The sequence below is a fragment of the Ignavibacteriales bacterium genome (assembly GCA_020635255.1).
Lineage (GTDB): Bacteria > Bacteroidota > Ignavibacteria > Tepidaquicellales > Tepidaquicellaceae > JAEYVS01.
Genome location: JACKAC010000002.1, coordinates 519042 through 980414, shown reverse-complemented (window position 1 = coordinate 980414; position 461373 = coordinate 519042). Strand labels below are relative to the sequence as shown.

Sequence of the window (461373 nt, the reverse complement as noted above, 5' to 3'; positions counted from 1 at the left end):
CACCACCACATAGGAATTTATCTTCTCATCCTTTTCCTTTGCAATAAGATTGAGAATAGATTTACCGCGGGAAGTCCTGCTTCCCTCTGGAATATCATAAACCTTTAGCCAGTAACATTTACCTTTATCGGTAAAGAACATAATATACTGGTGCGTCGAACCAATGAACATGTATTCGATGAAATCCTCGTCATCACTTCCTGTAGAAGCGGCTGTAATACCTTTGCCTCCCCTGCCCTGTGACTTATAGGATGATGCGGGAATCCGCTTTATGAAGCCCTTATTGGAAATGGTAATAACCACGTCCTCTTCCTTTACGAGCTGTTTCATCATATCCTCGTCGGACATCTTTTCGACGTTATGAATTATCTTTGTTCTTCTCTCGTCACCATAGATTTTCTTGATCTCGAGTAATTCATCTTTAAGGATGGTTTTCCTCTTCGATTCGCTCTTTAGAATAGCTTTGAGCATCTCAATAGTTTTGAGAAGCTGTTTATATTCGTCCTCTATCTTTTTCCTTTCAAGCCCCGTCAATCTCTGCAAACGCATATCCAGTATAGCTTGCGCCTGTATTTCGGAAAGCTTGAATTTCTTCATTAAACCTTCCCTCGCAGTTGGAGTATCCTTGGATTTTTTGATAAGAGCTATAACAGCATCGATATTATCCAGGGCAATGATATAACCTTCAAGAATATGCGCGCGTTTCTCAGCCTGGTCGAGTTCGAACTTTGTTCTGCGAACGATGACATCGAGCCTGTGGGTAATAAAATGCTGAATCATTTCATGCAGCTGCATCACCTTTGGGACACCCTCATGCAAAGCCAGCATTATTATACCAAATGTGATCTGCATCTGGGTATATTTGAACAGCTTATTTAGGACAACATGCGGGTTACCATCACGTTTGAGCCCAATAACGATACGCATACCGTCCCTGTCGCTCTCATCGTTTATAGATGCGATATCTTCGAACTTCTTATCCCTGACAAGTTGGGCTATATTCTCAATGAGAGAAGCCTTATTTACCTGGTATGGAATCTCCGTAACAACTATGCTCATCCTGCCGTTCTTCTGCTCTTCAATACCGGCTACTGCACGGAGCAATACTCTTCCCCGCCCTGTCGTATATGCATCCACTACAGGGTCATAGCCGTAGATTATTCCGCCTGTAGGAAAATCCGGAGCCGTGATATGCTTCATTAGTTCCTTCACAGCGGATTTAAACTTTTTCTTATCTTTTTCAACTTCCTTGGTGATAGGATTATCAATCAGGTGGATTGTGCCATCAATTACTTCCGATAGATTGTGCGGTGGAATATTAGTCGCCATACCAACCGCGATACCGTTGGAACCGTTCACAAGAAGATTCGGAAATGCAGAAGGAAGCACGACCGGCTCCTGTAGCGTGTCATCGAAATTAGGAATAAAGTTAACGGTGTCTTTTTCAAGATCACGGAGCATGAGCTCGGATATACGGGCAAGACGTGCCTCAGTATACCTCATTGCAGCAGGTGAATCACCGTCTACTGAACCGAAGTTTCCCTGCCCATCGACAAGCGGATATCTCAGAGAAAAGTCCTGCACTAATCTCACCATGGTATCATAAACAGCCTTATCGCCGTGCGGGTGATACTTACCAAGCACCTCACCAACAATACGCGCTGATTTTTTGTACGGGCGGTTGGGGGCAAGCCCAAGCTCACTCATACCAAAAAGCACGCGCCTGTGAACGGGTTTTAATCCGTCTTTTACATCGGGAAGCGCACGAGAAACAATTACAGACATGGAATAGTCAATATACGAGGACTTCATTTCCTCTTCTATATTGACGGGAATAATCTTTTCGTTATTGGACATTTATTGGGTTATGTTTACTTATTTTTAATATTCTGTGGAGCTAAGGGGAGTCGAACCCCTGACCTTTTCATTGCGAACGAAACGCTCTACCAGCTGAGCTATAGCCCCATCATTTGGACCTAGAAACCCCATAAATATTTAGGATATGGAACATCTAAATCCTTTAAATATAAGTAATTTAGGTGTGTTTTTCAATGAATAAAAAAGCCTGACCCACCGAATTTTTCGGTGTAAAATCAGGCTTTACGCTAACAAAAAATGAGGTGTGAAAATCTAGAAAGAATACCCTGCGCCTATATAAAATCTATACTTATTTTGTGGCTGATCGCCGTTTAAAGACTGGCTTACAGGTCCCTGATAAGTAAAACTAATGTCAAATTGATTGTAATATATGTCTATCCCGCCAGTTGCAAATAATACCGAACCACCGGAATCATCCACATTAACGCCATCCTGGGTATCCAAACCGGCTGACTCCAAATATACCCCGGAATGCGGGAGGAACGTCCATTCAGTTCCGGTGTGAGTCCTTTTCCCGGCATTTATTATGTAAAACAAAGTGGATGTTACATTGAATCTATTAGAGAAACGGTACTCGTTGCTGTTAGTCGTATTGATAGTATAGATAACATCGGTGCTTAATCCGAGATTGCTCTTGTATCTTGCCAGATAAGTACCGCTCAGCAGAAAGTCAAAGCTTCCCGTACCGGGCTGGAAGTGAGGTTCGACTTCACCGTAAACGATGGACTTATTGTAAGCTCCGGTTGGAGCTTTTACTCCGCCTCCAACAAATACCCTGTTACGAAAATCCGTCTCCGCTTCGACGCGTGTATTGTAAAGCTGGTATTGTCCGATCACACTAACATCTCCGAAATCCTTTATACGCTTCCCGTCAATATTATTTAACGAATAAGGAATGTTTATCAGGAATCTTACAGACGGGTTCATATAATAGCGTCCGGTTACTTCCACACGGTTATAATACTCGGTGGAGGGATCTGTACCCGTATCACCATGATCGACATTCGGGTCGGATTCGACAGGGATTCCTTCGGAATAGTATTTGAAGCTGGAATACCGCAGACTGATCTGACTGCTGTTGTAACTTGGGTCTATGCCCAGATAGCATGCGCAGAGGTCGCATTCAGGTTTAAAAAGTTTATACTGCTTTTCAAGCTCTTTCGAAAGATATCTGCTGAACTCCCCATACTTATCGTCCGCGTGTACATTTCCGGCTATGACCAAAGCTAAAAGTATTATAATAAGACTTTTCATTTTTTCTGTTCTTTTAAATTTACATCAATACAGATTTATCTGGAAGAAATCTCCCGAATTTGTTACTCCGCTGTGAGAGAAATCCATTTTCACATTCCAAGTTCCGGATGAGGGCAGATTTATCGTTCCTGCATACCGTCCGTTTCCGGTTGTTATTGGATCGGAATTGCCTGTAGACAAAACTCCCGAACCTATCTCCTGCACCTTGATATTGGTAAAGGTGAACCATGGGAATGCCTGGTATTCGACACCAACTTTTTGACTTACAAGAATCTCAAAATTATTGGACCCCTGTACCGGGCTTTGCGGATCGATCAACGCAAATACATAGGAAGTAGTAGTGTCCGGTGAGTAAACGAACATTTTCTCCGGAGTATCTTTTATGTGGAAACCTTCGAATTCAGCTTCGCCTTCGGGTTCACCCGGGGCTTCATGGTTATGGACGTGTATATGGAAATGCCAGTGACGCAGATCGTCAGTAGTTTGCGCTTCGGTAAATACAACTGCACCCGAGAAGACACCATTAACCGCATTTTGATCGGGGTTTTCAACAGGCGCGCCTGAACCATGATCTACTGGTTCGAACTCGATGTGAGCATCTTCTATTAGATCATTAGTTAACGAATCATAAAGCACTAAATATATTCTGTTATACCCTGTAAAGAGAGAGTCACCCGAATACAACATAACTTTAGCTCTTCCACCTATGGCATACTGCTCACCAAGATAAACATAGGATGACGTATTCGGTCCCTGAGGGGCAGTTGGATTTGTATCATCACTGCATCCTGTAAATAAAGTGATTGCTGTAAACAACAATAAAACAAACGTAATATTGAATAGTTTTTCCATTTGGTTTAATTCTTTTTAAATTTTACAATAATAAAGCACGATCAGACGCAAAGACACATTGCGCCTCCCCACATGACCTTATTATACTTTAATAAAAGAATTAAGCCTTTGGCGGGTGGTCTATTGAGCCAAAGTATCCCGACGAATAGAGCGATTCGCTAATCCGCGTGTAATTTAGCAGATCATTGTAAGATATATTAGCAAGATTAATAAAGTTAACTACGTATTCGGAAAGTTTTATGTTCTCTTTTGTTGCGGGTTTTCTGACCGGGTCGGGAGCCGTTTGCGAATTCTGTTCATCTTCATTCATCTTTTTATTCAGATAACAGCATGCATTACAACCTTCCACTTTCTTTTCGCATACTTCCTCCGTAAGTGCTTTGCGGTTAAGCTGGAAAAGCCCGTAAAATACCAGCAGATAATTGGTCTGGAGAAAAAGCATAACCACCATTACAATGGCGATGGAATTTAATGCTGTTCTTTTCATACGGGATTAAGCTATACAAAAAACAGGAATTGAGAAATGACAATTTTCATCTACTACTCGGGGCTAAGAAATGTTAGATTCGTAAGCACCATGGCTTTATTTCCACCATGGTCAATGAACATTATCATCTCCGGTATAAAAGCAACACGCAGGTAATCGGTATCATATAGATTCCAGTAGAGAGCGGTCTGCCCGTCAACCTCCTTATCCTCAATAGACAGCACCATATAGGTACGTGTGATGTATTCTCCATGACTAACCCTGATCTGCATTTTCTCACGGTCGAACTCAACAAATACAAGCTCATCTCCCTGCGATTCGAATTTGCCGAGTGAATCGTTGTAGATATTCCATTCTTCCGCAACGATCTTAACGACCTGGGCGCGGGAATCAGGAACAAAAACAGCAAAAAATAATATTAAAAAAATAAATCTATACATCATGATCCGAATATTCCCCAACGTTTTTTTCAGTAATAAATTCAGCGACTTCACCAGTATCGCTGTCAACGAGCACAGCTGTTAGATTCCCATATCCTCTCTCTGCATAGACACATCCCGTATCGATATTAGCATACCATCCTTTTTGATAATCAACTTCCGGCATAGGGGTATGTCCGAATATCTGCAGTTTCGGGAGCTTCATCACCTCTTTCCTGTGCCATATCACGTCCTCTGTACCTTCCGCAATCCCTGCATGAGTAATTACAACACCGTCGAACTCTCTTTTAAACGGAAAACTGAGTATGTAGTCGAGATGACCGCTCGACTCAACCTCCCTGCGGTATGCCTTGACATCCTGTTCGTATGAGTCCGTGTATGAGCGTATTGTTTCGTCACCGCCGTTAAGGATATGATTTTCGAGACGCTGTTTAGGACTAATATAAGGGCGGTCCTCCTCCACGCCGATTACTTTGAGCAAAATGTCCTCGTGGTTACCACGGACGCATTTAATACCATTATCCATACAAAACTCCACTACAGCTTTCGGATCCGGTCCCCTATCTATTATATCACCCACAGAATATATCTCGTCCGTTTTTTCCTTCAATTTAGGATATATGCTCCTAAGAGTGCCTATACACCCGTGAAGATCTCCTATTACCGCTATCAAGCTCATATTACATTTTAATAAAGAAAAAAATAGAATAAATTCCTTATTTATTCAGTTACCAAACAAATACCACTACATAAATACAAAGGATATAGTTGTCCGATAAGGCATTTAAAATACTAACAGCATCGGCGGGATCAGGCAAGACATTTAACCTGATAATGGAATTCCTCTACCTTGTAATAGAAAACCCGGAAGATTATAAGCACATCCTTGCTATCACGTTCACCAATAAGGCGACGGAAGAGATGAAGACAAGGATCATCTCAACATTGATGGAGATCGCGCGTGGTAATAAGAAAAGTGTCTACTACACGAAGCTACAGGAGAGATACCCCAATCATGATCTTGAAACACAGGCTAATAAAGTTCTCGAAAATATACTCCACCATTACTCTAATTTTCACATACAGACTATAGACAGCTTTTTCCAGAAGGTTGTGAGAGCATTTGCTAGAGAACTGGAATTACAGATAGGATATGAGCTTGAATTGGATCAGGACCTTGTAATCGCATCGGCTACCGATAGCATGCTCAACAGGATAAATACAGATGCAAATTTGGCTGAGTACCTCGAGGAATTCGTATTCAACCTTATTGACAGGGATAAAGGCTGGAACATCGAGCAGGATATTTATAGGAACGGTAAAGAGCTATTCTACGAGCGGTACCACAAGCTCCAGGAAGGCATCGACAAAAAGGATAAAGATGACAAGCAAAGGGTAAGGGATTTTATCGTAACATTAGGAAATATTACTGACACTTTCGAACAGACGATGATGAACTATTCTCTCAGAGCGCAAGAATTAATGAACGAGTATACTCTTGGAGTGAAAGATTTCGCTTATGGAACGAGCGGGGTCGCAGCTTACCTTGTTTATAAGATCGGTAAAAAGAAAGATTACAAACCCACTACAAGGGTTTTTGAAGCGCAGGAGCACGACGATAACTGGGCTTCCAAAACCTCGCGCAACAAAAAGACTATTCTAGACTGCCTGAATGCAGGACTGAGAGACGTTCTCAATAATGTGCTGACATACTATGATGAGAACTTCATGGAATATAACACTGCCATCGAGATCCAAAAAAATATTTACGTCGCGGGCATTCTTGCTGACATCGAAGAAAGTCTGAAAGAATACAGGAAAGAAAAGAATGTTTTCCTTATCTCGGATACTAACCGCTTGCTGAAATCGATGATAACAAAAGACGAAGCGCCTTTCATTTACGAAAAGATCGGTAGCCATTTCAAACATTATCTTATAGACGAATTCCAGGACACATCTGAGTTTCAGTGGAGGAACCTCTCCCCTCTAATCAAGGATGCCCTTGGAAGCGGCAATACCGCCCTCGTTGTAGGCGACTCAAAACAGGCTATCTACCGATGGAGAGGCGGAGAGCGGGAGCTTTTGAGCGGGATAGAAAATGAGTTCACTGAGTTCGGGGAAATGATAGAACGCCTGCCCCTGGAACAGAATTACAGGAGCGGTGAAAATATAATAGATTTCAATAATATCTTTTTTGTTAATTCGTTACAGCATATTGAACCGGAGATAGATGACAGACACATAGAAATGGTGGCGACTACCTTCCGGGAAGTAAAACAGGAGAAGCAAAAAGAAGGCGGGTATGTAAATGTGAAATTAATTTCCGAACCGGACACAGAGAAAAGATATGAGAAAGCAATGAAGTACACCCTTATGCGCGTAGAGCAGGCGCTTGATGACGGGTATTCGAAGAAAGATATAATGATACTGACGAGAACCAACCGGGAAGCAAAACAAATTACCGAATACCTTTTGGAACGCGATATCCGTGTTATTTCCCCCGACTCGTCGAATCTTAATTCCAGCTACACGGTAAAATTCCTTGTGAACATAATAAAATATTTAAACAACTGGAAGGACGGTATAGCCCGCGCACAGATATTGTATTATTACCTGACAAAGATTAAGCACGAGAAAATTGATCCGCACATTATATTCAGCGACAGGGGTGAGCTTTTCAAAGAGAGGATGCCGGAAGAATTTGCCAAAAGGACGTTCAGCCTGAATAAATTTTCGCTGGTAGAGCTCGTAGAGGAAATCGTGAGAATATTTGGATTGAACATGAAAAACGATGCGTACTTGCTCCGCTTTCAGGACATAATTCTCGATTATTCCACAAAGGTTAATAACGACCTGGCGGGATTCATTGAATGGTGGGAAGAAAATAAAGATAAGAAGTCCATCACCATTTCCGGCGAGGAAGACGCGGTTAATATTTACACCGTCCATAAGGCAAAAGGTCTCGAGAAACCTGTTGTGATAATTCCGTTCGCTAACTGGATCTTTTACGAAGGATTCAAAAACACCATCTGGGTGTCACCGGAGAGAGAACCCTTTAACGAAGCCGCGCCGTACCTGGTCAGAGCCACAAACTCGCTGGAGAATACATTCCTCAACGATGACATGCAGTTGGAAAAAGCGCAGTCATACATTGATAATCTGAATCTCGTTTATGTGGCATTCACAAGAGCGGCTGAGAGGCTGTTCATTATAGCGCCGGACAACCCTCAAAAGGGATTTTCGGCAAAGAATTTAATTTCACAAACGATAACAGCGTCTCCAGATCTCGAAAAATATTATGACGCTGAGAAAGAGATGTTCGAATACGGTGAAATGAAAAATCCGGTTAAGAGAAAGGATGAAGGAAAAAAATTCTATCCAATAGACACATTCCCGGCAACAGACTGGCACGACAGGCTGATCCTCAGCTCCGCGAAAAGTAAAAAAGAGAAGAAGTGAAGGACGCGTTTTTAAATAAACTGGTAAAGGAAGTTATCACAAAATATCCCGACAGCCTCAAGGATGTGTGCATCGTTGTGCCTAACCGGAGGATGATACTATTTCTCGAAAAGTACCTCACGGCAAACGACATCAAGACGGAGACCTTCCCCAAGCTTATTCCCATTAACGATTTCATCACGGAATTATCGGGCTATGAAGTTGCCGAGCCTCTGACGCTTGTATTTGAGCTTTACGAGACTTACAAGCACTTCCAGCCGGACGAAACATTCGACCAATTCTACCCGTGGGGTGAAATAATATTATCGGATTACGATCTCATAGATAAAAACCTCGTTAATGCGCGAGCATTATATACCGGTATAAAAAATATTAAAGAGCTTGAGCAGGAGTTTACCTTACATCTTACCGAAATTGAATCTTTCAAGAAGTTCTGGGAAAGTTTTTCGGATGAGGATATATCAGAAACCAAGAAAAAGTTCACACGCATATGGGAGTTACTGGGAAAGACCTATGATAATTTCACAGAGTCGCTGAGGGAAGGCAAGGTCGCGTACGAGGGCTTGATATACCGGAACACAGCCGAGAACATAGAGGAGATCTCCGATTCTATAGACGTAAAGATAATCTTTGCCGGGTTCAACATCCTTTCTAAAGCGGAAATGCTTATCATGAAGACGCTCCTCAAAAAAGGAAAGGCAGAGATATACTGGGACACGGATAAATATTACGCGGACGATAAAAAACAGGAAGCAGGCAGATTTATCCGAAAGAATTTCACCGACCTTGAAATAAAGAAGCCGGAAATCAAGGAGGACCTGCTTCTAACGGATGAAAAGAAGATAGACATATATGCCGTACCTCTTCGCGCCGGGCAGGCAAAGGCATTAGGCAAGCTGTTAAACGAATCTTTCCAGAGTGTAGACCCGGAGCAGACTGCTATCGTACTGCCGGACGAATCGTTGCTTCTCCCCCTCCTGAGCGCTCTCCCGGATATGTTCACCGAGATAAATATCACGATGGGTTACTCTCTCCGTAATACGTCACTTTATACTTTGATGGAGCTTTTGAAGGACATGCACACGATAACCGCCTCGACGGGAAAGGATACGCTGTTCGGTTACCGCTACGTAAAGGACATACTGGAGCATCCGTATATAAAGTCCATCGATTTCGATGAAACGATCGAGCTGACGAAGAAGCTCGACGATACTAAGCGCGTCTATTTCAACCGTGAACTCATAATGGAACAGGTTGAGGGCGAACTCGAAGCCGTCGATAGAATATTCAAATTAATTGAAAGAACTAAGGACCTGTTTGACTACATTGAAGAAATAATCGAAGTGATCGAAAAGAACGTGCGCGGAAGAAAAGGCAGGGCGAAAGGCTTCGAGATATACCAGATAGAGCAATTCAAAAAGCATATAAAAGACCTGAAGGGACTAATGGCGGGATTCGGAGATGAGATAGAGCCAAAGACCGCGTGGAGCATCCTGCTCAAGACCCTCCGCTCGATAAAGATACCTTTCACAGGCGCTCCGCTGAAGGGACTGCAGATAATGGGAGTCCTCGAAACGCGCGGGCTCGATTTCGAGAATGTGTATATGCTCTCGATGAACGAGGGTACTTACCCGAGAACCGATCTCGGCAAGACGTTCATCCCGGTAGGTATAAGAAAAGCATTCGGACTGCCGACGTTCGAGGATGATGACTCCGGGTATGCGTATAATTTTTACAGGCTCATGCAGAGGGCGCGGAACTTCACTATATTTTACAACTCCGAAGTTGATGAGCTCAACCAGGGCGAGCGTAGCAGGTATATTCCCCAGTTAGAATTCGAGCTGTGCAGACAGAATAAAAAGATTGATCTCAATAATTATATCGTGAGCGCTAAAGCCGACGCGCCGAAGCTGGAGAAGATCACGATCGAGAAATCCGATGACATAATGGAACGGCTTAAGGAGCTGGAATTTTCCGCCTCACGTCTGAACACATATATAAATTGCAGTCTCCAGTTCTATTTCCGGTGCATTGCCGGACTGCGCGAGCCGGAGGACAGGGACGGTATAATCGATCCCCGGCAATTCGGGAACATCGTCCACAATACGCTGAAGCGGATATACGAGGACTATATCGAACGCGACATAACACCGGACGACTTCCCCTCGCTGCATAGCATAATCGATGAGAAACTGGAGGAGGTTTTCGAGATAGAATTCAAAGGCGAGGACTACCTCAGCGGAAAGAACAGGCTCACAAGAAACATTATGAAGAAGCTCCTCGGCATGATACTCGAGACCGACGAAAGGACAGCGCCATTCAGCATACGCGAACTGGAGAAAGGCATCGACAGCGAAGTAACATTCCCCGATGGCGATACACAGGTAAAATTACAGGGACGGCTCGACCGTGTGGATGTATGCGGAGGCAAGGTGAGAATAATAGACTACAAGACGGGCCGTGTAGAGTGGAGGCACGCGCAGAAGGAAGTGAGCGACCAGTTCTACACCGAGATGTTCATGGAACCCAGGTACAGCAGTCTCTTCCAGGCATACCTGTACGCGTACATGTATCTCAAAAAGAACGCCGGGGAAAAGGTGCAGGTCGGCATTTACCCTATAAAGAAACTCAGCGAGGGCGTGACTCTTCTCAACAACGGCAAGGAGTTGACACTGGATCAGATGAAGGGCTTCGAGGAACGTCTCGAAAAGCTATTCGCGGAAATATTCGACAGGGACACGCCATTCAGGCAGACCACTGAGGAAGAGCGGTGCAAATACTGCGATTACAAAACCATCTGCAACCGAAATCTCTAGCAATATTGTCATTCTGTCCATCGGACTCCCCCATTTGTCATTCTGAGCGAAGCGAAGAATCTCTCCATCGGATTCCTAAGGAGAACAAACAATAATCCCTCCCCATTTGTCATTCTGAGCAAAGCGAAGAATCTCGGTGTCCTTCCTTTTGAATTTCATCTCGAACTTATCTTTATTAGTTTAATATAAATGAGTGAGATGGATAACCATAAAATAGTTCTATTCGACGGTGTGTGTAACTTCTGCAACTCATCCGTGAACTTCATCATAGATCACGACAAGTACAATAAATTCAAATTCGCCGCTTTGCAATCCGAAGCCGGGCAGGAACTCCTGAAGAAGTTCGATCTCCCTACCGAAGATTTCGATACATTCATACTCGTAGATCGGGATAAATACTACAAAAGATCGTCCGCCGCGCTCCATATGGTAAAGGATTTTCCCGGACTATGGAAGATCCTCTATGCCTTCATAATAGTCCCGCCCTTCATAAGAGACTTTTTCTACAACATAATCGCAAATAACCGCTATAAATGGTTCGGCAAGCGCAACGAATGCCGTATGCCCACCCCGGAGCTGAGAGAGAAGTTTTTGTAGGGAATAAATTAGTAAACCTAGGGAAATAACAAATTAAAATATGTAATTTCACTTCTTACACTATAAGTATTTGAACTTTAAATTCATTATTGATAATTTCCAAAATTATTAACAAAGAATAAGTATGCCTATTCCAGATTATGAGTCCTTAATGCTTCCTTTACTGAAAAGCATTTCAGACAAAAAGGAACATTCATTTAGAGATATAGTTGAGCATCTTGCAAATGAATTTAATGTATCCGATGAAGAGCGTAAGGAATTACTTCCAAGTGGAAGACAAGCAATTTTTGACAATAGGGCAGGTTGGGCAAAAACCTACTTAAAAAAGGCAAGACTCTTAGATACCCCTAAAAGAGCTGTTATAAAGATCACAGAAAGAGGTTTAAATGTCTTAGATGAGAAACCTTCCCGAATTACAAATAAATTCTTGATGCAGTATCCTGAATTCGTCGAATTTAAAACACCGAAAAAAGATACTGAAGATACGACAATAAATACAAGTGGAGAAGAACAAACACCCGAAGAAATATTGGAGAGTTCTTATCAAGAAATCAGAAAAGAACTAGCACAAGAATTGATAGCAAAAGTAATTATTCTTCCACCAGCCTTTTTCGAAAGATTAGTTGTAGAGTTATTAGTAAAGATGGGATACGGAGGTTCAATTAAGGATGCTGGAAAAGCTATAGGAAGATCGGGTGATGAGGGGATAGATGGAACGATTAAAGAGGATAAATTAGGTTTAGACATAATCTATATCCAGGCGAAGAGGTGGCAGCCAGGAAATGTAGTCGGACGTCCTGAATTACACAAATTCGTAGGTGCTTTAGCAGGTCAAGGAGCTAAAAAGGGAATATTTATTACAACTTCATTTTTTACCAAAGAAGCAAAAGAATATACCCCTAAGAATGAAACCAAAATAGTTCTAATTGACGGAGAAAGATTAGCACAACTTATGATCGACTATAATTTGGGTGTAACTATTCAACAAACATATGAATTAAAGAAAATCGATAGCGACTATTTTGGTGACGAATAATTTTTTCTTAGTGTCTCCGTGTCTTGGTGGTTAAAAGACTCCATTTAACAAATCCCCCATTTTCGGTATATTTACCCATATGAGTAATAAAAACAAATATATAGTTACTTCGGCGTTGACGTATGCCAATGGGGATACGCACCTGGGGCATATCGCGGGCTCTATACTGCCCGGCGACATTTTCGTTAAGTTCAAACGCCTGCAGGGAACGGATATCATCTACGTCTGCGGATCGGATGAATACGGCACTGCCATCGAGATGGCGGCTATCCGGGATAATGTCTCACCGAAGGAGATCATAGATAAATATCATACAGCTAATAAAAAGGCGTATGAAGACCTCGGGATGGAATTCGACATCTACTCGCGCACCTCGACGGACGTGCACAGGCAGACCGCGCAGGAGTACTTTTTGAAATTCTATAATGAGGGACTGCTGGAGCAAAAGACAGAGAAGCAATTATATTCGGAAAAAGAACAGAGATTCCTCGCGGACAGGTTCGTCGAGGGTACGTGCCCGGTATGCGGATATGAGGAAGCTCAGGGCGACCAGTGCGAAAACTGCGGATCTTCGCTCTCCCCTCTCGAACTGATAAACCCCCGCTCCAAGATATCCGGTGATACCCCGGTTGTAAAGGAGTCAACTCATTTTTATTTCCCTCTTGGTAAGTACCAGGGCGCGCTGGAGGAATGGATAGATACGAAGAAGGGCTGGAAGCCGAACGTGATAAATTACTGCAAGGGGTGGTTTAAGAAGGGTTTACAGGAAAGAGCGTACACACGCGACCTGGAGTGGGGCGTTCCCGTTCCTATCGAAGGCTTCGACGGGAAGGTCATCTACGTATGGTTCGAGGCGGTTATAGGATACATCTCAGCTACTAAGGAGCTTTTCATCGAGCGCGGTGAACCTGACAAATGGAAGGATTACTGGACCGACCCGGAGACAAAGCTGGTGCATTTCCTCGGCAAAGATAACGTGATATTCCACGCGATTATCTTCCCCGCGATGAACATTGCCTATGGCAACGTAGTACTACCGGATAATATTCCCGCGAACGAGTTCCTGAACGTCGGCGGGCAGAAGTTCAGCAAGAGCAAGGGCGTCGGCTGGATGGTTAAAGATGTGTTAAAGGAAATTCCGCCGGATGTCGTACGCTACGCCATCACTGCAGTTATGCCGGAGAATAAGGACGCGGACTTCACATGGGACGATTTTAGAATAAGGAATAATAACGAGCTGGCGGCGATACTCGGTAATTTCATTAACAGGACGGTGGTCTTCGCGAAGAAGCACTTCGACGGCAACGTTCCGCCCCGGTCGGGTAATGCGGATAATGTGCTGTTGAATGAATTCGCGGTGCATGCAAATTCCGCCGGTGAAAATTACGAGAAGTACCGCTTCAAAGACGCGCTGACCGATACAATGAATGCCGTGAGAGCGGCGAACAAGTATTTTAATGACAGCGAACCGTGGAAGCTGGTCAAGGATGATAAAGAAAAAGCCGCGGACGTTATCAATAACTGCCTGGAAGCATGCTATTCGACCGCGGTAATGATATACCCCGTGCTTCCCTTCACAAGCAGGAAGATAATGGGAATACTGAAGCAAAGCACCGAAGGATTGACATGGGACAGCATAGGAAAGGTAAACCTGAAAGAAGGTACCGAAATCGGCGAAAACGAGATACTTTTCCCGCAAATGGAGGAAGAGAAAACACAAGAAGACGAGTCAAAGGACGTCAAACAGAGTAAGGACAAAGGAAGTCAGCCGGCTGAGGGATTGATCACGATACAGGATTTCGGAAAAGTGAAGCTGAACGTGGGGCAGATAATCGAATGCGAAAAGATAGAGAAAAGCCAGAAGCTCCTTAAAATAAAGGTGAAGGTCGGTGATACAGAGAAGCAGATCGTTTCCGGCATTGCCGAGCACTACAAACCGGAGGAATTAATCGGCAAATCGATAATTGTTGTAAATAACCTGAAACCGTCGAAGCTGATGGGAGTTCTTTCCGAAGGAATGCTTCTCGCGGCGAAGCTGGACGGCAAGCTGACGCTGGTGACCGTGGACAAGGAAATTGACTCCGGCGCGGAGGTGAGCTAGGTGCCGGATTTTAAATACAAATTCGGTGACGTCACGTATGACCTGGCTGAGCGCACATACATAATGGGAGTATTGAATATCACTCCAGATTCGTTCTCTGACGGTGGGAAGTATTTCGATTCCCGATTGAACATGGATAAGGTTGTTGAAGATGCTGTAAGGATGGAAAAAGAGGGCGCGGATTTTCTGGATGTGGGTGGTGAATCCACCAGACCGGGTTCGGAGAGCGTGAGCCTGGATGAAGAGTTGAAGCGTGTAATCCCGGTGATCGAAGCGCTTAAAAAGAATGTCGGCATTCCCCTCTCGATCGATACTTACAAAAGCGCCGTCGCTGATGAAGCGTTGAAAGCGGGCGCGGTCATCGTGAACGACATAAGCGGGTTCAGATTCGATGAAAAGATGCCGGAGATAACAGCGAAGTATGATGCGTCCTGCGTATTGATGCACATAAAGGGAACACCAAAAAACATGCAGAAAGATCCCCAATACGTTGACGTTGTGAATGAAGTATATGATTACCTGGATGAGTCGATCAAGATAGCGGAAAATGCCGGGATCAGGCAAATAATTATTGACGTTGGAATAGGGTTCGGGAAAACACTCGAACATAATCTTGCTCTTATAAAAAACCTGGCTGTATATAAGGAGCTCGATCACCCGATATTGATGGGGCTATCGAGGAAGAGTTTTATGGATAAGATATTCCCGACTCCTATTGATGAGAGACTGGAAGGAACAATTGCAGCAAACTCCGTCAGCATTGTAAACGGAGCGAACATAATACGTGTCCATGATGTTTTAGAGAATAAGAAAGCTGCCCGGGTGGCAGATAGACTGAGATAAATGAACGATTTACAAAAAATAGACCTGGAAATTGACGGGATGAGTTGTGCAAGCTGTGCGGCTAGCATTCAGACATACCTCTCCAAAACCGATGGAGTACAGAACGCTTCCGTGAATTTCAACTCCGAGACCGCTAGCATAGAGTATTCCCCTAAGTCAATTTCCCTCGACAGCATAAAGGGTATCATAGGTCAGCTGGGATACAGTGTGATAGATACGGAAGATGACGAGAAGAAAGAGCAGGAAAAACAGATCGCCCTAAAGAAACAAAGGAATAAGATATTCATTACGGTTGTGCTGGCTCTTACAGTCATGTTCATCAGCATGCAGGGGCATTTTGGATTTCTCGACGTTATCTCCATTCCATTTACTGTATCACTCATAATACTCACTATTCTGACCAGCATCGTTGTGTTCTGGTCCGGAAGCAAGTTCATCAAGGGCGCATATAACGCCCTCAAATCCGGCACATCCAATATGGATGTATTGATCGTGCTTGGAGTGCTTTCATCATATATCTACAGCCTTGTTATTGCTGCTAATCACCTGCTTGGATTAAATATCGAAGCATTGAGTAACTCGCACGAGGTTTATTTCGAGACAGCTGCTATGATCGTGATGTTCATTATGATCGGCAACTATCTCGAATCGACCCTCAAAGCGCGTACTCAAACCTCGATTAAAAAGCTGAAAGGTCTGCAGGCTAAGACTGTTATTGTAATCAGGGACGGGAAAGAAATTAACGTCCCCTTTGAGAAGGTGAGATTAAACGATACAGTCATTATTAAATCCGGCGATAAAATACCCGTGGACGGTGTCATTGCTGAAGGAAACGGCGTACTTGACGAAAGCGCAATGACCGGCGAGAGCTTACCAATTGAGAAAGGTAAAGGTGATAGGGTGTTAAGCGGCTCCATTTTAAAAAGTGGATTCATTAAAATATCAGCGGAAAAAGTCGGCAAAGATACAATGCTCTCAAAGATCATCGACATGGTCAACGAAGCATCCAATTCCAAACCCCAGATACAGCGCCTTGCTGACAGGATTTCTGCTGTATTTGTTCCGCTTGTGCTGATTATTGCTGCTGTCACATTTCTTGTATGGTATTTCCTTGTGAGTGTCCCCTTCGGAAATGCGCTCATATACTCTGTTGCCGTTTTGATAATTGCCTGCCCGTGCGCGCTGGGACTTGCCTCCCCTATGGCTGTTGTGATAGGCGTGGGCAGGGCTGCGGAAAATGGTATTCTGTTCAATGACGTCGAAGCCATCGAAAAGCTGAAGAAAGTGGATACATTATGCTTCGATAAGACGGGAACACTGACCAGCGGTGAAATGAAAGTTAAAGAGATAAAGGCTCTCAACGGCATCCCGGAAAACGAGTTAATACGTTATATATTCTCCGTCGAGAAGCTGTCGAACCATCCCATCGCGAATTCTATAAACACATTCGCAGTCGAAAAGAATATCGATCCTATGGATGCATCCGGCTTTAGTAACGTTGACGGGAAAGGCGTGAAAGCTGTCGTTTCAAACAAAGAGGTACTGATCGGTAATACTGCGCTTTTAACGGACAACAACATTCCTTCGGTAATACAGGGAGAGCGAGGAAGCCTATATGTTGGTATAGACGGAGAACTTGCAGGAGTGATACAATTTGAAGATACAATAAAGCCTGAAGCCATTTTAGCAGTTAGAGAATTGCAGGAATCAGGTTATGAGCTTATCATGCTCTCCGGTGATAACGAAAAGAATGCAAGAAAAATAGCCGATGAAGTTGGGATCGGTAATTATTACTATGACGTACTTCCCGATGAAAAACAGAAGATCATTACCCTCTTACAATCCCAGGGAAAGAATGTTGCCATGATTGGCGATGGAATAAATGACGCTCCGTCTCTGGCAAAAGCAAATGTCGGCATAGCTATAGGAACAGGTACAGATATTGCGATAGATTCTGCGGATGTAATTCTTGTAAAAGGAAACCTGGAAAGTATTTACAAAGCTATACAGCTCTCAGGAAAAACCGTGCGGGTGATCAAGCAGAATATTTTCTGGGCATTCTTTTATAATACTGTGGCAATACCCGCAGCGGCAGGCGTACTTGCTCCGATAGGGATAATTATAAGCCCTGTCATAGCCGCAATGCTTATGGCATTTAGCGACGTAGTTACGGTAGTAGGTAATTCAATGAGATTAAAATATATGAAACTTAAATAATAAGAAGATGAAAGCAATCACATTAGCATTTGCACTCGTATTCGGTTTGTTCCTTTTCTCGTCATGCAATAAGACGAACGAAACAAAACAAACCGCCGGGAATGAGACAAAACAAACCGGGCAACAGGAATCAAAACAGGAAGAAGTTAAATCCCAGGACGAAATGACATCAAAGGAAAAAGCCGGCGAGGAAACACAAACGAAAGAAGTCAGCAATAAGGACGCAAAGCTTGAAACAGCTTCATTCAAATGTGAAACTATGACATGCACAGGTTGCGAGCAGACCATCACCAGCAAAGTGAAAAAGATGGACGGGGTAGAGGATGTAAAAGCTGATTACAAGACAAAAAGCGTCGAAGTGACTTTTGCGTCAAATAAGACCAGCAAGGACAACATAGCTAAAACTATCGAAGCCAGCGGTTACAAATGTGAAGTAAATAACTAATACATGCCTGTAGAAAAAGTTGATTTTGACAATTACGCGTCGGATTACGATAAGATATTAAAGGAAGATCTTGAGTTTTTCGGGGAGGAGAATTCTTACTTCGCCGATTATAAGATCAAGATCATAAAAGATACTCTTACATCGAAACCAAAGATGATCCTTGACTACGGTTGTGGTATTGGCAGAAATATTGGCTTTTACGAAAAATACTTTCCCGATTCGTCCATCTTCGGATGTGACATTTCACAAAAGAGCCTCGACATTGCAAAAAAATCTAATCCCGGAGCAAATTTTTTTCTTATCGATGATGAAAATCTCGGGAAGTATGCCGGGCAGTTTGATGTAATTTCCATATCATGTGTTTACCATCACATAGAGCCAAAACTGCGCGAAGACACAACAGAAAAAATTCATTCTTTACTAAAACCGGGAGGTTCTCTCTACATTTTTGAGCACAATCCAAACAATCCCGTAACACGCAAGATAGTCCGCGACTGTGTATGGGATGAGGACGCGATACTACTACCGGCAAAAGAATCAGAAGCGCTCATGAATAAAGCAGGCTTTACGATCTCAAAAAAACAATACACAATATTCTTTCCAGCTTTTCTTAAAATATTCAGACCTTTAGAAAAATTTTTGGGGTTCATTCCGTTGGGAGGACAATACTACCTTAGGGGAGAAAAAAAATAACTACTTCTTATTCTTCTTTGCCATTTCTCTTTTGTACTCTTTCCTATATTCGAATATTTCTCTTATAGTCCTCAATATAACTGAAGGTCTTGCGCCCGTAGATATTCCATCCAGTCGTGGAAGATGGACTACACCCACCTCCGTCGTTCTGTAATCCAAAAGTTTCGCTTTCAACATTATTTCAGCATCGATAAAAGCATCGATCGAATTGATCTTTATCTTTTTGAATAGGTCAGCCTTGAATACTTTGAACGCGCAGTCAATATCCCAGTAATGTATATCGAATAAAAGCCGAAGCAGGTAGTTGTAACACAATGAAGTGAATTTTCTATAAAGGGAATACTGTTTTTGTTTCCTGTATCCGACAACGATATCGGTAAAAGGAATCAATGCTACAAATTTCCGCAGGTCCTCGAGATCGAACTGGTTGTCACCATCTGAATAAAAAACGTAATCCATTTTAGCATTCATAAACCCATCGCGCAGTGTAGCACCATACCCCATATTTTTTTCATGGTGAATTACCCGGACTTTTTCATATTTTTCCGCTAGCTCGTCTGCCACTTCCCCCGTTCTGTCCGGACTTCCGTCCTCGATGATGATAACTTCGTAATCCTTCAAATTCATAGACTCGATGACTTCGACAGTTTTATCCACAACCTTGGCAATATTACCCTCGTCGTAGTAAGCTGGGAAAAAAGCTGTCAATGTTATATTTTGGAAATCAAAAAGGGACATCAGTGGGTGGAGTGTTGTTATAATTGTGAAACATATACTCGTAAGTATTTCTTATTCCATCGGTAATGTCGGTCGACGGATCCCAGTCGAAGGCTTCTTTTGCCAATGTATTATCCAATATACTCACCGGAACATCGATATTTCTGCTCTCAGTATAGTTTACTATAGCCTCCTTACCGGATAAACTACTGATGATCTCGATAATATCATTGAGCGAATACCCTTTTCCGGTGCTTACATTAAATATTTTTGCATCGGTTTTCCTGGCAATTGATTTTGCTATTACTTCCACTGCATCTTTGATATAAATATAATCCCTTGTAATACTGCCGTCACCCCATATCTCTATCGGCAGATTATTAATGATCCTATACATGAATACGGCGATAGCTCCCTGTGAAGCAAGTGGATTTTGTCTCTCCCCATATGGATTCGATAATCGAAAAACATAATAATCCAGCCCATAAAGTTTATAATACATGTACAGGTATTTCTCGATCGTTCGTTTGATTATACCATAAGAGACGATTGGGTTGATAGTATGTGATTCCTTTACCGGGATTTCTTCAGGGATACCATATACAGTACCTCCGGAAGAAAGAAATACCACTTTACGCATCTTATTTTTCCTGCATTCATCGAGTAAACGGAGTGACGAAAGCAAGTTAGTCTCCGCATCATAAACAGGATTCTCGTTAGAATTGGAAGGAAGTGTAGAGCTTACAAGGTGAAACACATAATCAATATCGGCGAGCGATCTTTCTATATCTACCTCATTATTAAAATCCCCTTCGATTATCTTAATATTGTCTATAATATCGGTGAGATTCTTTTGTGAGAAATTCAACTTATCAAAAACAGTCACATTATAACCTTTATTCAGCAGGTTCTCACAAAGATGCGATCCTATAAATCCTCCGCCTCCGTATATAATACAATTTTTTCCTTCTCTGCTCATTACACTATTTTTTTTCGAATATAAATGCACCGAGTCCCCGGTTATCCCAGAGTATCTGATTGACCAGTTTATACGATGAATCCTGCTGCAGCTTATCGACATTTATGTCGTTCCCCCATTCCGGTCTATAACCATAGTGTGTATCCCAGATTATTATTGAACCCGGAGGAGCAGACGGCAATGTACCCGATTGTATCGGCTTAAACTTAGTAACATTATCCTTATACTGTTTAGAAAAGAAGCTTAGCATAGAATGATTTGTCAGGACTTCTTTACCGTCGATCTTATAATTATTATCAAGATATTCAGCGGCTTCCTTTATCTTTAGATTTTCAGGAGAAAGCTTCTTAGGCTCAAAATTGAAATACAAATAAGCCAGCGACAGTAATATCAATACAACCGACATATTGTTAAGATATTTCGTTTTGGTCTCCGACCACAATAGCAGTACCAACACCATTATCGCAACGATAAAAAGGAATTTAGAATATTCTGACTGATCCTTAATTGTAAACCCGTCTGTCGTATGAGAAAGGAATGCCAAAACCAGTAGCGCAAGCACACCTGTAAGTATAAAGAATGTTCTGCGGAAACTTTTACTCGCAATATTATTTAATCCTATCGTTGCAAATACAGCACAGACCGGCGATATGTGAAGAAGGTACCGCCAGTTACCCGGATTCGGACCGTCATTAAACATCGTCATCAACTGAACGGCAAAAACAGAAACAAACATTACATACAGGAGAAAATATTTTGATATGTAGCTCTTATACTCACCGGGTTTTTCCAGAAAGCCAAAGAAGCCTGAAAGAAACATTGTAAGTGAAACCGGTCCGACTATAAATACATAAACCTTGAAATAGTGTAGGAAGCCCTGCGATTTATATGCTAAGCCTGCCACCTTTTTCATTTCCGTAAGCACATACATAATATCACCCGTATGTATAAAGCCGAGCAGATTGTATATAGCCGGGAATACAAAAAGAAGTACTGCCGGTACATATTCCTTCTTTCGTATAAATATTATAGCCAGTATAATTAATACGATAGCAATTTCCTGCCTTACGGTGAATATATACCCGCACAATAGCGCGCTCCATATATAATGTTTCTTCTCATACAGCGTAAGAAAACCTACTATACACAGAGCTGTGAATATCTCCGAGTATGATCTGAACGACAGGTCGAAAAATAATGGCTGGAATGCCAGTATGATCGCTCCAAAAAATGCGTAGTTGATCTTATATACCCTGATCAAAAGATAGGTCAGGTAGACAGTTAGTGAAGCGATTAAAGAATTTACTATTAAAACCGTATCATAGCTGAATAGAGCCGGGATCACCATAAATATCTTATAACCCGGTTTTGGGTTATTCCCCAGTATCACCCATGGATCATTCCAAAATTGAAGCATATTGAGATACTGCGCGATCTCATCATCTTGGTAAAACCCGACAGAATACTTACTTGAAATAAAATATACTATCGTGAGAATGGGTATGATCAGCCAAAAATACTTGCCGATAACGGTATTCAGATCCGTTACATTTTCCTGTACCTTCGGTTTTTTTGATATAGGTTTCTTTTTGGGGGCTTTAGCCATAAGTAAACAATATATTTATTACCATTTTAAAATAAAATTGAATAAATCTAACAAAAAAGGTCTCTGTATAGAGACCTTTCCAAAAAGCTCATATTTAATAATATGTTATTTAACTAACATCATTTTCCTAGTTTCTGTAAAGCTGCCGGAGTTAAGCACGTAGTAGTAAATTCCGCTGTTTAGAGCCGAAGCATCGAATTCATACTCGTAGGTTCCCTCCTGCAATTCCGATGACAGAAGTGTCGCTATGTTTTTGCCAAGTATATCATAAATTTTAAGCGATGTAAAACCTGATTTCGGAATATCGAAACTTATCTTTGTAGATGGATTGAATGGATTTGGATAATTTTGCGAAAGGTTATATCTTTCCGGTACTGATGAGCTTATCGTATTTAGATTTGTAACATTATCACTATGGATCACCGTTCCGTTTTCCCCGACTGCCCAGCCCTGCACTCCGTTTACTCTTATAGAAAGATAATCGCCGTTTACAGGAACAGACTGTTGAACCCAATTTGTTCCCCCATTTGTTGTTCTAAGTACCAATCCATCTAACCCTGCCATCCAGCCCATTTGATCATTCGCAAATACTACTGACCTGAATGTTGTAGAAAAACTGCCGAACTCGTAATCCTGGTGAAACCATGTTGAACCGCCGTTCGTGGTTTTAATAACACTATTATAATCACCTGCTGCCCAACCTGTGTTTTCATTGATAAAGTACATCGAGAAAGATGTAGAGACTGTTCCCGATGTCTGCGCAATCCAATTATCACCTCCGTTAGTTGTTTTGAACAATTTCCCATATCTAACTCCGGCCCATCCTGTATTTTGATTCACAAAATATACAGAATAAACCCAGGGTTCGACAAGGCTGGTTGCCCAGGTATCTCCGCCATCAGTAGTTTTCAATACTCCATTATCGCCGACTACCCAGCCGTAATTCCGATGAATAAAATAGACGTAAAATAAATTACTGCTTGTGCCGCTCGATTGGAGTACCCAGTTTTGTCCGCCATTAGTGGTCTTTATGATCCTTCCGCTATGCCCGACAGCCCACCCGAGGCTCCCGCTAATAAAGTAAACATGGTGCAGTAGAACTCCTGAAGGATTACTTTGACTTTGCCAGTTGACTCCGCCATTTACGGTCTTAATAATAGTCCCGTTGCTGCCAACAGCATAGCCTGTATCCGGTTTAGGAAACGATGCGGACCATAAATAATCATAAACTCCGGTTGTTTGGATATTCCATGACTGTGAATAAAGACAGGTTGAAAATATAAATAGGATTAATATTCCTATTGCGGTAGTAGTTGCTCTTGTCATTTCTCTTACCCTTAATTTTAAATGTTTTAAAATTTGGGAGCTTCCCTAAATTACTAAAATTTCAACTAATATCAAATTAAATTTTGTTTTACAATACAATACTTACCTAAGGAGTCCCCCTATTTATCTTTAATAACCTGTCCATTAATGCTATATTTGTAATTATTTAATAATATGAGATATTTGCTTTTAGGCGATTCCGTACAGATAAAAGAACTAAACGAGACCATAAAACAGGTCGCGCCGACCAATATCAGCGTCTTGATAACAGGTGAGAGCGGAACTGGTAAAGAAGTTGCTGCAAATGCGATCTATAAACTCAGCACACGAAAAGACAAACCGATGATCACTGTTAATTGCGGCGCTATCCCGGAAGGGATCATTGAAAGCGAGCTCTTTGGTCATGAAAAAGGCGCGTTCACCGGGGCGACCGACAGCAGGCAGGGGTATTTTGAAACAGCCGATGGCGGTACGATATTTCTGGATGAGATCGGTGAAATGCCATTATTGACACAGGTAAAATTATTGAGAGTGCTCGAATCAGGCGAATTTATGCGTGTTGGAGGTTCTAAGAAAGTTAAGGTTGACGTCCGTGTCATTGCCGCAACGAATAAAGATCTTGCAAAGGAAGTTCTGAATAAAAATTTCAGGGAGGATTTATACTACAGGTTAAAATCCATCAACCTTCATATCCCCCCGCTTCGTGAACGCAAATCCGACATCCAGGTCTTATTCGATCACTTTGTAAACTCCTTCTGCAAATCCAACAGCATCTCATTTCCGGGTATAGAAGATGATGCAATGAACTTTATCATTAATTACCACTGGTCGGGAAATGCGCGTGAACTTAAAAACTTCATAGAAAGTATAATAGTATTGAACCAGGGTGGCGTGATAACCCTTTCCGATGTAAAAAAACATTTACAGCCCGAATTGCAATTGCCGGGTTCATCACTTCCCGTCGTGTTGAAAGAAACTATGGATGAACCTGGAGACTACAGAAGCCGGGAGATACTCCTGAGAGCATTAGCTGAAATAAAGTCGGACATAATTGACCTTAGAAATTATATCTACACTGTAGAATCACGTAAAGGATCCGGTAACGGAAAAGCCGATGACTTTACCATCCCCAAAGAAAGAATGAACAGCATGAACTTCGACGAAATAGAAAAGGAAGTTCTCCACTACCTGCTCAAGGAGAATAACTGGAACGTCAACCGGGTTTCGGACATACTGGACCAATCACCAAGGAACATTTACCGAAAAATAAACAAGTATAATATCAGGGAAGAAGAATGACACGGATGAATAGATTAATATTGGCTATATTGCTTCTTATCGGCGTAATTTTAACACAAAGCGGGTGCAATTACGGGTTCAGAGGCAAGAACCCGCCTAAAGGCATCAATACATTATATATACCGCTTTTTGAAAATACGAGCAATTTTTCGGAAGCCGACATAAGAGAGAATTTTACCGAATCACTGAAAAATAAGATCGTTGCGGACAATACGTTCCTTCTCGACAGCAAAGAGGGCGCAGACGGTATGCTGGTATGTAACATTGCCACAGTAACCGATGAACCCCTCGTTATTTCCGGCGACGAGACCGTAACAAAAAGAAAGATAACTATTACTATCAGCGCCGATTTTCAGAATTTAAAAACCGGTAAACAGATCTGGCAGAAGACCTTTAATAACTTCGGAGAATACAACTCCCCTTCCGGGAGCTTTTCCGAACGAAAGACCGGGATAAACGAAGCAATTGACAAGATCACGGAAGATATCTTAAACGATCTAACATCCAACTGGTAGCAATCATCATTACATGGCAATCGAAAGCGTAATACTTACAATATATATAGTTGCATTGACGATCTTGTTCTTATTCGGAGCGCATGGCTATACTATGATATATTACTATATGAGAACGTTTAATAAGCGCACCGATGATCTAACAATGGAAGACCTCCACCTCAAAGAATTTCCCGTAGTTACTATCCAGCTCCCTATGTTTAATGAACGCTACGTATCCACCAGGCTCATCGATTGCTGTATCCGTATAGAATACCCAAAAGACAAGATAGAATTCCAGATACTCGACGATTCCACCGATGATACCACAGAGATCATCGCCGAACATATTAAAAGATACCTTGCTCAGGGATATGACATAAAACTCCTTCACCGAACCGACAGGACCGGCTACAAGGCAGGCGCGCTAAAAGAAGGACTTAAAACCGCGCGCGGTGAGTTCGTTGCTATCTTCGATGCAGACTTTATCCCGAGGAAAAAATTCCTTCTACGCACGCTCCCTTACTTCTACAAAATAGAAAAGCTCGGGCTCGTGCAGACACGATGGGAACACTTGAACAGGGAGTATTCACTTATCACTAAAACACAGGCCATGGCTCTGGACGGTCACTTCGTCATAGAGCAGGCCGTCCGTAATAGAGCAGGGTTCTTCATTAATTTCAACGGCACAGCCGGCATCTGGCGTAAAGAATGCATCTTCGACGCAGGTAACTGGGAGGCAGACACTCTAACCGAAGACCTCGACCTCTCCTACCGGGCGCAGATGAAAGGATGGAAATTCAAATATCTTATAAATTTCACATCACCCGCAGAGCTCCCCGCTGAAATAAATTCCCTCAAGTCCCAGCAGTTCCGCTGGACAAAAGGAGCAATAGAAACAGCGAAGAAGATCTACCCTAAAGTCCTTCGCTCAAAAATGCCTTTCAAAGAGAAAGTGCAGTCATTCGTTCATCTCTGGAGCAATCTCGCTTACCCGTTCATCCTTTTATGTGCGCTTCTACAGATTCCGATACTATTAATCAAACTTGGCGGTGATTATGACGGCACGTTTAAATTTATGTCCATCTTCGTCTTTGCATTCATCGGCTCATTCCTCTTTTACCTGTATTCGCAAAAAGACGTCTACACCGATTGGCAGAAAAGAATAATATATTTCCCGCTCTTCCTTGCCGGAAGCATGGGACTCTCCGTGAACAATACCAAAGCTGTATTCGAAGGCTTAATAAACAAAAAATCGGAGTTCGTACGTACCCCAAAGTATAAGATCACCTCACAAACGGATAAATGGCATGATAAGTCGTACCAGATGAAGAAGATACCGTTCACATCGTATATTGAGGCATTAATGGGGCTGTACTGCGGTGCTGGAGTGGTACTCGCCATAATCCATGCCCAGATAGCCGCAATTCCGTTCCAGCTGATGTTCACTGCAGGTTTCAGTTTATTGGCTTATCTTTCAATTAAGCAGGTTATTATGGCAAATAGAATTATTTCACAGAAAATGAAACTCGCCGGATCACATGGATAATCTCGACGGCTACATAGAAAACCTTAAAGCGTCGCTCAATGAAAAGGTGTTTTCACCCGTCTTCATCCGTCTTGCTAACGTGTACTTCCTCAATAAGCAGTATGAGGCGTGCATATCTGTCTGTAAAACCGGGCTTGAGATTTACCCGGATTATTTGACCGCGCGCGTACTAATGTTAAAGTCCCTGCTTAAGCTCGGACATCTAAACGAAGCAGAAAAATGCTTCAACGACATCGAAAGCAAAATAGCAAACCTTCCCATTCATGCAAAGTTTAAGGAAAGCCTTGTCAAACTAAGACAGGAGCCAAACCAGGAGCGTATCTTTTATAATTTTGCGAAAGAACCCTCGCTTAGATTCGACGACAACAAAGATTCAGTGATGAATATAATAGGAAAGTCACGCCTAAAATCCATCGAAGTGAAAGACGACAACCTAAACGAACTTGAAAGGAAGGTAAACAGGGATAGGTTTGAAAAGATGAAGACAAATTTTGATAACGCATCACTGGTTCTCCATAGTTCAGGTAACGCGTATGACAACACGAAAAAGCAGGAAGCAAAAGAAGAACTGTTTGGCAGGATAAAAATAGTTACTGAAACACTCGCGGACATTTACGCTCAGCAGGGTAACTTCAAAGAAGCCTTTAACGCGTACAACCTTCTCCTTCGCGCCGGTACACCAAATAAAAAACGCATCGAATCGAAACTGCTCGAGCTCGAGCGCATTAACTTCGCCGGCGAAGAGAATTAATCTTCCGGTAAACCCGGTCTCACATTCACAACCTTTTCCCTTTGCATTATCACAGTCCCCGATTTAGCTCCCTTGGGTTTCTTTACGTGCTTCTTTTCGCAGTAAGCTACCGGGACCACCGATGCGTTCCTCGCCTTGCTGTAATAAGCGCTTATTGCAGCCGCTTTTTTGATTATCTCCTTACTTACATCATCCTTTTTATTACTTACCTTAAGCACCGTATGCGACCCGCTCGCCCCCCTCACATGGAACCATATGTCGTGTGGAGCTGAGTATTTTGTCGTTAATAGATCATTAGATACACTGTCCTTACCTACCCATACCTCATACCTGTCATTCAAAACAAACTTCCTGAACTTGCTCGTCTCATCCGGTTTCCCGCTCTTAATTACATCTTTCTCAAGTTTCTTTATCTCCTTCAGATCCTCAATCCCTTCAAGCCTTTCCAATTCCGCCTCCAGCTTCTCTTTCTCCTTTGCGAATTTCTTCAGTGACTTCTCCACGTCTACTATTGCGTTCTTCTGTTTCTTATATTTCTCAAAATACCACGTGGCATTTTCCGCCGGTTTAAGATCCTTTTTCAATTTTATCTTTACTTTCTCATACGTAACCGGGTTGGTTACTTCCAGTACCTCATCCCCTTCGTTGATCTGTCCCAGGTTTGCAAGCACCAGGTCGCCGTATATCTTGTACCTGTCGGCTTTTTTGAACTCCACGACTGTGTTATTCAGATTATCGACGTTGTTTTCTATCCTCGATAGCTCTTTCTTAACCTTACCAATCTCACTTCCCAAAACGTCCTTAGCCTTTTCTTCCTTATATCTGAACCTGTTCTGATGATCTATAAGTTCGTTTATACTATCGAATTGCTTTTTACTGTACCCTTTCAAATGCTCCAGCTCCGCCAGCGATGTCCTCACATTGTCATCCATGCTGTAAAACAAATAAACCGGATTATCAAATCTCCTTCTCAATGCTGTAAACTCCTCGTCTATAACACCCTCATTCCCCTCTGACGGATCATCACCGTCCAGCCCCGTTTTAAAAAGCACCTCCTTCTGATACAAGTTTCCGAAATCAGCGTACCTCGTTTTAATATAATCTTTAACTGTATTAATATCCTTCGAAACGTGTGTTTGCTTTTGCGGGAAAATCTCATTCACATCCTTTTGCAATACCTCATTCCTGTTCTTAAACGCATTTACCACCGATCCGTCCTTCACCACGAAGCAGTTGTACAGCGATCTTATAAACGAAAACAATACTTCACTCCCTCCGGACATGACTATTCTTATTATCCGGTCATCATTAAAAAGCCCGATACTCTCCACTCTAGCGTCTGCCAGCTCTGGAAACAGCTCCGCCACATTTTTCTTAGCCCTGGAATAATTCTCCCTTAGAACAATGCTCTCCGCCTTTTTCGCTATCGAGTATTCAAGGAATATCTCCTCACCGGCTTTCGAAAATGCCATTACCAGCTTCCCCTTCTCCTGCGTAAAAGCCTCCTCCAGCTCGGCTCCTGCAAGTTCCTTACCCAGGTAATTCGCTATCTCTCTTATATGAAAATAATTTTTATCCACTCGTTAATTTAATTATCCTCGATTATAAAAGTTACATAAAACAAAAAAACCAACCCCGAACCAGACGGAATTGGCTTTTCTGCTTTTATTAACCTAGTACCTAATTTAAGCCTCTTTTAGTGCTTCCGCTCCTCCTACTATTTCAAGTATCTCCTTCGTGATCGCTTCCTGTCTTGCCCTGTTAAACTGGAGTTTTAAATTCACTAATAACTCATCCGCGTTTCTTGTCGCGGTTTCCATAGCTGTCATCCTTGCTCCCTGCTCAGCCGCGTTCGATTCCAGAAGCGCTTTCCAGAACTGTGTCGCCAGCTTCCTCGGGATAAGGTCGTTAAGTATCTTCTCTATGCTCGGCTCATAAATATAATCTACATTAGCCTTCTTCTCTTCACCGTCCCTTTTCTCGTCGGTCAGCTTATCGCTTCCCAGCGGAAGGAACTGCTCCCTGGTCGGGATCTGCCTTACCACTGACTGAAATTCGTTAAATATTATGTCCACTTTGTCAAACTTCTTGCCGAGATACCCGTTCACAAGCTCGTTCACTATTTCCTGTGATCTCTCTACTCTCAGATCGCTGAATAGATCGGATATTCCTTTTATCAGGTTGTACTTCCTGTTCTTAAAATAATCATTTGCCTTTTTACCAACTGCCATTACCATGGTATCTTTGCCGAGCTCGTTTATGTATGTTGAGGCGAACTTGAGCAAATTGGAATTGAATGATCCTGCCAGTCCCCTGTCCGATGAAACAACCACTACCAGCCTGTTGCTGACAGAGCGTTCCTCCATAAGCGGATTCACTATCTCAGTCGAAGCGTCTACCAGGTGGTTCAGAAGTTCGTTTATCTTATTAGCATACGGGCGCGCCATCGTAATTCTTTCCTGTGCTCGTCGCAGTTTCGCAGCCGCCACCATCTTCATAGCCTTGGTGATCTTCTGCGTATTCTGAACTGCGGTTATTCTGCCTTTTATTTCTTTTAATGTAGCCAACTAGATCCTTTTTATGCTGTTTGACTTATTGCAGATGAAAATCTTTCCGTGAAATCTTTCAATATTGTATCAAGCTTGCCTTTTGTCTCGTCGCTTATCTCTTTCGATGTCTTTATCGCATCGAGAACATCCTTATGCAGACTTTCCATTTCATCTAAGAAATCCGATTCATACTTCTTAACAAATTCTACCGGGATGTTATCGAGATATCCGTTAGTACCCGCGAAGATGATCGCTACCTGTCTTTCTACAGGCATCGGTGAATACTGCTTCTGCTTTAGAATTTCTACCAGTCTCTGTCCTCTTGTTAACTGCTGCGTCGTTGCTTTATCCAGGTCTGAACCGAATTTTGCGAATGCTTCCAGCTCCCTGAACTGTGCCAGCTCGAGCCTCAGTGTACCCGCGACTTTCTTCATCGCCTTGATCTGAGCGCTTCCGCCTACCCTGGATACCGAGATACCTACGTTAATAGCCGGCCTTACACCCGCGTTAAAGAGGTTCGGTTCGAGGTATATCTGACCATCTGTGATCGAGATCACGTTGGTCGGGATGTATGCGGATACGTCACCTTCCTTTGTCTCGATAACCGGAAGCGCCGTAAGGCTTCCTCCGCCGAGATCGTCTGAAAGCTTTGATGCTCTCTCGAGAAGTCTAGAGTGCAGATAGAAAATATCACCGGGGTACGCTTCACGTCCCGGAGGCCTTCTGAGTAGAAGTGATACTTCCCTGTAAGCCGCCGCCTGTTTTGAAAGGTCATCATAGATAACCAGCGCGTGCTTTCCGTTGTCCCTGAAATACTCTCCTAGTGTTGCGCCTGAATATGGTGCGATGAACTGCATCGGTGCCGGATCGGATGCCGTCGCAGAGATTACTGTCGTGTAATCCATTGCGCCTGCAGCTTCCAGCGCTCTTACTACCTGCGCCACCGTAGAACCCTTTTGACCAATTGCAACATATATACAATATACGTCTGTATCTTTCTGGTTAATGATAGTATCGATAGCGACAGCGGTCTTACCCGTCTGCCTGTCTCCGATGATAAGCTCCCTCTGTCCTCGTCCGATAGGGATCATAGCGTCTACCGCCTTCAAACCTGTCTGCAGAGGCTGATTAACCGGCGCCCTTTGAATAACACCGAGTGCTTTCCTTTCTATAGGAAGGTAATTATCCGTCTTTATCTCGCCTTTACCGTCGATAGGCTGCCCCAGAGGGTTGATAACCCTGCCCAGCATTGCCTCTCCAACAGGCATCGATGCGATTCTTCCGGTCCTTTTTACCATGTCGCCTTCTTTTACCAGTGACGAATCACCGAAAAGAATACAACCGACGTTATCCTCTTCGAGGTTCAGCGCGATCCCAATAACACCGTTCGGGAATTCGATGAGCTCACTTGCCTGGCACTTCGTCAGACCGTAAACCCTCGCCACACCGTCACCTACGTAAAGGACGGTACCGACTTCATATATGTCCAGTTCCTTCTCAAATCCTGTTAACTGCTTAAGCAGGATATCTGATACTTCATCGGATTTTACATTAACCATTTTTATTAACTCCTTTTGGATTGCCCTTGCGGGCGGTTTATTTTTTAGTTCAGGGCTATATCACCTTCTTTAAAACGCTTCCTTAAGATCTCGAGCTGACGTCTGATACTTGCGTCCAGAATTACGTCCTTTATTTTCACGATAAATCCGCCGATGAGATTTGGGTCCACCTTAAAGCTTAGCTTGCTGTTCAGTTTCGTGTAGCTGTCTATCTTTTCCTTCATCTGCTTCTTTTCGTCATCGGTTAGTTCCACTGCTGAAGTCACGTCCACAGACACGATACCGTCTTTCTCGTTCTTTAATTGCTGGTAATCATGCAGTATCTCAAGTATGTGCGCGTCCCTGTGCCTCTGTATCAGTAGAAGCATGAAGTTCATCGTTAGCCTGGAAACTTTCCCTTCGAAAATCTCCTTAACAATGGCTTCCTTCTTCTTTTGGTCTATGATCGGGCTTTTGAAGAATAGCTCTAGATCACGGCTTGACGTAATTACATCTATCACACCGTCGACGTCGCCGGAAACTTTGTCCAGCTCGCCTTTTTGCTTAGCTTCTTCGTATAAAGCTGTGGAATATCTTCTCGAAATCCTTTCGAACATTTTAATAAAATTTTACTTTAACTTTTACCGGTACTAATTATTCGGGACCTTGGTCAAAAACTCATCGACAAGCTTCTTCTGCTTGTCCTTGTCCAGTGACTCCGAAATTATCTTTTCTGCTGCCTCTATTGCTATGTCGGAGATCTTGTCTTTCAGATCGTCCATAGCCGAGTTCTTCTGTTGTTCTATCTCTGCCTTTGCCTGCTCGATGATCTTCTTAGCGTCTTCATTGGCTTTCTGCTTCATTTCTTCACCCAGTTTGTTAGCCATTTCCTTAGCCTGGTTTATTAATTCCATCGACTTGGCGTTGGCTTCTGCGAGGTTCTTCTTATTCTGTTCGATAAGGTCCAGCGCTTCCTGGTTTAGCTTCTCGGCGTTTTCCAGTGAGTTCTTTATGGACTCTTCCCTCGAGTTAAGTGCATTCAGTAGAGGTGTCCATGCTATCTTTCTCAGTAAAATGAGCAGAAGCACGAAAATAATTATCGTCCATATTATGAGCCCCGGGTTTACCGAAAGCAATGAAGGCTTTTCATGTCCTCCGTCCTGGAGGAATACCAGCAAATTGTTAAATAGTAAAGTCAGGTAATAAGCCATGATAATCCTGATTTAAAATTGTTTTAAAATAGGTCGCGTATCTTCCGCTATTACTTAAGCGCAAGAAGAATACAAATAACAAGTCCGAACAGTGCAACACCTTCGATAAGCGCTGCAGCAATGATCATAGATGTCCTAACTTCACCGGTTGCTTCTGGCTGTCTTCCTGTAGCTTCCATAGCTGAAGCAGCTAATCTGCCGATACCAATACCTGCGCCGATTACTGTTAAGCCTGCTCCGAGTCCGGCTCCTAAAAATGCAAGATCCATTTTAAGTTCTCCTTTACCCTCCGTTTCGCGGGGGGAATTTTGTTAAATGTTTTAAAATATTATTACAAAAAACTTTTCTAGTGATCCTGGTGCATTGCCATGTTTACATAAAGCGTCGCAAGCATCGTAAATATGTATGCCTGCAGCAATGCTATGAATATCTCAAGACAATATATAAATAGCGCGAACGGTACTGCGATCACAGCGCCCGCGTATGATAATATGAATATCAAACCTATCAATGAAAGTATAATGATCGAACCAGCGGTTATATTTGCGAATAACCTCATCAGCAGTGAGAATGGCTTCGTGAACAGTCCGATAAACTCTACCAGTATCATGATCGGCAGTACGAATACCGGGATTCCCGGAGGAATAAGCCCTTTCAAATATCCGCCCACGCCGTTCTTCTGCATTCCCTTTATCTGCGTCAATACAAATGTAATGATAGCCAGCGATGCGGTAACGTTGATATTCTTCGTCGGCTGTACAAAAAACGGTATCAATCCAAGCAGGTTACAGAACATTATGAAGAAAAACAGTGTGAGGAAGAATGGCAGGAGCGGGAGTCCGCTCTTTCCCATATTAGGAACTACTATATCATCCCGTACGAATACCACCAGTACTTCCACCAGGTTACCCAGCCCCTTCGGAGCTTTGTTCTTGGAATTTATTCTTGCCGCGCTCGTCATTACTATTATCAGTAATATCGATGCAACAACCATCATGAATGTCATCTTTGTAGGTGAAAGGTCTATGGTGAGACCGCCGATGTGTATGGCGGGGATCTTTGGTAATGCTAACTTGCCCAGGAAATAAAAATCTACGTAATCGTGGTCGGTGATCTTTTCTATAATATCAAGCTTGTCCTCTTCCTCTTCATGCTCTACTTTGCTCGTTCCTTCCTGGTGCTGTTCGACTTTATCTTCGTTCGGATTATTACCGTGTTCATCCTGCGCGTAAGCGTTCATTGACGGCACGGAAACAACCGCCAGCGTTACGGCAAATAGTATTAATAGTAATTTCTTTCTGAATGTGTTAAAAAGATCGGGTAAAATATTTATAATTCTCAATCTTTTGAATTATTTGGTTTCTCTAATTGCTGCTTCCCCGGGATTAACTTATCTTTGTTGGGGAAGATGTACAACATTTCGAGGATAAGGAACAAGAAGTAGAATATAAATAGAGACATCACAAAATTAACTTCCTCGAATTTAAAAACTGCGAGTCCAAGCGCTACATAACCTGCCATTATCAATATCCTGGCAAATAAACTCCCAAGCAAACGGGAAAAGAAAACCGGGTTCGTCTTATCCAGACCTGATATCACTACCCATACTCCTATCAGAACATTTAACACCGTGAAGACCAGGTTTGCTATCACAGCCGTTATGTCCGTCGGCTGTCCGATTCCCTGCATTATTAAAATGAATACTACGGAAGCTATTATTCCTGAGATTATCACGTAAACCGAAAACTTTACATAGCCGGCTGGTATATTCAAATCTTCCTATCCTCTTTTACGTTCTGATCGGTCTTCTTACTCTCCTTCTCTTTCCTTGAAAGGTCCTGTATCGTCAGGAAAAAATTATAAAATCCCCCTCCAAAACCAAGAAAAGTAAAGACAAGCATAAGAACCGGTTTAGTGTCGAATACCCCATCCAGCCAGTAACCTATAAAAAAGAATATTACTATCGTCGCTGCAAGCTGTATTCCAAGCCCCGAATACTGCATTGTCTTGGAATCCGTCTGTATCAAGGGTTTTGACACTATCTCCCTGAAAGAACTTCGTTTATTCCCTTCCTCTGATTTCATCCTGAGGGTTAAATAAACAAACCCAAAATTAGGCAAAACCCTTTTGAAAAGCAATCCAGTAAGCAGTGGTTACGGTGAGTATCTTTCTAATAAACCGGAAAAATATTGCTTTGTTTAATATGTACTTTCAAACATGCACCATACAACAAAAATAAATAAAAGAGTCCCCATACTGCATTCCTCGTTTTGCAACAATTACACCTCAATATTTCTGCGATTTTATCTCTTATTAGAGCATTTCACGCAAATCATAATATCAAAACCTGCAACATAATCGTCCAACCTTCTTTGCTAAAATTTAGAAAAAAAAGTATAATCACCAAATAGAAGTGTAATGTGATTTATAAATAAATTTTCTAACAATGAATTTAATAAATTCTGAAGTAATAGATATAATACTGGTTTTGTCATTTACATATTTTATTCTCTCCTTTGTTTCATCTTCAATTCTGGAGTTAATGTATAGTATTTTTAATAGTAGAGGAAAGTTACTAAAGGAGTTTATTTCAAAATTACTTAATGGCAAAGCGGAAGATACTGCTGTAGAAAGATTTTATAATCATCCTCTAATAAAATCTTTAAAAGACTCTTTTTTTAAGATCAAAATCAACTTTATCCCTTCAAAGTATTTTGCAAAGGTCTTGCTGGATATTTCTAATATTAATAGAGCTAATATTAGTGAAAGTGCGAAAAGCTTGGCAGAAAATGAAATACTAAGTGCTGATGCAAAGAATCTGATTGAATATTATGTAAAGGAAGGAAATGATTTTTTAAGCGCTGATGACTTTAAGAACTTAGAAAACCTATTTCCAAATGAGTTAATTGATAAATATGCTATTGCCCAAAATGGTCTGGAGAAATATTACGAAAATGCAATGAAAGGATTGGAGGAATCTTTTAAAAAGGGATCAACAAAATGGATATTAATAATTGCATCATCTATGATTTTATTCTTTAACGTTGACACAATAAAAATCACTGAGACCCTGTATTCCAATAAAAAAGAATTAACAGAAGTAACGAATAAAGTTGTGAAGTATCTTGATAACAATAAAATCGGAAATTATGATTCCGTTTCAAATGTAGATTCAGTATCTACACTAGTTAAAAAAGATTCGACCTCCATTACACAGGATACTGTTAAAAAGGATTCAATCAATAAAGATACAACAAAAAATGGCGTTGACGATCTTGGAAATTCAATAAAACAACTGGACAGTTTACATACTATAATTACGGATCTAGGTTCACTGGGAATTCCCTTAGGTTGGGATGAGAAATGGAAGGAGCAGGACTTTTTTTCATTTTTAATTAGAAAGATAGCTGGTTTACTATTAACAATTTTCGCCGTTACAATGGGAGCCCCATTCTGGTATGATATAATGAAAAGGTTAATAGGAGTAAGAAAAAGCCTAAGCGAAGAGAAAAAAGGCTAAGAAATTTAATAAACAAATTTACATAATTCAAACTAAGTTTTGCAAATCTACTAATTGCTTATTCTAAACCAAATAATAAAAGAGAATGTCACAAAGAATCTGTATAATTGACCCCCTTGGAGGAAAATTAAAAATTACATTTCAAGCAAATGATTTTTTAGCTGCAGCCATGAATTGTAAGATATTAAAAAAAAATGAAGATGGGAATTATGATGTAGTTAGCAAGTGGGACATGAAAAAAACCGATGAGTCTAAGGAATATAATTTTACAATAAATTCAAACGAACTTCATGGAAAATATCTCCAAGTAGGTATAAATATATGTTCTTTATCAAACCAGCTAAATTATGGGAGAGCAGGTTATATCTTAAGTCAGGACGGTGTACAATGCAAAATTACAAAGGAAACCTTATGGGACATCGAAGACATTCCTTTATGTGAATCAGGAAATGTAACCGAATTACAAAGAAGTATTTTATTTGCAAATATTCCTGTATAAAAAAGAAAAATTATGAAACAAAAATTTATTATTCCCTTAATAGTTATTTTCATCTTGATAGTCTTTAACAATAACGGAAATTGTCAAGATTCTTCAGTTTATAAATATATCCTAGACTATAATGTACCTCAATCACCAGGCTTTACTGCATTAGGAATTGCTCCGGAAAAGATTCAAACAGGAAGTGCATCAAAACCCATTATAGTTAGCATTCTTTCTAACTTTTTTTCTAGTGAAAAAGTAGAGCCCGGGATTGCTATTGATTTTTCACCATATTTACTGGGAATTAGATTAAACAGCATAAAGGATTATGGAAAGGACAACCTTGCAAGGATATTAATTAATACGCTACTCTCTGTTGCCACCGTGCAGAGTATGGAGGACACTAATTCTTTAGCATATGGCATAGGGTTTAGGAGTACCTTATGGGATTCTCATGATCCCTTACAACATCCTGCAATCATAGATTCTATCGAAAAAATATTAAATCCTGAAGCTTCTAATATACTCAAAGATTCTGATCAAAAAAAAGAGGTTAAAGGTTTGAAGGAAAAATATAAAGAAGTAATAGAAGAAGTACGTAAGGCAGGGGGGAATGCTTTATCTTTTGGATATGGTTTGAGTGGGTTATTGAAAGGTGGGATATTATCTTCCGATAGCATTGTTGTTTCAAATCATAATGTTTGGACTTCATTTGTTCAGTACTCTGATAATTTTAATTTTTATGCAACATATCAGGGTAGATTTTCTAGTAATGATAATCCGAAAAATATTTTGGGAATTGCACTCAGAACTAATAACCTATCAGTGGGTTTAGGTGGTGAGCTGATATTTAACTTTCAAAAAGAAAATTTTGAAGGAGGAATAGCTGCTGAGGTTGGAATAATTACAGGATTAAGTTCTGTATTAGCTATAAACATTGAAAATGTTACCGAAAATAATGAAAACCTTGCAAAAGCAAAGTTGACTGCAAGTTTGAAATGGAATATTGGAAATTAATATAGTATTATCAGATTCACGAACGAATAATAAATAAGCAAAATCCCCCCTTTTACAAAGGGAGGACTAAGGGGGGTTAAAAAAAGTATATATACGCATCTCCGTAGGAGTCCTTCGGACTAACCCGTTATCCCTTGCACTCCCACCCCACCTTGTCATCCCCGCGTAGGCGGGAATCCAGACCAGTCACCTCTCAACGTTGCTAAACACATTATTCGCTCTCAGTACCTCACACGACCAACACAAAAAAAAAGTATAGATACGTATCTAACCCTTTCTTCATTTAAACTATCTTGACTTCACATTATTTTGCATTGGTTATTCGAATAACCAGTTCTTTAAATAGAACCGGTATTTACGGCAGGAACGGTAATATCCGCGCTCCGCGGTGTTCTGTTTGTCTAACTTGCATCGCTTTCACTGTTGCTTAAGTAAAGATTGTCAATGTCCTAGGTCGCTAGGCGGGCGGGACCGCTTGATCACTTCTCTTCGAAGGGTCTCTACCGGCAGCATAAGCTGTCCCTCGTGCATAAATTGTGAGAGGATCATTTCGTGCAAACCGTTGCTTTCTTCACGGTGAGGGATGTTGTGGAAGGGTGATATGTATATTCCCTTCGGCGGTGAGAGTCTAATAGTGACTTTGGATCGGACCTCTACTAAAAAGTCCGGCGAAACAGTTCAGCCGTCTGTAATGCGGTGAAAAACACTGCGTAAAGGTGTTCCGTCGCCTTTAGCAGAAGGAGCAGTTGTATCCTTATCCTCTGTGGGATACGTACCGTAAATACTGTATAACGTATGATACAACGAAATCAGGCTAGCCTGTTTATATATTTGAAATTCCCTTTTATTTTGTCATTCTGAGCGAAGCGAAGAATCTAAACCAAAAACGAATTAACAAACCCACTACCACAACAAAACAAATATTACACTACTAACTGCTACAACGGTATATTCCCGTGCTTCTTCTTCGGATTACTATCCACTTTTGTCTCCAGTATATCGAAGTAGTACACAAGTTTTTTGCGAGTGTCCTTTGGCTCGATCACGTCATCTATAAAACCGCGCTCAGCCGCAAGGTATGGGTTAGCGAATTTATCAGTGAACTCGTCCGTCTTTTCCTTAAGCTTTGCCTCATGGTCGTCAGCATCCTTTATCTCTTTCTTGAATATTATTTCCGCCGCGCCTTTCGCTCCCATTACAGCGATCTCCGCCGTTGGCCACGCAAGGTTTATATCACCGCGCACGTGCTTCGAATTCATAACGTCGTATGCTCCGCCGTATGCCTTTCGCGTGATGACTGTAACTTTCGGCACCGTTGCTTCGCAAAATGCGTAGAGCAGTTTCGCGCCCTGCCGTATTATTCCGCGCCATTCCTGGTCAGTACCCGGCAAAAATCCCGGCACGTCCTCGAATACCAGCAGAGGAATATTAAATGCGTCGCAAAAACGAACGAACCGAGCGCCTTTTACCGATGATGCAATATCCAGCACTCCGGCTAATACAAGCGGCTGATTGGCAACTATGCCGATACTCCTGCCCGCAAGCCTCGCGAAACCAACAACGATATTCTGCGCATACCCCTCATGCACCTCAAAAAAACTGCCCGAATCGACGATCTTATTTATAACGTCCTTTATATCGTATGGCTTATTTGGATTATCCGGCATGAAATTATTGAGGTCGTTCTGGTCCTGCTCGCTTCCGTTATCGTATTCGTATTTCGGCACGTCGTCCATATTGTTCAGCGGAAGATAAGACATCAGCTTGCGTATCTCCTCGAAACATTCTATCTCATTCCGTGACGTAAAGTGGCTTACCCCGCTCTTTTCCGCGTGAGTATGCGCGCCGCCGAGATCCTCGAACGAAACTTCCTCGTTGGTAACCGTCTTCACGACATTAGGTCCGGTAACGAACATGTATGATGTATTCTCTACCATAAAAATAAAATCTGTAATAGCAGGTGAATATACCGCGCCGCCGGCGCATGGTCCCACGATCGCTGATATCTGTGGAATCACCCCGCTTGCCAGCGTATTACGCAGGAAAATGTCCGCGTACCCGCCGAGCGAAACAACTCCTTCCTGTATCCTCGCGCCGCCGCTGTCGTTTATGCCGATCACCGGGACGCCTATTTTCATGGCGAGATCCATCAGCTTGCATATCTTTCTTGCATGGTATTCCGCGAGAGATCCGCCGAGTATAGTGAAGTCCTGCGAAAAAACACAAACCGTTCGCCCCTCTATTTTTCCCGTGCCGGTAATAACGCCGTCGGTATAGTATCTCGTTTTCTCGAGCCCGAAATCTTTCGACTGGTGACGCACAAACATGTCCACCTCTTCAAATGTTCCTTTATCGAGAAGAAGGTCTATCCTCTCTCTTGCGGAGAGCTTTCCTTTATCGTGCTGTGATTTTAGCTTGGCTTCACCGCCGCCTTTTAACGCCTCGGCTTGTTTGGAATGTAGTTCTTCTATTTTATCTTTCATGTGTTATTGTATTACCGGTATTTTTTGAATGGAGTACTATATGCGTTGAATATCTGCGCCTAATTCCCGGAGTTTTTTGTGGATCTCCTCGTATCCTCTATCGATGTATATAGAACCGTTCACAAGTGACTCCCCTTTCGCGATCACACCTGCGATGAGGTAGGAAAATCCCGCGCGCAAGTCGGGGATATTTATTTCCGCCCCGTGCAATTGTGTTGGTCCTTTGATGACTGCGCTATGATGGTAATGCGTATTTAAAAATCTGCATGGCAAACTTCCCAGGCACCTGTCATAAAGCTCTACCTCTGCTCCCATTTTTTTCAGCTCCTCGATGTATCCGAACCTTTCTTCATAAACTGTCTCGTGCACAATCGATATTCCGTTAGCCTGCGTCATAAGTATTACGAACGGCTGCTGCCAATCGGTCATAAATCCCGGATGCACGTCGGTTTCGATCGCGATGGGTTTTAATTCCCCGTCATAATAAAATCTTATACCGCCGTCCATTACTTGATATTTACCGCCTATCCTTCTAACCGCATTCAAATAAGTAATGAGATCATCCTGCCTTGCGCCTTCGATAAAGACATCACCCTTTGATGCGAGCGCGGCTGAAGCAAACGAACCCGCTACTATTCTGTCCGGAATTACACTGTGCTCCGCTCCATCCAATCTCTCAACACCTTCGATAGTTATTTTTCTGTCGGTACTTATTTCGATGATAGCTCCCATCTTTTGCAGAAATTTTATCAGATCGATTATCTCCGGCTCTACCGCGGCGTTCGTTAATATGGTTCTTCCTTTAGCAAGCGTGCTTGCGATAATAACGTTCTCCGTCGCGCCTACGCTGGGATAGTTTAGATTAATGTTAGCGCCTTTGAGACCATCAGCTTGCATCACATAGTAATCGCCTTCTTCTTTTACATCCGCTCCAAGTTTTTTGAACGCTTCGATGTGAAAATTAAGAGGTCGCGCGCCGATACGGCATCCGCCCGGTATCGGTATCCTCGCGCTTCCTGTTCTTACTAGTAGCGGACCCGCCATCAAAATAGCCGCGCGGGTTGCGTTTCCAAGCTCGAAAGGTATGTGAGATGATCTTATCTCCGGAGTGCTTATCGAAAACGATTCACCGTCGGTTTCCATTTCGGAACCGAGCAAATCACAAATATCTTTGATTATTACAAGGTCACTGATCTTATTGGGAACATTGTGAAATACCGACCTGCCAGATGAAAGAAGTGAAGCGGGAATAAGTTTGAGCGCGGAGTTTTTCGCTCCGGTCACTTTTACTTTTCCATTAAGAGGACTTCCCCCTTTTATTAAAAACCTGGAATTTACTTTTCCGTTATTATTGAGAGACTCGTCTACCTGCTGTGAAAGTTTCTTCTCTTTATTTAGTACCTGTGTCACTTATTCTCCTTAGTCTTTATAAAATCCCATACTGCCGTATTTTTTTATACGGTTGTCGAGCAATTTATCTTTTTTGATCTTACCAACTTCATTAAGTTCTTCTATCAGAACATCTTTTAATATCTGCGCCGCCTTTTCATGATCCCTGTGCGCCCCGCCTTCCGGTTCGGTAATTATCCTATCTATTACTCCGTTTTTGATAAGGTCGCCCGCGGTAAGTTTAAGCGCTTCTGCCGCCTGTTCTTTAAAATCCCAACTTCTCCAGAGGATCGATGAACAAGACTCCGGCGAGATAACCGAGTACCAGCAATATTGAAGCATCAATATTCTGTCACCAACTGCAATACCCAGCGCTCCGCCCGATGCTCCCTCACCGATTATAACCGCAATGATAGGAACCTTGAGACGCGACATTTCGAGAAGATTCTTTGCGATGGCTTCAGCCTGACCGCGCTCTTCCGCTTCGATCCCGGGGTAAGCGCCGGGGGTATCTATCAATGTTATTACGGGCTTGTCAAATTTTTCAGCGAGCTTCATCAGCCTCAGTGCTTTTCTATAACCTTCCGGATTGGACATGCCGAAATTTCTAAAGATGTTGGATTTGGTATCCCTTCCCTTTTGCTGTCCCATTATCATTACCGAATGATCGCCGATACTTGCAAATCCCCCGACAAGAGAGTTGTCATCACCGTAATACCTGTCACCGTGAAGTTCGACAAAATTTTCCGTCATCAAATAAATATAATCGAGAGTATAAGGACGTTCCGGATGCCGGGCAAGCTGTACTATCTGCCACGGCGTAAGGTTATCGAAAACATTTTTGCGAAGCTCTTTTACTTTTCTTTCCAGCTCGTTTATTTCATTAGAGATGTCCAGCCGGTCGGACACCTTTCGCATGTCGGATATTTTTTCTTCAAGCTCTATGATAGGCTTTTCGAAGTCCAAATTATTGTTTGCCATAGTATCGTTATTTTTTTAAGAATGAAAAGAATGTTTTAAGTAGTATCTCTACATCGAGCATGAGACTCTGATTTTTTGCATAAAACACATTATAATTTGCCATTTCGTCATCCGACATACCGTCGTAAAAGTTTATCTGTATAAGACCGGTCAATCCCCTTTTTCCGAGGTATTCCTTACCGTCGATCTTAAACCATTCCGGGATACCTACAAAACTCATCTTACCAATAAATACTTTCGGCAGATCTTTAAGCTTCGAGATATGCCGTCCGAGCTTACCTTTAAAAATATTCGAATAAACGAAGATGAAAGGGTAAACGGTGAAAAGCATTATAAACGAAAGGACAATGTCAAAAACTCTCTTTAAAAATATATTTAATTTATTATTAATATTATATTCAATCTCAATTAGCGAAATATCATCTATATTCGAGGTTAACTTGGACAAAATCAACTCTTTTCCTGATGGAACTATCTTGAACTGTATATTTCTATCCTTGAATGAACTGATGGTATTCAATATTTCCTGGTTCGAGAATGTGTCTTCCGAAAATACAACTTCGTGAATATTATTAATGATTATGGCTTCTCTCAGATCGGCTACAGTCCTTTTTTCGGAAATATCATTGAAATAAATTACGTTATACTTTGCAACAAGCTTTTCTTCTGTGTCCTGAGTTAGTTCTCTATTGCCGACAACAAGAAGATTAACTTTATTGAGGAGAATGTTTTTGGATTTGAAAAAATTGTACATCAACACGACCGATCTCCATCCAATAAGCATGATAATGGAAATAACAGTCGATATTAAAATTACACCTCTGGAAAACGCGTACTCGTTGAAGAAGTATGTAATGGAGGAATTGACAAAGAATCCGGTGAGGACTGCATTAAAAGTCTTAAGAAGTGAAAGCCTCTTTCTCGAATAGTTTCCGAATAACATTAAGAGGGTCAACCATACCAGTATGTAAACCGAAATGATAAACAGGTAGTCTTCGTTGGGAAAAATATCGAATCTTATTCTAACAGAAAGCACAAGGCTGATAAATAAGAAAACCAAATCCGTCAGAGGATAGAGAATATTCTTTAATGTCCGCTTGACGTATGAAACAAATGAGCGAAAGAATATACCAAGTCTAATTATCCATGAAAGAAGTTTCGGAACACCCGTGAAATTCTTCCTTACAAAAATATCCATCGCTCCGTAAAAATTATTCACATAGGAAATGTTCGTCTTTTGCGTACTTGATCCTTTGAGGTGAATAGTTGTAACATCAGGATAGTAATATATCCTATATCCGGATTTAGTTATCCTGAAACAAAGGTCGAGATCTTCGCCATACATAAAATAATCTTCATCGAACAGACCCGCTTTACCAAGAGCAGTTTTCGGGATAAACATAAATGCTCCGCATATCGCGTCCACGACATGTGTTTTATTTTCATCCAGATAAGTAAGATTGTAGCGTCCGAAAAGTCTGCTGTTGGGAAAAAGCTTTGAGAGTCCCAGCATACGCGGGATTGCAACCGATGGCGTCGGAAAACTTCGTTTGCAGGCAGAATCAAGCTGACCGTTCGCAAGAATCAGCTTGGAAGTTACTGCACCGGCATCGGGATTCTCTTCGCAAAACCTTATCATACGGGAATAAGTACCCTCTTCCAGAATAGTATCGGGATTGAGTATTAGAATGTATTTGCCTGATGCTTTTCGCAGGGCTACGTTGTTCGCCTTAGAAAACCCAACGTTCTCTTCATTTTCTATAACCTCTACACCGGAATATTTTTCACGTATGAATTGCGCGCTTCCGTCTATTGAATTATTATCGACAAGAAAAACTTCGAGAGAGTGGTTTTCGGTATTGGCTTTGTATATGGAGGAGATACAATTATCTACAAGGTCTTTAACATTATAATTAACTATTACGATCGAAACATCTGTCATTTTTTCAATAAATGTTCGGGAATAATTTTAGAGCCTTCCAAAAATGGATTTAAGTTTAAGTTTCCAAACCATAAAATACGCTTCATACACAACCTTCTTAGACATTTTTGATTCACCCGCACGCCTATCAATAAACAGGATCGGGATCTCAACTATCTTAAATCCTTTTTTATACATCTTAAACTTCATCTCTATCTGGAAAGAATAGCCGTTGGACCTGACCCTGTCCAGATCTATCTGCGCCAAAGAAGCAACTTTGTAACAAGCAAACCCGGCGGTGGTGTCCCTGACTTTTAAACCAGTTACGAGCCTGGTGTACATGTTAGCAAAATAGCTCAGCACGAGTCTGCCCATTGGCCAGTTAAGAACCGATACACCGTTTATATAGCGTGAACCCACGACCATGTCGTAACCTTCGTCTATTTTTTCGAGAAATTCGGGAAGATATTTCGGGTCGTGTGAAAAGTCTGCATCCATTTCGAAGACAAGGTCGAATTTATTTTCGATGGCGTATTTAAAACCTCTAACGTATGCCGTCCCCAGTCCCATTTTACCTTCGCGCTCGATAACAAAAACATTCTTGTTATTCATTTCCTTAACAATGCGGGCGGTCCCGTCAGGTGAATTATCATCGACAACCAGAACGTTGAACTCATTATTCTCGTTGGTATGTTTCAGCACCTCGGGAATTATCCGCGTGATGTTTTCGGATTCATTATATGTCGGAATTATAACAAGTACTCTTCTCAATTTTTACCTGCCTTTGAAAAGTATAACAACAACGATCGTGTTTAAAATAATTTTAAAATCCAGTGTAAGACTCATATTTTCTATATAATAAAAATCAAACTGCAATTTACTTTTTACGTCGTCTAAAGACGAATCGTATTTATATTTTATCTGCGCCCATCCCGTAATGCCGGGCTTAATAGACAACCTCTTATAATAATACGGTATCTGGCTTTTTAGCTCCTCGACAAAGTAAGGTCTTTCCGGTCTTGGACCAACGATACTCATTTCGTTTTTAAGCACATTAAACAGTTGAGGAATCTCGTCTATGTGCGTTTTTCTCATGAACTTCCCAAACTTTGTAATGCGCGGGTCATCAGGACCTGACCACTCCGGACCGTACTCCTCTGCATTTTCGATCATGGTACGGAACTTATATATCGTAAAGTGCTTACCATTTTTTCCTACCCTCTCCTGCGAATAAAATATCGGACCTTTCGAAGTAAGCTTAATTAATACTATCGAAATAATGATCAGCGGAAGCGTCAACAGAATAATCATAACAGAGAGAAAAATATCGATGATCCTCTTCGTCAGATTAGCAGCGGGTGTCATGATCTCAGGCATTACCTCGATCAACGGCACGCCATAGATCTGGTTAGTCTTGGCAAGCCCGCTCACTATCTCATAGGTATCAGGCATTATTTTCAGATTCACCTCCGTACCGGAACAATATTTAATCACATCGAGCACTTTGCTTTTTTCATCCGGCTCAAGCGCAATCAGGATCTCCGAGATACCAAAACCTTTTATCAACGAAGGAAGGTCCTCAATCTTTCCAAGCGCTTCACCCCCGGAAGTTTCTCCATTGGGCTTAATGAACCCGGCAAACTTATAACCGAGCTGAGGGAATCTATTAATGAAGCCAAGAAGCTCGTTCCCTTTTTCGCCGTTACCGATTATGAATGAATTTCTTAACCCGATGCCTTTCTCGAGCAAGCTCCTCTGTACACCGCGAATAATTACGCGCCCAAACCCAACGCACAGCACCATTAATATCCAGTACAACAAAATGATGAACCGTGAAATGATCGGAGCATCCCGCATCATGTCATCGATAAAAATTGCAAAGAACAATAATATACTTCCTGCCGAAACGGCTTTGAAAACCGAAGCGAACTCATCGAACCTGGATCTAACAAACCAATGCTGATAAAGTCCCGCAAACGAAAAAACTATAACCCAATAAAAGAACACTACAAGCATCGGAGCCCAGAAAGCCGGCGGATTAGCATAGCTGATCCATCCGGACTCGACTCTAATAAAAAAATAAACGATCCATGCCAGATTTATAAAAATAATATCTGAAAATACAAGAAATAGTTTTTCGGTTCTTTTTGACAAAGCTCAAATACATAAAATTTATCGGTTAAATTAGGCATTCGTCCTCTAAAAAAAAATGAAATTTATTTAATTAACTAATTGTAAAATAGAGTAAATCTCTATATTTGGTACACTTAAATTTATATACCCACCATTATACTCAAACGGCAGTTCGGTATTACCCGGTTGTAACAATACTTTTGAAGGGCATGCCGTCGATCTAATGCGCAATTCCACATCACGAATTGGTCTAATATTTCCATATTCATCGACTGTCCGGTTAGATTCCAAACCATCCATATTTACCACCTGTATAAAAACGTTTTCATTTTTTTCGGATGCTACCAGGTGTACTTTTGAATCCGTATCCGGGATCACCATGCGCGAAGGAAAAAACTTATCCATAGCATCACGCAAAATATTTCTTAAAACTTCAGAACCTTTTTTATTATAAAATCTTCCAACGTCCGAATACAAAGCCGTGATGTTTCCTTTGCCGAATTTCTTCATTGTGATGAACGGAGAGAAAACTTTATTGTTGTTATTGTCGGTGAAAGCGTTAGCAATGGTTTCTGTTCCGCTCAATACTCTTACCTGCTGGTACGGCAGATCGAACTGTTCAGCCTGGTTTCGATCTTTTAAAACATATTCATGGTAAACATACGGTTCATCGAATGAGACTCCCAGATCATTTTTGAATGTATTAACTGCCTCCTTTCCAATCACAAGAAGAGTACCACCGTTATATACATAATTCATAAATTTTTGTTTATACTCAGGACTTATCACGTCGGCTTCCGGTAATATTACAAACGGGTAGGAGTTGAGCTCATCTATCCGGTGATCCATGATAAAACTGCATGAGAGTCCGGCATCGAGCATCAATGAATTTATACCCTGTATCTCTTCATTACCACCACCATTGTAAATTGACTTAGTGTGTTCCGCCCATGTATCCCTGGAAAAGAAAATACCTGCTTGCGGGATTATCTTATTCTCAAAGCAGTACGGCTCCCGTTCCCTGCAAAAGTCGGAAAGGTTCTTCATCAACGAAAGATTCTCTTTTCCGATGTCACCGCTTCTTTTCTGGAACCAGTAGCTTTGATAGCCGCCTCCCATGGCAATCACTTCAGCTGCTTCAAGCTTAAGTAATTTCTCCGGCTTTATACCGTTTTTTGTAAAGCTCCACGACATGAGATCCCACGGCATATTGTAAGACGCGAAAACTCTTGCGTCATATGCAGCATCATAAACCCAGTTCGTTCCCGACATATCAGCCGATAAATAATCGACATTAATGTCGACCTTTTCGGGCATCTTTTCCGAATAAGCCCAATTGATCCCGATCATAAGGTCCGGGTCGTAGCTGTGAATCGCATTTACATAGTGCCGGGCATACTCTCTATATGCTTCCCGTAAAAATTCAATATATTTTTTATAATCAGGGTCATCATTTCCCGGAATCTTTTTCAAACCGGTTTTCTTTTGTAATTCGGCAGTGACCTTAGTACCATACTCCGGCTCAAACGACCAGCCATCCGCATCTATCCATATCCCATCGATTTTGTATTTAGCTATCAGTTCCTTTACCTGAGGGATGAACAAGCTATCGGCATAATTGCTAAAGACCGAAACTCTTTGCGGATCAATGCTCCCGTCGCTTTTTATACGCGCCCAACCGGGGAATTTCTTTACAGCTTCCTCATCCATGATTGTACAATAGTGAGAATAAAGATCGACATCATGATTCAGGGTAAGTTTTCTCCATTCACCTAAAATATCTTCACTATATGGCGCGGCGACAAAGCCCACATCCGTGGGATAGCTTGAAATACCATACACTCCTTTGGTATCGACCTGAACAAAATCGGGTTTTATAAGTGACAGCATCAGATCGACAGCCGAACTGTCAAAGTTCTTCCCTATATTCCTATCATCTGTAGTCGCATGAAAATCGAAATGAAACCCAAAGAACCTCTTATTAAGTTTAGCTTCGGCTTTCCTGCCTCCTGAATCACCAAAGAAAAGAGACATCAAAGAAAAAAATATTATTAGGATACTAACCTTCATTTAAAAATTTAATTATGCGTCCTTTTGTAAAGAAGATCCATTTGCGGTATCTGGAAGTTAGACGCCTGTAGAAAACCCACTGGAGCAAGCAGTGTAAATCCTTTGCTTTTAACAAACTCGTGCATCTCATCAAACAAGGGTTCGCCTTCGTACATCTCTATAAAAGAAGTTTCGAACAACAAATAATCTATCTTAGATAATTCACTCCCTCCACCAACTAGGACTTCCTTTTCAAAACCCTGCACATCTAGTTTGAGTAAAACCGGACCGGCAAGTTTATCCTGACGTAGATAATCTTCCAACTTTTCGACGTCCACTTCTATCGCTTCGACTTGAGACGTGCCAGGCATAAGTTCGGTCTGGTTTTTATGTATAGGGAGAGCAGAGCTGGCATGAGAATATTTATTCTTATAAAATTTTATCTTGCCGACCTCGGACCCAAGAGCTTTATTAAAAAGCTGTATATTTTTGATCCCGGATACATTCTTCTTCAGCTCTTGAAACACTTCGGGCACCGGTTCAAAAGAGATTATATTGGCATCGGGAAATATTTCGGAAGCGGCAAAGGCGAACTGTCCTTTATTAGCTCCGACATCTATTATTGTACCGAACTTACCGCAATAATTCTTAACCGAGATATTGAGCTGATAGGAAGCAAGAGATCTGCCGCCTTTGGTCATATTTCGCAAAAATCTTCTGTCTTTTGAAAAGATCTTTAACCCGGTTAATATTTTCTCAAGTTTGGAAAGCATTATCTATTCAATTTTTTAATGACATTAATATATTTTTCGAGAGAATGTTCTAATGTAAAATTTTCTTCAAAGTACTTACGGGCATTCTTGCCCATTCTATCCCTTTCCTCAGGGTTATTTCTGAAAAAAGATATCTTTTCCAATAATTCCTTTACGTTATCAGGGTTGATAGAAAATCCGCATGAGGCATGACAAATAATCTTTCCCACCTCAGAATCCTCCGTGCAAAATGATATGACCGGCTTTCCGGACGCGAGAGTGGTATATAGTTTGCTCGGCATAAGCAGACCTTCCATTTCCTTTTCATAAGTAATAATAGAAATAGAGGCGGCAGTGAGAGAATGAGGAAGCATTGTTCTTTTCTGGTATGGCAGGAACATGACGTTCTTTAAGGAATAATTTTCCGCCATAGCAGACAACTTTTTCTTTTTCACACCGTCCCCAATGAATAGGAACAGAACATCGGAATCGGTTATTGAACGCGCGGCTTCCACCAGGACCTCTAACTCATATGAAGCCCCGATATTTCCCGAATATTGAATTATAAATTTACCGCCGAGAGAATTTTCTTTTATGAAAGTATTTTCATCGTTATCAATCGGTTTAATAAATTCAGCATCAGCCCAGTTATGAATAACGGTAATATCTTTTTGTGTTTTAAAATTATATTTGACCAGTTTATTCTCAATATTAGATTTCATGCTTTCACTGATCGCGATGATGCCGGAAGTTTTTTGCAGGCTTTTTTTATCGAGCAAGGTCCATGCCCATGCTGTGAAGCCTTTATTAGGAATGTAATTTAGTTTTATCGCCTTTTCGGGAAATACGTCATGCACCAGTATTACATAATTAATCCCTCTTAGCTTATATAATAAGTAACCCATGAATGGGAGAAAGGGCGGATTTGAAACCAACATCAACGGTTTTTTATTCGATTTAAAAAGCAGGTAGAAAAAAGTTCGTGCAAAAAAGGATATTGAATTAAATATCTGCCCGCCTTTTGTATTCTTATTGAACCGGGTGGTTTTTAAACGCCTGATGTTAATTCCATTATATGCTTCCTTTTTCGGAGCATGCAACTTCCCGGCATAAGTTGGTTTTGCCGTAATAACCTCTACAACGATATCTTTCCCGGCAAGCCCAAGTGATAGCTCAGTCAGCAACTGACCTGTGCTAGCAACATCAGGATAGAAATATTGAGAAAGAATTCTAATATGAGAATTACTGTCCACTAATGAGCTTTACCAATGTTTTTCAAATAAAAATTTGCTGTTTCCTGCGCCATTCTTTCTACAGAGAAGTCAAGCACGGTTTTACGACCATTTTCAATTAAGGTATTTCTGAGATCCGTATCACTTATTATTGCTTCCATGGCATCTGCCGTACTCTGCGGATCTTCAACCCGCGTAATGAGGGCATTGTATCTATCCTTTAAAAAGTTAGTAGCACCCCCTACATCGGAAGTTATTACCGGTACGCCGAGCGCCATAGCTTCCAGATTTACATATCCCATCCCTTCAAACCTGGAAGTAAGAACATGCACATCGAATGTACTCATTTCATTATATATATCGCTGATATATCCTTTAAAATATATCTTCTCTTCTAAATTATTTTCTTTCATATAATTCACAAGTTCACTCTTATCTTCACCATCGCCAACTATGACCAGTCTCGCGCCGGGATATTTATCAGAAATAATCCTGAATGCCTTTAGCAAAATTATCTGCGCTTTTTGGAATGTCAACCTGCCAATATGCCCAAACAGAAACTCTTTATTGTTATTTTTTTCAGCAGGAGCGGTTAATTTTTTCTTCAGCTTATCAATATCCAATCCCAAATAAATAACGTCGATCTTTTCTTCAGGAATATTGAAGTAATCGATCATTAGTTTTTTATCATTAGGCGACGTCGCAATGAACTTATCTACAAACAACTTCTTACTTTTCTCATACAACTTTCTGAGAAAGGGTAATGAATCCAATTGGGCTTTGGAATAAAAAATCCCGTGTTTAACCTCCATAATAAATTTCGTCCCTGCAACCCTGCCCATGATACACGGCAGTATTCCGGCATTCGCATGCAGAATATCGAATCTCTCCTTCTTCAGAATACGCCTCATATTAAGCAATCCCTTTAAAGAATACGTTTGAAGCTTGTCATTATCGAATATGACCTCATTGATCGAATTTTCTTTGAGTATTTCCGATAAAGGTCCTTTCATTGGGGTAGCAATATAGACATCGAACTTATCCTTAGGGAGATGAGATGCAAGATCGACCGCATATCTCTCTGTTCCATTAAGAACGTTATTGCAAACTGCCAGAAGTACTTTTATTTTTCTTTGATTCCCTGAATTCATTAGTTAGACCTTCAATTAACTGCATTACTTCCTCCGGTTTGACCATCTTCATACAATCAATAGTTGGGCAGGTCATACCGGCGTTCCTTGTGCAGTATTGCATATTGTCCGCAGCCGAACAATGCAGTTTATGATATACGACTTTGTGCATCTCGCCTACCGGATTCGAAAAATCCGGGTTTGTCGGTCCGAATATGCCAACAGACGGCGTATTCATTGCGCCGGCGATGTGTAACGGAGCCGAGTCACTTCCAACAAGGATATCTGCCTGATTTATCAGTTCGGCAACCTCAAGGAACTTCAATTTAAGGAAATGCTTTTTAAATTTCGGTACATCCTTTAATCCCGAATTATCCAGTATTAGTTCAAAATTTTTCCTGTCACGATCGTCACCAATAAAAATGAATTGATAGTGCTTGTCATTTAGCATCTCTATCAGTCTGCTATAATTAAGCGGGTCCCACTCCTTAGCACTCCACCCAGCTGTGGTATGAAGTAGTACCAAAGGTTCATCCCGGTTTATAGAAAGTTCGTCGAGTATCTTCCGGACCGTATCTGCATCCTGCCGGGATGGATATAAAACAGGTTTAGTGCCATTTGCGCCGATGAGGGTTTCCCATTTTTCATCGCTAATGCCAAAACTTTCTTTTAAAACGCTTAAATATTTATCAATTAGATGACCTCTTGTACTGGCAGGATTAAGATCTATAAACTTATTGTAAGCCGCTCCAAATCCAAAATTGTTGATACCAATTGTATAACCTGACTTTGATAAATATGTAAAAATTGCTGTGGAAACATGTCCGGTCAGATCGATTACAAGGTCATATTTGGTTTTTCTGAGCTTTTTAAAGAAGTTAATCTTCCCGCTTAAATTAAACTTTGCATTATCATTATAACCGGCGGTTTTAATATCGTCGAACATTAAAACATCATCGATATCAGGATTATTATGAGTAAGCTCAAGATTTCTGGATTTGGTCCAAATGTCTATCCTGGCATCAGGAAGTATGGCGGCAAGTAGTTTAATAAAAGGGGTATGGAATAAGAAATCACCTCTAAAATATAGTGAGATTATTAGAACAGATTTGACGTTTCTAAGGTCAAGATTTTTTCTTTTTTTAAGAAAGACAACTCTATTAAAACCCGATATTAAATTTTTAACCGATCTCTTAAAATTCAAAACTAATCCATTAATTATCTATACCTTAAACATATTAATATCCTTATTGAAATCAAATCTATTATTTATTATTGCTTCTCTACCTGATTTGAAAAATTTCAGTAAGTTATTGATTATTAATTTCTTGGTTTTGTAAGCGGAGTCTCTAGTAATGGCATACTTAATGGAAAACCATATTGGACGAAGTTTTAAACCGGTATAGATCATTACAGCTCTTATCACTCCTTTAATACCTCTATCATGCTTTGCCCAGAATACTATTCTGCTTCTGAATTCGTGATATTCTCTAAATAGCTGTCCTATTTTACTGGTAGATGAGTGGTGATTGTGGATCATCTTAGCTTGAGGGACAATATATCTGTCCCAGCCTTTGAGAGACATCCGATATTCCCACTCGGTCTCTTCTTCATAAAGAAAAAATGCCTCATCAAATCCGCCAATCGAGTCGACAATTTCTTTCCTAATTAGCATAGCGGCACCCATTACCCAGTCGACTTTAAAGGGAATTCCCTTGTCTACATTTTTATCCCAAAATGTGGTAAACCTTTGTTTGGTAATAGGAGCAGTCTGGAACATCCAATTTTCCTGCATAAGGCGAGAATATAGTGAGGGAAAAAAGGGATAATACCTTTCCTTTCCTTCCCCGGGTTTATATAAGACAGGTCCTACAACACCGGTTTTTTCGTTCGACCTTAAAAACTGAACTAACAAAGAGATAGAATCGTCTTCAACAAGGATATCGGGATTCATCAAAAGTATGAATTCCCCTTTTGCTTTCCGAAGTCCGACATTATTAGCATAACCAAATCCATTATTAACATCGAGCTTAACATATTCAACATCGGGGAAATCATTTATTATATTATCTATGTCGCGATCTGATGAATTATTATCTACCACAATAAATTCAAAAACTAAGTCTTTAGTATTTTGTTGGATAGAGGCAATACACTCTTTAATGTCCTCATACACATTATAATTTACGATTATGACGGTAATCAGCATCTTATCCATTGACCCGGGAAATAATGAATTTGATATAATCTAAATATTTACTCTCTTGTTTTTGAGGCGGTTTACTAATCTTCTTCATAGGATCGCCAACAAAGGATCCAACAGCTTCAACAATACTTCTTTCTTCTCTAGGATCGAAATAATAAGCATTGTCACCGCAAATCTCCCTGGCATAAGGCAGGTCTGAGCAGATTATGGGCAGTGAACATTGCTGGGCTTCTAGTAAGGGAAATCCCATTGTCTCTGTAAGAGAGGGAAATATCAACGCATCCATATTTTTGTAAAACCAATATATGCTTTCAAAAGGAACTTTGCCAATCCGTTTTATCGAATCCGTCGATTCGCCCTCAACAGTAATATACAGTATAACTTTGTTTTCGTTAAGCTCATTGAATTGCTCAACAGCTTCAGTCAATAATTTATTATTTTTATATTTATCATTAGATGTAGGATAAAAGAGTTTTATGTAATCAGTCGATAATTTGTTTTGCATGTCAGAACTAAGAGGAGCATTATTTTGTGTTATATTCTCAACCTCAGGTCTGATTATAACTACGGGACAAGTATATCCATATCTGTTAATAACAGCATCTTTCATCCATTGTGTTTGCACAATTACTCCGTCAATAATAGATCTTTGATCTCTGAGTATCCTGTCATATATAAGTTTATATTTAAGCCAGTTTGAGAATTCAAGTTCACTAATCCTAAGATCAGAAAATGGAATCGACTGGTGTATAAGGCTGAATTGTTTTGTTCTAATATTCTTTAAAACATAATTCTGTAAAGAAAGATAGGCATCGTATCCACCCTCATTAACGATATCCGGAACAGTGGTCTTTTCATATTTCCATTTAGTAAGAAAACCATCTTTGGAAGTAGTATCAAATGTAATAGTTACATTTTTGTTTTGATAATCCAGCAATTCCTTCCTTGAGACAAGAAAGTGAAGAATTAAGCCTTCGCTTTCCAGGTAAGAGGTTGAATTGCTCATTTCTATTACAAAAGCTCTCAATAAAGAGTAAGCGCCTCTTTGATTAAGGGCTGAAGCGTTAATGAATATCTTCATTTAACTATACAAGAATATAATACGTTTTGTATTCGTTTTAAATTTTCATCCAAGTTAAATCTAATAGAGAAATCTTCTAATAAACCGAGAGTTTTAAAAATATTTTTGTTTAGAGAGAATTTTAAAAGAAGATCTTCCAGATTCTTATAATCATTTTGTTCATAAATAAAACCATTATGACCATTAACTATCACTTCTTGAGCAATCCCTACATTAGAAGTTATAATAGGTAGTTTCATAACCAATGCCTCTAAAATAGCAAAAGAAAAGCCCTCAGAAAGGGATGTTACAACAACTATATCAGAGCTTTTCATTTCCTGAAAAACCCTTTCCTTAGTAAGCTCACCTAGGAATTCATAAGAATGATCTTGATCTTTTTTTAACTTCAGTAAGGAATTGTAATACTCCAAATCAGTAATTTTTCCTATAAATTTAACTTCAAACTTTAAGTTTCTTATATTTTTTAAAGCTTTTATAAGAACATGCTGCCCCTTACCCTTTGTAATTACACCTATATTAACAATATTGATGTTCTCAGAATTACCAACTTTTAAATAATTACAAGTTAATATATCCTTTTCAATAGAAGGATATATCAATAAACAATTTTTTTTCCATCCCTGCTTCAAATAAAGTTGTTCTACAAATTTACTAATTACAATAACTTTACAAGTAAATAAAGATATCAATTTGAATACGATTCCACGAATAAAAGATGGCTGAATAATTTCTTTAATAGATAAAACAACCGGAATTCTTTTGAACAAAAGAGAAAATATCAGTATAAACGAGACGGAGGAATTTATAAAACAAACATCAATTTTTTTTCCTTTAATGAAGCGCAGAAGTTTTAAATTATCAGACATTCCGTATTTAAAATAGGCCAAATACGCTTTGAAACTAAAATTGTAAAATGGGAATATATTATTAGAAACCCGGACAGAAGATTTTGCAAATGAGAGCAATTCAGTTTCTCTGGGACCTTCCGGAATACCCATGTATAGATTATTATCAGAATATAAAAATTTCGCTAATCTAAAAAAATCTTCTTCGCCTCCGCCAGCTTTAGCCGAGGAATGTGAAATAAGAAGAATATTTTTCATAAACCGGATTAGGATTTATCTAGAAAAAAAACTATTGATTTTTTTCATTAGGCTTTTTTTCTCTTCCTTATTAAAGACTAAAAAAAACCAACTACCAAGTAAAATGAAAACTGCAACATGACCATACTCTATAGTCAAGCTAGAAAGGGAAAACCCAAATAACACTATTAGAGCTCCATATAAAAGGGTTTTAATCGAGTCATTTGTAAATCGAAACTTAATAATCTTTTTTGTATAGACAAAATACATAATAAAATGGAAGAAAAATGCTATCATGTAAACTAAGGGAAAAACCATTAAATCGTGTTTCCAGAATGTCACTAATGAAAACGGAAGAATAATCAATAAAGCGTTAAAAACAAAATCTATTATCAAAAGAGGAATAATTTTCATTTTAGGAATAAGCCAAAGCCCAAATAAAGCCGCCAGCATTCTGAATACATCACCAATCAATTGGAACAAAAAAAGATTTTTTGCTTCTAGAAATTCTTTGGTGTATACAAGTTGCAAAACAATATCTCTAAATGAGAAAATCAATAAAATAGAAGGTACAATTATAACCATTAAAAACCTTAAATTACCGTTTAGTTCTGTAACCAGATCAAAATTGTCTTTTATACTTGATATTTTGGGCAAAGTATAGTTTGACAAAAAAGCATAGATAATGGCAAAGTAATTCAACGAAATACCTAAAACCGACTGATAAATTCCATTATCAACCTCCCCGAATTCTGAGATAATTAGCCTTCTCATTAAAATAATTGCACCCTGATGCATCAAAGCAGCAGCAATCGATACAATACCAATCTTTAATACATTCCATTTTTCCCCCAGATTAATCTGGATTAAATCTTTGAATCTAAAAAAAGATCTAAACTGTTTCCGGTATTTGATGGCAAAAATTGTCATAGGCAATAGTCCTAAAAAGAAAATGCTTAGGGCTACCCCTATTACGTTAAAATAAATAACTAGAGGAATTAGAACTAATGTAGATAGAATTGTTGCTATAACAGAAATCCTAACAATTGTAGAAATTGCACCGAAGCTCTTAAGAAAACCATCTATAATAGAGTATGAAGCAGTGAAAGGAACTCCTAATATTATTATGATAAATAACAGGTTGTATTCAGTGCTTCCTACTAATGCATTTGTGAATGGATTTGAAAAGAATACCAATAATAATACAATTGAGAACGATAAGATCAATATTAATTTAATAAAAAAAGCCCAATACGAATTTATTCTAGCAATATAGTCCTCTTCCTTAGAAGAATATAATTCTGAAACTTTTGCAGTTATTCCAACCGGTATTCCTAAGTTAATAATACCGTTTAACAATACCTGAAAATTTAATAGCTGGGAAATAATCCCTAAACCAGCCGGACCAAGAAAAATAGCAAATATCTTTATCCTTAAAATACTGGTAACAGAATTAATTATCGTAGAGAAAGAAAGTTTGGACGTTATTTTAAATAATCTTAAAATGCTGGCTTGCCTTTAGATGAATTCACAAATCTATTTTTGTATGTATAATATAAGTACCCTAAAAAGATCAAAAATGTAGGCATAAAGAAATACTGAGTATAGATAAGCATATCTTCAAGAAAATTCTGAGCAAACAATGCAATCACAATAGTGACACTTAAATTAAGCCTGAGGTCAGATTTGAATGAAGGATTTTTGAATCTCAGAAAAAAAGTATTTATTAAGAGAACAAAAAAACTTATTACTAATAAAATTGTCAAAACTATTCCAAATTCAAGAGCCATCAATAAAAAAATATTATGCGGATCTAGAACGGCTTCATTACCAAAAAGAAACTTTTCTTTTTGAAATTGCTTATATGCATCCGAAGTACCGTATCCCCATAACAAAGTATTTTGATCTTTTGTTATTAATTGGATTGCGGTAAGTATTAGCATTAGCCTAGCAACAGAGCTATCAGATTTTGCAACCGCCATATCAAGAACAAATGTTGAAACCGCCAAAAATAAAAAAAGTAATGTTAAGAAGAATAATACTTTAGAACGATAAAAGGTTATAAGCAATAATCCAACTCCTACCCCTATATAGCCAGCTCTGCTAAAAGTAAAAAGAAGACAAAAAATAAGGATAAGCATTATTATGAAAAATTGTGGGAAAGATAATTTCTTCGTAAAGAATTTGTATGCTACAACTGGAATTGCGATGGTATAAAACATTGAAGCGGTATTAGGGTGAGCAAAAATACCAGTTGTAGTAGAGCTATACATCTTTATAGGATGGAAACCAATTATGAAAAAACAAATCCCAACTATAGAGAGGAAAATAGACAAATACATGATTATATCAAGAAACGCCTCAAATTTATCTGCATCATTATAAATACTATTCGCAAAAACAAAAAAAAAAGAAACTACAATAACCAAATAGGAGAAAATTTTAAACAAGGAAATCAGCGAGGAATTTTGCGAAATTGTAATGAAGGTTGCGAATAAAAATACAACAAAGCTAAGTATTAGTAGAACTTCAAAAAGCAAATTAATTCTTAAACCGGATTTTAGATATTGGTATCCTCCTAAAGAACTCAAAACAATAAATATAAATAAAATCGATTCAATAAAAAAAACAATTGAGGAAATCGTATCTCCAAAAGGAATTTGTAATCTTAATACAAAGGTAAGCCCAAGCAAAACTAGGATGATTTTTTCATTAAAGTCGAATATTTTAAGCATGTCGGCTAAACTACCTGTAAGTGTTTTTTAAAATTCTTCCATTTTTCCTTTGCAATAAAAATTATATAAACAAGCAAAGTAATTCCAATCGTCATTCCAAGAACGACATAGAGTCTTTTTGGCTTTGTTTTATAGTCCGGTATAAAGGGAGGATCAAGGACTAATATAGAAGGCGTATTTCTATTTTCTTCAATTTTAGCTTGCTCATACAAAGGCAGAATTATAGTCAATATTTTATTCTGTATCTCAACTTCCCTTTTAAGCCTAAGAAAATTCATAATAACATCGGGTTTACCTTTTAAAGTTAATATATTTCCGGATTCTGACGAACTATTTTGGATATCATTTAATTGTTTCTTTAATGCAGAAATTTTTTCTTCCTGAGTTTTGATTTCAGCCTGATCTGATGAAAGAATTTTCCGAAGAATTTCCAGTTTAACCTCTTCAGAAGCAATTTGCGCCTGAATCTCAATTTCTGTTTTGACAGCTGCTTGTACTGTCAAATCAGGGGAAATACCATATAAAGATTGAAACGTCTTTAAACTATCTTCCGCTTTTTTTAAATCACTTTTAACTAAATTATACCTTTCCCCTAGAAACAACCTATTATTTTTTGCGTCTTGTACTTTTAGTTCAACATTAATCGTATTCAACTCATTAATTAAATACTCGGTAATTTCTTTTGCCTTTACAGGATCCTTATTGAAGGCACCTACTTCCATTGTTCCTGCAATTTTATCCCCTGAAACTTCCATTACATCATTTCGGAAATATTTAAGTGCATCATGCATAGTAGAAAAATCTTCCTCTTCCATAATTTTAAATTTTATTACTGCTGTTTCCACACACCTTCTGCTATAAAGTATATTCTCATATAAAGCAAGTTCTGACGCAGTACTTCCTCCACCTGCTAAACTACTAATATCGCCCAAATTGTCTAACCCACTGAGTCCCAGCATAGAACTTAAACCTTTAGAATCTGAGGTTGTTTTAATAGTTGCTGTGGATAAATAAATCATATCCAATACAAAGAAAGCAATTATTATTGATATAATAAGACTCGCAATAAATGTATATATCAAAGATTTCTTATGCTTTATAGCAATTAGAACATACTCAGATAAAGTATCCTTACTGTAAGATGGTGATTTCTCCATTCTATTTAATCCCTGCTAATTAATATAAACGTAGTTATTACCCCGATAACCACGCCGGCTACCTGGGCTATAACACTTATAACATCCTTAAATTCTTCTTTAACTACTTTAGGTACATAAACAAAATCCCCAGATTGAATCTCGATATCGTCGGGCTTATACCAACCCCGTGAGTTAAATTTGATCACCCGTACATTGCCCTCTTCTGCGGCTAATGAAAAACCGCCCGCCTTATTTATATAATACATATAATCTTCACCTTCTTTATACGGAACATATCCTTCGTTATTGACCTGTCCATAGACATATACAATATTCTTGTTGTCGTTAACATAAATGATATCTTTGTCCTCAAGAATTACATTTTGTGAAAGATCATTGTCCTTATACAATTTTGGAAAATCAATTATGACACGATTCCTTCTTGCCTGTACATCTTGTGAAAAATTTAGTTGGTCCTGATTGGAGATTATGAGATCATTTGCTCTTTGATTTACCCAGACTTCCAGCGTATCATTTGCAGTATATTCTTCATCGTAATCCCTAAAAATCGTTGAAAGAGGCAGGTAGGCATTCTTTGTAAAACCACCTGCCATCTCTATTGCGTCTTTAACTCTTGTTTCTTTAAAAGAGACCGGATAGAACCCGGGTCTTTCCACTTCCCCAATTACAAGCACAGTACCCTTCTTATAATAATCAGGCTTAAATTTTACAAACACCCTATCATAATTTTTTATATCAAAGTCTTTATCATCTTTATAAGATAAATTATATACTTCAAACCCTTTTGAAGCGGTCAAGGAAGGCCTGAACAAGACAATGCTATCAGGTTCGGCATCTGTCAGGAATCCGCGCCCCAATCCGACGACAGTCTCAAGATCATCTCCTGAAGAATATTCATATGATCCCGGTAATTGGACTCCTCCTGTAATCGTGATATAATTTCTGTCAGCCTGTATACTAGTTAGTTTCAATCTGTCGCCTTCAAGCATATAGGGATTATATTTATCATCTCCGGTCATAAAATATTTATAGATATCAACTTTTACAGTGCTTCCGTTCTTTCTAATCAGCTCAATATTCCTTAGGGAGAGCTGAGGAATGAATACCTCTCTCTCATTATTTTTTTGGTAGGAAGCTCTCGAAACATTTGTTGTATCAAAATAAAGCCTTTTAAGTATCTCCGAAGGTCTAGTAACTGAATTTACCTCATAAGAGCTCTGCACCATACCCGAAACTTTTACAACAAACACCCTAGGAGAAGTGAGGGCAAAGCTCACGTCACTTGAATAGTACCTCTTTTTAGTAGCAGCGACAACCTTTTCTTTAGCTTCTCTCAGTGTTAATCCATTTACATATACTTCACCTACAGTTGGTATCACAACCACCCCTTCAGGTAATACATACACCGGTACCTGCTGATTTATATAACCGTATATACCAAAATTAAACAGGTCATTTGGTCCCACAATATATTTATCGGGATCGATCGCTCCTTCAAGTGGTGTCAGTTGGGTATGGACATTTGCATCAGAAATAGAGCCAAATAATTCGGGGGCATCCGCGTTTATTCTACTTGAAGGAAGTTGTCCCCCTTCTTGTTGAAGCATCTTTTGAAGAGGATCATCACTTGAGCTATTGTTGTTTTGATTTCCCAGTTGAGCCATGGAATAGCTGCTAACAAAAGCTAACATTCCCATTAATAAAATTAATCTTTTCATATTCATTATAGATTGAAATTTGCTATTGTGCTTTCCAAAACTTGTTGAGTGTCATCTGTATTGTAAGTCTCGCAGTAAAATCTCAGAAGTGGCTCCGTGCCAGAGGCTCTTATTATAACCCAGCCGTTATCAAAGAAGAGTTTATAGCCGTCCAGATCCTCAACTTTTAGAACTTCCTTACCGGCAATCATATCACCGGGTTTTATTTCCGAACATTTCTTTAATGTTTCATTCTTTTTTTCATCTGTGGTATGTACATCAATCCTCTTATAAAAATACTTTCCAAACTCGTCCTCTAACTCTTTCTTAAGCTCTGTGATACTTTTGCCAGTTTTTGCTATCATCTCCATATACATCAGTCCATTATAAACCCCATCCCTTTCCGGAAGGTGTCCTTTTATTCCGATACCTCCACTTTCTTCAGCGCCAATCATAACATCATCCTCGATCATATATTTCGAAATATGCTTAAATCCAATTGGCACAACTACAACGTCCAGACCGTATTTCTCGCAATATTTTTGGATCAACTCGCTGGTGGAGAAACTCCTCACTACCTTACCGGTCAAACCCTTTGTTTTGTGAAGATACATCAACAATAAAGCAAACATCTTCTGAGCATCAAGAAAATTTCCCTTCTCGTCAATTATAGCTATTCTGTCTGCATCACCGTCCGTTACAATTCCGATATTATAATCACCCTTGTCTTTCATTATGCCGGTAATGTCATTGAGATTTTTCTCTATGGGTTCAGGTGCACCGCCAGGAACTCCATTAATAGGAAAGGAAGGATTTATCTCGTTGTGAAGCTGTTCGATCTTCATAAATTCATTCACAGTATTTTGCCCGGCACCAAACATAGTGTCATAAATGCCTTTAATACCCGAATCAACAATGCTTCTGATATCTATACCTTTTTTCAGGTAATCAATGAAGTATCCACGTCCGTCAAAATACTCAATGATTCCGTCCTCAATCAATTCATCCGATGTCTTAACAGATGGAACTTCCCCAATAGAACTCAGTTCTGCCTCGATCTCCTTTATTTTATCGGGATTCATCGAGCCACCAAATTCGTCTTTTAGCTTGTACCCATTATATTTGAATGGATTGTGTGATGCTGTTATCATTACACCCAACGGAAGGTTCTTGTCTCTCGCAAGAAGAGATACGGTTGGAGTTGTTACAAAAGTGTCCGTCAGTAAGACTTTTATTCCTTCGTTCGCAAAAACTTCTGCAGCCGCGTACGCGAATTGTTTTCCAAGGAACCTCGTATCATATCCAATAACTATTCCATTGGATATTTTAGGATGATCTTTGAATTTTCTAGCTACAGCAAGTGATACCCTTTTTACATTGTCGAAGGTATAACTTTCACCAATCACAGCACGCCAGCCGTCAGTACCAAATTTTACCGGTTCGGTTTTGCCCATTAATGCTTTAATTGTTTTTTCTATGTTCACTCACCCAGTTACGAACGTAATCGATCGTCTCGTATGTAGGCGTTCCGGGAGTAAATAGATTCCCCACTCCCATTTTCTTTAATTCCTCAATATCCTGATCCGGAATAATACCGCCTCCAAATAGAAGCACATCGGTCATCCCCTTTTCGTCCATTAGCTTCTTAACCTTTGGGAAAATCGTCATGTGCGCCCCACTAAGAATGCTAATCCCAATAGCATCCGCATCCTCCTGCAGCGCAGCTTCAACGATGGTTTCAGGGGTCTGCCTGAGTCCGGTATAGATCACCTCCATTCCCGCGTCGCGGAAGGCTGCTGCAATAACTTTTGCACCTCTATCATGCCCATCGAGCCCGACTTTGCCGATAATAATCCTTATCTTTTTTTGGTCAGTCGAAGTATTTTTTTCTTCGTCCATAATCTATTAAAAACTTAAGAATTTTAAAGTTATTGTTATATTAATATTTCTTCAAGTGATTAAATATTGCTCATTTATGCCTGATTTGGCACTTGAATCTCCTCTAAATCCCTATGTGTAAGTCTCTGATAAATAATAACTGCAAAAATCCCGACAACTACCGCAAACCAGAGTGTTGCAACCCTAATAATAATCGTCGACGCGACAGAGATATTTTTGGGTATTTTGAGGATCTGGAGCAATCCGGTAAGAGACGCTTCCGTAACTCCCAATCCACCCGGCAACATTGCTATCGCACCGATAAGAGTAGAAAATCCATAAATGAACGTAGCTGTCAGCAAACTAACCTCGATATTCGTAGCAGAGGAAAAGACATTCAGCACTATATAAAAGCCAAGACATTCAAAAAACCAAGAGACTACACTTATCACCGTCGCGATCAACAAAGGCTTTATTCTCACCAGCCTATAAATGCTGTCATATGCCGTGTGGAATTTTTCGACATGTTTTGATAAGAATTTTATCTTCTCCAAAAGAGAAATAAAGTATAAGCATGCTTTTTTCCAGCTGATAAGCAAAGTCAAGCTGATAAAGACCACGCCTACGATCATTATTATAGTCTGTCCATAGTCAAATACAAAAGCCCCAACTATACACAGGAAAACGATCGAAATAAAATCAGTAAGCCTCTCAGCAACCACAATAGGAGCAGACTTTGAGACTGGAGTACCGTTTTCTTCTTTTAGCAGATATGATTTCAATACTTCACCCATTTTGCCCGGCGTAACGCTCATTACAAATGCAGAAAGAAAAATAAGAAAACTTTTCCCAGTAGTTAGCTTGATATCGAGAATCCTTCTGTAGTATTCCCATTTAGAAAAACGGAAAATGTAATTGAGGAATGAAAGCACTAGAATGAGTGGGAAAAATAACCAGTTAAACTCTTTGAAGGCATCAAGAAGCTTATCAAAGTCCGCATAGACACTAAAGGCGAGAAAAATCAACGCACCTGCTACGGCTGAAAAAAGTATTTTCTTTTTATATTTAGAAAACAAACGCTCTATGTCTGTTTAATAAAAAAGTCCAACCGTAGTAAGTATTCTATAATATCTCCATTAAATTTAAGTATAGCTTCCTGAGCGGAAGACCGACTACATTATAGTAATCTCCATTTATTTTATCTATGAATAAACACCCAAAATCGTCCTGTATTCCATAAGCTCCTGCCTTATCAATAGGCTTGAAATTTTTAACGTAATATGCTATTTCTTCAATACTTAGCTTCCTAAAATGAACCGATGTGCGCTCGTAATCAAATCTTTCCTTGCCTGACTTAGTGTCGATAATATTAAAACCTGTATAAACGTAGTGCATTTTACCACTTAGCTTCTTCAGAAACTCAACTGCCTGTTTTTGGTTATTAGGCTTTCCTATCATTTCTTTATTCAAGACAACCACCGTATCCGCGCCGATCACTACCCTATTCTCGAATTCAAAAGCTACTTTCCTGGATTTATGAAGAGCGTTATATTTTATTACGTCGAGAGGTTTAAGGTTACTTCCCTCTTTTTCATTTATATTGCTGTCAATTGAAATAAAATTTAGCCCAAGCTGATTTAAAAGAGCAACTCTTCGCGCGGACTTTGAAGCAAGTACGTACTCTCGTTTGAATATTCTCGAAATCTTTGCCGACATTATTTTTTCAGTAGCTCCTTTACTTTTGATATCACTTCGCCCTTACCAACCAGCATGCGATCTCCTGATCTGCGGAGTTTGATCTCGATCTTACCGTCTTTGAGATTTTTTTCACCGACTATCACATGCACCGGCAGTCCAACAAGATCGGCATCGGCGAACTTAAATCCGGGGCGGACGTCCATTCTGTCGTCATATAATACATCCAATCCCTGCGACTGTAACTCTTTATATAATTCTTCGCAAGTATTTACAACATCATCTTTGTTTGTATTTACACAGATGAGTGAAACATCGAACGGCGCAAGTTCACCTTCCCATACAATTCCGTTCTCGTCATGATTCTGTTCGATGTATGAAGCAGCAATCCTTTCGACACCGATGCCGTAACTGCCCATGATAATCACGTTCTCTTTTCCGTTCTCGTCGAGATATTTAGCACCCATTGCTTCGGCATACTTCGTACCAAGCTTGAATATGTGCCCCACCTCTATCGCTTTCACCAGTCTCAGGTTGCCTTTTCCATCTATTGAGCCTTCACCTTCCTTAACCACACGTATGTCCTTATACTCGATACCCGGAACGTCGCGTTTAAGGTCTATATTTTTTATGTGGTAATCGTTTTCATTGGCTCCGCTTACAAGTTCATCGGCATCCTGAAGCCTAAGGTCCGCTATTACTTTGACGCTTTTATTTTTAAAACCAATCGGTCCTATGGAACCCGCGTCAGCACCGGAAATTGCCGGCAATTCCTCGGGATGAGCAGGTCTTATGCCGCCTCCGAACAACGTCTGTAATTTGGCTTCATTTACTTCATCATCCCCCCTGACAAGGACAAGAAGATACTCATCTTTTTTATCTTCACCGGCTATCACAAATACTCTGGATTTGGCAAGGCGGGATTTATCATCTATCTTTAGAAAGTCCGCCAGCTCGTCAATAGACTTAATATTCGGAGTATGGAATTTTTCATAAGCTAGGTTAGTGTCTTTTCTTGGAGTAACCTCTGCAACTGAAACAGCTACTTCCACATTAGCAGCGTAGCTTCCGTCATCATTAACTGCGACATAGTCTTCACCTGCGGCGGCTTCGACCATGAACTCAACTGACTCACTTCCTCCCATCGCACCGCTGTGCGCTTTAACGGAGAAGAATTTCAACCCGGAGCGGGTAAAAATATTTCTATAAGCTTGTTCCTGTTTGTCATAAGACTCGTCGAGCCCTTCCCATGTAGCATCGAATGAGTAAGCGTCTTTCATAGTGAACTGCCTGCCGCGAAGGAGACCTGCGCGCGGACGCTCCTCGTTGCGGAATTTATTTTGTATTTGATACCACATCTGCGGAAGATCTTTATAAGAGATAAGATTTGGCTTTGCAATGGAAGTGAATATCTCTTCGTGCGTTGGGCAGAGAACCATTTCGCGGTTCTTGATGCGAAATATAAGATCGCCGTACTCATCGAGGCGTCCGCTCTGCGCCCAGAGTTCATTCGGGGCAAGCGCCGGCAGGTAGAACTCATTCCCGCCGATTGCATTCATCTCTTCACGGAGTATCTTTTCTACTTTATCGAAGACAATCTTTCCCAGGGGAAGATATGAATAAACACCGGCGGTTACCTGGCGTATCATACCGGAACGTATCATCAGCTTATGCGAAGCTACTACGGCTTCAGTCGGGTCTTCCTTTACTGTCGGTAAGAAAAATTGGGTTAATCTCATCTAATACTAATTGCGCTAAAAATGTGAAAATGCAATATAAAAATGCAATTAATGTATTACAATACATTAATTTAATACAAAACTTATTGACATTTAGGGTTATTTTGAGAATATTGAAATAATAACTCTGACTACTGCCATCTATAGTTAAGTTTAAGAAGAGTTGTATTCATTCCATCATTGCTCCCGCAAAAATGGAGGGTAAAAATTGAAAAAAATTTTACTGCTTTTAGTTATACTTGGCGCTTCCGATACATACTCTCAAGATACGATTAATGCTAAATTCATTCCTATGCATGTGGGTGATTATTTTGTTTACAAAAGATATGGGATAAACTTCTCTGAGTTAATAACCAGCCGGATTATTCAGGAAAATACTTATAATGGTAAAAGATATTTTTATTTCCAAGGATTTCCCCAACTTGATAACGGGTACTACAGATATGATTCAACTACGGGCAATTTTCTTCAGTACAGAGCTAACTCACAATGTTTAGAATATCCTTTCAATAAACTAGTAGACAGCCTTTCATCAAATGCAGGAGATACGCTTTCCAGTAATAATTTCTGCGTACTTTATGAGGAAGTCTGTACATTAAGGAATGATTCCATCATTTCATTCTCACATAATTCATTAACCGTAAGAAATACTACATATAAAAAAAACATTGGGATATTCACTTGCTGTAATGGAGACCCATCGTGTGAGGTTTATTATTCATTCCAGGGTGGGATAATAAACGGAGTTTTGATAGGAGATACTTCCCTAACCAGTATTGAGAATATTGGGAATGCTTTTCCTAAATCATTTACGCTATATCAGAATTATCCAAACCCATTTAATCCTTCAACAAGTTTCAAATTTGAAGTTCCATCGTCAGGTAATGTTACAGTTTCTATCAATGACATTTCAGGAAAATTAGTAACTCTAATTGTTAATAAGTATCTGTCCCCGGGTGTTTATGAGGTTAACTGGAATGCAGAAAACTATCCCAGCGGGGTATATTTTTACTCGCTCGAGGCGGAGGGGTTTAAGGAAACAAGAAAAATGCTTTTAATAAGGTAAGAATATGAAAAAAATAATACTAACTCTAATAATAATTTTAAGTTTTTCAAACGCGTATAGCATAGACGGCTGGATAGGCTATCAGACTCCAATATCCGAGCAAGCAAGCAATATATATTTTGTTAATTCAATGACAGGTTGGGCTGTATTTGCAAGCGGCAAGATAATTAAAAGTACGGACGGCGGTATCACCTGGACCATTCAGTTTTCGAATTCAAATTACAAATTGAACTTACTATCGTTTATTGACGAAAATACCGGGTGGTGTGCAGGCGGATCACGAAATCTTTTTGCTCTTAATTATTATTACCTGGTAGGTACTACAAATGGGGGCAATACCTGGGATTCATTATTCTACGGTATTATAGATCAGAGCTATATAAGTAACATATATCTTAAAACGCCCATACTCGGATTTATGCTTGGAGATGGCGGTAATGGAAGCGGGTCACAGGGATTCTTTTATAAAAGCACTTCATTCGGCTCTGCCTGGAACTCGTTACTCACGCAAACTCATGTTTACCTGGATGTAAAATTTAAAGATAATAATACCGGATGGGTCACCACTAAATACACCGATGACACAGGTCATGATACCGCCACTGTAATGAAGACTACAAATGCGGGGAATACCTGGAGCCGTATCTATTCACGAAACGGTTTAAACCTTTATTCAATATTTCACATAGATAATGATAATATAATTGTATCCGGGAAAACCAATTTCCCTGTAAACCAAGGCAGATTAATACTCCGGTCAACAAACGGAGGTCAGACATGGGATTCAACACTCTTGGATCCGGGCTCTCTCCCCAGGTTTATAAATTTCAACACGGGCTGGTCAGCAGCAGCAAATGGTATTTTCAAGACAACAGATGGTGGAGTCAGTTTCTCACAGCAATCACTCTCATCAACATATTCATTATTTTTTATTGATTCTCTCCACGGATGGGCAGGCGGAAACCTGGGTATTATTTACAGAACTACGACCGGAGGAGTAACCGACATAAACCAAGTAAATAATACCGTACCAGAAGCATTCCGGCTATACCAAAATTATCCGAATCCGTTTAATCCATCCACGAACATTAGGTTTGGTATTGCGAATAGTGGTAATGTCAAAATTTCAATATATGATGTAGCGGGAAAATTGATCGAGGTTTTGGTTAATAAGAAACTTTCAGCAGGAACGTATGAGGTCCAATGGAATGCAGACGGTTTTGCCAGTGGGGTGTATTTTTACAGCCTTGAAGCAGGAGGATATAATCAAACAAGAAAAATGCTATTGATAAAGTAAAATTCATCTAAATGAACTACTTAATTACAAGAATAATTCTGATCCTTTTTTTAATTTCACTAAGTCCCCTAGCCGGTATAACAAACAATAAAACAAAAAATAGAGAGAACCTTGTATTTTATAATGGTCCGGATATACATATTGAAGGATCAAAAATCTTAGATAATGTTTCCATTGGTCCCGAGATACCCATAACCGGGCTTTCGGGTTTTTATGATTGGCAGACGAATGGGGACTGCAAAAGACAAATTTATTACTTTAACGGATCTATCTTACATGCAATCTACATGACATCTACGGATTCGCTTCAGGTCAATCCCAGCCGGCAAACGAGGTATTCATTTAGCAGTAATGGGGGGCTTAACTGGGACCTTTCAGCAATTGTTCCACCGGGTAGAAGCGGTTACGGATACCTCACGGTCGACAGCGGTTTAATTGGACCTCAAGCAGTAATAGTAAATCACTACGGGGGTCCCGTAAAATCATATATCCATACAGATGCATTTCCCGGATTAGGGTCTTTTACTTATTATCCATCAAATTCCGTTCGGAATTACATATGGCCGCAGGCAAATCTAATGGACAATAGAAATGTGCTTGTGTCGGGAAAAACCTATAATGATAATGTTTCGACAGACACTCTTGCAGTACAAATCTTCCGTCCCAGCTCAGGTCAATGGATCGGACAGCCGCAATTTTTTCGGTCTGGCGCTTCAGACCACTTCGACATGAGAATTGCAAATGCGACCGGACCAAATGGAAAGGCTGTTCTCATAATGTCACCTGTTTACGATCATGGTGGTTCATTCGGCGCAAACAGGATATTTTATTGGACTAGCAATAATTACGGGGTTAGTTGGTCCGGTCCAAACCTAATGTATGATACACAGATTGATGCTGATGGCGACACAAGCAAACCATGGATAGGACTCGACGCAGTGTATGATAAAGTTGGAAACTTTTTCGTTGCTTTTAATACGGTTTCTTTGAGTGGAGAATATTCGACTGCAAAGATCTGGCTGAATAAAAACGGTGTACAAAACAAGATTCTTGTAAAAAATTCACAAATCACAGGAGCGATGACCTCAGCTGTTGGAACCCATATGGAGGATGTATGTTCGATGGACTGGCCCTCTATATCTCTTTCGGAATATAGCGATGCTGTTTTTTGCGCATATAGCGTGGCAAAACAAAATGACACAGTAAATGGTTTTAATTCTATGGACATCTACATTAGTTATGCAAATGCGGGAAATCTTTCTCCATCAAATAACCGCATTCAGATCACAAATGGAACGGACGATGAACGTTTTGTTTCATTGAATAGGATCTCGTTTGGAGATTTTAACAGGAAAATTCCAGCAGTCTATCAAAAGGATCCACAACCGGGTACATCCGCTCCCGATCATAATGATAATGCACCACTTTCCCGCTCCAGTTTAATTTATAGAGAAATTGAGCTTACTGTTCCTTTACTAAATATAATAAACAACTTAAGTGAACAAATACCCGAATCATATAAGCTCCAGCAAAATTTCCCAAATCCATTTAATCCCTCGACAAATATTAGATTTGACATACCGAAAAGCGGTAATGTAAGAATATTAATTTACGATATTTCCGGTAAATTAGTAGAGACTTTAATTGATGAAAGTTTATCACCCGGTACGTACGAAATAAACTGGAATGGGGATAGGTTTGCCAGTGGAGTGTATTTTTACAACCTTGAGGCCGAAGGATTTAATCAAACAAGAAAAATGCTGTTAATAAAATAAAAAACTACCATGAGGGCAACATCAACATTCTCATTAACATTACTACTGCTAATTTTTTTGCAGGGAACTTCATTCTCAAATGACAGGATCGACAAGAAAAAATCGTCTCAGCAATTAAAGCCTAATAATAAAGCTGTAACATGTATACCCTACAAAGGTCCGGGTATTAAGCTCGAAGATTCTATAGAAGATATAAACGGAGGATATACTATAGGTCCGGAACGAATGACTTCATTATCGGGATTTTACGATTGGCAGACAAACGGGGATTGCAAGCACCATGTTTACTATGTCAGCGAAAGTATCATCCATACAGCATTTACAACAGCAATCGATTCCACAAATATCGAAACAAGCAGAAGAACTGTATATTCCTTTAGCTCAAACGGCGGTTTAATATGGCAAACACAAGTACAAGTCCCGTCTAACGTAAGAAGCGGATTTGCCTTTTTAACTGCAGGAAACAACGGGGCTTCGAACGGTTCAGCAATTATTGCCAATCATTCAGGATCACCCCTTGGCACGGCTATTCACGTAGATGCTTTTCCCGGTCTTGGTTCGTTTACACATTATCCAATGCCAGCTCCAAGATATTTTATTTGGCCTCAAGTCAATACATTGAGTAATGGTAATGTACTTGTCTCAGGCAATACATATCAGGGAAGCTCTGCAACAGATACTCTATCAACCTGGGTATTTAACCCTAATAGCGGTCAATGGATCGGCACTCAGCAGTTCTTACTGTCCAGTGCTTCTACTCATTTAAACATGAGGCTAACCAGCGCTACCGGGCCTTCGGGGAAAGCTTTATTAGTAACTACTCCTATAAATGACGAGGGTGGATCATTTGGTGGAAACAGAATTTTTTATTGGACATCGACTGACTATGGAGCAAACTGGTCAAGCCCAGGCGTACTTTTTGATACACAGATAGATTCTGACGGCGATACGAGTTCTCCGTGGATTGGACTGGATGCAGTATATGATGATTACGGTAATTTTTATGTAGCCTTCAATACACTGGGATCTAATGGATCCTATTCCTCAGCAAAGATCTGGATCAACAGGAATGGGACTCAGAATAAAATTGTTGCCAGAAATACTGATATACCCGGCGCGATGCAGAGTGCCGTTAGTCCCCAAGCAAACATGTGTTCAATGGATTGGCCTTCCCTATCGGTCACCCAGAACGGACATTATGCAGTCGTCGGCTATAGCGTACCAAAACAAACCGATACAGTGAATGGGTTTAACTCTATGGACGCTTACTTCAGCCTTGTTAGTGCAGATCTATTAGGCGTAAGCACTCCATATCAAATAACCTCCGGTAACAATGACGAAAGGTATATTTCATTAAATAGAAGAGTAATACTCAATTATAAAATTCCATTGGTCTATCAAAAAGACCCTCAACCCGGGAGTTTCGCATTCAATGACTTAGCCCCCCTATCCAGGGCAACTCTTATTTACAGGGAGATAGAATATTTAAATCCACTAACCGGTACTGGATTCACAAATACATCTATTCCCGGGAAATTTACATTATATCAGAATTATCCAAATCCATTCAATCCCTCGACAAGTATTAGATTTGACATACCGAAAAGCGGTAATGTGAGGATATTAATATACGATATTTCCGGGAAATTGGTAGAGACTTTAATTGATGAAAATTTATCACCCGGTACATATGGAATAAATTGGAATGGGGATAGGTTTGCCAGTGGAGTGTATTTTTACAGCCTTGAGGCTGAGGTATTTAAACAAACAAGAAAAATGCTGTTAGTAAAGTAAGCTTCTTTATACCCTTACACTAAGCCGTGGAGTATCTACTTCACGGCTTTTTTAATTTCAATATCGATTTAGAATCGTTATGTTTGATTGTTAAAATATACGAAAAATGTCAAACATAACTCCAAAAAGCCTTGAAGCTCTCCTAAAGAGACTAATTGATTACGCGGGATTATTCCCTCCCGCAAGCCTCCCGCTGGACCAGGCCTTCAAGAATTTTATCGAATATACATCCGGAGACTATAACTGGATGTTATCCAACTTCATAATCCCCGCAAAGAAACTCGACGAACTTACTCAATTGATCCAGGGAGCAAACACTGCCGGTCCTCTAAGATTCTCTATACTCGGGACCGGAGGAGATACTGTCGATGACTTTAATGATAGTTTTAAAAATGACATCGAAGCATGGAAGAAATTCCTAACAGATAATGAAGGTAAAGTAAAGACAAAGTTTTATGAAGTTAAATTACCGCGGGAATTAGTCGCTTCACAGGATTCAGGTGATATAGGTGATTTTGTGGAAACGGTATCTTCGAATGTCGCCGACAGCGTTGGCAAGGACACGATCCTGTTTTTTGAAGCAACTCCAGGCAGTGAATGGAGAACCGATATTAGCGCTGCGATAGAGGGTATTAAGATCCATGACATAGACATTTACAATACCGGATTTAAACTGCGAACCGGCGGTACTAACGCAGCAGATTTTCCACTCCCAGAAGTAGTAGCCTTCACTATCCGGGAGTGTCTTAACAGGCAGATCGCTTTGAAATTTACAGCCGGACTCCATCACCCGTTCAGACATCGTGATGAAGAATTTAGGAAAAGAATCCATGGGTTTATTAATATATTTGCTGCAGGTGCAATAGCCATCCGTCATAATATTTCAGAATATGAACTAATAAACATCCTAGAAGAGGAAGATCCGGCTACATTTGAGTTCACCGATGAGTATTTTAGCTGGGATAAGTACAGGGTAACCGCTGAAGATATAAAATACTCACGAGAAGCCCTGACAATTTCATTTGGAAGCTGTAGCTTCACCGAACCCATCGAGGATCTGCAAAAATTAAATTTACTTTAATGACCGATATTTCAAAGCTAACATCTTTTATTCCGGTCGACAAAGGATCGGACTTCCCTATCCAAAACCTCCCCTACGGGGTTTTTAAGAAGAAAGGCGAAGATGATTCTTCATTTAGAGTAGGTACGGCAATTGGGAATTATGTTCTCGATCTAAATGCCTTATACGAAGATGGTTTCTTCCAGGAAACTAAAATCTCCGACGATAATCCTTTTAATCACCCCTTCCTCAATTGCTTTATGTCTCTTGGCAAAGAAGCATGGTCTCAGGTCAGGAAGAGGCTGTTGGAGGTACTCGTAGAGGAAAATAATGTACTTAAAGATAATCTTGAGCTTAGAGAAAAGGCCTTTATCCCAATGGAAGAAGTCGTGATGAAACTTCCTGCGGAGATAGGAGATTATACGGATTTTTACTCTTCCAAAGAGCATGCTACGAATGTTGGTATCATGTTCAGAGGAAAGGAAAACGCTCTCATGCCTAACTGGCTTCACCTACCTGTTGCCTATCACGGGCGAGCCAGCTCTATTATTCTCAGCGGTGAGAATATTCACCGACCGAAAGGGCAAACAAAAGCTGATGATGCAGAAAGCCCATCATTTGGGCATTCGCGTCTTCTCGATTTTGAATTAGAGATGGGATTTTTCATCGGACCGGGAAATAAACTCGGGCATCCGATAAAAGTATCCGACGCAAAAGATCATATCTTTGGAATGGTCATTGTCAATGACTGGAGTGCGAGGGATATTCAGAAATGGGAATACCAGCCCCTCGGTCCATTTAACGCGAAAAATTTTGCTACATCAGTATCACCATGGGTTGTAACTCTCGAAGCACTGGAGCCATTCCGTACCACAAGCCCGAATTTTGAGAAAGAACCACTCGATTACCTGAGAGAGGACAGGAATTACTCTTACGATATTATATTGGATGTGTACTTACAGCCGGATGGTATGAATGAGCCGGTTAGGATCAGCGAATCTAATTTTAAATATCTGTACTGGAGTATGTCCCAGCAACTAGCTCACCATACAGTCACGGGATGCAATACCCAGCCCGGTGACCTCATGGCTTCCGGTACGATAAGCGGACCGGACAAATCAAGCTACGGCAGTCTGCTGGAGCTCACCTGGAGAGGAACTGAGCCAATAAAGCTACCGAACGGACAGGAGAGGAAATTCCTCCAGGACGGTGATACTGTGATCATTACAGCATATTGCCAAAAAGACGATTTTCGCATTGGATTTGGTGAAGTCAGGACAAAAATTCTTCCTGCTATAGATTAACCCAAATAGCTATATTTTTAATAATTATTTTATGTCTTGACTTAATTTTATTTATTGAACATTATTAGGAAATTAAATAGGAGAATTATTGTTTTAATGTTTACGATTTTACTCTGAATCTAAATTTCAACTATGAATCGGACTAAGCTTTTTGCGATTATAACTATAATTCTCCTGACATCATCAACTGGCATTTTTGCTCAGGAAAGCAGTAAATATGGCGGTGAATTTCTCTCAATAGGTGTAGGCGGACGCCCGCTTGGAATGGGAGGGGCATATGTCGCTGTTGTAAATGACGTAACAGCTGGCTACTGGAACCCCGCCGCACTCTCCAATATAAATTATCCCGAATTATCATTGATGCATGACGAAAGGTTTGGAAACCTTGTCAATTATGACTACGGTGGAGTAGGTTTTCCTCTTGGCACAAATTCATCCCTCGGATTCAGTATAATAAGACTGGGTGTAGATGATATCCCTGATACAAGAAACGCTCTCATCGATCTGAATGGAAATGGTGTTCTGGACCCCGGCGAAAGGATCGATCCTAATAAAATCACCTTCTTTAATGCCGCGGACTATGCTTTTTTCTTTACTTATGCTAAAAAACAGAACGAGAAATTTTCATACGGTGCGAATCTAAAAATAATAAGAAGAGACCTTGCTGAGGCCTCCGCTTGGGGACTTGGATTTGACATAGGAGCGAGGTACAGTCCATTTGAAAAGTTTTACCTAGGTGCAAACCTCCAGGACATAACCACAACATACCTATCATGGTCAACAGGTAAAAAAGAGACTATAACTCCAACAGCTAAACTGGGTACTGCATATCAGATAGATTTTTTAAATGGTGTTTTAACCCCGGCAGTTGATTTCGATGTTAGGTTCGAAGGCAGGGAAAACTCAGCGAATGCAAATCTCGGACCTGTTTCGTTTGATATGCATGCAGGAGTCGAATATACATTCAAGGATGTATTCAGTGTGAGAACCGGATATAATGACCTTGGGAATTTAACTCTTGGCGCGGGTGTAAAACTTCCTAAACTGAACATAGATTATTCTTTTGCTAAGTTCGATGGTGATGAAGATCTTGGAAATACCCACAGGATATCATTGGTATTTACTCTTGAAACAGACAAGTTTAAAAGGAAATAAATTTAGTTAACTTGCACTATACTAAAGCCCCTTTCAAAGGGGCTTTTTTAATTTAAGCATATGACCCAGGATCACCTTCAGCAAATAATCGCAAAGTATCCCTTCCTAAAAGATCCTGACAAAAAATTGGTTGACGATATCTCAAAGTATGGTACATACAAGAAGATCCCAAAAGGAGAATACGTCTTTTTAGAGAACGATAACTGTAACTTCTTTTCCTTTGTTCTATCGGGAGAAGTAAGAGTTTTCAAAGCCGGGGAATCAGGCAGAGAGATAACACTATATAGATTTGGAATAGGAGAATCCTGCATTTTGACCCTGTCCTGTCTCTTGGGAAGTAATAATTTTCCTGCAATTGCAGTCACAGAGGACGACGTTGAAGTTATTTTAGTACCCTCAAAAGTCATCCGCGATTGGTTTACTTCTTGCCAGTCCTTTAGAGACTATGCCTTCGATATTCTCTCCAGAAGACTCTCCGACGTGATCATGGTTATTAATGAGATAGCATTCAAAAGGGTTGATGCCAGGGTTTCAGACTATATACTCAATAATTCCGATCAAAATGGGGCGCTCACAACCACACATAAGAAGATAGCCATAGACCTTGGGACTTCGCGAGAGGTCATCACGCGGATACTTAAGGAAATGGAAGAAAATAATATCCTGGATATCTCGCGTGGAAAGATCACAATAAAGGATAAAACGGGATTAAAAAAATATTCGAAAATGTGATTTTGTCACATTGATTTACTCCGGTTCATAGTTAAATTTGTATAGATAAATTAACTAAAGGAGTAAAACACAATGAAACAGAACGTAGGTAAAGCCGATAAGTATATCAGAATAATACTGGGACTAGCAATTATAATAGCAGGTTTTACAATTCCACAGGTTGGATGGTTCGGGTTAATCGGGATCATTCCAATATTTACTGCAGTAGTAAACTGGTGTCCGCTATACACCCTGTTTGGAATTAAAACTTGCAAAGCAAGTGAGTAAAGTTTTTCATGCAATAATGGAAACTAGTTTCGATCATTAATTGTTTGCGGTAACTTTCATTCTTTTTTAAAATCCCCTTTCATTTACGCTTCACAGTCATTAACTTTTTATATGGGAGCATTGAAACAAATGCTTAGGGATAGAAGGTACTAATAGGGAAAAGAAAACATTAATTTAAAAGGAGAATGAAATGTCACGAACATGCTCTTATGCATTCTTATGCTCATTTCTAATCGCATTTCTTTTTTACGGCTGCGATTCGGATAATGCAGTAACAACAATCCTGGGTACACCCGACGCGGTTTACACCCAATCTAATCAACCCTCAGACAATCAGCTAATGATGTATTCCCGTGCAGGCGACGGCACTCTAACCCTGACAAATACTTATTCCACCGGTGGTACCGGGACAGGAATGGGACTTGGATCACAGGGAGCTCTTACATTCAATAGCGACAGATCAATGATATTCGTCGTAAATGCGGGTTCAAATAGTATCTCCGGATTTGCAGTTTCGGCTACCGGTGTATCGCTGGTTTCAACGACGCCATCGGGAGGAACAATGCCCATCAGCGTAACTGTAAGCGGTGATCTGCTTTATGTTTTAAATGCCGGCGGAAGCGGAAATATCACCGGATTCAGGATAAACTCTGACGGAACCCTGAGCGCAATAGCCAACTCAACGGCTAACCTGAGTAACAACGGTACCGGATCCGCTCCGGGACCTGCAGAGGTACAATTTAACCCTTCAGGTACAGCAATCGTAGTAACCGAAAAAGGTACAAGCAATATATTGTCATATTCCGTTAATAGTAACGGAACAGTAACGGGACCAACGGTGAACTCTGCTATTGGAATGACACCTTTCGGATTTGAGTTCAGAAATGACAACCAGATAATCGTATCCGAAGCATTCGGAGGAGCAGTCGATTCAAGCGCTGTTTCTTCATATTCATTATCCGGTACCAATGTCGGTTTAATTTCGGGTCCAATCTTTACAACAGAGACAGCGGCATGCTGGATCGCAATTACCGAAGACAGACAATACGCTTACACAACAAATACGGGAAGCGGCTCGATCACGGGTTACATTATGAATTCTGCCGGAGTGCTTACATTGCTTAATAGCAATGGTGAAACCGGATCTACGGGAAGCGGAAGTAAACCTATCGACATGGCTTTCAGTTCAGGCTCGAACTACCTTTATACTTTGAATGCAGGTAATAGTACCATAAGTTCGTTCCAGGTGAATGGGAATGGGAGTTTGACAACGATTAATATGACCGAGGAAACAGGTCTTCCAACGGGATCTGCAGGTTTGATCGCAAAATAATATAATTGAACAAGCCCCTTCTATAAGGGGCTTGTTTTAATACTCTACTTTTTCACATCCGGAAAATTTTGCCAGTTCATTAAGCTTTTTATCAAAGAGCGTCTTTATCTTACCATTGATCTTGATCCCCTCTTCCGGAAAGAAATTTATCACTTTAAAAACCCCGGTTTGCCTGTCTGCCTTTGCATCCAACCGTCCAATAAATCTATCTCCATATAATACAGGAAGGCAAAAATACCCGTATTTCCTCTTAGGAGCAGGCACATAGCACTCAATGACGTAGTCAAAGTCAAAGAGCGAGTTCATACGCTTTCTCTGTATGACTAGATTATCGAATGGAGAAAGTATATGAACTGTATTACTTGCTTTAAGCCTCTTGACCAATCTTAGGTTTTTAGAAGTCGAAAAGTACTTCTCAGGTGAATCCTTAATACTAACAGGAACGATCTTTTTTTCTTCAAGTAATTTGTTTATAACAGACTTTGTAGTTTTCTCATGATGCCTGCGCAGATAGGTCATTTCTTTTTGAGAGGTAATACCGTTTGCATTAATAGCTTTAAGGATAAGATGCTCCGATAATTCGGCCTCCTTAGGAAAAGAAATATCAACATTTGATGGCAGTACTCTCTCAGTCAGATCGTAAACCTTTTGAAAATTCTTCCTTGCCCATACCATGAGATCACCGCTATGGAAGAGATATTCGAGGGCATCTTTTGCAGGTTTCCAGTCCCACCATACTCCCCTTTTTGTATCATCTTTGAAATCCCTCGACATCAGCGGACCTTCTGCCTTTATCCTGTCACGGACAAACCTGATCATTTTTTTATTCTTTGAAGTCCACTCTTTATGCCTATTTTTATATGCCCTTTTCCGTGGAAGTGAGTATTTACAATGCTCCATTGGGAGATATGACGCGGCGTGATCCCAGAATTCAAATACTTTTCTGTCCTTATCTATTAAGTCATCTAAAATTTCATTTTTATAACCCGGGAAGCGCGTCCAGAGAACATGCTTATGAGCTCTCTCTACAACAGAGATAGTGTCTATCTGAATGTAGCCCAGCTGTTTTATGATCTTCAGCAGATCCTGCTTTGTTTTAGCCGGATGTGTATTAAGAAGTAATTGCGAAGAAAGAGCGAGGTGTTTTGCCTCGCTCTTTGAAAGTTCTATAGCCAAATTTCAATAAAATTATTTTACTAAAACCATTCTCTTAATATCCGAAAAATCTCCTGCCTGTATACGGTAAAAATATACTCCGCTCGCCAGAAACGAGGCATTGAATTTAAAATCGTAATAGCCTGCTTCATGCTGTTGATCTACCAGTGTGGATACTTCCCTGCCGGTTATGTCGTAAAGCTTGATCGTTACCAAAGCAGACTTAGGAAGTTGGTATTTTATTGTCGTTTCAGGATTAAATGGATTTGGGTAATTATTCTCAAGCCTGAATTCACCCGGGATCTCGGAAGAAGTTAGATTAATGCCAACAGTATTAGTTTTTATGTTCAGTATAAGGCTGTTTCCCGTAACCAGGGAGTCAAACCCATTATAGGCATATGCCCTGCATGTAACCAGAAGAGTATCCCCGTTTAAGCCAAAATCTCTCGCCATCGAATCGAGATAACTTTTAGTAAATGTGATTGAGTTATCATTTCCATTTGAATTACTATTCAGCCAGCGACTAGCCGTTCCACCGAATTTTTGTGCATGGAATTTATATGTAATGCCCGGTGCGGTTGTGGGCAATGTCCAATAGTATGTGACTTTTCCTGTATCTGTTGGAGATGTATATAGTGTCTGGATACCGGATATTGTAAAAGAGTAAGGATGCAAAACAGGAGGAGTTACATTTATATAATCAACCTTTACTATAGAGTCGGAACCAAGTGAATTACCGGCTCTTAATTTCACGGAGTACTGTCCTATTTGTGAAAATATAAAAGACGGATTCTGAAGGTTCGAGTTGAAATTCTGATTTCCTGTAACAGTCCATTCCCAGCTATCCGGTAAACCTGAAGAAAAATCTACAAAACCAAGAGTATCTCCTACTTCAATCGTGGTGGGTATAGCAATAAAATCTGCGTGGGGTATCGTCTGAACCGGGTTTAATACAGGATCTAAGATAAACAGCCCATATTTCCTATCTGATCCTATTATTAGACCGGAGGGAAACATATAAACTCCCCAGCATCCTTCGTAATTTGTATTGTTATTATCGGGGTAAGTATCATACCAGGCTATTTCAACCGGGTTTGCAGGGTTAGAAATATTCAACACCCTAACCCCCGCAGAGTAATGAGCAATAACAGCAAGCGTATCATATATCTCAACATTATGTACTACAGAGTTTGAAAAACCTGCTGGTTTCCATGAGCCGACCGCAATAATATTGTTCAGATCTTCAATATTCCAGATTTTGAGCTTTCCGGGAGGTGACAACGTTTCATCAGTAGTAAAAATGTATTTCCTGTCTGATGTTAATGCACAATTATGAGTGAAAGGACTGGGTAATGTCTGCCAGCTTGTTATCGTCTGCAGGCTGTCTTTATTTGTCGCGTCAATTACCGACAGGTACCCATCACTAATATTAGCAGCCCATATAGTATCATTCAAGGGACGACAATCGTGGACGTATCTCTCGGTCCATTTTCCTCTTAAAATGGGTTGTTCGGGATTCACTGTAAGGTCTAATATAACTGTTCCATTACCAAAATCAGAGTTAGCGCCGTTTAAATAAAGATACGGTCCGGACTGGGAAATGGTATGCGTAGAGCTATGACCCGGAGCAAGATACTTCCCGACATAATGTACGGAATCAGGTAAATATTGAAGATCGACGATCTGTACACCACTCGTATCCGACTCCGAAACTATATACGCATAATGCGAATATGTTTTCATTTCACGCCAGGTATTTCCAAAATCGTTAGGAGCGCCCCCGGTTGGTACAAATCCAACAAAATTACTTATTCTATCTCTTCTTATTTCATAAAAATAAGTTCCATCATACGCGCCCAGGATCGCATACTCCCTCCCATTTGGTGCTACATATCCCCAACAAGCTGAATATGTAAAAGATGGATTAAAACTGATCTGCTTTTTCATATTGACGCTTTGAGAAAAAACCGGATCAGTTACAAAGTGGAATAAAAATAATAATACAATAAATAGTAGTAGTTTGGGTGAGTGTCTCATTTTTTTAAAATTTAATTTTGAGAAAATTAAATTTGGGCTAAGTTATTAAAATGTAAGCGAATATTTTCATTTATACAAATGAAAAAGCACTCGGAAAAGAGTGCTTTTTCATGTAAAATCTTAAATTTATTTTTAGAATTACTTCACCAACATCATTCGCTTTATATCTGTAAAATCTCCTGCCTGTATACGGTAAAAATATACTCCGCTCGCTAGAAACGAGGCATTGAATTTAAAATCGTAATAGCCTGCTTCATGCTGTTGATTTACCAGAGTGGATACTTCCCTGCCGGTTATGTCATAAAGTTTGATCATAACTAGCGCGGATTTTGGAAGTTGATATTTTATTGTTGTCTCAGGATTAAATGGATTCGGGTAATTATTCTCAAGCTTAAATTCACCCGGGATCTCCGAAGAGATCAGATTAATGCCAACGGTATTAGTTTTTATATTCAATATCAGGCTATTTCCGGTGCTCAGCGAGTCAAAACCGTTATACGCATATGCCTTACATGTTACAAGAAGAGAATCACCGTTCAGACCGAAATCTCTGGCTAGCGAATCCAGATAGCTCTTTGTGAATGTAATTGAGGTATCGTTCCCATTACCGTTACTATTTAATAACCTGAATGCCGTTCCACCGAATTTCTGGGCCCTAAATTTATATGTGATATTTGAGCCACTCGAAGACTTCGTCCATTTATAAGTTACCTTGTTTGTATCGGTAGGAGTTGTCAGCACTGTCTGAATGCCAGACAATGTAAATGAAAACGGATGAAGCACTGCCGGAATCACATTAATATAATTTGCCTTTACCAGAGAATCGGTTCCAAACGAATTACTAATCTTTAGCTTAACCGTATACTGCCCAACCTGGGTGAAATGCATTATTGGATTTTGTGCTGTCGAATTAATAGTTTGATTTCCCGTCGCGGTCCATTGCCAGCTGTCCGGGACTCCAGTGGAGACATCGTAAAACTTCACACTGTCACCAACTTCTACTGTTGTCGGAGTTCCAATGAAATCTGCAACAGGTATTGTCGGTGTAGGATTTAGATCCGGACGTAAAACAAATAATCCGTACTTCTCATCCGATGCTATAATGAGCTTGGACGGAAACATATACACGGCCCAGTTTCCGTCGTAGTCGGTGACATTATTATCCGGAAATGTATCGTACCATGCTATTTCGACCGGATTAGTAGGATTTGAGATGTTCAGCACCCTCACTCCCGCAGTATAGTGCGCGACCACTGCTAATGTATCATATATCTCGACATTATGCACGATTGCCGTCTCAAATCCAGGCGGTGCCCATGTATTCTGCAAAGTAATGTTGTTTAGGTCCTGTACATCCCATACTTTTAATCGACCGGGATGTGTATTCTCATCTGTCACATACGCATACTTTCTATCCGGTGTCAGAGCGATATTATGCGGTGAAGGGAAAGGCAGGTTCTGCCATTGCGTTATCGTTCTAAGGCTGTCTTTATTCGTCGCATCTATCACTGTCACAAATGGATCCGATATATTACATGCCCATATAGTATCATTCACTACTCTGCAATCATGCACATAAAGATCATTCCATTTACCCCTTACAACAGGCTGTTCGGGATTAGTAAGATCCATTATCACGGTACCGTGCCCAAAACTAGAATTTGCACCGTTCAAATAAAGATAATGTCCCGATTGTGATATAGAGTGTGTTGAACTGTGCCCGGGCGCTAGGAATTTCTTCACATAATGCACCGAATCCGGTAGGTACTGCAGATCGACTATCTGTACACCACTCGTATCCGCTTCTGAAACAATATATGCATAATGCGAATACGTTTTCATTTCACGCCAGTAATTTCCAAAATCACCCGGATTTGCTCCTGTCGGCACAAAGCCCACAAAACGTGATGTTGTATCGTTCCTTATCTCATAAAAGTAAGTTCCGGTATTAGCTCCTAATATAGCATATTCTTTATTGTCCGGCGCAACGTATCCCCAAAGAGCAGAATAAACCCATTCCTGGAGAGAGGGGTTCGCCGGGTTGAACTTATTCAAAAGTGTCATATTACGTCCCTGGGAAAATACAATCATCGGAGTGAAAAGAAGAGTGATCAAGAGAAAATTCCTGTACCAGTATCTCATTTTATAAATTTGTCGATTAACATAATTTTAAAAAAGTAATTTATTATACAATTTTAGAACATGTAAAAACATTCAAAATAAATTGAATAAGAATCATGATCAACGGTAAAAATATAAATCTTTTTCGAAAAAACTTTTTGGATTATACATTTTAGGCCATTTAAAACTATACACTGGTAAAAACCCCCAGATCAATTTCTTCTTTTTTAATATTTCAACATTTTCACTTTCCAAAACAATCAATTTTTCTTGATCTGAAGACACAACTATATTTTGGATATCTGACTTAACGCGTTCACTTGTTAGAGGCTCATAAATTTTTCCAAAATTAATTTCATTATTAGAGTATGTAAAAAGGTATTCACTACTTTCATCCCAATAAATTCTAATATTTGAATTTCTCGGATAATACGCAATATAATCATCTAAATTTACTGATGAATCTACTTGCCAACAATAGACTCGGCCTGATTCATTGTTACTTGCAATATAGTGATTATTTGGACTAAAACTAAATAAGTATTCAGACCAGAAGTTTGGTTTCCTACTAGAATGCTTATAATATAAGACCTTTTTCTTCTGCAGATCATAGTAAAAGATATTAATTCCATCTGTATTCAGAATAAATGAATTACAGTCGTTACTGATTGAAATTTCAAATGGAAAAAAAGATTCAAGTGTAAATGGAGGAATTCGAAATCCTTCATTTGTTTCAGTAGAAAAAATATTTAGGGAATAACGATAAGAATAATCTTTATTGTCTGTGGAAAATAATAGATATTTAGAATCCGGTGTGAATGCGACCGAGTAAGCTATATGACCACCACTGCTTCCAAAAATATTTTTTTCTTTCTCTTTTATTTTTGCATTTTTCTCTAAAGTAAAAAATGGAACAATATCATAATAAATTGGTTCCAATAATTGCGAGAATTTAAAAAAATACATATCTAATTTTCTAATTAAAACAATATATTCTCCATTTGGACTTACAAAAGGGGTAATACTATTCCCTTCATCTAAATAAAAATCCGAATGCTTAAATTCAAAAATTCTAAAATATAAGTTGTTTAAATCAAAAATAAATAATCTTTGATATTTACGATCAAAATCAAAGTCATGTATAAATAAATATCTAGAATTCTCACTAAACAATAGGCGACGTGTGTTCCAAGAGGATTTAAACAAGCTAATTTTTTTTACTAACTTCATTGAATCAAGATTATACAAATAAAATTGTCCATCACTTGTAATCATCGATAACCATGATTCATCTGGGCTAAACTCTACTCTGGAAACACTATAATCACTAATTCCATTATTAGAATACAATCCGGTTCCATAATTTGTTGGAAAACTATCTAAATAACTATTAGAAATTTCTTGGGCTCCTACATTATACAAATAAGATTTAGAAGAATCACTCAAAAAAAACCATGAAGCATTTCTACTAGGAAAATAGGATTCAAATGTAATATTGGGTTCATCGATAACGCTTAAGTTTTTTAAATTCCAAACTTTTAAATTTCTGCTATCATTAATACTAATTCCAAGATGATCTTTATAGTTGACAAACCAATTACTATACTCTATATCAATACAATCTTGTGAGATTAGGATATCTTTAGGCGGGAAAATAAAGATAAGAGAAAGAATAAATATAACTAGTAGTAATATAGTCCTTATAATATAAAGATTTAAGCTCTTCTTTAATAATTTACGTATATTTAATTCAGATATTAAATTTTTTGACGCAAATTTTTTTATGAAGAAGTATTTCTTTAAGGGAATTCGAAATTTAGTATATACACGGCTATTCTCTAGATATTTAAATAACAACTTATTTGCCAGTTCTTCATTTGTTTCTATATCAACTGTAGCTTTTTTTATAGCAGGTACAATATAATCGTGAGCTAAATTTATTTTATTTCCTTTCTCATAAACAATTATATACTCTTTAAAACACTTTTCAATAACCTTGTAAAATATTTCCTCAAACTGTTTACCATCATCAACTAATAATTTTTTATCGTATTTAACAATTGTTTCTTTTGTTTCCTTTAAAAGACGGATAATTGTTTCACCTTCAGATTTCTTAGCATCATTTTCAATAGAACATAAATTTCTTAAGAAAAATCGGCAAATATCCTTTTCTAGTGATTGGTTCGTAGTTACTGTTATATTGATTATGTAATCTTTTATAAAATTACTAAGTATTGTTGATGCTCTTCCCGCTGTTTTATATAGATGTAAATCCAAAATTTGGTTTTGATCTAAAATTTGTCCAACGATTTGTATTTCGACAGGACTTATTAGACCATTATTTGACAAATCACTTATAACCTCTTTGCATAAGGATTCAGAAATATTTAGTTTGTCCTTCCTTACCATTTTTAAGAAAATTTCAGATGCAGTTTGCGAATCCCATTTTTTTAATCTCATACTGAACCGGTGATCAGTAGGTTGCTCAATTTTAGGAGCGAATTCTTGCAAATCATCAACAAAATCTTTTCTTATTGATATAAAAATTGAAATATCTGTCCCGGCATCCAACACCAAACTTGATAACTCTTCAATTATCATGCTTCTTTTACTAAAGGATTTTACAGATACAAAAAATTCTTCAAATTGATCTAGAATAAAAATTACCTTCTTAGTCTTATAGTTCTTAATCAAATATGTTTTAATATCCTCTCTATGCTTAGTGTCTTTAAAAAGAACATCTTCAATTGCATTTATTGGGTTACTTTTAACTGAAGAAATATAAAAGATTAGTTTATTAGCTGATGCAAAATTAGACATTACACCGGCTCTAATTAATGAGGTTTTTCCAACTCCAGCTTCGCCGCTTAAATAGCCGAACTTGAAGTTATCAGCATCTATGATAGAATTGATTTTTAATACATCCGAATTCCTACCAAAAAGTTGTTCACCTTGTTCAAAAGGTTTCAAACCCCTTATATAGGATTTAGAATGTACCCTTAAAGAATCAAAATTAGAACTGTACTTTTTTCTTTTCCTATTTTTATAATAATTTACAAGTAAAAAAATTGATGCAATTATAGTTAATGAAATTCCTATTATAAATATCAAAATATCAGAAAACACCAGGGATAAAAGAGTAATTAAAAAACTAATGATAATAATTATTCCATTAAATTTTTTTAACAACTTAATAAGTGACATATACCCTTTAATAATTAATTTTACTGTGTTATTACTTTAATTTAATATTTTTTTATTTTAAAATAATTATAAAAAAAAGCACTCAAGAAATGAGTGCTTTTTTGTACCCCCGAGAGGATTCGAACCTCTAAATGCAGATCCGTAGTCTGCCGGTTTATCCATTAGCCTACGGGGGCAAAAAATATGAAATTAACCAGTATTTATAAAAAATGCAGTCCGTTTTCACAGACTGCATTTACCAGATAAGTAATGCCTGTTACTATTGCCCTAAATAGGCTTTCAATGCTTTGCTTCTAGATGCCTGTCTTAATCTTCTTATCGCTTTTTCTTTGATCTGTCTCACACGCTCTCTTGTCAGTTTATACTTGTCACCAATTTCTTCCAATGTTAGCGGATTTTCCTTTTCCAATCCGTAATACAATTTTACAACTTCCTTTTCTCTTTGTGAAAGCGTATCGAGCGCTCTCTCGATCTCGATCCTCAACGAATCATTCATGAGGTCCGTATCGGGAAGTTTCTCATTCTGGTTAGGCATTATATCAATAAGCTTTGTATCTTCACCGTGAATGCTCGGAGCATCCATTGATACGTGACCGCCGGAATTTTTCAATGTTTCCTGAACTTCATAAACACTCATATCCAATTCTTCCGCTATTTCAAGAACGTTAGGTGTTCTTTCGTTGTTTTGCTCGAGCTCACTGATAGTCTTTGATATCTTACTCTTTTGCTGTACGATATTAAGAGGAAGTCTTACAACCCTCGACTGCTCTGCGAGAGCCTGAAGTATTGACTGCCTGATCCACCATACCGCGTAAGAAATGAATTTGAATCCCCTGGTTTCATCGAACTTCTTTGCCGCTTTAATAAGGCCTAAATTGCCTTCATTGATAAGGTCATTGAGAGATAATCCCTGGTTTTGATATTGCTTTGCAACACTTACGACAAACCTGAGGTTTGCTCGTACCAGTTTATCCAGAGCTTTTTTATCCCCTTTCTTGATCGCCTTTGCGCATTCTATCTCTTCTTCAACAGTTAAAGGAGTCGTCTTACTGATCTCCTTTAGATAAATATCCGTTGATTGGTTTTCTCTGCTTGTATACTGTTTACCTAGTTTCATATGTTATTAAGCTTTTAAAATTTTTTCCGGAGAATTGTACTTTAAAACTGCTTCTTTACTTACCATCTTTACCCGAAATTTCTTCAAAATATCACCGTATCTACTACTATTTAACGAAAAAATCGGCAGCTTAGTTTCCGAGCATACTGCTACTATTACGGCATCCCTATAGCTTAGGTTAGGGCTTTTTTTTTAATCTCTCTAAGAACATCGGCTATTTTTATCGAGTATCTGTATGGGATTCCCAGAACCGATATCCCATAAAATGCTTTTACTGCTCTATTAGAAGTTCTTTTGTCAGGACAAGCGGCTAGAACTTCCGAAACATTAAAAACCGATGTGTATGAACTGAAAAGACCGATCGTTTTTACTAATATAGATTCCGCTGAGGTACCTTTTGGTTTAAATGTCAAATGGTCTGTAAAAACATCCGTATCTATAAATAGTTCGTAACGGTCTTTCATCACATTTTGCTGATTGATAAAACCTTCTTCGAAAAATCCTTTACTTTTATAGAACCCTGTGACTTATGGAGTATCCGTATCGCCTCGGGAGAAGTGTTCTGAATGCGGGCGGCTTTGTCAATATTACTCTCTTCAGTATTTAGAACAGTTTCTCTCCTGCTCTCTGAAAAAAATTTAGGATAAAGAACCAGATTAATATCTATACCTGCTTCCTTATCCCTTTGCGATACCCCCTTTTGTACCTTTTTGTAATATTCTCTTAAGACGGACTTACTTGTTTTAAGGTTTCCGTCAGATGTCAGACGCGAATCCAACTTGAGAGTATTTTTCAATAGAAATTACTTTGTTATGCCCGGGTTATTATACCTCAGCTGTAAAGAAATCTATACTGTCGTCCTCGTGAAGTTTAACTACCGCTTTCTTCCTGTCTGCCCTAAATCCTTCAAACCTTCCTGCGCGTGTGAACTGCGATTTCTTTTTCCCTTTCATCACCATAGTCTTAACGTCTTCTACGCGTACGTTAAACTTTTTCTCGACCGCCTTTGCAATCTCGATCTTATTGGCATCTTTTGCTACTTCAAAAGAGTATTGGTTATTCATCTCCTGAAGCATTGTATTTTTTTCCGTTACAAGCGGTCTTATTAAAACTGTTTTCATTTTTGCTTATGATAAACTTTTACACAAATTTTCAATTGCAGACTTTTGAAGCAGTATCATACCGTTATTGAGAAGCTGGTATGTTGCTACTTTGTCCGATATCTGTACGTCCAGTTTAGGAATGTTCCTTCCTGATTTATATAAATTCTCGTTCTTCTCAGGTAATATAAGCAGAATCTTTTTATCACTGATCTTGAGAAGTGAAAGGATACCGAAAAGGTCCTTTGTCTTTGGAGCTTCAAACGTAAAGTCCTCTACTATCATTATCTCGTTCTCTTTTGCCTTAAGGCTGAGAGCGCTCTTCCTTGCAAGCCTTGCCGCCTTCTTTGGAAGAGATAATCTGTATTTGTGAGGTCTTGGTCCGAATATAGTACCACCACCCTTCATTAGAGGTGACCTGCTTGTTCCCTGTCTGGCCCTACCTGTTCCTTTTTGTCTGAAAGGTTTCTTACCGCCTCCTCTTACTTCTGATCTTTCCTTGGTTTTATGTGTACCCTGTCTCTGGTTGGAAAGATACACTCTTACTGCCTGGTAAAGCAGATGCTCGTTCGGCTCTACTCCAAATACCTCATCCGGCAGATCAACTGTCTCATCAGACTTCTTGCCGTCTATCTTATATACGTTTAATTTCATAAGCTATATGCCTCTCAGATTTAATTTTTGTAGATTTCAACAACGCTGGACTTCACGCCGGGTACCGGACCGCTCAATAGGATCAAATTAGAATCCTCGATCACCTTTACAACCTTTAGGTTTCTTACGGTCTTCTGAACTCCGCCCATTCTTCCTGCCATCTTCATTCCTTTGAAAACCCTTGAAGGATATGAACTCTGACCAATAGAACCCGGAGCTCTTAATCTGTCGCTCTGTCCGTGTGTCTTTACTCCACCGCCAAAACCGTGCCTCTTTACAACACCCTGGAAGCCCTTTGCCTTGGAGGTTCCGGTTACTTTTACATTATCACCTTCCTTAAACATACTAACCTTTATTTCATCACCTTCTTTCAGATCTCCAACCGGGTAGTCTCTTATTTCCTTTACTATGCTCGGTGCGTCGATCTTCAGCTTTTTATATACGCTCTTTTGAGGATTCTTTACCCTCTTTTCCTTCTTTTTACCGTAACCAACCTGTACGGCAGTATAGCCGTCCTTTTCGGCGGTCTTTATTTGTGTTACGACACATGGTCCTGCCTCAACTACAGTACAGGATATAACATCACCCTCAGGAGTGAAGTATGTCGTCATTCCTAATTTTTTTCCAAGAATTCCAATCATTATTTGGTCGCTCTTTATATTTTGTGAACTCAAGTATAAAACAAAAAGGTACAACCCGGGCTTACGCCCGGGAGTTATACCTTGATTTCTATATCTACTCCGCCGGGAGGATCGAGCTTTGTTAAAGCATCGATTGTCTTATTGGAAGAATTCAGAATATCAATAAGCCTCTTGTGAGACCTTGTTTCGAATTGCTCCCTCGACTTCTTATCAACGTGCGGTGATCTGAGCACGGTATATACGTTCTTCCTTGTAGGAAGAGGTATCGGACCGCTTACCACTGCGCCGGTCGATTTGATAGTCTTTATAATCCTCTCGGTCCATTTATCAAGTAATGTATGATCGTAGGACTTGAGTTTTATTCTGATTTTTTGTGAAGCCAAAGTACGCCTTAATTAAGTGTTATTATTCAATGATTTTTGTAACGATACCTGCTCCAACAGTTCTTCCGCCTTCCCTGATAGCGAACTTTAATCCGTCTTCCATCGCTATAGGTGCAATAAGCTCAACATTGATCTGCTCAACGTTATCGCCTGGCATAACCATCTGTACGTTTTCAGGCAGAGTAATAACACCTGTCACGTCAGTAGTTCTGAAATAAAACTGTGGTCTGTAGTTATTTGTAAACGGCGTATGTCTTCCACCTTCTTCCTTTGACAGGATATAAACCTGTGCCTGGAATTTCTTATGAGGAGTAATGGAACCCGGTTTTGCAAGAACCATACCTCTCTCGATTTCATTCTTATCAACACCTCTGAGAAGAAGTCCGCAGTTATAACCTGCTACTGCTTCATCGAGTTCTTTGTTGAACATTTCCGCACCTGTAACTACAGTCTTTTTGTTTTGTCCTAAACCGATAAGCTCAACTTCCTCACCGACTTTGACTTTTCCTCTTTCAATTCTACCTGTTGCCACTGTACCTCTACCTGTGATAGAGAATACGTCTTCAACTGACATAAGGAAGTTTTTGTCAACTTCTCTTGTTGGCTCAGGAATATAATCATCAACTGCATCCATAAGCTCATAGATCGGCTTGAACCTTTCGTCATCGGCTGGAGCACTTTCATCTACTGCAGCTTCCATAGCCTTTAATGCACTTCCTTTGATCACCGGAATTTCATCTCCAGGGAATCCGTAGCTTGTTAAGAGCTCTCTAACTTCCATTTCAACAAGCTCAAGAAGTTCAGGGTCTGCTGCATCCACTTTGTTCAGGAATACAACGATTTTCGGAACACCTACCTGCCTAGCAAGAAGGATGTGCTCTCTTGTTTGCGGCATAGGACCGTCAGTTGCAGCTACTACGAGAATAGCACCGTCCATCTGCGCAGCACCTGTGATCATGTTCTTCACATAGTCAGCGTGACCCGGACAGTCAACGTGCGCATAGTGTCTCTTATCTGTTTCATATTCAACGTGTGCAGTTGCAATGGTAATACCTCTCGCCTTTTCTTCAGGAGCTTTATCGATATCATCAAATTTCATTACCTTTTTGTTAAGCCCCTTTTTTGCCAGTGCCATATTGATAGCGGCTGTCAAAGTCGTCTTTCCATGGTCAACGTGTCCTATCGTACCAATATTTACGTGCGGCTTCGAAACATCATATTTTTCTTTTGCCATTAATTAGATCTCCTTAATGTTTTTGGATTACTTTTTTATTTTTTTAAATCTTTGTTTTTATTATTTGGTCATTACTTCCCGACCCACTAAAAACTTGTGGGTCAGGGAGGACTCGAACCTCCCACCTCGTGCTTATAAGGCACGCGCTCTAACCGCCTGAGCTACTGACCCAGGATGGAAAATCCTTTTCGCGGCTCTTTGTGCCATGTGGCGCAAAGCCACAAAAAGAATTTTTATAGAGCGTTTCTCGTGTCTGATTGACGAGATTTCCTTGCCTCCGTGTTACCTTTGGCTAAACTTTTGGAACTGACCCTTAACTTTTAAAGAACTGTCTATATTAAGCCGTAACTGCTTCTTTCTTTCCTTTGTACTTCTCAATGATCTGCTCGGATACACTCTTCGGTGTCTCATCATAATGGGAGAACTGCATGCTGTACATTGCTCTTCCCTGTGACATAGACCTTAATTCCGTCGCGTAACCAAACATCTCTGAAAGCGGTACCAGCGCCTTGATGACCTGCGCATCGCTTCTTTGTGACATACCTTCGACTCGTCCTCTTCTCGAACTCAAATCACCCATAACATCACCCATGTATTCTTCCGGCGTTACCACTTCGACTTCCATGATAGGCTCAAGAAGTACCGGGTTTGCTTTTAAAGCTCCTGCTTTGAAAGCCATCGAACCGGCGATCTTAAACGCCATTTCCGATGAGTCAACATCGTGGTATGAACCGTCGTATAATTTCACCTTAATGTCCTCTACAGGATAACCTGCAAGCACACCGTTCTTCATTGCTTCCTGAATACCCTGTGAAACAGGCTGTATATATTCTCTCGGAATAGATCCGCCGACAATAGCGTCTTCGAATATATATCCTTTTCCTTTTTCATTCGGCTCGAGCTCGATCCACACGTGTCCAAACTGCCCTCTACCTCCGGACTGTCTGACGAATTTGCCTTCTTGCTGAACTTTGCCCCTGATAGTCTCTTTATAAGCTACCTGCGGACGCCCAACATTTGCCTCTACTTTAAATTCCCTCTTTAACCTGTCTACAATGATCTCGAGGTGAAGTTCACCCATACCTGCTATTAGTGTCTGTCCTGTCTCTTCATCCGTGCTTACTCTAAACGTCGGATCCTCATCGGAAAGTTTCGCAAGAGACTCACCAAGCTTATCAGAATCTGCTTTCGTCTTAGGTTCGATCGCGATCTGGATAACCGGTTCCGGGAAGGATATCTTTTCGAGAATGATCGGATCTGACTCATCACATAGAGTATCACCAGTTCTCGTATGTTTCAATCCTACCGCGGATGCGATATCACCGCAGTAAACTTCCTTGATCTCTTCCCTGTGATTAGCGTGCATCTGGAGAAGCCTTCCGAACCTTTCCTTCTTTTCGGAAACGGAATTATAAACATAGCTTCCGGCTGCCGCCTTACCTGAATAAACCCTAAAGAATGTAAGCCTTCCTACAAACGGGTCGGTCATTATCTTAAATGCAAGCGCCGTGAACTTTTCATTTTCATTTATCTTTCTGACAATATGGTCATCCGTGTGAGCATGGTGTCCCTCTATCTCGCCGATATCGTTCGGTGAAGGAAGAAGTTCTACTACCTTATCAAGCATGCTCTGTACACCCTTATTCTTAAATGCGGATCCACACATTACAGGAATAATCTTCACCTGTATTGTTGCTTCCCTCAATACATTTTTAATTTCGTCTTCGGTTATCTCCTGCCCTTCGAGGAATTTTTCGAGGAGCGTATCATCTATATCGGATACTGCCTCGAGCAGATTTTGCCTGTATTCGTTAGCTTTGTCTATTAATGAATCCGGAATATCGACGTCTTCATAAGTAGCACCCAGTGTCTCATCATTATACATCCTTGCCTTCATCCTGATCAGGTCGATAATACCTGCGAACATGTCGCCTTGACCAACCGGAATCTGGATCGGCACTGCATTGGCTTTGAGCCTGTCCTTCATCATCTGCACAACATGATAAAAATCAGCGCCTGTCCTGTCCATCTTATTTACAAATGCAAGTCTAGGCACATTATACTTATCTGCCTGTCTCCAAACTGTTTCCGACTGGGGTTCTACACCGCCTACTGAACAGAATAATGCTACCGCGCCGTCGAGAACTCTAAGTGACCTCTCAACCTCAGCAGTGAAATCTACGTGTCCGGGTGTATCAATAATGTTTATCCTATGACCTTCCCACTCACATGTTGTTGCCGCTGAAGTAATGGTAATACCTCTTTCCTTTTCCTGTTCCATCCAGTCCATAGTAGCACCGCCTTCGTGTACTTCACCCATTCTATGAAGCCTACCTGTATAGTAAAGTATCCTTTCAGTCGTAGTCGTCTTACCGGCATCGATGTGAGCCATGATACCGATGTTTCTTATTTTATCTAATGGAGTATTCCTGTCTGCCATCTAGTTTTATTTCCTGTCGTGTTTAATCGTTTGTAAAAATCTTATACCGATATCTATTTACCATTTGTAATGTGCAAATGCCTTGTTGGCTTCTGCCATTCTATGTGTATCTTCTTTTTTCTTAACTGAGTTTCCTTCTCCGACCGAAGCCGCCATAAGTTCGTTAGCAAGCCTTAAAGCCATCGACTTCTCGCCTCTTTGCTTTGAATATGTCAAAAGCCACTTGATAGCAAGAGCAACCCTTCTGTCAGGTCTTACTTCCGAAGGGATCTGGTAGTTAGATCCTCCGACCCTTCTTGACCTTACCTCGATGCTCGGCTGAACATTATTTATTGCCTGCTTGAATGTATCCAGCGGACTCGATTTGGTTTTCTTTTCGATAATGTCGAATGCATCATACATGATCTTCTGAGCCTTCATTCTCTTACCGTCTATCATTATACTGTTTACAAACCTCGATACCATTGTGTCATGATATCTCGGGTCTGGGTTTCTTCTTCTTCTTTCCGGTCTTCTTCTTCTCATTAAGTTTTAAATAGATTAAAAATCTTTTTGTTTTTATTAGCCTTGTTTAGCTCTCTTTGCGCCGTACTTTGAACGGGCTTTCTTTCTGTTCTCAACTCCGGCTGTATCCATCGCGCCTCTGATGATGTGATACCTTACACCCGGAAGATCCTTTACCCTGCCACCTCTGATCAAAACGATGGAGTGCTCTTGCAGGTTGTGTCCTTCACCCGGAATGTATGCTGTAACTTCTATCTGGTTCGTTAAACGAACCCTCGCAACCTTTCTCAATGCAGAGTTTGGTTTCTTTGGAGTCGTTGTGTATACTCTCGTGCAAACACCTCTTTTTTGTGGACATGAATCCATCGCAGGAGATTTACTTTTGTACTGCTTTGGGTTCCTGCCCTTACGTACTAATTGATTAATTGTCGGCAATTTATAGTCTTATGTTACTTAAGCTAATTTTGTAGAAACATAAAAATACCAAAAATAAAGAATTTAGTCAATAATATTTGCCGTATAAATGCATACAACAAACCCAATTGACCGCATTCTGCGATAAACCTTTAAATATTGTTAAATATTGGGTTATTTACAAAAACTTAATAATCAATACTGAGCTTTATCGAGCCGAAGCTGGTATCGTTTATGAAGTTTTCGTCAAGGTGGTTTTCTTTCCTGTAAGCGTACTTAATATCGAAAACAAAATTACGGATCGGTTCCAACCTTACAGATAATTCTGCTACATCAGTGTAAACCCTGTTCCCATCTAAAAAATTCGCGTCCTCAGGATCTATGTCCGGTCTGTACGGCTGGTTTACATTCCCGCCGACGTTCTTAACAAGATCACCGTTTGAATCATATACGTTCTCCCCTTTTCTTATTCTCTGATATATTAGGCTCATTGCGAGCCAGTCGCTGAAATTATATGTAAGCCTGGTATAAATCTGGTCGGCGTTTGGTCCGATAGGATTACCCAGTATCTGACCAAATGATGTATATGTGTTCTTTGGATTGAAGTGTGTGTATACATACGGACGGATGAAAGTGTATTGAAGTGTGAGTGAAACGTCTTTAATACCTACAGGTTCGTACCACATCGTACCGCCCTGTATAGCAACCTTGTTCGATTGTTTGTTGAAATCGGATAATCCGCCAAGCAGACTTTCATCCATGAAGAAAGTTCCCTGGAATTGAAGGTCTTTTATGAAGTGTGTCTGCATATCGAAGAACAGTGTTCCATTATCCCTGTCCTGAAGTGAGTGCTCTACGAATTTGTAAAAAATAAATGGCGTCATATAACCAATGTCTATCCCGCGTGAATATACTACACTCTCACCAATACCGATATCAAATAAATTAGGAATTGAAAATCTAAGGCTATTAAAAGCAATGAACTTTGTGTAGTTGCTGTCCCGGTCGGAATTGTATGGTCCCACAGTTGATGTGGTCATCGAGGAAAAGTGGGCTATGCCATAATCGAATTTCAATTTTATAAAATCCATATTGGGATGTGCACCTCCAAGAGCGAGCGGGTCTGAATAGCTGTATCCATATAATAATTTCTCCCTGCCAAGCTGGACTGAGATATCCATGTCATCCTGCGGCTTCGTTTCATATCTCACGTAGCCATCAATAAAATCATAACTTCTCTCATTATCACTTGTATTGTTTTCTATGTATTTGAAGTTGTATAGTAACCGGGGTTCGTTCAAAACCGCCAAAGCTGAGTCATTGCCGGAAACAACCCCCTTCCTTAGGTAAAAATTATATCCCAGGTGACCAAAGAATGTTCCTTCAAACCGTCCTCCGAAATCATAAAGTATTGCTGTTGCTTTGGTGTTTGGTTTAAATTCAGTTGACAGTAAGCCGGACATAAGGTAATCAAAGAATAAAGTATTGCCGTTACTATTTAGGACATACACATGCTTTTCTTTGTTTGAAAAAATACCGCTCGCGTCAAATTTGCCATGTGAATTTATCAGCACGGCAGTGTTTGAACTGTTCATACGGGACACGTCAAATTCAATCAGATACTTTTCAACAAGAGCTTTCTCTGTCATGCTTAACTGCGATGACTTACTTTCAGCCTCTAACAAATAATCCGTGACTTGCTGTTTGGAAAGATTTGGATCGTAATCGTGTATGCTCGGAATAATTCTTTTAACGCTGAGAAGCTTCAGGAATTTATATACGGGATTATCCAGCGACACGTTCTCTACCTGCGCATTCGCGAACTGTGTCAGGACGAAAAACAGCATTATTGAAGCAAAGTATTTTTTCATTAGCCTTTTATAACTATGTTTCCCGATGTTGCGTTTACAAGTTCTTTCTTAACTGCTTCCAGTACCGACAATCTTGAACTGCATTTCAGTCTTACCTTTTCATCCGAATTGTTGTTCAGAATATTCGCGCCATTCTGTTCGAGTACCTTCATTATCACATTCATCTGGTTGTAATCCGACTCTATCTCAAACTCTTCTGTTACAAGTCTTTCTTCTACTTTAGCTGTCTTTAAACACTCTTCCGTTGCTTCAAAAAATGCCCTTCTTAGTCCGCCAACACCGAGTTTCACACCACCGAAGTATCTTGTAACGATTACACAAACGTCCGTTAATTCGAACTTATCTATAGCATCTAAAACCGGTTTTCCCGCTGACCCGGACGGCTCGCCATCATCGGAATACCTGAAACTATCATCCGTAATACCTAGCCTAAAAGCAAACGGATGATGCGCCGCGTCATAATAAGTCTTTCTCACATTATCTAAAATCTCCTGAAATTTCAATTGAGAATTTATTGGAAAAGCCTGTGCGATGAATTTTGACTTCTGGATCTTTATCTCGCTGACGGCGCTATCCGATAATGTAAGATATGAATCTTTTATTTTACCCATCCCTCTTCACCTATCAGAGGAACGAACTGGAAATTTTGAAATTTCTTTGCACGGAACCTCGGTTCGTCATCACCGCTTCTTTCTATCAATGTCATTTCCTGTACACTCTCGCTACCTACAGGTATTACCATCTTACCGTTCTTTGCAAGCTGTTTCAATAACGCCTTAGGTACTGTAGGTCCGCCGGCTGTAACAATTATCCTGTTATACGGTGAATGAAGCTCCCATCCTTTCGTTCCGTCACCCTGTTTTACATGCAGGTTATAGCCCATTCGTTTTAATGTGTCCTTTGCTTTGTCAGCCAGCTCCCCAATCCTCTCTATCGAATAAACATCTGCGCCCATTTCACACAGTACTGCCGCCTGGTATCCCGACCCCGTTCCGATCTCCAGAACTTTATCTCCTGGATTTACATCCAGTAGCTCCGTCATAAATGCTACCGTGAAAGGTTGTGATATCGTTTGATTTGAATTTATGGGAAGGGCGTTATTTTTATACGCGAGTCTTTGCATGTCTTTATCCAGGAACATCTCTCTCTTGACTTTGCCTATCGCGCCGAGCACACTCTTACTCCGAATCCCCTGTGCCTTTAACTCCTCAACCAGCTTCTCACGCTGGATACTGAACATATCCGACATTAAACTTCTTTCTCCTTTTTTACGTCTTCTTCTTTTTCCTTTGCCTCTTCATCCGGTTCGGTAAAGATGGACTTTATCGAACTCTGCATCGTTTCGCTCTTCATCAGCTCCCTCAGTCTCTTAGCAAGGTCCTTGCTGTCCGTGCACACGTGAAGCTTACCATCCTCCGCTATCGATACATGCCCGGTCTCTTCCGACACAATCACTGCTATTGCGTCCGATATCTCCGAAACACCCAGCCCGGCTCTATGACGTGTGCCGAGACGCTTATCTTTTACTATGTGCAGTTCTGACAGCGGGAGAAGACACCTTGCCGCTTCTATCCTGTTATTGTCGATCACGACCGCCCCGTCGTGCAACGGCGACGTCGGATTGAATATCGATATCAATAGCTCTGTGTTTATCTTCGATTGGATAGCTTCACCCGTCTCGATTATGTTCTTCAATCCCGTCGACCTCTCTATCACAAGCAGACCGCCCCATCCTTTATTCTGCAATTCCGTGCATGCCTCCACTATCTCTGAAATATTCTGCTTCACCTCCGTCTTCGTGAATATGCTCGACACCCTCGTATTACCGATGATAAGCAGCAGCCTCCTGATCTCCGGCTGAAATAATATTATGAAAGCGATCACCCAGATATCTGTCAAACGGCTCAATAACCACCCCAGAGCCTGCATATTGAAAAACTGGGCTATAAATGAAAGTCCTATGATCAAAAGGAGGGCAAAAAAGATCTGCGCCGCGATCGTGCCGCGCATTATCGTATATAGCTTATAAAAAACATAGGTTACTATCAGGATATCCAGGATATCTATTAAACTTATCGATAGAAAACCTATTTTAAATAATTCCATTAATTTCTTATAAGTATAATAAGGACCGAAGCTAAAGTTAACTAATTTTACACAGTATTTAAATATATTTTCAGTATCTTAATTTATTAAATATCTAATATAATTTCATTTAATTTATTACTAATCTTTAGTAGATTATACCGCATATGAACGATACGGAAATAAACAGCGAAAATGCACCGGAAAACACGGGCGCTGAAAGTAAGGTCTATATTCCCAAAACAAGGGAATATTACGCCAAACTGTCCGATTATGAAGGTCCGCTGGATATCTTACTCCACTTCGTTCAGGAAGACGAGCTTAATATCTACGACATTCCTATTCACAAGATCACCAGCGATTTTCTAGGTTATATAGATTATATGCAGTCTCTCGACATAGAGCTTGCCGGGGAGTTTCTTCTCATGGCTTCCGAACTGATGAAGATCAAAGCCCGCATGCTCCTCCCGAGAAAGATCGATGAAGATACGAACGAGATAGAAGAAGATCCACGCATGGTTCTTGTCAGGAAGCTGCTTGAATACAAACGCTTCAAAGACGCTTCCGAAAAAATTGACCACATGGTTCACGAGGCGGCTAAGCAATTCGCCCGCGGTTATAACAAACAGGACCCGCGTGAATTTTCCGACGGCGAAGAAATAGATTACAGCTTAAAGAATCTCACGATACTCAATCTCATTAAGGCATATAAGAGCGTTCTTCTCGGCATTCGTCCAAAAACAGTTCACCCGATCGAACCGCTCGACTTCACACCCGAAACACAGCGCGACATTCTTCTCGACATTGTGCACAGGGAAGGCAGGATAGAGTTCAAAAAACTAATGAAAATGTTCGAGACAAAGTTGGAAATAATTTGTTCGTTCCTCGCGATGCTACAGCTTGCTCTCGAAGGTTTTCTCGAACTCGTGGTCGAACCGAAAGATCTATCGGAATTTTATGTTCAGACTAAAGATAACCAGTTAATTACCGGGCAGGAGTTATGATATCGGCTGAAGTTAAAAATATCGTCGAATCGGTCATCTTCGCCTCAGAAGAAGAGATCACGCCGAAGCAGATAAAAGAAGTTCTCGACAGCTTCCAGTTCAAGACCAGCACTAACGAGATCGAAGAATACATTACCGAGCTGAATAAAGAGTATCACGATGCTCACCGCTCTTACAAGATCATCAAGATCGCCGGCGGATACCAATTCTCGACTAAGTCCGACTATGCAAAATATATCGGCAAGCTCTTCACGGAAAAACAAAAGAAGAAGCTCTCCCCGTCGGCGCTAGAGACACTTGCGATAATAGCATATAAACAGCCCATAACACGCTCGGACATCGAATTCATCCGCGGTGTTAATGTTGATTACATCGTAAACTCGCTCCTCGAAAGAGAGCTTATAACTATAATCGGCAGAGCCGCAACACCGGGGCGGCCCATACTTTACGGAACAACGAAAAACTTCCTTAAAGTAATCGGGCTCGGTTCTCTTGAAGACCTGCCTAAACTTAAAGAGATAAACGAAATCTTAAAGAACGAACATATAGACGGCATTACCGAAGCCGACATCGACCTGTTTAATTCGATCAATAACCCGGAATCCGAAAACGAAGAGCTGGAATTTAACGAAGAAAACGCTGAGCCACTAACGAACGGCAAGAAAAATACCGAAGAGGAGTCAAACGACCCGGATGAAAATATTATCGAGATCGAAACCGACACGGAGGAGACTGAAGATACAGACGAAGATTTTAATTAGTGTTCTTTTTTAATCATGAGTGTGATGGAGAATAAAGTTAGGCTGAATAAGTTCATCGCCAATAATGGCGACATTTCCAGGCGGACTGCAGACGAATTCATTCAGCAAAGAAGAGTGACGGTCAATAACATTACCGTGGATTTCCCTTCTTATGAAGTTGACACAGCCAAAGATAAAGTCAGGGTTGACGGCGAGCTCATCAAGGTTAGAACAACAAACCTTTACATCGCCTTAAACAAACCTGCGGGAGTTGTCTCTACAGTTTCCGATGACAAAAGAAGACCAACCGTCGTTGATCTGGTTAAAGTTAACCAGAAGATATACCCCATCGGAAGGCTTGACTTTGATTCGACCGGCTTGATCCTCCTGACAAATGATGGCGAACTCGCGGATTCACTGATGCACCCTAAACATGAGGTTGATAAGACTTACCTTGTTAAGCTGTCCAAACCTCTTGATGAAAAGCACCGCCATTTGCTGGAAAAGGGTATCATGCTCGATAAGCGGAGGACAAAGCCCGCTGTAATTAAATTTGCGAACAGGCACTCTTTCGACAGGCTATACATAACGATTCACGAGGGGCGTAACAGGCAGATTAGAAGGATGTTCGAACGCTTCGGCTATTTCGTTGATAAGCTCGAACGCACACAGTTCGGACCCGTAAAGCTAGGTACTTTACAGCGCGGCAAATGGCGCTATCTTACTCCTGACGAAGTAAAGAAATTAAAAAAGTAATAAACTAATTTTTAACTCACTTGAACGAACAGAACGAACTCATTAAAAGGCGCATAGAAGAGCTGGAACATATTAAACAGCTTGGCGTCAATCCGTATCCTCACAAATTCGACGTGACCGCAAAGTCCGCTGACGTTATTTCATCATACAAAGACCCGGCTGATGATGACGAGAAGGAAAAGCAAAAAGAGAATATTGTTTCCATCGCGGGAAGGATCATGTCCATTCGTAAAATGGGCAAAGCTTCCTTTTGCCACATAAAAGACGAACAGGGACGCATACAGACTTACATCAAAAAAGATGAAGTTGGTGATACATGCTACGAATTATTCAAACTCCTCGACATTGGCGATATAATAGGAGTAAAAGGTTACCCTTTCCGTACAAAGACTGGAGAAGTATCCATTCACGCCGTCGAGATGGAGATCCTCACTAAGACAATTCATCCGCTCCCTGTCGTAAAAGAGGAAACAACCGAGTCCGGTGAAAAGATCGTCCACGATGCTTTTGCAGACGTAGAGCTCCGTTACCGGCAGCGTTACATTGACCTTATTGTAAATGAGCACGTTCGCGAAACTTTCGTAAAGCGCACTAAGATAATTCAATCCATACGCAAAACCCTCGAAGATAATAACTTTATGGAGGTGGAAACACCAACATTGCAGGTGGTTTACGGAGGTGCTAACGCAAAGCCGTTCGTGACTCACCACAATACACTCGATATGCAGTTATATCTTCGCATTTCTAATGAACTTTTCCTGAAGAGACTAATAGTGGGTGGTTTCGATCGTGTGTATGAGTTCGTAAAGGATTTCCGCAATGAAGGAATAGACCGTACACACAATCCCGAGTTCACACAAGTCGAGTGGTACCAGGCATACGGTGATTTTAATGACAGCATGGAGCTTTTTGAAAAAGTTATTGAGAATGCGTGTTTGGCTGTTCATGACACGACTAAAGTTACATACGGCGATAAAGTAATAGACTTTAAAGCGCCATGGCGCAGGGTAACTATGCCCGAAGCAATAGCGGATACAACAGGGCTCGACGTCCTGAATATGAAACGAAGCGAGATAATCGATTTCTTAAACAGCAAAGACATTCACATTGATAAAACGATAATAAATAATAAAGGGCTTCTTATCGCGTTGCTGTTCGAAGAGATGTGCGAGAATGACCTTACTCAGCCGACATTTGTAACGGAGCATCCGATAGATACTACACCTTTGTGTAAACCTCTGCGCAGGTACAGCATGAAAGACCTCGAAGAGATGAAGGATGACCCTGAGGAAGTTATCTTCGTGGAGCGCTTCGAGCCTTATATAAACTGCTGGGAAATGGGTAACTCATATACCGAACTTAACGACCCGATACTACAACGCAGGCTACTCGAGGATCAGGTTGAGCGAGGCAGAGGCGGCGAGGAAGAAACTCACCCTCTCGATGAAGATTTTATAAAAGCTATCGAAGTAGGAATGCCTCCTACTACCGGAGTAGGACTAGGCGTTGACAGGCTTGTTATGCTGTTAACTAACTCACACAGCATCAGGGACGTACTTTTCTTCCCGCTTATGAGACCTTTAAAAGACTGAAATGGAAACGTACGAGGTCCGGAAAGATAATTTTTTGATTTCGACCGACAAAACGAAACTTGACATCGACATTATTCATAAATTCCTTACCGGCTCATACTGGGCCGGTGGAAGAGCTAAAGAAAACGTTGTCCGTTCTATTGAAAATTCACTTTGCTTCGGCGTTTATGACGAAGTGAAACTCGCAGGATTTGCCCGCGTGATCTCCGATAATACTACCTTTGCTTACATCGCGGACCTGTTCATAATGGAGGAGTACCAGGGAAAAGGTCTCTCTAAATTCCTGATGACTGCTATTATGGATCACCCGGAATTGCGTGTCATGGAAAAATGGGTGCTGGCGACCCGCACTGCTCACGGACTTTATAAGCAGTTCGGTTTTCTGCCTCTCCCCTTCCCTGATAGATTTATGATGAAGAAAAATATTAAAAATTAATTATATCTCTTTAAAATGAAGTATTACAATAACATTACCGAACTCATCGGCAATACCCCCCTTGTCAAGCTCAATAACATTACTAAAGGATTTAAGGCAACCGTCCTGGCAAAAGTCGAATACCAAAATCCGGGCGGAAGCATCAAGGACAGGATAGGTATTTCGATGATTGACAGGGCAGAAAAGGATGGATCTCTAAAACCAGGCGGTACTATTATCGAAGCAACAAGCGGTAATACCGGTATCGGACTCGCACTTGCGGCATCCGTTCGAGGTTACAAATGCATCTTCGTTATGACCTCCAAGGTCTCCGAAGAAAAACGCAGTTACCTCAAAGCACTCGGTGCGGAAATAGTCATTCAGCCTATGACCGCTAAACCCGACGACCCTGAAAACTATGTTAACGTTGCGAAACGCCTCAACAAAGAAATTCCCAATTCCGTCTTTATGTACCAATATTCTAACCCCGGAAATAGTGACGCGCATTATTATACCACCGGTCCGGAAATCTGGAATGATACCGACGGTAAAGTCACACACTTTGTATCGGGAGTTGGCACAACAGGTACGATCGTCGGAGCAAGTAAGTATCTGAAAGAAAAAAATCCGGATATAAAAGTTATCGGTTCTGATCCGTACGGCTCCATATATAAAACATTTCTCGAGACTGGAAAAATACCTGAAGCGATTCCCTATCTTATAGAGGGTGTCGGACAGGAATGTCTCCCCGCTATTGCTAATTTCCAGTGGATAGACGAGATATACAATGTAAGCGACAAAGACTCAGTTGAAATGTGCAGGAGACTTTCCCGCGAGGAGGGGATCTTTTGCGGAGGCTCGACAGGAACTATTGCGCACACTGCCGTAGAGATTGCACGAGATCTCGATGAAAATGCGATCGTTGTGTTTATCGTATGTGATACAGGTGAGAGATATCTTAGCAAATACCACAACGAAAAATGGCTCCGCGAGAAGAAGCTTCTCAACCCGGATACTCTTAATGTCGGCGACGTATTCGATACTAAGGAGACGAACGGCGTTCCGCCTCTCGTTTCGATAGGAAGCGGCTCAAAAGTATATGAAGCGCTCGAACTGATGAATCAATACAACATTTCGAACGTACCTGTAATAGATAACGGTAATTGTGTAGGCTCACTAAACGAAGCCGAAGTGATTTCCAAAGTAATGAATGACAGCGCTGTCGGCGGTGCTGAGATAAATTCGGTCATGGGTGACAAACTCCCCGCCCTCGAGACAGTGGACGCATTTAGAAACGCCCTCGACGTGTTGAAAGATAAGCACGCGGTGCTCGTCACCGAGCAGGGAAACCCTGTTGGTATCCTGAGCAGGTACGACGTGCTCGACTTCACAGGATATTAAAATTTTAAACTTTGACTAATGAGATTTTCAACTAAACAAATACATGCCGGGCAAAAGCCCGAGGAAACCACCGGGGCGGTCATCGAGCCTATATTTATGACCTCCACCTATGCTAACGAAAAACTGGGTGAGACAAAAGGCTTCGACTACGGACGCACAACTAACCCCACCCGCTTTGCCCTGGAAAGAAATCTCGCTGCCCTCGAAAACGGTAAGCACGGTTTCTGCTTCGCTTCCGGCATGGCTTCAATACAAGCACTGATAACTTTATTCAAACCCGGTGACCATATCATCTGCACCAATAACATGTATGGCGGCACATACCGCCTCTACGAGCAGATAATAACACAATATGATATCGAATTTTCTTATGTGGACACTTCCGATATAGAAAATATAATGCAAGAAGTAAAAGATAACACGCGCCTCATATACATGGAGACCCCGACTAATCCCATGCTTGCAATAACCGACCTCGCGGCAGTTGCTGATTTTGCAAAGTCAAAGAAGATAATAACCTGTGTCGATAATACATTTATGAGCCCGTACTTCCAGAACCCGCTCGATTTCGGTATAGACATAGTAAATCACTCAACAACAAAGTACATCAACGGACACAGTGACGTCATCGGCGGATGTCTCATTACATCAAACGACGACTACGCGGAAAGATTCTACTTCTTCCAAAAGTCCATCGGCGCTGTACCGTCTCCGTTCGATTGCTGGCTTATACTCCGCGCGACCAAGACACTCTCCCAGCGTATGCGCGATCATAATGCCAACGCCATCGCTATCGTGGACGCTTTAAAAGACAATTCCAAAATTTCTAAAATATATTACCCCGGGCTGGAATCACATCCTCAGTATGAACTCGCAAAGAAACAAATGCGCGGGTTCGGAGGGATTATCTCACTCGACATGGGTTCGCAGGAAAACGCAGCCGCTGTCTGTAACAACGTTAAAATATTCCAGCTGGCGGAATCCCTCGGCGGTGTCGAATCACTTATTTGTCATCCGGCGTCCATGACTCATGCCAGCGTACCTAAAGAGGTCCGTGAATCGTTCGGCTTAACGGACGGCCTAGTAAGATTATCTGTAGGTATTGAAGATAAAGAGGATTTAATAGAGGACATTCAAAACGCCGTAGATAAGGCAGGCTGATGCTTAATGCTGAGAATACTATTATGCATACTGCTGTTTAGCTCCGTTACCTATGCACAGGGAACAGATTCCGCTTACGCAGATGAAAATTTCGATCAATCCCTCTTCCGTACTCTAAACGGACACCGGACAGGATTACTCGATATCACAATTGCACTCACGGAAAAGCCTGTGACGATCCCCCTGGTATTGATACCGGCTTCCCTTTACACATCAGCTTTGATCAGTGATAACTATTACGATGAAAACTCTTCTTACCTCCTTGCGGTATCCAGTGGTGTCGGTATTGGAATTACAGCGGGTTTGAAATATGTTTTCAAAAGAAAGCGGCCTGTAGAATCTATGGATGGAATTTATTTTGATAAATATTTTCTGAGAGAAAATGATCGCTATTCATTCCCTTCCGGGCACGCAACGGTTTCTTTTAATACTGCCGCGTCGCTGACACTTCGCTATCCCGACAATCCTTATCTCATAACAGGATTCTATCTGCATGCGCTCGCGGTATCTTTCGGGCGTATTTATATAGGTGCTCATTATCCCGGCGACGTTTTAACAGGTGCATTGATCGGAACGGGTTCAGCAGTATTGGTCTTTGCTTTAAGAAAGGAGCTCATCGAGTTTAAAGCGGATATATTTCATCAAAAGGACAGGAAAGAGATAGGCTCGGATAAGACCGACCAGTACGTTGCACTCGGCAGTCTGATCGCAATGGACCTGTTTAACTATTTCATACTAGGTCAGCAAAGCAAAATAACGAAAAATATGCGGATTGAATTTGGTTCGATAGGAAATACGAATACGTTAAACTTCACTTACAACTTCTAGACTCCCCTTCTGTGTCCCCATGCTACTATATGCAGTCTATCTGAATAATTAAAATTATTATCCTTGCAGGCTTCGATAGTCTTTACCCTCAGTCTCTCCAGGTCCAGGTTTGAAATTCCTTCCGGCATCAGAAATATATCCTTGTGTTTAAATCCTATCGTCTCCATCATTTCCTTGATCTCTTTTATATCTTTGCTCCCTGTATAGACGAACTTCCATTGCACATCGACCAGTCCTTTCTTGTGATATTCGTTGATTATCTTCAACACTTTCTCATTATAGCGGTTCTGCTCGTGCATTTTTTCGTATTCTGTATTATACGGTACGGATGAACTCAGCTTCGGGCTTACACTCACCAGGTGAACGTGCTCGATAAATTTCCCCAGGTTTGTTCCGTTCGTTTCGACTGTTATATATACATCGGGGTTTATCTCTTTTAGCTTCTTGCAAAGCTCCAGTAGTTCCTCAGCGTACATCGTCGGCTCACCGCCTGTTATGACAACGTCGTGGCATTTAAGTTTTTTATATTCCTCGGTTATCGCGCCTATGCCCACGTCACCCTTGTTGTCCTGGTTATCTGGGTTCCAGCTTGTGTAGGGAGTGTCACACAGGTTACCGCTGGGGAACTTGCATCGCAGGTTGCAAAAATTAGTCCTGATAAAAAAAGACGGGCGACCCGTCCTTTTCCCCTCTCCCTGGATCGAATAAAATAGTTCTGATATCTTCATAATAAAAAAAGCGGTTAAACTCGTAACCGCTTTAATTTACTAATTTTTTTATATAAAAGTCTAATCTATTTTAGAATTTAATGGACCTGCCAGACCGGTGTAGCTGGTCAGCTCTACATCCATCGAACCTACAATAACCTTTGTTTTTACGAGTACAGGCATTTTCCTTTCATCATCTGTCAGCCATACTATTATACTTCCTTCACTTTTAAAAAGTCCTCCTTCTACGACCATCGGTTCTACTTTGATACACCTAAACTCGCCTGCAGGCACATCTACTTCTTCTTTACCGAGATATTTTACATTTAACGGGTTAACCTTATCATCGTAAAAATTTTCAAGCTTGATTGTCGAACCTTCACTCATTCCGCTGTAATCTATTGTTCGTGCGAAATAAAATGCGCTGAGAATATCATGTACATACATCGGGATATCATATTCACCCTCGAATTTCTTTGGATCGTTCTCGCCCGTGTATGCTTTCACCTTTTTATTCTCATGATCGAATATCGCTTCAAAATCTTTCTTAAAATTACCTTCATGAATGTGCTGTTCGAATTTCCATGGGAATAATCCATCTCTGTCCATGTAACATTTATAGAGATCTTCCACCTTATATACCCATTCGAAGCTCGATGAAGAGTTTATCCTTACCGAAATATCGTAGGCATCCCTGCCGTTAATATTTGCGTAGCTTGGTGCGATCTCCATAGTAGCATGTCCCGCGGTAATAAACCCGTAGTTTATCTCGAACTCCAGCTTCTCGCCCGCTGTGAACGCGTTCTGCTGTATCGTGCGGAATGTTACAGGAGTTTTATTTGTGTCCTGAGCCGATACGCCTCCAGCTATGAACAGAATACTCACAATTGATAGAAATGATATAAGATTTTTTAATTTCATTTTATATGTTTACGTTTTATCTAATGCTGTAATATTTACTATACAAATTTACTGATTTTATTTTAACATATCTTTTACTTTATCTATAACTTCATTTACTTCGATTTTGTTCATTTCGTCCGAATCGTCTTTTGGCGTAAATATATAATTATTATCACCCGGAGGACCCCAGCGTGTGGCATTTATGGGTCTGGAATTTGGATAAAACCCGATTATTTTCTTGTTCAATGCGCCAGCTATATGTATAGGTCCCGTTGAATTTGACATAAAAAGCTGACAGCCGTCTATTAATATCATCAGCTCCCGGAGGTTAATCTTCCCCGTAAGATCTATATAATTACGGTCTCCCGAGATCTGCTTTGCAATATCCTTTTCCTGTTCTGTTCCGGTTATCACTATTTTATAGTCCGGGTATAATTTCACTATCCCCTCATCTATCTCTTTGAATTTCTCTAAAGGCAGGTCTTTTGCCGATCCTCCGCTCCCCGGATGAATTATAACATACTTATCTCCCGTATATAAGCCTTCCGTCTTCAGCTTTTCGAATAGTTTTAGCTTTTCATCGCCTGTGTATTTAAACTTGAATATCTTTGTGTAATCCGTCTCGTCTATAATACTCTCAAGTAAATCCAGGTTATAATCCATTTCGCTCTGTTTACACTCACTCCTGTGCTGTGCTACTCTATGATTGTAAGCAAATGAGTACCATCTTGAGGAAGTACCTACCCTGTTTTCTATACCCGCTCTGAATGCCGCAAGAGAAATGTCCGGTCTGGGATAAGCGTGGATTATAAGGTCTATCCCGGCACTTTTAAAAAATTGCCTGAGATCTCCTCCAGAATTAAACGACTCCTTGAAAACAAGTTCATCCACATCCGGGTAACCTTCTATCAGGTCGCGTATATACTCCGATACCAGGAACCATATTTTGGCATTCCTGAAATTCCTTTTGCATTCGGACACAAGTGGCAACGTAAGCACAACGTCACCAATCCTGTCTGTCCTGCTGATCAGTATATTCTTTATATTACCGGGGTCTATAGATTTTGCCATAAATAAAAAAAACTTTCGTGTAAAATAAAACACTGTAATATTTTACCCGAAAGTTTGTATCGGTTATCTTTAAACTCTATCTGTATGTAATAACTACCGAGCAGGTATTTTTTGTATTATCCCTCACAGCTACCAGGCTGACGATCTTTTCTCCTTTTGCCCAGTCTATTATAGCGTTGCTCTCGCTGACAGCCTCTCCGTCCGGCTTGATCTTATAACCTGCTTTTTCCAGTTCTGTCTTATAAAAATCGGCTATTTCTTGCGTGGTCTTAGGACTTTCAAATGATACATTCGTGCCCTCGCTCGAGGATAGCGATCCTATTACTTTTGAATCCGGTGGCTGGGGTACGTCCGATGGAAAATCGGCAGGCAAACCCTTTTCCATGTCCAACTGGTCGGTCTTGGTTTCACCCTCACGTTTATCACCTGAAGTGTTTCCGTCGGTGGTTTGATCTTTGGTTTCGGTCTGTGTGGTCTTGGTGCTGTCCTTGTTTTCCGTGTCCTTTTTATTGTTACCGCAGGCACAGAAAAAAATGAAAGTACCAAGCATTAAAATTACACTTAAACTCTTCCCCATAAAACTCCCTTTAGATTTAAGTTAATTGTAACACCTTAATGCTTCGAATGTTCCTGCTATCCAGCTCTTGTAGGGACTATTAAAGCACATTGCTATCTTTCCCTTTACGAGACTGTCATTCATCTCTGTAATTACAAGAGCGCAGTTCCATTCGACGCTTACTTTCTCTATCTCCCCATCCTTGTTATAATGAAAATCCCCGAAGTAACCATCGAGGGTCGAGCTAAAATTCGATTTTAATACTTCACCGGTTGTTATTTCACCGGATTTCCTCATGAGGTGAAATGCCTCGTCATTCTCTACGTACCCGCAGTTCTGTTCCGGTTTTTTACTTCCGAAATTAAATACATTGTCTCCGCTCCCCCTCCATTGCTCGAAGTTTATGTATTCGAAATTGATCTCCTTACCCCTGAGCATTCCCTTTAATGGAGTATCCGGAATATCAGCTATGCTAATGTTCTCTTTCCACTGAAAGCCTTCACCGTTTATCGTATCCGGTTTCTTCTCACCATCCCCGCATGAAAGAACAAGTACTGACGTTATTATTATTAGAAGATAACTGAGTCTTTTGTGCAATTTTACAACTTTAAAGATTATAGAAGGATGAGTTAATTTATTTAACTTAAGCAGTTTATGAAAATGCGCATAAAAAGTTAAGTCATAAAATGTAAATAATAACCCCCGGAGAAATGATCTTATGAGATGAAACCCTTACTTATTTTGCCAAATAAGTTTGTTTTAACAACCAATTACACACCAAACGAGCTTCCGCAACCGCAAGTCTTCTTTGCGTTGGGATTATTAAATACAAATCCCCTTCCCATCAATCCGTCACTAAAATCAACTTCTGTCCCTGTCAGATATAAAAAGCTTTTCATGTCCACAAACAGCTTTACGCCGTCTATTTCCTTCACGTGATCACCTGTCCTGCTCTCCGCGTCAAATCCAAGCGTGTAGCTCAATCCCGAGCATCCGCCGCCCTTCACACCTACCCTTAAACCGTAATCATCCGGTATGCTGTTCTCTTTCTTTATTTTCTTCACTTCTTCTATCGCTTTGGGAGTAATATTTACATCTTCTGTTACACCCGGTACGAATTCTTGTGTTTCTATGTTTGACATATTCTTCCTTTAATGATTTTTCTTTCTAAAATTATGCCGCCGGTACTTCTCTTAGATTATTTATTGTTTTTATCACACTCTCAATAGCGTAATCTATTTCCTCTTCCGTATTGAACCTCCCTAATCCAAACCGTATTGACGAAAGAGCAGTTCCCTCGTCCAGCCCTAGTGACATCAGCACATGAGAAGGCTTTTTCTTCGCCGATGTACACGCGCTTCCCGATGATACAGCCAGCTCCGTGAGATCGTGCATTAGACTGCCGACATTTAGCCCCTTTATACTGATATTGATGTTATTTGGAAGTCTTTGAGTCGGATGTCCGTTGAGCACACATCCCTCGATATTTTCCAGGAAGGCGTTGATCATTTTATCTCTCCAGCCTGTCATCTTATCCATTTCTTCATCAAGTTCATTCATGCAAATCTCACAAGCCATGCCTAAACCAACAATCCCCGGCACGTTCAATGTTCCGCTCCTCATTCCGCGTTCGTGTCCGCCGCCGCTCATCTGCTCCTCTACTTCGATGTTCTCATTCTCGGAATTAATGTAAATTGCACCAATGCCTTTGGGACCGTATATCTTGTGCCCACTAAATGACATCATATCGATGCCCATTTCTTTAACGTTAATTGGAATCTTACCTACACCCTGCGTTCCATCGGTAAAGAATACAACTCCTCTTTCGCGGCAGACAGCGTTTATTTCTTTTATTAGCTGGAGGGTGCCGATCTCGTTATTTCCGGTCATAATGGTAATGAGGGCGGTATCATCCCGTATTGCGTCACGGAGCTCGTCCAGGTCGATCATACCGTATTGGTCGACGCCGAGATACGTGACCTCGAAGCCGTGTCTCTCCATGTAGCGACACGAATCCAGAACGGCGTTATGCTCCGTGGGCTGTGTGATAATGTGCTTGCAGTGAGAGGCTTTAGCTTCACAGACACCTTTTATGGCGAGGTTAATGGATTCGGTGGAGCCGCACGTAAAAACTATCTCTTTGGGCTTAGCGCCAATGAGCTTTGCAACCTGCTTCCTAGCTTCCGTAACGGCGGCATCGCCTTCTAGTCCGATAGCATGTGTAATGCTGGCGGCATTGCCGAATTTATGTGTAAAATAGGGCATCATAACTTCGAGTACCCTTGGGTCTACGGGTGTGGTTGCGTTATTGTCGAGGTATATTGGAAAGTTCATTTTTCTAAATTGCTAAACAAAATCCGATATTGTCTTTGTTTCAAAAAAGCTCTCGAGCTCTTTTTGTATCTTATTGACCGGTGTTTTTATGGTGCAGTCTTTGAACATATTGCAGTCGTCCTCGCTCTGCCCGTGTATGCACTCGGTAATACTAAAGTCACCGTCGAGGGTTTTTATCAGGTCGGTGAGTTTTATCTTTTCGGGGCTTTTTTCAAGCCTGTAACCACCGTTAACACCTTTGATAGATTCTAATATCCGCTCTTTTTTTAACTTTTGCAATATCTTTGCAAGTAACTCATGAGGAATGCTGAATTTTGTCGAAATTTCCTTTGCAGTAACAATATCATCTTTAGACGTGACAATATACCTCAATGCCATTAAAGCATATTCGACTTTCTTTGATAATCTAAGCATTTAAACGTTCCTTAATTCGGACTAAGATAGTCGGATATGATCTTAAAAAAAAGTCAGAAAGGAATCAAAACATGTATTAGAAAAGGAGAAAACTTATCAAAGTTTTCTCCTTTTAGCTAAGCAACACTTTTTTACGGAGGACCTATCTTAAAATCATCACTAGGTGTGCCTTTTAAACATCTTGGGATAACGGGAAAATCCTCCGTTATTACATAATAATATATATTACCAAATTCCGGTGTCCAACCGTAAATACCATTACATTCATCCAGATCCGAAAGCTTAGAAGAATATTCGTAATCACTGGAATATGTACCATCATAGCTACCAGCCGGAGCTGAAACACCGTCACCGGGACGGGATCCGGATCTTAATTTATAACCGGAATTCATCATTTTTAAATGTATACGCGGGGAACCCATCTTTTTTACATAGCTTGTATCTTCGCGATAAACAAAATAAGCACTATAAAGGTAATACACAGGCGCTCCGTCAGCGGCATATCCCAGAAGTATCATCTCACCATCTTTTGCCTTTATAAGGGAATCAACAAGGTTAGTAGGAACTCCATGATAATGATATTGACCATTAGGCTGGACATGCCCGAAGTTACAGTCTAAGCCCAATCTATAGCTACAATTAATCGCTTCAAGGTTATAAGCATAATTATCGGGTCCGGGTCTGCCTTTGCCCCAAGGCTCAGCCGCAATAGGGTCAAATACAATTCCATTTACGGCTATTCCAAATTCATATTGAGGTCCCTTTACAGGATCAAGGAGTTCGGTTACCACACCGGTTTTTACCGGGTCATAGAGAACAAAGTAAGTTTCATTTATCTCCTTAATGGAATTAGGATTATATCCCGGATTTGGAAAGTTACCAATCACGTGATTTGGGATGCTATTCGTCTTAATCCTCCTCCAGGATGTGCCTCCTCTAGTTACTTTTGTTTCTTTAACATTATTATACAAAATCTTTTTTGGGTATTCTCCGGGAAGAATATAACAAGGATGCAAGCCGGGACTGGGAGTTTGTGTAAAATCCTCACCCTTATCCTTGAATGAGTATGCTCCGGTAATTAAAATTGCTAAAACAAAAATGTAAGAAATTCCTTTTTGAAACATAACTTCTCCCTTATTTTAAATTTTTTTTAAATACTGTCCGGGAGGAATTTTGAATTTAGATCAGAGTGTAACCTGGAATAGAGACTAAGGGCAGCAGCTTTTTTGGTGAAATTGATTGAGTGGTAAGATAAACTTATAAAAATTTGGCAAGAGTGTCAATAGCTATTTAAACAATAATTAAATTGCGTCAAAATACTAAAAAAAAGGAGAAAACTTACCAAGGTTTTCTCCCAATTGATCACCGCAGGGCGCGGTAATCGTTCTCATTTCGCGCGGTCCCAACGGGATTCGAACCCGTGTTTTCACTGTGAAAGAGTGACGACCTAACCCCTAGTCGATGGGACCATTTTCATCCTTTTTTACAAGGAATAGGTAAATTACAAAATTTAATCTCTTTTAACAATGGAAATTCCCGGGATGTTTCCACCTATCTGACTGCTACTTACAGCAATTATTACAGCAATTGTTGCAACAGCAGCAGCAACAACAGCATTTTTCGTCAGAAGAACCGGAATCTTTACCGCCACAGCAATCCGAATTGCAATTGCAATCCTTACAGCATTCTTTTGTTTCTTCGCTCATAGCTAAAAAAGTTTAAGTTTAATAAAGTTGTTGGTGATAACACCAACAACGGCGAGTTTGATTTTAGTTGGTTAATATAATTAGCAGCTGCATTCTATTGAACAAACGCAATTTACAAAATTATCAAAGAAACCGGAGAATAACTTCCAGTTCTCGGAATTAATACAATAGCATACTTTCGTTCCCTCGACCTCCCCTTTTATAAGCCCGGCATCTTTTAATTCTTTTAGGTGCTGTGACACGGTGGACTGCGAAAGCGGGAGCTGTTTCACCACATCACCGCATGAGCATTTATTTCCTATCAATTGTTTTATAATCGCCACCCTAGCCGGATGCGAAAGTGCTTTAGCAAAGCCCGCAATCTTTGCTTCGTCTTCGTTAAACTGATCTTTCTTAGAGTATGCCATAAAAATATTATTGTTAGTTATTGAGTTTTAATTTTCTTTTCAGTAACTGCGCATTAAGCGCCACGACTATCGTACTGACAGACATCAGCACTGCTCCAATCGCGGGACTGATCACAATCCCCTGTGAGTAGAGCACACCTGCCGCGAGAGGGAGAGCAATTGCGTTATAACCTGTAGCCCAGAGCAGGTTCTGAACCATTTTGTTGTAAGTAGCCTTTCCAAATAAGATGAGAGAGGTTATGTCGCGCGGGTTAGAATTAACCAAAATAATGTCCGCCGTCTCCGCGGCTACGTCCGTTCCCGAACCGACGGCAATTCCTACATCGGCAGCGGCAAGCGCAGGTGCGTCATTGATGCCGTCACCGGTCATTGCTACAAATTCACCTTTGCTCTGCATGTCTTTTATAATTTTCTGCTTTCCGTCGGGAAGTACTTCAGCGTAATATCCGTCCAGACCAAGCTCCCGGGCAACGTAAGAGGCAACCTTTTCATTATCCCCTGTCGCCATATAAACTTTTATACCGCTCTTTTTAAGAAGATCGACAGCTTCCTTTGAATCTTTTCTAATTTCGTCGGCAAGTGTGATGATGCCGGAAAGAGTATTACCAATTAAGACATATACAGTTGTTCCGGCGGATTCGGAATCGATCTCTTTAGAAATGTCATGTCCCTGTTTTTTTATGTAAGCAGGACTAACAACTTTTATTTGTTTTCCGTCAACGTCTGCCTCGATCCCCTCTCCCGTCATAGCATTAAAATTCTGCGCTGGATGCAGATCGAGTTTCAATTCTTTTGCTTTCTCAACTATTCCCTCAGCTATGGGATGTTCGGAATTGCTTTCGAGGGAAGCGGCATAACGCAATATATCTTCTTTTGAGTATTTATCATTTAAGGAATCGTATTTGCTGACACCGAATTTTCCCTCAGTAAGTGTACCTGTCTTATCAAATATAATGGCTGTTATTTTACGCGTGTTTTCAAAAGCCGTGCGGTTGCGGATAAGCAGACCGTTCTTCGCCGAAACAGCAGTGGAAATAGCTACTACGAGCGGAATGGCAAGTCCAAGAGCATGCGGACAGGAAATAACCATAACGGTTACCATACGCTCGAGCGAGAACTCGAACGAGTACCCGGCAATGAGCCACGCAATTATAGTAATAATACCTGCGCCGAGCGCAACGTACGTAAGCCACGCGGCGGCTTTATCTGCAAGTTTCTGTGTTTTGGATTTTGCTTTCTGCGCGTCCTGTACGAGTGTAATTACTTTGGACAGGTAAGACTCTTCGCCCGTATGCTCGACTTTAACGGTAATAGAACCGTTACCATTTATAGAACCGCCAATAACTTTATCGTCCTTCTTTTTTTGAACAGGTTTGCTTTCACCCGTGAGCATAGATTCGTTTACATAGGTCTCACCATCAACGACAGTACCATCGGCAGGAATCTTTTCACCGGGTTTGATACGGATCAGAACACCGGCTTTAATATCGCTGAGCTTAACATCCCTCTCACTTCCATTTTCTATCAAGTGCGCTTCAGACGGCATTAACTGTACGAGGAGTTCAAGCGAACGAGATGCTCCCATAATGGATTTCATCTCGAGGAGGTGACCGAGTAGCATAATATCTATAAGCGTCGCGAGCTCCCAATAAAATATCTTTCCCGTCAAACCAAATATCACAGCAGTACTATAAAAGTAGGCAACACTTATCGCAAGAGCGATGAGCGTCATCATACCAACGCCTGTGGTCCGAAGTTCGTCAATTAAACCTTTGAGGAAGGGCCAGCCTCCGTAGAAGAATATCACAGACGATAGGACAAAGAGCACATACAGATGCCCGGTAAATTCGAGCTTGAATCCAAGGAGATCCTGTATCATGGGTGATAAAACGAGAACCGGGAGCGTAAGAATAAGCGAAACGGTGAAGCGCTTTCTGTAGTCCCCTATCATTGCTGAGTGGTCGGGCGCGCCGTTACCTCCATGACCGTGGTGGTGATGATGATCCATAATATCTATTTAATTAGAAGGAATATGATTATGAGGGCAATCAAAAGATATTTGCCGATCGTCGAATAACAGTTGTAATTGCATGTACAATCCATAGCTTTTATCGTATATCGTAAAAATACGATAAATAATTTAAAATGTCAATTCCTAACTTAATCAATTGGAGAGTAATCTTATTCAAATAAAATCATCGACACATTTTGACTAATTTCTGGATTGTATAACCAAGCACGAAACGTTAAATTCAGGGTTTAGCATATAATACGGTCAAGAAGGTTTTAATTTGGATAGAATAGTAGTAAAAGGAGCCCGTGTACACAATCTCAAAAACATCGACGTAGACCTGCCAAGGGATTCGTTAATAGTATTCACAGGGCTTTCCGGTTCAGGCAAATCATCACTTGCATTCGATACGATATACGCAGAAGGACAGAGACGCTTCATGGAGACACTGTCAGCTTACGCGAGGCAGTTCATCGGCGGTATAGAGAGACCAGACGTGGATAAGATCGAAGGGCTTTCCCCATCCATATCAATCGAGCAGAAGACCATTTCACATAATCCCCGCTCCACAGTAGGAACGGTCACGGAGATATACGACTTCTTCAGGCTGTTATTCGCCAGGTGCGGTACGCAGTATTCACCGGATACCGGTAAGGCTGTAACGCGGCAAACACTCGACCAGATAATAGAAAATATATACAGGGATAAACCAAACGCAAAGATATCCATCCTTTCGCCGATCGTAAAAGGGCGTAAGGGACATTACAGGGAGCTATTCGAGGAGATAGGTTCGGACGGATTTACAAAGGTGAGAGTGGACGGTGAAGTAATGGACATTAAGCCAAAGATGCAGGTGGCAAGGTTTAAGATACATGATATAGAGATAGTAGTGGACAGAGTGCAGGTAAACGCAAAGTCGAAATCCAGGATATACGATTCGCTGGAAACAGCACTGAGATACGGCGATGGAATCGTGATAGTAAACGACGGGAAGGAAGATAAGCTGTACAATGAGAAGTTATCGGATCCTGAAACGGGAAGAAGCTTTTCGGAACCGGCACCGAACTCATTTTCATTCAATTCCCCATACGGATGGTGTAATAACTGCTATGGACTGGGTGAAAAGACGGAGATAGACGTAAGCAAGATATTCCCGGACAAATCTTTGTCGGTAGCAAAGGGTGGTATAGCGCCACTGGGTAAACCGAAGGCAAACTGGCTTTCATCGATAATAATAGGAGTTATAGAGAATCACGGAGCCGATATTAATACTCCGATAGAAAAGTTTTCGGATGAGCTAATAGATGACCTGCTTTTTGGGACAAAGGGCAAGATAAAGTATACATATAAACGGTCCACGGGTAAATCGGGTGTTTACAATCACAAGTTTAACGGACTAATCAACTACATAACACATTTCGAGCAGGAGTCTGCATCTGAGTATATTCGCAACTGGGCAGAGAGCTTCATGACAGTAAAAACATGTCCTATCTGTAAGGGCGGACGCCTAAAAGAGGACGCACTATGGGTAAAAGTAGATGATAAGAACATACACGACATATCGAAGATGACCATATCAAAATGCAGGGAGTTCTTCAATACGCTGGAATTCGAGGATAATAAGAAGATAATCGCCGAGCAGATACTAAAAGAGATAAAGACAAGGCTGGATTTTTTATTAAACGTGGGTCTAGACTATCTCTCGCTGGACAGGAGCGCGAAAACGCTATCGGGGGGAGAGGCACAAAGGATAAGACTTGCAACGCAGATAGGTTCACAGCTGACGGGTGTGCTTTATATACTGGATGAACCGTCAATCGGGCTTCACCAGCGGGATAATATTAAGCTCATAAATTCGCTAAAGAATCTAAGGGATATAGGAAATTCGATAATCGTGGTAGAGCATGACAGAGAAATGATAGAGGCATCGGATTTTGTGGTGGATCTGGGACCGAGAGCGGGCGAACACGGGGGAGAAGTGGTTTCATTCGGACCTCCGGGCAAGCTAAACGGATCATCAATAACTGCAGAATATCTTACTGGGAAAAAAACAATTCACGTACCGGAAGAGAGGCGTGAAGGGAACGGGAATTATCTGACTCTAAAGGGAGCAGAAGGCAATAACCTAAAGAGTGTCAATCTTAAACTGCCGTTAGGGAAATTCATAGCTATCACAGGTGTGAGCGGTTCAGGGAAATCCACACTCATCAACGATACACTTTATAGAATATTATCGAGAAAATTTTACAAATCGCCGGAAACTCCCCTGCCATATAAATCCATAGAAGGGTTTTCAAAGAAAGTGGGAGCGAAAAACGAGAGGATACTGGACAAGGTAATAGAAATAGACCAATCTCCAATAGGACGTACGCCACGAAGTAACCCCGCGACATATACGGGACTATTCACACATATAAGAGACATATTTGCTTCACTGCCGGAATCGAAAATACGCGGATATAAGATAGGAAGGTTTTCGTTTAACGTGAAGGGCGGGAGGTGTGATGCATGCGAGGGAGCAGGACTGCAAAAGATAGAAATGAATTTCCTGCCAAATGTATACGTAAAGTGCGATGTGTGTGAAGGTAAAAGATATAACAGGGAAACGCTTGAGATAAAATACAAAGGGAAATCAATTTCAGATGTGCTGGAGATGACAGTAGAGGAAGCAGTGGAATTCTTTCAGCATATCCCCTCTCTAAGCAGAAAGCTAAAGACGCTTCACGATGTGGGATTGGGATATATACACCTGGGACAGCAAGCAACGACATTATCGGGAGGTGAAGCACAGCGAGTAAAATTATCATCGGAGCTCTCAAAGGTTCAAACGGGAAAGACTATATATATATTGGACGAGCCGACGACGGGACTGCATTTCGAAGATATAAAGATGCTCCTAAATGTGCTGAATAAGCTGGTAGATAAAGGAAACACGGTAATAGTTATTGAGCATAACCTCGACGTGATAAAGTGCGCGGATTGGATAGTAGATCTTGGACCGGAGGGCGGAGATAAAGGCGGTGAGATAATTGCCGAGGGAACCCCGGAAGACCTCGTGAAGAAATTCGCTAATAAAAGTTATACTGCGAATTTTCTAAAGGAAGAGCTAAGCAGAAAATAAAAAAAGCTCCCTTAAGAGAGCTTTTTATTTGGATAAAAATTACTTTTTAGTTATGCTTTAGCAGAACTGTAGAGATTAGCTACCTCATCCCAATTAACCACATTCCAAAACGCGGCTAGATAATCAGGTCTTTTATTTTGATATTTGAGATAGTATGCATGTTCCCAGACATCGCACCCAAGAATAGGAGTGCCTTTTTCATCTGCAATATCCATCATCGGATTGTCCTGATTAGGTGTAGATGTTACAACTAATGAACCATCATCTTTTACAATGAGCCATGCCCAACCGGATCCGAACCTATTAGCGCCAGCTTCCTCAAATTTCTTTTTAAAATCATCGAATGAACCAAAAGCATTATTAATAGCATCGCCGAGATCACCAGCGGGATTTCCACCGCCTCCATTTTTCATCATTTTCCAGAAGAGTGAGTGATTATAGTGTCCTCCACCATTATTTCTTACGGCGGCAGGATATTTAGAAATGTTTTTAATAATGTCTTCTATGGGAAGATTAGCGGCATCCGTTCCGTCAACCGCGGCGTTTAATTTATCAACATACGCTTTGTGGTGTCTGTCGTGGTGAATCTCCATAGTCATAGCATCAATGCTCGGCTCAAGAGCATCATTTGGATAAGGGAGCGGGGGTAATTCGAAAGCCATGATATTTATCCTCTCTTTAGATTAGTTCATAAAGAGGCAATATAACATTCACAGAAAATAACTTCTATACAAATTGAAATGACTTTGCAAGCAGGTGTTTTTATAATTCTATGCCCATAAGTACATTCAGCTTTAGCTGAAGACCGAAATTATTGGCATAGCTTTTTGTGGCATCGGCAGGGCTTTCCTGGTAAGTATTAAAATTCCAGGTTTGGTTTACGTAAGTAAAATCCGATTCTTTAAGCTGTATCTGGTAGTATGTCCTGACAACAAACTCGAATTGTTTTCCCCAGGGGCTGTAGCTGAACTGCATATAAGGGGTGAGAGCAACAAGATTGTTATTATTCGCAAAGTCATCATTATTTTCCTGACCGACATCAACATAACTTGGGACTGTTGCATCATTAGTATTATATAGGCGGGTTCGAAGAACAATTTTGCCGAAGTCCATTGTTGAACCGGCAAGGAGCTTGAATCCTTCCTGCCAGAAGATGTACTTACCTATACCAAAACCAAGAGTATTGGACCGAACAAGTAAGTCACGTTTATATGGCTGATCTACAAGCAGTGTTTCGTCGGAATATGTATATGCTCTCCTCTGGGTAAAACCAATTTCAAAAAGGAAACTTTCATCCAGAACTAAACCTCCAGACACCGTAAATCCGTAGAGTGTATTTATCTGACCGAGGTCTTTAGTAAGGTGGGTCCTTTCAACATTATACTTATTTATAACATAATTCAGTCCGTCAAGATCTTCATCACTTATACCATAGCCACCGGAATAATAGATATAGTTATGCTGCGAGAAAACGTCTTTTGTAAAGAGACATAAAAAAACGAATACTATGGCTATTATCCTATTCATTAAAGCAGATTATGACTTCCCGAAAGATTGTACAATATTCCCAACAAGAACACCTACGACCGCTCCGTAAGCAGACATGAGATATGCGTTGGATTGGATCGCACATTGTCCATTTGAGCAACCGACAAAATTCCAATACATGAATCCGCCAATTAGCCCAAGGAACAACCCTCCGAAAACGAACTTATATTTCTTCAAAAATGTGATCATTATTTTAGATATTTTTTTAAATATTTTCCTGTATAAGACTTCGATGATTTAGCAACTGCTTCCGGCGTACCCTCTGTTACAATATAACCTCCGTCATCACCACTCTCGGGTCCTAAGTCAATTATCCAGTCGGCACATTTAATAACATCGAGATTATGTTCAATAACGAGGACAGAATTGCCTTTTTTAATCAATTGCTCAAAACATTTTAGCAATTTTGAGACATCATTGAAATGCAATCCAGTGGTAGGTTCATCAAATATAAAAAGTGTATTATTGCCCTTATCCTGAAATGTAAGGTGATATGCCAGCTTTACGCGCTGGGATTCCCCCCCGGACAATGTCGAGCCCGATTGACCAAGCCTAATATAGCCCAAGCCGACATCGTCGAGTATTTTTAGCTTAGAGACGATCTTTGGATAGGGTTTGAAGAATTTAATTGCATCAGTAACGGTCATATCGAGGACTTCGCTAATATTTTTATGTGAACCGTCACCCCCTTTTAAAGTAATATCGAGCACGTCGAGTTTATATCTTTTGCCACGACACACTTCACATTCAAGTAGTATATCCGCCATAAACTGCATTTCAATCTTTACAATGCCGGTGCCCTCGCAAGTTTCACACCTTCCACCCGGGACATTAAAAGAAAAATAGCCGGGAGTTAAACCTTTTCTTTTGGCGGCTGATGTTGAGGAGAAAGCTTCGCGAATCACATCGAATGCTTTTATATATGTAACGGGATTACTACGTAAGGTCCTTCCAATTGGAGTCTGGTCAATAATTTCCACGGAATCAATCTTTTTGACACCTACTATCTCGTCATGACTTCCAATTTTCTCGTTATAGGATCCTTCCAGCTTTTTCTTAAGCGCTCCGTAGAGAATGTCATTAACAAGAGTCGATTTACCGGAACCGCTGACGCCTGTAATACAGGCAAAAACATTAAGCGGGATATTCACATCAATGTCTTTTAGATTATTCTCACTGGCTCCTTTGATAGTAATGAAGTCGGATTTTGAATCAACCTTTCTTCTCGAGGCTGGTATTTTTATCTGATCCTTACCACTGAGGTATTTCCCTGTAAGAGATTTCTTGTCAGCGAGGATTTCTTTATACGATCCCTGGAAAATGAGCTCTCCACCTTGTTCACCGGCAAGAGGACCCATGTCGATTATTTCGTCGGAAGCCTCCATCATATCGGAATCATGTTCGACAACAATTACGGTATTACCGAGGTCACGCAGGGATTTCATAATACTGATCAGCCGGTCATTATCGCGCGGGTGAAGTCCAATGGACGGTTCATCCAACACGTAAACCGAACCTACAAGGGAAGAACCAAGCGATGTGGAAAGATTTATCCTCTGCGATTCACCGCCGGAAAGAGTATTGGAAAGCCTGTCCAGTGTGAGATATGTAAGACCAACTTCATTCAGATATTTCAAACGAGAAATAATCTCCTCAAGAATCCTGCCAGAAATCTGTTTGTCGTAAGCTGACAGTTTAAGGTTTATGAAGAAGTCGTATGCTTCGGATATTTTCATCCTAACTATATCGGCTATGGTCTTATCCGCAATTTTGACATAAAGAGCTTCCTTTCTAAGCCTCGAACCATCACATTCACTACATGTAGTATAAGCACGGTATTTATTAAGTAAAACCCTATAGTGTAGTTTATAGGATGCTTCCTTCTCTACCCTTTTGAAAAACTTATCAACACCAATGAAACTCTTCCCCCCTTTGAATATCTTCTTCATTTCGTCGGAAGTGAACTTTCCTACGGGTTTATGAATATCAATCCCCATGTCATCCGCGACTTCAATTAGAGAAGAAAGATGCTTAGAGTGTTTCGGAGTTGAAAACGGGGCGATAGCTCCCTGGAAAATAGACTTCTTTTTGTCGGGTATGACCAGATCATAATCTATGTCCATTGTTCTTCCAAAGCCCTGACATCTTTCACACGCACCAAAGGGGTTATTAAAAGAAAACATCCTTGGCTCAGGCTCAAGGAATCTAATACCGTCGCGCTCGAGGTAATGATTGTATTCGTGATCACCATAACCTTTTTCATTCATTACCCTAATAGTAACAAAACCGTCACTCTCCTTATAAGCCATTTCGATAGAATCATTTAGACGGGAGAGGGTTTCCTGATCAGATACGTCAAGAGTAAATCTATCAACTATTATTTTTAGAGGTTCATCCTTTGAGGATTTCCATATCTTTTCAATCAAGTCCTTATCTTCGATGTCATTCAGGTCAACGATCTCATCTTTCAAAAAGAGCCGGTAGAAACCTTTTGCGCGAAGCCCGGTGAGGATGGATTGTAATATAGCTTTATCTGTGAAATTCTGCTTAAAATATACATAAAGCTTAAGCGTACCGCTCTTAGCTAAGCCGGATATTTCTTTGATTATTGTGTCGGGAAGATCTTTTGTAACAAGTTTTCCGCTTTCGGGCGAGTATGTTTTACCAATCCTTGCAAAAAGAAGACGGAGGTAATCGTAGATTTCGGTAGTAGTACCAACCGTAGAACGCGGATTCCTTGTCCTTGTTTTCTGCTCGATAGCCATAGACGGAGCAAGTCCAGCCATGAAATCTACGTCCGGCTTATTCATCCTTTCGAGGAACTGCCTAGCATAGGATGAAAGGCTCTCAACATATCTTCGCTGACCCTCAGCATAAATCGTATCAAAAACAAGTGACGACTTACCTGATCCGCTGACACCCGTTACAACAACAAGTTTTTGTTTGGGAATATCAACATCAATGTTCTTAAGATTATGTACTCGAGCACCACGGATGATAATAAACTTCCTTGCATCCGGAAGGGATTTCCCTGCCGGACCGGAGCCGTTTTTACCCGAAGAAGCCGTTGTTTTCTTGATTACTTTTTCCATTGAAGCAAAATATATAAAATAGAATTTTAATAGATTAGAATCAGTTCTATAATTTGTACTATTACGCACATGAAATGAAGAGAGTATTACCCTTAATAATATTACTTTTTTGCGCTTTTAATCTGAACGCCCAGGAGCTATTCATTAATTCCCCGGCGGCGGCAAATATTTCCAAAAACAGGCTCGAAATACGTAACAACATTCAGGAATATGACAATTTTCAATATTTTCACAATTCGTTCGATATTAATTACGGGATAACCGGAAAGCTTTCGATCTATAATAAGTTTTTCTATACGACTGACGCCAATTATAAATTTATCGGTGACTTCACCCCATCTCTGCGATACAGGATTTACGATATAGATAGTAAGAACACACACTACAGGTTTGCAGTTCAGTCCGGTTTGAGGATACCGATCGATTCGCAACCAATAGTCGGGGATAAGGTAGAGTATGAGCTTCACCCCGGGCACGTTGTTCAATTTTACAATTTTGTGAATGACATTACGGTACCAATAATAGATTTTCACACAACGGATAATTACACATGGAGTAATACAGTGGTAGCAACTGCGCTTTTTCATAAACTTGCCATAAGCGCGGATGCAAGCTACAATGCAAATTTTGCGAAAGGTGATTTCAAATTCGGGAATTACTATCAATGGGGCTTGAATTTCGGATATCTAGTTCTTCCCCGTCAATATGAAAGCTATAACGACGTGAATCTTAACGTGTATTTTGAAAACAAAATGTACTACTTCAATAAGAATTACTTTAATAATGACGTAATCTTCAATTCGGGGGGATTCAGGTGGGACGGATACCTCGGATTGCAGACAATTTTCTTTTCCAGCCTAATTGTAGAGGGATCATATAATTTCCCTATCCACTCTAACGAATATACCGAAACACAGGTCCAGACAAGGCCTTCTTCAATTTTATTCAGCGTAAGGTATTTATTCTTCCTATGATTTCTTTAGAAGTAACTTAAACTCTTTCTCAAGGTCGTCGTGGTAGGTATACAGATGTGTGGTTAAGCCAAGTTTTTTACCAATCTTTATATTGTCGGGCATGTCATCAATGAAGTAACTTTCTTTAGGGTCTATTCCATACTTTTCGAATATGTGTTCATAAATTTCTTTATCCGGTTTTATATGACCCGTCCGGTAAGAAATCACCTTGTTTTTAATGAGGTCTATGTGCGGATAGATCTTGTAAAGGTATGGGATGTGGAGGTGGTCAGTATTCGACAGTAGGTAAACGTTGAACTTTTTGCTTTTAATAATCTTCTTCAGGAATTTCTCCATGGGTTTATTAGCCCAGAAAATATCCCGGTAGATTTTTACAAACCTTTTATAACTAATCGTAAGCTTGAATTCTTTTTTAAGTATTTTATAGAACTCCTTCCCCGTCAGATGCCCGCTTCCCAGTTTTTCCATAAGACGGTGCTCAACGATATAACCACGAAAGGCATTTGTACTGAAACGTTTTTCGTAGGAAGCTATACCGCTGAAAAAGTAATTATGATCGAAAAAGACGAGTGTATTACCGAGATCGAATATTATATTCTTTATTTCTTTTCGCGACAAGCTTTAAAGATATTTTGTTTCCAGCACATTGAGGTCATTATCCAGAACGTATAGTTTAGGATGACCGGTCGGGATCTCAACTTTCACAATCTCTTCAGGAGAAAGCTTCTCCAGATACATTATTAATGCGCGAAGGCTATTACCGTGAGCAGAAATTATAATATCCTTACCGGCTCTTAATTCCGGTTCTATCTTTTCCTTATAGTAAGGCAGTACCCTATCAGCTGTGTCTTTCAGGCTCTCACCGGCAGGCGGAGCAATATCAAAGCTGCGTCTCCATATATGTACCTGTTCCTCACCAAATTTCTGACGGGTCTCATCTTTATTGAGCCCTTGAAGGTCACCATACATCCTTTCATTGAGAGCGAGATCCTTTTCGACGGAAATGTCTGCCTGACCTATCTCACCTAATATAATATCAAGTGTGTGCTGAGCTCTTACGAGATCGGATGTGTAGGCTTTATCAAATTTATATCCTTTTAGTAGATCACCGGCTTTTTTGGCTTCTTCCTCACCTTTTGGAGAAAGATCTATATCGACCCAGCCGGTAAAACGGTTTTCAAGATTCCACTGCGACTGACCATGACGGACAATAATGAGATTTGGCATAAAGTATAAAATTTAAATTTTCTATCGGCAGGAAATTTATTTTTTCCATTTTATCGAACAGCCAATGGATGGGATCTGCTTAAAATCAATATCCTTTCCTTCGAGAAGCAATTCGATAGCGTTTTCGAGTTCATTTGAAGTTACTTTTTTTTCCTCTTTCCAGTTATCATCTATTCTCCCTCTATACTTGAGTGTCCTATTCCGGTCATATACATAAATATCAGGGGTACACTGCGCGTCATACTTACGTGCTATATCCTGTGTTTCATCCACAAGGTAGGGGAAATTTAAATTCCTCTCTTCAGCAAACCTTTTCATATTATCGAATGAATCTTCAGGGTATGCTTCTGGATCGTTCGAATTTATTGCTAAAAATTGCACTCCCTTACCAGCAAACTTTTCCTGCAAAGCAACGAGCCGTCCGGTGACACCCTTTACGTAAGGACAGTGATTACATATGAACATTACTACAAGGATATTCTTGTCGGTATGGTGAGAGGGTGAATGATAATTATCATCAATACCTTTGAGGTTAAAATCTATGATCTCCGAACCGAGGTTAAGGAAATTACTTTCTACAGCCATTTTTAAAAATCGTTATAATCATAATCAAAGTCTTCGTCTTCATCATCCTCATCCATTTCCGGATGAAAATCTTCGTAGATAAAGCTTACCTGGACTTTACTCTTTTTAAAATCTTCAACATCTTGCTTAAAAACCTCTTCCGTAATGAATCTATATTTTTCTTTTACGGGAAAGTCATTTTTAAAGTGGACGATAATATTATGCTTATCAAGAAGAGCAATCAGCTTACCATATTCTTCGCTAAAATCGTCCGGTTTAACCTTATCGACGGGAGGACATTTTGGACTGCCGATCTTTTCGAATACGGAAACAATGGTGACCTCTTTATTTTTATCATAGTCTTTAAGGTGTTTCATTACTTCTTTCTCTTCATCCTCTTCATCAATCTCACCTAATACTTCCTCTTCCTCAAAATCATCATCCTCAGCAAGAAGCGAATCACCCTGCATTATATCATCCAGTTCGGAACTCTCCTCTTCGTCCTCAGCAGATTTAGGAGCCTTCTTTGTTTCCTTTACAGGATCCTCTTTTTTCTCAGCATTTTTTCTTCTAGCCATTCGTGAATAACAGATTAGAAACTGTCAAATAAATTTAGTTAATAAAGAATCGTATATAAGTATAGTAAATATAAATAAAAGGTGAAATAAAAATAAGGCTATCAAATCTATCCAATACACCACCGTGTCCGGGAATTATATTCGATGAATCTTTTTGGTCAACATACCTTTTTAATATAGATTCAAAAAGATCCCCCACAGGTCCAAAAATTCCAATCGCAAAACCCATTATTACCGCATCAATAACGGTAATTTCATTTACAAAGAAATAACGATAAACAAAAGAAACAATCACAGCCATAACAAGTCCTATCAAAGCTCCCTCGATCGTTTTAGAGGGGCTGATGTCGGAAAGTTGTCTTTTACCAAATGCTTTCCCACCAAAATATGCAAAAGTGTCCGTCACCCATATTAAGATGATGCAGTAAAGCACTATATTGAAACCGGGGATCTTTAGCAGAAGGTTTAGCATTATCAGCGGGACTGTTATATATACTACCCCGAATACTGCAATAAAAGGGTTCTTGGGATTGCGCTTATCACGCCGGAAAACTTCAAATGATATTATCAAAATATAGAAAACTATCATTAAATAGATGAGATTTTCCAGCGAGTAATATGCTACGACCATCATCGACAAAGAAAACAGAATGGAAGTCCTTTTTAATATAAAAAACCGCTTCTTTTCAAACATTGTATAGAGCTCCCAAAGCCCAAGAGCGCATATCACCATAGAAAATACAAGGAAATATAACCCTCTCTCATACACAAGTAAAAGCAGTACAGGCGCGGCAATAACGCCTACGAGTATTCTTTTGGTAACATTACTCATCAGGCGGAGTGGAAATTATGTTATCTGCCGGCGGAGCCGGGGATGAAGCGATGCGTTTGATAAGTCTCATGACAATAATAAAAAGTACTAATGAAATCACCCCATATATAAGCATGGCAATTTCATTGCCGCCGGATAAGACATCCTCGCTGAGGCTTTCCGTACCGACAATATAGACAGCAATAACCGCAATCGTATTATTGATAAAGTGTGCTATGATCCCTGTATAGATACTACCACTATAATGTACGATGTAACTAAGAAAGAATCCCAATAATGCAAGCGGGATAACATTAAGCGGATGGAAATGAAATATTGCAAACAAAATACCTGTGTAAGTTATAGCCTGTAAAGCCTTAAAAGAGCGCTCGAAATTTTTAAGTATCAGACCCCGGAAGAAGAACTCCTCGCAAATGGCAGGAGTAATCGATATAACAAAAATTACCAATAACAACTCCGGAATAGAATGTGAAGCAACGAGCTTGATAGTCATTTCCTCGAACATATTATCAAGGTCCTTGAGCGCGGAAGTTACATTATCGCCTAACGGAAGTGAATAGATAAGTTTATTCTGGAAATATAAATATGCCTCTATAGCGGGCTGGATTAGAATAATTCCTATTACACTCAGCGAAACCATCGGAAGCGACGGTCTTTTAATTTTAAAGGCATCTTTGAACTTATTACCCTGCAGATAGCTAAGTAGAAGCACAGGGGCGAGTATTAACATGAATTGCGAGAAAGCAGTCATAATCCTCATTCCATCAGCATCACCACCTGTCGGATCATCAACTCCAAAAAACGACAGTGCCAGAAAACCGCCAATTATCTGATAGGTAAAAAAGACAACGAATAACGTTAATACAACGTATAGCCTTGGGGGAATATTCTCGAAAGGAAATTTTTTCCCAGATTGAGGATCGATATTGAGATCAGGTTCGTTCACACTAACATAATGATAATTTCATTTTGCAATATCATCAAAATTCTTAACTATTTAAAGAACAAAGGGGATGAAATTTGGCAAGCATAATTCATTTAAATTGAAAATTAATACCAATATATTAGCAGATTATGTCTGAATACAAGCTGAAATATACAGGTGATGACGAGAGCAGGTACAAAGGTGAAGTAGTCTACAGTGACGAAAAAGCCAAAGAAAAGCCTAGATACTTTGTAAATATCATATTATTTATTGCCACGTTTGTAACCACAACTTTTGCCGGAGTTGCATGGCTGCAAAAAGACCCCACACAGCTTTTAAATTTTTCCCTGGGGATTACATATTCCGTACTGATCATGCTGGTTATTACTACACATGAATTTGGACATTATTTTGCGGCAAGAATACATAAAGTACCGGTAACTCTTCCCTATTATATTCCATTTCCTTTTTTAGATCTAAACCCTTTCGGTACTATGGGGGCTGTTATTCGAATGAAGGCTCATAGATATACAAGGAAAGGTCTTTTTGACATTGGAGCATCAGGTCCAATTGCGGGATGGATAACATGTTTAATAATTCTTATTATTGGATTTAAATCACTGCCCGGAATCGAATATCTATATAATATCCATCCGGAAATTGCAATAAACGGTTTAAGTGACAAAGGATTCCACTTCGGGGAAAATTTTATGTTTTCATTTATAGGTAAGGTATTTGCGCCGGAAGGAAGCTTCATCCCTCCAATGAATGAGGTATATCATTATCCATTTTTGTGTGTGGGGTGGTTTGGGCTTTTAATAACATCGCTAAATCTAATGCCAATTGGACAACTCGATGGCGGTCATATTATTTATTGCATGTTCCCAAAATATTACAAAACTGTCGCAAGAATATTTTTCGTTTTATTGCTACTATTCGGCTTGATAGGAGTTTTTCCTGTTCTGGAATATTATGATGTTTTAAAAACGTCGGGCATGTCACCAGTAACCGACTGGTTATTACAGTTCGGATCGATATCCTGGTTAATATGGGCAATATTAATTTTATGGGTGATCAAGATAGAGCATCCCGACACTGTTGAAAATAAAACCGAAGAGCTAGACACGGGAAGAATGCTTTTAGGATTTCTGTGTATAGTGATATTTATTACATCGTTCACACCAAGACTTGCATATGACATCAAATAGAAAATTAACGTGAGAAAAAATCCCGCATTACTGGTAATATTCCTGATAATCTTTATTGACCTGCTGGGCTTCGGGATCATCATTCCGTTACTTCCCACATTTTCGGTGAATGTTTTGCATATCGATGAATCTACTATCGGACTGGTTGCCGGGATTTATTCTTTAATGCAATTCTTCTTCACGCCGGTATGGGGAGGATTGTCTGATAAATACGGACGCAAGCCCATACTTATAATGAGTCTTATCGGGAGTGTTATATCATACACAATGCTGGGTTTTGTATTTTCAGGGGCATTATTATCCGTAGTGCTATTGATAGTTTCGAGGGCTTTTGCGGGGATATTTTCGGCAAATATATCAGCCGCACAGGCAGTAATATCCGATGTTACCACACCGGAAGAAAGAACCCGTGGAATGGGATTGATAGGAGCGGCGTTTGCATTGGGATTTGTATTCGGTCCTGCTCTAGGAGGGTTACTTTCCAATAAGTTCGGACACGGTGTACCTATCTTCGTCGCGGCTTTTCTCTCATTCATCGCGCTGATATTGTGTCTCACTATTTTCAAAGAGTCTCATCCTGTCGAAATGCAGGAAAAATACAGGAAGCTTAATAAGAAAATTAGATCTGTTGATCTTAAACTCTTTAAGAAGACCCTGACTCACGGAGACCTGGGCAAACTAATAATTATCTCTTTTGTCTTTGTATTTGCATTTTCAAATATGTTTGGTTCTTTCCAGCTTTTTGCCGAAAGAAAAGACGGACTGGGCCTTAACGAGGAACAGATAGGATATTTATTCAGCCTGCTGGGGATAGTGGGCGCTATAGTACAGGTGTTTCTGATCAAACACATCAAAAATATTTTTGGCGACGGTAAGTCGCTTATAATAGGGTTATCACTAAGTGTTTTTGGGCTTGGGTTGATACCATTCTTCCACGGTATATTTGGGATAGTAGTAGTGCTTATTATACTTGCACTGGGTAATAGTATCGGTAACACTGTGTCGTTAAGCCTCATATCGCAAAAAGCTAACCGCGAAGAAATGGGAACGACATTGGGAGTAAACCAATCTTTGAGTTCATTTGCAAGATTTTGCGGTCCGGCGTGGGGAGGATTCTCGTATCAGCATTTCGGCTACAAAGCCCCGTTTGTATTCGGGGGTATATTTATGGCAATAACAGCAGTCTATACATTCTTTGTTTTGAGACATCACGATTAAGAAATCATTCCAATAACGCCAAACATCCTTCCCGACATTTCCCTGTCCCTGCGGTATGAATGGAAAGTATCTTTCTCCCCGTAAGTACAGTGAGGTGAGATCTCTATGTTTTCTTTCATAACGCCCAATCTAATAAGCTGAGAAGTATTTTCTTTTTTGAGATCGATATGATATTTGTCGCCCTTCTTATATTTTACATCTTCCGAAAATAATTCACCAACTTCCTCCCCTACTTCGAAATATTCCTGCGAAATACAAGGACCCAGATAAGTAACCAGATTACCGGGATCTATTCCATATAGTGTGATCAATTGCTGAATTGTCTTTTCGGTTATTTTATTAGCGGTGCCCCGCCATCCTGCATGGATCGCAGAGATTATCCTCTTTACAGGATCATAAAGAAAGACAGGAAGGCAATCAGCAACACTTACCGTTAGAAAGACATCCTTTTTATTTGTGAAGGTTGCATCACATTCTCCGGCAAAGCCACCACATATAATGTCCTTTGAAATGTCAGAGTGAACCTGCCTTTGAAAATTTACATTTTCGAGAGGAATTCCCAGCCCACCAAAAAAAACCTCCCTATTCTTTAAAACATTCTCTTTTTCATCGTTTGTAGCGAGACTAAGATTCATTCCATATGGAGAAGAGACCCCTCCCTCGATGGTACTGAAACCGAATTTAATTTCGGGGAATTTTTGAAATATTTCAGGATAAGTATAACTCATATTAATCTTCGGGAGAAAACCCGCGCTGACGTTTCTTCTCGCTTCGTACCTTTTTTTCTTTTAACCTTTTCTCTTTAGATTCTTTAGAAGGTTTCGTTGGTTTTCGTTTCTTCTTTTTGACGAGAGCTTTTTCAAGCATAAGAATTAACTTGTCTGAAGCTTCTTTTTTGTTTTTCAACTGTGACCGGTGAACCTGCGACACAGTCCGCAAATTGCCTTCTGAATCTATCTTAGTGGATAGTTTTGTGGTTAAAATGATTTTCTCATCATCGGTTAAGGCTTCAGAAAACGGTATATTTATTACCGCTTCAACTTTTGTTTCAACTTTGTTAACATTCTGACCTCCCTTACCGCCACTACGTGAAGTCTTGTATTCGATTTCCTTTTCGATATTTCTATCTTTGAGATCCATTACTTTAAAATACTTTCACTAAAATAAAAAAGGACTGATAAAAATCAGTCCTTTTCAATATGAATTTAAACCAACATTATTTTAGTAGCACAAGTTTTTTAGTCTGCACAAATTCATCGGTCTCCAGACGATAGAAATAAATTCCCGATGCAAAATTGCCTGCACCCCATGAATAACGGTAAGTGCCTGCTGAAAGCTCGCCGTTGAAAAGTTCAGCTACTTTCTGCCCGAGAGAATTATAAATTGTAAGCTTTACGTTAGATCCTTTTGGGAGATCGAATTTTATATTCGTATTTGGATTGAAAGGATTAGGATAGTTTTGATAAAGCTCGTATTTGTCAGGGATTACAGATGAGATAGGTTCGATACCTACTACTTCCGGTGAAATAGCTAATCCGTTAATACCCTGTAAACCGGTAGCGCCAATTGTTGATCCCGCTCCATTTGTCGTATCAATCGAAATCAGACTACTGTTTTGAGTTCCAAGTCCGGATAACCCATACAGCTTTCCTACCTTATCAAAACAAATATCCGCTATAATTCCCGCACTTACCGGACCAACCGAAGTTGCGGAAGCGTCAGATTTATTTATTTTATAAAGAGTTCCGGTAAGAGTAACACCCCACATCTGTCCATTAAGCGGATTGATAGTTAGCCCGTATAAGTTACTTACACCCGTATTGCCGACCGGGGTTGTATCACCACTCGAAAGATTATATTTATAAAGCCTACCTGCCGAATTGACAAGGTAAAAGTCATCATTAAGATCAAAAGTTATACCTCTTATATTGGCAACAGGGACATCCGCAAATAGGTACGCATCACCGGCAGATGCATTTACTCTTACAAGCTGGGATGTTGGTGATCCGGAAATCATTCCGAATAACTGATTAGTAGAAGGCTGTATTGTTAAACCAGTCAATTGTGCAAACCCTGTCTGACCGACAGGTGTTGCCGTGCCGGATCCGCTGTTAAGTGTCACCAGTTGTCCGTTGTTTTGCGTACCTGTTGCTCCATATAAAGTTTGAGGCTGAACAGGCGCAATAGTAAATCCTTTTCCAGCAAGCTTGACAATCTTGGTAGATCCCGTGCCATTATTGCTGGTAATCGTAAGGTCGGCAACCTTATCGCCGGCTGAAGATGGTTTAAATACAACTTTTACGACAGAAGAATCCTGGTATGCTAGCCCTATCGGGAAAGACCCGGCTTGAGTTATCTGAAATTCGGAGCTGGAACTCTGTATATTGCTAATCGATAAATTTGCGTCACCGTAATTATACATCGTAATACTGAATGTATCACTGACCGTGCCAGCCTGATGTACACCTAAGTAAACTGAGTCGGTAGAAGTAAATATCCGCGGACCTGAGAAAGGAACAAGTCTTATATTACCTACCCAGCCGGCCCACGTATTAACAGGAGTTTCAGCATACTCCGTAAGTACCCAGAAATTATTTTGATCCGAAGGATCAACAAAAGCTCCGTTGTAGTCTCCCCACCTGTTCCTGGTATCACCAAAGGTCTTTATGTAGTTAGCCTTTCCTGATTGCAATGTCCTTGTCGGGTCAACAGTATTTGGGGGATCGGAATTTAATCGAGATGAATAATAAGCTCCCATATACTCATCATTTGCCGACCGAGAGAATGTAAACAATAGATTCATATCCTGATCCACTCCCATGGCGGGATAAACATGATAATGTTGTGAGTCACCGAATCTATAATCCTCCATAGCAGTATTGGATGAAACATCAATTTTTACATATCTGACAGATGAAAATCCGGAACCGTCAGAAACCGAGTGAACCGCCCATAAAAATCCGTTTCTATATGTAGGTTCATGCCGGAAATTGAAACCTCCTCCGTCAATGAAAGGTGTACCTCCTCCCAGCTGGTTAGCATTTGGCGGTGAAAAATAAGTCGATACCGGAACGCTGACTGCCGTCATAGTCGGAGTGGTCAAAGGATTGCTCAACTTGTATAAGTATACCGCAGTACCCGTTGTAAATGCCGACTGACAGATAAAATAAAACTCAGACGGATTGCCATATACGATCGCAGGTCTGATACCAAACGCAGAGGTACCTCCACCCGGAGGAATTGTAACATTCCAGAGATCGGTCCAGCCAAGCGTACCTGCATTATTTGCGTAAAGCTGGGCTTTGTCATATATTCTGATACGGCATCCCTGGAAACTGCTTCCAAAAAAGAAGTTATTCGAAGTAAGGTATATGGCATTTGCATCGAAACCCACACCCTGGTAGTCACCCCAGCTTCCGTTGCTGGTGCTTCCGTAAACATCGGAAGGTGTAGCCCAGTTATACCATGTTCCAAGCGGGTCTGAATCATCTGATACAGAGATCAAAAACCTTCCAACCGGCGGTGAATCTGTTTGATGTAACAATACCAATATCCACCTGTTATTAAAATGATCATATTTTATTTTAGGATCGAATGTGCTAACACCGGGGAAAACCGATGCAAACCATTGATCGGATGATATACTTTTTAAAAGATGACCGGCTTTATCCCAAATTTTAAAGCGACCGTTGTCGATAGTAATAATATGGTTTGGGCCAACTGCAACATCAAAATCCGGAGGAATAAAGTTGCCGGGATCCAGAGAACCTTGATAACTTTCAAGAACTACCGGTGGAGTGCCGCCCCTATTTATAACCATCTGTTCAGGTCCTTGTGGTTTTGTTTCCGGGTCGGGATTCATATAATTCGGATAGAGTTCAAATTCTTCCTCATTCCTGAGCTCCCTTCTAACCGAAAGAGGGAGTTCGTTATTATCATAGGAATCAAGAAATTGCCCTGTATTTACAACCACCCCACTGGGGACACTACCTGAAGCGGGACCCTGATAAAGCTGGGCATTAGCAAATAAAGGAATAATTAGAAATAAAGATAGAATTGGGAGAAACTTTTTCATTTTCCTGCTTGGTTTAGTTATTACATACTACGTTAATAAGATAAGGAATTTAAACAATTTTAATAATTTATTTATTATATATGAATATTTTAGATAGCTTAAAAAATGAGCAGTTTTTAAAGGAGTATTCATTTTTCATTCTTAACTTATTTTCCAGTAACACAGTTATGGACTTTATTTAAAGTAGAATATAAAATATATTTACTTATTAAAAAATTTTCTACATTTTAATGGAAATTTTAATAATTCAGGAGAAAAAATGAAAAAGATTCTTTGCAGCTTATTATTTGTTTTATTTCTAGCTTCAAATTCCTTTTCCTATAATATTGATAAAATAGTTTACGTTTCAACACAAAATCCAACCGGATTACTTCAAGTATTCATAATGGACGGTGACGGCAGTAACAAAAAACAGTTAACAAACATGACAACGAACTGCTTACATCCTGAGCTTTCACCTGATGGGAAAAAACTAGTTTTCCAAACCGACGATTACAGAATCTTTTATATTGAGGATATAAATGTTCCAAGCGAACCGTATTTTGTTTTCGGCGGAAGCAATCCAAGCTTTACCGTTGACGGTGATGAAATAATTTTCAACTCCGATCACGAGTTCATTAGTTCAATCTACATAATGGCGCCGGACGCGCCGGATGCGGACCTCCTTGCAATGGACGGATATTGCAATCAGCAGGAGCTTTCACCCGACGGTGAGAAAATATTGTTTTCAGGATTTTTGGATGGAACAAAGCAAATCTACCTTGCAGACCTGGACGATACGACCGATAATTATTTGAAACAGATTAGTGATAACGAAGACTCAAATCTGGAACCGGATATGACAAGCGACGGTAGTAAGTTCGTTTATGCGGGATTTGACCAGGCACTCAGAGGCACTATTTACATAAATAAGAACGGTGTCGAGAAAGAACTTACAAAGGGCTTACCCAGCTGTAACCAGCCGAAATTTTCACCGGACGGAAACACCATAGCATTCGTAGTTATCGATGGAACGAATGTAAATCTTCACGTAATGAAAGATGACGGAAGCAATACAACTAAAGTCCCGGTTTCATTGGGCAATATTGGTACATTCCAGTGGATAGATAATGAGAATATTGTTTATGATGCAGGTGATGATGATAGATATTCGATAGGTATAATAAATATATATACCGGTGAATCAAAAACTCTTGCTACCGGCGGTATAAATATTCATCCTTTTATTCTAAAGTAATTCCTAATACAGATTGAAAGTAATTGAGCATTTAGAGAGGGCTAAGAGCCCTCTCATAAGTTATGAAATTGTGCCTCTGCCTCGAGGAGGAGACATCCGTCTTCTTTTTGAGATTATAGATGGTTTAATCGCGTTTAATCCTCCTTTCATCGACGTGACGTCACATGCTGCCGAAATATATTACGAAGAGACAAAAGACGGTATTAGAAAGAAAACAAAAAGGAAAAAACCCGGTACGATCGGGATCAGTGTTGCCATAAAGAATAAATATAATATAGATACAGTACCGCATATCCTCTGCTTGGGATTTACACGTGAAGAGACAGAAGATGCGCTTATTGAATTAAATTATCTCGGTATTGAAAACGTGCTCGCAGTCAGAGGAGATGACAAAGGAAACTCAAAGCCGGTTCCAAAAGATAAAACCGTAAATTGCTATGCACATGATCTCGTAGGACAGATAGTTGACATGAATAATGGTAAATATCTCGATGAAGATCTTCTCGACGCAACACCAACCGATTTCTGTATTGGTGTTGGAGGATATCCGGAGAAACATTTTGAGTCACCTAATCTGAAATCAGACCTGGCTTATTTGAAAAAGAAAGTCGATGCTGGCGCGGATTATATAGTAACACAGATGTTTTTTGACAATAAATATTACTATAAGTTCGTGGACGACTGCCGAAAAGCCGGGATAAACGTCCCGATCATTCCCGGGCTAAAAGTTCTCTCTTCTAAAAAACATTTAAATAATATCCCAAAGAATTTTTTCGTAGAGATACCTGATGAACTAGCTGAAGAGATCGATAAAGCTAAAACCGAGCATATTTCGGATATTGGTATAGAATGGTCAATAAAACAGTGTGAGGATCTGCTTAATAATGGTGTTCCGGCTATACATTTCTACATAATGCAATATATTAAACCTATCCAAAAGGTTTTGAACAGGATCAAGCCTCATCTATAATGCCTTGATTTTTCAAGGTATCCTTTCTAATTTTAAGCTACGATGAGTATCCGACTAAAGCAGCAAAGAGAAAAACTAATACTTACTAAATACAAAAATTGTAAAAGTGTATCCTAAAGATACACTTTTTTTTTCTATGCAGTTTTAGCAAAGATGATCAAGCCGCCAAATAAGTGAACAAGATCAAAATACTAATATCGGAAAGAAAGTTAATCAACAAGTTCTTTAAAAGCTCCGAAATTTCTTCAATCGAGCCATTAGATTATCTCTTCTCCTCACGAAAGAAGATGATCGTTTATACTCCACCGGAGTTTACCGATAGAATAGCTCGAGCAATGCATAAAGCCGGCGGAGGAAATATTGGCGAATATGAAATGTGCTCATTTAGAATTGAAGGAACAGGTACATACAAGCCCGGAATAAAATCAATACCTCACAAAGGCAGTAAAGGAGAACTTTCCAGGGAAAGAGAAATCAGGCTGGAAATCGAATGTAGTGATAAGATACTTAATAAGGTCCTAGATGCCATGCTAAAAGTTCATCCGTATGAAGAAGTTGCATATGAGATCCTTGACTTTACAAAAAGAGAAAACGCTAGTGATGGAGCAGTAGTAACTTTAAAGAAACCGGTCAATTCAGCTGACCTGCTAAGTAAGCTTAATAAGAAGATAGTTCCGGATAAATTGAATTCTAAGACGAAGTTAAAGAAAATAGCAATACTTGAAAAAGATGCCGATGAAATTAATATTGAGAAAAGCAGGTTAAAAAAAGCAGAGGCAGTATTATTTGTGAACAATAAAGTTAATTTAATAATATTATAATTATGCAGGATAATCAAAACGAAGAATTGGTAAATGACCCGTCTTCCAAGGATGTTGAGACCAGGGTCATAGAATACTCAATGCAGGAGCATATTCAACCAATCCAGCAGATCCAGGATAAGCTAGTTGTTTTTTATGAGCTAGCGCAAGTTGATTCGGAACTTGCCGAGATAGAAGAGGAAAAGGGTGATCTCCCGCATCAGATAAAAAGATTGGAAGATAATGTTAAAAACTACAAAGCCCATATTGATGAGCATGAGAAGCTGGTTGCGAAACTAGACAAGGAAGAGCAGGCTCTTTCAAAGGAAAATAAGAAGTGTGAAGAGATAATCAGTAAATATGACGAGCAAAAATACAGCGTAAAGTCGAATAAAGAATATGATGACATAGTTAAGTCCATAGATTCAAACTTTGCGATAGTTGAAAAGAACGAGAAAAGGATAAAGGAAATCATTTCCGAAATTGAAGAACTTTCTGCAAAAGTAGATGATTATAAGAAAAAGTTTGAAGAGGAATCAAAAGAGCTCGAGGAAAATCAATCCAAACTGGACGAATTGAATCAGCAATATGAAGATGAGGAGAAAGAGTTAAACAAAAAAAGAAATGAACTACTAAAACAGCTTGATGATGATAAGAAGAATCTTTATAACAGGATTAACAGCTCATTCAAAGGTGAAGCTATTGCTGTTGTGAGGAAAGAAAATTGCAGCGGCTGTTTCAATTCAATCCCTCCACAAAGGGTCATCGAAATTCGATCTGCTCAGAAAATCTTTACATGCCAGTCATGCGGGCGTATCCTGATAGACGAAAGCCTTGTCAATACAGATTCTGAGTGAGTTTAGACAGGATCATAAAGGTCCACACAGATGGTGCTTCAAGAGGAAATCCCGGTGATTCCGCTATAGGTATTGCAGTATTTGACAGCAATAATGAGCTAATCCTTTCACATAAAGAATATATTGGGAAAAACACCAATAATTATGCGGAATATTATGCATTAGTAAAAAGTGCGGGTATTTTAGAGGATATGAAAACTAAATTTGATAAAATAGAGTTTTATTCTGATAGTGAACTGATGGTAAACCAATTGACCGGCAAATACATCATAAGAAATGAAAGGTTAAGAGATTTATCTTTGAAATTTAAGGAAGAAATTCGAATATTAGGAAAGCCATTCGAGATATTTCATGTAAGCAGAGAAGATAATAAGGATGCTGACAAATTGGCTAACGAAGCATTGAATGAAGTTTTAAAACCAAAAAAATAGTTCTTTAAAAGTTTATCTCTATTCCATTGGGCAATCGCGCGTTTTCTCGCAAGGGAAAAGTGAGGAAAGTCCGGACTCCATAAGAGCAGGGACGCCGGGATAAAATCCCGGGTATTATAGGCGAAAGCCTATTATGCAGAAAGTGTCACAGAGAAGAATACTTTCCATAACAAAGGATAAAGGTGAAACGGCAGGGTAAGAGCCTACCATTTACGGAGCAATCCGTAAGATCGACAAACCTCGTTCGGAGCAAGACCAAGTATAGGGAGCTGAAGCACTGCTTACTTCTCATCTCCCGGGGTAGGTTGCAATAATCTTTGCAGTAATGTAAAAGATAAGATAAATGATTGCAACCCGAGCAATCGGGCACAGAATCCGGCTTATAAATGGAATAGAGAACTTTTTTTCCTCACTAATAAATCACCATATAATCGGAGTAAGCATGCAAAAAATTATTCTAATTTTAATTTGTCTTATACCTTTAACAAGCGTAAAAGCTCAGGACGAACCTACACTGCAAATGGACAGGACCTTTAATACGTCATCAGGTCTCAAGCTGGATTACAATGGAACATCTGGGGACCTTATAATAAATACATGGGATAAAGATGAGGCAAGGATAATGGTTTACGCAAACCAGAATGCTACTGAAAATATCGAGATCAAGCTTGTTGACGGTAACGGTGGTATAAACATTAAGGAATCCTCAAAATACCATTCTGCAAGGAATCAGAATATACAATTGAAATATGAAATAACCTTACCCTCAGACTATAATATCAATATCAACTCTTCATCGAGCGATTATGAGATTAACAACCTTTCCGGATCGGTAAAAGTAAAAACAGCCAGTGGAGACGGCGAACTTGTAAATGTGATCGGCTCGATAAATATATCTTCGGCAAGCGGTGACCTGATAATCGAAAATGTTGTTGGCGACGTTAAGTTCAATAGCGCCAGCGGGGATATTTCGTCGGGGAATCTAGTTGGGGCTTCAGACATTAAAACAGCAAGTGGGGATATTTCGCTTAAGTATATAACAGATTATGCAAAGATAAGTTCAACAAGCGGTAACGTAACATATATAACGGGAACTTCAACCCCCGGCGCTTCTATCAATACAACCAGCGGTGATATAACAATAATCCTTTCTGATGATACACAGGCAACGATACAATATGACACAAAGAATGTCAAGAATGGACATACTGAAAATGATATATTTAATGGCGGTGGGAATGTGATAGAGTGCAAGACAAAGAGCGGTGAGATCATCGTCGAGACCGGAGGGAATTATTAATACGCTTTCCTAAAATGAAGGGAATGATATTAGCGGCAGGCTTTGGCACCAGACTGAAGCCTCTCACGGATACACTTCCAAAAGCCCTAATAGAGTACCGAGGGCATCCCATGATAGCATACCAGATAGACCGCCTCAAAGAGGCAGGCATTAAGGAAATAATAGTAAACGTACATCACCACCCGGAAAAAATGATCGAATACATAAGTAATAATGATTTCGGTGTTGATATTAAGCTCTCTCTGGAAGATGGCGAAATACTTGGCACTGGAGGAGGGATAATACATGCAAAAGACTTTTTTTCGGGCGAAGATTATTTTGCTGTAGTAAACGTAGATATAGATACTAATTTCAACATAAAACAGTTAATGGATTATGCCGAGGAAATCAAGCCCTTTTCAGCAATAGCTGTGCAGAAGAGAAATACAAGAAGAGGCTTGGTTTTCGATGACCAAATGAACATGACCGGGCTACAAAAGGAAGACTCCCCTGCTGAAAATGTTTATGCTTTCAACTGTATGCATGTGATCTCCGGCGATGTATTTCGTGAAAATCTGGATGTGAGATTTTGCGGGGTCTTTGACATTTACCTGGAAATGATACAGCGTGGAAAGACGATTGTTGGGTATGATGTGGGAAATGCTTCCTTCAAGGACCTTGGAAAGATGGAAAATCTCAATTAATAGCTTCAATCCTTTTTATTTCTGGGAAGTCACGCATTAATGCTCTCTCTATTCCGGCTCTCAGCGTCATCTGGCTTAATGCACAGCCCGAACAATTACCTAAAAGCCTAACCTCAACGATATTACCATCTTTTATATCTACAGCCTCAACATCTCCACCGTCTTCGCGGAGATAAGGTCGGACCTTTTCGAGCGAGTTATTTATTTCTTCGAGTGTAATGCCTCCCTCCGTGTGTTATGGTGTTCCTTTTTCTTTCATACTTTCCTGTATGGATCGCGAGTAATCGAATTTCCATCCTCCGTTCTCTTTAACGGCGTATAACTCATTCGATTGACCTGTAGAGGTTTTAATAATTATAGTTGCTTTATCTCCATCAACTTTTTCTTCGACGACTTCGTAGTTGTCAGCAAGTACACCAAGTGAGTTTGGGTCCTCCATACTCACCTCGAAATACTGTTTACCGGTTCTATTTGTATTTGCGGCGATCTTGTCGTACATTTTATGAGACTCATCAGATAAATTATCCCAGGCAAGATTTGAATTCTTCTCTTTAACTGCTTTTACAAAATTGTTGATCGCATTACCGGGGGAATCTGATCCTGTTTGCGATCCGCATCCCCAGAGTAATACAAGCAACAACATATTTATTAAAATTATATTCTTCACAGTAAACTCCGTTTAAATTTCTATTTCCAGTGAAGGTACTTTTTCGGAAATGTTGTTTTTAATGTTCACTTCTTTTACTAGCTTTCTAGCAATATCAATAAATATTCGAGCTTCTTTTGAATCCGGATCGGAAATAACCATCGGTTTACCAGAATCACCATACTCTCTAATATTTGTATTTATCGGGATCTCCCCGAGAAGATCCACATTATATTCTGAGCTCATTTTTTCACCGCCTCCCTGTCCAAAAATGTAGTCCTTGTCACCATTCTCCTTCTGATAATAACTCATATTTTCGATGATCCCGAGCGTTGGAACGTTTACTTTGCTAAACATGATATACCCTTTTCTAGCATCTGCAAGAGATATCTCCTGCGGGGTGGTAACAATTACTGCACCGGTGAGCGGGAGTGTTTGGCTTAGAGTAAGCTGTATATCACCCGTCCCGGGAGGCATATCGAACAGGATAAAATCAAGATCGCCCCATACTACATCACTCATGAACTGCTTCAGCGCGCTGGAAGCCATCGGACCGCGCCATACAACTGCTGTCCCCTCTTCCATTAGAAACCCGATAGACATAACCTCGACACCATATTGCTCCATCGGCACAAGCTTGTTTTTCCCGTCAACCTTTGTTACGGATGGTTTTCCTTTTAAGTTCATCATTAAGGGAATAGATGGTCCGTATATGTCGGCGTCAATTATACCAACCTTAAATCCAAGTGACCTCAGGGCACAGGCAAGATTTACAGTAACAGTTGATTTGCCAACACCCCCTTTGCCTGACGCAACTGCGATCGTATTCTTTACTTTAGGTATTATGGAAGATTTCTTCGGATTCTTGTGCTCAAGCACGGCAGGTTCAAAATCAATATTTACTTCTTCAAGGTTTGGAAATTCTATCTTCAGCATCTCCGAAATTTCATTCCTTAATTTATCAATTGAGGAATCCGTTAAGTCCGAAGTTCCTAAAATTACCGAGAGTGAGTTTCCTTTTAGAGAAATACCTTTGATAAACCTGAGTGACGCAAAATCTTTTTTTAACACCGGATCCCTAAACCTGGCAATTACTTCAATGATCTTTTCTTCGTTCATTAACTTATTTATAATTATTCATATAAAGTATTAACTTAGCCAAATTACAAAATTTTGAAAATGTATTAAATCGGTAACTGAATAAATCGTAAATTTTAGCAAAAACTAACTAAATTGATTTTAGTAAGATAAATAAATAATTTAATAGTTATAAATGAAGTAAATGTTAGATAGGAAGTCCAAATTCTGGCTTGTTTTATTAATTATCGGAGCAATTTTCTGGCTCGGAGCGGTAAATGTTCGCTTTATTATAGGCAACGAACTGCTAATATACGATGAGTTTAACTTTAGGGTCAGTATACCGCCAGACGAGGAAAATGTGATATTTAAAATGGTTTCTAACTCTAACATAGTGGTAATGATCGCTTATGTGGTTACCTTTTTCAGCGCATTGATGTTTACAATAAAGTCTAAGATAAACATTAAAGAAAATCCATGGTTCCTGATGTGCTGTATTTTGTTTTTTGTTTTCGCACCGATAGAATTTTACATGTCATATATAGATCTTAAATTTGTTCTTCTCTATCATTCTAATCCTCCGAACCATGACGAGCTCCTCGAGTTGTTTGGCGAAAGGATCGGATTTTTAAAAGGTGCGCCCTGGGTTGCGTTGTTAAGTTACTACACGATAATAGCAATAGCGGTTATACAGCCTCTTAAGAAAACTCACGAACAGCTCGAAGAAGAAAAACGCAGAGCAATTGAGCATTCCTACACATATACATACCACGAAGAGGACGACCTAATGATAAAGGAAAGTGAGGATATGTAAGTTGGCAAAACATGTAATAAAAAAAGCTCCGAAAAAACAACCCGATCCACAAAAAGAAGAAACGATAAACGAACTTATAGAAATATTCAATAAGTTGGAATTTACCGTTAGGGTTGAGAAAGGAAGATTCAAAGGCGGATTTTGTCTTCTGAGGGAAGACAGATTATTTCTTATTAATAAAGATCTTGAGCAGGATAAAATAATCAATATCCTCGCTAGAAATCTTGCTTCAATGGGAATAGATAAGGTATTTATGAAGCCTAATCTAAGAGAATTAGTAGAAAATGCACTGGTTAATGATGAGTAATATATGAAAGTAACAATTCTTGGCACTGGCACTTCACAAGGTGTCCCGGTAATAGGTTGCGGATGCCGAACATGTACATCCCCAAATCCCAAAGACAGAAGATTAAGAACATCAGCATATATAGATATCGACGGGCAAAAACTTTTAATAGATACTTCAGCCGACTTTCGACAGCAGATGTTGCTAAATAAGCTCGATGATGTAGATGCAGTTCTTTACACACATCATCATATAGATCACATAGCAGGAATGGATGATCTAAGGCAGATCAATCAACGTTTGGATAAATTTATAAACCTTTACGGAAACGATCTCACAATGGATGAGATTTCCATTACATTCCGATATGTTTTTGATGAATATTTGATTAACCATAAGGCTGTTCCACTAGTAAATATTCACAGAATAGAAAATAAGCCGTTTAAAATTGTCAATACCGAGATACTACCTATCGAAGTAATTCATGGAAGGCTCCCGATATTCGGATACAGAATTCATAATTTTGCCTATATAACGGACGCAAGTTATATCCCCGAGGAAGAAGAACATAAGCTGGAAGGTCTTGACGTTCTTATATTGAATGCGTTACGTATAAGACCTCATCCGACGCATTTTAATTTGGAGCAGGCAACGGAACTCGCCCTAAAATACAAAGCAAAGAAAACCTACTTCACACACATCACACATGATATATTTCACGATGAGATAAGCGCTTCATTACCTCCAAATATTTTTCTGGGTTATGACGGTCTAACTTTTGAATTAGAATAAACTCAATTGAAAGAAACATTAATTAAAGCCACACGGGAAGCCGGCAGAATAATTAAAGAGAATTTCGCCGGTGAATTTGACATCGAAAGTAAAGGAAACGTCACTGCTAACATCGTAACCGAAATCGACAAGAAGGTTGAAGCAAAAGTAATAGAAATAATTAAAGCAGACTTTCCAGATCATGGTATAGTTGCTGAAGAGATCGGTGAAATAGACGAAAGTGCCGGCGTTAGATGGATAATCGACCCCATAGACGGAACAACTAACTTCGCACACTCCCTGCCTATTTGCTGTGTCTCAATTGGGATTGAGAAAGATGGTGAAGTCATAATGGGCGCAGTTTATAATCCTTTAATGGGAGAGTTTTATTTCGGAGAAAAAGGAGGCGGAGCATTTTTGAACGATAAAAGGATCTCCGTTTCAAAGACTGATGTCATGGAGTTATGTCTCTTTGTTACAGGTTTCCCATATGACACAAGCCGAAACCCTCATAACCCTCTTGGAGTATTCGGTGATGTAGTAATGATGGACATACCTGTGAGAAGGCTTGGATCCGCGGCACTCGACCTGTGCTGGGTAGCTTGTGGCAGGTTCGACGGTTTCTGGGAATACAATCTGAATCCCTGGGATGTCGCCGCCGGCTACATTATCGCAAAGGAAGCTGGAGCAAATGTTACAGATTTTACGGGAAATGAGCTATCTATATACAAAGGAGAGATACTTGCAACAAACGGCTTGATCCATGATAAACTACTGGATGTAATTAAAAAGGCGGCAAGGAAAAATGAGGGAAGTTAAATCTTGTTTAGAGTTTCTACCATTTCAAGCACAGCCTGCGTGCTTTCATAACCTTTATTTCTTTCAGCATTGATCGGGTCGTCCAGACTCCTTTCATACGCCTGTTCAGCAGTATAGCAAGTCAGCACACCAAACCCAATTGGTATCTCGAACTCACACGCTATAGAATTGATTAAGGTAGAAACTGAATTACAAATATACTCGAAATGAGCAGTTTCACCCTTTATTAAACATCCCAGAGCAATTAGACCATCATAATTCTTCTCGCTGTTACAAAGTTTTTTTAAAGTGATGGAAATTTCATACGCACCGGGGACGTGTATGACGTCAATATTTGACTCGGGGACACCTTTCTCAGAAAGTGCCTGTAAAGCTCCCTTTAAAAGTTTTTCTGTTATTGGTGTATTGAATTTGCTAACGACGATCCCTATTCGGCAGGAACTGATCAAAAGAGGCGTCTCCTCATATTAACAATATTATAGGAGGGAATGACGTAGTTCCCCATGTTTCCATATTCCCTATCGTAGATACCGTGAAAATCGGAACCTCCGCTAACAAGAAGGAAATTATCTGATGCAATAGAAGAAAAATATTCTATATCTTCACGACCATGTGAAGGATGAATAACTTCAACTCCATCCAATCCATATTTAAGAAGTTCATCGAGCATTTCACCTCTTACCATTTTCCCGGGATGTGCCACAAACGAAAGTCCGCCTATAGACGAAATGAGTTGTATGGCTTCCTTGGCATTCGGTACGGGCTTTTTGACAAAGGCAGGTTTACCGTCACCAATGTACTTCATAAAAGCCTCCGCTCGTGTTTTTACAAAACCTTCTTTGACAAGAGCCTTTGCAACATGAGGCCTGCCGACAGAAATATCTTCCGAAAGGTCAGCAGTGATGCTATCGATGGTGATCTTGCTTCCCATGTCATTAAGCTTCGATATCATATGTTGCAGGCGTGTGATTCTGGCATACCTCAAAGAAGTAAGAAACTTTAGAAGGTTCTCACTTTTATGATCTATGAAATAACCGAGAATATGAACTTCCTTGTCCATCAATCCCGTACTGAGCTCTACTCCGGGAATTACTTTGATTCCTACTCTTTCACCATATTCAATTGCTTCATCGAGCCCATTAACATTGTCATGGTCCGTAATGCTAATAATAGATAAACCAACCTTTAATGCCTGATTAATCAGCTCCTTTGGAGATAATTTTCCGTCTGAGAAGCTGGTATGCATATGCAGGTCAGCTTTAATATTTTCTTTAGCGAAATTCATTGGATGAGTGTATAATATAAAATAGCTATATCCGGTTGAATTTTAAAGGTATTATTTAAACCAGTTTACTATAAAATTGGGTTAAATCGTTCTTTTTCATCATTTAATTGAACAAAAATAATACATATATTATGAAAATTTACTAATTTGAACATAGTTTTATTGACAGGGGGGCTGTCATCTGAGCGTGAGGTTTCCCTAACATCTGGAAAAAGTATTGCTGCAGGGCTTAGAGAAGCCGGTCATAATGTTAGAGTAGTTGACCCAATTTATGGCGATAAAGAAGTTAGTGAAGAAAAGATTTTCGAGAATACTGTGAAACGTGACTACCCTACAGCAGAAGCACTAAATGAACTAAAAAGAACTGCCGACAGAAATATTATTACGTGCATTAATTCAAAGCTCTTTGATAATACGGACATAGTTTTTCTCGGTTTGCATGGAAAACTTGGTGAAGACGGAAGGATACAGACCCTTCTCGAGATGCGCGGATTGAAATATACCGGCTCGGGTATCTTACCATCGGGAATCGCACTAGACAAGAATCTCTCCAAGATACTCTTCCGTTATTACGGCATCCCCACACCGGAGTGGATGGTGATAGAAAAGAGTTCTCATATTGATCATGAAGAGGTAAACAAGTTGATTTCAAGTAAGATCGGATTTCCAAACGTCGTTAAACCTATCGATGAAGGATCAACTGTTGGACTGACGATAGTACAACCGGATGTTGAAGATGTTGAGCTTCCAAACGCGCTTGAGACGGCATTTAAATATTCCGATAGAGCGATAATCGAGCAGTACATTAAGGGACGCGAGCTGACAGTAACTATAATGGGCAAGGAGGCATACCCGGTAATCGAAATAAGACCAAAGGATGGTTTTTATGATTACGAGCATAAGTATACTAAGGGAATGACAGAATATATATGCCCTGCTGAGCTTTCAAAAGAAACTGAGGAAATGACCAAAAAGTATGCAATGCTGGCGCATAAAGTTTGTGGATGCTCTGTCTATTCAAGAGTTGATTTCATCATGGATGAAAATGGCAATGTTTATTGTTTGGAAGTTAATACTTTACCCGGAATGACGTCTACATCCCTGGTACCTAAGTCGGCAAATGCACTGGGAATGAGTTTTAGTGATCTGTTAAACAAAATAATAGAACTTTCATTAATGCATTAAAGCTAATGGAAGAAAAAGAACAAATAAAAAGCGAACCCCGCAAAAAAGAAGGTCTTATAACTGTAATTGCAAGGTTCATAAAGTACAACAAATATTTTGCGTTATTTGTATTGGTTCTGCTGGTTCTTGTATATATGACTGTATTTGGAAATAAAGGACTGCTTCACAGAGTACAGATGGAAAGAGAAAAGCAGGAGCTTGAAGAACAGCTCAAAGCAGAAACCGAAAGAACTAAGCAACTTCAAAAGGAAGTTGATGATCTGAACAAGTCTGACGACAAGATAGAAAAAGTAGCCCGCGAAAAATACGGTTTAACAAAAGAAGGTGAAAAAATTTACAAAGTCACTGTTGATTCTACCAAATAATGGAAAACATAGTTAAAACTCTCGAAGACCTGCTAAAAATAAACTCTCCAAGCGGGTACACAGAAGAAGTAATAAATTACATAGAAGACCTGTTCGAAAAGAGCGGGTTATACATTTCGAAAACGAACAAAGGATCGCTCTTTGTTTCATTCAGCGATAAACCGCGTCTTGCTCTAGCCGGTCACATCGATACGCTTGGCGGAATGGTTAAGCAGGTAAAACCGAATGGAAATCTGGAAATAACACAGGTAGGCGGTTTTCACATGAATTCAATCGAAGGCGAATACGTGACAGTTAGAAATTATGACGGGAAATTATTTACGGGAACATTCCTGATGAATAATCCTGCTGATCATGTGAATAAAGAACTGGGATCCGCCAAAAGGTCACCTGAAAATATGTCTATACGTCTGGATGAAAAAGTTAAATCCAATGCGGACGTAAAAAAGCTAAATATCGGGGTAGGAAATTTTGTTTTCTTCGACAGAAGGTTCGAATATACAAAAAGCCGGTTTGTAAAAAGCAGGTTCCTTGACAACAAAGCATGCTCAGCAGTGATGATTGAAATAATCAAGGAAATGGTTAAGAAAAAAGCAAAAAGTGAAACGGGATTTTATTTTTCCAACTACGAAGAAGTAGGGCACGGAGCGTGTGTAGGAATTCCCTCTTCTGTAGAGGAACTGCTCGTCCTGGATATGGCAGTTGTAGGAGACGGGTGCACGGGTAGAGAAGATGCAGTTTCTATCTGCGCTAAGGACTCAACCGGACCATACGACTTCAAAATGACCGAAGGCCTTAGAACACTTGCTAAGAAAAACAAAATAGATTACGAGATAGACATTTATCCGTATTACGGATCCGATGGAAGCGCGGCACGCAGTGCTGGATTAGACGCAAGAGTAGCATTAATAGGACCTGGTGTTTCAGCTTCACACGGTATGGAAAGGACTCATGTTAAAGGACTCGAAGCCACGTATAAACTCACAAAATCTTATATTGAATTTTTCAATAGGAAAGGAAAGTAATTGAAGCGAGTTGTATCAGGAATAAAACCCACCGGCGACGCAACAATAGGTAATTATCTCGGGGCTATGAAAAGATGGCCTCTAAATCAGGAAAATCAGGAAAGCCTTTTCTTTGTTGCCAATCTCCATGCGTTGACATATAGACAAGATGCAGAAGTATTGATGGGGAGGACATTAGATACAGTTGCATGGTTACTGACAGTCGGAGTAAATCCGGACATTTCTGTTATCTTCGTGCAATCAATGATACCGGCTCATAGTGAGATATGCTGGATACTGAATAACTACACAACAATGGGTGAGCTCGGGAAAATGACACAGTACAAAGACAAATCCCAGAAAATGGGAAGTCAGGGACAGTTAGTGGGATTATTTGATTACCCTGTCCTAATGGCTGGTGATATTATTTTATATGATGCAGATGAGGTACCCGTCGGCGATGATCAAAAACAACATGTTGAGCTCACACGAAACATTGTAAACCGGTTTAACAATGCGCACGGCGAAACATTTAAAATGCCAAAACCGACCTTCGCACAGGGTTTCTCACGGATAATGAACCTCAGCGATCCCGCTCAGAAAATGGGTAAGAGTGATGAATCCGATGGAAACGTATATTTGAAAGACTCACGTGAACAAATAATTAAAAAGTTCAAACGGGCTGTAACGGATTCTGATAATGAGATTTTCTTCAACGAAGAAACTAAGCCCGCCATAAGCAACCTATTAAGCATTTACTCAGGCTTTGCGGACAAATCCATACCGGACATTGTTAATGAATACAAAGGCGAAGGATATGGGAAGTTCAAAACCGATCTGGGCGAGCTCGTTGCAGATAAAATAACAGAACTTCAGAAAACTTTTGATAGTTACAGAAATAACGAGAGCGATTTACTGAAGATAATAGCTTCAGGGAATACCCGTGCTTCAGCCCTGGCTGATGCTAAGGTAAATGAAGTAAAATCAAAGTTAGGGTTGCTCTAATGTACGGGTTTTTCAATTGTTTTAATGGCATAAATTTATTTAATTATCGCACAAAATATCACATCATAAACATAATCAGTCCTATAAAGAAACTCATTTACCTTTTTAGAATTATTGTTCGAGATCCCGGTGGGTTGAAACTTTTTACCGTAAAATGCACTAAAACTATATATTAAGAGATTAATTATTTAGTCTCTTAGTTAATTATTCATATTGACATTGGAAATTAATAACCATAATTTTTTTTGATAAAGACCGTCAAAAGTGGCTAAAATAGACGAAAAAGATAAAGAAATTCAGGAATCCTTAAAGAGATCAGGTGAGATTCCTAAGCATATTGCCATAATAATGGACGGTAACGGCAGGTGGGCAAAGGCAAGAGGTTATTCAAGAAACAAAGGACATAGAGAAGGTGTACACTCTGTAAGAGATACTGTTGAAGCGTGCGGTCAGTTAGGCGTAAAATATCTTACATTATACACATTCTCGACTGAAAACTGGAAAAGACCCGAAACCGAAGTAACACTCTTAATGAAGCTTTTGATAAGAGCTTTGAAAGATGAGACTGACAATCTCAATAAAAATAATGTAAAGTTTATTTGCACAGGAGACCTTGAAAAACTTCCTGAGGATGTTTTCCATGAACTTCTCGATGCAATAGAAAAAACAAAGAACAATACCCTGCTCACACTAAACCTCGCCTTGAGCTATAGCGGGCGATGGGACATTGTTAATGCGGCAAAAAGGCTTGCACAGGATGCCTTAGATGGCAAAGTAAAAGCTGATGAAATCGATGAAGAATTGTTTTCAACGTATCTGGCACTAAAAGACCTCCCCGATCCGGATCTGCTTATCAGAACGGGAGGCGATTACAGAATAAGCAATTTCCTTTTATGGCAAGCAGCTTATTCAGAACTATATATCGAGCACAGTTTTTGGCCCGATTTCAGGAGAAATTTATTATATAAAGCTATCATTGAATATCAGAAAAGGGAAAGAAGATATGGAATGATCAGCGAACAGTTAAATGAACAAAACTCACAAAAGACAAAAATTCTGATCAAAGAGTATGAGAATGCTAAATTTGACAAGTAAAATATTTTTAGTACTGTTATTAGGATTTATACTACTTCCGGTGGTTTCCTTTGCACAAGATGGTCCTCAAACATACAGGATCGTCAGTATAACAACCACTGGTAACAAACTTTATGATTCGAGAACAATCGTAAGTTATTCAGGACTAAGTGTTGGCGATGAAATTGCAATTCCATCTGATGCATCACGGGAAGCTATTAAAAAACTATGGAATTTAGGTTTGTTTTCCGATATCAGTATGTACATAGATAGAGTTGTAGGAAACGAGGCTTACCTGGTTATCGATGTAAAAGAATTACCCCGGGTTGAATCGGTTGTAATAAAAGGCAATAAAGAGATCTCGACCGATGATCTAAAATCCAGAATTGATATTGTACCGGGAGAGGTCGTCAGCAATCAGAAACTGAAAGATGTCGAGTTTAACCTTGAAAAATATTACCAGGAAGAAGGTTATGCGCTTGCTGAAGTTACAGTTGATGAATTGATATCAGCTACAAATGAAGCAAGGATTAGGGTCACTGTTGACGAGGGAAAGGAATTAAACGTCGAGAAGATACGTTTCAAAGGAAATAAATCAATTTCATCAGGTGATTTGAGAGGAGCTATGGAAAACACCTCGGAAGGTGTATGGTGGCAGTTTTGGAACAGTAGCACGTTTGATAAAAAGAAATTCCAGGATGATATTAAACTCATAGAAGCATACTACAAGGAGAGAGGTTATAAAGATGCTACAGTTAAGGATTATAGCCTTGATGTTTCACCCAACAAAGAAGATCTGACGATTACAATAGATATTGACGAAGGATCTAAATATCGTCTAAATAATGTTAATTTTACGGGAAATGAAGTGTATAAAGATTCACTCCTCGTATCAATACTAGATATGAAAAGGGGTGATATATATAATCTGCGAAAGCTCCAGGAAAACTTATATGGTAATGAAAACGAAACAGATATAAGTTCTCTCTATCTTGATAGAGGTTATTTAGCTTTTAATGCTGAAACAGAAGAAAAAGTCGTTGACGGAAATAAGATTGATTTAACTATCAAGATTACAGAGAATAACCAGTTTAGGATCGGATTAGTAGGCTTTGAAGGAAACGAAAAGACAAGAGATAAGGTGCTAAGACGAGAATTATATTCTATCCCTGGCGACTATTTTACAAAAACGAGTGTAAAAAGAAGTTTACAACAGCTAAACTCTTTGAACTATTTTAACCCGGAAAAGCTAACTCAGCAGATCATTCCCGCAAATGATTCAACCGTAAACATAACCTACGTTGTCGAAGAAAGGTCATCTGATCAGTTCAATGCTTCAGTCGGATACAGCGCTAGCTTTGGATTCACCGGCTCACTTGGGTTGACATTCAATAACTTTGACCTTGCCAGACCACTTTCCGGCGGTGCGGGACAAATACTTAATTTTAACTGGCAATTTGGTGAATCCGGTACATACAGGACGTTCGCAATTGGCTTCACAGAGCCCTGGCTGTACGGTACACCAACACTTCTGGGATTGAATCTATTCGACACCCGAACAAATTACAATAGTATTGATATTCAGGAAACAGGTGGATATTTAAGCCTTGGACGAAGATTTAAATTCCCCGATGACTATTTCAGGGGAGACTGGGTATTGAAATTCCAGAGGACGGATACAAAAAGTGGTGCAGGAATATATGAGGAGGGAACACGCTCACAATTCAGCTTAAGGCAGACAATTACAAGATCAACCGTTTTTGATCCGGTATTCCCTACTTCCGGAACTCGAGTCTCAAACTCAACTGAATTGGCAGCCGGACCATTGATTGGAAATATCGGTTTTATAAAGAATATCTTTACCACCGAAACATATACGAGAATTTTCAGAGATAACAGTCTTACTCTGTATTCTACTTTTAATTTCTCATTTATTAATTCTATAACAACAGATAATTACCTCCCGCCAAACGAAGTTTTCTTTATGGGAGGAAATGGATTAACATATAATACGATTGCTCTAAGAGGATATGACGACAGAACTATCGGACCTAAAAACTCATCTGGTACAGCCATTGGTGGAACGGTAGCATTAAAATATGGTCTGGAACTCAGATACCCACTATCATTGGATCCGCTCCCTGTATTCATATTAGCATTTGCCGAAGCAGGTAACATATGGAGCAGTTTCCAAAAGACAGATCCATTCAATTTAAGGAGATCTGTTGGTGGTGGCGTCAGGCTTTTACTTCCTGCTGTCGGAATGATAGGATTTGATATGGGATATGGTATTGATAGACTTGCTGTTGACGGACAGCAACCCGAATGGCTGTTCCACTTCCAATTCGGTAGAGGATTTTAATTAAATAAAATAATATTTTAACTATATAAGGAGAAATTTTTTGAAAAACCATTTAAAAGTAATATTTTCCATCATTGCCGTTGCATCAGTACTTATTTTGAGCGGTAATGCGTCAGCCCAGGTAAATGTAGGGTTTGTGGATAGTGAAGTAATTATAAAACAACTTCCCGAAGCACAGCAGGTACAAAAACAACTGGAAGATCTACAAAAGCTTTACGTAGATACAATAACAACAAAGGAAAATGAGCTAAAAGAAAAAGCCGAAACCTTTCAGACCAAGTATCAACAAGCTCAAACCGACATTCAAAACGGTACTATAACGTCTCAGGACCAAATAGACGCGATCCAGAGCGAACTGGAAGCTATGCAAACAGAAATTAGAACCCTGGACGAAGGGCTCACGATCTATAAACAAAAAGTGCAAAACGATCTGATTCAAAAACAAGGAGAGTTATTCCAGCCTGTCAAGGAAAAGATCACAAAAACAATTGAAGATGTTGCAAAAGAAATGAAGATCAGCTTTGTTTTTGATAAAGCAGACGGTACCATGCTGTATGGAGATAAAAAATATGATATTACTTTTAAAGTGCTGGACAAATTAAAATAACTATCACTCGAAAATGAATTCACACCAAAGATATATATTCCTTGCTGTATTGGCATTACTATTTTGCGGGTATATCCTTCCTGCTTCTGCACAGACTAAGGTTGGATATATAGACTCAAAGAAGATCATTGACGCAATGCAGGAAACACAGGATGCAAAGTCAAGGCTTGATAATCTTGTTGCAGAATGGCAAACCGAACTAAAGGTATTACAGGACAGCCTCAAAGCCATGAAAGAAGATTATGAAAACAAGAAACTGATACTTACTGACCAGCTTAAGCAGCAGCTTGAGCTGGAAATAAGGGATATGGAAGCTCAGGTAGAAGATTTCAAAATACAGAAATTTGGCGAAAATGGGGAATATTTCCAAAAACAGGTGGAATTCATGAAGCCCGTGCATGACAAGATATTCTCTGCTATCCAAAAAGTTGCACGTGAAGATGATTATGATTACATTTTCGATAGAAATAGTGAAATACTTCTGCTCTACGTAAACGAAAGATATGATATTACGGCAAAGGTCCTGGAACTTGTACAGGGACCATAAGATATCCGTAATCTAAACACAATAATGAAATTAAACGAAATATCCGAATTACTGGATGCCGAATTAGACGGCGATCCTGACCTGGAGATAAATAACGTAGCCAAAATAGAAGCAGCCAATTCTGACGAGATAACTTTTATCTCAAACCCCCTATATGAAAAACATTTCGGAACTACCAGCGCCGGCGCAATAATTATTTCAAAAGAGTTTGAACCCTCTGCAAAGCGTACAGATATTTCCGTCTTGCGAGTACACGACCCATACAGATCTTTCCTGATATTACTGGACAAATTCGACGAACATGCTGGGGATGATTATGATGGGATTTCGGATGATTGTCATATCGGAAATGATGTCGAACTGGGAAACGACTTATATATAGGTGAGTTTACCACCATATCAGATAAATGCTCCATAGGTGACAACACAAAGATATACCCTAATTGCAGTATCGGAAAAGGTGTGAAGATAGGTGATAACTGCTTAATATATCCGAACGTCACAATTTATAAATACTGTGAAATTGGAAACAATGTGATCCTTCACTCCGGATCAGTAATAGGATGTGATGGGTTTGGACAGGCGAGACAGGAAGACGGCTCCTACATTAAGATACCCCAAAATGGAATAGTGAAGATCGAAGATGATGTAGAAATTGGTGGCAATTGTACTATCGACCGGGCAACGATTGGAGAAACCTTGATCGGGAAAGGTGTTAAGATAGATAACCAGGTTCAGATTGCTCATAATGTTGTAATAGAAGAAGATACAGTCATTGCTTCACAAGTAGGAATAGCAGGGTCGACAAAGATAGGTAAAAGGTGTATGATAGGTGGTCAGACAGGAATTGTCGGACATATAACTATTTGCGACGACGTTATGATAGGGGCATCCGTAGGAGTTTCTAAATCAATTGAGAAACCTGGACTTTACACAGGCTATAGAGCAAAACCCAACACTGAAAACCTTAAGCAGGAAGCTCGTATTAACAACCTCTCGGATCTCGAGGAAAGGGTCAAAAACCTTGAAGAAAAGGAAACATATAGAACAAAAACTACAAAATAGATGTTAGAAAAACAGCGCACCATCGGAAAACCCGTTACTCTCTCCGGAAGAGGCCTCCATACAGGTAATGAATCAAACATGACATTCAGACCTGCTCCCGAGGATTACGGAATCAGATTTATAAGAACAGATAAGGAAAACTCGCCTGAAATCCCTGCAGATATAGAACACGTAATAGATATTTCACGAGGTACAACAATTGCCAAAGATGGTGTTGAAGTTCATACTGTCGAGCATGTACTAGCCGCTATCATGGGATGCGAGATCGATAATATAATTGTCGAGTTGGATTCTAACGAACCACCGGTTATGGACGGTAGCGCAAAAGATTATGTTGAAACATTATCAAATGCCGGAATAGTCGAGCAAAATGCCAAACGTGATTACCTGATTATCGAAGATACTGTTCATTATCATGACGAAGAGGGACATGTTGATATAGTTGCGCTTCCTCTAAAAGATGATTTCCGTATATCGGTAATGATTGATTACAATAACCCGGCTTTAGGTGTACAGCACTCTGGCTTGTTTAATCTCCAAAAAGAATTCCGTACGGAATTTGCTCCCTCCAGAACATTTTGTTTCCTAAAGGAGATAGAATATTTGCAAAAGCAAGGTTTGATCAAAGGGGGTGATATAAATAACTCGATTGTAATAGTAGATCAGGATATAAATGAAGAGGACTTTGGTCCGCTTAAGAAAAAGCTTGGAATACAGGATAGTGTGATACTAGGATCAAATGGCATACTGAATAATAAGGAATTGAGGTTCAAAAATGAACCGGCACGGCATAAAGTGCTGGATCTAATTGGTGACCTTGCTCTAATTGGCGCCCCTATAAAGGGACAGATACTTGCAGCACGCCCGGGGCACAAATCCAATGTAGAGTTTACAAAGATCCTCCGAAAGCTGTATCTCCAAAAAAAGATCGAAAAGAAATTCCAGGTAATGAAGTCAGGAGATGTCATATTCGATATAGAAAAAATTCTCGATATCATGCCCCACCGGTATCCGTTCCTCCTGGTCGATAAAATACTGGAAATGGATTATGAAAAGAACAGAATAGTAGGACTTAAAAACGTTACCTATAATGAGCCCTTTTTCCAGGGACATTTCCCAAGGAAAAGAGTAATGCCGGGTGTTTTGATTGTAGAAGCTATGGCACAATGCGGTTTTATATTACTCATGAATGAGATTGAGAATATAAAGGAAAAAATGGTTTATTTTGCTTCGATCGAGAAAGTAAAATTTAGAAAGCCTGTCGTCCCGGGGGATCAACTTGTATTTGAGATGTTCCTTCTTTCCAGCAAGCGAGGTATCTGTAAGATAGGCGGTAAGGCTTATAAAAATTACATCGGTGGTGAGCTGGCATGTGAAGGTGAGTTCATGGCTGCCATCGTTGATATTATTTAACGTCAGTAAGAGCCTCTATACCGGGTAATTTCTTACCTTCAAGGTACTCAAGAGATGCTCCACCCCCTGTAGATACATGAGTAACACTATCTTGAAGTCCTGCCTTTGCTATTGCGCTGGCAGAATCCCCTCCTCCAACTATAGTGATCGCGCCATTTTCTGTGGCTTGGGCAAGAGCCTTGGCGATTTCAAATGTTCCTTTTGCAAAGTTCTCCATCTCAAATACTCCCATAGGTCCGTTCCATACTATTGTTTTTGATAAAAGTATGCGTTCTTTGAATAATGTTATAGTTTCCTGTCCAATATCCATTCCCATCCATTCATCATATTCCGGTGTAACAAGGTCAAACTCGAGCACTTTTACCTCGGCATCATTCTCAAATTTATTTGCAAAAACAACGTCGATTGGCAACAAAATATGCTTACCTGCTTTTTTGGCATTGTTCAGGATATCCCTTGCAAGGTCTACCTTATCTTCTTCAAGAATAGATTTTCCAATATTAAGCCCGAGGGCTTTATAAAAGGTAAACATCATTCCCCCGCCAATAAGAATAACATCTGCCTTATCGAGAAGATTTTGTATTACGTCTATTTTTCCTGATATTTTAGACCCGCCTAGTATTGCACAAAGAGGACGTTTAGGATCTTCGACTGCAGAAGATAAGTACATGATTTCTTTTTCCATCAAATAACCTGCTGCGCATTTGTCAATATAATCTGTTACGCCCTCAGTTGAAGCATGAGCCCTATGAGCTGTTCCAAAAGCATCATTTACATAAATATCTCCATATGAAGCTAATTTCTTTGCAAATCCGGGATCATTCTTTTCTTCCTCTTTATAGAATCGAAGATTTTCCAATAAGAGAATAGATCCTTTGTCCATCCCATCGATTATTAGATCATTTCCTTCCCCAATACAATCATCCGTAAAAAGTACTTCTTTATCCAAAAGGTCGGATAAACGTTTAGCTGTTACCTTTAATGAGTATTTAGGATTAACCTCACCTTTAGGGCGACCGAGATGACTCATAAGGATACATTTCCCGCCATTTTCAATGATGGCTTTTATTGTCGGAAGTGATTCTACGATCCTCTTATCATCGGTGATATTTCCGTTCTCATCGAGTGGAACATTGAAATCAACTCTTACAAGAATTCTTTTTCCATTAATGGAATTACTTTTTATAAGATCATCGAGGGTCAGTTTTCTCATAAAATGAATTAGTTTTTAATAATTTACAAAAAACTAATTATAGAATTGAGTCAGAATAACGGTGTCATCTACAAAGACAATAAAAAAACCCCTTCGGAGTTAACCGAAGGGGTTTGATATAAGTGTAATACTTAAATTACTTGAGTAGTACCATTTTCTTAACTTCTACGAAATCTCCAACTTGGAGTCTGTAGAAATAAGTACCACTTGACAAGTTCGAACCGTCAAAGTCCACTGCAAACTCACCCGCACTTAGCTGGTCAGCTACTAATGTTTTGACTTCTCTTCCGAGCATATCATAAACCTTCAGGCTTACGAGACCTGCTTTTGGAATCGAGAAGTTGATCTTTGTCGATGGGTTGAATGGATTAGGATAGTTTTGTCCTAATACATATCTATCTGGTGTCTGATTGTTATTAGAGATAATTTGGGCAATGTTTCCGCTATAGAAACAAATATGCCATGCTCTAAGTGAACCTGTATCTCCACTGGCTCTGTCATGCATTGTAAGTACCCAGTTACCATTCATTTCTGATGCTGCACCACCTGATCTTACAAAGTGCTTCTTCAGAGAGTCAACACCTGTTCTACCACCAGCTAAGTATTGTCCGGCCGGAGGAGGAACTGTATTACTGCCGTTAGTGTTAACAATCGGATTGTTTGAAGAGTCTGTTAAAGCAATACCAAATAGATTGTCTCCACTATTACCGAAAGAACCGGTTCCCATCCATGCAAACAGTGTATCAACCTGACCACCGTGTGAGAGATCGAATATGAGGTCACCGACCCATGTATGGATAACTGTATCCATCACAACTGTGATATCATCAAGAGTACCCATGTTGTTAGGTACCTTTATGGTGTCTCTTGCTGTTCCTGTCATGTTGTCAGGAATTGATACCCAGATACCGCCACGGTTGAAGCAGAGTGAACCGCCGCCGCCGCCCATGGAAGCAAGTTTGTATCCAGTAATAGCATAGTTCTGCCAGTTAAGGATAAGTACAAGATTTCCACCATCTTTTACTATCTCAGCACCACCTGCGATTTCTGCAGCTGTTTGACCGAAAGTATAGGTGTTCATTAATGTACCTGCACCACCGGAGAGTCTATACTTTACTACGCTTGAGTTTGTACCTGTTCCTTGGTCCCAAATCCAAAGAGTAGCAGTATCAACGTGTACGTTACCGCTATCCCAGCCTGCACCATACTTACCTGTCAAAGTACTTACAACAGTACCTCTTACAGCACCTGAAGTATCATGACAAATAATGTTACCGCTGAAGTTTGAGTTCCAGAAACCTTTTCTGTTTGGATCGTATGCAATCATCCTGAACTGTGCACCACCAACTGAGAACGTGCCAACAGTACCTAAAGTTGCATTTAACTTATAAAGAGTAGATGAAGCTGCACCACCGAATAAGTATTCGGTTGCACCAGACATTCCAATGGTCATATCTCTAACAGCACCTACGTATGTACCAGAGTCAGAGACAGTTCCTGGACCGCCACCTGGACCATCATTGTTGATCCTATAATAAGTAGTACTATTCCATCTGTTGTTATAGTACTTACCACCCCATAGAATACCACCTACTGTACCGCCGTTCTGTCCGCCGATAAGAGAGTAGTTGTAGTTCCACATGGTTGGGTAAAAACCTCCAGGAGGAGTAGTATCTGCCTGAATATTTCCGTTTTGAGTTACTTCGGAAACAGTCGGAGCTAGATCATTTGGCTGGTCTCCATTGATGGAATAGAATCCAAGTAAACCAATGGAAACAAAAGCAGCCAGAAGGAAAATGGTTGAAATTTTCAATTTCATTTTTTCACCCCTTTTTGATTTAGGTTGTTTGGTTGAAATTTTTAAATATACTACGGTTTGAATATCAATTGGATATAATCCGATGGGAATTATACTTAATCAATACTCGCCATAAGAATACTTATTTAAAACTTTAAAAACAACTATAAAATTTAAACTTTGATAATATCACAAATATATGCAAAAAGCCCCTGAATTGCATATTTCAGGGGCTTTTGTATACTTAAAATAAAATAAGTTATTTCAAGCTCTTATTTGAGGAGTACCATTTTCTTCACTTCGACGAAATCTCCTACTTGAATCCTGTAAAAATAGGTTCCGCTCGCTAGAGTTGATCCGTCAAAATCAGCAATAAATTCGCCTGCTGATAATTGCTCGCTAACAAGTGTTTTGACCTCTCTGCCAAGCATATCATATACCTTTAAGCTTACAAATCCAGCCTTAGGTATTGAGAAGTTGATCTTTGTCGATGGGTTGAATGGATTTGGATAATTCTGACTTAATACATACCTATCCGGTGTTTCATTTCCATTCGAGAATACTTGAGTGATATTTCCACTGTGGAAACAAATTGACCATCTTCTTAATTGTCCACTATCCTGTGTTGCCGCATCTCTAACCCAAAGGATCCACTGACCCTGCATCTGGGTTGGAGGTCCTCCTGGTCTTACAAAGTGTTTCTTAAGTGAGTCGACACCTGTCCTGCCACCCGGGAGATAAGTACCTCCTGACGGATTTGTAGTATTGCTTAGAGAACTGATAGCAGTACTTGAGGAATCTGAGAATCTAACATCGATCATGTTACTTGTACTGTTGCCAAATGTTCCTGTACCCATTCTACTGCATAATGTATCTGTTTGACCGCCATGGCTCAGTTGTGCAATTATATCACCTATATATGTATGAACAAGGGAATCAATGCTTACAGTAATATCATCGAGTGTTCCCATATTGTTGGTTACATTGATAGTATCATAAACACCGGCTGGACCATTGTCAGGAATAGCCTTAAACAGACCGCCTCTTGTAAAGCAGAGCGTAGTGCTGCCGCCGCCGGTAAAGCAGTTTCCTGTTATATCCGTGAAATCTATCCTTTCAAATGTACCAACACCTACTGTTGTAAACCCGCCACAAATATATGCCTGGGATCCGTTCATGCTTGCACCCTTAAAGTTAGAGCGTGCCAGGGAAATATCTGGCAATGTCTCCCAGGAACCTGTACACATATTATAGAGGTATGAAGTTGCCGTCAATGTAGCTCCTCCAATAGCGCCACCGGCAAACATAACTCCGCCACCGGTTCCTAGTTTTACAGGTGCAGAAGCCATTCTCGTAACTGCGCCGCCGGGATAATTTGCGATTGGTGTCCATGTAATAAGGGCTGGATTTCCACTATTTATAATACCCTTGTATGCGTTTGCAATACCGGCAGCTCCATCCCATCCGCCGGCTGTGATTATTGTATCACCCTGGATACCGATTCCCATCATACCTGCGGCTACAGGATAATTTGTTGCTGCTGAATATGTATTTGTAAGGGTGTTATATACCTGCACTGTATTAAAGTATCCTGTTCCAAATAGACCTGTACCACCGCCAACAACATAAACATTTGATCCATGCTTTACACAGCCTGCATCTGTTACCGGGGTAGGCATGTTTGCCATCGTTGTCCACGTATTCGTGATATAATTGTATTTCAACGTGAATCCAAGAGATGGACTGCTGCCGCCAAATACATATAATAAACTGTCGTCCATAACTACAGCCGTTCCGGCAGAGATCTGCTGCGGCATTGAGCTGTAATTATTTGTCCAGGTCATCGTATTTACATTATATCTGGCTACATTATTAAGCAGGGCGCCTGATCCACCGCCAAATTGGTAAATGTAATCTACCCCACCTATCTTTACCCATGCTAAGCAGCTTCTTGATTGTGCGTGTGGAGATGCTGTTAGGGTAGTCCACGTTGCCGTTGTTCCTGAATTAAAATCATAATTCTCAGGATTTATTGTACTTTCGTTTACATTACTATTGTAATCTGCAGGATCATCCATAAACGAATAACCGAAGAATAATCCAAGACAAACGAAAATAGTCATTAATGGAATCGAGAAAATTTTTTTCATTTTTCTTTTTTTAATTAAATGGAATTATTTTATTTATTTTTCGGAAGCTCTATTTATAAAGAAAAAGTTATGGAGAATCGTAAACGATGGCAGATACTGGTATATCTCCCGGTAAGTATATTACCGTGTCTTAACTTTTCCCTCATAAATCAAGTTTAAGATAAGGTAAACGAATAGTTTTTAGAAAATGAAAATTCCAAAATAAATAGAAGTTAGATTTGGGTTAGTTTTGAGATTTGTCAATGTCTGAATTGGTCGGATCAATTACATATTTTAACAAAGTAATAAAAAAGCCCTGCTCTAAATAGAGTCAGGGCTTTATATAACGAGACTAAATGATATTACTTAACAAGAACCATTCGCTTTGTTTCAACAAAATCTCCAGCTTGAATTCTGTAGAAGTATGTTCCGCTTGACAGTAGTGCTCCGTCAAATTCAGAAACATATTCTCCCGCAGTTAACTGGTCGCTTACAAGTGTTTTAACTTCCCTTCCAAGCATATCATATACCTTTAAAGTAACAAATCCTGCTTTTGGAATAGAGAAGTTGATCTTTGTTGATGGGTTAAACGGATTCGGATAGTTTTGGCTGAGCACGAACTTATCCGGAATAATTGTTGATATGTTCTGGTGTCCGGTGATCGTAGCGCCGTTTGAAACCAGGTACCCTATCAAAGCTTCCAGTACAGGTTTGAAATCCCCATCTGTGAAATATCTCGGATCCTGGAATAAAGAAGCAAATACATATCCGGAAGTATTTCTTGCAACACCTCCTAGAGTATCAGCTGCAGTTTGGGTCCTGTACTTATATAATGATACTGCACCATTAACTGGTGTACATCCGTCAGGATAATATCCATTACCGGCAGGAGTACTTGTCATATTCCTTGTTTGCCCCACATCTATTCCTACTCCCATCGTTTGATATGGAGATGCATTCATTCCATTATCGACTCTGAATACATATCCACCCATTTGGTGTGAAAATACTGTATCATCACCGTTTGATGCGGTTCGGCTGTAGTTATATCCCAGATCTGCACCCATCATTAGAAGAGCTTTTTTGTCAGCTGGAGTTCCTGAGCCGAGCCATGCTTTGAGCTGATCTTTAGCATTTTGACCAAGCCACCTACAAGTAATTGCATCGAAGCTTGTCTCCTGAATTATAATTGTCTTGTAGCCGGTCAAACTTGGCAGTACAGTATTAGTATCAAAGGTCATATAATCATATCCTGAGACCTGTTGAGGTAAATAAGCAAATAATGAGTCCTTATCAGCTAATCTCTTTGCACCGCCTGTAATCGTTGTATCATGAGTAAGGACAAGCGTGGTATTACCTCCCGGAGGAGCCGAAAGCGTATCGGTAAATATCTCGGTTTGAGCTATCTGACTCGATCCGCCGTAACCCGACGCGCAGACAAGCTTCCAGATTCCGTTGCTGTACTTTACTACACCGCTTTGTCCTGCTGTCCACGGAGTCGGTTTATTTGCCTCTTGAGTCCATGAATCTGCTCCAGGGCTGTAGATTAGACATACATTTGATACACTGGAGAATGCTACTGCTGTGCTTCCTCCTGTAAGTATCATACCCCTATTTCCCCATGTATGACCGTCGATCCTAAACATTCCCGTTGACACAGGGGCAGGCATCGGCGCGCCGGTTGTCCATGTTATCATACTTCTGTCACTCTGGTTTATTACCCCTCTATACGTGGTATTTACGATCGCAGCACCATCGACACCCGCTGCATAAACTATAGTATCACCTACTATTGCCATAGCTCCGCCAAACCTTACTGCCGGTAAACTGGTACATGTTCTCCAGGTATCGGAGATACAATTGTAAACATAAACCGTACTAAGAGTTGCAGAACCGTTATATCCGCCAACAAGATAGATCAAACTATCCTGATATCCGGCAGCCTTTCCCCAACCAATGTTCTGAGGTATATTAGCTTTTGAAGACCAGGAATTTCCATTAATATCGTAACGATAAAGAGTGTTAGAATAAGTTGTGGATGTATTTGCACCGCCAACCATATAAAGAGAGTCTTTTAACCTTGCTGAAGCGCCTCTGTCCCTTCCTGATGGAAGAGGGGCTACTGTGCTCCATGTATCGGTATTGACGTTATACCTTCTTACATCTGTTAGGTTTGCTTCGCCGCCGATTATAAACACCCAGGCTGTATCATTTCTTTCAAATCCCTGACCATGGCTGAGATCTGTAAGTGGTGCTGGAAAATTCGTACCTGAAGTCCATGCACCAACAAGATCAGGCTGGTTGCCGTTTGTTACAACGACTTCAGATGATGAAGTTTGCCAGGACGATGTTGTAGTGCTTAATCTGTCATCGTCTCCGGAAAACCCAAATAAAAATGTTATCGCAAGTACTGCGCAAGCGATAATACTAATAAGTTTCTTCTGCTTCATGAGTATTTAGTTATAGTTGAAAAAAACAATTTTTGATTTTAATTTTTTAAATCGAAAAAAAACCCCCTTTTTTCATATAATGAAATCAAGGGGGTGGGAGTGAAATAAATAAAACGAAAATTTCAACCACTACAATTTATAATAGTTTGAACCTTTATGTAAAACTAAAATTGGAATAAACATAGATGTGGTTAATGCATTAAACCGGGGGTAACAAAAAAGTCTTCAAAATTGAAAATTTTGAAGACTTTAAAGGGATTGAGACGATCTGATTTTATTTTATCAGGATCATTTTTTTAGTTTCGACAAAGTCGCCGACCTGGATCCTGTAAAAATATGTTCCACTCGACAGCTTTGCGCCATCAAATTCAGATATATATTCTCCGGCATTCAATTGCTCACTAACAATCGTCTGAACTTCACTTCCAAGCATGTCATATACTTTAAGAGTTACAAATCCTGACCTTGGAATAGAGAAGCTGATCTTTGTTGAAGGATTGAATGGATTAGGATAGTTTTGAGATAATTTGAATTGCTGCGGTATACCGCTTCCATTATTCGTAACAGATGTTACAAGAATTGTATCTGTTAATATCTCTGTTTGGGTCAGTTGTGTGACACCACTATAACCGGAGGCACAAACCAACTTCCAGATTCCGCTGCTGTACTTTACAACACCGCTTTGTCCGGCAGTCCAAGCAGTTGGTTTATTTGCCTGCTGCGTCCATGAATCTGCGCCGGGACTATAAACAAGACATATGTTTGATACACTGGAAAATGGAACCGCTGTGCTTCCTCCGGTTAGTATCATACCTCTGTCTGCCCATGTGTGTCCGTCGATCCTGAACATTCCTGTCGATACCGGGGCAGGCATAGGAGCACCTGTATTCCATGTAATTACGCTTCTGTCACTCTGGTTTATTACACCTCTATATGTAACATTCACAACTGCGGCACCGTCAACACCACCGGCATAAACAATAGTATCACCTACTATTGCCATTGCTCCGCCAAATCTTACTGCTGGTAAACTGGTACATGTTCTCCAGGTATCTGAGATACAATTGTAAACGTAAACCGTATTTAACGTCGCTGATCCGTTGTATCCGCCAACAAGATATATCAAACTATCCTGGTATCCTGCTGCTTTTCCCCAGCCAACATTTTGAGGTATATTTGCTCTTGAAGTCCAGGAATTTCCATTAACGTCATAACGAAAAAGAGTGTTCGAATAGGTAGTAGATGTATTTGCGCCGCCGACCATGTAAAGAGAATCTACCAATCTTGCTGAAGCGCCTCTGTCTCTTCCCGACGGAAGCGGAGCTACAGTACTCCATGTATCGGTATTGACGTTATACCTTCTTACATCTGTTAGGTTTGCTTCACCTCCTAATATAAATACCCAGGCAGTATCATTTCTTTCAAATCCCTGACCATGGCTGAGGTCTGTTAGTGGCACCGGAAAATTCATTCCGGTAGTCCATGCACCGATTCCATCCGGCTGGTTACCGTTTGTTACTACGATTTCTGATGATGAACTTTGCCAGGATGATGTCGTTGTGCTTAGCCTGTTATCATCTCCGGAAAACCCAAATAAAAATATCATCGCAAATACCGCACATGCGACAATGCTAAAAAGTTTTTTCTGATTCATGTGGATTTATTAGGTTGAAAAAAACGTTTTACTTTGAGTGGAGTAAAATCATAATTATTTAAAAAAATCTTATCAAGGGTATTTTAAATATCCCGAATTTAAATACTTTGATTTATGCGGCTTTTAGCTCATGCAGATCTATTTCGGATTTCTCTCTTACTACGTCAGCAAACTTTTTCTTGCTTAGCTTGCTCTCCAGCCATGAGACTATATCAAAATAGTCAAATGCCTTCTTTTCATACTCATCCTTCCAGATCCGGTCAAGCTCATTCTTGAGCTGATGAAATTCGAAACTCATATCCGAATCTTCATCCAAAAAGGGTAGACGCTTGATAAACTTTATTAAAGCATGTTCATACTTGTAAAGTTTATCTTTATTATTTAGGTACCTTAGTACCGATTTGATATTATACTCCAGCAGATCAATATTGCCTAGTTCATAGTGGATGATCAAGTTCATTATCTTAGCGAATATCTTATAATCCAATCTAAAATTGGAGTTATCGTTGAGTATCTTATTTACCCAGAATAGCGCCTTTGCATAATCTCCTGCACCAAAATACACATAGGCAATCGCATAGATCACCTTTAGCTCCTCTGACTTATTGATCTTCCCGTGATATTTATCCAGCCATTTTATAACTTCCTCCGCAGTTTCCGTAGCTTCCTTAAAATAACCGGCGATCGAGTAAATATACAATTCAAAGCTGTATGAGCTTACACACATATCCAGATGAGTCGGAACCGACTGCTTGCTTTCAAATCTCAGCGCGAGTTCTCTCTTCAATTTCAAATACTTTAGACACAGCTTTATCTTTCCAAGATTAAATGCAAAAGCTATCGCATCCGATAAAGCATATATGTATTCCTCTTTCATTGAACTTATCTTCTCGGAATGCTTCTCTATTAGTTTGAGCCTTTTTTCTCCATACTCAAACGCCTTTTCCTTATCGCCCAGGCAATAGTAGTATAAATAATTTATAATATAAAAGAAGTTCTTTGCTCGTACAGTTTGAGCCATGTCTTCCGATTTCATTAGCTTATCGGCAAATATCATATTATAGTTTTCTAGATCCTTCTCCGTTCGCGGTCTTCCTACTATTTTGAATAAGCTAGATATCTTGAGATATATATTATTATACTCAGCAAGGTTTTCGAGTTTTTCAAGAACTCTTTTTTCCTCGACTAATTTTGAATCGGAATACTCGTCAAAATTCGGCTCTCCTATTTTTTTATAATCGAGAGAGCGTTCATACCTTAATATATCTATGAGCTTGGTATAGTTCTCAGTTTCAACGGCAAGCTTCTTTGCCCGTTTTAACAAAGTCTCAGCCTGGTTAAAAAGGGTTTTCTCGAATAAGATTTTATATTGGTTCATCAAACTAACTATCTTACTACTTGTGGATTCCTCACTATGGTAGCTCTCGAGGCTTTTGAGGATCATATTCATAAGGTAGTTCTTAGCGGTAGTAAACTGCTTTATAAATTTCTCACCCTTAAATCTGTCCTTTAGGGCATCCTCGTCATATACTTCTTGCTCATTAATAGCTTCAAATAACCGCAGATAGTTATTTTCCTCACCAATAATATGCCTTTTGGCAAATTTTACAAAGTATCCTTTCTCGGAAACGGTAAGCGATTTTATTAAATTAAATAGATCTTTTGATGGTTTCTTCAATTCTGATAGGGATTTAAGACTTTTTAATGAAATTCATATGTTAATAATTTATATTATTTTAACTTTTTTATCAACTTTTTTTGGAATCAAGCTCAATGTATATACGAGTGAGCGACTCCTATGTTTTGGAATCTTTTTCTTGATATTAAATCATATTTTACTTTAGATTTGTATTAAAATCACTTAACTTTTAGTCGTCAGGATTACCTAAGAAATAAAACTATGGAGAAAAAAGTTATAACATATCCCGGTATGACAAAATTCCTTTTTGTCACTCTTATATTATTGGCATTCTCCTGTAATATACTTCTGGCACAGAATTTCACTGATTCATTTATTGATTTAGAGGGATCTTCAGGCGGTACTGTTAAGTGGGTTGATGTGAATGGCGATGATTACCTCGATATTTTTATTAGTGGATCAAACTCCGGCAGTAAAAATGCATTCTGCACGATATACCTTAATCAAGCCGGAACACATTTTACTAATTCAAAATTATATTTCCCGCCTGTTAACTATGGTTCGGCAGACTGGGGCGATTACGATAATGATGGTGACCCCGACTTGTTATTAATAGGAATGGTCGATCAATTACAAGGTTCCGTTATTTGTAAGATCTATAAAAATAATATGCCGGAAGGTTTCACTCCAGTTGATTTTGGATTCAAAGGCGTTTTTAATGGCACTGCAAACTGGATCGATTTTGACAACGACGGTGACCTGGATATTTTCACTACCGGACTTGACCTGTATAATCAAGTCTCGGCCAATTTTTATGAGAATAAAGACGGAGTCTTTTACGAAAAGTCGATATCTATTACACCTGCTTACGGTGGCTCGGTCACTGTTTGTGACGTAGACAAAGATCAGGATATGGATATAATTTTATCCGGCAAACGAACTATCAACTCAACCAACAGCATTAATACAAAAGTATATCTTAATAATTCAAAGAACGGTTTTAAAGAAGTTGACTTAGGGTTGCTTGGAGTCTATAATTCCTATATATCATGGGGCGACTACGATAGTGACGGCAACTCTGACATACTGCTTACCGGGCTGTCACAAGACCCTGATAGCGAAAATTCTCCGACAAGTGTTACCAAAATATATAGAAACCAGGGCGGATTAAACTTTTCGCCCGTGGAAAGCCAGATAGTAGGTATTCATAAAGGAATAGGTGTCTGGGGCGACTGCGATAATGACGGCAAAAATGATATTCTCATTTCAGGCGGTGTTCTAAATGATATTTATACATCTATGAATAGGACAACGAAAGTGTACCTGAATAGATCTTTATCATTTACCGAAATAACTAATGCACCATTTTTAAGTCTTACCAATACGTCAGGTGCCTGGGGTGATTATGATAACGATAACGATCTGGATGTGATTATTGCAGGGCTGGATAATAAATCAAATGATGTAACTCGCGTTTATATTAATCATAGTGACTACCCTAATTCGATCCCTGTCGAACCTAAGGGTCTTACAACATCCATTGATAATGGCAGTGACAGTATGATTAGGATACAATGGCTTCCGGGATTCGACAATAATTCTTCTCCAAAATCACTTACATATAATTTAAGAGTTGGTACAACTCCCGATGGCTGTGAGATAATGGCTCCAAATGCAAATGTTCAAACTGGATTCGTTAAGATGCCTGTAAGGGGAAACGTTGATAACAATACAAGCTGGTGGCTGAAAAACCTTCCACCGGGAACTTACTACTGGAGTGTACAAAGTATAGATAATTCGTTCTCTGGTTCGCCATTCACTCCAACCCAATCCTTTATAGTTAAACAATCAGTAGGAATTGCGCAGATTAGCTCGGTGCCTGAAAAGTTTGCTCTTCAGCAAAACTACCCGAATCCGTTCAATCCTTCTACAAAAATAAGATATTCTCTCCCCGGTAATACCAATGTAAAACTGTCCATTTTTAATTCACTGGGACAAAAAATAGACGAATTGCTAAATCAGGATCTTTCGGCTGGAACATATGAAGCTGTATGGAATGCAAAAACTTCATCAGGAGAGGCGCTATCATCAGGTATTTACTTTTATACCATTGAAACAAAGTTTGGAATTGAATCAAGAAAAATGCTTTTGATCAAATAATCTATAGAGTTTTATTTATTCCCCCACATGCAAGGCCCTGTCTATTTGTTTTAGCAGGGCTTTTATTTTATAACCTTTAAAGGATTTTATCATTGACAATTGGCTTTAAAATTATGAATTTTAGGTAATTAAACTTTATGCATATGAAAAGAATAGTCGTAGGTGTTTTATTTGTCATTTTTTCCGCAGGTATATTAAATGCCCAATTAATTGATGGGGATTCAAAAAAAGAACTTAACAATTCCACCAACAACCTTATACTCGGTATCTTCAATCCAAATAATTTTTCAATGAACCATAGGTTTGAGGTTTCTGTAATAAGTTCGGCTTACGGTGACGCTTCTGTTACTTCATACATAAATTCAATGAATTATAAATTCAATGATAAGTTATCTGTTTCAGCAGACATTAGCCTGCAGTATTCTCCGTATGCAAATTCGATTTATGGTTCTGCCTATTCTGAACAGTTGCAAAAAGATCTTTCGGGGATCAACTTATCAAGACTTTCTCTCGACTATAAAATTTCGGATAACTCATACTTAAAAATTGAGTATAGAAACCTTAAGAATTCACTTTACGATTTCGGATACAGAGACAGGTACGGATTGGGATATTAATTTTCCAATGAATTGTTAAAAAATTATATACCGGGAATAAGTTTTGTTCTCGGTTTTTTATTTAAATGGCAAAAACCGGTCCTAAAGATAGCAGTAAAAAAAAGATCACAAATGCTGTTCTGAACTTTTCTATACTGGCTTTGCTTTTGGTTTGTGGATATCTTGTTTTTTCGATTGTAAGCAAATCGGTTTCCTCAAAGAACAAAAAACCCGTCGAGATCACCGACACAACCAATAAGATCACTAACCAGCCAAATCTTACGATGCAGCTGGACGTGAGAAATGGTACAGGTGAAGACGGTGTAGCAAAATTATTTACCGACTTTCTTAGAGAAAAAGGTTTTGATGTAGTTGAAATGGGTAACTTTAATACCGAAGATCAGGAAAAAAGCCTGATACTGGATAGAAAGGGAAATAAACAAAACTGTAAAAAGATTGCTACTGCACTCGGTATTAGTGATAAAAATGTCATTCAGCAGATCAATAAAGAATTGCTAATAGATGCTACCGTTGTAATTGGGAAAGACTATAAAGAATTAACTCCGTTTTTAAAAAAGAAAACTAACTAATGAAAGGAAAAGAACTCGCCGAAAAGATTGCGCAGTTGATGCTTGATAAAAAAGGAGAAGATGTAAAGATTTTTGACATTAGGGATATCACCACAGTTGTAGATTATTTTGTAATATGCTCCGCCTCCTCGGATACACAGGTTAGAGCGATAGCCAATCATATTAAAGATGAAACCGGTAAGATGGGAGAGAAACCCTGGCATAATGAAGGTTTGAACAACCTCAGCTGGGTACTTATGGATTATGTTAACGTAGTTGTCCATATATTCCTTAATGAAACCCGGAGATTCTATAACCTCGAAGGGCTTTGGGCGGATGCGGAAATTATTGAAGTAAAGGATGAAGCCGAGATTAAGTAAACCGCGTATCCTTCTCACCATTGGAGATCCTAACGGGATTGGACCTGAGATCATACTCAAGATCTTTTCAAACAAAAAAAATACCTCTGAATTCGATCTCCATGTTGTTGGATCAAAAAGTATACTCGATCAATATGCAAACAGATTAAAACTTCCAAAAATTAATGCCGGAAAGGTTATTGACATTACTGATGGGAAAAAATTTCATACTAATCCCGGAAAGATCGATAGCCTGGCTGGGAAACTATCGGGCACCGCTATCAAAAAAGCCATAGAGCTTTGTCTGACCGAAGAGTTTGACGCTATGGTGACATTGCCCATTTCAAAAGAAGCATTTAATAAAGCTGGGTATCATTATCCCGGGCATACAGAAATGCTGGCTGATCTTGCCGGGGACGGATCGACAGCCATGATCATGTATTCACAAGGTCTGATTTTATCTTTAATTACTGTACATATTCCCTTAAGTTACGTAAGTAAAGCTCTTTCCAAAAAACTGATTATTCAAAAGACGATAATTATTAATAATTCTTTAGTGAAGGATTTTGGGATAAAACATCCGAAGATTGGAATACTGGCTTTGAATCCTCACGCTGGAGACGGAGGTATGCTTGGTACGACTGAAATCGATAAGATTATTCCTTCCATAAAAGGATTAAAAGATGCTGGATTTAACGTTGAGGGTCCTTTTCCCGCTGACGGATATTTTGCATCGGGGATGTATAAAAAGTTCGATGCAACGATTGCAATGTACCATGATCAGGGACTCATCCCGTTTAAAATGATATCGAAGAATAAAGGAGTTAATTATACCGGTGGAATTAGCCTTATACGCACTTCCCCAAATCACGGAACCGGGTTTGACATCGCCGGAAAAGGTATTGCAGATCCCAATAGCACACTTGAAGCAATAAAGCTGGCAGACAAATTGACAAAAATCACCTAATGCTGAAATTTGAAGACGTATCATTTTCCTACAACTCAAAAACTCTCTTTGAAAATATAAGCTGTTTCATTGATAAAGGAGAATTTGTATTTATTGTAGGCGAGAGTGGCATCGGAAAAACCACTTTAATGAAGCTGATTTACCATGAGGAAGCGCCAAATAGCGGAAATGTCATCTTCGACGAATATGAATCCCGCAAGCTGGATAAAATGGACATCCCTTACCTAAGGAGAAAGATTGGCATAATCTTCCAGGACTTTAAGCTCCTTAATGACAGGAATATCTTCGAAAACATCGCCCTCCCATTGTACATCGAAGGTCAAAATCCCGAGCTCATAAAAAAACGCGTTTACGACTGCGCTTCAAAAGTAGGCTTACTGGACAAACTAAATGAACTGCCGTATGACCTCTCTGGCGGTGAGAGACAGCGCGTAGCCATTGCCCGTGCCATCGTAAATGACCCATTACTCATCCTCGCCGACGAGCCTACCGGAAACCTCGATCCCTTCATCGCCGTCGAGATCCTAAACCTCCTCGTGGATATAAATTTCCTCGGGACTTCCGTTATTTTCTCTACACACAATTTCGAAATAGTAAGAAGAATGAAGGATAAACGCATCCTTCAGATCAAGGATCACAAACTATTTGAAGTGAAAATGAAGAATTGATCAGTGATTGGTCTGCCTTCGCATTAGGAAATTCAGCACTCGTCCCCAATCGTGCTCAAAATTATACTCGAACCTGTCCTTTGGGTTTATCCTGAATGCACTCTCCAGCATATCTATACCCTTTTCCAGGTCACCGCTGATAAAGTACACTTTTGCCTTCTCGTAAAACGGCTCAGCCCAGTCTGGCTTAAATTTGATCACATTATTAAATGCGTCGATGGCTTTATCGAACTTCTTCGCGTCATAAAGCGCACAGCCGTAATCATACCAGGCATCATAATTCCTGGATTCCAGCTTTACAACCTTTCTATAGCTGTCGAGCGCGTCATTCAGCCTGTTAAGAGCAATCTCTGTATCTGCTTTAGAATACCATATTTCCGAGTAATCCTTGCAGAGCGCTATTGCTGAATTATAATCCGAAAGTGCTAGTTCGTATTCGTTCAGATTATAATAGCAGTTGCCTCTTCCAAAGAATGACTCGTAATTCCCTGCTTCCAGGTTTATCGCCTTTGTGAAGTAGTATATGGCATCCCTGTAGTTTCCGAGCTCTTCGAAGGCATTAGCAATATTATGATAAGAATATGAATCATCCTTCTTATATGTCAACGCCTTTTTATAATACTCGATAGCTTTGTACAGTCTGCCCAGCGATGCGTATGCGTTTCCGCAATTATACCACGCTGAAGCAAAATCCTCCTTTATCGCGAGGCACATCTCGTAACTCTCGATTGCCCGCAAAAATCTTCCCTGCCTGTTGAGAACTATTCCTTTGTTGTACCACGCATTGTAATTCATTGGAGCCAGCTCCAGGTGCTTTTCGTATGATTTTAAGGAATCTTCTAACCTTTCCAGAAAATCATAGCAATAACCCAGCTCATAATATGCGTCTTTATGATTGCTCTCTATCTTTATTACATTTTCGAAACACTCTGCCGCCTCAGCGAATTTCTCGATCCTTTCATAGGTTAATCCCATGTTAAATAAGGCATCTGAATTGTTCGGTTCCATGTTCAATACATCTTTGAATAGCTCGATTGCCTGGTCATAGCTCTCACTATTATCTAAAGTTATGGCTTTATTTAAGAGGATTTCCATATCGGTTGGATTTAGAGATATGGCTTTGTCGTAGTAGATCAAAGATTCTTCATATCTTCCCAATCCATCCAGTATAAGCGCTTTCTTATGATATCCGTCCGTTGAATATGGATACAGCTCTAAAAGAATATTGACATATTTTAGCGCCTTTTCATAATCCTGTTCCTCATAGAGCGAGGTTATATACTCTTCAAGCGATTCCGAATCGTACTTGAAATTGCTGAAGTCTTCGTTATCTGAATCCTGACCCTTCTTATTCCCCCCTGACCTGTTTCCATCCTGTCCGTCGCCTTCTTCATCGAAAAACCCCAGATCGTCGAAGTCGTTCATTAATTTTTCTCCTTTAGTCTTTATTCCCTTTTTGGCATCCGGCTTTTACAAGCCGAATTCGAAATTAAGTTAGAGATTATTGGGTTTTAAAGCAAGTAAATAGACATATAGGAAAAAATTTTTGACACTGCTGAATGCCATTTACATAAGTCTAATTTTCGGATATATTATTAGCTCCCTCTGACCCAATTTTACACCCCAAAATTTAACCCTTTTTACACTTTACTCACAGAATAAAAACACATTTTTTTTCATATACTCGATTTGTCATATCCTAAATGGGGGATTTTTTATATTATATTGTGAGTTATTGATTTAAACCATTTATAATGAAAATCGCCCGTTTCATATACATTCCTGTTCTTATTTTCGTCTTGAGCTCCTGCTCATCTATTGAGATAAAAGAGAACATAGAGATCAATGAAAATGAAGACTGGCTCATTGTAGGAGCCAATCCGGCGCATACCAATATATCGAGATCCAATTATCCTCTTGAGCCCCCATTCGTGCTTTTTTGGGACTATAACGCCGACGCCGGCTTTTCTAATAACTGTCTATCTGCCAGCGATGGAGTACTTTTTGCTTCCACACTCAGGGGAGAGATTTTTGCTATGAATATCGCGACCGGAAAAAGTCTCGGTCGGATAACCAACTTAGGAAAGGGAGCGTTCGGTACACCCGCCATATTCGGAAAAGGCATTATAGTTACGTTCGACGGCGACAAAAAGAATTCCATTATCAGCTATAATATAGAGCAGGGTACTGAGCTATGGTCACGTGATATAGGTATGTCAAAAACCTCACCTGTTTTATACGATGATAAGCTCCTCGTAAGCTCTGTCGATAACAAAGTTTATAGTCTTGACAAAAAGAACGGAACGATTTTATGGACATATTCCGGTACAGGGAAATTTTCCTCACCGAAAGCGTTTTATACAACACCGGCTCTATATGACTCGATTGTCGTTATAGGTAATACAAATGGCAGTCTTTACGGTATCGATTTATTAACAGGACAGGACCTCTGGGAATTTAAGACCGGCGGACCTATCTATGCCGATGCTTCCATTAAAGACGGAAAGATCTATATCGGATCCGATGACGGGAATTTCTACTGCCTCGGACTTGACGGAACTCTCATCTGGAAAAAAAGAATGAACACCTCTTTCAAAGCATCCTCTTCCTTCTATGAAGATAATGTTATAATTGCCGGAGTCGATGGATATGTTTATTCTTTAAGCACACATAATGGTGACGAAAAATGGAAATTCAGAACCAACGGCACTATATGGGCTTCTCCTGTTGTTCATAAAAACAAGATTTTCATCGGCTCATTTGACATGAATTTCTATTGCCTAGATGCAAATTCCGGCAATAGACTGTGGAATTACACTACCGAAGGAAGAATTAGAAGCACAGCTTTGATCTGGAAAAATTTTCTCTTTGTGGCATCCGAAGATAAGAGTATCTACTGTTTCAGAAGTAAGGAGGACACACAATGAGCAAACTGCTATCGATAATACTTGGTTTGTTTGTATTATACTCTGGCAATATTTATGGACAGGATTCATCCGGCACTGTCTCGCTAAGTATATTTTGTAATATCGAAAATGCCAAGCTTTTCCTCGATAGTACTAGTCTGGGCAATCCGCCCGTGAATAACTATAAGGTCGCGCCCGGTATATATACTCTGAGCATATTTAACCCCTCGTCCTCAAATAAATGGGAGGTCGAGAACTACAAAAGAGAAATTGAAATATTATCGGATACATTACTGGACATTAACTTTTCGGAATTTTACTTCATTGATTCGGATCCTTATAATACAAGCGTCTATAATAATGATAAATTCCTCGGCTTAACACCTTTGAGAATACAAACGGAAGACCCGTTGTCCGGTATACTGACCTTTAAAAAGGATGAGTACAAAGATTATCTTTTTGACCTTTCCGGTAATGATACTCTGAGGAATATTTTTGTTAAACTAACTGAAAACCGCTACGGACAAACGGCCCCGGTTGTCTATAAAAATAAAAAGACCAACTTTAAATCGGATAGAAACTTTCTTGCTATTGGCTCATTTGGTGCCGGAGCGCTCCTCGGAGCCGCGTCTGCTATTTACTTCAAAAATACCGCTAATAATTCCTACGATCTATACAGGCAAACCTTCGATAAGACAGACCTGGATAAAACTAACAGGAATGATACATACTCCTTAATATCTCTTATTGTAATGCAGGGGGCTATTGCGGGATTGATTTACTTCCTATTCTTTGACTGATCTACTCGACTATAAGCATCTTTGCTTTTCGGGATGACCTTATATTGTGAACTAATATAGCAGCGAAGATTATTCCCGCTCCGATAATGGCAAACCCCGACGGCTTCTCCCCTATTCCAAGGAAAACCCAGATAGGATTGAATATTGCCTCCAGCATAGCTATTATCATGCTCTCCGTGGCGCTGATATACTTTATGCCTTCATTGAATATCATATAGCTCACACCGATCTGTATTGCTCCCATATATAATAATATAAGAAACTCAGTACCCGTCAATGCCAGCTTATCGAATACTAGTGGAAGACATATTAATGAAACGAGAAAATTCCCTACGATCAGGTTATTTATTGTATTTGTTGAGCCGTGGAGCTGTTTCTTCCATTTCAGGAATAATGAAAAGAACGCAAAACTTATCCCTGATAATATTGCCAGAAGATTACCGTAAATACTTCCCATATCCAGCCTGCCGAAAAAAAATAACACCATACCGGCTATACAGAATAATATCGTTACTAGGTCACGGGATTTAAACTTCGTTTTCAGGAATATGGGCTCGAGGAATAATAAATATATCGGAGCTGTAAATTGAAGAAAGATTGCGTTAGCCGCAGTAGTCATTTTGGTGGCAAGAACAAAAAAAATTAATATAGCCGAATAAGAGATCGCGCAAAGATTGGAAATTATGTCTGTTTCGAATTTAGGCTTTTTGTTACGAAGGAAAGTTATTATAAGGATTGTAAGACCGGCGATCGCAGACCTGTAAAATGAGATCTGGAACGCATCCAGGGTGAGGACTTTAATGAATAAACCGCTCGAACTCCATAAAAACGCGGTGAAGGATATGTATAATAATCCTCTGGTATGACTCTGAAGATTTTCGAAATGCTTTATCATACCCCAAGCTTACTTTTCACCTCCTTTAACATTATTTCCGTCATCTTTGAAAGCTCGTAAGAATGTCTCCAGCCCCAATCTCTTCTTGCTATACTGTCATCTATACTCTTGGGCCAGGAATCCGCTATGCTTTGCCTAAAATCGGGTTTATACGTTATCTCAAATCCCGGAATGTGCTTTTTTATCTCATTTGCGATTTCCTCCGGGCTGAAGCTGAACCCGGCGATATTATATCCCGATCTTATTGTTAGCTTATCCGGGTCCGCCTCCATTAGCTCCATTGTCGCATTTAGAGCATCTGGCATAAACATCATTGGAAGTTTGGTATCTTTGGAAAGGAAGCACTCGTATTTCCCGTTTTTAATTGCCTCATAAAATATTTCAACCGCATAATCCGTTGTACCTCCTCCCGGTTCTGTCTTGTAACTGATAAGCCCCGGGTATCTGATGCTCCTTACATCCGTTCCGTATTTTGCATTATAATATTCACACCACCTCTCTCCGGCAAGCTTGCTTATCCCGTAAACCGTATTCGGCTCTGTAATTGTTACCTGGGGAGTTTCATCCTTAGGGGTTGAAGGGCCAAATACCGCTATCGAACTTGGCCAGAATACTTTCTTGATTTTCCCGTCCTTTGCAAGGTTTAGTATCGTCATCAGGCTCTTCATATTTATATCCCATGCCTTTTGCGGTATGCTCTCCGCTTTTCCGGATAATACCGCCGCCAACAGATATACCTGGTCTATTTCGTTCTCGATTACATGGCTGTTTAGTTTTTCTGAGTGAAGTACGTCTAGGATGTGAAACGGTCCGGACTCCTTTATGTCTATGTGCGCATCTTTAATATCTGTTGCATATACACTGTCATTTCCATACTTTTTTCTTAACTCTAATGTAAGCTCGGAGCCGATTTGCCCTGAAGCCCCGATAACAAGAATTCTTTCCATCAGGTAATTTAAATTATAAAGATTCTACTATTACTTGCGGTTTTACTTCTGTTTTTGGAATAAGTGCCGGCCAGTATGCAACAACCTCCGAAGGACGCGGTCTCCCGCCCGAAAATCCTGTCACTCCCGGCGGTCCCGTCAATATCAATGGAGCTATCTCCTTCCCAAACCTTTCTATTGTCTTATAATCATGCGACCTTACCCCTACCCTTAATACTACTTCGTTAGGATCATCTATCTTACGGGCAAGCGGTCCGTGGCATGCGTTATATCCCTGGAATTCCGTCCTGATCTCATCGAATTTCAACCCGAGATCGTCCAGACGTGTCCTCAATATCTTATCAGCCGCCTCAGCCTTCTCGAGCGCGTCTGGCCAGCAATAAGTGAGATTCCCAAACGCCGTGTAACCGTCGAGATACGACATTGAAACCTTATAGAATTCTGTAGCCGGGAAACCCTTTACGCCATAAACTCTTACTCTGTCCTTTCCCGCATTTTCTAGATGGATCGAAGTAAAATCCGCCACACAGTCCGGCGTAATATAGTCCTTCGGGTCCGCTATCTCATACACCAGCTGCTCACTTACTGTCTCCTCACTCACCAGTCCGCCCGTGCCCTCGTGCTTCGTAATGACAACACTTCCGTCCGGATACGCCTCCGCTATCGGAAAGCCTATTCTCGCCATATCTGGTACACTCCGCCAGTCCCCATGGAAATTCCCCCCGCTAGCCTGTCCTCCACACTCCAGTATGTGCCCTGCTACAGTTCCCGCCGCCATTAGGTCCCAATTGTTCATATCCCACCCAAATTCATATATCATTGGTGCAAGTGTTAGGCCTGTATCGGTCACTCGTCCAGTCATGACAATATCCGCACCTTGCTTCAATGCTTCGACAACTCCCGCAGCTCCAAGGTAAACGTTTGCGCTGATGACTTCATCTTTTATGGTTTTTACACTTTCGCCGGTTTCCATGTTATTCAGCTCGATGCCATTTGCTATTAGCTCATCTATCCTGCCAAGTATATCGTCGCCCAAAACTATTCCGATCTTTATGTCCGTTATCCCCAGCTTCTTAGCCACTTCGAAAATAGCATCTTTGCATGCTACCGGATTTACACCGCCGCCATTCGTGATTATTTTGAACTTCTTCTCCTTCATCAAGGGTAGCAATCTCTCCATTAATGGAGGAATATCCCGCGCGTAACCCAAATTCGGATCTTTTAATTTTTGCTTTTGAAGTATGGACATTGTCACCTCTGCAAGGTAATCCATAACAAGGTAGTCTATCTCTCCCTGTGAGGCTTGTTTTACCGGGGCATCTATGAGATCTCCCCAGAATCCCTGTCCCGAAGCTATTCGTATTTTCTCTTTCATCTTACGAAATTACACAAATTAATTTTCTGTAACAATTTATAAACTTATATACGCAAGTAAAAAACCCCGTCCGAATGAAATCCGGACGGGGTTTAATAAAGTCTTTATTGTATAATTATTTGACCAGCAGCATTCGCTTTACCTGAACAAATTCGTTAGTTACTATCTTATAGAAATAAATTCCGCTGGCAAATTGCGATCCGTCGAAGCTCACTTCATACGTTCCGGCATTTTGCTTTTGGTTTACAAGTTCTCCGACCTGTTTACCTAATATATCGTATATTACCACATGTACATCCGTATTTCTCGCCAGGTCATACCTGATCTTGGTTTCCGGATTGAACGGATTCGGATAGTTCTGATAAAGATCAAATTTATTAGGTATTTCAGAACTTATCTGCTGGATTCCTATTGGTGGAGGATCCAGTGTCCATCTTGCGAGTTCTACGACAGCATTGCTTATATTCCAAGAAATGCTATCATCTGTGCCATTACTATCAGGGCTTGTATAAGCTCCTACTCCGAGACCATTAAAGCCTCTATAGTAAAAGGTATCGTTACCGTTGATTACTTTCTTGTCTGTTACACCAAAAACAAATGTAGATGCTGAATCATAAAACTGTCCACCTCCGAAGGTATGCCCTTGAGAAGAATTGACCAGCAGCTGGAATGCTATCTTATAATTAGCAGTAAGTTCTATATTTTGAGATACATTGAGTATCTGAGTTGTATCACCGCTGTTTGACCAGTTATTAAATATATACTTTGTCGAGCCTGATGTCACAGAAGGAGGAGCAGAAATAGTAACATTACTTCCGTTTGCAAAAACATGTGAGCTTGTGGTATTATATGGAGTTCCATTCACCATATACGTTACTGCGCTTCCCCTGTTTGTTTGAACCGTTACTCTCGATGCATTTACTAAAAGGTCTACAACTCTCTGGTGGACAGGTGTTCCATTAGGACCTCTTCCGGAAATCCTTACAGGATATAATCCGGGAGTGACACTAGCTGATGCAGTTGCAACGAGTGTAACATTTCCAGGAAAAGATGTAAGTGAGTCTATACCACCCTGGAAAGAAAGATTTATCGATCCCGAAACCGGTGTAGAATCCAATGAAGCTGTAAATTTAACCGAATTTCCGTATTGCTTTACACTTGGAACAGAAACCTGAATATTTACGCTCTGTCCATTATTTATGTTTGCTTCGGTAATATTAGTTTTCATCGCAAAATCAGGATAGTATGCAACATAGCTTCCAAAACTTCCATTTCTGAAATCTGTCCATACCATCAATGATGTTATAGCATTTGAGGTTATAGCATCATAGTCACCCTGGTATCTTGGTGTACCACCGCCGCCGCATGTCGAGCAATCGATCTTAAATTTCTGTCCGGATATTTTTTGATTCTGAACAAATGTTGCACCACCGTCTGTAGAATATGAAGCATAGATCAAAGAACTGTCACTTGTCGGGCAGTCTCTGGTATCCATCCATTTTACGTAAAGTCTTCCGGTTTCTTTATCACACCATGTAGCAGGCATAAAATGATTATTCGACATATAATTTCCATCATCGTTTACCCTAACAGGACTAGACCAGTTTGTACCAAAATCATTTGAGTACCTGCAATAAATGCTTGGTTTGGCTCCGTCAATATCAGGATCGTTCTTTGCATATACCAGGTAAAGTCTTCCCCTGTTTGGACCAAAACTGTTATCGGCTGTAATAAAAGGATATGGTCTTGTTCTCATATTTTGTACTGAGTGCCTTCCGCCGACTACCGTACCTACATAATTTACAAATTGCTGGCTGGATTGAAATCCGAACGAACTACCACCGTTTGTAGAGCGGTAAAAAGTATAAACCGGTGTAAATGAACCGCCGGTATTCGTTACTACATACACGCTTCCACCTGAAGTCGCTCCGTCCGGTCCAACTGCTGTCATCATACCGGGAAGGTTATTAGATACTGAAGCGACTATACTAAAGGACGCTCCCTGATTTGTACTTCTCATAATGTTACCGGGAGTCATTGTTCCATATACATTGTTTGCATATGGACCGGTCGATTGATCCGCGGCTATCCAGTTCTTATCATTACCTGTATTACCTGTGACAGTTCCAACCCATGTCTGACTGTTATTTGTAGATCTTGCCACCTGGGTACCTATTATATTTCCACCTGAGTTACGCATGTTATCATAGTATAGGTTTCCAAGGCTGTCATAGGCAGTTACCGGGTCTCCCGAGATGGGAACTCCAAAATTCGGATTATTTGAAAACCAATTGTACCCATCAATAGTCGCATGTGTACCGTTTGTATTAAACGCAGTAAATGACTGCAGAGGGTTGCGGGGATTCATCGAAATGTGAGGCTCCGCAAAATCTATCCCAAGAAAAATATTGTCATAACCGTCTTCATCGGTTATAACATCCGAGGGACCATTTACATGATCCGGCAGGTTATTTAACATCTCAAAAGGGATGTGGTCCTGGTTAGGGTCATCATCCCAGGAAAAATACTGATCCTGAAGTCCTATAGACAACACACCAAGGATGAAAACCGCAACAAGTAGAATTTTTTTCATTTGTCTCGATTTTTGTGATTGATTGAAATATTTTAAAATTTTTATAAGTATTTACGTTTTTAACAATAAAAAGTTAATACTTAAGATTTTATAATATGCGCCCTCAATTAAAATTCAAACTCTCTTATCTAAATGAGTAAAATTACTTAACTAATATCATTCTGCGCACCTGAACAAAATCTCCTGTCGATATCCTGTAAAAATAGATACCGCTCGAGAAGCCGGAACCGTCAAAATTAACCTCATACCTGCCTGCATTTTGATATCTATCTACAAGCCTAGTAACCTCTTTCCCAAGCATATCATAAATAACGATACTTACGTTTCCATTCTTTGGAATGTCATATCTTATTATGGTTTCCGGGTTAAACGGATTCGGATAATTTTGATATAATTCAAACTTTTCGGGTATTTCACTTCCAATTTGTACTATTCCAACCTGATCCGACCATCTCGCAATTTCTACAATCGGGTTTGACATAGTCCAGCTAACTGTGTCATCCTGACCTGTACTATCAGAGCTTGTATAAGCGCCAATACCAAGTCCGCTCCATCCTCTAAAGTAGAACGTGTCGTTTCCATTTATCACTGTTGTAGATGTCACTCCAAACTGAAATGTGCCCGCCGAATCATAATAAGCATTGCCACCGAATGTATTTCCCTGGGTAGTATTAACTAACAACTTGTACTGCGCTTTATATGATGCTGTCAGATCCAGGTTTTGCGATATATTGAGTATCTGAGTTGTATCTCCACTATTCGACCAGTTTGTAAATACGTATTTGGTCGATCCCGATTCTACAAAAGGCGGCGCTGAGATCGTTACATTAGACCCATTGGCAAATACGAAGTCATGTTGTGTATTGTAAGGTGTTCCGTTTACCGTATATGAGATCGCAGTTCCTCTGTTCGTTTGTATACCTATTACCGATGAATTCACAAGAAGGCTTACCGTCCTCTTATGAACCGGTGTTCCGTTCGTCGTCCCTTTTCCGTAAATCTTAACATTGTATAATCCCGGCGTGACTGTCCCAACTGTAGAAATATCCAATTTTACCGAATCCGGGAATGCTGTTATTGAATCTTTACCGTTCTGGAATGAGAAGTTAATAGAACCCGAAGCCGGTAACGTATCGATAACTGCATTAAACTTTACTCCGCCGGTGAATGGTCCTTTTTTGCCGGGACCTTTTACGGTAACTGTTTGTGTCTGATTATTGCCGATATTGATCAAATCCTTGTCTGTTGTCATTGCAAAATCCGGATAATAACCTACGTAGCTTCCGAGTGAATTATTCCTGCCGTCCATCCACACCGCATACGACGTATGACCGATAGCACTAATACCAAAATAATCACCGATATAATTTGCCTGACCTCCACCCTGTCCAACTGCCATATTGTTCGGGTTAAACTCTGCGTTTGAGATCGCTTCATTTGTAGTAAATGTCAGTCCACCGTCGGTAGAAACCGTTCCGTAAACTTTAGTCATTAAATTATTGGTTGGATCCTCCCTTGAGTCAAACCAGCTTATAAATATCTTACCGGTTTTACTATCGACGTCTATTGCTTCCATCCATTGGTCTGTTGTCGTTGCATCATCGTTCACCCTAACCGGGGTTGACCATGAAACACCACCATTCGTCGACCTTACAAAGTTTACATCAGCTATATCAGCTCCGGGTGGATTCACTTCGAAAACCATGTATATATTTCCCCTCGATGAAGTATAGCTATTATCAACTGCCATACGGGGGAATTGATTTGTTCTAATACAATTCTTTACAGTTTGTCTTCCTGCGCATACATTACCTGCCGGATTAAAAAAGCCTGTAGCATTTGTTGGACCGCTAAATGTTGACCCTCCGTCAGTTGAGACCCTGACGTAATTTGAGCTTCCTCCGGTGTACGCAAAGTATACCGCACCGCCCGGACCAACACATACATAAGCACCCTGCGACCCGTCTGCAAAGGTTATCGATGATGACCACGTCGCGCCACTATTCGTGCTTTTTACAAACCTCATTCCCGATTGGGTTCCAAACTGTCTCCATCCTACGTAAAGGTTATTGGAATACGGACCCGCGCTTCTATCTGCTGTAATCCATTCCTTATCGGTTAATCCAACTGTTGTGCCTACTACCTGGCTCACTCCTGACCAGCTTGCACCTTTATTGGTGGATTTCGTTACGACAAGACCGTATGTCGATCCATTCTGGAATATCTGTATATAGTGACATACACCCAGACTGTCAAATGCCAGCACGGGATCACCTACCACACTGAATCCGGGGAACGATACTGTAACCCTTTGCCAGTTTTCACCGTCAAGCGTATAGTGTACTCCGTTCGTATTAAATGCGCAAATGCTGTTTAACGGGTCATTGGGATTGGTGACAATATGAGGCTCACCAAAATCCACACCCAGATAGAAATTATCAAAACCATTGATCGTTACAGGATCGTCAAAAGGATTGGTAAATGGTACATAATCCATTGGCGGAGGAACCACCGACTTTAAATTATCGTCGCTGGATAACTGCGAGTATGCCGTGTTTAAGCCCAGACACAATAGTGCGCCTAGAAACAGTAGTATTCCTGATCTCATAAAATGTTTTTTCTGCTTGGACTAAATAGTTACTAAAATACTAACAAGTGTTAGTTTAACCTATTGAAATCTAAATTTAAAGCCCATTCTATACCCCATTATTCTCATATATCACCTTCATATACAGCTCTTCCGTGTATTCCCTTACCATTCTATTCGTATTGTAAACTCCCGCAAGGTACTTTATCGAATTTTTTATCTTGTTCACCCATTTTTCAGGGATATTATTGGTATTTCGGTCGTAAAATAACGGAATTATCTCGCCTTCCAGCGTATCAAATAAAGAATTTAACTCTATCTCGTCTCTCTCAGCATCCGGCAACTGTGAGTAATTATCGGCTGAATCAATCATCCATCCGCAATCGGGGCGATACGCCTCGTTCCACCATCCATCTAGTATGCTGAAATTCAAGCCACCGTTAGGAATTACCTTCATTCCGCTCGTACCGGAGGCTTCCATTGGACGTCGCGGGTTATTAAGCCAAACATCGCATCCCCTAACAAGGTGTTTAGCGACGTCGAGGTTATAATTTTCCAAAAACACCACTTTATTCTTTAAAACCTCGTCTTTTGAATTAACAACGATCTGCTCAATTAAATTCTTGCCCTCTTCATCCTTTGGGTGAGCCTTACCGGAAAAAACGAATTGGATCGGCATCTTGCTATTGCCGACTATCCTTCTCAGTCGATCGATGTCTTTAAATATAAGATTACCTCTCTTATAGGTGGCGAATCTCCTCGCGAATCCCAGGGTAAGGGCTTCCGGGTCCAATATCCCGGAATAATCATCCTCAGCTTTGAATCCTTTCATGATACCGTCCAGCTTCAGCTTGGTTCTTATATATTTGATAAGATCCTTCCGGCTGTTTTCCCGGGTACTCCATATGAGCTCATTCGGGACGATCTCTATGCTGTTCCATACTTCTTCATTATTATGCCAGTCCTTTCCAAAAAGCTCCTCGAACAGCCCGTAAAAGTTCTTCGAAAGAAATGTCAACGTATGGATACCGTTTGTGATGTTTGTAATCTGGTTCCTATCCGGGGGCAGGTCCCACATTTTGCGTGACACCTCACCGTGAAGTTTACTTACACCATTTACGCGGCTGGAGTTATTTATAGCCAGGTGAGCCATGTTAAATTCGTGCCCGTTTGCTTTGCCGGGAAGCGCGCCTTCTTCCATAAATGTATCTACACTTATTCCCAGACTATATTCTACATACTTCTTAAAATATTTATCAATCAGGTCCCTGCTGAAAATATCGAATCCCGCCGGCACAGGCGTGTGCGTCGTAAATATATTCGATTTAAAGCACTCGGCTTTAGCCGCGGCGAAGTCCACCTTTCTGGATTCCATGTAGTTCTTTATCCGCTCCACACATAAAAACGCTGAGTGCCCTTCATTCAAATGGAATGCTTTTATATCATACCCCAGTCTCTTGAGTATCCTAACTCCCCCGATGCCGAGCACAATTTCCTGTTCGATCCGCTTTTCATTATCACCACCATAGAGTATGTCGGTAATGTGCTTATCCGATTTTTCATTAAGCTCATGGTTCGTGTCAAGCAGGTACAGCTTTGTCCTCCCGACATTCACGACCCATGTCTTCACATACACCGATCTGCCCGGAAAGCCCAGCTCTATTATTATAGGATTATTAAAATCATCCCTCAGCTGGTACATAGGCAGATTTTCAAAAATATTGTCCTCGAATATCTCGACCTGCCTTCCCTCCTCGTCAAGTAACTGAGCAAAATATCCATTCGCGTAAGCCAGTCCCACCCCGACGAGAGGTATTCCAAGGTCAGATGATGATTTCATATGATCACCCGATAAGACTCCGAGACCGCCCGAATAAAATTTCAAGCATTCCGTTATCCCGTACTCAGCAGAAAAATAAGCTATGATAGGGTCATGTGATTTAAAATACTTCTTGCTAAAGTACGTCTCATCCACCATGTACTGGTGATACTTCTCATAAAGTTCATCTATCTTATTCTCGAGACTCTTCTTGTAAATAATGTTCAGCAGAAGGTCCGTATTAAACTCATTTAAGAATTTTACCGGGTTGTGAGTGCTCCATTCCCATTTATCATGGTCTATTTCATCGAATAATGTATAGAAATCATTGTTCCATGACCAGTATAAATTATACGAAAGCTCGGTAAGTTTTAAAATTAATGTCTTTTCCATTGTCTAACTAATAGAGAGGTAATTTCTGTAGTTTTGTTTAAAAATAAACGAATTTTGAAAATAGGATTTGTAAATGAATTATACCACGTATTAATTTTTACTATCTTATGGAATATCATGTTTTAGACATACTTACCACGGCGATGCCGGAAATATCATAGATGGAGATTTGGCGTAAGAACTTATACACGATGTGGATTGCCCAGTTCATTGCGATGATAGGAATGAGCATGGTGATCCCTTTCCTTCCATTTTATGTCCGCGAACTGGGTGTGACCAATCTCGAAAGTGTAGAGAAATGGAGCGGGTTAGCATTTTCCGGTCCCTTCATCATGGCATTCATTATGACCCCAATTTGGGGAGCGCTTGGCGACCGCGTTGGAAAAAAATCCATGGTAGTAAGAGCAATATTCGGGCTCGCACTATCACAGATATTGATAGGACTTTCCGCGAATGTTGTACAACTTATTATATTCAGACTGATACAGGGCGCTGTGAGCGGTTTTATTGCTTCCTCATTAGGCTTGATCTCTGCAGGTACCCCCCGCGAAAGGTCCGGTTACGCCATTGGAATAATTCAGACGTCTATTTCAGCCGGTACTATTATAGGTCCTGTCGTAGGCGGACTATTGTCCGATATGTTTCATTACAGCACGGTATTTTTCATTACTTCAATATTTTGTATAGCAAGCGGAATACTAATTATAATAAATGTAAAAGAACCGCCTGCGTCACCTCTGCAAAAACCCTTCAGCGTTTTTGACAATTACAAATACACCTTTAAGAATAAACGTGTGCTTCTGGCTATGCTCTGTGTAACCGTGGTGCAAACAGCGGTCTTTATGGCTCAGCCCATCTTTGCGTTGTATGTAGAATCTTTCGACATGGAAACTGCGTACGTCGCTACCATTGCAGGTACACTGTTCGGTATCACCGGGGCTTTTACCGTCATTTCATCTCCATGGTGGGGTAACAGAAACGACATTAAAGGTTTCCGGAAGAATCTCCTCGTCGCAATATTCGGCGCTGCGATCGCACTTATGCTCCACCCTTTTATATATAATATTATTTTCCTTTACCCGGTAAGGGCGTTCCTGGGATTCTGTATCGGAGGTATCGTTCCTGTCTTTTATTCATACATTAGTAAACACATCGCAGAAGAAAGGAAGGGCGGTATTATGGGAATTGCATCCAGCTTTACACTATTTGGAAACTTCATCGGTCCCCTACTATGTATCCTCTTTACACGGTATTTTCCAAACAGGTACGTATTCCTTTTTTCGGGACTACTATTGACCGTAAACGTGTTCGTAGTATATAAATATCTTCGTGAAATGAAACCCGGTCCGGACACACCCGAAGGGGTAACTCCGGAGTTAGAACAGGAATATATAGCATGAACCATCCCGTAAAATTAAAACGAACCGAAAACGAATCTCTAATGATAACGTGGGATACGGGGGAAACATTTGACGTTCCGCTCAAACTTCTGAGGGATGAATGTCCCTGCGTAAGTTGTAAGGGTGAAAGTGTAATATTTAACAACTACATACCAATAAAAAGCCCGTACAAACCGACGGGCTTTTATAAGATCGATAAAATTGAACCTGTTGGTAATTATGCCGTACAGATCATCTGGAAGGACGGACATAAAACAGGCATATATTCGTGGGATTCGCTAATGGACATCTGCGAAGCGTCCCGCGAGCAAAACTCTTAAAACGTAATCGTTACATTATACACTTTGTTATCCCTGGCTCCGACAAATGACAGAGTATTGCTCACTTTGTCATAGTTGAGATATGCCATACTGGAATATACCTTTTCGAGATTTTTACCGTCGACTATCAGTTCCATGTAATTCTTGTTGTTTACCACATCATTTGTTCCGCCAATATAAAAAAGCTTGTTATTCGACGTGTAGAACATATTGTCGATATAATTAAAATCTTTCAAACCGCTCCTCGACAATATCTTAGGATCCTGTTTTCCTTTATTGGTGATAACATACGCCGACGGATCTATATAATCCTGACCATCTTCATAATAATCGAAACTGCTCACTGCAAAAGCATAATTTCCCTGACCATCAAACGATATAGTAGTAAAATTGTCACCGACACCTTCATACAGTATCGTCTCATACTTCCCAATTAAAATATTATCTATATATACATAATACTGAGGCTTTACCCTCTGCTCATAATTCCCTTCTTTCATTGCAGTATAATATGTCTTGCCGTCTCTAGTAAATCCATAATCGAGTATCGAACTGTATTCACTGTTCTTTAACTGCTTTGTCTTTCCGCCTTTTTGATATAACAGCGCCATCGTATAATAATCCTTACCGGGGTTATATGAAGCTAGACCGTCACCGGCTCCGTTAAACTTCCACTGCCCAAGCCCGCCATAAAATTTTCCGGCAACATTATTTACTACGTATGCAGTTTTTGAGTAATATGCTTCTTTACCTTCCGGCTGAGTTTCGAGTTGTGACCCGTAGTAAGTAATGTTATCCTTACTATCTATAGCCAGGTCATACAGTCCTCCTGAAAATCCAGGTATTGTCTCATTTTTATCTTTATCCAGGTATATTTTCTGTCTCTCATCACCCACTACGACAAACGTGCTGTATTCAGTTTCGCTGAGCATGTCTACTCCTGTATAGACAGGAACATTCTTTGAGGTAAATAATATCTGCGAGTAAACATTATCGAAGGACTTGTACCTCTTACTTCCCTGTACCACGAACTCATTTCCCGGCACGTAATAAAATTGACCGCCTATCTTTGCCACGTATGTCAGCTCTCCGTTCTTATCGTATGTAAAGCTCGACTGATCCATATCCGTGAAATCGGTCTTTATAACTTTATCGCCGAATACCATAGAAGCGTTAATCCCATCAGACACTATATAACCGGGATTGCCCTCCTTATCCTTGAATATATTATCGAAATCATACTCTTCGTCGTGGCTTGCGGTGTTCATATTACTTCCGTATATCAGCTTTACAAATGTGTATCCTTCGGATTCGGTTACACTGCCTGACAAAGTATAAGTTACTATCTTGGTTAGTGCCGCTGCGCCTGTGTCTGTTTTGACAGTGAACTTATATTCGTCGTTCGTTGTCATTAACGCATTATAGGGTTCCGCATAATCGAAGCTCGCGACGCTGTCACCATTTACTATCAGAGTAAAGCTGTAGAAATAATTCACCGGATCGATCAAGGTGGAAGTAAGTACGTAATAGTTTCCTCTTGAATCGAACTTTATATCATAGCTCGATATATATTCATATTGCGCCGATTCCTTTCCGTTGTACAATACTGAGTACTTATTTGAAATTGCATCATACATTATATAAGCATAGCCTCCCGTCTTGTTATAAACCAGGCTCCATGAATCTGCTGTTGCTCCATCCGGTAAACTTACAACTTCCTCCTCATTTACCGACTGTGAATATGCGCCGTAATTAGTTAATAATACAATAATTAAAAAAAATACAAATCTTGCTTTCATTGGGTGAGTATTAATGTTTAAAAGTGTTACAAATATACGAAAGGTGAATACTATATTCAGGGAATTTTATTCGTGATTGTTACTGAAAATCGCATCAGGAAGGTATCACAACTAAACTGCTAATAAACAAAAAAACGGCTATCGCCGTCTCAGTCTATAATCTATTTATCCAAAACTACTCACTATCCGAAAAACCAAACTTGATCCTCTTCATTTCTTTACCATCCGAATCGTTCACATTATAATTTTCCTTTTCCGGCTTTTCCATAACCCTGTCCTCCGTAAACTCATCATAACCATTCTCTTCTTTCACCTTCTCCGAGAATACCGACAGCCCTCTTCTGAACGACGTTATCTCCGTAAGATAAACATTTTTTCTTCGCTGCTGTTCGAAAAGCGGTCTCTCCTTTGTGTAATCCTCCGACTTCTTCACACCTACTATCCTGAACCCATCATCGACAGCCGACGTTTCCTCGACAGGCATTTCGGACATGTCCGCGCTCTGCTCCGTCTTTTTGCCTTTGCCAAGCTTGAGTTCATCGACCCTCTTCTTCATCAGGTAGCGTTCTTTGAACTCGAAATAGTTACCCACTCTGAAGATCTCTTCGGATAAGCCGGCAATTTTCTCATTCAGCTCGTCTGATGTATCAGCTGATACGGTCTCCCCGTTTATCATCACTTCACATATATCTTTCGTAGTGAGATTCTCTATAATAAATTCCGACAGCTTTTCGGCATCGGTTTCGGGACTACTGATGTAATTTCGTATGTCTCCAAGTGAGAACATCACCAGGTCAGCCGGTCTGTTAGATGTGATGCTTCCCCCGGCAAAAAGCGGGTTGGCAATGCCCATCTTTAATATATTCGAATACTTTATCTTTGGCGTGTAAAACATTTCCGAAAATGTTTTGATCTCGGAAAGTATACTATTGCCCAGGTAGCCTGTTCCTAAGAACACGTTCACTCCGTCATCCATAAGCGCGTTTACGTCCATTCTTCCCTTAGCCAGCCTTATGTAATCTGTTGTGTTAAATATCACTCCGGCTTTCTTTTCATTCAATAGATCCCTGTCACTCTCCGTCAGATAGACCGGATTTGTGAAGAACACCTTCTCGCTGAGTATTCCGTAATCATCGAATATTTTTACGGCCGATTTACCAAAGGAACCCTTTATCTCTTCCACTGCTTTTTCGGAATTCATTACGTCACAGCATACCATGGTATTATCTTCATCGAGGTATTTTTTTAGCGCGTTGAGGGAATATGTATTCATATTATCCTCGCGCCCGAATCTGATAAAGTGAGGGATCTTCTTGGATGCCATGTAGTCATTCATCGCAGAATCCGGTGCGCATAGGATCAGCGCCGGGTTTATGTGTTCATTCTGCTCGAGAACACTTTTGTAAAACTCATGTGAAAGGCATTCGGATACCTCGATGAGCGAGACTTCCCCGTCCAATAATGCCCTGGCGAAGTTGTATCTGAGCAAAAGGTATAATTCCTCCACGTTCTTTTCGTTTTTAAAATAATTACAAAGCAGGTCTAAGCTTATGTTGTTTGCGAGGCTGTCATAAATATTCCTTTTAAAGAATATCTTGCTTAGCCGTGATGAGGAGTTTAGATTTGAATTTACGAAGCCGGGCAGGATGATTTTGCCCGTTGCGTCCGTTACTTCCGCATCGGGGTAATTTTCTGCTATATAATCGGGTGTCAGTTTCCCCGTCTGGTCGATCTCCGCGATCTTACCGTCCTTTATTACAATATTATATACCCCGGCGTTGTTATCCTTGTCTAATGTTAGTACCAGTCCGTTTGTGATGATCCTGGTCATCTTTTTTAGAGGTCTGTTATTTCGAATTGTTCGTTTAACAGGAACTGGGAATCGTACAGCCCGTTTTTGTCATCCTTATAGAGTGCGTATTGGAAACCCTCTCTCACGCTGTATGCACCGTACTCGCCGTCCTTATTTATCGCGATAAATCCCACCTGGTAAATGTGGTCCCTGTTCTTCGATGAAAGTAAATTCAATCTGTAAACCCTCTCGCATGCTATCCTGCATGCTTCCATCGGACTCTTTCCTTCACGCATCATCTCCACGATCAAAAAACTCCCGCACGCCCTCATACACTCCTCGCCGCGCCCCGTCGCCGCAGCTCCGCCCACATCACCGTCCACGTAAAGCCCTGCTCCTATTATCGGCGAGTCGCCCACGCGTCCGTGCATCTTCCACGCCATACCGCTGGTCGTACATGACGCCGAAATCTGTCCTTCGCTGTCTATCGCAACCATCCCTATCGTATCATGATGCCCATCCTCATTTATATTCTGATGTTTCGGGTCGGGTATTAGTTTAAAATCGTCTGTGTGAACTTCTTCCGCCTTGTTTCGCTTTTCGGATTTCCATTCGTGGTATTTCCTTATGGAATTCTCCGTCATCAGGTTCTCCGGTATAAATCCGTTCGCGAGTGCGAACTCGTACGCCCCGTCCCCGGCTAACATTGTGTGTTCGGTATTTTCCAGGACGAGACGCGCGAGCGTGATGGGATTTTTTATGTTCTCCACGAAGAGCACCGATCCTATCCGCGCTTTCCAGTCCATAATTGCCGCATCCAGCGTAACTATTCCCTTATTGTCCGGCAGTCCGCCGTATCCAACACTCAATACGCCCGGGTCATCCTCAGCAACCCTCACTCCCTGTTCGACGGCATCCAGAGAGTTTCCACCCTCTTTTAATACCTTGTATGCCGCCTCGTTAGAAGCTACTCCGTGTTTCCACGTCGATATAACAAACGGTTCCACTAAAATGTAATTTTTATATTAAAAAATTATAACCACAAGAATACTACAATATAAATGACTTCTTAATTTACTTTTTGTACAAGCAAAAATACACGCAAATTACTTCTCCAAATACTCGCTTATTATCTCGAAGCTCCTGTCGTTCCTGTACTGCACGCTGAAGTGTCCGCCCTCGAATTCCTCGTGAACATACGAAATCCCCAGCTTGCCCAGCCTGTCGCAAAGTATCCTCGCCCCTATGTTCAGGTTAAACTCGTCGCTCTTTCCAGCATCCAGGTATATCAGTTTGAGTTTACGTAAGTTATCCGATAGCGGTTCAGCCATATTTACCGGATCGTGTTCTTTCCACTTAGCGAATACATCCCACTTCATCTCGCCCGTCACCGTATCGAATGGCAGGTCGAAATTATACCCCTTTGTTTCGAAACCGTCCGGGTTCGGCGAGTACGAGCTTGCCATCCCGACAGTATTTATTAATGTATGAAATGACTTCGGCTTGGGCTGTCTATAGTTTATCTCGTCACGAATGAAGTTCGCAACGCCCTCATCTCCCTTTCCGTATTTCTTTTCTATCGCGGGGATAAAGTGAGGGAACTCCGGCATATAGCAAAATTCAAAGTACATGTCACCTGCCGTGGAACACATCATCGAAAAAACATCCGGATTCCTGAACGCAAGCACCGTCGCGCCGTAGCCTCCGCTCGATTTCCCTATCACTGCCCGGCTCTTCGCGTCCGCCGTTGTCCTGTACTTATTGTCAATGTAGGGAACAAGTTCCTTTATGATGTAATCTTCGTAATCACCAGTCGCGGTGGAGTTAATATACTGGCTGCCGCCGTATTTCGTAATGCAGTCCGGCATTACCACGATCATTTCTTTCATCATCTCTTCGCTTATCAGGCGGTCCAACCTCTGCTCTATGTTCTCGCTCATATAAGAATGGTTCATCAGCATCAGCCCGTACCCCGTGAACCCTATCAGCATAAAGACCACCGGGTAACGCGTATCGCCCTCCTCGTATGAAGGAGGCAGGTACACAGGGAACGTCCTCTCCGAAGGGTCGCCGAGCGGGTTGCCTTTTAATATTTCGCTGTCGAATTTCTCGTAAATTATTGTTCCTTTTTTACTCATAACACTTTTAATTACTTTAATAATTTATTATAGTCGATGACCTTCAGGTCTTCCTTTGTTGTTATCTTAATGTTCGTGCGCTCGCCCTCGATAATTCTCACTTTGTAGTTCGCGTGCTCGATGAGCGACGCTTCGTCCGTCCCGTTGAACTTATCCCTGTTGGCTATGTTATATGCCTTCATCAGCAGACCGTATTTGAATGCCTGCGGTGTCTGCACACGCCATGTGTTATCCCTCGACATTGTCCCTATTATATAATCATTCTTGCTTACCCTTTTCAACGTGTCATTTATCTTCAATCCGGGAATGACAGCGTTGTGGTGTTTCATCTCGCGCATTATCTCGGATATCTTCCTCCGCGTGATGAAGGGGCGCACGGCATCGTGGACAAGTATCACGTCGTTCTTGTGGCAGTCCATCGCTTTCAATACATTGAAAACGGACTGCTGGCGTGTCTTCCCGCCCGGTACTACATTCTTTACTTTGGTAAATTTATTCTGATCAATGATCTTCCTTACGCGTTTGATGAAGCTCCCGTGAGCCGCGATGACAATCTCGCTCACCTGCTTCAAGGATTGGAATTTAGCGATGGTGTAAGCGATCACTTCCTTATTTTGAGCGCCCAGACGTATGAACTGCTTCGGGGTCTTTCCCCCGAACCTGCTACCCATACCGGATGCCGGAATGATCACTTTATATTGCATTAAAAATCCTTGATTTATTGTAAATATAAGGATAATAAAGAAAAAATTAACCACTAAGCCACAAGGGACACTAAGATGCACAAAGAAAAATGAATAGACTTTAGTCAGTCAAATTACGAAAGTGTGAGAATTTTTTTTGATTCTGTATTATAATAGTCTTATCTTAATACATCAAATTTAAAACTCACAATCATGACAGCATCAGAATTTCAGATCTTCAACTCAATGCCGTTTTTATTTTGGGTAAAAGATAAAGACGGTACCTATCTCTGGGGTAACAAAGTAATAAATGATCTTGCAGGCGAAAACGTAGTCGGCAAAAAGGACGACGAGCTTGTCTGGAAATTAAGCGCCGAAGGCTTGAGAAAAGATGACGAAATTGTCTGGGATACCGGCAATCCCATTTTCAAACACGAATATGTCGATCATTCCGGCGACGGTAAAGCAACGCTGAATGTATGCAAGTTCATAGGCGAATATGACGGCGTGAGGTGTGTGTTCGGGATATCGTTTGTAATTCCATGAGGAAGGAAGTTTACTTCAGCTTTTCTTCACGGGATCTTTCGACGAGGTCGGCGTAGAAGATGTCCCATATCATTATCTCGGTAGTCCCTATCTCGTTCATCGGGCTGCCCTTCGAGAGCTCCTGCGCTTCCTCTATGTTATCTGCATTTAGTAGCGTTAGTCCGCCCGCGTGATTTTCGAAACCTCCGCCGCCACACCCGGCAAGCTTCCCTTTCGAGTAAAGCTCTTTCAGCCACTCCATCAGCTGCGGGATGCGTGAGTCGAATTCTTCCTGTTTGAATGTCTCGTCGGGTTCGTTAGCGCGCCATATCAGTGCGTAAATCTCTCTGAGTTGGTTTTGTTCAGGCATGATAAGTGATTCTAATCTTTAAGGTAAGGACGTTCCCAAATCGGTCAACAACTCGACTCGTAGAGAATTTGGGAACGAGATTGCCGCGTCGCTCCGCTCCTCGCAATGACAAATAGAGGAGTCGGGGCTGTATACTTGATCAATGAATGAACATTGCGTCGCCGTAGTCGTAGAAGCGGTACTTGTCCTTGATCGCTTTCTTATAAGCCTTCATTACAAAATCCCTGTCCCCGAACGCGCATACAAGCATAAGCTGTGTGCTCTGCGGGAGCTGGAAGTTAGTGATAAGCCCGTCCACTACTCTCACCTGCTGAGGCGGGTGTATGAACTTGTCCGTCCAGCCCTTTCCGGCGCGGACGCTCTTACCGGTGATCACGCTTGATTCGAGAGCTTTCACAACCGACGTGCCGACGGCGTATATCTTTTTCTTTCTGCCAATCGCATTGTTAATGGCTTCGGCAGTCTCTTTCGGTATCTCGTAATATTCCGAGTCCATGCGGTGTTTGGAGAGGTCCTCGACCTCGACCCATCTGTACGTTCCCAGTCCAATGTGAAGAGTAAGAGTAACAATGTGGACTTTCTTCTTCTTAATGCGGTTGAGCATTTCCTTTGTGAAGTGGAATCCTGCCGACGGAGGCGCAACCGAACCCACGTTCTTTGCATACACCGTCTGGAATGTCTTCTTATCTTTCTCTGTCGCTTCGCGTTTTATGTACGGAGGAAGAGGCATCTTGCCGAGCTTCTCTATATACTTGCGGAAGTCACCTTTATAATTGAAGCGGACTATCCTGCCTCGTGAAGTAGTATTATCTATCACCTCGCAATACAGCGTCTTATTAAAGAATATCCTGTTACCGATACGCACCTTACGCGCCGGGTCCACGACCACGTCCCAGATGTTCTCGTCTTCGGAGAGCTGGCGCAGGAGGAACACTTCGATCTTAGCGCGTGTTTTTTCCTTAGTACCAAATAATCTCGCCGGGAAGATCTTGGAATCGTTCAGCACCAGCACGTCGCCTTCTTTGAAGTAGCTGACTATGCTCTTAAACTTCGCTTCGTCGATTGTCTGTTTGTCCCTGTCGAGTATCATCATCCTCGCTGCGTCGCGCGGTGACTTCGGCATTTTCGAAATAAGGTTCTTTGGTACTGGGTACTTAAACTGTGAAAGTTTCATTTATATGATTTGATGACTGGTTATTGTTTAATGCTGTAGAATGCCTTTTTGCCGGGATAAACGGCATCGGCGCCGAGCTTTTCCTCTATTCTTAACAGCTGGTTGAATTTTGCTATTCTGTCGGTCCTGCTGAGCGAACCGGTCTTTATCTGTCCGGCGTTAGTCGCGACGGCAATGTCGGCGATAGTCGTATCTTCCGTCTCCCCGCTCCTGTGGCTGATCACGCATGTATAGCGATTTCGCTTTGCGTATTCGATAGCGTTTAGAGTTTCGGTCAGCGTGCCTATCTGGTTCACTTTAATTAGAATAGAATTGGCAACGCCCTTGCTTACACCTTCGGCAAGGATCTTCGAATTCGTTACGAAGAGGTCATCACCCACGAGCTGAACTTTTTCGCCGAGCGCGGTAGTAATGCTTTTCCAGCCGTCCCAGTCATTCTCATCCATTCCGTCTTCGATGCTTATTATCGGGTAGTTGTTCACCATTTCCTCGTACATCTTAATCATCTCGTCTGCGGTCTTAGCCGGGATGCCGGATTTGTAAAACTCGTATTTACCGCCGGAATCTTTCGTAACCATCTCGCTGGATGCCACATCGAGCGCAATGAAAACGTTCTCGCCGGGCTTGTAGCCGGCTTTCGTGATGGCTTCGAGGATGACTTCTACCGCTTCCTGATTCGATTTAAGGTTCGGAGCGAACCCGCCTTCGTCGCCGACAGCAGTGTTGTAGCCCTTTCCGTGGAGAACGTCCTTTAGATTATGGAAAACTTCCGCACCACAGCGTAACGCTTCGCGGAATGAATCGAATCCCGCCGGCACTATCATAAATTCCTGGAAGTCGACGTTATTGTCGGCGTGCTTTCCGCCGTTGATGATGTTCATCATCGGTACGGGGAGCGTCCTCGCGTTGGTTCCGCCGATGTAACGGTACAATGACTGTCCCGTGTCCTGCGCGGACGCGTGTGCTACCGCGAGCGAAACACCGAGTATGGCATTCGCGCCGAGCTTTGATTTGGATTCCGTTCCGTCCATCTCGATCATGAGGTTATCTATTCCGACCTGGTCGAGTGAATCCATGCCGATGACTTTTTCGGCGATGGTGGTATTTACATTATTGATTGCGTTAAGGACTCCTTTTCCGAGGTAGCGTGATTTATCGCCGTCGCGTAGCTCTACCGCTTCTCGTTCACCGGTGGATGCACCGGATGGAACTGCAGCGCGTCCAAACGCTCCTGTTTCCAGCAATACATCTACTTCTAAAGTGGGGTTTCCCCGGGAGTCAAGTATCTCTCGTGAATGAATCTGGGTAATTTCGGGCATGTAGTTAGGATTGGACTAAATTTTTGAAAAATGGAATGTTTAATATAATATATTAAGTGAGGGAAATCAATTCAGAAAATACTACCCAAACCACACACATATCTTCTAATGAAATGATTTAACATGTACTTGAATTGCCCCAAAAGAGTCCGAGCGACAGCGAACTTACTTTTTTTTAACTTGTAAATAGTATTTAAATTTAAGATATTTAAGGCTTTCGGCAAAAAAGAGGCGAAAAAGACATAACTATTTACTAGCATAAGATCTAAATGAGGAATTTTGTAGTAGCTATTGATGGACCCTCGGGAACCGGCAAAAGTACTTCAGCAAGAATACTGGCAGATAAGTTAAAAGCTCTTTACATAGATAGTGGTGCGATGTACAGGGCGGTCACGTACCTGGTAGTAAAAAATAATTTCGACCCCAAGAATAACATAAAAGAGATCATAAATCTCAGCAGGGGCGCGGATATAAAGCTGGATCCGGAGGAAGTTCTATTAAATGATCAGAACGTAACCAAAGAGATACGTTCACTCGATGTAACAAACAAGGTCAGCGCGGTAAGCAAGATCAAAGAAGTTCGCGAGATACTGGTCGAGAAACAAAGGGATTACGCAAAGGATAACAGCGTTGTGATGGACGGAAGAGACATCGGAACGGTTGTTTTTCCGAACGCGGACATAAAATTCTTTCTCGTCTGCGATCTGAAAACGCGCGCTGCAAGACGTCAGCAGGATTTCAGGGACATGGGTATGAGGATCCCGCTCGAGAAGATAGTGCTCGAGCTTAAAAAGAGGGACAGCATCGATACCAATAGAAAAGAAAGTCCTTTGAAAAAGGCTAAAGACGCCATCGAGATAGACACAACCAATATGATAATCGAAGAGCAGGTCGACTGCATGTATAAGCAGATAATCTGCAAACTGGATAAATACTAAAGTTTAGATCCTGAATCAATACCGGATCAAGTCCGGCACAAGGTTCAGGATGACAAGTTTTTTATAAAAAGCCGGCGGAAGCCGGGATTAAACAAATAAACCCTTTTTACCCGGAGGGATAACCTTAAAATTGAGGACGGGACAGGAGGTGCAATTTTGACAGAAGAAGATATTATCGAAAAGAAAACAGACGACCAACCGAAGGACACACCATTACGAGACGAAATCAAAACAACTAAATTTAAAACTACAGATTACGACGACGCAGAGTACCAGGAAATGCTGGAGCTCTACGAAAAGACCTTTAACCAGATAAAGGAGAACGAACTGGTAAAGGGCAGGATCGTTGCCATCAATGGCGATGACGTGCTTATCGACATCGGCTCCAAATCGGACGGACGGGTTTCTGTGAACGAATTTTCCGACCAGAGTGAGCTGGAGATCGGACGCGAGATAGAGATATTCCTCGAAAAGATCGAAGACAAAGAAGGACAGCTGATCCTATCCAAGAAGAAAGCCGACTCTATTAAGATGTGGGACAGGATAGTAAGCATCCACGAGAACAGCGAGATCATAAAAGGAAAATGCGTAAGGAGAATCAAGGGCGGATTTATTGTCGACCTTAACGGTCTGACAGCATTCCTGCCGGGTTCACAGATCGACACAAAGCCAATCAGGGATTATGATGATTACGTTGGAAAGGTGCTCGAATTTAAGATCATCAAGATAAACAACCAGATCGAGAATATAATAGTATCGCATAAGGTTCTCATCGAAGAAGCGATGGCAGGTCAGAGAGAGAAGCTCCTCGATACAATCGAGAAGGGCATGACTCTCAAAGCTACCGTAAAAGCAATTACGGACTTTGGCGTATTCGTAGACCTTGGAGGACTCGACGGTCTTATCCACATAACCGACCTCTCATGGGGCAGGATAAACCACCCGAGCGATATAGTAAATCTCGACCAGGACATAGAGGTTTATGTACTGGAATTCGACAGGGAAAAAGAAAGAGTATATCTCGGGCTTAAACAGCTTCAAAAACATCCGTGGGAAAACATCGCAACCAAGTATAAGATCAGCGACAAGGTTTCCGGAAAGGTTGTTTCGCTCACAGACTACGGCGCATTCATAGAAATAGAAAAAGGTATCGAAGGTCTGATACACATCAGCGAAATGTCATGGACACAGCACATCACCAACCCAAGCCAGATGGTAACAATGGGGCAAATGGTCGATGCGCAGATACTGAACATAGACATCGAGAACAGGAAACTTTCTCTCGGTATGAAGCAATTGACTCCTAATCCGTGGCAGAGCCTGCTGGAGAAATTCCCGGTCGGCACAAAGCACAAGGGCAGAGTCTGCAACATCACCGACTTCGGCGTATTCGTCGAGCTGGAGGAAGGCGTGGACGGACTGGTTCACATTTCCGACCTCTCATGGACAAAGAAGATACTCGACGTGAACGAATTCGTAAAGATGGGTGAAGAGCTCGAAGTCGTTATTCTCGGTGTGGATGTTGCTAACCAGAGAATATCGCTCGGCAGGAAGCAATTAGAAGACAACCCATGGGATAAGATGGAAGATAAGTACAAGATAGGAACTGAAACGGAAGTAAAAGTTGTAAAGCCTATAGAAAAAGGTATCATCGTGGAGCTTCCCGATGTAATAGACTCATTCATCCCGGCTTCACAGCTCTCGACAGGTCCTGTGAGAAACTTCGGCGAGCTTTACAAACCCGGAGACAAGCTGAACGCGGAAGTGATCGAGTTCGACAAGAACAATAAGAAGATAGTTCTCTCGGTCATCGAATACCTGAAAGACAAGGAACAGTCCGATATCGACGCATATATAGATAGATTCAAACTGCCTAAGAAGTTCTCCGTACAGGACGTACAGGAAAAGACAAGGAGCTTCGAAGAAGAGCAGGTTGATTTTAGAATAGAAGACATAATCGGCGAGGACGTACCGGAAGTAAATCATCCTCCGAAAGAAGAAGTAAAGCCTGAAGCTAAACCTAAAGCAAAGGAAGAACCAAAGAAGGAAGAGCCTAAAGCCGAGGTTAAGGACGAAGCACCTATAGAGGAAAAAGCCGAGGAAAAGACTGAAGTAAAAGCTGAGGAGAAAACTGAAGAAAAGGCAGAGGAGAAGACTGAGGAACCTGTCGAAGAGAACAAGAGCGAAGAGCAAAAGTAAACATTAATAACGTACTGACGAACAAAAACCCCGCGATGAGTGGGGTTTTTTGTTTTGGAGGAAAATTTTAAGTTTTGTATTGATTCAGATAAGTTATTCTTTGGGAACCCACCCCCCACCTACGGCGTACCCCTCCGTCGGAGGGGAGAACAAAAGAAGCGGGGTTTTTTGCTTGGTAAATTTTCCAGTAACAACAGGGGCACGAAACACGAGGATTTTACATACCCGGAGGCAAGGAATCTTCCCAATCCTCTTCAAAAAAATGCTCCCACATATAATGCAGTCCATCCATAGGCTGGCGATCTTCTTCCCAAATATTTTTATCAAGTAAATACTTTTTACTTACCTCTTTCCCATTCTCATCCCAAAATTCCCAATCATCCGTTGTATAGAAAGTTGTAATATCCGCACCACCTTCACAATTAGTTTCTATATTAGTCTTACCAAATCCATATTCACCTTCCGCCATTTTTTTCCCATTAGGATACCAGTAAGTCCATTCACCCTCTTTTAAGAGATAAGCCTCATCTACTGGTACAGTACTACAAAATGTATATGTCTTATATATAAAATTACCTTTTGACTTCTTCTGACCATTTTCATACCATGATTCCCATATACCAAACCGCATTCCATTATATATTGGTCCTTTTTCTTTCAACTGGCCATTGTTATAATAGACCGTGTATATTGAATCTTTTAACTTAGAGTAGTAACCGCTCCCTCTTTCATATAAAAACCGACTTTCAAATTGTCCGTTTGGGTAATACTTTATAGCATTTCCTTCGCGCTTTCCATTAACATAATTCTCTTCAAGTTTTAGCTGTCCGTTCTCATAATACTTTTTCCATTTTCCAGTTTCATATCCCAAGTCATCATAATACCCTTCATTCTTTATTTTGCCATTAGCAAAATACCACCTCCATGCTCCAACATATATATTAAACACATATCCGTTTTCCGCCACACGAATTCCTTTTTTACCCTTATACTTATAAGAACCATCACTATACCACGATTCCCATTCACCAGTTTCCTCACCCTCGGTATAAAAACCTTCTTCTTTAACCACTCCATTGGGATACCAGTATTTCCACTTACCTGTTTTTTTTCCATTCGAATAGGCTCCTTCTTCCGCAACGAATCTGTTTTCATATATTTCGACATAATTCCCATTCAAAGTATCGTTTTGTAAATTAAATATCCTCCCCGGGATGTAATCTCCTTCATTGTAAAATTGGATCCATTTACCATTAGGAAGGCTTTCATTGTCTGAATATCCATAATCTGACTTTATATCACCTATGCTTAATCGATCGAACTTCGACCGTGGAACCTTATAATAAAACTCGCCCTCATATTGAACCGAATCGACTGATCTTTTTTGGCAATAAGCAAATAAATTGGATAATAATAAAGTGGGAATCAATATTAGCAGGATCCTGGTAGTCATGTAAGAAGTTAACTAAATTTTTAGAGTAATTACAGTATTTTATATTCAATAGAATATACTGCGCAAATTCGCTAAATTATTAGAAAGTTAACCTATAAGGTTTAAAAAATGAATAAAGAACTAATTTACGAGGGAAAAGCCAAGAAGCTTTACACTATCGAGGGTAAAGAGGGTGTTTTACTGCAGGAATTCAAGGATGACGCGACGGCATTCAACGCTCAGAAAACGGGACAGATAAAGGATAAGGGTGTTCTGAATAATAAAATCACCACTATTATATATGAATATCTCGGCAGTGGCGGTATCCCGACGCACTTCATAGAAAAGATATCGGATAACGAGATGTACGTGAAAAGGGTGGACATAATAAAAGTAGAGGTCGTGTGCAGGAACTATGCGGCGGGAAGCCTGGTAAAAAGATACGGAATGGAGGAGGGCAAAAAGCTCAGCTCCCCCATCATTGAGTATTATTTTAAAGATGACGCGCTCGGCGATCCGCTATTTACACCCGCTCACATCAGGGAGATGGGGCTCGCGGACGACAGCGACCTGGAAAAGATAAACGAGCTGACATACAAAATAAACGAGCTTTTGAGCAGGTTTTTCGATGAGAGAGGAATTTTATTGGTGGATTTTAAATTGGAATTTGGAAAGGATGCTGACGGGAATATAATCCTCGCCGACGAAATATCGCCGGATACGTGCCGTCTGTGGGACAAAGATACACACAAAAAGCTCGATAAGGACAGGTTCCGTTTCGACCTGGGCGGAGTCGAGGACGCGTATTGGGAAATTTATAACAGGATAAGTAAGTAATGCGGTTTACACCATACGGAAAAGGTACAATACGTTTCTTTCTCATAGTGACGGTGCTGATAGACCTGGGCGCGTTCCTGGTGCCAATACTCTGGCTAAAGATCGCACTGCTCGTATTATCGGTTTTATTGATTGCGTTCGTTCTATATTTTTTCCGCGACCCGGTACGCAAACTGCCGGACAATATCACGGAAGATACGCTTATCTCGCCGGCTGACGGCAAGGTGGTACGTATTATGGACATCGAAAATAAGGATGAGAACCCGTTCCCGCCGGGCGAGAAGCTGAAGATGATCAGTATTTTTCTCTCCCCGCTCGACGTGCATGTGAATACAATACCGGTCTCCGGCATGGTAAACTTCGTAAAGTACATCCCGGGCAAATACCTCGTGGCATTCGACCATAAATCGTCTGAGAATAATGAGCGGAGCGAGATCGGGATTAAAACGCCTACAGGGAAGCAGGTCGTATTTAAGCAGATAGCGGGATTTGTCGCGCGCAGGATAATTTACCGCCTTCACGGCGGTGACCAGGTAACAAAGGGCGAGAAGTTCGGCATGATAAAATTCGGCTCGCGCGTTGACATACTATTCAGACCGGAGGCGAAGATCTTCGTGAGTGAGGGTGACAGGGTGACAGCCGGTAAGACAATTATTTGTGAATTATAAAACGATTAAATGGGTAAAGTAAAGCAGACAATAAGTATAATACCAAGTTTATTTACACTGGGCAACGCGTTCTTTGGGTTTCTTGCAATTGCAAATGCCATCGACGGGAATATAGATGCGGCATGCTACTATATATTCTTTGGGATGGCGTGCGACGCGCTGGACGGTCTGATAGCAAGATTGTTTAAAACGACGAGCAGGTTCGGTATAGAGGTGGATTCACTGGCAGACGTAGTAACCTTTGGCATGGCACCAAGCGTGATAGTTTACCAGGTTTTTTTTGACAAACTGGGACTGCTTGGAATATTCTTCGCTTCGCTACCGATGATATTCGCGATCATACGACTGGCAAAATTCAACGTCACGACGAAAGAGGATGAGGAAAAGAAGATGTTCAGCGGGATCCCAACACCGGTTTCTGCAGGCACGCTGGTCACATACGTATTATTTTATCACAACAAGATCTTTACTACACAGTTAAGCACGATCGTGATGTTCACGCTGGTAATAGCGCTCCCCTTGCTGATGGTAAGTACATTTAAGTACGACACATTCCCGCAATTTAACAGGCGCGCTATAAAAGCCAACCCGGCAAAGTTCATAATTTTCTTCCTGGCAGTATTTTTGATAATAATCACCAAGGGTGAGGCTTCGTTCTCTGTGTTTCTGTTTATAATAAGCACGGGAATATTCCGGAAGTTCGTGAGCATTTTTACAAAGAAAGAGGACGGTGATGAGGAAGTAGAGCTGGAGGAAGACACACTGGAAACAGAAAAGGAAAAATAGATGCCCGCTGCTCCTCAAATAAAGAAATCCCTCCCAAAAAGAATATTAACAAATATATTGTGGATATTACCGCTTATTGGAATAATAGGCGGAGCAATATATTTTTATAATTATTTTACACTCCAGATACCCGCCAACCAGGTAGTCACGATGGACGGGCGGAACGACGGTCTGCAGATATCGGTAAGGTATGATTATTATGTTAACTCTAAAGTAATCGATTTTAGTCTGCAGGACATAAAGGACAACAGCCACGAGGACATTATACGGGCGTTTTTTCAGTACGCGTGGATATTAAAAGGGAACGGCCAGACTTTCGAGAAAGTGTATCTATGCAGGCAGGGTGAGAGGAAGTTTATGATACAGGGAAGTTTCTTCTCATACCTGGGGGAGGAGTATAATAAAGAGGAGCCGATGCTTCTCGTGTTCAATTTCCCCGAAAACCTCTACTACCCGGACGGGCAGAGGGTATACCCGGATTACCCGACAGAGGAAAAAGCCAAGGGTGACCAGTTAATACTAGCCACCCGTCAGCTAAAGGACTTTAATGAATTTATGAAAAGATGGATGTACGAATAGTCCGTACATTAGTTCATAGATGCCTGGATCTTGTTCTTAACGCTCAGTTTAATAATTTCGGCTTCACTTATAATCGCGCTTTTCATCACAACCTGCTTTTTCTCCAGTCCATCGAGGACTTCTTTAGCAAAATCCAGATCTTTTTGAATAATAACATTACCTCCAAGGATCTCACGGGCTTTTTTGTCGGTGAGTATCTTTTTGGCAACATTTTCTATCTCGTAAACGCGCTGAGCAGTCTCATCATCGATGAACGTGCTTAGCCTGGCGTAAGACTCGACGAGGTTATTTACATTCTTTGAATAATCTTCATCATCACAGCCTCCGCGCTGGTAGAGATTTTCGAGCAATTGAAGTGTATATACAATTGCGTGTTTGATCTCGTCTATCATATACGGCAGAGTGGAAACAGGATTGACCGCATCGTTGCTTCCCTTCAAAACGCTTCCGTACTCTGTGAGTATCTTAATAGCCGTGTCCTGGTTGATCTTCTTCATTTTCGTAATTTTTTAAATGATTTTCACAATGTAAAGTATGATAACACAAAAGACAATGGTGATAGTTCCGAGGTTATATGATTTCCTTTAACACATCCACAAAGTAGTCTATCTCGGGCAGAATATTATATCGGCTGAAAGACACACGAACAGTGAGAAGAGCGGTTTTTTCGTTGCGACCGAGAGCGGTAATGACATGTGAAGGTTTCAGAGTGCCGGATGTACATGCGGATCCGCCTGAGACAGATATTCCTTTCAGATCGAGCTTTATCAGGAGTTCCTCACCATCCAGCGAGGTAAGCTCGGGGTTTAGTGAGAAATTAACGATGTTTGGAAGCACGTCGACGGAATCAGAGTTAAATATTATCTTCTCGTCCAACTCGTTACTCAACCTGGCTACCAGGTGTGTTTTAAGATTATTATAATGAAGCAGATCCTGATCCATTCTTTCATTTAATATTTCAACGGCTTTTCTGAATCCCACAATAGCTGGAATATTTTCCGTACCGCCGCGCATATCCCTCTCCTGGCTACCTCCATGAATGAATTTATCCAGCTTAGTCCCCTCTTTAATATAGAGGGCTGATACGCCTTTCGGACCGTATATCTTATGAGCCGAGAGCGTAGCGGTATTTACACCGAGGGATCTTACGCTCAGACCTTTTATTTTTCCGAAGCTCTGAATTGAATCAGTATGAGTATCGATACCCTTTCCGGACGCATTTTGGGATATGAGTGAGATGTCATTTATCTTGCCTGTCTCATTATTGGAATGCATTATAGAGATAAGGAAAGTTCTATCCGTGACAGCCTCATTTATCTTATCGGGTGAGATACTCCCATCAATCTCCGGGGAGATAAAAGTTACATCAAATCCAAACCTATCGCGAAGATACTTCATTGTCTCAAGAACTGCCATGTGTTCAATCGAGGATGTAATAATGTGGTTTTTATCCGAGCCGAGATGAGCAAAAGCGATGCCTTTTAAAGCGAAGTTATTCGACTCCGTCCCGCCGGATGTGAAAAATATCTCCTTTGGCTTTGCGCCCATAAATTCAGCGACAATATCGCGGGCATCTTCGAGCGCCACCTTTGCAGGCTTGCCAAAACCGTGAATTGACGATGCATTCCCATATTTTTCAGTAAAATAGGGCATCATTTCAGAGATGGCATCCTCAGCAGGCATAGTGGTTGCGGCGCTATCTAAATAAATTTTTTTCATTTAATACAAATATACTTTTTTTTATTGTTTTATTTGATATATTTTAATCATAAGTAAGGGGATATCTCAATTGCTTCTTTTAAAAGGAGAAGCAAAAACGGAACAAGGACCGCAATGAACAAGGAGTTATTTTATATCCCTAATATTCTTTCATTAGCGAGAATGGTTCTTTTAATTCCGCTCGCTTACCTTCTATTATTTCAATTCACTGAGCAGAAGACACTTATTATCATCATAATGATCGCGATGTATGTAACGGATCTACTCGATGGTTATCTGGCTCGAAAATTAAATCAAGTATCCGAACTCGGGAAAATAATCGACCCGCTGGCTGACAAAGCTGCAGTTATCGTAATTACAGTAATATTATTTGTTAATGGATTGATCCCTGTATGGTTCTTTACGGTGATAGTATTGCGAGATATTTTGATATTGGCATTTGGCTTATATCTTGAAAAAACAAGAAATATAACGTTAATGTCAAATTTTTGGGGGAAGGCGGCAGTCTTTTGTATTGGAATAATTTTGTTATTAACAGTAATTAATTTTGAGTATTTCGATGTTTTTTTAAATATTTTTTATTATATTGTTTTAGTGCTAATTACCTTATCCCTTATATTTTATTATATAAGGTTTAAAAAAACTATAGGAGAAAAAATTTATGGATGCTAACCTCAATGAGCAGACCCTTCCGGTTACCAGGAAGCGCGAGAGGGTAAAAACTCTCACCAGAAAAGACGTCGAGAATAAAATTGAGGAGAAGCTTGCCGGTAAGAGAATTACCAAGAAGCTTATCGTTGATTCTCTTTTCGAGTCTCTAAGAGAACTCATTATGACTGCAGATCCGACAATCAGGATCGAGATCCGCGACTTTGGTGTATTTGAGGTAAAGAAGACCAAGCCAAAACCCAAAGCCAGGAATCTTAAGACAGGTGAGTTTGTATATGTTCCCGGCAGAAGGAAAATGCATTTTAAACCGGGTAAGATCTTAAAGACCTTTTTAAAAAATCAAGTATAAGAGATCGCGAGAAAGCTTTACAATTTCCCTATTAACAATTAACAATTGAGTAACACCAGATATTTATGCTTGGACTATGGCGATAAGCGGATAGGTGTTGCCGTAAGTGATACAGATAAGCAGTATTCGTTTCAGAGGGGGATACTAAGCAATGATTCCGGTTTAGACGGAAACCTACTGGAGTTAATCAGGGGTGAAAATATAGAAAAGATTATTTTAGGTTATCCGTTAAATCTGAGATCGGAAAAGACAGAGCTTACAGAAAAGGTAGAGCAATTCAGAGCCAAGCTTGAAAAGTTATTAGAGGCAAACTCGATAAAGGCAGACTTCGAGTTCTTTGACGAAAGGTTTACGAGTAAGCTAGCCCGGGAGAATATTCTTTCTTCCGGGTTAAGCAAAAAAAAGCGCCGCGATAAGGGTTTAATAGATTCCGTATCGGCGCAAATAATCCTGCAGGACTACCTGGACAGCAAGCAAAGAGTCCGGCACTAAATTAGGAAAAGCAGGGTTATAGCTCTTAAAGATCCAGTTATTTCAAATAAAACTCCCGCAATGTACCTGGTTGAACTTTACGAATTAATCGAGGAAGGCGAAAATTCACATGTTGAATTTAAGCGAAAATTTTCGTCACCCGAGAAGATCGCAAAGGAAATGATAGCATTCGCCAACTCCGGCGGAGGGTACATCTTATTCGGTGTCGATGACGACAGGAGTATTATCGGCGTCGAGAGTGAAAAATCCGAGATAGAACTAATCAATACAGCCGCAAAATTCTACTGCGAGCCTGAAATAGAATTTTCCCTGGAAATAATATTTATAAAAAGAGTTGACGTGGTGGTGGTTTACATACCGAAGAGCAACCGCAAACCTCACAGACTTATTACGGATGATAAGGATTCTCCGCCGAAATTTTATGTGCGGTCGGAAGACAAAAGCGTGCTGGCATCCAAGGAAACCGTGAATATACTCCGCAATTCCAACTCCGAAAAGCCCCTATCAATAACAATAGGCGACAATGAAAAGAAATTATTTGATTTCCTGACTGAGAATAAAAAGATAACAGTGAAGGGATTTAAGAAACTGGTGAACATATCCGAAAGACGAGCCAGCAGGACGCTGGTCAACCTGGTAAAAGCCGAAGTAATCCGGCACGTAATAAACGGAACAGAAGAATTCTTTACTCTTGCCTAATTTTCCTCAGCTAATCTTTTTTCGAGTGCAGCACAAACATCCCCGACATTTTGCTCTGCCCTGGACATAATACCGGAAGCTTCATCTAATACTTGCTTTTTATATGTTTCATCATCTATTCCGGGGAGATTGATCTGGACATTCTTATATGCGCCCCAAATGCCGGTTTCCAGTGATTTGGCTCCAACCTGCAGGTCACTCATTGAGTTCATGTTACCATATTTAGCTACTTCGGTAACATATTCCCAGCATTCGTCGGCTTTCCGCATTACAGCAAGAGGCACGTCAATTGCTTTTTTGAGCCCTTCCTGCATTTTCTGATGTCTAACTGATTTTTCATCATCGGTGTTCTTAGGCAATTTCATCGCATTCATATAATCATTGAAAGCGTCCGTATCGGCATCGATCATTGGTATAAGTTCACGCATTTTTGAATCTAAAGGTTCGATAGCTTTCCTCATAATTTCGTCATATTTCTCATATTTACGGAGTCCGTACGTAAGCCAGGCGACCATAACACTAAGCCCAGCTCCCAGGGAAGCAATAAGAGCGGAGACACTTCCCCCACCCGGCGCAGACGAACGCGAACCAACTTCCTCGACGAATTTTCTAACGGTAGATGAAGCGAGCGGCTCATTTCGCTCCTCTTTAATCATGTATTCAATGATACGTTTATCGGGATTAAACTTTGAAACTGAGGAAAGACCGAGGCGATCGATTACGAGATTAATTTTTTGCCTCTCGTCTATTATAAAGAGATTCTCTCTTTCGATGTAATACTCAGCCGCCATAAGCATCGCTTCGAGCGGGATAAGTCCGACCAATTCACTACCACAAACACCTACATTCATTTCGATAGCATCATTTTTACACTCTTCGAAGGCAATATGAGGAGGAGTTATTTTATAGTTATCGAGATTGATCGTCACTTGTGCCATACCGTATTCCTCGACATCCCAGCCAATTGCTTTAACGGCTTTTAGTCTTCCCGGTTTATCGGGTCCCCTGCCCTGCTCGCGGATATTAAATGCAATCCTGAATGCCTGGTTACGTGTGCCAAGTATATTCACATTGTACGCAATGAGGAAAAACCTTGCTCCGGTTGCTGTAGCACCGTATTCGGGGATGAACTTAGCCGGACCAAAGTCAGGCTTCCATTCGGGTTTTTCTATTTTATCGGGAATCGCCTCATATTCACCTACCCTTATCTGCGAAAGTGTTTTGCGTTTAGGATTTTCGGAAGCCTCTTCGTAAAGATAAATAGGAAGCCCAAGTTCTTCACCTGCTCTTTTGCCGAATTTCTTCGCACACTCTACGCATTCTTCCATAGTAACATTAGCTACGGGGACAAACGGTACAACGTCAACAGCACCCATGCGGGGATGTTCCCCGGTGTGCTTTGACATATTTATCAATTCTTTTGCTTTTTTTGTGAACTGGAAGGCGCCCTCGACAACTGCGTCCGGGTCGCCAACAAAGGTAAAGACCGTACGGTTAGTGGATTTGCCGGGATCTACGTCAAGGAGAGTAACTCCATCTACATTCCTCAGTACTTCGGCACACGCCTCTATTATCGAGGCATCTCTTCCTTCCGAGATATTAGGAACACACTCAATGATTTTTCTCATGGTAGAGTATTTTATTAATTTTTCTTTCTACAGATAAAATATATCCTTTGCGGAAAATCACCGGAATCGAAGCCCATATCATTAACCTGCTTCAACAATTCAAAATGTTTTTCCACCTCAACAACGATCTTCTCTGTCTCAAATGTAACTTCCGGTATAAGCTCTCTATACAATTTATAATTATCACCCTTTACATGCTCAAAGATCTTTGCATCCCAATCGAATTTAGACGGGGATTTTTTAAGCACATCCATAACCAGGTAATTTTTATCGAAGCGGTGAACAAATGATCCGTATTCCGCCATATAGTTCATCTTTTCCAGGGTATTAATATCAAAGATAAAAAGACCACCCCGATTAAGATGAGCATTTACTTTCTTAAAGAGACTTTTCCATCCGGCAAAGGAAAGAACATGATTAATGGTATCATAAAGACAAATAATACAATCATAAGTCTTTTTTGTATCAAACCTGGTAATGTCATCTTTGATAAACTTAACGCCGGGAAGCTTCTTCTTCGCGATACGAATCATTTCGACGGATAGGTCTATGCCCTCCACATCATAATGCTTCTCAAGATAGACGAGATTTGTCCCGGTACCGCATCCCAGGTCGAGAAGGGATGAGGCAGACTTATTGTACTTATTTATGCACTTTACGATGAAATTTTCGGCTACACCGTTTAAGCCTATCACATCATCGTAAAATTTTGCCAGAGTATTATATTGCGCCACTGTGCGATCTTAAAGCTGTAAATTATTAAAAAAATACGGGAAAATTAAGGGGAAACAAGGTTATCAGGCGGCATCGGGATAGACAAGCCGTAGGAATTCACCTACTCCATCCTCGTTATTCGACAGAGAAGTAATATAATTTGCTTTGTGTTTGAGCTCAGGAACAGCATTTTGGAGGGCAATATTTATTCCGCCAAAATCGAACAGTTTGCGGTCATTATACCAATCTCCCATTACCATAACCTCATTCTTTTTAACGCCAAGATGATCGGCAAGTATCTTGAGACCATGCTTTTTATTCACATGGGAGCGGGTTACCTCTAGATGAGCCACATGCATTTGTGAACGGGAGCGGTAATATTTGGCATTTACATGAAGTTTTAGAGGGAAATTAAGTTTGCCCTGGATCTTTTTTACTAAATTCTTATTATCACCACTTACAATTATCTCCAAAACATCGTCGTAATAATCTTCATAAGATTTAACAAGCTGATAATTTGCTCCTCTTCTCGCAAGGAAGTCGCGTATGACGGAATTTTCATCGGTGTAAACTATCTCGTTGATACGACAAAGCGCAATACGGATATAATACTTATTAGCCAGTTCAACGGCGAGTCTGACTTTAGAGGGATTAATAGGCGCTTTATAAATGGTATTGCCGTCGGCATCGCTGACCAATGCTCCGTTCATACAAACAAGCGGAGTTGTAATGTTTAGTTTTTTAGCAAAAGGGACAATGGATGGCAATACTCTCTGAGTCGCAAATGAAAATTTTATTCCTCGACCGGTTAGGGTATTTATCATTTGCTGAGTTACCGAGCCGATCTCACCGTTATTATCCAGCAAAGTACCGTCGATATCGGAAACGATCAGCTTAATATCCCGAAACCTCTGTTTCAGCTGTTCTAAATCTAACTTCAAATCTAGGGAGATAAAAATTAATTACAAAAAAACCCGGACGAAATAATACTTACCCCGGGTATAAAACCATCATCATAACCTGTTAATGGCAATTTAATAATATTTTTCCATAGAAAGTATAGTAAAAAGGGAGTAAAATATTGTAAAACTGAATCAAAATCGCTATTTTTATAAAAAAAATAATAATATGAGAAAAATCCAATCCTTAGCATTACTTTTAATAATGGCACTTTTTTTATCATCTTGCGGTGACAAAAAGGATACGTCCGAAACCAAAACTCCCGACAAAGAAATGAGCAATGATAATACGACCGGCTCAAGCGATACAAAGAAAGAAAGTACCGATGAGAATAAAACAGCATCGTTTGATACTACAAATTTGGCAGGTGTAAAGAGCACATTGACGACTCTATTGAAAAAAGATCTGGCATCAATGACCGAAAATGACAGAAAGTTTGTATACAGTGAAATTAGTCTGGGTGACGATGGCAATAAGCAGACATTAGTAATGTTTCAGGGACCTTATTTTTGCGGATCGGGTGGATGTACAATTTATTTGCTGGACAGTGACTACAAAACTATCTCGGAATTTTCAGTATCCGATGAACCAATAAAAATTGCGGAAACCACATCAAACGGGTGGAAAGATCTTCTTATTTCAAGTGGTGGTAAACTTCACGTAATGAAGTATAATGGCAAAAAATATCCCGGTAATCCATCAGTCGAAGCAGAATATACAGGTGACGGTAAACAGGATACCGACGTTAAATTTTCACCTCAATATTCATTCTAGATCAAACTAATGGGCGCACTTTAAATTTCTCAACGTCCCAGTCAGCTAATTTTGCACCCGCGTCATATGTGCTTTCTAGAAAAGAGAGCAATGACCGTCGCGGGTCGCTTTCCTGCAGTAGATCACCATATTTATAGATAGCCATAGGGCTTCCGTTTGCATCCATCCAGAATGCCTCCTTGGGAGAGATCGGTTCTTTATCGAGACCTTCGGGCGAGGGATAGGTATATGAATAGAATGCGGCTTCGCGCATATTTGCGTCGCCTGCCCAGAAACCGGCGCTAATAACCTCGTGCGAATATGCTTCCCTATCGGAAATCCTACCGCCCTCCATCTGGGCTTCCCTTCCGGAGAAACGCGTAACAGCAAGATCGAAACTGTGCCAGAAGAGCTGAACCGGACTTACTTTACCATTAAACCGCCCGCTGAATTCCTTGAACACTTCATCCACAAAGACCAGTATATGCCAGAAGCGGTTTACATAGTCCTTATCATATGATGAATGAGCGGTATCAGTCGCGAAGGGTTCGGTGCTCTTATTGTCGTAAGGCTTCGCTAGAATAGAAACATCAATGCCATACTCATTGAGAATGTCGAACAGGTTCTTATAGAATTTTGCTACAGTTAGTCCATCTTCAAGCGGAAATTCACTTTTCTCTCCACGGCTTGTTGTGACAATCAGCTTATGTTCGATGAAGTTAAAATGTATATTAAACGTGAAATCCTTGTATGGTATAGGCGACGTCTCGAGCCCGCGCGAAGTTACATAAAATGTAATAAACCACCAGTGGTTTTTACGGGGTGCGAGGGCAAGACGGATCTTGCCGACTATCTGTAAATAAAGGTGTAATGTGTCTTTTGTGCTTTCCCACTCTTCGAGGGGGAGGGCGGGTAGAGAGTTATTTGTCATTTGTAAATTTTTTTGTATTTATCCCAGTTATTTAGTGATTTTTCTCTCAAATATATGTAATCGTTAATATCATCTATTTCTATCTGGTAAATCCTAACTTCACCGGATGGAATTGGATCGAGCGTAAAAGCCGCTCGCTCTTCTCTAAGTTCAATTACTGCTTCAACGCCCGCACTGTCAAGAGATTTAAATCTAAATATATCGTATCCAACATAGGCGGCACAAATGTAATATGGACTTATTCGTTTTGGAAAAGCAATTCTAACCTTGCCCAATTTATCACTTTGAAAAGATAATTTCTGCCCTGATATCGGATCAACTAAGGATCTACTCCGCGAATCACTTAACCAAATTATACCCCCTTCTAGTGATGACTTATCCCAAGAGTCAATAAGCTTCAAATTATAGACAATACTATCAGATGAGTAAAGTGTATCAGTAATAATAATTTTACTAACGGAATCTTGTGAGGGTTCTTGCATTGGAAAATCACGGAAAAATAGAAATAATTTGCCATTCTTAATTTCATAATCACCCTCTCCATACTGCAGATACATTATATCATTTGAATAGGAATAAGAAAATTTACCATCCTTTGTAAACTTATAGAGCTCACTATACAAAATGTTATCCGGATGTTCTTGCCATTTCCCCTCCAATCTTTGAGAGTAAACAGAATTTGAAAAAATCAGGATCAATATTAGTAGTATCTTTCTCATATATAAATATAACTCACTAAACCGTAAATAAAAAAGCCATCCTATTTGCACGGGATGGCTGTATATAATCTTTGTAAGTGAATTTAGTAACCGAAATCACCGCCGTCGTCGTTCGGCTGGTTATCATCAGAGCGTTTTTTCTTGTCCTTTTTACCTATATCGCCGAGCCGGATTGTTAGGTTGAGATTTGCGGACTGCGATTCCCTCTTTCCCGTTATTGTCTGGTAATAATCCGGATCGTTAATTTCTACATTAAATTTCGACGAGTTAAAGATATCGTTAAAGTTGAGTCCGACGGTGGCTCTGCCGTCCCAGAAATCTTTTGAGATCGCGGCGTTGAGCGCCTGGAACGGATCAACCGTACCCTGCGGGGATGTTCTTTTACCTGAATAGAAATAGCTCACCTGCATATTGAAAAGGTCAGGGAGTCTGAGGTTTAATGATCCTCTGCCCCGGAATGAGGAGTTTTCGTTGGTGAGCCCGGATTCGATATTATCCGCTGTCACTTTCATGGTAAAGTAGCTTATATTGCCATTGAAAGATAACCATGGTGTTATGCGGGAATTAACAAGCAGTTCCGCACCGTAGCTTTCTTCAGTATTTATATTATCAAAGGTCGTGAGCGTAGTAACGCTGTCAATAAACGATGTCACACGAGTAATAGCATCGGTTGTCCTCCTGTAAAAAACTCCGGGAATGATCGACGTACTTGAAAAGAATTTAACGAAATTAAGTTCAAACGAATTTGTATATTCAGGGTTCAGGTCCGGATTTCCGGAAAAAATTGTTCTATCTGTTACCCCGGAAAATCTCTGGAATGGATTAAGGTTCCATGAGCGCGGTCTCCTGATACGTCTACTGTAGCTAAACTGGAGTTCTTCTTCTTTACCCAGTTTTTGTCCAATACTCACACTCGGAAAGAGGTCAAAGAAATTCCGGTCGAAATTCTCATTTGATAATTCCAATTCACCATTGTATCCCGTATATTCAGCACGCAGTCCTAGCTGGTACGTGAAATTCTCTCCAAATCCACTGTTATAAAGCAAATATCCTGCCTGGATATTTGTTTTCAAATTAAAGGTATTAGTCCGTGTGGTGTCATTAAGATACTGATTAGTCACATAATCAAAATTCTCATACTGTTGGTCGTTATTTTCATTATTATACTCGCCATCGTACCCCGCTTCAAATTTACTTTCTTTTCCAACTGGATGAACGTAATCGAATTTTAAGTTCATATCAAATTCTTTGTCAGTCTGAGTACTCATTGTCAGAATTGGGTTTGTCCCGGACGGGAAAACCGTCTCATCGTTAGAATTGCCATTTTCTTTATCCTTTTGATATTCAAGCTCAAACTCGCCTGTAAAAGCTTGTTCCTTTTTAGGGAAGTTCTTATAATAATTTATACCGAGTCCGTAATTAAAGTCATCATCGTTCTCGGTAGAGGTTGATAAGAATTGATTGACAAGACTTTTATTAGCATCGTATTCGTAACTATTCTGGGTATCATTATCCGTTCTGGTCCTCATTCTCAGTGAATTAACAATCGTGATCGAATTAAGCTTGTCGATAGTATAGTCAAGCCCTCCACGGATAGAATTAGATATATTCCTATTACGAGAATTTGAGGAGCTGTTATAAAACGGCGTTTCTGTTTCAAAGAAAACTTCACGCGAGGTCGATCTTTCACGTGTATCCAGCCTATTACCGTAGCTGTAATCCAGGAAGATATTCAGATCCTTATTCTTCCAGTTGCCGGTAAATCCTCCGTTGTACTTATCGCCCGTGCCCAGGGAAAGATTTAAATTTGCATTATAGCCAGAGTCATCACTCTTTTTTGTAATGATATTAATAATACCTGTTACACCTTCAGCTTTATATTTGGCAGAGGGATTAGTAATGAGTTCAACCGATTCAATATTATCGGCAAGCATCGAGCGAAGTATCTCGGGGCGATTGGGTCCGTCCAGACCAAAGGGCTTTCCGTCAATAAGTATCCGGACACCTTCGCTTCCCCTCAAACTTACATTACCATCCTGATCAACGTCCACAGAAGGAAGATTCTTTAGAATATCGAGAGCACTTCCTCCTCTGGTGGTCTGATCCTGTCCGACATTAAAAACTTTTTTCTCCGCGGTGAATTGTATCTCACTTTTTTCGCCTTCGACAACAATTTCGTCCGTAACAGTTTCCCCGGATTTTAATTTTATCTCACCTACATCAGCAGTCTGGTTCTTTGGATTAACTTTTATTCCTCTGATCACAGCCGTGCTATACCCAATAAAATTCACACTTATATAATACTGTCCGTAAGGTACACCTGAGATGGTAAAATTACCACCGGCATCGGTTTCAGCTCCGGAAAAAACACTGCTGGAATCTTTGATACTGTAAACAGAGACGGCGGCTCCTTCGAGCCCGGTACTAGTCGAACCATCAATTACTTTCCCAGTAATGCTCCCCGTCTGGGAAAACCCTGTACCAACGAAAAACAAGCATAGAAATCCTACTCCAAGCAAATGTCTAACAATTTTCATCAATAATTCATTTTTTAAGAGTTTGAGAGATGTTACATTATATATAAGACACCGGAAAACGTGGAATGGTTTAACTGAGACTAACTTTTAAATTATATATTAATAAATAGTTAATTACGCTAATCCTTCCTATCTATAACCCAAATTACGCTTAAATAATTCAATTTTAAACAAAAAAAGCCCCCTCCGTCACAAAGCCGGAAGGGGCGTATAAGGGCACAACGTTCTAGAATTAGAATCCTATATTTCCGCCGTCATCTCTTGGAACATTAGGACGCCTTTTTTGGTTCTTGTCCTGCTCGCCGAACCTGATAGTAAGCGATAAATTCGCCGTCCTTGAATCCCTTTTGAAAAACAGTGTTTCTGAATATGAAGGATCGTTTATATCTATATCAAACTTTGATTGATTGAACATGTCACTAACTCTAAATGATAGTGTCGCGATACCGTCAAAAAAGTCTCTGGATATCGAAGCATCAAATGCCTGGAACGGCTTTACAACTGCCTGGGCAGTCACAAATTCACCGGAATAGAAATATGATAACTGGAAGTTAAACCAACCTGGCAGATTAACCCTAGCAGAAAGTCTTCCCGAGCCGGTAGAGTTTTCATTCTCTGCTCCCGCTTCAAAGTTATCAGCATTTATTTTAGTTTTATGATAACCAACACTTCCATTCAGACTCAACCATGGAAACGGTCTCGAATTGACAATCAATTCAGCTCCGTATGTATCAGAGGAATTGAAGTTGTTAAAGGTCGTAAGAGTTGTCACGCTGTCTATAAATGTCCTGGTCCTGTTTATCTGGTTATCAGATCTCCTATAATATATCTGAGGAATAATCGTCGTTGTTGAGAAATATTTAGCAAAGCTTAATTCAACGGAGTTGATGTATTCCGATTCCAGGTCCGGATTTCCGGAAAATATGTTCCGGCTTCCTGCAGAAAATGACGGGAATGGATTAAGCATTCCTGCGCGTGGTCTGTTTATTCTCCTGCTGTAGCTCAATGATAACTCTTCCTCGGCTCCAAGCTTTTGTGAAAGGCTCACGCTAGGAAAGAAATCCAAATAATTTTTATTAAATTGCTGATTAGTTGTAATAAGTTCACCTGTTCTGTTGGTATTCTCAGCTCTTAAACCAACATTATAAGTAAAGTTCTCTCCAATACCGCTGGAGAACAATGCGTAGAATCCATTAACCTGACGGTCGAAATTAAATTCGTTTGACTTATTCAGATCATTAACATACTGTCCGGTAGTGTAATTCAATGTATCATATACATAAGTATTCTCGTCAATAATAAATTCACCCTGGTACCCGGCTTCCAATTTCGAACTCTCACCAATAGGATGAGTGTAGTCTATCTTTGCGTTAATTTCTTTAGTAGTATTATCCTGTAATTCATTAAAATTAAAAGGCTCCGGTTCCAATTGAGGATAAGTGTACGTATTTATTGTGTTTCCATCCTGATCATCACCATAATCATCATATGTAATTTCAAAATCGAGCTTTTGCTTTGGATTTGTAAACTTTTTATAATAATTCAAAGCCGCGTTGAAATTATACCCGTCATCCGTAGAGTGAATATTTGTCAAGAATTGCTCAGTTAGAGCAAAATTTGCATCGTATTCGGTATTATTCTGGAAGGCAGTATTCTTAAAATTCCTTTTATTATAACTTGTAGAGAGGGTAAATGAGTTTAGCTTATCTATTGTGTAATCCAAACCGCCCCTTACATAATCTGAAACACTCCTAAACCTGGCACTGGCATCGAGGTCATAGTAAGGATTGGTGGTATTAAAGAATACTTGCCTGTTGCTTTCGGAAGTAAATTGGGATGTCCAGATATTGTGACTATAATCAACAAATACATTCAAGGCACCCTTTTTTAAATTTCCGCTGAAGCTTCCGTTATATTTATCACCTGTCGTGGTGCTGAGTGTGACCGTACCATTATATCCGAATCCATCACTTTTTTTCGTAATAATATTAATAATACCCGATATACCTTCCGCCTCATATTTAGCAGACGGGTTATTGATTACTTCAATCGATTCGATATTCTCGGCAGAAATGGAACGAAGTAAATTTACCCTGTTAGGACCGTCAAGTCCGTACGGTTTTCCATCAACGGTAATTTTAACTCCCTCACTTCCCCTAAGGCTTATATTTCCATCCTGATCGACGCTGACAGAAGGAATATTCCTAAGCGCATCAATTGCGTTTCCACCTTTTAGAGTAAGATCTTTTGAAACATTAAAAGTTTTCTTTTCAGCTGTTATCTGAACTTCCGGGGCTTCTTCTTCGACAACAATTTCTTCGGTAACAGTCTCCCCTGCTTTTAATTCGATCTTCCCAAGGTCAACATTCGTTTTTGTAGCGGTAATATTAATTCCACGGAGAACAGCTGTGCTGTACCCAATCAAATTTACTGTGGCATAATATTGTCCCACGGGGACATTAGGTATAGTGAAGTTTCCAGCGGCATCAGTATTAGCACCAGCGACAACATTTACAGAATCAGTAATGCTATATAGAGACACCCCTGCCTCCTCGATAGGCGTTCCTGTACTTTTGTCTACAACAGAACCTGTAACGGTTCCGCTTCCCGCATCCTGTGCAAAACCTGTGGAAACCGAAAACGATACCATTACAAGAATTAGAAGGTAAAATAGTTTTTTCATCTCCGATTTGTTAAGTTAGTTTTCTCCTTTTAAAGCGGCATTGCTTTCCTATTTTTGACGAAAAAGGGGTCAAAAGGTTTCAGGAAAAATATAAACTTAGTATGGGATTACTTCTCGAATTTTGCTAAATTTCAAGAAGTAATCCTGTTTGTAGGGTATATTTAGGATAAATTAAAAATTTACTGGTTTATCAGGAGTGAGGAATTTCGACAATTCCTTTAGGATATTGAAAGACTGATTTCCGGGCTCTGTGTCCTCAGCCATTGTTCCGTAAACTATTACAGTATAATCTCCGTAAGGCTGGTACCCAAAGGCACCGCTAAAACCATTAAAAGAAGGATTTTGTACACACCATCCATTTACTACTACAAAGCCTGAAGCAAAGTATAATCCGGGTTTTTCCAGATCTCTGTATTGTGACATCAGGATTTTGAGGGATTCTTCTGAAAGGAGTTTACCACTGCCAAATATAGGACCCCATTTCCCGAGGTCTTCGATATTGGAGTATAATGCGCCGGATTCCCCTGTCCAGGAAGGATTCCAGTAAGTGGCGTCTTCATACACACCTCTATCGGAACTGAATGAATGGAGAACCGGTAAAGGTAGTTCAGGCGTTGACATGTAGCCGGTATTCATCAAACCAAGAGGGATAAATATATTCTCTTCATAAAGCTCTTTCATTGTTTTGCCTGTCGCTTTTTCCATAACTTCACCCAGTATAGTAAACTCAGTATGAGAATATTTCTGATTAGTTCCGGGGCGGAAATTTAATTGTCCGTCTGAAACAGAGTAGGAGATTATCTCTTCATCAGTAATCTCTCTAAAGGGATCCTCTAAAACCATATCAATAAAAGAATCGTTATAAACATAGTCTTTATACCCGCCTGCATTTTTGATCAGCATTCCCACTGTAACAGAATCGCCTGCGAGGATGTCGGGAAGCCATTTGGAGATCTTATCATCTAGGTTTATTTTTCCCTGGTCGACTAACATCATTAGTAGTGTGCCCTGGAAAGTCTCCGTAACTCCTCCGATACGGAAATGCATATTTTTCTCAACTGATACACCCGTCATCGATTCACCATATGTTACAAGTGCTAGTTCTTTGCTGCCCTGCCAAACACCGGCAATCAGTGCCTTTACTTTCGACTGAAATGCAAGCCGTGTAATAGTTGTAGTCAGCGAATCACTTTCTGTATGTTGAGGATATGCCGAAGATGAAAATGTCAGTGCTATAAAAAGTGATAAAATGATTTTCCTCATAAACATATTTTTTGTGAAGATAGCCATTTTTTTTAACAAAAATGTTAAAATTTACATGATTTTAGCATTTTTAATTCATTTTAAAATGGAGCAAATACTGACCACCGTTAAACAATTGAAAATTTATAACTTAACCTCTTTCTATTGACTTTTGAGATTAAAAGACTTAATTTTGTTGTATAATTTTTGACAACAATTTTGAGTTAATGGAAGAAATTGTAACAAATCTGGAAAAAATCGGCTTTACAAACAATGAAGTGAAAGTATTTCTTGTTCTCTACAAAGGAAAAAACATGACAGCGGCTGAGATTGCTAAAGATGCAAAGATGCAAAGAACCTCGGTGTACGAAATATTAAAATCTTTTGCAGAGAAAGGTATTTGCAATGAGATCAAGACCGCAACAAGATGCAGGTACGAAATGATAGACCCGGAGGTTGTACAGGATAAGATATCAAATAACATTAAGACAGAACAAGAACAAAAGATAAAGTTCTTAACCGAATCATTCGAGAAATTAAAGCCCATATACGGTTCAGAACAGCACGGGAACATTAAAGAACAAGTCGAGTTAATAAAAGGTTTTAATAAACACCGACATTTAAAATTTATAGATCTTTTAAAGAAAGCCAAGAAAGAAGTTTTATTGATGATAAGGCAGGAGGTATATGTATCGGGAGAGATAGATGAAGTAGGAAAGAATTTTGTAAAGAACGGCGGTACGCTGAAATCAATATATGAATCAACGGGAAACTTTAAGATACTGGAAGGAAACAGCTGGGTGAAGGTAACAGACGAAAAATTATATGAGATTTACCGTTTCTTTGAGAAATACGGGGAACAAATAAAGCTAACGGATAAGATCGTTCAAAACATTGCAATTTTTGATCGTGAGGTAGTATTTATTAACCTTGTGGATAAAACTATTCCAGGAAGCGAGAGAACAGATATTGTAATATACAACAAGCAATTTGCTGAGTATGAAGCAATGAATTTTCTCGATCTATGGAAACAGTCGGAAACACTAGATGATTTTGGGGAAAGATTAAAATCGAATAGGGGTAACGGAGAAAACAACATAAAAAAATTAGGATGAAATCGCAAAAAAACTTACTATTTGGAATTGTTGTCCTGGGACTTTTAGTATTATTCCAATTCCTCCAAGGATGTAATGACGACATATTTGCTCCTCCCCCGGATGTAGATAATTTAGGTATAAGTACCTACAGTACTGCTGATACGGTGGATAATGACATTTTGGTACTTGATTCGGTAAAGATATTAATCAAAGACATCAAAATAATTGTCGCTGATACGAACGGAAATAATTTCAAGACCGGACCTTATGTATTATATTTAAATTTGAATTCTTCTATCAATGTAATCGACACAGGATACCTGTCTGCCGGTACGTATCAAAAGATCAAGTTCGAAATACATAAGCCGAATAATAATGACCCAATTCCCGATCCGGAATTCAGGGATTCAGCCGGAAACTATTCTGTAATAGCCAAGGGTCGGTTTAATGGAATTAGCTTTGTATACAAGTCGAAGAAATCGGCGCATCAATTCCTAACTTTCCCGACTGGAATAGTTATTACGAATGAAGGCAAAACCAATGTCACGCTGAGCGTAAATCCTTATACATGGTTCATTAAAAATGGATTATACCTTGATCCGAATCTGCCGGCTAATGAAAACGATATCGATAATAATATAAAGGACTCATTTAAAGCATTTAAAGACGACGATAAAAACGGGATACCGGACTAATGGACTATATAATTTTTCCAGACACAGGTTCAACAAACAAAAAAAATTATTATGAAAAAGATAATATTTGCAACACTGTTCATACTCTTAGCTTCTACATTATCTTTTGGGCAAACAAATAGTTTTGGAGTCGGTATTATAGTAGGTGAGCCTACGGGATTAAGTATGAAGTTAAGACTATCTGAAAACACAGCCATCGACGGCGCATTAGGATGGTCTTTTGAGGACAAGGGTTCTTTACATATTCATGGAGATTTCTTACTTCATGATTACAGTCTGATACATGTAGATGAGGGCAGACTCCCTATCTATTATGGTATCGGCGGCAGGATAAAACTTAAAAACGAAAATAAGGGCAATGATGACGATAGGATCGGAGTCAGAGTCCCGGTTGGTCTTGCATACGAGTTTTCCAGCAGAAAGGCAGATATATTTCTCGAAATAGTGCCAATACTGGATCTGACGCCTGAATCACAAGTGTCGTTTAATGCGGCGCTGGGCGCAAGATATTACTTTTAAACCCTGAATTATTAATTGAGTTTGTGGCTAACCCTGCAAACCCGTACTAACAGAAAGCCTCTCAGGAATTTTCCGGGGAGGCTTTTAAATTTATATCTAAGAAGGTTCTTATTCTATCTCTTGAGCCTTTCTCATGAGCCATTCCGAAGTGGCTTTATTCTCAAGCTCTTCTATTTCCTGCTTAACCGCCGGAAGATTTTCGATAGAATTATTCAGTCTTATCTTTGCCAGACGCCCAATTAGATTACAAAAATTAGTGTACACACTTACTACCCGATCTGATATATGTTTATCACTCGAGAGGAAATGTCTAAATGCGTCAATTGAAGATAGAAGTTGTTCGTAAAGATCAAGTTCATAGTATGTTTTTACCATCAAGTATCTGACATCAATCTTAAACTGGACAAGGTCCAGGTCAATTTTCATAATATTATCAAGTGTCTTCTCAAACTCTTCCCTCTCGTAATTTAAAAGTGCCATGCTTAGATGATAAATATTGCTTTGCTCACCCAGAGACAATTTATTCTTATTTTCCTTAATGAAATTCTCCAGCCAGTCAAATTCTTCAGCAATATTAGCGGCGGCAACTATATTTCGGAATAACTTAGCAGAAAAATGACCACCCTCATATTCAGAACAAAGATCCAGTTTCAGCATTTTTTTGTAAACATTCATAAGTACCTGTTTATACTCCTGCTTTCCCATTTCTATTTTTAGGGTACATATAGAGACAAAAATATAGTAGAAATTTCTCATTTCAACCCATGAAAACCGTGAGCCGTTTTTTTCTAAGAGGTTCATAAAGTTAGATGTATTTTCTTCGTTATCCGGTTCGAGCAGTGACATGAGTTCATAGTAGTAAATACTAATGTAAGGATAGAATTCTTTATCCCTCTGCTTCAAATACTTAATCAAGTCCGGAAAGTCGATCTGCTCAAAAAGTTTATTGAAGACAGAGGATGAAAAATCTGCTCTGAACTCTACTTCGTACAGGAAAAGATTGTACTTAGCTTGAAATATGAAAACAAGCAGAAGCTCTATAAGAAACAGGGAATGGTCTTCCATATCTTTCACTAATCCTGCATCGCGAACTTTGTATAAAAAGTTATTTAGTTTATCTTCTACAATGTAGTACTTTCTTAAAAAGTATTTTTCGGATGGCGGAATGAACTCATTGTACTTAGTTTCCATATCGGTCAGCGTTTTATTATATAAACCAGCCAACCCGCGTTCACCCAACTCTTCAAGCAGTGATTTCCTTACATTATACTCATCCTTAGAGTACCTTATATAAGAAAGATAATCTTCTACCACTCTCATCAGAAATGAACTCAACCTTCTTATTACCCTGTCATCGTACTTTTTACCGGGATATAATTTCGAATAAATTTTTTCGTCCTTAATGCTGTGCTCATTAAATTCAGGATAATATTTCTTGAGCAGATCGAAAAACCTTTTAACTTCGGTCCTTCTATTATGAAATGGAGAGTCGACAAATCTGCCAAATCCTTTAAACTCATCATTTGACAGACTCTTTAGAACCTTTATTAAATTGGAATTTTTCACCTGTTTTTTTGAGATAATTGAATCTTAAAAAACCAAAGATACGTCAGATTTTAAATGATAATGTGGTTTTTTACAGGTAAACACAATGTAATATTTGAGACAATTTTGGAAAAATCTCTTTTATATTAAGAGCGTGGCTTTAGTAATTTAGGTCAACATTTTTAGTAATAAAAATCAGACGGAAATGACACAGAGTAAAAAAATCAGTTTCGCATTATTTCTTATCCTGCTAGCTCTACTCGGAGCAAGTCAAGCCGGCGCACAGGTCAGCGAGCTATGGGCGGCAAGGTATAACGGTACGGGAAGCTCCGCAGATGAGATCAGTAAAATGGTAGTCGATGGGAATGGTAATGTATATATAACCGGAAGGTCCAGAGGAACCGGTTTTAATAATAACTTCGATTATCTAACCATCAAATACAGTTCTTCAGGCGATACTCTCTGGGCAAGAAGATATGATGGAGGCGGAAGTGGTCTGCCGACCGACGAGGCACGCGACATGGTGGTCGACAGTCTTGGGAATGTTTACGTGACGGGATTTAGTGTTGGAGCAGACATGACATCGGATTACCTCACAATAAAATATGATAGCAATGGAGATACATCATGGACAAGAAGATATAGTTATACTACCAATAGTAACGATAACGGAAATGCCATCGCAGTAGATGAGCTGGGATATGTATATGTTACCGGGACAAGCAGCGGTGATTACCTGACAATATGTTATGATGCATCGGGTGTATTTCAATGGACCGCACGATATAATGGAACCGGTAACGATGTTGACATAGCCAAACACATCATATATAAAAACGGCGCTCTTTATGTTTCCGGTATAAGCAGAAATACATTTAACTCATCGATCAGCAATGATTACCTTACTATAAAATATAGCTTAAATGGTGATTCCCTCTGGGTAAGCAGATATAACGGACCGGGCGATAATTATGACGAGCCGACATCGATGATCGTCGATAATGCGGATAACGTTTACTTGACCGGCTTCAGCAGAAACACAAGCTCGGCATCAAGTTCAGACTATCTAACTATAAAATACAACCAATTCGGCGACTCGGTATGGGTTAATAGATATGACGGAACAGGAAGCGGTCAGGATGAAGCTAATGACCTGGCTATAGATAATTCAGGAAATGTATACGTAACCGGAACAAGTGTGGGAGCAAGTACATTTTCGGATTATGCAACAATAAAGTACAACTCAACCGGATCACAGCAGTGGATTACACGATACCATGGTCCCTTTAATACAAGCAATGACTATGCTCACTCGATAGCCTTGAGTCCAAATGGTTTCATATACGTTACCGGAGGAAGCAACAACAGCAGTATAACAACAACCGATATAGTTACTATCAAATATAATATGTCAGGAGATCAACAATGGATGAAAAGTTATAGTGGAACCGGAAATGGCGGCGATATGGGCTACCAGATTGAGATTTATAACACCGATTTTATTTATGTCTCGGGTAATAGTGAAGGAATTTCGGCAGGACAGGATTATATTACCCTAAAATATGAAAAGACCACTAGTATCATATACAGTACTGGAAATATTCCTAACTCATTCAGGCTATATCAAAATTATCCCAACCCTTTTAATCCTTCCACAAAAATAAATTTCGATATCCCCGAACAGGGCAATGTGAGTTTGATAATATATGACCTATTGGGAAGAGAGACTGCAGTTTTAGTAAACCAAAAGCTCGATGCAGGCAGCTATGAATATGAGTGGAATGCTTCATATCTATCAAGCGGGATATATTTCTATTCTATACAGACAGGCAAACACAGAGAAACGAAGAAACTTGTGCTAAGCAAGTAATTCCGTCTGAAAAAGCCCCTGTTTTGTGGCAGGGGCTTCTCTGTCAATATAAATCAACCCGGGTTATTCCGGGCTTTTTTGTAACTTAATGCCGTATTTTACGAAAATAATATAAATAACCTCCTTAGCATATGACTAGAAAATTTATACCTATTTTTTCACTGATCTATATTTTCACGCTGGATTCCGCGAATTCCCAGTCATTTACAAAGATAACAACAGGCACCATTGTTACTGACGGAAGGTATTCTGAAGGCGCATACTGGTTCGATTATAATAATGACAGATATCTAGATCTATTCGTAGGGAATATTGTGAATCAGAACAACCTTCTTTATCTAAATAATGGTGACGGGACATTTACTCAGATAACAAGCGGGAGTATTGTCAATGATGCCGGGTTTTCGTATGGAGGATGTTTTGGTGATTATAATAATGACGGGTATCCGGATATGTTTGTAGAAAATGGTGGATCAAATTCCAACCAGGCAAATTTTTTATATATTAACAACTCCGGTCTATCATTCACAAAGATCACTTCCGGCAATATCGTAACAGATGCAGGCGGTTCTTGGGGATCGGCAACGGCAGATTATGACAGGGATGGGAATCTCGATATTTTCGTTTCAAATTTCAATCAGAACAACTTTTTATATAAGGGAAATGGTGATGGGACGTTTACGAGAATAACAACAGGTGATATAGTTAATGACGGCGGTGCTTCATTAGGATGTTCATGGGCAGATTATGATAACGACGGGTATCCTGACCTATTCGTAGCAAATGCAAATTTCGGAGCAGGACAGAATAACTTCTTATACCATAATAACGGTAATGGAACATTTACCAAGATCACGACCGGGAATATAGTAACAGATGGTGGAAATTCTGTAGGAGGAAGCTGGGGTGATTATGATAATGATGGAGATATAGATCTCTATGTGCCCAATTATTTCAACTCAAATAATTTCCTATACAGAAATGATGGTTTGGGAACATTCACTAAAATTACCACCGGGATTATTGTAAATGATGGGGGTTCTTCCGTCGGGTCTGCGTGGGGTGATTACGATAATGACGGAGACCTGGATCTATTCGTCTCGAATGATAATAATGAAAATAATGCCCTCTATGAAAATAACGGGAACGGAACATTCACTAAAATCACTAACGGGGATATCGTAAATGATGGAGGCAGATCGAACGGATCCGTATGGGGCGACTACGATAACGATGGCGACATCGACCTTTTTGTGACAAACGGAGACCAGCCGACCTCACAAAGCAATTTTCTTTATAAGAATGACGGCAACTCAAATCACTGGATAAATATTCTTTGTAAAGGTATAAACTCGAACAGATCGGCTATTGGTACTAAAGTAGTTCTTAAAACAAACATAAATGGAAATAATATAACCCAAACACACGGAATATCCGGACAAACGGGATACAACGCTCAAAATAGCCTTAATGTAGAATTTGGACTTGGAAATGCATCAGTCATTGATAGTTTGATCATTATCTGGCCTAATGGAAACATTGAACCGTTTGCGAATATAAGCTCAAACCAATTCGTAACAGTAACCGAAGGACAGGGAATTGTTGGCGTTAACCCGGAAGGAATCATATTACCAGGAGATTACCGACTCGAACAGAACTATCCAAACCCATTCAATCCAACTACGGAGATTGCATTCTCACTTCCTCACAACGCATTTACAGAATTAAAAATATTCGATATAACAGGCAGAGAGATTGCATCCCCCATCAGTATGATACTTAATGCCGGGTCTCATATAGCTCAATTTAATTCAAGTAAAGTCGCTAGCGGTACATACTTTTATAGGATAAAGGTTTATAGAGAAAGAAGTAACGAAGTAGTTTTTAGCGATGTAAAGAAAATGGTGGTATTAAAGTAATCTAATCGGAGATGTTTGCTATCGAAATGAGTTTCTGAGGATTCAAAATGAGGATTCTCTTTGTGTCAAAATCTATAACCTTATCATGCTTGAATTCAGAAAGAAGTCTTGTAGCAGTTTCCCTTGCGGTTCCCGCTATACTGGCTATATCGTACCTTGACATAGAAGCTTTTATTGTTTTGCCGTCGTCCTCCATTCCATAAAATTCCTTTAGCATTAGAAGTGTCTCAGCAACCCTTTCGCGCACTTGCTTTTGCGCAAGACTGGCGATAGTTATCTCAGCAGCATCAAGCTCACTTGCAAGAAGCTTCATTAACTTCATTGATACGTCGGAATTAGTTTGAACGAGTTTCAGAAAGTTTTCCTTTGGAATCTGGCAGACTTTAGTATCCTCAAGTGCTACTGCTGAGACTGTACTGGGTTCTCCCGTCAGCATTGATCTGTATCCAAGAATATCTCCCTGCTTTGCCATCCTCAATATCTGTTCCCTACCATCAACACCAATCTTTGAAGTTTTCACTACACCTTCATTAATGCAAAATATACTCTGGGGATTATTTCCCTCCCAGAATATGATCTGACCTTTAGGATAGATATTGCATGTTTTATGTAATGACAGATTCTCAAGGTCTTCAACATTCAGATCACAAAAGACGGATTTGAACCTGGACTTGCAATACTCACAATGTATATGTTCTAAAACCGGTAATTTCATTCAATCAGCATATTCAATAAATTATTAGCTAAAACAGGAAGTTTCAATGCAAAGATTGTGACTAAAATCACAATGTCATGTGATACCACTCATAGGCATAAACCTCAAAATCGTGTTATTTTTGTAATAACTGATTTTAATACGTGCAAAAACTTGGAGAAAAAATAGTCCCGGATGAGGTAAAGTGTTATCATTGCGGGGATAAGTGTGGCAATAACAGCATTTACATTGAAGAAAAATTCTTCTGCTGTGAAGGCTGTAAGATGGTTTTCTCCATTCTCTCCGAAAAGGGTTTATGTCAATATTACGATATTGAGTCCGTCCCCGGACTAAAGCAAGCAGATAATATTTTTGAGAAAAGATACGATTATCTGGATGATCCCGATACAATAAGTAGTTTATGTAATTTTTCCGGCAATAATTTCCGATCCGTAACTTTTTTTATCCCAACTATTCACTGCTCGAGTTGTATCTGGCTCTTAGAAAAGCTAAACAAACTTAGCCCCGGTATTATTTCCTCAAAAGTAAATTTCCTAAAAAAAGAATTATATATACAATTCGACGACAACACCACTCTTAAAGAGATAGTAGTGTTACTTGCGCGTATCGGATATGAACCTACATTAGGTCTGGATTCAATATCACATAAAAATGCTGAGAAAAAAAATGACAGGTCACTCTATCTGAAGCTCGGAGTCGCGGCATTTTGTTTTGGGAATATAATGTTATTATCATTTCCCGAATACCTTTCGTCAGGCGAGGTTGATGCGTCATTAAAAAGTTTGTTTGCATATTTGATGCTTACTTTATCGTTACCAGTTATATTTTATTCAGCATTAGATTACTTCATCTCTGCATTTAAAGGTATCAGATCAAAAGTTCTCAACATAGATGTTCCCCTCTCATTAGGAATAGCAGTTCTATTTACAAGAAGTGTGGTAGAGATACTCGTAACCGGAGATCCCGGTTTCATGGATTCGATGACAGGATTGGTCTTCCTTCTATTGTTAGGAAAAGTATTTAAAAATAAAACATACGAGGCATTAAATTTCGAGAGAGATTATACTTCATACTTCCCGCTTTCTGTAACGATCAAAAATGGGAAGGAAGAACTTTCCATTCCACTCGCCAAACTGCAAAAGGGAGACAGGATAGTTGTAAGGAATAATGAGCTAATTCCGGCTGATGCAATACTTATTAAAAGTGACGCTAACATTGACTACAGTTTTGTCACTGGTGAATCCGAACCTGTTAAGAAATCATCAGGCGATGTTATTTACGCAGGGGGAAGGCAGGTGGGAGCAACTATAGAGCTGGAAACCATTAAAGAGGTTTCCCAAAGCTATCTAACACAGCTTTGGAATAATGACACCTTCACATCCGTGAAGAACGAGAGACACATTTCACAAGCGGCTAATACATTCAGCAGATATTTTACTCCGGCAATACTATTAATTGCAGTTGCAGGAGGTCTTTTCTGGCTGAGCGATGGTTTTGACATTGCTCTAAATGTGTTCACTGCGGTACTCATTGTCGCATGCCCGTGCGCGCTTGCGGTTTCACTGCCTTTTACTTTGAGCAATGCAATGAGAATACTTGGTAAGAATAGACTCTATGTAAAAAACCCGTCTGTAATTGAAAACATGTCATATGTTGATACGATAGTTTTCGATAAGACGGGAACAATAACAAATATCAATGACAGCGAGATAAACTATAACGGAAAGTTCCTTGATAAGAATGAGGTCGCTCTAATAAGGTCTCTCGCTCGAAATTCTCAGCATCCGCATAGCATTAAACTTTTCAATAAATTGGAAAGCGAATACACATATGAGGTAGCAGATTATATAGAAGAATCAGGTAATGGCATTAGAGGGAATATACTTGGCAGAAAGTTAAAGCTTGGAAGCAGAAAATTCGTTTCGGGGCTGGACACTGAAAACATTACTTCAAGCTCAAAGGTTTATGTTTCGATCGATGGTATAGAATATGGTCATTTCTCAATAAATAATCATTACCGAAAGGGATTAGACAAGAATATCGAGGGACTTAACAACTACAATCTTCATCTTTTATCCGGAGATAATAACAGCGAAAAGGAAAATCTGGAGAAGCTTTTCGGGACTGACACTTCAATACACTTTAATATGTCAGCACACGACAAGCTGGAATATATTAAAGACTTACAACTGAAAAAGAATACAGTATTAATGATAGGTGACGGACTAAATGATGCCGGAGCACTAAAGCAAAGCAATATCGGTATCTCCGTCTCCGAAAATATAAATAATTTTACCCCTGCAAGCGACGGAATCCTCGAAAGCGGTATGTTCGAAAAACTAGAAAGCCTTATTGTTTTCTCCAAGGACAGTATGGCGATCATTAAAATCAGCTTCGTTCTTTCGATATTTTACAATATCGCAGGTCTTGGATTCGCGCTTCAGGGGCTTTTAACACCCTTATCTGCCGCAATATTAATGCCCTTAAGCTCAATCACAATAACAGCATTTGGTGTATTGGCAGGAAACTTTGCAGCAAAAAGAAGGAGATTATTATAATGTCAGCAATCGTTGTATTACTAGGGCTGAGCATATTAATAGGAGGAGGTTTTTTGATCGCGTTTATTCATGCAGTTCGGAGCGGTCAGTATGAAGATAAATATACACCTTCAGTGAGGATGTTATTCGACGATTCAGAAAGTTCAGAAGAAAGTAAAACTAAAATATAATTTCAAAACAGGAGAAAATCAGTATGCAAGTGGAGAAATTCTACTACGACAATAAGACTGTTAAAATGTTCGCCATTGCGACTGTGGTATGGGGAATTGTGGGCATGCTTGTCGGGCTTATAATTGCTTTCCAGCTTGTATTTCCCGAGCTTAATTTCGGCATTCCTTACATTTCTTTCGGCAGGATCAGACCTGTACATACCAATGCCGTGATCTTTGCATTCGTTGGGAATGCGATCTTTATGGGTTTGTATTACTCACTCCAAAGGCTTTGTAAAGCCAGGATGTTTAGTGATACACTAAGTAAAGTTCACTTTTGGGGATGGCAATTAATTATCGTTCTTGCCGCAATAACACTCCCCCTGGGATATACTACAACAAAAGAATATGCAGAACTCGAATGGCCAATCGATATCCTGATCGCAGTAGTATGGGTGATATTCGCGATAAACATGTTCGGAACCATAATAAAGAGAAGAGAAAAACATATGTATGTTGCGATATGGTTTTATATTGCAACGGTGATAACAGTAGCTGTGCTTCACATCGTAAATTCCATAGAGCTTCCAGCGACCTGGCTTAAAAGTTATTCGGTATACGCGGGGGTTCAGGATGCATTGGTACAATGGTGGTATGGGCATAACGCGGTGGCATTCTTTTTAACGACGCCATACCTCGGTCTAATGTACTACTTCCTGCCGAAGGCGGCGGGCAGGCCGATATATTCATACAAGTTATCCATTGTGCATTTCTGGTCTCTTATTTTCATCTATATCTGGGCAGGTCCTCACCACTTGCTATATACTACTCTTCCGGATTGGGCACAATCACTCGGTACGGTTTTTTCCGTAATGCTATGGGCGCCATCCTGGGGCGGCATGATAAACGGTCTCATGACCTTACGTGGAGCATGGGATAGGGTTAGAGAAAATCCGGTATTAAAGTTTATGGTGGTGGCAGTAACGGCATACGGTATGTCAACGTTTGAAGGACCTATGCTGTCATTGAAAAATATAAATGCAATAGCACACTTCTCCGACTGGATCGTGGCACACGTGCACGTTGGGGCTCTCGGATGGAACGGGTTCCTTACTTTCGGTATCCTCTACTGGCTCGTACCTAAGATGTGGAGAACCAATCTGTACTCAACAAAGCTGGCAAACGCGCACTTCTGGATCGGAACACTTGGTATTATAATATATGTGATCCCGATGTATTGGGCAGGTCTTGTACAGGCATTAATGTGGAGAGAATTTACTCCGGACGGATTACTGCTTTATCCTAATTTCCTCGAAACTGTAAGACAAATCATCCCGATGTATTTCGGAAGAGCCATCGGCGGTGCACTTTATCTTTCCGGTGTTATAATGATGGCATACAACCTTGTAAAAACGGCGAAGCAGGGCAGCTTCCTTGCCGAAGAAGAGACAGAATCTCCACCTATGGTTGATGACTTGAAGGGACAGCTCGAGCCTGCAAGAAAACACAGGATACTCGAAGGTAAGCCATTGAAGTTCGCACTTTATGCAACTATCGCTATACTTATCGGAGGAGCGGTAGAGATGATCCCTACATTCATAATCAAATCAAATGTTCCTACTATAGAAAGTGTAAAGCCATACTCCCCTCTCGAATTACAGGGTAGAGACATATATATGAGAGAAGGATGCGCAACATGCCATTCACAGATGATACGCCCGTTCAGATTTGAAACGGAAAGATATGGCGAGTATTCGAAATCAGGTGAGTATGTGTACGATCACCCGTTCTTATGGGGATCAAAAAGGATTGGACCTGACTTGCACAGGGAAGGCAAAAAATATCCTAACTTATGGCATTTGAATCACCTTGAAGATCCAACATCGGTATCTCCGGGATCTATAATGCCTAGATACCCATGGCTCCTTGAGAATAAGCTTGACATTTCAACAACCGAAGCCAAGATAAATACAATGATAAAGCTGGGAGTTCCCTATCCTGAAGGATATGGTAAAACTGCTAATGATGATCTTAAGAAGCAGGCTGAAGAAATTTCAGCAGACCTGGAGAAAAATGGTGTTATGATGAATTCCGACAAGGAGATAATTGCAATCATTGCTTATCTGCAAAGACTCGGCACTGACATAAAGGTAACGAACGATACAACCAAACAAACTAATGAAACAGTAAATAAATAGACCATGTTTAAGCAATATTTTGAACAAATAGATAATATTGAAATTTTCCCGATAATAGGGTTAATATTATTCGGCATTTTTTTCACGGCTTTATTACTATGGGTCTTTACGCTGAATAAAAGATATATAAAAGAGATGTCCGAATTACCACTGCAAGATGATGAGGAAACGACCGGGAATGAAAACTTGGAAATTTAAAAGAAAAATTTTCTAATCATGAAAAATACAAAACTATTAAAAGCTGTTTTAGTCCTGTTCTCAATGCTTCTTTATGTGGACTCATTTGCAGAAGAAGAGGGATCAATGGAGGGTGTAAAGCTATTCAACTACTTTGCCCTCGGAGTCCTGGCTATAATTCTTCTTATGGCTCTTATTTATGCAGTACACAGTCCCTCTGAGGAAGAACTAGCCGGAGAGCCTGCAAAAGAAGGCGCTGTTAAGAAGATAATGCACGCATTAACCAGATCCACACCTGTTTCCCAGGAGCGTGATATAATGCTCGACCATGAATATGACGGTATCAAAGAGCTTAACAATAGTGTTCCTCCGTGGCTTAATTACATTTTCATCGGATCGCTGGTATTTGGAATATTTTATGTAATGCATTTTCATGTATTCGGGACAGGTAAAACTCAAGCCGAAGAATATGGCGCGGAAATGGAAGTTGCCCGGATAGAAATGGAGCAACTTATGAAGTCAGGTGCATTTATTAATGAGGAGAATGTTACGTTTTTAGAAGATGATGCATCCCTTAATGCCGGGAAGGAACGTTTCGTAAAAGACTGTTCACCGTGTCATGGTATGAATGGAGAAGGAAACATCGGACCTAACTTAACAGATGATTACTGGATACACGGAGGTAAGGTAAGCAACCTCTTCCTTACTGTGAAAAACGGTGTGCCTGAGAAAGGAATGATCGCATGGGGACAACAGTTGAATCCAAAACAGATACAGGAAGTTATCAGCTTTGTTATGACATTGCATGGAACAAATCCTCCGAATGGAAAAGCTCCGGAAGGAGAGCTCTATGTTCCGGAGAAGAAAGAGGGCGGTGACTCGACAAAAACAAGCACAGATTCAACAAAGACAACAAAAGATTCGACCAAAACAAGTTCGGATACAACTAAAAACAAATAGAAGGTAAGGATTATTATATTGGAAGTAAAAGCGCCGAAGAAAGAAGTTTCTGAATATCAATACGAATACCGTGATCACCTTGCAACGATCAATGAAGCAGGCAAGCGCATTTGGGTATATCCAAAGAAACCAAAAGGAAGATTTTACAGCGCGAGAACGTACGTTAGCTGGGTACTGCTCGCATTTCTCTTTGCGGCTCCGTTCATTAAAATAAACGGGCATCCATTTATGATGTTCAATTTCATGCAGAGGAATTTTATTCTGTTCGGATTGCATTTCGGACCTCAGGATTTTCACCTCTTTTTCCTTGCAATGATCACTATAATAGTTTTCATAGTGCTTTTTACAGCGGTTTTTGGAAGAGTATTCTGCGGGTGGGCATGCCCCCAGACGATCTTTATGGAAATGGTATTTCGAAAGATCGAGTACTGGATAGAAGGCGACGCTAACCAGCAGAGAAAACTCAAAACGGCACCCTGGACTGCCGGGAAGTTTTTTAAGAAGCTTTCAAAGAACCTCATTTTCTTTGGAATTGCTTTCTTGATTGCCAATACCTTCATGGCATATATAGTAGGGATAGATGAACTCTATAATATAGTAACTCATCCGCCATCAGAACATTTAGCAGGATTTATTGCCGTAACGGGTATTTCAATAGCTTTCTATGGTGTTTATTCCTATTTCAGGGAGCAGGTATGTACGGTCGTTTGCCCTTATGGAAGACTGCAGGGTGTACTACTCGATCCAAATACTACTGTTATTGCATATGATTATGTCAGAGGGGAGCCTAGGGGAAAGATAAAGAAAGGTGAAGAGAGAAAATTCGGGGATTGCATTGATTGTCACCAATGTGTGGACGTTTGCCCAACCGGAATCGACATCAGGAACGGGACTCAGCTGGAATGTGTAAATTGCACGGCATGTATTGATGCATGTGACACTGTAATGGACAAGGTAAACTTCCCTCGGGGATTGATCCGATACGACTCGGAGAATAATATACGGGAAAGGATCAAAAGAAGATTTACAGGAAGGGCAATAGCGTATTCGGTCGTATTAACGATTTTACTTACGATCCTTATCGTATTACTTGTTAATAGAACGGATGTAGAAGTATCATTGCTTAGAACACCAGGAATGTTCTTCCAGGAACAAACAGATGGGAAAATAAGCAACGTTTATAACCTGAGATTGGTAAATAAAACTTTTGATGAATCTTCCGTAGAGCTTAAACTTCTAAATAAAATAGGTGAGATAAAAATAGCGGGTGAAGAATTAAAAGTAGCACCACAGGGAACATCCGAATCAAAACTTATTATTATACTAGATAAAGATCAGATACCGGACAGGAATAATGACTTAAAGGTTGGCATATACTCTAAAGGCGAGCAAATCGATGAGATAGAAACAAACTTTATGGGACCGGGATCAAAAACCAAATAATCAATTATGAGCTGGGGTACAAAAATAATATTATCTTTTGTTGTATTCATGACAGGTATGCTGGCAATGGTGTTTTATGTATTCAACCTCAAAATGGATCTTGTAGAGGATAATTACTATGAGCAGGATCTAAAATACCAGGAGCATATTAACACATTAGAGAAAACTCTGAAAGATGGAGAGAATCTCCAAATAGTTAAGAAAGCGGGCAGTATAGATTTTCAATTTCCGGAGCAGGGATCTGCACCTGGAGGTGAGATATTTTTTTACCGCCCCTCAGACGCAGAAAAAGATTTTAAGATCAATATTTCTCCTGACGAAAAGAGGATGCAGAATGTTAGTACATCCCAATTGGATCCGGGTATCTGGAAAATCCAGGTTACATGGTATTCAGATAATCAAAAATACTTTAAAGAAGAAAAGGTTTTCGTAGACTAATGGAAGTGTGGGCCGGACTAATATTGGGATTTGTTGGAAGCTTTCACTGCGCAGGTATGTGCGGACCAATTGCTATGTCACTCCCAGGAAGCAACTATAAAGATTTCAAATTTATATTCGGTCGGTTAATCTATAATTCCGGAAGAGTGATCACATATGCATCACTGGGAGCGTTATTTGGTTTTCTTGGGAACAGAATCGCCATATCCGGCTTACAACAAGAACTCTCAATAGTACTTGGCATTTTAATTTTAGTCACCCTTAGTTTTTACCTCTTTGGAAGAAAGAATAAATATTCCGGTAAAATACTTACAAAATATACTACGGTCATTAAGAAACCTCTTTCAACATTGTTTAAAAAGAAGAGTTACACTTCCCTGCTCCTTATAGGAATAATAAATGGGTTACTACCATGCGGATTCGTTTATATTGCAATTGCAGGGTCGCTCTCAACCGGCGGAGTTACTTCGGGAATGTTATTTATGGTTTTGTTTGGTCTTGGTACTTTCCCTGTTATGCTTTCAGCATCCGTCTTTGGAAACATAATCCGAAGCAAGATCAGAATTCCCTATGCGAAGATCCTCCCCTCACTTTCTGTTGTGATCGCGATTCTTTTGATACTCCGCGGGCTAAATCTTGGCATTCCCTATATCAGCCCCGAATTAAAATCTACCCCACAAGATTCCGAAGTGATCTGTAAATAATTTTAATTCCACTTGCATTTAAAAATCTTTATTGGTATTTTAACCAACTAGTTAGTTAAACCATATGGTTAAATTCATTATGGAAGATAAGCTACTGAAAAAAGAACAATCTACCGACAAGATAATTTTACAATCCGCTAGAGAAGTATTTATGAAATCAGGATTACAAGGTGCTCGAATGCAGGAGATCGCTGATAAGGCTTCCATAAATAAGGCGATGCTCTATTACTATTACAGATCGAAAGAAGATCTTTTTAAAGCCGTTTTCATTGAGGAGATATACAAAGTCATGCCGAAGATCAGCGAGCTCCTCGCCGTCGATCTTCCACTATTCGATAAGATCAGGTACTTTGTCGAAAATTACATTGACATAATAAAACGGAATAAGCACATGCCAATATTTGTGTTAACGGAAATAAATCAAAACCCTGAAAGAATAGTTTCCTTTGCACGCGAAAAAGTAATGACATATTTCCATGTATTGGTTAAAGACGTTGAGAAAGCTTATAAAGAAGGATTAATAATAAAAATTGAACCGCAGCAGCTAATTGTAAACATGCTTGCGCTTTGTTTATTCCCATTTGCAGCCAGACCAATGGTAAAAGGGATTTTTGGTATGGATGAAGATGCTTTTGATGAATTTATCGACCGTAGAAAAAAAGAAGTACCTGATTTCATAATAAACGCGATAAAAGTTAAATAACAAAACAGCCATGAAAGCATTATTAATGCTTATGTTCCTCTTCCCGCAGCAAAAGGATACGCTTACACTTCAGTATTGTTATGAGCAGGTCTACGAAACCTATCCCACAAGGCAACAGGAACAATTAGTGGAATCGTCTTCCCGTTTGAAGGTCGATAACCTTGGCGTGAATTACCTGCCGAAAATTACGCTAAGTGGTAAGGCATCATATCAATCCGATGTACCTCACCTTGAGACGAGTTCACCATTATTTACATTCCCCCAGCAAAGCAAGGATCAATATAAACTGCTGCTTGATGTCACACAGACAGTTTATGACGGAGGCATTACGGGAAGCCTCGAGGATATACAGAGGAATGAAGCACTTGCCGAGCAACAAAAGGTCGAGGTAGAGCTTTACAACCTTAAACAGAACATAAACGATCTGTACTTCGGGGTGCTGACCCTTCAGGAAAGTCAGAAGCAGCTTGAGATACAATACGAAACTGTGAAAGAACAGCTGGATCAGGTCATCGTCCAGATACAAAACGGCGCTGTTGCCGGCAGTAACAGATATATACTCGAAGCCCAGCTGGTGTCTATAGAACAGCAGATAATGAATATCCAATCGAACAAAATGGCTTCGATACGAATGCTCTCGCAACTAATGGATGAAGATCTTGATACAAATACCGTGTTCAAGGTTCCCCAGGTATCTCTGCCTAATACGGATATAAAACCCGGCGACCGACCGGAATACAAGCTATACAACCTTGAGAAAAATACCCTAACATCCTACCAGGATAAAATATCGACCAATATGATGCCGAAGATAAATGTGTTTGGTCAGGCAGGATACGGCAGACCGGGACTAAATTTTCTGGATAATGATTTCAAATCTTTCTACATGGTCGGGTTAAACTTATCATGGAGTCCTGTGAACTGGGGCACAAATAACAATGAAGAGCAAATCTATAACATCAATAAAAAAATGATCGATACCCGTAAGGAAACCCTCGATAAAAATATCAAAATGTCGCTTGAGAAATATAAAACCGATATATCTAATATGGAAGGATTAATACAAAAGGATTATGAGATAATCGCATTAAAGGATAAAGTAATGCTGAGTATTTCATCACAACTTCAGAACGGAACGATTACGGCAACTGATTATCTTACAGAACTAAATTCCAGAACACAAGCAGTGATAAACCTCAAAACACATGAAGTACAGTTAATACAGGCAAAAGTAAACTTCCTAACAGCAAAAGGAAATTAAAAAAATAGATATGAGAAAGATTTTCATAGTACTTATTCCGCTAATTACCATTCTGCAATCCTGTTCAAATGACGACGGGAAATCCGATGCTTATGGAAACTTCGAAGCTACGGAGACAATCGTATCCGTTAACAGCGACGGCAAGATATTAACCCTAAATGTCGAGGAGGGTGAGACGATTCCGGCAAATCAAGTCGTAGGCTTCATTGACACCACACAGCTTCACCTCAGAAAAATGCAGCTTGTAGAGCAAAAGCAAACAATTGCAACAAAATATGCAGGTGTATTTGCTAATGTAAGGGTCCTCCAGCAGAAGGTTGAGGGTAACATGATCGAGAAGAGAAGGATAGAAAACCTTCTCAAGAGCGAAGCAACACCGGAAAGGAATCTAGACGACATTAACACTAATATTAACGTTCTCGAAAGTGAGATAGCCGCAACCAAGACGCAGAATAAAACCATTTTCGAGGAAATGCAAACGGTCGATGCACAGATAAAACAAGTCGATGATCTGATCGACCAGAGCATAGTGATAAATCCCGTCGATGGGACAGTACTGGTTAAGTTCGTTGAACAATACGAAATGAATACACCGGGTAAACCATTATATAAGATAGCTAATCTCGACACCATGACACTCAGGGTGTATGTCAGCGGTGCACAGCTTCCATCGATATCGATCGGACAAAAAGTAACTGTACTTGTGGATAAAAATGCCAATAGCGACAGACAGCTGGAGGGAGTAATTAGCTGGATTTCTTCAAAAGCGGAATTTACACCGAAAATAATCCAGACAAAGGACGAAAGGGTTAATCTTGTTTACGCAGTAAAAGTAAGAGTGAAAAACGATGGTACGCTGAAAATAGGAATGCCCGGTGAGATAAGGTTCGACTTAAACACTTCCAATCAATGAATGCAATAGAAGTACATAACGTAAAAAAAACATTCGAGAGTATCACAGCGCTGGAAGATATAAACATCGAGATAAAGGACGGTGAGTTATTCGGGTTTATCGGACCTGATGGCGCAGGGAAAACAACACTATTCCGGATATTAACTACACTGCTCATCCCGGATACAGGTACAGCTACAGTATTAGGATTCGACACGGTCAAAGATTACAAGAGCATCCGGAACATCGCCGGGTATATGCCGGGAAGGTTTTCCCTTTATCAGGATCTTAGTGTTGAAGAAAACCTAGAATTTTTCGCGACAATATTTGGTACCACAATTAAGGAAAATTACTCGCTTATAAGTGATATCTACTCACAACTTGAACCATTTAAAAAGAGAAGAGCGGGACAATTATCGGGTGGAATGAAGCAAAAGCTGGCGCTGTGTTGCGCTTTGATACATAAACCAAAGGTGCTTTTCCTGGATGAACCTACAACAGGTGTGGACCCGGTCTCAAGAGAAGAGTTTTGGGGAATGCTGGATAGGTTAAAAGATCAGGGAATAACGATTGTAGTATCTACACCTTACATGAATGAAGCCTCACTTTGCGACAGGGTTGCGCTAATCCAAAAGGGCAAGCTTCTTAGTGTCGATACTCCCGACGATATTGTAAAACATTACACAAAAACTATATACGGAATAAAAGCGGATAAAACTTACCAGCTTATTGAATCTTTATTGAAATATGAATATGCCGAATCTGTTTACCCGTTCGGAGAATTCCTTCATTACACTGATAAACGTGACAATATCAACCCGGATGAGATCAAAAAATATCTGGAAGGATGCGGGTTGAAGGATATAGAGATCGAAATTAAAAAACCGGATATCGAAGATGTCTTTATGTATTTAATGAAGCAAACTGAAACAGCGAATGCCTGATGAAAATAATCACATAATTGAGGCGGAAAAACTCACCAAGAAGTTCGGCAATTTCACCGCTGTTGATGCTATCTCATTTTATGTAAAAAAAGGTGAGATATTCGGTTTTCTGGGTGCGAATGGTGCCGGTAAAACAACTGCCATAAAAATGCTTTGTGGGCTTTGGAAACCGACCTCCGGTGATGCGCAGGTTGCAGGGTTCGATATTTATAAACAGACGGAAGAGATAAAAAACAATATTGGTTATATGAGTCAGAAATTTTCTTTATACGAAGATCTAACGGTAAAGGAAAATATCCGTTTTTATGGAGGTATATATGGGCTGTCGAATTCCGAAATAAAGCGGAAAACAGATTTTATGATAGAGCATCTTGACATAAAGGGCTCTGAGAATAAATTAATCCGATCTTTGCCCCTTGGCTGGAAACAGAAACTGGCATTCTCGGTAGCTATGCTTCATGACCCCAAAATAGTATTCCTGGATGAGCCCACCGGCGGTGTGGATCCGATAACAAGAAGGCAATTCTGGGAAATGATATATAAGGCTTCTAGTGAGGGCGTAACAATGTTTGTCACAACCCACTATATGGATGAAGCAGAATATTGCAACAGGGTATCGATGATGGTGGATGGAAGAATCGCAGCGCTCGACACACCCTCAAATCTTAAGAAACAATTCCATGTACATTCTATGTTTGATGTATTCGTAAAAATAGCACGTCCTGAGCAAACAAAAGAGCCCGCATAATGAAAAGATTCATCGGCTTCATAAAAAAAGAGTTTTATCATATCTTCCGGGACAAAAGGACGTTACTAATTCTCTTCGGAATGCCGATTGCCCAGATAATGCTGTTCGGGTTTGCTATTACTAACGAGATCAAGGATGTAAAGATAGCAGTCCTGGATAAATCTAAGGATAACGTGACCGAGGAGATCCGCAATAAAATACTTTCGTCGGGATACTTCAAACTTTATGACAATTTAAATACTGATGCGGAACTCGATGCGGCATTTAAAAAAGGTGAGATAAAAGAAGCAATAATATTCCAGCCCAATTTTGCGGAAGACCTTACATCACAGAAGAAAGCTTCCGTACAGCTAATAGCAGATGCAACAGACCCGAATCTTGCATCGCTTGTTGTAGGATACACTACATCTATACTTATGGATTATCAGAGTAGTCTTGCTATTAAGCCACCACCTTTGATAACCACAGAAGTGAAAAATATTTATAATCCTGAATTGAAAAGCGTTTATATGTTTGTCCCCGGATTGATCGCTGTAATACTCCTTCTCGTTTCCGCGCTGATGACCTCAATATCTATAACACGTGAGAAGGAGTTGGGCACAATGGAGGTAATCCTTGTTTCCCCATTGCATCCAATACAGATAATCATAGGAAAGGTAGTTCCCTATTTCATGCTGGCATTTACAAATACATGTATTATTCTTCTGCTTGCTAAATTCGTCTTCGAAGTACCAATAGAAGGGAGCCTCGTATTTTTATTAATCGAGTGTGTAATATTCATGATTACAGCTTTATCTCTGGGAATACTGATATCTACAGTTAGTGATAATCAACAGACGGCAATGATGCTTTCATTAAGTACACTGATGCTGCCGACTATTATGCTGTCCGGATTTGTATTTCCTATCGACAATATGCCGCTGGTATTGCAAATTTTGAGTAATATTATCCCGGCGAAATGGTTCCTGATTATCGTGCGCGGAATCATGCTTAAAGGCGCTACTATTCAATACTTATGGCAAGAATCCCTGGTACTCGGAGGAATGGCTTTATTTTACCTGGTTGTAAGCCTCAAGAAATTTAAGATCAGACTGCAATAATGAGGACCATACTATTCATATTAAGAAAGGAATTTCTCCAGATATTCAGGAATAAATCTATGCTTCCGCTGATATTCATAACTCCGTTTATCCAGCTTATTGTGCTTTCAAATGCAGCTACATTTGAGATAAAGAATATCAGGTTTGATGTAATAGACTTCGATCAGACGAGTTACTCACGTGAACTTATTTCTAAATTCACAGCAAGCAACTACTTTACATATAACAACAGCTATTTCTCGACCGGACAATCAGAAGAGGATTTCGAAACGAGAGATGCGCGACTGGTTTTATTTATACCAAATAATTTCGAGAAGGATTTTATAACAACAGGGCAAACAAAAGTACAGCTTATCATAAATGCAGAGGACGGAAATGCCGCCGGAGTGGTGTATAATTACTCGAGCAGTATTGTAAGTGATTTCAACTCGTCCATTGTTACGGATGTAAGCGGGTTAAAGATACCTCAGTCGCCTATGATAGATGTCACGTTCAGGAACTGGTTCAATCCTTTGTTAAACTATAAAACGTTTATGGTCCCCGGTATACTCGTTGTTCTTGTCACAATGATCGGGATGTTCCTTGCCGGTATGAATATTGCAAAGGAAAAGGAGATGGGAACTATCGAGCAACTGAATGTTACCCCAATTAAAAAATATCAATTTATAATTGGTAAGCTAATGCCATTCTGGGTAATTGGAATGGCAGAACTTTCCGTCGGAATTCTTGTTGGCCGAGTCTTATTTAATATTCCGTTCCTGGGAAGTCTAATAAGCGTTTACATCGTTGCAACAGTATATATGCTGTCTGTACTGGGAATTGGATTGTTCATTTCTACAATTACTAATACTCAGCAACAAGCGATGTTCATTGCATGGTTCTTTATGGTAATATTTATTTTGATGGGAGGAATCTTTACACCGATAGAATCGATGCCGCAATGGGCTCAAACACTCGATATTGCAAATCCGATCGCGCACTTCAATAAAGTAATGCGTATGATAATGCTGAAGGGATCGCATATACCGGATTTTGCAAACACAATCTATTTCCTTGCAGGATATGCAGTTGTGATCTTATCGCTTGCGGTATGGAGATACAAAAAGGTCAGTTAATTACGCCAGCCCAGTAATTTCCCCGTTTTCATCAATATCGATACGCTCAGCAGCAGGATGAGTAGGTAATCCGGGCATTCTCATAATATCACCGGTAATAGGAATAAGGAAACCGGCTCCGGAAGCTATTTCAATCTCTCTCACAGTAACCAGGAAGTCTCTCGGCCTGCCTAATAATTTTGGATTATCCGATAGTGAGTTTTGTGTTTTTGCGATACAAACGGGCAATTTATCCAATCCCAATGAATTGATTGTTTTCAAGTCCTTCTTAGCTTTCGGCATGAAATCGACGTGTTTAGCTCCGTATATTTTTGTAGCAACAAGCTCAATCTTATTCTCAACAGAATCATTCAGGTCATAAAGTGGAGTGAACTCGTCCTTGCTTTCTGCAACAGTCTTAACTACTAATTCGGCAAGTTCCTCTGCTCCTTCGCCGCCTTTTCCCCAGACATCGGCTTCCGCACAAGCAACTCCCAATTCCGCACATTTGTCTTTTATTCTCTGAATTTCTTCCGGAGTATCGGTTGTGAACTTGTTAATTGCAACAACAGGCGTAACTTTAAAGTAGCTTTTATTCTCGATGTGTTTCTCAAGATTCTCAAAACCTTTCTCTAAAGCTTCCAGATCCGGTTCGTTAAGTTCCTTTAAAGGTTTACCACCATGATACTTTAAAGCCCGTATAGTTGCAACAATGACTACGGCTTTAGGTCTCAAACCCGATGTAGCGCATTTTATATCAAAAAATTTCTCTGCACCCAGCTCGTATGCAAATCCCGCTTCTGTGATCGTATAATCAGCCAGAGAGAGTCCCATTCTTGTAGCAATTACGGTATTTGTTCCCTGCGCGATATTAGCGAAAGGACCACCGTGAATAATAGCAGGATTGTGCGCAAGGGTTTGAACAAGGTTCGGTTTTATCGCATCCTTCATCAGAACAGCCATCGCACCGTTTACCTTCAGATCTTTTGCAAAAACGGGTTTCTTATCGAATGTAAATCCAACGAAAATATTCCCGAGTTTTTCTTTCAGATCATTCAAGTCGTTAGCAAGACAAAGAGCCGCCATTACTTCTGATGCGGCTGTTATATCATATCCTGTTTCGCGGGGAAAGCCCATTGTCGTTCCACCAAGACCAATCACTATCCTTCTGAGCGCCCTATCGTTCATATCTATAACCCTTTTCCATCGTACAGTCCTTGAGTCTATCCCGAGAGCTATCTGCACATTCTGAAGATTGTTATCTATCATAGCAGCGAGCAGATTGTGAGCCTTTTCGATCGCATTAAAATCTCCCGTGAAGTGCAAATTTATATCTTCCATAGGTACTACCTGTGAATAACCCCCGCCTGTAGCACCACCCTTAATCCCAAAGACCGGTCCAAGCGATGGCTCTCTAAGCACGACCATACTCTTTTTGCCAATCCTATTCATTGCATCATTCAAACCGATCGAAACAGTTGTTTTACCTTCACCCGCGGGCGTGGGATTTATTGCCGTTACGAGAACAAGGTTGTTATTTTTTACCTTATCCATATCGATCAGACTCAGGGGAAGCTTGGCTTTATACTTACCATATAACTCTAATTGATCGGTATCAATACTGGCTTTTTCCGCTATACCTGTTATCGGATCCAATTCAATAGATTTTGCAATTTCAAGATCAGTCATAAGAGTAATATTTTAGTTTGATAGTCTATATAATAACAGATAAATACTAATATATTATTATGGAATCTTTATATGATATTCTTCTACTGGGACACCCCCGATCAAATGCTCCTGTATGATCCGTTCCAGAACCTCAGGAGTGCAAGAATGATACCATACCCCATCGGGGTAAACAACAGCTATTGGTCCTTCCAAACAAATCCTCAAGCAATTTGCCTTTGTTCTGTAGATCCCTTTCTCTTCCAGCCCTAATTCTTTGATCCTTCCCTTTAAGTAATCCCATGATTTCAGACCAGCTTCTTCCGAACAGCATTTTGGTTTAGTCTGGTCGGCACACAGAAAAATATGCCGTTCAATTTTATTTATTCCAAGTTCAGTTGCTTTCTTAATAAGATGTCTGTTTTCTGTCATACTTCGACCTTCCCGGTTACTAACTTACCTCTGAGCGTATGACGCTTTTGAGAAGAAAGAATAGACTTACGGAGCCTGATGCTTAATGGCGTTACCTCGACAAGCTCATCGTCCTTGATAAAGTCGATCGCTCTCTCAAGTGTCATCGGCGTGACAGGCGTCAGCATTATGCTATCATCCTTACCCGAGGCACGCATATTCGTTAATTTCTTTCCTTTACACGGATTAACATCAAGGTCGTTGTCCCTATTGTGCTCACCAACTATCATTCCTTCATATACAGGATCATTTGGCACAGAGAAAAGTATTCCCCTGGGCTCAAGATTATATAATGCATAAGAGAGCGCATCCCCCTGACGGTCTGAGACAAGGGAACCGGTGACCCTCGTTGGGAATTCACCTCTATACTCCTCGTAACCCTGTAAATATGAGTTCATTATACCTGTACCCCGGGTGTCTGTAAGAAATTCATTTCTGTAGCCTATAAGTGATCTCGACGGGATAGAAAACTCCAGCCTAACCCTGCCTGTACCGTGATTAACAAGGTTTATCATCCTGCCTTTGCGTTTGGATAATTTTTCGGATACAATGCCTACAAAATTCTCATCGCAATCAATAAACAAATGCTCTATTGGTTCATGGATCTTGCCGTCCACCATTCTATTAATTACCTTTGGACGACCAACACTAAGTTCAAATCCCTCACGGCGCATCGTTTCAATTAATATTACCATTTGAAATTCTCCCCTGCCCTTTACAATAAAGCTGTCCCCATCAGGTGAGTCCTCTACTTTTAATGCTACATTGCTGAGTGTTTCTTTATGAAGCCGTTCACGTATTTTGTTAGACTGAACGATCTTTCCTTCTTTACCGGACAGGGGGGATGTATTGATAGAAAAAAGCATAGAGATAGTGGGTTCATCCACAGCAATCCTCTTAAGAGCAACCGGATTTTCACGAGTTGTTATAGTATCACCTATATGAACTTCTTCTATTCCAGATAATATTACTATGTCGCCGGGCTCAACTTCGTCCACTTCACTGAAATTAACTCCATCATAAACCTGAAGCTTAGTCACTTTAAGTGGCACAACATTTCCCTCTTCGTTTATTCGTGCGAGATCCTCATTTTTTCTTGCTCTGCCATTTGCAACTTTACCGATTGCAAGCCTGCCGAGAAAATCCGAATAATCAAGATCGGCAACTAGCATCTGGAACGGTTGTTCCGGATCATAAGATGGTGCAGGAATCTCGGACATTATTGTTTCGAACAAAGCTGAAAGATCTTTACCCTGTTCTTCAAGGTTCTTCTGAGCAATACCCTGCTTACCAATGGCATAAAGCACAGGGAACTCAATCTGCTCCTCTGTCGCGTCAAGATCTATAAACAAATCATACACTTCATTCAATACTTCCTGCGCACGCGCATCTTTTCTGTCTATTTTATTCACAACTACAATTATTTTTAAACCGTTTTCAAGAGCCTTCCTTAAGACAAAACGTGTTTGAGGGAGCGGTCCCTCTGACGCATCAACAAGTAATATAACTCCATCGACCATCATTAGAGCCCGCTCGACTTCACCACCAAAATCAGCGTGCCCTGGTGTATCGAGAATATTGATCTTCACATCACCCCAATTAACGGAACAGTTTTTTGCGGCAATTGTAATTCCTCTCTCTCTCTCCAGGTCCATATTATCCATCACTCTGTCCTGGACTTCCTGGTTAGCCCTGAATGTACCGCTTTGTCTAAACATATGATCGACGAGTGTAGTTTTCCCGTGATCAACATGGGCTATAATTGCTATGTTCCTTAACTTATTATTGTATGATAATTCTTTCATTAAATATGTCTAAAATTTATAGAACTACAAAATTACCGAAATATCCCTCCAAAAGTAAGAGACAAAGCAATCAAATTTACTAACCTAATCCTAATTGAACAAATAAAAAGAGCGTTTAACAAAAACGCTCTTTTAACTATTATAGTTGATTATTACAAGATCAAACTGCCTTTTCAGTCTTTTTAACCTTAAGTTTTCTGTATCTGGACAGGAGCGAGAAATAAAAACCCAGTACCATAACAACCGTACCAGCCCAAACGAGATTAATAAAAGGTTTAATACTTGCTGTCAAGACAAGTGTTTCCGGAGCTTCTTCTTTAGGTTTGCTCTCGTCAACAACCGCAATATCAATTGTTGTCTCGCCGGAGACGCCCATCTTCAGCAGATAGAATGTCATATCGTCGTCGGGATTTATCTTTACAGGAATGTTTTGCATCCCTTCTGGAGAAAATTTTTGAAGCGCTTTGACCATTTGTTTGCTTCCATCCGGCATTGTCACTTCCAGATCTGCTCCCATAATATTTTCTTTTCCTTCTTCATCCAGGCTTTCGCGGTTGAATTTTGACATATCTACATCTACAAACTTTACATTCATTCCATGGATCATTTTTTCTTCACCCTTTTTCAAGGTACCCATATCCTCCATTGCAAAGTCCTGGTTCGTCTCCAAAGACATCGGCGAAAGATATAGATCTTTAACAAAGAGATTTGCAATGTCGGGATTTTTCATAACACCTTCCGAATATTCACTATAGTACATTATAGGTTGAAGCAGAAATCCTTTTCCGTCTTTTTCAACTATCACGTTAAAATGATACTTTTGCTCATCCCCCGGTATTGGTGTAGCTCCTTTATAGGTTAAATTATAACCCAAAACTTCTTTAGTACTGTTTAGCGGTAGCGAAATGTTTTCTTCCTCAGAATATCTTGCGGATCCAATTATACCCAGGAATAAAAGCATTAGACCTATGTGTGCGATGTAAGGTCCTGCTTTGATCCTATTGCGCATGAATATGCGGAAAGCCATCTCCGCATTGATAAATAGTGCAAAGAAAGCTGCGGCAGCCAATAAGGCAATCAGAAGATCTCTTACACCTACAATTACCAACGTCAAAGTTACAACACCAGTAACTATTAAAGGAATATATAAACTTTTTAAAAATTTCTTTTCCTCCGAATGCTTCCATTTAAGCAAAATACTAAATCCGTTTATGGCGGCTATTAGAATCGCCAGAGGAAGGTTAAATCTGTTATAGAACGCCGGATCAACTGTTCCTTTAAAGATCAATGGAGCGCTTGTGCCTACCGCCACTATCAAAGCAGCAGCGCTGATGGTGACAACACCTACAAAAAGCGCTGTCTCACGAGAGAATAATTCAGATTGTTTTTCTGTCTTTATGGACCTAAGGTTTTTTAATCTAAATAGTATAAGCCCAAATCCACCGCCAACGAACAATGAAAGGAATATTATAAGGAATAGGTATACCTCGTATCCCGGATCGACAAATGAATGCACTGAAGCATCACCTAAAATACCGCTCCTTGTTAAGAAGGTAGAATATAAAACTGCAGCGAATGCAAGTATACAAAGCAATAAGCTTGTCTTTTTATATTTGCCAAGCTTTTCCTCAGCAATCATAGAGTGAATACCAGCAACTATGATAAGCCATGGAACAAACGAAGAATTTTCAACAGGATCCCATGCCCAGTAGCCACCCCATCCGAGTACTCCATACGCCCAATATCCACCCAGCATTATTCCTAAACCCAACACCATGCCTGCAAAAAGTGTCCATGGCATTGCAAGTTTCATCCACTTATCGTATTTGTTTTTTATTAAAGCTGCGATTGCAAAGCTGAACGGAATCGCAAGTGAACTAAAACCCGTAAACAATATCGGCGGGTGAATTGTCATCCAGAAATTCTGGAGTAGAGGATTCAAGCCTCTTCCATCGGGAGGAACAAAGCCTATCTGCACATCATTCGGGAATGATTCCCAAACGAAGAGATAAGGGGATTTGATTATAAGAATAAATAAAAGAAATACCTGTATTAGAGCAAAAACCCCCATTACAAGGGGCTCATACTTGTTTGCCTGGTCGGCAGTGCTATCCTTATTTGTCATATACGATAATAAGAATACACCTAGTACTGCCATTAGGAATGCCCATAAATGAAAACTCCCCTCCTGCCCGGCGTAAAAGGTAGAAATAAGTAAATTAATCGGAAGGTCAGTAGAGCTATAATTCCAGACGTATGTGTATTGAAACTGGTGTGTTATTATCAGGTAAAGCAGATATGCGGCAGAAAATATGGTAAGAACCGCCATTGCATGGAACATTGTCCGTGCTATACCTAAAAATTTTGTTTTTCCCGAGGCCGAGACAAAAAAGAATAAGCATGAAATCGTTGCGGCAATGAATGCACCGTAGATCAGATAAGGACCCATATCAAAAAGTTAGTTTATTAAATTTCTGATTTTTGAACATCTTTTCCCTGCCCTTCGTATTTCGAAGGACACTTAGTTAAAACCTCCTTGGCATGAAAATATCCGTCCTTAACTTTTCCTTTGGCAACTACGCTTTCCGCCATTTCAAAATTATTAGGCTTACTTCCATCCAGCACAACTTTCATCTCAGTTCCATTCTCATCCTTCATGTAAAAAGTGAATTGGTTTGTCTCTGAATCGAACTTCGATTCTTTATCCTTTATCCAGTTACCTTTTACCTGGCAGGTTGAATGGTTTTCACTTGCCTTCTCAAAATTTGAGTATTCAATCTTGCTATCCATGAATGAGAAAAACCCTATAACAAGGAATACAATTATTATTATTGAGCCTATTAATATTTTCTTGTTCATATATTATTAAGTTAATTTATTTTTTGCTTCATTTTAGGTATTCGGTATTGGCATACCCATTGATTCATAAATATCTTCTATCTGTTTTTTATTTTCCTGCGCCTCTTTATTACTAGGATCCAACTCAAGAACCCTTCTATACCTTTTTAGTGCAGGTCTGTATTTTTTCTTTGAAGGCAGGTTTGCTTCAAACATGAGATAGTTTGCAGCAGTCAATTGCTTATTTATAGCTTCCTTCTTATCAGCATCCGATTTAGACTGCATATATTTCGCATCCGCATCATCCGCGTCTTTCATTAATTCTACTGCTTTTGAATCCCCTTCTTCGTCGGAACCCATTTCATTGTTTCCCGAATTTTGCCTTAGCCTGTTATGGATCGAATCATTTGGCATATCGGGTTCATTATTTTGAGTCTGAGGCTTCTGTTGCTCCAGCAACTCCTTTGGAACTTCCTTTTGACATGCCGTAAAGAACAATACCATTATGGGTAAGAACAAAATTTTAATCATTTTAGTCATAGTCTTAGACAAATTTTATTGTTTAATTATTAAAAATTCACCACTCCGTTTACGTGTAAAGTCTTATCGACCATCTGTCCCTGAGGATTTATCACCGATCCGTGGCAAACATAACATGAATTTATGTTCATAAACGAATAGTGCGGTGGTGTAAATACTCCATTAGGCGCCGGTGTGGGATTACCTGTAACCGGATCTCCGTGACACGTTCCACAAACTACACTGCCGGGATTTGTCCATATTCCAACGGCATCGATATTTCCTTCTTTAAAGGTTCCATGACAGTAAACACTGGAACAGGTCGCCGTAGTTCTATCCCACATTGGGTTTGGTCTTATCGGACCGCTTAATGTATCATGTGCAAGAGGACCAAAAGTTATCTCAGCTATGCCATTTGGATTGTCTCCAATGTGATTTGGATCCGAAAACCCGCTGAAAGAGTGACAATCACTGCAGTGCAAACTAGCCGAAAACTGTGGGTTATTTACGTGCGATACGTGTACCCCTACACCAATATAAGAAATTGCCGTATCTCCAAAAACACCTTTCGGAGGGTTGGAATGATCGCTGTTTCCGTGGCATAACCTGCAATTTTGAGGTCCTCCGCTGGAGGAATGGCATCCAAGACAACTCGAGCCCGAAGTTCCACCTGCGTAATCAGAACCGTGGCATGTCTTACATAAATTCAGGTTCCATTGCTTATTATCGATAATGTATGTACCATGAAAATTTGCTGATGAAGGATTTGCCCATCCATCCGGATGTACATCAATATCCGGAGCCATGGTTACACTATCATCCAGCTCACTGCATCCCTGATAAAAGATCACGGAACCAAGAGCAAAGATCAAAAAACCATATATTAGAATTATTTTTTTCATGGCTCTCTAAATAAAATTTTTAAAACTATTTTTTACCTTCCTCACCACCATGACAGTATCCGCAGAATCCTACGCCCGGTATACCATTAGGTCTGGCATTTGGATCGGTATGACATGTATAGCATACCGCACCCTGAGTATTGTGCCAGATGCCTTTTTCATCATTCATAAAACCAAAATCGTGTGTCTTTGGGTTAGTCCCTTTAATTCCGTCATTGTCAAAATGGCATTGGATACAAACCGGATCACTGCCCTGTACGTCGTGGCAAGATTGACAGGATTCTATGTCCTTCCTGGCTAGTTCGGAATGCAAACCGCCTCCCGTATTTACACCTATTGTTGTAAAATTCGGTATCTGGTGGCTGGTTGGAGTAAATCCTGTTATGAGCTCCCCTCCATCCTGGTGACACTGCACACAGAAATTTTGTACATCGTGACATGTTTTACATTCAAATGATTTCTGATTAGCATCTAGACCATGTGTAAACTTATAATTCAAAGTGTGCATTGTTGTCAGCTTTTGGAGATCAGCTCTATCGATACGTACCGCACCTTCTTTAGTATAATATGGCGCGTAAAAGTTATCTTTACTGTTATTACCATTAAAGCCAACGGGTGAGTGACATACCTGGCAGAAATTATCACTGTGACACATCATACAATTATTCTTACTGTTTGATGCATCTGTAACCGTATGTTCATTCAAAAAATTCACCTTTAGATGGTTTTGAGGCTTCAAGTTTGTAAGATTACTATGGCATGATTCACAATTATTCGAAGCCTTCTGCATATTATGACAGCTGTAGCATGTTTCCATATTGGGGAATCCTGCCGCGCTCTCTTTAGAAAACTTTACCTTATCCAGATCCTTGTGGCAATCCATACATTGCATCTTCTCATCGACAATGTGATGCTTATGTGAAAATATTAATTCGGTTTTTGGAGTTTTGAATTTTTTGTAAACTCCGTCATAGTGACACAAATTGCAATTCTTTTCATCCTTAACATCGTGACACGCGGCACAGTCATCCATAGTCGGATTAAGATTGTCCTTTGCAGATTCTGAATTGGTTGCCTTTGTATGGCAATCCTGGCATGCAATACCCGCATCCGTTACGTGAAACTTGTGGTCAAACTTGATTATCTTGCTGTTATCTGGCCTGTCATTCATGGAAACAGGCTCGACATTTGACTCAATGATCCCTGCGGGTTTTTTAACCAGGTAGGCTGTAGTACTTAGAAAAAGCACTATTCCTAAGATCAAGAACAAATATATTTTTGCAGTTTTCATTGTTCTTTCTTTTAAAGCTTAGTAAAAGCCCAATAACTAAAACCGACTAACAACCTTGTGTCGGTACTGTATATCTCATTACTCAAAAGCTGTCCCTGCAGATCAAATGACAGCTGAGGCATTGGACGATATGTCATTCCAAGCATACAGCTAAAAGCATTCAGCTTATCCGTATCATAAATATTTCCGAGTCTGTAGCGTGAGTAATTGGCAGAGGCAGATACGGAAAACCTATCATCGATTACTTTTCTCTGATAATACCCTGTGAATCCATCTGACTCACCCGCATATCCGAAATACCTTATAAATGACAATCCGAAATTCGGATGATTAAATCCTGCCTGTAGTTTAGTGGAATTATCATCCTCGTATAACACAACTCCAACTTTTGCGAATGCATTAATATTATTTTTAAAGGTGTAGTCCAGACCGCCCGATATTTCCTGGTACTTATTATGTTCGAAAACCCAGAATATACTGTTGTATGAAAAATATGGATTCCTGAATAAATACTCAGCTGATGCTCTAAAATTTTCTGGCAGTGTGATCCTAGCATTTACTTCAGCTCTGTAAACCTGATTCTGGACAGCATCATAATAAAATCTTCCGAAGAAATTATGCTGTCCCAGATAGCTATAATTTAGATCCAGACCTACCATTTGCTGTGACGGTCCGTCAAGATCAATAGTTTTTTCGTAAAGATTGTATGCGCTATCGAGGCGGAGAGCAGTATAAGATTCGGGTGTAGTTCTTTTGTTGGAATAACTTAAAGAAGCTGTTAGGTCTCTAACCCCGTAATACGTAAACTGTCCTCCAAAATGATAATTTTTATCCACTGACGGATAATCGGAAAATTCATATGAAAATGGTGTTAATGCTCCTCCGTAGAGTGTAAACTGATATTCTTTATTTTTCCCGGCTTTCAGCTTAAGATTCAAACCATCGATTGAACCTTTTCCTGTACCGGCAAAGATATATTGCCTGCCGATCTTTACGTCCAAAACATCAAAGAGGTTGGATCCTTTTATATATGCGTTGTAAAATCTATATCCAAATCCTCTTCCTGATTTATTAATTAAATCTTCCTCAGTCTGAGCTAGTGTATTAAAACTCCATTTATCCTGCTTAAACTCAAGCAAGTAGTTTTGATAACCCCTGATATGAGAGGTTTTGGCATCAGAACTGGTTGATAGTGTGTCAATCCTTTGCCAGCTATAAAAATAGTTGTTGAACCTAAAATTTAAAGATTGACCTACAGCGATATTTCCTATCACCAAAAATGCCGCCAATATTATTAATTTAGGTTTCATTTTTTTTACTCTTGTGGTTTAGGATGCTTGATCTTTGCCCACATTTCATCATAATCAAAGCTTTTAAAGGTCGGGCTTTGTGAATTATGACATCCTGTACAGAATGCTTCCCTTTCGGTATGAATAATGAGACCATTCTGCTTTGCAAGCTCTACATCCTTCATAATGTTTAATTTTTTGTACTCTGAACCCGGACCGTGACATGTCTCGCACTGAACGCCCTGTGTTTTGTCATAAGTATCCGTTAGCGGGGCGGTAGAAAGATCTATACCCAGTGTATGACATTTCACACATTCCGGAGTCTCCGCAGCAGGTGTGCTGTACCCTCTATCCTGAGCAATTTTGTCAGCTTCCGGAGTCTGTAGATTTTTAAATGCGTTTGAGTGCTTGGAATTTTGCCAGATCTCGTACTGATTTCCTTTAGAATCGCCTTTGTGGCATGTTCCGGCACATTTATCTACACCCACATACATTGGCTCATCATTCTCGGCTGAGTTGCCTTCAAAACTTGTGGCAAAAAGCAAGACTCCAAAAATTAAGACCAATACCGGTATAAAAATTTTTTTCTTCATGATGCTTATATTTTAAGTTATTCCATTTTACTTAAAAGTTTTTTCTTTTCCATCAATACTGAGCTGATCAACTCATAATTGTGAATATATATACTCGGGTAACCTTTTAATTGATTTACAATTTTCTTTGCCTCGTTTAGCTGATCTCTTTCTTCGGGTGAAAGATCGGTTTTGTCAAGCTTATTGAGAAGATCAACAATATCACTTTCGAGTTTTTTAACGTCCCCTTTCCACTCTACCATAAGCTCATCATAACCTGCGTCATGGCATTTTAGACAAACTTTATCATCAGGCTTAATTATTTTATCCTTTTGAATATGGCAATCGATACATTTAGCTCCACCCTCCTTCATAATATCAGGTTTATCCTTACCCATCCACTTTCCATCATACATGGCAACCTGGAAATTATGACATGATGCGCACTGGTTATCCTCGGTCTTATTAGCATGGTGACAATTGTTACATGACTGTTTACTTACTATCAATTCACCATGTTTATTCGCGTTCGAGTGGCATCTGTCACAGGCTATACGTTCTTTTACAATATGCTGATTATGTGAAAACTTCATTCCGAACTTATTCACACTTATCTCTTGGACACCTGAGTGGCATTTGTAACATTCATTGGGAACAAACTCGGAACTCGAAATAAACGATGGAAGCCCGGAAGAATACCCGACAGTTGTTACAGCTTTCTTCATGAGGTCATATGCACCACCCAGGAGTTTATCCGAAAACTCTATATTGTGAACACTCTTTCCGACTTCGACTATCTTAATATTATGATTTGCTTCTTCGAGCAACTTTTCGGCTTCCGCCTTTTTATCACTTTTACTTGATTTCACAATCTGAGATGCTCTACTATAAATTGAATTAATTTCACCAAGTCTTTTCTGAGCTATCACCTTCCATTGATCAACAAGTTTAGAATAGCCTTTTCCGTGACATGTTTCACAGGCTTCGCCTTTAGACTTAGAGGTTTCAATGCCCTTACTGTCAACCTGGTGGAATATATGACACCCCTTACAATTAATACCATTTAGATACATTGTACTTGGGAAATCCTTTACATTAAATCCATTCCGCCCGGTAAAAAGATTAACCTGTGAAGTATGTGAATTCGCGTGACAGGTCTGACAATCGAGTGAACTTTCCGGGGTTAGTTTTTGTATCTTATGCTCAATAGAATTATGACATGAATAACATTTTATACTTCTTTCATGTATATGCTTTTCGTGAACGAGTTTTGTATCAGGAAGTTTTTCAAGTTTTTCATTTTCAAAATGACACTGTAGACATCTTTCTTTACCAACATCTCCATCCCCGGAAGTAACGTTTGTATGACAACCTGCACACTCAACTTTATTATTCACGACCATTGTGTGATTGTAACGCATGTCTGCAAGTTGCTCCGGTGTCTTCTGGTCGAGATGGTGACACAGCTTACAATCAGAAAGCTTTGCAAAATCATGGTCAGGATTACTTGATTTTTTGAAGTGACAGCTGGCGCATGTAGCCGTAATAACCTCCATATGCACATTCTGCTCTACTTGCGAGTGACAACTCGTGCACTTGAGAGATTTACCGTCAGCCATTTTTTCTAGGTGTTTCCTGTGTGAAAACTCAACGCCGTGAAACTCATAAAGTGAATCGCGCATTGCATCCATGTTGTGACAGCCTGATCTTGCACAGGTATTATCTGATATCTCCGCCCATGGTTTCCTTTTTTTATAAGCTAGCGAAACGTAGTTTACGATCTGTACCAGCCCGTTAAGCTTACCTTTTATTGTACCTGCCATGCCGGGTTCAAAATGGCATTCAACACACTCCACTTTATTGTGCGCGCTAACTTTCCAGCTTTGGTGGAAGGTTTCCATATAGTGACAGGTGGGACAAAATGACGGACGGGATGTATATTCTGCTGATATCCCGACTAGTATTACAAAACTGAGAATATAAATACCGGTAAAGAGAAGAAACCTTTTGAATCCCCTTACTTTCTTAAAAAACCTTTTTTCCTTTATTTTTTTCTCTTCGCCCATTATTTAAATAAATTAAGAATGTGCTAGTGAAACTCTGACCTCTTCCAGTAATTCTCTAAGTTCGCTCAGTTTAAAAGGCTCAGACATATATTTTACATTCTTAAACTCGTCGCATTCATATTCTCCTTCAAAAGATGGGAGACATATAACATGGACCGGACCATACTTTTCAAGAACTTGTGTTTTAAAACACTCACTTAATCCCTTATCAATGATAATACAATCTAACTTTTCTCCTGCGCTTCCAAAAGGATCTTTAATCATTTTCTCCCCATGTGTGCATGTTATAATGAAGCTTTCATCAAGGGTTTTCACGATCAATGAACAAATTTCCTTCTCGTCACTTAAAATATGGACCCTGACATGCTCCATTTTCGCCATTAAGTTCTCTTTTACTCTAGCAATTAACAAGCCATAAAATATATGTAAATTAAGCTGTTTTTGCATAAAAATAGAACGTAGTGTAGAATATTTCCCCATAAGGCTCATTCTATATGAGTAATAAATGGTTTATTGCTTAATATTGTAAAGCCGAATCTTATTGTAAAGTGTTTTTCTGTCTATTCCTAATATATTCGCTGCCTGGAGTTTATTCCAGCCATTTTCTTCAAGCACTTTTTGTATATAGTTTTTTTCCAGATCTTTCAATTCCATATTAAGATCAATATTAAATTCATCCTCATTCTCAGTACCTGTTTTAAGAAACTTAAAATTCTTTTCATCCAGAACTTCGGAATTACTTATAATTGCCGCACGCTCAAGGGTATTTTTTAATTCCCTTACATTACCTTTCCACGGATAACCTACCAGGACCTCTACGGCGGAAGGTGTTATCGAAAAGTTTCTACCAGTTTCATTGCTAAATTCGCCGAGAAAGTGGGTAGCAAGCAATGGGATATCCTGTTTTCTTTCCTTAAGTTCCGGTAGTTTAATCGTAACTGTTGAAATACGGTAATATAGATCTTCCCTGAACTTCTTTTCCTCTATTAGTTTTTTTATATTCTGATTGGTAGCCGAGATAAGCCTTACATCCGTTCGCCTGATCCTGTCGCTTCCAAGAGGCTTGATTTCCCAGGTTTCTATGACTCTCAATAACTTTGACTGTAGATTAAAAGGCATTTCTGCAATTTCGTCCAATAAAAGTGTCCCGCCGTGAGCTAGCTCAAATACACCCTTTTGCCTTTCGGTTGCTCCTGTAAAGGCACCCCTGGCATGACCAAAGAGTTCGCTCTCCATGAGTGCATCCGGAATCGCCGAACAGTTAATTGCTATGAATGGACCTGACCTGCGAGAGCTCCTTCTATGTATAGCGCGCGCAACAAGTTCCTTTCCTGTGCCGCTTTGCCCCTCTATCAGAACGTTGGTATCTGCCTTACTAACGCTATCGATCATCTCATAAACTTTTTGCATCTTTTTACTCACCCCTATAATTGTATTGTCGAACCTGTCTGTTTCCGTGTAATCATGTTTTAGCCTATATCTAAGCTTTACCTTTTCAACAGCTCTATCAACCTTCTTTGTAAACTCATCAATATTAAACGGTTTACTTATATAATCATAAGCACCAATTTTCATCGATTCAACTGCCGAATCAACTGACCCATAACCGGTGATCATAATAAATAATGTTTCCGGATCCTTTACTTTGAGTAATTCCAATCCATCAACATCCGGTATCTGAAGATCTGAAATGATTATATCGAAATCCCCATCGATGATCTTTTCTTTTGCGCTAAAACCATTATTTTCGACAACAGGTGTAAAGCCCTTTTTTTCCAGAATCTTCCCCAGCAAAACTGTGAAATTAACCTCATCATCTACAACCAATATTTTTATATCACTATTATCCATGATTTACTATAACCGGTTCTTTTTACTTAAAATTAACTAAAATTGATATTTTGGCAAAGGACTGTAGTCACAGTGAAATATGATTTTACTCACAAAAATTACCAAATTTTCAACACTTTTAAGCTCCCACTGTGTTAATTATCCACAGTTCATAATAAAACATCTTAATTCTGACTAATAAATGCCCCTCTTTTTGGCATATAATTTGTCCTTTATATAGTGTTTATGATTGAAAGGTGGATATTAAAAATGACTAAATCGAATCATAAAATAAAAAGTTTAAAAAAGAAAAATTCTACAATATCATCTATAACAGAGGATAGCACCATGAAACATTTTAACATCTTCATTATTCTAATTATACTCTGTGCTAACGCAGTATTCGGGGCGCCAAGGGTCAAATTAGTTTCTGAGTACATTACCCCCAATGATTATGCTTCCAATTCTGCGTTTACTTCAGATTCAACAGTTGCAAGCGGGCTCTACACCGTAGCAAAAGGTACATATGTTTACCTTCGTGCATGGAATTTTGGTGATGGAACTGCGATAACATCTGCAAACTGGTCCTTCGTTCAAAAACCTACAGGATCAAATGCAACATTAAACGGGATTACAGGGCTGGATACATGGCAGAAATTCAAAGCCGACTCTTCAGGAACGTATGAAATAATGGTTTCGGTTACAACCTCCAGCGGTACTCATGACACAACCGCAAAGATATACGCTTCAACATATGTAGGCGTTGGCGGTTTTGACGGAGTAGCTGCACAATTTCCAAACTGTATGTCATGCCATGGAAACACTCCAAAGTTCCAGGATATTTTTAATAGATGGAAAACCACAAAACATGCAAATTCCTTTAAGGACAACATAACAAGCGGTTCTTCATCTTACGGAACTGAATCATTTAGACTACATACACTTGGTTATGATCATTTCATGTTTGCCAATAATGACGGCTTTGACGACAGGGCATCTCAATTAGGCTGGGACTGGAATAACTATCCACATCCAGGCGCTGGTAATTGGGATACAATTAAAACACACTTCTCATCACTCGTTGCTTTCGCTAACGTAGGTTGTGAAAGTTGTCACGGTCCGGGAAGTCAGCACGTTTTCAATGGCGGTGATACCAACAGGATCCAGAGGGATCTAAACGGTGGTGTATGCGGTAAATGTCACGATTCATCTCCACAGACACCAGAATTTGACCAATGGAAAAATGCACTTCACTCCAATACAGTGTGGACAAGTTCATTCGCACAAACTAATAACGGTTCAAATAATCTTGATAACTGTATAAGATGTCACGACGGAAAAGGCTATGTAAATTATACAAAGGGGATCGGAACCAACACAAACGGCTTTACTCAAGCTGATCAGGACATGATAGCATGTGCCACATGCCATGATCCTCACGGGAATAATAATCCCTACGGGTTAAGGAACCGCCCTTCTGGTGATGATACTCTCGCAAACGGATTCCATTACACCAATGTAGGTAATGGCGCAGTTTGTATGGACTGTCACAAAGCAAGGAAAGACAACAGGACTTATGTCTTGACACAGGTAACAAACAGCAGGTGGGGCCCGCACCACTCAACACAATCTGACCTATTCCAGGCACAAAATTTTGCTGAGTTTGGTTCGACGTTGCAGACCACCCGTCACAAAGACTTTCTGCCGAATGCTTGTGTTACCTGCCACATGGCACCTACTGATACAAGCGCTGCGAACAAAAATAAGGTCGGAGGTCACGCATTACTCCTGCATAATGAGGATACCGATTACGATCACCTAAAGGCATGCGAAAACTGTCACTTTGGCAAAACAAGATTCGACCAATTCATTGCACCGGTTGACTATGACGGCGATAGCCAGATAGAACCCTGGATGGATGAAGTTGATGGCTGTCTCACTAACCTGAGAACTACTTTACCTCCTGAAGGTGTAGACTCGGTCGCATGGCAGTTGATCCAAGCGGATTCAAGCAATGTAACATTAAGGAAAGCATACTTTAACTACTTGATGATCACAGAAGATGGTAGTCATGGCATGCACAATCCAAAATTTGCCGTCGATATACTTATCCAATCAAAGAATGCTTTACTTGGAGTAGGTGTAACTACTAATACAAATGAAGTACCTGCAACATACGATCTGTCACAGAATTATCCTAATCCGTTCAATCCATCAACGAGATTTACATTCTCATTACCAAAAGGATCGAATGTAAGCATTGTGGTCTTTGACGTTACAGGAAGACAGATTGCAACCTTAGTAAATTCTAAATTTGAAGCAGGTAAATATTCAGTTGATTGGAATGGAACAGATAACGGTGGAGCTCTTGTGAGCAGTGGAGTATACTTCTACAGAATAGTTGCAGGAGACTTTGTACAGACAAGAAAAATGGCACTTATTAAATAATAAGTTTCCTTCTAAAAATCTCTTTTAAAACCCCTGAGTCCTTCAGGGGTTTTTTTATTCCTAGTTTAAAGGTAATTGTATTGTAAAGGAGGTTTCTTTGCCGGGCTCCGAGTTTACACTAATAGAACCACCGTGTTCACCAACAATACGTTTTGCAATTGGCAATCCCAGGCCCGTCCCCTTTCCGTATCCTTTTGAGGAATAGAAGGGTTTAAAAATTTTCTCAAGATTTTCCTTGGAGATACCAGGTCCATTATCTTTCACGATCACTTTTAGATTTTCTCCGTTCCGTTTTGTAGTAATATCTACCGTACCATGGTCATTAAAACTTTGAATGGAATTAATTACAAGATTGGTAATAACCTCTTCCATTTGGATCCTGTCAGCTATTATCTCCGGTAGATCTTCTGCAAGATCCTTATTTATCACGATTTCCTTGTCGCCAACGGAAAATTTCGACTTCTGCACAACGTCTTCTATTACCTTATTGAGGTTAACATTGTTTTTCTCAACTTGCAATGGGCGGGAAAAATTCAATAAACTTCGAAGCGATTTTGTTATTCGCCCGGCTTCCTCGGCAATTGTCTTTAGTTCATCGTATTCCGCATCGGTTTCATCCTTTTCAAGGAGCAAATAATCCGCATTGCCTGATATTATATTTAGTGGATTAGCAAGGCTGTGGGCTATGCTTGATACAACTTCCCCGATAAGCGCAAGATTTTCTTTTTCACTAAGCTCTCTCTGAAGCTTTTTTAGCCTGGTAATATCTCTTAAAATACCCACCGAGCCCATTGGCTTCCTATCATTAAATATAGAAAACCTTGTAATGCTAACGTTTATCAGTTCGCCGGATTTAGTAATCCTTTCCGATTCGTGATTTGCGAGAAAACCTTTTTCCTTTACCTCATTTATTAGAAATTCCCTTTCACCTTGTTCAAGCAGGTAATCGGGTATAAGGAAGTAAAAATCTTTTCCAATTACTTCATCTTTTGTATAGCCAAATAACTTTTCCGCTCCCTTATTCCAGAGGAATATCTTAAAATCGTTATCAATTCCTATTATTGCATCGATCGAATTTAATATTATATCGGAGAAGAATTTTTCATGCGCTGATTTGCCTTCCTTTAACATGTCTATCATAGAGTAAAGACAAGTATCTATAGTAGTAAGGATATAACCTATAGTGGCATTATCAAGCTTTGTTTTTTCAGCTATTTTACTTCTTAATATTTCTTTTTGGCGGTTTAGTTCCGCGATTACCATTTGTTCCATTTATAAAAATAACTTAAAGAAAGCGAAATTTCTACGGATTGAATTATATCTTTTATCTTAATGTAAGTAAACCAAAGTCTTCTAAGGATAGTTTCCTTATTAATTTCTCTGCTTTATTCTCTCCATCCAAAACCGGGATTCCTCCTTTTATTTGCTTTATCGATATGATCTGAAAATCCTTGCATTCTCCTTTCCTATTAACAGAAATCTTCAATATTGGAGCAATTCCCAATACACCACTCAACCCAAACTTCTTGTATGTACAAAAATTTCCCAGGGAGTATGCTATTAACCTGCCCTTGTACAACTCCATTCCTCTTGGTACGTGCGGACCATGTCCTAATACAATGTCGGCACCCGCATCTACAACTATATGAGCAAAATCATATACATTCCCGCGATCTTCACCCAAAAATATCTCACGTCTACGGGTAACATGAGTTGCCCCTGCTCCCTCAGCCCCTCCATGAAATGAGACAATAATAATATCGCATTTCTGTTTAAGCTCTGATAATATCTTTTTTGCATTTTCCAGATCATTAAGTGAAACTGTCCCATTGTTTGGAGCAAATGCCGCCAAACCAAACTTAACTCCCTTACTTTCAAAAATAGTGTACGGATACGACAGCGAACCGGCATATTTGAGTTTGTACCGGTCGAGAGTGTTTACCGTTGATTCTCTCCCTTTTGTCCCCATGTCTCCGCTATGATTATTCGCAATGCTGAGTACATCAAATCCTGCATCCTTTAAATAACCCGCGTAATGTTCTGGCATCCTGAATGAAACACAATTCTTACTCTCCCCGCAATCTTTTGGTGTTCCCCCGGCATTTAGCAATGTCCCTTCAAGATTACCAAAGGTTACATCTGCAGAGGAGAGAACTTCCTTCACTCCGTCCAACATATATTTTCCGTCATTGGGTGGTAGAGATAATCTGTCAGGATAGTTCGTTCCCATCATTATGTCACCGACGCCTATAACCGTGTAAAATGTATCAACATTTACAGTTTTCTTTGTTTCGATAATTGGGGTGGTGTTTTCACTTACTCCCTTATTATTGTCAAATAAAATCGATCCTGCCCAAATAACGGCAATAACTACCAACATTACTATAATAAATTTTTTGTAAGACAAGCCCGTTACTTAAAATTATTTAAAGTATTCAGATCGATAAAATTCGCTTCACCTTTAGAGTTAATCAAAATCCCTAATTCATGTCTCAGCTTTACTATCGATAGAGACAGATTTTGCATAGCCTTTACATTTGATAACCTTGAGGCAAGCATGTTCCTCTCGACATAATCAACATTAATGGAATTAGAAAGTCCTTTAGCCATTTTTTCCTTTTCTTCTTCGAGAGACTTAGCGTTATATAAAACAATCCGTTCAGTTTCTAAGAAATTAAGGTAATTAGTCTGGAACTGCTTGATCTGTGTAGATACTGAAGTCCGGATCTGTCTTCGTAGTTCGACACTTGCAATTTTATTTTGAATATACTGTGCTGAAGCGGTCATTAGATTTCCCTTTGCAGTATTATTGCCAAAAGGTAATTTATAAGATAGAGTCGCTCCTAAATTCAAGCCAGCAACATTTTTGTAGAAAGGTCTAAAAAAATCACCAAACTTTTCTCCCTCCGTTGCTCCTGAATAACCTGCATTTAAAGTTAGATCCAATTCCGATAGGGTTCCGTTTTCAGCTTGTTTCACGAGATAATCTGAAGCGGTGATCATATCAAGACTCGCAAGATAATCCTGTCTGTGCTCGAGGGCAATGTCTATTATCTTGTTTACTGGCAACGACATAATAAATGCGCTGTCCGGGACCAATAACTCTTCAAATAAAAATTGCGTCTCAGGCACCGGTATCTCCTCGATCTTTTCAAAGTCTATCCCCATTGCAATTCCGAGAGTCTGCCGTGTTGTGTAAATATCATGGTCGGCATTTGTCAGGTCTATCTTTTTTTGCGAGATAGTAGCCTGTAATGTAGTCAGGTCAGTATACTTTGTACTATCCTCGGCATTAAGTAGTCTGCTGTTCTCGTAAAATTCTTCTGCCTCATCCACAGACCTCTGTATTATATCGCGGCTCTTTATTGCGCCCAGGTAATTCCAGTAAGATTGTATTGAATTCAATACCTGTTGTGATATCGTAAATAAAAAGTTCTTCCTCTCGGCTTCTAGATTAAGTTTAGCTGAGAGTTCTTCACCCGATGTTCCATTTCCTAATCCTTTAAGCAGAGGTAATTCAAATTGAAGCGAGACGGAAGCTACGTTTTGCGGGATACTATAATCAAGAGTATCTATAGATTTTGTCATTTCCAGCAGTAAGCTCAGATTTCCTCCCCACGAAAATGGTTTGGTGAGTCCTACACTATAGGTTGAGGTTCCCTGTATGGGATTCTCGAGTTCATAATCGGAATATGTTGGTGAATAGAAACTGGAATAACCCAGGTTTATCCCGAGTACGGGGTCGAATGATCCGTAAGTCGTCAAATAATTACCCCTGGCGGTTACTACGTCCAGCTCTTTTATCTTTATGGTTGGATTTTGAGAAAGTGTAGTCTCTATCACATGGCGCAGACTTATCGCCCCATGCAAAGTATCCTGACTGTAACCATTGCTGGACATAATAAATAGAACTACAATTAAAAGGTACTTGATCTTCATGTGGGAGGTTTGATTTACAAAATAAAACAAAAATAAACCAAAGTTTAAATTGAATTAGGATTCAATGAATGAACTCCAGTAAAGGAAGCTTATTTAACTAAAAGAAAAAGGCACTCCGGAAGGAGTGCCTCTTGATTTTATTGCAAATATTTATGTTAAATGCTTTATAAAAACTTTTACTATTTCGTCACCTTCAAAATAAAATAAGAAGTTTAAACTATATTGCCCATATAAAGCAGCCTTTTTATAGTCATAAAATCCCATATAAGGAAATATGGATACTAATAATTTATTTTTATTCGGAATAGTAAAAAAAACCAATAAATCTGTGCCATCGTTGGGTCTATTAAATTCAAATAACGATGAGTCACATTTTACGATATTTAATTTTCTACCCTGACTATGCCATATGCTATCCTTCAGCCTTGCTTTTTCTTCAGAATTTAATTCCCCATATTCATATTCCACTATTTCTTCACTGAAAAAAATCGGTTTAGAATCTAATATTTCGTTAGATATTGAAACATTAAATATATATGAGGAATCCCAATAATACATTTTAAACGTTTCATTAAGGTTAGGGTAGTTTTTAATAAATTCAAATGCTTTGGAAAACTTTAAGATATCTTCACTTGATAATGAATCCTCGTTTAGTGGATAAAAATTTAAAGGTTCACTTTTCAAGGCACAACTTCCCCCAACAAATAAAACAACAACTATAAGTAATCTTATCTTCATGCGGAAGGTTTGACTTGCAAAATAAAACAAAAATAAACCAAAATTTAAATTGAATTAGGATTCAAGGAATGGACTTAACTTAAAGGACTTCCAGTCGAAGGAAGGGGTATTCATTAAAAGAAAAAGGCACTCCGGAAAGGAGTGCCTTTAAGATGTTCATTTCAATAATTAGTTGGCTGTTCCTTTTATATAGCACACATTTTTCACTTCTTCATCCTCGAATTCGAACAATATCCTAACATAATTACCCATGAATGACAAATCTTTATATTCTTTGGGATATTCGTGTCCAATAATTCTATCACCTTGTACAATATAAATAGGAGATCTTGGTATCCACCAAATTTCACCAATAAATTTGTTGCCAAAAACTTTTGTAAAGAAGAGCATAGCATTACAGGAATCTCTATCCTTATTTAATTCCTTAACTAGGTCAGTCTTTTCAGTCCACTTGGGAAATGCTAAACCTAAATTTTCGCAATCAGAATTCAAAATCGTTGCAGAATCATCAACATACTTTAAGATTTCATCTGATACACAAAGAAATAATTTGTAATCTTTATCATCAGGGTGAAAATAAAAACTGTCAACTAAACCTGTGGACTCCAAATATACAAGAGCCGTTTTGTATTTCTCTATATCAATATGATCATTACCAACTGAACTCACATGAAAAAAATTACATATTATAAAGATTCCGAGTAAAAGCATCTGTATCACCTATTCAAAATTCTTTTAAGGATTTACTTAATGTATTCACTTGTAAAAATAAAACAAAAATAAACCTAAGTTTAAATTGAATTAGGATTCGTGACATCCTACCCGCTAAAACCGGACTTATAGTTCTAAAAAGGCTGAATCCTCTAAGTCATCAAACCCGTCATTTAGCCTTGCCTGAACCTCCTTATTAAAATCCTCATCGAAACTTTTCAAAAACTGCTTCAAATTATATATATCACCTTTTTTATTCAAAATATATGGGCGATCTGATTGCGCAAATGTAAAAAAAGGTCTTTTTAGTGAAATAGTCTGCTTATTCACGGTTATAACAGATTCTATTGAAACTATGTATTCTCCTTCAGCAATAAAGCTATGACAATATCTAACATTACGTAGGGCACCAAAATAATTTTCTTCGCTTTTTTTCCAATTAGATAACAAATGTAATAACTCTTGATCCATTTTATTCTCCTGTATTTATTGATTAAAAAAGCCACCTAGATAATCTAAGTGGCTTATTTTATTGGCGGAACCGACGGGACTCGAACCCGCGACCTCCTGAGTGACAGTCAGGCGTTCTAACCAAACTGAACTACGGCTCCATGTAACTATCTATAATATTAAGAACTTTTAATACCCTATTTAATAGGAAACAACAATTTACACCTATTTTTTAATATTTGCAATTCAATTATAACACCAACCTCACACTATAATCTATTTGATCAGCATCATCTTTTTTGTCGCCGTAAAATCACCGGCAATAATTCTGTAATAATATACCCCGGATGCAAACCTAGAAGCATCAAAATTAACCGCATAACTTCCCGGCTCCTTTATTTCATTAACTAGTGTAGCCATCTCATTCCCTAAGACATCGAATACCTTTATCTTCACTTGAGACCTGTTCGGAATATCATAGCTTATTTTAGTAACCGGGTTGAACGGGTTAGGATAATTTTGAGAAAGGTCGAATTTTACCGGTACTGAATTATTCTCTATTCCCAGGATCGTTGAACCCTGCTTCAACACAATATTGCTGTTCGGATCGAATTGCAATGATACAGGCTGTCTGTCAAAATTTAATGCGAAAGTCTGGTTATTTATATCATTCATGACTCTGATCGTAGTATCGCCGCCGCCGCTGAAATTTATCTTTAACTCTAACGGCATTTGGAAGAATGCAGGATTTGACTGCGTCTGCTTAGCTGTAAATTTAACCTGCCAGTTGCTACCACCTATATTCTGGAAATTATATGTGTTCGCATATACCGGATGATTTGGTTCGTATATCCACTCATTAAAGAACCAATCCAGATTTTGCCCTGTTACTGTATTTACTTTGGTAATAAAATCGGCGGTTACAGTATTCTTAAATTTAAAGTTTACCGTATCGGTAGCATATGATTTTATCGCATTAAAGAACATTGTGTCACCCAGCACATATCTTAGCATATGCAGTACGCAGGACCCTTTGTTATATGTTATTGCCCCGTTGAATAAGACACTTGTCGGCGGAGTATTTATCGCCCAATCAGGATTATATATCGGCCAGCCGGGATTACTTAAAATATAAGAAGATGCATCCCCATCTATTGAACTCTTATAAGAAGAATACCCGCCGGTATACTCTTTCCATATGGCTTCACAATAAGTAGCGAATCCCTCATTCATCCATATGTCAGCCCATGTTCCTGGCGAGATCATATCGCCAAACCATTGGTGCCCGAACTCGTGTGCAACTACGTTTTCCGACCAGTAGTTTGGAGCCAGTATTGTCAGAGTTTGGTTTTCCATTCCGCCCCATGTAAACTGGTTGTTGGCAGTCGCAAAACCATTCTTCTCAAATGGGTGCAACCCAAATTTCTGAGAAAAGTAAGTCATCATTGGTACGATCTTAGCCTCTATATTATGGAGATTGGAAGAGTTTTCACCCGTATTCCAATAAAATCTGATCGGTATAGTATCGTTTGTATTATCTGGGTTAACCCATTTTACGATGTCCAGATTATAGCCTACTTTACCTATCATTGTAACCAGGTAGGGGGCTATAGGATCTCTGCTCACCCAGTGAAATATAGTTGTATCACCGGAACGCGTAGAATCTGCAAGCCTTCCGTTAGAACCAAGTAATACCGTCGAAGGCACTTTTGCTGTCAGATCAGTTGTTGCTTTATCGGAAGGTTTATCCCAACAAGGATACCATTTTCTTGCTCCTTCCGGTTCACAGTCTGTAAAGACCATCCCACTTGAGGCGTAGAACGCTCCATCGGAAACGTTGTTGTGTCTATAATATATCTTAACTGTTGTTACTTCCCCGGGATTATATACTCTATCCAGAGTGATCGTAAGCAGGTCGGTAGTATGGCTAAATGCTAGACTCGTACTTCCGAGCTTAACCGAATCTATTATCATCGAAGCACTAACAGCATTTAGCTTGATCGTATTTAATGATGAATCGATCCTGAATGTGACCTCATTACTACCCTGATACGATTTTGGATATGGCGAAATGAAGCACTGATACAGATTAAGATTTAGTTTGTAATCTAGAACGTCGAATGTATGTATTGGGGTGTTAGGTGAATCGCCCTGTATTACCGGGGCAAAGTTACTATGTGATTTTTTTTCTGAGCACACTTGCCAGCCCGGAAGGTCCTGGCTTTGCGCAAATAAGTTATTGCTTAGCACGAACAGCAATGCTAGAGGCAGTATAAAATTTTTCATGGCGGCACTTCCTTATTTTTAGTGTTATCCACTCCCATAACCATAAAATCCTATAATTAATTCTCTAAATCAGTACAGAAATTCAGTAACCGCCTGCTATCTTTCAAAGAACTCTTTCGTTGGCTATACTTTTGATTGATATAATGCTATTCTGTTCCCCTCTGTATCTTCAAATTCTGCAACAAATCCAATTCCATTGTCAGTTTTAGGATATAGAATTTGTCCGCCGTTTGAGGTTGCCGATTTCAAAGATTCATCGATGTTTTCTGTCTTGAAATAGATCACTACTCCGTCCTTTGTTGGCTTGTAAATTTCACCTTTTGCCAATGCACCTGAAATGCCTGAATTTTCATGAGCAAATGGGAACAATGCCATTTCATTATTATCAATGGTTTCCTTGACAAAGTCAAAGCTGAATACTGTTTTATAAAATTTCATTGCTCTTTCAATATCGTGAACCGGGATTTCGAAATAAATGACAGGATTCGATTTCTTTGCCATACATTTTAGTTTATAATAACCGCCTTATCCTTCAAAGAATTCTTTCGTTGGCTCCCAGAGTTCTATCTGGTTTCCTTCAGGATCTTTAATGCGTGTGAATTTGCCTTCCGGATGCTCCTGTATCTCGTTCACTTCTACACCATTTTCCTGGAGATAAGCCGCAAAGTCATCCAGATTATCTACCCTGTAATTAACACAGAATGAAGGATTTGTCCTGTCTATCTCATTATCGGTCTTAAGGATCGACCATGAAATGCTGGCGTAACCGTTTGGATCGTCTTTATCTTCATACCTGTACTCACAGTAGATCACACCATATGGTTCGCCTGCTGAGGTATCTATACCAAAATGTTTTGTGTACCACTCACCTAACTTCTTCGGGTCGTTTGAATAAATAAAAATTCCCCCAAGCCCTCTGATTTTGTTTGACATTATATTAGATTTTGTTCTTTTAAAATAACATCTATGAATTCCCTTACTGCGCCGTAGCCACCCCTCTGCTTACAGACATAATTAACGTGCTTTTTGACTTCCTCAACTGCGCTCTCCGGACAAGCGGAAAAACCAACCTCTCTGAGTAAGGGCAGATCGAATTCATCGTCACCGATATATGCGAACTCTTCGTTCGTATATCCATATTTATCCTTTAACTCCTCGAACGGAACGAGCTTGTCGGGAATGTTTTCATATAAGTGATGAATTCCTAATTTATCGGAGCGCATTTTATTTACCGGTGAACTCCTTCCGCTTATTATAGAGAACTTCATCCCCACTTCTATACCCCTTGCAATTCCAAATCCATCATGTGTATGGAATACCTTTGCATCTCTGATGTGATTTCCGTCTCCATCACTCATATATATCAGATGTCCGGTTGTAAGACATCCATCGAGATCCATTAATATCATCTTTATCTTGGTTAGGTCAGGTAGTGCCACTTTTTATTTATTTTGATTTATACTTTAAATGCAGATGGACAAATGTCGTTCAAAAAACAATGTTCACAATCAGGTTTTCTCGCCGTGCATATTTGCCTGCCGTGGTCACCTATCCTCATAGAAAAGCCAAACTGATCATTCGGCGGAATTATACCGCTCAGCTCCTGCTCTATCTTATCCGGCTTATCCGAATCGACCAGTCCCAACCTTAATGATACCCTCTTTAAATGTGTATCGACTATTATCACATCCTTTTTACCGAAGCAGTTACCAAGCACCACATTAGCCGTCTTCCTTCCCACTCCCTTAAGCTTTGTGAGCTCATCCATCGAATCCGGAACCTTTCCTTTGTAGTTATCAACCAGGTCCTGGCATAATGAAATAACAGCTTTTGCCTTATTATTGTAGAAATTGATCGATTTTATATTATCCCTGAATTTCTCGAAACCATCTTTTAATATATCCTGGGGTTTTTTGTATTTAGACTTGTAAAGAGGTCCCATTACTTTATTTACTCCTACATCTGTCATTTGCGCCGCCAGCACAGTAGATATGAGAAGCTCGAATGCGTTATTATGGTCGAGATGGGTCTTTGAATCCGGGTAATGCTTCGCCAGGCGCTTTACGACTTCCTTAGCATATTTTTTTAATTCGGCTTCGGTCACTGTTATCTTATAAAATAGTTAAGCATCTTGTAAATAAGCTTTGCGGTGAGAAAATCCGGGAATGAAAAATCTTTTCTCGGTGAAAGCTCCACAACGTCAAACCCTACCACGCGCCGCGAGCCGCCAAGCAAACGGAATAGCTTCATCGTTTCCTCCCAGTAAAATCCCATCGGCTCCGGGGTGCCTGTAGAAGGCATGACCGACGGATCCAGGTAATCCACGTCGAATGTAATGTATACATTTTTCTTTAAGGTGCTGATAACGACCTTTTGCCAGTCATTTCCATACTTGCCGTCTCTTATCTCGTAAGCATAAAATGTCTTAATCTTTTTCTTTTTTATAAAATCGTACTCTTCCTTGCATTGGGCTCTTATTCCTACCTGTGTAATATCTGTAGTGAATTCCGATACCCTTGCCGCAAAGCTCGCGTGTGAATACTTACTACCCTCATACTTATCCCTTAGGTCGGAATGAGCGTCAAAATGCAATATGGAAAGATCTTCATATGAATCGAAATGCGCTTGTATGGGTGCAGTCGAAATAGAATGCTCACCACCTAACGTGACGACAAACTTTCCGTCGTCTATCAAATTCTTCACTTGCTTGTATATTACTCCCAATGCTTTCATCCCTTTCTTATCGCCAAACACCATTGGTTTTAAAGTAGCAATCCCCTTTTCAAAGGCAAATTCCCTGTTCAGTTCCTCATCAAAAAATTCCACGTAATGAGATGCTTTTATGATTGCCTCAGGACCTTTCGCCGTACCTTTGCCGTATGATGTCGTTGCTTCGTAGGGTGCGGAAGCGATTGCAACTGCGGAGTCTTTATAGTTAGAATATTTATCTTCTATTGCAAGAAAATTCTTCTTTATGCCAAGCGTCTTCATTAGTTATTATTATGTTTTTCCACGTCAAATAACTCTTTCAATTTTTTTACTACTTCACTCTCCTTTGCTGGATCTTGTTTTTCTTCGATTATAGGGGTTTCGGCAGGAGGATCAGGTTCCGTGTAGGAGGTTTCGTTACTTCCTAGTTTAGTTTTTTTTTTGAGAGCGTCTATCTCTGAGATCAATTTCGATATATCGACGACTTCCTTATTCAAATCGCACAGCTCAACGATCAGAGCCTCGAAGAGTATCTTCTGGTTAGAGGAATATCTTATCCTGCTTTCTGCATCGAACATCACCTTTAATATCCTTAGTACCTGGTCTCTTGTAAAATTTTTTGCCTGCTCCTCATATTGTTTCTTCGTTTGGTCAGACTCATCCAGCAAGTCCGGGTTTTCAGCAGTCTTTAGTATAAGCAGGTTTCTGAAATGCTCAGTAATCCCGTTATAGACAGTATGAAGGTCCATCCCTTTCGCAGATAGCTCATTGAGGTAATTCAATATTCCTTTTGTATCACCATCTTTTATAAAATCGGCTATCTTAAAATAGACTTCCTTATCCGGAAGATTTAGAAATGCCTTCAGCTCTTCGAATTTGATTTCGTTCCCGCAATATGAGACTGCCATGTCAAAGATTCCTTGCGCATCTCTTAACGCTCCATATCCAAGTTTTGAGATAAGGAACAAAGATTCATCGTCTATTTTTATGCCTTCTTGTTTTGCAATTGAACGAAGGTTTTCCGATATCTCGTCCACCTTTATCATCTGCAGTGAAAACCTCTGACACCTGCTTACGATCGTTTGGGGTATCTTCTCCGGGTTTGTTGTAGCAAGAATAAAAATAAGATAAGGAGGTGGCTCTTCCAGAATTTTCAGAAGCGCGTTAAACGCCTGCGTTGTCAGCATGTGCACCTCATCGATGATAAAAAACTTATACTTAGCTTTCATCGGGAATATCTTCGCCGCATCCTGTATCGCGCGGACGTCGTCGATTCCCCTGTTCGATGCGGCATCGAGCTCCAGTATATCGGGATGAACTCCCTTCTTTATCTCGATACAATTTTCACATGTGTCGTCCGGTTCACCGTCTTTGGGGTTGAGACAGTTCAGTGCCTTTGCAAATATCCGCGCTATGGTTGTTTTCCCCACTCCCCTCGGCCCGCTCAATAAATATGCGTGTGCTATCTTATTGGACTTAATAGCATTCTTTAGTGTTTTGGTAACAAACTCCTGGGAGGTTACCTCGCTGAATTTTTGGGGTCTGAACTTTCGTGCAGATACTTGGTATTCCGACATCTGAAATTTAAGATTGAATATTTTCCGGAATTACTCCAGTGTGTTGGAATAATTCATCAAAGAGAGGACTCCATTGTCCATTCTCATCCATATCGCGGAGTAAAAGTTATTATAAGCATTAATACCGATATAATCACCGAAGAAAACTTTCGAGTTTGGAACAAACGGCGTTTCACTGATCCTTTCATTTATAAAAGTTTCTCCGCCGTCCCTGCTGATCGCCAAATACATATCGGTTTTCAGATCATTATAACTACGCCTGTCATAAAATATTACGTAAATAACACCCGTTTTTGGATCTACAAACATGTGCGACATAAATTGCTCTTTTCCGTTGCCCACCTCGTCGTTATTCACTCTGATCACATTGCTCCACGATTCACCTCCGTCTGATGACTTAACAATAAACACATCGTGATCACCGTTCCTTCTATCTGAAAAATTAATATAAATATTTCCGTTGTATTGTCCGCCTGATGCATCACAGGAGGTAAACGGCAACCCATTACACCTATACAGTCCGGGTATATCATACGCCCATCCTCCAACCTGGTCACAAACCCATATATCCTTACCGAATGTTTTGCCACCGTCGAGAGATTTATCGAACTCTATTCCCCTCGGACCGCTCCAGGCGATATAAACTTCCCCGTCAGGACCTACACACGGTACAGCGCCTTCTACTGTCGAATCCCCATCGCGGCAATCTCCGCCCAGATCTGAAATTATTATCGGATCCGTGAACGAATCGCCTTTATCCATCGATCGGGAAAATAATATTCTACTGCTGTCCTTCGGATTTTTACTTTCGTAATCGTCGAATTGTGTCCAGGAAACATACAAATTTCCGTTATTTTCCAATCCTGTCATATCGGACGCTATCCATTCCTTATCCTGCATCGGCTTTCTTCCAGCATTACCGTATATCCTTCGGCTGCTGCTCCATGACTTACCTCCGTCGGATGATCTTGATATGTAGATTCCCGTATTATTAAAAGTCCCTAGGTGTAAATAATAAGCATTACCGTACTGATCGAAATATAATACCGGATCTCCCCAAACTATCGGTCCGGGAAGTTTCCCCTCACTCCATGATTTTCCTCCGTCGAATGAATAATAATAATTATCCAGGTTTGCTCCCGCTATTATATTATCAGGATTTAGCGGGTTGATATAAATAGACGGTTCTTCTGGTTCATAACCTGCCTGATACACATTTACCTTAACATTTTTTTGCGCAAATGTTAAAGATGTGGTTAGCATAACCAAGATTAGAATTGTGCTGAGTCTGATCATTTAGGAGGATTTCTTTTTATAACCTATACTTTTTTTACCAAACACAAACGAAATAGCCTCATCTGCCTTCCTGACCGGGATAATGTCGAGCTCGTCGATTATTTCTTTTGGAACTTCCGGCAGGTCTTTTAAATTATCTTCCGGGATCAAAACCTTTTTAATACCGCTCCTCAATGCAGCCAATAACTTTTCATTCAACCCGCCAATCGGAAGTATCTCTCCCCGTAATGTGATTTCGCCGGTCATCGCAATATCCGTTTTCGCAGGTATCCCCGTTATTGCGGAAAGCATTGCCATTGCCATCGTTATACCTGCCGAAGGTCCGTCTTTCGGAATAGCACCCTCCGGTAAATGGACGTGTATATCATGTTGTTTGAAAAAGTTCATTGGTATCTTAAATCTGTCAGCATGGGATTTTATGTATGATAAACCTGCCATAGCCGATTCCTTCATTACATCGCCGAGCTTCCCTGTGAGTGTCAGCTTGCCAGTACCCCTCATTATATTTACGTCCGTATGTAAGATATCTCCGCCGTGCGACGTCCATGCCAAACCAAACACCGAACCCACTCTGCCTTTAGTGTCCTGCTCAGCAAGCTTACTTTTATGTTTGGGTACACCAAGGTATTCCGATAAGAGCTCTTCAGTTATCACAATCGACTTCTTCTTACCTTTACTCTTACCAAGGACTATGTCTTTCGTTACCTTTCTTATAACCGATGATATTTCACGTTCCAGACTTCTCACCCCGGCTTCCCGCGTATAATCTTCTATCATTTTTAAAAGTATTGCATCCGAAAATTTCACATCGTTTTTTTCCAATCCATGCTCGGCAAGTTCCTTTGGAATAATGTGTCTCTTTGCTATTTGCACTTTTTCGAAATCCAAATAGCTTCGCATCTCTATTATTTCCATCCTATCCTGCAGAGGAAGCGGAATATTATATTGCACATTCGCCGTAGTTATAAATAATACATTCGACAGGTCATAATCCACATCGAGATAATGATCGTTAAAGCTGTCGTTTTGCTCCGGATCGAGTACTTCCAGCATAGCGCTTGATGGATCTCCGCGGAAATCACTGCTCATTTTATCGATTTCATCTATGAGAATTACCGGGTTAATAGTCCCAGCTTTCTTCATAGCCTGTATTATCTTTCCCGGCATTGAGCCAATATACGTCCTTCTATGACCGCGTATCTCTGCTTCATCCTTTACACCGCCTACAGATATTCTCGTGAATTTCCTATTAAGCGCTCTGGCTATAGACTTTCCTAGGGAAGTCTTACCTACCCCGGGCGGTCCAACCAGGCACAGGATCTGTCCTTTCGGCGCTTTATTTATTCCTTTATCCTTGAGCAGTTTAAGTACAGCTATTAGCTCAAGTATTCTTTCTTTTGGTTTCTCAAGATCATAATGGTCTTCGTCTAGTATTTTTTTGGCATGCTCAAGGTCAAAATTATCTTTTGTTCTTTCGCTCCATGGTACGTCCACCATCCAATCGAGGTAGTTCCTTATCACAGAAAAATCCGGTGACATCTGAGGAGTTTTTCTCAGTTTGTTAAACTCATCCATCGCTTTTTTGAGAACCGGCTCTGGCATTCCTGCGCTGTCTATCTTCTCTCTTATCTTGATTAGATCCGGGTCCGTATCTATATCCTCACCGAGTTCCTCCTGCAAAATGCGTATCTGTTCTTGCACGATGAACTTCCTCTGGTTCTTCTGCATCGCCTGGTAAACCTTATCATCGATGTCCTTCTCGACGTTTAGTATCTCCAGTTCCGAACTCAATGCATATAGAAGTTCATAATATTGGCTGTGAAGGTCCGTCGTTTCAAGTATCCTCTGCTTCTTATGCGCGTCAAGATTTAATGTGGAAGCAATGTAATATAGCTTTCTGTCAGGCTCTTTAATGCTTTCGTATGCAGAATATGTTTCCTGCGGGAACTCCTTATTGGATTCAATGTATTCTTTAAAGACCTTCGATGCCCTGCGAATTAACGCCCTTAGTTCAGTATCATCCTTTATAGAAGTAAACGCAATACTCACCTGCGCAGTCAAAAAACTTCCGGGTGTAAAACTTTGCACCTTTGCCGGAGTGATGCCGTCCACAAGGACCTTTACCAATCCGTTAGGCATTTTTAATACCTGCAATATCTTTGCTATTACACCAGTCCTATACAGATTTTTCTCGTCGGTTTCCTCTACACTCTCGTCTATCTGCGTTAGCAATAGAATGAACTTATCCGATTCGATAGATTTGTTTATTGCATTAATGGATGACTGCCTTCCCGCAAGGATTGGAAAGACCATGTATGGAAATACTACGAGGTCTTTTAATGGTAATACAGGCAGTTCCGTAGGAAGCTTATCATCTTGCCCGTTGCCGGAATGGTGGCTCTCGTCATATAATACCTCACTCTGGCCCTTTAATATCTCATCATTATCTTCGTTATGATACATTTTCTTCTTTTTCTGAAATTATATACTTTTGTGGATTTAAAACAAGAAATAAATATAAATTTACTCCTTTACAGTTTCAATTCTATTAATTTATTGAATAAACAAACGAACTTATTTCGAAGTAAGTGCGTTAAATCCAATGTAAAGAGTAAGTTAAGCTTTCAATTAGTGCCTTGATTAAGGACTCAATTACGAATAATTTTAGCTAAATGATTAAATTACCTGTGATTAGACCTATTGTATTGCTCATTTTATTGAGCTCTGTATTATACCTGTCCGGTTGTAATTATGCCACTCACCGGACTATTTCAAAGACTAATACCGACGAAGAAGATCCGGAACCTGTATATGAAACTTCACTGGATGAAGACTATCAGGACTTTGTTTCGTTTATGTATATGGGTAACAGAGCGACAAATTTCTCAACGTTCTTTAATGTATATTATACAGCAAAGGAAGAATTTGATGAAGCCATGGAGGAGTATCGTACTACGACACTCGCCGCTTACAATAGAAGACTTGATTCACTTAATATAAACTCTTCATTGTCATCGGGTGGGAAAGAAAAACTTAATAATGTAATCAAAGGCGCATCAAAAGTTATACAGTTTAAAAAGAACTCACGTTTCATTGACGATGCCGTTTTACTTATAGGTAAATCATATTACTTCCTTAATGACTTCCTACAGGCTGAAAGAAAGTTTAATGAATTTTTATCTAAACTCAGCTCGAGCGACCTGACCGATGAAGCAAAGCTCTTCCTGGGAAAAACTAAGCTTAAGCTTGGCAAGACAAAAGATGCTGAGACTATTCTTAAAAACCTGGTGACAAACTCTCCTGACAACTCCATTAAATCTGAAGCAGCGCAGGATCTTGCTATTAATGCTGTAAGCAAAAAAGATTATGATATCGCAATTCAGTATTTTGAAGAATCCATAAAATATGCTACCGACTCCGATAAAAAAGCTGAGAAGCAATACATCCTTGGAAAGATATACACTCTTTACAAGCCGACATATGCCGCTGGTGAATACAAAAAGGCAATGAACCTTACTTCAGACTTCGATCTTTCTTTTTTCTCGAAATTGAATTATGCTAAGAGTCTTATCTTTATTAAAGACTATAGACAGGCAGGAAAAATGCTTGAAGAACTAAACAGCAAATATAGAGAATACCCGGAATATAAACAGCTTGTCGAACTTGAAATGGCTAACAACTATTATGCGCAGGGAAATTACAAAAAAGCCCTTCAAAAATACTACGAAGTTATAGTAGAATATCCCGGCACGATTTCTTCTGCCGATGCCTATTATTATATCGCAAATTATTACGAAAACGAAAAGGACGATTACTTAAACGCTCTTGTGAATTACAATAAAGTTGGACAGGAAAGTTCGTATTCCGATTTTACTATTGAAAGCACCAAACGAAGTGTCACTTTAGACAGATATTTTGTTCTTGAAGCAATTATAAACGGGGGAGAAAAAAGGGAGATACCCACTGAAAATTTAAGTGTTGAGAACTATCGAAGAATATATAATGAAGAGAAAGGTCTGGATCAAAATGGTGAAAGTGAAAACCGGACTATCCCGGGTCAGGATGAAGGCGAAGGAAAAGGCATGAAGGGACGTGGTTACCCGCCTATTGACTCTCTCGAACAAGATGATACCGGCGAAAAGCCAGTCAAAGAGCAAAACGGACAACAAGAGAATCTCACTGGCGATACACTCGACCCTACTTCCCAAAATACCATTGTAGTAGACACAACTACATCTAGTGTCGATCCGAAATATGACGCTTATTTTGAAATGGCTGAACTCTTTTATTACAGTCTGGGAAGAGTTGATTCAGCCGAATACTACCTTAATACAATTCTTTCACAATACGATGAGTCTGACAAGATAGCTAAGGTATTATACGCGCTCGCCAATATATATAAGAATTCAGGGGATAATCAGAAAGCAGATAATCTCTTCCAACAGGTTATAAGCGAATATCCTAATTCTATATTTGCCAATGAATCAAGAAAAGTACTCGGTTTGAAGATCGTTGAAGCGGAACATGATCCGTCTGAAGCACTGTATGACGATGCATCCGCTGATGTATTAAATAAACGGTATAGCGACGCCATAACAAAGTTCAGTCGACTTCTCAACGAATATCCATCCAGCAATTTTGTGCCTAATTCACTTTATTCGCTGGGCTGGATGTATGAAAATGTTTTCGGTAGCAATGACTCCGCCATTATTTATTACAGCAGACTAAAGGACGGTTACCCGCAGACAACATTCTACGCTCAGGTAAGCGGAAAACTTAGCGCCATTGAAAATAATCAGAATGGGAACGAAGAGGTAAAAACAAAGGAAGAGGAAACTATTGAAGAAAATACCAATGAAGAAAAGATCGATGAAAACACTGAAGAACAAAACAATGAAGTAATACAAAATAATAATGATGAGAGTGAAATTCCCAAGGAAGTTTTGGAGGAAATACAAAGACAAAACCAGGAGAACAACAAGGATTCCGAAGATTCAGGCGAAAATAAACCTTAAGTCATCTAACCCTGACTGCTAAAAAAAATAGCATCACCATTCAAGATCTTTCACCCTTACCTAAGAAATTCTATCTTAGAGATACGCTGATCGTCGCAAAAGAATTGCTCGGCAAGTTAATCGTCCGCAGAATTGGCAAACGTATCCTTGCCGGAAAGATAGTGGAAACCGAAGCATACATAGGCGACCATGACCCTGCCAGCCATGCATACGGCAGGATAACCCCCAGAAACTCAACTCTATACATGGAAGGCGGCATTTGTTACGTCTATTTCATTTATGGAAATTACTTCTGTTTCAACACAGTAACGGGAAAAGACGGTGAAGGAAGCGGAGTTTTGGTAAGAGCCGTAGAGCCTGTGATTGGCATAAAGAGTATGGAAAAGAATAGACCCAGCATAAAAAACTTTCACGATATCTCTAACGGACCGGGAAAACTTTGCCTTGCATTGGATATAGACAAAAAATTTAATAGAGCAGATATCACTAAGACCGGAAAGATATTTGTATCCGGATTCCCTAAGAAAGAAAAATTTATAACCGCTGTCTCAAAAAGGATAAACATTGGTTTCGACTATGGATGGGAATTTCCTTACAGATTTTTTATAAAGGATAACCCGTTTGTTACAAAACACAAATTCAATAAAGAGATAATCAAAACTTTATGAAGCTAAAATTCTGCGGTGCCGACAGAACCGTTACTGGTTCACAACATTTACTCGAATTAAATGGGAAAAAGATTCTGCTCGACTGCGGGCTGTATCAGGGACGCAGAGAGGAAGCGTATGAGGTCAATAAAAATTTTCTTTTTGATCCCTCCGAACTCCATTGCGTTGTGCTCTCACATGCGCACATCGACCATTCCGGTAATCTTCCCACTCTATATAAAAGAGGATTTACCCGGAATGTCTATTCAACGCCTGCGACGCGCGACCTTTGCGCCATAATGCTTCAGGATAGCGCTTTCCTTCAGGAAAAAGACGTTGAATACGTCAATAAAAAACGTCTCAAAAAAGGAGAGCATTCATATAAACCTCTTTATGGCATCGAAGACGTTCGACCGGTCATGGAAAATTTCAAAGCCATGCCTTACAATAATAAGTTTTATATTGATGGACTCGATGGAAAAGTTGCCGTTACTTTCATTGATGCGGGACACATACTCGGCTCGGCGCAGATCATCCTCGATCTTGAAGAAAAAGGAAAGAAAGTCCGGTTTGGTTTCACCGGTGACTTAGGACGCCCAAACCTCCCCATACTTAGAGATCCTGCGCACATGGGCGACGTGGATTACATTATATCGGAGTCGACATACGGCGGAAGAATTCATGACAAATCTGAACTAATGACAAAACAACTCTCTGACGTCGTGAATACTGCTGTCAAAAATTGCGGAAAAATTATCGTACCTGCATTCAGCGTTGGAAGAACACAGGAAATAGTCTATGCCCTCAATGAACTTTTCAAAGCCAACGCCATCCCGAAGATACCTGTTTTTGTTGATAGCCCTCTTTCGGTAGATGCTACTGAAGTGTTTAAACTTCACCCCGACTGCTTTGATGAGGAAACTTCCGAACTCATTGCTTCAGGTGTAGATGTATTCGGTCTCAGCAATGTCACATACATACGAAGCGTCGAAGAGTCGAAAAAACTAAACAACTTTAACGAGTGCTGTATGATAATCTCTGCCTCCGGTATGTGTGAGGGTGGGAGGATACTACACCACCTTAAAAACAGTATCGAGAATTACAAAACCACTGTACTAATCGTTGGCTTTATGGCTGAGCACACTTTGGGCAGGCGGTTGGTTGAAGCACGCGACCAGGAGGATCCCAAAGTAAAAATCTTCGGTGATACTCATGAAGTTAATGCAAAGATAGTCGTGCTTAATTCCTTCTCCGCTCACGCTGATAGAAACGAACTTCTTGACTACTTCGATAAATTCAACCGTGATAGATTGAGATCCGTCTTCCTTGTTCACGGTGAACTCGATCAGCAGGAAGCATTGAAAGAAGGTTTAACAGATAAAGGTTTTAGAAATATTTTGATACCCGAAAAGGGTGAGGAAGTAAATATTTAAGATTTATTTTGGGGAGGATCACTTTGAGCACCCGAGTCATCCAAACCGCTTATATCACCCGGAGTCTCATCTCCTTTTACTATCGGCAGTACCCCGCTCCTTAAATGCAGATCTCTCTGCGGGAATGGTACCTCGATATTATAATCTTTAAACTTCTGCCACATCTTAAAGTTTACAAGACTGCGGAATACCTTTGGAGTTTTCAAGTATTCTGAGGTCCATACTCTCAAAACAAAATTGTATGTAAAGTCACCAAACTCCAGGAACAATGCTTTTGGGGGTGGGTCCGGCAATATACCCGGCTCTTCAGCCGCAACTTCCAGAAGCGCTTTTCTCACTAAGTTTATATCACTGCTATAACCGACACCAACAGGTATGTCGAACCTTATCTTGTCATCGGTGTATGAAAGGTTCGTCACCTTTGCTGAGATAAATTCCGAGTTAGGTATGATTATCGCTACGTTTGAATTAGTTACAACCGTCGTAGCGCGTATATTGATGGCAGTAACGTTCCCTTCTACTTCACCCACCACTACCCTGTCCCCAAGCTTAATCGGGCGTTCGAATAAAATTATTATACCACTAATGAGATTGTTAACAATATTCTGCAGACCAAAACCAAGACCTACACCCAGCGCGCCGGCTAATACCACCAGCGAACTCAGATCTATACCCATCGTCTGAAGGATGATAACCAGGCCGATTATTACGAACAGATACCTGACGATCGTCGCTATTGCATCACCTACACCGGGCGTTATATGGCTTCGCTTTTGAAGTAATTCCAATATCCACTTTTTTAACTTACCTGTAAAGAATACTAGTAGGACTAAGAAAAAAAGTATGTTCAATACCAGCCACAGTGTTACGTTCGTCGTACCGATATTGAATAAGTGGATACTTAAAAAATCCTTGATCGAATCTACTATTTGCGCGAGGTCACCCAGCAATAGTGTTATATTGAATTATTGATTAACTTATCGTAAAGTTCGACGTATTTACCTGCCGATTTTTTCCACGAAAAATCCTCTCGCATTCCTCTTTGCATTACCTTATGCCATAGTTGCTTATTCGAATATGTATCGACAGCTCTCCTGACAGCATCTAGTAGAGCATCCGATGTAAAATCATAAAACGAGAACCCGTTTCCATTATAAGGGTCTGCGCTTAGATCTATAACTGTGTCGGCTAACCCGCCTGTTGCTCTTACTACGGGTACAGTACCATAAGCGAGCGCGTACATCTGGTTTAGTCCGCAAGGTTCGTATCTCGAAGGCATCAATATCATATCACATCCTGCAGTCATCAGGTGCGAAAGCTCATTGCTATACCCTATATAAGTAAGAAATTTACTAGCATAGGAATAATTTGCAATGTTAAAAAAATTTTCATATTTATCTTCACCACTGCCAAGTATTACAAATTGGAGCCTCATATTCATTAGGTCGGCAAAAATAGGTTCCATTAATTCCAGCCCTTTCTGCCCGGTAAGCCTTGATATTACACCTATCGTTGCAATATCAGGATCGAATTCCCTTTCCAGTCGTTTGAATAGATCTATCTTGTCATTCTGTTTAAATTCTATCGTGTCCACATTATAATTGTATCTTATAAATGCATCCTTGTCAGGATCCCAAACATCGGTATCTATTCCGTTCAATATTCCAAAAAGATGATCACTTCTTGCGGAAAGTACCCCGTCTAGTCCGGCTCCGTATTCCGGTGTTTGGATCTCCAGTGCGTATGTTGGGCTTACAGTTGTAATTACATCTGCGAATAATATACCGGACTTAAGAAATGAAAATGTCCCATCGAATTCATAAGGACCGCCTTGATAGTAATCAGAGTATGAGAGATTTGCGGTTTCAACCAGGTCCGAAGAAAACCTCCCCTGGTATCCTATATTATGGATAGAGAGAAGAGACTTTGTTCCTTCGAACAAGCCGTCCCATTTATAATTGGTTTTCAAATATACTGGGATAAGCGCAGTCTGCCAATCATTGCAATGTATAATATCCGGCGACCATTCCATTCTTTGCAGACCTTCGAGCACCGCGATCTGGAACAGGATAAACCTCTCACCCTCGTCGGGATCATTTGTATAAATACTGTCTCTGTGAAAATATTGCGGGCAATCGACCAGGTAAACGTCTACGTCACTTCCGGGAAGTGTACTATGCCATAAGCCAAACTCAACATGTTTTTCGCCTAACCGTACATCCATACCCCCAAATTCATCCATTAGCTTAAACCCGTACTGATCTATTTTCACGGGCTTGTACATTGGCATGAACAGCTTCACTTCGCAATCGATCTCTGCAAGTGCTTTAGGCAGCGATCCGCACACGTCTGCCAATCCGCCGGTCTTTGCAAACGGAACACACTCGCTCGCTGCAATACAGATCCTCTTTTTTCGCTCCTGAGTTTCAGGCATACATTATGGAAATTCTTTTAGAATTTGGTTTCCAGTATATAAGGTAGCATTTGACGCCATGAAGGCCAGTCATGTGGTACATCATGTCCCCAGAGATCCAGAGTGTGGGGTATTTGCTTCCTGTGCAATATATCCGATAACCTCTTTGAAGATTCCGGGTTTTCATAATTCCCCTGACCGGTCACAATGTAAATGTTCTTATCATTACTCATTTCACTTATTAGACTCTCATCCTCAACATTTGGAAGGTAATGCATAGGTGAATTGAAATAACATATCTCATCAAAGTAATCTTTTGAATAATCTGATAGATCGTATGAACCGCTCATTGCTATTGTACCGAAAAAAATGTCCGGTCTTCTGAAAAAACTGTTCGCAGCATGCAGAGCTCCAAGAGATGCGCCCGTCGTTACTATCTTGTTTAAACCGCCGCTGTCCCTGTGGATGTATGGTACAACTTCGTTCACTACATATTCATTGAATTGCTGGTGTCGGATTGCCTTGTGGCTCGGATGCATCTCGTCGTTTAGCCAGCTCTCACTGTTAATACTATTGATCGAATATACCCTTACCTTACCTGACTCGATCAATGGTTTCAATTCATCTATTAATTGAAATCTTTCGTATTCTAAAAAATCTGCCGCTGCAGTTGGAAACATAAGTAAAGCAAAACCATTATCGCCGTACGCAACTGCTTCCATCTCTTTTTCGAGTACAGGACTATACCAGCTTGTAATTTCTCTCCGCATTAATTTTTATATTTAGATTAGTTTTAAAAAAAATCAGCATTTAGTTGCCTGGTACTGCGCCTGATGCCTCTCCTCCTATTGGAATTACCAGCTCTTGCCCAACCTGGATCTTATCCGGATCGGATAACTGGTCTCGGTTAGCTTCGAATATTGCCATGTATTCATTAGCATCACCATAATACTGTTTTGCTATTGAACTTAACGTTTCACCGCTCTGCACAACATGGATCTTTTGTTCAGCCATTGAAATTTCCTCCTTAAGTTTTTAGTAGAAACTATAATTTACTAATTATAGGTAAGAATTTGAATTCAAAAATAAATTTGGACTTGCCTCAATAAAAAAGCCCGGTCGAGCCGGGCTTTTTAACGAATCTATTTAAGTTGTTATTTTATTAATAACATCTTCTTTGTTTCAGTGAAGCCTTCTGTCTGAAGTGTGTAGAAATATACACCACTTGCAACCGTTGCTCCATTATTATCAGTACCGTTCCATTGTCTCTCGTAATTTCCTGCTGCTTGAGTAGTATTTACAAGGCTCTTTACCTCTTTACCGAGCGTGTTATAAATTGTAAGCTTTACCCCTGTCAGTTCAGGGATAGAATATTTTATAACGGTCGAAGGGTTGAATGGATTTGGGTAGTTCTGCGCAAGCGAGAAATTAAAAGGCGTTCCATTCGGGTTTTGGATTCCAACCGTTGTATTTAGGTTAAATCTGTATATAGTCGAACCCGCACAAATGTATAGCTCTCCGTGTTTATCTACACCAAAAGAATTTATACTGGAAGGTGCTGTTACCAAAAACTGGTCTTCACTGACCGTTCCATTATAAAGTAATTTCCATATCTTCCTGCTGCAATAGTCACCATAAATATACCTTCCGACAAGTTCCGGACGCCTTGAGCCCCTGTAAACATATCCTCCGGTTACAGAACACTCCGTTACGCCGGACCCTGCGCTGGGATACTCTTTAATAGGGAAAGTATAATTTGAAGACGGACCGCAGCCGCTCGTGTTGTATGGATTGTTACCTTCGTAACATCTCCATCCATAATTCTTTCCGTTCTCTATTATATCGATCTCTTCCCATGATTCCTGTCCCACGTCAGCTGCATATATAAACCCTGTTACGGGATCCTGTGAGGTTCTCCATGGATTTCTCATTCCCCATGTAAATACTTCCGGGGCGCCGCCGCCGCCGACAAATGGATTGGTCGAAGGTATTCCATAGTTTTGTGGTCCAACTGTTGTATCTACGTTTATCCTTAAGATCTTTCCCAATAATGTATCGGTAGTTTGAGCCCTGTTGCCCGGATCACCACCGCTGCCTCCGTCACCCATGCAAATGTACAGATAACCGTCCTGCCCAAAGAATAACATACCGCCGTTGTGATTTGTATACGGCTGGTATATTTCCATTAGGATCTGTTCGGTAGATGTATCAGCAACATCAGGATTTGCGCTTACCTGAAATCTTGAGATTCTTGTTCGTCTTACACCTGTTCCTATAGTAGTAGTATAATCTACATAAAAATATCCGTTACTTTGATAGTTAGGATGAAATGCTAACCCCAATAGCCCCATTTCATTACCGCTATTATCGACCCTTGGATCGATATCCATAAAGGTTGTTCGAGCGCTGGTGGTTGAATCGTTTGGCCACACATTTACTACACCTCTTTGCTCGATTACAAATATCCTGTCTGTTGCATCAGGTGCATGTGTCAAAAAAACCGGCCTGGTAAAGGAACCGACATTTGGAAATGCCGTTTGTACTGATATTGTCTGTGAATGTCCGTTAGATGATATCCCCCATATCATTAAGCCCAATAAAAGGCTGAAAAGTTTTTTCATTAAATTATCTCCTGTATTTTGGGATATTATCCCTAAATTACTACTTTGTTAAGACAAAGTTATATATTATATACCAAAAACAAATACAAAAAAATTCCACACTTTCTAAACAAAATTACTTTTTTCGGCATCAGACTTAAATATGGGTAACATAAAACAGTGCAACACTAACAACCCTCGGCTCTGTCTAACTTTCTAGTTAACAAAACCGTAAATGTAATGAGAAGAAACTATTAATTTAAAATATCATTTTGTATATTCAAACTGTTTAAATAAAAGTCTGATATGGGTAAATTAAAAACCTTTTTAGTCCTTTTAGCATCACTCACCCTCATTTCCACTTCATTTCAAAGTTGTTCCACTACAAAAAAGAAAGAATTTAACACACAGCCGGTATCGATCAAAACAAAAGACGTCCCCCCGGGAGCATTACCTGATGTTTCTGCGGAACTTGGAGGCGATGGCTTCACTGGTGAAGGGTGGATAACAAATGACTCATTCCATACTATTGGAAACCCGGAAGCAGTAAAAGGAGGCAGTATTACTCTTTCTATCCCGGATTTCCCATCCACTCTTAGGGTTGTAGGAAAAGATGCTAATTCTTATTGGAATTATCTGATCTATTATCAATTATGTTACGAATCTCTGCTGAATAACGACCCGGTTACCTTGGACTTTGAACCGATGCTTGCTACCCACTGGTGGATATCAGAAGACAAAAAACAGTTTAAATTTAGGATAAACCCTGATGCTAGATGGGCTGATGGAGAAAGAGTTACATCAGCTGACGTTATAGCCACCTGGAAATTGCAGGTTGACCCGGGAATCCTTTCACCTTATAGCAATATCCTCTTCGGCTCCTATGAGGAACCCGTTGCGGAAAGCCCTTACATAGTATCCGTAAAAACAAAAGAACTTAACTGGAGACAGTTTCTATATTTTGCGGGCATGCCTCTGCTCCCTGCTCACGTAATTGGAAATCTTTCGGGAAAGGAATATCTCGAAAAGCACCAGTTCGATTTTATCCCGGGTACCGGAGCCTATGTTGTTGACGTCAACGACGTTAAAAAAGGTCAGTCACTAACTGTTAGAAGAAGAAGCGATTATTGGGGTGCTGACCAAAAATGGAATACTGGAAAGTTTAACTTCGATTATCTACGATTCGAAGTGATTTCCGATTCAAGGCTTGAATTCGAAAGGTTTAAAAAAGGAGACATAGACTTTGTTACACTGACCAGTGTGACTTCTATAGACAAATGGTTTGAACTTGATAAAAACGAAGACTTTAAAAGGGGTTTAATTCTCAAAAGAGACGTTTACAACAAATACCCTAACGGTCCAAGAGGTATCTGCTTTAATATGAGAAAACCTCCGTTCGACGATATTAGAGTTAGAAAAGCTTTTGCATATCTGTTTGATAGAGCAAAGATCGTGGAAAAACTTTACTACGGTCTCCCGGCGCTGGAAGACTCTTACTGGCCAAATTCAGTTTATGCCAATCCAAATAATCCGCAGATAAGGTTCAACTTTGACGAAGCGGTTAAACTACTTGCTGAAGCCGGATGGACAGAAAAGAATGCTGACGGATATCTTGTTAAAGACGGAAAGATATTTGAGGTTGAACTTCCCTACGGAAGCCCGGAGCTTGAAAGGTTCCTTACCATTTACCAGGAAGACTGTAAAAAAGCTGGAATCAAAATAAACCTAAGACAGGTTGACGGTTCAACTAATTTCCAGATCGGTAATCAACGTAATTTTGAAATGATCGTAGCCGCCTGGGGCGGACTTGTTTTCCCCAATCCTGAAAGCAGCTTCGGTCCCGGAACCGCGGATCTGCCTAACTCGACAAACTGGGCCGGCGTTAAAGATGCCCGAATAGATGAATTATGTACTGAATATAATGTTACATTCGATCAAAGAAGAAGGGTTGAGATTATACAGGAGATCGATGCCATACTTGCTAATATGCAGCCGTATGCCCTGTCATGGTATTATCCTTCATCCAGACTCGCATTCTGGAATAAGTTCGGATTCCCCGAAGGTGTATTATCTAAGATCGATGATCCAACGGACGCTATCCCAACATACTGGTTTAACGATCCTGTAAGGGAAGCAGCGTTTGACGACGCTAAAGCAAATAACACATTAACATTACCTCAGGGTGATATTATTGTTAAATATTGGTCTCAAGAGGGCGCAGGTCTAAAAAAATAATCCTGCAAAATTTATAAATATTTATCATGAAGAACATTAGAATACCATTTTCGATCATTCTCGTAATTTTGATCTCCGCATTACTAATTGGATGTGGAACAACAAAGAAAAGATCTGTTACCGATACAAAACCGGTCTCAGTTAAACAATTCGATACTCCTCCCGGCGCTGACCCAAGCGTATCTGCTGAAATGGGCGGCGAAGGTTTTACCGGTGAAGGATGGGAGACTTATGTTGATTATAATATTATGGGAGACCCCAATGCTAATAAAGGCGGTTACCTTACTATGTCGATCGCGGACTTCCCTTCAACACTAAGGAACATTGGAAAAGATGAAAATTCCTACTTTAACAGAATGGCAGAGAAAATGGTGTTCGAGTCTTTGCTGGGGATCGATCCTGTAAACGAAAAGTATACACCCAGGCTCGCTACTCACTGGTGGGTTTCTGAAGATAAAAGACAATTTAAATTTAGAATTGATCCCGATGCCAGGTGGGCTGATGGAAAACCCGTTGTTGCCGAAGACGTTGTTGCTACCTGGAAGCTCCTCGTTGACCCGGGCATCCTTTCACCATATTCGAATATCCTCTACAATACTTATGAAGAACCTGTTGCGGAAAGCAAATATATAGTTTCAGTTAAAACCAAGGAACTCAATTGGAGACAGTTTCTCTATTTCGCCAGTATGTCTGTTTTTCCCTCACATATTATCGGAGGATTATCTGGTAAGGACTTCCTTGAGAAATTTCAATTCGAACCGATTAACGGATCCGGTCCTTATATTATTGACAAAGAAAACATCAAAAAAGGTCAGTCGATCACTATGCGTAGGCGAAGTGATTACTGGGCGGAAGATAAACGGTTTAATACGGGAATAAATAATTTCGATGTCGTTCGCTTTGACGTTGTTTCCGATGACGCTATAGAATTCGAAAAATTCAAAAAAGGTGATCTGGACGTTATCAATGTCTTAAAGGCTCAGCGCTGGGAGGAACAGTTCAACTTCCCTGATTACGAACGCGGATTGGTTGTTAAAAAACGTGTATATAATGAAAAACCTACAGGCACAGGCGGAATATGTTTTAATATGAGAAGGCCTTTCTTCAGCGATATTAGAATGCGTAAAGCTTTTGCTATGCTGTATGACAGAAAAAAATTCAACGAAAAACTGTTCTTCAATTCATATGAAATGATGTATTCCTATTACCCCGGAAGTATATATGAAAATCCGGATGATCCTAAAGTTGAATACAACCTTGACGGATCGATCGCTCTTCTCGAAGAGATGGGCTGGACCGAAAAAAATGCTGATGGATATAGGACAAAAGATGGTAAACAGCTGGAGGTTGAACTTGTTTACGGTGCACCTTCTCAAGAGCGTTATCTTACTATTTACCAGGAGGACTGCAAAAAAGCAGGCATCAAGTTAAACCTTAGACAGGTTGACGGTACTACTGCTTTCCAGCTTGGTAACGAGAGGAATTTTGATATGATAACGATCAACTGGGGCGGCTTAAGGGTACCAAACCCGGAAAGCTCCCTGAAGTCTAATACAGCCGACGAACCAAACACAACTAACTGGCCTGGAATTAAAGACCCACGAATCGATCAACTATGCGATCAATACAATCTTTCTTTTGACAGAGACGAAAGGGTAAGGCTAGTTCAGGAAATTGACAAAATTGCAACCGAGCAGTATGGATATGCATTTGCATGGTATGGTCCTTTTACCAGACTTGCATTCCATAATAAATTCGGTTATCCCAAATATGTTCTTCCCAGAACTGAAGGTAATCTTGATGCCGACCAGTATGCAATCCCGATTCTTTGGTATATCGATGCCGAAAAACTGGAAAAGTACAACCAGGCTAAGACGGACAATAATATTACCATGGACAAAGGTAATATAGATGTGAAATACTGGACCAAAGTAAAAGAAAAGGAAGTTTCCGGGACTAACGTAGCAATTACTCCTGATGAAGTTCCTGACATGGAAAACTAACTGAATTCTTTAACGATCTAAAACTATGACAGGATATTTTATTAGAAGGTTTCTTCTTATTATACCTACATTCCTGGGTATAACCTTGATTACATTTATCATTCTGCAGATGGTTCCGGGCGGACCGCTCGAAATGGAGCTTATGAAACTCCGCGGAATGAACCAGCAGGGCGGCGATGTAAGTACAAGCAGTGGAAATACCGGACAGACTGTTACCATTCCTGAATCTGCTCTTGAAGAGATGAAAAAGTTTTACGGCTTCGATGAACCTAACTACCTTGTACGCTATGGCAAATGGCTGGGAAATCTGGCGCAGTTCAATCTCGGAAGATCCTATGTGTATGCCGAACCTGTGTGGGACGTTATTATTTCACGGTTTCCTATCTCAATATACTTCGGATTAATTGGTTTTATTCTAACATATATTGTATCCGTTCCTCTCGGAGTAATAAAGGCTGTCAAGAATGGATCCCCTTTCGATTTTACTTCCTCTGTTATCGTATTTGCCGGCTATGCTATGCCGGGATTTGCCTTCGGAGGTTTGATGCTTATCCTGTTTGGGGGAGGAAGTTTTTGGGATGTATTCCCGCTTGGCGGATTTCACTCTCCCGACTGGGAATACCTTTCTTTCTTTGAAAGGGTAACTGACTTGCTTCATCACACGGCGCTTCCTGTTATCTCGTATATGCTTGGTAGCTTTGCTACACTGACAATACTTACTAAGAACTCCGTCATCGAAAATCTAAGCCAGGACTATGTAAAAACCGCTTTCGCAAAAGGATTATCCGAAAAGCGTGTTATATTTCAGCACGCTTTGAGAAATTCACTTATTCCAATAGCAACGGGATTAGGACACGCAATTTCACTCGTTCTTGCCGGCAGTTTCCTAATTGAAAAAGTATTTAATATTGACGGCATGGGACTTCTCGGTTACCAATCCATTATACAAAGAGACTACCCCGTTGTTATGGGGATATTGGTCATATCGAGCCTTTTGCTTCTAATAGGAAATATTATTTCCGATATGTTATATGCGGTCATAGATCCGCGTATAAGATTTAAATAATAACCATTACTTATAAAATGATTGACGATCCGGAAAATAATAACTCCGACGAGAATAAACCAGAGGACAATATAGAAAAACACGACCCTGTTGAGGATGAGTCGGTTATCCTCACTCCCACTCCCAGCGACGCTACGTTCATTGATGTTAAAGCGGAAGAGGATAAGAAGGACAGTGAAGTCTCTGTTTCCATACTCAAAAAAAGATGGAAAAAATTTAAAACCATTAAAAGAGGCTACTACTCTTTTCTTATTATTTTATTTGCGTATCTGATATCATTTGCCCTGCCGTTATTGATCAATAGAAATGCTCTCATTGTTCACTACAATGGTCAGAATTATTATCCGGTATTCAATTTCTATTCGTCAGAAACTTTTGGACAGGATATTCCGGGTGAAGCTAACTATCGCCTGCTTAACAAACAGTTCAAACAGCAGGATGGTGATAACTGGGTGCTTATGCCCCTCTACCCATACGGACCAAATGAAAATCTTCTGGATGAAATAGAGGGATACCCCCCTACCGCGCCGGATTGGAAACACTTCTGCGGTACCGATAATAGAGGGCGTGATGTTTTTGCCAGGCTCATGTATGGCTTTAATATTTCGATATCCTTCGCTATAGTTGTCTCGGCTTTGAGCTATCTCATCGGGGTATTACTTGGAGCTATATTGGGATACTATGCCGGTAAAGTCGACATCATTGGTCAGAGAATGATAGAAATATGGTCCACTCTCCCCTTCTTTTATTTGATTATTATAATAAGCTCGATCGTTCAGCCTAATTTCATAATCCTTGCTGTAATACTTACTCTCTTTGGCTGGATGAGCATTACTTACTATATACGCGGCGAATTTTACAGAGAAAAATCCCGCGAATACGTTCAGGCAGCGGTGTCTATGGGTGCTAAAAACAGGGTGATCATTTTAAAACACGTACTCCCCAATTCCCTCGTGCCCATCATCTCATTCCTCCCGTTTGCTATTGTCGCAAATATTAATTCGCTTGTGGCGCTGGATTATCTTGGATTTGGTCTTCCGCCGCCTACACCTAGCTGGGGAGAGCTTATGAACCAGGGTCTGTCTGATATTACCAAATGGTGGCTTCTCACTACGCCGGTTGCTTCATTATTCTTAACTCTGCTTGCGATCGTCTTTATTGGTGAAGCTATTCGTGAAGCGTTTGATCCGAAAGTTTACTCAAGGTTACGCTAGATTTTAAATTGAAATTGGAAATCTTATAATATAATGTCTCGAAAAAAACTCGTAGAAGTCAAAGACCTTAAGACCTACTTTTTTGTAGAGGATAGCGATGCTAATCTCAAAGAGCAGGCCGCTCATCATATTATTGCCGACAAAAAGCTTAAAGGAAAAGTAGCCGCTAAAGCCGTAGACGGTGTAAGTTTTGATATTTATGAAGGTGAAGTTTTAGGAATCGTTGGCGAGTCCGGTTCCGGCAAATCCGTTACCGCAAACTCTATCCTACGTCTCATTCCGGATCCCCCCGGTAAAATTGTCGGAGGCGAGATATTTTTCAAAGGTACAGACCTCTTGAAATTGACATACGATGATATGCAGGACTACAGGGGAAACGAGATTACTATGATCTTTCAGGAACCGCTTACGTCTCTCAACCCTGTTATGAGGATAGGAGATCAGATTATTGAGGTTATAGTACGCCACCAAAAACTTGACAAGGAAAAAGCATTCAATAAAGCCGTCGAAATGATGGCTCAGGTGGGCATTCCGAGCCCTGAAAAAAGGATGAGAGACTATCCTCACCAGTTTAGCGGAGGTATGAGACAGCGCGTTATGATAGCCATGGCGCTTGCGTGCAACCCGTCACTTCTCATAGCCGACGAACCTACGACAGCGCTGGATGTAACCATACAAGCACAGATTATTGACCTGATGTTAAAACTGAAAAATGAAAGAGAAGACTCCGCAATTCTGCTCATTACACACGATCTTGGCGTCGTGGCAGAAACATGTGACAGAGTGATAGTAATGTATGGCGGAAAGATCCAGGAGATCGGTGACGTAGATACTATATTCAATAATCCAATGCACCCATATACAAAAGGCTTGCTCAATTCTCTGCCTAATCCTGCGGAGAAAACCGACACAAGATTGAATGCGATTCCGGGACTTATTCCTCACATACTCGAGTTACCTAAAGGATGTAAATTCTGTACACGTTGTCCGGAAATTAAAGAATCATGGTATTGTGACGTCGAACCCGAATTGATGGAGCTCGAACCGGGGCATTTTGTAAGATGCCACCTTTACGAAAAAGAAACTGCTAAAGCTCAATAATATGAAGCCTGAAAATATACTGGAGATAAAAGACCTTACTGTTGATTTTCCCATAACCGGGGGGATATTCTCTAGAAAAGTTGCTGATGTAAAAGCGGTCGAAAATGTTTCGCTGGAAGTCAAAAAAGGCGAGACCATGGGACTCGTCGGTGAATCAGGCTGTGGCAAATCTACTCTCGGAAAAGCCGTCATCAACATTCTACGTTTCGGATCTCCGGATGTATTCACAAGCGGAGAGATCTGGCTCAGGACAGGGGATGGCGAAATTAACCTGCTTTCTTTAAAGCCCAAAGAAATGAGGAAGTATCGCGGCGATGTACAGATGATCTTCCAGGACCCGTATTCGTCGCTCAATGCGCGTCTTACCGTCGGACAGATCATTGAGGAGCCTCTTATTTATCATACAAAGATGTCAAAGGCTGAAAGAAAAGAAAGGGTCGCATGGCTTCTCGAAAAGGTTGGACTTCAGGCAGAGCAGGCAAAAAGATATCCGCATGAATTTTCCGGCGGACAAAGACAAAGGATTGGTGTTGCAAGGTCTCTCGCTACAAATCCAAAACTTATCATTGCAGATGAGCCGGTTTCGGCGCTCGATGTTTCTATCCAGGCGCAGGTTATCAACTTGCTTATGGATCTGCAGGAAGAGTTCGACCTGAGTTTAATGTTCATTGCTCACGATCTATCGGTAGTTGAGCATATCAGCTCGCGTATAACCGTGATGTATCTCGGCAAAATAGTTGAGGTTGGTCCGGGTAAAAGAGTGTATCATAACCCGATTCATCCCTATAGCCGCGCTTTACTCTCGGCGGTTCCGCTTCCAAACCCAAAGTTCCGCGACAAAAAGCGCATCATCCTCAAAGGTGATGTACCCTCGCCATTAAATAAACCTTCCGGATGCGTCTTTCGTACTAGATGCCCTATCGCTAAACCGGAATGCGCAACGTTCGACCCAAAGCTCGAAACAAAAGAGCCCGATCATACAGCCGCATGCCCTTATGTTAGCGCTACGACTGACGAGATGACTGAAAAATATGATATTTTAAAGGGATAGATCCTTCGCTTACCCGTTCATAAGGCTGTCTATACAGGTAACCGCTTCGCCAATAGTTTGGAAATTCTGATCATCTTCTGGAATTATAACATCAAATTCCTCTTCGTACTTCATAACAAGATTATCTGTGTGAGCGCTGGTATTCGTATCATCGTTTACTTCAGATGGATCTAGACCCATCTCTTTGGATACGATTTCCATCACCTTTGATTCTATTTCTGTAATTGTCAACTTTTCTTTCTCCTTGAGTTAGAATTGATAAAATTATTAATTTTAATTTGTATGCAATGATGTAAATGTATTAATAATAAAACTTATTCGCAAGGAAGTGATTATAAAGAAATATTTTTGAGGATAACTAATTAAAGTTCATTTGCTTTTTGAAGCACCCATTCTTTGTAGGGAATATATTCAGTTTTATTTATTTCTTTCTTAAGAAAATCTCTCTCCAATTTTGCAGGCTTGTTAATATCATCTTTTATTTTCACCAGTTTCCCTAAATACTTAAGGAAGTTTCCAAAATATTCTTTTCTTTCTTTTCCAACATTTTTATTGTTTATTAAAAACCGCTTATAAGATTCAATTATTGATTTAACGCTTTCCCAATTCCCTAGCTCATAACATATCATCAAGTTGAGATTTCTTATATCATACTTAAATGCAAAATAATCATATGCTACCTTATTTACTTCTTCCAGTGCTTTTTCATACTCCCCCTTTTGAAAATGAAGGAAAGCCATAGAATAATGATACGTGTTTTCCTGGTAGTCCTCTTTTAATTTCTTTATATATGTATTTATAAATTGCTCAGACCACACAAAATCATTTCTACGTAAGCTTAATATCAATACGTTCCTGAATAGGTCTATTGGTAGATACATATTTTTACTATGAAGAAAGTATTCATTCTCAAGATACATCTTGTAATTAACAAAGTGTTCCTCTTCAAACGAAGAGCTCTTATCAACTCTATGTTTAAGCGTACCGTAATCGAGCAGTTTACCAAATAAATAATGTCTTTCGTCTTGGGTTATTATATCAGCATTTTCGATCAATAATTTCTTAAACTTCTTATAGTACTCCTGGTCCTTTATATTTTCAAAAGCATTTATCATATTCAAGTATATCTCGTAAATGACTGAATTTTTATCTTTGCGGTTTATAAGGTACTCCAAAACACCCGTAAGCTTTATCCTCTTAGAAAAATCCGTAGGAAGTGTGTCCCCTATATCGTAATTATATATTTTCTGAAATTTCTCTAAAAAATCCATCTCCTTTAAATGCATCAGAATAAAAAAGTTGATCAAATCTTCACCTCTGCTTATTAATATCTGCATTACATCTTCTATATCAAGTGGACTTGATATCTTTTTATTTGCAAGGTTGAAATTAAATTTCTCGGTTTCCAGCTCAAATTTGATTAAATAACTATTCCCGTCCGTATCTACTTCGGGAAGAGTTTTTTCTATTCTCTTTACGTTCTTCTCAAATAAACTGGAGATCCTGCGCTTATTCAGTTCACTGATAAGATGGAGGTCTTTACGGTATTCTGATACTTCAAAGCTCTTTAGCATAAGATAGTTCTCACCTAGCAAAAGAAGCCTGGACAAAAGGTTTCTTATCACTTCATCTTTGTATGAGGTACTAGGATGAAGCTTCAAGTAAATATTCTCTTTTGTAAATGTTTGGGAGTTAAAATCCGGATAATACTTCATAAGGATATCATAGAATCTTATAATTGTCTTATTTGTATTAAAATAAGGAGACGAAAGAAATATACGGAAGTCCTTTACTTCTTCCGGTGACAAAGCCTTAAGGATATCAAGTGCCTTACTTTTCAGCATTAGGTTGAGTAATTATCATTGAATACCCAAATTATCCTTTTTATTTTAAACTTTAAACTCAAAAAATCTGATTTCACGTGGAAAATGACGAAAAAAGTCTCTCGCAGGTTATGAATAAAGTTGCCGGTGATGGATATGTAAATGAATTCCGTCTTAGTGAGGGCAAGATGACCCTCGGCAAAGATACTAAACAATACTATCCGGAAGATCTTCTAATCACAAAGTCATACCGGTTCGAGGGCGAAACAGATCCCGGTGATATGGCTGTACTATATCTCATCCATACTAATGACGGGAAAAAAGGTATTCTTGTAGATGCATACGGTACTTACAGCGACCGCAAACTCTCCGATTTCTTAAAAAACGTACCCGTTAGCAAAGACGACGAAAGCCGCGAAGCCTGATTCATCTTGCAAAAACAGCCTTCAGTAACGTACTTACTAGAAGATCATGATTCCAGTATTGGCTATGTGCCCTTAAATAAAAGATCCCAAGTAAGTTTGCCAATGTCAATGCTTCTCTATCTTGTAAGTTTATTATTCTCTTGGGATTTTTACTATCCTCCCACTCCGGCCAATCATAATACCGTAATCTAGCACTTACAAGATCAAGCCAGCTGTAAATATTTACCCATCTATCCGGTCTGAATCTGTAATCTACTACCATAGGTTGTTTTGAGGCCGCAAGGGCTTCACGGATCTCTGATCTCTCTTTTACTTGGCTCCTAAAAATGAAAGCTGTCTTGTCTAAAGGCGAACCAAAGGTGATTAAGTATTTTGTCCTATCAAGTATATTCAGTTTTTTTACTTTCTTCGATGTGTCTGCAATATCATCCATATTGATGAGTGAATTTAAGGTATCATATATTATTACCGACCCTAGAGAATGTCCAACCAATACAACATTTTCATACAGATAATTTCCATCATCATCCGAAATAGCTGAATAGATCGACTTGGAAATTTTTAAAGCGCATTCCTTTATCTTAGCCCGGGTTTCATAATATTTGTTAAGCTTATGTGACGAAACATATATCGCGACATCTCCAATAAATTTCTTCACAAAATTATATGCGCCTACTGTGACACCTACTGGAAGTATATAATACAAAAGTACATTCAAAATGTTTAGTTCCTTACCACTGAATATAGCATAACATATAAGGAGTGGCGGTCCAAAACTAATAATTGCAACTACCAAAGTTACTAATACAAAGATCGGGATTTTTAACCAGCTCTCTTTAAACTTTCTAAAACCACCGAATATCCATCTTACAAATCCTTTTCCAAAAGCGAAGCCAATACCTGCCATACCTGAACTTATCAAAAATTTTACTGTTTCCCAAAATGATATCTGTCCTTCGCAAAAAGGTGCCCAATACGCCTCGTAAATATGAACTTCTCTTCTTTCCCCATTTTTGTTTTCTATAACTCCCTCAACTCTGGCATAAGTATCATCCCCAAATAAGGCCTGAGATATTTTAAAAGTATCTTGCTTAATGTTTTTTTGAAGTGCTTCAGCAACATTCGTTATTGTCTCGTATGGAACCTGCTGTCCCATTCCATGACAAAACAAAATTGCTACCTTCGATGACCTTTTTTCATTAGCAACTTGGCTAAAAGCAATGTCCTCGTTTTGTTCAGACGTCGTTGAAACCTTCACAGGACTGGTTACATAAACTTTTGAGACATTCGATTCTTCCATAAAATATTGTTTTCCAAATTTAATTTATTCAACTTAAATATTCCATAAAAATTATTAATAAACTATAGTAATCATAGTAAACTACTATATTATCAAGATTATTCTTTCGTAAAAATTAAATTTATTCTTTAGTGCAAATATTCTTATACTTAATTATTTCTTAAATCTCTTTAATTTTGTATTCATTGACCTTCCTAAATAAATCATTTAAAACAAATAAAATTATGCCTGAGAAAAAAATTATTGCTGTCGTAGGTGCTACAGGTGCACAAGGAGGAGGATTGGCAAGAGCTATCCTTAACGACCCGAATAGCGAATTTTCCGTTAGAGCTCTTACTCGAAACCCCGATTCCGATAAAGCAAAAGCGCTCGCTGATATGGGAGCTGAAGTAGTAAAAGCCGATGTAGATGATGTTGAAAGCCTTAAAAAAGCTTTCGATGGTGCTTATGGAGCATTCTGCGTAACCTTCTTCTGGGATCACCTATCTGCGGAAAAGGAAAAAGAAGAAGCAAAGAATATGGCTGAAGCCGCTAAAGCCGCCGGCATTAAGCATGCTATATGGTCCACGTTCGAGGATGTTCGTGATTATGTTCCTCTCGATAGTGATCAGATGCCTACCCTTATGGAAAAATACAAAGTACCGCACTTCGACGGAAAAGCCGAAGCCGATCATTACTTTACCGACCTGGGCGTGCCGACTACTTTCCTTTTAACTTCATTCTACTGGGATAATTATATTTACTTCGGACTCGGACCGCAAAAAGGTCCCGACGGAACACTCGGCATTACCTTCCCGCTCGGTGACAAAAAAATGCCGGGTATATGGGCTGAGGATATCGGTAAAGCAGCTTATGGCATTTTCAAAGATCCCTCATACATCGGTAAAACCGTCGGTGTAGCAGGTGAACATTTATCCGGACAGGATATGGCGGACACATTCGGCAAAGTGATGGGAGTCGAAGTCAAATATAATGAGGTGCCTGCTGACGTGTATCGTAGTTTCGACTTTCCCGGTGCGGACGAAATGGGCAATATGTTCCAGTTCAAACGCGACTTTGACGAGGAATATAAAGCACACAGGAATCTTGATGAGACGAGGAAATTAAACCCCGAACTAAAAACATTCGAACAATGGCTCACAGAGCATAAGGATAGCATTCCTATGCCGGAATAACAAAGATTTAATGTTGTTATAACTAAAAACCGGGATATTTATCCCGGTTTTTTATATAGAACTCAAAACTAACAACATTTTAAAAATTTTTTCTTTGACTTTGAGATTGCATTTCCCTAGAATTAAATAACTGACTCAACCTTCCTTTTGATTTCCCTTTTCACTTATCTGCAAATACAAACTAACGTTCCTTTAAACTAAATCAAAAGGAGAGTATTATTATGTGGATAGGTGCAATCCGGCTTAATGTCCATACAAAGGACGCTCCGTTCGCCGGAACGGATAGCCTCGTTCAAGCCCTCGTCATCAGGGATGGAGTGAACTTACGTACACTCAACCTCGATTATCCAACCGAAGATGACCTGGAAAGAGGTGCGATAAGAAATTACGATTATATCGGTTCTACCAAGCTCCCGCGAAAAAATGACAAGACACCATCTCTTCCGCCCGGGATCAGCCAAAGTCCAATGCCATACCCGGGATATGGTTTCGAATTTTCGAACGGGATGAACGGACATCTTATTATTCAGCTCAAGATCAATGGCTCCGACATGTGGATTAAAGATAATGTTGACCTCTACGTGCAAAAGATCAGGCTGGTTGCTACCAGCTTCGATACTCTTGCGTGGCAGAGAGACTCCTTCTGGACTTACATAGCCAGCTGGTCGCAGGATGCCGCCCTGAGTACTGATTCCGATGAGGGATTTACAAAATGGAATCTCGTTCTTACGTAATTTGTTTACGGTTTTTTATTTTGAAATTCCGCTCCATAATAGGTAATTTACTACACTTTGCCAAAAGTGTAGGGGCTATAGCTCAGCTGGTAGAGCGCTTGAATGGCATTCAAGAGGTCAGGGGTTCGACTCCCCTTAGCTCCACAAATCCTACCTTAATATCCTCAAATGAAAAAATATCTATATTTTAATACTTAAATAGTCTATCATGGAAAGAACTGAACTAGAACAAATTGTACAGTACGATTATTCCTACAATGATGATTTTGATATTACTGAAATAGATGCTAGATTTTCTTGTTTGATTGGATCATTTATTATCTATTTTAATTCTCTTGAAAATGAATTGAATGTATGTTTGGCTGATATAATACATTCAGCATCTCATGAAATGGGTTATCAGATAATTGAAGGTTTAATGATGCAAAATAAGATTAAACTTTTCTACAGATTATACTTAACCCTGGCCTCAAATTTGGCACCAAGAAAGAAGAAAAGAATTAAAGAAATAAAAGATGCACTTACTAAAATTAATCTCTTTAGAAACATTTTAGTTCACGGTAATTGGTCATTATATAATAAAAATGGTATGTTGCGTACCAAATTTTATACAGACACCAAAGGAAATGGAGAAGTATATTTTAAGTCAATCAGGGTTCTTAAAAGAGATATCAAGAGTAAAATCGCTCAAATTAGAAAATTGGAATTAGAAATCTTTGAATTACGTGACATTTTAATAAATTAACAATCAGGTCCCATAATTAGAGCCAGCAGAATTGCAGATTTTTTTCATATGTATTAATTGCCTCTCTATTGACAATATCTTAATTTTATAGTAGCTTTATAAAGTCTTTAGTCATTAATAAATTTACAATGAAGCTGGAATACCCTACTATAATATTAGAATATATTCTCTCGGGAATTTTTACATTATCTCCATTTCTTTTCTTTTTATACCTTAAAATCCCTATCCCAGAATTAGGATTACCTCAGAACGTCTTTCTAATATTACTATTATTGTCAGTTTCATACTTAGCTGGAATTGGATCAAATGGCGCGGCTATGAATCTGACAAGATTTATATTAAGAAATGCTCGCAATAAAATTGTAACTGACTTTAAAGAATCCTTGAATACTCAAATAAAATGCCTTAAGGAAATAGGCTGTAAGTGCAATAATAGTGGTGCTGAGATTAGTGACACAAAAGACGATAATTATAATTTGATTGAATGCTTGGCAATTCATGTTAATGATTCTGCAAAACATATTGACGAGGAAGTACAATACCTCCGCCGGTTAAACCGTATGGCCAGGTCTGGATTGATAGGACTTTCTTTGTGGTTGTTAACTTTAATAATATTACTTTTTTTGGGGATTAAGGGTGAAAGTAATCTACCCCAATCAATTTATTTCCTTAAAGATGAAACGACTCTAATTTGGATCCCTATAATTTTCATTTTATTAATTGGAGCTGGGTTAATCGTTGGGTATTGTAATCAGTCTAAAAGCCAGGCAAGGAGAATTGTAATATGTTTTCTATCTTTAAATTTCTCCAAGGAAATCCAAAATGTAAAAAGTTATTATGTGGAAGAGGATGCCGATGTAGCCACTCTTGTCAATAAAATTCAAGAAAAAATAACAAATAAAAAACATAAACCAATAGGTGGCATTATATCATCCACTTCAAAATTTTATCAGGTAATGGTAGAGTACAGTAATGCCTAATGTACTTTTCCTACCGTATTCTACCCGCACACAGAAATTGCGGTTTTTCAATGAATTTATCGAACTTATTATGACAAAAACGATCCCGGCATACAACAACTCCTTGGCAGGAGAAGAAAAGAAGATCGCTAAGATCTTAAGAAAAGAAATTGATGAAAATCTCTCCTCATCGGAAAGCAAAATATGGCACGGTCACCCGGTATGGTTTTTGGATGGCAACCCGATTGTTGGTTACAGCAAACTCAAAGACTGTGTTCGCCTGCTTTTCTGGAGTGGTCAATCATTCAAATCGAAAGGTCTTAAGCCTGAAGGCAGTTTCAAGGCCGCTGAAGCTCGGTATACGGATTCAGAACAGATAGACCTAAAGGCTTTGAAACGATGGCTTAATGAATCGAAGAAGATCCAGTGGGATTATAAAAATATTGTCAAAAGAAAAGGCATCCTTGAACGCCTTCAATAGTATAAGCTGAATCAAGCAGATTTTAGTTTGACACCTACCTCACTGCTATACAATTCGGGTGATTTAATCCACCTGCTGAAATAAATATACTTATAAAAGCGCCCGTGCTGTCATATTTGTTCACATGGTTCTGTGTCCAGTCGCATAGGAATAATGAGCCGTCTTCTCCGAAAGCATAGCCTTCTATATTGGATAACCCCGAAATATATGTGCCGAGGAAATTTCCCGTGCTGTCGAACCTCTGCACTTTCCCCAGCGTCCAATCTGTCACATACAGATCACCCGTCGAATTGTTAAACCATATATTACTGGGTCCCGCTACGTTTCCTGTGTTTACAAATACAGAATTATATGTACCGTCCGGGTCGAACTTCATTATCTTCCCATTAGCTCCTGTGCCGTATGATGCCGCATAGAAATTGCCCGCGTGGTCGCACGCCGTTCCCAAACCGTTCGGCACGCCTACACTCGTAAACTCCCCTATGAAGTTTCCATCAAGATCGAAACGCGCGATCTTATTTTGTGACACCCCCCACTGGCTAACGTATATATAGGAACCTGCTTTGAGCATCTTCGTCGGATTATCCAGTGCATACCCGCTCGTAAAATCTCCTAGGTAAGCCCCTGTAGATGAACTGTATTTCTTTATTGCCGTATTACCGCGTCCTGTTACAAGTAATAAGCTGTCATGTATGAATAAAATATCCTGAGTAGTATTTAGCCCTCCTGACCCGGATGATATAAAATCGTCAATGTATGCTCCGGTCGAGTCATATCTCTTCACCGAACTTGTATTCCGGCTTCCTACGAAATACTCGGTATTCGTCACACTTGTTTGCTCTGGTTCTATAACCTTAGTGGTGCAGGAAAATAATGGAATTCCCAGGATAAACATAACCAATGCTATCCTTCCAAAGATAGAAATGCGCATAATGCCATATATTTTATGGATTTATAAAATTGTGAGGGTGTGATACATAATGAACTACCTTTGTTACGAAAAAATAAATCCTCGTGTTGCATCAATTCCTCCCCCACACTTTGTCATCCCCGCGAATGATGGGGTCTAATAACTATTAGACCATAAAATATCTTCCATAGAAGACGCAGCCTTCTCAATTTCACCCTCCCCCCTTGCCATCCCACGAATGATGGGGTCTAATAACTATTATTCCATAGAATATCTTCCATGAAAGACGCAGTCTTCCAATATACGGCATTATAAAAATTACCGTAAAAATTATGAAGTTTTCTGTGCACCTCGATTTATCGAGGGCGGGAAAATTCTGTCTGAGCATAAGTTCATCCGAATACTAATACGGCTATTAGCTGCGAGTTTATTTTCCCGAACAGAAAAACGGAAATAATTTTAGGTAATTTTTATTGAGCCGGCGCGTTTTGGTACTTTTGCGCGGTCAAAAGTACATGCACTGAGCAACAAAAAGTATATATACGTATATAACCCTTTCTCCCTTGCATTCCCACCTCCCCCTTGTCATCCCCGCGAAGGCGGGGATCTAGACCCGCACTTCTAAACGTTGCTAAACACATTATTCGGTCTCTGTACCTCATGCGACCAACACAACAAAAAGTATATATACGTATATAACCCTTTCTTCATTTAATCTAACTTGACTTCACATTATTTTGCATTGGTTATTCGAATAACTAGGTTCTGCCGTCGGCTTGTTTCTTAGTAGGCACGCCTTCGGCGTTTGATGAACCCGGTATTTACGGCAGGAACGGTAATATCCGCGCTCTGCGGTGTTCTGTTTGTCTAACTTGCATCGCTTTCACTGTTGCTTAAGTAAAGATTGTCAATGTCCTAGGTCGCTAGGCGGGCGGGACCGCTTGATTACTTCTGTTCGAAGGGTCTATACCGGCAGCATAAGCTGTCCCTTGTGCATCGATTGTGAGAGGATCATTTCATGCAAACTGCTATGTATGTGCAGTGAGGGATGTTGTGGCAGGGAGATAAGTGCATTCCCTGCGGCGGTGAGAGTCTAATAGTGACTTTGGATCGGACCTCTACTAAAAAGTCCGGCGAAACAGTTCAGCCGTCTGTAATGCGATTCTGATCGCGTGAAGGTGTTCCGTCGCCTTTGGCAGAAGGAGCAGTTGTATCCTTATCCTCTGTGGGATACATACCGTAGAATACTGTATAACGTATGATACAACGAAATCAGGCTAGCCTGTTTATTATTTGTTATTCCCGCGAAGGCGGGAATCCAGAAGATAAAACTAAAACGATGAAATAAACTAAATCCATTAACATAAACTAAAAACGAGGATGATAAAATCATCCCCCCTTTTACAAAGGGGTCTACGACCTCGTAGAGGGGAAAGAGGGGGGTTAAAGAGCAAACACAAACACACTACCACAACAACAAAATATCACAATAAAAAACGGGGACCGGAGCCCCCGTTCATCACGACATCGGAGTGAGATGATTCTCTTACTTAATCATGGAAGAATTTAAACTCTATCTGTTTCTTTCTTTATTTCCTCCAATCTGGACATCATCTTCATTATATGATTATGCTCCGATTTTGATATTTTCCTGCCGTCCTCGAGAAAGTGTGACAGGTATCCGCTCATTATTATCATTTCTGTTAAAAGCGTATCACCGATTCCGCTTTTTTTCTTCTTATATAACGCATCCTTTATTATCTTTTTGACAATAATAACGTTCTTTTCTATTTCATCCTTAAATTTACTATTCAATTACTTCTTTTTAAACGTTGCTATTTTATAAGTATCATTTTTTTTCCTGAAACAACATTATTGTCCGTGATTAATGAGTAAAAATATATCCCCGATGCCAGACCTTTTGCGTTGAAATTTTTAGTTATTACTCCGGCGTTCATTTGCTCATTGTCGATTAAATTTGCGACTTCCCTGCCGGTTACATCATATACCTTTAACGAAACTAATGACTGGGTTGGTAACCCAAATCTTATCGTAGTGGAAGGATTAAACGGGTTAGGGTAGTTCTGTTCCAGGAAGTAACCTTCCGTAACAGTATTTGAAAACGTTAACTCAGGTGTACCTGTTACTGTTTCAATATATTTAAATACAACATTGTTGGATCCGCAAAGAAAAGCCCGGTTGGTAGCTGTCATCTTGATTGATAAAATACCGCTAAATGTTCCTGACGTATTGCTGATCTCCCATGTATCACCCCCATCCCTGGTCCGAAAGATGTTTCCAAAACTGCCTGATGCCATTCCATTATACCTGTCAATAAAATTAAATCTGCTGATGTTGGCTGCAATTGGGACGTCAATGGTGTCCCACGATATGCCGCCGTCAGTAGTTCTTCGCATTCTCCCGTTTTGAGATGACAGGAACCCGGTATTGGCATTAAGGAACTGAATGCCGTAAACATCATCTGTCCCAAGGCCCGCGTCAAACGATGTTGCGGAGAGTCCGCCGTCTGTCGTTCTATATAAGTCCTGATATCCTCCTATCCAGCCGGTATTTGCGTCAACGAAAGAACAGGTCAAGGCTCCTGACACAGAATCTGGTGCAATGGGAGTCCAGTTTGAACCTCCATTGGTTGTTTTGAAATTATTTCCCTGCCACCCGACTACCCAGCCGGTATTTTCATTCAAGAAGAAAATGTCGTCGATCTCCGAGCCCGATCCTGTCGGCGAGGTTAAATTCCAATTTGCTCCTCCGTTGGTTGTTTTAGCAACAACACCTGATGTACCTGCTGCATAACCTGTTAACGAATTCACCATAGAAATACAAAGGAGGGTCTGACCGCTTACAGACGAGTAGTTACCTGCCTGCCAGTTCGAACCTCCGTTTGTCGAATACATTACCTGGTCCACACCTCCGGTTTGACCAACTACAATGACCCTGCCGTCAGAGCTTTCCGCCCAAAGGTCATATGAAGAAGCTCTTTTGACATAATTAGTAAATGAAAATGCACCATTCGAACCATATCGCGTATTGATCAAACCTCCTACACCGACTGATAAAAGGGTATCCCCTGTAAATGATACATCCGTCGAATAATAAGGTAGCGCAACATTTTGTGTAAGGGGACGGATCCTGATAGAATCCCAGCTGTTAGTACCAACTACAGCCCGGTAGACAAATGTATTGTCTCCCGTAACAAAAACATAATCTGTTCCCGATATATTCTTAAAGTCTATGTCTACATAGCTGGAGGATGGAAGCCCGGCATTAATATCAGTCCATGAATTTCCAGAATTTGTTGTCCACATAACGGTACCAAAAGAACCGCTTAAATACCCGGTGTTATTATCGATAAAATTTACGTTCAAAAGTATTGACGCCCCGGTAATAACTGTGCTCCAGTTAACACCGGCGTTAGTCGTCTTATAAACGTTACCGTTAGTTGCAGCGCAAATAACACTATTGGCATCAAACGCATAAATACCATAGTAATTTATACTCGATGGCGGATTACCCAATTGCGTCCAGGTTACTCCTCCGTCCGTAGTCCTGGCGGCTTTAACATTTGTTCCGCCGCAGAGAAAACCGGTGGTCGAATTAAGCCAGTACATGTCATGCCATTGCTCATCGCTATTCAAAACGGTCATAGTATCCCATGTATTACCACCATTGGTTGTTTTAATCAACTTTCCTCCTTCCCCACATACATAGCCGGTATTTATATCAAAAAAGTACATACTGTATAAAGTAGAAGACACATATCCATCGCTTCTTTTGCACAGGTTATTTTTTATTTGCCAGTTCACTCCCGCATTGGTCGTCTTCATAAATAACCCGCCTTCACCAATAGCATACCAGTTATTTGCATTCCACATTTTTACATCGTAAAGAGTATTTCCCTGCGGGGTGGGGTGTACCCATTTATATTCTCCGTCCTGCGCGTATGCGCTCACGGCACAAAATAGAATTGCAAATATAGCTATATAATTCTTAATTGTTTTCATCTTTTTAGAAAAATTCTCCCCGTAATTTTTTTAGTGTTTATTCGAAACCGTAAGTAAAATTAAGACCAAAGACATAATTAAAAAGATTATCAGCGTCTTCGCCCGGTACCCTGATATTAAATCCCGGACGGATATTTTTATAGGGAACGGTAATTAATAATCCGTATTGAACGAAGTTGTATTTATCGGGATATTCCGGACCGGAATCTACTGCATATCTTCCTGTCAAACCAACGATCACGTTTACATATTTATCCATATATCCGGTTTGAAGAGTGTAGTCTGCTGAAAATTCAGGCTGGTTGTAAAATCCCAGTACTTTAGTATTGAACCAGAGATTCCCGCCGACACGGGCTTTAATAAGGATATTATTTTCCGTTACTGTTCGGAAATTTATTGCTGCATACACCGGAACGATCTTTCTTATAAATGCTTCAGACCTGTCGATATCAGCGCGTACACCTACAACTGTTCCGGCAACGGGATCTTTTGAAACGACCGGAATTCTAAGCCCAAGCTCAAACATCAGCGGAGACCTAGGGAGATGATACTCAGCTCCAATGTAAGGATTGCCGATCTTTAGCCCGCTTTCGTTAAGGTCGTTTAGTGAATCGGCTCCATAATCAAGTTTCCCATTCACGAATGGAAGCTCGGCAACCAGTGTGAGATTCTTATAAATATTATACCTACCTGTCAGGTAGATTGCCGCCGATAAACCACTAAACCCGGGATTTAACGATCCGCCTAAACTATCTTGAGCTATAAACGGTTTATCAATCTCGATCGAAATAGAATTTCCGCTTCCGTAATCAAGCCACTCAGATTGCGCATTTGCATTTTCATTTGACATAAAAAGAGCTGTCAGAACAAACAAGACACCGATAAATTTTATACTATTATTCCTTTTCATTCTCTTTCTTTTTATTTTGTTTAATTCAATGTTACGCATGGTGTATTCAACGTATTGTTTTTGCACGTTGGCGGTCTTGGAACATTAGAATTCAGGAATGACGTGAAATTATCAGAGCACATTGTGGGCATACCGCCGGGACCGACATTAGAACGCCCGTTCGTGCATTTTGCTGTTAATGCGTGTACTACCGGCCAGAGATACCTTTTCCCAACGGAACCGTTTCTTTGGGCAACTGCTGAAAATCCCGGATATGTTTCAAAATGAAAATTTGAAACATATGAACCATCACTGCATTTTTCAACGTAACCGGTACCATTAGTCCAGCCATCATGTGATTGATATCCTGAATTTGTAAAATATTTGTATGGAGTTGACGTGTACTCTTCATGATAACCACATAAATTACTTGACTGTTGTTTAGGGTAAAAAACCCAGGAGAAAGTAGTGCCATCCTGTACAACAGCAGTTGGATGATTATACATATTCTGAACACTTTCATTAGAAGTAAAGAAAGGAATGACGGCAGATGTTTCATTAGCATCAAAAAAAGTTATATTAATGGAGTCGGAGGCTATCACCGTCTTGCTGATCATAGAGTTAAAACCCTGGGCATCGAGGTATTCATAGAGAGCACCGTATGAGCTTGCCGCAGTAACATCGATCCATTGTATAAGGTCGGTAGAATTTGCAAACGTAAGTCCCGATAATCCCCTGTAAGTAGTATCAGTTAGTTTTGTATAAAAATAACCTGCGGCGGGACCGCAAGGTTCACCATTATACAACGGCATCCGGCAATTATTATAACCTGCCTGGACAGTAAAGTCTTCCAGAGAGCGTGTCCACACGACCGGATTTGTAGAGCTGTATTGGAATATAAAATGCTCGGAAGTGTACTGCGCTCCACCGTATGTCATCTGAGTAAGAAGTGAATTGTAAAGCTGGTTCGTTTCAATTCCTGATTCGTTACAAAAATATAACGCACTTCCATTTGCGTTGCACACAGCCTGTATCGAGTCTGCACTAAGAGTGCTTCCCCCGGGTCTTCCAGCTTCCACCCATGCGTAATAATGATTTGCTTCACTTATCAATAGTAACCCAAGGGACTGCCAGTAATAATAATAATTGGTTATTGCGTCAACACCATTATAGTAAGATGTATCCCCATTTAACATATTTTCTTCAGGTAAACGCAAAGCCTTTACACAGGAATATATAGCTCCTGAATTACTCTCCAGGTTTTCTTGCATATGTCCCATTTGTGATCCAATATCTGTCCATCCCGGATTATTACCAAGTACCTTATCCGACCAGCTGCGCATAGTTGTATCAGGTATTGTGTCCCCGACACTTGCAACGCTCAACATGGCATTATACTGGTTATAAAGCTCCTTGATCTCACCTATCGCATCTTGCAGTGTTGAACTCTGGTATCCGCAATTATTTGCCAATAAAGTCTGATTTATCTGTGTGAGTTCATTATCGACGTCCCCAAGGAGTGTAATAATTGAATCTAATTGTTCGGATATGTTAGCGATCTGCTGTGAATAATTAGTACCACTCGAGCCGGCAATTCCCATAGCACCGAGCACCCAGCCGGTAATGTCGGAGCCTACCTGAGCTTCAGCACCTTCAGCTATATTAGTAAACATAGTTACAATAGCGCTGTATTCGGTATCCTCGGTAGAATTTACGGTCCCCAGCCCGTTATTATTTGGGCCGAAAATGCTTCCGTCTTCAGAGCAACTTACAAGGAAAGCAGCTAAAGCCAGTGACCCTATCAACAGCGTACAGATTATTAAATCCCGTTTTTTACCTATTTTCATGATCCATTTGGTTTAAATTTTACAAGTTCAAAGTACAAACGTGTAAAACTTTTTCCAAAGAAAGATGTTTGTATTATTACACGGAATTCGGCAAGTGTTATTTTTTTATACTTTGTTATGTATTTGAAATATATTAAGTTACATTAACCGTCCGGGGGCAATTTCTTACGCAAACATTTTATGAAAAACACCAAAATTGCCAAACTCCTAAAGACTTTTTCCAGGAAAGAGTTAAAGGAATTCGAAACCTTCATAAATTCTCCTACACAGCTAAAGAAACGTGATGTCAGGAAGACATTTAATGAACTAAAGAAATTTTATCCCGATTTTAATAGTCCTGTCTTTACCGATGAAAATTTGTTCAAAAAAATCTTTCCGGGTCAGAAGTACAGTAAATCAAAATACTCAATAGCAGCATTTCATATTTTCGACGCGGCATGTGAATATCTTATCGCGCTGAACAATAATGAGAATAAGATCGAGAGAGCATTTTCGCTGATGAACCAGTTCATCAACCGGGGGATGAATAATGCCTTTAGTAAGCTCGCCAGGAAAATGGATAAAGAAATTGCTTCATCCAAAATGAGCCTGGATAATTTTTTCTTTTACCGTTACGGATATGAGGATCTGCTCATGAGGTTTTACACCAGCCGGGGTGAAAGTGACCTTCGCTTTAAATCTTTTCACAATAAAATAAATTTAAGTACAGGTTTATTTCTTTTGAGGTTTCTCAGAGGGATGCCCAATATCAAAATAGCCGAAGAATTCTACAAAGTCGAACTGGATACCCGTCTTACAAAAAGGATGATTGACGCAATCGACGTTGATAAGATATTTTCGGATCCGGACATTCACCCTTATCTAAAGATTCTCGAAGTATCTTATTTTTTGTATAAGGGTATGACAGATCCCGAAAGTGAGAAATGGACTCAAAAGGCTGATGAAACATTTTTTAAGAACATATCGCTTTATGACCATGACGAAAGGTCGTTAATATCCATACTACTCACCAATTTATACAGTAAACTTATTCGAGACGCTAAAGACCGAGATGAGAGAGACAGGTTTTCAAGGTTAAAGCATGAAATGACCAAGTCTCTTTTGAAATACGGGCTTATAAAAAATAAGAAAGACCCTTTTATGCCGGATCTTTTTTTCAGGAACGTGGTATTCACCGCACTGGATATCAGCGAATTAGACTGGGCGGAGAAGTTCATCAAAGAATATAATAAGGAATTAAAGCCGGAAAGCAGAAAAAATTTAATGAACTACTGCCTGGCAATGCTGGAGTTCGATCGCCATAATCATGACAAGAGTCTTGAATACTTATCAACCGTTAAATACGACAGTTTCTTTTATAAATCCGACGTGAAGCTCCTGCTCATGCTTCTTTATTATGAGTTAAAACTTTTCGAGGAAGCACATTACATGCTGGATACTACAAAGAAATTTTTAAAAACATCAAAGGAAGTTTCAGAAGAAGACAGGCTTGTATACTCTAATTTCGTTAAACACTACAACAATTTGTTAAAATATCATGATAAGCCTGAAAAGGTATCAATAGAAATGGAAATAGAGGCGATCAAGTTAAACAAAGTCAAAATAGAATACCCTGATTGGCTTTTGAAGAAACTTGAAAATTTACTATAAAAAAGACGGGACCTGCGCCCCGTCTATCACGACATATTGGCAAAGTGATTCTTACTGATTCACTCTAGCTCTTTTTGTATTTCCTTTGCCCTCGAGATCATTTGCTTAACATGACTGCGTTCACTGTCTGACCTTGATCCTTCTTTTACAATGTAATGAGACATATACCCACTTATTATGATCATTTCCGTTATAAGACCATCCCCGATCTTATCTTTTTCTCCGGATAACAAGATCTTAATTTTCCTGTTTAGTCTGCCGGCCAACTGTCTGACCTCTTTATCCAAAGGGTCGTCTTGTATCATTTAAATCCGTATGTAAAGTTAAAACCGACAACGTAATTAATGAATTTTCCCAGGTCCTCACCCGGTACCTTTAGGCTGAAAGCCGGGCGAATATTTTTAAAGAGAAATGTTACAAGCAATCCGTATTCAATGTAATTATATTTATCCGGAGTATTCGGACCGGTATCTATTTCATAATTCCCGCTTAAGCCCAGAATGAAATGAACATTTTTATGAATGTATCCGGTTTGAAGTGTGTACAAAACCGAAAGCAAAGGCTGAGTATAAATTCCAAGTTGTTTTGTATTAAACCAAAGGTCCCCGCCTACACGGGCATTCAATAGTATATTCGATTCTGACACGGTCCTGTAATTTACAGCAGCGGTGATGGGTACAATATTGTGTATGAATGCGCTGACCCTATCTACATCCGCCCGCAATCCATATACGGTTGCCTGGGGCTGCCCTTCCTCCGTAATAGGAATTCTTAATCCAAAATCAACGCTTACGGGACTTTCCGGAAGAGAATATTCCGCTCCAATATATGGATTCCCAAACTTAAATCCTCCTTCATCCTGTATTTCAACCGTATCATCCCATTTGCCGTTCACCATAGGAAGCTCCGCTATAAGAGTAAGTCTCTTTGAGAGGTTATATCTTCCGCTCAAAAAAGCTACTCCGGAAAATGTAGTATATTCCGGTCTTACACCGGCTATAAAGGAACTTGGTTTCACCGGGATATTCGGCTTATAAATCTCGAGCGAAACCGAATTACCTGTTCCATGATCGAGCCACTGTGACTGAGCAGAGGAATCTTTCCCGGATAAAAAAAGTAATGCTATGATCAGGAATACTTTGATTGTTCCAGTAAAGCCGGGCTTGCTCTGAAACAAATTTTTTAAATTTGATTTTAACATTTTCCGGTTATTATTAGTTTAATGTTGTACAAGCTGGAAAAATTTTAGTATTGCTGCACGTAGGCGGACGGGGGATATTAGTATTCAGGAATATATTAAAATCCTCTCCGCACATTGTTGGCACACCACTTAAATTGACATTTGTTCTGCCCGATTTACAGTGAGCATCATAAGCATAAACTTTTGGCATCAGAAAACGATAGATAGCACTGTCTGATAAAGGAGTCCAGTTAGGGGGTTCTTCGTTCCATGCAAATGGAGAATCAAGCTGCCAATCTCCATTATTAAGGCAAAGTGTAACAAAAGCAATATCTCCATCATTAAAAAATAATTTATCATAATCATAAACACTTTGTATAAACTGGTATAAAAGGGTCATACTCTGATTTTGGTAATGCGTCCCCGCAGGAGTGCAGGTTCCATAAGAGTATACAGTTGAAGGAAATAAATAACTAAATGCATTACCGGTGTAATATACTGAAATATTTTCACCGTTATATAAAAAAGCTTTCTGGTCTGTTAGAAAAAACGGTGTAACTTGTAAATTTTGATATGACTGAGAAATTACTACCGTGTTGCCGGGATTTGCAGAGATAATTGTTTTCTCACTCATATTCTTAAAACCTTTTGATTCAAGATAATCCCCGTTTGTATTGAAACTAAGTGAAGACGCTGCATCTATCAGATTATATAATTCCTGCCCGTTGGCAAAAGAGAACCCCGATGTTCCCCGGTAAACCGTATCTCTTAGTACCGAGTTTGCGTTTCCCGCCGTCGGACCGCAGGGCTGCGGGGATGTTATGTGGGGCGGATTTATTTGCGGGTCAGGGCAATTGTAGCCGGCCTGTTGAGTAAAATCTTCCAGAGACCTGACCCATACTATCGGGTTGTTCTGTATATATTGAAGTGTAGTATACTCGTTTGTGTATGATGCTCCACCGTAAGAAAACTGGGTTAGTAAAGAGTTATACAGATCATTTGTGTATCCTCTCACATCATTACAGTATGTCATCGCGGTACTGTTTTGATTACAGACAGCCTGAATCGAATCCGCGGGAAATGTACAGCTGTCTTGAGAGCATGCAGCAACCCACGCATTGAAATGTAAAGCATCGCTAATCATAGATAAAGCTATTACCTGGTAATAATAATAGTAGTTAGTAAGAGCGTCCACATTATTATAATAAATTGTATCTCCGCCAAAAGCCGTCGTCCCGAATGTACTCGGAGGAGGAATCGTAATAATACAGGCATGCAAAACTCCTGTCTGGTTAGAGAGATTTGATTCGATAGTACTAAGAGCATTCGGCAGGGTTGCAATCACCTGATCTGACCAGGCCTGGATAACGCTGTCAGATACAGGCCCGAGTGTAGTGTCACTGGCTGTTTCTATCATTGACGTGTATTGGATGTAAAGGTTTTCAATGCTTCCTATTTCTGTCTGTAGTGACGATGTCTGTTCAGAGCAGTTAAGTATCTGCAGTGTTTGATTTATTTCGTTAAGTGTACTATCCATACTACCCAATAAAGTAATTATGGTATCGAGATCACTTTCGATTAAAGCAATCTGCTTACCGTAGTCCGGGCTGTTTCCTGCAAGACCCATAGCGCCTAATATCCAGCCGTTTATCGAAAATCCAAGTGCACCCTCGGCTCCTTCACCAACAGCTCCAAAAAACTGTGACAAAGATGAAGTAATAATTTCACCTCCTCCAATATTTCCGTTATTATTATTATTTGGCCCTATAACGATCCCGCTATTATCTTCGGAACAGCTGACAAAAAATGCTGCCGTAAATAGTGAACCGACCAATAATATACAGATAAATATATCCCTATATAATCTTTTATCCATTTTGCCCAAATTTTGTTAAAATTGCATTTTCTTCAAAATAAACCATTTATTAATTATTTCCCAATTAATTATTTCGAGATTATTACACAGGAGATTGCTTTTACAAAATTGTGTTACTATATTAAGATATGTATTATAAGCACTTACTGAGTACACTTTCTAGTTATTATTACACATGAGAGATGCAAACATCATACGGGTTTTAAAGACTTTTACAAAAAAAGAGATCGATGAATTCGAAACCTATGTAAATTCACCTGCTCAACTAAAGAAAAGAGATGTAAGAAAGATCTTTAATTCCTTAAAGGAATTTTATCCCGATTTTGAAGGAAAATCGCTAAATGACGAGCATCTCTTCAAATCGATCTTCCCAAATGAAAAATTTGTTAAAAAGAAACTAACACTATCCGTATTTCATTTATACGACTCAGTTTGCGATTTCCTGGTTCTATCAGGCACAAATGAAAAAGAACCAGACCGAACGTTTGCACTTATGGAAGAATTGTTAAAACGTGGTATGGAAAATTCCTTTCGCAAGCTCGCCCGCAAACTTGATAAGAAGCTTGTATCCACAGAATATTTACTTGGCTCGTACTTCGCATATCGTAACAGGCTCGAGGACCTGATGATATCATACTATTCCAGGAACCATGATTACAAGGGATTTATAGATTCATCTATGCGAAGAACAGAGAATACTATGGCTTTAAATCTTTTGAGGTCAATGAGAAGTGTCATCAATAAATATTTTGCGGAAATTTCATATAACCTGAGAACAGACGGAGAGCTTTTCAATACTGTTATTAATGGAACTAACTTCCTAGAAATATTCTCATCAAAAGAGAAACATCAATTTTTAAAATTACTTGAACCCGTTTTTTATACTTTTCAGGCTGTTAGCGGCAGCAACCTGGAAGAATCCCTTTTTAAAGCTGAAGACAGTTTCATAAAAAATATCAATCTGTACGGCAGAGAGGAAAAGGTTTATATATATTCGGAGATGGTAAATCTTTACGACATGAATATACGCGAAGCGCAGGACCCCAAAAAAAAGAAAACCCTTTCAAAAAGAAGTCTTAATCTTACGAAAGTATTCGTCGATGAAAAGTTATACAAAACTGAAAAGGATAAATATATGCAGATGATCTTTTTCAGAAATGTTGTTCTTACTGCTCTAGATGCACATGAATATGAATGGGCTGAACATTTCATCCTGCAGCATTATAATAAGCTCAAGCCAAGCTACAGTGAGAATATGAAAAATTTCTGCCTGGCTGAAACAGAATTCACGAGGAATAACTTTGAGAACAGCCTGGAATACTTATCGAATGTATCCTATAATTCATTTGTCTTTAAAAGAGATGTAAAGATGTTACTGATGAATCTCTACTACGAATTGAATTTCTTTGAGCAGGCATATTATATAATGGAGAATACTAAAAGGTATCTAAAAAAGACTAATGAAATAAGCGAGGAAGACAAAATTCTTGATTATAATTTTATAGAATATTATAAGCAATTATTAAAGTTGAGGGAAACGCCGGACAAAGATGCTGCAGTTGTTTGTATAAATAAGATCAAAAAAGTCTATAATAAGATTGAAAATCCCGACTGGCTTGTAGAAAAATTTAAAGAGATTTTATGATCACTTATTCATTTTCAATTCTTCATCTATTATAGCTTTGATGACTTCGGGACTATTCCAGTAGTGAACTTTCCTGCCATTGATAAATAATGTCGGCGTGCCGGTAATACCATACTCCTTTGCAAGATCGATCTCCCTCAATACCCTGTCACGAGCGGGATCGGATTCAAGGCAATCGTTAAATTTATTCATGTCGAGACCGAGTTCCTGCGCGGTGGCAATGATGAAGTCGCGGTTAATTTTTGTCTGGTTTTCGTAAAGTGTGTAATAAAAATCCCAAAACTTTCCCTGATCCTGCGCGCATACCCCTGCAATCGCCGCAATCCCGGCGTTTTGGTGGATCTCGTTAGTCAGATTCTTATTTATTGATTTATCGAGAGGGTAATTCATAAAGTGGAGGCTCACACGGTCGCCGTATTCGAGCATAATGGGTTTCATATTGGATGCCAGCAGTTTGCAAGCCGGACATTCGAAATCGCTGAACTCTACAATGGTTACTTTTGCATCGGGATTACCGTCCACCGCAGAGCCATCAAAGTTAACATCATACTTCTGCCCGTTAAAGTGCTGTGTAAGGATAAGCTGGACGCTCTTCAGACCGGGTTTGATTACGGTATTTTCATAATAGCGCAAGCCGAGAAATCCCATTGCGAAAAGCCAGATGAGAATTATCCAGTAACGCCAGGGCTGTGATACCCGCTCCTCCGTACCGTCGCCTTTCTTACCGGCAGCTACGGGTTTTGATGAGGAGAAGATGCTTTTGACATATTGTAAATTACGGGAGAGGATCTCCTTAAAAGATATTCGCAGAGCTTTCATTGTCAGGAAGAAAATTACAAATATACAAACATACATAGCTACACAAACCGGGCATATCACCCCAAGCATAAAGAGTTGATACATTTTGAAGAATGTGACCAGCACAGAAAGCGTGGTCATAAAGAAGATTATGTTGAGCGCGGCGGTACCACTCTGTTTACGGCTATTAACGAGCGCGAAGATGGCAACCCATAGAGCCCAGAAGAAATACATGAAACCGAACCATGCAACAGGCACACCAAACATTTTAGCATATCCTGTCGATAGAACCGTATCACATGTAAAAAGGTCACTGAATGAGCATTCGCTGGGTTCGATAATGCCGGCTACGGTGAGTTTAAATGTGAGCCGGGTTGCGTATAAAGCAAGGGCAGAACCGATCAAAGCAAAGAATAGGATGACGATGATGAGACTGCGCTTAAGTCCGGGTTTAGTATTTTCTACAGGATCTTCCAACCATAAAAAATAGTAAATAAAAATAAAATAATAAGGTTGAAATTATTTGCCGATGCAGAATTTTGAGAAGATATTGGCAAGGATGTCTTCGTTGGTTACTTCGCCGGTTATCTCGCCGAGGTGAGAGAGGGCGTTTCGGAGGTCAACGGAAATGTATTCTCCGCTCATATTATCGTCGAGGGTTTTCACAGCATTGCGGAGTGACTCGACGGTGTTTTCAAGGCAGGTTTTGTGGCGGAGGTTAGTAAGAATTATGTCTCCGGATGAAACGGAGCCTTCTTTAGAGAAAACTTTTGCGACCATTTCCTTTTTTAACTCTTCTATAGAATCATCATTAAGTATCGAAATATGGAGACCTGGTTTTCCGGGTTGTTTGTTCAGGTCGGATTTTGAAAAGATCATTATGGATTTTCCAGTGTCGAAATTATCATCGAAGTATTTTATGTTATTTTGAATGGATGTTTCATCTTCCGATGAATCTATCAAAAACAGAATAAGATCAGCCTCTTTCATACGCTCGTAGCTTCGTTTTATGCCCTCACTTTCGATAGTATCATCCGAAATACGCAAGCCTGCTGTATCGGTAAGATTGAACAAAACCCCGTCGATAATCAGGTTTTCCTCGATGTAATCGCGTGTAGTTCCGGCAATGTCGCTTACTATCGCGCGGTTGGTCCGCAGAAGGTGATTGAACAGTGAGGACTTACCGGCGTTAGGATTTCCGGCAATGACGAGCTTCGCCCCTTCACGGATAACACGGCCGGTAATGTATGAAGCAATTATCTTATCTATATCACCGATGATAGCCGTGAGCTTATCCCGAAGTTCCTTTTTGTGAACAAATTCGAGGTCCTCCTCAGCAAAATCGAGCTCCAACTCTACCAGCGAAACGGCATTAAGGATATCCTCTTTCACTTTTGAAACATAATGGGAGAGCGAGCCTTCGAGCTGTTTAATGGAGGATTCGTGCGCTGATTCGGTTTTGGCATGGATAAGATCAGCAACGGCTTCAGCCTGCGAGAGGTCCATCCTTCCATTGAGGAAAGCGCGTTTGGTAAATTCACCAGGTTCGGCAAGCCGCGCGCCTTGCTTAAAGAGAAGGCGGAGTATCTTAGCGGCGACGAACGTACCGCCGTGTGATGAGATCTCCACAACATCTTCACCCGTATATGTACCGGGGTTTTTAAAAACCGTTATTAGCACCTCATCCACCAGGTTACCTTCATCGAATATATATCCGAAATGAACGGTATGGGAATTGAAACTACCAATAACGACGGGAGTAAACTTTTCTTCAGCGGAGGAGAATATTTTTTCAATAATAGTGAAGGTATTTTCACCGGAGACACGGATAACGGATATACCTCCTTCACCAGGCGGTGTCGCAATTGCGGCTATTGTATCTGTCAAGTTGGCGCTCATACTCTCTGCTTATCACGTTTATAAATAAGCCAAACGAATATGGGCGCACCGACAAAGGAGGTGACTACTCCTACGGGAATCTCCGACGGGGCAATGACCATCCTGGCTAAAGTATCCGACACGACCATGAATATTCCGCCAAGCAGAATGGAGGCGGGAACAGTGTACCTGTTATCTGAGCCCAGCAGGAGTTTAGCAATATTGGGGACTATGAGACCAACGAACGTAATAATGCCTGCGACTGCTACCGCACAGGCGGCAAGGACGGATGCAAGAGCTATAGAGACAGTCTGCATGCGTTTTAGATTGACACCAAGTGAGACCGCGAACTCTTCGCCCATATTCATCACGTTTAGCTCCTTCGATATGAGCATCGAAAAGATCAGCGCAATGATAACGGGAATGATAATTATATTAAACTCTTCCCATCCCCTGCCGGAGAGACTGCCATTGAGCCAGTAAAGTATCTGTTTCACATTTTCACCGGAGCGAAGGAGCAGGAATCCGTTCACGGAACCCAGGAAGGCGTTTATAGCAAGCCCGGCGAGAATGATCTTATTTGAAGAAATGAAATTGGAATATTTTGCGTTCATTCCTCGCGCGATGGCAAAAATCAGCATTGTTGTAAGAATAGCAGTAGCAAAAGCAAAGGGCGTTACCATCCAGAAGGAAGTGGAAATCCCAAATACAAAAATAACGATCGCACCGAAACCTGCCCCGGCGGAAATTCCGAGTAATCCGGGTTCAGCAAGATTATTTCGCAGAAGTGACTGGAGAATAATACCAGAAGCGGAAAGGGCAAATCCTATGGCGGCGGAATTTAGCACTCTGGGAAGCCGAATATCGAGAATAACCTTTTTTACGACCTCATTATCCGTATTAAAAATTCCGATTATTTCTAAAAATGAAATGTTTATATTGCCAAGTGCTACGGAAACTATAATAGATATTAAGAATATAATACTTAGCGCCAGTAGGATGGTTAATTTTTTCTTCAAAAAGAATGTTTAATATTCCGTAATACTATATTTTTATAATTTAACATAGTCTTTATTTTATAGGAATGAATAAATTCGGCTCATTTGACATAAAAATCGCACTCGCTGCAAGCGGTCTCTTAATTGTAGGATTAATACTGTTTTATACACAGCATCTGGCAACCAAGATACAGCAGAGGGAAAAGCAGATCGCGGGGCTGTACGCGCGTTCACTTGAATACCTCGCAAATGCGGAAAACGAGACCGGCGAATACACATTTATCTTTGAGGAGATAATAACGCAGATAGATTTTCCGATAATCGCGACGGATAAGGATTACAAAACTATCACGTTCTTTAAGAACGTGGATTTTGATTCGACAAAGGGACTCTCCTCACAGGATTCGGCAAAATTCTTTGCCATGGCAAAAGAAATGTCGGAAATAAACGATCCCATAGCGGTAAAATATGTTCTGGACCAGGACACACTGATATTGAGTTACGTTCACTACGGACAATCGGGACTTGTTACGGAATTGAAATTATTGCCTTACATGGAATTTTTGATAGCGGGGCTTTTTGTATTTCTGGGCTACATAGGGTTCTCATATATTAAGAAGAACGAGCAGAGCAGTATATGGGTCGGACTTTCGAGAGAGACGGCGCACCAGCTTGGTACTCCCCTGTCTTCACTTATGGGGTGGACGGAGATGCTTAAGAACGTCAAACCGGGAAGCGGTGAGCTGGAGGAAGTAACATCCGAAATAGAGAAGGATCTCGAAAAGCTGAATAAGATCGCGGGAAGATTTTCAAAGATAGGATCACAGCCTCTACTCAAGTCGGAGAACCTGAAGGAAGCGATCACCCACGTGGTAAATTATATAGAAAAAAGAATACCGACGCTTACGACCATAGACGGAAAGCCTGTAAAGAAAGTTAAGATTAACATCGAAGGTGATGATAATATCTGCGCAAACATCAATACGGATCTATTCGAGTGGGTAATTGAGAACCTATTAAAGAACTCCTTAGACGCAATGGACAAACCTTCCGGAGAAATAAGCATCAAGGTTTATACCGTAGGACACGAGGCAGTAATAGACGTTACGGACAGCGGTAAAGGCGTGGACATGAAACACAAAAAGGATATATTCAGACCAGGATACTCTACAAAGCAAAGGGGCTGGGGATTAGGATTAAGCCTGTCGAAGCGTATAATCGAAGATTACCATAGCGGTAAATTTTTCCTGCTGGACTCGGCAGTGGGTAAAGGAGCTACATTCAGGATAAAATTAAATAAGGATAATTAACGGGGCTTGCAGGGCGATGCACTAACATACGAAGAAGTAAAAGAAGAACCGAAAGCCAGGGAAGGATTTAATATTTTCGCCAACCCGCTTTACCTCATCATAGGACTTCTAATAGTAAAAACCGTATTCCAAATAATGATATTGCAATCGGGATACAGGTGGCTCTCCGCAGACGATTACACGAGAACGGTAAAATCTTATGAATGGCTCCAGCATCCAGAGATAAGCTCCGGAGTCTGGCTCACCCCGCATTTCTGGATAGTAGGCTTTGTGATGATATTCGTAAAGAACCTCATGCTGGCATCGAATTTAGTAAGTTCGGTCTTTTCAGCAGTATGTATGGTGTATTATTTTAAGCTGATCGACCTTTGTTTCAACAGAAAGATAGCATTCTTTTCAACTTTAATATTCATTTTTTTCCCTTTCCAGGTTTGGTTAAGCATATCCGGGCTTCCTGAGCCTATATTCTTCTGTTTTACAACAATGGGCTTTTATTACTTCATGAAGTGGAGAAATGACGGGAAAGTACACCGGTCATTGCTTGTAGCGGCAAGTATATGCTTCGCTCTTGCTAACGTTTTCCGTTACGAGGGATGGTTCTTTACAGCAGGATTTATCATACTGGTAGCATGGGATTTCTTCCCGCAAAGAAAGCTTACGGGAAACCTGATGAAGAACGTTCTTATTTCGTGCATCTCCATGGTTACGATAATATGGTGGTTTTTGCAGAACTACATAGACCATAATAATGCAATGTTCTTTGCTGTGGAGACAACGAAGATATTCGACCAGTTCAACTCAGCCGGTCTTCTTCAAAGAACGATTCAGTATCCGACTTTCATATTCTACATAGCGCCGCTCACAACAATCTTCTCTATAAAAATAATATTCGAGACATTTAAGGAGAGAAGGAGCAGTCTGCACAGGATATTCCTTGTATTCAACCTCCTTCAACTTACATTCCTCATTGTGCATGCAATGCTAGGCACCGGAGGTACGAATATGATCTCGCGGTATGTGGTATTGAACGCGCTATTTTTAGTGCCGTTTTCGGTGGAGCAGGTATTCGAATTCAGGAGGGAGATCGCAGCGGGGCTAATCTCAGCATTTATACTGGTTAATATCGTGTGGTGCTACTATTACCCGCCCCCATTCAGAGAAGATACATTCGAAGTAGGACGCCTGCTGGACGATATGATAAGTAATAAGTATTTCGGGGATAACGGTAAGATATATTTTGAGGAGATAGAGGGATATTACGATCTATTTGCATTGCAGGCATTATCAAATGACCCGGGGAGGTTTGTATTAGGGGAACTCCGGGAAGGATCGGAGGAAAAGCCGGTCAGCAAAAAGAAGCAGGACGACCTAAATATACTCGCCATAAAGAAATTCCTCGAAAAGAAGGACATCGAGCTTGCCGTGATAAAGAGCGACGGATATACCGAGAAGCTTCGTAAAATGGGTATAGAGAATGAGGAGATCGGCGAATATAAAGTGTTTTATGTGAAGGGCAGGAAATCAAGCGTGAACGATTCGACTATCTCGATATTCTCTAAAAACCTGACCCCGCTCGAAGAAAATCCCGACCTGATAAATTACAACAGGATGCTGGGATTGAAAAGTTTTTACATAGATAACACGAATTTCGGATTGAATCCGAGTACTGTAACGATCTCATGGACTGCAACCGATACGAATATTATCGACAGCATCGATTATAATAACTTCGAATTCAACCGCTACAAGTATGTACTGGAAATAGTAAACCCGGATAATGACTCGACTGTATATTCCCTGAGCAATAAGATATTTTCAGAGAGGAACATAGAGACGCTTATAGAGACGAACGAGATAAAAAATATAGCTGTACTCAGTCCGTTCGCCGTATTGAATTACTCTACAAAGTACGGAGGATCGCCTTTCGAAGGAGGGATTTACACCGTAGCGCTAAAAGTATGGGACGAGAAACGGAAGGACGACCTGCTTTTATACAAAGGGGATAAATACCTTACGCCGGATATAAACACCGACACGGCTGAATACCGTACATCCGATACCTCGACCGTCCTGAAAAAAATACCCCTATCCCCGAAAGATACCGTAAACACACAGTATCCGCTTGGCAATATTATAGCGATGTTCCCGGATTCGGATTACAATAAGGTAATACTAAAACATAAGGACTTCTTCGAAATAACGACTACCAACTGGGTAAAGCTGTTATTTTCGCAAAGGTACCAGGGTGACCAGGTATTAAACTGGGTGTTTAATTACTTCTAGCTAATTCGGACTGCTCCACCGGTCAAGGTCAGCGCACCAATTTCATTAGAATCATAATCAAAACCCACAGTAAGATGCTCCCCAGAGCGAACGAGGATATTGATAGGCGGGATGATATTCTTTACGGCAAAGACGGTAATTGCAGAGGAGAGCGCACCCGTTCCGCAGGCAAGAGTTTCCCGTTCGACTCCGCGCTCATAAGTACGCATTGCAATCTCATTATCACCCATCACCTTAATAAAGTTGACGTTAGCACCTTCCGGCATAAGGTCCTTGTGCATACGAATGCTTCTTCCCCATTCATTGACTTTAACGTCTTCGAGTGAGTCGAGCCCTAAGTCTTCGATAAAAATAACAATATGAGGTGTGCCGACATTTATGTATGAGCAGGGTAGGTCTTCCGACCAATCCGAAAGGGCAGTTTTTAGTTTTATGCCCGCACGGATTATCTCAGGCGGAGGGAACGTAACGGTAATCTTACCGTCATCATTTACTTTACACGGAAATGTTTTCCCTATGGATTCAATGATTAGGTCATGTTTATCTGTCAATGAATTATCCAGAAGGAACTGCACCGTACATCGAAGTCCGTTACCGCAAAGGGAATTTCCTGTACCATCTCTATTGTAATAATTCATCCAGAAATCACCCAGCGTGCTTTTCTCGACAAATATAACTCCGTCTATCTCATCATTATTTCCGTTTTCGAACAGACCAAGCACGGTTTCAGAGCGGTTAGTTATGCCGTCATCGAGATTATCAAAGATGATGAATTTATTTCCTGCACCGGAGTATTTTTGATATTCCATAATTAGTTTAAAAGTTAGAGAATGCTCCCCTATCGTTAGTTTGCTTATCAATTTTAATATCGCGCAGATCAGGCGCTTTTATTCTTACCTCGAATTTGAAACCCCGATATGCACCAATTGGGTACCAATTAAAAAGCATCTCCCACGAATTTAGATCGCGGTAAGCGGTAAAATAAGGCGCCGAAAGCTGTTCACTAATAAGATCGTAATTAGTTCTAAAACCAAAGTTCCAGTTTTTCGACAGACTGAAATCAACACTGAAGCCCAGATTGGAAGTACGTGTAATATTGTTAGGATTGCTCTGGTTCAGATTATAAAAATAACTAATCGATCCGCTCACCGGTATGTCGTAAGCGGCATCGTACTTATCTTTTATTATTATACTCTTTTCCGTTTCCGCAAGGGTATCGTTAGTTGTAGATTTTTTTTCTTCCTTTTGAGAGCTTGAAAAAAGAAAATCAAAACCTGTCGAAAGATTTAAGGTAAAGTTTGTCAGGTCAGCGACCTTTCCATCGTCCCATAAGAAACTGTTTATACGTGAATTAAGGCTGTCATTATACTTATAAAGGGAAAAATTTGCCGAACCGGATATGTCTAGTATGCTTCCTATTTTAGTACGGAAGGTGTTTGTTATTTCCGAAAATTTCAATGAATCGGCGGCAAAGTTATAGCTCAATCCAGAAGTGATATTGATAAGCTGGAATTTATTTTCGGTGCTGTCATTCACACGAGTCTTCATTTCAAAAAGATTATTCATCGAAAACGAAAGTAACTGGCTTTCACCGGAGGGCGGCGACCCGAAGATACCGTTTTCATAGAAAGAATACTTCACATCGTTACCGGAGGCATCGGTATAGGTACCATAATATCCGAACGACGGGTCGGAAAAATCGGGTGAATAGGAATAAGTGAGCGAAGGCGTAATAGTGTGACGAATACCTGTTACGCTGAATACATTAGGGGTAAATATGCCGACAAAGTTCGTATTGAAAGAAAGCGCCGCGTTAAAATAACGCACTGCATTGAATCCGTCTATAGTTGTTTCGGTTACCGAACTGTCCGCCGAATTGAAAGACTTTCTAATCGAGTTCGGGTACCATATCTCTGTGTAATTTATCGAAGGTGTAAAACTGATGAAACTGAATTTAGGTGAGTATTTCACAGTTGCGTTATGCCGGGCACCGTATTTATCATCATTATATGTACTGTCGGTACCGGATGTAGTCTGTGTTGTAGTCCGTGTAAGACTATTGACCGCGTTCAGTGAATACGAAAAGCCGATATCCTCGTAAAAATTCCTGTTATAGGATGAACCGGACGGAGAACGGAACGGATAATTTTCCGTAACGCTGAAAGTAAGATTAGGGAGCCTCTGTGTAATGTCACCTGTTTGCAGATTCTGATCACGATAGTAATTCAGGTTTAGCGAGAATGGAGTCCCCTCCCAGTATTTTGACGCTGTTAGATTAGATATTACGTTTTGCCTCAGGAGTTCATCGAAATTATTGGTATTATTGTCATAGTAGCTCTTACCGCTCACAAAGGAAAGATTTCCCGTCAGCGAAAGCGTCGGCGTAATGTTCTGGCTATGATTAATATTGAAAGCCCATTCGTCGGAAGTGAACTTATCAGGGTCGGTGTCTTCGCCGAGCCTTATCATTGTGTAGCCGGCTTCGATATTGCCCGTCATTACATATCTCTGCGCATAGCGGAAGCGTGATTTAAAATCGTACCTTCCTTTCGTAAAAATGTTCACGGTAGCATTTATATCCATAAAGTCATTGATAGCCCAGAAGTAACCTCCGTTTGCAATGTACTGCCCATAGGTCCCGTCGGACCCGAAGGTAGGCGGGATTATGCCGGAGCTACGCCCGCTTCTATTCGGGAAAACCGCAAATGGAAGCCAGAATACGGGAACACCCTCTATATACAGGAAAACATTTTGCGCAATAACCTTATCATTTGGTATGACCTTCATTTTAGGCGATAGGAAATAATATTCGGGATCCTCCCTGTTCGTTGAAGTCGTGTAGCGACCGTTTTTGACGAAGTAAACTTCATTATTAACTTTTTTAATTATCTCGCCATAGTAATACCCCTGCTCAGCTTCAGTAAATCCCATGGAAACGTTACCCGTCTTTGTCGCGAAGTTATATACAAGGCGCACTCCCTCATATTTATCCGTCCCCTGCGTCATAATGGGCGTCTGGACGTACTTACCCTCCCGGGTAGAGTCCTGGAAACCAATACCCTCAAGCACCTCCGTTTCCCGGTCAAGGATTATCACACCAGAATTCAGCTGTAAGTCTTTATAGATGAGAACCGCCTCATTGTAGAGAATGAGTTTATTTGTTTTAAAATCAAAGACGGCGGAATCCTTTGCGGTGTAATTTACCACGGCATCTATGTCGGATTGAACCTGTCGAGAGGTGTCAATAGTAACAATAGCAGTGTCGCCGGATAGCGTATCAAGAGTTACATCCAGAGTATCGGGTGGAGGAGAAAGGGTATCGATAGGAGTACCGAGGGTATCCTGGAGGTCAACCTGCGCGCACAGAGCAAGCGGGAAAAGTAAAAAGAGTAATATGTAAATAAACTTTATCAAGATCCGCTTCCGGGATATTCACTTTAACCTACTATCACATCATTAGAAAGCTCATCGGGATTGTCGGATGAGGGCGGGAATTCGTTCTTTAAGATTCCGCCTATCTCCTCGACCGCATTTACTATCCCGCCTAAATAATTTTCCTTCTTAAATTCGTCTGTCATCATGTGCTCGATGGAATCCCATGTGCTGTCGGGTATCTTTGCATTTATACCCTCATCGGCAATGATCTCGAACTTCCTTTCACCAAAGAGAATAAATATCAAAACACCGGTCTTATCCCTTGTCCTATCCATATCTGCGCGGAGAAACTCATTCAAAGCAAGCTCACGCGGTGTATATTTCCCTTGAAGAATGCCCCGCTTATTCTTCAGGCAAACACGCAACTCACCCGAAGTGTGTTTTTCAACACCGGAGATAGTTTCGGAGATCTTATTCAGATCTTCCGGAGACAAGAATTTATTTAAAAATGCTGACGACATAATCTAAGATTAAAATTTTACCATCCACCGCTGGCGCCACCGCCGCCAAATGAACCGCCACCGCCGGAAAAACTGCCAAAACTGCTTCCTGAAGATGACGAACTGCCCGAACCACTGCTCCACCAACCGCTTGAACCGCTGTGAGCGGAGCCGCTTCCCGACGTCCATCCTTTACCACAGCCGAACATGCGCTGAATAATGGACATTATTATCATGAAAAAGATAATGAAGAATATTATGAAAACGAATATAGGTATTCCAAAGCAGAGACCGATACCGGAGCCGTCATCATCGCTTTCTTTGGCAGTGTACTCGCCCTTTGTGGCAGAGATTATCGCATCGACACCTTTGTCTATACCGTCGAAGAACTCTCCCTTTTTGAATTCGGGACGTATTTCATTATTTATGATCGACAAAGCTGTTGCATCGGGCAAAGCTCCCTCGAGTCCGTATCCCACTTCTATTCTCATCTTCTTATCATTCATTGCGATGAGGAGAAGCACACCGTTATCCTTACCCTTTTGTCCAATTTTATTCTCTTCAGCCAGCCGGATGGAGACCTCCTCTATGGACTCACCGTTTAGCGAAGGAATAATATAAACCACGAGCTGGTTCGACGTTTCCTTTTCAAAATTTATCAGTTTCTGGATGAGGTAATTGACCTGTTCCTGTGTGAGCGTACCCGTTTCATCTACGACATACTTCTCTATTTTTGAAGGCTGACGGTCCTTTGACTGTACCCTCTGAGCATATAAATCCGCTGTGCCAATAAAAGCGGTAAATAGGAGTAATATTAATGTGAGGTTTCTAAGCAATAAATTGTCTTTTATTGCTTTAAGTTAATAAAATAGATAAACAATTTTTGCCTAAAAAGCCGTCACTACTTAATTACTTTCCGGGCATAAAAAAAAGCGGTGATCTTTGAATCACCGCTTTTTAAAACTGCTTGTATTTATTTAACCCCCGGCCAGTCTAATGATCTCTTTATCGACTTCCCCAACCGGCATGAAAGTATATCTTTTGTCTATTTTTGCTCTATTGATTTCATCTAGAATATCAACCATCTGGTTGTATTTCATATTCCTGTCGAACTTTAAGAGCATCATAATATTCGGATTTGCCCTGAACCTTGCTTCAAGCTCACTTCTCAGGTTTTCTAATGCAATATGTTCCGGAGGAGTCTCCTTATTGTCTGCGGTACCTTGCGAGAAATATATATTTCCCGATTCAGCAACTCTGACATACAAAACGTTTGATGCATCAACCTTTACTTTATCTTCCTCGTCTCCCTTAGGTAAGTTAACCTGCATAACCTGGGGAGTAGCGAGAGTTGTTGTAAGCATAAAGAATGTAAGAAGAAGCATAATGACGTCCACCATAGGTGTCATATCTATTCTAACACCCAGCTTCTTGCCTCTTTGGTATTTTTTCTGCCGTTTATTATAGGCTTCCGGAGCTTCAAAACCACCACCACCTGCCATAATAAAACTCTCCTAATTTAAATTTTAAAATTTTCTATTAACTATTCCTCAAGTTTGAGGTCAGTTACCAATGCAAACCGTGTATTCCTGGAATCTTTAAGAGAAGTCATCAGGTCTTCAACCAAGCCATAATTCGTATCTTTGTCACCTTTTACAACGATCTTATAATCCCTTGTATTATCGGAATTATTTTTAAGCTGTAACCTGAGGTCATTCATTACTTTTTCAAAGCCCGCTTTGTCGAGTTTTATAACCGTCCTTTTGAGCATTTGGTCACCAACCTTACCGGTTTCTTCAAATTCACTTTTAGAAGTTGAATCCGGGTGAAATAAACCAATCCCAAAAGCATCACCAAATACTTCTTTTCGGACTTCGTAACTATCCACGTCTAACCAGATATCACCTTTTGGAGTAAGCGTTAAAGTCATTATGTCCTGATCAGGAAGCCTTGTAGAATCGGTATTAACGGATTTAGGAAGTGTTACCTCAACTATCTCTGATTCCGCCGCTTTAAAAGTAGCAGTTAGCATGAAGAAAGTAAGCAGAAGCATGATAACGTCTACAAGCGGAGTCATGTCAATATTAATACCCGGTTTCTTTGTAGATCTGGATTTCTTCATTTTAATATCCTATATAACCTTTTTTATATTTTAACCTATATAAATACAAATAGGTTTCAATTAAATACGAACTTAGCCTAATTAAGCCGATTTCCTAGACCTGAAAGCAAGAATCTGAAGCATATTATAAGTAGCTTCGTCAATCATATATGTTATGTTGCTAACCTTTGTTGTGTAAACGTTATAGGAGATCGTACCAACAATAGCACCAAAAAGACCACCAGCCGTATTGATAAGCGCTTCAGAAATACCAGCTGAAAGTTCAGCGGCATTAGGAGTACCGGCAGTAGCCAGAGCCTGGAACGCCCTGATCATACCAACTACCGTTCCGAAAAGACCAACAAGTACCGATACCGAAGCGATCGTTGAAAGAGCCACAAGGTTTCTTTCAAGGAGCGGAACTTCGAGCATCATAGCTTCTTCGATAGCAGTCTGTACTTCCTGAAGTCTCTCTTCGGTTTCAAGCTGTTGATTTCCAGCGAGTACCTGATATCTTTCGAGACCTTGTTTTAAAATATTGGCAATCGATCCCTTCTGCTTATCGCATTCTGCCATAGCGCCTTCAACATCTCCGTCAGTGAGAAGGTTTTGTACTTTCTTTAAGAATGGTTCGATAGGACCTTTTCCCTTAGCTTTATTAAGAGATAATTGTCTCTCTATAGTATAGGTAATTACCATAATACTCAAAGCCATAAGAACAACAACAACAGGTCCGCCTAAGTAAATCGCCCCAATAAGGTTTAACGGAACCTTACCTGTTTCATCGAAGTTAGCGGGGTTACCGAAAACAAACATGAAAACCACGGCGGATACTACTAACGCAATTAAAACTAGTACTATTGTAAATGCAGATTGTTTCATTTAAAGTAAACCTCCTCGGTTAGTCAAAGGTTTTAATATTAATAAATATTTTTTAAAATTATTCTTTTTAAAAACTTATATGTAATATTTTATGAATAGCCGGTAAAAACCAATCAGCCCTAGGAAAAGCTTTTAATGGCTTCATCTAATGTAGCGTATGAATCGAATATTAAAGCTAGTTTTGTGATTACAAAAAGGTTTTCAAGGTTTTTATTGAGTTGGCAGATCTTAATGGTACCTTCCCTTTTAGAGTAGTTTGCGTGTGCAGAGATCAATACCCCGAGCGCGGTACTGTTTAAGTAAAGTACATCCCCCAAGTCTATAATAAGTTTCTTATTTCCCTGTTCCTGAAGTTTAGAAATCTCATCCTTAAGCTCGTCAGTTTCATCTCCACCTACGAAATTTCCCTTCGGCTTTAGGACAGCTATGCCGTCATGAAGGAGTTCGAGTTCTACTTTTGGCATATTTCAAGTAAATTTTTGGTTTGTTAAAATATATTAATATATCGAAAATATCAATAAACAAAAACCATATAACAATTTGATAATCAAGTTTTAAGGGGCAAAATCAGCATAATATGTTGCCAATCAGAACATGCAACAAATAACTACTTACCTATATCTTCTATAATCTTAGAGTTTATGTCCTCTATTTTGCCCATCCCATGAATATCCAGCACATTCCCCTTTCCATTATAATAGTCCAGAACAGGGGCTGTAGAATTATTGTAAACGCCGAGACGATTTTTTATCGCTTCCTCAGTATCATCGCTTCTGCCACGTCCGGTCATTCTGCGGATTATCTCGCTTTCGTCTGCGGTTAAAGAAATAACTTTTGTATTGTCAAAACCTTTATTTTCGAATATCACATCCAGAGCCTTAGCTTGCTCGAGTGTTCGCGGAAATCCGTCGAGAATAAATCCGGTTTCCTCGCCGGTAAGCGCATCATCAACGATCCCTATCATTATCTCATCCGGTACGAGGTCGCCTTTATCCATGATCTCCTTTGCCTTTAAACCGAGTTCAGTCTCGTCGGAAACGGCTTTTCTAAGAATATCACCCGTAGAAAGATGTCTGAGCCCCAGTTTTTGCGCTAATAGTTTAGCCTGAGTCCCTTTACCAACTCCGGGGGGACCAAAAATAATAAGTCGGTGCATAAATAATAATTTGGTAAATTTAATTACAGGGATGATACTTTGTTTTCGGTAACTGCTAATTGACCACAAGCTGCGTTAATGTCCACACCACTACTGGATCTGAGGTTAACTACAACATCCCTAGCCCTCAACTCAGCAATAAAATCATTTATTTTCTCAATTAAAAGAGAATTAGTTTTGACTTTAGAGCCGTCATCCGGAGCATTGTAGCGGGAAAGCGGTCCGCCAAGTTCAAAATCTATCGGATGAAAGGGTATGATATTTATATTGCAGGGTATCATGCGGGATAGTTTTTCGAGACGCTTAATGTCGTTCTCCGTGTCATTCAGTCCGTCGAAATAAATGTATTCGTATGTAACTTTATTGCCGGTCTTCTTATAAAAATATACAAGCTCCTCATATAGGTCGGGTAGGCGGTTCTTTACCGACGTAGGAATGATCGCTTCACGTATACCATTGTCAGTCGAATGAAGCGACAGCGCAAGCTTAACATTTTTAACGCTTGTGTTTTCCGGGAGGGTGATGTCATCCGCGAATTTTTTTATCTTTCCTTTGAAACCCACGGTCGAGACGGTGATCTTTCGCGATGGAATTTGTAAACCGAATTCCGATGTGAGTATCTGAAGCGCATTTAGCATGTTGTCATAGTTAAGGAACGGCTCACCCATTCCCATAAAGACGAGGTTGGTCGGTATGGTACCGGTACATTTGATAACGCCATACACCTGGTTGATTATCTGGCTTACGTCGAGATTCTTCTGGAAGCCCATCTTACCAGTCGCGCAGAACTCGCATCCGACGTTACAGCCTACCTGCGTGGAGACGCAGACGGTATGCCTCCTGCCTTCGTTAATGAGTACGGTCTCTATCTTGAGATTGCCCGTGACCTTAGATGAGGTCGCGCCGGGGAGTTCGAAGAGGAATTTCTTCGTATTGTATAGCTCCGACTCGCTTATCTTGTCCAGCTTTAGCGCGGGTATCTCGAACTCTTCTTTCATCTTAGCCTTAAGCAAACCGGGTATTCCGATAATGTCGTCTATCTCCGTGACGCCTTTCGAATGAATGGAATCGAATATCTGTCGTGCGCGGAACTTCTGCTCCTTGGCTTCGACGAGATAGCCTGTGAGTTCGGATAATGTAAGATTTAGGAGATTACGCTTCATGAGAGTAAAAAATAAGTATTATTAAGTTTAAAATGTACCAAATAAAAATTAAATTTATTGATAAAATAATCCGATGGAAACGGTTACTTCAAATCTAATTCCCAAACTCACTCCCCTGCTCGGTAAATGGACCGGGAAGGGCACGGCGCAATTCCCCACAATAGATACGACCGGCTATACGGAGGAGATGGTTTTTGCAAAGTATGATTACAATGATGTGATACATTACGAGCAGAAGGTGCTTCATAATACAGACGACGAGAGGGACGGCAAGCTCCTTCACTGGGAAGCCGGCTATATCCTTTTTAAGGAAGGAAAATTATTTTTGATTAATTCCCAAAGTAACGGACGCGTGGAGGTAATGGAGGGCGAAGTAAGCACGAATGGAAATGAACTTATAGCGGAGTTTAGGAGTACACTATACGGAAATGACAGCAAGATGATATCTTCATCCCGAAGATATACATTAAAGGATGATATGCTGGAATATACGCTCGATATGGCTACTTCGACGGCGGAAAACCCGGGAAATCATCTAAAATGTACATTAAGAAGGGTTTTTCCTAAATAGACGAATTTTTAAATGAGTATTTTGTTATAAGGAAATGTGTGTAAATAAACGGATATACGAATGATAGACCACCAAATAGTTAACCCCGAACTCGACCGCACGATAATCTTCGTCCACGGACTGGCATCAAACCGGAACAGTTTCGCTCCCTGCATAGAGTATTTCAAAAAAGATTACAGGATATTCGCGCTCTCCATGAGAGGTCACGGAAGGTCCGAACGCCCGCAACCCGAATCGCAGGACTCATATTGCGTGAAAGAGATGGCGGATGACGTAACGGAAGTAATAGAAAGATACAGATTAGATTCGTTTCATTACGTCGGGCACTCTATGGGCGGAATAATAGGCTATGAGCTTCTCGGCAGGAACGCGGATCAGTTCAAAACATTCACGGCGTGCGGATCACCCGCCGAGATAAGGATACCCGGATGGATAGCATTGGCGGGAACATTACCGCTGAGGGCGCTTCCGGAGAAGACTCTCACATCGACTGCCGGCGAGGTCATATCGAGATTTTCGGGTAAGACGGAGATCTCAAAAAGGATATTAAAGAATGAAGTGGTGCCTTTTATAAACTGGAGAGTAATGCGCCACTGCATGGTAAATCTGAGCAACTTCTCCTATCTGAACGTACTGAAGGAAGTAAAACTCCCCTTTCTGCTGATACACGGACAGCATGATATATACAACATCTACATTAAGCCGGTATTAAAGATAATGGAAGGGCGTGAGGATTTTTATTACGAGCACATGAAGGGCGCAGGACATAACGCACACCTGGACTTCCCGGACACTTTCAACAGCACGATAGAGAAGTTCATCAAAAAATACGAGTGATCTCTTCGTCAATTATTTTACAAGCGTCATCTTTTTTGTATCAGAAAAACTTCCCGCAGTAAGCTTATAAAAGTACACCCCGCTCGCCAAAGCCGAGCCGTCGAAATCCACCGAGTATTTTCCGGTCGTCATAAAGCCGTCAACAAGAGTAGCTACAAGCTCCCCTGCTGTATTATATACTTTAAGCGTTACGTTCGTATTTTCCAATATGCTGAAATCTATCTCCGTGCCCGGGTTGAAGGGGTTCGGGAAGTTCTGCTGTAATTCGTATGAATCGACAACTATCGGCGGTGTTCCGGGTCCGGTCAGCGTATAGTGGTCAATCCATACATGATCAGTTGAAATTCCAAGGCCTCCCCCGGCCCTATGAAAGTATTGGATACCGAAGTAGATATTCTGCCCGGCGTATTTAGAAAGATCGTAGCTTTTTTTATGCCATGAGCCGACAGGTCCGTCCACTTTAAAAAAGTCGATGGTTTCAAAAGTCCATGGGACATTATCCACTGTGGAAACGGTAATATATAGGGTGTCTTTGAATGTCCTGTCCACAGCTCCGCACCAAAATGTTATCGAATCCCCCACGACAATATTCTCCAGTTTAGGAGTGATGAGCCAGTCATCGGTCAGCCCATAAGCGTTAGCGTCCTCAAAATTGAACCTCCAGAAATTAGAACCATTCTGAGGTGCCTGTGTACCCAGCGTTACGAATTCGAACGTAGGCAGTACGTGCATCACGGGACCACCGCTGGAATCACGGTTAACGTATTTCCAACCCAGGCTGAAAAAATCCCCGTCGAAGCTCTCCTCCCATTTAATAATATTTTGAGAAAAGAGTGATTGTGTAAAAAACATGCATAATATTATCAAAACTTTTCTCATAAGTCCCCCATAAATTTGATCTTCAGCCGTTGTTTAAATCCCTGCAGATATTCGATCGCATCCTTTGTCGTCTTTATACCAAGGGGCGGGGACATTTTTTCAATAGCGGCAGCCAGCCCAATAAAATCTTCCTGAAATTCAGTTAAAGGAAAATTAAGATAAAAGTTCTTATCGGCATCGTAAGGAAGCGCCCTCGGTTTTGGGGTAGGCCATGTACTTACGTCGCGTATGGTGGAGCGGTTAAATATTCCCAGGAAGTCCGGCGCGCTGAGGTCTCTCAAGGTGATATTCGGCATACCGTATTTTTCACACATTGTCTTTATCATCGAGCTGTGGCGCAGTGTATCATTATAGACAGTATTGGAATCTATATACGCAGAAACAAAGACTGCCGGCACTCTTCTGCCGGAGCGGTTAAAGGTAAAATCCATTTCGCCTGCAGGCGCATTGACATAAGGCGGAATTGCCGGCGGCGGCTGTACGTGGTCGTATGTACCACCATGTTCATCATATGTAATAAGGAGCAGTGTATTCTTCCAGTTATTACCTGTAGTGCTGTTTGAGTTCTTTATTGCCGTATATACATCGTTTATTAATATCTCTCCGGCAAGCACGTTGGACGGTGTGAAGAAGTTTCCGAACAACGAATCCGGCGGATGTTCATCGTTATGCTTTATAAATAATCTCGGTTCTATAAAGGAATATTTCGGGAGTGTTCCGTCTCTCACATCTTTTTTGAAGCGGTCCATGTAAGCAAAGTTAGTGGTGGTATATTTTACCAGCCTCGGGAAATGCACCAATAGTGAAAGAGGAATGATGTCTATCGGATCGAAGTATATTCTCCATGAAATACCCGCGTCCTGGAACCTGTCATAAATAGTCGTCGAAAAATTCACCAGCCACTTCTCATAAGGGGAATTGTTCACATATCCCCACGAAGATGCCGCGTCGAAAAATGACCGGTTGCAGAATGTCTGGCTTGGAACTCCGCAATACCAGTTATCACAAACGACAAAACTCTTTGCAAGCGTGCTTATCACAGGGACTGCATCGGGCGGGAAACAGCCCATAATTATCTTGTACTCATAATATTCCGGGAAACGCCCGGCTCCGTTGCGGAAAGTATTCACGTAATCCAGTACCGCACCGTTAAGCGGATATACAGCGGGTAATGGAAACGGGAGATTATAGGGCGGAAGCATATTGGATACCGAAAGAAATCTGTTAGTATCCGGTATCACCGTCCCAAAAAGCTGTGTATTGATATGCGGATATTCTTCACCCGGATCGGGGTTTGGATTTGTCATTACATATTCTTTATGGACATAAACGCTATCTACAAATTCCGATGAATCCGCATACGGCGGAATAGGGTTACTGAGATTCTTATCAAAAACCCCGTTGAAGTTTTGCCCCGGCGGAATACCGTTCTCATAGAGGTAGCCGAGCATATTATCAAAAGAGCGGTTCTCCATCATCAGTACCACAACATAATCGAATTTATCTAAATTCACCTGTGCGGATATTGGAGCACAAATTGAAGCGATAAGAATAATAACAAAAGCGGTAATTTTTCCCTTCATAAATCCTCTCTATAGGTTGTTTAAGTAATAATAGTAATTGGTGAGTGAATATTCAAATTACAAAATTAAAAACAACACGAAAAATCCCTTCTTGCAAAAATCCGGTCAATATTGTAATTTCCTAACATAAAATAAAAGATATGAGCATTATAGCAGTAAAATGTCCTTCATGCGGAGCCTCTTTGAATGTACCGGACGATAAGGATTTCGTAAAGTGTGAGTTTTGTGAATCAACCGTGAGGGTCCGTGAAGCAGTCCGTCTCTATACAGAAGCTGATATACCCGACTGGCTCATCCTTGCGGATTCGGCGATGAAAATGAATAAAGTAAGTGAAGGGCTTCACTACTATATAAAGGTCCTCGAAGTTGATGCAAAAGTCGCGCGCGCATGGCTCGGCAGAGCAGAAGGAACAGGAAAGCTATTGCTGAATAATATTACCGCCTCATTGAATACTCCCGCGGGAGGAACACAGGTGATCCAGGGCTTCGATGGAAATTCCCATGTAGTAACCGCTAATATTTCCAGCGGTAGAACTGTTTACCTCAGAAATACTTCCGGGCAGTTCAAAGACCTGAACCAGATCTTTGCAGAGATCGGCAAAGCATTCAGCGGTAAGAATTATTATGATTCGGGCTCGATAAAAACGGCATTCACTGCCTATAACGATTACCTTGCTGAAATAAAAGCTTATATTAACAATGCCGAGCAATTCGCCCAACCGATGGAAATAGAAGAGGTAAAGACAAAAGCCGTGTCAATATATATAGAAATAATCGATGGGTTATATAATCGCTTAAAATCGGCATATTCCGACAGCTACCTTTCAATGTCAGACCTTTTTCCGGGATACCTGGATTTCACAACAGCCTATCTTACCGACCTGGAAGACCTGCGAAAAGAAAATCCCAATAATCTCGATCTCACCCGCATACTATACAGAATAAGCAGTGAGAATCATAAAACCGCCGATGATTTTCTAGCCGTACCGGGTACGGTCGATGCCCGATTGACAGACTATAGGGCACAGATGAAGCAAAAGGAAGATCTGTATATGAGTGACCTCGAAGCCGCGGTAAAAAAGTCCTGAGCACTGCCGGAAAGGAAATTATACATCAAGAAGAAAAGTTTTAAATTTACTATCACTGAAAATTTAATTATCTTAGATTCAGGAAGAGTTATAAACCGATTTTAAGATTTTAATATGTCCCTGGATCTAAACGTTCTCAATCCCGAACAAAGAAATGCAGTCGAACAGATAGACGGTCCATGCATGATCATTGCGGGTGCGGGAAGCGGAAAAACAAGAGTCCTCACTTACAAGATAGCACATCTAATAAACTCAGGGATAAGTCCATTCGAAATACTCGCACTTACATTTACCAACAAGGCGGCAAATGAAATGAAAGACCGTATAGCCGGACTTGCGGGTGAAGATTCACAAAAGATATGGATGGGAACCTTCCACTCTATCTTTGCGCGTATGCTGAGGATCGAAGCGGAGAAGATAGGATACACAAGAAACTTCACAATATACGATTCCGACGACTCGGTCAGCCTGGTCAGACAGATAATGAACGAAATCGGTATTCCAACGGAAAATCCTTCACCAAAAGCAATTCATTCGCAGATAAGTAACTTAAAAAACAAGCTTATACTGCCACAGGAATTTTCTATGTCGGCAAGGACTTTCTTTGAGCAGAAGGTAGATATGGTATATGAGCCATACCAAAAAGCTCTCCAGAAAAACAATTCCATGGACTTCGATGACCTGCTTATAAAACCGATAGAATTATTCAAAGTGTATGAGGAAGTGCTGGAAAATTACAGTGACAGGTTCAAGTATATACTTGTCGATGAGTACCAGGACACAAACCGCGCGCAGTATTTAATAGTAAAGATGCTTTCGCAAAAACATAAGAACGTTTCGGTCGTAGGTGACGACGCGCAGTCGATATACAAATGGAGGGGCGCAGAGATACAAAACATATTCGATTTTGAATCGGACTTTCCCGAGAGGAAGCTATTCCGCCTGGAACAAAATTACCGCTCCACAAAAAAGATATTATCGCTGGCAGACGACGTTATAAAAAGGAATACTCACCAGATATCAAAAGAGCTGTGGACTGAAAATCATGACGGCGAGCCGGTGAAGATGATGGAGACAATGACAGACAGGGATGAAGCACTGCGCATCGCGCGCTGTATCCTGGATGAAATACAAAAGAAGAAGCTTAACTTCAAAGACTTCGTCATCCTATATAGAACGAACGCGCAATCGAGGGTGCTGGAAGATTCGATGAGAGATAACCGCATCCCGTATATAATAGTAGGAGGTGTAAGATTCTATCAAAGAAAAGAGATCAAAGATATATTATGTCACTTTAAAGCTATCGTAAATCCGCGTGATAACGAGGCTCTTATCCGGGTCCTCAATCTAAGGGAAGGAATCGGGAAAACCACAATAGATAAGTTAAAAATGACAGCGGAATCGGAGGGAGTGCAGATGTATGACGTGCTTCAGAATAAGGACCTGCTGGAAGCGCTAACTCCAAAGATAAGAAATAAACTGCTGTGGCTGACGGAATTCGTCGATAAATACATATCCCTGGAAAAGGAAATGGGTCTGTCGGAAGTTACCCGGACAATTATAGACGAAGTCGGGATATTAAGGTCTCTAAAGGCAGAAAACACGCTGGAAGCGGATGAAAGGATAAATAACGTACAGGAGCTGATCTCCGCAATAGCGGAATTTGACGATATAGCGGAAGAGCCCACGCTGGAGAACTTCCTGCAGGAGGTTTCACTGGTTGCGGATATAGACACGCTGGATGACAAAAAGAACGCCGTAACCCTTATGACAATTCACTCGGCAAAGGGGCTGGAATTCCCGGTCGTATTCATCACCGGACTGGAGGAGGGACTATTCCCTGTCGGCGGAGCTACACTTTCCGAAGATGAGCTGGAAGAGGAAAGACGGCTTTTCTACGTCGCTATCACGCGTGCCGAGCAGAGACTATACCTGAGCCATTCCAACCAGAGGTATAGGTTTGGAACGCCCTCATATCAGATGAAATCACGATTTATCAAAGAGATCTCGGAACATATATCTAGCGATTTCGAGCATGACGGATTGAACCTCAAATCCGGCTATGTAAAATCCAAAGGCAAACCAAAATCTTCTTCACAGCCGAGCGCAATCCGCTATGAATACTACGGCTCAAACGGAAACGGTAATAGAAGGAAGAACTACAATTTCGAGAATGACGACAAATTCCCTGAAGTAAAGGAAGGCGTACACGTAAATCATAATACCTACGGCAAGGGAACGGTGCTTTCGACGGACGGCAAGGGACTGGATAAAAGAGCGGAGATATACTTCGACGACGTGGGACTAAAGAAGATCATACTGAAGTACGCTAAAATGACGATACAGGAATAAATCTAAATTATAATTATATGGCATACTGGCTTTTAAAAACAGAACCTTCCGTTTATTCATACGATGACCTCGTAAAAGACAAGAAGACTGTCTGGGACGGTGTTGCAAATCCCACAGCACTGAGGCACATAAGGAGCATTAAGAAAGGCGACCTTGTATTCGTATATCATACCGGCGATGAGAAACAAATGGTCGGAATAGCGACCGTAACGTCCGATCCCTATCCTGACCCAAAGCAAAAGAACGAGAAGTTGGTTGTATTCGATATCAAACCGAAGAAAAAGCTTAAACGCCCCGTCACTTTAAAAGAGGTCAAAGCTATAAATAAGTATGCCCAGTATGACCTCGTCCGTCTCCCCCGCGTCTCCGTCATGCCTGTCCCGGAAAAATACTGGGAAGATTTCATCAAAATGAGCGAAAAATAGATTTTCCATAAAAAAAAGCAGTGCCGGAAAACCGGTACTGCTTTAGTGAGGCTTATGTTAATAAGCCGAGGGGTAAATCTTTTTCACTCAACCTTCTATAAGGATAAAGAACGAAACACCTGATAAAATCTTAATCGATTTACTACAAAGATAGTATTATGCGGTACCCACAGCAAAGAATTTTTTTTCAAAAAGTAACCGGAATTTAGGCTGTTTTTTGAGGGAAGATTTCCCGGAAAGCCCAATTTTATGGGTGGAAAATCGTTACGAATGTAGTCAAAATAACATAAAAAAAGACACTCTGCCTACCACTACAGAGTGTCTTCGGTTGGTAATTGGAGGTAAGAAATGAGAAATATGCAAAAATATAAACAAAAAAAACGATTTACAAAATCCCGTTTTTTTTACATAATTAATATTTTTTGTTTTCCCTACATATAATATCATCCCAATAAACTTGACAAAATAAAAAGGGAAAGACATCAAGTTGTCTTTCCCATAACCATATTATTTTACTTATAGAGGAAGTTCTTATGTAATGACCAATCGGTCTGCTACGTAGTTTAATGCTTTTACAAGAAGCTCGTACCTATCGTCCTTTGCATCCGATCTCAAAGAGGCTTCCCTGACACTTTCCGAAGCCCTGATCACCACGGCAGATATTTCATTCAAAAATTCATCCGGAATTTCTTCATCCGACTGGTAATTTCTCAGCAGTCCTATTGCTTCGTCTATGCTTATAATAGTTTTCTCGAGATAGGGTTTTACATCCGACTTTTCCACTTCGTTATAATTAACAGCGGATCCTTTTAGGAGGGTAAGTATATCGATCATCCTTTCGGAAAAGGAAGGGGGATCGCCTTCGTCACTACCTCCGCAGCCACTGAGCGCCGGCATGGATAAAAGAATCACAAGAGCAAACACGAACAATTTTCTCATCACATCCTGGATTAGTTGCTTTGATTTTTCAATATTAACATAAATAAATAACTAATTCAAAACAATTCGAGAAAACCAGTTCATTCCAGGTGATCATATTGTATCAGCTCCCATTTAAAATTCTCATGATAAAAGGCAAGCTCGCATATGACCTTTTGATCTTTGCATTCCACCACAAAGTGTGTAACCGGGTTGCCCCCTTCCTTTAGACGCCACTTATTTACAAACGTGGTAACTTTGTAAATAGTGTTTTTGCGTTTAAATCTTATAATATTTACCCGTGTGTGATCGAAGTGGGCGATCACTTCAACAGGCTCGAAGGTCTCGTATCTCATAGGGATAATATACCATAAATAATTATGGCAATCAACTACCTCCAATTTTCCTTTTCCTGAGCTACAAGATCTATAATGTTAATACGTTCTGGCAGCTCAAAGTAACCTTTATCAATTTCATTGCACAGGATATTGAATACGCGGGTCAGACCTTCGAAACCGTCCGGGTCATTGTCTTTAAACAAGGTAGGCAGGTGATGACCGTTGCGGTCCTCGCGTCCTTCAAATTCATACTCGATACGCATTAATTCCTCCGGTGTATATCTCACATATTCCGGGATAAGTTTGTTGGCAACTTTGTGGTATATCTGCTGGTGTGTGCCGTTTATCACATTTATCCAGTATGGATTGCCATTGCACATATTTCCAACTGCGCAGGCACAGGGTTCCCCATGAACCAGGTGACCATGGAAAAAGGCTTTTATTAAAATTCCGGCGGTTTCTTCGAGACGATGCTGCATGGTAGTTGTGTGTTTAAAATTTTAAAAAATTTTTAAATAAGCTTTCTCAAAGGGAGTTTCTCCAATTCGATTATCTTGTTATACATATCAGAGAGCTCATTATATCTTCCTGACAATTTCCTCTTTTTGCGTGGAAGATTTCTTATGAGCATACCAATGTGTTTAAGCTCTTCCTCGATCGCAAGCAGTTCAGCTTTTGTATCCAGAGCTTTACAAAGAGATCTAACTCTCTTTTCAGATTTGCTTTGTTTCATATTTACAAACTTTAAGAATGAATTAGTTTTATAAGATAAGATTTAAAACAAGCATCACTTTCTTTTGCCGGATCATCTTTAATTCGCCTTATCGATAGAATACATGATCCAACTATCGGATCGTATGACCTTGCAGTGATCTCCTTAATGTCCATTATTGCCTGATCTAATTGGTTTGAGTAATTTCTTAATTTCACTAAGCCGGTTTTTATCGGCGTGATACTCTTCGGGATCCCACGAATATGAAAACTCACTATCGCCGGTAAGTTTCCATTTCTTGCTTTCCTCCATTTTCCAGAGTATCCAGTCGCGCTCAGCCTGCAATTCAGCTAGTTTTTCGGGTGGTAGTTTCATTTTGACTTAAATTATGCTTTCGTAATATTTACTGTTTTGGATTTGCTTTAACCGTATTTTTCTCTATATTGAAGGTAAATATTACGTGAACTTCGTAATACAATCTACCGTAATTTGTACGGTTTGTCAAGTCACAAAAAACGTAATTACTACTATGGATATAAACAAGACTATCTCCACAAATGTTTATGCTTTACTAGGCAAAAGTTCGGTCACTCAAAAGAAGCTGGCATATGATCTGGGCATAAAGATAGACACTCTTTTTAATTATTTGAAAAACAGGGCAAAATGGGATACAAATGTGGTAAATTCTATCGCAAAATATTTTAATGTACCCCTGGACTATCTATATGGAAACCCGGTGGGTGTAAGTAATGAGGTCGAAGGTGACTCAAAAGCCAGGCACGTGGCAGTACTCGGAAAGGTCGAATGCGGCATTCCCATCACAGCTCAGATAAATAATAATGCATTAGATCTAGAACACATACTCATTGATAATGTTGCGCGGTACAAGAATCCGTTTGTCCTTATAGCCGAAGGGGAATCCATGTCTCCCTTTATTAATCCTAAGGATTATATATTATGTATAGATGACGAAACAAAAATTAAAAACAAGGCGACCGTAGTGGTAAGCTTTAAAACAGAACCGGATAATTACGAGGCAAATGCAAAATTGTACTACGAGCTGGATGATTCGCATATTATGCTTTACTCAATAAACACGAAATTTCCACCAACTGTGCATAAAAAGAGGGACGTTGCCCACGTATATAAGGTTATAAAGATCATACGAGAAGTGAAATAGATGTTTTTATTTATATTTAGCCATATTTGCATCCCTACATAAAATTTTCATTACCCCCAAAAATCTACTTGACATATATCCCAGATTGTAGTATTTTTACTCTGAAGTTAGCTTAATACTAGTATCTGTGCTTTATTTTATGACTTATGTAATGTATAAAACTAAAACAATATTATTACTTCTAGGTATCACCCTTCTAATCGGTTTAGCCGGATGCTCTGCATATAGAGAGGAAGCCCTCGAGAGAATGCGTAAAGAAAAGAGGGAGAGTGAAGAAAGATCTGAAGAAAAGTATAATAAGAAAGAAGAAACCAAGACTTTTAAGGGTACCTCATATACCGGCAAGACTGACGAGCAGATACTAGATGTACTAAAGAAGAAGAAGTTCAGAAACCTCTCATCGGGAGAAATGGATGAGCTAATGGACAGAGTAAAAGAATACTTGCATACTCCATACCTCTGGGGAGGCGAATCAAAAGATGGTATCGATTGCTCTTCTTTTGTACAGACTGTTATGAATATGGCACTTGGTGTAAAGCTACCGAGGACTTCTCTTGAGCAGTCTAAAATAGGCAATCAGATAGATCTGGATGACGTAAGCCTGGGAGATCTGATTTTCTTTGATACAATGGATAAAGGACATGTATCACATGTCGGCATTTACCTGGACGAAGGATTATTTGTACATTCCGGATCCCGGACAGGAGTGGCGATCGCATCTTTAAACGACGATTTTTACAATAAAACTTTCCTTTTCGCAAAACGGGTATTTTAATTCAATAGAGAAACAAAAGCAGTAGATCCTCACCTCCTTAGCGGCTTATAGCCGCTTTTTTTATATGGTATAATATTTTCTCTTTAATATTTTCCGCTTAAAGTCTATGTTAATAAATCTTAACGAAATCATGAACTTTATAAGGAAAATTGAGATATAGCATTATTACTCCCTTAATTACAATATTAATACTAGTCAGTGTTAATATTTGCTATTCAGATAACATTGAAATTGTTTACACTTCTCCAATAGATGGCGCAAAGTACCTTCGCCCGGAAGAAACAATTATAATTTCGGCAAATAAACCGATCAATGAAAGCACCATAAGTACCAGCGGTATCATCAATGTGTCAGGCAGATTGAAAAACAATTACACCGGTACTACTTTTTTATCGAGTGACGGTAAGACTATAATCTTTAAGCCAAGTTCTTACTTTATGTGGTCGGACACCGTGACAGTTAATATCAACAATGGTATTAAAACTACAGACGGAGAAAATCTTAACCCAAAGTCGATCACATTTATAATTAGAGATAACCCTGACCAGATTCGACCGTTTAATTCTTTCCAATCGGAATTTGAAGGCAAGACTTATAGACCGCTATTTTACCAAAACAATTTAGATGATCCCCTACCGGCTGACTTTCCCCGGATCAGTATAGTAAATAATTTTAACCCATCATACGGCAGGTTATTTTTTACGAACTTTAACATGGCGAATTTTAATGGAGGGAATAACCATGAGGAATCAATACAGTATCCTCAAGAAGATGATATTACAATAACACCTAATCCATATCTGATAATATTCGAAAATTCAGGCGACGTATACTATTACAAAAGGATCGAGCCTTATGCAACGGATTTCAAGAAGATCGGCGCAGACAGGTTCGTTTACAATAATGTCAAGACAAGCAATTATTACATGTTTGACACCGACCTTAATTTCATTGACTCTTTTTATTGCAGAAATGGATATGAAACGGATCAGCATGATCTGCAATTTCTTGACAACGGGCATTTTGTATTGATGAGCTATGACCCGGTAATAATAGACATGAGTAAGATCGTTCCCGGAGGCGATACAAATTGCCAGGTATTAGGGCTTGTGATACAGGAGCTGGACAATGATAAGAATGTCATATTTCAATGGAGAAGTTGGGATCATCTGGAGATAACAGAAGCTACTCATGAAAACATGACAGCACCAAAATTGGACTATGTTCACGGTAACTCACTTGAATATGATTACGACGGAAATTTAATCTGCTCATTCCGACATACGGACCAAATCATTAAAATAAACCGCATTACGGGCGATATCATGTGGAGACTGGGCGGAAAGAAAAACCAGTTCACATTTATAAATGATCCGATAGGTTTTTCTCATCAGCATGATGCCAGAAGAATAGCCCCGGGGCGTATAACACTTTTCGACAACGGTAATTTCCACAGCCCGCCCTATTCAAGAGCAGTCGAATACGAACTTGACGAAGTAAATAAAACTGCTACACTTGTATGGCAATTTGATCATAATAAAGAGGTCTTTGCATTTGCAATGGGTAATACCCAGAGGCTACCTAACGGCAATACTGTAATTGGCTGGGGAGCCGCCGGTTACCCAAATATTACGGAAGTTGACCCACAGGGTAATATCCTTTTTGAGATGGCAAATCCGGATTCGCTTTGGTGTTACAGGGCATTTAGATTTACTTTTGATCAGCCGGAAAATCCGATTCCAGAGACATATAATCTTGGACAAAATTATCCTAATCCGTTTAACCCGGCAACAACGATAAGCTTTAATATACCTTTACAATCGAATGTAAAATTATATATATATGATATACTGGGACGGGAAGTAGCGAAACTCGTCAACCAGGAACTTAATCCAGGTAATTATAACATATTGTGGAATGCACAAAATCTTTCGAGTGGAGTTTATTTCTACAAACTGATCGCTAGCGGTTTTGTAGAAACAAAAAAGATGGTTCTTTTAAAGTAGGGGGAATTTTAAACAATTCTTTTAAAAGAATGTCAAATTAATAAACCATAAAATTTTTTAGTATGAAAGGACTTTTTATCTCCCTATTTGTCTTATTAATTTCCTCTCACTTTTCATATGCTGATAATATAGACATCGTATATCACTCTCCACAATCAAACGCGAATAATTGTACAGTTAATGAAACAATCATATTTTCGGTTTTTGAAGAAATAAACCAAGCAACAATAGATAATTCCATTGTTAGTGTTACCGGCAGTACAAGTGGATCACATACGGGTATGCTATTTTTGGCAAAGGATGGAAATACTTTAATATTCAAGCCGGATATTCCATTTAATAATTCAGAAACAGTCAATGTGAATATAGGTGCAGGCTTAGGAACTATATCAGGAAATACGATCAATCAGTATTCATTTTCATTCAATGTTAGAAATCCACGCACCGTAGTGGATTTTACGAACTTCGATCCCTACGAAACACGCATTCCATACAGCAAAATCGATTTCAAATTATTCAATAATGATGTTGATGATCCGGGAAGCGAACCAAACGCCAATGTAGCTGTTAATCTAAATCCCTCACACGGCAGAATATTTATTAGCGGATTTAGGGGAGATACTGTAACATTTACCCCCTATCTGACTATTTACGACAACTCGGGATCGCTTTTATTGTCACAGTCAACCTTTGGTCCGAGTGTAGATTTTAAAAAACAGATAAACGGAACATATTCATATTGCAGTTTAGCAAAAAGTTTATTTTATATACTCGATTCAAATTTTAATGTAATCGATTCAGTTTCCTGCGGGAATGGGTATACAACAGACCTTCACGAATTACTCGTACTCGGTAATGGTAACATGTTAATAATGGGCTATGACACTGTTGAAGTTGACATGAGTCAAATTGTTACAGGAGGCGACACAAATGCACTGGTTGCAGGATTGATAGTACAGGAACTGGACAAAGATAAAAATGTAGTGTACCAATGGAGAAGTTGGGAAGAAATGGAGATTACAGATGCCTCACATGAAGATTTCACCGCATCAAAAATCGACTATGCCCACGGAAATTCTATAGAACCCGATTATGACGGGAATTTGCTTGTGTCTTCCAGACACCTTGACGAAATTACAAAGATAGACAGGAAAACCGGAAAGATTATTTGGAGATTAGGAGGAAAGAAAAACCAGTTTACATTTGTAAATGACGATCGGAGATTTTCTCATCAACATGATGCCCGAAGAATCGCTCCAGGAAGAATTACATTGTTTGATAATGGTAATTTCCATGATCCTTACTATTCCAGAGTGATCGAGTATGAACTGGATGAGATAAATAAAACTGCTACTCTGGTATGGCAGTTTGACCATGATAAAACCGTTCACTCGCCTGCAATGGGAAATGCTCAGAGACTTTCTAACGGAAACACACTAATTGGGTGGGGTTTTACCCAGCCAAACGTAACCGAGGTTACCCCCCTGGGTAAGATTGTTTACGAAATGTCACTTGACCCCGGCTATGTATCCTATAGGGCATTCAAGTATACATATAATCAACCCGACTCTCCATATCCGGATGATTACGTGCTTAATCAAAACTATCCGAATCCATTTAACCCAAGCACTGTTATTACTTTTAATATACCCCGGCAAACAAAAGTATCTCTAAAGGTTTATGATATACTGGGTAGGGTTGTCTCGGTATTGATAAATAGCGACCTGTCAGCCGGTGAGCATTATGCGCAATTTAATGGATCTAACCTCGCTAGCGGAGTTTATTTTTATAACCTTGTGACCGATACGTACTCTGAAACAAAGAAAATGATACTGCTAAAGTAGTTGTATTTATATTGAAATAAGAAGTGTATTGAGTTAAATTAGCAATAAGGAAAAAGATCGTTCTTTTTCCTTATTGCTTGAATATCAAGCATTTAAACTACAGAGAGTTGCTCGAGTGGTTGAAGAGGCACGCCTGGAAAGTGTGTATGGCAGCAATGTCATCGCGGGTTCGAATCCCGCACTCTCTGCAATAAAAACCGATGAGTAAACCCGTCCTTAGAATCCTTAAATTCCCGCTTTATCTGGTCCTTTTTTTATTATTCGTTTTCATCACTTACATTGCTTATGGATATTTTGTTTCGGAGATCTACGACTTTCCCGAGCCAAAACCCTTCACAGGAGATCGGCTGTACAATCCATACGACAATTTATATCCGCACTGGTACAAAGCAAATTTTCACGCTCATTCTTACGCATGGGGAGGTCTCACTAACGGAAAGCAGACTGAAGAGGAAGTAATTCAAAAATACAGGCAGGAAAATTACGATCTTATCTATTTATCAAATTATCACAAAATATACCTGACTTACCCGCCGGGAAATCCATCCTCTCTTTCAGTATATGAGCACGGATACAATACAACCAAGGCTCACAGGCTTGTATTCGGTGCGGAAAGCCCTTCCTATTTCGATATACCTATTTACCTAAATACGAGCGCAAAGCAGTATCTCATTAATGAACTGAAGAAGGATTCGAAAATGCTGGCGATAGCTCACCCCGCATTTCATAATGGACATACTCCGCACGAACTACGTTACCTGTCCGGGTATGATCTGATGGAAGTCCTTAATCATTATAGAGTGTCAGATGTTTACTGGGACTCTGCGCTTTCATCCGGTAAAGCTGTCTGGCTAATCTCTGATGATGATACACATGATATAAATGATCCGGTTGAAACAGGTGTATGCTGGACGCTGGTCAATTCTCCCGATAAAAATGCTGACGACATCATGAACTCATTAAAGACCGGTAAAGCGGTCGGACTTAAAGGAAAAAATTTTGAAAATCCGCTTATCCTGGAAAGTGTGACCATCGATTCGATGACAGTGAATTACAAATTTAATATGCCGGCAAACATTAAGCTTATCGGCGACAATGGTATTGTAAAGGCCGAATCCGGTAATAGCGATAGCATCTCATATACATTTAAGCCCGAAGACACTTACTTGCGCGCTGTTGTAAATACCCCCGACTCTGTATCATTTCTTTATCTGAATCCGGTAATACGCTATGACGGAGGCGCACCTCCTTCAAATCCATTCACGGCAAAAGTAAATTATTTCCAATCATACTTGATCCGCGTACTGATCTTAATCCCCTATCTGCTCCTTATATATTTTATTTATAGAAAGATTCGAAATAAGAAAAGAAAAAATTCTTATATTTAGCTTAATATAATCCTTCGAAACAGGTAAATTATAAAATGCTCACGCTTTTTAAGGACAGAACAGCATTATATATACTGCTTGCGGGAACAATCGTAAGAATTATTACCTCCTTTATTGTCCCTCCGGGGTTCGACGAATCTTACTACGGATGTTATTCCTTTCATCCTGCATGGGGGTATTTCGATCATCCTCCCATGGTCATGGCAACTGCCTCGATCGGTTTATTTCTTACCGGAACATTTACTTCCTTTACACTCCGCTTTGGCGCTCTGATCATTTATATTATTTCACTTGCGCTTATCTATGATATCGCAAACAGACTGTCAGGTCAAAATTCAGCCAGAATAAGCCTGATACTTGGATCTATTATCCCCTATTTCCTTATTGGCATGGGGGCATTTGTTATACCTGATAACGCATTCGGCTTATTTATGTTATTATTTATCTTGAGCCTTGTGCGATTAAAGGAAACCGGGAACACAAAATACTTTTTGCTGACCGGGACATGGCTGGGTCTTGCATTCCTTTCAAAATACCATGCCGTTCTCCTTCTCGGCGGACTTTTCTTTGTACTTATTTTCTATAGAGATTGGAGAAAATATTTACTAAGTCCTTACCTGTATATAGGAATACTGTTGAGTGTGGTGATCTTCTCGCCAAATATATATTGGAACTACCAGCATAATTGGGTTTCATACGCTTACCAGTTCGGTAAAAGTACAGGTGTAACCAACTTCTCCTTGAATACATTCCTGCAGGGAGTTTTTGTTCAGGCCGGATACCTCCTTCCATGGGTAATGATAGTTCTAATAATTGCCCTTTTCAGAGCCAGAAAAGACCCGCAATTAAATTGGATCATTCCGTTTGCCGCGCTCCCTATTATTGCATTCACACTGGTAGGAGCGACACGGCAGATCATGCCTCACTGGCCGATGCCCGGATACCTCGCTGCAATATTAACCGCCGGAGTATGGATAGGGAAATGGTCTATCGGAAAGCAAAAATTATTCTTTTACAGCACGGGAGGAGTTACGCTCGCCGCTCTGATAATAGTAAACATACAGGCTCTAACAGGATTTTTACCTATCGAAAAGACTCCGGACGTTACTCTCGACGGTCAGGGATGGGAAGAGGTTTATTATAAGATTAATTCCATGAGAATAATGGATGACCGAACAACGTTTGTTTTTACTCATAAGTGGTTCCTATCGGGTGAGTTCGACTTTGCTTCAGGTGGCAGGTACAACGTTTTCGTTTTCAATGATGAAGCGCCTTACAGTTACGCATTCTGGGATAAGACAAAAGATAACATTGGAAAAAATGCTCTATTCATTACAACAGACAGATTTCACGATGATCCGACTACTTTGTGCAAAGACTATTTCACTGAATTCGAGCTCCTTCATACCGTTCCTACATACAGAGGGGACAGTGAAGCGCAGGTATTCGAGATATGGTTCTGCAAGGGACTGAAAAAATCCTTCCCCAATCCTTACTCAAAATACATAAATGAGTAACCTACTTGATAAAATATTCTCGCTAAAAGGCACCTTCCTTAAATTCGCTCTCGTCGGGATAAGCGGGATCGCGGTGAACCAGGGGTTATTGGCGTTACAGGTAGATTATTTGAATATCGATCTAAAGATCGCTTCGATAGTTGCCATCGAGCTCTCGATACTGAATAATTTTTTATGGAACAACATCTGGACCTGGAAGGAAAGAAAAAAACACAAAGTCTGGACAAGACTTTTGCGTTATCATATGGTTACTGCCTTTTCCGGAGGAGTTAATTACATTACCCTCCTAGTGCTGACTGATTCAGCAGGGATGCATTACCTCATCGCAAACCTAATTGGCATAGGACTTGGTATGATAATTAACTTCGCTCTAAATCATTTATGGACGTTCCAAAAAAAAGAATCGGAAGCCTAGACTACTCCCCCGCCCATTAGAAGCCTTACCGCGCCAAACAATGCCGCAACCAAACACATTATCAACCCGGCTATAGATCCATTCTTGTTACCCTTCTCAACAGCTATTCCTACTATACCCAGTATCACACCAACGCCTGCGAAAGGTATATTGATCCAATTAAATGCGCCGAAGCACGGTATAAACCCAAATATCATTCCAAGAATAGATAATGATCCCCAAATAATGTTAAGAGTGTTCATATATTAGATTTTCTTTTTAAGGATTTTTGAAATATAAATATTATGAATACGATTTGATTCAAAACAAGGATTGAAAAAAGCGGGATAGCCGCTTCATTAACAGAACCACCGGAGAAATTCCCCTTTGCAAGACTGACGAAGCTTCTCGTCATGCCGCAAAATGCACATGTTCCTTCATGATGACCCTGAAGCACTGATGATGCGCCGTATATAAGATTTTCGTCTGCAAATATTAAAAAAGCAAACATGAATAGCATTACAGAACTAAATAAGATCCAGAGAATGGAGTAAGCTCTTTTGAGGTCATTTTGAAAAGTAGTGCGCAATGATAACTATTTTTTTACGAAGATCATTCTGTATAAAAGCAGGATTATTACAGCACCCGCAAATGCTCCGAAGAAGCCGGCTGTATCACCCTCTGAATAAAGACCTATCCATCTACCCAGATAGGTAAACAAAACAGAACCCCCTATACCAAGAAGGATAGTAAAAATACATCCGTGTTTCTCTTTACCCGGCACAATAAACCTTGCAAGGGCTCCCACAACAAGTCCGATAAGTATAGTCCACAATAATGATAACATAAAAGAAGTTTTTATTTATACAATATACCAAAAAAATCGGAAAATTTTTACCTGACAAAAATTATGATGTTATAAATTTATTTCTTATTTTAGTGAGCCGGGTACTATCCCGATTTCTTACATGGACAAAGACGTCAAAAGAAACGTCGTACACTATTTTATTTCTGATATAAGCGTTTTTGTGAGCATTTATCTTAACTTTCTCACAATGGTCTGGTTAACATATGAATTAACAGGACTGCCTGCCGATCTTGGACTTGTGGGATTCTTACAAAACCTTCCCTTCTTTTTATTCAGCGTTCTTGGTGGAGTGGTAGCCGACAATTATAATCGCAGAAAAATAGTTGTACGGTTTAATATTATGTTCGTACTTCTGGCTTTGATAGTAGCTCTTACGTTTATTTTAAAGCTTTTAACCTTGCCCTTGATATTGACATTCTCTTTCCTCTTGGGAACATTTTTCTCTATATACTACCCATCCATGATAGCCATGGTGCAAGATATGGTAACGGACAAGAACGAATTTCCCCGCGTAATGGGGGCTGCCGCATCGAATGCAAAGACCGGACAGCTTATTGCTTCATCCGGTTTCAGTTTTTTGATCTCTGCCTTTACCGTAGCCGGCACATTAGTTACCGCTTTCATTTTCAATCTGGTCTCCCTATTCTTCATTTCAAAGGTCAAATATACCGAACCTGTAATAGTAAAGAAAAATGAAACGGTATTTGGACAGATAAAGACCGGGCTCAGCTATGTGCTGAAGCATAAGGTCCTTTTGGCAATAATACTCATGTCAACCATGATAAGCCTTGTATTTATATTCGTGTCATTCCAGATGCCTCTCATTGATAAAGATTTTCTCAATGGCTCTTCCAATGACATGGGAATTCTTTTTATTGCAGGCGCAGTAGGGGGCCTCGTTTCGGGAATTTACCTTGGCAAGCGAAAATCAACCAAAAATCTTCTCTGGTTTCTCATTGCCTGCGCGGTTATTTCAGGAATTAGCATAATTGGTCTTGCGTTCTCAAGGGAATTATGGTTAAGTTTTATTTTTGCAATGGGAGTTGATTTTGCCTTCATTGCAACACTGGGAATGAGCAATACGATATTGCAGCTCTTCTCAGATGATGAAGTCTGCGGACGCGTGCTCGGCATCAATACAATGATGTCGTGGGGTTTTTCTGCTGTTATAATGATGATATTGGGGTTCGTCGCAGACAAGACAGGCATGCAGCCTGTTATGGTAGGGATAGGTATAGCGCTCTTTTTAAGTACTGCAATATACTTGATAAGCCTTAAGCTCCAAAAACCGGAACTACAAGCAATATATTCTCACAGAAACATTCCTGCGGATAAACAACCTATTTGACCATCACTCAACGTACTGTTATAGTAAGCGGACATCCGGCATAAAAGAACGACGTCGTGTCTGCATTGAGCAGGCGCAGATAATTATTATGGTCATGCTCGAACGCTACCCAGCAGGAATAATTGTCGAGACTTCCCGAACTGCCCGGACAGTTCGTTGGAGTATAACTCCCTATCTCTTCCGTAAACGCCACGTTCTTATAATTAATTGAATCACCGAAGTATTGCTGTGTCGTTTGTATAAGCGCAGTAACTAAAGCCGGAAGTGTAGTAGGTATCTGGTCGTCGATTATCTGCTGAAGATTTGCACAGAATCTCGGCACAAGGTCACGTGAATTAATTAGTCGGTGACTCTCAGCACCTTTTGATGACACCAGGTTATCAAAATACAGTCTGTAGCCATCATTGCCAACACTAGGAGCGGCATATGTATACGATTTCACTTTGAACTTCCCTCCAAAACCCGCGTCAAGAAACCATGACGTAACTATCGTCGCGAGCGCACCTCCGAGACTGTGTCCCGTTATGTAAAATGTCGACCCTATATTCGGGAGCGCGTCGAGAAATTGCTGCATAGTCTTGCCTGTTGCAGGATCTTTTAGCTGAAGTAATGTATCCAGACCGATCAGGCTTCCGTCCGATACCTTGACCGTGTCAGATGCCGTACCAAACGGATATACTGTCTGATCTACAAAAAAGTCTTCTATAACATTAGTAAGGTAACACCAGTCAGTGCCTCTTATCGCCAGGCAGTATGATGGAATAATCTCCGATGAGTCAACTGCTATATACATCATATTCGCATTATCTGTGCTCAAACCCGGTCCCCACGCCAGCTTCCAATTCCCCTGTGTCGAATAGTTAGTCTTTGCCAGTTGTATTTTAAGCGAATCCTTTATAAAAGCAGGATTATTCTCGTTCACATAAGTAAGCGCGGCAAGTGTCATCGTAATTTTCGCGGCGGTCGGATCATAGGAAGTACTGCCGAATAGTGTACTGTTGCCGTTTAGCGGGTTATCCGAACATCCCAATTGGGTAAGGCTAACTGTTACTGCCACTATCAAAAGTACAGTCGAAAAAGGACTGAAATATTTAGTATAATTAGACATATTTGACCTCGGATTATAGTTTTCTAAAAATTACGATTCATTAACCATAAATAAAATAGCTAATGGAACCTGTATTTAAAATTATTCCCGGGTTTAAAATTGTCGGGATGATGTATTCCGGACGTGTGGATACGGGAGAGATTCCTCTACTGTGGAATAGGTTCGCTGACAAAATGGAAACTGTCCCAAACAGGATAAACGAACATAAATGTTTTGGGATCATCAACCCGTTCGGCGAAAATAAATCAAAAGGCGAAATTGATTATGTAGCAGCTGTTGAAGTAGAAAATTTCAATGATGTCCCTGATGATATGATATCTGCTGATATACCCGAAGGTGAATATGCGATTTTCACTCACGTAGGTCCGATTAGTAATATTATGAATTCAGTTAAATATATATACGGTGAATGGCTCCCAAATTCAGAATATACCTTGACCGGAATGCCCGATCTGGAAGTGTATGACGAGAGATTTAAGCTTGAAGCAGAAGATTCGGAATGTGATATATGCTTGTCCGTCAAAAAGAAATAATCTTTACATTTTTTCTATAAAGTGTAATAATTACCTTATAAGAAGTTTCGGAGAGGTGGCAGAGTGGTTGAATGCGCTGGTCTCGAAAACCGGTATGGGGGCAACCTCATCGAGGGTTCGAATCCCTCCTTCTCCGCAAAAAATTCTTACCGGGTTCCTCTATATGAAATATCTTGCCCTTCTCCGCGGTATAAATGTCAGCGGACAGAAAATAATCAAAATGAAAGAACTGGCTGATGCCCTCTCAAAAGCCGGCTTCAATAATGTCAGGACATACATACAGAGCGGTAACGTAATTTTCGACAGCTCAAAGAAAAGCAACTCCGCGCTCTCGAAAGATGTAAGTAAGGTCATTTTTAATTCGTTTGGGCACGACGTCGATGTGATCGTTTGTTCGCAGAAGGAACTTACAAACATAATCGAAAAAGCACCCTTTAAAAAGAAAGACCTGGGTAAAAAGCTCTATGTCTCATTCCTCGCAGAAAAACCCGATGTAGAAAGAACCAAATTAATTAAATCACTAAGTACTGCCTCGGAAACTTTCGTCCTGAATGGAACCGCGATCTATACCACCCGTGACCCTAAATTACCCTTCGACAAAACCGTACTCGGTGTACTCGATAAAAAGATTAAAATGACTATTACTACCCGAAACTGGAACGTGGTAAACAAGATTTCTGAATTAATGCAAACTGCCTGATGAAAAAATTCCGGCACGCCATCTCAAAAAATGTTTTTGTTCTTGGGCTGGTAAGCTTCTTCAATGACATTGCCTCCGAAATGATATACCCTATCATTCCGATATTCCTGACGGGATTGCTTGGTGTTCCGGTAGCAATAGTTGGCGTAATCGAAGGCATAGCCGAATCAACCTCGAGTATTCTGAAGCTGTTTTCGGGCTGGCTGTCAGATAAAGCCCGTAAACGAAAACCATTTGCTGTAATAGGTTACTCTCTTTCGGCAATATCAAAGCTAATACTTGGATTCTCCTCTACATGGGAGTTAGTACTTACTGCCCGATTTACCGATAGATTTGGTAAAGGCGTGCGCACTTCCGCTCGTGATGCTCTGATAGTAGAGAGTTCCGAAAAGGAATCCATGGGAAGATCATTCGGATTCCACCGCGCTATGGATACAGCCGGTGCCGTGATTGGACCTTTACTGGCAATCCTCGTCATCAATTTCTGGACAGAGGATTATAAACTTTTATTCCTCCTCGCTTTCATCCCATCATGTATTGGTGTCCTGTTACTGATCCTATTCGTAAAAGAAAAGAATAAAGACCACAGCACCGCAAGGCCTGTAAAGCTCAGCTGGAAGAACCTCGACCGCTCGTTTAAGGTCTTCCTATTGATCAGTTTTATATTTATGATCGGTAATAGCTCGGATGCTTTTCTCATCCTCCGCGCAAAGGACCTCGGACTGTCACTTACTATGGTTATACTCGCCTATGTTTCGTTTAATATAGTATATGCTCTATCTTCGACTCCCGCAGGCATTCTTTCGGATAAGATTGGTCCCCGTAAATTACTTCCACTCGGATTTTTATTGTTTGCCGTAGTATATTTATTTTTCGGGATCATCGACAAAAGTATCTTTATCTGGATATTATTTCCGCTGTACGGCATATACATGGCTATGACGGAAGGTGTCGGTAAAGCATTCATATCTCAGTTAGTCCCTAAAGAAAGATCCGGAACCGCATTCGGTATCTATCAATTAACCGTCGGACTTTGTACTTTCATCGCGTCTTTAATAGCCGGACTCATGTGGACTTATATCGACGTGAGCGCTCCATTCATTTTTGGAAGCATAACGGCAGTGATTTCCGCCATAATGTTTATTATCTTGGAAAAACCTGAAGTGATTAAATAATTGTACCGTCAAATGGCAGAAAAAGAAACAACTCGTGTAGAGGCATTCAGCGATGGGGTTTTCGCAATTGCTATTACATTGCTGGTACTTGGTCTGGTCGAACCTCATATCGAGGCTACCACTACAAACGAAGAGTTATTCAAAGGTCTGTGGCACATATGGCCGTCATATTTAGGATTTATTATCAGCTTCACTACTATTTTAATTATGTGGATAAATCACCATGAGATATTCCGTATCGTTGGCACGGTAAATAAAAAATTCCTCATCTCAAACGGAGTTCTTCTGATGATGGTGACGTTCATTAATTTCCCCACGAAAGTTTTCAGCAGTCAATTGCAGACGGACTCGGCGGTCGCCGCAACCGCATTCCTTATGGGAAGCTATGTTCTCGTAGCCGCGGCATTTCTGTGGTGGTGGCAGGAAGCAAAAAAACTGAGAAAGAATAATGTTCCTGACGAGGTAATAAGTAAAATATCACGCAGCTACGCATTGGGGGTTCCCTCATATATGATATGCCTTATTCTGGCATTCATCTGGATCCCGCTGAGCATTGCAATATTTGCAGTAATGTCGATTTTCTGGATTACATTTCTCCGAGTACCTATCTATCAACCTCCAAAACATACAAACTAATTATGGATTACAACACAGAACAACTCGACGAGATCAAGATCATCGGTCTCAAGATCAGAACTACTAACGAAAACAACCAGGCAGGCACGGATATATTCCATGTGTGGGACAGGATCTTCAAAGAGGATATACCCGGCAAGATCCCAAATAAAACCGGCGACGAAATGTACGGAATTTATTTCGATTACGAAGGGGATTATACAAAACCCTACAGCTTTATGGTAGGATGCCCGGTAAGTTCTCTGGATGACATCCCTGAGGGTATGGACAGCGTTGTCCTCAATTCCGGAAAATACGCGCACATTGTTGCAAAAGGTAAAATGCCCGACTGTATAGTCGAGACCTGGCAGGAGATATGGAACTCTGACCTGGATAGAGCATACGGTACCGATTATGAGGTCTATGGAGCTAAATCACAGGACCCCGGTAATGCCGAAGTGGACGTTTACCTTTCGGTAAAGTAACTTAGATTTATTAAAATGTCAGATAAGCCTAAAATATTTATTTCTTCTACAATATTTGATTTTAAAGATCTAAGATCTTCTTTAAAGTTCTATCTCGAATCTCTTGGGTTCCAGGTTTTTATGTCGGAATTTAATGATTTCAAGAAAAAATTAGACGAGAATTCTTACAACGCATGTTTACAAACCATTCGAGAGTGTGATTACTTTATCCTTTTGGTAGGAAGCAGAATAGGTGGATACTATAATTTAGCTGATAAAATATCAATAACTCAAAAAGAATATGAAACTGCCTATGAAAAATTAAAACACAAGAAATTAAAAATACTAACTTTTGTTAGAAAAGAAATATGGATTATCAAAGAAGATAGAAAAATGCTCGAAAAAGTATTGAAGTCAGATTACAAGAATAAATATGAGATTGAGGATGAGGATATTCAAAAAATTAAAAACTTTAATAGTGAAATTGTAAATAATGCTGAATTTATATTTAGCTTTTTGAATGAAGTCGGGAAGATTAATGAAATGAAAGAGGCAATCAGCGGTGAATCCGAATTTCCAAAAGGAAATTGGATTCATCCATTTAATGACTTCTCAGATATAATAAATGTTCTTAAAACAGAATTTCTTTTTAAGGAGGATTTAGGAAATGTTGCCATGTTAGAAAATTTAAGGTATGAATGTATAAATAATCTAAAGCAATTCCTCTTAAAAAATCAGAACATAAATTTAAAGCGAAAACATTCTCTCGCTAAAAATGCGAGGTTACAATTTCATGGTAATATAAAAGAAGAGAGTGAAATTGTTGGAGATGACCTTGCTAGCTTAGGTCTATTTATCCTGATAGGATGTGGGCTCTCAGAAAATTTAAGCTTAGAATTTTTAGAACAGATTCTTTATTCTGGAAAATTTTTAGATTTTGATAAGGATTCAGGAGTGTTCAAACAAAGTCTCCTTACAAATGCTTTATTAAATCTCAAAGAACGAATTTCCTCACTCATCATCCTTGAGGAGAAGCTTATGAATTTAGAAAAGCGAATAAAAGTTTCGGAAAATTATGTTAAGCATATAGGTGAAAATGAAACAATATCAATAAAAAATTTTGATCTAATAGTACCTATGATTTTTCATGATCTCCACGAGGATATTGTAAATTTACTAGGTGGAGTTATTAAATATATTGATGGAGATATTTCTTTTTTAAAAAATCTGAAATTAAATGAAAAATCACCAATTAAAGAATATAATAAAGATCTCAAATCTGAGAACCCAAATGATGATGATATAGATTCATATATAAAAATTCAGTTTTATTTAGAGTACTTAGAAGCAAAAGACCCTTTAGGTTTTAAAGAACTTGAAAAAGAAATATTGACTCAACTAGAGAACAAAAAATGACATCACTTTCTCACCAGCTTACCCTTTTTTATCGAATCGAGTGCGCTGTATGATTTACATGAGGTCTCTCCGTGGTCTATTTCTATCTTACCGACCTTCTTAGCCACTTCCAGAGCTTTCTTATTGAGCTTTGAATTACGTAAGCCTATCACAACCAGCGCGGTGTTCATTCCCTCTTTAGCCCTGTTGGGCGAGGATTGTATTTCCTTCCCTATCGTACTGAGATACTTCTCAAAGAATTTGTCATTCAGCTCCTCATTGTGCCTTGCCTCCTGTGAAACAAGATGATATCCCAATCTTTTCACATACTCTTTCTTTGACTTTGTCCATTTATCGATATACTTGCTGTAAAAATCCGTTCCTCTTATCACCTGCACCAATAGATCCGCCGTCATGTAATACTGCAGATTATTAACCCATTTTTCTACCAGCTTTGCTTTGAGCTTAGCCGGGTCCATTATCATGGTAGCGAGAGACTGTGCGTCAACGTTACCGGTTTCCCAGAGTTCGACACCCAGGTCATGCTCCCCTTTTAATTTCTTCTTGAGCTTGTTCAGGTTTGCGAAGCTCACGCCGAACATATTATCACCCGCTCCATGCCGTTTATATATTTTGCGGTTTTGAGCAGTACCCAGCAATTCGAGCTCTTTCATTACATCTTTTAATTTCATGGCTTACGTTATTTTATAATCAAAAATATTTTAATTTAGTGTAAGAAATAAAGGTTTATAATGATTATTTTCTTTAAAAGAGAAAAGTCCTTAATATAACTCGGATGAAAAAAGACAACCTCATCATAATCCTTCTCGGTATTGTAGTTCTTTTTATTGTTGGAGTTACATTCTTTTTCCTCGAATCCGTGCTTTTGCCGTTCATCGTCGCGGTTCTTCTCTCGATAATCTTCCGCCCGGCTGTCGTATATCTTAATAGCAAGAAGATACCCATGGCGATCTCGCTGTTTATCGTTGTCCTTGTGTGCGCTCTAATGCTGTCGGCGGTTTCATTCCTCATATACAATAGCGTCGAATCGTTCACAAACGAATTCCCAAAATACGAGAGCAAATTTAATCAGAAAACCGCCGGTTGGGGTGAAACCCTTACCAATATGACGGTCTCCTTGGGAATAAATCCCGAAGACCTTACGGTTTCTAAACTTCTCCCGTTCAGCACTATATCTCAATACATTAGTAATTTCGCCGGGGTTTTCATAAATCTTGCTGGAAACGTTGTGATGGTCCTGCTGTTTATGCTTTTCCTCCTCGCGGGTACGGGGGATTCAAGCACAAAAATATACCGGGCATTTACCAAAGAACATGCCGACCGTATATCGCATATTGTAAATAACATTACGAAAAGCGTTAGGACGTATCTTATCAAAAAAACCCTTATCAGCATCCTGACGGGAACACTATACGCACTCATCACCTGGCTTTTTGGAATTGACTTCCCCGTCTTTTGGGGCTTCCTCGCATTCATATTAAATTTTATCCCAAATGTCGGCTCGCTTATTGCGACCGTCTTCCCGGTGATATTTTCTCTTTTCCAGTTTGATTCATTCATATCGTCCGTTATTATGCTTATCCTTCTTATCATCGCGCAGAATATCGTCGGAAATGGCATCGAGCCGATCGTGTTCGCGGAGAGTCTCGACCTCAGCCCGGTACTAATACTCATTGCGTTGATATTCTGGGGCTGGCTATGGGGTATCGTGGGAATGCTCCTTGCCGTTCCGCTCACAGCTACAATTAAGATCATCTGCGAAAACATCTCCCAGCTCAAACCCATTGCCGTCCTGATGGGCGGAAATAGGAACGGGCAAAGCCTGGTAGAGAAAGTTAAAAAAAAGAAAAAGGATTGACCCGAAGTTGAAGCTATTCGATATCCACCTTGTTTCATGTCACAGGATGCCGTCACGATCGTTCTTCTTTAGAGGCAAACAGTTCCCTGTGTGTGCGCGTTGCACCGGGACATACCTCGGCTTCCTGTCCGCTCCCCTTTTCATTTTCGATGTGATCTACTTCAATTGGCTCTGGAGTATCCTGCTCATTCTACCCACGGTCATCGACGGACTTACCCAGGCTTACATGAACCGCGAGAGCAATAACATCCTCCGTTTGATAACGGGCCTTATGTACGGCGTAGGATTGATGTCGTTAGCCAGCCTCATAGGGAGAGCAGTCGGCTTTTACATACTCGATCTCATCAAATAGCAACATTTCTCATTTTACTCTCGTATAGTTTAATATGTATAAAAAGTTGCCAAAAATAGCGCTTTTTGTCCTCTCTTTCCTAATTTCCGCCGGATCACTTTTCTCACAGGAAAAAACCGAATACGTTTGCACTCCCTGCGGTCGAGACTGCGACAACGAGATTCATTACAGTGAAGGCACATGCCCGGTTTGTAATATGCCATACATCGAAAAAAGCAGGGTAAAGATGCACACTTTACAGCCGGAGGAAGTTGCCATGATCATCTCAAACAACGAAGATTATATCATCCTCGATGTAAGAACAAAAGAAGAGTATGATGGCACTTCGGAGATCGAACCTGTCGGAGCCGGTCATTTGCTTAATGCAATAAATATTTCCAGCCGGGAGATTGAGAATAGACTTGGGGAGCTCGAGCAGTACAAAGACAAAAAAATAATCGTATATTGCTCGCATAGTCACAGGAGCCCCATGTGTTCCCAGATCCTCACGGACGCAGGTTTCGAAAATATCTACAATATGGCTGAAGGACTAACGACTTTTGTGGAAAAAGGATTGGTGAATACCAATACCGGCGAGAGCTTGCTTACAAAGTAGTTTTTTTCTTTTTCGGAAAGAAGACGGTAAAAGTGGACCCTTTATACTTCTCGCTTTCGACTTCGATGCGGGAGTTATTCATTTCACAATAATTCTTTACGAGCGCCAAACCAAGCCCGTTTCCTTCGAACTTCCTCGTGTATCCTTTCTCTTCCTGTGAAAACAGCTGGAATAAATGCGGGATGTATTCTTTGGAGATTCCGATACCCGTATCTGACACCTCTACGTACAATTCGTTATCTTTCTCTCCGATAATTATTTCTATGCTTCCCTGTATGGTGTATTTAAGTGCGTTACCGATGAGATTACTGAATATCTGCATTATGCTAAACTCGTCTCCGTTTACAACCGTCCCACTGGCATTATTGGTAAGGCTCAATTTGATGTTCTTTTTATCGGAGCTGACCTTGAACTGTTTATAAAGGTTCTGCAATATATCCGAGTACAGGTCTAATTCCTTCGGGATATACTGGTAATTCCCCGTTTGTATCTCTGACATCCTTAGAATAAGGTCTATCGTCCTCATGAGCCTCTGGCTTGCATCTTCTATCACCTCAAAGTCACCTTTGAGCTCATCATCGAGCGTCGGCTCTAACTGCTCCCGGATCAATTGCGTGTATCCCAGGATGGCATTTATCGGGGTACGTATCTCGTGGGACATTTGCGCGAGAAAATGCGACTTTACCCTGTCGGATTCCTCAGCCGCTTCTTTCGCTATCTTCATTTGCTCCTCTGCTTTCTTCTTCTCGGTAATATCTCTCACTATCGAGATCAAAAGCACTCTGTCATCCTGAACTATCTTAGCCACTGTTAATTCCACAAAAAGCACTCGCCCGTCCTTATGTATGATCTGCGTATCGAATCTGTCCTCTTCCCGCATCTCATAATTCTCGTATTCCTTGGGTTGAAGGTCCACTGTACGCATCTTCATCAGTTCCTCTTTGGTATATCCGGTGAGATCCGTTGCGTGGTCGTTCACTTCCAGTATATTCTCGTTTTCGTCCTCGATAAATATAGCATCGTTCGCCTTCGCAAAGATCGCCCGGTATATCTTCTCAAACCGCAAGCGTTCCTGCTCCGCCTTATTTATGCGAAGATTCAGATCATTCTGCTCGACGGAAAATTTATTTTCGTCTGTACTATCCAATTAGATGGTTGAGTGAATAAAAAAGGCGGTTTTTACCATCGTATGATGATAAAGCACCGCCCCGCATTATAAAAAAACCAATATGGCTCTAGTTTCCTACGACGACCTTTTCAGGTTTCTCGTCCTCGGATCTTTTCTTCATTACCTTTGGAGTAGTTCCAAACACATAATCCCATAAAGGGTTGCTCACACCGTAAGCCGTGTGATCATCCTGGAAATGATGTCTTAAATGATACTCCTTCAAAAACTTTCCTATCTTTCCATTCATGCGCATATGATGCGTAGCATAATGAACCGAATCATAAGCTACATACCCAAAAATAAACCCTGCGAATATATTATACCCGTAAGCCCCAAAGAGACTAGTGAAAATAAAATAGAATAACACCGCCAGAGGTATGCTCACCAAAAGAGGCATTACAAGCCGGGTGCTGTCCCTCGGATAATCATGGTGAATACCATGCACGAGAAAATGCACCTTCTTTCCGGTCTCGGACTTTGGATGATAATGAAATGCCCACCTGTGAAATGCGTACTCAAAAATAGTCCAGATAAATCCGCCCGCCAATATACAGAGCAAACCGTAGAGTATATTTATCTGGCTGAATCCCAGGTACAATAGATATCCCGCTACCGGGACATAGACAATTACAGGGGTTATTGGATGTATATGAGAAAAGTACTCCAAAACGGGATTCTTGAATAACCGTATGGTCTCGTCCTTATTTGATACATACATCTTTGGCATTTTCTATCCTTCTTTTAGATACTAGTCTGTTATAAATATATAAGGATATAAATAATTATAAAAGACAATAAAGCAGTCTTCCAAAATATGCCAAAAACGTTTGATTTTCTCGCATTATGAAGTTATTTTTGTAATTAAGCAACCAACTAACTTTTTTCAATAAAAAACCAAACAATGAACAAAGAAGAGTTAATTAACCAGATCGCCGGGGATGCCGGAATAAACAAGACTCAGGCAAAAGCAGCCCTTGAATCTTTTACCGACAGCGTAAAGAAGTCTCTCAAGAAGGGGGGGAAAGTCAGCCTTGTTGGTTTCGGTACTTTTTCTAAAGGTCGCAGAGCAGCAAGAACCGGAAGAAATCCTCAAACTGGTGCTTCAATCCAAATTCCTGCTAAAAACACCATCAAGTTTAAAGCCGGTAAAGAGTTTAACGATTACCTGAACTAAAAATTTTTAGTTGTAAACTAAAAGGGCTGCCAACCGGCAGCCCTTTTTTATTTAGCTTTTACTTTCTTTAGTATCCACGAATCCTTATCCAGATATACTTTTAGCGGTTTTCCTTTTACCGGATGCGTAAATTCCTGCTCCCGCTTATCATTATAAAACGTCAGTACCTCTTCGCCTTTATCGGTAACTACCGTCACCTTGATAGGCATTCTGAATACTTCCCAGTTGTCCTTTTTATTCTGAGTTTGCTCGATATTGAGCCTTAGCATGTATGTATCAGTACCTTCCTGCCCGTCATATTCATCGGCTTTCCATGAATATTCATAGTTTGGTCGTCCCGTTCCTTTAAATATCCACTGATCGAAAAAATCCGTAAGATCCATTCCCGATATCTTCTCGCACACATCCTTGAATTGGTACGTATTTGCAGTCTTATATTTGTATTCTTCGTAATATGTCCTGAGTATCTTGAAGAAGTTATCGTCACCTACCACACCTCTTAGCATATGCAGTACCCAGCTTGCTTTTTGATAGACAGTCGGACTGAATATGTCTCCTTGCGGATCATATACCGTACCGAAATAAAATCCGTAATCCTCTTTCCTGAGATACTTTATCAGTGCGTCCTTACCGCCCTTATGTTCTTCCCACAGAGCTTCCGAGTATGAAGCGAATCCCTCGTTCAGCCAGATGTCACGCCATGTCTCCGGCGATACTGCATCCCCAAACCATTGGTGGGCAAGCTCATGCGACACTATCGGCTCGAAATACCCGTTACCTGTTACGGTTAAATAGCCCATACTCGTTAATGTCTGGTGTTCCATAGCACCGCTCGTCCATCCAAACGTCGCCATACCGTATTTTTCATCTATAAAGGGATACTCACCGAAAATCTCCGAGAAATACTCTATCATTTCCACCGTGACAGCCCAGTCGTACTTGGCTTTTTCTGTCAGATTTGGATATGTATAATACTCGACCGGCATTTTCCTTTCACCGTCCAGTGAAGTGTACTCTTCTTTCCAGTAGTCGTATTTACCAATAGCAAGCGATACGAGGTATGTCGTAATGGGATACTTCGTCTCCCAAGTATATGTCTTCGTGCCATCTGAATTTTCCGTCTCACTTACAAGTAGTCCGGTGCTTGCCGCTGTTAGTTCATCAGGGACAGTCATCGATATTGTGAACGTGAATTTATCCCTCGGGACATCCTTGCACGGCCACCATGTTGGAGCATATGTCGGCTCGCTCAGAGTGTATATAGCGGGATACTTATCGAATGTCTTGAATGCGAACGAATCGAATCCTTCGTGTTCTGGCTTCCCGTGATAGGTTACCTCGACCGTAAAATTATCGTACTTATTTATTGTATTTCTTGAATTGACAATAAGGTAATTGTTACTCTTGTCATAGGAAGTAGTCTCGCCGTTTATCTTAACAGCGTCCACTGTCATATTATCGTATAGATTTAAATATACAAAGTTAAGCGTATCCGTCAATGACTGCGCGTCCATTTCCATTACGCCATAGACTTCTTTTTTCTCTATATCAAAAGAAAGTGCCAGGTTATGATTTTTCACATCATATAGATTCTGCATCGCCTCTACAAGTGGAGGATCTGTCCTGACCGTAGTATCGAACGCCAGTTGTCTGTATTTATCCTGTAGTAGCGCAAAAAATTTATCGGGGTTGCTTATCGCCGTTATTCCTGTTGCAAATAACCCAAACCATATCATTTGGATGAAGAATAAAAAAGCAAACAACATCCCTAAAGAGATTTTTTTCATAAGTGAAAGCTTATTGGTTTTGTTCACATCTACCATCGCTTGTATAATAATTAAATTGTTATATTATACGTTTATAGGTATTTTATGTGACAGCAAATTTAACTTTAAAATTCCCGAAATAGTATGAAGAAATTAGCAATTATCGCTATTTTACTGTTTTTATCGCTGAATTTAACATCCTGCATCAATATTACCCGTAATATTAAAGTCAATAAAGACGGTTCGGGTTCCGAAAACATGATGCTGGAATTCGATAAGACTTTCTTCGATATTATGGTCTCTTTTGCCACAATGGGCGATTCGACTAATGCGAATGCGATAAGAGATTCACTTTATGACGATGAGGACTTCATCTCGGGAATTAAAGAAAAACTCATCGGTGTACCCGGACTCACTCTGGAAAATATATATTCTGTCACAAACGCCGATTCATCCAAAACCATCTTCGCTAGCTATGCTTTTGACAATGTTGATAAGTTAGGTATCAGTATTTCGGATGATTCCGACCAGCTTCTGAGCGAAAAGATTGAAGTGAAATACACCGACAGAGGTGATGATATTCTGTTTACCTACACTGAATTGGAAGACCCTGAAGATGTAAACGGGCAGGATTCGACATACACTGCGATCATTGACGGCATTGCGGAATTGTTTAAAGGTAAGCAGGCTGTTTACAGCTTTGAATTCGATTACGACGTTATCTCTTCTAATGCAACAACACAGGACGGACGCAAACTCACGTGGATAGTTCCTCTCGATGAAAAAATGCGCAATAGGGAAAAGCTTCATCTCGAAGCCATACTGCAAAAATAAATTCTAATAAACCCTCGCGCCGTCTTTAAATGTCATCTCTACTTTCACGCCTTTTATTTCTTCCGGTGTCATCGCGAATAGGTCATCCAGGACGATCACATCGGCGATCTTTCCCTCTCTGAGACTTCCCCGGCTGTTCTCTTCACCCGAAGCGTATGCATTATTTATCGTATAGCAAGTCAGGCAGTCCTCTAACGGCATTCTGTACTCTCCGTAAAATGCATCGTCACTTCCCTCGACGTGTCTTGTCATTGCATAGTACATATTCACAAATGGACTCTCCCCCACCACCGGAAAATCCGTCCCGAAACACACATTCACACCCATACCGTATAATAGCTTGTATATGTGCGTCGTCTCGGGGTGCTTCAGCTTTTCCACTGCCGTCTTCGCGTCACTGAACATGTGCCACGGCTGGACCGACGCTATCACATTATACTTCTTGAACTTATCCAGATCATCCTTCCGTATATGCTGTGCATGCTCTATCCTGAATCTCCTGTCCTTTACACCTAGGTCCTTCACCAGGTGCTCATTATAATCCAGCAACTCCGTCACTGCTTTATCACCTATCGCATGCACCGACATCCTGTACCCATTCATGTCTATCATATCACCGTACTTCACAAAATCCCCCGAACTCACGAACTCCGTCACCGACCCGGAATACTCCCTCCCGTTATAGTTATCATGAAAATACGCTGTCTCACTCGTCAGTGACCCGTCATAGAATGCCTTCAGCGACATAAACTTTATCCTTCCCCCATACCTTTTAAACCTGTCCTTATACCCCTGCATATTCTCTATCTCCCTGAATGGAAGCCTCGAATCTATATACAAACCCAATTCATTCCTATTCAAAAGGCGATCTATCGCATCCAGGTCCTCCGGCAGTGTAATGTCCGATACTGCCGTTATCCCAAGGCTATTCAGTTTCGCCACCTGGTCTTTGAGGTCATTAGCAATTTCCTCCGTGGTTTTCTTCGGCGCGTTCATCCATACGAAATTCCTCGCTCCCTCCTTTACCTCCCCGGTCAACCTGCCGTTACTATCCGTCACCAGATCCTCCCCGCTAAATTCGCCCTTCTTATTTTCCAAACCTATCTGCTCTATCGCTTTCGAATTCAGTATCGCCGAGTGCAGGTCGAACCTTGAGATGAACACTGGTACGTCCGGGCACATCTCATCCAGCATATCCCTATCTATCACGAACTTCTCCCTGAAATTACTTTCCGAAAAATAACCTCCCTCTATCCAGCCGTCACTCTCAGCGCTGTATTTTTTCACCCTTTCTGCAAATTCATCTCGCGTCCTTACATCCCTCAGGTTCAGTTCCTTATTAACCAGCGCGCCCTTTATCAAATGGCAGTGTCCGTCCATAAATGCCGGCATTATCAGCTTTCCTTTTACGTCTATCATCTCATTGTAATCCGGGCTTCTGTCCACTGCCTCGGCATTACTGCCGGCGAAATCTATCTTTCCCGTCTCGGAATCGAATCCCACCGCTTCCGCGAAATACTTCCTGTAAAGCCATGCTTTACCGTTTATTAGTAATGTCTTCATACTCCAAAATATAAAATGCCCGTTAACTATTAAACTCAAATAAAAAAGGGGCATTCGCCCCTTTTGGAAATCCTGGTGATAAAAATTATTTTACTAATACCATTCTCTTTGTCTCTCTGAAATCTCCCGCCTCTATTCTGTAAAAATATACACCGCTCGCCAATGATGAACCGTTAAATTCCACCTCGTACTGCCCGATTTCTTTTCTCTCATTGACCAGCACCTTGGCTTCTTTTCCGGTAACGTCATATACTGTTATCTTTACATTCCCGCTCTTTGGTATGCTGAATTGTATCTTAGTGGACGGGTTGAATGGATTGGGATAGTTCTGGCTGAGCGAATACGTCTCTGCTATCTGGCTGATATTATGCACACCAACCACAATACTGCTCACGTCCGCTGAATATATCGACCTTCCGTGTGTTGCCGCCACCAGCAAATGCGTCGGCTGATGATAGTTTATGTCGAATACCGGTGAGTTCGGCAGTCCTGTGCCAACCGCCTGCCATGTCGCGCCTAGATTCGATGTATAATAAACTCCCGCATCCGTGCCAACAAATAATATCGAATCCCTCGTCTCTTCTATAATAATTGAATTTACTGGCACGTCGGGCAGGTTGCCTGCTATCGAAGTCCACGTCGCGCCGAAATCCGTCGTCCTGTAGATCCGTGGAGTGTTCTCATCGAGTGTGTACCCGCTCAGCGATACATACGCCGTCGCCGGGTTCCGCATATCCGTAACAACATCCGTCATATATCTGCTGGGAAGCGAGCCCGTCACATCTGTCCATGTCGTACCTGAATTTGTCGTGACCGATATCTTTGCGTCGTCCGTGCCGGTATATATCACCCGTGCGCCTCCGGTATATGGAGCAGACGAGATACACGTTATCGTTCCAAGCCTTCCGTTCTGACCGCGCGTAAGGTCCGGACTGATTGCCGTCCATGACGACCCCCTGTTAGTCGATCTGAATACCTTGTAAGTTCCTATGTAAAGTGTTGTCGAAATTTCTCTGTCGATTATGTACGGCGTGTTCCAGTTCGTTCTCGAAAAATCCACTCCGTTCCTTATCGAATTAAAGCTGTTACCGCCGTTGGTGCTTCTTCCTATCCCGCCGTTCTGCGATTCCGCGTACATTACGTTCGAATCATTATAATCTATCTTAAATACAAAGCCGTCTCCGCCGTAAAAATGATCCCAATCTGCAGTGCCGCCGGTCTTTGTTCCGACCGAACCGTTATCCTGAAGTCCGCCGTATTTTCTATCGGGTAGCTGGTAGTCGATATCCGATGCATAGAACTGGCTTATCGGAAGATCGTATGACTTATTCCAGTTAGTTCCTCCGTTTGTAGTTATGAACATCCCGCCGTCATTTCCGTTAAAGATGTTGCTCACATTTGAAGGGTTTATCCAGAGCGCGTGCATATCCGGATGTTGCTCGTCGAATGTTCCGCCGTATGCATCTGTTATATTCGTCCAGCTTGTCCCGCCGTTCGTGCTTCTATATGTATCCACGTCACCAACGTAAACTTTATTATGATCCGTTGGATCTACTTCTATCATCCCAAAATACCATCCGAAATTGGAAAACTCCGAATCTAATATTCCGTCCGGCATCCTCGTCCAGCTGGCTCCTTTATTTGTGGACATATAAAATCCTTCGAATACGTTATCCTGTGATGCCGATGAAGTGTTCGATACTTTTCTATACAGCGTGTATACGTAATTTGGATTTGAAGGCGCCACTGCGATACAGATCCTGCCTATGTTAGCCGCAGGTGCCGGCAATCCGTTCGTTATCCTTGCCCATGTTGCTCCTGCATCGGTGCTCATATAAACTCCGCTCGATACACCGCCTGCCTTCCTGAAAGACGGTCCTCTCAATCTCTCCATCATTGCCGCGTAAACACGGTTGGAATCCGATGGATCTATTGCCACGTCCACCGCGCTTGTCGAATCGTTTAGATAAAATACCTGCGTCCAGTTCAGTCCGCCGTTTACCGACTTATAAATTCCTCTGTTAGTTCCCTTTGAATACAATCCCCCGCCCGATGCCGCGTAAATGGTGTTAGGGTTTTGTGGTGAAATGGAGATCTCACCCAATGACATTGTGCTGTCCAGACCGACAAGTGTCCACGTGTCGCCCTTGTCTGTTGATTTCAGCATTCCAAATCCGGGATATACTTCCGTCGCGTTGTTTGCTTCACCTGTCCCGCAATATATTATGTTGGGATTCAGCGGATCCATTTTCAAACTTCCTACCGAGAGACTGGAAACAAAGTCCGTCTTAGGCTCCCAGCTTACTCCGCCGTCTGTGCTCTTTATAATACCGCCTGCCGCCGCGCCTGCAATAATAATGTTCGTATTTCCCGGATCCACTACTATTGCGGTTATCCTTCCGCCGATATTATACGGACCGCTGGCAGTCCATGTCAGACCCAATGGATTATCCCTTTCCATTGACATCTTCCTCTCCACTGCATCGAAGTATTTATGAAAGGGAATGTTCCCGTTTTGGTCTGCCCTCTGGTTGTAAAAATAATCCGAAGGCATGTATTTATTGTCTGATCCCTCGTTCTCTTCTTCGTATTCCTCATGCGAACCCAGAAATTTCACACCTGCAAATACTACCCCCGTTAAAACTATTACTAGTAATATTCTTTTCATCTTTTAATTTGTTTGTACTCTTGCTTCACGAAAATATTTTACGGACGTTCCCAGGTAAACTGCAATAAGTATCCTTATCACTGCCCAGAATATAGAACCCGCTCCCCCTGCCATCGCCATAACACCGATACCCATCAATACCTCCAGCACTATAAGTGTGATTGCGATATACAAAGCCGTTACGGAAGGCTTCTTTACCATCAATGCCAGGAAAACATAGACAAATCCTAAGAACAAATAAATAAAACCGTATATCAATCCATCCGCCCTTGCGCTTGCTTCACCGGAAAGAAAGACCACCGCGAATACTGCTCCAAGTATATCCAGGACCGCAAGCAAAATTAGCAATCCGAAACAACTCCTTATCCTGCTCGACGGGTCTGCATTCGAACCTTCCAGCGGCTTTCCGTCACGCAGTATCTCAAACCCTGAATCCATTAACCCCACGTTGAGCCTCACATACAGCCGTGAGCCGTCCTTTAGAGTTACTTCCCTTCCTTCTCGTAATGCTTCCTTACCCTCTATCGTTCCTATTACATCGCCATCCTGCCTTATTGTAAAATCCTTCCACCCGATCCCCCATGAAAATTCCAGGTTCTTGGGACCGTCTTTTTCTAATGCAAATGATTTTTTCAATATTCCCGCGTTGATTTATTAAAAAGAAAGGGGGTATCTCTACCCCCTCCGTTATAAATTAAATAAATTTATCTTTTTATTCAGGGTTATTTAACCAATACCATTCGTTTCGTTTCTACAAAGTTCTCCGCTCTTATTTCGTAATAATATACTCCGCTCGATAATTTCGATCCGTCGAATACTACCGAGTAACTTCCCGCTTTCTGAACACCGCTCACTAGTTGCGATACTTCCCTTCCGAGCATGTCATAAACCTTTAATGTTACGGCCTGGTCTTTCGGAATAGAGAAATTGATCGTCGTTGACGGATTGAATGGATTCGGATAGTTCTGGCTCAGATCATAGCTTACTGGGATCTGACCGTTTCCGGTTATTCCCGTGCTTCCGTCATAGCCTAATATACATATATCATCCACGTACCATCCGTCCAGGTTGGTGCCGTTATCGGATCTGAAATAAAATCTCAGCTTAACACTGTTATTCCTGTATTGTGATATGTCTATATCTTCCTGCTTCCACGTGCTCATTGTTCCGTCATATAGAGGCTGTCCGTTCGGCTGGAAACTTCCGCTTCCCGGCTTTGTAAACTTACCCTGTAACGCTGTCCATGACGTTCCGTTATTGGTACTGATCTGCACCTGTCCGTAATCCCATCCGCTCTCCGTTGCATACCTTGTGTTAAACATCAGCTTAATGATATTCAGTGTATTGCTCAGAGGAATAGGTGTATTAAGTGTAAGTGTATTGGTTACGTTCGAACTGTAATTTCCAAACGGGCTGTCAGTATATGAAAACGGAGGTGACACAAAGTCGCTTGTCGTGGTCGCCCATGTATTGTTAGCGTTAGGCCCTGATGCGGTCCATAGTGGGTTAACGCTCACCACAGTATCTTTGAATAATATTGTTGGAGTACCGAGTATAAACGACATAGTGTCTCTTGATACTATGTTCGTTCCCAGCTTTATATTCACCAAAAGTTTAGTCGTTTGACCGTTATTAATATTCGGATTTATTTTTAATAGGAACGGATCAGCAATGTTGTTCTTTGATTCAAAAAATGTGAAATTGGTAAGCGTTTTATCGTTCGATAATATTGTCACCGCCGTATCCAGTGTCTGGAGGCTCATAGTAACGGTGCTAGCGTTATTCACGCCGACGCTCTTCGCCGCTACATATATTCTTGCTGTATCTCCTGCGCCCACGCCCGATCCCGGAGCAAAACCCGATCCGTCATACACCGCGAATGTATCTGCCGCGCCTGCCCAGAATAGGTTCGGTACTAAATTTATCATCGCTAGCGGGAATATACGGTTTTGAGCAGGCCAGAAGCCGTCCGACCCCGTACCTATCTCCGGAGTTAGCGATATGATCTTTGAGTGTGCCGAGTCATTGTAGAGCCAGTCATCCGAACCGCCCCGTACTTCATATCCGACGGTTTGCGATGCAACCCCCGGAAGGAATCCGTTAAACTCTGACATGAAACCAGTCCAGTTCTTATAGATATTTGAATCCGGTGTCTGCTGCGGGTCTATCCATGCCCACGGATATATGAGCAGGTTTCCGTATGAATGGTAAAACAAGCTGTTTACGAAATTATTCGAGTTTGCGAAGTTCTGTATTGCCTGTGTCTCCGGCTCAGAAAATGGAGCCGTTCCCCTGTATGTATCGGAGTTTGGGCTCGTCGATGATCCACCGTTCGGAGAGTTCCAGTATTGATACAGACCAAAATTCCTGTTGAGGTCGATTCCGTTCGTTGCCTGCTGGTAATTCACCGTATCTACACCGCGGAGGTTCTTCCTTCTCATTCCTCCGCCGTTCGGGAAAAACTTTTGATTGTACCTGTACCCGTCCGGATTTACAAAAGGAATAAATACCAGCTCCCTATTATCCAGAAGATATTTCACGACCGGGTCGGTATTGTAGTTCTCCAACAAATAATAGGAGAAGTACATCAGGTTCATTACAGTGATTGCCTCGCGGGCGTGTATCAGCGCAGTGTATAACACCTGCGGCTTTGTGCTTGTTCTCGGCGCGTTGCTTGTGATGTTGTATGCGTATATCGGCTTACCGGTAAAAGTCGTTCCTATCTGATATTTCGGCGACACGAGCGTCGGATAATCCATTGCCATCGAATCAATCTTCCTTATTACTTCATCATAAGTATAATATCCGCCCATGCTTCCGTATCCAAACCCGCTCACATTGTCTCTGTCGAGCATCATCTGCCTCTGCTGTTGCTTCTCGCTCTCCGTCATCGGTGGTATCTTGCTGTAATAATCTTCGTACCAATCTCCGTATATTATGTCAAATGCTATCCCTTCATCCATCATTGTCTGCACTTCCGCTCCGTTTAGATATGCGAGGAAAGTATTGTCTGTCTTATCTATGTCCACGTGATCTACGGCAACCCCCAGCTTGCTCAAGCGGTCGAGCACGTTACCGGTATTGTATATTTTTACGTATAATGTCTTATTTATGTCCCCCACGTTGCGGTATCTGTCATCATTTGTACCGGATGTGAATATCACTGATAATCCGATTAGTAAAATAGCAAATGAGACCAATCTAAGGTAATTTGGACGCATTTATGTGTTTTATTTTAGTTTTATATGTCAATTAACTTAGTTAAATTCTTTTCATAAGTCAACACGATATAGATATGCCACGAACTGCCATAACCATATTATCTATATGTCTGTTTTTCACAATAAATTCCCCAACATTTTCGCAAATTGGATGGAAAGCGATCGATAATCCCGCTCAAAGCTGGCTCTTTTGCCTTACATTCACCAATGAAAATACCGGCTTTATTGCAGGACAATACGGTACCGTGATGAAATCCACCGACGCAGGTCTAAGCTGGGCAATAAAACCCACTCCCACTGATCAGGTCTTATTATCGGTTCATTTCTTTGACCCGAACAACGGCTTCATCTGCGGTACTAACGGCACAATAATAAAAACTACCGACGCGGGCGAATCATGGTTCCTGGCGGAAGCCCCTTCCATTTACGCTTTGAATTCTACTGCCTTCATTGATGACAGTACGGGATTTATCGTAGGCGACTATGGCTCTATACTTGCTACACAAGACCGCGGGAATACATGGACGCAGGTTAATTCACCAACAGTCAACATGCTTAACTCCGTCAGCTTCTCTTCCCCCTTACACGGAATGGCAGTCGGTCTGTTCGGTACAATAATAAAAACTGATAACGGTGGTCTCTCGTGGCACAGCGTCAATTCACCGACTTACAAAAATTTTCACTCTGTTTACTATATTGATCCTTCCCTTTCATTTATAGCCGGATTCCCCGGAAATATATACAAAACAACTAATACAGGGAGTTCATGGGAACAGCAGGTCAGTCACGCAGGCACTTCGCTCCGTTCCGTCTTTTTTCTCAATGCGAACACAGGGTATATTGCCGGGCATCACGGCACTATCTTAAAAACTATAAACGGAGGCGTGACCTGGTATCTTCAGGAACCTCCTCTGCTCAGAAATCTTTCCTTCGTAAAATTCCTCGATGAAAATACAGGATACATTGTCGGCAGGGACGGAACTATCTTTCGCACTACTAACGGAGGAGATTCACCCACACCCGTCGATCCCAATGCCAATCTCCCGCGTAGCTTCGCACTAATGCAGAACTACCCAAACCCGTTTAACCCGTCCACGATCATCGGGTTCGATGTTCCTTACCGCCCCGGATTCTCCGGCTCCGATATGGTGAATATCTCCGTATATGATATCACCGGCAAACGCATCGCCGTTCTCGTCAATTCCGAATACAAAGCAGGCTACTATGAAGTCGAATGGAATGCGCCTGCGATGGCAAGCGGAGTGTATATTTATAAATTCATCTCCGGCGATTTTATCGAATCGAAAAGAATGATCTTACTAAAATAGCATCGGGTCTCCCCTTTTAGAAAGGGGAGAAGTCACGGTTAGCGAGGAACGAGTGATTACCATGACAGAGGGGTTATAAATAAAAAAACCCTCATACCTCTCGGCATGAAGGCTTATAATGGGGGAAGTGCAAATATCAATTAAGATATCTACACAAAAAACTAATACCGTTTTTATCCCATAAAAGTTCCAGCTCGTAATCCACCAGTATCCATTTCCTGTTCATCATCAGATCACCGTCCTGTACTATTGCCTCTATCGAACGCTCGTCGACTTTATTGTTCTCTTCCTTTTTAATATAATCACCCTTTTTTTCTTCCTTTTCCCTTTCCAGCTTCAGGTCCCTGTCGCTGAATATACTCGGCTCGCCGTACTCGTTCACAAGTAATATAAATGCCTGGTCAAACTGCTCCTTCGACGGGTATTTTATCTTTCCCATGAGGCTGTCATTCCTGAATATTACCTTACCCCAAAACTCCACCGCATCATTCTGCTTATAAACCGATCCGTCCAGGTCCACTACCTCACCCCACTGCTCGTACTGGCTTTTATCACCCAGCTCCAGTCCCCACACGGTCTGTGATTTACCATCGATATATACAAATAACAATAGTATAACTAAAATAATGTATCTCATAAAATGCATATTATATTGTTTGGATATATTACAAATTTAAACCTCTAATTTCCCTCAGATACAATTTCACACACCAGGCAGAAATTTTCCGGGGAACTAATCAATGTTTTGATTTGTCTTTATTCTTAAATAATTATAACTTTACTAAATAAATAAATCCAATCATTAAAACAAGAGAAAGATGAAAAAAGTAATACTCGGTGCATCTATTATATTGCTTGTTGTCGTTTTGGTAAATCTCCACTTCGACTCAGGCACGAATAATTTCAGCTCCAATTCAAATCTTTATGCTTCCGTAAATGATGTTAGCGGTGTATTATGGACTGATGTAGAATCATCATCCATTGTACAGGTCGGTGATAGAGTTATCGTACCCGATTACTATAGGACCGTAAGCTTGAATATGTCTGAGCTTAGAAATATCCTGAACCAAGCTCCCCTGGAAAGTATAGTTAAAGCAAAAAATTCATCCGTTATCCTATCGCTTCCCCTACCGGACGGTAGCTTCGGCAGGTTCAAAATTGTCGAGTCGCCCGTAATGGCGCCTGAACTCGCCGCTCAGTTCCCGGAGATTAAGACCTATTGCGGTCAGGGAATTGATGACGGTACTGCTAACGTAAGACTTGACCTTACTCCTCAGGGATTCCATGCCTCTGTCTTATCCGTCAATGGAAGATTCTTCATTGACCCGTATAGCAAAAATGATGTAACTAATTATATCAGCTACTACTCTAAAGACCTTTCGGTTGATCCAAACGAGTTTGTATGCCAGGTTGAAAATACTCCTGATAACAGCAAAAATAATAACCTTCTTCTGGATAACCCTTCATCGATCGGTGACCAGTTGAGAACTTACCGCCTTGCTCTTGCATGTACCGGTGAATATGCCGCTTATCATGGCGGAACTGTACCAACTGCGCTGGCGGCGATGACCACATCCATAAATAGAGTTAATCAGGTTTATGAAAACGATCTCTCGGTAAGAATGGTCTTGGTTGCGAATAACAGCTTACTTGTTTATACGAATTCATCGACAGATCCGTACACAAATAATAACGGTTCTACTATGCTTAGCCAGAACCAGTCTAATATTGATGCGGTTATCGGCAGTGCTAACTATGACATTGGTCACGTGTTCAGCACAGGCGGTGGCGGTATTGCAGGACTTGGAGTTGTTTGCGTAAGCGGTCAAAAAGCCCGCGGAGTAACCGGACTTCCGGCTCCTGTTGGCGATCCGTTCGATATCGATTACGTTGCCCACGAAATGGGACACCAGTTCGCCGGCAACCATACACAGAATAATACTAACTGTAATGCGAATCCTTCCACGGCTTTTGAACCGGGAAGCGCTTCGACTATAATGGGTTATGCCGGTGTTTGCGCGCCTAACCTTCAAAACCACAGCGATCCTTATTTCCACGTTGGAAGCCTCATCGAGATAGATGGCTTTACTACGGGGTTTGGCGGTACATGTCCGGTTAATACTGCTACCGGAAATAATGCGCCTACGGTTACACTTCCGTCCAGTGGATTTACTATTCCTATCGGCACTCCGTTTATGCTCACAGGTTCGGCTACCGACCCTGACAGTGACCCGCTTACTTATTGCTGGGAAGAATATGATGTTGGACCGCAGGGAAACCCTAACAGCCCGAGTGGTACTGCGCCGATATTCCGGTCGTTCAATCCGACCACTTCTCCGTCCAGGATGTTCCCAAAGAAATCCGACATTCTTAACAATACAACTACTCTCGGAGAGAGACTGCCTACTTATACCAGGCTTCTTAAATTCCGTCTCACTGCGCGCGATAACCGCGCCGGCGGTGGTGGACACGGATATGACCTGATGTTCTTCACTGCTGATGCGTCTGCCGGTCCGTTCCTCGTCACAAGCCCGAATACTGCTGTTGTTTGGGAAGAAGGACACTCCGAAATGGTGACATGGGACGTTGCCAATACTAATAACGCTCCCGTCAGCTGTGCTAACGTTAACATACTGCTCTCTACAGACGGCGGTGATACTTTCCCGATAACTCTCGCTTCTAATACTCCTAACGACGGCTCCGAATCCATTACGGTTCCGAATAACCTGACTGCGACTGCAAGAGTAAAAGTTGAATCTGTCGGTAATATCTTCTTTGATCTTTCTAATGCAAACTTCACTATCCAGATGGCATCTTCCATTTCAAATCTGAATAGCGGGGTTCCTGAAAGGTTTGGACTTGCGCAGAATTATCCTAACCCATTCAACCCGGAAACAAAGATCAATTTCGATATTCCGTCTAAGTCTGCTGTAACGCTGAAGATTTATGACATAAGGGGAGTCCTGATAAATACGCTTGTAAATAGCGAGGTGCTTTCACCCGGATTCTATTCCGCTTCATTCAACGCGGCAAGCCTCCCAAGCGGTGTTTACTATTACAGGCTCGAAGCAGGATCATTCGTTGAAACGAAAAAGATGTTACTGATAAAATAAGCGAAAGCTGATAACCCAAATGCCGTTGCAGGTGTTATCACCTGCAACGAATAATAAAGATTATCACCAACAGCCACTGAATATAAAAAAGGCGGGTAGTACCCGCCTTTTTTTTGTAAACCTTAAACTTTTCCAAATACTTTTTCGCCGTTGTTGGTGTTTATGCGAACGCCGTGAGCGTCACCAACAACCAAAAATTACTTCAAATACTTAAGCTGAAATCTCACGCCGTATTGATCATACACCAGCTCCATCTCATAATCCACCAGTATCCAGTTCCTTTTCATTGTCATGTCTCCGTCAGCTACCATCTGGTCCACGTTCCTCGTGTCCTCGGGAACCACAGTTGTATCCGCTTTATGCTTGTACCGGGGATTGATCTTTTTCTGAGTTGCTATGTATGCGTCTATGGAATCCTGTTTGTGCTTCTCCTTCTCCAGCATTATGTTCCTGTCCTTAAAAAGGCTCGGTTGCCCGTAGTTCTGCACTATTTCTATAAATGCCGACTGAAAATCCGCGTCCTTTCCGTCCGGGAGGCTCATCTCCAGCACCCCGTCCTTATATTTCGCCGTTCCCCAAAGATCCACACCCGTTTTCACCCTGTATCCGCCGTCCTCTTCCCATGTATTATACTGGTTCTGATCCCCGACTTCTATTCCCCATAATACCTGGGAATGTACGTTTGATATGCAAAATATGCTTAAAATAAATACGATACCTGCAATATATTTTTTCACCATATGCTTTTTTTATTAAAGATTTTTCTGCGAAGTATGATACAATTTAAACGCGCAAAAAAACTAATTCAAGTTTTTAAATTATGCTCAATTTTGTTTATATTCTAGCCCAAACTCAAATGTTAAAAAACTATGATTATGTCTTGATTTTATTTCCTGTAAGTCATAACATATAATGCATACAACCACATCCGGAATAGACTGTAAGTAAATGAGATTTCAACCAATAATATTTTTTATTCCTTTTTTACTTTACGCAAATGTCTCCTCAGCCCAATGGATACATCAGCAATCTGGTGTATCAAATCAGGAGTGGCGTAATATTAAATTTTTGAACGAAAACACCGGGTATGCATGCGGTTACAATACAATTATTAAAACCACTAACGGTGGCGAAAACTGGATAAATCAAACTATTCCTCCATCCGATATTTTGTTTGATCTCTCTATAGTTGATTCAAATATTGTTTATTGTGTAGGGTTTTATGGAAGAATACTAAAAACAACAAACGGCGGAGAGAATTGGGTAAATTTATTTTCCGATACTCTAACATTCATTTATTCCTGTCACTTCATCGACAAAAATACCGGCTGGTGCGCGGGATCAAGAGGATTTCCTAATGGAACATTCCTTGTAAAGACAACAGATGGTGGAAATAACTTCATATCATATGCATTTGCCAACCTTTCTATAAGGGACATTTATTTTAAAGATGCAAATACTGGATTATTTTGCTCTGGAGGAGCAATATGGCGATCAACAAACGGAGGTATAAATTGGTATTCTCCAAATTATAATTTTCATAATGCCGGTTACGAATTCCGGAGATTTGGGATTGCAAACAATCAATACTGCTGGCTTGTATCACTTACCAGGCCGGTTTATAGGTCAACGGATTTTGGAGAAAACTGGGACAGTATAGCTTATATACCGTCTAGCTACAATGTTTATTCAACATATTTTGCAAATATAAATACAGGATGGGTAGGCGTAGCATTTGGTGAAATTTACAAAACAACAGATGGAGGTTATAACTGGTTCGATTGCTCTACCACACAGCCATCAGGCTTTATTAGCGACATTTTTTTTCTCAATGAAAACACCGGCTGGGCTGTGGAAGGTAATAACGGAAACATCTTCAAAACAACAAACGGCGGGTGTAATACAGTTGGTATTAGCAATAACTCTTCATCACTGCCAAAAGAACATATTTTATACCAGAACTACCCCAATCCGTTCAATCCAAGTACCCGAATTGAATATTCTTTAAAAGAATCCGGAGATGTAAAGTTGGTTGTGTATGATACACAGGGTAGGAAAATTGAAACTCTTGTTGATACATTCCAGAAAAATGGCGATTACATTTCAGACTTTACGGCTCCCCGGCTTTCAAGCGGAGTATATTTTATAATATTAAAATTCAATAATGAAATAATAAACTCTAAGAAAATGCTTTTTATTAAATAAAGTTCTCCTTTAATAAAGGAGAGGGAGGAAGAAATGAAACGCATTATCTCAATTTTGCTGTTATCTACCATTATTTTCGCAAAACCTGCCAATAGCCAGATCGAATACGGATCCAACAGGCTCGGATGCGCAACCGAGGATATTGCGCCCGGTGGTCTATATCCACCTTTTAAAACACCTAACACAATTGATTACGGTGCAGCCACCAACTTTGATGTAATTAAGGTTGTGATTGTATTTGTGAAATTTGCTAATGATAATTTCGATCAATCCAATTCTAACTGGTCAGGGAGTTCATCAATGCCCACTTTTGGCAATAATTTACTCGCAACTTTCAGACATGGTACAGGACAGACAGATTGGTGGAATTTTTATGATCCAAATACCGAATGTCTGTCATCCTGGTTTTGCGAAGCTTCAAGAGGAAAAATGCATGTTATAGGAGATGTATATACTGTGACACTGGCTCATGAATATAGTTATTATCAGGATGACGAAAGAGGAAAAGAGGGAGAACTGAATGAAGAAATTTTTGAATACCTTGATCAGGTACTTCAAGTTGACTGGCGTGATTATGATAAATGGGGATATGAAAACGGAGATTTTTATTATAGTAACAATGGCGATAAATACGTTGATATGGTATTTAGAATATTCCGGTATAATTATGGAGATATTTTTTCTTATGACCTTTCGGGCTGGGCTTACTTAGGAGAGATAGGCACAAGAAACCAGGAATACTACCCCTTAAGTCACGATAAGCGAATGAGCGGAAAAACTCCCGTTGGCTATGAGGGATCCGGACTTACAGTAATGGGGAATGGTAGTTCGGGAATTTTAGATAAAAATGGAACAGTTGCAAGACTTGCTCATGAGTTTGGACATTGGCTTTTCGGATCTGGGCACAGTAATATTGGACGGATGGGCGGTGGTGGTGAATATTTTCTGGACCCATGGGAACGAATTAAGCTTAATTTCCTCACTTCAAGCGAAATTCAAACCTTTGGAGTGAATGATGATTACCTTGATTTTACATTGCAGGATTATTCTGCGAGAACAAGCGGTAAATCGCTTTTGAAAATTGATCTTGGAGGAGATGAAAACTTTTTAATATCATCAAGAAGGAGAATTTCGAAGTGGGATGTTGCCTCAAGCGGGGATACTCTTTTAGGAAATCCTTTCACTTCCATTGATCCGGAAAATTATGGGTACGGAAAGGGGGTTTACATTTATCACAATAATGATGATTGGGAAGAGGATTCATATCCAAATGATAAGATCGACATTGAGTGCGCAGATGGTTTATGGGGGTGGCAACACTCTGGTAATGGAACTCCGGATTGGAGCTATACCCAAAATTGGCTACCGGTTATGGACAAAATTGCTCTATACCGTTATGCAAATGATGATGGAGTTCCAGGAGTAATTCCATCTGGGGGTTATTATGGGGGTAAAGATGGAATTTCAATCCAGTCTGAAGAAAGTGGATTCCATTGTTTAGATCCAGACAATAATCCTATTAGATGTGTTGTTGGTAAATACTTTAGTCCCGGTGAAAAGGAAAGTTCTATTGGCTTACTGGGAACCGACAAAATGCATACTAACAATATTAGCAGATGGACTTCACGGGAACTTTTGGGAGACCGGTATGACGCGTGGCAAGAAGGAGAAATATTTTCCCCTTATTCAAGCCCAAGCACATATAAATGGGACAATACCGGTGCTCATAAGACATTCGTTTGGGTTTATGACATTGATGAAACAAATAATACTACCCGATTCAAAATTTACAGGGAATCAGGTACACTGTCAGAGACCCAAATTCTGGCTGAAACTCCTCCTTCAAAACCAATGAATTTAAGATTAATCGAATTTTATCCTCCCGGAACGCCTAGTATATGCCATCCCGAATTAGTATGGAGTCAGAATATTGAGCCGGATATGAAAAATCCAAACTATGAGGATAATTTATTTTATGAAATATACAGAGTCTCAGCCTCTACTATGAACACAATACCAAATCTAGATAATGCTCAGTTAATAGCAACAGTAAATTTTCCATCAACAGAAGGTAACCCTTATTATATAGACTATAGTATCAAAAAATATGATTGTGTAAATCTAGACGGACCACCATACGGAAATCCATTTCCGGTTAGATACTTTATAAAAGCAGTAGATAAATACGGGACAAAATCCGTCCGGTCAGATTTTGTTGCGACAGTAGGACTTGATGATTCCGGCGGAAAGGAAAACGGCGACAAGCCATTTGGTTTGGATGAAATTCCTCTTAGTTATGAATTACACCAAAATTACCCAAACCCGTTTAACCCGTCGACAAATATACAGTTCGACCTGCCAAATGACGCAACTGTCTCTTTAAAGATATATGATATGCTTGGACGCGAAGTCGCGACACTGGTTAATGAATTCAGGAATGCAGGCAGATATATTATAGGCTTTGACGGCTCAAAACTTTCGAGTGGAGTATATTATTATAAGATCAAAGCGGGTAATTTCGAACAAACCAAAAGAATGGTACTGGTAAAGTAAAAAACATAGGGATTAACACTATATAGAAAAGGCGGGTCTCCCCGCCTTTCTTATTAAACTCTCGATTCTGCTTTTCACCGCCGTTGTTGGTGTTTAAGCACACGCGGTGAGCATCACCAACAATTACAACCCTCAGTTCTGCTTATCCACTATCAGCTTGTGATCCAGGTTTGCTATCACCAGCGCCAGCTCATATGCCAGGTCTGATGTCCTCTGGATCTTAGCATAATTGATCTTCTCAAAATCATCCGTCGGCTTATGATAATCGTTCTCCATATTATCGAAAAAGAATACTATCGGTATCCCGAACCTTGCGAAATTGTAATGATCGCTCCTCTCATAAAACCTGTTCGGATCGTCCGGGGCATCGAACGTATAATCGAATATGAAATTCGATGTCCTGCCGTTCACCTCCTCTACCAGCTCTCCCAGCTCCGTGCTAAGCCTGCTTGCCCCTATCACCGAGAGCGAATCCTCGCTCATCCTTCCCACCATGTCCATATTTATATTTGCTACCATATCATTGATAAATGGTAAGTGCTCCGAAGCGTAGCGCGATCCCATCAGCCCCTCCTCCTCGCCGGAATACAGCATCACTACTACCGAACGCTTGTTCTCATTCGAATAAGCAAACCTCTTCGCAATGTCCATTACGGTCACCGTTCCCGAGGCGTTATCGTCCGCACCGTTATATACCACGCCCGTCTTATTTCCCAGGTGGTCATAATGACCTCCCAGCGATACATACTCGTTTTTTAGTACCGGGTCTGTCCCCTCTATTATTCCTATCACGTTCCTTGATATCACCTCCTCCTCGGTGTTTTCCAGCATAAAATCTATCTCCTTATCCATCGCAAATACCGGTATCTTCTCCCTCTCATTAAACATCCTCTCCAGCTCCTCATAGGAATACTCCTCGTCTTCCAGCAGTTTCTTTGCCATTTCCGGACTCACACATATTACCGGTATCCTGTTCCTGCCGCTGCTCGTGTCCGGATACCTTATCGAGCTACCCTCCCCCCACGCACTCAGCCTCCCCCATGCATCCATCGTGCCATCCGTCGCTATAATAACCAGCCCCGTGGCGCCACGCTCCCGCGCCTGCCGCCACTTCGTCCCCCAAAACGAATACTGTGTCGCCCGCTCCCCCCGAAACCACGTACTGTCGTTAGACAGAGGCTCGTCATCTAACACGAAGACTGTCTTTCCGGTGATGTCGAGAGCGCTGTAGTCGTCGTAATTATATTCTGGGGCGGAGATGCCGAACCCGGCGAACACCATTTTGCTTTTTTTATTGAGGTAGGCGGGGTCGGGGTTTCTGCGGGCGTCGATGATAAAATCTTTGCCGAAGGAGTAAACGGCTGTTTTGCCGTCGTGATATATTTTCACTTTGCTGTCGGGCAGAAAGCGGGACTGGATGAGCGGGTAATTTTGGAAGTAGGTCCCGTTATCGCCGAAGGGCTTAACGCCGTATTCCATAAGCTTTTTCGCGATGTAATCGGAGGCAATTTTTTCGCCGTCGGTGGCAGTTTCGCGTCCCATTAGTTCATCGGAAGCGAGATATTCCATATTTGTCTTTATGTCAGTGAGATCGGAGGCAGTGGATTGAGCGAGTACAAATTGCGGTAAAACAATAAATAGAATTAATAGTAAGGATTTTTTCATTTGGGTAAATTTTAATAAGAGAATTTACCAAATCTAATTTATGTATGCTATGTTTTTTTAATCTTTGTTGTAAGGTACCGGGGAGTTATTTTTGTGTAATCAAACCCAAATATATGCTGAAGGACTTCATCCGCGGTTTTATATTTATGTTCGTTTTATTGATGGTGTATCTTATCGCAGTGAATTTCATTTTGATGTACAGCGCCGAAGGACTGGGGCTGTATAAAAACATTCCATTGTTTATCGGACTGGCTATATTTTTAAATGTAGCCCCGTTCATAGTAATTACGATAATAGACCGCATAAAGAAAAAGAAGCTCCGGGCTGAAGCAGATGAGTTCATGAAATACGGAACGAGAGCGAACGCAAAGATAACCGGTATAGCGGATACCGGCATTACAATAAACGATGACCCGGTCGTGAGGCTAACGATGGAAATAAACCCGGACAGCTCAGGTACTTTTACAAAGACAGCGGATGTAACGGTGTCGCGAGTAACTATTCCGAGAGTGGGTGATATTATCAGGGTGATATACGATCCGAAGGACCCGACCAAGTTCAGTGTAGAGCAATAACGGATGACCTTGATTTTATAATACGTTTTTCGTCTTTTAAATAACCGATGGATCTAAAATATTTAAAAGGAATAGGACCTAAACGGGCAGATGCATTCAGTGAAATAGGTATTCACTCCATAGAGGACTTCCTCAATTTCATACCGCGCACATATCTCGAGCGAATAAACATTTCCGATATCGGAAGAAACATAGACAAGAACGCAGTAGTCTATGGAAAAGTAATAGACGTTGGCTATCCAGCAAGGAGACACCACCCGGTAAAGGTGAGCATCAACGACGGTACGGGAACGGTGAAGCTGGCGGTGTTTGGGGCGGCGGATTACAGGCTGAAGCAATTTAAGCCGATGGATACTCTGCTAGTATGGGGAAAGATAGACCAGGGATGGAGCTCGGGAGCGTTTAAGGCGAACTTCACTTACAGGGATCATCTAAAACTGGACGTGAAGGACGACACGGACGCGGATTTTTTGAAATACTCTTTTGTGCCTGTGTATGAACTATCCGGCGTACTGAAAAAGACCTGGATAAAACCGTTATTGCTCTCCAAGATCGTTTTCAACGCGTTTCACGTACTTGCAAAGAGCTCAAAAGGAATCGAGGAGACGCTTCCGGCGGAAATACTCGATAGGTATTCGTATCCGTCACGACGCGACGCGGTATTCAGAATAAACTTCCCCAAAAAAGAATCGGACAAGGAGACATCCAGGAAGAGACTTGCTTTCGAGGAGCTGTTTTATTTGGAGATATTGATGGCGATACGAAGATACAATTTCAAAAATGAGAAGAAGGGAATATCGTTCACGGATAGCGACGGATCGGGGCTGGCGGAGAAATTCACCGCTTCCCTGCCATTCGAGCTGACAAACGCACAAAAGAAGGTCATAGGCGAGATATATTCCGATATGAAGTCGGAGCATATAATGAACAGGCTTTTACAGGGAGATGTGGGAAGCGGAAAGACGGTCGTCGCGGTAGCGGCAATGATGCTGGCAATAGAGAACGGCTATCAGTGCGCTTTTATGTGCCCGACGGAACTGCTGGCAGAACAGCACTACATCAACATTTCAAAGCTTACCGAAGCGCTCGGAGTAAAGACGAGTCTGCTCGTCGGAGGGCAGAAGAAGCAATTAAGGGACAAGATACTATACGGGATAAAGAGCGGTGACACGAATATAATTGTTGGGACGCACGCGCTGATACAGGAAAAGGTGGAATACAACCGGCTCGGGCTTGCTGTAATAGACGAGCAGCACAAGTTCGGAGTGATGCAGAGAGCAAAGCTGAAAGAAAAGGGACTGAACCCCGACGTATTGATAATGACTGCCACACCGATACCGAGAACGCTTTCGCTGACATTTTACGGTGACCTGGACGTGTCGGTTATCGATGAAATGCCGAAAGGAAGGAAGGAGATAATTACAAAATACAGAGAGGATAAAGACAAGGACAAGGTATTCGAGTTCATGAGGAAAGAAATACAGGACGGACGGCAGGTGTACGTAGTTTACCCGCTCATAGAAGAATCGGCTAAGCTGGACCTTAAATCGGCGGAAGAAAATTACAAACTGCTTAAAGAAAAAATATTCCCGGATCTGAACGTCGGCATGATACACGGAAGGAAGTTCTCATTCGAGAAGGACAGCGTAATGAACGATTTCAAAGACGGGAAGATAGACATACTTGTTTCCACGACGGTGATAGAGGTCGGTATAGACGTGCCAAACGCGACGATAATGGTAATAGAAGAAGCACAGAGGTTCGGGCTGTCGCAATTACACCAGTTAAGAGGAAGAGTGGGGAGAGGTTCCGAGCAGTCGTATTGTATTTTGATAGGAAAGAACCTCGATGATATTTCCGAGAAGAGGATGGAAGTGATACGCGGGACGACGGACGGATTTAAAATAGCCGATGCAGACCTGAAATTGAGAGGACCGGGAGAATTTTTCGGGGTAAGGCAATCGGGTGTACTTTCCTTTTCCTGTACCGACCTGGAGCAGGATAAGAAGGAGCTGGAAAACGCGAGGGATATTGCATTTGAGATAGTGAAAAACGACCCGCAACTGCGAAAGCCGGAAAATGAATTGATAAAGAAAAATTTTCTGGATAAGTACAGAGAATCGATAAAGCTGTCGGGAGTGGGGTAAGGATTAGACTTTGATGTTTGTAAGAATAAATTAAATTTAGTTTAAACCCATAAAACGTAACTTTGAAGGTAATATTTTCAAATCACGCCAAAGCCCGAATGGAAGAACGGGGAAATATCACCGACGAACAAGTGAAAGACGCTATTGAAAATGGAGTCTCTCAAACTACAAAAGATGAACGTGAAGAATTTGAGTTCTCTGTTCCGTATAATAATGTTCATAATGGAACTTTTTACCCAAATGTATTGCTTAAGGTTATTGTTAAAAAGGAAGATGATACATATATTGTGATAACTGTAATTCCTAAGTTCTATTAACCCAAAATTTTACAAATGAAGATCACATTGGATGAAGAGCATAATGTAGGTTATATCTATTTTAAGGAAGGCGAAAAAGTGGATAAATCTATCGAGTTAGGAAATAGCCTGGTAATTGACTTTTCTAAAGAGGGAAAGATAATAGGATTAGAACTTCTGGACGCTAAAGAGCAGTTGGACTACAAGGCGGAAAGTTATCACCTTGTTTTCGAGAATTTATTTAAAAATTTAATAAAAGAGTTCAAATTTTAACCATTTTTAAGCTACTATCCTACCCTTTTTCCTTTATATATATTCATAAAACAGATATTTTGCTCTACAATGCGGACTAACTCCAGCAAAATAGAGTTTTTTGTGCCATTGATGACGGTACTGTCGGATTTTTCGGCAATACTGCTCTCTTATTACCTGGCATATGAGATACGATTTCACACTTCAATTGGAAATTACTTCGAGGTCACAAAGGGGATTCCCCCATTCAGCGGGTATCTATTTATTGCGGTAATCACACTTCCGGTCTGGTTCATGGTGTTCCAGTCATTCAAAATGTACAGGCTCAACAGGAATGTTTTCGTATTCGATGAGCTATTCCTGGTGACAAAGTGTGTAACAATCGGAATACTCCTCTCAATGGGAATTGTGTTCTTTTACAGAGACTTCCCTTATTCGAGACTTGTATTTATACTGCTGTGGTTCTTCACGATATTATTTTCGATGATAGGACGGTATTTTATGCTGAAGATCGAGAAGACGCTTTACAATAAGAACATCGGTGTAAAGAACATTGCCGTGGTAGGAACGAGCGAGATGGCGCTAAAGATATATGACAAATTCACGCGTGACAAGTTCGCCGGCTTTAACGTGGTGGGTTACTTCCATAAAGCAGACGTAACCGATAACCAGCTCGAAGGAAAGAGATACCTGGGGACGTATGAGGACATACCTAAAAAGATAAAATCATTGCAACTTGAAAAGATACTATTCGCACTGCCATCGAGCGATCACGATGACATATACGACCTGATGCAGAAGTGTGAGGGAATAAACATAGAATTTATGCTCGCGCCTGATTTCATCGAGACTATCACAAGCAAGCTGAGAATGGAAGAGGTGGACGGAATCCCCTTCCTGAAGCTCAAGTCACTACCGATGAACATTTGGAACAGGTTCCTCAAGCGGTCATTCGACATACTTGTATCGGGATTCATACTACTGATAATATCTCCTATAATGCTTCTGCTAACCCTCCTTGTAAAAATCACATCACCGGGGCCGGTATTTTACAGGCAGGAAAGGGTCGGGCTCGACGGGACAAAGTTTATGATGCTGAAATTCCGCTCTATGAGAACAGACGCGGAGAAATCCGGACCGCAGATGGCAAAAGAAAACGACGACAGGTATTCGCCGATAGGGTTATTCCTCAGGAAATACAGCCTGGACGAACTGCCCCAGTTCATAAACGTTTTGAAGGGCGATATGAGTATAGTAGGACCACGTCCTGAGAGAGAATTTTTCATTAACCAGATGAAGGACTCGATAAAGAATTATCTCGAAAGGCACAGGGTGAAATGCGGTGTAACAGGATGGGCACAGGTGAACGGGCTTCGCGGTGATAACACATCAATGCAAACAAGGATAGATTACGATATTTATTACATAGAGAACTGGTCACTTGCATTCGACATAAAGATAATCTTCAAGACGTTCAGGGAAATGTTTTTTTCGAAGGAAGCCTTTTAATCAATCATAGATGATAGACGTAACGATATTTTTCGGGCATACTATATTCGCGGTTTACGCTTTTGCAAGGTCTTACCAGACAGACGGGATACTGCAGGCACTGCTCAATGTTACGTTCATAATAGTGTTATTCGCGGTAGGCTGGACGATATCAGACCTCATTGTGGGACTTGTTATTCCAGCAAGCGGATACTCGATTCCAAATCCGCCGGGATTATTCCTGTACGGACTTTTGAAGATGACGGGATTTTTCACACCGGGTAACGGGGGCTACGGGATACTTGCTCCTAAAGACACGGTTTCATTGATATTACTAACGGTAATGGAAGTATTTTTTTACAGGTTCTATTTTAGAAGCGCTGAACATCTAACACAAGCAAAGAAGACTGCATGAAGAAAAGACAGGTATTGATAATTCCCCTGCTGTTTATGATAGCATTAGTGTATTCCTTCACACAGTTAAATAAGACGGGAGAGGCAGGACTAGACTATGACCAGGTGGTTGTGGCATTCGTAACATATAACGATCACGGAAACAATCTTTATATAGATAATCTCACGCTGGGATCGAGACCAAGCACGGTCGACCTGGCAATAACGGGAGTGGACAGCATACCTCCGGGAACATATTATACACCGGGTCCATCCGCCATGACTATTTATCCGAGGTTTCACATTACGAATATAGGATCGCAGGCATCGGTCGATACACAGTACGCCTTTTTAAGAATTACGGCACTTTCATATTTCGATTCAACGGAAATAGGATCAATATCGGCAGGGTACGATACAGTGGTGCAGTTCGATTCTATCGTGGTGCCCCCGGGTACGGGGCTGGACATGTTCGCGTACCTGCGAGTACTGGGTGATACACTCCGATATAATGACTCGATATACCAGTACACGCTTTTCCAGGAGGGTGTGCAGAGGAACGTTTTATTCCAGGAGTTTACGAGCGCTACGAGTTCCGGATGCGCGGTAAACAACGTCGGGATGAATAATTTCATTAATACGAATTTCAGCACGATAACAGCGATCAAGTACCCGTGGGGAATTCCCTCGCAGAACGATTCGATGTATCTGAGCAGTAAGGTGCAAGTGGATTCACTGGTAAATTATTTTAACGCGTCGCTCGTACCTCTGGCATACGCAGACGGGAATACACTAATAGCACTGCCGTATAATACGGATTCACTGCTCAATGCGCCGTACCAATACAGACGCGCAATAGGCTCACCCGTGTCGGTGAGCGTGACAGATTCGCTTTCGGGAAACACGGTGACGTCGAAGATAGACATGAATATAGTATCGGCTCTCCCCCCGGGGAATTACCGGCTAAAGGTGAACGCGATGCAAAGGGTGGTACAGTACGATACGATACCCACAAACTGGTACGACTCTACATTTTATGATGTATTCAGGAAGGCATTACCGGGAATACACGGAGTACCGATCACTACATCACCGGGAATGCAGTCGTTCACATACACATATACCGTACAGCCGGGCTGGGACGCGTCGCAGATGTTCACGGCAGTCTTTATAGAGAACGAGGACACGAAAGAAGTACTCAACAGCGCGAAGGGCGGTCACTTCATGCCGAACCCACTGCAAAGCGTGCGAAGGAACTTCACCGGGCGGGACATGATACCGTTCGACGCGAAGATACCTTACAGCGTGAATGGATTTACGGTGACGACGGGGATGCCGTTTAACATTAAGGAAAGTCCGAGCGTGACAGATCCGCAGTACAAGTATTTTGTGCAGTTATTCGAGGGGTACTATCCGACACCGGGATGGACGATAATAAACCCGGACGCGCTATTTACGTGGAGGCGGTACACAGGCGCCAACGGGCCAACATTTACGGGGACGCACTCGATGCAGATGCCGTTTTATGATTACGATACGACAAACGCATACAGACGGGATACACTAAAATCGGTAATATACTACGGATTGCGGGATTCCAACCAGATGACATTTAATTACGCGTACGCGCCATACAGCAATACGTACAGGGACAGCCTTAAGGTGCTGATCTCCGTTGATGGTGGTCTTACGTATCCGTTCGAGGTATTCAACAAGGGTGGAAACGGGCTGGCGACAGCGCCGGCGACGTCGACGGCATTCTCGCCGAATAATTCGGGACAATGGTCGACCGATACGGTCCAGCTGGAAGGAATAGTCAGCGTGGAGCCAATATCAGGCAGTGTACCGGACGGATTTACACTCAGCCAGAACTATCCGAATCCATTTAACCCGGCGACAAAGATAACATTTTCAATACCGGCGAGGACGTACGCATCACTCAAAGTGTACGATATTGCGGGTAGAGAAATCAGGTCATTCGTGAACGCATTTATCCAGGCAGGAGTGTATTCGGTAGACTTTGACGGAAGCGCACTGGCAAGCGGAGTATATTTTTACAGGCTGGTCACAGATGAGTTTGTTGAAACAAAAAAAATGGTTTTAATAAAATAATATGAAAATATGAGAACAATTGTATACAGTTTGATCATAGGGCTTTTCACATTAAACGCGGGCTTTGCGCAATGGATGGTTCAGTCATCGGGAACGAGCACTTTTATAAACGCGGCATATTTTCATGATGAGAATACGGGGTGGGCATGCGCGAACAATCTTGTACTAAAAACGACGAACGGCGGGGACAACTGGACAAACACCCCCGTACCGGGTTCTCATGTTGCAATAACATTTACGGACGAAAATAACGGATGGATCTGCGGACAGTTTGGCGAGCTATTGAAAACAACAGACGGAGGAAATACATGGACCCCAAAACCTTCCGGTATCACTTACCATTTTAATGACATACAATTTTACGATCAGAATACGGGATTTGCCGTTGGATTTGGCAGGACATTCATAAGGACGACGAACGGCGGGGATAACTGGAGCAATGTTTTACCTCCCGGCAACTTTCCGACACTATACTCATTGTATATAATGAATGCTAACGATATCTACGCGACAGCCGATCTTTCATATATATATAAGTCCGGAGACGGGGGAAATACATGGGATTCCATTACGGTAGGTATGCAAAATCCATTCTTTTCAATCTACTTCCTGAACTATAATACAGGATGGGCACTCGGATGCTGTGGAATGTATTTTAAGACGACGGACGCGGGTAACTCGTGGACACCGGAGCAATACCTAACACCGGGCTTCACAATTTACTCGGCAAACTTTATTAACGAGAACACCGGATGGATGTCAGCAGATGCGGGATACATAATGAGAACGACAGACGGAGGAACAACGTGGGACTCCCTCGCTTCGGGAACATCAACCGACCTGAGAACGATCCAGTTCGTCAACGATCAGACAGGATGGGTGGTAGGCAACGAAGGCATTATATTGAAAACGACAAACGGAGGAGGACAGGGATGGAACGTTGGCATTCAGCAAATCTCCACAGGTATCCCTGAAGAATATGAGCTGGGGCAAAATTACCCCAATCCATTTAATCCTTCGACTAACATTAACTTTAGTCTGCCTAAGGCGGGTAATGTAAAGTTAGTCATATATGACATGCTGGGACGCGAAGTCAGTGTTTTAGTTGACAAAACACTCAATGCCGGCAGTTTTGAATATAATTTTGAGGCAAAGAATCTGAACAGCGGGGTATATTTTTACAGGCTAATTACCGAGGATTTCAGCCAAACGAAAAAGATGCTGTTAATTAAGTAATAGTAAAAACAGAGTTTTTGAACCTGTATAAATTTATACTCACTTGTTTTAGGGTATAAATTACATTAATTTGCGTCATATCTATAAGGATGAGAGTGATATCCAAGCAACGAAATAGAATAATCGAAAGAATTCTCAGCCATCCTTTCCTAAAGGAAATGGACTTCCAGGCAAAGCTCATTCTTTTACTCGGATCGTTTACATTGCTTTTGATAGCGGCAGATCTATCGAGCGAAATGTCAAAGGATAAGGATGAGACAGGATTCTTTACAGCGTGCCTGGAAAATCTCGATGACGCAGGAACAAACCATGCCGATCTAATTAACCATGATATACCTATATTTGCAACGATAGTAATTCCAAATACCGATATATTCGTTCAAAACACAACTCCAGAAGTACATCCCGAAAGAGGACCTCCCCTTTCATAAGTAACACTTCCTAACGTTTAAATCATGTTTTAATTTTGGTTCGTACAAAACAGAACCATTATATAGATACGTATAGCTCAGCGGGCGTATTGTATATATGCATATGCACGCAGGTCTGTACGCAGAAACATTAATTTTAAAAAAATCATAATGAAAAAGATCAACGTTTTAGTTTTACTTATAGTATCATTATTTATTGGGAGCGGAATTTCATACGCTCAGCCAAAGATAACACTTAACGCATACGGCGGATACGGTGTACCATTAGGTGACTTTGCAACTGAAGTTCCAACAAACACGAGAGCAGATGCAGATTATTTTCCATATTATACAAAGCAATTATTAACCTTTGGCGCAGACGGAAAGCTTGCATTTGGAAAGACCGGTAACGGAAGAGTAGTATTTGGAATTGGTTACAACATGTTCAGCAACAATACAGACGCTATATTCAAAGCAGATTCAAACGGAACGCTCGTAACAACAAACTTTAAGCCACAAGTAAACATACTATCCATCTCACTTGGAGGTGAGTGGGCATTCCAGCCAAACCAACAGCTGAATCCATATGTTGGCGCAGGTCTTGCGGCTAACTTTTTCAGCGGTACATTCACATTCGGCCAGTCAGTATTCGTAAAAGGCGAGCAAAGGAACGGACCGATGGACATGAAAGCTGAAACCAGAATCGGTTTTTACCTGGATGCAGGTCTGGATTATAGACTCAGTCCGCAATTTGGTATCAACGGCGGTATCAAGTACAGCTTAATTAACCCGATAGGAAAAGGCGCAGATGACGAAGAAGAGATCGGTGAGAATGAAATAGACCTTGGCGACCAGGAACATACAGAAGATGGAATTGATTTTCCTGCGAGGACTATCAGTTCGTTCAACGGTTATTTAGGTGTATCATTCTATTTTGGAGCTCCTAAAACTAAGAAAAAATAATTAACTCCTTTCAAACCACCTTCCTTTCCTTCTCCTAGGGAAAGGAAGGTGAATATTTTAAGAATCGGAAAATTTGAGAACTTCAGGCTACATATTAATATTCATTTTATTTTTAAGCGGGATATCCACCGCTCAAAACAAAATAACCGGAACAGTAAGCGACGCAGAGACCGGCGAGAAACTTTCCAATGTTTTGATATTCATCGAGGACGTCCAAAAATCCTATTTTACCAATTACAAAGGTGAATTCGATGTTACGGGTTTACCGGACGGCTATCTGGGATTCCAGTTTTCATTGGTGGGTTATAAGAATTTCAGCCTTAAAATAGATACCAAACAGGTAAAAGAGCCATTAGACGTAAAACTAATATCGGCTGAGCTTACAACGGATGAGATCATAGTTACAGAAACACGCATAGACAAACCATACCAATCCGACAAGATAACATTTAAGGACCTGCAGAGGGACGGCACAATGAACGTCTCCGAAGCAATTACAAAGATACCGGGGGTTTGGCAACTTTCGACAGGGTCGGGAATATCCAAACCCGTGATAAGGGGATTGTACGGCAACAGGATAGGTATTATGGTAAATGGAATAAGATTTGACAACCAGCAGTGGCAGGACGAACATGGGCTGGTGATGAGCAGTGACGGAATAGATAATATAGAGGTGATCAAGGGACCGCGAAGTCTGCTATACGGACCGGAGGCAATAGGCGGTGTCGTAAATATCACGCATGAGAAACCCGCACCGGTAGGAACAAACATGGCGGACCTTAACACAAAATTTTTCACAAATACTCTTGGGATACTCGCAGACGTCGGATTAAAAGGAGCAGAGAAGGATTTTAACTGGCTGGTAAGGTTTGGAGGAGAGACACATGCGGATTACCTGGACGGGAACGAGGACAGGATACCGGAGACGAGATTCGGAGGATACACGATAAAGGGCGCATTCGGTTCACACCAGGGTATCTGGGTAGGAAATCTTAATTATGATTACACGAGGTACACGTACGGGGTACTGGAGGAAAAGGAGTTCGCAAAAGAGCTTATTAAAAACGAGACGCGTTTTGACAGGAGCTTTAACGGACCCCATCACAACCTGAACGTTCACAATATCGTCTTGCAGAATACATTCATAACGGGAAAATCAAAATACAAGGTCAACCTCGGATATACATATAACAGGAGACAGGAAATAGAAGGAAATGACGAGCGATTCCTGCCGGACAGCCTGCAACTAGGAAACCTGGATATGATATTGAGAACAAATTCATTCGACGGAAGCTGGGGATATGATATAAACAGATTCACGAATTTAGTCGTCGGCTCACAGGATTTTTACCAGCAGAATCAGAACTCCGGTGAGAGGAGATTGATACCAAATGCAGACGTTTCTTCGCTTTCACTGACAAGCATATTGAATTACAAAAAGGATAAGCTGGGCTTCGAGGGAGGAGCGAGGTTCGACAGATACCATTTGACGACGGAAGAGTACGGAGTGCCGGATTCCATCGGTTACTTCCCTGCTCTCGAGCGGACATTCAATTCAGTGAACGGGTCAGCGGGCGTATTGTACTGGTTCAACAAGCACTTTCTCGCCAAGACGAATTTTTCGACGGGTTTCAGAGCACCCAATCTGGCTGAACTAACATCGAACGGGCTGCATGAGGGAACATTCCAGTATGAGATAGGAAATCCGAATTTCGAAAGCGAGCAGAGCTATGAGGGCGACCTGGGGCTGGTGCTGGAAAGCAAGTATGTTTCATTCGATATCGCGGGTTACAATAACAGGATAAACAATTATATTTACCTCGGTCAGACAACGGATACGATACAGGGCTATCCGGTATTCCAGTATTATCAATCGGATGCAACGCTGAGGGGACTGGAAGCGGACCTGGATGTAAAGCCCTTCGACTGGCTGGGCATAAGGGCAACTTATTCCACGGTTCACGCAAAGCGGGAGGACGGAGAATATCTGCCATTGATACCGGCTGACAAGATCACGCTTGGGGCGCATGTCGAGCTGGAGAACTGGAAATTCTTTTACAACCCGTATTTCGAATTATCTACCTACTCGGCATTGAAAAAAACAAGGCTCGGTGAGAACGAGGTATCAGTACCGGGATATACACTGCTCAATGCTTACTTCGGGTGCGACCTGCGTTTCGAGAAGCAATTGATCAATATATCGATAAGCTGTACGAACATGCTGAACAAGGTGTATGTGGATTTTATGTCGAGGATAAAGTATATACATACGACGATAGACGGAAAGACATATAACGCGAACAACATGGGCAGGAATATAGTGGTGGCAATAAAGGTACCCTTCCAGCTGTCGTATAATTAGACGAGAGTTATTTTTGTTATTTCAGGCGGGCAGTTGAGCCTTAGCGGCAAGCCGACAACACCAACACCGCGCGATACATACATTTGTGAGTTACCTTCTTTATACAATCCACTGAGATAAGGACTGATAGTCGAAGCAAGAGAGATGTTCGTTTTACCAAATTTGGCGAGGACGATCTGTCCACCATGAGTGTGTCCGCTCACCACAAGATCAACATTCTTTTCGGCAATGTTTTTGATGAAGTAAGGTTTATGGTGCAACATTATCTTGGGCTGGGTAGAAAAGCCGGGGATGTTCTTCTCTGCGTGAGTGATGGATGTATTGAGATTGCCGATCAACTCGGGGTCGTAGTCGGCGTTACTCCTTCGTGTATCTTCAACTCCAATAAGCGAGAGCTTTTCGCCATTGATATCGAGCTCGAAGGATTCGTTTCTCATGAGGCGGATGGGTGTTTCATTTTTTACAACGTCCGCGATGTAATTGGGGTCGGAGAAGTAGTCGTGATTTCCGAGAGTGGCGAAAATGCCGTGTTTAGCTTTAACGTCGCGGAAGGCTTTCGCGAACGGGGCGGCTTCGGATGTGTATGAATTAGTGAGGTCGCCGGGAATAAGAATAATATCGGATCCAATATCATTAACGATGTCGGCGTAATGGTGCATAATCGACTCCGGCATATAGGGACCACTGTGAAGATCACAGATGAGTGTGATGGTAGTACCCTTAAGCGCGGGAGGGAGATTGGAGATAGTTATTTCTCTGTTCGTTATTTCGTAGTCATCCTTTCCGGAGACTGCGATGCCGGCACCAATGAAAGCATACCCGGTAACAGCAGCGGCGGAAGCCGTGACGAACTTTCTGCGTGATGAGTCGAACCTTTGGACGGATCTCTTTTCTTTCAGACCGGCGAGCCATTTTTTCCCTTTGTCGAAGCGTGAGATGATGAACGATCCGAGCTGGAACGGGAGTTTGATTATCTTTCCCAGGAGAAGATAAACGCCGACGAAGAAGTTAGCGGCTGTGAAAGTGTAAAAAGGAAGTACGTAGGAATTATAGAGCCAATCCGGGAGGTCGGCAAGCCGGGCACCCGTGACAAGAATGAATATAAACGGTAATATGAATAAAATGTAGGGTCCATACGAGATGAGATTGACCCATTTAGAAGGAATGTTCCTTTTTTTGAGGAATTTTCTAAAGGTGAACAGAACCAGTAATTCCAGCCCGATTATTACCGCAAAAACAACTATGAATAGGAGTCTCCACATATTGAATCTATAACAATGTAAATTTGAAGTTCGTTTCCGGGGTAAAATTACCGGAAAGGAAATCTTCAATCCATGTTAATAGATTTACATAGAAATTTATACGAGAGTTATTTGTGTGATCTCGGGAGGGCAATTTAGGCGGAGCGGGATGCTGGATGACCCGATCCCTCGCGAAACGTACATTTGTGATCCGTTAGCGGAGTACAACCCGCTAACGTACTCGCTTACAGTGGATGCCATTGAGATATTCAGGCTGCCGAATTTGGCGAGAACTACCTGTCCGCCGTGGGTATGTCCGCTGAGAATCAGGTCAATTCCCTTTTGGGACATGTCGCGGAAGAAGTAAGGCTTATGGCAGAGGAGGACCTTTGGCATCGTGCTATAGGAGTCAAAATGATATCGAGCCTTATCAATCGTTTTATCAAGGTAGCCGTTAAGAACATCCCAGTCCTCCACCATGCTTTCTTTGGTATCTTCCATACCGAGGAGACAGAATTTTTCACCGTTTTTATTAATAACAAGTGCATCGTTTCTTAGCATGCGGATGGGAGTGTCTGCGGATATAGCATCGGCAATGTAATCGGGCTGTGATAGGTAGTCATGATTTCCGAGGGTGGCATAAACACCATGTTCGGCTCGAAGGTCACGGAAAGCATTTACGAAGGGCGCAATCTCTACTTTTTCGGAGCTAGTCATATCACCAGGTATGAGTATAATGTCGGATTTGAGTGAGTTTATCACACTGCAATAGTCACGCATCGTATCAAGCTTCATATAAGGACCGCTGTGAATGTCGCTGACTAGAGATATCGTGGTACCTTTTAAGTTTTCGGGAAGGTTTTTAATAGTGATGGTCTTTCGGACGATCTCGTAATCGTCCTTTCCTACAACCCCGGCACCGGCACTGACGAACACATACCCTGAAACGGCGGCGGCTGAGGCGGAAATGAACCTACGCCTCGAACTATCGAACTTTACTTTTTCTCTTTTTCTTTTAAAGCTTTTGAGCCGCTCCCTCCCCTTCTCGAAACGGCTCATCAAAAAATCTACAATCGAGAAGGGAGCCGTAAAAAGCTGTCTTATCAAGACGTGCAGTCCCGTTATAAACAAGAGCGAATACAATATACATATCGGTATCAGTATCAGTCGCGGGAGTTCAAAAAGTTTTTCGTCGAAGAAGGCAACAATGATAGGGGCTAAAAAAACGGTAATCGGTGTGAATGCAAGAAGGGTTTCATACTTGCCCGGTAGTCTTTTATTTCCTTTTAGGTACCTGATTAAGGTTGTCATTCAATAACTGTTAGTGAGAAAATGGCACACCTTAAAAACCTGCATGTAAACGTACAAATCATCTTCATTCACTTCAAACATAAACAGATGATGTTTCCGGAGTGTTAATTTTATAAAACGAAATTTTAAAATGTTTAAAGTATAACTTTACATATGTATTATAATGGGCTGTAATTACGCTGTTATAACCGAATCTATCCGGGGTAAGGCAAGTTAACTTGACTTTAATGGCTAACTTATCAAAATTTACGGGACTATCACAAAATCAACTTACCAGGAATGAGAGGATTAATATTATCAATTAGTGTATTATTGTTAGCGCAGATCTCCCTTTTTGCTCAGGCTAATAACCCGGGTGACATCTTGCCGGATAGACCAGACCAGACGGAATCGCCGGATATATTACAGCCGGGATTTGTGCAAATAGAGGGAGGATATACATACACACATATAAAATACATTCCAGACGATTTTATAAAATTTACCTTCAGTGTTAATGAGGTAGGTACATTAATACGAATAGGTATTTTCCCGAGCGCCGAGCTAAGAATTGAGCCTGAATACCAATCTATAAAAAGCACAATCTCTTTTCAGAACCCGGTTTTTGATTATAGAAACGAAGTTTCCGGATTTATTCCTCTAAGGCTAGGTACCAAGATTAAAATTACTGACGAGGATAAATACATACCAGCTACAGCTTTTTTATTCAAAGCAAGCATACCTGAAATTGCCAGCAATGATTTCCAGGATGAATTGTCCACAGCTGAATTCCGTGTTGCTTTATCAAAAACACTATCAGAAAGATTTTCTCTTGGCGTAAATCTTGGTGCTGAATATGGAACATATAGCAACAGTACATCGGGATTATATACAATGTCCTTCTCCGGTGAAATATATAAGCAGCTTGGCGGATTCATAGAGTTATACGGATATTTTTCAGAGGGATATGAACCAAATCATTTTATTGACGGCGGTCTAACCTACAGGATATTAAATAATCTGCAAGTGGATCTTTCTGCCGGAACTCAGTATTCCGACGATGTATCGGATTTCTTTATTGGAGGAGGATTGTCGGTTAGACTACCAAGATAAATATTAACCAAAGCAAACAAGAAATGAGAAAACTAATTTTATCAATCAGTTTAATATTGTTATTACATATCTCCATTTTTGCTCAGACTAATAACCCGGGTGTCATCAGTCCGGACAGACCGGACCAGACAGAGTCACCGGATATCCTAACCCCGGGGTATGTGCAGATAGAAACCGGAATAACCTATGAAAGATATTCGTATAGCAGTGTAAACTACGAGCATACACGTAATACTTTTAATATTCCCGGGATGCTGAGAATAGGAGTTTTCCCGAACATGGAACTGAGGATCACGCCTGAATTTCAGTCTGTAACCGACAAATATTCCTATACTTTTCAAGGAGACCAGAGTAAAACAACACAAGGACTCATTCCTCTAGTCCTGGGAACAAAGATCAAAATTGTTGACGAAGCCGAGGATATGCCCGCCATGGCATTTCTATTTCATGTCGATCTTCCCGGAGCGGCAAGCGAGGAATTCCAAAATAAAAACCCAACTCCCGAAATCAGACTAGCTCTATCAAAACAGCTCCAGGATAACCTTTCGATCGGGTTCAATCTCGGGGCGTTTTTTGATATGGATCACAGGGAGACAGCCGGTATTTACACGGTATCGCTCGCAATGGATCTTACGAAAAGAATCAACGGATTCATCGAGCTGTATGGGAATTTTGAACAACAAACATCACTTTTCGTCGATGGAGGTTTTTCTTACCTGCTGATGAAAAATCTAATGGTGGATATTTCCGGCGGAACAGGTTTAACGGTAGATAGTCCTAATTTTTTCATAGGAGGAGGATTGTCAGTCAGACTGCCAAGATAACTGCAATCCGACTGACGAAGTTTTACATTATTTAAGTAAGATAAGTTTCCCTGTTTTTTCGAAATCACCGGCGGAAAGAGTGTAGTAATATACGCCGGATGGGTAATTGCTCGCATTCCAGACCACCTCATAGCTTCCCGAGATCTGAAACCTGTCCACCAATACGGCGACTTCTCTGCCGGTATTGTCATAGACCCTCAGCTTTACATTCTGTGAACGCGCGATAGAGTATTTTATTTTAGTAGCCGGATTGAACGGGTTTGGATAATTCTGTTCTAGAGAATATCCGTTATTCAAACTGCCTATGGCATGAATACCGACGGTATTATCTATCAGCTTGTAAATCCTATCGCCCGTTATATCACAAACATATATATTGCCGTCCCTGTCTTTCCCAAAGGATGATATACTGTAAGGACTATCCATCAGCATCTCGGTGACAGCCGGAACAGTTCCATAATTCAAAGCCCAAATTTTTCCCGACCCATAATCACCGTAAACATACCTGCCGTTTATGCCCGGATATGCCGGCGAGGTACTCTGGTACCCGCCCGAAATTGATATACCCTCACTCCTCGGGTATTGGAATATTGGCAATGTCAGACCTGTCGTGTCGCACGGAGTTGGATTATAACAATTAGTACCCTCCATTATTCTCCATCCATAATTCTTTCCTTTATTTACAATGTCTATTTCCTCGTATGTATTCTGCCCGACGTCAGCGGCAATGAGTTTGCCGTCATTATCGAAGCAGAATTTCCACACATTCCTAAAACCCCACGCGAATATCTCTTTCCTTTCACCTGACGTGCTGTCAACGAAGGGGTTGTCGGGGGGTATTTTATAATTTAATCCGCCATCGGTGGAATCTATATCGATGCGAAGAATCTTTCCACGAAGAAGAGTAAGGTTTTGCGCATTATTGGGGGGATCTCCCTGCCCCGCACCCATTCCAAAACTAATATATAATAAACTGTCCTGACCAAATGCAATTTTGCCGCCGAAGTGAGAAGCTGTAGCCATTGTATCAATTAGTATTCTGAACTCACTGCTTTTTAAAGCCGAATCAGGATTTGTAGGACTTGTCTCATATCTCGCGATCACTGACCGTGTAGGACTTGTGACCGAATAGTAGATATAAAAGTATCTGTTATTCTCATAGTCCGGGTGAAATGCAAGCCCAAGGAGTCCGGGTTCAAACCCGCTTTGAGGCACGAGATCAGAAACATCAAGGAAGAGTTTTCCCGGTTCGGACGGATTAAGGGTATTCATTACCCATATCTGTCCCCTCTGACATACAACAAATATCCTGTCGGTTCCGTCCTGCGGATCGACCATTTCCAGCGGATTATTAAAAGTATTCGCCGAGAAAACCCGCTGAAGCTGGTATTGTGAAAATGCAGTGGAGGTTCTGAGAAGTACTCCTATAAGAAGCACGAAAAGTATTATAAATCTTTTCATCAATAAATAATGGTTAGTTTCTAATTTAAAATAGTCCATATACGTCCATTTTTCAAACTATTCTTCTCTAAAACATACGAGTGGACATGCCGTAATGTTAAGTCCAGTAAAATTGATGGGAAAGGAAGGGAATCAGTGAATGAATATTTAGAACTGAATATTTGCGATAAGATTGAAGATATTAATATTTTTGTAATTCTCTTCAGCTACAGTAGGTCTTTGCGTAATATAAGCCGGCTGTGGCATGATAGCGGCATCGAATTTTACAGTGAAAGGAATCTTTGTTACACCGATGGTTTTGAACGGCACAATCACACCCAATCCAAATGTAAATTCATTTATATTACCATATCTCCACCCCTCGATACTACTCACTCTCTCATTATTCAAAGCATAGAATCCACCTCTCAAACTAAAAATCTCAAACAAAGTAAGTTCCAAGCCGGTTTTAATTCCATCATAGAATGTGGCATTTAAAACCTCCTGATACTCCAGCGTGTATAATATCTTTAAAAAGGTCGTATTCCAAGGTGAGCCGGGGATATTTAGCCTCAGATCATAAGAAGCTCCTAACCGAGAGATGACCGGCAACTCCGATTCGATGTCGTAGGGATTAAATTCCAGACTACCCTGATTTAAGTTGAAAACACTAAATGCCAGATCGACATCCATATCATAATCACCTTTTACCATTACTATTTTTTTTAATAAGCCAATATCCAGCATAAAGACATTATCATTTATATCAGGAATCCCATACTCCTCTAACTTACCACCGTTCTCATTGTAGTGGAATAATCCCAAATTAAACCCGCCCCAAAAATCTTTAAACAGCTCCCGCGCGTAAGATAAGCGATAGGTCTCATAATAGGGTGTGTATTGTATTCTGCCGGAAGGTGAGTAATGGAAGTTTATACTACCAAGGTCAGAGTAATCCCTGCTTACACCAATAGTCCCAATCTTTTTAAAATTATACGAAGCGCTTAAGAATTTATTTTGGGGATCCTCAGCACCGTGATAGTTATTTGCAATACCGCCGGTGAGGCTCAGACCCTGCAACGTTCCAAGCGCGGCAGGATTGACAAAATAGGAATTCGGATCTCCCTCTACAGAAACAAATCCTCTGCCCATTGCCTCCATCCTGGCACTCGGATAATAACCAAAGAAATGGTTTTCAAATATTCCATCGTACCCTCTCTGCGCGAAAAGATTACAATGAATAAGCTGGAGAAGAAATAAAAATGTAAGATGTTTTAATAAACGAGTCATTGTATGGTAGTTTAATGTAAATATTTTATTGAAAAAACAAACTTAAGTCAAGTCTTTAAATGAGGTAAATATGCATAGGGATCAATTTAGCTTCAAAAAAGAAAATATTAACCCTTATACCCTTAATAAAGGCGGCTGTATCTCATTCTAACTTTATAATTTATTTCGCATCCCTTATATTAACCAGTGCTAACCTATATCAGGGCGATATTAATTGCCATTCATGCATTATTTATAGCAATTCTGGCAATCATACTCAGCCCGTTCGACACAAGCGGCGGGACGCTTCACCGCCCCCTCCCGAAACTATTCTCTTACGTAATACTCTTTATACTCGGCGTGAAGCTAACCGTGCACGGGCACGAATTACTGGATAAAAAAGCATCATACATATTCGTAACAAACCATCAAAGCTACGTGGATATCCCGGTGTTGATGAAGGCGATCCCGAACACGATAAGGTTTGTTTACAAGAAGCAATTGTCAAAGATACCGATATTCGGCTGGGGAATGTATTTGTCGGGATATATACCGATAGACCGTGAGAATGTAAGGACGGCGATAACATCATTAAAGAAGGCAGCTAAGAAGATCAAGAACGGAATTTCGGTGGTGATCTTTCCGGAGGGTACGAGGAGCACGGATGGGAGTCTGGGTGAGTTTAAGCGGGGAATGTTCGTGCTGGCTGATGAAGCCAAGGTGGACATAGTACCCGTAACGATAGACGGCACATATAAGATAGTACCAAGGGGTAAATTCAAGTTAAGATCAGGGCATGTCACTGTAACAATAGACAGGCCGATACCTTATAGGAAGGATCCGAATTTACTTGAGGAAATAAGAAGTAAAATAGAAAAGAATTTAGTAACTCAAACATAAAGATTATGGCAGTAAGTAAAGAAGATGTGGAAAAAATTGCCGAACTGGCAAAGCTGAAATTCGATGACGCTGGCAAAGAAAAGATGCAGAAGGAGCTCAATAAGGTGCTCGAATTTATAGATGAGCTGGATGAGCTGAAACTGGACGACGTAGAGCCAATGGAAAATATAAATGACACCAAGAATATCTTCCGAGAGGACAAGGTCGAAGTATGGCTCAGCACAGAAGAGGCATTAAAGAATGCCCCGGAGAAAACCGGAAAGTATGTGAAAGTTCCTAAAGTGATCAATAAGTGAGGATAATAGGAGTAATACCGGCGCGATATGAATCGACACGCTTGCCGGGGAAACCGCTTGCCGATATCGGCGGGAAGAGCCTCATAAGAAGGGTTTACGAGCAGACGCTTAAATCGAAATTACTAACCCAGGTACTGGTAGCAACGGATGACAAAAGAATCTACAATGCGGTGTTTGGATTCGGCGGAGAGGCAGTGATGACATCAAAGAAGCACAAGTCAGGCACAGATAGGATAGTGGAGGCGGTTAAAGGAATAAATTGTGATATCGTAGTGAATATTCAAGGTGATGAGCCGTTTATCGATCCGGCTGATATAGACAGAGTAGTACAACCATTAGTTAAGAGAAAGAGGTTGAATGTAGCGACATTAGCAGTTATGATAAAAGAGTTACAAGAGCTGAGGGATCCGCATGCGGTGAAGGTGATACTGGATGCTAAGGAAAATGCGATTTATTTTTCGAGGGGTGTGATACCATTTTCCGAAAAGCCGGATGTGAAAAAGAACAAGTATTACAAACACATAGGGCTGTATGCGTACAGAAAGGATTTTTTAAAGAAATTTGCAAAGACAAAGCAGTCCGAATTAGAGAAGGTAGAGAAACTCGAGCAATTGAGGGTACTAAGTATGGGTGAGAAAATTAGGGTAACAATAACGAAGAAGGATTCGATAGGAATAGATACGAAGGCGGATCTGGCGAGGGCGAGGAAATTAGTCAAAGGATGAAAGTAGAACTTGTAAAATACAGTGAAAAGCATATTCCATCATTACTTGAACTATTGAATAATGAGAATGTAAGTGACTGGCTAATGAACGTGCCGCATCCATACACAGAGAAGGACGCGAAGGAATGGATAGAAATAACACGTGAAATGGAAGACGGGAAAGATTACGGCTACGCTATAGAACTCGACGGAGTTCACATAGGCGGGATAGGTATGAATGTGAAGGGAAGGGCTTTGCCGGGATTAGATGATCACAAAGCAGAGATAGGTTACTGGCTGGGTGAACCTTATTGGGGTAAGGGATATATGAGTGACGCAATGAAGCAATTAATGAAGCTGGCTTTTGAAGACCTGGGTTTAGTCAGACTGTACGCGCACACACATGAAGGCAATACTGCTTCAGAGAAACTATTACTAAGACACGGATTCGAGCATGAAGGGCTTCTTAAAAAATCTTTTAAAAAAGGCGACAGGGTGTTCAACGCCAATTTATTCGCAAAAGTAATTTAAAAATATAAAATTTTGTAGAATTGAAAAAACAGCCAAAATACATCTTCATCACAGGCGGTGTGGTATCATCGCTCGGAAAAGGAATAGCATCCGCTTCACTCGGCTTACTATTGAAATCCAGAGGACTCAGGGTTACGATACAAAAGTTGGACCCGTATATTAATGTTGACCCGGGCACTATGTCGCCATTTCAGCACGGCGAGGTATTCGTAACTGATGACGGAGCTGAGACCGACCTGGACCTCGGGCATTATGAGAGATTCCTCGACGAGAATATGTCGAAAGCAAACAATATGACAACAGGACAGATATACGCAAAGGTTATAGAAAAAGAGCGCAGGGGTGACTATTTAGGAGCAACAGTACAGGTGATCCCACACATTACAGATGAGATAAAGAGAAGGATACGACTTCTCGAGAAAAGCGGAGACTACGATGTGATAATCTCTGAGATCGGGGGTACGGTTGGTGATATCGAGTCGTTGCCGTTTTTGGAGGCGATACGACAAATGATGCAGGATGTCGGAAGGAATAATGCAATTTCGATACACCTGACGCTTGTTCCGTTTATCCGGTCAGCAGGCGAGCTAAAGACAAAACCGACACAGCACTCGGTGAAGACAATGCTGGAGATAGGAATACAGCCAGATATACTGCTTTGCCGAAGCGAAATGGCTCTGACCAAGGATCTTCGGGAAAAGATAGCATTATTTTGTAATATAGAGAAGGATTCGGTATTCCAGGCGCTGGACGCAAAATCAATATATGAAGTGCCATTGAACTTAAAAAAAGAGAAGTTCGACGAAGTGGTGCTCAAGAAACTAAATCTAAAGACAGGACCACCAAACCTCTCACGGTGGACGAAGGTACTCAATAAGATAATGCACCCGAAGAAAAACGTTAAGATAGGAATATGCGGAAAATACAACCAGGTACCGGACGCATACAAGAGTATCCTGGAATCGTTCATTCACGCGGGAGCTTATAATGAAGTACACGTGGACCTGGAATGGCTGGATGCGGACGAAATAGAAAAGAGTCCGTCGAAGCTAAAATCAATGATGCGGGGACTAAGCGGACTGCTGGTATGCCCGGGATTTGGCGCAAGAGGTACGGAAGGAAAGATAAGGGCGATACAGTATGCACGTGAGAACAAGATACCATTTATGGGAATATGTCTGGGACTGCAGTGCGCGGTGATAGAATTCGCCAGGAACGTAGCGGGGCTGAAGAATGCAAATTCGACGGAATTTAAGGAATCAAAGAACAATGTAATCGATATAATGGAATACCAGAAGACAGTAAAGGTGAAGGGCGGTTCAATGAGGCTGGGAGCATATCCTTGTATAATAGATAAAAAGACACTTGCATACAAATGCTATAAGAAAGAGTTCGTAAACGAGAGGCACAGACATCGTTACGAAGTAAATAACATGTTCCGACACACGCTGGGAGAACACGGTTTGATATTTTCGGGGTTATCGCCGGACGAATCATTAGTGGAGATGATAGAACTGCCGAAAAGCGTTCACCCGTTCTTCATTGCGAGCCAGTTCCATCCGGAGCTAAAATCCAGGGTAATTGAACCGCATCCTATATTCAGGGAATTCGTAAAGGCGGCGAAAGAACACGCAGGATAATTAAGCGGCGAGAGTGCCGGTGGTGTACTGCGGTTTTAACATATCTGCATAAAGTTTGAAGTTGTCCTTATTAGCAATGAGATCTTCGGTGGTCAGGGTTAGTTTTCTAACGATACGGAGATCCACAACGGAAATCCTTCCCCTTGAAAGACTCTGCAAAAGACATTGTTCGAAATAATTCAGGCTGAAAATTATCATTTCCCGGATGTAAAGCTTACGTGTACGGAAACCGAATTTGGTCAGTGAAGAGTCGGTAAAAAAGCATATGGTAGAGACATATACACGATCGTTTTTCACTTCGCCCCTTTCTATTGCTTCGCATAGTTTGTAAAACCCCTCTGCAGTATAATAAAGAAATATCTTCGGGTTTACTTTCTTCATCTTAAAGAAATCCCACGCAGTACCCAGATGCACCTCTACCCTATCCATACTACCGGGAACGGTAAAGAATACGTCATTATAGTATTTATAAATTCCGAGTTTTCTGGCGAGAGGTGTAGTAATGTAGCGCAGGAATCGATAGAAAATTATTCCAGCTGTGAGGTAAAGAGGTATTTGCCAAAGTAAATTCATTTAAACAAATATTAATAGGATTGAATACCTTAATATTACTAAAAAGTAAAGAAATTAAAATCTAATAAAACGCGAACCTCTTAAGTATATATATTTTTTGAAAAAAAATACAGACTTTTGTAGTAAACAAAGACCTCAAGTATTGCCGCTCAAAGGCTTAACAGATCCGGAAGTCAAGGAAAGAGCCGGGAAGGGCTTGATCAATAAGACTCCCCGCTCCGAGACGAAAACAATCCCACGAATACTATTCGAAAATATATTCTCCGTATTCAACTTCATTATATTCGGCATAATAATATTTGTGCTTATATTTTACTTCAAGAACCGTGATGACAGGCTTTTACTCGACTCTATCGGTATATTGCTGGTGGGTGTTACAAACACCGCGATAGCATTATACCAGGAGATCAAATCAAAGGTCGCTCTGGATAAGGTAAGTTTGTTATTGAAGAAGAGGGTTGTGGTGCTAAGAAATGGCAGAGAGACCGAAATAGAGCAGGATGAAATTGTAAAGGACGATATAATAAAAGTTAATACAGGCGACCAGATAATAGTAGATGGAGAGGTAGCGGAGTCGAGATACCTGGAGATAGATGAGTCGCTTTTAACGGGAGAATCGCTTCCTATAGAAAAATCTCCCGAAGATGAGGTGCTGTCAGGGAGTTTTTGTACATCGGGAAGCGGGTATTATAAGGCAGTAAAGGTCGGGGAAGAGATGTATGCTAACAGCATTACCAGGATGGCTAAGAAGTATAAACTTTTGCTGACTCCCCTACAAAAGAAGATAAATTTTATCCTGGAGATGACGTTTCTATCCGCGCTGGCGATAGTCGGACTGGAAACGTGGTCGCATTTTTCCAATCCCGGCAATGTAAGTGAGGATGATTTCATAAGAAGAATAGCGACGATATTGATCTCACTAATACCGCAGGGACTGGTGTTCTTTGCAAGTGTGACGTATGCGCTGGGGGTTTACAGGATAAGCAAGCTCGGCGCTATAATAGAGAAGCTGAATGCAGTAGAGTCGTTTTCAAGCGTAAGAACGGTGTGTATGGATAAGACGGGAACAATCACGGAGAATAATTTAAGAGTAAAATATATAAACAACATTTCTTCGCATGATACCGAGGAAGAACTTACCAGATACCTGGGGACTTTCGTGGAAGAATCCTCAGACAAGAACGCCACGATAAGGGCAATAAAAGACCTTAACCAGCAAGATGGAATTGCGTTTAAGGATGAGATACCCTTCCGCTCAGAGAATAAGTATAGTGTAATGGAATTTGAGAAAGACGGCGAACCTCTTTGCTTGATATTGGGAGGGTATGATGTACTTTACGACAACCTGGACAAGAACGATCTGGAAAATGCTCAGAAGGTATTTAATGAGATGGGTTTGTCAGTGTATAGAAATCTCCTTTTCGGAAGGATCAAAAATTTCAGGACAGTAAAAGAATTAAGGGAAGCAAAGACGGATTTTGTGATCGAACCGATGCTTTTAGTATCTATTTCCGATACACCGAGAGAAGATGCCGGGGAAGCGTTAGAATTATTCGACAGGAATGGAATTGACGTTAAGATATTATCGGGTGATTCAGCAGATTCGATATCCTCTGTACTTACCGATATCGGGAGGAAACCGGCGGAGGGTTCAATAATTACGGGAAGCGAGCTAGCAGGAATTTCAGAAGGTGATCTTTCTAAGGTCATAAAAAGCAAAGAGATATTTGCCCGCTTGAAGCCGGATCAAAAGTTGGCTATAATCAGGGAGCTTAAAAAAGAGAAGATATATACAGCAATGATCGGCGATGGTGTGAATGATCTCCCGGCTATAAAAGAATCAGATATGGGTATTGCTATGGAGGAAGGAAGCCAGATAACGAAGGAGGTGGCTGATATTGTGTTGCTGAAAAATAAGTTCTCGCTATTGCCGAGAATATTCGACGAAGGAAACAAGATAGTGAACTCGGTGAACTATATATCAAAACTTTTCCTAACGAAAAACTTCATCGTAATCTATATTGCGATACTAGCGGTGTTGTTTTTGTTCGAATTCCCTCTTACGCCGAGGCGCGTGGCGCTGATAAACATGTTCGGTATATCTCTGCCGGCGTATTTGCTTATGCTGCGGAATACAAACGTGAAAAGAAGCACAGAATTTATCAAAGACGTGTTCACTTACATAGTACTGGCAGGCGCGGTGATAATAATAGCTGGTTATCTCGGCATACTTGCTACAAACATACTATTTGTGGGGTCAGAGCAGTATCTGAGCATGGTAATGCTATCCATAATGATATTTATTTCGATATCCAACTATGTGATAGTGGCCGTGAGGAATGAGGATGAGAAAAAATATTATTATATAAGCGGTATCATTTTAGTTCTTTTATATATATTTTTTGCGATGACGAACTTCGACGTACCGGTTTATAACCTTATAAAAATATTCTACGAGATAGACTTCTTGCCCCTAAAATACTGGGTGATCATTGTTCCGCTGAGCTTGATAGGTTCGATCGCATTATATTTTACACAAACATTGCGTGAGAGGATATTCAAACTTCAAAATATATACAGGTAGTGGATCTAAAGGGATTAAATAGTGAGGAAGTACGAAAGCGGATATCCGAAGGGCAGGTAAATACAGCTCCACCGGATAAGAGTAAGAGTGTAAGCAGTATCATCGTTACGAATGTATTTTCCGTATTCAACTACATAATTGCTTTCATCGTACTTGCGATATTGTTTTTCTATTTCAAAACAAAAGATATCAATCTCATCCTGGATTCAGTCGGTGTATTTACGATAGCTATTACCAATACGGCTATAGCCATATTCCAGGAAATCCGGGCAAAAAGAGCGCTGGATAAGGTAAGCCTGCTTTTAAAGAAACAGGTAACCGTGGTTCGGGACGGTCAGGAGAAATTAATAGAACAGGATGAGATAGTTACAGATGATCTTATAAAGATAAGCAGAGGTGACCAGGCGGCGGTGGATGGAAAGGTTGTAAAATCGAATCACCTCGAAATAGACGAGTCGCTTCTAACAGGAGAATCACATCCAATAAACAAGAAAGATGGAAATGAGATACTCTCGGGAAGCTTCTGTATCTCAGGGAATGGGTATTATATGGCAGAGAAGGTGGGGTCGGAAAGTTACGCGGCGCATATAACCGGACTGGCGAAAAAGTTCAAATTTTCCCTCACCCCGCTTCAGCGCAAGATAAACTTCATTGTAAAGATGCTTTTTTCCGTGGCAGTGATACTGGTATTGCTGGAGATCGTCTTCGCCGCACCGAGTTCGATATATGACGTGCCCTATATCAGGAAAATGACGACGATACTTATTGCATTGATACCTCAGGGGCTAGTGCTAATGGCGTCGGTAACATACGCAATAGGTGTTTACAGGATAAGTAAGATCGGGGCGATAATACAGAGATTGAACGCGATAGAGTCGTTTTCCAATATCAAGATAGTGTGCATGGATAAGACAGGCACGCTGACACAGAACAAGCTTGCAGTGGAGAAGGTAATTCCATTATGTGAAAGGAAAGATGTTTCACAGGTCCTGGCTACATATGCTCATTATTCCAGCGATAAAAACGCGACAGCATGCGCTATAGAAGAGCTGGGCAATTTCCAGCAATGGAATGTAGCTGATGAGATACCTTTTTCATCGGAGAACAAGCTGAGCATGCTAAAAGTAGACGATAAGGTATATATACTTGGGGCGTATGATCTTTTACTGGAAAAAACGAGCAGCGATAGCAAAACTAAAGCAAATGAACTCTTTGATAAGGAGGGACTGGAGGTTTACAGGAATCTTTTGTTTGGGGAGGTAATAAACGGAAACGCGTTCGAGGATACGAAAGAGTATATGAATTCGATAGCAATAGAACCGTACTGTATAGTCTCTATATCAGACCAGATAAGAGATGACGTGATGGAGGCAATTAATCTATTCAGGGAGAACGGCATACAATTTAAGATACTTACAGGTGATGCTACATTCGCGGTTAAGGCTATAGTAACCAAAATCGGCTGGGATGTTACGGATGACGATCTGATCTCGGGAGGCGAGCTAGATAAGCTTAATGACGCACAATTCAAGGAAGCAGTTTTAAACAAACTTGTATTTGCGAGACTGAATCCCGAGCATAAACTGCGTATAATAAAACTACTCAAAGCTGAATCCTATTATACTGCTATGCTGGGAGACGGTGTAAACGACCTCCCTGCAATTAAGGAAGCCGATATGGGTATAGCCATGGAGGAAGGAAGCCAGATAACGAAGGAAGTAGCCGATATTGTATTACTGGAAAATAAATTCTCTCTGCTCCCGGAGATATTTGACGAAGGAAAAAAGATCGTGAACACGGTGGCTTCAGTCGCAAAACTGTTTTTGACGAAGAACTTTTTGGTAATTTATCTTACACTATTTTCTCTGATATTCTTGCTCGATTTCCCGCTAACACCGAGGCGCGTTGCATTTATCAATATATTTATAATAGGGCTCCCCTCGTTCATAATTGCACTGAAGAATTCTAATACATCAAAGAACACGAACTTCCTTCCTGACCTGTTTTCATTTGTCTCTATCTCGGCACTACTGATAGTGATAGGTTCGTATGGGTCGATGTTCCTAGTAAGCTCCGTCTTTCCGGGAGTAAGTGATTCCCAGCTACAGATGATCATGCTCGTTACAATGGTGATCATTTCAATTGCTAACTTCTTCTCCGTGACTATGCTGGAGAAGCAAAACAATAAATCGTTTTATCTGGTTTACGGGCTGATAATACTTATGGTATTTCTTGTAACAGCCATTATACGAAGCGATTTTATTGTACTCAAGGTCATCCGGGAGTTTTATGAGCTGATTAATCTTCCCTTCGATTACTGGGTGCTGACTCTGGGAATAAGTACGGTAAGCGCGGTGGTACTATTTGCGGTACAAATGCTGAGGAAAAAGATAATGAGCAGAATGCAGGTATAAAAAAACCCGGACGAGCCGGGCTTTTAAAATCTATAAATAATTTCCTACCTATTTCGTTTAACGCCGGTATAGAATTTTATTCCTATATTAAAGCCGATGAAACCGATGAACCGTTTAAAACCCGGTCCAAAGTTTTTGTCGGTAGATTTACCGTCATTGAGATTATCAATTCCATTATCGGAATTAAAGAAATTTGCAAGCTGGTATTTGAATCCAAGCGTCATGCCCACATTGTGACCTTTATCGAGTACAACCTCGTAGCCTGTTCCAATGAGGAATCCCATTCTAAAGGCATTATCGAATGTGATCTTCGATGTCGAAGATGCAGTAATTAGGCTTCCCGTAACTCCGAGCTGAATAGTCTGTTTATTACGGCAATCCGCTCCAAAGAGATATTGATATCCCAGACTTGCGGTATAAATATTATAGGAAGTTTTTGGGGTATCTGCGGAAAAAACGAAAAACGGGACCTGACTATTGGTACCGTTCAGGAAGTTATCGTATTCCAATCCAAGGAAGATCCTATTGCTTCTTTTCTGTCCAAAACCCACTGTAGTTTCAAAAGAAGCACCTTTTCCCCATTTCATAGCATAGTTTTTCTGCTCGCTAAGATTGTTAGGAATATCTATTGTTTCCCCGAATGCATCGTTCATGGCATAACTGCCGTTAAGCCTGAACTCAAAAGTGAATAATGGACCACTTCTTGCAATTCTCCTCTGTGCATTCACCTGGCTGAAAAAAGAAGATGAAACCAAAACTAATAAAACAAACAGAGTTAGTTTTTTCAAGATGGTCTTATTTTGTTAGCGGTTTTGTAAAATTAATATATATTTGTAATAAAATCAATTTGTATTTATTTTCTATTAACTTACTTTAAGAGAGTGTATTAAGTTAGTGTAAAATTTAGTTTTCCTTGTTAGTAATTTACCTGAAAAGTGGCGAAAAAGTAGTCATCATTCAGCTCTCTGCTTTCAAATTCATTGTTAATAAGTCTATGCACGTACATAAAGTTAATAAAATACTGCCGGATAGGTTCCCAGGATAGGTTGAACGTTATTATATCCCTATTTACGCGGTTTCCCGCTAAGAATTTCGGGCTAACGTTAGACTCACCGGTTCCATTATTAATGTTTCCTCCATAGTTTATAACGACGTTTCCGGCTGAGTCAAGTATTATTCCTTCGCCAGACCTTTGATGCTGGTAAACAAGGCTCGTTTTTACCCTGCTACCATAATTAAAATACAATCCCGCCGCAATCTGATCAGAATTTGGAGGAAGATTTGGACCGAGCGGTAGATTCCAGTTAGTATATTGAGCTTTATTGCTTTTATGAGCATAAACAAATGGATTTAGCCGGGTATATTCCAACTTCAGAGTTAGATCCGGAACAGTAAAAGCATCTGTCCAATATGTTCCAAATTGAAATCCGAATTTATTGGAAATCTCAGAACTATCTGAAAACAATGATGAAAATTGCAGGTCGTCTATTATCATCGATCCCTGGAATGCAAGATTCTTTACCGGAACAACCTCAGCATCAAAGCCCATTAAATTATTATTCACATTAGGAGCGTCTCCCTGTGATGCTTTATTAAGTTCAGCTGAAATGAGCAGACTGATAGGGTTAAGGAAAGTAAAGCTAAAAGAAGAATTTGTAATTATAACGCTCTCAAAGAATCCAACTTTAAAAGCCTCGGAAAATCTTATGTCCAGATTATGAGTGGCAATATTTTTTGAATTAAGCTCAACCCCAAGAGAGTCGCCTCTTAAGCTACCATAAAGGAATGAATATGAAATTGCTTTATATTTCAGATCTACCTTTGCGAAATCGAATGGAACCGAATTTTCCGAGAGGAAGAGTTTATCCATGAAACCTGTCCCCTGTGTCAGCTGATACCTTCCCACGGAAAGGCCGAACCAGTTAGTAGCAGTCTGGTATCTAAGGTAGCCAGTATAGTAATCGTAATATGTCTTATTGTTAAAATCATAAGTGTTTCCATTTGCATAGATGGTTTTATCGGTCTGGCGAGCAAACTGGAAATCCGATGAATCCCCACTTAACTTTGCTCCGTTGTAGGCTTTAAGCGAAAATCCAACACTATTAAATAAAGTACCGCTTACGCCAAATCCACCATTGCCCAGAAGTATCGAGTGACTGCCAAGCGAATCACCGGACGAAGTCCGATACGACAAATTTCCATAATAGTCTACATAGAAAACCGCGTTGCTGTCATTATATACGTATAGGTGTTTTTGTTTTTTGTTATCGAAAATCTTTTCCAGATCAAAATTGCTAAAGAGCGAGCTTTGCTTGTTCACAGTTCCATAAACATCCTTTTCAAATTCTATATCATAATAATCGAGAAGATCTTTATCTGTTTGCGAGAGTGTTTTGCGTTTCTCGTTCAATTGTTTAAGGAAATTGCCCACTTCATAACCTGAAAGAGGCAAGTTAGCACTATTATAGCCTACAATTTTCTTTTTGATCTGCATTCTCTGCAGAAAATCATAAACAGGATTATCCAGCTCAACAATATCAACCTGAGCGAAAGAGATTCCCTGCGTCAGCAAGAGGATGCAAAACACCACAGAAAAAGATAAATATCTTTTCATAGAGGTATAATTTTAATTTTGAACTTTTACTTCCGGAAACTCAAGAGGTGTATATTCCGGGACGATCAGTTTTAGAGAAGAAACGATATTATTCTTGTCTTTAACAGACAGGTAACTGAAAAGCTCGATGAGCTTATCTTCAAAATCGTTCAGATAATTTTTGTCACCATGCATAGCGATAAGAATCTTTTTGTGTGAGGTAGCCTGATACTTCTCGCCGGGCACGATAAGCTCCTCATAGAGTTTTTCACCCGGTCTAAGTCCAGTAAAGATAATTTTTATATCTTTTCCCTCATCATAACCGGACAGCTTTATCATGTCTTTTGCGAGATCAATTACCTTTATCTGTTCACCCATATCGAGTATAAATATCTCTCCGCCCTCACCAAGTACGGAAGCCTGTAAAACAAGCTGTACAGCTTCGGGTATTGTCATAAAATAACGGGTAATGTCCGGATGTGTTACTGTAACAGGACCACCGGAAGCGATCTGCTGTTTAAAAGTAAATATCACACTGCCCCTACTGCCAAGTACATTCCCAAAACGAACAGCAACGTAGTGAACATTATTTTCCTGCGCGGCATTAAGCACAATCATTTCAGCTACACGCTTGGTTGCACCCATGACGCTTGTCGGATTCACAGCTTTATCGGTGGAGACATAAACGAAGTGCTTTACTCCGGTATCCACCGCAACGTCCACAAGGTTCTTCGTTCCAAGGATATTATTGGAAACCGCTTCGGGAGGATTTCCCTCCATCATCGGAACATGCTTATGAGCCGCCGCGTGGTATACTATATCCGGATTATGTTCCCGGAATATATTATAAACTCTGTCCTTAAATCTTATATCTCCTATTATAGCCCTGATCACGGTTTTATGTGTGGAGCCATTGCCGGAAAGTATGAGTCTTCTATTTAGCTCCTGTTCTATTTCAAAGACGGAATTCTCGCCGTGACCAAGCAAGATGAGTTCAGAGGGATGGCATTTTATTATCTGACGGCAAAGCTCACTGCCTATCGAGCCACCTGCACCTGTCACTAGGATTTTTTTACCTTCGATGAAAGACGCTACCGTCTTAATATCAGTCTCGACCGGGTCCCTCCTTAAAAGGTCCTCAATCTGGACTTCGCGGATATTTCTTAAAGCAGTATCCTCATTGAGAAGCTCCGACATTGAAGGTAACGTCATAGCATGAACGCCCAAGCTTAAGCATTGATCAATGATACCTCTTATCATGTGACCGGGTGCAGAAGGAATTGCAATGATCACCTTTTGTATGTTGAGCATTTTTACCGCTTCTTTGAGGAGGTCCCTGCCACCTACAACCGGTATTCCTCGTATGGAAACATTCTTCTTATTAGGATCATCGTCGATGAAGGCTATCGGTGAAAGTCCCAGCTTTGTATTCCTCTGCATCTCCTCAACGACGGAGGCTCCCTGTTTACCTGCGCCTAATATAAGAACACGTTCGCCAAGTTTTTCACTAGCCTGCCTCTCATTGAATCTTTCGAAGAATTTTATACTTAAGCGGGAAATCGAAATGAAAATGAATATAATAAAACCATCTATAATCGGAAGCGATTTGGGAAGGTCGGAAAAACCGAACAACCCGAAGAATTTCATTATCAGAAAGATATTAGACTGGACAATGAGGGCGAATATGGAAACTATTATTAATCGAGCAACCTCATCCATACCGGCACTATGCCAGTATCTTCTATAAAGTCCTAAACGGAAAAAAATAGCAACTTTGATTATAGATAAAACTATCGTAGCGGCGATTAGAGGCTTCCAGTAGAAACTAATGTCTATCTTGCCATCAAGCCTTATGAAAAGGGCAAAGAAAGGCGAGAAAGCCATGAAAATAAGGTCCAACAGCAGGAAATGCCTGTTTCGTATTTTAAGCAGTTTATTTTCTATGCTGGCAGATTTCATAATACCCTCTCTACTAATCTTACACCTAACCGGGAAAGGTACGCAAGAACAAAAAATATAACACCATCAATGATAGGAAGCGATTTAGGAAGATCAGTAAATCCATATAAACCGAAATACTTCATTATTAAAAAAATATTTGATTGGACTATAAGTACAAACAAAGAAACAATTAATAATCTTGAAGTTTCATCGGTCCTGGCATTGTTGCGGTAAAGCTTTAAGGCATCCTGAGCCCTTGAATCCGGGTAAAGTTTAAAGTTAGATTCATAAGCTCTTGTTCCCTTATAAAGTTTCAAAACAGAAAAACAAAGAATCTTAATAATCGATAAGGAAATTGTTACTGAGATAAGAGGTTTGAGATAATAATCGAGATTGACATCCCCTCCAAGCCTAATAAATAACGCGAGGAATGGAGAGAAAATCATAAAGAAAAGATCCAAAGGCAAGAAATACCAGCTTCGTATTCCTGGCAGCTTATTTCCCAGGCTTGCAGATTTCATAAAACATTATCTTAACTACACTTCCCCCAGATAAGCTATAATTTAACCTCAAAATTAATATATGAATTAAGGATAAATTAAACAGTGTATTAAAAATTTAAGACTTTTATCTAAATATCTCAAGGATAGTCTTAAATATTATCTTAACGTCTAACATGAAATTCCTATTATTAATATAATCGATATTCAGTTTCAATTTTGTAGGCATCACATCTGAAATATAAAAAATCTCCGGATCATCGGCATTTGCCAATAATGTGCTTTCGTCCTTATATTGTATGGAAGCAAAATCGGTAATTCCGGGTCGGACAGTGAGAACTTTTAATTGTTCTTCATTATACAAAGCCACGTATTTTTCGACTTCGGGACGCGGACCTACAAAGCTCATATCACTCTTAAGAACATTTATAAGCTGCGGGATCTCGTCTATTTTAAATTTCCTTAGAAAATACCCGGCACGGGTTATCCGGGAGTCCTTTTGTCCTATTGTGAGCAAGCTTTCTTTATCCGAGCCGGCGGTCATCGTTCTAAATTTGATGATCTTGAACACTTTTCCATTTTTACCAACTCTATCCTGTAAAAAGAAAACCCCTCCCTTTGAATCTATCACTACAATTATAGCAATAATTATCAAGAAGGGGGATAATATCACAAGTCCCGTGAACGATACTACAACATCAAATATTCTTTTGAGCAATTTCCTATTTAACTTACTACAGAGTTATAAGCAGTAATAAGTGACTCAATAACATACTCAAGCTCTTCATGCGTCAACTGCGGATACACCGGTATAGAGAGTTCCGTAAAATAGTTTTTATAACTTTGAGGGTAGTCTTTTACATTATAGCCCATACCCTTAAATAGGGTAAGCATCGGAAGTGGAACAAAGTGCACATTCACAGCAACACCGAGTTCATTCATCTTAATAATAATGGCATCCCGCTGTTCTTCAGTTATATTTTGTAACCTCATAAAAAAAACATGACATGAAGACAGTTTGTCATCAGTTTTATATGGCGGTGTTACCACCCAATCAAATCCGGAAAGTCTTTCAGTGTAAAGCTCGAATATCTCTCTACGTTTTTTTAGGACGTTACTATAATTTTTGAGCTGGGCGAGTCCTATTGCAGCACAAATGTCAGGCATGTTTATCTTATATCCAACTCTTTCCACATCATATTTCCAGCTATTACCGACAGTTTTTGTAAATGCATCCTTTGTTTGGCCGTTCAAAGTCAACGGGCGAAGTTCGATATATTCTTTTTCATTATCAAAGGGCTCGGGAAGATTAAAACAAATTGCTCCACCCTCGGAAGTAGTAAGATTCTTAACCGCATGAAAAGAAAAGATGTTTATATCAGCAATGCCGCCTGTCATTCTTCCTTTGTATTCGGCGCCGAAAGAATGTGCAGAGTCTGCCAGGATCAAAATTCGTCCAAGTTTTTCCTGAACTTCATCCGAGGGTTTAAACTTGGCTTTTATCTCATCACTATTTACAAGTTCATACAATTCATCGTAATTACATGGAAATCCTGCATTATCAACAGGAATAATTACTTTAGTTTTTTCTGTTATGGCATCCTTTACCCTGGTGATATCGATGTTAAAATCTTCCCCAACATCCACCATAACTGGTTTCGCGCCGAGATGAATAGCCGCCAATGCCGTTGCGCAATAAGTAAATGCAGGTACTATAACCTCGTCACCCTTACCCACACCAAACCAATGGAGCATAAATGTCAGAGCCGATGTAGCTGAATTTACACAAAGTGTCTTACCGCAGCTCATATATTTTGTTACTTCCTCTTCTAGTGCTCTTACTTTTGGGCCTGTAGTGATCCAGCCTGAGCGGAGTGTTTCGGTTACCTCCGAGATAACATCGTCAGTGATAAGAGGAGGAGCAAATGGAATTTTCATAGAATTCAATTTTTATCGAGTTAAAGTTTTCATTTTTACGCTAGGTTTTTTCCCAAGCAACAAAAAATCAATAATACCTTCCAGGTAGCCAATTCCATAACCAAAGTGCAGGCAAAGGAAAGACAATGCGGTAACCGGAGTAACGCTATTAATTCCGGATGACACCTTTATGGAATAAAACAATATGAAAATCAAATAAACAAACAACACTGCGGGGTATAACCAGAACAGAGTTGTATTAAAAAATAGAACCAGTGGATAAAGAAGAAGGAACAAAATGAAAATAATCGGAAACAGCTGCCGGGTGGTTGTTACTGCTTTCAATTTCTTATTTACATACACCTTCCAGTATCCATATTGCAAATACTGTTTAAATAATTTAGAAATTCCCGATCGCACATAATATGAAATATTGATGTCAGTATTTAACCAAATTTGGTAGCCGGCTCGGATAACCCGGTAATTAAATTCGTCATCCTGATTTCGGGAAAGTTCCTCATCAAACAACCCAACTATATCAAAGACTTCCCTTTTATACATCGGCGTACCAACAGTATCAACAGGTCCAGATGTATCTGAAATACGAAAGTTGCCGCCACCCACACCAAATGACGAGTTCATTGCTAGAGAAATACCCTTACTCACTTTATCCTCGTAAATATTTATCACCTTCCCTCCAACAACAGCTATCCGGTCATTACTATCAAGCATCTCTATACAACCTGATATGTAATTACGTGAGATTATATGACGCGCCCCGACAATGAGAACATATTTACCTATAGAATTTCTTATGCCAATATTAAAAGCAAAAGGTGTTGTCTGGTTTTGATTTTCTACAATCTTCAAAGCAGGAAATTCCACACAAAGTTTTTTGAGCAGCTCAACAGTATCATCATCGCTCATTCCATCAACCACAATAACTTCACACGAGTTCATATCAAAATCCGAACCGAAGAGATTCCGGATAGTCTTTTCTATGTGATTTTTTTCATTCCTGCAAGGGATAATAATGGAAACAATAGGATTTTTAGCGGAACTCAAACCTTAGAGATGTTCTTTGATAAATTTTCTGACTTTGAGAAATTCGCTGATCTCCTGAGCCGGATTGCCGAGCCATATTTCTCCGTCGGGGATATTGTTCGTAACGACTGACCCCATACCGGTTGTTACATCCGAACCTATGGTGATCTTTTGTTTTAATATTGTCCTAACACCTAAGTATGCATTTTCTCCAATACTGCTGCCGCCAGAAAGAACAGCACCCGCTGTGATAATTGAATTTTTTCCGACCCTGGTATTATGACCTATATGGCAATAATGATCTATTACCGAATAATCCTCAATAACCGTATTACCTAGTGTACCTCTATCAATATTTGAGAAAGGCATAAGAAGCACATTATTCCCAATGATCGCTTTACCCGTATGGGGTACATGCAAATTAATTCCCTTTTCATCCTTAACAATTCCAAACCCTTCACCGCCAATCGAACAAAACTCTCTAATAATACAATCACTGCCTATCTCTGCGTTTCCCCATACTTTTACATGATCATGAACAACTGTTCCGCTTCCTATCTTGCATGCGCCAATGATACAATATGCTCCAATACTGACATCTTCGCCCATTTGACATTTAGGGTCAATAATAGCCGTTGGATGAATACCCTGTGGAATATCATTTCCTTTTTTAAAATGTATTATAAGTCTTGCAAAAACGATTTGCGGATTTGATGTGATAACAAATAATTTTTCCTCATTCTCTTTATAAAGGTCAAATGTATCTTCATCGCATACAATACATCCCGCGGATGTTCCATTTATTAATTCGGAGGCATTTTTTATACCGGATCTAATCCATGTGATGTCGTTTTCCGAAGCCTCGAATACCGGCTTAAAATCTTCCAAAATCAGAGCTTCGTTTCCTTTTAATTGGAAAGGTACATCCGTAATGTCACTTAATATCCGTATATCTATCGCCATATTATTATATTAATAAACGAACGATTTCAAAAGTTTCAGCGAACTCATTCCCTGACTGTACACCTCTCACAGTCGCTAGTGATTTAATAAAATCAGCATTTGCGTATGGTCTATGCGCCTGCGATCTGTATTTTGACAGAGCCTCAAGTTTTTTATTTACATTCTGCTCCGAGAGTCTAACAAAACAGCCTGTTATAAAATTAAAATTGTTCCACGGAAGTTCGTAACACAGTAACGTACTCCATTTAAATGCTCTCATCCCTTCGTTCGATATCGTAAAATGGTCCTGATGTATATCATTAATGGTCGGCATAAACACAATATCCGGATTTATATCATTTTTCAGCTTTAAGATATCATCGAGTATCTCTTGCCTGTGAAAATTAAACGTTCTGACTTCGTAATCGAACAATATCAGGTTCTCACCTTTAACGCCAAGCACCTGCGTAGCCTCCTTAACTTCTGTAACAAGTATATCAGGCGGAAAATTAGGCAAAACCGACTGCTGGCATGCCGAGAAAGCCACATAAAAAACCTCAGCACCGCTTTCGGAAAGTTTCGCTATTGTGCCGCCACATCCAAATTCACCGTCATCCGTATGAGGAGCCAGCACCAGCGCCCTTTTAAAATTGAGATTCATACTTAACTATTAATTTAATTAGAACTTTTCTCTTTGTACCTAATCTTTTTAAAGCGTTCGTTGTGTTGCTTATCCATTACTATATTTATCTTCACCGGAACTTTGTATGACTGCAATCTTTCTCTACAAAAGTCTTTAATACTTTTCTTAAAATCTTTTTCATCGATCTCACCTTTAGGGGTAATGTCGGCACAGACAATATTTCCTGTAAGGAAGTTCTTTTCCCCGTACACCATCACCTCTAATACATTATCATGTTGGTATATCACATTTTCCACTTCAGCCGGGAAAACTTTCTCACCGCCAACATTAATGACCTCCGATTTCCTGCCAAGGATGCGAAAATACTCACCCTCAGTCTCGACTCTATCGCCGGTTATAAACCAGCCGTCGGGAGTAATGGGGGTTGGCGCATTCAAATATCCTAATATAGTTGAATGCGACTTAATCTGCAAAATCCCGTCGACCACACGAGTCTGGAATCCCTCACCGCCAAGCTTAACCCAAAGGGAATCATCACTTTTGGATTTTGACCTGAGTACCCCAAGCTCTATAAGACCATATGTTTGCTGGAGTGTAACGTCTGGAAAGATCTCTTTTATTTTTTTAAGAGTAATCTCAGGCATGGGTTCAGTGCCGTATGTTATTAACTTAAGACTGCTGAGATCGTAGCGTTTATAAGCACCGCTGACAATCAATAGATTCAGAAAAGTCGGTGATGCCGGGAGGAGCTCTATCTTGTGCTTCTGTATGAATTCGCAAACCGCATCCGGCGATCTGTCAGCAAGCGCGAGTATAGTCCCTGAATTCGAGATCGTATGAAACATAGTATTAAGACCGCCCCAGTGATCGAAAAGCAGAAAATTAACCGTACGGAATGCTTTTCTCTTTGTTTTAAACTTCTCCAGCAGATTAGTAAAGTCATGAACAGCGCCCTTTGGTTCACCGGACGTACCAGATGAGAAAAGTACCAGCCCGGGATGATTTCGTTTTCTTAATTCCTCATAAAATTCGTGTGATGCTTTTATACCTATGTCACTTATTAGATAATTATCTTCGTTGTCGAGTGATATTATCCTCTCTACTTCGGCAATGCCAAATTTCTTGTCCTCAACCTCTATACTTCTGGTTAAAGTAACAATAATCGCCGCTTTCTCGATCAAAGCAAGTAGGAGAGCAATACTATTCGGGGAAAAGTCCCCAGTTAAAGCAACGACGTTTCCTGATGAAATATTATTATCACTTAACTCTTTATCAAAGAAAACTATTCTCTCCGCCAGCCAATTATAAGAATAAGGTTTATCATTCCATATAATAGCAGGAGAGTCTCCATTTGAAGCAAAATCGTTTTTAAGAAAATCTATAAACATCAGAATTTAATTATAGCTGAAGCCCACGAAAGGCCAACACCAAATCCGGACAAAAGTATCCTATCCCCCCTTTTGATCTTACCCTCGTCCCATGCATCTTTTAATGCGATCGGGATAGAAGCAGACACAGTATTCCCAACCTTATCCATATTCATATACACTTTTTCTTTATCCAGTTTCAGGGCATTTAAAAGTGAGTCCAATGTAAGTTTGCTTGCCTGGTGAAAAATAAAGCAATCAATGTCGTCTTTAGAAAGATCATTCCGCTTTAAAAGCTCTTTGATCTGAGCAGGGACTGTCTCCCCGATGAATTTCCATACTCCGAAACCATTCATGTAAATATCATTCAGTGAACGGATATTTCCTGATTCGTCCTTTTCTTCCTCGGCGGTCTGCTGTGAGAAAGGAATTCGACATCCTCCTGCCGGCACATAAAATGATTTGTAGTCTTTTCCGGAAGATTGCAGGATAACATCTATTAGCTCACCTGACGGACCCACACCCAGCAATGATACCGTTGCAGCATCTCCAAAGAGGGATTTTGTGGACCGGTCGCCGGGATTTATAAACCTCGAGTAGGTATCTCCGTTAATGAGTAAAATGTTTTTTGAAAGTCCCGTATTCAGCATACTTGCAGCAATCGCCAATCCATAAACGTATCCGGAGCAAGCGAGATTATAATCGAATGCAAATACATTGGACGGCATGGAAAAATGTTCGTGAACAAGAAAGGCATTTGAAGGCATTATATAATCGGGACTCTGTGTGCAGAAAATTATACCTCCTATGTCACCAGGAGTTACTTTGTTCGATGCAAATAACTTTTCACAAGCTTTGATGCCGAGATCAAATGCTGTTTCACCTTGTGAGGCAATGTAGCGTGTATACACCCCGGTTTTTGATTCGACCTTCGCCATATCCCATTCGGGGTTTTCCGATGCCATCTCAGCGTTTGTAACCGGGGCACCCGGAAGATAGTATTCTATTGCTTCAATTGTGAGATTCATAAATATCTTTTACTGCGGGGTTGTTTTCTCTTTCGTTTCCGATAGTTGTATTTTCACCATGCCCCGCATAAACTTCCAAAATATCGGGGAGTTCTAGTAGCTTTACTAATGACTTCTTATATTTTTCCTTGTCAGCACTGGGTAGATCCGTCCTCCCGATCTGCCCTTTCATCAAAGTGTCACCGGTTATTATAAAGTCATCAATTAAGAAACAAACGCTTCCTTCCGTATGACCCGGTGTGTGAAAAACCTTGATCTTAAAATCATCGATTACCAATTCTTCCACTTCATCAAGAAAAACATCTATAGCAGGAATTTTGAATTTCACACTTTCCCCCACAAATGATCTATAAATTGAGGCATGGTTTAATAGTCTCTTGTCTTTGCTGTGAAGGTAGAATGGAATGTTATACTTTTCTTTTAACGCATGAATCGCGCCAACGTGATCATAATGGGCATGCGTATTGATTATTGCAAGAGGTATTAGAGAGTTTGAATCAATAAATTCAGTAATTTTCTCGGCTTCATCACCGGGATCAAAGATCAGCACTTTATTATCCTTAGAGATCAAATAGCAATTTACAAACCACCTTCCGATAGTTAATTTATGAACATCAACCTTATTCATACTCCTCCCAGATATATTATCTGTCCTGTAATAGATTCGGCTCCCGGCGAGATAAGCCAATCAATGGTATTGCTTATGTCGGTTAATTTACCCGGATGTTTAATAGCATTTCTGTAGAGAAGTTCATCTAAAATATCTTTATTTGCATTCATGGCGAGGTCGGTTTCTACTACAGCTGGTGCAATCATATTACATGTAATGCCATTGGAAAAAATCTCTTTTGCAAATACCTTTGTAAATGAATACAGCGCATCTTTTGAAGCTGTGTAAAACGAAGTGCCTGGAGGTGAATGTTTCATCATCATAGAGCCAAAATTAATTATCCTACCAGCTTTCTTATTGAGCATTAATTTCAAAGCTTCACGTGAAAATAAAACCGGTGCAAGGAAATTGACTTCATAATTTTCTTTTATTTTTTCGATCGGCACCAAGTATGCAAATGCATTGGATACATTTACACCCGCATTATTAATCAATACATCCAATGATCCGTACCCTTTTCTGATCTCGTTAAACATCTCGTGAATGAATTTTGGCTCGGTTATATCTATTTTATAATGAATATAATTCGGTTTATCGATATCGCAATCACCCCTGCTACACCCAAATATGATATTACTTTCATCATTGGAATAATATTCCGCCAAATACTTTCCAATTCCCCTGCTTGTACCTGTAATAACAAAATTCATTTTGCTTCTGATTCATTTATTAGCTGTATTATATAATCAGTAAATGACCCTATGGTCGCAAAAGGGCTGGATTCTTGAGACATCGCCCTTTCGTCAGCAAGGGTAATGACTTTACCCATCTCATCTTCGACAGTTGTTTCTACGCTTATAATCAAGTTTACAAGTGCAATAGAGTCAAGGTTTCCGTCTTTTCCGTATAAAGGAGTATTTTCACCAAGGGAAAAATCTATTGCAGAAACGATATCCCCATCAAGGCTTCTTACTGAATTTTCAATAATTTCTAAAATTTGTTCTCTCATTAATTTAATAAATTATAAATTTTTATAAATAGTAATTGTTTCAGATACGGAACCACTCTTTAATATACTCCATTTATTATGAATATAATATACAAGTGCAAGCTTGTTCTTCTTGAATACACTTCCCCGCACCGACCTAAATCCCAGCTCTTTTACACGGTTTAGAAATTCTTCATATAAAGCGCCAGGAACCTCTTTAGGGGCAGTTGGATCAACTGCCCAGCCAACAGCGGAAAATACAGGTTTGTTTAACCCAGCGTTAATATCAGCGCTTGCTGCGCTTCCGGAAAATATTACCTTTAACTTTGGTATAAACATTTTAAAGAACCTCTTGTCAAAAACGATCCAGGGGTGAGTTAAAAAGGACAAAACTATAACCGGCATTAAGTCTTTATTCATTTTACTGCCATATCCATATTTCGCACCACATATATATCCATAAACTTTTTTTGTTTTTTCATCTGAAGCCTCCACAAAAACCGCATCCGGATTATTCCCAAACCATTTTAAAAAAGCCTTTGCATAAATATTCCCTAATCTGGAATTATAGTGATCTTTGAATGCAAACCTATGAGTTTTTGCAAGTTCATTCAGATCCTTTTCATTATATTCCGACAAGGTAAATCCCAAGTTAAGCATTTACATCCATCAAAGAGATCCACATTCCGACAGAAATCGCTCTCCAAAGATAAGCCAGCTCACCTCTGCCCTTATCAATTTCAGAAATTACGTTGTTTATGTTAATTAACCTATCCAACCCCGTTCTACTTCTTAGTGTTTCCTCAATATTGTTTCGCAGTTTTTCCACCCAGACTTTTTGCGGGACAGGAAATCCTTTTTTTTGATTAGACCAAAGGATCTCATCAGGTAATTTCCCAATCATCGCCTTCCTAACCGAAAATTTTGTCCAACCGTTTCTTACTCTCCAATCTAATGGAAGCCGAAGAGCATAATCAAGCATGATCTTTGAAAGATGAGGAACTCTAGATTCTACACTAAAAGCCATTGAATTTCTATCTGTATAGCGTAATAGCCTTGGAAGGCAATATTTAGTCAGCTCAGCATTCTGGGTCGTAAAAATATCACCCTTCGAGTAAACATCTTTTGCTACTGATTCCCTGTATTGCCTTAAAAGCTCTTCGCTTACAAACGATTTAAGCCGGTTAATATTCCGGTTGACAGCAACAGAAGGACTTCTGAAAAAAATATTGCCGAATAACGATCTGCTTAATGATATGGAAGCGTGTTTCTTCAATCCTATCCACTCATGAAAGAACGACGAGAGTTTTAATTTTTTTATGTACTCTAATATTACTCTTTGCGCAACCCTGGGATAGCCAAGATATACCTCATCTCCCCCCTGTCCATCCAGCATAACCTTTATACTCATAAATGATGCCTTCTCCATTACCTTATATTGTGCAAACATAGACAGGGTTGAGAATGGCTCACCCATAGCCATAATCATTCTCTTAAGGTCGGTTGAAAGACTTTCTTCAGCGGGGATAACCGGATTCCACCTCATACCCGAATGCTCGGCAATAGAAAAAGCATATCTTGATTCATCATCCTCAAATCCGGGATAAGAAAAAGTTAAAGTATTATAATTTCCTGAACCGCCTTTTAAGATCTCTCCGGCAGTTGATACAATCGCTCCAGAATCTATTCCCCCAGACAAACTTGTACCAACACATACATCCGCTCTCAACTGTCTTTTTACTGATGTGAATATATTTTCCTTCATTTCCTTGACATAATCATGATTCCCTTCAAAATTATTATGAGGAGGTATCCAATATTTTACAGGACCCTTCATTTTACCGGATATATCCACCTCCAGATAACAACCACCCGGGAGCTGACTGACTTCCGAATAAAAAGTACCCTCATCAAAATCTGTAACTCCCATTATTAGAAACTCAGAGGTTCTCACCGGATCGATACTACCTTTTATTCCAAGTCCGGCCAAAACAGCTTTCGGTTCGGAACCGAATACAAATCCCTTTTTCGAATAATTATAATAAAAAGGTTTTATACCAACAGGATCTCTTGCACATAATATTTTCTTTGCGTTTTTATCATATAAGGTAAAAGCAAACATACCGTCAAGTTTACCAAGCATATCCGGTCCCCATTTTTCATAGGAAGCTATGATAACCTCCGTATCTGTCTCAGTAAGGAACTGCCGTTCTGCCGATAATTCCTCCCTCAACTCAATGTAATTATATACCTCCCCATTAAAATTAATCTCGATGCTCTTATCCTTATTTGTCATGGGCTGCCTACCATTTTCCGAAAGATCTATTATACTCAACCGCCTGTGACCAAATGCAAATGCGAGCCTGTCTTCAGGATATAACGACACTCTTGCAGGCTCTGAAATATCTTCACTAATATCGTAACCATGAAATGACATTCCAAAGTCATCCGGTCCCCTGTGGTTAATCACATCGATCATGTTATTCAGAAGGGTGTACGGTTTTCCATTGCAAATACTGTCTTTTGAAAATTCAATATATCCCGCAATACCACACATTACTAATTACACTCCATTGATTTTTTATAAAGATCAAAATACTTTTGCGGAAAAACTTTGGCCTCAAAGTTCGTTATAATATTTTCTCTCAGCTTCAACCCCATTTCCTTTATCATACCCGGGTTCAAAATCAGTTTAGTCATTCCTTCAGCCAGTTCTGCACTATTACCCGGAGCAACTAGCAACCCTGTCTTACCATTTTCTATTAATTCCGGAAGACCTCCTACCCCGGATGCAATTAGACATTTCCCGGTTGAACCCGCTTCCAGGGCTACATTTGGCATTCCTTCCTCAAGGCTCGGTATCAGAACAACATGACAGTCTTTATATTCATCCATCACCTTGTCCGGAGGAAGAATACCCTTTAATATTACATTGTCAGGATATTTTAAAGATTTACGCCAGTTTTTTGCAAATTCAGAGTCAGAATCAGGTCCCGCAAAGATAAGTTTGCAATTATTTTCGTTAAACATTCTTTCTTTTGATTCCCATGCTTTCATTAGATCCAATCCACCCTTTAAATTCCTTCCAGACTCGACATGCTTATAGAATGGTATCCCTCCCAGGAACAGAAACCTTAAAGAACCGTCTCCAAGACAATTAAAGCTATAATCGTATTTTTGAGTATCGATTCCCCTATATATAACCTCAATGTTTTCTGTTTTGCCGAATAGCCTTTCATAGTTATACTTCAATTCCTGGCTATTACATCCGACCCCGTCGGTTTTTTCTTTTAGAACCTTAAAGCATGACTTATTCAATAAGTCCGGGAGTTCTGTATTTATATCCGTGCCTATCAACTGCATCACGTGCGTTTTGTTAAACCGTATAGCCAGACCTGCGCCCAAAGCTCCGCTGAAAGAGGCTCCAACAGAATGGAACACATCCGTCTCACATAACGGGTCATTTAGATTTCTATAAATTACCATTTTGAATAATCGCAAAAGGATACACAGGATATTATGATTGCCAAAAGGGAGATGTGGAACCGATACAGTGTAATGCTTGTAGAGTTTATCCGGCTCAAACGACACAAACTTTCTGCCCGGCTTCCACACTCTAAGTTGCAGAACGGTTAAATCAACATAATCAGCAAGCAATCCAGCGGCTCTCTCATTGAACACTCCGTGTGAAGGATTATCTGGCGTTGGAAATCCGGTTACTATCATGGTAACTTTTAACTTCTTCAATTCTTAAAAACTTTTGCTGATGCTATCGCTTTTGCCGCTTTAAACCTACACGAAGGACTATTCGCATAGCTAACAAATTTATCCGAGTAAGTTTTAAATTCCTCTATTCCGGTTTGTTTATATAGTGCTTGGAGCTGACAAATATGAAGATTGTGATACATCATACTTGCAACATAATTTCTTCCGCTCTCGGGGATCCAATAATAAGTCCAATATCCTGTATCAAAATACGGCAGAGCTTTTGTAATATATCCTGCACCTTTCTCATAAAGTTCCTTCGCCTTTGCATCCCCATTCATTAGAAAAATATCTCTTAAACCCCACAGTGAATATACCATACCATTCAGGACATGGTTTAGAGGGGAAGACACATACTCTTCATACCAGTTAGTATCTGTTTTAGTCACTAAGCCTAAAACACCGCCCTCAGTCGTTCTAATCTCAAATGGAGCGACCAGTTTAAGTGCTGTTTCGAAATAACTATCATTATAGGTATATTGAGACGTTCTGCACAGTACGCTCATAGCTTCGCCCTGTGTCATCGCAGATATATTACCAGTATGCTCATCATTATCATCTACTTCACGCAGTAGAATTGTGCCATTTTCCTCTTTACCGCTTTTAACAATATAATCAGCAACAGCAATTAGGTTCTTTAAGTATTTTTCATCACCTGTTACCAGATAAAAATCGCTTTGCCCCAAGGCATAAGAAAACATAGTCGTATAGTGATAAAAATGACCTTTTCCATTTGATTTTGGCCACATTGGCACTCCATTTGAATCGAAATGCGGATAATGGCCTTCCAACACTCTCGGTTTAAAGTCCAGCGGGTAACTCCCTAATTTCCCCGGATCAACAGCCAAATCCCTGTCTGCTAAATTTAATTGCCAGTAGCTGTTCCATTTCTTAAAATAGATCTTTGTCTTACGCAGATGTTCAAACAGCATCATTCATCTCTATCTTCTTTCCAAATCTCTTCAATAAATACCCCATTGCAAGAACAAGCGGCATCAGATCCGGCTTTAAAGCTACATTATTTATATCAATTGGCAGATCTAGTTTTCTCAGCAGGGCAACTCCCTCTTTTAACTTCGCGGACTTGCCAATTAGAGTATCAAAGGGTCTAATATTTCCTCTTTTCTTTTTTAAATAATATTTATATAGTAATCCCGGCGGGATAAAATCCATTAAAAATGATTTAATCTTGTTTGAAAGAGGTTCGCCTTTATGAAAATCAAATCCTCTGTCGGAAGGAACAGATGCAAGCTTAGGATTTATTTTTTTTATCATATCTTCCTCGAACTGCAGGGAAGGACCCAGCTTATTTACAATTTTGTATGATGCTTCGGAAACAAAATATTCAGTAAAGGGGCTGAGAAAAAACGATAACTGGTTTTCAGCATTATTTCTCACACCAAGACGAGCGGATACAAAGACCTCGCTTAAATATCTTTTGTAATCGAGATGTGTTATCTTTTTTTTATTCCCAAGAAAAAGTTTTTTTCTGATCTTGTTTTCGATCTTTTCGATTACATTCTCAAGCCCTGATCTATTCTTAAAACAATCACCGCATATATTAAGAAGTATCCTGTACTTAATAACGCTTTTCAAATTCGTACTGGGTTTGCTCATCCGCTCTTCATTCCGATACTGTTCACCGCCTATTCCGCTCAATCCGAGCCTATTATCTCCGAGTATTTTCTCTCTATATACTCTTGTGTTATATTCCTCCGTCCAGAAACTATGCATTCTCACAAGTCCGTCAAAGAAAAGGAAAGCCTGTTCTAAATTATTTTCCAATGCACCTCCATCCATATCTTGCGGGTCCGACACCGGAATTAAATTTATATCTACACCCATCCTCTTACAAAGCTCTTGGGCAGAACTGAATTCAACATTCTTTGTATTCCTCCAATGTGTATGAAACGAAACATTGGAAAAATGCTTTAATGCCATTGCCATTATTAACCTGCTGTCATGCCCGCCTGTGATACCGGAGTCCGTGCCCTCACTGTCAGCCAATTTTTTTATAGAATCAAAATATTCACCCAATTTTTTTACCTGATCATCCAGACAGCCATCGTAATCTTTTTTGCAATAACCTTTGAATGCCTTACCCTGAACTCTAACCCTTTCGAGATCCTCGAATGAGACTTCATCCTCTATTTCCAGTCTTTTGATCTGGACGAAAATAGTTTCAGGACCTATTAAACTTCCCGTTGATAAAACCTCTGTTACAGCATCTTTATTTATGGTTAGAGGATCTGGAAAGGAATATGCGCATGCCAGGAATGAAGACGAAATGACATGCGAGTTAGATGAATAATAGATATTTTGTATTCCCTTTTTGTCAGTCAGAAAACTCATACCGTCTTTCTTAGCAAATATGATCCAGTAGCTTCCGTAAATCTTCTCAGCTTCTAGTTTGTCATTTTTATAATCTTCAAACATTTGAGCAAGTCCGTCCGAATAACCGAGGCTTTTATATACAGGTGACCCTATTGCCATGATAGTATGATTCGCGTCGCTCATATAGTTTGAAGCTGAGGATATTATTTTGGGATATAGCAATATATTATAATCTCCAAATGTAAATCTTTTGGGTTCCTTAAAACCCTTTTGCGTAAAAACATTTAGCACGGATTCAAGATCGATCTTTATTTCATCTCTATATATAAAAACTGCGCCCACTTATTATTTTACGACTCCATAGAACCTAAAGAAGTTTCTCACATCCGGATTGATAAGCAACGGTGAATGCACTTGGTGAAGTTTTATATCCGGTCCGTCATTCCCCTCTAAAACTATAAATCCATCATCAGTTACAACAATATCCCACCCTATATACTTTAATTGTGAAATTTTTCCGGCAGCATTGAGTATCTTTGATTTAATTTCTTCCCAGTGAGGAATCTGTACACCTTCGATAGATTCGCCTGTATCCGGATGATTCTTATACCATGTAATCGAACTGCCTTTAAAATAAGGTGAAACAGCTTTGCTAAGTCTGCCGGATCCTATATTAATATTTGCGGTCAATCCCCCTGCATTACAATTATCCACCGGAAATGATTTATCTGTCGCAAACCTATGTGCAGCAGCGGCGATAAATGGCTTTCCTGTTTCTGGTGATATCATTGTTAATATTCTTACAGTGCTTACAGCCTCAGGGTATATCTTTGAAGAATAACTTGCTTGCTGTATAAAAAAAGAAACTATATAATTATTCAGTGTACTTATTTTTTTTAGAAACTCATCCATAGATATCTTCTCGTTATTACAAATAATGTTGTCACCCTCTTTAGATACTTTAAGAACACCCATTCCGCTGGCGCTATCGACAGGCTTTAGCAATAATATCTTTCCATTCTCCAATAAATCTTTCAAATCCGAAACACTCTTTGTTCTACCCTTACTGGAATGAATCTCTCCATCTTTTAACAAACCAATATCTGCAGGGGCTTGTAGATCACCCTTTATCAAATCATAAAATCTTATCTTGTTATCCAGCAGGTAAGCGTTATCTTTATTTAATCGCACCGCTTTTATATTTTCCTGATAATCGGAGAGGTAATCCTTAAGATCATTTTTTCCTAGATCATAAAGGACATATGAAGCACTGAAAAACCCATTCCTCCACATCCTCAGCTTTTCTTTAAAAGGGATATCAACTTCAGATTTGATTTCTTTCTTAGCAAGCTTAGGTAGAACATAAGCTCTAAAATACAATTCCTTTAACGACAATCTTTCTTTTGCTTAATATGCAGGAAGGTCATACCACGATGACAGCTCAACTTTATCTTCACCAAGTTCCTGTAATAGAGATTCCAGCCTTAGGTTACAATAAGAATTTCTGTTGAAATTCCCGGGAATTAGTTTCCATTCATTATTAATAAATCTGTATCCTCCCTTTAACGGTGTATCCGGAATGACCGGGTAGTTGCCGTAAAAGAAGGTTTGTAATTCATTTACCAGATATCTTCCATCTTTGGTTTCGAAAAGATCTACATCCATACATGTGAAATTTCCTTTCTCGGTTATCTTCCGTGTTAGTTCAAGCAAATGATCGCCTGGCTCTCCCCACCTTTGAATTCCCGACCCGCTGTGAAAATCTCCTTTCTTGATCTTATCGATGCAGGCATATGTATTACCAACTCTAATCATTCTTTTTTCAACGGCAGTTTCTATATACTCCTGGAACATTACAAAATCCCATTGTCTATTTCTAGGATCGCTCCTGTCAGCAGCGATACCTGAACCGAAACATTTTTTTACCAGATCACGGGCTTCTTCTTTTGTGCGACATATCTTCACACCATGTGAAGCGCTTCCTAATACTGTTTTGAATACAATCGGGTATTGGGCTTCCTCTACAAAGGAAAGAGCCTCATCCTCTATATAGAAACACCATGTCTCCGGACAATCGATATCATTTAAAATAAGCCAGTCTCGCACTCTCCTTTTGTTTTCATACAACCATACTTCAAATACCGAGGGATATACCCTGAATCCAAGATCGTCTTTAATAAATCTTAGCCTCTCGTCTGTCATTTCTTTTAATACTGTGGTCGAGACCGAGGCCCATGTAACAATAACATCGCATTCGCAGTTCTTAACCATTTCGATCCAATTTGAATGTCTTATGTCGATCACTCTATACGATATTTTCATGTCGATACAAGCTGACATATAAAACTTATGATAATGCGCCGGATCATAAATTATCCCAACCTTTATTCTACTCTCACCGTCATAGCTCCATTCCTTATCGGTACCTACGAAGGGATTATCACTCTTCCATAGATGCAGGTTATATTTATTGATTGAGACCATCTTCCTGGCAAGTTTCCTGCTCCAGGAAGGCATAAAATTCCTCAGCTTCTTGCTTCCCGCAAGAAATTTAAGCAACTTGTCCGCCATTACCCGCTATTTTTTTATAAAATTGATCCAACCTCATAAGCTCATTTTCGAAATTGTATTTTTTCAATACTGCTTCCCTTCCCTTTCTTCCCATTTCTATCATCACATCCGGATTCTTTAGCATATAAATTGCTTTTCCAGCAATGCTCTCGGGAGAGTTAGAGTTTACGCATAAACCTGCGCCCGAATCCTCTAAGACCCTTCTAACCTCCGGAAAATCCTCCCCAAGAACAGCAACACCGCAGAACATATATTCATACAACCTATTTGGCAATGTAACTCTGTTGTTAAGATTATCTTCATAAAAAACACATCCAATATGAGCCCCGGCAGTTCTTTTAAAATTTTCTTCCCACGACATCATACCCTCGATGCTGACATATTCAGAAACACCGAGGTCTTCGGCCCTTTTATTCAGCAATGATCTGTAATCTTCGGGATAATAACGTCCCGCAAACATCATCCTGATATCCGGGACCTCCCTTAAAATGTGGGGAAGGGCATCGATGGTTTGAAGACAATTCCGGTATTTCGAATTCGTTCCTGATGTATAAATTGTTAATTTCTTATTCTTTTCGGCCGGCAATTCAACATCTTTTAACCTCGAAACATATACAACATTGTCTGTTACTTCGATCGGTTTATTGACTCCTCTAAAAAGGTTTTTCATGCTGGGGGTAACAACTGTCAGCCCTGAAAATCCCGAAGAAAGCATATTTTCTAATTTTCTATAAATTTTTGCATACACTTTTCTTAAAAACAGTGGAGGTAATTTTACTGCGCGGGATTCATAGTTCTCATGCACATCATAAACGACTTTTCTATTTAAAAATGATAGGATAAGCATCCAGGGTATTAGGTCCGGATCATGAAAATGAAAAACGTCTGCTTTGACCGTTCTTGCTTTTCGAAACGCCTCAAAAGAGGAAAGTATCCTTCTAGATAACCCCTTCCTTTTTTTTAAACCCAAGATACCGATCCCATCTATCACTATATCACCATCGTGTGTGGCGATCAATATTACTTTATCTCCAATAGAATTCAATCCTTTGCAAGCTCTCTCAAAGATCCTATCATCATTAAACGGATGCATACTTGTAACATGACAAATGGTCATAAATTAATTAATACCGTCTGGGTTTATTCTGAGAACTTTTTGGAAGATGATTGGAGATATTTATATGCTTTATACTTGTGAACCAGAAAATTAGAATAGCCCGCAACCATTGCTAGTTGAAGCATCGGAACAATATCAAGAAAATTTGCCCGGAAGATGCCAAATACCATTACGGAAGCAACTATGGCACCGCCCAGGTTTATCCTGTATTGTACATTCTTATCTGAAATAACTTTTTTTACCCTATAATTCTTTCTTAGGATCGTATAGTAAAAAGAAATCATTAAAATAAGCCCTCCTAACCCTGTTGTTGCCAGGAGTTCCATATATTCGGAATGAGCTATAGCCTGTTTCGAAGAATAGACCACAAACTGAGATAATCCAACTCCGTAAAAAGGGGATTGCTTAAACATTTCAAACCCCTCCATATAAAGCTGAAAACGAGTTTCCTCCGTCAATTCCCTATCTTCGACATTTTGAAACCTTTTACCAAGGTATGTTTCCTCAAGTAGATAAGAATAACCAATGCTTAGTACAGGTACTAATATCAATATGAGAAAAATGTAAACAAATTTATGCTTGACAAAATTCTTATAGTAACAAAATACTAGCCAGCAAACAAACAAAGTAAGCATCGAGATAAATCCGCTGCGTGATGCCGTAAGAATTATAGTAAATACGAGAAAGCTAATTATTATAATGGAAAATATCTTTCCATTGAGTGACTTAATGTTACTCCAAAGGAAAAGCACTCCTCCAATTCCCATAATGGCAACGCTTGCAAAGCCGTTTGCATTTTGTATAAGACCATGAAGCCTTGAAATTTCCGGGTTATCTACATCCGCTGCGTTAGAAAAGTAGTCACCAATTATCAAACCGTGTAAGGATATAAGCAAACTGATTAGTATCAAAACCTTATATATCAACTCGATCTTTCCCGTTCTTATCATAACAACTTGGATACAAAAGAAGAATATTAGGATCGTAAATATCAGCCTGAAATACCTGAAATAACCGCCCACATCAACAACCTTAACAAATCCCGGGAATGTCCATAACCAAAGCAATCCGTATAGAATAACCTCTTTCGGAAGTTTGAAATAATTTTTTATGTAATTGGAAAAAATAATGATAGCAAAAAGCGGACCTGCCATCCAAACAACGATCTTCTGAGTGGCCTCAAACCTTCCGACAAACATCAAAAGAAACAAATAGATCGCAAGAATGTAGGAAAGATACTTGTCTGCGTTGCCCCGCCAACCGGTAACAGAATACAAATGGGTATTTAAAGAATTACCCATCATACCTTGCTTTTCCTTGTCCTTAATTTTACTATTACAAACAAGATCATCAATATAAATGTACTAATAAAAGAAACTGCAAACAAAATTAACCAAAAGTATTTCCACAACATTTTGTTATTTGAATAATTCAAACTAAGAACCGGCTCCGGGCTGAACAAATATCTTTTTAGCTGGTTCTTTTTATTGAATCTGTCGTCGCCAAATTTGTACTGAACTAAACAATCTGTATCGAAATAATAAGCCTCATTTTGCCTTATATCGAAATACGGTACAACGATAGTAGAGTCTCCTGACAATGATACAGCCCTTAACCCGCTGTAATCTGTTGCAACGTTTGCCATTAATATTTCAAACGTGTTCAAAACTTCATTGCTGTCATTCAAAACATAAGCCTTGTTTGAAGTTATATCAACGAAAGCCCATTTTTTTTGTTCAGGTATATAGCTCTCGTCAAAGTGATGACCTGAAATTTTAACCACACCGTCTGAACTCCCAAACCCAACTACACCTACTCTCCTAGACTGAACTCCTGCAAGATTAGCAAACAAGTAGTATACCTCGGAATATTCGTTGCATGTCATATTGGTCTTGCCTTCAACGGCAGCATTGTATATCTGACAGGCAGTATATGTATTCCACACAAAATTCAAACCTATATTTGTATCCCTGTGAGCTATGCTGTTAATATGCGAAGTAATAAGTTCGATCTTTGACAATGTGCTCGTACAAGTATCGACCTTCAATCTCTCACTTAGGATCTTCTTGACGGATTCCTGTTCTGCCGGATCTATCCAACTTATGTCACAAAAGTCTCCGAATGAATACCTGCAAAGGTCAGTATACGGGATAGAGGAAGTGATCACCTGTATGTCACCCGTATTTTGCCTCTGAAGATTTAGTGAAAAACAAAATCCGTCGGATTCTCTGCAAACTTGATACACTTTCTCATATGTTTGACCGTTCAAAGGTAAATATATAAGGGGGGATTTACCGATTGTCTTGTATTCCCCATCTTGTGACGTGATTGTCCAGCTGGTTTCGGTATGCTTATCTGATAACACTACCGATACACTGTCCGTTCCTGTGTTTTCAAACCGGCTTATTGCGGGAAGATCTGATAAGTAATAGACTGAGTTATAAGCCAAAAGTGTGTACACATAACCTTCATTTCTATTTATGTATATCTGATAGTTCACAAATAAAGAAATAAGGGTAATCATTGTCAAAACAATAAACCAAAAAATTTTCTGTTTAAAGATCATCTGCTCCTCTTCAATGATCTATGAACTTTCAAAAGACTCTGAAGCATTGCGTATTTTGCAGGCTGGTGAACAATCAAGTAATTGCCAAAAGCTACCAATTTACCTCCAAATTTTTCTTTGAAATCTCTGACTCCATATTCTTTACCGGGTTCCCCTGCGCCGCCAAAATCAAAAACTTCATAACCATTTTCATTTCCCCATTTGAGAACCTCCCAAACAAGGACGTCATTGGTATATTTATCACGTTCTTTGGGATTATCTCCGGCAAACCAATCATAAAGCCTATTTCCGTAAGAAAGTATTATCCTATGCCCTATTAATTTACCTTCGTAGTAAGCAGAAAAAAACAAAATGTTTTTCTCGCGAGAAAGATTATTGTAAACACTTTCAAAAAATGAAATATCCTGCAAAGGAAGACCTGCGTTTTTATATGTTTCCAAAACAATACCGTAATAGTCAGCAATATCATCTATCTCAAATGAAATATTTACAGATATTCCGCGCCTGTATCCTCTCCTAATCTGACGGCGTCTCGTATTCTGTATGCTGTTCCATATTTCATCCTGGCTCCTAGCCAGATCGATATTGTAATTCAAATGCTCCTTAAATTCATAACCCACACTCTCAATTCCTGATAGTTCTTTGCTGTTATCGAAAAGATTAGCAAGTCTGCTGTACACAGCCTTTTTTTTTACAAAATCATTGTACCTTTGCACAAAATCAATTGCCGGCACACCTGGCGACAACAAAGGTCCGCCAAAAATTATGCAGCGTGATATTAGATTCTTAAGCGCTCCATCCTTTTCCGAAAAAACAGAGCCCACCAAAAGTCCCCTGATACTCCCCTCTGTATCCAAGCATGCTACAAAAACAGGATCGTAATTTTTTGAGGTTTTGTATGCATCATACATCTGTGGAGTCTGGAAAATATTGCCTTTCGGATGGCCTGATACAAACTCACTCCATTTCAGTCTTTCTACCTGCGTGGGATCGAACACATATTTTAGTTCTTTGTTCAATGTCTATCTTCTCGGCAGAGTTCCTGAAACATCACCGCCCATCTCTACTACAGTATTTATAACTTTCTCGTAAAACGGCAGCCATCTCGTATCGACAACAAAACTCTCCGGGTGAAAAAGTATGGAAGCACACCCGTTATACTTTTTTACTTCCTCTAAAACGCCTTTCAATTCTTCGAGAGTTTTTCTTTCATCAATCAAATATTGATTCCTTTCCATAAAGACCAGCGGAATCTCTGTGATATCCGATGCCGATTTATTTTTAAAGTCATAGGGTCGGTAACTGCTTGCAACCCCGGTTCGGAATCCCATATTAGAGCTAAATCCAACACTAAAATCATATCCGATCCCTGCACTGCTTAGCTGAGACCATAAGTTAATAGGATCAAACCTGAGATAGTGGTTCCTATGGGATATTATTTCCTGGTTTGTCACTTCTCTTAATAGCTCGGCTTCCTCTTTGTATGTGTTTGCATCGGATGCCCCGTAGCTTCCGTGAAGACCAATGAAATTCCCTGAGCTTAATATAAGATCTATTACTTTTTTGGCTCTGCTGCTTTTAATATTATACCGATTTGAGTAGCGTCCGAGTCCGTTCGTTCCAGATAGCATAAAATTCCATGTTTTCACTCCATATTTCTTTTCGATCGAAAGCATTTCTGAATAATTCTTAACAAAAATATCCTGATCAAAAACTTCACTCAGCTTAATCCAATTTCTACTGCCCGATACCGAACTCTTAATCGACTTTACCAGAGAGATTGGATCGAATCCGGATACCCAGTCAATGTCGTGACTAAATATTATCTTGAATTCACTCTGAGCGTCAACTTTATCTAACCTTTGTCCCATACTTTCTACAAGTTCACTTACTTTCGGTTTCTTTATATCCCATTTAATATTCGCCTGATCAAACCTCCCATGCGCATCCTTACCATGTTCAAATTCCCTTTTCAAACTCATTGCGTTAAAAACATTAAGCAATGTATCTCTATCGATCTCAACCGCATCAGAAATTCTTAACAATGTCTTCTCTCCAATGTGTATAGCAAGATCCTTTTCCATTCCGATAAGCCATAACAATTCTTTTGCAATATAGATAATCTCATCTTTTTCGTCATCGCTTGAAATTATTAATACCGGTGCTTGCAAAATCTAGTTAACCTCAGCATAATTTACCTTATCACCCCATTTTAGATCCGAAACTTTATCCACTATAGCTTTAAACTTGTTTTCGATCCGGGTTACACTAAACAACCCTGCAGCTTTAAGTGAATTCTTCCTTCGGGAAATAACCTTTCCATCTCCGCTGAGTAGAAAGTTCAGCTTCTCACGCAAGACAGCATCAGAACGATCTGAGACTACAGTCCCGCATTGATTCTTCTCAAAAAATCTTGCAAGAAAATAATCTTCCGGACAATGTACGAGAATTGGCACTCCTGAAGCCAGGTACTCAGGGGTTTTTGTAGGAAATATAGTAGCTAATTCGTCTCTGTGAATGTGTGATTCATCCGGCCAATCCAATGCCAATACTAGGATCCCGTATTTTTTCAAAGTTTCCAAATACTCATCTCTTTTAGAAAAAAATCCGGTCTCAATATTTTCAGTATTCAATCCGGCGGTTTCAAAATAAGACCGGTTATGACCGCTTGCTATAAAAAATTTGAGTCCGTCACTCCTTAACGCATCCGCAACCCTTCTAACCGAATTCTTATTTATAGCATACACATCACCACCCCAAAAAGCTTCCTTATTTAGCTCTCCGCTTGCTATTTCTTTCGGAATATCCTCCAGATATGTATGCTCCAGGGCTGTCGAGTCTATACTGTATTTATTTTTATAAAGCTCCCGCATTCCCTCGCTCATTACCATTAAGGCAGACGCTTCCTCAAATACCTGGTCCTGCAAAATTGATGATTCCTTGCTTATTTTACCTCCTGCTGATGATTCAGCTATGGTATCATGTAGATAAGCAACAAACGGTATTCCTAACGTACGTGCCGCATCCCTGGCTATCTTGAGGAAAAAGTAATCGGGAAATACACCTACTATCACAGAAGGTTTTTCCTTTTCCGCGAACTTTATCAGTTTTTTTGTAGCCGAGGAAACCTGCATCTTACTCAATAACAGGTTAAGCCTGGATGAAAAATAATATGATTTGAATATCCGGTGAACATTAATGTCGAATGACTCTACCTTCGCAGCAATATCAGCCTTAGTTGAAAATACATCAAAACTTGCCGGGTTAAAGCAGGATAAGAGGTTTCTGTTTATAATACTACTGCCTGCCGGAACGGGAGGAAAGGCAGCCGTCACATAAAAAACTTTCCCATTTTCGCAAAGATTAACTTCTTTGGTCACTCTCCCACGCCTTTACTATTTGTTCGAATATTTCCTGTAAACTTATTGTTATATCCCACTCCGGGTAATGTTCTTTCATCTTTGAAAGATCCGATATATAACATATATGATCGCCTTCTCTGTTCTTTTCCACATATTCATAGTTCATTTTCTTACCGGTTATCGCCTCAGTAATTGAAAACGCCTCTAATATAGAACAAGAATTATCCCTGCCACCGCCCAGGTTATATACCTCCCCGCTCCTCGGATTCTTGAAAAACTCATCAATGAATCTTGTAACGTCGTATGAATGTATGTTATCCCGTACCTGTTTCCCCTTGTAGCCGAACACCTTATATGTTCCCCCTGTTACGTTCACTTTTACCAGGTAGCTCAAAAACCCGTGAAGTTCCACACCCGAATGATTGGGTCCGGTAAGACAGCCGCCTCGCAGACAGCATGTTTGCATCCCAAAATACCGTCCGTACTCCTGAACCATGACATCACCAGCCACTTTTGACGCCCCGAATATAGAATGCTTTGATTGATCTATCCTGAAATCTTCCTTTATACCATCGTAATATTTCGCATCCACATAGTCCCATCTTGTCTCCAGCTCTATAAGTGGTATTTCGTTAGGAGCATCTCCATATACTTTATTTGTTGACATGTGCGCGAACGGTGAATCGGGAACGTACTTTCTAACCGCCTCTAGCATGTTTATTGTACCCACGGCATTTACATCGAAATCATCAAGAGGTCTGGATGCTGCGAGGTCATGGCTGGGCTGGGCTGCGGTGTGCGCTATCGCATCAGGCTTAATATCTTCAACAACCTTAAAAACGAGGTCTCGATCCCGTATGTCAACTTCCTTATGCTCGAAATTATTGTATTTTTCTTCCAATCTTTTCTGGTTCCATCTGGTATCACCCTGCGGACCAAAAAAATCCGCTCTCATATTATTGTCTAATCCAAAGACTTTCCATCCGTTTTCACAGAAATAGCTTACTACTTCGGAGCCGATCAATCCATTGGCTCCCGTTACAAGAAGTTTTTTCAAAATAAATTAATTTTAATAATTAAAATGATAATGCGAATTTTTGTTTTTCCAATAGTGAAGAAACATCGGAAGGTTTTTCATATGGCGTTACGTTTTCACAAAACGACGATGGCGTTGTATAAACCCAATTGCCCAATATTCTGTCTGTTGTCTTGCAATGTCCGCCCCTATGGAGACCGTATGTATCGCAGAATATCAATGTACCGGCTTTTGCCGTGCATACTTTGATCTGCTCGTTTTTGAATTTCTCTTCAAGGTCTTTCGTCTCCGGATAGGATCCTCCATACACATGCTTTAATATAGTCTCCCCGGGCCACAAATCCCCGTACGTTCCTTTCAAATGCGAATCAGGGACATATGTAAATGGTCCTGCATTCTCATCGATGTCATTAAAATACAGAAATACCTTAACAAGCTCGGTGTCCTCACCGTCTCTATGCCAGTTTTGAGAATGTGTAGGGGCTTCATCGCCAACTGCAATATTGTACCAGAGGTCTATCATCCTGAGCTTAGGATACCTTCCGAGGTAACCTGCGACCGTATCTAGCATTTTTTGATCAAGCCCAAACTGCAGGAATGGATCTTCGAATTTGATTGTTTCATTCTTTCTGTCGACGTTGTATTTCCTGTATAGATATTTCTTTGCATAATGGTCAGCGGCAAACCCTTCCGTCGATTCTTTATTCTTGAATCTCTTTACGTATTCGGATACTTCCCCGCTTTCAACAAACTTCCTTGTTTCTTCGGATAACCTTTCCCACCATTTCCCGTCGGGAAAAAGTTCGTTCAGGGATACTATTGAAATCCCGAATTTGTTTAGATCCTCCACTACCTTTTGCTGGGCAGTATCGAGTACAGGAGGGATTTCCTCATAAAGTTTGTGCCCTTTATTCTCGTCAATATGATCCCTGTACCACTGTTTCATTTTATGGTGCTTTGAAACCACAAAACTTGCCAGCTGTGATTTATATTTTCCAATACCCATCTCTTATGACTTTACTTTATAAAGAATGAAATTTTTTGATTCAAAAATTTGATCTGTTAGATCGTAAAACATTTCCTTGTTTAATATTACCGACTCCAAATACTCTTTTAGATGATTGTGTGTAGAAAAAATATACTTTACATCATACTCCCTGACAAGTTTTTCGAGATCAGGACTTGGTGTATGCATATTATAGTATATCGATGTAAATTTTTCGAGAGGTATTTTCCTCATATCGACGTTAGATCCATAAAATAGTAGCGGAAATTGCGTTTTATAAAGAACTTCCCATTCATTATGAATTGGAAGTACAATTCCCTTTTCTTGGCTCTTCAAAAATTCAAATATCCTGTTATCTTCAAAATATGAATCATTTTTTTCTTTGGTTAACACTATGAATATCCTCACATGTATTATATAAACCAATATCGAGTAGATCAAAAACCCAATGATAATATAATCTAAACCGGAGTTTAATAAAAAATATAAACTTAAGATTATTGATGACGGTAATCCATACTCGAGGTATCTCTCTCCCTGTCCCAAAAATCTAACATAACTGATTGAGGTAATAAAGAAACAAATTACAGAGCCCCAAAACCATGTCCACAGAAATATACTTAACGGTGACTGAAGGTCGATCTTATCGAAAATGAAAAAAAGCAATATTACCTGGGGAAAGGCAATGATTAGAAAGTATAAAAAATATCTTTCACCAAATAACCAGCTGGCAAAATCCAATACTTTTCCTTTAAATAATGAAATTGTGTTCCTGCGGAGTCTCGACAAAAAGACCTTAAGCTCGAGCCAATCGGTCGCTAAACCTTTCATAGAGCCCTTCGCTTTTGCAAACCTCAAATAAAATTCATTATATCTAACCTGCCCAGAAGTTACCCTTAAAACTCTGCCTCCGCTAAGGATCGTTATTAATATATACGACAGCATAATTACAACTGCGTAATGCCACGTTAAAAAGATACTGAAAATGATCCCGAAAAAGACTAAAACCTGCACACCAAACTTTGCCGATATAAATAGTAAAGACGCGGACAAAATGCTTACTATTAGCCCTGCCCATTCGCCGGTCGAATAATAGTAAAAAAAAGAAGTAATATGTATAATGTATAAAGTCTGCCCAAACACCCTTGGGGTGCCCCTATAAGCCCTGGGACCCCTGCTTATCATAAGAAGCGGCGGAGCAATCGCATAAACTCCGGCCGCCAATAACGCAAACCCAGGAAATTTATTACCTAAATAAGAATCCGAGATCCATCCCGAAAATAAATAAACTACAAGGACACTTACTGTATCGAATAATGCCGAACTCATTCTTTCAAATACAGCTCTCTGCCCCTGTGTAAATACCGACAAAATTAAATGATACAAATATGGGTAAGTATGTGTATGATTCAATGTAACTCCCGGTATTTTATCCGGGATGCGAAACTTGTTTTCTCTTATCGCACGTGAGATATGAAAATGACCGTATGTATCTCCGCTATATGCATATTTTATCCGAAATCTGGGAAGAACTCTGACGATAAATGTAACTAACAGAATTGGAATTATTAGTAGTCCCATCAAAAAGAAAACCGCAGTTAGAAATTCTTAACTTTAACTTCTTTGGAAAACTCCCACTGAGTGATTGTATTTACTTCTGCAACTACTTTGCCCCACCTGTAATATGTACCGTCTGACTCCCGCATCGACCCTACACTGAAACTAAGGATATTATTTAAGCGGTCAAACGGATGACCTTCTCTATCGACAAGGGAAAATGTTATAAAATACCTTCCCGGAAGGAAATTTTGATCTATCCTGACACTGATCTTATGAATCCCTTTTGAAAGACTGAAGAGCCGGTTCGATTGGTCATTCGAGGAGGAAAAGGATAGCTTTTCATTATTTACCGAACTCATCAAAATTACAATGATTGCATCTTCTATATCCGTTAATGCCTCGATCTCGATATCAACATACGCTTCCTGGTGATAAGAAAAATAATCTACCGCATTGTTGTTCCTGTCTCTAAGGATAAATTTCCTGAAATATACCTGGTTCTTATTCCTGCTTATTCTGGGATAGTCAGCAGGTATTACACCTCCATCAAATACATCCGCAGACCCCGTAAGATACTCATTTACTACTTCGCTGGTTTCTCCTTCCTTCTTTACACGTCCGCCTTCGAGTAAGATTGCTCTTGTACAAAGATTCTTTATCGCTGACATATTATGCGATACGAATAGTATAGTCCTTCCCTCAGAAGTAATACTTTCCATTTTACCAAGGCATTTCTTTTGAAATTCCGCATCTCCGACAGCAAGGACCTCGTCAACGATCAGTATCTCCGGTTCAAGGTGAGCGGCAACAGCAAATGCTAATCGAACCTTCATCCCGCTTGAATATCTCTTAACCGGAGTATCTATAAACTTGTTTACACCTGAAAAGGAAACTATTTCGTCGAACTTTGAGTCAACTTCTTTCTTGGTCATTCCTAGAATAGTACCGTTTAGATAAATATTTTCTCTGCCTGTTAATTCTGGATTAAAACCGGTACCAACCTCTAAGAGACTTGCTACTCTTCCGAAAATTTCTACTTTACCGCTGGTTGGCTCAGTAATGTTAGATATCACCTTTAGCAGTGTACTTTTACCGGCACCATTTTTACCTATTATCCCCAGGACCTCCCCGTGTTTTATCGTATCAGAAACATCCCTCAAAGCCCATATTATGTCATCACTCCGGTCATCTTCTTTAATATTGCTTAGGTTTCGTAACTTCCGAAAGTTGCTAAGTGGAGCTTTTATACCGCTCATCAGGGTCGCCAAAAAAGTGTCGTTTTCCCTTACGTTTTGACCGATCCTGTATGCTTTACTTATACCTGTTATTTTTACTGCTATATCGGACATGTGATTATTAAATTATGCAACATCCGCAAATATCCTTTCCGTTTTGCGGAAATATACCACTCCTGAGAAAAAGATGATCAGCGCGCTGATCGTTCCCATCCCTATCAGTTCCCATGGCATATCATTAGAGCCGAGCAAAGCTGACCGGAATCCCTCGATCACACCTACCATCGGATAGAGTCCGTACAGCAGGTATAGGATCTTACCTTTTGAAAGTACCAGGGATGCAGGAAAAACAACTGGGGCTACAAATAATAGCAACTGGGTCAGCAAAGGCATAGCAAATCTTATATCTCTGTATTGTATTGCCAGAGCTGAAAACCACATCCCTATTCCGCTTGCTGTTAATATCATGAGCAGGATAAGAACAGGAAGGAATACAATATTTGCGTTCGGATAAGTATTATAAAATATCATTAAAACTATGAGTACAACGAATGAAATAAAAAAATCAACCAGTTTCGATAGAACCGGTGTCAATGGTATAAATATCCGGGGGAAATATACTTTCGTAAATATAGAGGAGCTTTGTATCAGGCTGTTAGATGACGCCGCCAGAGATTGTGAAAAATAATTCCAGGGAATGATCCCAACGTAATTAAATAAAGGATAAGCCACCCCCTCACTCGGTACCGAAACCAATTTCCCGAATATAAAACTGAATATCACCATCTGTATTACCGGGTTTATTATAGCCCATAGAAATCCAAGTATGGTTTGCTTATAAAGAACAGTAACATCTCTTTTTACCAGAAAATATAGAAGGTCTTTGTATCTAACAAACTCTTTAAATGAAATGAGTTTAAAACCCCTTTGTTTTTCAATTGTATAGTGCGGTACTTTTCCCGTTTGTTCCATTTAGCTTGGCTTTAATGCTTTTGAAAAATTAGCCATGTACAGCCTCACCAGCACATACCAGCGTAAACGCTTTACCCATTCATAGTCCTTTTTTCCAAAACTTACTCCTCTAAAAAAACTGGTCATACTTTTGTATGCATATTTAAAGATCCCGGGAATATCTCTCTTTGAAAGTGATATACCTGAATATTGAAAATAATATCTGCTAAGATAGTTACTAAGAAATTTCCTGTCTATCGTGTAATCGCTTTTAGCAAGTCTTTCAGCAAATAGCATCCGGTTTTTTACCTGTACACTATACCCCAATTTCCCTGTAATACTGCTATGATTAACCCTGTAATGCGCCATCTCTTTATCTATATAGTATGATTTTCCCTTCAGCGAAGCCATTATCCATAAAGCAAAATCACCGAGATCCAGCCCTTCCAGCCATTTTCTTCTATCAAAAAAATCAATACCCTCTCTCCGGATTAAGATTGATGACATAAAGGGTACCGTCATCTGGCACGCTTCGTAAAATCCGGTAACTGCATGCTTCTTGCTGAAATCCTTCTTAAACTTTACCCCCTCTGTCAATTGTGCCTCACAATCATGATGACACAATACAAATTCGGGATTATTTTCTAAAAATCTAACCTGCTCACTGAGCTTATCGTCATTAGTCCAGTAGTCATCACCATCGAGAAATGCTAAATACTTTCCTCTGCACAGCTGTAGCGTCGCTTCAAAATTCGACCGCCCTATCATTCCCTTACCTCTCTCCGGCATCAGGTTTAGTATGACCTTACCAGGATAATCATTCTTATACTTATTTAGCAGCTCCCTTGTACCATCCGTAGAAAAATCATCCCCGACAACTACCTCTACAGGAAAATCTGTTATCTGCGATAACGCACTGTCAATCGCCTTTCCGATAAAGTCTCTTTGATTATAAGTCGTAATATGAACGCTTACAAGTGGCTCCATAATTTCTACAACACATTTGAAACTGCATAACCAAGCCCGCTCTTCCCAAATCCGTTCCCGTTATAGAACATATATCTCGTATTATCCTTTCTCACTACATATGGATAAGCTGTCATATCTGAATCCCATCCCTCATCACTGCGCTCTATTCCGGCTTCATCATCTTTCCGTATCCAGTGTATACCGTCATTACTCTCCGCATAGCCTATCCTGTACGAACTGTCCTTATTCGTTCTGTAATCGACACTTCTTCTGTAGCTGTACCACATCTTATATATACCATCCTCCTTCAAAACGCTCGGGCTTGATATTCCTCCCTCGTCCTCATTAAGCTCAATAACTCCCTTAACGCTTGGTGCCCACTGTTTTCCGTCCTGCGATTCAGCATACTTTATATTATACACCGGCTCCTTTAAACCACTCACCTCCACCCACTTTACGCAATGCAAATACCACATTTTGAATACCCCGTCATCTAGCATTACGAATGACGTCCCGGTGAACTCTCCCTTACCCACCACCTTGATCAATGGCTCATCTCCGTACTTACTGAACGTAACACCGCCATCCTCGCTGACAGCCAATCCCATAGAATTCAAATACGGGTACTCCTCCGCACGGTGCCACCCCGTATAGTATAGATATTTCTTTCCATCGTGACCGATGACGCATGACGGCATCACCCCATCATCGTCGAATGAACCCCTCTCCCCCAATGGTAAAATTGGTTCAGGATTTTCAAAAAGTATTTTACCGGGATCATTCACATCCGTTTCTATGTAACTCGTATGGCTCTTATTCCCTGCATCGCGCGACGAATAATATATCCGCAACCTGTCTCTCATGATATCAGCAACAGGCTCCTGTGCATGTGACTTATTCCACCAACGATTTCCTTTAGCTGAATATATCAGACCTTTTTTCTCCCACTTAATCAAACGTTCCTATCTCGAAACTTGGTTTTGGATGCTTAACTGCTGGGTTCCCGACATACACGCTCCATGGCTCCGTATCTTTCAAAACACAAGCCCCCATACCTATCAATGTACCCTCACCGATTGTCACCCTGTCCCTTATCGTCGAGTTCACTCCAAAAAACGACGACTCACCCACATCACAATGACCCGACAAAACCACATGAGATGTAAAAAACACGTCATCACCGATCCTGCTGTGATGTCCGATGTGATTTCCGCTCCACATCACTACGTTGTTTCCGATGCTGGTAAATGGCTGGATGGTGTTATCTTCCAGTATAAAGCAATTCTCACCTACGTTATCCGAAAACACCGTTGCCTTGGAGCTGATATAACTAATACAATCGTACCCCTTTTCCTTTATAGCTCTATACACGTCTTTTCGCATCCTATTCATTCCTCTTGGTGACAAGGGTGCAAAGAAACTATACTCTGACGCCGGGTACTTTTGCTCTATAGTTTCAAAAGCTTCAACAGTAAGCCCCTCGAACGTCCTTTCCTCCGGCAGGTAGCTTTCGGTTACACAAAATGCTGCCGGCTCATGTTCCGAGTCATGCTCAAGGTAATATTTCGCCAGCTGAGCGAAGTCTCTTACTCCGAATATTATTACTTTAGCCATTTATTTATAAATGTAAACTGTGTATTCGTAAAGACCGTAATCATTCCTGATTGTAAAATTCCGGCTTATTTCTTCCTTCAAAAAGCTTCCCAGCTCATCAAAGGACAGATGAAAAAGATCCTCTCTTTCCCAATCAACGTGCTTCGACATTACATTAAATGCAATTCCCTTTTTTGCTTTCTCAAATACTGCTCTGATCAACTTCTTAAAATAATCCAGCATGTCATTATAACTCAGTTCCCTTTTCTCTGTGAATACACCGTTCATAACTATATAATCAAATTCAGGAACATTTTCTGGATTTTCTAGAATATCCACTTCAAGAAAATTCAGAGAAGGAAACTTTTTCCTGCACAGTTCGATGAATTTCCGGGATATATCGAGCCCCGAATATTCTATGCCTGTTAACCCAAAATTACTTATATACTCATATAAATGGGCAGCTCCGCATCCAAAATCAAGCAATGAAACTTTCTCCCCGGGATCCCTAATTACTTCCACCATTACCCTGTATCGGGTTTCTGCATCTTTTTCATTAGGCCAATCAACGCCCAAATGAGAATCCCCAAACTTCTCAAGGCAGTCTTCATAATGTTTTATAATGAGTGTATATACCTTATTGTCTTCTGTCACAAAGCTCCCCATTCCGGTTCTACTTCCTCCAGCTTAATATTTTCATCCTCCAGCTTATTGGATGCCCAACTTACTAAATTAGGGATTTCTCCCGGAGTTCTGTGTTGTATTGTTGCGCTTAATAACGCATAAGTAAGATGTTTCTTCCACGCATAGCTCATATCTGCAAAATGGTAATGAAGCCTTACAAGCGGAATTTCAACTTCCTTCCCCTCATATCCTATAAACTGCACATTAGTATAATCCATGTAATCCGACGGCCAAAAAACTTCTGAAAGGAATTTCTCCAATCTATTGCGTTTCTTGCTAAAAGTACCGTATTTAAGTTGTCTCTTAATTATTCCCACAAACCCTCTTTTCCTGAGCCACCTTATAAAATTCATCGGGAAAAGAAAGTGCCTCTCGAAATATTTTACATTGGGTCCCCATCTTATCAAAAAAGGAGTTCTATCCCTGGTCCTTCCGTACCATTCCGGTTTATCGACTCTGTATCTCTTATTATCACCCCATAATGTGATTTCTCTAAAATGATACCGCCCCACCTCTTTGTTATCCAATAATTTATCACGCTGCTCTGCAAATCTCTTGTCTAGTACGTCATCCGAATCAACTCCAATTATCCATTCCGGGTTAATATCCGTTACCACTTTTAAAATTTTCTTTAAATCCCGGAATGTTTTCCATTCTTCATACGGAGGATTTCTGAATATTTTGATTACTTTAGGAAAGGATCTTACTATATCATAGGTACCGTCAGTTGAACCGTCCTCGACAACTATAATACCGTCGCACGATTCCGATAACCTCTCCAAACATTTACCGATCACCTTTTCATCATTCTTTGTAAATACGTATCCTAAAAGCTTCATCTCTCTAAGGTAGTTTCATGCCTGCTGTTTGAATCCGTATTCCAATCCTTTTTTAAAACTGACATAAGTACAAAATCCATAAATTCCCCGTTCTTATATACCGCTTCTCTCAAGATACCCTCTTCTTTGAAATTTAGCTTTTTATAAAGCTTAATTGCTCTTTCATTATTTGCGAGCACATAAAGGTAAATCCTATTTAAATTCAGATCATTAAATCCATGTTCGACTATCTTACGGGCTACATCCTCGCCGATTGCCTGTGA

General features: G+C 40.3%; 415 protein-coding genes, 8 tRNA genes and 1 other RNA gene (2 of these 424 running past the window's edge). 172 read left to right on the top strand and 252 right to left on the bottom strand.

Going from position 1 to position 461373, the window contains the following annotated elements; translation table 11 throughout:
- From gyrA to H6614_12290, 7 genes are all read right to left on the bottom strand, one after another.
- Positions 1-1857, bottom strand: partial view of a DNA gyrase subunit A gene (gyrA, locus tag H6614_12320; protein MCB9244451.1) — the 5' portion only. The gene continues 636 nt to the left of window position 1, outside the view; 1857 of the gene's 2493 nt are visible here — the first part of the coding sequence; the start codon lies at positions 1855-1857; the stop codon falls past the left edge of the window.
- Positions 1858-1892: 35 nt separating this feature from the next.
- Positions 1893-1965 (bottom strand) — tRNA-Ala (locus tag H6614_12315).
- Positions 1966-2130: 165 nt separating this feature from the next.
- On the bottom strand, positions 2131-3132 hold the full coding sequence (locus tag H6614_12310; GenBank protein MCB9244450.1) for a hypothetical protein: 1002 nt from the start codon (positions 3130-3132) through the stop codon (positions 2131-2133).
- Positions 3133-3156: 24 nt separating this feature from the next.
- Positions 3157-3984, bottom strand: coding sequence for a hypothetical protein (locus H6614_12305; GenBank protein MCB9244449.1), 828 nt, complete (start codon positions 3982-3984; stop codon positions 3157-3159).
- Between the two features lie 100 nt (positions 3985-4084).
- Positions 4085-4471: a hypothetical protein gene (locus H6614_12300; protein MCB9244448.1), complete on the bottom strand. Its 387-nt coding sequence runs from the start codon at positions 4469-4471 to the stop codon at positions 4085-4087.
- Between the two features lie 53 nt (positions 4472-4524).
- A complete protein-coding gene (locus tag H6614_12295; GenBank protein MCB9244447.1) occupies positions 4525-4914 on the bottom strand; it encodes a hypothetical protein in 390 nt (129 codons plus the stop codon).
- The gene (locus H6614_12290) at positions 4904-5584 is read right to left on the bottom strand and encodes a metallophosphoesterase (protein ID MCB9244446.1); all 681 of its coding nucleotides are present in this window, start codon (positions 5582-5584) and stop codon (positions 4904-4906) included. Before H6614_12290 ends, H6614_12295 begins: the two co-directional genes overlap by 11 nt.
- A 95-nt stretch (positions 5585-5679) precedes the next feature.
- On the opposite strand from H6614_12290, the gene H6614_12285 reads away from it, so the two are divergent.
- The 9 genes from H6614_12285 (at position 5680) to H6614_12245 (ending at position 19118) form a co-directional block, all read left to right on the top strand.
- Positions 5680-8370, top strand: a complete 2691-nt coding sequence (locus tag H6614_12285; GenBank protein MCB9244445.1) for a UvrD-helicase domain-containing protein — start codon at positions 5680-5682, stop codon at positions 8368-8370.
- Positions 8367-11186: a PD-(D/E)XK nuclease family protein gene (locus H6614_12280; protein ID MCB9244444.1), complete on the top strand. Its 2820-nt coding sequence runs from the start codon at positions 8367-8369 to the stop codon at positions 11184-11186. The genes H6614_12285 and H6614_12280 overlap by 4 nt, the downstream gene beginning before the upstream one ends.
- Positions 11187-11375: 189 nt before the next feature.
- Positions 11376-11783, top strand: coding sequence for a thiol-disulfide oxidoreductase DCC family protein (locus H6614_12275; GenBank protein ID MCB9244443.1), 408 nt, complete (start codon positions 11376-11378; stop codon positions 11781-11783).
- Positions 11784-11907: 124 nt separating this feature from the next.
- Entirely contained in the window at positions 11908-12819 is a 912-nt protein-coding gene (locus H6614_12270) for a restriction endonuclease (GenBank protein MCB9244442.1), read from the top strand.
- Between the two features lie 79 nt (positions 12820-12898).
- Positions 12899-14920 carry a methionine--tRNA ligase gene (gene metG, locus H6614_12265; GenBank protein ID MCB9244441.1) on the top strand — a complete coding sequence of 674 codons (2022 nt, stop codon included), beginning with the start codon at positions 12899-12901 and terminating at the stop codon, positions 14918-14920.
- Between the two features lie 63 nt (positions 14921-14983).
- Entirely contained in the window at positions 14984-15763 is a 780-nt protein-coding gene (gene folP, locus H6614_12260) for a dihydropteroate synthase (GenBank protein MCB9244440.1), read from the top strand.
- Entirely contained in the window at positions 15764-17980 is a 2217-nt protein-coding gene (cadA, locus tag H6614_12255) for a cadmium-translocating P-type ATPase (protein MCB9244439.1), read from the top strand.
- 7 nt (positions 17981-17987) lie between these two features.
- Positions 17988-18425, top strand: a complete 438-nt coding sequence (locus tag H6614_12250) for a heavy-metal-associated domain-containing protein (protein MCB9244438.1) — start codon at positions 17988-17990, stop codon at positions 18423-18425.
- A gap of 3 nt (positions 18426-18428) precedes the next feature.
- Complete coding sequence (locus H6614_12245; protein MCB9244437.1) at positions 18429-19118, top strand: class I SAM-dependent methyltransferase; 690 nt, start codon at positions 18429-18431, stop codon at positions 19116-19118.
- On the opposite strand, the gene H6614_12240 is transcribed toward H6614_12245, so the two are convergent.
- The 4 genes from H6614_12240 to H6614_12225 all read right to left on the bottom strand — a co-directional run bounded on the left by H6614_12240 (position 19119) and on the right by H6614_12225 (position 23746).
- Positions 19119-19826 carry a glycosyltransferase family 2 protein gene (locus H6614_12240; protein ID MCB9244436.1) on the bottom strand — a complete coding sequence of 236 codons (708 nt, stop codon included), beginning with the start codon at positions 19824-19826 and terminating at the stop codon, positions 19119-19121.
- A gap of 16 nt (positions 19827-19842) precedes the next feature.
- Positions 19843-20814: an NAD-dependent epimerase/dehydratase family protein gene (locus H6614_12235; protein ID MCB9244435.1), complete on the bottom strand. Its 972-nt coding sequence runs from the start codon at positions 20812-20814 to the stop codon at positions 19843-19845.
- Between the two features lie 4 nt (positions 20815-20818).
- The gene (locus tag H6614_12230; protein ID MCB9244434.1) at positions 20819-22420 is read right to left on the bottom strand and encodes a hypothetical protein; all 1602 of its coding nucleotides are present in this window, start codon (positions 22418-22420) and stop codon (positions 20819-20821) included.
- A gap of 105 nt (positions 22421-22525) precedes the next feature.
- Positions 22526-23746 (bottom strand): T9SS type A sorting domain-containing protein, encoded by a 1221-nt coding sequence (locus H6614_12225; protein MCB9244433.1) that lies wholly within the window; start codon positions 23744-23746, stop codon positions 22526-22528.
- Positions 23747-23920: 174 nt separating this feature from the next.
- On the opposite strand from H6614_12225, the gene H6614_12220 reads away from it, so the two are divergent.
- The 4 genes from H6614_12220 to H6614_12205 are packed head-to-tail and all read left to right on the top strand — an operon-like array spanning position 23921 to position 27839.
- Positions 23921-25045 carry a sigma-54-dependent Fis family transcriptional regulator gene (locus tag H6614_12220; GenBank protein ID MCB9244432.1) on the top strand — a complete coding sequence of 375 codons (1125 nt, stop codon included), beginning with the start codon at positions 23921-23923 and terminating at the stop codon, positions 25043-25045.
- Between the two features lie 5 nt (positions 25046-25050).
- Complete coding sequence (locus tag H6614_12215; protein ID MCB9244431.1) at positions 25051-25560, top strand: hypothetical protein; 510 nt, start codon at positions 25051-25053, stop codon at positions 25558-25560.
- Between the two features lie 13 nt (positions 25561-25573).
- Positions 25574-27088, top strand: coding sequence for a glycosyltransferase (locus H6614_12210; protein ID MCB9244430.1), 1515 nt, complete (start codon positions 25574-25576; stop codon positions 27086-27088).
- On the top strand, positions 27081-27839 hold the full coding sequence (locus H6614_12205; GenBank protein MCB9244429.1) for a CDC27 family protein: 759 nt from the start codon (positions 27081-27083) through the stop codon (positions 27837-27839). Before H6614_12210 ends, H6614_12205 begins: the two co-directional genes overlap by 8 nt.
- Here the strand turns inward: H6614_12205 and H6614_12200 are convergent.
- The 9 genes from H6614_12200 to H6614_12160 all read right to left on the bottom strand — a co-directional run bounded on the left by H6614_12200 (position 27836) and on the right by H6614_12160 (position 35140).
- Positions 27836-29419: a DUF814 domain-containing protein gene (locus H6614_12200; GenBank protein MCB9244428.1), complete on the bottom strand. Its 1584-nt coding sequence runs from the start codon at positions 29417-29419 to the stop codon at positions 27836-27838. The two genes, H6614_12205 and H6614_12200, sit on opposite strands and share 4 nt — an antisense overlap.
- Before the next feature lie 105 nt (positions 29420-29524).
- Entirely contained in the window at positions 29525-30406 is an 882-nt protein-coding gene (atpG, locus tag H6614_12195) for an ATP synthase F1 subunit gamma (protein ID MCB9244427.1), read from the bottom strand.
- Between the two features lie 11 nt (positions 30407-30417).
- Complete coding sequence (locus H6614_12190; protein ID MCB9244426.1) at positions 30418-31947, bottom strand: F0F1 ATP synthase subunit alpha; 1530 nt, start codon at positions 31945-31947, stop codon at positions 30418-30420.
- 44 nt (positions 31948-31991) lie between these two features.
- Positions 31992-32543, bottom strand: coding sequence for an ATP synthase F1 subunit delta (atpH, locus tag H6614_12185; GenBank protein MCB9244425.1), 552 nt, complete (start codon positions 32541-32543; stop codon positions 31992-31994).
- A 33-nt stretch (positions 32544-32576) separates the two neighbouring features.
- On the bottom strand, positions 32577-33137 hold the full coding sequence (gene atpF / locus H6614_12180) for a F0F1 ATP synthase subunit B (protein ID MCB9244424.1): 561 nt from the start codon (positions 33135-33137) through the stop codon (positions 32577-32579).
- A gap of 50 nt (positions 33138-33187) precedes the next feature.
- On the bottom strand, positions 33188-33406 hold the full coding sequence (atpE, locus tag H6614_12175) for an ATP synthase F0 subunit C (protein ID MCB9244423.1): 219 nt from the start codon (positions 33404-33406) through the stop codon (positions 33188-33190).
- Positions 33407-33483: 77 nt separating this feature from the next.
- Positions 33484-34479 carry a F0F1 ATP synthase subunit A gene (atpB, locus tag H6614_12170; GenBank protein MCB9244422.1) on the bottom strand — a complete coding sequence of 332 codons (996 nt, stop codon included), beginning with the start codon at positions 34477-34479 and terminating at the stop codon, positions 33484-33486.
- The gene (locus tag H6614_12165) at positions 34476-34910 is read right to left on the bottom strand and encodes a hypothetical protein (GenBank protein ID MCB9244421.1); all 435 of its coding nucleotides are present in this window, start codon (positions 34908-34910) and stop codon (positions 34476-34478) included. Before H6614_12165 ends, atpB begins: the two co-directional genes overlap by 4 nt.
- Positions 34907-35140 (bottom strand): AtpZ/AtpI family protein, encoded by a 234-nt coding sequence (locus H6614_12160; protein MCB9244420.1) that lies wholly within the window; start codon positions 35138-35140, stop codon positions 34907-34909. Before H6614_12160 ends, H6614_12165 begins: the two co-directional genes overlap by 4 nt.
- Positions 35141-35583: 443 nt before the next feature.
- Between H6614_12160 and H6614_12155 the strand changes: the two genes are divergently transcribed.
- The 3 genes from H6614_12155 (at position 35584) to H6614_12145 (ending at position 38155) form a co-directional block, all read left to right on the top strand.
- Positions 35584-36657 (top strand): hypothetical protein, encoded by a 1074-nt coding sequence (locus H6614_12155; protein ID MCB9244419.1) that lies wholly within the window; start codon positions 35584-35586, stop codon positions 36655-36657.
- 85 nt (positions 36658-36742) lie between these two features.
- Positions 36743-37156 carry a hypothetical protein gene (locus tag H6614_12150; GenBank protein MCB9244418.1) on the top strand — a complete coding sequence of 138 codons (414 nt, stop codon included), beginning with the start codon at positions 36743-36745 and terminating at the stop codon, positions 37154-37156.
- A 12-nt stretch (positions 37157-37168) separates the two neighbouring features.
- The gene (locus H6614_12145) at positions 37169-38155 is read left to right on the top strand and encodes a hypothetical protein (protein ID MCB9244417.1); all 987 of its coding nucleotides are present in this window, start codon (positions 37169-37171) and stop codon (positions 38153-38155) included.
- A gap of 938 nt (positions 38156-39093) precedes the next feature.
- On the opposite strand, the gene H6614_12140 is transcribed toward H6614_12145, so the two are convergent.
- The 23 genes from H6614_12140 to H6614_12030 form a co-directional block, all read right to left on the bottom strand.
- Positions 39094-40638, bottom strand: a complete 1545-nt coding sequence (locus H6614_12140; protein ID MCB9244416.1) for an acyl-CoA carboxylase subunit beta — start codon at positions 40636-40638, stop codon at positions 39094-39096.
- Between the two features lie 36 nt (positions 40639-40674).
- Positions 40675-41958: a UDP-N-acetylglucosamine 1-carboxyvinyltransferase gene (gene murA / locus H6614_12135; GenBank protein MCB9244415.1), complete on the bottom strand. Its 1284-nt coding sequence runs from the start codon at positions 41956-41958 to the stop codon at positions 40675-40677.
- Positions 41959-42057: 99 nt separating this feature from the next.
- Positions 42058-43008 carry an acetyl-CoA carboxylase carboxyltransferase subunit alpha gene (locus H6614_12130; GenBank protein ID MCB9244414.1) on the bottom strand — a complete coding sequence of 317 codons (951 nt, stop codon included), beginning with the start codon at positions 43006-43008 and terminating at the stop codon, positions 42058-42060.
- A gap of 7 nt (positions 43009-43015) precedes the next feature.
- The gene (locus H6614_12125; protein MCB9244413.1) at positions 43016-44950 is read right to left on the bottom strand and encodes a glycosyltransferase; all 1935 of its coding nucleotides are present in this window, start codon (positions 44948-44950) and stop codon (positions 43016-43018) included.
- A 27-nt stretch (positions 44951-44977) separates the two neighbouring features.
- Positions 44978-45700 carry a polyprenol monophosphomannose synthase gene (locus H6614_12120; protein ID MCB9244412.1) on the bottom strand — a complete coding sequence of 241 codons (723 nt, stop codon included), beginning with the start codon at positions 45698-45700 and terminating at the stop codon, positions 44978-44980.
- A gap of 3 nt (positions 45701-45703) precedes the next feature.
- Positions 45704-47083: a sugar transferase gene (locus H6614_12115; GenBank protein ID MCB9244411.1), complete on the bottom strand. Its 1380-nt coding sequence runs from the start codon at positions 47081-47083 to the stop codon at positions 45704-45706.
- A 66-nt stretch (positions 47084-47149) separates the two neighbouring features.
- A complete protein-coding gene (locus H6614_12110) occupies positions 47150-49132 on the bottom strand; it encodes a hypothetical protein (GenBank protein MCB9244410.1) in 1983 nt (660 codons plus the stop codon).
- Between the two features lie 8 nt (positions 49133-49140).
- Positions 49141-49884: an FkbM family methyltransferase gene (locus tag H6614_12105; protein ID MCB9244409.1), complete on the bottom strand. Its 744-nt coding sequence runs from the start codon at positions 49882-49884 to the stop codon at positions 49141-49143.
- Positions 49884-51116 carry a glycosyltransferase family 4 protein gene (locus H6614_12100; protein ID MCB9244408.1) on the bottom strand — a complete coding sequence of 411 codons (1233 nt, stop codon included), beginning with the start codon at positions 51114-51116 and terminating at the stop codon, positions 49884-49886. The genes H6614_12105 and H6614_12100 overlap by 1 nt, the downstream gene beginning before the upstream one ends.
- Positions 51116-52246 carry a glycosyltransferase family 4 protein gene (locus H6614_12095; GenBank protein ID MCB9244407.1) on the bottom strand — a complete coding sequence of 377 codons (1131 nt, stop codon included), beginning with the start codon at positions 52244-52246 and terminating at the stop codon, positions 51116-51118. The genes H6614_12100 and H6614_12095 overlap by 1 nt, the downstream gene beginning before the upstream one ends.
- A complete protein-coding gene (locus tag H6614_12090) occupies positions 52194-53429 on the bottom strand; it encodes a glycosyltransferase family 9 protein (GenBank protein ID MCB9244406.1) in 1236 nt (411 codons plus the stop codon). The genes H6614_12095 and H6614_12090 overlap by 53 nt, the downstream gene beginning before the upstream one ends.
- Before the next feature lie 18 nt (positions 53430-53447).
- On the bottom strand, positions 53448-54443 hold the full coding sequence (locus tag H6614_12085) for a glycosyltransferase family 2 protein (protein MCB9244405.1): 996 nt from the start codon (positions 54441-54443) through the stop codon (positions 53448-53450).
- Positions 54436-55512 (bottom strand): glycosyltransferase, encoded by a 1077-nt coding sequence (locus tag H6614_12080; protein MCB9244404.1) that lies wholly within the window; start codon positions 55510-55512, stop codon positions 54436-54438. Before H6614_12080 ends, H6614_12085 begins: the two co-directional genes overlap by 8 nt.
- Positions 55509-56615, bottom strand: a complete 1107-nt coding sequence (locus H6614_12075) for a glycosyltransferase family 4 protein (GenBank protein MCB9244403.1) — start codon at positions 56613-56615, stop codon at positions 55509-55511. Before H6614_12075 ends, H6614_12080 begins: the two co-directional genes overlap by 4 nt.
- Before the next feature lie 15 nt (positions 56616-56630).
- A complete protein-coding gene (locus H6614_12070) occupies positions 56631-58100 on the bottom strand; it encodes an oligosaccharide flippase family protein (GenBank protein MCB9244402.1) in 1470 nt (489 codons plus the stop codon).
- Positions 58094-59329, bottom strand: a complete 1236-nt coding sequence (locus H6614_12065) for an O-antigen ligase family protein (GenBank protein MCB9244401.1) — start codon at positions 59327-59329, stop codon at positions 58094-58096. The genes H6614_12070 and H6614_12065 overlap by 7 nt, the downstream gene beginning before the upstream one ends.
- A gap of 5 nt (positions 59330-59334) precedes the next feature.
- The gene (locus tag H6614_12060; GenBank protein MCB9244400.1) at positions 59335-60486 is read right to left on the bottom strand and encodes a hypothetical protein; all 1152 of its coding nucleotides are present in this window, start codon (positions 60484-60486) and stop codon (positions 59335-59337) included.
- Between the two features lie 5 nt (positions 60487-60491).
- Positions 60492-62207, bottom strand: coding sequence for an SLBB domain-containing protein (locus H6614_12055; GenBank protein ID MCB9244399.1), 1716 nt, complete (start codon positions 62205-62207; stop codon positions 60492-60494).
- A 5-nt stretch (positions 62208-62212) separates the two neighbouring features.
- Positions 62213-63670, bottom strand: coding sequence for a phosphoglucomutase/phosphomannomutase family protein (locus tag H6614_12050; GenBank protein ID MCB9244398.1), 1458 nt, complete (start codon positions 63668-63670; stop codon positions 62213-62215).
- Positions 63648-64085: a cobalamin B12-binding domain-containing protein gene (locus tag H6614_12045; protein MCB9244397.1), complete on the bottom strand. Its 438-nt coding sequence runs from the start codon at positions 64083-64085 to the stop codon at positions 63648-63650. Before H6614_12045 ends, H6614_12050 begins: the two co-directional genes overlap by 23 nt.
- Positions 64086-64159: 74 nt before the next feature.
- On the bottom strand, positions 64160-65140 hold the full coding sequence (locus H6614_12040) for a flippase-like domain-containing protein (GenBank protein MCB9244396.1): 981 nt from the start codon (positions 65138-65140) through the stop codon (positions 64160-64162).
- Between the two features lie 46 nt (positions 65141-65186).
- On the bottom strand, positions 65187-65780 hold the full coding sequence (maf, locus tag H6614_12035) for a septum formation protein Maf (GenBank protein ID MCB9244395.1): 594 nt from the start codon (positions 65778-65780) through the stop codon (positions 65187-65189).
- Positions 65780-67498 (bottom strand): proline--tRNA ligase, encoded by a 1719-nt coding sequence (locus H6614_12030; protein MCB9244394.1) that lies wholly within the window; start codon positions 67496-67498, stop codon positions 65780-65782. Before H6614_12030 ends, maf begins: the two co-directional genes overlap by 1 nt.
- Positions 67499-67706: 208 nt before the next feature.
- Here H6614_12030 and H6614_12025 point away from each other — a divergent pair, with 208 nt between their 5' ends.
- From H6614_12025 to H6614_11980, 10 genes are all read left to right on the top strand, one after another.
- Positions 67707-68564, top strand: a complete 858-nt coding sequence (locus H6614_12025) for a T9SS type A sorting domain-containing protein (GenBank protein MCB9244393.1) — start codon at positions 67707-67709, stop codon at positions 68562-68564.
- A gap of 4 nt (positions 68565-68568) precedes the next feature.
- Entirely contained in the window at positions 68569-69861 is a 1293-nt protein-coding gene (locus H6614_12020; protein MCB9244392.1) for a T9SS type A sorting domain-containing protein, read from the top strand.
- Between the two features lie 11 nt (positions 69862-69872).
- Positions 69873-71636 carry a T9SS type A sorting domain-containing protein gene (locus tag H6614_12015; protein ID MCB9244391.1) on the top strand — a complete coding sequence of 588 codons (1764 nt, stop codon included), beginning with the start codon at positions 69873-69875 and terminating at the stop codon, positions 71634-71636.
- A 9-nt stretch (positions 71637-71645) separates the two neighbouring features.
- Positions 71646-73430, top strand: a complete 1785-nt coding sequence (locus H6614_12010; protein MCB9244390.1) for a T9SS type A sorting domain-containing protein — start codon at positions 71646-71648, stop codon at positions 73428-73430.
- A 106-nt stretch (positions 73431-73536) separates the two neighbouring features.
- Positions 73537-74511: a hypothetical protein gene (locus H6614_12005; GenBank protein ID MCB9244389.1), complete on the top strand. Its 975-nt coding sequence runs from the start codon at positions 73537-73539 to the stop codon at positions 74509-74511.
- Positions 74511-75794, top strand: coding sequence for a fumarylacetoacetase (fahA, locus tag H6614_12000; GenBank protein MCB9244388.1), 1284 nt, complete (start codon positions 74511-74513; stop codon positions 75792-75794). The genes H6614_12005 and fahA overlap by 1 nt, the downstream gene beginning before the upstream one ends.
- A 132-nt stretch (positions 75795-75926) precedes the next feature.
- Positions 75927-76949, top strand: a complete 1023-nt coding sequence (locus H6614_11995; GenBank protein MCB9244387.1) for a PorV/PorQ family protein — start codon at positions 75927-75929, stop codon at positions 76947-76949.
- Positions 76950-77009: 60 nt separating this feature from the next.
- Positions 77010-77681 (top strand): Crp/Fnr family transcriptional regulator, encoded by a 672-nt coding sequence (locus H6614_11990; protein MCB9244386.1) that lies wholly within the window; start codon positions 77010-77012, stop codon positions 77679-77681.
- 72 nt (positions 77682-77753) lie between these two features.
- Positions 77754-77948 (top strand): DUF2892 domain-containing protein, encoded by a 195-nt coding sequence (locus H6614_11985; protein MCB9244385.1) that lies wholly within the window; start codon positions 77754-77756, stop codon positions 77946-77948.
- 190 nt (positions 77949-78138) lie between these two features.
- Entirely contained in the window at positions 78139-79281 is a 1143-nt protein-coding gene (locus tag H6614_11980) for a beta-propeller fold lactonase family protein (protein MCB9244384.1), read from the top strand.
- A gap of 36 nt (positions 79282-79317) precedes the next feature.
- On the opposite strand, the gene H6614_11975 is transcribed toward H6614_11980, so the two are convergent.
- The 21 genes from H6614_11975 to H6614_11875 form a co-directional block, all read right to left on the bottom strand.
- The gene (locus H6614_11975) at positions 79318-80457 is read right to left on the bottom strand and encodes a YcaQ family DNA glycosylase (protein MCB9244383.1); all 1140 of its coding nucleotides are present in this window, start codon (positions 80455-80457) and stop codon (positions 79318-79320) included.
- A 12-nt stretch (positions 80458-80469) separates the two neighbouring features.
- Entirely contained in the window at positions 80470-82383 is a 1914-nt protein-coding gene (locus H6614_11970) for a choice-of-anchor B family protein (GenBank protein ID MCB9244382.1), read from the bottom strand.
- 228 nt (positions 82384-82611) lie between these two features.
- Positions 82612-84615 carry a choice-of-anchor B family protein gene (locus H6614_11965; protein MCB9244381.1) on the bottom strand — a complete coding sequence of 668 codons (2004 nt, stop codon included), beginning with the start codon at positions 84613-84615 and terminating at the stop codon, positions 82612-82614.
- Positions 84616-84714: 99 nt separating this feature from the next.
- On the bottom strand, positions 84715-87564 hold the full coding sequence (locus H6614_11960) for a hypothetical protein (protein ID MCB9244380.1): 2850 nt from the start codon (positions 87562-87564) through the stop codon (positions 84715-84717).
- Positions 87565-87902: 338 nt separating this feature from the next.
- Positions 87903-87974 (bottom strand) — tRNA-Arg (locus H6614_11955).
- Positions 87975-88057: 83 nt separating this feature from the next.
- Complete coding sequence (locus tag H6614_11950; GenBank protein ID MCB9244379.1) at positions 88058-88915, bottom strand: RNA polymerase sigma factor RpoD/SigA; 858 nt, start codon at positions 88913-88915, stop codon at positions 88058-88060.
- 173 nt (positions 88916-89088) lie between these two features.
- Complete coding sequence (locus tag H6614_11945; protein MCB9244378.1) at positions 89089-89379, bottom strand: hypothetical protein; 291 nt, start codon at positions 89377-89379, stop codon at positions 89089-89091.
- Positions 89379-89711: a hypothetical protein gene (locus H6614_11940; protein MCB9244377.1), complete on the bottom strand. Its 333-nt coding sequence runs from the start codon at positions 89709-89711 to the stop codon at positions 89379-89381. Before H6614_11940 ends, H6614_11945 begins: the two co-directional genes overlap by 1 nt.
- A 28-nt stretch (positions 89712-89739) precedes the next feature.
- Complete coding sequence (gene rplW, locus H6614_11935; protein MCB9244376.1) at positions 89740-90036, bottom strand: 50S ribosomal protein L23; 297 nt, start codon at positions 90034-90036, stop codon at positions 89740-89742.
- A 6-nt stretch (positions 90037-90042) separates the two neighbouring features.
- Positions 90043-90669, bottom strand: coding sequence for a 50S ribosomal protein L4 (gene rplD / locus H6614_11930; protein MCB9244375.1), 627 nt, complete (start codon positions 90667-90669; stop codon positions 90043-90045).
- Positions 90670-90689: 20 nt separating this feature from the next.
- Positions 90690-91310: a 50S ribosomal protein L3 gene (rplC, locus tag H6614_11925; protein MCB9244374.1), complete on the bottom strand. Its 621-nt coding sequence runs from the start codon at positions 91308-91310 to the stop codon at positions 90690-90692.
- Between the two features lie 74 nt (positions 91311-91384).
- Entirely contained in the window at positions 91385-91693 is a 309-nt protein-coding gene (gene rpsJ / locus H6614_11920; GenBank protein MCB9244373.1) for a 30S ribosomal protein S10, read from the bottom strand.
- Between the two features lie 22 nt (positions 91694-91715).
- Positions 91716-92927, bottom strand: a complete 1212-nt coding sequence (gene tuf, locus H6614_11915) for an elongation factor Tu (GenBank protein MCB9244372.1) — start codon at positions 92925-92927, stop codon at positions 91716-91718.
- Positions 92928-93024: 97 nt separating this feature from the next.
- A tRNA-Ile gene (locus H6614_11910) sits at positions 93025-93098 on the bottom strand.
- Positions 93099-93264: 166 nt separating this feature from the next.
- The gene (gene fusA / locus H6614_11905; GenBank protein ID MCB9244371.1) at positions 93265-95367 is read right to left on the bottom strand and encodes an elongation factor G; all 2103 of its coding nucleotides are present in this window, start codon (positions 95365-95367) and stop codon (positions 93265-93267) included.
- 57 nt (positions 95368-95424) lie between these two features.
- Complete coding sequence (rpsG, locus tag H6614_11900; GenBank protein MCB9244370.1) at positions 95425-95892, bottom strand: 30S ribosomal protein S7; 468 nt, start codon at positions 95890-95892, stop codon at positions 95425-95427.
- A 36-nt stretch (positions 95893-95928) separates the two neighbouring features.
- Positions 95929-96306 (bottom strand): 30S ribosomal protein S12, encoded by a 378-nt coding sequence (locus tag H6614_11895; GenBank protein ID MCB9244369.1) that lies wholly within the window; start codon positions 96304-96306, stop codon positions 95929-95931.
- Positions 96307-96473: 167 nt separating this feature from the next.
- Positions 96474-98156: a hypothetical protein gene (locus H6614_11890; protein MCB9244368.1), complete on the bottom strand. Its 1683-nt coding sequence runs from the start codon at positions 98154-98156 to the stop codon at positions 96474-96476.
- Complete coding sequence (locus H6614_11885; protein ID MCB9244367.1) at positions 98156-98767, bottom strand: YigZ family protein; 612 nt, start codon at positions 98765-98767, stop codon at positions 98156-98158. Before H6614_11885 ends, H6614_11890 begins: the two co-directional genes overlap by 1 nt.
- Positions 98755-99396: a protein-L-isoaspartate(D-aspartate) O-methyltransferase gene (locus H6614_11880; protein MCB9244366.1), complete on the bottom strand. Its 642-nt coding sequence runs from the start codon at positions 99394-99396 to the stop codon at positions 98755-98757. Before H6614_11880 ends, H6614_11885 begins: the two co-directional genes overlap by 13 nt.
- A gap of 8 nt (positions 99397-99404) precedes the next feature.
- Positions 99405-100262, bottom strand: a complete 858-nt coding sequence (locus H6614_11875) for a TIGR00159 family protein (GenBank protein ID MCB9244365.1) — start codon at positions 100260-100262, stop codon at positions 99405-99407.
- A gap of 146 nt (positions 100263-100408) precedes the next feature.
- Here H6614_11875 and H6614_11870 point away from each other — a divergent pair, with 146 nt between their 5' ends.
- The 8 genes from H6614_11870 to H6614_11835 are packed head-to-tail and all read left to right on the top strand — an operon-like array spanning position 100409 to position 108138.
- A complete protein-coding gene (locus H6614_11870; protein ID MCB9244364.1) occupies positions 100409-101245 on the top strand; it encodes a segregation/condensation protein A in 837 nt (278 codons plus the stop codon).
- Positions 101242-102006, top strand: coding sequence for an SMC-Scp complex subunit ScpB (gene scpB / locus H6614_11865; protein MCB9244363.1), 765 nt, complete (start codon positions 101242-101244; stop codon positions 102004-102006). Before H6614_11870 ends, scpB begins: the two co-directional genes overlap by 4 nt.
- A gap of 24 nt (positions 102007-102030) precedes the next feature.
- Complete coding sequence (locus H6614_11860; GenBank protein MCB9244362.1) at positions 102031-102741, top strand: rRNA pseudouridine synthase; 711 nt, start codon at positions 102031-102033, stop codon at positions 102739-102741.
- Positions 102742-102761: 20 nt separating this feature from the next.
- Positions 102762-104333: a lysine--tRNA ligase gene (gene lysS / locus H6614_11855; protein MCB9244361.1), complete on the top strand. Its 1572-nt coding sequence runs from the start codon at positions 102762-102764 to the stop codon at positions 104331-104333.
- 1 nt (position 104334) lies between these two features.
- Positions 104335-104769 carry a GNAT family N-acetyltransferase gene (locus tag H6614_11850; GenBank protein MCB9244360.1) on the top strand — a complete coding sequence of 145 codons (435 nt, stop codon included), beginning with the start codon at positions 104335-104337 and terminating at the stop codon, positions 104767-104769.
- Between the two features lie 15 nt (positions 104770-104784).
- Positions 104785-106149, top strand: a complete 1365-nt coding sequence (locus H6614_11845) for a pyridoxal-phosphate dependent enzyme (protein MCB9244359.1) — start codon at positions 104785-104787, stop codon at positions 106147-106149.
- An 18-nt stretch (positions 106150-106167) separates the two neighbouring features.
- On the top strand, positions 106168-107310 hold the full coding sequence (locus H6614_11840) for a PLP-dependent transferase (protein ID MCB9244358.1): 1143 nt from the start codon (positions 106168-106170) through the stop codon (positions 107308-107310).
- Positions 107311-107316: 6 nt separating this feature from the next.
- Positions 107317-108138 (top strand): phosphatase PAP2 family protein, encoded by an 822-nt coding sequence (locus H6614_11835; protein ID MCB9244357.1) that lies wholly within the window; start codon positions 107317-107319, stop codon positions 108136-108138.
- Here H6614_11835 and H6614_11830 read toward each other — a convergent pair.
- The 13 genes from H6614_11830 to cadA (H6614_11770) all read right to left on the bottom strand — a co-directional run bounded on the left by H6614_11830 (position 108135) and on the right by cadA (H6614_11770) (position 118244).
- Entirely contained in the window at positions 108135-108866 is a 732-nt protein-coding gene (locus H6614_11830; GenBank protein ID MCB9244356.1) for a 7-carboxy-7-deazaguanine synthase QueE, read from the bottom strand. The genes H6614_11835 and H6614_11830 overlap by 4 nt on opposite strands.
- Positions 108867-108926: 60 nt before the next feature.
- Complete coding sequence (locus tag H6614_11825) at positions 108927-109766, bottom strand: DUF3108 domain-containing protein (GenBank protein ID MCB9244355.1); 840 nt, start codon at positions 109764-109766, stop codon at positions 108927-108929.
- A gap of 57 nt (positions 109767-109823) precedes the next feature.
- The gene (locus H6614_11820; protein MCB9244354.1) at positions 109824-110819 is read right to left on the bottom strand and encodes a glycosyltransferase family 9 protein; all 996 of its coding nucleotides are present in this window, start codon (positions 110817-110819) and stop codon (positions 109824-109826) included.
- Between the two features lie 76 nt (positions 110820-110895).
- Complete coding sequence (locus H6614_11815; protein MCB9244353.1) at positions 110896-111396, bottom strand: hypothetical protein; 501 nt, start codon at positions 111394-111396, stop codon at positions 110896-110898.
- A 21-nt stretch (positions 111397-111417) separates the two neighbouring features.
- On the bottom strand, positions 111418-111972 hold the full coding sequence (locus tag H6614_11810) for a hypothetical protein (GenBank protein ID MCB9244352.1): 555 nt from the start codon (positions 111970-111972) through the stop codon (positions 111418-111420).
- A 173-nt stretch (positions 111973-112145) separates the two neighbouring features.
- Entirely contained in the window at positions 112146-112517 is a 372-nt protein-coding gene (locus H6614_11805; protein MCB9244351.1) for an iron-sulfur cluster assembly accessory protein, read from the bottom strand.
- A gap of 31 nt (positions 112518-112548) precedes the next feature.
- The gene (locus H6614_11800; protein MCB9244350.1) at positions 112549-113709 is read right to left on the bottom strand and encodes a cysteine desulfurase; all 1161 of its coding nucleotides are present in this window, start codon (positions 113707-113709) and stop codon (positions 112549-112551) included.
- A 12-nt stretch (positions 113710-113721) separates the two neighbouring features.
- A complete protein-coding gene (locus H6614_11795) occupies positions 113722-114123 on the bottom strand; it encodes an Rrf2 family transcriptional regulator (GenBank protein MCB9244349.1) in 402 nt (133 codons plus the stop codon).
- A 131-nt stretch (positions 114124-114254) separates the two neighbouring features.
- Positions 114255-115247 (bottom strand): YHYH protein, encoded by a 993-nt coding sequence (locus H6614_11790; GenBank protein MCB9244348.1) that lies wholly within the window; start codon positions 115245-115247, stop codon positions 114255-114257.
- Positions 115248-115520: 273 nt separating this feature from the next.
- Positions 115521-115592 (bottom strand) — tRNA-Glu (locus H6614_11785).
- 41 nt (positions 115593-115633) lie between these two features.
- Entirely contained in the window at positions 115634-115774 is a 141-nt protein-coding gene (locus tag H6614_11780) for a hypothetical protein (protein ID MCB9244347.1), read from the bottom strand.
- Positions 115775-115909: 135 nt separating this feature from the next.
- Positions 115910-116236, bottom strand: coding sequence for a winged helix-turn-helix transcriptional regulator (locus H6614_11775; GenBank protein ID MCB9244346.1), 327 nt, complete (start codon positions 116234-116236; stop codon positions 115910-115912).
- Between the two features lie 13 nt (positions 116237-116249).
- A complete protein-coding gene (gene cadA, locus H6614_11770; GenBank protein MCB9244345.1) occupies positions 116250-118244 on the bottom strand; it encodes a cadmium-translocating P-type ATPase in 1995 nt (664 codons plus the stop codon).
- 283 nt (positions 118245-118527) lie between these two features.
- On the opposite strand from cadA (H6614_11770), the gene uvrA (H6614_11765) reads away from it, so the two are divergent.
- Complete coding sequence (gene uvrA / locus H6614_11765) at positions 118528-121368, top strand: excinuclease ABC subunit UvrA (GenBank protein MCB9244344.1); 2841 nt, start codon at positions 118528-118530, stop codon at positions 121366-121368.
- Positions 121369-121418: 50 nt separating this feature from the next.
- On the opposite strand, the gene H6614_11760 is transcribed toward uvrA (H6614_11765), so the two are convergent.
- From H6614_11760 to uvrA (H6614_11745), 4 genes are all read right to left on the bottom strand, one after another.
- Positions 121419-122033 carry a superoxide dismutase gene (locus tag H6614_11760; protein MCB9244343.1) on the bottom strand — a complete coding sequence of 205 codons (615 nt, stop codon included), beginning with the start codon at positions 122031-122033 and terminating at the stop codon, positions 121419-121421.
- 97 nt (positions 122034-122130) lie between these two features.
- Complete coding sequence (locus H6614_11755; GenBank protein ID MCB9244342.1) at positions 122131-122895, bottom strand: hypothetical protein; 765 nt, start codon at positions 122893-122895, stop codon at positions 122131-122133.
- A 9-nt stretch (positions 122896-122904) separates the two neighbouring features.
- Positions 122905-123105 (bottom strand): hypothetical protein, encoded by a 201-nt coding sequence (locus H6614_11750; protein ID MCB9244341.1) that lies wholly within the window; start codon positions 123103-123105, stop codon positions 122905-122907.
- Positions 123105-126008 (bottom strand): excinuclease ABC subunit UvrA, encoded by a 2904-nt coding sequence (gene uvrA, locus H6614_11745; GenBank protein MCB9244340.1) that lies wholly within the window; start codon positions 126006-126008, stop codon positions 123105-123107. The genes H6614_11750 and uvrA (H6614_11745) overlap by 1 nt, the downstream gene beginning before the upstream one ends.
- A gap of 74 nt (positions 126009-126082) precedes the next feature.
- Between uvrA (H6614_11745) and H6614_11740 the strand changes: the two genes are divergently transcribed.
- Complete coding sequence (locus H6614_11740) at positions 126083-126982, top strand: hypothetical protein (GenBank protein ID MCB9244339.1); 900 nt, start codon at positions 126083-126085, stop codon at positions 126980-126982.
- Here the strand turns inward: H6614_11740 and H6614_11735 are convergent.
- The 6 genes from H6614_11735 to H6614_11710 are packed head-to-tail and all read right to left on the bottom strand — an operon-like array spanning position 126977 to position 131129.
- Positions 126977-127600 (bottom strand): HAD family phosphatase, encoded by a 624-nt coding sequence (locus H6614_11735; GenBank protein ID MCB9244338.1) that lies wholly within the window; start codon positions 127598-127600, stop codon positions 126977-126979. The two genes, H6614_11740 and H6614_11735, sit on opposite strands and share 6 nt — an antisense overlap.
- A 3-nt stretch (positions 127601-127603) precedes the next feature.
- Complete coding sequence (locus H6614_11730) at positions 127604-128209, bottom strand: 2,3-bisphosphoglycerate-dependent phosphoglycerate mutase (protein MCB9244337.1); 606 nt, start codon at positions 128207-128209, stop codon at positions 127604-127606.
- Between the two features lie 36 nt (positions 128210-128245).
- Positions 128246-128794 (bottom strand): thioredoxin family protein, encoded by a 549-nt coding sequence (locus H6614_11725; GenBank protein MCB9244336.1) that lies wholly within the window; start codon positions 128792-128794, stop codon positions 128246-128248.
- 2 nt (positions 128795-128796) lie between these two features.
- A complete protein-coding gene (locus tag H6614_11720) occupies positions 128797-129351 on the bottom strand; it encodes a hypothetical protein (GenBank protein ID MCB9244335.1) in 555 nt (184 codons plus the stop codon).
- A 34-nt stretch (positions 129352-129385) separates the two neighbouring features.
- Positions 129386-130183, bottom strand: a complete 798-nt coding sequence (locus tag H6614_11715; GenBank protein MCB9244334.1) for a phosphatidate cytidylyltransferase — start codon at positions 130181-130183, stop codon at positions 129386-129388.
- Entirely contained in the window at positions 130176-131129 is a 954-nt protein-coding gene (locus H6614_11710) for a CPBP family intramembrane metalloprotease (protein MCB9244333.1), read from the bottom strand. The genes H6614_11715 and H6614_11710 overlap by 8 nt, the downstream gene beginning before the upstream one ends.
- A 128-nt stretch (positions 131130-131257) precedes the next feature.
- On the opposite strand from H6614_11710, the gene H6614_11705 reads away from it, so the two are divergent.
- Complete coding sequence (locus H6614_11705) at positions 131258-132316, top strand: site-2 protease family protein (protein ID MCB9244332.1); 1059 nt, start codon at positions 131258-131260, stop codon at positions 132314-132316.
- Between the two features lie 9 nt (positions 132317-132325).
- A complete protein-coding gene (locus tag H6614_11700) occupies positions 132326-133534 on the top strand; it encodes an MFS transporter (GenBank protein MCB9244331.1) in 1209 nt (402 codons plus the stop codon).
- Here the strand turns inward: H6614_11700 and pgeF are convergent.
- The 3 genes from pgeF to H6614_11685 all read right to left on the bottom strand — a co-directional run bounded on the left by pgeF (position 133531) and on the right by H6614_11685 (position 135551).
- The gene (pgeF, locus tag H6614_11695) at positions 133531-134262 is read right to left on the bottom strand and encodes a peptidoglycan editing factor PgeF (protein MCB9244330.1); all 732 of its coding nucleotides are present in this window, start codon (positions 134260-134262) and stop codon (positions 133531-133533) included. The two genes, H6614_11700 and pgeF, sit on opposite strands and share 4 nt — an antisense overlap.
- 1 nt (position 134263) lies before the next feature.
- Positions 134264-134674 carry an aminoacyl-tRNA hydrolase gene (gene arfB / locus H6614_11690; GenBank protein ID MCB9244329.1) on the bottom strand — a complete coding sequence of 137 codons (411 nt, stop codon included), beginning with the start codon at positions 134672-134674 and terminating at the stop codon, positions 134264-134266.
- 76 nt (positions 134675-134750) lie between these two features.
- The gene (locus tag H6614_11685; protein ID MCB9244328.1) at positions 134751-135551 is read right to left on the bottom strand and encodes a T9SS type A sorting domain-containing protein; all 801 of its coding nucleotides are present in this window, start codon (positions 135549-135551) and stop codon (positions 134751-134753) included.
- 2317 nt (positions 135552-137868) lie between these two features.
- Here H6614_11685 and H6614_11680 point away from each other — a divergent pair.
- The 8 genes from H6614_11680 (at position 137869) to H6614_11645 (ending at position 143887) form a co-directional block, all read left to right on the top strand.
- Positions 137869-138846, top strand: coding sequence for a PD40 domain-containing protein (locus tag H6614_11680; protein ID MCB9244327.1), 978 nt, complete (start codon positions 137869-137871; stop codon positions 138844-138846).
- 13 nt (positions 138847-138859) lie between these two features.
- A complete protein-coding gene (locus tag H6614_11675) occupies positions 138860-139816 on the top strand; it encodes a methylenetetrahydrofolate reductase (GenBank protein ID MCB9244326.1) in 957 nt (318 codons plus the stop codon).
- Positions 139817-139989: 173 nt separating this feature from the next.
- Positions 139990-140637, top strand: a complete 648-nt coding sequence (locus H6614_11670) for a hypothetical protein (GenBank protein ID MCB9244325.1) — start codon at positions 139990-139992, stop codon at positions 140635-140637.
- Between the two features lie 2 nt (positions 140638-140639).
- Complete coding sequence (locus tag H6614_11665) at positions 140640-141473, top strand: hypothetical protein (protein MCB9244324.1); 834 nt, start codon at positions 140640-140642, stop codon at positions 141471-141473.
- A gap of 11 nt (positions 141474-141484) precedes the next feature.
- On the top strand, positions 141485-141904 hold the full coding sequence (locus H6614_11660; GenBank protein ID MCB9244323.1) for a ribonuclease HI family protein: 420 nt from the start codon (positions 141485-141487) through the stop codon (positions 141902-141904).
- A gap of 18 nt (positions 141905-141922) precedes the next feature.
- Positions 141923-142303, top strand: an RNA gene (gene rnpB, locus H6614_11655) — RNase P RNA component class A.
- A gap of 43 nt (positions 142304-142346) precedes the next feature.
- Positions 142347-143204, top strand: coding sequence for a DUF4097 family beta strand repeat protein (locus H6614_11650; GenBank protein ID MCB9244322.1), 858 nt, complete (start codon positions 142347-142349; stop codon positions 143202-143204).
- 23 nt (positions 143205-143227) lie between these two features.
- A complete protein-coding gene (locus tag H6614_11645) occupies positions 143228-143887 on the top strand; it encodes an NTP transferase domain-containing protein (protein ID MCB9244321.1) in 660 nt (219 codons plus the stop codon).
- On the opposite strand, the gene H6614_11640 is transcribed toward H6614_11645, so the two are convergent.
- Genes H6614_11640 through apbC form a run of 3 tightly spaced genes read right to left on the bottom strand, consistent with a single transcriptional unit; the run spans position 143880 to position 145652 of the window.
- Positions 143880-144107, bottom strand: coding sequence for a NifU family protein (locus H6614_11640; protein ID MCB9244320.1), 228 nt, complete (start codon positions 144105-144107; stop codon positions 143880-143882). The two genes, H6614_11645 and H6614_11640, sit on opposite strands and share 8 nt — an antisense overlap.
- A gap of 15 nt (positions 144108-144122) precedes the next feature.
- Positions 144123-144554: a DUF4878 domain-containing protein gene (locus tag H6614_11635; protein ID MCB9244319.1), complete on the bottom strand. Its 432-nt coding sequence runs from the start codon at positions 144552-144554 to the stop codon at positions 144123-144125.
- A 12-nt stretch (positions 144555-144566) separates the two neighbouring features.
- Positions 144567-145652: an iron-sulfur cluster carrier protein ApbC gene (apbC, locus tag H6614_11630; protein ID MCB9244318.1), complete on the bottom strand. Its 1086-nt coding sequence runs from the start codon at positions 145650-145652 to the stop codon at positions 144567-144569.
- A 163-nt stretch (positions 145653-145815) separates the two neighbouring features.
- Between apbC and H6614_11625 the strand changes: the two genes are divergently transcribed.
- Genes H6614_11625 through H6614_11610 form a run of 4 tightly spaced genes read left to right on the top strand, consistent with a single transcriptional unit; the run spans position 145816 to position 148300 of the window.
- On the top strand, positions 145816-146424 hold the full coding sequence (locus tag H6614_11625; protein MCB9244317.1) for a hypothetical protein: 609 nt from the start codon (positions 145816-145818) through the stop codon (positions 146422-146424).
- A gap of 1 nt (position 146425) precedes the next feature.
- Positions 146426-146731 carry a hypothetical protein gene (locus tag H6614_11620; GenBank protein ID MCB9244316.1) on the top strand — a complete coding sequence of 102 codons (306 nt, stop codon included), beginning with the start codon at positions 146426-146428 and terminating at the stop codon, positions 146729-146731.
- Between the two features lie 3 nt (positions 146732-146734).
- Positions 146735-147502, top strand: coding sequence for an MBL fold metallo-hydrolase (locus tag H6614_11615; protein MCB9244315.1), 768 nt, complete (start codon positions 146735-146737; stop codon positions 147500-147502).
- Positions 147503-147508: 6 nt separating this feature from the next.
- Positions 147509-148300, top strand: coding sequence for an inositol monophosphatase (locus H6614_11610; GenBank protein ID MCB9244314.1), 792 nt, complete (start codon positions 147509-147511; stop codon positions 148298-148300).
- On the opposite strand, the gene H6614_11605 is transcribed toward H6614_11610, so the two are convergent.
- Positions 148297-148749 carry a 6,7-dimethyl-8-ribityllumazine synthase gene (locus H6614_11605; GenBank protein ID MCB9244313.1) on the bottom strand — a complete coding sequence of 151 codons (453 nt, stop codon included), beginning with the start codon at positions 148747-148749 and terminating at the stop codon, positions 148297-148299. The two genes, H6614_11610 and H6614_11605, sit on opposite strands and share 4 nt — an antisense overlap.
- Entirely contained in the window at positions 148746-149585 is an 840-nt protein-coding gene (locus tag H6614_11600) for a PHP domain-containing protein (GenBank protein ID MCB9244312.1), read from the bottom strand. Before H6614_11600 ends, H6614_11605 begins: the two co-directional genes overlap by 4 nt.
- A 147-nt stretch (positions 149586-149732) precedes the next feature.
- Between H6614_11600 and H6614_11595 the strand changes: the two genes are divergently transcribed.
- The 10 genes from H6614_11595 (at position 149733) to H6614_11550 (ending at position 160212) form a co-directional block, all read left to right on the top strand.
- On the top strand, positions 149733-150770 hold the full coding sequence (locus tag H6614_11595; GenBank protein ID MCB9244311.1) for a D-alanine--D-alanine ligase: 1038 nt from the start codon (positions 149733-149735) through the stop codon (positions 150768-150770).
- A 5-nt stretch (positions 150771-150775) separates the two neighbouring features.
- Positions 150776-151135, top strand: coding sequence for a septum formation initiator family protein (locus H6614_11590; protein MCB9244310.1), 360 nt, complete (start codon positions 150776-150778; stop codon positions 151133-151135).
- Positions 151135-152160 (top strand): M42 family metallopeptidase, encoded by a 1026-nt coding sequence (locus H6614_11585; protein MCB9244309.1) that lies wholly within the window; start codon positions 151135-151137, stop codon positions 152158-152160. Before H6614_11590 ends, H6614_11585 begins: the two co-directional genes overlap by 1 nt.
- Positions 152161-153144: a tryptophan--tRNA ligase gene (gene trpS, locus H6614_11580; protein MCB9244308.1), complete on the top strand. Its 984-nt coding sequence runs from the start codon at positions 152161-152163 to the stop codon at positions 153142-153144. It abuts the gene before it with no gap.
- Positions 153145-153408: 264 nt separating this feature from the next.
- Positions 153409-154239: an isoprenyl transferase gene (locus H6614_11575; GenBank protein ID MCB9244307.1), complete on the top strand. Its 831-nt coding sequence runs from the start codon at positions 153409-153411 to the stop codon at positions 154237-154239.
- Positions 154214-156580, top strand: a complete 2367-nt coding sequence (gene bamA, locus H6614_11570; GenBank protein MCB9244306.1) for an outer membrane protein assembly factor BamA — start codon at positions 154214-154216, stop codon at positions 156578-156580. Before H6614_11575 ends, bamA begins: the two co-directional genes overlap by 26 nt.
- Positions 156581-156620: 40 nt before the next feature.
- Positions 156621-157187, top strand: a complete 567-nt coding sequence (locus H6614_11565) for an OmpH family outer membrane protein (GenBank protein ID MCB9244305.1) — start codon at positions 156621-156623, stop codon at positions 157185-157187.
- Between the two features lie 13 nt (positions 157188-157200).
- Positions 157201-157734 carry an OmpH family outer membrane protein gene (locus H6614_11560; protein ID MCB9244304.1) on the top strand — a complete coding sequence of 178 codons (534 nt, stop codon included), beginning with the start codon at positions 157201-157203 and terminating at the stop codon, positions 157732-157734.
- Between the two features lie 24 nt (positions 157735-157758).
- Positions 157759-158799, top strand: coding sequence for a UDP-3-O-(3-hydroxymyristoyl)glucosamine N-acyltransferase (lpxD, locus tag H6614_11555; protein ID MCB9244303.1), 1041 nt, complete (start codon positions 157759-157761; stop codon positions 158797-158799).
- The gene (locus H6614_11550) at positions 158800-160212 is read left to right on the top strand and encodes a bifunctional UDP-3-O-[3-hydroxymyristoyl] N-acetylglucosamine deacetylase/3-hydroxyacyl-ACP dehydratase (protein MCB9244302.1); all 1413 of its coding nucleotides are present in this window, start codon (positions 158800-158802) and stop codon (positions 160210-160212) included.
- On the opposite strand, the gene H6614_11545 is transcribed toward H6614_11550, so the two are convergent.
- The 6 genes from H6614_11545 to H6614_11520 all read right to left on the bottom strand — a co-directional run bounded on the left by H6614_11545 (position 160205) and on the right by H6614_11520 (position 171134).
- On the bottom strand, positions 160205-161425 hold the full coding sequence (locus H6614_11545) for a phosphoglycerate kinase (GenBank protein MCB9244301.1): 1221 nt from the start codon (positions 161423-161425) through the stop codon (positions 160205-160207). The genes H6614_11550 and H6614_11545 overlap by 8 nt on opposite strands.
- Positions 161426-161561: 136 nt before the next feature.
- Positions 161562-163244: a T9SS type A sorting domain-containing protein gene (locus H6614_11540; GenBank protein MCB9244300.1), complete on the bottom strand. Its 1683-nt coding sequence runs from the start codon at positions 163242-163244 to the stop codon at positions 161562-161564.
- A 251-nt stretch (positions 163245-163495) separates the two neighbouring features.
- Positions 163496-165373, bottom strand: a complete 1878-nt coding sequence (locus H6614_11535; GenBank protein ID MCB9244299.1) for a T9SS type A sorting domain-containing protein — start codon at positions 165371-165373, stop codon at positions 163496-163498.
- 341 nt (positions 165374-165714) lie between these two features.
- A complete protein-coding gene (locus H6614_11530; protein ID MCB9244298.1) occupies positions 165715-167802 on the bottom strand; it encodes a T9SS type A sorting domain-containing protein in 2088 nt (695 codons plus the stop codon).
- Between the two features lie 274 nt (positions 167803-168076).
- Entirely contained in the window at positions 168077-169456 is a 1380-nt protein-coding gene (locus H6614_11525) for a T9SS type A sorting domain-containing protein (protein MCB9244297.1), read from the bottom strand.
- 112 nt (positions 169457-169568) lie between these two features.
- Positions 169569-171134 (bottom strand): hypothetical protein, encoded by a 1566-nt coding sequence (locus H6614_11520; GenBank protein ID MCB9244296.1) that lies wholly within the window; start codon positions 171132-171134, stop codon positions 169569-169571.
- A gap of 222 nt (positions 171135-171356) precedes the next feature.
- Here H6614_11520 and H6614_11515 point away from each other — a divergent pair, with 222 nt between their 5' ends.
- From H6614_11515 to H6614_11490, 6 genes are all read left to right on the top strand, one after another.
- Positions 171357-173255 (top strand): T9SS type A sorting domain-containing protein, encoded by a 1899-nt coding sequence (locus H6614_11515; GenBank protein ID MCB9244295.1) that lies wholly within the window; start codon positions 171357-171359, stop codon positions 173253-173255.
- A gap of 143 nt (positions 173256-173398) precedes the next feature.
- Positions 173399-173872 carry a hypothetical protein gene (locus H6614_11510; protein ID MCB9244294.1) on the top strand — a complete coding sequence of 158 codons (474 nt, stop codon included), beginning with the start codon at positions 173399-173401 and terminating at the stop codon, positions 173870-173872.
- 65 nt (positions 173873-173937) lie between these two features.
- Positions 173938-174441 (top strand): LytR C-terminal domain-containing protein, encoded by a 504-nt coding sequence (locus tag H6614_11505; GenBank protein MCB9244293.1) that lies wholly within the window; start codon positions 173938-173940, stop codon positions 174439-174441.
- A complete protein-coding gene (rsfS, locus tag H6614_11500; GenBank protein ID MCB9244292.1) occupies positions 174441-174800 on the top strand; it encodes a ribosome silencing factor in 360 nt (119 codons plus the stop codon). Before H6614_11505 ends, rsfS begins: the two co-directional genes overlap by 1 nt.
- Positions 174781-175746 (top strand): 4-hydroxythreonine-4-phosphate dehydrogenase PdxA, encoded by a 966-nt coding sequence (pdxA, locus tag H6614_11495; GenBank protein MCB9244291.1) that lies wholly within the window; start codon positions 174781-174783, stop codon positions 175744-175746. Before rsfS ends, pdxA begins: the two co-directional genes overlap by 20 nt.
- Positions 175746-176414 (top strand): ATP-binding cassette domain-containing protein, encoded by a 669-nt coding sequence (locus H6614_11490; GenBank protein ID MCB9244290.1) that lies wholly within the window; start codon positions 175746-175748, stop codon positions 176412-176414. Before pdxA ends, H6614_11490 begins: the two co-directional genes overlap by 1 nt.
- On the opposite strand, the gene H6614_11485 is transcribed toward H6614_11490, so the two are convergent.
- Positions 176415-177839, bottom strand: a complete 1425-nt coding sequence (locus tag H6614_11485) for a tetratricopeptide repeat protein (protein ID MCB9244289.1) — start codon at positions 177837-177839, stop codon at positions 176415-176417.
- A gap of 329 nt (positions 177840-178168) precedes the next feature.
- Here H6614_11485 and H6614_11480 point away from each other — a divergent pair, with 329 nt between their 5' ends.
- On the top strand, positions 178169-179341 hold the full coding sequence (locus tag H6614_11480) for a PQQ-like beta-propeller repeat protein (GenBank protein ID MCB9244288.1): 1173 nt from the start codon (positions 178169-178171) through the stop codon (positions 179339-179341).
- The gene (locus tag H6614_11475) at positions 179338-180120 is read left to right on the top strand and encodes a hypothetical protein (protein ID MCB9244287.1); all 783 of its coding nucleotides are present in this window, start codon (positions 179338-179340) and stop codon (positions 180118-180120) included. The genes H6614_11480 and H6614_11475 overlap by 4 nt, the downstream gene beginning before the upstream one ends.
- A gap of 1 nt (position 180121) precedes the next feature.
- Here the strand turns inward: H6614_11475 and H6614_11470 are convergent, their stop codons facing one another.
- From H6614_11470 to glgP, 6 genes are all read right to left on the bottom strand, one after another.
- On the bottom strand, positions 180122-181015 hold the full coding sequence (locus tag H6614_11470) for an EamA family transporter (GenBank protein MCB9244286.1): 894 nt from the start codon (positions 181013-181015) through the stop codon (positions 180122-180124).
- Positions 181012-181965: an NAD-dependent epimerase/dehydratase family protein gene (locus H6614_11465; GenBank protein ID MCB9244285.1), complete on the bottom strand. Its 954-nt coding sequence runs from the start codon at positions 181963-181965 to the stop codon at positions 181012-181014. Before H6614_11465 ends, H6614_11470 begins: the two co-directional genes overlap by 4 nt.
- A gap of 10 nt (positions 181966-181975) precedes the next feature.
- Positions 181976-183337: a DUF1446 domain-containing protein gene (locus H6614_11460; GenBank protein ID MCB9244284.1), complete on the bottom strand. Its 1362-nt coding sequence runs from the start codon at positions 183335-183337 to the stop codon at positions 181976-181978.
- A 115-nt stretch (positions 183338-183452) separates the two neighbouring features.
- The gene (locus H6614_11455) at positions 183453-185930 is read right to left on the bottom strand and encodes a T9SS type A sorting domain-containing protein (protein MCB9244283.1); all 2478 of its coding nucleotides are present in this window, start codon (positions 185928-185930) and stop codon (positions 183453-183455) included.
- Between the two features lie 142 nt (positions 185931-186072).
- Complete coding sequence (locus H6614_11450; GenBank protein MCB9244282.1) at positions 186073-188538, bottom strand: T9SS type A sorting domain-containing protein; 2466 nt, start codon at positions 188536-188538, stop codon at positions 186073-186075.
- Between the two features lie 88 nt (positions 188539-188626).
- Positions 188627-190729, bottom strand: coding sequence for an alpha-glucan family phosphorylase (gene glgP / locus H6614_11445; GenBank protein ID MCB9244281.1), 2103 nt, complete (start codon positions 190727-190729; stop codon positions 188627-188629).
- 161 nt (positions 190730-190890) lie between these two features.
- On the opposite strand from glgP, the gene H6614_11440 reads away from it, so the two are divergent.
- The gene (locus tag H6614_11440; protein ID MCB9244280.1) at positions 190891-192129 is read left to right on the top strand and encodes an MFS transporter; all 1239 of its coding nucleotides are present in this window, start codon (positions 190891-190893) and stop codon (positions 192127-192129) included.
- Complete coding sequence (locus tag H6614_11435) at positions 192126-192449, top strand: DUF971 domain-containing protein (protein MCB9244279.1); 324 nt, start codon at positions 192126-192128, stop codon at positions 192447-192449. The genes H6614_11440 and H6614_11435 overlap by 4 nt, the downstream gene beginning before the upstream one ends.
- Here the strand turns inward: H6614_11435 and H6614_11430 are convergent.
- The 5 genes from H6614_11430 to ispD form a co-directional block, all read right to left on the bottom strand.
- Entirely contained in the window at positions 192446-194248 is a 1803-nt protein-coding gene (locus tag H6614_11430; GenBank protein ID MCB9244278.1) for a hypothetical protein, read from the bottom strand. The two genes, H6614_11435 and H6614_11430, sit on opposite strands and share 4 nt — an antisense overlap.
- Before the next feature lie 175 nt (positions 194249-194423).
- Positions 194424-196079, bottom strand: a complete 1656-nt coding sequence (locus tag H6614_11425) for an amidohydrolase family protein (GenBank protein ID MCB9244277.1) — start codon at positions 196077-196079, stop codon at positions 194424-194426.
- 5 nt (positions 196080-196084) lie between these two features.
- Positions 196085-197047, bottom strand: a complete 963-nt coding sequence (locus H6614_11420) for a N(4)-(beta-N-acetylglucosaminyl)-L-asparaginase (protein ID MCB9244276.1) — start codon at positions 197045-197047, stop codon at positions 196085-196087.
- A gap of 99 nt (positions 197048-197146) precedes the next feature.
- Complete coding sequence (locus H6614_11415; protein ID MCB9244275.1) at positions 197147-198178, bottom strand: esterase; 1032 nt, start codon at positions 198176-198178, stop codon at positions 197147-197149.
- An 11-nt stretch (positions 198179-198189) separates the two neighbouring features.
- Positions 198190-198882, bottom strand: coding sequence for a 2-C-methyl-D-erythritol 4-phosphate cytidylyltransferase (gene ispD, locus H6614_11410; protein MCB9244274.1), 693 nt, complete (start codon positions 198880-198882; stop codon positions 198190-198192).
- A gap of 192 nt (positions 198883-199074) precedes the next feature.
- On the opposite strand from ispD, the gene H6614_11405 reads away from it, so the two are divergent.
- On the top strand, positions 199075-199407 hold the full coding sequence (locus H6614_11405) for a PAS domain-containing protein (protein ID MCB9244273.1): 333 nt from the start codon (positions 199075-199077) through the stop codon (positions 199405-199407).
- Positions 199408-199417: 10 nt separating this feature from the next.
- On the opposite strand, the gene H6614_11400 is transcribed toward H6614_11405, so the two are convergent.
- From H6614_11400 to eno, 3 genes are all read right to left on the bottom strand, one after another.
- The gene (locus H6614_11400; protein MCB9244272.1) at positions 199418-199756 is read right to left on the bottom strand and encodes a hypothetical protein; all 339 of its coding nucleotides are present in this window, start codon (positions 199754-199756) and stop codon (positions 199418-199420) included.
- 139 nt (positions 199757-199895) lie between these two features.
- Positions 199896-200930: a tRNA preQ1(34) S-adenosylmethionine ribosyltransferase-isomerase QueA gene (gene queA, locus H6614_11395; GenBank protein MCB9244271.1), complete on the bottom strand. Its 1035-nt coding sequence runs from the start codon at positions 200928-200930 to the stop codon at positions 199896-199898.
- Positions 200931-200950: 20 nt separating this feature from the next.
- Positions 200951-202249 carry a phosphopyruvate hydratase gene (gene eno / locus H6614_11390; protein ID MCB9244270.1) on the bottom strand — a complete coding sequence of 433 codons (1299 nt, stop codon included), beginning with the start codon at positions 202247-202249 and terminating at the stop codon, positions 200951-200953.
- Between the two features lie 269 nt (positions 202250-202518).
- Here eno and H6614_11385 point away from each other — a divergent pair, with 269 nt between their 5' ends.
- A complete protein-coding gene (locus H6614_11385; GenBank protein MCB9244269.1) occupies positions 202519-203187 on the top strand; it encodes a (d)CMP kinase in 669 nt (222 codons plus the stop codon).
- Between the two features lie 156 nt (positions 203188-203343).
- Positions 203344-205386 carry a 30S ribosomal protein S1 gene (rpsA, locus tag H6614_11380; protein MCB9244268.1) on the top strand — a complete coding sequence of 681 codons (2043 nt, stop codon included), beginning with the start codon at positions 203344-203346 and terminating at the stop codon, positions 205384-205386.
- Positions 205387-205603: 217 nt separating this feature from the next.
- Here rpsA and H6614_11375 read toward each other — a convergent pair whose 3' ends face one another.
- On the bottom strand, positions 205604-206839 hold the full coding sequence (locus tag H6614_11375) for a hypothetical protein (protein MCB9244267.1): 1236 nt from the start codon (positions 206837-206839) through the stop codon (positions 205604-205606).
- A 108-nt stretch (positions 206840-206947) separates the two neighbouring features.
- On the opposite strand from H6614_11375, the gene H6614_11370 reads away from it, so the two are divergent.
- Genes H6614_11370 through H6614_11355 form a run of 4 tightly spaced genes read left to right on the top strand, consistent with a single transcriptional unit; the run spans position 206948 to position 209688 of the window.
- Positions 206948-207655: a phosphoribosylaminoimidazolesuccinocarboxamide synthase gene (locus tag H6614_11370; protein ID MCB9244266.1), complete on the top strand. Its 708-nt coding sequence runs from the start codon at positions 206948-206950 to the stop codon at positions 207653-207655.
- Positions 207655-208323 carry a phosphatidylserine decarboxylase family protein gene (locus tag H6614_11365; GenBank protein MCB9244265.1) on the top strand — a complete coding sequence of 223 codons (669 nt, stop codon included), beginning with the start codon at positions 207655-207657 and terminating at the stop codon, positions 208321-208323. Before H6614_11370 ends, H6614_11365 begins: the two co-directional genes overlap by 1 nt.
- A 9-nt stretch (positions 208324-208332) precedes the next feature.
- A complete protein-coding gene (gene pssA / locus H6614_11360) occupies positions 208333-209109 on the top strand; it encodes a CDP-diacylglycerol--serine O-phosphatidyltransferase (protein ID MCB9244264.1) in 777 nt (258 codons plus the stop codon).
- Positions 209110-209688 carry a hypothetical protein gene (locus tag H6614_11355; protein MCB9244263.1) on the top strand — a complete coding sequence of 193 codons (579 nt, stop codon included), beginning with the start codon at positions 209110-209112 and terminating at the stop codon, positions 209686-209688.
- A gap of 8 nt (positions 209689-209696) precedes the next feature.
- On the opposite strand, the gene H6614_11350 is transcribed toward H6614_11355, so the two are convergent.
- Both H6614_11350 and H6614_11345 read right to left on the bottom strand, forming a co-directional pair.
- Complete coding sequence (locus H6614_11350) at positions 209697-210185, bottom strand: hypothetical protein (GenBank protein ID MCB9244262.1); 489 nt, start codon at positions 210183-210185, stop codon at positions 209697-209699.
- 73 nt (positions 210186-210258) lie between these two features.
- Positions 210259-211407 carry a cysteine desulfurase gene (locus H6614_11345; GenBank protein ID MCB9244261.1) on the bottom strand — a complete coding sequence of 383 codons (1149 nt, stop codon included), beginning with the start codon at positions 211405-211407 and terminating at the stop codon, positions 210259-210261.
- Between the two features lie 114 nt (positions 211408-211521).
- On the opposite strand from H6614_11345, the gene H6614_11340 reads away from it, so the two are divergent.
- The 4 genes from H6614_11340 (at position 211522) to H6614_11325 (ending at position 213616) form a co-directional block, all read left to right on the top strand.
- Positions 211522-212079: a CDP-alcohol phosphatidyltransferase family protein gene (locus H6614_11340; GenBank protein MCB9244260.1), complete on the top strand. Its 558-nt coding sequence runs from the start codon at positions 211522-211524 to the stop codon at positions 212077-212079.
- Positions 212069-212425: an HU family DNA-binding protein gene (locus tag H6614_11335; protein ID MCB9244259.1), complete on the top strand. Its 357-nt coding sequence runs from the start codon at positions 212069-212071 to the stop codon at positions 212423-212425. The genes H6614_11340 and H6614_11335 overlap by 11 nt, the downstream gene beginning before the upstream one ends.
- Positions 212426-212494: 69 nt before the next feature.
- On the top strand, positions 212495-212917 hold the full coding sequence (ruvX, locus tag H6614_11330) for a Holliday junction resolvase RuvX (protein ID MCB9244258.1): 423 nt from the start codon (positions 212495-212497) through the stop codon (positions 212915-212917).
- Between the two features lie 60 nt (positions 212918-212977).
- Positions 212978-213616, top strand: a complete 639-nt coding sequence (locus H6614_11325) for an ATP-binding protein (GenBank protein MCB9244257.1) — start codon at positions 212978-212980, stop codon at positions 213614-213616.
- Here the strand turns inward: H6614_11325 and ftcD are convergent.
- From ftcD to H6614_11310, 3 genes are all read right to left on the bottom strand, one after another.
- Positions 213613-215244: a glutamate formimidoyltransferase gene (gene ftcD / locus H6614_11320; protein MCB9244256.1), complete on the bottom strand. Its 1632-nt coding sequence runs from the start codon at positions 215242-215244 to the stop codon at positions 213613-213615. The two genes, H6614_11325 and ftcD, sit on opposite strands and share 4 nt — an antisense overlap.
- Before the next feature lie 14 nt (positions 215245-215258).
- Positions 215259-215978 carry a class I SAM-dependent methyltransferase gene (locus H6614_11315; protein MCB9244255.1) on the bottom strand — a complete coding sequence of 240 codons (720 nt, stop codon included), beginning with the start codon at positions 215976-215978 and terminating at the stop codon, positions 215259-215261.
- 63 nt (positions 215979-216041) lie between these two features.
- Positions 216042-216899, bottom strand: a complete 858-nt coding sequence (locus tag H6614_11310; GenBank protein MCB9244254.1) for an HAD family phosphatase — start codon at positions 216897-216899, stop codon at positions 216042-216044.
- A 187-nt stretch (positions 216900-217086) separates the two neighbouring features.
- On the opposite strand from H6614_11310, the gene H6614_11305 reads away from it, so the two are divergent.
- Entirely contained in the window at positions 217087-217692 is a 606-nt protein-coding gene (locus H6614_11305; protein MCB9244253.1) for a hypothetical protein, read from the top strand.
- 1 nt (position 217693) lies between these two features.
- Here H6614_11305 and H6614_11300 read toward each other — a convergent pair whose 3' ends face one another.
- The 5 genes from H6614_11300 to H6614_11280 form a co-directional block, all read right to left on the bottom strand.
- Positions 217694-218602, bottom strand: coding sequence for a hypothetical protein (locus H6614_11300; protein ID MCB9244252.1), 909 nt, complete (start codon positions 218600-218602; stop codon positions 217694-217696).
- Positions 218599-219321, bottom strand: a complete 723-nt coding sequence (locus H6614_11295; protein ID MCB9244251.1) for a hypothetical protein — start codon at positions 219319-219321, stop codon at positions 218599-218601. Before H6614_11295 ends, H6614_11300 begins: the two co-directional genes overlap by 4 nt.
- 83 nt (positions 219322-219404) lie before the next feature.
- Entirely contained in the window at positions 219405-221858 is a 2454-nt protein-coding gene (locus H6614_11290; protein ID MCB9244250.1) for a TonB-dependent receptor, read from the bottom strand.
- A 232-nt stretch (positions 221859-222090) separates the two neighbouring features.
- On the bottom strand, positions 222091-224541 hold the full coding sequence (locus H6614_11285) for a TonB-dependent receptor (GenBank protein MCB9244249.1): 2451 nt from the start codon (positions 224539-224541) through the stop codon (positions 222091-222093).
- 171 nt (positions 224542-224712) lie between these two features.
- Complete coding sequence (locus tag H6614_11280) at positions 224713-225804, bottom strand: beta-lactamase family protein (GenBank protein ID MCB9244248.1); 1092 nt, start codon at positions 225802-225804, stop codon at positions 224713-224715.
- Between the two features lie 206 nt (positions 225805-226010).
- Here H6614_11280 and H6614_11275 point away from each other — a divergent pair, with 206 nt between their 5' ends.
- Genes H6614_11275 through H6614_11265 form a run of 3 tightly spaced genes read left to right on the top strand, consistent with a single transcriptional unit; the run spans position 226011 to position 228094 of the window.
- On the top strand, positions 226011-226898 hold the full coding sequence (locus H6614_11275; protein ID MCB9244247.1) for a hypothetical protein: 888 nt from the start codon (positions 226011-226013) through the stop codon (positions 226896-226898).
- Positions 226895-227575, top strand: coding sequence for a hypothetical protein (locus tag H6614_11270; protein ID MCB9244246.1), 681 nt, complete (start codon positions 226895-226897; stop codon positions 227573-227575). The genes H6614_11275 and H6614_11270 overlap by 4 nt, the downstream gene beginning before the upstream one ends.
- A 51-nt stretch (positions 227576-227626) precedes the next feature.
- Complete coding sequence (locus tag H6614_11265; protein ID MCB9244245.1) at positions 227627-228094, top strand: DUF3996 domain-containing protein; 468 nt, start codon at positions 227627-227629, stop codon at positions 228092-228094.
- Positions 228095-228202: 108 nt separating this feature from the next.
- On the opposite strand, the gene H6614_11260 is transcribed toward H6614_11265, so the two are convergent.
- Entirely contained in the window at positions 228203-229660 is a 1458-nt protein-coding gene (locus H6614_11260; GenBank protein ID MCB9244244.1) for a hypothetical protein, read from the bottom strand.
- A 184-nt stretch (positions 229661-229844) separates the two neighbouring features.
- On the opposite strand from H6614_11260, the gene H6614_11255 reads away from it, so the two are divergent.
- On the top strand, positions 229845-231509 hold the full coding sequence (locus H6614_11255; GenBank protein MCB9244243.1) for an SBBP repeat-containing protein: 1665 nt from the start codon (positions 229845-229847) through the stop codon (positions 231507-231509).
- Positions 231510-231640: 131 nt separating this feature from the next.
- Positions 231641-233428: a VCBS repeat-containing protein gene (locus H6614_11250; GenBank protein ID MCB9244242.1), complete on the top strand. Its 1788-nt coding sequence runs from the start codon at positions 231641-231643 to the stop codon at positions 233426-233428.
- Between the two features lies 1 nt (position 233429).
- Here the strand turns inward: H6614_11250 and H6614_11245 are convergent, their stop codons facing one another.
- A complete protein-coding gene (locus H6614_11245; protein MCB9244241.1) occupies positions 233430-234143 on the bottom strand; it encodes a Crp/Fnr family transcriptional regulator in 714 nt (237 codons plus the stop codon).
- A gap of 143 nt (positions 234144-234286) precedes the next feature.
- On the opposite strand from H6614_11245, the gene H6614_11240 reads away from it, so the two are divergent.
- The 14 genes from H6614_11240 to H6614_11175 all read left to right on the top strand — a co-directional run bounded on the left by H6614_11240 (position 234287) and on the right by H6614_11175 (position 249533).
- Positions 234287-236701 (top strand): heavy metal translocating P-type ATPase metal-binding domain-containing protein, encoded by a 2415-nt coding sequence (locus H6614_11240; GenBank protein MCB9244240.1) that lies wholly within the window; start codon positions 234287-234289, stop codon positions 236699-236701.
- The gene (gene ccoS, locus H6614_11235) at positions 236701-236871 is read left to right on the top strand and encodes a cbb3-type cytochrome oxidase assembly protein CcoS (GenBank protein MCB9244239.1); all 171 of its coding nucleotides are present in this window, start codon (positions 236701-236703) and stop codon (positions 236869-236871) included. The genes H6614_11240 and ccoS overlap by 1 nt, the downstream gene beginning before the upstream one ends.
- 23 nt (positions 236872-236894) lie before the next feature.
- Positions 236895-239048 (top strand): cytochrome-c oxidase, cbb3-type subunit I, encoded by a 2154-nt coding sequence (gene ccoN, locus H6614_11230; protein MCB9244238.1) that lies wholly within the window; start codon positions 236895-236897, stop codon positions 239046-239048.
- A 216-nt stretch (positions 239049-239264) separates the two neighbouring features.
- Positions 239265-240185, top strand: coding sequence for a c-type cytochrome (locus tag H6614_11225; protein MCB9244237.1), 921 nt, complete (start codon positions 239265-239267; stop codon positions 240183-240185).
- Positions 240186-240203: 18 nt separating this feature from the next.
- The gene (gene ccoG / locus H6614_11220; GenBank protein ID MCB9244236.1) at positions 240204-241628 is read left to right on the top strand and encodes a cytochrome c oxidase accessory protein CcoG; all 1425 of its coding nucleotides are present in this window, start codon (positions 240204-240206) and stop codon (positions 241626-241628) included.
- Positions 241629-241634: 6 nt separating this feature from the next.
- Positions 241635-242066, top strand: a complete 432-nt coding sequence (locus H6614_11215; GenBank protein ID MCB9244235.1) for a FixH family protein — start codon at positions 241635-241637, stop codon at positions 242064-242066.
- Positions 242066-242770 carry a sulfite exporter TauE/SafE family protein gene (locus tag H6614_11210; protein ID MCB9244234.1) on the top strand — a complete coding sequence of 235 codons (705 nt, stop codon included), beginning with the start codon at positions 242066-242068 and terminating at the stop codon, positions 242768-242770. Before H6614_11215 ends, H6614_11210 begins: the two co-directional genes overlap by 1 nt.
- A 64-nt stretch (positions 242771-242834) precedes the next feature.
- Entirely contained in the window at positions 242835-243473 is a 639-nt protein-coding gene (locus H6614_11205) for a TetR/AcrR family transcriptional regulator (protein MCB9244233.1), read from the top strand.
- 10 nt (positions 243474-243483) lie between these two features.
- Positions 243484-244734: a TolC family protein gene (locus tag H6614_11200; GenBank protein MCB9244232.1), complete on the top strand. Its 1251-nt coding sequence runs from the start codon at positions 243484-243486 to the stop codon at positions 244732-244734.
- A 10-nt stretch (positions 244735-244744) separates the two neighbouring features.
- Positions 244745-245647, top strand: coding sequence for an HlyD family efflux transporter periplasmic adaptor subunit (locus tag H6614_11195; protein MCB9244231.1), 903 nt, complete (start codon positions 244745-244747; stop codon positions 245645-245647).
- Positions 245644-246570, top strand: a complete 927-nt coding sequence (locus H6614_11190) for an ABC transporter ATP-binding protein (GenBank protein ID MCB9244230.1) — start codon at positions 245644-245646, stop codon at positions 246568-246570. The genes H6614_11195 and H6614_11190 overlap by 4 nt, the downstream gene beginning before the upstream one ends.
- The gene (locus tag H6614_11185) at positions 246563-247318 is read left to right on the top strand and encodes an ABC transporter ATP-binding protein (GenBank protein MCB9244229.1); all 756 of its coding nucleotides are present in this window, start codon (positions 246563-246565) and stop codon (positions 247316-247318) included. The genes H6614_11190 and H6614_11185 overlap by 8 nt, the downstream gene beginning before the upstream one ends.
- Positions 247318-248418 carry an ABC transporter permease gene (locus tag H6614_11180; GenBank protein ID MCB9244228.1) on the top strand — a complete coding sequence of 367 codons (1101 nt, stop codon included), beginning with the start codon at positions 247318-247320 and terminating at the stop codon, positions 248416-248418. The genes H6614_11185 and H6614_11180 overlap by 1 nt, the downstream gene beginning before the upstream one ends.
- Entirely contained in the window at positions 248418-249533 is a 1116-nt protein-coding gene (locus H6614_11175; protein ID MCB9244227.1) for an ABC transporter permease, read from the top strand. The genes H6614_11180 and H6614_11175 overlap by 1 nt, the downstream gene beginning before the upstream one ends.
- Here H6614_11175 and H6614_11170 read toward each other — a convergent pair whose 3' ends face one another.
- The 13 genes from H6614_11170 to H6614_11110 all read right to left on the bottom strand — a co-directional run bounded on the left by H6614_11170 (position 249534) and on the right by H6614_11110 (position 264784).
- The gene (locus tag H6614_11170) at positions 249534-251201 is read right to left on the bottom strand and encodes a formate--tetrahydrofolate ligase (GenBank protein MCB9244226.1); all 1668 of its coding nucleotides are present in this window, start codon (positions 251199-251201) and stop codon (positions 249534-249536) included.
- A gap of 57 nt (positions 251202-251258) precedes the next feature.
- Positions 251259-251612 carry a (2Fe-2S) ferredoxin domain-containing protein gene (locus H6614_11165; GenBank protein MCB9244225.1) on the bottom strand — a complete coding sequence of 118 codons (354 nt, stop codon included), beginning with the start codon at positions 251610-251612 and terminating at the stop codon, positions 251259-251261.
- Positions 251609-253456 carry a translational GTPase TypA gene (typA, locus tag H6614_11160; GenBank protein ID MCB9244224.1) on the bottom strand — a complete coding sequence of 616 codons (1848 nt, stop codon included), beginning with the start codon at positions 253454-253456 and terminating at the stop codon, positions 251609-251611. Before typA ends, H6614_11165 begins: the two co-directional genes overlap by 4 nt.
- Positions 253457-253616: 160 nt before the next feature.
- On the bottom strand, positions 253617-255785 hold the full coding sequence (ccsA, locus tag H6614_11155; GenBank protein MCB9244223.1) for a cytochrome c biogenesis protein CcsA: 2169 nt from the start codon (positions 255783-255785) through the stop codon (positions 253617-253619).
- Between the two features lie 137 nt (positions 255786-255922).
- A complete protein-coding gene (locus H6614_11150) occupies positions 255923-256315 on the bottom strand; it encodes a cytochrome c maturation protein CcmE (GenBank protein MCB9244222.1) in 393 nt (130 codons plus the stop codon).
- A 33-nt stretch (positions 256316-256348) separates the two neighbouring features.
- Complete coding sequence (locus H6614_11145; GenBank protein ID MCB9244221.1) at positions 256349-256825, bottom strand: hypothetical protein; 477 nt, start codon at positions 256823-256825, stop codon at positions 256349-256351.
- Positions 256826-256863: 38 nt separating this feature from the next.
- On the bottom strand, positions 256864-257715 hold the full coding sequence (locus H6614_11140; GenBank protein MCB9244220.1) for a CxxxxCH/CxxCH domain-containing protein: 852 nt from the start codon (positions 257713-257715) through the stop codon (positions 256864-256866).
- A gap of 25 nt (positions 257716-257740) precedes the next feature.
- The gene (locus tag H6614_11135; GenBank protein MCB9244219.1) at positions 257741-259006 is read right to left on the bottom strand and encodes a cytochrome C; all 1266 of its coding nucleotides are present in this window, start codon (positions 259004-259006) and stop codon (positions 257741-257743) included.
- Positions 259007-259017: 11 nt separating this feature from the next.
- The gene (locus H6614_11130; GenBank protein MCB9244218.1) at positions 259018-260316 is read right to left on the bottom strand and encodes a hypothetical protein; all 1299 of its coding nucleotides are present in this window, start codon (positions 260314-260316) and stop codon (positions 259018-259020) included.
- Between the two features lie 5 nt (positions 260317-260321).
- Positions 260322-260888 (bottom strand): cytochrome C554, encoded by a 567-nt coding sequence (locus H6614_11125; protein MCB9244217.1) that lies wholly within the window; start codon positions 260886-260888, stop codon positions 260322-260324.
- 17 nt (positions 260889-260905) lie between these two features.
- Positions 260906-262933: a cytochrome c3 family protein gene (locus H6614_11120; GenBank protein ID MCB9244216.1), complete on the bottom strand. Its 2028-nt coding sequence runs from the start codon at positions 262931-262933 to the stop codon at positions 260906-260908.
- A gap of 12 nt (positions 262934-262945) precedes the next feature.
- Positions 262946-263380 carry a hypothetical protein gene (locus H6614_11115; GenBank protein MCB9244215.1) on the bottom strand — a complete coding sequence of 145 codons (435 nt, stop codon included), beginning with the start codon at positions 263378-263380 and terminating at the stop codon, positions 262946-262948.
- A 63-nt stretch (positions 263381-263443) separates the two neighbouring features.
- On the bottom strand, positions 263444-264784 hold the full coding sequence (locus H6614_11110) for a sigma-54-dependent Fis family transcriptional regulator (GenBank protein MCB9244214.1): 1341 nt from the start codon (positions 264782-264784) through the stop codon (positions 263444-263446).
- A gap of 327 nt (positions 264785-265111) precedes the next feature.
- Here H6614_11110 and H6614_11105 point away from each other — a divergent pair, with 327 nt between their 5' ends.
- A complete protein-coding gene (locus H6614_11105) occupies positions 265112-267211 on the top strand; it encodes a T9SS type A sorting domain-containing protein (GenBank protein MCB9244213.1) in 2100 nt (699 codons plus the stop codon).
- 60 nt (positions 267212-267271) lie between these two features.
- Here the strand turns inward: H6614_11105 and H6614_11100 are convergent, their stop codons facing one another.
- The 16 genes from H6614_11100 to lon form a co-directional block, all read right to left on the bottom strand.
- On the bottom strand, positions 267272-268483 hold the full coding sequence (locus H6614_11100) for a PAS domain S-box protein (protein MCB9244212.1): 1212 nt from the start codon (positions 268481-268483) through the stop codon (positions 267272-267274).
- Between the two features lie 52 nt (positions 268484-268535).
- Positions 268536-269591 (bottom strand): CapA family protein, encoded by a 1056-nt coding sequence (locus H6614_11095; protein ID MCB9244211.1) that lies wholly within the window; start codon positions 269589-269591, stop codon positions 268536-268538.
- Positions 269592-269623: 32 nt separating this feature from the next.
- Positions 269624-271150, bottom strand: coding sequence for a TolC family protein (locus tag H6614_11090; GenBank protein MCB9244210.1), 1527 nt, complete (start codon positions 271148-271150; stop codon positions 269624-269626).
- A gap of 150 nt (positions 271151-271300) precedes the next feature.
- Complete coding sequence (locus H6614_11085) at positions 271301-271888, bottom strand: hypothetical protein (GenBank protein MCB9244209.1); 588 nt, start codon at positions 271886-271888, stop codon at positions 271301-271303.
- Positions 271889-272056: 168 nt separating this feature from the next.
- On the bottom strand, positions 272057-272599 hold the full coding sequence (locus H6614_11080) for a hypothetical protein (protein MCB9244208.1): 543 nt from the start codon (positions 272597-272599) through the stop codon (positions 272057-272059).
- A 126-nt stretch (positions 272600-272725) separates the two neighbouring features.
- On the bottom strand, positions 272726-273070 hold the full coding sequence (locus H6614_11075; protein ID MCB9244207.1) for a hypothetical protein: 345 nt from the start codon (positions 273068-273070) through the stop codon (positions 272726-272728).
- Between the two features lie 62 nt (positions 273071-273132).
- Positions 273133-273210 (bottom strand) — tRNA-Asp (locus tag H6614_11070).
- A gap of 115 nt (positions 273211-273325) precedes the next feature.
- Positions 273326-275335, bottom strand: a complete 2010-nt coding sequence (locus tag H6614_11065; GenBank protein MCB9244206.1) for a T9SS type A sorting domain-containing protein — start codon at positions 275333-275335, stop codon at positions 273326-273328.
- A gap of 123 nt (positions 275336-275458) precedes the next feature.
- Positions 275459-275836 carry a VOC family protein gene (locus tag H6614_11060; GenBank protein MCB9244205.1) on the bottom strand — a complete coding sequence of 126 codons (378 nt, stop codon included), beginning with the start codon at positions 275834-275836 and terminating at the stop codon, positions 275459-275461.
- Positions 275837-275860: 24 nt separating this feature from the next.
- Complete coding sequence (locus H6614_11055) at positions 275861-276268, bottom strand: VOC family protein (protein ID MCB9244204.1); 408 nt, start codon at positions 276266-276268, stop codon at positions 275861-275863.
- A complete protein-coding gene (locus tag H6614_11050; GenBank protein MCB9244203.1) occupies positions 276268-276774 on the bottom strand; it encodes an HAD hydrolase family protein in 507 nt (168 codons plus the stop codon). Before H6614_11050 ends, H6614_11055 begins: the two co-directional genes overlap by 1 nt.
- A 17-nt stretch (positions 276775-276791) precedes the next feature.
- On the bottom strand, positions 276792-277439 hold the full coding sequence (gene nth / locus H6614_11045) for an endonuclease III (GenBank protein MCB9244202.1): 648 nt from the start codon (positions 277437-277439) through the stop codon (positions 276792-276794).
- Between the two features lie 2 nt (positions 277440-277441).
- Positions 277442-278326: an agmatinase gene (gene speB, locus H6614_11040; GenBank protein ID MCB9244201.1), complete on the bottom strand. Its 885-nt coding sequence runs from the start codon at positions 278324-278326 to the stop codon at positions 277442-277444.
- Positions 278326-279621 (bottom strand): DNA polymerase III subunit gamma/tau, encoded by a 1296-nt coding sequence (gene dnaX, locus H6614_11035; GenBank protein MCB9244200.1) that lies wholly within the window; start codon positions 279619-279621, stop codon positions 278326-278328. Before dnaX ends, speB begins: the two co-directional genes overlap by 1 nt.
- A gap of 30 nt (positions 279622-279651) precedes the next feature.
- Positions 279652-280917, bottom strand: coding sequence for a glycosyl hydrolase (locus H6614_11030; protein ID MCB9244199.1), 1266 nt, complete (start codon positions 280915-280917; stop codon positions 279652-279654).
- Positions 280918-283380 (bottom strand): endopeptidase La, encoded by a 2463-nt coding sequence (gene lon, locus H6614_11025; protein MCB9244198.1) that lies wholly within the window; start codon positions 283378-283380, stop codon positions 280918-280920.
- A 254-nt stretch (positions 283381-283634) separates the two neighbouring features.
- Here lon and H6614_11020 point away from each other — a divergent pair, with 254 nt between their 5' ends.
- Genes H6614_11020 through H6614_11010 form a run of 3 tightly spaced genes read left to right on the top strand, consistent with a single transcriptional unit; the run spans position 283635 to position 288012 of the window.
- The gene (locus H6614_11020; GenBank protein MCB9244197.1) at positions 283635-285932 is read left to right on the top strand and encodes a tetratricopeptide repeat protein; all 2298 of its coding nucleotides are present in this window, start codon (positions 283635-283637) and stop codon (positions 285930-285932) included.
- Between the two features lie 38 nt (positions 285933-285970).
- On the top strand, positions 285971-286600 hold the full coding sequence (locus tag H6614_11015) for a DNA-3-methyladenine glycosylase (protein ID MCB9244196.1): 630 nt from the start codon (positions 285971-285973) through the stop codon (positions 286598-286600).
- Positions 286597-288012: an MBL fold metallo-hydrolase gene (locus H6614_11010; protein MCB9244195.1), complete on the top strand. Its 1416-nt coding sequence runs from the start codon at positions 286597-286599 to the stop codon at positions 288010-288012. The genes H6614_11015 and H6614_11010 overlap by 4 nt, the downstream gene beginning before the upstream one ends.
- On the opposite strand, the gene H6614_11005 is transcribed toward H6614_11010, so the two are convergent.
- From H6614_11005 to H6614_10985, 5 genes are all read right to left on the bottom strand, one after another.
- Positions 288009-288959 (bottom strand): mechanosensitive ion channel, encoded by a 951-nt coding sequence (locus H6614_11005; GenBank protein MCB9244194.1) that lies wholly within the window; start codon positions 288957-288959, stop codon positions 288009-288011. The two genes, H6614_11010 and H6614_11005, sit on opposite strands and share 4 nt — an antisense overlap.
- Before the next feature lie 8 nt (positions 288960-288967).
- Positions 288968-290446, bottom strand: coding sequence for a glycogen synthase GlgA (gene glgA / locus H6614_11000; protein MCB9244193.1), 1479 nt, complete (start codon positions 290444-290446; stop codon positions 288968-288970).
- 17 nt (positions 290447-290463) lie between these two features.
- A complete protein-coding gene (locus H6614_10995; protein ID MCB9244192.1) occupies positions 290464-291195 on the bottom strand; it encodes an esterase family protein in 732 nt (243 codons plus the stop codon).
- 40 nt (positions 291196-291235) lie between these two features.
- Complete coding sequence (locus H6614_10990) at positions 291236-291439, bottom strand: LysM peptidoglycan-binding domain-containing protein (protein MCB9244191.1); 204 nt, start codon at positions 291437-291439, stop codon at positions 291236-291238.
- A gap of 140 nt (positions 291440-291579) precedes the next feature.
- A complete protein-coding gene (locus H6614_10985; GenBank protein MCB9244190.1) occupies positions 291580-293046 on the bottom strand; it encodes a PQQ-dependent sugar dehydrogenase in 1467 nt (488 codons plus the stop codon).
- 285 nt (positions 293047-293331) lie between these two features.
- Between H6614_10985 and H6614_10980 the strand changes: the two genes are divergently transcribed.
- Genes H6614_10980 through H6614_10955 form a run of 6 tightly spaced genes read left to right on the top strand, consistent with a single transcriptional unit; the run spans position 293332 to position 301695 of the window.
- Entirely contained in the window at positions 293332-295260 is a 1929-nt protein-coding gene (locus H6614_10980) for an ABC transporter substrate-binding protein (protein ID MCB9244189.1), read from the top strand.
- A gap of 26 nt (positions 295261-295286) precedes the next feature.
- Positions 295287-297263, top strand: coding sequence for an ABC transporter substrate-binding protein (locus tag H6614_10975; GenBank protein MCB9244188.1), 1977 nt, complete (start codon positions 295287-295289; stop codon positions 297261-297263).
- A gap of 25 nt (positions 297264-297288) precedes the next feature.
- A complete protein-coding gene (locus H6614_10970; protein MCB9244187.1) occupies positions 297289-298329 on the top strand; it encodes an ABC transporter permease subunit in 1041 nt (346 codons plus the stop codon).
- A 17-nt stretch (positions 298330-298346) separates the two neighbouring features.
- Positions 298347-299543 (top strand): ABC transporter permease, encoded by a 1197-nt coding sequence (locus H6614_10965; GenBank protein ID MCB9244186.1) that lies wholly within the window; start codon positions 298347-298349, stop codon positions 299541-299543.
- 33 nt (positions 299544-299576) lie between these two features.
- Entirely contained in the window at positions 299577-300644 is a 1068-nt protein-coding gene (locus tag H6614_10960) for an ABC transporter ATP-binding protein (GenBank protein MCB9244185.1), read from the top strand.
- A 1-nt stretch (position 300645) separates the two neighbouring features.
- Positions 300646-301695, top strand: coding sequence for an ATP-binding cassette domain-containing protein (locus H6614_10955; GenBank protein MCB9244184.1), 1050 nt, complete (start codon positions 300646-300648; stop codon positions 301693-301695).
- Between the two features lie 9 nt (positions 301696-301704).
- Here the strand turns inward: H6614_10955 and H6614_10950 are convergent, their stop codons facing one another.
- Both H6614_10950 and H6614_10945 read right to left on the bottom strand, forming a co-directional pair.
- Positions 301705-301926, bottom strand: coding sequence for an acyl carrier protein (locus H6614_10950; GenBank protein MCB9244183.1), 222 nt, complete (start codon positions 301924-301926; stop codon positions 301705-301707).
- Between the two features lie 131 nt (positions 301927-302057).
- Positions 302058-303539: a hypothetical protein gene (locus H6614_10945; GenBank protein MCB9244182.1), complete on the bottom strand. Its 1482-nt coding sequence runs from the start codon at positions 303537-303539 to the stop codon at positions 302058-302060.
- A gap of 77 nt (positions 303540-303616) precedes the next feature.
- On the opposite strand from H6614_10945, the gene H6614_10940 reads away from it, so the two are divergent.
- Positions 303617-303943, top strand: a complete 327-nt coding sequence (locus H6614_10940; protein MCB9244181.1) for a hypothetical protein — start codon at positions 303617-303619, stop codon at positions 303941-303943.
- 1 nt (position 303944) lies between these two features.
- On the opposite strand, the gene H6614_10935 is transcribed toward H6614_10940, so the two are convergent.
- The gene (locus H6614_10935; GenBank protein ID MCB9244180.1) at positions 303945-305243 is read right to left on the bottom strand and encodes a hypothetical protein; all 1299 of its coding nucleotides are present in this window, start codon (positions 305241-305243) and stop codon (positions 303945-303947) included.
- A gap of 224 nt (positions 305244-305467) precedes the next feature.
- Here H6614_10935 and H6614_10930 point away from each other — a divergent pair, with 224 nt between their 5' ends.
- From H6614_10930 to H6614_10905, 6 genes are all read left to right on the top strand, one after another.
- Positions 305468-306418 carry an NmrA/HSCARG family protein gene (locus tag H6614_10930; GenBank protein MCB9244179.1) on the top strand — a complete coding sequence of 317 codons (951 nt, stop codon included), beginning with the start codon at positions 305468-305470 and terminating at the stop codon, positions 306416-306418.
- Positions 306419-306639: 221 nt separating this feature from the next.
- Entirely contained in the window at positions 306640-307152 is a 513-nt protein-coding gene (locus H6614_10925; GenBank protein MCB9244178.1) for a hypothetical protein, read from the top strand.
- Between the two features lie 71 nt (positions 307153-307223).
- Positions 307224-307296: transfer RNA gene (locus H6614_10920), tRNA-Ala, on the top strand.
- 64 nt (positions 307297-307360) lie between these two features.
- Positions 307361-307897, top strand: coding sequence for a hypothetical protein (locus H6614_10915; GenBank protein MCB9244177.1), 537 nt, complete (start codon positions 307361-307363; stop codon positions 307895-307897).
- A 128-nt stretch (positions 307898-308025) separates the two neighbouring features.
- Entirely contained in the window at positions 308026-308877 is an 852-nt protein-coding gene (locus H6614_10910; protein ID MCB9244176.1) for a hypothetical protein, read from the top strand.
- A 70-nt stretch (positions 308878-308947) separates the two neighbouring features.
- Positions 308948-309337, top strand: coding sequence for a DUF1801 domain-containing protein (locus H6614_10905; protein MCB9244175.1), 390 nt, complete (start codon positions 308948-308950; stop codon positions 309335-309337).
- Between the two features lie 34 nt (positions 309338-309371).
- On the opposite strand, the gene H6614_10900 is transcribed toward H6614_10905, so the two are convergent.
- The 5 genes from H6614_10900 to H6614_10880 form a co-directional block, all read right to left on the bottom strand.
- Positions 309372-310268: a hypothetical protein gene (locus tag H6614_10900; GenBank protein ID MCB9244174.1), complete on the bottom strand. Its 897-nt coding sequence runs from the start codon at positions 310266-310268 to the stop codon at positions 309372-309374.
- Positions 310269-311813: 1545 nt separating this feature from the next.
- On the bottom strand, positions 311814-312062 hold the full coding sequence (locus H6614_10895) for a hypothetical protein (protein ID MCB9244173.1): 249 nt from the start codon (positions 312060-312062) through the stop codon (positions 311814-311816).
- Positions 312063-312082: 20 nt separating this feature from the next.
- Complete coding sequence (locus H6614_10890) at positions 312083-314269, bottom strand: T9SS type A sorting domain-containing protein (GenBank protein MCB9244172.1); 2187 nt, start codon at positions 314267-314269, stop codon at positions 312083-312085.
- Between the two features lie 37 nt (positions 314270-314306).
- Positions 314307-315179, bottom strand: a complete 873-nt coding sequence (locus H6614_10885; GenBank protein MCB9244171.1) for a hypothetical protein — start codon at positions 315177-315179, stop codon at positions 314307-314309.
- A gap of 20 nt (positions 315180-315199) precedes the next feature.
- Positions 315200-317005, bottom strand: a complete 1806-nt coding sequence (locus H6614_10880; protein MCB9244170.1) for a hypothetical protein — start codon at positions 317003-317005, stop codon at positions 315200-315202.
- A 180-nt stretch (positions 317006-317185) separates the two neighbouring features.
- On the opposite strand from H6614_10880, the gene H6614_10875 reads away from it, so the two are divergent.
- On the top strand, positions 317186-318655 hold the full coding sequence (locus H6614_10875; GenBank protein ID MCB9244169.1) for a hypothetical protein: 1470 nt from the start codon (positions 317186-317188) through the stop codon (positions 318653-318655).
- A 59-nt stretch (positions 318656-318714) separates the two neighbouring features.
- On the opposite strand, the gene H6614_10870 is transcribed toward H6614_10875, so the two are convergent.
- The 3 genes from H6614_10870 to H6614_10860 are packed head-to-tail and all read right to left on the bottom strand — an operon-like array spanning position 318715 to position 321711.
- Positions 318715-318960, bottom strand: coding sequence for a hypothetical protein (locus H6614_10870; GenBank protein ID MCB9244168.1), 246 nt, complete (start codon positions 318958-318960; stop codon positions 318715-318717).
- Entirely contained in the window at positions 318957-319856 is a 900-nt protein-coding gene (locus tag H6614_10865; GenBank protein MCB9244167.1) for a hypothetical protein, read from the bottom strand. Before H6614_10865 ends, H6614_10870 begins: the two co-directional genes overlap by 4 nt.
- Positions 319857-319869: 13 nt before the next feature.
- Positions 319870-321711, bottom strand: a complete 1842-nt coding sequence (locus tag H6614_10860; GenBank protein ID MCB9244166.1) for a hypothetical protein — start codon at positions 321709-321711, stop codon at positions 319870-319872.
- A gap of 175 nt (positions 321712-321886) precedes the next feature.
- On the opposite strand from H6614_10860, the gene H6614_10855 reads away from it, so the two are divergent.
- Positions 321887-323356 (top strand): hypothetical protein, encoded by a 1470-nt coding sequence (locus H6614_10855; GenBank protein ID MCB9244165.1) that lies wholly within the window; start codon positions 321887-321889, stop codon positions 323354-323356.
- Here the strand turns inward: H6614_10855 and H6614_10850 are convergent, their stop codons facing one another.
- The 3 genes from H6614_10850 to H6614_10840 are packed head-to-tail and all read right to left on the bottom strand — an operon-like array spanning position 323357 to position 327051.
- Positions 323357-324631: a thioredoxin domain-containing protein gene (locus H6614_10850; GenBank protein MCB9244164.1), complete on the bottom strand. Its 1275-nt coding sequence runs from the start codon at positions 324629-324631 to the stop codon at positions 323357-323359.
- A gap of 42 nt (positions 324632-324673) precedes the next feature.
- Positions 324674-326053: a tRNA uridine-5-carboxymethylaminomethyl(34) synthesis GTPase MnmE gene (mnmE, locus tag H6614_10845; GenBank protein MCB9244163.1), complete on the bottom strand. Its 1380-nt coding sequence runs from the start codon at positions 326051-326053 to the stop codon at positions 324674-324676.
- Positions 326050-327051 carry an iron ABC transporter permease gene (locus tag H6614_10840; GenBank protein ID MCB9244162.1) on the bottom strand — a complete coding sequence of 334 codons (1002 nt, stop codon included), beginning with the start codon at positions 327049-327051 and terminating at the stop codon, positions 326050-326052. Before H6614_10840 ends, mnmE begins: the two co-directional genes overlap by 4 nt.
- A gap of 65 nt (positions 327052-327116) precedes the next feature.
- Between H6614_10840 and H6614_10835 the strand changes: the two genes are divergently transcribed.
- On the top strand, positions 327117-328340 hold the full coding sequence (locus H6614_10835; GenBank protein MCB9244161.1) for a HAMP domain-containing histidine kinase: 1224 nt from the start codon (positions 327117-327119) through the stop codon (positions 328338-328340).
- A gap of 6 nt (positions 328341-328346) precedes the next feature.
- A complete protein-coding gene (locus H6614_10830) occupies positions 328347-330623 on the top strand; it encodes a glycosyltransferase family 39 protein (GenBank protein ID MCB9244160.1) in 2277 nt (758 codons plus the stop codon).
- Here H6614_10830 and H6614_10825 read toward each other — a convergent pair.
- From H6614_10825 to H6614_10780, 10 genes are all read right to left on the bottom strand, one after another.
- Positions 330620-331432, bottom strand: coding sequence for a diaminopimelate epimerase (locus H6614_10825; protein MCB9244159.1), 813 nt, complete (start codon positions 331430-331432; stop codon positions 330620-330622). The two genes, H6614_10830 and H6614_10825, sit on opposite strands and share 4 nt — an antisense overlap.
- A gap of 7 nt (positions 331433-331439) precedes the next feature.
- On the bottom strand, positions 331440-334037 hold the full coding sequence (locus tag H6614_10820; protein ID MCB9244158.1) for an LPS-assembly protein LptD: 2598 nt from the start codon (positions 334035-334037) through the stop codon (positions 331440-331442).
- A 23-nt stretch (positions 334038-334060) separates the two neighbouring features.
- The gene (locus tag H6614_10815) at positions 334061-334519 is read right to left on the bottom strand and encodes a TPM domain-containing protein (protein MCB9244157.1); all 459 of its coding nucleotides are present in this window, start codon (positions 334517-334519) and stop codon (positions 334061-334063) included.
- Positions 334520-334536: 17 nt separating this feature from the next.
- A complete protein-coding gene (locus H6614_10810) occupies positions 334537-335289 on the bottom strand; it encodes a TPM domain-containing protein (protein MCB9244156.1) in 753 nt (250 codons plus the stop codon).
- Positions 335290-335475: 186 nt separating this feature from the next.
- The gene (locus H6614_10805) at positions 335476-336000 is read right to left on the bottom strand and encodes a biopolymer transporter ExbD (GenBank protein ID MCB9244155.1); all 525 of its coding nucleotides are present in this window, start codon (positions 335998-336000) and stop codon (positions 335476-335478) included.
- Positions 336001-336041: 41 nt separating this feature from the next.
- Positions 336042-336620 carry a biopolymer transporter ExbD gene (locus H6614_10800; protein MCB9244154.1) on the bottom strand — a complete coding sequence of 193 codons (579 nt, stop codon included), beginning with the start codon at positions 336618-336620 and terminating at the stop codon, positions 336042-336044.
- 81 nt (positions 336621-336701) lie between these two features.
- Positions 336702-337481 (bottom strand): MotA/TolQ/ExbB proton channel family protein, encoded by a 780-nt coding sequence (locus tag H6614_10795; protein MCB9244153.1) that lies wholly within the window; start codon positions 337479-337481, stop codon positions 336702-336704.
- Between the two features lie 119 nt (positions 337482-337600).
- Positions 337601-337945: an STAS domain-containing protein gene (locus H6614_10790; GenBank protein MCB9244152.1), complete on the bottom strand. Its 345-nt coding sequence runs from the start codon at positions 337943-337945 to the stop codon at positions 337601-337603.
- Between the two features lie 143 nt (positions 337946-338088).
- On the bottom strand, positions 338089-338637 hold the full coding sequence (locus H6614_10785) for an adenylate kinase (protein MCB9244151.1): 549 nt from the start codon (positions 338635-338637) through the stop codon (positions 338089-338091).
- A gap of 23 nt (positions 338638-338660) precedes the next feature.
- The gene (locus H6614_10780; GenBank protein ID MCB9244150.1) at positions 338661-339800 is read right to left on the bottom strand and encodes a 23S rRNA (adenine(2503)-C(2))-methyltransferase RlmN; all 1140 of its coding nucleotides are present in this window, start codon (positions 339798-339800) and stop codon (positions 338661-338663) included.
- Between the two features lie 73 nt (positions 339801-339873).
- On the opposite strand from H6614_10780, the gene H6614_10775 reads away from it, so the two are divergent.
- Complete coding sequence (locus H6614_10775; protein ID MCB9244149.1) at positions 339874-340371, top strand: FABP family protein; 498 nt, start codon at positions 339874-339876, stop codon at positions 340369-340371.
- 60 nt (positions 340372-340431) lie between these two features.
- The gene (locus H6614_10770) at positions 340432-341208 is read left to right on the top strand and encodes an alpha/beta hydrolase (protein MCB9244148.1); all 777 of its coding nucleotides are present in this window, start codon (positions 340432-340434) and stop codon (positions 341206-341208) included.
- 12 nt (positions 341209-341220) lie between these two features.
- On the opposite strand, the gene H6614_10765 is transcribed toward H6614_10770, so the two are convergent.
- On the bottom strand, positions 341221-342087 hold the full coding sequence (locus H6614_10765; GenBank protein ID MCB9244147.1) for a T9SS type A sorting domain-containing protein: 867 nt from the start codon (positions 342085-342087) through the stop codon (positions 341221-341223).
- On the bottom strand, positions 342084-343670 hold the full coding sequence (locus H6614_10760; protein MCB9244146.1) for a hypothetical protein: 1587 nt from the start codon (positions 343668-343670) through the stop codon (positions 342084-342086). Before H6614_10760 ends, H6614_10765 begins: the two co-directional genes overlap by 4 nt.
- Before the next feature lie 140 nt (positions 343671-343810).
- Between H6614_10760 and H6614_10755 the strand changes: the two genes are divergently transcribed.
- From H6614_10755 to H6614_10745, 3 genes are all read left to right on the top strand, one after another.
- On the top strand, positions 343811-344758 hold the full coding sequence (locus tag H6614_10755; protein ID MCB9244145.1) for a hypothetical protein: 948 nt from the start codon (positions 343811-343813) through the stop codon (positions 344756-344758).
- A 114-nt stretch (positions 344759-344872) separates the two neighbouring features.
- Positions 344873-347110 carry a UvrD-helicase domain-containing protein gene (locus H6614_10750; GenBank protein MCB9244144.1) on the top strand — a complete coding sequence of 746 codons (2238 nt, stop codon included), beginning with the start codon at positions 344873-344875 and terminating at the stop codon, positions 347108-347110.
- Between the two features lie 17 nt (positions 347111-347127).
- Positions 347128-347535, top strand: a complete 408-nt coding sequence (locus tag H6614_10745) for an EVE domain-containing protein (protein ID MCB9244143.1) — start codon at positions 347128-347130, stop codon at positions 347533-347535.
- A gap of 531 nt (positions 347536-348066) precedes the next feature.
- Here the strand turns inward: H6614_10745 and H6614_10740 are convergent.
- The 5 genes from H6614_10740 to H6614_10720 form a co-directional block, all read right to left on the bottom strand.
- Positions 348067-348474 (bottom strand): hypothetical protein, encoded by a 408-nt coding sequence (locus H6614_10740; protein MCB9244142.1) that lies wholly within the window; start codon positions 348472-348474, stop codon positions 348067-348069.
- Positions 348475-348554: 80 nt separating this feature from the next.
- A complete protein-coding gene (locus H6614_10735; protein ID MCB9244141.1) occupies positions 348555-348809 on the bottom strand; it encodes a hypothetical protein in 255 nt (84 codons plus the stop codon).
- Positions 348810-348844: 35 nt separating this feature from the next.
- A complete protein-coding gene (locus tag H6614_10730) occupies positions 348845-349270 on the bottom strand; it encodes a hypothetical protein (GenBank protein ID MCB9244140.1) in 426 nt (141 codons plus the stop codon).
- 32 nt (positions 349271-349302) lie between these two features.
- Positions 349303-349524, bottom strand: coding sequence for a hypothetical protein (locus H6614_10725; protein ID MCB9244139.1), 222 nt, complete (start codon positions 349522-349524; stop codon positions 349303-349305).
- A 144-nt stretch (positions 349525-349668) separates the two neighbouring features.
- On the bottom strand, positions 349669-349878 hold the full coding sequence (locus tag H6614_10720; protein ID MCB9244138.1) for a hypothetical protein: 210 nt from the start codon (positions 349876-349878) through the stop codon (positions 349669-349671).
- 154 nt (positions 349879-350032) lie between these two features.
- On the opposite strand from H6614_10720, the gene H6614_10715 reads away from it, so the two are divergent.
- The 8 genes from H6614_10715 (at position 350033) to H6614_10680 (ending at position 358628) form a co-directional block, all read left to right on the top strand.
- Positions 350033-350683: a LexA family transcriptional regulator gene (locus tag H6614_10715; GenBank protein MCB9244137.1), complete on the top strand. Its 651-nt coding sequence runs from the start codon at positions 350033-350035 to the stop codon at positions 350681-350683.
- A 151-nt stretch (positions 350684-350834) separates the two neighbouring features.
- Positions 350835-351458 (top strand): C40 family peptidase, encoded by a 624-nt coding sequence (locus tag H6614_10710; GenBank protein ID MCB9244136.1) that lies wholly within the window; start codon positions 350835-350837, stop codon positions 351456-351458.
- A gap of 149 nt (positions 351459-351607) precedes the next feature.
- Positions 351608-353464: an aryl-sulfate sulfotransferase gene (locus H6614_10705; GenBank protein MCB9244135.1), complete on the top strand. Its 1857-nt coding sequence runs from the start codon at positions 351608-351610 to the stop codon at positions 353462-353464.
- A 62-nt stretch (positions 353465-353526) separates the two neighbouring features.
- Complete coding sequence (locus tag H6614_10700; protein ID MCB9244134.1) at positions 353527-355308, top strand: aryl-sulfate sulfotransferase; 1782 nt, start codon at positions 353527-353529, stop codon at positions 355306-355308.
- Positions 355309-355409: 101 nt separating this feature from the next.
- Positions 355410-355496: transfer RNA gene (locus tag H6614_10695), tRNA-Ser, on the top strand.
- Positions 355497-355508: 12 nt separating this feature from the next.
- Positions 355509-356696, top strand: a complete 1188-nt coding sequence (locus H6614_10690) for a hypothetical protein (GenBank protein MCB9244133.1) — start codon at positions 355509-355511, stop codon at positions 356694-356696.
- 35 nt (positions 356697-356731) lie between these two features.
- On the top strand, positions 356732-358213 hold the full coding sequence (locus tag H6614_10685) for a glycosyltransferase family 39 protein (GenBank protein MCB9244132.1): 1482 nt from the start codon (positions 356732-356734) through the stop codon (positions 358211-358213).
- Entirely contained in the window at positions 358206-358628 is a 423-nt protein-coding gene (locus tag H6614_10680) for a GtrA family protein (GenBank protein MCB9244131.1), read from the top strand. Before H6614_10685 ends, H6614_10680 begins: the two co-directional genes overlap by 8 nt.
- Here the strand turns inward: H6614_10680 and H6614_10675 are convergent.
- Genes H6614_10675 through H6614_10665 form a run of 3 tightly spaced genes read right to left on the bottom strand, consistent with a single transcriptional unit; the run spans position 358625 to position 359454 of the window.
- The gene (locus H6614_10675; protein ID MCB9244130.1) at positions 358625-358870 is read right to left on the bottom strand and encodes a hypothetical protein; all 246 of its coding nucleotides are present in this window, start codon (positions 358868-358870) and stop codon (positions 358625-358627) included. The two genes, H6614_10680 and H6614_10675, sit on opposite strands and share 4 nt — an antisense overlap.
- Positions 358867-359196 carry a DUF2752 domain-containing protein gene (locus H6614_10670; GenBank protein MCB9244129.1) on the bottom strand — a complete coding sequence of 110 codons (330 nt, stop codon included), beginning with the start codon at positions 359194-359196 and terminating at the stop codon, positions 358867-358869. The genes H6614_10675 and H6614_10670 overlap by 4 nt, the downstream gene beginning before the upstream one ends.
- A gap of 6 nt (positions 359197-359202) precedes the next feature.
- Positions 359203-359454 carry a GlsB/YeaQ/YmgE family stress response membrane protein gene (locus H6614_10665; GenBank protein ID MCB9244128.1) on the bottom strand — a complete coding sequence of 84 codons (252 nt, stop codon included), beginning with the start codon at positions 359452-359454 and terminating at the stop codon, positions 359203-359205.
- Between the two features lie 121 nt (positions 359455-359575).
- On the opposite strand from H6614_10665, the gene H6614_10660 reads away from it, so the two are divergent.
- Positions 359576-360823: an MFS transporter gene (locus tag H6614_10660; GenBank protein MCB9244127.1), complete on the top strand. Its 1248-nt coding sequence runs from the start codon at positions 359576-359578 to the stop codon at positions 360821-360823.
- A 7-nt stretch (positions 360824-360830) separates the two neighbouring features.
- Here H6614_10660 and H6614_10655 read toward each other — a convergent pair whose 3' ends face one another.
- Positions 360831-361931, bottom strand: a complete 1101-nt coding sequence (locus H6614_10655; GenBank protein ID MCB9244126.1) for a hypothetical protein — start codon at positions 361929-361931, stop codon at positions 360831-360833.
- Positions 361932-361993: 62 nt separating this feature from the next.
- Here H6614_10655 and H6614_10650 point away from each other — a divergent pair, with 62 nt between their 5' ends.
- The 7 genes from H6614_10650 (at position 361994) to H6614_10620 (ending at position 366834) form a co-directional block, all read left to right on the top strand.
- Positions 361994-362464, top strand: a complete 471-nt coding sequence (locus tag H6614_10650) for a GyrI-like domain-containing protein (protein MCB9244125.1) — start codon at positions 361994-361996, stop codon at positions 362462-362464.
- 49 nt (positions 362465-362513) lie between these two features.
- Positions 362514-362600 (top strand) — tRNA-Ser (locus tag H6614_10645).
- 27 nt (positions 362601-362627) lie between these two features.
- Positions 362628-363164, top strand: coding sequence for a DUF1697 domain-containing protein (locus H6614_10640; GenBank protein ID MCB9244124.1), 537 nt, complete (start codon positions 362628-362630; stop codon positions 363162-363164).
- The gene (locus tag H6614_10635) at positions 363164-364339 is read left to right on the top strand and encodes an MFS transporter (protein MCB9244123.1); all 1176 of its coding nucleotides are present in this window, start codon (positions 363164-363166) and stop codon (positions 364337-364339) included. The genes H6614_10640 and H6614_10635 overlap by 1 nt, the downstream gene beginning before the upstream one ends.
- Positions 364340-364351: 12 nt before the next feature.
- A complete protein-coding gene (locus H6614_10630) occupies positions 364352-364975 on the top strand; it encodes a DUF1211 domain-containing protein (GenBank protein ID MCB9244122.1) in 624 nt (207 codons plus the stop codon).
- 2 nt (positions 364976-364977) lie between these two features.
- On the top strand, positions 364978-365439 hold the full coding sequence (locus H6614_10625; protein MCB9244121.1) for an AraC family transcriptional regulator: 462 nt from the start codon (positions 364978-364980) through the stop codon (positions 365437-365439).
- Between the two features lie 15 nt (positions 365440-365454).
- Entirely contained in the window at positions 365455-366834 is a 1380-nt protein-coding gene (locus H6614_10620; protein MCB9244120.1) for a DUF4062 domain-containing protein, read from the top strand.
- 2 nt (positions 366835-366836) lie between these two features.
- Here the strand turns inward: H6614_10620 and H6614_10615 are convergent, their stop codons facing one another.
- Positions 366837-367505: a DNA alkylation repair protein gene (locus H6614_10615; GenBank protein ID MCB9244119.1), complete on the bottom strand. Its 669-nt coding sequence runs from the start codon at positions 367503-367505 to the stop codon at positions 366837-366839.
- Positions 367506-367609: 104 nt separating this feature from the next.
- Between H6614_10615 and H6614_10610 the strand changes: the two genes are divergently transcribed.
- Genes H6614_10610 through H6614_10600 form a run of 3 tightly spaced genes read left to right on the top strand, consistent with a single transcriptional unit; the run spans position 367610 to position 369639 of the window.
- A complete protein-coding gene (locus H6614_10610; GenBank protein MCB9244118.1) occupies positions 367610-368692 on the top strand; it encodes an AI-2E family transporter in 1083 nt (360 codons plus the stop codon).
- 46 nt (positions 368693-368738) lie between these two features.
- Positions 368739-369044, top strand: a complete 306-nt coding sequence (locus H6614_10605) for a DUF2085 domain-containing protein (GenBank protein MCB9244117.1) — start codon at positions 368739-368741, stop codon at positions 369042-369044.
- Between the two features lie 46 nt (positions 369045-369090).
- Positions 369091-369639 carry a rhodanese-like domain-containing protein gene (locus H6614_10600; protein ID MCB9244116.1) on the top strand — a complete coding sequence of 183 codons (549 nt, stop codon included), beginning with the start codon at positions 369091-369093 and terminating at the stop codon, positions 369637-369639.
- On the opposite strand, the gene H6614_10595 is transcribed toward H6614_10600, so the two are convergent.
- Both H6614_10595 and H6614_10590 read right to left on the bottom strand, forming a co-directional pair.
- Positions 369629-370786, bottom strand: a complete 1158-nt coding sequence (locus tag H6614_10595; protein MCB9244115.1) for a PAS domain-containing sensor histidine kinase — start codon at positions 370784-370786, stop codon at positions 369629-369631. The genes H6614_10600 and H6614_10595 overlap by 11 nt on opposite strands.
- A gap of 88 nt (positions 370787-370874) precedes the next feature.
- On the bottom strand, positions 370875-371534 hold the full coding sequence (locus tag H6614_10590) for a sterol desaturase family protein (protein MCB9244114.1): 660 nt from the start codon (positions 371532-371534) through the stop codon (positions 370875-370877).
- Positions 371535-371708: 174 nt separating this feature from the next.
- Here H6614_10590 and H6614_10585 point away from each other — a divergent pair, with 174 nt between their 5' ends.
- On the top strand, positions 371709-371981 hold the full coding sequence (locus tag H6614_10585; GenBank protein MCB9244113.1) for an HU family DNA-binding protein: 273 nt from the start codon (positions 371709-371711) through the stop codon (positions 371979-371981).
- 47 nt (positions 371982-372028) lie between these two features.
- Here the strand turns inward: H6614_10585 and H6614_10580 are convergent, their stop codons facing one another.
- Entirely contained in the window at positions 372029-373768 is a 1740-nt protein-coding gene (locus H6614_10580) for a M1 family metallopeptidase (GenBank protein ID MCB9244112.1), read from the bottom strand.
- A gap of 123 nt (positions 373769-373891) precedes the next feature.
- On the opposite strand from H6614_10580, the gene H6614_10575 reads away from it, so the two are divergent.
- Complete coding sequence (locus H6614_10575; protein MCB9244111.1) at positions 373892-374581, top strand: hypothetical protein; 690 nt, start codon at positions 373892-373894, stop codon at positions 374579-374581.
- Positions 374582-374584: 3 nt separating this feature from the next.
- Here the strand turns inward: H6614_10575 and H6614_10570 are convergent, their stop codons facing one another.
- From H6614_10570 to H6614_10555, 4 genes are all read right to left on the bottom strand, one after another.
- Positions 374585-376144 (bottom strand): amidohydrolase, encoded by a 1560-nt coding sequence (locus H6614_10570; protein MCB9244110.1) that lies wholly within the window; start codon positions 376142-376144, stop codon positions 374585-374587.
- Between the two features lie 85 nt (positions 376145-376229).
- Positions 376230-378812, bottom strand: a complete 2583-nt coding sequence (locus H6614_10565; GenBank protein MCB9244109.1) for a T9SS type A sorting domain-containing protein — start codon at positions 378810-378812, stop codon at positions 376230-376232.
- 3 nt (positions 378813-378815) lie between these two features.
- The gene (locus H6614_10560) at positions 378816-379448 is read right to left on the bottom strand and encodes a hypothetical protein (GenBank protein ID MCB9244108.1); all 633 of its coding nucleotides are present in this window, start codon (positions 379446-379448) and stop codon (positions 378816-378818) included.
- An 86-nt stretch (positions 379449-379534) separates the two neighbouring features.
- Positions 379535-381976: an immune inhibitor A gene (locus tag H6614_10555; GenBank protein MCB9244107.1), complete on the bottom strand. Its 2442-nt coding sequence runs from the start codon at positions 381974-381976 to the stop codon at positions 379535-379537.
- 131 nt (positions 381977-382107) lie between these two features.
- Here H6614_10555 and H6614_10550 point away from each other — a divergent pair, with 131 nt between their 5' ends.
- Positions 382108-383361, top strand: coding sequence for a T9SS type A sorting domain-containing protein (locus tag H6614_10550; GenBank protein MCB9244106.1), 1254 nt, complete (start codon positions 382108-382110; stop codon positions 383359-383361).
- A 136-nt stretch (positions 383362-383497) separates the two neighbouring features.
- Here H6614_10550 and H6614_10545 read toward each other — a convergent pair whose 3' ends face one another.
- Entirely contained in the window at positions 383498-383998 is a 501-nt protein-coding gene (locus H6614_10545; protein ID MCB9244105.1) for a hypothetical protein, read from the bottom strand.
- 181 nt (positions 383999-384179) lie between these two features.
- Here H6614_10545 and H6614_10540 point away from each other — a divergent pair, with 181 nt between their 5' ends.
- Positions 384180-386474, top strand: coding sequence for a T9SS type A sorting domain-containing protein (locus H6614_10540; GenBank protein ID MCB9244104.1), 2295 nt, complete (start codon positions 384180-384182; stop codon positions 386472-386474).
- 197 nt (positions 386475-386671) lie between these two features.
- Here H6614_10540 and H6614_10535 read toward each other — a convergent pair whose 3' ends face one another.
- Positions 386672-387214 (bottom strand): hypothetical protein, encoded by a 543-nt coding sequence (locus tag H6614_10535; protein MCB9244103.1) that lies wholly within the window; start codon positions 387212-387214, stop codon positions 386672-386674.
- A 208-nt stretch (positions 387215-387422) separates the two neighbouring features.
- Between H6614_10535 and H6614_10530 the strand changes: the two genes are divergently transcribed.
- Complete coding sequence (locus H6614_10530; protein MCB9244102.1) at positions 387423-388679, top strand: T9SS type A sorting domain-containing protein; 1257 nt, start codon at positions 387423-387425, stop codon at positions 388677-388679.
- A 33-nt stretch (positions 388680-388712) separates the two neighbouring features.
- Positions 388713-391232, top strand: a complete 2520-nt coding sequence (locus tag H6614_10525) for a T9SS type A sorting domain-containing protein (protein MCB9244101.1) — start codon at positions 388713-388715, stop codon at positions 391230-391232.
- Between the two features lie 132 nt (positions 391233-391364).
- On the opposite strand, the gene H6614_10520 is transcribed toward H6614_10525, so the two are convergent.
- Positions 391365-392897, bottom strand: a complete 1533-nt coding sequence (locus H6614_10520) for a M28 family peptidase (protein ID MCB9244100.1) — start codon at positions 392895-392897, stop codon at positions 391365-391367.
- 113 nt (positions 392898-393010) lie between these two features.
- Here H6614_10520 and H6614_10515 point away from each other — a divergent pair, with 113 nt between their 5' ends.
- The 11 genes from H6614_10515 to H6614_10465 all read left to right on the top strand — a co-directional run bounded on the left by H6614_10515 (position 393011) and on the right by H6614_10465 (position 405131).
- Entirely contained in the window at positions 393011-393472 is a 462-nt protein-coding gene (locus H6614_10515; GenBank protein MCB9244099.1) for a hypothetical protein, read from the top strand.
- Between the two features lie 47 nt (positions 393473-393519).
- Positions 393520-395619, top strand: a complete 2100-nt coding sequence (gene recG, locus H6614_10510; protein MCB9244098.1) for an ATP-dependent DNA helicase RecG — start codon at positions 393520-393522, stop codon at positions 395617-395619.
- 98 nt (positions 395620-395717) lie between these two features.
- A complete protein-coding gene (locus H6614_10505) occupies positions 395718-395936 on the top strand; it encodes a DUF4258 domain-containing protein (GenBank protein MCB9244097.1) in 219 nt (72 codons plus the stop codon).
- A 15-nt stretch (positions 395937-395951) separates the two neighbouring features.
- On the top strand, positions 395952-396188 hold the full coding sequence (locus tag H6614_10500; GenBank protein MCB9244096.1) for a DUF2283 domain-containing protein: 237 nt from the start codon (positions 395952-395954) through the stop codon (positions 396186-396188).
- Positions 396189-396257: 69 nt separating this feature from the next.
- On the top strand, positions 396258-397676 hold the full coding sequence (locus tag H6614_10495; protein MCB9244095.1) for an undecaprenyl-phosphate glucose phosphotransferase: 1419 nt from the start codon (positions 396258-396260) through the stop codon (positions 397674-397676).
- A gap of 10 nt (positions 397677-397686) precedes the next feature.
- Entirely contained in the window at positions 397687-398070 is a 384-nt protein-coding gene (locus tag H6614_10490) for a hypothetical protein (protein ID MCB9244094.1), read from the top strand.
- Positions 398067-400160: a T9SS type A sorting domain-containing protein gene (locus tag H6614_10485; protein MCB9244093.1), complete on the top strand. Its 2094-nt coding sequence runs from the start codon at positions 398067-398069 to the stop codon at positions 400158-400160. Before H6614_10490 ends, H6614_10485 begins: the two co-directional genes overlap by 4 nt.
- Positions 400161-400169: 9 nt before the next feature.
- Complete coding sequence (locus tag H6614_10480) at positions 400170-401396, top strand: T9SS type A sorting domain-containing protein (GenBank protein MCB9244092.1); 1227 nt, start codon at positions 400170-400172, stop codon at positions 401394-401396.
- 95 nt (positions 401397-401491) lie between these two features.
- A complete protein-coding gene (locus H6614_10475; GenBank protein ID MCB9244091.1) occupies positions 401492-401827 on the top strand; it encodes a hypothetical protein in 336 nt (111 codons plus the stop codon).
- A gap of 150 nt (positions 401828-401977) precedes the next feature.
- Positions 401978-402769: an outer membrane beta-barrel protein gene (locus H6614_10470; protein MCB9244090.1), complete on the top strand. Its 792-nt coding sequence runs from the start codon at positions 401978-401980 to the stop codon at positions 402767-402769.
- A 73-nt stretch (positions 402770-402842) separates the two neighbouring features.
- Entirely contained in the window at positions 402843-405131 is a 2289-nt protein-coding gene (locus H6614_10465; GenBank protein ID MCB9244089.1) for a TonB-dependent receptor, read from the top strand.
- On the opposite strand, the gene H6614_10460 is transcribed toward H6614_10465, so the two are convergent.
- A complete protein-coding gene (locus tag H6614_10460) occupies positions 405128-406393 on the bottom strand; it encodes a metallophosphoesterase (protein ID MCB9244088.1) in 1266 nt (421 codons plus the stop codon). The genes H6614_10465 and H6614_10460 overlap by 4 nt on opposite strands.
- A gap of 96 nt (positions 406394-406489) precedes the next feature.
- The gene (locus tag H6614_10455) at positions 406490-407683 is read right to left on the bottom strand and encodes a metallophosphoesterase (GenBank protein MCB9244087.1); all 1194 of its coding nucleotides are present in this window, start codon (positions 407681-407683) and stop codon (positions 406490-406492) included.
- A 279-nt stretch (positions 407684-407962) separates the two neighbouring features.
- Between H6614_10455 and H6614_10450 the strand changes: the two genes are divergently transcribed.
- A complete protein-coding gene (locus H6614_10450; protein MCB9244086.1) occupies positions 407963-408775 on the top strand; it encodes a transporter in 813 nt (270 codons plus the stop codon).
- A 23-nt stretch (positions 408776-408798) separates the two neighbouring features.
- A complete protein-coding gene (locus H6614_10445; GenBank protein ID MCB9244085.1) occupies positions 408799-409599 on the top strand; it encodes a transporter in 801 nt (266 codons plus the stop codon).
- A gap of 27 nt (positions 409600-409626) precedes the next feature.
- Here the strand turns inward: H6614_10445 and H6614_10440 are convergent, their stop codons facing one another.
- Together H6614_10440 and H6614_10435 are read right to left on the bottom strand one after the other, a co-directional pair.
- Positions 409627-411060 (bottom strand): PQQ-dependent sugar dehydrogenase, encoded by a 1434-nt coding sequence (locus tag H6614_10440; protein ID MCB9244084.1) that lies wholly within the window; start codon positions 411058-411060, stop codon positions 409627-409629.
- A 147-nt stretch (positions 411061-411207) separates the two neighbouring features.
- The gene (locus H6614_10435; GenBank protein ID MCB9244083.1) at positions 411208-412329 is read right to left on the bottom strand and encodes a hypothetical protein; all 1122 of its coding nucleotides are present in this window, start codon (positions 412327-412329) and stop codon (positions 411208-411210) included.
- A 186-nt stretch (positions 412330-412515) separates the two neighbouring features.
- Here H6614_10435 and H6614_10430 point away from each other — a divergent pair, with 186 nt between their 5' ends.
- Genes H6614_10430 through H6614_10410 form a run of 5 tightly spaced genes read left to right on the top strand, consistent with a single transcriptional unit; the run spans position 412516 to position 416378 of the window.
- Positions 412516-413208: a 1-acyl-sn-glycerol-3-phosphate acyltransferase gene (locus H6614_10430; protein ID MCB9244082.1), complete on the top strand. Its 693-nt coding sequence runs from the start codon at positions 412516-412518 to the stop codon at positions 413206-413208.
- A 5-nt stretch (positions 413209-413213) separates the two neighbouring features.
- A complete protein-coding gene (gene gatC, locus H6614_10425; protein MCB9244081.1) occupies positions 413214-413504 on the top strand; it encodes an Asp-tRNA(Asn)/Glu-tRNA(Gln) amidotransferase subunit GatC in 291 nt (96 codons plus the stop codon).
- A complete protein-coding gene (gene kdsB / locus H6614_10420; GenBank protein MCB9244080.1) occupies positions 413501-414229 on the top strand; it encodes a 3-deoxy-manno-octulosonate cytidylyltransferase in 729 nt (242 codons plus the stop codon). Before gatC ends, kdsB begins: the two co-directional genes overlap by 4 nt.
- A complete protein-coding gene (locus H6614_10415; GenBank protein ID MCB9244079.1) occupies positions 414226-414738 on the top strand; it encodes a GNAT family N-acetyltransferase in 513 nt (170 codons plus the stop codon). The genes kdsB and H6614_10415 overlap by 4 nt, the downstream gene beginning before the upstream one ends.
- Positions 414739-414758: 20 nt before the next feature.
- Entirely contained in the window at positions 414759-416378 is a 1620-nt protein-coding gene (locus H6614_10410; GenBank protein ID MCB9244078.1) for a CTP synthase, read from the top strand.
- Here H6614_10410 and H6614_10405 read toward each other — a convergent pair whose 3' ends face one another.
- Positions 416379-416951 (bottom strand): hypothetical protein, encoded by a 573-nt coding sequence (locus tag H6614_10405; GenBank protein ID MCB9244077.1) that lies wholly within the window; start codon positions 416949-416951, stop codon positions 416379-416381.
- Between the two features lie 97 nt (positions 416952-417048).
- Here H6614_10405 and H6614_10400 point away from each other — a divergent pair, with 97 nt between their 5' ends.
- Both H6614_10400 and H6614_10395 read left to right on the top strand, forming a co-directional pair.
- On the top strand, positions 417049-419535 hold the full coding sequence (locus H6614_10400) for an HAD-IC family P-type ATPase (protein MCB9244076.1): 2487 nt from the start codon (positions 417049-417051) through the stop codon (positions 419533-419535).
- A complete protein-coding gene (locus H6614_10395) occupies positions 419535-421949 on the top strand; it encodes a cation-translocating P-type ATPase (GenBank protein ID MCB9244075.1) in 2415 nt (804 codons plus the stop codon). Before H6614_10400 ends, H6614_10395 begins: the two co-directional genes overlap by 1 nt.
- A 44-nt stretch (positions 421950-421993) precedes the next feature.
- Here H6614_10395 and H6614_10390 read toward each other — a convergent pair whose 3' ends face one another.
- The 38 genes from H6614_10390 to H6614_10205 all read right to left on the bottom strand — a co-directional run.
- A complete protein-coding gene (locus H6614_10390) occupies positions 421994-422737 on the bottom strand; it encodes a hypothetical protein (GenBank protein ID MCB9244074.1) in 744 nt (247 codons plus the stop codon).
- A gap of 128 nt (positions 422738-422865) precedes the next feature.
- Entirely contained in the window at positions 422866-424563 is a 1698-nt protein-coding gene (locus H6614_10385; GenBank protein MCB9244073.1) for a hypothetical protein, read from the bottom strand.
- Between the two features lie 12 nt (positions 424564-424575).
- Positions 424576-426501, bottom strand: coding sequence for a polysaccharide biosynthesis protein (locus H6614_10380; protein MCB9244072.1), 1926 nt, complete (start codon positions 426499-426501; stop codon positions 424576-424578).
- Positions 426498-427004: a hypothetical protein gene (locus H6614_10375; GenBank protein MCB9244071.1), complete on the bottom strand. Its 507-nt coding sequence runs from the start codon at positions 427002-427004 to the stop codon at positions 426498-426500. Before H6614_10375 ends, H6614_10380 begins: the two co-directional genes overlap by 4 nt.
- Positions 427005-427110: 106 nt before the next feature.
- On the bottom strand, positions 427111-427701 hold the full coding sequence (locus H6614_10370; GenBank protein MCB9244070.1) for a sugar transferase: 591 nt from the start codon (positions 427699-427701) through the stop codon (positions 427111-427113).
- Positions 427702-427709: 8 nt separating this feature from the next.
- Complete coding sequence (locus H6614_10365; GenBank protein ID MCB9244069.1) at positions 427710-428921, bottom strand: DegT/DnrJ/EryC1/StrS family aminotransferase; 1212 nt, start codon at positions 428919-428921, stop codon at positions 427710-427712.
- A 12-nt stretch (positions 428922-428933) separates the two neighbouring features.
- On the bottom strand, positions 428934-429965 hold the full coding sequence (locus tag H6614_10360) for a glycosyltransferase family 2 protein (GenBank protein MCB9244068.1): 1032 nt from the start codon (positions 429963-429965) through the stop codon (positions 428934-428936).
- Between the two features lie 3 nt (positions 429966-429968).
- Positions 429969-430907, bottom strand: a complete 939-nt coding sequence (locus tag H6614_10355; protein MCB9244067.1) for a hypothetical protein — start codon at positions 430905-430907, stop codon at positions 429969-429971.
- Between the two features lie 4 nt (positions 430908-430911).
- Positions 430912-431547 carry a PIG-L family deacetylase gene (locus H6614_10350; protein MCB9244066.1) on the bottom strand — a complete coding sequence of 212 codons (636 nt, stop codon included), beginning with the start codon at positions 431545-431547 and terminating at the stop codon, positions 430912-430914.
- A gap of 14 nt (positions 431548-431561) precedes the next feature.
- Positions 431562-432917, bottom strand: a complete 1356-nt coding sequence (locus H6614_10345) for an AMP-binding protein (GenBank protein ID MCB9244065.1) — start codon at positions 432915-432917, stop codon at positions 431562-431564.
- Positions 432917-433924 (bottom strand): ketoacyl-ACP synthase III, encoded by a 1008-nt coding sequence (locus H6614_10340; protein ID MCB9244064.1) that lies wholly within the window; start codon positions 433922-433924, stop codon positions 432917-432919. The genes H6614_10345 and H6614_10340 overlap by 1 nt, the downstream gene beginning before the upstream one ends.
- Positions 433908-434552, bottom strand: a complete 645-nt coding sequence (locus H6614_10335) for an MBL fold metallo-hydrolase (protein MCB9244063.1) — start codon at positions 434550-434552, stop codon at positions 433908-433910. The genes H6614_10340 and H6614_10335 overlap by 17 nt, the downstream gene beginning before the upstream one ends.
- Positions 434549-435244: an SDR family oxidoreductase gene (locus tag H6614_10330; GenBank protein MCB9244062.1), complete on the bottom strand. Its 696-nt coding sequence runs from the start codon at positions 435242-435244 to the stop codon at positions 434549-434551. The genes H6614_10335 and H6614_10330 overlap by 4 nt, the downstream gene beginning before the upstream one ends.
- Positions 435241-435543: an acyl carrier protein gene (locus tag H6614_10325; protein MCB9244061.1), complete on the bottom strand. Its 303-nt coding sequence runs from the start codon at positions 435541-435543 to the stop codon at positions 435241-435243. Before H6614_10325 ends, H6614_10330 begins: the two co-directional genes overlap by 4 nt.
- Before the next feature lie 12 nt (positions 435544-435555).
- Entirely contained in the window at positions 435556-436161 is a 606-nt protein-coding gene (locus tag H6614_10320; protein MCB9244060.1) for a hypothetical protein, read from the bottom strand.
- Positions 436162-436174: 13 nt separating this feature from the next.
- A complete protein-coding gene (gene asnB / locus H6614_10315; GenBank protein MCB9244059.1) occupies positions 436175-438079 on the bottom strand; it encodes an asparagine synthase (glutamine-hydrolyzing) in 1905 nt (634 codons plus the stop codon).
- A 2-nt stretch (positions 438080-438081) separates the two neighbouring features.
- Complete coding sequence (locus H6614_10310) at positions 438082-439269, bottom strand: glycosyltransferase family 4 protein (GenBank protein MCB9244058.1); 1188 nt, start codon at positions 439267-439269, stop codon at positions 438082-438084.
- Positions 439266-440222: a hypothetical protein gene (locus H6614_10305; GenBank protein MCB9244057.1), complete on the bottom strand. Its 957-nt coding sequence runs from the start codon at positions 440220-440222 to the stop codon at positions 439266-439268. The genes H6614_10310 and H6614_10305 overlap by 4 nt, the downstream gene beginning before the upstream one ends.
- Positions 440209-441963 (bottom strand): hypothetical protein, encoded by a 1755-nt coding sequence (locus H6614_10300; protein MCB9244056.1) that lies wholly within the window; start codon positions 441961-441963, stop codon positions 440209-440211. The genes H6614_10305 and H6614_10300 overlap by 14 nt, the downstream gene beginning before the upstream one ends.
- A 3-nt stretch (positions 441964-441966) precedes the next feature.
- A complete protein-coding gene (locus H6614_10295) occupies positions 441967-443016 on the bottom strand; it encodes a hypothetical protein (GenBank protein ID MCB9244055.1) in 1050 nt (349 codons plus the stop codon).
- A 12-nt stretch (positions 443017-443028) separates the two neighbouring features.
- Positions 443029-444192 carry a hypothetical protein gene (locus H6614_10290; GenBank protein ID MCB9244054.1) on the bottom strand — a complete coding sequence of 388 codons (1164 nt, stop codon included), beginning with the start codon at positions 444190-444192 and terminating at the stop codon, positions 443029-443031.
- Positions 444173-445309 (bottom strand): glycosyltransferase, encoded by a 1137-nt coding sequence (locus H6614_10285; GenBank protein ID MCB9244053.1) that lies wholly within the window; start codon positions 445307-445309, stop codon positions 444173-444175. Before H6614_10285 ends, H6614_10290 begins: the two co-directional genes overlap by 20 nt.
- A 23-nt stretch (positions 445310-445332) precedes the next feature.
- The gene (locus H6614_10280; protein ID MCB9244052.1) at positions 445333-446613 is read right to left on the bottom strand and encodes an O-antigen ligase family protein; all 1281 of its coding nucleotides are present in this window, start codon (positions 446611-446613) and stop codon (positions 445333-445335) included.
- A complete protein-coding gene (locus tag H6614_10275) occupies positions 446610-447833 on the bottom strand; it encodes a hypothetical protein (GenBank protein ID MCB9244051.1) in 1224 nt (407 codons plus the stop codon). Before H6614_10275 ends, H6614_10280 begins: the two co-directional genes overlap by 4 nt.
- Before the next feature lie 38 nt (positions 447834-447871).
- Complete coding sequence (locus tag H6614_10270; protein ID MCB9244050.1) at positions 447872-448894, bottom strand: GNAT family N-acetyltransferase; 1023 nt, start codon at positions 448892-448894, stop codon at positions 447872-447874.
- Positions 448895-448897: 3 nt separating this feature from the next.
- A complete protein-coding gene (locus H6614_10265; protein MCB9244049.1) occupies positions 448898-450046 on the bottom strand; it encodes a polysaccharide deacetylase family protein in 1149 nt (382 codons plus the stop codon).
- A 3-nt stretch (positions 450047-450049) separates the two neighbouring features.
- Positions 450050-451255 (bottom strand): hypothetical protein, encoded by a 1206-nt coding sequence (locus tag H6614_10260; protein MCB9244048.1) that lies wholly within the window; start codon positions 451253-451255, stop codon positions 450050-450052.
- Complete coding sequence (locus H6614_10255) at positions 451239-452294, bottom strand: NAD-dependent epimerase/dehydratase family protein (GenBank protein ID MCB9244047.1); 1056 nt, start codon at positions 452292-452294, stop codon at positions 451239-451241. Before H6614_10255 ends, H6614_10260 begins: the two co-directional genes overlap by 17 nt.
- A 19-nt stretch (positions 452295-452313) precedes the next feature.
- Entirely contained in the window at positions 452314-453279 is a 966-nt protein-coding gene (locus tag H6614_10250) for a phytanoyl-CoA dioxygenase family protein (GenBank protein MCB9244046.1), read from the bottom strand.
- A 3-nt stretch (positions 453280-453282) separates the two neighbouring features.
- Positions 453283-454860, bottom strand: a complete 1578-nt coding sequence (locus H6614_10245; GenBank protein MCB9244045.1) for a hypothetical protein — start codon at positions 454858-454860, stop codon at positions 453283-453285.
- 17 nt (positions 454861-454877) lie between these two features.
- Positions 454878-456188, bottom strand: coding sequence for an ABC transporter ATP-binding protein (locus H6614_10240; protein MCB9244044.1), 1311 nt, complete (start codon positions 456186-456188; stop codon positions 454878-454880).
- 12 nt (positions 456189-456200) lie between these two features.
- On the bottom strand, positions 456201-457046 hold the full coding sequence (locus H6614_10235; protein ID MCB9244043.1) for an ABC transporter permease: 846 nt from the start codon (positions 457044-457046) through the stop codon (positions 456201-456203).
- Complete coding sequence (locus tag H6614_10230; GenBank protein ID MCB9244042.1) at positions 457047-458012, bottom strand: glycosyltransferase; 966 nt, start codon at positions 458010-458012, stop codon at positions 457047-457049.
- Positions 458013-458017: 5 nt separating this feature from the next.
- A complete protein-coding gene (locus H6614_10225) occupies positions 458018-458950 on the bottom strand; it encodes a hypothetical protein (protein MCB9244041.1) in 933 nt (310 codons plus the stop codon).
- Positions 458943-459608: an acetyltransferase gene (locus H6614_10220; GenBank protein MCB9244040.1), complete on the bottom strand. Its 666-nt coding sequence runs from the start codon at positions 459606-459608 to the stop codon at positions 458943-458945. The genes H6614_10225 and H6614_10220 overlap by 8 nt, the downstream gene beginning before the upstream one ends.
- On the bottom strand, positions 459609-460253 hold the full coding sequence (locus H6614_10215) for a class I SAM-dependent methyltransferase (GenBank protein ID MCB9244039.1): 645 nt from the start codon (positions 460251-460253) through the stop codon (positions 459609-459611).
- Positions 460238-461110: a glycosyltransferase family 2 protein gene (locus H6614_10210; GenBank protein ID MCB9244038.1), complete on the bottom strand. Its 873-nt coding sequence runs from the start codon at positions 461108-461110 to the stop codon at positions 460238-460240. The genes H6614_10215 and H6614_10210 overlap by 16 nt, the downstream gene beginning before the upstream one ends.
- On the bottom strand, positions 461107-461373 hold the end of the coding sequence (locus H6614_10205; protein ID MCB9244037.1) for a GNAT family N-acetyltransferase. Its footprint extends 288 nt past the window's final position; the window shows 267 of its 555 coding nt (coding positions 289-555); its start codon lies beyond the right edge, outside the window; its stop codon occupies positions 461107-461109. The genes H6614_10210 and H6614_10205 overlap by 4 nt, the downstream gene beginning before the upstream one ends.

Bases quoted from the DNA above. Each gene is read 5' to 3' on its own strand.
- H6614_12310 (MCB9244450.1), bottom strand. From the start codon at position 3,132: ATGAAAAGTCTTATTATAATACTTTTAGCTTTGGTCATAGCCGGAAAT.
- H6614_12305 (MCB9244449.1), bottom strand. From the start codon at position 3,984: ATGGAAAAACTATTCAATATTACGTTTGTTTTATTGTTGTTTACAGCA.
- H6614_12300 (MCB9244448.1), bottom strand. From the start codon at position 4,471: ATGAAAAGAACAGCATTAAATTCCATCGCCATTGTAATGGTGGTTATG.
- H6614_12295 (MCB9244447.1), bottom strand. From the start codon at position 4,914: ATGATGTATAGATTTATTTTTTTAATATTATTTTTTGCTGTTTTTGTT.
- H6614_12275 (MCB9244443.1), top strand. From the start codon at position 11,376: ATGAGTGAGATGGATAACCATAAAATAGTTCTATTCGACGGTGTGTGT.
- H6614_12270 (MCB9244442.1), top strand. From the start codon at position 11,908: ATGCCTATTCCAGATTATGAGTCCTTAATGCTTCCTTTACTGAAAAGC.
- metG (MCB9244441.1), top strand. From the start codon at position 12,899: ATGAGTAATAAAAACAAATATATAGTTACTTCGGCGTTGACGTATGCC.
- folP (MCB9244440.1), top strand. From the start codon at position 14,984: ATGGGAGTATTGAATATCACTCCAGATTCGTTCTCTGACGGTGGGAAG.
- cadA (MCB9244439.1), top strand. From the start codon at position 15,764: ATGAACGATTTACAAAAAATAGACCTGGAAATTGACGGGATGAGTTGT.
- H6614_12250 (MCB9244438.1), top strand. From the start codon at position 17,988: ATGAAAGCAATCACATTAGCATTTGCACTCGTATTCGGTTTGTTCCTT.
- H6614_12245 (MCB9244437.1), top strand. From the start codon at position 18,429: ATGCCTGTAGAAAAAGTTGATTTTGACAATTACGCGTCGGATTACGAT.
- H6614_12235 (MCB9244435.1), bottom strand. From the start codon at position 20,814: ATGAGCAGAGAAGGAAAAAATTGTATTATATACGGAGGCGGAGGATTT.
- H6614_12230 (MCB9244434.1), bottom strand. From the start codon at position 22,420: ATGGCTAAAGCCCCCAAAAAGAAACCTATATCAAAAAAACCGAAGGTA.
- H6614_12225 (MCB9244433.1), bottom strand. From the start codon at position 23,746: ATGACAAGAGCAACTACTACCGCAATAGGAATATTAATCCTATTTATA.
- H6614_12220 (MCB9244432.1), top strand. From the start codon at position 23,921: ATGAGATATTTGCTTTTAGGCGATTCCGTACAGATAAAAGAACTAAAC.
- H6614_12215 (MCB9244431.1), top strand. From the start codon at position 25,051: ATGAATAGATTAATATTGGCTATATTGCTTCTTATCGGCGTAATTTTA.
- H6614_12210 (MCB9244430.1), top strand. From the start codon at position 25,574: ATGGCAATCGAAAGCGTAATACTTACAATATATATAGTTGCATTGACG.
- H6614_12205 (MCB9244429.1), top strand. From the start codon at position 27,081: ATGGATAATCTCGACGGCTACATAGAAAACCTTAAAGCGTCGCTCAAT.
- H6614_12190 (MCB9244426.1), bottom strand. From the start codon at position 31,947: ATGGTTAATGTAAAATCCGATGAAGTATCAGATATCCTGCTTAAGCAG.
- atpH (MCB9244425.1), bottom strand. From the start codon at position 32,543: ATGTTCGAAAGGATTTCGAGAAGATATTCCACAGCTTTATACGAAGAA.
- atpF (MCB9244424.1), bottom strand. From the start codon at position 33,137: ATGGCTTATTACCTGACTTTACTATTTAACAATTTGCTGGTATTCCTC.
- atpE (MCB9244423.1), bottom strand. From the start codon at position 33,406: ATGGATCTTGCATTTTTAGGAGCCGGACTCGGAGCAGGCTTAACAGTA.
- H6614_12160 (MCB9244420.1), bottom strand. From the start codon at position 35,140: ATGCAGTATTCGGGGCTTGGAATACAGCTTGCAGCGACGATAGTAATA.
- H6614_12155 (MCB9244419.1), top strand. From the start codon at position 35,584: ATGAATTTAATAAATTCTGAAGTAATAGATATAATACTGGTTTTGTCA.
- H6614_12150 (MCB9244418.1), top strand. From the start codon at position 36,743: ATGTCACAAAGAATCTGTATAATTGACCCCCTTGGAGGAAAATTAAAA.
- H6614_12145 (MCB9244417.1), top strand. From the start codon at position 37,169: ATGAAACAAAAATTTATTATTCCCTTAATAGTTATTTTCATCTTGATA.
- H6614_12140 (MCB9244416.1), bottom strand. From the start codon at position 40,638: ATGAAAGATAAAATAGAAGAACTACATTCCAAACAAGCCGAGGCGTTA.
- H6614_12130 (MCB9244414.1), bottom strand. From the start codon at position 43,008: ATGGCAAACAATAATTTGGACTTCGAAAAGCCTATCATAGAGCTTGAA.
- H6614_12125 (MCB9244413.1), bottom strand. From the start codon at position 44,950: ATGACAGATGTTTCGATCGTAATAGTTAATTATAATGTTAAAGACCTT.
- H6614_12110 (MCB9244410.1), bottom strand. From the start codon at position 49,132: ATGAAGGTTAGTATCCTAATAATATTTTTTTCTTTGATGTCTCTTTTC.
- H6614_12105 (MCB9244409.1), bottom strand. From the start codon at position 49,884: ATGCTTTCCAAACTTGAGAAAATATTAACCGGGTTAAAGATCTTTTCA.
- H6614_12095 (MCB9244407.1), bottom strand. From the start codon at position 52,246: ATGAATTCAGGGAATCAAAGAAAAATAAAAGTACTTCTGGCAGTTTGC.
- H6614_12085 (MCB9244405.1), bottom strand. From the start codon at position 54,443: ATGGATAAGATGCTGATTACCGTCATAATCGTAAATTATAATGTGTAT.
- H6614_12080 (MCB9244404.1), bottom strand. From the start codon at position 55,512: ATGAAGATATTCATTAACGCTTCAGCCCTTAATCAAAGAGGCGCTTAC.
- H6614_12075 (MCB9244403.1), bottom strand. From the start codon at position 56,615: ATGAAAAATATTCTTCTTATTTCACATTCCTCGGCTAAAGCTGGCGGA.
- H6614_12065 (MCB9244401.1), bottom strand. From the start codon at position 59,329: ATGCTTAAAATATTCGACTTTAATGAAAAAATCATCCTAGTTTTGCTT.
- H6614_12060 (MCB9244400.1), bottom strand. From the start codon at position 60,486: ATGGAGAAATCACCATCTTACAGTAAGGATACTTTATCTGAGTATGTT.
- H6614_12055 (MCB9244399.1), bottom strand. From the start codon at position 62,207: ATGAAAAGATTAATTTTATTAATGGGAATGTTAGCTTTTGTTAGCAGC.
- H6614_12045 (MCB9244397.1), bottom strand. From the start codon at position 64,085: ATGGACGAAGAAAAAAATACTTCGACTGACCAAAAAAAGATAAGGATT.
- maf (MCB9244395.1), bottom strand. From the start codon at position 65,780: ATGTCGGCAAAGATTTCGAGAATATTCAAACGAGAGTACGTACTTGCT.
- H6614_12030 (MCB9244394.1), bottom strand. From the start codon at position 67,498: ATGAGATTAACCCAATTTTTCTTACCGACAGTAAAGGAAGACCCGACT.
- H6614_12020 (MCB9244392.1), top strand. From the start codon at position 68,569: ATGAAAAAAATAATACTAACTCTAATAATAATTTTAAGTTTTTCAAAC.
- H6614_12015 (MCB9244391.1), top strand. From the start codon at position 69,873: ATGAACTACTTAATTACAAGAATAATTCTGATCCTTTTTTTAATTTCA.
- H6614_12010 (MCB9244390.1), top strand. From the start codon at position 71,646: ATGAGGGCAACATCAACATTCTCATTAACATTACTACTGCTAATTTTT.
- H6614_12005 (MCB9244389.1), top strand. From the start codon at position 73,537: ATGTCAAACATAACTCCAAAAAGCCTTGAAGCTCTCCTAAAGAGACTA.
- fahA (MCB9244388.1), top strand. From the start codon at position 74,511: ATGACCGATATTTCAAAGCTAACATCTTTTATTCCGGTCGACAAAGGA.
- H6614_11995 (MCB9244387.1), top strand. From the start codon at position 75,927: ATGAATCGGACTAAGCTTTTTGCGATTATAACTATAATTCTCCTGACA.
- H6614_11990 (MCB9244386.1), top strand. From the start codon at position 77,010: ATGACCCAGGATCACCTTCAGCAAATAATCGCAAAGTATCCCTTCCTA.
- H6614_11985 (MCB9244385.1), top strand. From the start codon at position 77,754: ATGAAACAGAACGTAGGTAAAGCCGATAAGTATATCAGAATAATACTG.
- H6614_11980 (MCB9244384.1), top strand. From the start codon at position 78,139: ATGTCACGAACATGCTCTTATGCATTCTTATGCTCATTTCTAATCGCA.
- H6614_11970 (MCB9244382.1), bottom strand. From the start codon at position 82,383: ATGAAAAAGCAGATCAGTTTTAATCCATCTTTTACATATTCAGCTTGT.
- H6614_11965 (MCB9244381.1), bottom strand. From the start codon at position 84,615: ATGAGATACTGGTACAGGAATTTTCTCTTGATCACTCTTCTTTTCACT.
- H6614_11950 (MCB9244379.1), bottom strand. From the start codon at position 88,915: ATGAAACTAGGTAAACAGTATACAAGCAGAGAAAACCAATCAACGGAT.
- H6614_11945 (MCB9244378.1), bottom strand. From the start codon at position 89,379: ATGAAAGACCGTTACGAACTATTTATAGATACGGATGTTTTTACAGAC.
- rplW (MCB9244376.1), bottom strand. From the start codon at position 90,036: ATGAAAACAGTTTTAATAAGACCGCTTGTAACGGAAAAAAATACAATG.
- rplD (MCB9244375.1), bottom strand. From the start codon at position 90,669: ATGAAATTAAACGTATATAAGATAGACGGCAAGAAGTCTGATGAGACA.
- rplC (MCB9244374.1), bottom strand. From the start codon at position 91,310: ATGATTGGAATTCTTGGAAAAAAATTAGGAATGACGACATACTTCACT.
- tuf (MCB9244372.1), bottom strand. From the start codon at position 92,927: ATGGCAAAAGAAAAATATGATGTTTCGAAGCCGCACGTAAATATTGGT.
- fusA (MCB9244371.1), bottom strand. From the start codon at position 95,367: ATGGCAGACAGGAATACTCCATTAGATAAAATAAGAAACATCGGTATC.
- rpsG (MCB9244370.1), bottom strand. From the start codon at position 95,892: ATGAGAAGAAGAAGACCGGAAAGAAGAAGAAGAAACCCAGACCCGAGA.
- H6614_11890 (MCB9244368.1), bottom strand. From the start codon at position 98,156: ATGAAAAAATACTTTGCTTCAATAATGCTGTTTTTCGTCCTGACACAG.
- H6614_11885 (MCB9244367.1), bottom strand. From the start codon at position 98,767: ATGGGTAAAATAAAAGATTCATATCTTACATTATCGGATAGCGCCGTC.
- H6614_11880 (MCB9244366.1), bottom strand. From the start codon at position 99,396: ATGTTCAGTATCCAGCGTGAGAAGCTGGTTGAGGAGTTAAAGGCACAG.
- H6614_11875 (MCB9244365.1), bottom strand. From the start codon at position 100,262: ATGGAATTATTTAAAATAGGTTTTCTATCGATAAGTTTAATAGATATC.
- H6614_11870 (MCB9244364.1), top strand. From the start codon at position 100,409: ATGAACGATACGGAAATAAACAGCGAAAATGCACCGGAAAACACGGGC.
- scpB (MCB9244363.1), top strand. From the start codon at position 101,242: ATGATATCGGCTGAAGTTAAAAATATCGTCGAATCGGTCATCTTCGCC.
- H6614_11860 (MCB9244362.1), top strand. From the start codon at position 102,031: ATGGAGAATAAAGTTAGGCTGAATAAGTTCATCGCCAATAATGGCGAC.
- H6614_11850 (MCB9244360.1), top strand. From the start codon at position 104,335: ATGGAAACGTACGAGGTCCGGAAAGATAATTTTTTGATTTCGACCGAC.
- H6614_11845 (MCB9244359.1), top strand. From the start codon at position 104,785: ATGAAGTATTACAATAACATTACCGAACTCATCGGCAATACCCCCCTT.
- H6614_11840 (MCB9244358.1), top strand. From the start codon at position 106,168: ATGAGATTTTCAACTAAACAAATACATGCCGGGCAAAAGCCCGAGGAA.
- H6614_11835 (MCB9244357.1), top strand. From the start codon at position 107,317: ATGCTGAGAATACTATTATGCATACTGCTGTTTAGCTCCGTTACCTAT.
- H6614_11830 (MCB9244356.1), bottom strand. From the start codon at position 108,866: ATGAAGATATCAGAACTATTTTATTCGATCCAGGGAGAGGGGAAAAGG.
- H6614_11825 (MCB9244355.1), bottom strand. From the start codon at position 109,766: ATGAAATTAAAAAATCTTATATCATTTCTATCAATTGTGAGTATTCTG.
- H6614_11820 (MCB9244354.1), bottom strand. From the start codon at position 110,819: ATGGCAAAATCTATAGACCCCGGTAATATAAAGAATATACTGATCAGC.
- H6614_11815 (MCB9244353.1), bottom strand. From the start codon at position 111,396: ATGGGGAAGAGTTTAAGTGTAATTTTAATGCTTGGTACTTTCATTTTT.
- H6614_11805 (MCB9244351.1), bottom strand. From the start codon at position 112,517: ATGTCAAACATAGAAACACAAGAATTCGTACCGGGTGTAACAGAAGAT.
- H6614_11800 (MCB9244350.1), bottom strand. From the start codon at position 113,709: ATGAACTTTCCAATATACCTCGACAATAACGCAACCACACCCGTAGAC.
- H6614_11795 (MCB9244349.1), bottom strand. From the start codon at position 114,123: ATGCTTAGATTATCAAAGAAAGTCGAATATGCTTTAATGGCATTGAGG.
- H6614_11790 (MCB9244348.1), bottom strand. From the start codon at position 115,247: ATGTTTCAAAAAGGAATTTCTTACATTTTTGTTTTAGCAATTTTAATT.
- H6614_11775 (MCB9244346.1), bottom strand. From the start codon at position 116,236: ATGGCATACTCTAAGAAAGATCAGTTTAACGAAGACGAAGCAAAGATT.
- cadA (MCB9244345.1), bottom strand. From the start codon at position 118,244: ATGGATCATCATCACCACCACGGTCATGGAGGTAACGGCGCGCCCGAC.
- H6614_11755 (MCB9244342.1), bottom strand. From the start codon at position 122,895: ATGAATAGGATAATAGCCATAGTATTCGTTTTTTTATGTCTCTTTACA.
- H6614_11750 (MCB9244341.1), bottom strand. From the start codon at position 123,105: ATGATCACATTTTTGAAGAAATATAAGTTCGTTTTCGGAGGGTTGTTC.
- uvrA (MCB9244340.1), bottom strand. From the start codon at position 126,008: ATGGAAAAAGTAATCAAGAAAACAACGGCTTCTTCGGGTAAAAACGGC.
- H6614_11740 (MCB9244339.1), top strand. From the start codon at position 126,083: ATGAAGAGAGTATTACCCTTAATAATATTACTTTTTTGCGCTTTTAAT.
- H6614_11730 (MCB9244337.1), bottom strand. From the start codon at position 128,209: ATGCCAAATCTCATTATTGTCCGTCATGGTCAGTCGCAGTGGAATCTT.
- H6614_11725 (MCB9244336.1), bottom strand. From the start codon at position 128,794: ATGGCTGTAGAAAGTAATTTCCTTAACCTCGGTTCGGAGATCATAGAT.
- H6614_11720 (MCB9244335.1), bottom strand. From the start codon at position 129,351: ATGGCTAGAAGAAAAAATGCTGAGAAAAAAGAGGATCCTGTAAAGGAA.
- H6614_11715 (MCB9244334.1), bottom strand. From the start codon at position 130,183: ATGAGTAATGTTACCAAAAGAATACTCGTAGGCGTTATTGCCGCGCCT.
- H6614_11705 (MCB9244332.1), top strand. From the start codon at position 131,258: ATGTCTGAATACAAGCTGAAATATACAGGTGATGACGAGAGCAGGTAC.
- pgeF (MCB9244330.1), bottom strand. From the start codon at position 134,262: ATGAGTTATACTTATCCTGAAATATTTCAAAAATTCCCCGAAATTAAA.
- arfB (MCB9244329.1), bottom strand. From the start codon at position 134,674: ATGGATCTCAAAGATAGAAATATCGAAAAGGAAATCGAATACAAGACT.
- H6614_11685 (MCB9244328.1), bottom strand. From the start codon at position 135,551: ATGATTTCCGGATCACCAACATCCCAGCTTGTAAGAGTAAATGCATCT.
- H6614_11680 (MCB9244327.1), top strand. From the start codon at position 137,869: ATGAAAAAGATTCTTTGCAGCTTATTATTTGTTTTATTTCTAGCTTCA.
- H6614_11665 (MCB9244324.1), top strand. From the start codon at position 140,640: ATGCAGGATAATCAAAACGAAGAATTGGTAAATGACCCGTCTTCCAAG.
- H6614_11650 (MCB9244322.1), top strand. From the start codon at position 142,347: ATGCAAAAAATTATTCTAATTTTAATTTGTCTTATACCTTTAACAAGC.
- H6614_11645 (MCB9244321.1), top strand. From the start codon at position 143,228: ATGATATTAGCGGCAGGCTTTGGCACCAGACTGAAGCCTCTCACGGAT.
- apbC (MCB9244318.1), bottom strand. From the start codon at position 145,652: ATGAACGAAGAAAAGATCATTGAAGTAATTGCCAGGTTTAGGGATCCG.
- H6614_11625 (MCB9244317.1), top strand. From the start codon at position 145,816: ATGTTAGATAGGAAGTCCAAATTCTGGCTTGTTTTATTAATTATCGGA.
- H6614_11615 (MCB9244315.1), top strand. From the start codon at position 146,735: ATGAAAGTAACAATTCTTGGCACTGGCACTTCACAAGGTGTCCCGGTA.
- H6614_11600 (MCB9244312.1), bottom strand. From the start codon at position 149,585: ATGAATTTCGCTAAAGAAAATATTAAAGCTGACCTGCATATGCATACC.
- H6614_11590 (MCB9244310.1), top strand. From the start codon at position 150,776: ATGGAAGAAAAAGAACAAATAAAAAGCGAACCCCGCAAAAAAGAAGGT.
- H6614_11585 (MCB9244309.1), top strand. From the start codon at position 151,135: ATGGAAAACATAGTTAAAACTCTCGAAGACCTGCTAAAAATAAACTCT.
- bamA (MCB9244306.1), top strand. From the start codon at position 154,214: ATGAGAATGCTAAATTTGACAAGTAAAATATTTTTAGTACTGTTATTA.
- H6614_11560 (MCB9244304.1), top strand. From the start codon at position 157,201: ATGAATTCACACCAAAGATATATATTCCTTGCTGTATTGGCATTACTA.
- lpxD (MCB9244303.1), top strand. From the start codon at position 157,759: ATGAAATTAAACGAAATATCCGAATTACTGGATGCCGAATTAGACGGC.
- H6614_11550 (MCB9244302.1), top strand. From the start codon at position 158,800: ATGTTAGAAAAACAGCGCACCATCGGAAAACCCGTTACTCTCTCCGGA.
- H6614_11545 (MCB9244301.1), bottom strand. From the start codon at position 161,425: ATGAGAAAACTGACCCTCGATGATCTTATAAAAAGTAATTCCATTAAT.
- H6614_11540 (MCB9244300.1), bottom strand. From the start codon at position 163,244: ATGAAATTGAAAATTTCAACCATTTTCCTTCTGGCTGCTTTTGTTTCC.
- H6614_11535 (MCB9244299.1), bottom strand. From the start codon at position 165,373: ATGAAAAAAATTTTCTCGATTCCATTAATGACTATTTTCGTTTGTCTT.
- H6614_11530 (MCB9244298.1), bottom strand. From the start codon at position 167,802: ATGAAGCAGAAGAAACTTATTAGTATTATCGCTTGCGCAGTACTTGCG.
- H6614_11525 (MCB9244297.1), bottom strand. From the start codon at position 169,456: ATGAATCAGAAAAAACTTTTTAGCATTGTCGCATGTGCGGTATTTGCG.
- H6614_11515 (MCB9244295.1), top strand. From the start codon at position 171,357: ATGGAGAAAAAAGTTATAACATATCCCGGTATGACAAAATTCCTTTTT.
- H6614_11510 (MCB9244294.1), top strand. From the start codon at position 173,399: ATGAAAAGAATAGTCGTAGGTGTTTTATTTGTCATTTTTTCCGCAGGT.
- H6614_11505 (MCB9244293.1), top strand. From the start codon at position 173,938: ATGGCAAAAACCGGTCCTAAAGATAGCAGTAAAAAAAAGATCACAAAT.
- rsfS (MCB9244292.1), top strand. From the start codon at position 174,441: ATGAAAGGAAAAGAACTCGCCGAAAAGATTGCGCAGTTGATGCTTGAT.
- pdxA (MCB9244291.1), top strand. From the start codon at position 174,781: ATGAAGCCGAGATTAAGTAAACCGCGTATCCTTCTCACCATTGGAGAT.
- H6614_11490 (MCB9244290.1), top strand. From the start codon at position 175,746: ATGCTGAAATTTGAAGACGTATCATTTTCCTACAACTCAAAAACTCTC.
- H6614_11485 (MCB9244289.1), bottom strand. From the start codon at position 177,839: ATGAACGACTTCGACGATCTGGGGTTTTTCGATGAAGAAGGCGACGGA.
- H6614_11480 (MCB9244288.1), top strand. From the start codon at position 178,169: ATGAAAATCGCCCGTTTCATATACATTCCTGTTCTTATTTTCGTCTTG.
- H6614_11475 (MCB9244287.1), top strand. From the start codon at position 179,338: ATGAGCAAACTGCTATCGATAATACTTGGTTTGTTTGTATTATACTCT.
- H6614_11470 (MCB9244286.1), bottom strand. From the start codon at position 181,015: ATGATAAAGCATTTCGAAAATCTTCAGAGTCATACCAGAGGATTATTA.
- H6614_11460 (MCB9244284.1), bottom strand. From the start codon at position 183,337: ATGAAAGAGAAAATACGAATAGCTTCGGGACAGGGATTCTGGGGAGAT.
- H6614_11455 (MCB9244283.1), bottom strand. From the start codon at position 185,930: ATGAAAAAAATTCTACTTGTTGCGGTTTTCATCCTTGGTGTGTTGTCT.
- H6614_11450 (MCB9244282.1), bottom strand. From the start codon at position 188,538: ATGAGATCAGGAATACTACTGTTTCTAGGCGCACTATTGTGTCTGGGC.
- glgP (MCB9244281.1), bottom strand. From the start codon at position 190,729: ATGGAAAAGACATTAATTTTAAAACTTACCGAGCTTTCGTATAATTTA.
- H6614_11440 (MCB9244280.1), top strand. From the start codon at position 190,891: ATGGAGATTTGGCGTAAGAACTTATACACGATGTGGATTGCCCAGTTC.
- H6614_11435 (MCB9244279.1), top strand. From the start codon at position 192,126: ATGAACCATCCCGTAAAATTAAAACGAACCGAAAACGAATCTCTAATG.
- H6614_11430 (MCB9244278.1), bottom strand. From the start codon at position 194,248: ATGAAAGCAAGATTTGTATTTTTTTTAATTATTGTATTATTAACTAAT.
- H6614_11425 (MCB9244277.1), bottom strand. From the start codon at position 196,079: ATGACCAGGATCATCACAAACGGACTGGTACTAACATTAGACAAGGAT.
- H6614_11415 (MCB9244275.1), bottom strand. From the start codon at position 198,178: ATGAGTAAAAAAGGAACAATAATTTACGAGAAATTCGACAGCGAAATA.
- ispD (MCB9244274.1), bottom strand. From the start codon at position 198,882: ATGCAATATAAAGTGATCATTCCGGCATCCGGTATGGGTAGCAGGTTC.
- H6614_11405 (MCB9244273.1), top strand. From the start codon at position 199,075: ATGACAGCATCAGAATTTCAGATCTTCAACTCAATGCCGTTTTTATTT.
- H6614_11400 (MCB9244272.1), bottom strand. From the start codon at position 199,756: ATGCCTGAACAAAACCAACTCAGAGAGATTTACGCACTGATATGGCGC.
- queA (MCB9244271.1), bottom strand. From the start codon at position 200,930: ATGAAACTTTCACAGTTTAAGTACCCAGTACCAAAGAACCTTATTTCG.
- eno (MCB9244270.1), bottom strand. From the start codon at position 202,249: ATGCCCGAAATTACCCAGATTCATTCACGAGAGATACTTGACTCCCGG.
- H6614_11385 (MCB9244269.1), top strand. From the start codon at position 202,519: ATGAGGAATTTTGTAGTAGCTATTGATGGACCCTCGGGAACCGGCAAA.
- H6614_11375 (MCB9244267.1), bottom strand. From the start codon at position 206,839: ATGACTACCAGGATCCTGCTAATATTGATTCCCACTTTATTATTATCC.
- H6614_11370 (MCB9244266.1), top strand. From the start codon at position 206,948: ATGAATAAAGAACTAATTTACGAGGGAAAAGCCAAGAAGCTTTACACT.
- H6614_11365 (MCB9244265.1), top strand. From the start codon at position 207,655: ATGCGGTTTACACCATACGGAAAAGGTACAATACGTTTCTTTCTCATA.
- pssA (MCB9244264.1), top strand. From the start codon at position 208,333: ATGGGTAAAGTAAAGCAGACAATAAGTATAATACCAAGTTTATTTACA.
- H6614_11355 (MCB9244263.1), top strand. From the start codon at position 209,110: ATGCCCGCTGCTCCTCAAATAAAGAAATCCCTCCCAAAAAGAATATTA.
- H6614_11350 (MCB9244262.1), bottom strand. From the start codon at position 210,185: ATGAAGAAGATCAACCAGGACACGGCTATTAAGATACTCACAGAGTAC.
- H6614_11345 (MCB9244261.1), bottom strand. From the start codon at position 211,407: ATGAAAAAAATTTATTTAGATAGCGCCGCAACCACTATGCCTGCTGAG.
- H6614_11340 (MCB9244260.1), top strand. From the start codon at position 211,522: ATGAACAAGGAGTTATTTTATATCCCTAATATTCTTTCATTAGCGAGA.
- H6614_11335 (MCB9244259.1), top strand. From the start codon at position 212,069: ATGGATGCTAACCTCAATGAGCAGACCCTTCCGGTTACCAGGAAGCGC.
- H6614_11325 (MCB9244257.1), top strand. From the start codon at position 212,978: ATGTACCTGGTTGAACTTTACGAATTAATCGAGGAAGGCGAAAATTCA.
- ftcD (MCB9244256.1), bottom strand. From the start codon at position 215,244: ATGAGAAAAATCATTGAGTGTGTTCCTAATATCTCGGAAGGAAGAGAT.
- H6614_11305 (MCB9244253.1), top strand. From the start codon at position 217,087: ATGAGAAAAATCCAATCCTTAGCATTACTTTTAATAATGGCACTTTTT.
- H6614_11300 (MCB9244252.1), bottom strand. From the start codon at position 218,602: ATGACAAATAACTCTCTACCCGCCCTCCCCCTCGAAGAGTGGGAAAGC.
- H6614_11295 (MCB9244251.1), bottom strand. From the start codon at position 219,321: ATGAGAAAGATACTACTAATATTGATCCTGATTTTTTCAAATTCTGTT.
- H6614_11290 (MCB9244250.1), bottom strand. From the start codon at position 221,858: ATGAAAATTGTTAGACATTTGCTTGGAGTAGGATTTCTATGCTTGTTT.
- H6614_11285 (MCB9244249.1), bottom strand. From the start codon at position 224,541: ATGAAAAAACTATTTTACCTTCTAATTCTTGTAATGGTATCGTTTTCG.
- H6614_11280 (MCB9244248.1), bottom strand. From the start codon at position 225,804: ATGAGGAAAATCATTTTATCACTTTTTATAGCACTGACATTTTCATCT.
- H6614_11275 (MCB9244247.1), top strand. From the start codon at position 226,011: ATGGAAGAAATTGTAACAAATCTGGAAAAAATCGGCTTTACAAACAAT.
- H6614_11270 (MCB9244246.1), top strand. From the start codon at position 226,895: ATGAAATCGCAAAAAAACTTACTATTTGGAATTGTTGTCCTGGGACTT.
- H6614_11265 (MCB9244245.1), top strand. From the start codon at position 227,627: ATGAAAAAGATAATATTTGCAACACTGTTCATACTCTTAGCTTCTACA.
- H6614_11255 (MCB9244243.1), top strand. From the start codon at position 229,845: ATGACACAGAGTAAAAAAATCAGTTTCGCATTATTTCTTATCCTGCTA.
- H6614_11250 (MCB9244242.1), top strand. From the start codon at position 231,641: ATGACTAGAAAATTTATACCTATTTTTTCACTGATCTATATTTTCACG.
- H6614_11245 (MCB9244241.1), bottom strand. From the start codon at position 234,143: ATGAAATTACCGGTTTTAGAACATATACATTGTGAGTATTGCAAGTCC.
- ccoS (MCB9244239.1), top strand. From the start codon at position 236,701: ATGTCAGCAATCGTTGTATTACTAGGGCTGAGCATATTAATAGGAGGA.
- ccoN (MCB9244238.1), top strand. From the start codon at position 236,895: ATGCAAGTGGAGAAATTCTACTACGACAATAAGACTGTTAAAATGTTC.
- H6614_11225 (MCB9244237.1), top strand. From the start codon at position 239,265: ATGAAAAATACAAAACTATTAAAAGCTGTTTTAGTCCTGTTCTCAATG.
- H6614_11215 (MCB9244235.1), top strand. From the start codon at position 241,635: ATGAGCTGGGGTACAAAAATAATATTATCTTTTGTTGTATTCATGACA.
- H6614_11210 (MCB9244234.1), top strand. From the start codon at position 242,066: ATGGAAGTGTGGGCCGGACTAATATTGGGATTTGTTGGAAGCTTTCAC.
- H6614_11205 (MCB9244233.1), top strand. From the start codon at position 242,835: ATGGTTAAATTCATTATGGAAGATAAGCTACTGAAAAAAGAACAATCT.
- H6614_11200 (MCB9244232.1), top strand. From the start codon at position 243,484: ATGAAAGCATTATTAATGCTTATGTTCCTCTTCCCGCAGCAAAAGGAT.
- H6614_11195 (MCB9244231.1), top strand. From the start codon at position 244,745: ATGAGAAAGATTTTCATAGTACTTATTCCGCTAATTACCATTCTGCAA.
- H6614_11190 (MCB9244230.1), top strand. From the start codon at position 245,644: ATGAATGCAATAGAAGTACATAACGTAAAAAAAACATTCGAGAGTATC.
- H6614_11185 (MCB9244229.1), top strand. From the start codon at position 246,563: ATGCCTGATGAAAATAATCACATAATTGAGGCGGAAAAACTCACCAAG.
- H6614_11180 (MCB9244228.1), top strand. From the start codon at position 247,318: ATGAAAAGATTCATCGGCTTCATAAAAAAAGAGTTTTATCATATCTTC.
- H6614_11175 (MCB9244227.1), top strand. From the start codon at position 248,418: ATGAGGACCATACTATTCATATTAAGAAAGGAATTTCTCCAGATATTC.
- H6614_11170 (MCB9244226.1), bottom strand. From the start codon at position 251,201: ATGACTGATCTTGAAATTGCAAAATCTATTGAATTGGATCCGATAACA.
- H6614_11165 (MCB9244225.1), bottom strand. From the start codon at position 251,612: ATGACAGAAAACAGACATCTTATTAAGAAAGCAACTGAACTTGGAATA.
- typA (MCB9244224.1), bottom strand. From the start codon at position 253,456: ATGAAAGAATTATCATACAATAATAAGTTAAGGAACATAGCAATTATA.
- ccsA (MCB9244223.1), bottom strand. From the start codon at position 255,785: ATGGCGGTTCTTACCATATTTTCTGCCGCATATCTGCTTTACCTGATA.
- H6614_11150 (MCB9244222.1), bottom strand. From the start codon at position 256,315: ATGAACAAGAAAATATTAATAGGCTCAATAATAATAATTGTATTCCTT.
- H6614_11145 (MCB9244221.1), bottom strand. From the start codon at position 256,825: ATGATTAAAATTTTGTTCTTACCCATAATGGTATTGTTCTTTACGGCA.
- H6614_11140 (MCB9244220.1), bottom strand. From the start codon at position 257,715: ATGAAAAAAATAATTCTAATATATGGTTTTTTGATCTTTGCTCTTGGT.
- H6614_11135 (MCB9244219.1), bottom strand. From the start codon at position 259,006: ATGAAAACTGCAAAAATATATTTGTTCTTGATCTTAGGAATAGTGCTT.
- H6614_11130 (MCB9244218.1), bottom strand. From the start codon at position 260,316: ATGAAACCTAAATTAATAATATTGGCGGCATTTTTGGTGATAGGAAAT.
- H6614_11125 (MCB9244217.1), bottom strand. From the start codon at position 260,888: ATGAAGAAAAAAATTTTTATACCGGTATTGGTCTTAATTTTTGGAGTC.
- H6614_11120 (MCB9244216.1), bottom strand. From the start codon at position 262,933: ATGGGCGAAGAGAAAAAAATAAAGGAAAAAAGGTTTTTTAAGAAAGTA.
- H6614_11115 (MCB9244215.1), bottom strand. From the start codon at position 263,380: ATGCAAAAACAGCTTAATTTACATATATTTTATGGCTTGTTAATTGCT.
- H6614_11110 (MCB9244214.1), bottom strand. From the start codon at position 264,784: ATGGATAATAGTGATATAAAAATATTGGTTGTAGATGATGAGGTTAAT.
- H6614_11105 (MCB9244213.1), top strand. From the start codon at position 265,112: ATGAAACATTTTAACATCTTCATTATTCTAATTATACTCTGTGCTAAC.
- H6614_11100 (MCB9244212.1), bottom strand. From the start codon at position 268,483: ATGGAACAAATGGTAATCGCGGAACTAAACCGCCAAAAAGAAATATTA.
- H6614_11095 (MCB9244211.1), bottom strand. From the start codon at position 269,591: ATGTTGGTAGTTATTGCCGTTATTTGGGCAGGATCGATTTTATTTGAC.
- H6614_11090 (MCB9244210.1), bottom strand. From the start codon at position 271,150: ATGAAGATCAAGTACCTTTTAATTGTAGTTCTATTTATTATGTCCAGC.
- H6614_11085 (MCB9244209.1), bottom strand. From the start codon at position 271,888: ATGAAGATAAGATTACTTATAGTTGTTGTTTTATTTGTTGGGGGAAGT.
- H6614_11080 (MCB9244208.1), bottom strand. From the start codon at position 272,599: ATGCTTTTACTCGGAATCTTTATAATATGTAATTTTTTTCATGTGAGT.
- H6614_11075 (MCB9244207.1), bottom strand. From the start codon at position 273,070: ATGGATCAAGAGTTATTACATTTGTTATCTAATTGGAAAAAAAGCGAA.
- H6614_11065 (MCB9244206.1), bottom strand. From the start codon at position 275,335: ATGAAAAATTTTATACTGCCTCTAGCATTGCTGTTCGTGCTAAGCAAT.
- H6614_11060 (MCB9244205.1), bottom strand. From the start codon at position 275,836: ATGGCAAAGAAATCGAATCCTGTCATTTATTTCGAAATCCCGGTTCAC.
- H6614_11055 (MCB9244204.1), bottom strand. From the start codon at position 276,268: ATGTCAAACAAAATCAGAGGGCTTGGGGGAATTTTTATTTATTCAAAC.
- speB (MCB9244201.1), bottom strand. From the start codon at position 278,326: ATGAAGACGCTTGGCATAAAGAAGAATTTTCTTGCAATAGAAGATAAA.
- dnaX (MCB9244200.1), bottom strand. From the start codon at position 279,621: ATGTCGGAATACCAAGTATCTGCACGAAAGTTCAGACCCCAAAAATTC.
- H6614_11030 (MCB9244199.1), bottom strand. From the start codon at position 280,917: ATGATCAGACTCAGCACAATTCTAATCTTGGTTATGCTAACCACATCT.
- lon (MCB9244198.1), bottom strand. From the start codon at position 283,380: ATGTATCATAACGAAGATAATGATGAGATATTAAAGGGCCAGAGTGAG.
- H6614_11010 (MCB9244195.1), top strand. From the start codon at position 286,597: ATGAAGCTAAAATTCTGCGGTGCCGACAGAACCGTTACTGGTTCACAA.
- glgA (MCB9244193.1), bottom strand. From the start codon at position 290,446: ATGCCTGAAACTCAGGAGCGAAAAAAGAGGATCTGTATTGCAGCGAGC.
- H6614_10995 (MCB9244192.1), bottom strand. From the start codon at position 291,195: ATGCGGAGAGAAATTACAAGCTGGTATAGTCCTGTACTCGAAAAAGAG.
- H6614_10990 (MCB9244191.1), bottom strand. From the start codon at position 291,439: ATGGCTGAACAAAAGATCCATGTTGTGCAGAGCGGTGAAACGTTAAGT.
- H6614_10985 (MCB9244190.1), bottom strand. From the start codon at position 293,046: ATGAAAAAACTTTTCAGCCTTTTATTGGGCTTAATGATATGGGGGATA.
- H6614_10980 (MCB9244189.1), top strand. From the start codon at position 293,332: ATGGGTAAATTAAAAACCTTTTTAGTCCTTTTAGCATCACTCACCCTC.
- H6614_10975 (MCB9244188.1), top strand. From the start codon at position 295,287: ATGAAGAACATTAGAATACCATTTTCGATCATTCTCGTAATTTTGATC.
- H6614_10970 (MCB9244187.1), top strand. From the start codon at position 297,289: ATGACAGGATATTTTATTAGAAGGTTTCTTCTTATTATACCTACATTC.
- H6614_10965 (MCB9244186.1), top strand. From the start codon at position 298,347: ATGATTGACGATCCGGAAAATAATAACTCCGACGAGAATAAACCAGAG.
- H6614_10960 (MCB9244185.1), top strand. From the start codon at position 299,577: ATGTCTCGAAAAAAACTCGTAGAAGTCAAAGACCTTAAGACCTACTTT.
- H6614_10955 (MCB9244184.1), top strand. From the start codon at position 300,646: ATGAAGCCTGAAAATATACTGGAGATAAAAGACCTTACTGTTGATTTT.
- H6614_10945 (MCB9244182.1), bottom strand. From the start codon at position 303,539: ATGCTGAAAAGTAAGGCACTTGATATCCTTAAGGCTTTGTCACCGGAA.
- H6614_10935 (MCB9244180.1), bottom strand. From the start codon at position 305,243: ATGGAAGAATCGAATGTCTCAAAAGTTTATGTAACCAGTCCTGTGAAG.
- H6614_10930 (MCB9244179.1), top strand. From the start codon at position 305,468: ATGCCTGAGAAAAAAATTATTGCTGTCGTAGGTGCTACAGGTGCACAA.
- H6614_10925 (MCB9244178.1), top strand. From the start codon at position 306,640: ATGTGGATAGGTGCAATCCGGCTTAATGTCCATACAAAGGACGCTCCG.
- H6614_10915 (MCB9244177.1), top strand. From the start codon at position 307,361: ATGGAAAGAACTGAACTAGAACAAATTGTACAGTACGATTATTCCTAC.
- H6614_10910 (MCB9244176.1), top strand. From the start codon at position 308,026: ATGAAGCTGGAATACCCTACTATAATATTAGAATATATTCTCTCGGGA.
- H6614_10905 (MCB9244175.1), top strand. From the start codon at position 308,948: ATGACAAAAACGATCCCGGCATACAACAACTCCTTGGCAGGAGAAGAA.
- H6614_10900 (MCB9244174.1), bottom strand. From the start codon at position 310,268: ATGCGCATTTCTATCTTTGGAAGGATAGCATTGGTTATGTTTATCCTG.
- H6614_10890 (MCB9244172.1), bottom strand. From the start codon at position 314,269: ATGAAAACAATTAAGAATTATATAGCTATATTTGCAATTCTATTTTGT.
- H6614_10885 (MCB9244171.1), bottom strand. From the start codon at position 315,179: ATGAAAAGGAATAATAGTATAAAATTTATCGGTGTCTTGTTTGTTCTG.
- H6614_10880 (MCB9244170.1), bottom strand. From the start codon at position 317,005: ATGAAAATAGGTAAAAAACGGGATTTAATAATCTGTACGCTGTTGATA.
- H6614_10875 (MCB9244169.1), top strand. From the start codon at position 317,186: ATGAAAAACACCAAAATTGCCAAACTCCTAAAGACTTTTTCCAGGAAA.
- H6614_10870 (MCB9244168.1), bottom strand. From the start codon at position 318,960: ATGATACAAGACGACCCTTTGGATAAAGAGGTCAGACAGTTGGCCGGC.
- H6614_10865 (MCB9244167.1), bottom strand. From the start codon at position 319,856: ATGTTAAAATCAAATTTAAAAAATTTGTTTCAGAGCAAGCCCGGCTTT.
- H6614_10860 (MCB9244166.1), bottom strand. From the start codon at position 321,711: ATGGATAAAAGATTATATAGGGATATATTTATCTGTATATTATTGGTC.
- H6614_10855 (MCB9244165.1), top strand. From the start codon at position 321,887: ATGAGAGATGCAAACATCATACGGGTTTTAAAGACTTTTACAAAAAAA.
- mnmE (MCB9244163.1), bottom strand. From the start codon at position 326,053: ATGAGCGCCAACTTGACAGATACAATAGCCGCAATTGCGACACCGCCT.
- H6614_10835 (MCB9244161.1), top strand. From the start codon at position 327,117: ATGAATAAATTCGGCTCATTTGACATAAAAATCGCACTCGCTGCAAGC.
- H6614_10825 (MCB9244159.1), bottom strand. From the start codon at position 331,432: ATGGAATATCAAAAATACTCCGGTGCAGGAAATAAATTCATCATCTTT.
- H6614_10815 (MCB9244157.1), bottom strand. From the start codon at position 334,519: ATGTCGTCAGCATTTTTAAATAAATTCTTGTCTCCGGAAGATCTGAAT.
- H6614_10805 (MCB9244155.1), bottom strand. From the start codon at position 336,000: ATGGCAGGTGGTGGTGGTTTTGAAGCTCCGGAAGCCTATAATAAACGG.
- H6614_10800 (MCB9244154.1), bottom strand. From the start codon at position 336,620: ATGAAGAAATCCAGATCTACAAAGAAACCGGGTATTAATATTGACATG.
- H6614_10795 (MCB9244153.1), bottom strand. From the start codon at position 337,481: ATGAAACAATCTGCATTTACAATAGTACTAGTTTTAATTGCGTTAGTA.
- H6614_10790 (MCB9244152.1), bottom strand. From the start codon at position 337,945: ATGCCAAAAGTAGAACTCGAACTCCTTCATGACGGCATAGCTGTCCTA.
- H6614_10785 (MCB9244151.1), bottom strand. From the start codon at position 338,637: ATGCACCGACTTATTATTTTTGGTCCCCCCGGAGTTGGTAAAGGGACT.
- H6614_10780 (MCB9244150.1), bottom strand. From the start codon at position 339,800: ATGAAGCGTAATCTCCTAAATCTTACATTATCCGAACTCACAGGCTAT.
- H6614_10775 (MCB9244149.1), top strand. From the start codon at position 339,874: ATGGAAACGGTTACTTCAAATCTAATTCCCAAACTCACTCCCCTGCTC.
- H6614_10770 (MCB9244148.1), top strand. From the start codon at position 340,432: ATGATAGACCACCAAATAGTTAACCCCGAACTCGACCGCACGATAATC.
- H6614_10765 (MCB9244147.1), bottom strand. From the start codon at position 342,087: ATGAGAAAAGTTTTGATAATATTATGCATGTTTTTTACACAATCACTC.
- H6614_10760 (MCB9244146.1), bottom strand. From the start codon at position 343,670: ATGAAGGGAAAAATTACCGCTTTTGTTATTATTCTTATCGCTTCAATT.
- H6614_10755 (MCB9244145.1), top strand. From the start codon at position 343,811: ATGAGCATTATAGCAGTAAAATGTCCTTCATGCGGAGCCTCTTTGAAT.
- H6614_10750 (MCB9244144.1), top strand. From the start codon at position 344,873: ATGTCCCTGGATCTAAACGTTCTCAATCCCGAACAAAGAAATGCAGTC.
- H6614_10745 (MCB9244143.1), top strand. From the start codon at position 347,128: ATGGCATACTGGCTTTTAAAAACAGAACCTTCCGTTTATTCATACGAT.
- H6614_10740 (MCB9244142.1), bottom strand. From the start codon at position 348,474: ATGAGAAAATTGTTCGTGTTTGCTCTTGTGATTCTTTTATCCATGCCG.
- H6614_10735 (MCB9244141.1), bottom strand. From the start codon at position 348,809: ATGAGATACGAGACCTTCGAGCCTGTTGAAGTGATCGCCCACTTCGAT.
- H6614_10730 (MCB9244140.1), bottom strand. From the start codon at position 349,270: ATGCAGCATCGTCTCGAAGAAACCGCCGGAATTTTAATAAAAGCCTTT.
- H6614_10725 (MCB9244139.1), bottom strand. From the start codon at position 349,524: ATGAAACAAAGCAAATCTGAAAAGAGAGTTAGATCTCTTTGTAAAGCT.
- H6614_10720 (MCB9244138.1), bottom strand. From the start codon at position 349,878: ATGAAACTACCACCCGAAAAACTAGCTGAATTGCAGGCTGAGCGCGAC.
- H6614_10715 (MCB9244137.1), top strand. From the start codon at position 350,033: ATGGATATAAACAAGACTATCTCCACAAATGTTTATGCTTTACTAGGC.
- H6614_10710 (MCB9244136.1), top strand. From the start codon at position 350,835: ATGTATAAAACTAAAACAATATTATTACTTCTAGGTATCACCCTTCTA.
- H6614_10700 (MCB9244134.1), top strand. From the start codon at position 353,527: ATGAAAGGACTTTTTATCTCCCTATTTGTCTTATTAATTTCCTCTCAC.
- H6614_10690 (MCB9244133.1), top strand. From the start codon at position 355,509: ATGAGTAAACCCGTCCTTAGAATCCTTAAATTCCCGCTTTATCTGGTC.
- H6614_10685 (MCB9244132.1), top strand. From the start codon at position 356,732: ATGCTCACGCTTTTTAAGGACAGAACAGCATTATATATACTGCTTGCG.
- H6614_10680 (MCB9244131.1), top strand. From the start codon at position 358,206: ATGAGTAACCTACTTGATAAAATATTCTCGCTAAAAGGCACCTTCCTT.
- H6614_10675 (MCB9244130.1), bottom strand. From the start codon at position 358,870: ATGAACACTCTTAACATTATTTGGGGATCATTATCTATTCTTGGAATG.
- H6614_10665 (MCB9244128.1), bottom strand. From the start codon at position 359,454: ATGTTATCATTATTGTGGACTATACTTATCGGACTTGTTGTGGGAGCC.
- H6614_10660 (MCB9244127.1), top strand. From the start codon at position 359,576: ATGGACAAAGACGTCAAAAGAAACGTCGTACACTATTTTATTTCTGAT.
- H6614_10655 (MCB9244126.1), bottom strand. From the start codon at position 361,931: ATGTCTAATTATACTAAATATTTCAGTCCTTTTTCGACTGTACTTTTG.
- H6614_10650 (MCB9244125.1), top strand. From the start codon at position 361,994: ATGGAACCTGTATTTAAAATTATTCCCGGGTTTAAAATTGTCGGGATG.
- H6614_10640 (MCB9244124.1), top strand. From the start codon at position 362,628: ATGAAATATCTTGCCCTTCTCCGCGGTATAAATGTCAGCGGACAGAAA.
- H6614_10635 (MCB9244123.1), top strand. From the start codon at position 363,164: ATGAAAAAATTCCGGCACGCCATCTCAAAAAATGTTTTTGTTCTTGGG.
- H6614_10630 (MCB9244122.1), top strand. From the start codon at position 364,352: ATGGCAGAAAAAGAAACAACTCGTGTAGAGGCATTCAGCGATGGGGTT.
- H6614_10625 (MCB9244121.1), top strand. From the start codon at position 364,978: ATGGATTACAACACAGAACAACTCGACGAGATCAAGATCATCGGTCTC.
- H6614_10620 (MCB9244120.1), top strand. From the start codon at position 365,455: ATGTCAGATAAGCCTAAAATATTTATTTCTTCTACAATATTTGATTTT.
- H6614_10615 (MCB9244119.1), bottom strand. From the start codon at position 367,505: ATGAAATTAAAAGATGTAATGAAAGAGCTCGAATTGCTGGGTACTGCT.
- H6614_10610 (MCB9244118.1), top strand. From the start codon at position 367,610: ATGAAAAAAGACAACCTCATCATAATCCTTCTCGGTATTGTAGTTCTT.
- H6614_10605 (MCB9244117.1), top strand. From the start codon at position 368,739: ATGCCGTCACGATCGTTCTTCTTTAGAGGCAAACAGTTCCCTGTGTGT.
- H6614_10590 (MCB9244114.1), bottom strand. From the start codon at position 371,534: ATGCCAAAGATGTATGTATCAAATAAGGACGAGACCATACGGTTATTC.
- H6614_10585 (MCB9244113.1), top strand. From the start codon at position 371,709: ATGAACAAAGAAGAGTTAATTAACCAGATCGCCGGGGATGCCGGAATA.
- H6614_10580 (MCB9244112.1), bottom strand. From the start codon at position 373,768: ATGAAAAAAATCTCTTTAGGGATGTTGTTTGCTTTTTTATTCTTCATC.
- H6614_10575 (MCB9244111.1), top strand. From the start codon at position 373,892: ATGAAGAAATTAGCAATTATCGCTATTTTACTGTTTTTATCGCTGAAT.
- H6614_10570 (MCB9244110.1), bottom strand. From the start codon at position 376,144: ATGAAGACATTACTAATAAACGGTAAAGCATGGCTTTACAGGAAGTAT.
- H6614_10565 (MCB9244109.1), bottom strand. From the start codon at position 378,812: ATGAAAAGAATATTACTAGTAATAGTTTTAACGGGGGTAGTATTTGCA.
- H6614_10550 (MCB9244106.1), top strand. From the start codon at position 382,108: ATGCCACGAACTGCCATAACCATATTATCTATATGTCTGTTTTTCACA.
- H6614_10545 (MCB9244105.1), bottom strand. From the start codon at position 383,998: ATGAGATACATTATTTTAGTTATACTATTGTTATTTGTATATATCGAT.
- H6614_10540 (MCB9244104.1), top strand. From the start codon at position 384,180: ATGAAAAAAGTAATACTCGGTGCATCTATTATATTGCTTGTTGTCGTT.
- H6614_10535 (MCB9244103.1), bottom strand. From the start codon at position 387,214: ATGGTGAAAAAATATATTGCAGGTATCGTATTTATTTTAAGCATATTT.
- H6614_10530 (MCB9244102.1), top strand. From the start codon at position 387,423: ATGAGATTTCAACCAATAATATTTTTTATTCCTTTTTTACTTTACGCA.
- H6614_10525 (MCB9244101.1), top strand. From the start codon at position 388,713: ATGAAACGCATTATCTCAATTTTGCTGTTATCTACCATTATTTTCGCA.
- H6614_10520 (MCB9244100.1), bottom strand. From the start codon at position 392,897: ATGAAAAAATCCTTACTATTAATTCTATTTATTGTTTTACCGCAATTT.
- H6614_10515 (MCB9244099.1), top strand. From the start codon at position 393,011: ATGCTGAAGGACTTCATCCGCGGTTTTATATTTATGTTCGTTTTATTG.
- recG (MCB9244098.1), top strand. From the start codon at position 393,520: ATGGATCTAAAATATTTAAAAGGAATAGGACCTAAACGGGCAGATGCA.
- H6614_10505 (MCB9244097.1), top strand. From the start codon at position 395,718: ATGGAAGAACGGGGAAATATCACCGACGAACAAGTGAAAGACGCTATT.
- H6614_10500 (MCB9244096.1), top strand. From the start codon at position 395,952: ATGAAGATCACATTGGATGAAGAGCATAATGTAGGTTATATCTATTTT.
- H6614_10495 (MCB9244095.1), top strand. From the start codon at position 396,258: ATGCGGACTAACTCCAGCAAAATAGAGTTTTTTGTGCCATTGATGACG.
- H6614_10490 (MCB9244094.1), top strand. From the start codon at position 397,687: ATGATAGACGTAACGATATTTTTCGGGCATACTATATTCGCGGTTTAC.
- H6614_10485 (MCB9244093.1), top strand. From the start codon at position 398,067: ATGAAGAAAAGACAGGTATTGATAATTCCCCTGCTGTTTATGATAGCA.
- H6614_10480 (MCB9244092.1), top strand. From the start codon at position 400,170: ATGAGAACAATTGTATACAGTTTGATCATAGGGCTTTTCACATTAAAC.
- H6614_10470 (MCB9244090.1), top strand. From the start codon at position 401,978: ATGAAAAAGATCAACGTTTTAGTTTTACTTATAGTATCATTATTTATT.
- H6614_10460 (MCB9244088.1), bottom strand. From the start codon at position 406,393: ATGTGGAGACTCCTATTCATAGTTGTTTTTGCGGTAATAATCGGGCTG.
- H6614_10455 (MCB9244087.1), bottom strand. From the start codon at position 407,683: ATGACAACCTTAATCAGGTACCTAAAAGGAAATAAAAGACTACCGGGC.
- H6614_10450 (MCB9244086.1), top strand. From the start codon at position 407,963: ATGAGAGGATTAATATTATCAATTAGTGTATTATTGTTAGCGCAGATC.
- H6614_10445 (MCB9244085.1), top strand. From the start codon at position 408,799: ATGAGAAAACTAATTTTATCAATCAGTTTAATATTGTTATTACATATC.
- H6614_10440 (MCB9244084.1), bottom strand. From the start codon at position 411,060: ATGAAAAGATTTATAATACTTTTCGTGCTTCTTATAGGAGTACTTCTC.
- H6614_10435 (MCB9244083.1), bottom strand. From the start codon at position 412,329: ATGACTCGTTTATTAAAACATCTTACATTTTTATTTCTTCTCCAGCTT.
- gatC (MCB9244081.1), top strand. From the start codon at position 413,214: ATGGCAGTAAGTAAAGAAGATGTGGAAAAAATTGCCGAACTGGCAAAG.
- H6614_10415 (MCB9244079.1), top strand. From the start codon at position 414,226: ATGAAAGTAGAACTTGTAAAATACAGTGAAAAGCATATTCCATCATTA.
- H6614_10405 (MCB9244077.1), bottom strand. From the start codon at position 416,951: ATGAATTTACTTTGGCAAATACCTCTTTACCTCACAGCTGGAATAATT.
- H6614_10385 (MCB9244073.1), bottom strand. From the start codon at position 424,563: ATGAAAAGATATTTATCTTTTTCTGTGGTGTTTTGCATCCTCTTGCTG.
- H6614_10380 (MCB9244072.1), bottom strand. From the start codon at position 426,501: ATGAAATCTGCCAGCATAGAAAATAAACTGCTTAAAATACGAAACAGG.
- H6614_10375 (MCB9244071.1), bottom strand. From the start codon at position 427,004: ATGAAATCTGCAAGCCTGGGAAATAAGCTGCCAGGAATACGAAGCTGG.
- H6614_10365 (MCB9244069.1), bottom strand. From the start codon at position 428,921: ATGAAAATTCCATTTGCTCCTCCTCTTATCACTGACGATGTTATCTCG.
- H6614_10355 (MCB9244067.1), bottom strand. From the start codon at position 430,907: ATGGCGATAGATATACGGATATTAAGTGACATTACGGATGTACCTTTC.
- H6614_10350 (MCB9244066.1), bottom strand. From the start codon at position 431,547: ATGAATCTCAATTTTAAAAGGGCGCTGGTGCTGGCTCCTCATACGGAT.
- H6614_10345 (MCB9244065.1), bottom strand. From the start codon at position 432,917: ATGTTTATAGATTTTCTTAAAAACGATTTTGCTTCAAATGGAGACTCT.
- H6614_10340 (MCB9244064.1), bottom strand. From the start codon at position 433,924: ATGAATCTCACAATTGAAGCAATAGAATACTATCTTCCGGGTGCCCCG.
- H6614_10335 (MCB9244063.1), bottom strand. From the start codon at position 434,552: ATGAATAAGGTTGATGTTCATAAATTAACTATCGGAAGGTGGTTTGTA.
- H6614_10330 (MCB9244062.1), bottom strand. From the start codon at position 435,244: ATGAATTTTGTTATTACAGGTACAAGCAGGGGAATTGGAAAGTATTTG.
- H6614_10325 (MCB9244061.1), bottom strand. From the start codon at position 435,543: ATGAGAGAACAAATTTTAGAAATTATTGAAAATTCAGTAAGAAGCCTT.
- asnB (MCB9244059.1), bottom strand. From the start codon at position 438,079: ATGTGTGGTATTGCGGGATATATTGAATTTTCAAAAGACAGTATTTGC.
- H6614_10305 (MCB9244057.1), bottom strand. From the start codon at position 440,222: ATGATGCTGTTTGAACATCTGCGTAAGACAAAGATCTATTTTAAGAAA.
- H6614_10290 (MCB9244054.1), bottom strand. From the start codon at position 444,192: ATGGCGGACAAGTTGCTTAAATTTCTTGCGGGAAGCAAGAAGCTGAGG.
- H6614_10285 (MCB9244053.1), bottom strand. From the start codon at position 445,309: ATGACCATTTGTCATGTTACAAGTATGCATCCGTTTAATGATGATAGG.
- H6614_10280 (MCB9244052.1), bottom strand. From the start codon at position 446,613: ATGATGGGTAATTCTTTAAATACCCATTTGTATTCTGTTACCGGTTGG.
- H6614_10275 (MCB9244051.1), bottom strand. From the start codon at position 447,833: ATGATTACCCTTATTTCTTTATTTGTGAACTATCAGATATACATAAAT.
- H6614_10250 (MCB9244046.1), bottom strand. From the start codon at position 453,279: ATGGGTATTGGAAAATATAAATCACAGCTGGCAAGTTTTGTGGTTTCA.
- H6614_10245 (MCB9244045.1), bottom strand. From the start codon at position 454,860: ATGGGACTACTAATAATTCCAATTCTGTTAGTTACATTTATCGTCAGA.
- H6614_10240 (MCB9244044.1), bottom strand. From the start codon at position 456,188: ATGTCCGATATAGCAGTAAAAATAACAGGTATAAGTAAAGCATACAGG.
- H6614_10235 (MCB9244043.1), bottom strand. From the start codon at position 457,046: ATGGAACAAACGGGAAAAGTACCGCACTATACAATTGAAAAACAAAGG.
- H6614_10230 (MCB9244042.1), bottom strand. From the start codon at position 458,012: ATGGAGCCACTTGTAAGCGTTCATATTACGACTTATAATCAAAGAGAC.
- H6614_10220 (MCB9244040.1), bottom strand. From the start codon at position 459,608: ATGGCTAAAGTAATAATATTCGGAGTAAGAGACTTCGCTCAGCTGGCG.
- H6614_10215 (MCB9244039.1), bottom strand. From the start codon at position 460,253: ATGGGGAGCTTTGTGACAGAAGACAATAAGGTATATACACTCATTATA.
- H6614_10210 (MCB9244038.1), bottom strand. From the start codon at position 461,110: ATGAAGCTTTTAGGATACGTATTTACAAAGAATGATGAAAAGGTGATC.